Origin of the sequence: Paenibacillus alkalitolerans (assembly GCF_016482785.1) — a bacterium.
Lineage (GTDB): Bacteria > Bacillota > Bacilli > Paenibacillales > YIM-B00363 > Paenibacillus_AE > Paenibacillus_AE alkalitolerans.
The window spans coordinates 1-332,967 of record NZ_JAEMXM010000005.1 but is presented as its reverse complement, the minus strand read 5'-3'; the positions used below and the strand labels follow the sequence as shown (position 1 = coordinate 332,967).

Sequence of the window (332,967 nt, the reverse complement as noted above, 5' to 3'; positions counted from 1 at the left end):
CCTGTCCATTTGTCAAACGGTTCCTCATAGACAAGAAATCCCATTTCATCACATAGATCCAGGAATTCCGATGCAAAGATGTGGTGTGACGTACGAACGGCATTGCATCCAATTTCTTTAAACTTTGCAAGCCGCTCTCTCCAGATTTCCGGCGGTACGGCAATTCCCAGACAGCCTGCGTCCTGGTGGATACATAGCCCCTTTACCTTTGTCATTTTGCCATTGAGAAACATCCCTTTACCGGGAACCATGTTGATTTCTCTGATACCAATTCTGAGTCCAACCGTGTCGACGATTTCATCCCCTTCATAAAGGGACAATTCCAATGAATACAAATGAGGCTGTTCAGGACACCATAACTTTACATTGGGCATTTCGATACAGATCATTCCGTCTTCAGATTCACCCGTATAACGCGCATTTTCATCCAATATACATGCTTTTACCAAGGAGGAGACTCCGGTCATAATGGTAATAACGCCGGTATTNTAACGCGCATTTTCATCCAATATACATGCTTTTACCAAGGAGGAGACTCCGGTCATAATGGTAATAACGCCGGTATTGCCCTGAATGGCGGTTTTCACTTGAATGTCTTCCGGATTGAGGTGACTCTTATATAATTCAAGCAACTTGACGGTTCTGTATATCCCTGCCCCGGAATACCATCTGTCTGCGGGAAAAGAAGTGTTGTCCACCTTGACCAGGATCTGATTGTCTCCTTCATGAATGAAGTTTGTAATATCCAGCGTAAATCTGGAGTAACCGTACTTCTGGCCGCCAACTTCTTCACCATTCACCCATACCGTACTGTTCTCATAAACGCCGTCAAATTGCAGCTGGTAAACATAATCCGCTTTGATCTCTTCAAAACCAAGATTTCGTCTGTACCACCCGATCCCCCAACGGTCTCTAAATCCTTGATCCGCTCCCTGCCTCATGTCTTTATTGATTGGAGCATGAATGGCCCAATCGTGAGGAAGCTTAACTGGCTTGAAGTTTTGATCTTCCGGCTTTTTTAATGTAAACTCCCAGCCATCCATCATTTTTGTCTCAACTCTGTATATCATTTCCATCACTGCCTTTGCCGAATTTTACATTTTCACTCTGGTACTATCCTTTGTATATTGTTATATTTAATTATACAACCACTCAAAAACACTCATCAATCTGACGATCTTAAGCAGAACATTAAAATATTAAGGTGATACAATGAAAAGACTTTTCCCTGTCGTAACAGAATCTGATAAACAACTTCCGTTTTATCTTATCGATGCGGCATGTGATTGGGATCAGGAACATATCGTGCAGCCAAATGGATACTTCTACCAGTGGATTCAATGCGTTAAAGGCGAAGGCGAATTGCTCACGGATGGAAAAACCTTTCGAGTTAAAGAAGGTACGGCTATGCTCCTTTTTAAAGGGATACCCAGTGAGTATTATGCCATCAGTCCAACCTGGATTGTGGATTGGATTGTCTTCGACGGTCATCAAGTAGAACATTTTCTGAAACATGCGGCCGGGATCAAAACAGCCGGAGCTTTGTATTTATCCAGACCCGATATTTTTCTTTCCATATTTCGAAGCTTATTGGACGCCGACGAATTGGACTATACTTTAATTAGCATCAAATACTCCAGCATCATATACTCGCTTCTTACAAACATTGTGCAATACGCTTCGATCAATCCAAATCATAGTGCATCCAACCAATATTTCAGACTCAAACCATTATTCAATTATATTGAACAAAACTTTGATAAACCTCTCACGCTAGAGGATATGGCTGATGTCATTGGCGTCACACCACAGCACTTATGTACGGTTTTTAAAAGAACAACGAATATAAGAATTTTTCAATATATCAATTCCGTTCGTATAAAGAAAAGCAAGGAACTCCTGTTGCAAAATCCTCATATACAAATAAAAGAAATTGCTCTGATGGCCGGTTTTGAAGATGCTAACTATTTCAGCTCCGTCTTTAGAAAGCTTGAACAGATCAGTCCCAACCAATTCAGAAAGCTGCAGCATCTTTAATAACACTTCTTCTACCCTCCGTTATTTAAGGTTCCTTCCTTATAATTTTCTTGGATATACCGGATGATGACAAAAAGACCAAGCCTAATTAAAATTGGCTTGATCTTTTCATGTGGAACTTACTTTTGACTTTTCTTCCTTCAACCAATTCCCTTGTCCGGATTTCAAAGATGATTTGGAATATCGCAATGTTATTTCAGGATTTCTTCGATCTGCAATAAAATATTTTTTTGACATCATGAGTCCCTAACATCAATAACCAGTTGAGCAGGATGCATGCCTTCTGAAACCGCGGATAATACTACATGCCATTTTTCACCTGTAAGCCGAATCAGAGCCCCCTACAGGAGTGTTAACATCGAACCCACCGGTAATCAGCGGTATACAGTTTGGTGACGGTAGGCGTTCGATAGCCGCCGTTCGGGACTTTCACCCGTACACGAAAAAACGGCTGCTCCGTGGCAGCCGTATTTAGTATTGTAGCCGGTAGTTTCATCCATCTAGGTAACTATAAAGACGAAATTGAGGTCCATCTTTCGATCAATTTTTGACAAATCGAGAATATCGTTAACCCTGCTGCGCTTCTCCCTCTCTCCTATGCTTCGACCCTGATCAATTGGCCGATTTCCAATGTTTCACCGGCTAAGTTGCTTGAGTTGTTGCCAATTACTTTAATGTAAACGCGATTTTCGTAGTAACCGGTCGTACGGGCTACCTCCAGCAGTTTTTTCGGCCATTCGCCCGCCCAGCGGTAACCGTCTCTTCTTTCTTGCTCAATTTCGAGAATGTTATGTTTGATCACGCCATCGCGCCCCGAGAATATCGGAAGATTGGTGCCGATTTGGTAAAACCGGTACCATGTCGTGCTTAACGGATCCTCATAGAAGTATTGTCCTTGCGGATCACGGTGTACATATTTTATTCCTTCCAGCTTGACCTGATCAAGCCACTGCAAAGCGCCGTCAATAGCTGCTTGCACCTCCGGAGACGGGTTCGGCAAAGCCATTAAATATTTCACGATACCTACAGACTCGGAGCCCGAAATCGACGGATGTTCGTAAGAACGGGCTCCCATGGGTACATAAGTGACTGGATCATGCTGCGCGCACCAGGCGGTCAGATTGCCGTCAACCTTGATCTGGGATTTCAAAATATAATCCAGACCAGCGCCCAAAGCTTCATTAATCCGCACAATGAGCGCATCCGGCGCCAAATCGGAATTAAACGGATATTGCTTCTTGGATACCATCGTTAACACATTCATAACCCGAATCATTGCGTTGTCGTTAAAAGTGACATAATCGGAATAGTTGCCTCTGGCCGGATAGGCTTGCGGCCACCCTCCGCTCGGATACTGCGCTTCCAGCAAATAGTCAAGTCCCCTGAGTACGGAAGCCCTGTACCGTTCGTCCCCAGTCTCTTTGTACATGACGGCAAGAAAAAGAATTTCATTGGTCGTAGCGTCATTGTCGATGGTGCCGATATAGCCATTCTCACTGGAATACCAGTCGGACTTCGCTTCCTGGCCGTCCCAGGCCCGGCCATACTTTTCCTGCATATTTTTGAACCAGGCGCCGTTGTCCAACTGCCAGCTCAGAAGATAATCGGCTTGCTGAATGTTTTTCGCCGCGTCGCTGGTATAGTATGAGTATGACAAATATGGAATATTATGCGGATCCTCTGCGATCTCCCGCTGGATTGTGGCATCCGGGTTCAATGTTTCTTGTATACGGAAGACGGCAACCGTCTGTCCGCTTTTGTTCACCCGGGTGCTCACCTCGTTGACAGTCAGATTTGGAGTAAGACCGGGACTGAGTGACTCCCAGCTTCCCATCGCCGACAGCAATTGAAAATCGGCTTCGTCAAAGTGATTGAGTTTGCTATTAAAGGTGACTTCAATCGTATGAGCGTCCGTTGCTGCTGCTCCAACCATTTGCACAGGCCCTTCCGGCACGCTGTTGCTTTTCAGAGCGACATAAAACGTAACCGGTTCGGCGGCATTGCCAGCCAAATCCATAGCGGACACCGTGATTGTATTTTTCCCTTGTTGCAAACTGACTTTCGTTGCGAAAGTCAAATCTCCGGATACTTTGATTTCCTCGCCATTGACCCACACCGTACTCGCTTCACTTAATCGGCCTGAAACCGGATAAGGATTGGAAGACGTAGTATAGCTATTATCGACTTTCTCTCCTTCCGGGTTATCCAACATAATGACAGGAGCGGTATTGTCAAAGACGACACGCAATGAAACGGCAACCGTTATGTTGCTTGAGGGATCTGTCGCTTGAACGGCAATGATATTGTCTCCCGGCTCCAGTTCCACCGTTGTGCGGAAGGTAAGATCGGAAGCCAACTCGATATGCTGGCCGTTCATCGTCATGACTGCTTGCTTGTTGACTCGTCCCGATACGGTGAATGTGGGATTGTTCACGAGAGTATCCAAAGGATCGAGTGTTAATACAGGGGCGGATACATCGCTTAACGGAATGATGCCGATCCGCAGCGGGTTCCAGTTATCATTGCCCTTTAACACATTTTGTACCGTGTACTGACTTGCTTCCTCCGGCGTAAGCTGCTTCGACCAGCCGGCCCGCGCTTTGGGATTCGCCCCCGGACCTCGGCTGTTATACTCTGAGTATCTGGCTGTTTTCTCGTTTTCCGGATTATTCCAATTATTCCAGCCGTACGGTGCGATTGACGAATCGATCATCGTATCGATGAATGCCACGGAAGCATACGGACGCCAAGGCCTTCCGAAATAAACGTTCTGGATCCCTGCGTCAGAGGTAATCTCCGAGTTCAGGAACACGTACCCGTACGGTATATCCTCCGGCGTACTTGCGGCCGTCAGCATTCCTCCGTTGCGTTTGCTGTTGATTTGGCAACGGTCGAACACCGCAGTAGATTGACCGAATATAAAATCGACATCCCCTTCAATAAAGCAGTTACTATAATAATGTCTGCCATTATTGGTGAACAACGTATCCTGGTAACCGAGGAAACGGACATGGTCGAAGTAAGCGCGATCGCCTCTGATATAAGCGGCAACGGCTTGACTCGTACCCTGGCCGGAATCATTCTGGATCGTTACATTTTTCGCAATAAAATCGGTAGGATAAATAAAGAGACTCGAGCTTTTGGACGTACCCAGCGGAGTTCCGTCAGGACCGAGCGTGTTGGCGTTGTCGTTATAGACCAATACCGTGCCTTCCCGGCTCTCGCCTATGAAACTCAGATTAGTCTTGCTGCTCGGAACATTCAGCTTCTCGCGGTATACGCCGTTTTTGATATAAATAACATGGCGTTTCTTACTGTAGTTCGGAGCCGCATCCACTGCCGCTTGCACCGTTGTAAAATCACCCGTCCCGTCTTTCGCGACAACCACGACATCCGCCGGCGTAACCGCAATCGGTTCGGATGGATAGCTTTCTCCCTGAGCGTTCACTGCCGAAATCACATAATCATATGTTGTGCCATTATCCAAACCCACATCCTGATAGCTTGTACCATAGATATGGGAGGCGATGGTCTCATATTGACCGCTGTTGAAGGCTCCGCGTTTGATGGTATAATATATTGCTCCGCTCGTCTCTTGCCAAGTCAAGATCACTTGGGCGTCTCCGGCAATCGCTTCTATCCCTTGCGGAATCGAAGGCGCTCCGTTACCGGGTGCAGGGACAATTTGAACGGAGGCAGAATTGGCACTTGCGGTCGCCGGACTTGCGGCAGATACGACATAGTAATACCTAACCCCGTTACTGACCGTAACATCTGTAAATTCGGTTCCCGTTACACCGCCGGCAACCATCTCATAGTTTATGCCATTTTCTGTACTGCGCTTCACATCATAGGATTCGGCTCCGGCGACCGGGTTCCAACGAATCGTCGTCTGGCCGTCACCACTTTCGGAGGTCAAGCCGGTCGGGGCGTTTAACGGCGCCATCGGCATGACACTAACCGTCGCAGATGGCACACTTTCCCCGCCTGCACTGACGGAAGTGACCTTATAATAATAAGTCAGACCGTTATCCAGTCCGAAATCACGGTACTTGGTATCCGCTACCTCGGCAACCATCGTATAAGGACCTTCCGGATTGGTGCTCCGGTAAATTTTATACGAATTGACCTTATTTGCATCCACCGAAGTTTCGGAGCTGCCCTCCAGCCCGATCGCCCATTTGACCGCGGCATCGATAAGCGTCCAGCCCTCTGCCGTCATCACGGCTTCCTGACCGGCGAACAGAAAGGTGGAAACTTGCCGTGCGAGGATCGGCTCTCCGTTAACGTTGCTCGCGCCTTGCTCATAACCGAAAATAACCGCCTGACTCTCATTGCCTGCAGCAGTCGCAATAATAACCGCCGACTCGCCCGGCGTTCCGTAATTGATTTTTCCCGCTTGCGTATAGACGTCAACTACTCCGCTTAATCCGGCAGCAAGCGGATGAGCGCTGTCCTGAATGACAACCGAGGTTTGGCCCGCGATATTGCCAAAGTCTCCTTCATTCGCCTTACTGAGACCTGCGTCGTCCAGCGCATACGGCTCGGAATAGACGACGGGCACCGTCGAATTTTTGAATTTGTCAGCAATATAGGACGAACTGGAGGATTCACTAACAAATACCAGATCGTTGCTCCCTGCATCGGCGGAAGTGACGGTCCGATCCTCCGCGAACGTTACGGTGAATCCCAGGGATGTAAAGTGTTCCATCGCAATACGGTCCGAGTCCGTACCGGTTCCGACGTATAGAATCGCTCTGCCGTTGCCGAATCCGGGCGGTGCCCAGCTTATATCCGCTTGGCTGTTTCTGGGTGTGGCCGCAAGCTCAACCGGTGCGCCGGGCGGACCCGGAACAATCGTGTCCGCCAGTTCCGCAGACACCTTAGTCGCAGTCAAGGAACTTCCCAACTGAATCAATGAGAACAAGAGCAAAAAGACAATTACCGGTATTCCTTTTCTCATAAGCTGCTCCTTCACTTTCTGGATGGATTGTAAGCGCTTTTATTTGTTCACCTTTGCTCTGCACTTCAAGATCCTAAGATCTCAATCACGCTTAAACACACCTATTTTAGCGATGAAACGTCGTTTTCAGCTTTTACAGCCTGCTGGAGAACCCACATGAAGTACAGGGCTTTAGCAGCTTTCTCTCGGGTTACTGCCACTTTCGGTTCAAGCTCTGTGCCGTTAACCATTTGTCCCCTGGCAATTCCTTTCTCGGAACGGATCAGGCCCAATTCATAGGCTTCCTTAACTTTAGAAGCCAAGTGGGGTGCGATTTGCGCGGTATCCATTAACTGCTGCCAGGAAACAAGAGGATAGTACATCGCGCCTCTGGAACCCGGGTCCATATACGGATCATAATCCGGGTCACCGGGTACCACAGCTGTTCCGTTATAATCGGTCATGTACTTCGGTTTACTGGTGAACTTCGCATGATACGCGTCAACCAGAATAGCGCCCATTATTTCCCTAGAAAGCTCCCCATTCGGGTAGTCGGCGAATGTCGATTTTTCCAAATTCATCAGCTTGGAAATACATCGAATGAATTCGCCAACGGTCATCTCCTCATCCGGATTAAAGTTTCCGAGAGGATCCTTGCTCATAACTCCCAGCTGAATCAACTTCTCAATCTGATTGCGGTAATAAGCACCTTCACCGGTCGTTGTATCGCCGGCCATTTCGGGAAAAATCTTCGACCAGTCTCCTGATAAGGCTGCAACCCTAACATCCGCTTTAAGATAAGAAGCGATCGCAGCTGCTGTGGAATCGCCGGCTTTCACTTTTTTCACGAGTTCGGTAACAATGATCCGGGCGAATTGTTTGGCCAACGCTTCTTTATAGTGAGTCCCGTCAATCTTTTTGGACGGATGACCGTTAGCGTAGCTTCCGCTGTTCGTCTTGCCGGGAGTTTCCCCCGCTTCAATGGACATGACGACGGCTGTCGTCGCTTCCACTCCGATCTCGTTATAAAACTTTACGCTCTCCGAATTAAGATCGATAAGTGTCACTCCTGATTCTTCGGCCGACCTTTTCATAATGTCGGGAAACTTTCGGTTTATAAAAGAATTGGTGTAGACATATCCCGGAGCCGCATTGCCTCTGACTCTTGACATCGGAGTTATCAGGACAGGGATCATGCCCCTTTCGCGGATTGCAGGAAGGTAGATTTCTTTAATATAGGTTTCATACATCGATTCTGTCGACCCTCTGCCAAAACGCCTGAACTCATCTGTGCTCTCATCATTATGTCCGAACTGAATGAACACATAATCCCCGATACTGCCGCTCATTAAAATATCATTAAATCGCCCCTCCGTGTAAGCGTTCTTGAACGAACGCCCGCCCATGGAATAGTTAATCACATTCACTTTGTCCGGATTAAACATGGCGTCGATGACTTGGCCCCAGCCACTCATTGGAGTTTCGTCGAAGGTGTAGGATTTGACCGTTGAATCTCCGAGTATGAATATCGTCGGAAGACTTCCATCCTCTCGCTGTTGCGGCGGGATCGGCTGCAGAACAATTTCCTCAACACCGACGGGAGTATTGATTTTGTTCGGCTCAATTTCAATATCCAGATAGTCCCGTCCGTTTACATACGTATAGGTCCACTCCTTGCCGCGCGCGGTTGCGATATACTTTTTGGGCACCAGCTTGGCTGCATCCCATGACCCGCCTCTCAGCAGACGGCTGGTCTCCATTCCCGATACCGAAACGATCGTGTCTGCAGCGTCGGAAGTCGTTTTCACATACACGCTGTAAGCACCGGGAGGGGCTTGAATACGGAAGGCCATGCCGTAATTATTATAATTAACTTTCTCGTAATTCGGTTCTGCATAGAAAACAGGCTCCGTAATGTAAAAGCCCGTTCCATCCGAAGTAATGGTAGCGGTATGAACTTCCCTGGACGGCATAGCGCTGGTCTCATTAACAAAACCATATCCGACAGAAGAGTTATACAGCGGGGCACCACCTTTTAACAAATCATAGGTGACAGACTTATACCCTGGTTTTTCTTGATTAGTAAAGTTGAATTTGTAGGGACTTTCCATCGAAGTAAGAGTGCTTCCTTCTGCATTACCAGTCAAAGATGCGGCCGCTTCTGTTCTGGTTAAACATGGAGTCAAGAGAGCTGCTAGTAGCAGAGACGACAGAGCGATATTCCAGAACTTTCTCACAAACTACACTCCTTTCCCTGATCGAATTGAAGTTTTGTATAACATGTAAACAAACAAAGCGTAAAAGTCGACTCGCCTCCTTCCGACTCCGTAATTCCCGTTTTTGAAAGCGCATACAGAAAAGCTGCTTTTATTCTACCGTCTCTCTTGTCCAAATGACATAACGATTTCATTCCTTTTTTTGACCATTTGTAATAACCAGTGTTACTAGAGAAGACTTCCTTGATATAATAACGGCAAACCATGATAGGGGGTAAGCTGCTTTGGCATACAAAGTCTGTTTCCCGGATTTTACAAGCACATTGCAGGTCATTGGCTTTCATTTCCGAGTAGCGGAACCCGGATGGACATATCCCGACCATTATCACAAAATGTTCGAAATCCTGTATTGCTACGACGGCAGCGCGGTCCAATATATCGAGGATCGCTCCATTGCCTTCGGCCGCGGGGATTGGTTAGTCATTCCGCCCGGCATGCGTCATCATGCTGTCAATTCTGGTCCTAGCAACTATATTTACCTTTCCATTCATTTCGACATCGATGATCTTGACTTTCGCCAATGGCTTCAAACCCAAAACGTGAAAAAATGGAACAACAGCCAACTTCCACGTGTGGGTTTAACCCGTCAAATCGAGGATTTAGATGAATTAATTATGAACAAAATCCTGGCTATGACATCATCCACCGGTTTTCCACGAGAAGTCGAAAGTACCATTCTCGTAAAAGAAAGGTTCCGTTTGCAAGCAATTATTCTAACGGTTCTGAGTGAAATCATCGAAGTTCAACTTCATAATTCGGAGCCGCGCCAAATAACTCGACAAGAAAACTCGTTATACGAGGTGGAAACCGCTCATCGAATCGAACGATATATCTCGGAGAACTTACATATACCCAATATTTCCATTAATATGATCGCTAAGCAGCTTTGCATAAGTCGGGTACAGTGCCATAAGCTGTTTACAAAGGTGTACAAGATTTCCCCTCGGCAGTATATGACGAATAAAAAACTGCAGCATGCAAAATATTTGCTGCTTCATACCGATTTGAAGATCCAGATGATTTCGGAGCTGCTCGGCTTTTCTTCGCAGAGCCATTTCAGCCGACAGTTCAAGCGGTGGACCGGCATCTCTCCGTTGAGATATCGGCCCAAATCTTACTCGGTTAACCACCTCGAACCAAAGAGCTGGGTGGAGACCGCAAAACCGTAGCAAATAACCAAGCCTCCATCGAAGTATGTTCAAGGAAGCCAGACCGAGCCGAGGATATTTTAAGTCAAGATTCTTAACTTCCATACAGTTCGCGGTGGGGCCGGTCTATGGAGATAACCAACTTCCGACTCATCTGGGGATATTAATGGTGGGCGATTTAACAATGGCATCAACTGATTCTCTACCCCAATTAACAACAAAAGGGTCCGGCATTTTCAAGGTGCCTGACCCTATTTGTTTTGTTACAATTCTAATGAAAAGAAGCAATCGTTCGTTCTACTGATGATCCAAACATATTCTTACCATTAATGTACCTGTTTAAAAAAAGTACAATCAACATGATCCCAGATTAATTGTATGGATATGCATTGGGTGCATAAATAGTTCGCGACATATTTTGAAACAAGAATTACAACTTAATGTGAAACATTTACAACTTTTAATGAAAAATCACATTTCTTTAGCGAAACGCCGGAAGAAGACAGCGGCCAACTCATTCGCGAAAGCAGAAATGACGCGCCCGCAGTCGCTTTGGCCGATCTGCTCATGGGAAGGGAACTCCCGCCAATCGTTTCTCAATCATCTCCGGCTGTCACCTGTAATGCCTCATTAACCGCGACAAAACATTTTTGCTCAACATTTCCCCTCATACAATCACACTCTTTCATAATAAACCTAATTACATTTTGTTAGTAGAACTAAAAAAAGTGCCTCCTTAAAAAATTATAATGCATGAAATACAATTTCAACAGGGCTTATCAGATGCTATATTGCTTTACTCACGCCCAAACCAATTCATTTAGGAGGAAGTTTATGTCTGATTTGAATAGGAGCATTTTAGTGATTGGAGCTACTGGTCAGCAAGGTGGTGCAGCTATGAGACAATTACTTGCAGACGGTTGGAAAGTGCGAGCATTAACCCGGGACCCATCAAGCCAAACAGCCCAAACCATAGCTCAGGCTGGAGCACAACTTTTCCAGGGGGACATGGAGAATCGCATTTCATTAGATGCTGCTATGCGAGGAGTGTACGGAGTTTTCAGTGTGCAGCCTCCTGAATGGAATCCGAGCGATGCAGCTACCGAAAAAGAAATACGAATGGGTAAAAACGTTGCCGATGCGGCGAAAGCTGCAGAAGTTCGCCACTTTGTTTATTCATCGGTTAGCGGTGCAGACAAACAGGCTCGCTTTCGTTATCTCGCCAAGTGGGAAATCGAAAAATATATAAAAAAATTGGGTCTTCCTGCAACAATATTGCGACCGTCCGGTTTCATGGAAAATTACGCTAATCCATTGTTTGGGATTCAGAATGGTACGTTAACAGAAGCGACTAAACCAGATATTCCTGTCAAACTTATTGCTGTCGAAGACATTGGCGTTTTCGTAAAAACTTCCTTCAGGCATCCGGATGTATTTTTGGGAAAGACTATCGAAATCGCCGGTGACTCCGCCCAATATCGCCGCAGCAATTGCTAAGTCAACCGGTCGTCCCATTAGCTATGTTCATCTTCCTATTGAGACTCTTCGGAAAAGTAATGAAACATTAGCCGATTTATACGAATGGTTAAATGGTGAAGGATACGAAGTAGATTTTAAACTACTGCGTAATTTGCACCCAGAACTTATGAAATTTGAGGATTGGGTAGAAAGGCAAGGAAAAGCTTTATTCCAGAAGTAGTGATCGCCCCGCTATCCTGCCAGTTAACGGAGAAGGCCACCGATTCATTGTTCTCGGCAGCCTTCTCTTGATATTTATTGAGCTCTTGTACTCCGTTAGCATAGTAACCCTAGAATAGGGATTCGCTGAGTTAGAATCTACGTTTACAACAACGTTTATTTAAACGCCTTCACGGCCATACATCAAAAGATCAGACAACGCCGTTTGCACCGGATGGCATCAACTTCCTGCCCCTAACGTCTTAGTACGCTTAGACTGTATTCCCGCCCGAACTTGGGAGCGAGTACGCTCCAAATCGTCCCGATCGCCGTCTCTGCCTTCGCCATAGCGTCCGGGCCGCCAACGTCTACCGGATCGAGCCCGATATCGGTTGCCAAATTGGCGACAGCTGCCACTGCTGCGGGGTCATCCCCGCTCAAGAAAGCTGTCGCGGTGCCCGCTTCATACCGTGGGTTCGCGAGCACTTCCCAGGGCAGTGTGTGAAAAGCGCGGACGACGCGCGCATTCCGAGCAAGACGCCGCACCTCTACGTCCGCGGACGCACCGTCGTATCGGTTGGTGCAGTTAATGAGTATCTTGCCGTCCAGATCCCCCGCCTCGGCCAGCGCGCTCTCCACATCACCGGGCAGCACGGCCAGCAGGATCGCCTCGCCGAACGCGACCGCTTCCTTGATCGTGCTAGCCTGCGCGTTAGCGCCCGCAACCTGCAGCAAGAGCTTCATCTTCTCGCTATGCGGATCCCGCGAGCCAAACATCACACGATGCCCAAGAGCGGCCCATCTTTTGCCTAATGTCCCGCCCATATTCCCAGAACCAATCGAAGCGATTTTCATTTTATCGCCGCCTCCTTTTCCAATATCCCATTGTAGAAATCCAACTTCTCTCTCGTCTGCCCGATTACGCTCGCCAGCGCTAAATACTGAGCCTCCATTCTGGCCAGATGCTCCGAGAGAATTTTCGATCGGCTCGCGATAACCTCCCTGTCCTCGGCGCTTAGCGGGAAAGCAGGATTCGCGAAGCATTGTCCTTCCTGCAGAAACTCCTTCATTTCTTCTAGCGACAAACCCGTCTTTTTCAGGCAGTGCAAGGAAGAAAGCATCCGCACGTCTTCCTCACTATACGACCTCAGGCCCCCCGGCCCTCTCTCGGGCGGCTTCGTCAAGCCGATCTTCTCGTAATACCTGAGCGTATCGATGCTGAAACCCGTCAACTCGGCCGCTTGCCCGATCGAATACATCTGATCGCCACCTCTCCCTACTCCGGATATTATTATTCTAGAGGCTGGAGCCGCCTCCAGGTCAACACCCGATTTGCGGTCCCATCTCTATTCTTAAAGAATAGATAAGGTTGTGGTACCTTCAGGCCCACAGCTTTGCTTAAACTATGCTCCCGATAATTCAGCAGGCTGCCGTTGCTGGCAGCCTGCTTCATGAAGCTCTTGTAATCCGTTAGTTCAATCGGTAGCAGGCTTAATTTTATAAAGCCTCATTGACGTTAGGGAACCCTCATAGGCGAGATGACCACTTTGAATTAGACATCTTAGTCGCCATTCAATAAAGGTATCAATAATTTTTTGTTTTGAACGTCCCACGACTTCGCCGACCAACCTCATAGCCGGGAAAAATCCATTACTATTACGATACATCTTTTGGTGACTAATTTTTTTCGCAAGGGCTAGAATCAGTTCATCAAAATAATCTTCCGAAACCATCTCAATTTGACGGTTTTTACGAATTCGGAGAATGCCGTCATCCTTGAGGAGTTGCATCCAGTTGTTTACGTATTTCTCTCTAACCCGTGGAGAAAGGGATTTTGCTTCCTCTAACAGCGGCAGCATTTTACCCGGTGTAATTTCCCCAGCGGAGAATGGTTTGAAGCCTCCGTATCTTTTATAGTAAGCCGAAGACGCCATAATGACTGATACTGGAATGGAATCAGGAAGATAAGCTAACAAACACATCATTCCTGTATATTCTGTGACGCTGTCCCCAACCCAAAACAATAGCGAATCCTTATCGGTAATATCCTGTATCCAATGATTAAAATTCTGATATGACTCATGGAGAAAATCCATGTAAATTCGTTTATCTTCCTCGCTAAAAATCCGTTCCCACCATTGCAAACGCTGTTCTTGAACATCCTTCAAAAATATATTGCCAAGTGGACCCAGCATCAAATCATCAGGCAGTAAGACAATTCGTTCGTTGATTTCTTCATCCTTAAACACTTGCTTAAGCGTCATACCTGCCGATGTTTCCAAGATATGTGTTCTCATTTGACTATTTCCTCCAACGAAGATATTTCCTCCCCTTTAAAAGTTTATCTTTTGGCTAGTCGTATTCAAATATTCCGCGAATAAACTCAATATCGAATTATCCTGCCCGTTACTTCAATGAAATAAGGAGCAGCCTCGAAGCAAATTCACATCAATCTGGATATTGGGTCTATGTCCTTCTTACATTACAAAAACAAAATAAGCGATGAGATCTGTCCCATCGCTCACTTTGATAATTTATTTCACTGTGCTACCTATCGAATCAACCGGCTTAATTGATGGGCTGTTTATCGTCTCGGCTTTCTTTGCCTTTACGAGTTTTCGGTACCACTCATATCGTATCAACATCGATGCCTCTCTCCCTCCATCATCTATAAGTTCAAATCGCCTCGGATAATTAAAAAACTATATTTTATGAAGTGATACTCCAAATAAGCATTCATTAAAAAACATTATTTTATATTTAAAAACTTTATTTTACATTAAAAAACTATATTTTATTTGGCCGCTTCGGCTTTGCACAAGTGACCGATCCACCACCCCCGAAGACATCAACAAAACAATGGTGCTTCGGGAAAAGCGGGATGATGTGCTTACATAGGAGAAATTTACCACCAAACCACCTGATCGGGCAGTGCGTTCTTACTTCCGTTTGAATTGCGGTTGTCATACCAATCTTTCCATTTCCGGATCGTTTCAAACTCGATTCGGAAACAGGCAGGACTCATTCTGTCCTCACGCGCACAAGGCGCGAGTGCTACTTATCCCGGTTGGGAGCTCGCTGAAGGGGGGCTACATTGAACCTCAAAACGAGAGAGGGACACCGCATTAGTTTGTATCCGCTTTTACTGAAGTCGTGTTCTAATATCTAGCCTGCCATGCAGTGATTCGGTTCCCATCAGGATCATACAACTCAAAATGGCAGCCGCATTCGCCCTCATCGATAATATCTTCTGTTTGAACTCCCTTTTCTTTTAAATAGTCATGAAAATCGTTGATGTTATCGCAAAAATAAGCGGTTCGCGGAAGCGGCTTTCCACCAAGCATGTTTTGAACAACTGGAGCATCTGTCCGTAATAATTGAAGGTCGGGTTGCAGAATAGCGTGTGAGTCGAAAACTAAATCAGGTTGAAATCCTAAAACCTCCGAGTACCATATCGCAGAACTTCTTACATCCGTTACGGGAATATAAGTAAAGCACAAACGAGCAATTTTTCTAACAACTTGTTCACGGAATTCATCACCTAGTCTGTTCTCCATTAGAACGTCACCAACCATCATTAACAACTCCTTCTTTAGTTTTTCTCTACCCCTTCTTAATCTGCTTTCGATTGTATTTTTGGAGACATCAAGAAACCGAGCAATTTCTTTGGTGTCAAAACCGCTCATATAATACATAAGAATGACGACTTTGTCCTTTTCTTTCAAATCATTAATGATGTCCCAAACGACCTATTCCGCTCATTCCGAATAACAATAGCTTCCGGGGACTCCTCACTGGACATTACCTTTAGTTCATTAAGGGGTGCTAGTTTATATCTATTTCTTTTTGACGTGCAAAAATAATTAGAATCATCCCATTCATCCCAGAAAATTTGCTTTCTGTTAATACTATATATTTCGATCGTATATCACAGGTATGCAAACATCCATCACAAAATCCTCTTCGCTTACTCCCGTAACCCTCTCATGGTACGCTTCAATCGTCTCATAAAATATTTCCAATTGATATGCCAGAGGTTCTTGGTCGTTATCCGCTTTCCGCAATTGCTGGCCGTTCATATACTCCCGAACAATACCATACACATCGCCCACTCCGCCGATTTCCTTTCGTACGACCGCATATTTATTTGCCGGCACTTCAATACAATCGAATTGTTCCGGAACACCGGTGAAATCATCAACTTCAACTGCAATGTAGTATGTATGTGTTTCTTGCTCGTCTTGCGACTTTGAACACGGGGCAACGCCAAAATGAATCTCGGGATGTACGCGGTTCGGTATTTGCTCCAACTGGCCGACCAGTCTCTCAATAGCGTCGGGAATGAGCTGCCCGAAGTTCGTCAGACCGACGCACTTCACCGCCGCCAATTTTAAATCTTTGACAGTTTGCACGGAACCCTGCGCGTTCATAGCGCTCTCCCCTTTTATCGGAAAAAAGCTGCCTTGAATGACCTTCAAAGCCTGCGGCACACTATAAGGCCTGTACCCTTCAACTTCTTTCTCCTTAAACGGCACATACACATGAACAATGCTGTCATCCTCAACTACTTGAAAATGTTCGTCCGATACCTCAACCATGCAGCCTTCACCGTAATCGCCGTTTTCAAGTATCCATAGATGGAGCTTGGAATAAGTATCCCCTATACGATGAATCCCGTCCCGATGCCGGTAATACGCATACTGGGTCTCGGGCAGTTCAATCGCATGCATGCCGTCCGGAATTCGTTCGAGCTTAGACACTTCCGCCGTTACGCGGCATTTTTCCAGCCTGCTGTCGCCCGTTTCCTCGCCGATCCCGTGAATCATCAATCCGTTCCCGGTCCGATGCGGAATTTCTTCCAGTCTTTCGAGAAAAGCGGCGTGCGCTTGCGGTATTTTCACCAGCTTGTCCTCGCATATGAACGCATGCTTCGTGCCGATTGCCAGAAATGATCTCCTGACGACTTGAATTCCTCCGTCGACTTGATCGGAGTCCGCCTCCCTCCGCTCTGTTCCGGACTGTCCCGCAATCACTTTTAAAGCTCTCGGCACATGGTTCGGCTGATAATTTTCATTCGCCTTGATTCGCTGCTCCACTATGTCTTCCCCTCCGATTCTTCTAATAATCGCAATACGCCCGATCCTGGTTGACCCAAATATAATGACCGTCCGGCGTGTAAAACTTCAGATAGCCCCCGCACCCTGTAAACTCCAACTCTTCATGCATCGTACCGCCGTTTTGAATGACCTTTTCGCGCAATATTTCAATGTTTTTGGAGTGCAGCTCCAGCGCATGTTTGGGCCGGCCATCCAGCATCCAATGCATCGATCGGACGGCACCCTCCCGCACTTGTACAAGTTGAATGAGCGGTTGGTTTTCGCTTCCTTCTTTGACACGCACATACGATTGACCGGATGGATCCCGTTGAAAACCGAGCGCATTTTCGAAAAAGTCCGCCGTTCGATTCACATCCGCAACAAACATCTGCATATGCCGAAAACCGGTAATATTGGATTGGAATTTCTCATTGACGGCCGAATCCGCCCGCTCGTAAACGCCAATCATATGGCCTTCCGGATCGAGAAACGACATATATCCGTTCGAAGGCTCGCTCACAATCCGCACACCAGCTTCCCGCAGCCGGCCATTCAGTACCTGCAAACTTTTGGCATATAAAACTAATTCGAACGGACGGAACTCGGACGCAGGTGTTTGTAAAATATGAAGACCCGGGCCGATTCTCGGAACGGTGCTGACAAAAGAATTCACTTCAAGCGGCCTTTCCGGATAATCCAACGCTAATCCCATGACTTCCACATAAAACTTGACCGTCTTCTTCAAATCAATAGCCGGTAATTGGATGAGAGTCATCAAGTCGACATCCGAATCATGACCGGAAGAAGCCGCTGTCGACGCCTGCCGGGGCAAACTAATGCCCTCATCACCTGACGGCTGTCCGGCAATAACTTTGAATGCTTGCGGAACTTGGTTCGGCTTATAATTGTCTGGGTCAAAACGTTTCGCAGACTGCCCCATATTTCACACTCTCCTCATAATCGGTATATATATCTTCACAATGGAGTCGGTTTCGATATCCGTTCCTTCAAACGTATGATATTCCGCGAACCACTGCCTGTCCTCGTCCAACGTGAAGTTTTGGTTGGCGGCGATCCAACGGTGCATCTTATCCAGCACGCCGGTCAACAAACCGTATGTTTTGGTCACGCAGCATGCATATAAACCGGCTCTGAAGCTCTTCTTCCCGACTTCCCCTGAAAGTTCCGCTTCGAGGTCCGACCCTACGATGCCGTTTTCCCACCAATAGTCCTCTTCCGGATCTTGGTTGCCGTATTGAAAGGACATGTAATACCGGCCTCTCCATTCAAGTTCGCGGGCGCGGCGGGCACGTTCGAACCAACCGATTAACCGGCGTTCCGCATCCTGCTGTGCCTTGCTGCCGCAGCCCCGGCAGAAAACCGCGGCTGCCTCCTCCAATTCAACGATTTCAATCTGTTCCGGGTGCACTCTCCGCTCGACGGGAAGGTAAAGGTACATTCTCGATATTTTGCCGTTGTACGCGATAAACTCTTCCACATACTGGTGCTTCGCGCGTTCGAACGTGCTCTTCGGGAGCCATTCCGCCAACAACCGGTCCCATGCTTCAATGACGAGTTCCGGCTGCGATGCCGGCGTTTTTCTAACGGAGTAAAGTCCCCCGGGAAACTCTTCCTCTCGAAAAAAGTCCTCGTCATACGTTGCAGTTTCTCCTTCGCCGGCCATTACCATCATCCGGTAACCGTAACGCGGACTGCCTTTGTCTGCCGGAAGGTCGACGTTATGTCCGAAATAGCGCAGCTTGGAGACGTTCCATTTCAGCCGGGATATTCTTTCATACACTTTCTGAAAAGCTTCCTGCTCTATGCCTTCTTCCCGCTCCGCAACGTGCAGGAGAGTGTGCACTTTTGCCGGCCAAAGCCGGACCACCTTTACATCCGGAAACGCTTCCGATTGCTCGCGCTCTTCCACATAGGCGACCTTCTCGCGCAGACGGATCGGTTCGAAGCTGAAATAGATATCGGCTTCCCGATATGCCGCAGGGGTTAAGCCGACGATCTTTTTGAACATTTTGGCGAACGAATGGTACGATTCGAAGCCGCTGTTCCACGCAATATCCGTAACGGACTGCCTTGAATTGCGCAGATGCTCCGCGGCGACGCTCATTCGCCTTTTGCGGATGTACTCTTTCACGGGGTGGCCGGTCAATGCATAGAAAACTCTGTACAACTGCGCTTGCGACATAAACGCTTCATTTGCAACGCTTAACAGCTCGATCTCTTGGTGCAAATTTTCTTCGATAAAGTCGATCGCGCGCTGCACGGAATCCACGTAGTTCATCGGAGGGCCCTCGTTCATGATTGTGGTTGTTACTCCCAATTATATCGAATCGCCCGTGTTTGGATATGTCCGAATTTATCAGATATGAATAACTGTGGACGCTTACGGTTGGCCTCAGCGTGATACCTTTTGCAACCTCCTTGCGGGCACTATACCCATGGTTCAGAAAAAACTTGATGAGACGATCTTACTTTCTCTATATAATTGCGACTTTATGAGCCAAAGGGAGAGTGCCCGCAAGGGCATGCGAACGGTGATGTTGGGGGAGCAATGTTGGAGAGAGCTAGAGTTGGAGTGAGTTGAAGTTCGAGAGAGTGTACCGGAACGGAGGAACACAAGGTCTGAAGCTAGGGGATAGCGTGCGCAAGTGGAGACAATACGTGACGTCGGGAGGCGAAATAACAGAGGGCTCAGCCGTCTGATACGAAGGGATAGCGTGTGGGACTCAAAACGTGAAGTCGAGGGGGGAGGCTGCCCCCCGAAGACTCACTTCACGCCATTATACACAAAGGCGCGGATGATTTGCCGCTGCGCGAAGAAGAACACGATCAAGATCGGCAGCACCAAGATCAAATTACCCGCCATTAGCACGTTCCATGTAGCAACTCCTTCTACTTCGCGAATCTTCGCAATCCCAAGCGGCAAAGTCCTTGCGGCTTCATCCGTCGTCATCACCAACGGCCAGAAGTAGTCGTTCCAATGCGCGATAAAGCTGAACAACGTAAACGTGACCAAGACCGGCTTCGCCATCGGCACCATAAGCTTCCAAATAATTTTCCACTCGCCCGCGTTATCCAACCTCGCCGCTTCGATCAGTTCTTCCGCGACCTGTTTGAACGATTGCCTCAACAGGAAAATCCCGAACGCGCTCGACGCAAACGGCAAAATAAGCGCAAGATGCGTATTAAGCAGCTTCCAAGCGCTCAACTGCAAATAGACGGGCAGGAAGATCAGTTGTCCGGGAATCATCAACGTAATCATAACCAATCCGAACAATATACCCGATCCCATAAACCGATAGCGCGCAAAAGCATAGGCCGCCGGAATGATCGTCAGCATCTGCAGAACGAGAATGCCGACGGCGATAATGACACTGTTTGTGAAATATTGCAAAAACGGCCCCGAGCCCCAAGCCTCGGCGAAATTTTGCCAGACAAAGTTCTTAGGAATCCATTCGGGCGGAAAAATCATCGTCTCGGGCAGCGTTTTTAAAGAAGTCGAGAGCATCCATGCAAAAGGCAGCGCGAACACCAGCACCAGCAAAAGCAAGCCGGCCAAATTTACCGCCTGCACGGCGTAATGTACCGCTTTCCTAAACCACGCCTCTTTAGACCCGGCTTCGGACCAAACACGGCCGCTCTCTATCGCACGGTCAGCAGCTTTCAAAACTTACACCTCTTCCTAACGGTAATGAACGCGGTTCGCCAAGAGCTTAAAGTAGAGGATCGTTAACAGTCCGACGATGAAGAGCAATATGACCCCGGCCGCCGAGGCGTATCCGATTTTAAAGAACCGGAAACCGTACTGATAAATATAGTAGACCAATGTATTGGTCGAGTTGACCGGTCCCCCCTGCGTCATGATCGCAATCGTCTCAAATACTTGGAACGAACCGATCATATTGATGATGACCAGGAAAAATATCGTCGGCGACAGCATCGGGAACGTCAATTTGGCAAAGGTCCTCCAAGGCTTCGACTTGTCCAAGGCCGCGGCTTCGTATATATCGTTCGGAATGCTTTGCAGTCCCGCGATAAATACCAGAGTGTTGAAACCAATCCCTTTCCAAACGGCGACAATAACCAAAGAGATCAAAGATGTGCTGGGATGGGAAAGCCACGCCAGTTTTCCGAAACCGAACAAGCCGATGACCCAGTTCAACAAACCGTACTCCGGATCCATCAACCAGCTCCAGAGCAAGGAGATGGATACGAGAGAAATAATATGCGGACTGAAGATCGCGCCTTGCACGAATCCGTAGAATATCCCGGTTCTGTTGAGCCACAATGCGAACAGCAAAGAAATCGCGATCGTTAAGGAAACCGTCAACACGGTATAAATCGTAGAGTTTCTCAACACCTGCACAAATTCGCTGTCCTGAAACAAGTCGATAAAGTTTTGCAAACCGACGAACGTCTTGTCCGGACTGATAAAATTCCAATCGAACATGCTTAAATAGATCATGTATAGAATCGGATAAATAAAAAACAGCGAAAAGACAATGATTGCCGGCAAAACCATCCCATAAGGACGCAGCCTATCCAACAGCGCCATATTACACTCCCCCGGCCCCGACGGAAACGAGACTTCTTTCCCGTGCTTGAATGCCGCGCACCCTTTGTCCGTGCCGTTCGAAATAATAAAGATGATCGTAAGGTATTACCGCTTTAATATGGGAGGACGTCTCTAATGGAGAAAGGAACGTTTTCGCGAAAAATATTCCCGCCTTCGACTTAATCTGATATATATTTTCCGCTCCCAAGCTCTCCCGGGTGATTACCTCGCCTTCGATAACAAAGCCTTCGTTGTAGCGAGTCGATCCCAACATGACATGTTCCGGCCGGAAGCCCAAGTAACCGATGTCGGCGGGCGCTTCCAGCTGCAAGCCTTGCAATTCCCGGAAATTCAAGATGTTCATCGCCGGTGTGCCGATAAACTGCGCGGTAAAAAGATTCTCCGGATCGTTATACAGCTTCAACGGGGAATCGGCTTGCTGAATGGCGCCTTTGTTCATGACGACAATCTCGTCTCCCATGGACATCGCTTCCACTTGATCGTGAGTTACATACACGAAAGTGGTTCCCAACCGTTGATGAATTTGAATCAATTCCGTTCTCATCTGATTGCGAAGCTTGGCGTCCAAATTCGAGAGCGGTTCGTCGAGTATAAATACCTTCGGCTTCTTCACCATCGCGCGTGCGAGCGCGACCCGTTGGCGCTGACCTCCGGACAACGTTTGCGGTTTCTTGTCCAAATAAGGCGTTAAACCGACGGTTTCGGAAATATCTTTCACCAAAGCTTCCCGCTCTTTCTTCGGAACTTTTCTGTTCTTTAGCCCGAATTCGATATTTTCACGCACGGTCATGGTCGGATATAAAGCATAGTTTTGGAACACCATGGCGACATCGCGCATTCCGGGCGGAGTATCGTTCACGCACTTGTCTCCGATCCAGATTTCACCGCCTGTCTGCTTTTCAAGTCCCGCAATCATGCGCAAAGTCGTCGATTTGCCGCAGCCGGACGGCCCTACGAGAACCGTAAAAGATCCGTCTTTTATCGTAAGATTCAGATCCTTGATAACGACTTCGTCTTTAAACGTTTTCGATATATTTTTCAATTCGATCTTGGCCATGTTAATCATCTCCTCCCTCTGAATAGAGGAAGGCTAACCTCCGGTGCGGGAAGTTAGCTCTTCCTTCAGCGATTTATTACTTGCTCAACAGTTTGTTTGCTTTGTCCGCAGCCTCATTCATCGTATCCTGCGGTTTCGCGTTCGGATCGAGAATCGCCTTCTCAATCGCTTCTTTAATAATTTTCGCAACTTCCGGATACGCGTTTACCATCGGACGCGCATTGGCATACTCCAACTGATCGACCGCGACTTTAAATTGCGGATACTCCTTGAAATGCGCCTGCAATTCTTCGCTTTCCACCGCGGAGACGCGAGTCGGCAGGTAACCTGTGTATTTATGCTGATAGACGGTGTTTTCCTTCGAAGTCATCCATTTAATGAATTCCCATGCGGCTTCTTTTTCCTCATCGCTCATCTTGGCCGTCATGACCAGATGGCATCCGCCGGTCGGAACACCGTACGATTTATTCGCCGGCATGAACGAGGTCACCAATTCAAAGTTGTTGCCTTTCGCGATTTCCAAGCTTGCCGCAACACCGGCGGTCGAGCCGAACTTGAAGGCGGATAGCTGGTTGGCCCAATCTTTGTCTGCCGTTGCGCCCGCTTCGTTTCCTACCGGAATTTTGATGAGACTTTCGTTGGCAAGACGCTTCCAAAACTCCACAGGGGCAACCCCTTCAGGAGAGTTGAATGCCGCGGACTTCCCGTCTTCGGACAGCATTTGTCCGCCGCTTTGGAAAACATGCGCTTCATAAAACCAGATGTCGACCGGCATAGTGATCGCAGTCTTGCCCTTCTCTTTCAATACGCGGGCGTATTCTTCAAATTGCTCCCAGGTGCTCGGACCCGCCGGATCCAATCCTGCGTCTTTCAGCAACGTAACATTTTTATACAAGATCGGAGTGCTGCGCATGAACGGAAGACCGTAAAGCTTGCCGTCCACATAGGAGTTCCCCATAAGACCCGGAATAAAATCGTCGATGTTTACTTCCGCCGCATCCCGTTCGGCGAAAGGCGTCATATCTTCCAACATGCCCGAGCGGCCGAACACGCCGGTGGATGCGATTTCGAGGTCGGTTACCGCCGGTGCGTTCCCGGCAGCAAACGCAGCCTGTACCTTCGCATGGAGATCGTCGTATGTTCCTTGATGCTCCGCGACCACTTCAATGCGGTCCTGCGATTTGTTGAACTCCTCCACCAGATGCTTTTTCGCTTCTTCAATTTTGCCGCCCCAAGAGAACCAATACTTAATGACGATCTTTTCTTTCGCTTTCCCATCCGGTGCCGCTGCGGACTCGCTGTTCGTGCCGCCCGCCTCCGTATTGCCGCCTGCGCCGCTTGTGCCGTTCGTCTCGCTTGTGTTGTTTGCGCTGCCTGATCCGCATGCCGCCAGAGTAAATGCCATCACGAGCGCGAGTGCGAATAAACCGAATTTTTTCAACATATAAACCCTCCTATTTTTTTGAAAAAAAAGAAACCTGAATCGAACCGCGGGCTAGTTTTGCCGGCAAGCTGATCAGGTTTCTCCCAAACTCTCCAACCTATTGCTATTTACTTTTCTGTGCTAATAGTAAACAGCAAGTATTAATTCAGTGTTAAACCGGTGTTAAGATTATATGAAATCAACTTTCACACCATTTTCAAAGAATCCGATGCTTGAAATGTCTCACGCCACAGCTCATGTTTGGAGCAAGACACTGCGGTTGCGCCATGGCGAAAGCATTCTATTACATGCTTACTTTCCGACAATAACCCTCCGGTAATGATCGGGACCGATGTGAACCTCTTTACCGTCTCGATCATCTCCGGAATGCGCGCCGGCATAACCTCTATAATGTCGGGCTCTACTTGTCCGACGCTTTTCGATATGTTCTCCAGCCCTTCGCTATCAACCAGGAAGAAACGTTGAATGGTGAGCAGTCCCATTTTCTTTACTGCTTTCACAATATTTGTTTTCGTGGTAATAATCCCGGTCGGCTTGATGGCCTTAGCCATATATTCAAGGCCGTAAGAGTCGGTACTCAAGCCGCCGATCTTCTCCAAATGTAAGAAAACCGGGACTTGATGGGCTTTGAATAAATCTACGTATCCTTTGATTACTCCGATGTGTCCGGTCAACAGAAATACTCCGCTTAACCGGTCCTTCAGCGCCACTGCGGTTTCGAGGTGTTTCGGCTCTTTTATGGAAGCGACCAGCCTGTGCGAATGCAATCTTTCGAAAAATAGTTCGCCGTTGCTCTGCTTGTTCATTACCGTTCCGACGCCGCAGTAAGCAATGAGACGATGCACTCGCGTTCCGAATCCGCTCCCCGCGCATCCGGATTATGCTTGAAATGCTTCATATTCCTGTAAAGTACAGTCGCATGATCCGTTACGCCCGCTTCCGTAACATCTAAGGCGGAAATACGAATCTCCTCTTCGCCGATTTCAACCATGCGGAAACCGTGCTGATCCAGACAAGCGGACAATTGAACGAACGTCCAATTTTGCTGCTTTACTATGGAGTCGACATGAGTGTGCCCGTTAAAATAGATGCCCGCCCCATCTTTGCGGCTTAATATTCTCCACATATCTATGCTAGGATGAATCGACCCTTTATCGAGCTCGGATCTTTTCGTCGTGTTATAGACCGGATGATGCGCGAATACTAACAGCGGCTTCGTCCCCGATGCGGCGACCGTATCTTCAAACCACCGCAGCTGCTCGTCGTCGATCCAGCCGCCCCAATCGTCGTAGTCCATCTCTTTGGCCGTGTCCAAGAATACCAACACCGCCCGCCCGGCGTCAATCGCGTGATAACGAGCTTGTCCCGTAATATCGAGTACGTCCTTCCTCGTTTGCGCATACAGGTCATGATTTCCGAGAGCGTGATAGAACGTTCTTTGCTTCATTCTTAATATCTCATAGACTTCCTGAAGCTCCCGTGTTGTTCCGTAGTTGGTCAAATCACCGAGTGAAATGTGGGCGTCGGCATCCAAATCCAAGAACCGTTCCAGCAAAGTCCGGTAAAATCCGTTGCGCGCTTCGAACCAACCCGTGACCGATTCGTCGACATCGTGATAATGCAAATCTCCCATAATAACAAGCTTCATAAGTTTTTTTCCTCCCTACTGCAAAATGGTCTTGTTTCCGACTATAGCTGTTGACTATTAATCGCAGGTAAAGTGAAGATGTAGTATTTGTAAAAATTGTCGAGGTCAAGTTATACCAAAGATATGATATCGTAGTGTAAGATATATCATATAAACAATCACTTGATAAAGGACGTGACCGCCATCATCAATAAGAGCGCAGTACCGGAGCCGAACATCACATTTTCGCCGAAGCATTACTTTTGCAGGAAGGCCGGTCAACCGCATACGCTTGACGGGCGGCTCGACAAACCGTTCTGGGATCAGGCGGAGTGGAGCGGCGATTTCGTAGATATCGAGGGCGACCTCAAGCCCCGCCCCTCCAAGCGGACCCGGTTCAAGATGCTCTGGGACGATGCGAATTTATACTTCGGAGCGGAGCTCGAAGAGGATGAAATTTGGGCGACGGTGACCGATCGGGATGCAGTCATTTTCTACGACAACGACTTTGAGATATTCATCGATCCGGACGGAGACACCCATAATTATTATGAGTTCGAAATGAACGCGCTCAATACTATATGGGATCTGCTCCTTATGAAGCCGTACCGGGACGGCGGGCCGGTCGTCAACGGTTGGGACATACGCGGAATACGGACGGCGGTACATATTGTAGGCGCATTGAACGACCCAAGCGCAAACAACCGTTTCTGGAGTGTAGAAGTCGTCATGCCGTGGGCGGCGCTTAAAGAATGCGCACATGAAGGGCGTCCTCCGCGTGCGGGAGAGTTTTGGCGAATCAATTTTTCGCGAGTTCAGTGGCAAGTTGAAGTGAAGGACGGCGTATATGTAAAGAAACCCAATCCCGCAACCGGAAAACCGTACCCGGAAGACAACTGGGTTTGGTCGCCGATGGGAATTGTGAATATGCATTATCCGGAGTTATGGGGATACGTGCTGTTTACGGGTGACGATGGAGCACCCGCTCATTTTGAAATTCCGGAAGACGAGAAGACGAAATGGAGCTTGCGCAAAGTGTATTACCGTCAACGGAACTTTTACGCGGGGAACGGTTACTTCAGCAGAGATATTGATCATATGACGAGTAGTGATGATGCGGCCGGCATTACAATAGAAACGGACGCCACCGGCAAAACGTTCCTGGCGTCCGCACCCGCTTCCGACGGCCAAAGCCGGATATACATACGGGAAGACGGCAAAGTTTGGAGGGAATGACGATGGCGGTCCAAAAAAGCGGAGTACTTTCATTAGATGAAAAAACAAGAAGAGTGATTGAGGAAAAGTTCGTCTACAAACGGCAGCTGGCCAAAGCGAAGGAGAACCAATTGTTCGGCATCTTCGATCTCGCGTTGACGGCGGACGAGGAATTGGCGTTAAAGTTTTTGTACGCCTGCATGCCGTTGAACGATCTCGCGGATTACGACGGCTCGTTGTTTCTCAGCCACGTCCGGCAGACTCTGCGAATAAGAGACGTCGTTACATGGGGGCATACGGTCCCCGACTCGGTGTTTTTCCATTTCGTGCTGCCTTACCGCGTGAACAACGAAAATATAGAGGACGTTCGCGGCGTTCTGTTTGAAGAGCTGTATCCGAGAGTCAAAGGAATGTCAATGACGGAGGCCGTGCTGGAGACGAATCATTGGTGTCACGAGAAAGCCAACTATATAGGCAACGACATCAGAACGGTGTCTCCGCTTACGCTAATGCGCACGGCTTTGGGGCGGTGCGGCGAACAATCGACGTTAGCCGTCGCCGCTCTCCGAAGCATCGGCATCCCTGCCCGGCAAGTGTACACTCCCCGTTGGGCGCACTGCGATTCGAACCATGCTTGGGTGGAAGCGTGGACGGACGGCGGCTGGCACTTTCTCGGAGCGTGCGAGCCGGAGCCCCGCTTGGATCAAGGCTGGTTTCGCAAGCCGGCGCGCAGAGCGATGCTCGTTCATACGCGGGTACCCGCCAACTACCCGGGACCGGAAGAAGTGACGTTCGAACGTCCGTGGTATTCGGAGCTGAACCTGTCGAGCAACTACGCAGCCGTGAGGACAGTCAAAGTGAACGTGGCCGGCTCGGACGGCAAACCGGCGCAAGCGAAAGTGGACTTCCAGTTATACAATTTCGCGGAGTTTTCGACTGTTGTTCCGATGGTCACTGATGAGTCCGGAGAAGTGTCCGTTACCTTGGGATTAGGGGACGTTCTCATTTACGCATACGGAGATGACGGATGGGGCTTTGCCAAATGCGACGTGCGGCAAACGGATCAAGTGACGATAACTTTATCTAAGACCGCACTCACGGATCATACGATGGAGCTGGACATGGTTCCTCCTCCGGAATTGCCGGACATGGAAGGTGAGTCGATCACCGAAGAGGAGAGACGCTCGAACGACGAGCGGGTCAAACGCGGGGCGCAAATTCGCGCCGATTACGAGGCAACGTTCCTCAACGAGAAAGATGCGGAGTCGCTCGCAGCCTCGTGCTCTCTCCCGCCGGACCGCGTGTGGAGCGTACTCAAGAAAGCGCGCGGAAACAGCAAGGAAATCGCAGCTTTCCTGCGGGAACAATCGCCGGTTTACGGCGAGTGGTGCTTGCGGCTGCTTGAGTCGTTGAACGATAAAGATTTTACCGACACGTTTCGTCCCGCCCTTAAGGATCACTTAGTGCAGTCGATGCCTTTGAAAGACGAATATGACGAGGAGACATTTTGTAAATATATATTGCGTCCGCGCGTCGATTTCGAGATGATCACGCCTTACAGAGTTTACTTCCGCGTGCGGTTTCCCGGACCCGGCGGCATGGATGCTTTCCGTAACAACCCTTTGAAATTGGTGGAACGGATTCGAAACGAGATTGAAGTGATCGAAGACTTGACCCATTACAAAGGATCGGCGACTCCGGTCGGAACTTTCAATCTTAAGAAGGGCGACCGGCTGTCACGCGATATTTTGTTTGTGGCGGTTGCCCGCACCGCCGGCATCCCGGCCCGTCTGGATCCGGTCGACAAAACTCCGCAATATTTGAGCGGCGGGACCTGGGTTAACGTTTCTTTCGGAGATACGGAGGGTACCCGCGGTGCCGATGCGAGCGACAACGGCAGCGGCGGCAGTACGGGATATCTTCACTGGGTGAAGGACGAATCGAGCGGCGAGCAAGCGAAATACTTCCACAACTTTACGTTGGCCCGTTTCGAAAACGGCGCTTACAAAACGCTCTATTACGAATTCGGTAAAACCGACGTGTTCGACGAGCCGTTCGAAGTTGCCGCAGGGCATTACCGGCTGACGACCGGAACCCGGTTAGCGGACGGCACCGCGCTGGTGCGCTTCCATTTCTTTGAAATGACCGCAGGAAATCATTCGTACATTCCGCTCGTATTCCGCCAGCCTAATCTGCATATTCCGGTGATCGGGTCCGCTGAGCTGAATTTCGTATTGGAGCTTGCCGGCGGGCAAAAACGCGCCGTATCCGATCTGAAGAGCAATAACGGTATCGTGCTTGCTTGGTTTGAACCGGATCGGGAGCCTTCGAAGCATTTTATTCGGGAAATGCGGGAGTTGAAGGGCGACTGGGACGCGCTCGGAATACCGATTGTATGTATCGTCGCGGAAAATAAAATGAATGCGTCGTTCTCCCCGGAATCGTACACCGATTTGCCGGAGCTTGCCCGGTTCGGGCAAGAAGCCGCTGCGCCCGCCGGTTTGCGCTCGATTCAAGCGGCCGCCGGTTCAGAGGGCGGTGCGGATTTCCCCGTCATATGCGCGATCGACGGCGAAGACCGGATCCGGTACTATTCCGCCGGTTACAAGCTCGGGATATGCAATGAAGTTGTGAAGATTTTCAAAGCACTTGATAGGTAATTGAAAGAAAAACCATGTAACGGAAAGATTTTTCCGCTACATGGTTTTTCACAGAAAACACTATTTGCAAAGGAAAAATTTTTCCGCTGCGACCGTTCTTTCCCCCCGATTAATGATGCTTTCCAAGCTGCAGCGGAAAATAACTTCCGCTTCCTGAGACAACCCAGCAGATCAATGTTGTAACGGAAAAAGATTACCGCTGTAACCACTGAGCATCACATTTTTGCCTCTGTAGATAATGAAAAGAAACGGAATCGCATTTCCAGCGACGAAATTTTCCGTTGCAATGAGGGGGACGCAACGGTAAAAAGTCACCGTTGCGCATCCATCTCCATGCTTAACGTCACGATCTCGAAGCCTCTCACGGGAAGCCGGACAATGTTTCCACCTCCGGTAACCGCCGGAACCGCGGAATCCGCCGTCCCCTTCCTTCTCTCGAGAACATCGCTCGCGTAAACCGTCTTGCATGGGAATTGCGGCCGTACCTCCAAAACCTCATCTTCCGCCCCCGTATTAAACCACCGTGCAATGAGATCGCCAGTTTGCTCCGAAACCTTGAAGGCGGACCATGCCAACGTTTCCCCGCTCCACTGCAGCCAAGAATGCTCGGCCGGCACGGTTCCCCCATGAACCCCCGACTGCACCGCCGTCCATGGGACTTGGAATTGGTACGCTTGCGCATATACTTGCGACCGTTTCGGGTCGCCGCCGCCATGCGGAATGACCATGTATTCCAGCGTGTGCGGTCCTTGACACTGCGCTTCGGGTGTCGGAAATACGCCCCAATCGCCCAGCTCGCCGACGGCTCTGAGCAGCGTAACGGCAATCGTGTTGCGGCCGTCGCGCACAATCTCGTATTCGTTCAAGCCCTTATTGGCGATCGTTAATCCGGCCCGGCCGTCGTATAGACTCACAAACGCATGTTGATGATGGCAATTGCTCGGATTTTTCCACTCGGGCGCAGGTTCGTTGTCCCGCTCCGCGATTTCAAAGACGGAATCGGCGAAGTGCGTCGAACCGTTCAACCCGGTAGGGAACAGCACCCGCAATCTGTGATCTTTCGCCGTATTCTCGAAAGAAGTAGTAATACGCACACCTTGCGCGTGCCGATCCAGTGTAATTCTCGTCACTACCTTCACCGGGACGATGTTCTTAGATCGGCGCGACTTCCGCTGCGTGAACCAAACAAGCTCGTCTCTCTCCCGCTCAAGCAGCTCATCCGCCTGTTCCGGCACATTCAGGACGTGAACCGTTTCGAACGAGGCGCGGTACGGCGTGTTCTCGATCAGCCGTATGTCCGCGGATTGAAACTGCGTTGTAATCGGTTCGTCGCCGGCCGGCTGCTTGTACATGTATTCGTTGCCGACATCGCCGGTATTTTCATACACTCCAAGCCCCGTGAACGTATATCCGCCGTACTTTTCCGTCACTTCCAGCGTTCCGTTGTCGGCGATGTGTACCCGAATATGTTCGTTCTCCATCGTCCGTTCCGCAGTGAGCAGCCCGCCGATCTCCTCGGCTTCCCCGCTCTCCGCCGCCTCCACCCATGCATAGGCGGTATGCCCGAGTGCCGGAACGTCGACCGCTTCGAATTCAAGCTCGACCGCTCTTGCGAAATACGGCTGGCGAAACTTGTCGTCCGGCAGATCGTAACCGAACCGGATACCGAGATCTTTCACCGTGCAAGGCACGGCGTTTCCGCGGACGTCCACCAACCGGCGCGGGCCGAGGGACAGATGCTTGATGCGCCGCCGCATCTCGTCAAATCCGATTCCATCCCGGAAATAGACCCGCTCCACATCCAACCTAACCCGGACAACGCCGCTTCGCCGCCATCCGGTCGTATTCCAGACGACCAACGGCAAACTGGACTCCCCATACCGCTCAAACACCGAAGTATCGATCAACTTTTCCATATGTTCAACGCTTTGCTCCGCGATCGATTCCGCCACTTGCCGGCTTTTCTCGAAGCGGATCATCATCTCCCGGTGAACTTCATCCACGCTGCAGCCGCAAATGCTGTCGTGCGGATGATTTTTCATCAACGTCTTCCAACCATATTCGAACCAATGGTGCGGGAACTCTTTGCCGGACAAATATGCGAACGCGGCAAGCGGCTCGGCGACTTTCTCCAGCAGCGTCTGCCCCCGCTCGTTCGCCTGCTTCAAGTACACCCGGGAGGATGCCGTATTGACGAGCGTCCCCCATCCGTGCGTACGCTGGCTTCTCAGCTCTCCCTTCACGATCTGCAGCTGCCGGGGCAGATGCTCGTTAACCGAGGCAATGTACTCGTCAAAACTCGAATGCACGAAGCTTACTTCCGGAAACAACCGCGCAGCTTCAGCCAACGCTTGAGGTAAGTCCTTCTGGACGGGCTGATGGTCGCAGCCGTTCATGAACAGCAGGTGCGGCGTCGAGGCGAATTGCTCCGCCGCGGCCAACCGCTCTTGCCAGTACGCTTTCGCCTCCGCTTCTCGAACGGGAACCTCGTTTCCGTTGCTGTACCAATTGGCGAACAGAATGCCCAACACTTGCGAACCGTCGGGCGACTGCCAGAGCATCTCGGAATACGGAGATTCGTAATTTACGCTATGCTCTACCGAGTTGTTGAATCCCGTCGGCGTCACGCCTCTCCCGAACACCGCCGTCCCGATATCGGCCTGCCTTAAAATTTGCGCGGCTTGCCCCATATTTCCGAACGAATCCGGGAAATATCCCAGTTTGGATACTCTTCCGAACGCGGCTGCATCTTTATGCCCGTACAACAAATTTCTGACGTTGGCCTCGCTGCTTGTCAAAAATTCATCCTGCAGCACGTACCATGGGCCGATATGGATGCGTCCGTCCCGAATATGCTTCTCCAGCGTCTCCCGCCGGCCGGGCCGCACTTCCAAGTAATCTTCCAAGATGATCGTCTGCCCGTCGAGGTGGAATGACCGGAAACCGGGATCGTCGTCCAATATATCCAGTAAATCGTCCATTAATTTCACGAGCCGGAAACGGTGCTTCTCGAACGGAAGATACCATTCCCGATCCCAGTGCGTATGAGATATGATATGTGCTGACTTACCGCGCATGGATGCATCCTCCGGCCTGCTCAAGGGCTCTGTTATCAGGTTTAACCTTCCGCCCAACGATCGTAAGCTGCTTGGTAAATGTCAATATATTGTTGAACATTCATACCCTCGATCGTTTTTACATATTGATCCCAGTTTGATAACGGTTCTACTCCCGTAATGAATTTCGCTTCCATCTGTTTTACGTAGGATTGGAGATCGGGCGCAATCGTGTTTACGGTATCCTGTTCTTCGTCAGTCAAGTATACAAGAGGGTAGGGCACTTCCGCGTACGGTTCGATTTTTTCCTTTGTTTCCTTCTCGATGAATTGGTCGAATGCGGAAACTTCCTTTCCTTCCATTCGGGCAGTGACGGTCGGCGCCGCAATACCGTATGCAGGTGTGATCGTTCCGCGGTAGTCTTCGGAACTGTCGTAACCTTCGGGTGTGTCCAAATAGACGCGCTCTCCGTTTGCTCCCTTTTCCCACATGTATCCTTCCGGACCTTCGTTCAAATATTCCCATCCTTCTTGCGAGTAGAAATAATCGACCCACATTATGGATGCTTCGGGATGCTCGTTGTTGCTCGTAATGGAAAATGTCCCCCTCGAAATGCCCGTGCTGCGCGGGAACAACGGCTTATCGTTCACCGGACTTGTCAGCGGATGGAACATCGGATTGATCATCGATTCTTCTTCTTTTTGTCCTGTCGTAAAGAATGAATACCAGTCCGGGAACAGCCCCAATCGATTTTCTTGACCTTTTGCTTTCTTCTGCTCGCCGGATTGCGAGAACGTTTCCCGATCCAACAGTCCTTCTTGGTACAGCTTGTTCATGTACGTCAAGTATTCTTTATAGTTTTCAGTAATCGGTGTGTAGCGAACCTTTCCGTCAAGTTCATCGATTCCCCACTCTTTTAAACCGAATGCGCCAAGCAGCCACGGACGTATACTGTCCAATCCTCCCGAATCGATGAGCGGAATTTCATCCGCTTTGCCGTTTCCGTTCGGATCTTCGGTTTTAAAGCGAACGAGCAGATCATACAATTCATCCGTCGTTTTTGGCAACTGTTCGACCCCCAGCGCTTTCAGCCAACTCCCGTTATACCACATCGGTCCGCGATACCAGGGCGAAGTGGGATGTATATTAATGGAGGGCAAGGAATAAATGTGACCGTCCATCGTCGTTACCGATCGCTTGATCTCGGGCCTTTCCTCGAACCATTTTTTAATATTCGGCGCATACTCATCGATTAAATTTTCCAGCGGGATGAGTACGCCTTGCTCCCCATAATCGACTTCCATGCCCGGCGTCAAATTGGACGTGCCTGCGGCGTAAATGATGTCGGCAATATCTCCGCTGGCAAAAGCCAAGTTCAGCTTCGTCTGGAATTCGCTTAATGGCGGCGTTTCATACTCGAAATTTATATTTGTTTTTTTGGAGTACTCTTGTAATGTGGGCATGTCCCCCCATTCGGCCATGCCTGTTCCGGGCGCAATCATGGTAAGTGTAATCTCCTCATTGACAATCGGAAACCCTTCCTTATTTACTTCGGCGGAAGAAGATGAAGAAGAAGAAGATTGTTCGTTACTCGGTTGGGTGTCGCTGCAAGCCGCTAATAACAACGAAGTAATAAGAACGGTTTTGGTGATGAACAGCTTTCTTTTCATTCTGAATAAACTCCCTTCTATTGAATATTTCTTCAAAATGATAGCTTCTTACCGGGATTAACTGTGATCACCCCCTGTCAGCAATTTCCGTTTTTAACCTTTCAAAGATCCGATCAATACCCCTTTGACGAAAAAGCGCTGCAGAAACGGGTAAACGATAATGACCGGCAAGGATGAGACGATCATCACTCCGTATTTAATAATGGCCGCAAGCTGCTGTTTGGAATGCAGCGCTTCAGCGCTCGTAATATTCGTATTTTGGGATGACATCTCCTGTAATACGAGAATTTCCCTTAATACAAGCTGAAGCGGATAACTCTTGCTTTCGGATAAATAGATCAGGGCGTTAAAATATCCGTTCCAGTGCCCCACTCCGTAAAACAATGCCATGACGGCAACGATGGGCGCCGATAAAGGCAAAATAATCAGAAAAAATAATCTGAAATTGGAAGCGCCGTCGATAATCGCCGCTTCCTCCAATTCCTTCGGTATCGAAGTCTGAAAAAACACCCGTGAAACAATAATGTTCCATACCGCAGCCGCATTCGGAAGCACCATTGCCCAAACCGTATCAATCAATCCCAAGTTTCGCACAACTAAATAAGTGGGGATTAAACCGCCGCTAAAAAACATGGTCAGCACGAACATTCCGGTGAACATATTTCTTCCGTAAAAATCTTTCCTTGCCAGTGCATATGCCGCCGGAATCGTTACGGCTAAGTTAACGAATGTACCTAACACGGTATAGTAGAACGTGTTCGTGTATCCCCGCCAAATGTCGCTGTTGTCCAAAATCAGTCTGTAACCGTCAAAAGTGATATCTTTCGGCAACAGCCACATCTCTCCGGAATTTACCGTCGAAGGGCTGCTAATAGATGCGCTAATAATGTAAATTAGCGGATATAAAACAACGATTAGTGCAACGGCAAGGCAAACATATACAAAAACAATAAACACTCTGTCCGTTGCCGATTCTTTCATTGCCGGATTCATCAAGCCGGTCGCCTCCTTACCACAAGCTGGTTTCGCTCGTTCTCCTTGCAATTTTATTTACACTAACCAGTAAAATCACATTTATAACTGCGTTAAATAACCCGACGGCTGCAGCGAAGCTGTACTGTGCATCCAATAAACCGGCTTCATACACGAACGTTGCGATCACGTTCGAAGATTCGAGGTTTAACGGATTTTGCAGAAGCAATATTTTCTCGAATCCAAGCGCCATAATATTTCCTACATTTAGAATTAATAGAATGACCATTGTCGGCAAAATCGTTGGAAAGTTAATGTACCGGATCCGCTGCAAGCGGGACGCGCCGTCAACGATCGCAGCCTCGTGCTGCTGCGGGTCAACTCCGGATAATGCAGCCAAATAAATGATCGTTCCCCAGCCGGTATTTTGCCATACGCCTGATAGCACATAGACGGTTTTAAACCAGGCCGGTTCGCTCAAAAAAGCGATAGATTCGAAGCCGAAAAATTGAAGCAAATGGTTAATGATGCCGGTTGAAGGGGATAAAAACGCAATGATCATGCCCGCCATCACGACTACGGATATAAAGTGCGGCGCGTATGTCACCGTTTGCACGGTTCGCTTAAACATCCCGTCTTTCGCTTCGTTCAACAGGAGGGCTAAAATGACCGGCAACGGAAACCCCACGATAAGCTCATAAACGCTGATCCCTAACGTATTTCGAATTAAATCCCAAAAATAATAGGAATTAAAAAAGCGAATGAAATGCTCGAACCCGACCCATTCGCTTCTCCAAATACCCAACGTTGGAGCGAAGTCTTTAAACGCTATCTGTATCCCGTACATCGGAATATAGTGAAAAATAAAAAAATATAGGAATGCCGGCGCAACGAATATGTACAGTTGCCAGTTCTGAAGAACCTTCTTCGATTGATTTTTTCTTTTGATTTTTGTTCCGACCGGTTTCGCGTCAATCGCCGTATCCGGACTCGTGCTCATGGTCATCATCCCCTTCTGCAATTGTTCCTGTAACCGTCAACCTATCTAACAATTCAGAAAATTTTGTTCGCACATTGAAAGCATGAGGCACAGCTTCTCGGAAAATTAGATATATCATAACCAGGTAATTTTGTTTCCATTATATTCATGTTGGGCTGAATTGTAAATATAATGTTATGACATCTATCAAGTAAATTGTTTATTTGGTATATCATAATCATATTTTTACCGCAAAAAAACAGCGGAACTAAGATTTCCGCTGTAACGATCCTATCCGCCGGATGAGGCTGAAACGGTAATATTAACTTCCACTGCAGCACCTGCTACCCGCTTTATTGCGGCTGCTGCGCGTCTCCGGCAACCGGTCCGGTCGTCTGCCGCCCGATCCACTCGACGTCGACCTCCACTTTCTCCTGCTGCTGCGGCAGCCCCCGTTCGATCCGGTCGACGATCATCTCCGCCGCTCTCCTGCCGATTTCGTAGAAGTTCTGATTGACCGTCGACACCGGCATTTCCACAGTTGAAGAAATCTCATGATTGTCAAACCCTGTGATCGACAGTTCGTCCGGCACTTTCACATTCCGCTCAAGCGCCGCCCGCAGCAAATCCACCGCCAGATGGTCATGCTCCGCTTGAATGCCCGTTACGCCCCGCTCCTTCAGCTGCCCTATGAGCGTTTGAAAGAACTCATGCTTTCCCGCACTCTCGTACGTTTCCGGAAAATCATGAACGACGATCTCCATGTCGATCGCAATGCCGGCATCCTTGAGCGCTTGGCAATAGCCGTAAAACCGGTCACGAACCGAGCTCCGGTACTGCAGCCCGATGCTTGATACGAAAGCGATGCGCCGATGCCCCAGCTCTATCAATTTGGATACGGCCTCGCGGCCGCCGTTAAAGTTGTTCGAAACGACGCTCCCCACCGGGACGTTGTCATAATATTGATCGATCGTGACGATCGGAAATTGGTTCATATGCAAAGAGTAAACCGCGTCGAGATTTTTCAGTGTGCTCACCGGATAGAGGAGAATTCCCGACACTCCGCGGCGGGGAAGATTGAACAGGAACTCTTTCTCTTTATCCTTGCTCCAGTTGCTGGAGTGGATGGTTAGATAATATCCTCTCGTATCCAAATAGTCTGTCGCTCCCTGAATATATCCAAGCAAGCCGTTGGCGGCGACATAAGGCATAATCATCGAAACGATTCTGCCTCCCGGCACCGCGCGGCTTTCAAGCTTCTTCACAAAGCTGCCGCTGCCTCTCTTGCGATATATCAACCCTTCCCGCTCCAACTCGATTAACGCCCGTTTCGAAGTAATCCGGCTCACCCCGTACATTTCAGCGAGTTCGATTTCCGTGGGAAGCTGCTGCTCTTCCGCATACTCTCCGTTTTCAATCCGCTTCTTCAATTCGTCGTAAATAATACCGTAAAGCGGTCTGCCGGAATCCGTCATTTATCCAATCCTCTTTTCACGCCAAGTTTATCATGAAAAGAGTATATCAAATTGACCGGAATATACAATCCGTTTGGCGGCCGCCCTCCGCATTCACTCTTTTACCGCGCCGATTGTAATACCGCTAATAATAAATCGTTGAAAGAACGGATACGATAAAATAATAGGCATCGTTACGATCATAGTGGTGGCCGCTCTAATCGACAAAGGGGTAAGCTTCCTCATTTCCGCCATCTGCTTTTGCTCGTTCGTTAATTTGCCTACCTGCTCGACGTCCAGAAGAATCTTCCGCAAGTATACCTGCAGCGTATCCCACTTCCCCGACGAGTTGTACAGAATGACGTCAAACCAAGAATTCCAATGACCTACCGCGCTAAATACGGCAACCGCGGCAAAAACCGGAGTGCACAACGGCGCGATGATCTTAATATAAATCATAAGCTCGCCGCACCCGTCCATCCTCGCCGACTCCGCCAACGAATCGGGCAGGTTATACATGTAAGAAGCGATCAGCAGCATGTAGTAAGCGTTAAAAAGTCCCGGAAGCCAATATACCGTGAACGTATCCATCAAGTGCAGCTTGCTCATTAACAAATACGTCGGCACCAAGCCGCCGCTGAAATACAATGTGATTAAAAACAAAATCCTTGTGAATCTTCTTCCGGAAAACCACCTTACAGTCGTGATATATGCAAGCAACCCCGAACAGAATAATGTCGTCGCCGTTCCGACCACTACCCTTAAGACGGATATTACCGCTCCTCTTCCCAATTCGCTGTTATTGAACATGTACTTGTAATTGTCAAACGTAAGCACCCTCGGCCAAAAATATAAACCGCCCTTGGAAGTGTCGATCCCCTCGTTAAACGAGACGATGAGCTGGTTCCAGAAAGGATATAACATAACAAACGCCAATATCAGCATCAATAAAACGTTCAAAAAGTCGAATATACGTCCGCCTACGCTGTTTTTCACATAAGAAGCATGCATGAGCCGTTCCCCTCCTTCTCCGTCAGATGATGGACGTGTCGGTTAACTTCTTCGACAGCTTGTTCGTCAACAAAACAAGAATCAATCCGAGGACGGAGCTCATGAAGCCGACGGCCGTCGCGAACGAATACCTGCCGAGCTGTATCCCGTACCTGTACACATATGTATCGATGACCTCGTGGTACTCTCTCGTCTTCGGCGTACCGAGAAGTAATTGCTGCTCGAAGCCGGCGTTAAGCAGAGAGCCGATTCCGAGAATGAACAGCAGAAGTATAGTGGGCCTGATTCCGGGAAGCGTAATATGCCACACCATTCCGAATCTTCCGAGTCCGTCGACGGCGCCGGCTTGATACAACTGCTGGTCGACGCCGGCGATCGCGGCGATGTATATGATGGACGACCATCCAATACCCTTCCAAATATTAGAAAATGTGAGCAGCCCCCAAAAATAATGACCCTCCCCGAGAATGCGCAGCGGCACATCAATAATTCCGGCTTTCAACAGCGCGTCGTTAACGACCCCCTCGCTCCCGAGCATGGTGAAAATGATGCTTGCAACGACAATCCATGAGACGAAGTGGGGGAGATACGAAATGGTCTGTATCGTCCTCTTGAACAATGAATGGCGGATCTCATTAATTAATAGAGCCAGAATGATCGGTGCGACAAAACCGATCGTCAGCCCCAACGTGCTGATTACCAAGGTGTTTCTGATAATAAGCCAAACGTCCGGGAGAGAAAAAAACTCAATGTAATATTTTAGACCCACAAATTTGGATTCGCTGAGCTTCTTTCCCGGGAAATAATCGTAGAAACTGTAAATAATGCCGTACATAGGCGCATACGCAAAGATGAGGACCCAGACAATGGCGAACGAGTTGATGAACCACAACTCTTTCTCCCGGCGCAAACGTCTTCCGATTTTGATCAATCTGTCCACTGTTTCGCCTCCTTCACCCTGCAAAAAAGATGTGCTTGGGCAGCATCGCCAACATCGTCGACGACAATACCGCCCAAGCTGCAACCATCATTCCATATTGAATTTTTCGAGATTTTCTTTATAAGATTCCGCTACGAACTTTTCAAGATCGTGCAGCCCAAGCTCGTTCAGCTTGTTTTGCGCGGCATTAAAATTTTTCTCAAGCTCGGCTTCCGAGCCGCTTGTAATCATCTTCGCCCATTCCGAAAGCAGTGTGTCTTTAATCGTCTGATTGACGTTCGTAATCGGGTTATCCGCTTTAAACGAAACCGTATAAAGCGTCGAATCCCAGCTTTTCCCCTGCACGTTCGCCCAACTCAGATTCACGCCCTTGTCGAGGAACTTTCCGTCGGAGTCGACCGGCCACATATCCCATACGCTCACTCTTGTAACGCTCGGATCGAGATGCTCGTCTTTCAACCACCCGGCCGGCGCAACCATCCAATACGCTTGAGCGCCGTATTTTTCCCTGACCGCATGGAAGTTCTCGTTCTTCTTGGCGTAATCTTTCGCGCTTTCACTGAAGATCCATTGCCCGTCTTTGATGTCCCATACGTTGTTCGGATCCGGCTTTCCGAAGCCGGTGATCATGGTGCCGATGCCGCTCAATTCCCAGTTGAACCACTTCATGATTTGCTCCGGATTTTTCGCCTTATCGGTTATGATGACCCTGGAATTGCCGATGAAGTTCGAGGACACATCCGTCGCTTGGTCCACATTCGGATCCTTGACCGTTACGTTCATGAAACGTTTCTCAATATTGAAATTGCTTCCTTCCTGCTGCGACCACGCCTCTTGTCCGGCGACCCACACATGCCACCACGTGCCGATGTTTCCGATGATTCTTTCGTTCATCACTTTCGCTTGCCAGTCTTCAAATTTGTTGTTCAGGAAATCGGGGTCGAGCATTCCCTCGCGATAGAACCGGTTGATATACCTCGCAATTTCGAGCCCCTCCGGCGTATTCATCCAATGCGTGAACTCCCCGGTGCTCTCATTGACCTTGTAACCGTTCTTGAATCCGTATGCCGAGAGCATGGCGCCGTACAATCCGGACCCTTGAGTGTTGTCCGACAACGCATAAATCTTCTCGCCGTCGGCGTTGGTCGGATGCTTCTCCATTATCTTCTTGAGCGTCTGATAGTACTCTTCGGGGGTCTGATACACAGGGGATCCGATCTCTTTCCACCAATCGTAACGCACGGCGAAATCCCAGCCGGCCACGTTCGGATTTTCGCCCCACATGACAGGCAGCTTATATATTTTCCCGTCGTCCGTCTTCATCAGATTCAAATACTTGCCGAGTTTATCTTTCACGTTCGGAGCGTATTTATCGATCAGCTCCGTAAGGTCGACAGCCCTTCCTTGCGCGATGAACTTCTCCGCCAGTTCATCGTCCATAAAGGTGATCACTTCCGGATAGTCTCCGCTGGCCAGCATAAGGTTCAGTTTCTCGACCATTTCGACGCTGTAGACGGTTTTCTTAATCTCGACGTTAAACTTTTCTTTGTAAAACTCGGCCATAGGCTTCGCCAGTTCGTCGGCCTCCGCCTGGTCGCCGTAACCGGCATAGAAAGTAATCTTCAGCGTCTCTTTCGGAACGTCCCAGCCGTATTCGTTCACGCCGGTCGTCTCCATCTCGGCCGGCTCTTCCCCGGCGTCCTCTTTCTCCGTTCCGGTCTCTGCGGAATTGCTGCAACTGCTTATAAGCATGACAAGCGCCAGGAGCAAAACAAACCATTTTTTCATAGAAACATGCCTCCCGATTTTTTTTTCGCAGATCCACTTGCCGCCGTATATTTATCTCTTCTTGATGCTGACCGTCACCTCTTGGGCATTCACCGCAATCGGCACAACAACCGGCCGGCTCTCACCTCCCGACAGCGACACTCTCAAACCGTCCGTACATATGTCATACATTCCCTCAAGCAAGCCCGAAACGGTCAAGTGTAAGGTGTGCCCGCATGTTGTGGAGCTTTCAATTTTGAAAGAAAATTCAGATAAATCATCGTTAAAAAATACCGGTGTCGAAGAAGAGATGTGATCTGTATCTATGAACATGCCGAATCGCCGCCCGCCCATCACCGCATAAAGCCTTCTCCGCACCCCGTCCTTCATCGTCACTTCATATCCGCCGGGAACTTTCTCGTATTCTCCCCCGTAGCAGAACAGCCCGAAAACCGGGTCGTCGGCCAGAACGGCGGCGGCTCCGCGCAATGCGCCGCAGTAGCCGAGGTCGATCTCGCAGGAGTAATACCATGAACCTCTGTGATGCTCTTGTTCAAGCCACGTGGTGCCGAACGGCGCCGGTTCGAACCCTCCGCCCGCGCCGCCGTCATTCTCTTTGCCAGGGTACCAGTAACCGTAATCGCTCCCGGGAGTGCCGCTGTTCATAAGCGCCCACGAGCTTAACAGCGACGCATAACCTAACCGGAGATATGTATGGGGATCATTGCTGTGGCGAAGAGCGTAATCCAGGATCGCCCAGCCGCCCATCTGCGACATGTAGCTTAGCGTGTATGCCGCGTTCCCGCTCGCGCGGTAATCGCTGCCGTACAAATAATACGCCGATTCGAGCCAGCCCCGGCATGCGATGTTCGATTGCATTTGCGCTTCCATAAACTTCAACGCATCGCCGTAAGCAACGACCGGGTCGGCATGCCTTTTGGGCGTTTCATCGACGGCGTTCACCGAATGCTCCAGTGCATATTTGGCGATCGCGTGCGTGCTTTCGAAGCCGGTGGAGTCGAACGGATACTCGGAGCCGAACACGTCGGCGTTTTCTTTCACGAATGAAAGCACTTTTTTGTTCCAATGGCTCTCCAGCCTCAACGCTTTCTCCTTCCAGCCGATCGCCTTCATTTCCCGAACGATGTCTTCAATCACCAATTCGTTGTACAGTCCGGTCTTGTAAGCCGACCAATCGGCCGTCTCGACCGGTATCGTAAACATGGCCAGCGCCGTTCTGTAGGCGCGTTCGAGATACGCTTCTTTCGGCAAGTACATGCTCACGTCGGGATGATTTTTGCCGATCCTGTACATGTTCCAATACATAAGAAAAATGTGCGGGTAATCGTAAATTCTCCAAATGTGCAGCTTCCCCCGCCGGCCGTCGTCTTCGCTTTCGCGCAGCGCATTCCAATCCGGTATGCCGTATATGCCGTAGGAGTACTCTTCTTCATCCGTTCTTTGAAGGCCGCCCCAAACGAAACGTTCTATGTAATAGTCGAGTGCTTCGACTTCCTTCTGATCCGGGAATTCCGCGTTCTTGGCCGCCAGGAATGCCGGTTTCGACAGCCCGGGGTCGTCGCACGTCACCGCGTAAATTCTCCAGCCCTTGATCTTGTCGTAGTTGTCGGGTCCGAGCAGCGTCTTTGACTCCATATTCCATTCCGCAAGCAGTCCGTCGTACCACTTGGCCGGGTCCCGGTGCTGTCGTTTGGTTATGAAAGCGGCTCTCTTTTTAATCAGCGTCTCAATCGGTTCGGTACAGAAAAATTCCAGTATCAAATGTTTGCCGCCGCCGTACTTTACGGTTATGGAATTTTCGCCGAGCCGCTCGAATCTCGCTTTGTAGATATGGCGGTTGTCTCCCTTATTCCCTATATAAGAGATTTGCGTTTGTTCGGGAAACTCGGGGATCAATGCTTCTATTGGCTGCTTCGTCCGCAGCGAGAACATGGCGGATTGGTCGTTCGGCACCGTCATGCCGGGGATGACCTGCACGTCGATAAGCCCTTCATCAACTAAGATTTTCCGAACATCGTCGTAATCGGCCGCCCATTGAAATTTGAACGGGTAAGCAACCGTATCCCCTTCTTCTCCAACAGGCGCCAAGGTAATGCTCGTGACGGGCTGCCGCCAATTGCAGCCTTTCCGTTTCGCGGCGTCCGCTTGGGCGGCGGAATGAATATACGCCCGGTATTGCAGACTTCCGGGTTTGCCGTTGTCCGCTTCGTACATGTCGTAATACTCAAGCTTGGAGCGGCCTTGCGGCGTCATCGTCAGATATGGACCCGCGCCGTTGCACCGCATCCAAAACATGAACGAACCGCAGCCCGACACGAAGCTGTGTCTGATCACGCTCTCCGTCGGCTTCGTTCCCCACTCGAACGCGTGGTTCATCGGGAACGGTACGGCCAGATCGCCGATTTCAACCGGTACGCCGCTGCAATTCGAAATACCGATTGTGTAAAGCATGCTTGTATCGTCGGCTTCAAACGTTACGGTGACGGTAAGGTCGGGATGTTCCGCACCTCCCAGCGGATAGCTGGCGGCGTACTTTGAATGGTTCTGCGATGCGCCGTCAACCGTCGCCAGACCTTGTTCGGCTAACGATAACGTATCGGTCCTTTCCCAGTCGCCCTCCGGCTTCCTATAAGTTACATACACGTCCCCAAAACGCTTGTTCGGCCAAATATAGTTCGTATCGTGCGTATCTCTGAAACATTTGAGACCGGTCGCCGCTCCGTCTTTGAACTTCAGATCGAAGCGGCCTTTCGTCATTATTGTTTTCCCGCCTGCGTTCGCGCTCCCACTCATGCTAATCACCCGCCATATTTGATCGCGCATGTTTTGACCGCGCTGTAGAAATCGAGCGCAGCCTGCCCCTGCTCCCGGGTATGCGAGCTCGACTGTTTCATGCCGCCGAACGGAGCTTGGTATTCGACGCCGGCCGTTTCCAAATTGACCCGGACCATTCCGGCCTCCGCCTCGTCGAGAAAACGAAGAGCGGACGATAAATTTTGCGTAAAGACGGATGCGCTAAGGCCATACACCGTCTTGTTGCATAAATCGATTGCGTGCGAGACGTCCTCCGCCTCGAGCACGACGGCGACGGGTCCGAATATTTCTTCTTGCACAAGCGGGTGTCCGTCCCCGACTCCGCTGACGGCCAGCGGCGTCACATAATAGCCGTCGTGTTCGATGGAAGCGCCGCCTCCGCCGCACTCCGCAACCGTCTCCGCGTCCTTGCGCGCCAAATCGACGAACGACATCACGGTTTCGTACTGGCTTGCGGATGCGACCGGTCCCAAGTATGCCGACGGATCGAGCGCATGGGCGATACGGATGCCGCTCATCGCCTTCCGGAGCGCTTCCCGGAAAGCGGGCGCAGCGGAGCGCTCGACGATGATGCGGCTCGTGGCGGTGCATTTTTGCCCGGCTGACCGGAACGCCCCGCTCACAATCGCCGGCACTGCCCGTTCCAGATCGGCGTCGCCGAGCACGACGGCCGCGTTCTTCCCGCCCATCTCCGTCTGGTACTTGATATTGCGTTTCGCGCATATTTCCGCGACGCCCGCCCCCGTCGCCGACGATCCCGTAAAACTGACGGCGTCGATCCGGCATTCGGAGAGCAGCGCTTGCCCGACTTTGCTTCCTTTGCCTATGATCAGGTTGACGACCCCGGGAGGAAGCTCCGTCTTCGCGAAAATTTCGGCGATGCGGGTAGCGGTCAAGCATGCGAACTCCGCCGGTTTCCAGACGACCGTGTTTCCGCAAATAAGTGCCGGAGCTAGTTTCCAAATCGGAATGGCCACAGGGAAATTCCATGGGGTAATGATTCCGACCACACCGAGAGGAACCCGCCTCGTGTATTGCAGCACATGGGATTCGTTGGACGGTATGACGTTCCCGAACGCCCGGACGCCTTCCGCCGCATAATATTTCAGCAGATTAACGCCGCGGGTCACCTCGCCTTTCATCTCCGCGATCGGCTTGCCCATCTCACGGGAAGCGAGCTCGGCGAGCCCGTCCCGTTCCGCTTCCAACGCCGCCGCCATCCGCAGCAGAATCTCCCCTCGCTGCGCGCCCGTCAACCGGGACCAGCCGGGGAACGCGTTTCTCGCCGCTTGCTCCGCTTGGAACACGTCGGACGCGCCGGACAGATGGATCACTCCGACTTGTTCTTTAATATCGGAAGGATTGGAAACCGCGGTTTCACCCTCCTGCGGAGTCGTCCATTCGCCGCCGATCCAGTTTCTCGAATGCATCATCGTTCACTCAACTCCCTTCTCGCGATTTAGGCAATCAAGATTTTACCCGCTGCGGCCGGTTCACCGCATATTCGTATGCGGCCCGCACTTCCTGCTGCTCCTGCTCGTTCAGCGCCAGACGCGGCGGTCTTGTCGGACCGGCGGGAATGCCGGCGAACTCCATCGACAGCTTGATCGCCTGAACCAGCTGAGGGCCGGCGTCATAGTGGAACAGCGGGAGCAAGTACCGGTAAATATCGAGCGCCTCCGCAACTTTGCCCTCTCTCGCCAGTTCAAACACTCGGACACTGTCGCCAGGGAGCACATTGGTCAGGCCGCCGATCCATCCGGTTGCGCCGACAAGCGCGCCTTCCATCGCCAAATCGTCGACTCCCGCCAATACTTCGAGCTCGGTTTCTCTAAGAATGTCATGGATCCGGCGCACGTCTCCGCTAAATTCTTTCACCGCAACGATATTTTCGAATTTCGCCAATTTGTTGAGCAGCGCCGGCTTCAAATCCACCGGGTAATCGTGCGGGTTGTTGTATACGATAACCGGCAGTCCGGCGTTCGATACCGCTTCATAATGAGCGATAACTTCCTCTTCCTTCGGCTTGTAATTGATCGGCGGCAGCGCCATAACGCCGGATGCGCCTTTCTCTTTCGCGAAGCCGATCAACTCGACGACTTGCTTCGTCGACGGAGCGGCCGAGCCGATGACGACGGGCACTCTGCCGGCGGCGGCGTCGATCGCCGTCTCGATCACTTTCGCCCGCTCTTCCCTCGTCAACGCGGCATACTCCCCGACGGAACCCGAAGGTATGATTCCGTGAACTCCTTGATCGATAAGCCAATCCACATGCTCTGCAAGACGTTGGTAATCCACCTCATACTGTTCGGTAAAAGGCGTAACGATCGCAACATATACACCAGGAAACCTTGCCATTGCTCACTTCACTCTCCTGTTTCTCATTAATTGCCATCCGTCAGGACAGCACGAAACCTTCACCGATCTGATCCGTCGGATCCAGAACAAACTGGTGCGTTCCCGTGATGAACGCCCTCCCCGTAAATACAGGGACGATCGCATCGGGCCGGTTACCGCCGCTTTGGCTCGCCTCGTCCGCCAGGGCGGCCAGCCTTCCTCCGGAAATACCTTCGAATATTACCTTCTCTCCGCCAAGCGGCACCCTCTTATGGCGGAGAAGCGCCATGCACGAGCCTAACTCCGCGGTGTCGGGCATCCGGGCGACGTTTCCGCTGCGATCGGCGGCTGTACACCGGACCGCGGAACCGGGCGGAGCGGACAAATCGGCGAATACAACCGATTCGGCGCCGACAAGCTTTGTCAAATGTTCAAGAATGCTGCGCGCCAACCTGTTAAACTCCGGTATGGACGCAATCTCGAGCTTTAACGCAAGCTGTCCGCAGTCCACGACCGCAATCGGCCGTCCGCATGAAGCAACTGCAACTTGCACCGGCCGCTCATGCAACGCAACGTTCATGCGCCGTTCCTCCAGCACGAATGCTGGCTGCTCGGCATATTGAACGGACTGCACTTCCGTTCCGCAGCAGGCTGCCGTGACCGTCACGGTTCCCCAAGGCGTATCGATCGCCGCGGTTGTTTGTTCGCCGCGAATGGGGATAATACCGGTTTCCAGAGCGGCGGCGGCGGCCGACATTGCGCTCAATCCGCGGAAACGGTAACCTCCGTTGTCCATCATTATCATTCCGAAGCCGGATATGCCGTTGTCCGCCGAAGTGATGACGGCCGCCCGCATTCCGCGGTGCCCGCGCGGTTCCTGCAGCAAAATTTTGCGTACGGAATCGAAGTGCCGTTGAAAATATTCGAGTTTCTCTTTCATCGTCGAACCGGATACCGGGGGAATGCCGCCGGTAACGATCCGCAGCGGTTCCCCGCCGATATGCGCGTCGATTGTGGAAAAAAATCGTTGAATATCCATAAAACCACCGCCTAATCTCCTCGGCTTCCAGACTAGCCGGAGAAACTCCGGTTACGGTACCCGAAACAACACTTTTGTAGCCTTGTAGCCGGAGAAACTCCGGTTACAGTGCCCGAAACTACACTTTTGGAGCCTGGTAGCCGGAGAAACTCCGGTTACGGTGCTCGAAATAGCGCTTTTGGAGCCTGGTAGCCGGAGAAACTCCGGTTACAGTGCCCGAAACAGCGCTTTTGGAGCCTGGTAGCCGGAGAAACTCCGGTTAACAAATATTCGCCCAGTCTCACAGGTCTGTTTTGTTCCATCCGGTTCCCGATTCACTTTGTTTGCCTAATGGCCTTCCATCGGAGGGATCAAGAGGAAGCCGCGATTGAGATTGTCATCCTCGTGGGCAAAGAAGGTATGCGTGCCCATCAGCCAAGCGGTTCCGGAAATTTGCGTCACGACCGCGTCCAACGGCCCGACTTGGGTCCGGCTTAAAACACGTCCCCTGAACAAGGATCCGACAATGCTTTCATGCACGAACGGCTCCCCGAGCCCGATCCGCCCTTTGGCAAACATAGCGGCTAGTTTCGCCGACGTACCCGTTCCGCACGGGGAGCGGTCAATGCCTCCCGGCGGAACGACGACGGTGTTTTTCACGTCGGCCTCGGGGTGCGTCGGACTGCTGAAAAATTCCACATGGGTAACGCCGCGAATATACGGCGCTTCCGGATGTACCGCCTCCAGCGTGCGGTTGACGGCTTGCCGCAAGCGAACGGCGCAGTCAATGATGCGGGAAGCTTCGGACGGAACGAGCTCCAGACCGAAAGCCCGGGCATCGGCGATCGCGTAAAAGTTGCCTCCGTAAGCGATATCGCATGCGATGATTTTGCCGTCTATCTCTAACTCGACGCTTGCATACAAAAAAGAAGGAATGTTGCAGAACGACACTTGCACTGCCTTCCCGTTCTCGACCGTGATCTCCGCTTCCACCAGGCCGGCCGGCGTATCCAGCTTCAGGCGCGTCAACGGCTCCTGAACATCGACCATTCCCGTTTCCACGAGCGCCGTGCATAAGCCGATCGTGTCGTGTCCGCACATCGGCAAATAGCCGCCCGTTTCGATATAAATCACCCCAATGTCGGCATCCGGCCGGCAAGGATCGACCAGCAAGGCGCCCGACATGACATCATGCCCCCTCGGTTCGTACATAAGAAGGGTTCGTATCCAGTCGTATTCCGCCTTCATATGCAGCATCTTTTCCGCCATTGTGCTTCCCTGAAGCGGAGGAAGTCCGCGCAGCACCGTTCTTGTAGGATTACCCCCGGTATGCGTGTCCACGGTATAGAACACGCGGTTCGTTTTCAAATTATCTCGCCTCCCGCAGCCATGAACCGGTTCCATCGAAGCGGCTCGACCGGCACCGAAGTCCGTTCCTGTTCCGAAACGAGCTCATGCATGAGCTTCCCTGTGATGGCCGCCAAGTTGATGCCGTCCCCTTCGTGGCCTGCCGCTATATAAAATCCCGGAATCTCCTCCACGCGCGATATGATCGGCAGGTGGTCCTTCGTCCACGGCCGCAATCCCGCATAAGTGCGAATGAGATGGAAATCCCCGATGTCCGGGTAGAAACGGAGCGCCCGTCTCGCCATACACCGGATTACATCCATGCTCACCCGCGTATTGAAGCCTGCAAACTGCCGGCTGCTGCCGATCAGGAAGTTTTGGCTTTCTGTCGGTTCGAATACTAGAGCCACTCCATATTTCTCCGTTTCCGGATCGACCTTCCGCGTTCCTCCGAATTTGGACATAAGGTAGCCGAACTCCATAACCTTCCGCATGCCGACGGGAACTTGGCGGGAAGCGACGATCAGATGTCCCTTCCTCGGCAGCACCGGAATGTCGATCCCGATCATACGTCCGATTGCCGGCGCCCAGACTCCGGCGGCGTTGATCACTTTGTTCGCTTTTATATCGCCTCTATCGGTCGAAATCGTGAACGTTCCGCCGGCCGCCCGCTCATGCGATACCCCTCTCACTTCGGAGTTCAGCCTAAAGGAAGCACCTGCCTTCTTGGCTCCTTCCGCCAAAGCGTATGTGAGCATATACGGGTTGACGGTCGAATCGCTTGCGCATTCCAATCCTCCCGGCAAATTGTCGGCAAAAAATTTCGATTCCTGCCGAATATCGCTTCGGTCCAACATGCGAAACGGCAGCCCGTATTCCCGTTGACGCTCCACCCACAGCTTGGCGGCCTCCATCTCTTCATCCGATTCGCATACCAGTATGCTGCCAGGGGCCCGGTATTCGAACGGATGCTCCAGCTCCTTGCTCAACTCGGCGATGATGCTTTGGCTTTTTAGCGACATTTGGCTGTCAAATCCCGGATCCTTGTCGATCGCCAATATGTTGCCGTCGCACCGGGAGGACGTACCGCCGGCAATTTCTCCTCTTTCAATAACGGTGACCGAGAATCCGCCCCTGGCCAAAAAATAAGCGATGGAGCATCCGACGATCCCTCCGCCGATGACGGCGATTTCCGTGCTTCCGATCCTCTCCATGAAATCCCCCTTTCCTGGCGATCCCCTCGTAACATAACGTTGCAAGAACCGTGCCAAGTCGTTTGCCCGTCATGCGGAACCGATGCGAAATCAATGTGTCTAAAAAATCATACACACTGTATGGACACGGTGTATAATAAAATAGACAAAATTTTCCGTCTTCTGTCGGGAGGGGGCGCACGTATGCGATTGCGGTTGCCGTTGCCGGCCGTTAAAGAGCTTATTCAAAGAGACTATCTCTATTTCAAAGAGGGTGAGCCGGTTCAGCCGATTGGCAAAAATGTCCCCGGGAAACAACAAATGACCTCCCGATCTCCGGTATTCAAGGAATCAGGCGGCCGACTGGTTTTCCTGCCTTTTTCTATCGCGGAGAATATGACGGAGAAGGAACAACTTCCATGGACGCCTTCCGCGGCGATAGATGAGAGCGCCTCTTTATCCGACTTTGTCGCTGCGCTTCGCGAGTTGGACACGGTTTTGGTGACCGGAGGTGCAGGCCCTCTGGGATACTTGTCCTCCTCCTCTCTCTCTTTCGATCTTTTTCAATCGTACCGGTATTTGGAGTCATATTTTGAAACCGTTATAGAAACGCTGGATGCTTCCCTTTCAGCCGTGGACGAATCAGGAAATACCGTCATTTGGTCGTCCGGCGCGGAGCAGCTGTTTTCCATCCGGCAAGAAGATATTCTCGGCAAACCGATGTCGGCGTTTTTTCCTCCGGAGATGATCCAGACGTTAAAAACGTTGAAAACCGGTGAATCGGTCCGCAGACGACAGCATCAACCCGAGCCCGACCGCGTCGTCCTCATCAATGCGATTCCGGTTCGCATTAACGACCGAATTATCGGAGCCGTCGCTTCCGAGGTCGACATTACGAGCCAAGTCCGGTTGAACCGCGAGCTGTTCCAGATGTCTTCCAAGGTACAGCGTCTCGAACAGGATATCGCGCGGTTGACGCCCGGGAAGGATCCGTTCAGCGCGATCAAGGGAAACAGCAAACCGATCAGGAACGTGATGGGGACGATCAGAAAACTGGAGAAAACACAGGCGACCGTCCTCTTGCTCGGCGAATCCGGAGTCGGGAAGGAATTGTTCGCAAGGGCGATTCACGACGTGCGGGAGCAGCCTTCGGCTCCTTTTGTCGCCATTAACTGCGCCGCGATACCCTCCGCCTTGTTTGAGAGCGAGCTGTTCGGGTACGAGAAGGGGGCTTTTTCGGGTGCCGATCAACGAGGGAAGAAGGGGAAAATCGAGGCGGCCCGGGGCGGGACGCTGTTTTTGGACGAAATCGGGGAAATGCCTTTGGAGATGCAAGCGAAGCTGCTGCGCGTGCTGCAGGAACGCAATTATTATCCGGTCGGGGGGTCCCGGCTCATGGAAGCGGATTGCCGCATTATCGCGGCGACAAACCGGAATCCGCTTGCGATGGTGAAGGAAGGGAAGTTTCGCGAAGATTTGTATTACCGCCTGAACGTCATTTCGATCGATATTCCTCCTTTGAGGGAGCGCAAAGACGACTTATTGGAGCTCATACACGGCTTTGTTCAGGAATTTTCGGTCCGGTACAACCGCTTCGTCGAGCACTTCCCGCATGAAGTCATCGAGGCGCTGCTTCAGTACGAATGGCCGGGCAATGTGAGGGAGCTGCGCAACACGATCGAGCGGCTCGTCGTTCTCGCATCCGACGGGACCGTCAAGCGGGACGACTTGCCGCACCAGGTATCCGGAGACGGGCAGCCGGCGGATACCGCAGCGCCCGCGCCGGGTGCACAGCATTCATTGGTTGAAGAGCGCAACGCGACGGAAAGACAAACGATCGAGAAGGCGCTCGAGCTGGAGAAAGGCAACCGGAAAGCCGCCGCGAAGCGGCTCGGCATCTCCCGGGCGACGCTGTACAATAAGATGGAAAAGCTGGGCATGAAGCCTGACGGCTAACGGTTACACCGGCAGCCTTATCAGCTCCTTCGGGTATCGCGTCAGCACTTCCACGCGGCCGTCCTCATGAATGCACACATCGTCCTCTATGCGCACCCCGCCTGTCTGCGGCACATAAATGCCCGGTTCGATCGTGAACAATGCGCCGGGCGCCATAAGCGAATCGGCCTGTCCGTGGACGGAAGGGGGCTCATGGATTTCAATCCCGAAGCCGTGCCCGACCCGGTGATTGAAATACGGGCCGTATCCGCGCGATTCGATATGCGACCGTGCCGCTATATCGACTCGGGAGAACGGTTCTCCGGGTTTCACGGCTTCAATCGCCCTGCGGTTCGCTTCCAGCACGGTTTCGTATATGTCGTGCTGTTGTTTCGTGCCTTCGCCCAACAGGAACGTGCGGGTTATATCGGAACAGTATCCTTGAAGATATACTCCCATATCTATCAATATGTAATCGTTCGGTTGAAAGCGGTATACGGCCGGCTTTCCGTGCGGATTTGCGCTGCGTGCTCCGCCAAGCACGCTGGTGGCAAATGCCGGCCGTTCGCCGCCCAATACGCGAATTTGATACTCGATTTCCGCGACTAGCTCCAACTCCGCCATCCCCGGTTTAATGAGCTTCACGCCGAGCTCCATCGCTTGTTCCGCCACACGGACCGCCTTGCGCACCCGGTCAAGCTCCTCTTCGGTTTTGCGAAACCGGAACGACATGATCGCGTCCTCTATTTCGGATACGGTGTCCGGCGCCAACGCCGCGGCGATCCGCTCATAGGCATGTTGGCTGATGTGTTTCTTTTCGATTCCAAGCGTCTTGATGCTTCTTCCCGTCCGGCTCGCCAACACTTCATAAGGATCCTCCGTATCGCCGACCGGCACGATGCCCGACACTCCGGACGAAGCTCTAGCCGCTTCCGCGTCGAGACCGGGCACGAACAGTATATCCGCGTCCTTTTTTATATCGACCCACAATGCCAGAAATCGTTCCATCGGATCGCAGTAAAATCCGGTGAAATAGTAAACATTCAGCGGCGAAGTCACAAGCGCTCCTTCTATACCCATGTTCGATAAACGCTCTTTTAACCGTCCCAATCGGTTTTGTTGATTCATATTGACCATTCTCCCGTTCGACAGACATTTTTAATAACCGGATTACTACTTGAACTCATGCAAAAATTATGCCACACATTCACGGCCTTATCTATCCCGGGGCAAACTCCCGATTATATTTGGCACGATTCTTGCAGATTATCAAAGTGACGGTGACACATAAAGAGAGAAGGAGAGATAAACCAGCATGAATGAGACCGAAACGATCATTTGCCGCTGCGAGGAAGTTACGCTGAGGCAGCTGATGGAAACGGCCGAGCGGTACCGGTGTTCGCCGCGTGAGCTTAAGCTCCGTACGCGGGCGGGCATGGGGTACTGCGGCGGGCGAACTTGTCGTGAATTTATAGAAACGATTGCGAGGCATGTGAACGGAATTTCGCAGCGGGATGACGTACCGCTTGTTTACCAGCCGCCGGTTCGCCCGGTTTCGTTTCATACGCTTGGCGGTGACGGTAAATGAGCGGAGGAAGAATCGTTCATCATCCCGTTCTAGGACAGCTGCCGCAGCGCAGGGAAATCTCGTTTTTTTATAATGGAACGGCTGTCCGGGGATATGAAGGGGAAACGGTCGCTGCGGCGCTATTGGCGGAAGGTGTCCGAACGCTGCGATTTCATGAAGAAACGGGGACTCCGCGGGGAATATTTTGCAATATCGGCCACTGCATGGAATGCCGGGTTACATTGAACGGAGTTGACGGCGTGCGCGCTTGTCTCACGACGATTGAAGACGGAATGGACGTACGGGAAGGACGAACGCTGCCGGCCCCATTGAAGAAGGGGGGACGTTCGGAATGACCGATGTCGTCATTATCGGCGCCGGACCGGCCGGGCTGGCCGCAGCGATTGTGTGCGCCGATCACGGGTGTAAGGTCAAGGTTATCGATGAGTTTATGAAACCGGGCGGGAGGCTGCTCGGACAGCTCCATCAGGAGAAAGACGGCAAATGGTGGAACGGCATGGCGGAAGGGGACGAATTGACCGGGCGCGCCGTACGGGCCGGGGTGCAAATCGAGCTTGGCGTTTCCGTCTATGATTTGCAGCGTTCGGAACCCGGTTGGATTGTACATACATCGAAGGAAGTGATTGCGGCGCGCAGCGTGGTGCTTGCCACAGGCGCCTCGGAGCTTCCCGTAAGCTTGCCCGGTTGGACGCTACCCGGGGTCATGACGGTTGGTGCGGCGCAAGTGATGGCGAACGTTCATAGGGTTAAGCCCGGCAGCAAAGGGATCATCATCGGTATCAACATTCTTTCGTTCGCGATCGCCCGCGAGCTTCAGCTTTGCGGGATCGAGCTGTCGGCCATGGTACTGGCGCCGAACCGGATTTTGCACCCGGAATCGGCATCCCCCCATCGCGTGATGGATACGCTCGCCGGAGCCGCGCACATGGCGCCGTCCTCATGGATGCGTATAGGCGGCAATTTATTGAAATCATCCTTCTTGAAGAAAACGGCGGTGCGCTTTTATCCGAAGAGAGGCGTTACAGTTTGGGGGATTCCCGTCCAGCTACGCAAAGCCGCCGTGGAAATCGTGGGGGATCGGCAAGTGAGCGGCGTGCGTGTTGCGGATGTGAATCCGGAAGGCGAAGTGCTCCCTGGCAGCGTTCGCGAGCTTGCCGCCGACTTCGTCTGCGTTTCCGGCGGCTTATATCCGTTGGCGGAGCTTGCGTCCGTCGCCGGCTGTCCGTTCCGGCACGTCCCTGAGCTGGGCGGCCGCGTTCCGTTGCATAGCGAGCGAATGCAAACTCCGCTGCAAGGGCTGTACGTTGCAGGCAACATCACAGGAATAGAAAGCGCGAAAGTTGCCATGGCTCAGGGCTATGTCGCCGGCTATTCGATTATGTTCGACCGTACGCCGGAAGATTTGTCCGTTCGGGACCGTTTGGCCGATGCGGTCGCTTCGGTCCGGCGGATCAGGGAGGAAGCGCCGATCCAATTCCATGACCGCATCTCGGAAGGGCGGGCGGCAATGGAACGGTTGTGGGCTGAATTTCAGGCCGAGAATGGAGCTCAGTAGCGAACTCCTCTCTCGGCCTTTTCGGTTGCAGCCGCAAATTTCGCAGGGGGCAGAAATTTCACTTTACCGGGTTTCGCGGCCGACCCTCCGCAAGGCTGCGGCGAGGATCCGCTTTTCCTCGCGGTACTTCGCGACCGTCCTGCGGGAAATGCGGATGCCTTCACCGGCCAACAGCCGTGAAATTTGTTGATCGGACAACGGGAAACGCTTATCTTCGCCATCGATCAATTGTTTGATGCGTTCGCGCACCGACTCCGCCGATACGCATTCCCCCCCGTCCGTCTCAAGCCCGCCGCCGAAAAACCGCTTCAATTCGACCACGCCCCGCGGCGTATGGATCGCTTTGTTCTTCACCGTCCGGCTGACAGTCGATTCGTGCTTGCCGATCCGCTCCGCGACCTGCTTCAAGGTAAGCGGCTCGAGCCGCGTACGCCCTTCCGCAAAGAAGTTTCTCTGCAATTCCACGATGGCGGCGATCACTTCCAAAAGCGTGGAATTGCGCTGTTCCAGGCCGTCGATTAACCGGTTGGCCGATTTCATAAAGCGTTGGAAGTATTCGGCGTATGCAGCCCCATCTTGCCGGAAGTGCAGCACATAGTCGTGCCTGACAGACACCTTCGGCAGCACGCGTTCGTTCAAAGCGACCGCAATTCGGCCGTCATCTTCCAATCGTACATAAGCGTCAACTGTGATATTCTGGAGTCGTCCGGGCGCAATCGAGATGCACGGTCTCGGGTTCAACCGGCGAATGTAAGCGGCGGACTCCTCGATTGCGGACAATTCCGCCCCCAGCGCTCTTGCAATACTTTCGTAGCGGCGTTTCGCCAAATCCGGTAAGTGCCGAACCGCTATCTGGTATGCGAGAGGGGGAGCGGACGGGTCCCACCGAATTTGGAGAGCCAAACATTCCCGCAAATCTCTCGCGCCGATGCCAGGCGGATCGAACGATTGCAACAGCCCCAACGCTTCTGCAACTACCGCCTCCGGCAGCTTCAAGTCCGAGGCCGCTTGCGAAAGCGGCACGTCCAAATAGCCCGAATCGTCCAAATTGCCAGCCAAATACATAACGGCTCTGTACACATCGCGCGAATACGGTATCAATCTAAGCTGCCGGCTCACCCACCGCTCCAAAGTCATATCGACATCGTCGGGCACTGCAAAACAGGGGTCATCGCTGCGGTCACCGAAGGAACTTTTCCGAACGTTTTTCCTGCTTCCGCCGTCGCTTGCAATACTCCACTCGATCTCAATCAACGGATTTTCGTACGATTGCTCCTGAAGAAAGGCCGCCAGCTCCTGGGCGGAAAGCTGAAGAAGCTCGATCGACTGCCGCAGTTCCGGCGTCATGTGCAGCTTCGCGTTCAACTGCTGTCCCAACTGCAATGCTTGATGGAACATACTCACATCCTCCATTCCGCTTACTCAAGACAATTCCTCCCTCCAACCGGCAACCGCCTGGAAGTACCGATCACAGACAAATAAGCGATTTATCCGAACGGGTCAACACTTCGACTCCGGTTTCCGTCAGCAAAATATCGTCTTCGATCCGTACGCCGCCGAAACCGGGAATATATATTCCCGGCTCCACAGTGAGGACCATGCCGGGCAAAAGCTCCGTCTCCCTCTGCTGCGACATAAAAGGATTCTCGTGAATTTCCAAACCGAAGCCGTGACCCAAGCCGTGGCCGAAATAGTCGCCGTAACCGTACTTTCCAATGACATCGCGGCCGAGCGAATCCGCCTCTTTGCTGCTCATCCCGGGCCGGATCCGCTCCAGCACCGTCATATTCGCTTCCAGCACGATATTATATATTTCCTTATGCTTCTCTGACGGCTTGCCGACAAATACGGTTCGCGTCAAATCGCATAAATAGCCTTCATAATTCGCGCCGAAATCCATGGTGACAAACTCGTCGTTCCCGATCCGCTTATCGCTGGCCACCCCGTGCGGCAGCGCCGAACGCTCCCCCGATGCGATTATCATGCTGTAGGCGAAGCCGAAGGCGCCGCCCGTCTGCATATAATATTGAAGCTCCGCGGCGATTTCCCTCTCCCGCACCCCGGGACGGACGCGGGTCAATATATGCTCGAACGCTTTGTCCGCCAAACCGGCGGCTTTCTTTATCAAAGCGATTTCGTCGTCGTCCTTCACGTTTCGAAGCGATTCAACGACATCCTTCACCGGCACCAACCTGATTCCCTTCAGCTCTTCCTCATAAGTCAAAAATGTATCCAGCGTTATTAAATGCTTCTCGATGCCAAGCCGCTCGATCCCCATAGCAACAGCCGTTTCCTTCACGGTTTCCGACAATTTGACCCCTTGCCGGATCGTCCGAAACGCGGCCGCCTGCTCCTCCGCCTGCGCCGTATAGCGGAAATCCGTAATCAATGCCGCATCGTCAAGGGTAATGAGCACGACTCCGGCTGTTCCGGTAAAGCCCGTCATATACCGGCGGTTGTGCGGGCTTGCGATCAACATGCCGTCCACCTGCAGCTCGTCGAACTTGCTCCTTAACTTCTCCAATCGCCGAACGCTCAACTGCCGCTCACCTCCGCATCATTTTTCAATGACAATCCGAGCTTTTCATACTCCTTCTTATTAACCGTCCGCAAGCCGAACACCCTTCTTACCCGGTGGCCCGGATACGCTTTGAACTCGAAGGCAACCGTTCCGTCATCCTTCGCTGCCGTATCCCCCGGGACCGGATAATTCACATTGTAGAACACATCGCTCTCGCGAAATCCGCCCGCAACCTCCTCGACCTTCATTCCGCCGACAATAACATCAAACCCGATATTATTCATCTCTTTAGCCGACGTGTAGGTCGCCACGAGAAGCGTTTCGACGCCGGGTTGAACTTTCATGTCGAAGGAAAACCATCCGTCCATGCCCGCAACCCTGCAAGGACGATTGTACAATTCATCGACCCTTGTCACATCGCCTTGGAAGTTATGATCCCGTTCGGGCTGCATCTCACCCGGCTGCGCGTAATCGATCGTGCAGTTCTCCAAGAGCAGCAGCCTTTCACGCGCTCGCCGGTATTGTATTTCCGCCTGCGCCCACTCTTCCGGCGTAAACAGATCGAAATATACCGAGTAAAGCTTGTCATGCATGCGATAGAACGGGTACAACGTTATATCCCGAGGATGGCCGGCGCCTTTCGTCCGGAACGTTGCCGTCCGCCCCGGAATCGGCTCCAGCCACTCCGAAAGCGGTTTATGCTTTACGATCATGACCGGCGTAAACAGATGGCTCTTTGCATCCGGGTCATCGAGCGGCCCCAATTCTCCCGCCAAAACCAGCGGTCCGTACATCACCGCAATCCGATTAGGGTTGTCCGGCATCGATTCCAGACGCAGCTCCATCGGGATGGCAACGCGCACACGATCTCCGTCCATCCATACCCGGTTGATCTCAATGAAGCTTCCCGGATGAGCGTGCACCTCCACTGCCTCTTCATTCACTTTCACCGATACGCCTTCCACCGGAGCCCAAGACGGATATCGCACACATAATGTAAACGCCGCCGGAGCCCCGCAGTTCACTTGCAGCGAGATCGTGTCCTCCTCCGGATAGTTCGTCTCTTGCGTCACGGTCACTTGCTTGTCGTTCCACCGAAGTACGGACGGAATGAATTGATTGACGAACAACCGGTCTTCTTGATGAAAGTAGATGCCGCTTCCGTAGTTTGCGTGATTTTCCATCCCGGTGCCGACGCAGCAGGTGAAATCTTCGAACTTGTTATTGTAATCTTTGCGCCCGCCCATCGCTAAGGAAACGTAATAACAGACGCCTCCTTCCTTCGGATCCTGCGACGCCAAAATATGATTGAACAACGCCCTCTCGAAGTAATCCGCCTCTAGCGCCGAAGCGTTCCACTCAAATAGATGCCTCGTCAGCTTGAGCATGTTGTATGTGTTGCAAGTTTCCGTCGTATGCGGCCCGATCCGGTCGTTCAGCGTGTCCGGTTCGCCGAAATATTCGCCGAAGCTGTTTCCCCCGATGACATAGGAATGATGGCGCACGACACGCTCCCAGAAAAATTCCGCCGTTTCCTTTCTCCTGGCGTCATTCGTCAATTCATATTGTTTGGCCAGACCGATCAGCTTCGGGATTTGCGTGTTCGCGTGTTTGCCCGGCAAGCAATCCGTCTTGTCCGCAAGCGGGTCCAACACGAGCTTGTGCCAAAACCGTTCGGCCAGCTTCAAGTACGCTTCATTGCCGGTATCGGCGTAAAGATCGGCCAGCACCTCGTTCATTCCGCCGTATTCGCAGAGCATCATTTGTTCCATTTGCTCATCCGTTAACGGCGCGAATATGCGCGCCAGCCAATCCGACAGCTTGACGGCGACGCCCAACGCTTTCGGGTTGCCCGCTAACCTGAATGAATCGCGCAGCCCGGCCAGCAATTTATGTATCGTATATAAAGGAGCCCATGCCCCGTTCAAGTCGAAGCCCTTCGACCGGATATCGCCCGACGACACTTCGAGAAACATTTCTTTTCCGCGCGGAATCGCCGAAACATATCCGTCTCCGTGCGCATTTTGGCATATTTCCAATTCGTCGACGATGTAGTCCGTCCGTTCTTTAAACGAATCGTCCCCGAGCGCGGCGCACATCATTGCGCAAGCCGACATGTAATGCCCGAGCGTATGCCCGGACAAGCTCATGGATTCCCAGCCTTCATACTGCGGCGCTTTCGGCTCGAGACCCGCATATTCGCGGAATCTCGCCAACAGCCGGTCAGGCTCCAGTTGCAGAAGATATGCTTTGTTCAGATCCATAGCATGCTTGAAAGGCCCTCCCGTCACGGTGACGTCTTTTAAATCGAAAGCTCTTGCCTTCTTCGCCGCTTTCAAGTGCACTGCCATTCGAATCGCTCCTCTTTCATAAAATGAATGCCGGAAGCGGACTGGACAAGATGCAAAAAGTAATTCTCTACATTTATGGTAGCAATCGGAGCCGGTTTTGTCGGTAGCTATTATAAAAGAAAAGGTGTACAAAACTGACTTTCATACCGCTTTCAAAGATGGGCAAAAATGCAAACGGGCTATCCCAAAAAAGGTATTTGAGACAGCCCGCAGCGGGAAATAGTTTTATTTTTTGAAATCGAGTTCAAAGCCTGTGACTGTTGCGATACCGCAGCGGGGTCGTTCCGACGACTCTTTTAAACAGCTGTACAAAATATGACGCATTCGGCAGCCCGACCTCATATCCGATCCGTTCCACCGGGAGCGCAGTGGTCTGCAGCAACCTGCATGCCTGTTTAATTCTTCTGGCCGTCAAATAATCCGTGATGCTGCCGCCGGTTTCTTGCCGGAACACGCGGGATACGTGGAATTTGGACAGGTGCAGCGCTTCCGCCATCCGGTCCAAATGAACGTCCTCCATGTAATGCTGCTCAATCCACTGCATAATCATCTCCGAATATCGCAGCGGGCGATGGCCGCCTTTGCCCGCAGCGGGGCCTTCCTCGGCTTGGCCGGCAGCTGAAATTGCGTTTAATAACTGGAGAAAAAGCAGCGCGATTTCCTCATCGTCTTCCCCGTTGCCTGAAGCAGCCGCGTCTTCATACATTGACAATGCCCCTTCGACAAAGCCCGCTTGCCGGTTCATATCCACCGCTTGCAGCGCCTTATGCGACTGCCACAATTCAACGAACAAGCTGTGGCGCTGCGGAAACGCACGAATGCTTTCCGCCAAGACGGCAGGGTTGAAATGAATGACGCTCCGTACGTAAGGACATTGGCCCGTGACGCTGGGAAATACTTTATGCAGCTGGAAAGGTTGGAAGAAGAACAGCATTCCCCGCCGAATCTCGTAAGTATGCCCGTCCAAAATAACGTTTCCCTCTCCTTCGTGGACAAACAGCATCTCGCAGCATTGGTGCCAATGGTAGAAGCCTTTAAAGTGTTTGTCGGCACGGCTTCTGTAACCCCACAGAAGAGGTTTGCCGTCAAAACGCACTGGTTCGAATAAAGGGTTCATCGGTTCAAGCTGCCTCCTCCGGTTCGGGCAATGGTGTAATGGCCGTAATATTAATGGTAATCCCGAAAGCGCAACATTTCAACATTACACCGCATGGAAATGCAACTTTTAACCGGATTGCGGCGATATGATTTAGAAAAACAGCAATGGAGGAACAAAAGGTGGATGCTTCGTACAAAGCGGATATCATGAAACGGCTGGAAACGAAAGTGGATCGCATGATCCGGCAAATCGGCACAAAAACGCCGCATTTCGCGGGCGGGGACGGCAAATTCGACGATATCGGGTCGGATTGGTGGACGACCGGCTTCTGGCCAGGCATTCTTTGGGTAATGTATGACATGACAGGCAAAGATCACTATAAAGAGGCCGCCTGGCGTTGGGACGAAGAATTGGAGCAATGGTTCGTCAAGCCTACCGAGGAGCTTCACCACGACGTGGGCTTCCAGTTCTTGTCCACTGCCGTTATTAAATACAAAATCACCGGCGACCGGGACGGGCTTCGCAGAGGTTTGGAAGCGGCCAACTTCCTTGCTGGCCGGTTCAATCCCGTCGGCAATTTCATCCGCGCATGGAACGCCGACAAAACCGGCTGGGCCATTATCGATTGCATGTTGAATATTTCGCTGCTGTTTTGGGCAAGCGAAGTAACCGGCGATCCGCGTTTCCGGCACATAGCCGTCCGCCACGCCGAAACGACGATGCGTTACGGCGTTCGCGAGGACGGTTCGACCAACCATATCATTTCGTTCGATCCCGAAACCGGCGAATACATCGAGTCGTTCGGCGGTCAAGGGCTGTCGCCCGAATCGTCCTGGAGCCGGGGAACGTCCTGGGCGCTGCACGGCTTCGCAAATACGTACCGTTATACGCGCGATATCCGGTTCCTCGACACGGCTAAACGGATCGCCCACTATTTTATCGCCGCGCTTCCGGAAGACCTCGTACCGTACTGGGACTTCCGCCTGGAATCGTTGGAAGGTCAGCCGCGCGACAGCTCCGCCGCCGCCATCGCCGCATCCGGTCTGCTCGAGATCGCGGACGCCGTGCCTGCCGGCGAGAAGCAGCTGTATGCCGGAGCCGCCGAACGGATTTTGCAATCTTTGACCGAGAATTACGCCACCTGGGAAATGCCGGAACACGAAGCGATCTTGCTCCACGGCACAGGGAGCGGGACATCCTTTATCGACGTATCTCTCATTTACGGAGATTATTACTATGTCGAAGCTATGGCAAAATTGAACGGGTGGAAGCACCGGATTTATTAATAGATGTACCCCTTCGGCTGCCGGCCGGAGGGGTTTGCTTTGTCAACGATATTGACAAACACCGCGGTTTACGCCGTCTCCAGGAAAGCGTACTGCTTTGCAAACTTGCGTATTGCGGCCCGCTGCTCATCGTTCAGCTGTTGAATCGGCTTTCGGGCATTCCCCACATCCAGTCCCTGCAGCTTCAATATTTCCCGCTCGAAGGCGATAAAATCGTACTTCAGCAACTCGGCTATGACCGCATTGACTTCGGATTGAATTTTTCTTGCCGTCTTCAAGTCTCCCTTGACGAACGAATCGTACAGCTGCACAAACTTAGCAGGCATGATGTTATATGTACTTCCGATCGCCCCCGCGCAGCCCATCACCAAGCCTGACAAACACGCTTCATCCGGACCGTTGAACACGAGAAAATGTTCCCCGCACGCATCGATCAGCTGCTGCAACTCAAACGCGTTCTGAGACGTGAATTTAACGCCGGCAATATTCGGTTCCTTGGCCAGCTCCGAATAGAAGGATGCCGGTGCCTGAACCCCTGTCATCGCCGGAAAGTGATATATGATCAGCGGAACGTCCGCCGCATTGGCAATATCCAGATAGTGGTTTCTCACCTGCTCCAACCCGTGCTTGTAATAGAAAGGAGCGACCGCCGACACCGCATCGGCGCCTGCCTTCGCGGCATGCCGCGTCAGCTCCGCGCTTGTCGCCGTATCCATGGTGCCGACATGAGCGATGACCGGAACTTTACCGTTCACCTCGCCGATCACCAGCTCGAGAAACGCCTTCCTCTCGCCAGGGGTTTGCAGAAAGCCTTCCCCCGTGCTTCCGCTCAAATAGAAACCGCTTACTCCTTTCGACAGCAAATGGTTGACCAATTGCCGCGTTACCGTTTCGTTAATCGCGCCGTTATCGGAATAGGGGGTGATCAACGCCGGGATAATGCCTTTCATACGTCTTACATCGGTTTTCATCGTTTTCGTCTCCTCTTCAGGAAAATCTGTCGTATTGATTTCAACAACATTATAAATCTGTCTGATCGATTTCCACAACAAAAAAATTACGCCCTGTTTTTCAGAGCGTATGATCATCGACAGTTTCTCCACAGCTTTCCCGTATCGACATGCCCGGCTGTAAAACAACCGTCGCGGCACTGCCGGCCGCCTCTCCCCGCATCGCGCGAAGCAATATTTCCGCAGCATGCTTCCCCGTCTCGTAAGTTCCGTATTTGACGCTCGTAAGCTTGACCGGAAGCCGGTCGCAAACGCGCGTATCCCCGTACCCGACGACAGCCAAATCTTTCCCAATCTCAAGACCGGCCACCTTGGCGGCCTCGTAAAGTCCTTCCGCCATCTCATCGTTGAAGCATACGACCGCCTCCGGGCGATCCTTGAGCGCAAACAGCATGCTCGAAGCTTCGTAGCCGGCCTTCTTCTGGTTCGATTCGTCCAACATGACGGCCATCTCCGGTCGCGGCACGATCCCCGCCTCATATAGCGCCGCCAGATAGCCTTGATAGCGCTGATCGGCGACCGAATAAAGCGGCGAAGCGATATAAGCGATGCCGCGGTAACCGAGACCGGTCAAATATTTTGAGGCCAAGTATGCGCCGTAAAAGTTATTCGACAATACCCGCGGAGCATCCACCCCATCAACAATCCGGTTGCAAAACACGAATGGGATGCCCCGTGAAGCAAGCAGGTCAAACGAATCGGAGACCGGAGCTCTTGTAATGGCCGGCACAACGATAACACCCTGCACTTTGGCGTTGGCCAGCTTCTCGAAGTAGGCATGCTGCTTGTCCGCATCGTTGTCCGAATTGCACAAAATAATGTGAATGCCGTGAACATTTGCCGTATCTTCAATGCCTCTGACAATTTCCGGATACAAGTCTTCCGTAATGCTCGGCAGGACGACTCCCCAAGTTCGACTTGCCGCCAAACCTGTCCGACCGGATCCTTCGGGCATGCTGTCGGAAACATAGGTTCCGCTGCCGTTCACCGAATACAGATAACCGCTCCCCGTAAGCTCCGAAACGGCTTTCTCAATGGTCGTCCTCGTCACGCCGTACCGCTTCATCATGGCCGTCCTTGAAGGAAGCCGCGTGTGGGGAGCCATGTGCTTAATATCCTCTTTGATTCGTTCCTTGATATCGATATAAAGATGGGTCGGTTTACCGTTGTCCAACGCGGTCATCCCCTTACATCGGTCCGTCCAATTCAGTGTAAGGAACCGCAAAGCATTTGTAAAGAAATCAACGGCGCGGCATTTCGTTCACAACGTTCTCGGGCGTTCCGTTAATAAACGCACGCACATTGTCTACGGCAGTATCCAGCAGACGGCTTCTCGCTTCGCGCGTCGCCCATGCGATATGCGGCGTAACGATACAGTTGGCGGCGCGAAGCAGCGGATGATCCGCCGGCGGCGGTTCAACGGAAAGCACATCCAGCGCCGCACCGGCAATCGTTCCATGATTCAGCGCATCCGCCAGATCCTGTTCGTTAATCAACATTCCTCTGGCGGTGTTAATCAAGAATGCGGATCTCTTCATGCGGCGCAGCGCCGAGCTGTCGATCATATGTTTCGTTTCGGGTGTCAACGGGCAGTGCAGCGACACGACATCCGACACTGCCAGCAGTTCGTCCAGCTCGACGATGCTCATGCCTTCAACCGGCGAACTCTTGCGCGACCGGGTATGTGCGACCACGTTCATTCCGAACGCCGGCGCAATTGTTGCGACCTGTTCGCCGATCCGTCCAAGGCCGACAATCCCGAGCGTCTTGCCGGAGAGCTCGACGAGATCCGATTTCCAGAAGCAGAAATCGGCGCTGCCCGCCCACTCGCCGCCGCGGGAGGCGTCGCTGTGCATCCCGCACCGGTGGCACAGCTCCAGCAGCAATGCGAATACGAACTGGGCGACCGAAGCCGTCCCGTACGCCGGGACATTCGTCACCGGTATTCCGCGAACGGCCGCTTCCGCCACATCAACGACGTCGTAACCGGTGGCCAGCACCCCTATATATTTCAAATTCGGGAGTTGCTTTAAAGTGTCGGCGCGCAGCTGCGTTTTGTTGGTAAGCAGCAGATCCGCCCCCATCGCCCGCTCGACGAGCGATTCGGAGCTTGTCCGATCGTAAACGACAACGTCCCCTAAATCCTCAAGCGGGCTCCAGCTCAAGTCGCCCGGATTCAGGGTGTGTCCGTCCAATATGACGATTTTCAATATCATTTCCCCCGTCCTCTATGCTTTATCATTATTTCTCTATTTAATATTTTCACTCCTGCCCGTTGACCGCATATATTTTCTCCGTTCGACTAAATGCCCGATTCTTGCCATCAGCATGGAGACGGTTACCGTAAAGATAACGATGCCGTAAAATCCCGCTCCGATTCCTATGCCTACTCCCCCCGCGAACAATATCATGGCCGCGGACGTCAACCCTTTCACCTGCAAACCGTCCTTCAAAATGACACCCGCACCCAAGAAACCCAACCCGGCGACAATCTGTGAGGTCAATCGCATCGGATCCATCATCGTTCTGTCGCCGATCGAGCCGAATTTCTGTACGCTGTATATCGAAATTAACGTGATTAACGTGCTCGCCACACAAACATACATGTATGTCTTCAACCCGGCCGGTTTGCTTTTCGCTTCACGGTCCCAGCCGATAAGAAAGCCGAGCAAGGCGCTGATAACGACACGAATAAACATTTCGTAATGAGTCAGCCAATAAAGCTCATACAATGAGTGAAGAACCTCCATTTGCATTCATCTCCATCCCGGTTACTATGACTTCACTCCCGGCGCGTCCCGAAGCTCTGGGGGTATATTCATATCGTTCGTCACGGCAGCATATAAATCCCCCATATAATGCAAAAATGTCCGCAAAGTCAACATACTCAATTTCACCGTGTTATGTTACTATACGTACGCCTCTGCCATTGAAATTCCAGCAATACTTTTTTCCATCCCCGGTGCGGTAATCCGAAAGCGAACTCTCTGTCCGAAACGCCCATCATTATTATATGACCGCCGGGGTTCAAGATGTCGATCGCCTGATTATCGGCGCTTTCCGAGAGCTTGCCTCCCGTGCACTCTACAGCAATGTCGAAGCCGTCTCGTGGATTGAAATCATATTCCTCTTTGTCAGCCATTCCTCTTTGTTAGCCATTCCACTTTGTCAGCCAATCCTCTTTGTCGCCTTTCCTGATTTATTAAGACGAAAAACCTGACTAATTCGAAGCGAAAACGGTATTTTTTATGCTTTAGTCAGGAAAGGCGACTATTAATACGGATCAAGCGGACTAAATAGCCGGGGTTCCTGACTATTAGCGTCCAAACACGCTCACGCAGCTGAATTAGTCAGCCTCCCTCTTACTAATAAGTCAGGAAAGGCGACTATCCGATGACAAAGTGTTGCAAGAGAAATTGGACAATGCTTTAAGACGACGATAACGGCAAATAATGACATTAGTTTATTAAAGACTGCAAGTCTCCGTCTCGACGGAGGTTAATTAATCGGATATCGGGTGAAATATAATGAATGAAGCGGGGAGCGGTGAACAGTCGCGGGGATTAGAAATTGCACATTCAGCAGCAGCGGCGGCAATATCCGCCGCCGCATTCATTTCATCAATCAGCATGCGGCACACTTAGTTGATTTTTTTTTGCAAAAAAAACTACTACTGACCAATTAACTGACATCGACCGTCTTGATCGCAGTTAAGCAATATTCTGTATGGTTTTGGAAAACATTTTCCGTAATTCTATTGAAAAAATGCTGCTTGCAGAGCGTTATGGCAAAACTCTGTTCATAAGTGGTTGTCGCGACATCAGGTTATAAACACAATATTGCCATAACCGACGCGAGGCAACATATTTCATCGAAATTATCGCAATGTTGCAACCACGTATAAACATACCATTGCTATAATGTCACAAAGAGTAAAGTTTCACACCTAAACTTCTTTTGACATTGCAAGAAAAACTTCCGAAAATTAGTTTATTGGTCAGTCGTAGAAAAAAAAAAAAAAAACCGCCCCAGAAGCGGATCACCAGATCCACCTCCGGAACAGTCTCCAATACTATACAACATCCGTCAGCTGCTTGCGGCTGTGGCCGTCGAGAGCGCGCCAGTCCGTTATTTCGCACCTTTTGCCGTTAATGTCCGTCAAGATGATGCGGCTTCCGCCGGGAAACTGCATATGCTCGTGCAGGTTTCGCATCGCCATGCGGGTCGGGCCCAGCGTCGTCTGCAGCTCCCAGAGCCACAAATCGGTTTTGTGCTTCACGCTGTCCACTCGCGTAACCCTCGGAAGGAAGTAACGAAACTGCAGCTCCCTGTCCAATTCTTTGCAGCTTTCCTCGTCGAGCTTTTCGATATCTCGGACGATGCCGAGCTCCTCACCCTTCGCATCCCGAATCGAAATGTATTTCGTCGTATACAAGAAAGGAAACGCCCGGAATACGACAAGCTCTTCATACGGTTTGCCGCCGATCACGCCTTGAAACACGCCGCCCGGGCCGCGGCTGAACATAACGCTTTTCGGTTCAAATATGTGTATTTCGTAAGTGTCGCTCATCCGCCCTCAACCCCCTTGATCTTGGACAGCTCCTTCTGCGCTTCGACGAGCTTAAAGTAAGCCCCTTCTTTGGTGATCAGCTCTTCATGCGTGCCGACTTCGACGATTTTCCCCCGCTCGAGCACGACTATGCGGTCCGCGTTGCGAAGCGTGGACAGCCGGTGCGCTATGGCGAACGTTGTGCGGCCATCGATGAGCCGGGCGATTGCTTGTTGAATTTGCCGCTCCGTCTCCGTATCGACCGAAGCGGTCGCTTCGTCGAGGATCAGAATGCGCGGGTCGTGTATGATCGCGCGGGCAATCGCCACGCGCTGCTTCTCACCGCCGGACAGCCGGTGTCCGCGTTCGCCCACTCTGGTGTCATACCCGTCGGGCAGCCGGATGATAAAATCGTGGGCGTTGGCGATTTTCGCTGCCCGCATAATTTCTTCCGGCGTGGCATCCGGCTTGGAGTAGGCGATATTTTCCGCAATCGTCCCGTCGAACAGAAACGTCTCCTGCAGCACGACGCCGATTTGCTTCCGCAAATCCGACTGGCTGATGCTTCGCAGATCGATCCCGTCGATGCTGATCGAGCCTTCATCCGCATCGTAGAACCGGCAGATCATATTGATGAATGTCGATTTGCCCGCACCCGAATGACCGACCAACCCGATCATCTCTCCGGCCTTCACTTGCAAATCGATCCCCTTCAAGACCGGATGATGCTTTTCGTAACCGTATGAAACGTTGTTGAAATCGACCTCGCCCTTGATCGTTCCGATCGGATAAGGATCGCGAACGTCCGGCACCTCGGAAGGGGTGTCCATGATCTCGAACACGCGGTCGGCCGCGGAAAGCGCATGACTCGCCCAGTTAATCATCTGGCTTACCCATTGCAGCGGGCCGAACAGCATGCCGAGATAAGCGATGAGCGCCATTAACACACCGAGCTGAAGCTCGTCTCTCAGCACGGCTTGACCGCCGTTATACCATATGAGCAGCGTGCCGATTCCCGCGATGAGCGAAAACAGCGGGAACATACCCTGCCACAGTCCCTCGATTCGAATGTTGTGGCGCACGACCTCGCGGTTCGCTTCGTTGTAACGGGACATCTCCGTCGATTCTTGGCCGAACGCCTTGACGACGCGAATCCCTTGGAGGGAGTCGCCGACCAGCACATTCAGACGGAAGATGGACCGCCACTGCTGGTACCAGCGCCGGCCGATCTTGGGCCATATCGTCATCGATACGGCAATCATGACCGGCACCGGCAGCAGGGCGTACAGCGTCAATTTCCAATCGAGGCCCATCATGATGACGAAGATGGCGACGACCCGGAGAGACTCGCCGCAAACCCAGACGACGCCGTCCGTCATGAACTGGCGCATCGCTTCCGAGTCGCTGTTGACGCGCCCGATGAACTGGGAAGTTTGCCGCCTGTCAAAAAAAGCGAGCGACAGCCTCATCAGCGAATTGTAAATATCTTTGCGCAGATCGCCCATCAATTTCGACCCGACCCATACGCCGATCAGTCCTCGAACCGTCTGCATGACCGACATAACCAAGGATGTGGCGCCAAGTCCGAGCACAACCCATAGCAGCGTCGATCCCATATCTTTAGGCTGCAGCACGTCGTCAATCATCACTTTGGTCAAGTATGGCGGGATCATTTCCACGGCGGCCGTCAAAACAAGCAGGAATGCGGCGGCGATCATCTTCAGCTTGTACGGTTTGGCGTACCGCAGCATTCGGACGAGCACCTTGCCGTTATTTCTGCAGATCGGGCATACTTGCGTGCCCTGCGCGAGCGGATTGCCGCAGCGCGCGCAATAACGCGGAAACTCATTCTCCGATTGGACCGGACGCTCCTCGTCCTTGGCAACCGCATTCAGCAATTTCGCGGCGAATCCGAATACGGACGATAAAGCCGCGGTGTATCTTACAATGACAACCGGCCCTTTCATCGTGTCGGCTATCAGCGTTCCGCCGCCGACTCCGTTCACGGCCCGGGCTTCTTTAATTTCCTTCATTTCAAGTTTGAGAGATTGCGTTCCGTCGGCGCGCCAAAGCATAACTTCGCTCTCCGAGAAAGTCAACCACTCTTCGCCGAAATGCCCGTTGGGCTGAAGATCCGTTTTCGCGCTGAATACCGGCTCTCCGGAAAGCTGCTTCCGGAAGCTTTCCGGAAGGGTTTGTAATATCGACATAAGTTCCTCCGTTACATGATCAGCTTATCGCGCGACTTGACGATAATTTTCCGGATGCTTTCCCCCGATAAGTGGTACTTCCGCTCCAGTTCGGCGACGGACCATCCGTTCGAATAATGGCGGTTGATCTCTTCGTTCCGTTCGGCGATCATCTTCCGGGTTCCGCTGAGCTCGCCCCAGCTTGCCCGTTGATCGGCGGGCTTAGGGATGTAAATAAGCTCGCCTTGAATATATTTTTGCAGTTCTCTAAGCAAACTAGGGGGAAGCACATCTCTTCCATTTTTGTAATTCAAGATAAAAATCCTCCTCTAACAAGTACTTCCTTACATGATGAGCAACAGCCTTTACTCTCAACATGTTGCCTGCCTCCCTTCAAAATAGTTAAGTGATTTTTCAGCGTAAAAATAAAAAAACTGTGGATCGTAATTTCTCCACAGGAACGCCCTACATATCGCATAATAACGAAAAACAATACAATTACCGCATTGCGCCAAATCGACGGTGACTTCATTACGGCCAAGTTCCATTGTGTGCTATTCAGTTAAGTATCGATCAACTTGATCGTATTCGGCATGATAGTCACTCCTCAAGTATAATGAAAGCAGTTTCATCTTACAACAAAAATTTTCCCAAAATAATCCACTCGTCTGAAACGCAAACAATAAGAAAAACTTCTTCGAAGTAACTCAAGGAAGCCAGACCGCGCTTAGAGGAAGTTTTTCTTGAAACATAAGAATTTACCTTTTCATACCTGAAAATTTATAAATTCTTATGTTATAGAAATGGAGGAGGCCTTGCGGCCTCCAGCCTCAAATGATTTCCGTCTAAACGGAAATCACCTCAAGGTTCTGAATCAAGTCGATCAGCTCCTTTCCGCGATATTTCGTCGGCCCGACACAACCATTGTATCTCCAAGGCCATAGCGGCGGAAGCGAAAGAACATTTATAACCAAACTTTACCGCTGTTCCGTATATAAACCAGTGCTTTGACGGACGACCAAACTAGGTTGGAGCAGCGTCAGCTTTCTTATCTTTTCCCGATTGATCAGCTGATGAAGAATTTGAACCGCCTGTCTGCCAAGCTCGTGGGATTGCTGCGAAACCGTGGTCAGTTCCGGTATGACTGTCGTCGATAGAGGCGTATCGTCGTATCCTGCAATCGAAATATGCTCCGGAATGCGCATTCCGCGTTCAACCGCGGCTTTGATCGCGCCGACCGCCGTAAAATCGTTCACGCATATAACGGCGCTCGGCCTATGCGCCATATCGATCAGCCGATTCATAAGTTGTTTCCCGGATTTGACCGAATATTCTCCGTAAACAATCCACTCTTTCCTGACGCGCAAATTGTTTTCTTCCATTTTCCTTCTGAACGCTTTCAACTTTTGGACGGTGGGCGCAATGTGCTCCATACCGCCTAGAAAGGCGATTTCCCGGTGACCGAGGTCAATGAGATGTTGAGTCAGCAGCTCCGCTCCGAAAGCTTCATCCGTCACGACCCGGTGAATGTTGCATTTCGGCAAATTGCCGTTTATTAGAACGACAGGAGTTCGTTCGGCCAGCTCGGCCACTTCTTTCACAAGCTCAGGCTTATTGCGCACCAAATTCACTCTGCCCCCGAGAAAAATGATGCCGTCCACCCTTTTTTCATTCAACACCGACAAATATTCCGATTCCCGATAGTACTCGCCGCCGGAATTGCAGAGAAAGAACGTATATCCTTTATCGCGGGCTTCGTGTTCCGCTCCAAGAAACACTTCGGTAAAAAACGGGTTCGTAATATCCGGCAATATGACGCCGATCATGCCCGTCGACTTGCTTATGAGACTTCTGGCAAGCGCGTTCGGCTGAAACTGATATTTATTGATGATCGACATGATCTTTTCTCTTGTGCTTATCTTTACCGGGGCCGTGTCATTCAGCACACGCGAGACTGTAGCGACCGAGACATTAGCTTCCTTGGCGATATCGTAGACCGTAATGTTTCTCATTTCCTTATTCCTTTCGGAAGATAATGCTTCTAGGATAACAAATATCGCAAATGATTGTAATAGTTGACAAAAGGCAAACCCCCGTTCCGCCAGCAAGGCATAGGGAGTTTGCCTTTTATCATAATACGGCAGAGCACCGCTAATGTTTGATGTTTATCCTTCGATCAATTTCTTATACTCATCCATCTGGCGCTGCAGCTCCGCCAACACTTTGTCGTAGCCCGCGGTTTTCAGTTTCGCGCGGAATTCTTCAACCGCTTTCACCGGATCGCCCGCTTTTCCGTAAGAAATCGCCGCGCCCATCTCTCCGGTAACCTGGGAGATCGCCGCGAGCTCCGCCTCAACCGGAGTTTTGTCGAAGACGAACTGGCCGTAAGGAAACGGCTTCTTGTATTTATCGTACTCGGCGTAGATCGTTTCGTCGATTTGATCCCACGTCGTTTCGCTTGGAATTTCAAGCTTATCGACACGTCCGCCCCAGAAGTCGGAGTAGAATCCGTGCTTCGCCTCGTCAAATCCTTCCGGACGAACGCGTTTTCCGTCCTTAATCTCATACTGCACGCCTTCGATTCCGTAGTTGATCAGACGGTACACTTCTTCGTCGTTGCGGATGATGTCGTACGCCATCAGCGCCCGCTCCGGGTTTTTGCTGCGCGCGCCGACCGAAGTGCCGCCATGGGTGATCGACATCTCCAGCAGGTTGCCGCGCGTTCTGGAGAACGGGAAGAACTGCAGCTCGGAGCCCGGCTGATGTTTGTCCATGTCAACGCGCAGCCCGGAGAACGTCATCGTGTGGTGTTGATCCATGCCAGACAAACCCGCCTTCAACGCGACACGGTTATCGTTCTTATTGTTCAGCACGTCTTCGCGCCAGAAGCCCTTGTCTCCCCATTCTTTCATCTTCACGGCGAAATCGACGAACATTTGGTCAAACACCGGACTTACGACCGTATATTTTTCGTCGAACGATTTCGTGAAGAAAACAGGCAAATACCCGGTCGAGATCGGCAATCCAAGGTTGTCGCTATTCGACGTGACCCAGCCGTCCCATACGCCGCCCGCTCCCGTTGCGTCCCACGGAATGACGTCCGGCTTGTTGTCTTTCACATATTGCAAATATTTCCCGATTCCTTCGAAATCCTTGATAGGCTCCGTAATGCCCGCTTCCTTCGCCCAATCTCCGCGATACATGAAACCGTGGTTTACCCATTGCGTAAAGCTGTTTTCCGGGATGAGCACGATTTGGCCCTTGAATTTGCTCTCCGCCCAGTGCTCTTCCGGGACTTCTCCCCAGGTGATCGGCGCATATTTCGGCAGCAAATCGTCAAGCGGCTTGAACGCGCCTCTTTGGGCGTTGCCCCAAGTATCGAGCCAGTCGGTGCCGATCGTGATCAGATCGAGCGGTTCGCCGGAAGCAAGCAGCAGGTTGTATTTCGTCTGCCAATCGGCCCATTCGACCCACTTCCATTCGAGCTCCGCGTTAATTTTCTTTTTCATTATCTCGTTGACTTTTTCCATCACTGCCTCGAATTGTCCGTTTGTCGGCTTGTTTCCGAGAACTACATAACTGATTTTGACAAACTTGGACGTATCGATTTCTCCGGTGTCACCGCTTGCGGTTTCACCCGATGTGCCTTTGTTGTCCGTGCCCTGGCTTTCCCCGCCGGTTGCATTGTTTCCCCCGCCGGTACAGGCGACGATGCTTAGCGTGAGCACAAGCGCCAGGAACACGGCCATAAGCTTCCTTACCTTTAACATGTGTACTTCCTCCCCGTTATTTGAATAGTTGCTCCGATCGCGTAACCGCTTTCGGTTATATGTGAAGAGGTCGCTGAAACCTCCAGCACAACGTTACCCTTTCACCGCACCTACAGTAATCCCTTTGATAAAGAAGCGCTGCACGAACGGATAGAACAATATGACCGGCCCCGTCGCCACAACAGCCGTCGCCATCTTCATCGATTCGAGCGGCATGTCCCGAAGCTCGACATTGGAAGCGGCCGACGAGTTTCGGATGAAATCGGCGGTCGTCACGACGTTGTACAAAAACAATTGCAGAGGACGGTATTGCATATCCGACGACAGGAAGAGCATGGAATGATACCACTCGTTCCAATAGCCAAGCGCGATAAACAAGCCGATCGTCGCAAGCGCGGGTGTCGTCATCGGCAATATAAGCCTCGTAAAGATGGTAAAGTCGCCGGCGCCGTCGATTTTCGCCGATTCGGTGATCGCATGCGGAATCGATTTAACGAAAGCCTTCATCATAATGATCAGGAACGGGCTCAACAGTCCGGGCAGAAGAACGGCAAGGTAGTTGTCCTTCAAGCTCAAGTAATGCGTCATGAGCAGGTAGAAAGGGACGAGTCCGCCGGAAAACAACGTAGTGAAATATATGAAAAACGAAATATAGTTCCTATATTGAAAATCGGGACGCTGCAGCGCGTATCCGGTCATGGCGACGAGAAACAGTCCGACCGCGGTTCCGACCAGCGTGATGCCGATCGTCACAAGGTACGATCCGATGATGATGTCCGGATTTTCAAATACGATCTTATAGGCGAACGTGCTGAATTCCCGAGGCCAGAAATTGAAGCCGAACTTCTTGATTGCCGTTTCCGAGGTGAAGGACGTGCCGAGTACAAGCAGGAACGGAAGCAGGCAGAAAAGCGCGAATAAGGAAATAAAGACGTAACCGAACACCTTGATAATGATTCCACTTAGGTCGGTACGAATGCTTCGGGACGATTGCTCCATAGTGTTATCCATGTTCGGCACCCCCTAAAATAACGAATTTTCCGGTGAATATTTTCTTACCAGCCAGTTAGCAGTAATGACGACGAAAAATCCGAACACCGACTGATATAAGCTGACCGCGCTGCCCATTGAGAAGTTGAAATTGTTAATCAACGAGCGGAAGACGTAAGTTTCAATAATGTCCGTCGTCGCATATAGGCTTGTGTTGTTGGCGCCCACCAAGTTGTAAAACAGACCGAAATTCCCTTTCAAAATGCCGCCCAGCGAGAATAACAGCAAAATGATGAACGTTGGCTTAAGCCATGGAAGAATGATGTAGATAATCCGTTGAAACGCGTTCGCTCCGTCGATTTCCGAAGCCTCGATAATTTCGTTGTCAAGCCCCATGATGGCGGCGAAGTAGACGATCGAACCGTATCCCGTCGACTGCCACAAATACGTAAGAACGATGATAAACGGCCATATGTCCGGGTTCGAATACGTCTTGAGCGGCTCCATGCCGAACGACTTAAGCACTGCGTTTAAATATCCGAATTCGTAGTTAAGAATGTTGTAAGCGATCAAGCCGATCAATACCGCCGAAATAAAGTGCGGCAAAAACATTAGCGTCTGCGATATTTTTTTGAACCATTTTCTGCGGAGCTCGTTGAGCAGTACGGCAACGAAAATTTGCAGCACGTTTCCAAGCACAATGAAGGCCAGGTTGTATGCTACGGTGTTGAACGTAAGTCGAAACAAATCGCCGTTGATGACCAGGAAGCGGAAATTGTTGAATCCGACGAACGGGCTGTTGAAAATACCGTCCGAGTAATTGAATTGAATGAATGCGAGATAGAGACCGGGCATCGGCAAATAGGCAAATACGATGAAGAACGCGATTGCAGGCAAACACATGATGAGAAGCGTCTTATTGTTCCAAAACCGCCTCCATTTCGACGATGCGCTCAGCGTTCTTGCCTTGCTTGGTTGGACGGCCGCTTTAATAGTCGCGCTCATGGCGCCCCTCCTGTTCGGTATGGATTGATAATTCTTGGAAACTCGGTTTTAAACGGGGACAAACGATAACGCTTTTAACTCTGAGATGCGCTCGCCTTCTACCGCTTCCAGCAAAATCGCGAGTTGATTGCTGCTTTCCCGGAACCACGCGCCGGGCACATAGAACGACTCCGGGTGACCTCCTTTGAAGTCGGGGCGCGAGGAGCTTCCGGGCATCCACAATCGGCCAATGAGACGCCCGTTGATGAATACGGTAAGCTTCACGCTTGTTCCCTTCGCATGGACTCTCCATCCTTTGCCTTCATTCGAATCGCCGACCGAGCCGTACAGCCAGCACATTTCTCCCGTATTGAACGAGACCGGCATCCCGGCATGCACCGCATCCCCTTGAACAAGACAAGCATGCGCCAATAATTCATCTTCTTGGCAAGAGGAAACCCGCCATTGTTTGGCCGACGTTCCCTCATACAGCAGTACCCGGCCGACTGGAATACCCGGCATTCTTTCTACAAATACCGCCACCTGCACCCGTTCTCCCGGCTGAACGAACGGTGAGATGTCTACGTAAGGATCGGCCGGATTTACCGTTCCCGCATCTTGTCCGTTGACGAACACGCGGGACAGCGCTTTCATACCTTCGAAATGCAGCGTCCACGAGTCCGACCGGCCTGACGGCGTAAAGCTTTTCCTGAACCATTCGAGAGCCGGTTCGTCCGTCGACATCCATCCGCCAAAGCTTACAACGGGCCACCTGGAGTCATCTGCCGGTGCGGTGTATTCTTTGCGGAGCTCCCGGTCGTCAACGCGCTTCACCCGCCAATTATCGGTCAAATCCGCCACGTTCGATACCGAGACAAGCCCCCGTATTCCCTTCATCGCGTTCAATCGCAGTCCCGGAAGCCTGTTGTCGTCAAAATTGGAGTGTCCCCAAATCTCGACCCGGGCCGTGATGTTATCGCTTTCATTTCCTACATTGCGGATTGGAATGTAACGGCTTCCTCCTGCCGGCACGACGGTGGCCGCGTATTCCGTCCCGATATAAAGAGAGACAACGTCGCTGCCTTGTTGCAGCAGGATGCCCTTGCGGGTTTCTCCCGGTTCCGTGCCTGCCTTCGCTTCGTACCAAGCAAATCCCCTGAATATACCGTATTTCTCCAAATAATCCGGCTGTCCGCTAACCTGTATTTGCCCGACAGCGGCCGACAACGACGCATCCGGCCGAACGGCTCTAACCGACCAAGAGACCGGAAGCTCGACAGCTTCCCTGGGATACTCGATCTTTTGTCCGAACCGGATGCCTCCCTTCTCGTCTATGTCTTCTATTAACAAAGCTTTCGAACGGTCCGTCGTGACAATTTCAAGCATGCTCCCGTCGGGCAGTTCAATACGGCACGAAGCGGTTTGTCCGGCTTGAAACTTAACGGTGATTGCCCCGTCCCGTTCTTCCGCAAACAAATCCGTTGTCTTCACGGACACCGCGGTTGGAACTCGAAGCGAGATTTCCCCTTCATGATCCGTATGGAACACAAGCACCGTCTTGGAGCCGCACTGCTTCGCTTGACACAGCTCGGCAGTTGCGTACAGCAGCGTTCCGTCGATTCCCCATGTCCGAAGAGGCACTCCGAACGGCAATGCCAATGAACGGCCCTCTTCCAGGACAAGCTTCGTTAAGCGAGGAACACTAACGCCGTCCGTATCGATTGACAAACCATCGATGCGTTTGCCCACGTTCGTAACGAACAACAAATGTCCGCCGTGCCGCAAGCTTAATGCCGCATGCACCGCCGTATCTTCACTCGAGGCGGCCGCCGTCTGAAAACCGCCGCCGTCCTTGCTTGCTTCCGCTTCAATCAGTGTCTCACCGTACGCACGTATGATCCGCTCCAGCAATCTCCCCTCGTAGGCCTCATCGCGAATATGACCTTCCGGAGAAATCATCCCTCCGAAATCGTAGTCGGATGTAAGGAAGGCAAGCGGCGATCCCCAATTGTTCGTTGCGTTCGTAAATCCGAAATTCGTTCCGGACACCTGCAAGTACGGGCCGAGTAGCTTCACTCCGCAGGAAAGCAGCCTTCTGAGCAGGTAGTGCGAACGGTTCGTCTCCGTAACGAGCAGCGGCAACTCCATGCCCGCAAGCAGATCCCTGTAATGCGCAACTTTCTCTTCGAAATGCCGGTCCCGGTCGTTCGGATAGAAATTGCACGTCGGCACGACGCCTTCCGAAAGCCCCGACGCTTCCAACAATCCGCCCTGTCCCGCACATGCGATCATCGGCACCGTTATGCCGTGGCCTGCGGCCATGTCCCGCAACGCCGAGATGTAGCCCGGCGGATCGGAGCATCCGTAAAAATCGAGCTCGTTGTCCAGCTGTACGAATATGACGGTTCCGCCGGCTCCGGCTTGAAATCTTTGAAGCATCGGCATAATGCGGTCAAACCACTTCGATACATAGCTCAAAAATATCGGATCGTTATCCCGAAGCTTCATGCCGTCCACCGCATGCAGATAGGCCGGCAGCGCTCCCCCATCCCATTCGGAGCAGATGTACGGCCCCGGTCTCGCCACGACCCATAGTCCCGCCTCCGCGGCGGTCTGCAAGAACGCTTCTGCGTCCCTCTCGCCGCCGAAATCCCAAACGCCTTCTTTCAGTTCATGATAATTCCACGGGAAGTACACATCGATGCAGTTGTAGCCGAACGCTTTAAGCTGATCCATTCTTTCCCGCCATAGATCCTTTGGGATTCGGAAATAAAAGAGCGACGCGCAGAGCACAATTTCCGGCTTGCCGTTGATGCGAACCGCATTGGGCGAAAGCTGGACCGGAGGTAACGTGTTCGTCGTCAATTCCATGGAATATGCCTCCATTCGATCAGTTTGTGCGGCAATTACTGAAACCTATTTCATGAAACCCATTTCATAAAATTCGATTGAATATATCCCCGATGCGTTACAACTGTCTTTAGTTTTATGTCGGAATGTGAAAAGTAAGTTAAGTATATGCTCGGCAAGCTTGCTTCGACGGACAATTTTCATGAAATGGGTTTCATAAATGGGGATCTTGAGGCTTGAAAAAGCAGCATTGAAATCATTTTAGAAAGCGCTTGCATTTATGGTAGCATTGAACCGCCAACCCGTCAATACCACTTTAATGACTATTCTAAAAAATCCGGTATTTCCTTAAAAATGTCGCTTATGATGAAGCGGACGCACGGCAGCTTATCCGATGTTACCGGATCGTCGCCCTCAAACAGGTTGTGGAGCTCGAAGCTTCCGTCACGCAAAACAAATTGTTCCATCGTTCGAGCGTCCGGATCGACAATCCAGTATTCAGCAACCCCGTACTTCGCGTACGTTTTCAATTTGTCGACCTTGTCCCGCTTCCGGGATCCCGGAGATACGATCTCAACCACCAAATCGGGAACGCCTTCCACGCCGCGGGGAGTCAAGATGTGCAGCCGGCTGCGGTGAATCATAATGATATCCGGCTGCCGGACGTCCGTCTCGCTCAAAATTACATCCAACGGAGCATCGTAGATGACATAATCGGATTTGCAGCTTTGCTTCAAGACGTATTCCAATTCCCCGCCAACCGCTTGATGGGATGTAGACGGACCGGGAGACAGCATCTCCAACACTCCGTCGACAATCTCGTAACGCTGCCCGTCTTCGGGCATGGCTGCATAAACCTCGTACGTGACCGGTTGCTCCTTGACCCGTTCGGCCGCATCTTTTCGCTTCTTATCCGTCATCGCACATTCATCCTCCCTTGCTACATATATTCGTTATCGCGCACAACCTACGGTTGCCTCCTTTAACTAAAAACACCCCGCAAGACAACACGTAAGGTGTTTGGCTTCGCGAGGTGCTTCCCCGTTGCTTTTATTCAATTATTATCAATATCCCGAATGGTGTCAATCTTACTTATCCTAGCCGTGCAAATATATCGGATGTTGATTATCCCCTGCGCCCGCATAACCGCAAGGAATGGCGACTCTTACGTCGAATTTCATATCCAGCAGGGGGAGGATCATCATGAATAAAAAGAAGTTCCGCTTCAAACTCCGCAGCGTGAAGCTTTCTTGGCTGTTGTCTTATTTAATCGTTCTGTTGGTCCCCGTTCTGATAAGCGTAGCGGTCAATTACGAATCCGAAAAGATGCTGAGGAGCGAAATTCATCGGGCGAACGGCGCGATACTGGAGGAAGTCAGGCTGAGCATTGACAGTCAAATCGATAACGCCATCAGACTCACTTCGGAATTAACATGGAATCCCCGGGTTCGTGCCTTGTTGTATTCGAATTATTACAGGATGAACGAAGATCGATACGACTTGTACATGACGGCCAAAGAACTCGGGCTTTACTCGAACTTTTATCCGTTTGTGAAAAATTTTTATGTGTATTGGCGGGAAGGACAAATCGTACTGCTCCCCGGCGTTTACCGGGATCTCCAATTGGGGCACAACACGATCCACGAAGGCGAACGTCTTTCATATGAATTATGGATGGAACTGCTCAATACCTACTTCAACGGCCGTTTCTTGAAACTGAAAAGATCGGATTCCCAAGGAAGCGCGCTGGCCTACATCCATTCCTTCAAAGGCGACAAAGGAGATCCGCCGCTCGGGGCGATTGTGGTGCTTTTGGACACGGACAAGCTTTTGAAGGTGATCAGCAGTGTGCAAGCTTTCAGCGGAGGGGAAGTGATGCTTCTGGATGAAACGAATCGTCTCCTTCTCTCCAGTTCCGGCTCGGATACCGACCCGAATCTGTTGTTCGAACAGTTTGCGGGCGAGAAGGGCAGCTTTTTCTATGACTTCCGCGGACAACGCTCCGAAATCTTTTACATGAAATCCGCGAACCAAAAAATTACATACGTCATCGCCGTGCCGAGCAAATTGTACTGGGAGAAAGCGCAAAAGATGAACAATTTGACGGTTGTGGCGCTGATCATCAGCCTTGCGGGCGGCGTTCTCCTGACCATTTATCTGCTTCGCATCAACTATAACCCTATTAATCGAATCCTTCATGCACTGCACGGCCAAAGAGGTCCGGTCGATATGAAAGGCAACGAATTTTCTTATATTCAGGCATCGATTGTGAACGCACTCAGCGAGAAGGAGCAAATTCATTATAAGATGAAGCAGCAGACCAATATGCTGCGTTCCAACATGCTTTCCAAGCTGCTCAAAGGTAAAGCCGTTCAGGACTTGCCGATCGAGGAATCGTTCGCCGCGTTCAACGTCGACTTCAAGTCGGATCGATTTGTCGTTATGCTGATTCATGTACGGGATTATGAATCGTTTTTCGAACGTGTGCCGGGCGAAAGCAGCCTGGGCAAGCTCAAGCTGATGCACTTCATCATGACGAACATTGTGGAAGAGTTGGTTAACCAGAAGCATCAGGGCGTCATGATTGAAGTGGACGATTGTCCGGTTTGTCTGATCAACCCGAACGGAGCGGACGATGAAGCCGACCTTGAAAATTTGCGGATATTGGCGGAAGAGGCTCAACGCTTTCTGCTGAACAATTTTCGAATCGATACGACGATTTCGATCAGCGGCATCAAACGGAACGAAACGGGAATCTCCGAAGCGTACAAGGAAGCTTTGGATGCGATGGAATACAAATTCGTCGTGGGCGGGAGCAAAATTATTACGCATGACGATATCCGGTCGATGGAACAAGATTCCTTGCGGTTTAGCTACTACTACCCTATGCAGGTGGAGCAGCAGCTGATCAATCAGGTCCGAGCGGGCGACTATGCGCTCGCGGAAACAATCATCCGGGACATTATCGAAAAGAACGTGAACCGCGAGAACGTATCGGTAGTACTTGTCAAATGTCTGATGTTCAACATGATCGGCACGCTGCTGAAAACGATAAATGAAATTGCGGACGTACAGGACAGCATTACGGTCGAGACTTGGAACAAAATCGACGACCTCATCACATGCGAATCTGTCAAACAGATGGAGCGGCAGTTCCTCGCGATTCTGAGCCAGGTTTGCGAGTTTACCGCTCATAAGCGCAAGCAGCAGCAGCAATCCGCTAGAAAGATGCTTGTGGAAGAACGATGCGCGGACATCATCTCCTTCATTCAAACGAATTATGCGGACCCGAACTTGAATATCACGATGATCGCCGATCATTTCGGAATGACGCAAACGTATTTGTCCAAATTTTTCAAAGAGCACACCGGCAACGGCATATTGGACACGATCAATGCCGTTAGATTGGCTCATGCCAAAAGACTGCTCGCGGAAAACGGCAACAGCATTAAAACGATTGCAGCCATGGTCGGCTTCCACGAAGTGACCAGCTTTATTCGGACGTTTAAAAAATACGAAGGAGTCACTCCCGGACAGTACCAGAAAAGGGTTTAAACGATAAACGTTCGAGTTTTGCCAACCGCATTTTCGTTTTTGCCAACATGTAAAACCGATATTGCAAATTTCGTCTCGACTTCTGCAAATTCCGTTTCAGACGGGTGTGCGCCATACTAAAGGTAAGGATCCGGCCGGATTCTCCAATTGCCCTACTTTATACATACGGAGGTCATACGAAAAATGAAACGGAAAAGCAGTCTGATAGCGATGTTCCTTGCACTGGTGCTGCTTAGCATCACGGTGCTGGGCTGCTCGTCGAACAACGGAAATGCCGGCGAGCCGTCCGAGCCTTCCGCGAACAACGAGAACGCCCGCGGTTCGTCCGAGCCTTCCGAAAATAGCGGTGCGACAACTTACCCCATTCAAACGGACAAGAAGCTGACCTACTGGGGCGAATATATCACCGTTAAACCAACTGTGGCAGAAGTCCCGTTCTTTCAAGAGTGGCAAAAAAGAACGGGGGTTCCCGTCGAATTTATCAGTCCTCCTGCAGGACAAGAGAAGGAATCGTTGAACGTGCTTCTCGCTTCCGGCGATTTGCCGGATATGATCGAGTACGATTGGTTCAGCTTCCCGGGAGGACCGGAGAAAGCGATCAACGACGGGTACATTCTCAGACTGAATGATGTCATCGATCAATATGCGCCGAATCTGAGAAAATATTTGGACGAGCATCCGGAAATCGACAAAATGATCAAAACCGATAACGGCAGCTATTATACTTTCCCTTTCATTCGCGGCGACGATTTGCTGCAGGTGTACCAAGGGCCGATCGTCCGCAAAGACTGGTTGGATGAACTCGGACTGCAAATACCGGAAACGATCGATGAGTATTATACGGTTTTGAAAGCGTTTAAAGAAAAGAAGGGCGTTGCCGCACCGCTTTCTTTTACAGGCATAGGAGCTTTGGGCAACGGCGCATTCGTAGGCGCGTACGGCGCGAACAGAGGATTTTTCCAAGAAGACGGCAAAGTTGTTTACGGACCGATGCAGCCCGGTTATAAGGAATTTCTCGCAACCATGCGCAAGTGGTATGCCGAAGGCTTGCTCGATAAAAACATCGCAACGGTCGACGGCAAAGCGCTTGACGCCAATATCACATCGGGACAGACCGGGATTACGATCGGCAACGCGGGCGGCGGCATCGGAAAGTGGACGCCGGCTCTGAAAGAAAAGGATCCCAACGGAATTCTCGCTCCTGCTCCATATCCTGTGCTGAACAAAGGCGATAAACCGAAATTCGGGCAAAAAGACCACAAATATACGACCTATGACAACGTGGCCATCTCGGCGACTTCGAAGAACGCGGAGCTGGCGGCGAAGCTGCTGGATTGGGGTTACAGCGAAGAAGGACACATGTACTTCAATTTCGGCCAAGAAGGAGTCAGCTATACGATGGTGGACGGCTATCCGAAATATACCGATCTGCTGATGAACAATCCGGATAAGCTCGCTCCCGCTCAAGCCATGTCCCTGTATATTCGCGGCAATTCCGGCGGACCTTTCGTGCAGGACAAGCGCTATATCGAGCAGTATATGCAGCTTCCCGAGCAAAGAGAAGCGCTTGAAATTTGGTCGAATACGGATGCGGACAAATACAGTCTCGGACTCTCGACGCCTACTTCGGAGGAAGCGTCAGAGCTTGCGAAAATCATGAACGATGTCAACACGCTGATCGATGAGATGTCGCTGAAAATCATTCTGGGCTCCGAGCCCATCGATGCTTACGACGGTTACATGGAAAAGCTGAAAAGCCTGAAGATCGACAGAGCCATCGAAATTAAGCAAGCTGCGTACGATCGTTATCTTAATCGATAAATCGTTGCAAGGCGGGGACGGGAATCCATGATCCATCATTCCCGTCCCCGTCCGCTACATGGAAGGAAGAGCGCTATGGGAAAGACGAAGGCAGCAACCGTTTCGTTTCGCGGCAGATTGGCCAAAGACTTTTTGTTGAACAAACATTTATATATCATGATGGTTCCCGTCATTGTCTTCTATGTCATCTTCCACTATTTCCCGATGTATGGAGCCATCATTGCTTTCAAAGATTTTTCACCCATTAAAGGTGTCATGGGCAGCAGTTGGGTCGGATTTGAGCATTTCGAATCGTTTTTTAGCACCTATTACTTCTGGCGGCTTCTCAAAAATACGCTTCTGCTCAGCCTTTACAGTTTGATCTTTGAATTTCCCGCGCCCATTATACTTGCCATCATGATCAACGAAGTGCGGAATAAACAGTACAAAAAATCGGTACAGCTCATCACCTATATGCCGCATTTTATTTCGATGATCGTCATCGCGGGCATTATTAAAGACTTTACAAGCAGCAACGGCATCATCACCTATCTCTGGACGTTCTTCGGGGGCGACGGCACGGCGATGCTGCAGCATCCCGATTTGTTCCGGCCGATTTACATCATATCCGGAATATGGCAGAGCGTCGGATGGGAATCGATCATTTATTTGGCAGCTTTGATGGGCATCGATCAGGAGCAGTATGAGGCCGCCCGCATGGATGGAGCCGGCCGCTTCAAGCAAATCTGGCATATTACGCTTCCCGGTCTGCTGCCAACAATCATGATTTTACTCATTTTGCGCATAGGCAACATGATGAATGTCGGCTGGGAGAAAATCATATTGCTGTACAATCCGACCATCTACGAAACGGCCGATGTCATTTCTTCGTTCGTATACCGCAAAGGTCTGCTCGAGTTTGGGTGGAGCTACAGCTCCGCTGTCGGATTGTTCAATTCGGTAATTAACTTGATCCTGCTCGTAGCCGCGAACTGGATCAGCCGCAAGGTCAACGAGCACAGCTTATGGTAGCCCGTTCTTATTTTTGCCCTGTTCGCGAATTGGAGGGTTCCGATTTTGAAAACTAATATCACAGAGGCGTTGTTCGACTGGACGATCTACGCCATACTTTTCATCTTGATGATCGTAACCGTGTATCCCATGCTGCACGTCGCACTAGCTTCTATCAGCGACGGGAATGCGCTTGTGGCCCACCGGGGACTGCTGTTAAAACCGCTTGGCTTCAACTTGGACGCTTACACCAAAATATTCGAGAACGGCCAAATGCTGCGCGGATACCGGAATACGCTGTTCATCGTCGTAATGGGCGTCATTCTGAACCTGCTTATGACCGCGTTTGGAGCTTATGTTTTATCCAGAAAAAATGTGATGTGGAATAAGCCGTTCATGATGATTATTATGTTCACGATGTTTTTCGGCGGAGGTCTGATTCCCTTTTATCTGCTTGTGAAAGGAGTGGGACTGTACAATTCGTTATGGTCCACGGTAATTCCGTTCATGATCAACACCTTTAACTTGATCGTGATGCGCACCGCGTTTCAGAGCGTGCCCCACGAATTGGAGGAATCGGCGAAAATGGACGGCGCAAACCATTGGGTCATTTTATTCCGCATCATTATCCCGCTTTCATTGCCTGTCATGGCGGTGATGGGCATGTTCTATGCGGTTGAGAAATGGAACGGGTGGTTTTACGCTTCGGTATTTCTGAAAGACAGGGAATTGTACCCGCTGCAAATACTGCTGCGCGAAATCCTGATCCTGAACTCAACGGATACCATCACCTCGACTTCTGGCGTCGGCGAACAGTATCAAGTCGGCGAGACGGTGAAATATGCCACCATCATGGTTGCGACGTTGCCGGTATTGGCTGTGTATCCGTTCATACAGCGTTATTTTGTGAAAGGCGTCATGATCGGCGCACTGAAAGGTTGACTTCAGCCGGGGACGGCAACAATAGGCAGCGCCTCCATTTGCGATGGGGATAACACAGGCTGCGTCAAAATAAAAGGCTCTATCGCTTAATTGAAGCGTTAGAGCCTTATTCAGTGGCTTACCTTAATGCTTTTACGGATATAATCCGTCCGCATTCGGGTACCGAATTTCCTCGGACTGCACACGGGTATTATCACCCTCGGGATGTTCCGTTACCTGTTCGAACTCCGGTATCTCGGGTTGTTCGACTTCAGGTACGCTTGGCGATTGAATTTCCGGTTGATTGTTGTCAGGCATGTATTTGAAAACCCTCCTTTCACAAAGGTAGGGTTCCCATAAGCTTACTTATTATCCTTCGACCGTCCTCACTCTGAATACAGTTACCGATATGGAGCATAATAGCTTCGTGTTCATCTTACAATAATTAGGAGACGGGTGTATGAGTGTGCGTTCCGGTGAAGATTCATATTATATTCGTTCACGGGATATGAAGCTGTTTTGCCGATTGTGGAAACCGCTTCAACCGCAAGGATTGATACTGTTCCTCCATGGAGCCGGGGAGCATTCCGGACAATACTCCCACCTTGGCATGGAGTGTTTGCAGCGGAGCGTCGCATTCATTGCTCCCGATTTGCGAGGATTCGGCAGGTCGGGCGGAAGACGGGGCTATATTCGGCAGTTCAAGGATTATCTGGATGACTTGGATGAAGTGGTCGGCCAACTGCAAATTCAATTTTCCGAGCTGCCGATTTTTTTGTTCGGGCACAGTTTGGGCGGTCTTGTCGCCGTACGATACGCCCAACAGTTCTGCGACAGAGTAACCGGAGTCATCTTGTCTTCCCCGGCGCTGGGGATTCGCCTTAAATTTCCGAATTTCATGAAAAAATCCGTCAATCTTGTTTCATTGCTCGCACCCGCTTTGCCGGTTGAACTTGTAAAATGGAATGAAGCTTTGCGAAAACGGAAATGTCTTCAATCGCGGCTGCCTGATTGGACCTCCAACTTGTTGATAGACCCATTGACTACAGTTCACTACACTCCCCGCTGGTTCAGCGAACTGATAAATAACGGTACAAAGGCTTTATCTGAAGTGAACCGGTTCCGTTGTCCCATCTTGTGCCTTTATGATCGATATGACCGTATCGTCAATTCCAATGCGATCGAGCAGTTTTTCGCGAGTATCGCGTCCGACGAAAAAAATTGCTTCGTGCTGACTAAGGGGAATCATCAGTTTTTGAATGACGGAGAAGTGCTGCGGTACATATTTCAATGGTTAAACACGCGCTTAGGAGGCCTGAGTGCGGAATTGCGCGACTCGGCGGATCAGGCGTCCCCGGCGGCCGGCACAATTCGTGCGCCGGCATCCCGGTAATCCGGCAGGATAATCAGGCATCCGTGCAGGAAAATGTTCACCACTCACCGAAACCGTTATTGACGCCAGTGAATGACGGGAGGTAACGCGACATGGTTGACTTTAGGGATGTAAGAGTCCGTGAAGTGTTGAAGCGTCCCTGCTTTCGCAACGCGGAAGTGATTGCGAGCGAGAAAGCGCTGGACCGCCTTGTCAAATGGGTGCACATCATGGAAGTGACCAAGGTCGGCCAGCTGCTCAATGGGAATGAACTGATTCTTACCACGGGCATCGGATGGCAGGAGGAGGAAGAGATCGGCGCCGCGTTCCTGCGCCAGTTGATCGAGAGCAACGCAGCCGGTTTGTGCATTGAGCTGGGGACGTATACCAAGAAGCCGCCGGAACGGATGAAACAGCTGGCGATCGGCGCCGACTTTCCGCTCATCCTGTTTCACGAAGAGGTGCGTTACGTCGACATCACCCGGGATTTGCACACCTTCTTCATCAACCGCAATCACAAAATGATCACGGATCTCGATACGCTGACGAATCAATTCAACCGTTTGCTGTTATCCGGCAAAGGACTGCCGCCGCTTCTGCGGCTCCTTCACGAGAAGACGAAACGGAAAGTCGCCCTTTTGCCGATAGACGGCGAACCGCTTATGCTGCCCCCCTCCTCCAAGCCGGACGATCGCCAATCGGCGGAAGACGAAATAATGGTTCGCCGTCCGATCATGATCATGGGCCACAAATTCGCCGAATTGGCCATACAATCGGACGAGGAGCCGGGCGAATTCGTCTTGCTCGCTTTGGACCGGTGCGCCACGGCTGTCGCTCAAGAGATGATGCGGACGATGCACGTCGAGGAAAGAAGAAGATACAAGGAAACGGGCTGGATTCAGGATTGGCTGAACGGCAAACTGAAATACGCCGAAATATCCGGCAGCGTCCGGTCGATAAAGCCCGGCGCGCAAATTAGCGCGGTGACGGCCTGCGTGTTCGAGCTGGACGGAAAGACGCTTCATGCTCCGGATTTCGAGACGGTATTGGTCCAACGGATCATCTGGGCGCGTTCATTCTTCGATCAGAACGGCTTTCTTCTCGTCACGGCGCTCATCGGCCATCAGCTTGTATTCATCCTGCTGCATCTAAGCGAGCGGACCGCCCGGACCCCGCCGCCGATGCAAGCGATCGAGCGGCTGCGCAAGACGGATAAACCGGGCGGACTCGCCCTGTTCAACGGATTAACCGGAATCGGTCCGACCGTCCCGGAACCGGCCGCGCTGCACAAAAGCTTCGAAGCGGCCTGCGAAACGATTCTTATCCAGAAGACGACCGGACCGCTCCAAAGGCCTTTCTACACGGAGCTCCACGTGCACCGGATCATTGCGGGCATGGAAAAAGCCGGTCAACTCTCCGCCTTCATCGACGACTATTTGGGACCGATACTCCGATATGAACGGAACAAGGACGCCCATTTGCTAAAGACGCTGAAAGTGTACCTTCAGTTGTCCGGCGCCAAGCAGGAGACGGCCAACGCGCTTTTCATCGTCCGTCAAACGCTGTACCATCGCCTCAACAAAATATCCGAGCTGCTCGGTTCGGATTTCACGATGCCGGAGAAGCGTCTCATGATCGAGCTCGCTTTGTACGCCTACGAATATGCGCACGGGCCCGTCACATGACGCTGGCCCGCGCATTCCGGAGCTGCCCGATCAAGACAGCTCCCAAATATTTGCGCGCATCCGCGGTCGACAGCAGAAGCTCTTTCGTTTCCGTCTCTTGATCGCCGGAAACGCGGGCGAACTTGACGGCGTCTCCGTCCAATCCCTCCGCAACGTCTGCAATGACGTATCCTTCGCCGATCAATTCGTCGATCTTCGCTTTTTCCTCCATATATTCATTCCACGCGGACATATGAAGCCTCCCCGAACTTGTTTCTCCTCAAATACCGCCCCGCCCCCGCCTTACCGACGAACCGCTTCTCGCGGATGACGAATTGCCCGCGGGACAGAACGGAAACAGGCTCTCCCGTCACCTTCATGCCTTCGAACGCATTGTAATCGACCGCCATATGATGGCCGGCCGCGGCAATCGTCCGCTCGGCGTTCGGATCGAACAAGACGAGGTCGGCGTCGCTTCCGACGGCGATCGTGCCTTTGCGCGGGAACATGCCGAACAGCTTGGCGCTCCGCGTGGCGACGATGTCGACGAATCGGTTCAGACCGATCCGGCCTTTGCAAACTCCTTCGGAGAAAAGAATGGTGAAGCGGTCTTCGATCGTCGGCCCGCCGTTCGGTATTTTGGAGAAATTTCCGCGGCCGAGCTCCTTCTGTCCTTTAAAATCGAAGGAGCACTGGTCCGAGCCGACCGTCTGGAGCTCTCCGCTGTTCAGCGCGTTCCACAGCGCTTCCTGATGCTCTTTGGTCCGCAGCGGCGGGGACCATACATATTTGGCCCCTTCGAAATCCGGCTTCTCCAGGTACGATTCGTCAAGCACCAAATATTGCGGACACGTTTCCCCGAATACGCGAAACCCTTTGCTGCGGGCTTCGGCTATTTGCCGTACCGCCTCCGCGCATGTCACATGCACTACGTACAGCTGCGAATCGGCGAGCGCCGTCATCGCGGCCGCGCGGCCGGTCGCTTCTCCTTCCAGCTCCGGAGGTCTCGTCCTTGCGTGGTAGATCGGATCCGTGTTCCCTTCGGCGAGCGCCTTCGCGATCAAATAATCGATAACGTCACCGTTCTCGGCATGTACCATGACGAGCGCCCCATGTTCCTTCGCCGACAAAAGCGTGCGGAACAATGTCCCGTCGTCCGCTTGAAGAACGTTTTTGTAAGCCATGAACACCTTCAAGGACGTAATGCCTTCGCTTTCAATGATGCGCGGCAATTCCGACAGCACATCATCGTTCATCTCCGCGATCATCAGATGAAAACCGTAGTCGATGACGGCGCGCCCTCTTGCCTTATCATGCCACGTTTGCACGGCCTTCTCGAGCGGAGCGCCTCTGGCGGTGAGGCAAAAATCGATGATCGTCGTCGTGCCGCCGAATGCGGCCGCGACCGTTCCTGTCTCGAAATCGTCCTTCGTCGTCGTACCGCCGAACGGCATGTCCAGATGCGTATGGGGATCGATCCCGCCGGGGAACACATACAGCCCGTCCGCATCGATCAATTCCGCATCGGGATCTTGCAGGTTCGCTCCAATGGCGGAAATCGTTTCTCCTTCGATCAGGATGTCCCCCTTATAGACGTCGGCGGCCGTTACGACCGTACCTCCCTTGACCAGCTTTTTCACGGCTTCGCCACCTCCTTCGCGCTTGATCCTTCAGGCTGTTTCGTTAATATGGCCAACGCTCTTTGCCGTTCGTTCCACGTCATCGGCGGAGCTTCCGAAGGCATCTCGGCCATCGAGATGACGCCGTCGACCGGACAGACGATGGCGCACAGGTTGCAGCCGACGCAATCTTCCTCGCGAACTTTAAGGTAAGGCTTGCCGTTGGCGTCGACGTGCCGCTCGATGCATTGGTGCGACGTGTCCTCGCAGGCGATGTGGCATTTGTTGCAGCTGATGCATGTTTCCGTATCGATTCTGGCGACGATGCGGTAATTTAAATCGAGATCGCCCCAGTTCGCGTATTTGCCGACCGATTGCCCGACAAGCTCGGAGACGCGGGAAATGCCTTTCTCGTCCAAGTAGTTGTTCAAGCCGTCGATCATGTCTTCGACGATCCGGAAACCGTGGTGCATTGCAGCCGTACACACTTGAACCGCCGTCGCCCCCATCAGCATGAATTCGGCCGCATCCCTCCATGCGGCAATGCCGCCGATGCCGGAGATCGGCACATTCACCTCCGGATGGCGGGCGCACTCGGCCACCATGCTCAGCGCGATCGGCTTGACGGCCGGTCCGCAATATCCGCCGTGCGCGCCTTTGCCGGCCACATGGGGAATCGTGTTCCAAGTATCCAGATCGACACCCATCAAGCTGTTGATCGTGTTGATCAGCGATATCGCGTCCGCTCCGCCCTGCACGGCGGCGACCGCTGTTGCGGTAATATCGGTAATGTTGGGCGTCAGCTTGACGATGACCGGCGTCCGCGCCGCCTCTTTCACCCAGCCCGTCTGGACTTCGACCAAGGCGGGAACTTGCCCGGAGGCGGAGCCCATCCCGCGCTCGGCCATCCCGTGCGGACACCCGAAATTGAGCTCCAGCCCGTCCGCTCCGGTCGCTTCGACGCGCTTGACGATTTCATGCCAAGCTTCGCGTTTCGGCTCCACCATAATTGAGACGACGAGCGCATGGTTCGGGAATCTTCTTTTCGTTTCATAGATTTCTTTCAGGTTCACTTCGAGCGGCCGGTCGGAGATGAGCTCGATGTTGTTGAAGCCCGCCACCCGTTGGGTCCCTATATGCAAGCCTGCGAAACGGGAGGCCGTGTTTATGATCGGATTGCCGAGCGTCTTCCACACGGCGCCGCCCCAGCCCGCTTCGAACGCACGTTGGACCTGGTATCCCGTATTCGTCGGCGGCGCGGAGGCGAGCCAGAACGGATTCGGCGACGCAATGCCGGCCAAATTGACGGATAAATCTGCCATGTCCTCACATCCCCTTTCAAGCCGTTTCGGCCGATATTCCGCCGAAATGACGGTGAACGGAGTAAGCCGCCAGCTTCCCTTGCTGGGCGGCGCTCACGACGGTGGCTTCCCCGTTGCCTTGGCCGAAGACGACGTCGCCGGCCGCATACACTTTCGGATGAGACGTCCGGTAAGTGACCGGGTCGATCGTCACGACGCCCCGTTCATGCTCGAGACCGAACGCTTCGATCAGCGGCAGAAGCCGCTTCTGTCCGATCGCTTTAATGACGGCGTCCGCCTCCATGAGAAACTCCGACCCTGCGACAGGCACCGGAATGGGTCGCCCGTCCTTCCCGGTTTCCTCCGAAAGCGTCATCCTGACGCATTCCAGATGGGTCACCTTCCCGGATTCGTTGCCGACGATCCGCTTGGGAGCGGTCAACCAGCGGAATTCGACGCCTTCTTCCTTGGCGAAGCGGTATTCGAAGTCGTAAGCGGTCATTTCGCCGCGCGTCCGGCGGTAGACGATCTTGACGTTGTCCGCGCCCAATCGGACCGAGCAAGTAGCCGCATCGATCGCCGTATTGCCCGCCCCGATCACGATGACCCGGGCGCCTTGCAGACCGCCGCCGAAAGCGTCCGCCTTCGTGCTTTCGATCAGCTCGATCGCGTCGTATACTCCGTCGAGCTGCTCCCCTTCGATGCCAAGCGCCGGCACACGGCCCATTCCGGCGGCCAGCACGACGGCGTCATAATCGGCCAGCAGCTTCTCCGCGTGCACATCGGTGCCCACACGCACCCCGGTCCGGATCGCAACGCCCATCTTGCTCAGCTGATCGGCTTCCCACATCGGAATGTCCTGCGGCAGCCGGAACGACACGATGCCGTATGTGTCCAATCCTCCCGGCTTTTCCTTCGCCTCGTACACCGTTACGGCATAGCCGAAACGGGCCAGCTCGCGGGCGGCGGACAATCCGGCCGGCCCGCTGCCGACAACGGCTGCTTTCCGCCCGTTTCGGGGTCCGGCAGCGAACAGGGTGTCCCCGGTTTTCATCGCGGCATCGGTCGCATAGCGCTGCAGCAATCCGATCCGGATCGGTTGGGACGCGCCGTTAAGCACGCACGCCCCTTCGCACAGCTGCTCCGTGGGGCATACGCGGGAGCAGGTCGCGCCGACGGGATTGGCGTCCATGATGACCCGTGCGGAGCCCTTCAAGTTTCCGGTCGATATTTTTTTAATGAAGGAAGGAATGTCGATTCCGGTCGGGCAAGATTTGATGCAAGGAGCGTCGTAGCAATAGAGGCAGCGGTTGGATTCTTCCATCGCTTCCTTCGGAGTGAGCCCGGGATGCACTTCGGCGAAATTGCGTCGCAGCATGTCATTCATCGTTCCTGGTCCCCCTTCGCTTCGGATTTCGGTTTCAGTTTCACCGTCCGGTTAACCGTCTACAGCCTAGCGAGTTCCTGATACGTTTCGGGACGGCGGTCGCGGTAAAATTGCCAGCTTTCCCGCACTTCACGGATGAGCGATTTGTTCATATCCCCGACGACAACCTCGTCTTCGTCCCGGCTCCCGATGGCGGCGATGCTTCCTCGCGGATCGGCCAAATACGATTGGCCGTAAAATTCCCCCATGTTCCATGGCTGTTCGAAGCCGACCCGGTTGATTGCGCCCACGTAATAGCCGTTGGCGACCGCATGGGCGGGCTGCTCCAGCTTCCACAAGTATTCGGACGTTCCCGATACGGTTGCTGACGGGTTAAAGACGATTTCCGCGCCGTTCAGTCCAAGCAGCCGGGCTCCTTCGGGGAAATGGCGGTCGTAGCAAATATACACCCCGACTTTGGCGAACGCGGTGTCGAACACCGGATAGCCCGTATTTCCGGGCTTGAAATAGTACTTCTCCCAAAACCCGCAGCCTCCGCCTCCCGCCCCCACATGCGGTATATGATGCTTCCGGTACTTTCCGAGATAAGTTCCGTCCGCGTCGATCACCGCCGCCGTGTTGTAATAAGTCGCGATCCCTTCCCGTTCGTATATCGGCAAAACGAGAACGATACCCAGCTCCTTCGCGGCTTCTTGAAACAGCTTCACCGTCGGTCCGTCCGGAATTTCTTCCGCTGCCTCGTACCATCTCGGCGTCTGCTCGGCGCAAAAATACGGACCGTAAAAGATTTCTTGAAAAGAGACGATTTGCGCCCCTTTCGCTTTCGCTTCCTTGAGAAGTTTCATATGCTTTTCGATCGCCGTCGCTTTATGAACCGCGACCGGTTCGCCTCCGTGCACGTCATGCTTCGCTTGGATCAGTCCGATCGTCACTTTGTCCATGCCGCTCGATCTCCTTGTTCCGAATAGCCGGGCCCGATGCCGGAAGCCATCGATAGCGCCGTATGATACAGCAGCTCCGCGCCGAGCCATATATCGCCCATGCTTGCATACTCCTTCGGGTTATGGCTGACGCCGTCTTTGCACCGGACGAATATCATGCCGAAATCGCAAACGTAAGACAGGGCGAGCGAATCGTGAAACGGCCCGCTCATCAGCTCCGGCGGCGTCAACCCCATCTTCGCCGCCCCTTGCCGCATTGCATCCATAATGTACGGCGAGCAATAGCGCGTTTCGCTGTTCGTATCTTCGGTAATCGTGTAAGTAAGGCCGTGCTCCGAAGCCGATCTTTCGATGATGTCCTGAAGCCGGCCCTCGAGTTTGTTGCGGCGCGGCAAATCGATATCCCTCAGATCGACTGTGAACCGGACGCGTTCGGGAATGATGTTGCGCGAATCGGGAAACACGGTCACCTGTCCGACCGTACCTACCGTCGGCGCCCCCGGCTCGCTCGAAGCCAGTTCGTTCAGCGCGACGATCACCTTCGCCGCTCCGACGAGCGCATCCTTCCTTATCGCCATCGGTACGGAACCGGCGTGGCCCGCAAACCCCGCAAACTCGACCGTCAGCCACAGCGGACCGGATATGCCGGTGACGATGCCGACCGGCTGATCGAGCGATTCAAGCACCGGACCTTGCTCGATGTGCATTTCAAGGAACGCCCCGATCTGTCCCTGCCGGTACTTCGAGCTTTCGAACGAGTCCGGGTCACAGCCGAACTCGATCAACGCCTGGCGCCGGGTCATCCCGTCCTTGTCGCTGCGATCCAGCTCATGTTCCTCCAACCGGCCGAGCATGCCGCGGACGCCGAACAGCCCTTTGTTGAACCGGCACCCCTCTTCGTCGCAGAACGCCGCGATCTCGACGGGCATTTCGGGGACGAAGCCTTGTTCCGCGAACGTTTGGACGACTTCAAGCGCGCCAAGCACGCCGACCGTCCCGTCGAACCTGCCGCCATAAGGCTGGCTGTCAATATGCGAACCCATCATCAGAACGGGAACGTCGGGATTGTTCCCTTCCATCCTTCCGATCAGGTTGCCGAACGCGTCGATGCGCGCTTTGAGCCCCGCGTCCTCGAACCAGCTTTTGACCAGCTCGACCGCTTCTTTGTCTTCCTTGGAGAGCGCCAGACGGCACACCCCGGTTTCGCCGATTTTGCCGATGCGGGAAAGTCGTTCAAGCCGCGCTTCCAGCCTATTGGCGTTAATCGTCAACTTCATGAAGAGCACCCCCGTTCAAAAGGAAATCGTGTTCAATGCGAATTCCAGCGTGCTTGCCATCCAATCCACTTCCTCCATCGTCGTGACGAACGGCGGCGATAACGTTAGTACGTTGGCATAGCCGGCAACCGTATCTCCGTTCTTACCTATTAACAGGCCTCTTTGTTTGCAAGATTCTATGACCTTCGCCACGTTCTCCGCGGATGCCGGTCGCTTCGTCTCTTTATCCTCCACCAGCTCGATGCCTGCGGCAAAGCCGAAGGTGCGGATATCTCCCACCGCCCGATGCGCGGACAGCGCGCTCAGCCTCTCGCTTAACCGGCGGCCGAGCTCCGCCGACGCTTGAATCAACCTTTCTTCTTCTAAAATCTCCATTGTTTTCAGCGCCACCGCGCAAGAAACCGGATTTCCTCCGAACGTGTTTACGTGGCGGAAATGTCCGGTGCCGCTCCGTTCATGGAAGCTTTCGTACAATTCGGCGCGGACCGCCGTCGCCGAGAGGGGAGAGTACGCGCTGGTCATTCCTTTCGCCATCGTGACGATATCCGGCTGTACCCCGAAATTTTGGTGGCCGAACTTCTCCCCTGAACGTCCGAAGCCGCAAATCACTTCGTCCACGATGAGCAGCACGCCGTGCTTTTCGCAAATATCCTTGACCTTCTTCAAATAGCCGGGAGGCGGCACGATCATGCCCCCGCCTGTTATGACCGGTTCCAAGATGACTCCGGCCACCGTCTCGGGTGCTTCCCAAACAATGACTTGGTCAAAAATGTCGGCGCATTCCAGCTTGCAGCTTTCTTGCGATTTGCCGAACGGACAGCGGTAACAATACGGCGGGGGAACGTGTTGAAATCCGCTTCCGAGCGGCTCGTACTTGATTTTGCGCTGGGCTTGCCCGGTCGCTCCGAGCGCCCCCATCGAATTGCCGTGATACGCCCGGTGCCGCGAAATGAATTTGAACCGGTTCGGCTGCCCGGTCTGATCGAAATATTGTCTCGCGATTTTGAAAGCGACCTCGTTGGCGTCGGAGCCCGAATTCGAGAAGAAAATCCGGTACTCTCCTCCCAGCCATTCACTGATTTTCGCAGCTAACTCGATGGCCGGAATGTGGCTGTGCGACAGGGGCGAATAGGCCAATTGCTCCATCTGCTTCGACGCGGCTTGCGCCACTTCTGTTCGTCCGTGCCCGATATTTACGCACCATAGACCCGACATCGCGTCGAAGTAACGGTTGCCGTCAATGTCGGTCAGCCAGCACCCTTCCCCGGACACGAAAATCATCGGGTCCTCGTTATGAACGGACATGTGGTGCCACAAGTGTTTCCGGTCCATCTCCAACAGCCTCTGTTTCGCAGCAACCTGCGTCGAGGGCTCGATACCGGCCATAACGCTCCTCCTTTCCATTTCCGGCGGGGAACGAAGCTTCTCGCCCGCCGGACCGTTGCTACTTGTTCGCTATTTCCACGATTTCGTTCGTATAAGCTTCCTCGAGATTCGCCGGGCTCTTAATTACCCCGAATTGATGGGCGATATCCGCCGTTTGCTTAAACATCGCCTCGTCGATGTATCCCAATTTCTCGATGTCAAAGCCTTCCGGGGCGACGAGTTTGGCCACTTCCTCCATCATTTTCAACTGATGTTCGCGGGAAGTGCTGCCTTCCTCGACGGCTTTCATTACGATATCCACCGCCGCCTCGGGATTGTCGATTGCGTCTTTCCACCCTTTCAATGAAGCGCGCACGAATTTTGCCGCCGTCTCCTTGTTCTCGGCCAGCCAATCTTTATTGGCGAACAAGTTGTCTTCCAGCATGGCCACTCCTTCCGCGTTCATGTCTATAACGCTCAGCTCCGATTCCGGAACGCCCTGCTCAAGTACGACTTGATACTCGTTGTAAGTCATGGCGGAGGCGGCATCCAGCTCGCCCGCCAAAAACTGGTCCATCGTGAAGCCTTGTTTGACGAACTGCAAATCGGCGTTCGGGTCCAGATTATACTTGTCGAACAGCGCCAAAATTTCGAACTCGTTGCCGCCCATCCAGTTGCCTACCTTTTTCCCTTTCAAATCGGCGGGAGCTGCGATTTCCGACGTTTTCTTGGAGACGAGCACGAGACCGCTGTTCTGGAATATCTGGGATATTTCGACGAGCGGCAACCCTTGTTCTTGATGAGCGAGAAGGCTGGCCACCCAGTCTACTCCGATATCCGCGGCCCCGCCTGCGACTTGCTGCTCCGGAACGATGTCTGGCCCTCCGGGCAATATTTCGACCTCGAGGCCTTCCTCGGCGTAATACCCTTTATCCAGCGCGACGTAGTAACCTGCAAATTGGGCTTGAGGCACCCATTTCAACTGCAGCTTGACCGAAACGGCCTCCGAAGCCGAAGGCTCGTTCGGACTTGCGGCGGGATCTGCGGAAGCCCCGGATGAACCGGCGGAGGAGGCCGGCTCGTTCGAGCCCGAACCGCCGCAGCCTGCCAAAGCGCAAACCATTAGTAATAATACGGCCAACAACCACACACCATGTCTGCTCTTTCTCTTTTTCATCATCGATTTCTTCTCCCTTCCCGAGTCCAATAGTAGAATGCACACATCGTAGTGAAAGGTGCGGTCTGTCGTATGCAATCGGTTCGGCGGGAAGCCTGTAACGCCGGCGCGCCGCCTTGGCCGGATGTGCGGAAATTTAATTCCTCTGTGACGGATGCCACGTAATGAACGCCTTCTCCAACCGTTCCACGATCAGATAGAACAAAACGCCGGCCAGCGCGGCCATTACGATGCAGGACCAACCCAGGGGCATTTTCGCCACTTTGATGGAATTTGAAAGCAAATAGCCCAGCCCTCGGGACGATACGAAAAACTCGCCGACGATCGCCCCGATCATACCGGCCGTCGTGTTGATTTTCAAAGCGGTAAAAACATAGGGAAGGCTGTTCGTAATTCTTAAGTACCGGAACACTTCGCGTTTGCCCGCGGCATACGAATGCAAGAGATCAAGCGCGAGCGGATCGATCATGGTCATTCCTTTATGGGCGTTGATCGCCATGGCCGCCATCGTCGTAACCGCGACGATCGCGATTCTCGAGCCAATGCCGTCGCCAAACCACAAATTCATGATCGGGGCCAACGCCACGATCGGCACCGCGTTCATGGAGGCGACGATCATCAAGCCGCCCGCACCCCGCTTCGGCCAAGCGGCGGCGATAAGAGCGGCCGAATAGCCTATGGCCGAGCCCAGAAGCATTCCGAGGACGGCCTCGGCCAGGGTATACCACGTATAAGATATTAGAATGTCGAAGTTGTCCGACAGCGCGGCTGCGATGGTCGACGGCAAGGGCAGCTGGTATGTTTTCAAACCGAACATCCGGTGAAACGCCTGCAGCTCCCAAACAGCGAAGAACAGGACGCCTCCAAGGAGAGGCAGCCATATCCTGCCCCCCTCCTTGTTGTTCGCTGTTTTATTCGCTCTCCCGTTACCGGCAATCGTCTCTTGACCGGCTGAAGCTCCGTTCGGCTGTAACGGCGTTGCCAACGGCCTCTCCATCTACGAGCCGCCTCCTTTGGATCGGAACTCCGGCTGCCACGGCACCGACAGCCGTTCCAACAAGCCGATGAGTACAAAACTGATAATTCCAAGTAAAGCGCCTACGATGACCGTCGACCAGAACATGTACACATGGGACGGCCCGTAATACAAATTCCGCAGCATGAGTACGCCTATCCCGTGTCTGGCGCCCATCAGCTCCACTAAGATCGCTCCGGTGACCGCGAGCGGGGCCGCGATTTTCAATCCGCCGAACAGTCCCGGAAGCGAAGCCGGAAACCTCAATTTCCAATAAACGCTCCACGGCTTCGCGGCATAAGAGTGCATCAGCTCCAGTGCGGATGGATGCGCGCTCCGCAGCCCCCGCAGCATGTTCAAGGAAACGGGGAAGAAGGTGATGTACCCGGCGATAATGATCCGGGCCCATTGCTCATCCCGGACGATTCCGTACACGATGGGGGCAAGCCCCAAAATCGGAACCATCTGCGACGCGACGGCGTACGGGAGAGCGAGCCGCTCCACCCGTTTCGATGCGCTCATAAACACGGCGAGCAGCGCTCCCGACGCCGCGCCTAGCAATAATCCGAGCGCCGCGTTCGTCAATGTAATCCACCCCTCCCTCATCAGCGTGCTTCCGTACTGACCGAAGGCGGACAACACTTTGTGAATGTACGGAAGCTTGGACTGCGCCATAGGAACGCGCAGCACCTCCAGCAAAAACCAGGACGCGGCCTCCCAGACGACGATCAGGGCAAACGCCCACGATGCCGCCGGAAGGAGCCGGAGGCGAAGCTGATTGCCGAACCCGCTCATCCGTCACACCCCTTCGAAGCATTCGCGAATTTGGGCGGCAAGCCGAAAAAACGCATCTTGATTTCGCATATCCCGCGTTCTCGGCCGTGGGATCGGAATTTCGGCCACCGCGGACAGCCTGCCCGGATGAGGCGAAAGGACAAACACCCTGTCCGATAAAAAGACGGCCTCGGGAATGCTGTGCGTAACGAAAACGACGGTATTTCGCACCTTGCTCCAAATCGACAGCAGCTCTTCGTTGAGACGTTCCCTCGAGAATTCGTCCAGAGCGGAGAAAGGTTCGTCCATGAGCAATATTTCCGGTTCCATGGCCAGCGCCCGCGCAATGGCCACACGCTGCTGCATGCCCCCGCTCAGCTGCCACGGATACCGATCCGCGAACTTGGTCAGACCGACCAGCTCGAGCAGCTCCTCAGCCTTGCGGTCGCGTTCGGCCTTCTTCACTCCCATGAGCTCGAGCGGCAAGGTTATGTTGTGTTTCACTTTTCTCCAGTCGTAGAGGACGGGGTTCTGGAATACGATGCCGTATTTTTGCGCCAATCTCGCTTCTTTGGCCGACTTGCCGGCCACCTTAATCTCCCCGCTTGTCGGTTGGATCAAATCGGCCATAATCCGAAGAAGCGTCGTTTTCCCGCAGCCGGAAGGACCGAGCAAAGAAACGAATTCCCCTTTGGCGATGTTCAAAGAAACGTCCTGCAGCGCCAGCACGTCGGACGATGCCGACGCATATCGCATGCTGACCCTCTCCAGCACAATTTCCGGAATCTTCGCCGCTGTCGTGTCGATCATACATCTGTTCACCCCTCATTAAGCGCCATGTTTGTGATAGTTTATATTACATAATAGTAGATATTAGTCTAATTTTCAGAATATTATGTCATCTTTAATTACATCATAGTTGTTCGTCTTGATGATGACATTAGACAAAACGTAAAATGACCGCGCCGAAAAATGTTCCGATTCGTCCAACTCCGAGGTGGAATACACTGATCCCCGTACGCGCACTCTCCCCAAGTCTCAGACATGCGATCCTAAGTTTGATGCTTCGGCCGTAACCCTTGTTGGATCAAGATTCGTAAAGGCAATGGAGATTGGCCGGAAGGAAGTCATGTGACGGCAGAGTGCACCATTCTCTGAACCAGAGGGATAGTGCGTGCAAGAGCGTTAGAATTGCGAGGATGCGCGGCGCGGAATTTGACGGGCTGATATGTCAAAAAAAGGGCCGGCCCGCGAGCAGAATGCCTTACTTGCCCGGGGACAGCCCCATGTGTTTATAAAGTGACGCAATGGATCCTCATCAACTCTCCGACCTTGTTAAATAACGAAGCATTGTGCCCGATCGACATCGCGCAGTGATGCGTCGGCGCTTCCGCAAACCATTGGGCCATGTAGTCGTCGGGATGTTTGCGGAACTTGACGGGAGTTTGGGTGTTGCCTATCTTCATGATCGGTCCGTTTGTAGACTCCCCTTCGCTGACGATCAGCTTCAGTTTCCCGTCGCCGGTCTGAGTGACATTGAGCGTCGTTATCGGCCCCGTCTTGACTTTGGCCTCGACGGAAACGCCGGTTCCTTGCTTCCCGTGATACATTCCCATTCCACGGAGTATCGGCTTTCCTTCCGAAATCGCCACATGGAACGGCCCGTCGTGCCCAAGCAAAATCGTCTCGTCCTCGTAATCGACGACCACAATTTCCGAGAAGCTTCCGCCGGTTCCGAGGATGTCGCATATTTTCATAGCGACGGCGGTCTTTAAGTCGCCTTCCCCCGAGCATGGAATGCCGCGGGCCGTCAGGAGCGAATGACCTACAATGAAGCCGGCCTGCAGCTTCTCGTATTCTCCGCCGGGAGCCCCGTGATAGTAATAGCACAACGCGTCCAGATCGTATTCCCGAACGAGCTTCTCCTGCGCCGCCGCCACTTTGCACGACCATTCCATCTGCTCTTCCGTCGGTTTTCTCGCGATCGGATCGCTCGGCGAATCTCCGCTGATCTCGAACATTTGAACGACTTCCTCGCGCTTTGCCTTCACTTCCTGTTCGGTCACTTCTCTCAGCAGCCGGTCCAAGTCGCACATTTCCAACACTTCTACATGAACTCCGGTTTGAGCCTGAATCATCGTAAAATCGCTGTACATATCCAACATGCCGCTGTACGTATTGCCGAGAAATCCGAAACGGCTGATCTGCAGCGTCCTTGGAACAGCCGCCGCCCGAGCCCATTCCTCAATCTCTCGCCAAGCCCGAATCGCTTCTTTCCGCTGCATCGTCGTTTCGTTGGTCAACGATATCGCAGGCGTATAGTCAAGCCCAAGCAATCCGTTCACCACGCGAAACGGGATTCCGGTGCGGTTGAACGCATTCGCGAATTCCGGCACGGGACAGGCGCCGCAATGCGCGAGCCATTCTCCGGTCGTCGACCGGTCGTAATTCAGCCGTTCTGTCGGCTGCAGATTCAGAAATATAACCGGGGCTTTGCAAATCTGATGGACGGGCAGCACCGTCGAACCGGTGGAGTATGTTGCGGAGTGACAAAACACCACATCCACATGATTTCCTTTCAACCACTCGCCCGCATTTCGCCCTTCGTTTTCAGTATCGACCAATCCGTAGTTGTACACTTCCCCCCAAGACGACAAACGCTTCTCAATAAACTTACCGTACTCGGTCAACCGTTCGCGAAGACCCGGGAACTGCTCCCAATATGCGCGAAGCCCTACCGAATACAATCCGATTCTAGGTTTCCGGCACGGTTTGATTGGTGTAAGCAAAGACATCTTCCCCACCTCGGCTCGATATGAAATAATTGAATATATGTTTATTGTAAGCCCTATCATTTGTTAAAACATCAAACAATCTTAATTAAAAATCATAGAATCTTGGGAGGTTGGCTGCAGATGCGGAGTACGTATCGGGAACGGGCGTCGCATGCGTGGACGGACGATTCGGTGCGGTTGGTCATGACCCCGTCGGCGTTTGCGAAATCGGCCTTGTTTTATGTACAGGAGATCGGATACTTCCGGACCTTGCCGACTTACTTTACCGAACGGGAACGGCTGGATTCTTTCCTTATCGTATACACGAAGTCCGGCAGGGGACGGTTAACTTATATGGGTAAAAACTATACGATGCTTCCCCGCCATATATTCTTTATCGACTGCATGGAATATCAATACTATGCGATCGATTCGGCCGAACCGTGGGAGCTGCTGTGGGTTCATATGAACGGTCAATCCGTGCGCGCTTACTTTGAACGGTTTGTTATGAACGGCGGCCCCGTAAGAGCGCTCCCGCCGGAGTCCGACATACCGGCCATTCTGGAAGAACTTATTGAACTCCACCGAATCAAAAGCATTCGAAACGAGCTGCTCGCTTCGAAATCCATTGCCGGATTGTTGACGTCGCTTTTGCTTTCGGGATCGGAACCGGAGTCATTGAATGCCGGCATGCCCGAATATATTGCGGAGACAACGCGCTTGATAGACAAAAGGTACAACGAAAAGCTTACACTGGATCTACTGTCCAAGACGCTTGCGGTGAATAAATATCATTTGGCCAAAGAGTTCAAGAAGCACACCGGCTTCTCGCCGGGCGAGTATATTATCAACACGCGAATCTCCCGGGCAAAAGAACTGCTGCAATACTCTAATCTGTCCGTTGCGGAGATCGCCGAAAAGATCGGCATCGACAATGTCAGCCACTTCATTAATTTGTTCAAGTACCGTACGGAGCAAACTCCGCTCGCCTTCCGGAAGACATGGCAATTGTCGAATTAAGAAAACCGCCTTGCGGCCGTCACCGGTTGAGCACAATCGGAATTTTTCGGTTGCAGGCTTTTTTCTATGCTCTGTTCCGGACTTCCCAAAGGGAAGGGGAAAGAACATACTCATGCCCGTGCGGAAAGGGTAAGGAACGATTACGCCGACTCCCGTGCTTACACTCTCCTCTTGTTTCAGATTTTCTGTCCCTCCGTTTCTGATGCTCCCCCGCCTTCACTTTTCAGTATGCTCCTCTTGCTTTCTCTCCTACTTCAGCTTTTCACTATCTTCTTCTCGCGTACACTCTCCCCAAGCTTCAGATGGTCTGTTCCTCCGTTCTAATGCTCGCCCCGACTTCACCTCTTGTATCTTCTTGCGTACGCACACTCTCCCCACAGCTCATGAATTGTAATTGCGTACACTCTCCCCAAGCTTCCGATAGTCTGTTCCTCCGTTCAAATGCTCCCCCGGCTTCACCTCTTGGATCTTTTTGCGTACGCACACTCTCCCCACAGCTCATGAATTGTAAATTTGTCCCTGAAATGAATTGATGTGCAAACATTTGTTTGGTATAATCTTCATTAGATATGGAAACATACGTTTGGTGGTGACTGATTTATGGTTCTTGCTGAAGCTAACGTAGATATCCCGGTTTTTTCGGAAGAAGATTGTGTCGGTTACTTCTTCTCTTTGAAGTGGCCGGACGGTTTTCGTTGTCCGCAGTGCGGGCATTCCCGTCACTATACGATTCAGACCCGAAGACTTCCGCTTTACCAGTGCTACAATTGCCAGCATCAGACGACAATTACCGCCGGTACGGTCATGGAAAGAAGCCGCACCCCGCTGCATAAATGGCGTATCGCCTTTGAACTTTTTTCGCAGCCGTCCAGCGTCAACGCTGTACAACTATCTAAGATGATCTCCGTCACTTATAAGACTGCGTGGCTGATGCTGCACAAGATCCGCCAAGCCGTCAGCGAGAAGGAAGCAACACAGCCGCTCGAGGGCAAGGTTCGTGCCGGAGTCGGTATCTATGGGAAAAGAACGCTTCAGCCGTATTACCTCCATCCGAAAGAACGTCCGGTGATGGTGAGCGCAACTTTTCAAGATGGGGAACCTGCATATGTCAAACTGAAGTTGATTTCTTATGAGCACATGGAAGGGAAAAGATCGTTGCTTCATTCAGGGGAGGTTGCGTTCATGAAGCAGCACGTGCAGCCCGACACCTTTGACATGCGTTTTCTGAAGCGAAGCTGGTTTCAATCCACGCCGCTGCCTCGTATCTTTGATCAGGCCAAGAAGTGGATCGACCGTACGTTCCACGGAATAGGCATCACTTACTTGCAAGCGTACTGGGACGAGTTTTGCTTTCGCCTCAATCAGTTCTATCTCAACAATTCGGTCATGGAAGCTCTATGCGCAATCTGTATGTCCTCGCAGGCGCAGAGAACCTAGATTCTGGCTTTTTTCGCATTACCTAGGTGTAAAGAGGGGAATGCGCCGTACTGCCGTCGGAATTCATGTGCCCCGCGCTGATAAGTAATTTCGAAGTTCGACCTTGCGCATTTTCTGAACGAGAGGGATAGTGTGCGCAAGGGAGTTCGAAACGGATGTCACGGCGGGATCAACCAGGAGAACCTCAGGATCGTGCCTGGAAGGTAACAAATTGGGGCACCCATTTATTTTCTAGCCATATGCCATTGACCGCGAAACAGTCAGCTCAGGAAGTAAATCCCATCGTCCGCCGACAACGCCCAACTAATGAGCTGCGGGAGAGCGCGGCAATCATTGCCTGTCCCGAGTCCCAAACCTCTTCGCGGCTCGCGCGCGGGCGCGTTCGATCTCGATCTCCCGGCTGCGCGGCTCCGCATTGGTGACGAGAGAATCCAGCAAAGTCCGGGCAACCGCAGCCACCTCCTCGACGGCCTGATTGAATGCGGCCTCGTTCGCCTTAGACGGCGTGTTAAAGCCCGAAAGCTTTCTCACGAATTGAAGAGAGGCCGCCCGAATCTCGTCTTCGGTAGCCGGGGGATCGAAATTGTATAGTGTCTTGATATTTCGGCACATAGACTTTCTCCTTACTATTAACGTCCTGTTACAAGTATATATGATCGGGATGCGGATGGCTAAGAAAATCATGGTGGGAGATGGCCCATCCGTAAGCTCCGGCTAACAGGAACAAGATGACGTCTCCAACCCGGACTCCGGAAACCGGAACGTCCTTCGCAAGCACGTCCTTTGGGGTGCAAAGCTGCCCGACAACTGTGATCTCGGCATCATTCAGCTCTCTGCGCGGAAACGGGTAATCCCAACGCTCCACAGGAACGACGCGGAACGGATGGCTCATCTGCCAGGAGACCGGCAGCCGGAAATGGTGGGTACCGCCGCGGAGAATGACGTAGTTCTTGCCATGGTTCTGTTTGATGTCCAACACTTCCGCCGCGTAATAACCGCACGAGGCAGCAACATATCGGCCGCATTCAAACAACACGGTCACATTGGGCGGACATTTCTCTTTCAACGCCGGCCCCAGCCTTTCAACAAGCAGATCCCAATCGAACTGCGCCTCCGGTTCCGCGTAATTTACGCCTATACCTCCGCCGGCATTCAAATAAGAGATGTCCTCCAGACCGAATTCCTCGATCCATGCCGCCGTTCGTTCGCAATAATATTGCACCAACCGGACATGCTTCTCCGCGTCAAGGTTATTGGAGAGGGAATGGAAATGGAAACCCTCCAGCTTCACCGAATCGAGGCTTTGCGCCAGCCGAATCGCATCCGGAATTTGGCTTTCGTCTATCCCGAATTGGGTCGGGCGGCCCGCCATGGCCAACGTAGCGTCAGGCAGCGGACCTTGCAAATTGACGCGCAGCAAAATAGGCATTACTTTCCCGCGCTGCGCCGCAATCCACGCAATTCTCCGGACCTCATCCGCGCTCTCGGCATGAATGAGGCTGACCCGGTTGTCCATCGCTCCTTCGATTTCTTCATCCGTCTTTCCCGGACCTCCGAAAATAATCGGAATATCGCGGGAAACCGCACGAACCTTCTTCACTTCGCCAAGGGATGCCACCTCGAAACCTTCCACGACCGGCAACAATGCCCTCAGGATCTCCTCCTCCGAGTTCGCCTTGATCGCATAAAACAGCCTGCAGGAGGGCGGCAGCGTTCGAACGCGCCGCGACACATGTTCGCTCAAATGCTCCATGTCATAAATATAAGCGCAGAGAGGCCGCCGGTGGTTTTCTTTCAACAAGGCAATTTGTTCAATGATCCGGTTCATCTTCCGTTTCCTTTCTGTCCGCCGAAACTTTCCAACCGTGACGCAAAGTCATTATGTTTAGAGACCAGCGCCCGAAACGCAATGCCTCTTTCATCGCCGAGAACGAATGCACGCACACCTTTGTCATACCACGTCAAAATATCTTCATCGGCTCTAGGTATTGCGCAATAAGGGACTCCGTACGTAATGGCAGCTTCCTGCAAGGTGTGCAGCGCTTCTCTGACGACCGGCGCCCGAGTTTGCCAAGGTACCCCGTAAGACTGGGAAAGATCGGCCGCCCCTTCCAGCACCATGTCGATGCCGGGGACCGACAATATTTCGCCGATCCTCTCCACGCCTTCCCGGTCTTCAATCATCGCGACGACCAGCACCTGTTCGTTCGCCTCCGCAATGTAAGCCTGAAGGTCCGACTTCCCGAAAGCGGCCGGCCGTCCTCCGTTCAAGCTCCGGCTGCCGAGCGGATAATAACGGCTCGCCGCCACGGCGGCGACCGCCTCCTCTTTCGTCCGCACATGCGGGACGACAACGCCTTGCGCTCCCGCATCAAGCGCCCGCAATATCGGCCCGGAAGAGCCGTCGGGCACGCGAACCAATGCGGTCAATCCGACCGCCTCCGCCGCCCGGATCATATGCTCCAGCGTCTCCGGGTTGATGCACACATGCTCCGTGTCGATGATCACAAAGTCATATCCGGCGCAGCCGATCATCTCGACCGACACGGGAGAGGGAATGGAGGCAAACAGTCCGCATACCGTTTCCCCCGCACACAATTTTTGTTTCGCAGCATTTTTACGCAGCAAATCTATCCCCCCGCCTTCGCTAGACTTTCATTGCAACAAGGTTGAGCGGATTGGCGACCCGATGAATACGCAGCTCCGAGTCCGGATACAGCCGGCGCTTCGTTAACTGCTCGACTTCAATGGTTGGCGCAAACAAATCGAACAGCCGGAACCGTTCCTCCGACTCGGGGAAACGGCGTTGATAGTTTTCTATCACTTCGCGGGCAAGCGACCAGAAGCGATTCTCATCATAACCGAAGTGATCGTCTAAGAATAAGGCCAACTCTCCTAGATTGATAAAGAAGAACGCGTCATGCATGAAATCTCTCACAAGCGCAAGGTCATCCGTTTCGATAAACGAGTTGCGGTTGATTCTGGCATGGTATTCCGGTGTCGCCAGCAGGTCCGGGCATTTGTCCGGCGAGGAGAGATGCGCTTTAGAAAACCGGATCCCGTCGTGGAAATCTTTCAACGCCACACGGCATGGCATACCGTCCCTATGGATGAGCGCCATATTTTGCGCATGCGACTCCAAAGCGATGCCGTGCGCGTAAAGCATATGCACGATCGGGAGAATACTCGCTTTAAACAGCAGCTCCAACCAATTATCGACACCCGCCGCCTCAACCCACGGCTCAATGAACGGACGTCCGTCCAGATCGAGCGAGCAAAGCGAATTGAACGGAACGGCCGCCTCCCCTTCTTCGAGATAGGAATGAACGCTTTCCCGCCAAATACAACCGGCCGTTCCATACACCGATGACTGCAGCAGCACGGACAACGCGGGACGGTCGTAGGAAACCCCCGCGATTTCTCTCAACAGGATCACACGGGTTACTTCTTTCAAGAAAGGGTCATTATCCGCAAGCTCCTTTAACCAATCGGAAACGGCCGGCGCATTTTCCACCGTGTGAGGCGCCAGTACGCGTCCCGTAGATGTGTTGATCATGCTTAACGACAGCTTGAGATACGCTTTATACGGCGACGTCACATTGGCGAGCGTGCGGATCGATTGCTGCGCCCGGTAAGTATCTTTGGCCGTTCCCAGAACAATCAGCCGCCGCTCATGCACATCCTGCTGGCGCGCGGCGGAAATTTGCTTTTGCCACTGCCACGGATGAACCGGCATCATAATATATTCGGCGGGATCGACACCTTGGCGAATGATGCTGTCTTTAAACCGTTTCAACTGCTCTGCGCCCAATTCGCTTTCCAGGAAACGATCATACTCCAATCGCCGAGATACCGCGACACGGGTGAAATCTTTATGCGCCGCAAGCCAAAGCGGATGAATCTCTTGCTTATACTCGGGACCGTATGTAAAGTGATCCGCATAGTCGAACCCGATCCGCGATTTATAGCTGGGATGGTACGGGTGGCCGTCCATTACGATCCCTTCCAGATCATCGTAACCACTCCCCCGCAGCCGTATCTCCCGTTCGAAACGGTGATGCTGCGCCAGTGCGTCTTTGAACAACGTTTGCTCCAGCTCTTGGATAAACGCGACCAAGCGACCTTCATCCGCACCGAGAGAACCGCGAATTTCAAGCAGAAACTGCGCAAGCGAGCCGGCTTCGGAAGAAGCCCCCGCCGAAGTTCGGATCACCGGACGATTGTTCAACCGGATCCGGCCGAACGTGAACCTCTTTTGCCCCTGACAAGTGTAAAGCATCGGACGCCCCGCTTCATCCGAACCGGGAATTTTGAAAACCGTCTCTCCTTCCGAATGCTCCGTTTCCGGAGAAAGCAGCCCTTCATAGATCAACGATTCGATCAATTGACGGAAAATTCGTCTGCGAACCGCAACATACCGGTCCGATCGGATAGCCTCCATTACTTCCATCGCCTGTATATCACTCATATTCTCACCTCGCACAGCGTCAGCGGATTTGGAATGTTAACATAAAGAGGCGTCTCCCCTCTTTTCTGAAAGCAGCTCAGCAAGTTGGCCTTGGCGGGTAAAGCTTTATTCTCAAGCAAATCCGTCAAATACAACATTCTTCCCTCTCCCTCAAACAGCCCGGTTGATTGAAGCACCCTCCTTACTGTATTCCAAAGCGCGAGCTCCTCCGTCTTCCCGTAATAAGCCAACGTATGGATCAAATGCCCCAGATGATTGACAAAGAAGTAATACTTCAACCGATGCCACGCTTCATGATCCGGGTACAGCGCCGGACTGTCGTCTCTCAATCCGAACATAGCGAACTTCCCGGCCCGTTCCCGGCCGATGCTCACCCCTTCAAGATCTCTCACGTAAAAATGCACCGGCCAACCGTCCCGCAGCGCAACCATCGAATTTTGCACGTGCGCTTCCATGCTGATTCCCCGTTCAAGGAACAACCAAAGCAGCGGCACCAGCGATATTTCCAAATACCGGGTTAACCATACGCCCAAGAAGTCTTGATCCGGTGTCGTACCCCGCGCTTGAGACGCTAATCGGACCGCTTCCCAAACGGGAGGAACATCCGCGCAAGGAGGCTGCTCAAGCAATGCGGCCACCACCGTCGGGGCGTGCTGTATGCCGGTTTGACTGTAAAGCGGGTTTTCGCGGAAGATGACCCCGAAGCTTTCGGCCAGCTTTCGACCCGGTAGATTCAGCGTCCGGTAACCGCCCTCCAGCAGCACTTTAAAGTCGGAACAGGGGATGTCGTCCCTCACCCGCGCAAGCGCCCGGCTGGCATCGATCGTCCGCACAAGCTGTTCCGGCGGGTTCACCCTGATGAAGTTCGTAATTCTTACGTTCAGCGGCAGCTTAAATAGAAACGCATGGTTGAAATCCCATACCGTCCTCACGGAAGACGTCGGATACACGGCGGCTCCAAGCTTTCCGAGATCTACTAACTTTCCTGTTGAAAGCAGCTGTTGAACCTCCGGCCATCTTCGCACATGCTCCGCCTGCCACGGGTGGCAAGGAAGAAGGCGGTACTGCCTGTGCGCTTCAGACAACAGACGTCCGGCCGCCTCGACGACCTTCGGAGTAAACAATTGTTCATCCGCAGCAGGCGAACTCTCTAAAAACCGGTCGTCTATTAATTCCGGAGCCGCGGCAAAATAATGAAGCGGAAAAGCCGCCCCCAACTCCGGCGCATATCGGTGCAATTCCTCGGGTTTAAACCCGTCGGAGCTTTTCGGCGTCGGATGGAACGGGTGTCCGAAGATCAGCGATTGTTCGGCCATGAACACCCGTTCTTTCCCGGTGACATGCCATAGGGAGCGCGGGTTGTTAAAGCTGTGCCGCACGTAACGCTCCGTTTTTTCAATGGAGTTTTCAACCTGCTGAAGCATCGTTCGCGCTCTGTCCCATCCGGCGGCTCCATCGGAATAAACGGCAACGAGCTCAATCAATAAAAGCTTAGCCAATTCCATGTGACCGTCCAACTTTATGCAGCCCGCGTTTGAGTTCCGGACCGTCGTTTGCCAAAACGCGGTTCCGTACCGGTAATGGCCGAAAACAGACAAATAAGTTATTGCGCCGACAATTGCAATTCCTGTTTTCTTTAGCTTAATCCTCATCGGAGTTCCTTGGCTGCGGATTTCATTCGCAACCTGTGCAGGAAGCAGCTGCAAAGCAGTATGTCCGGGTTCGATTGCCGGATCCCGTATTTCCATTTCGCGTATAAAAGCGTTCAATAACCTCTCCGTTCCGGCGGCTGCCGCAAGTTCACGGCTATGTTTGATCATCGTTCATTATTCACCTCGCGATATCGTTGAAGCTTAAATATTCCCGGCTGCAAAGCATGGCCCCGGACGATCGAGAAGGCTCCGGTCAAAAACATCAATCCCATGACCGCAATGATCCATTCCCCCGTCAAGAACCCTCCAAGCATTGCGCCCGTTAATGAGCCGGCGATCTGTCCGAATACCAAAACCGAATTTGCAGTGCCGACGTAAACGCCCCTGTGCTCATCCTTTGACTCCTGGGTAACGGCCAACATAATCGATTGCAGTACGGAGCTGTAACAAAATCCCTGAACGATTCTTAACGGGATCAACCAAAGCACATGCTGCGGCATCGCCTGCAATATGATGCTGATGCCGCATACCGCCATCGCCAATATCAAGTTCGTTTCAATACGGCTGCGGTCGTTTCTTTTGCCCCACCAAGCGGCGCCCGCCAACCCCGCTCCCCAGGCGATTGCCTGTAAAATCCCGACCCATGCGGATGCATTGCCGGAAATGCCGCTTAATTGAGCGACGAACGGCGCAAACACGACAACCAAGCCGAACATCCCGATCTGGGAGAAAACTCCCGCAATCATAAAAGGCCTCAACCGCGAATGACTCAGCAAATCTATGTAAACTTGAGTTACAGATGCTTCCGTCTTCTTCCGATCTTCTTTCTTCCCCGTTTCCTTCAACACGGCTGCTGCCAGTAAACCGCTCATTCCCGTCAAAATGCCCATAAATACCAGCAACGAGCTAAATCCGATCCAATTCACCATAACGCCTCCGACCAGCGGCCCGGCAAGCGAACCGGCGGCTATGGCGCTTTGCATAATGCCGAGAGCCTTTCCTCGTTCCGTCTCCGGAGCTTCCGAGCCGGCGTACGCGGAAGCGGCATCGACGACGCCCCCGCAAACCCCTTGAAGGAGACGGCAAAGAAAAAATTGAAAAGGCGTTTGTGCCGCTCCCATAAGAATGAGGCTGGCGGCCAGCCCGAGCAGCGCCCGCACCACCATCCACTTCCGCCCCAAGCGGTCGCCGGCTTTCCCCCATACCGGAGAGACGAAGCACGCGGTTACGGCCGGAGCCGCCAAGGATAACCCCGTCCAGAGACGGTTATCCCCGGGGTCGTTCGCTCCGAGCTCTGTCATGTAAAGGGGCAGCAGCGGCACTAATACCGTCAATCCCGCAATGGCCAGAAACTGCCCGCCCCAAAGCACCGGAATCCCGCTTTCTCGTAAACCAATGATTGCTTTCATGCTTTGACGGCGGCTCTTAAAGGATTGCCCGTTTCACCGGCGCCGGCCGGCATGCTGCCGCCCCCGGTTCCGGTTCGTTTCAACAGCGGAGTAATCAGCATGCGGGTTGGCCATGAAGAACTTTCCAGCAGCCGGTGCGCGATAACTCCCCGGACCGTTTCCGGCAAACCCGGATTGTGCAGGCAAGATTGTATGGAACGTTGAATTTCCCGCCAAAACTCCGACTCGTCGATCGAATAGGTCCGTGACAACACATCGATGATTGCATACAGGTTTACTTGGATCCCGAGAGTTTGAAAATAAGACAGCAGCAATTCCGGCGTTTCGTTGATTAAACTGTTCGGAGTGCCGGGTTTTACAACGTATTGCGGATCGGCAAAGCCTTCCCGCTCAAGCCACGGAAGGTGCAGTCGAATGGTGTCGTGATCCCGGAGAAGCAGACCTGCCGCGTGCCCTTTTTCGATAATAACCAGAACATTCTGTCCATGGACTTCCGGCATGATGCCATATCGGAAGCAGACGAGCATCGTCTCTATAAACAGTTGACAAATGTCCCGAAACAGCGTTAACACTTGTAATTTGCCGTAATGCGCACCGAATCTGGCGGCTGCCAATTCGTCGAATGCGGGCACGCGCCCCGCGGGATCCATAACCGCCAGCGCGGACATGGCGACCAAGCGGACATCCTGCTTTTCCGTCAGACGGCTCGGGTATTCTCTGACCATACAAGCCAGGTGTCCCGGTTTATCTTCGAACGGATCCCCTTCCGGATCGTGATACCCCCACCACCGCTTCTCGTCGCAAAGATGTAACTTGCCCCGCAATAACGGCTCTTTGTCAATAACTTGCCGCAGCAGCTCCTGCCCTTTCTCCGCGTTGTAGAGATACCGGGGCGGAAGTACCCGGAGTGCGGCAAGGGAATAGATGCCGACCGGCAGCTTGATATGATACCGCCCGCCGTGTACCTGAGCCAATGCGCGCACCGACGATGTGGCGGCGAACTTGCCCAAACCTTGCGCAATCGGTATGACGTGTTTCCTTTCGATTTCCTCCGCAAAGACGAACGGCAGCACATATTGCATTTGCCAAGGATGAACCGGTACCGCCAAGTAATCGTTGGAGTCAATGCCTAATGAAGCCATAGCCGTTTGCAGCTGCCGGCACTCCGAATCGTCCAATATCATGCTCGCGGCATCTTCCGCGGAAGGTCCTTTTATCATATACCGGCGCCTTACAGCCACCCAATCCAAACCGAATTCGCAGCCGAATTCCGGACTGTATTTCCTGTAATCGCCGGAGTCCCAACCTCTCTTCGCGCGGGAAGTCGGATGGAACGGGCGGTCGCGAAGCGAGGAGAGGCGTTCCATTCGATGCAGCGGCGATGATCGGCTCGAATGCCCTTCGCCGCAAAGCTCGTGTGCCGCCTCATATGAAAGTGCCGTATGTTCGACCGCGTCTCTCAATTCCTCTAGAAATCCTTCCAAGTTGGGCAGCTTAGCCGATTGTTCTTCCTTTGAAACCGATGCGCCCAGCACCTGCATCAATTCAACCGGGTCAAGCAGCTTTACGGACGGACCTGCCGGACTTTCGGTTACGGATAAAACAGGAACACGGCTTATTTTCAACGATTGGATGAAGCGCTGCCGGCGAACCCGAAATACGACCGCAAGACCGGGATTTAGCCGCAGATGAAAGTAAAGCTCATCTTCCTCCAATGGATACTGCGACAGCGAAGGAATGTCCGGAACGTTTGACGTTACTGCGCCCTTGTCTGCAATACCGAGTACATTTTCATGCAGCAGCGCATTCGCCAAATCCAGTAAAACCGTTTCCGAAGCTTCTTCATGCCATGTTTTCAATCCGGGGTCCTCCCTTACAAGCTTAATCGGGTTCCCGCGCGGGCGGCGACGGCTTGAAGATATATTTCATGCGCGCTTGCTATATCTTCCACCGCCATTCCCATCGGATTCAGAACAATGATCTCTTCGTCCGTTTCCCGCCCCGGCTTTTGCCCTGTTACAATCTCGCCCAACTCGGCATGAAGCTGTTCGCGGGAAAACTTCCCTTCAAGCACAAGCTGATTGATAACCTTCTTCTCGCGGTTCGATTGATCCCAGTCGTCAACGACCACTTTGTCCGCTCTTAAAAACACCTCTTTATGTATGTCCATGATGGAAATGTTGCTTACAAACGCTCCTTTTCGCAGCCATTCGTAAGGAATGTAGGGTTGATCCGTGACCGTGCAGGTGACGACGACCTCCCCTTCTCTTACGGCCGGCTCCGCATCGCCGGCGACCTTCGCATTGATTCGGGGGAACCGCTGCCGCAGCTCATGTCCAAGCCGTTCGGCCGCGTCTTTGTTCAAATCGAAGAGATGAATATCCGTAAGCTTCGGAAACTGCTCGAGCAGCGACTGCAGCTGCATCTTGGCGATAATGCCGCAGCCCGTGCAAGCAACGCTGCGAAACCCTTTGCGCGCCAAGTGCCTGGCTCCTATTACCGTAACGGCGGCGGTGCGCATGCCGCTAATCAAGCTTGCTTCCATCACGGCGATGGGATAGTTCGTATCCGGATCGTTTAATATGATCAGACCGCTCGCCCGTTCCTTGCCGTGCACCCGGGGATTGTCATGCTTGCTTCCGATCCACTTGATTCCCGATACCGGCGTTTCCCCTCCGATATGCGCGGGCATCGCGATGATCCGGTCGGCGATGTGGCCGTTTGCACCGTGCGCCCGCAAGTACGGTTTAAGCGGTTGGACAAAATCGCGTTTCGCATGAAGCTCCAATGCCCTGTTGACCGCTTTCACATATAAATCAGAGGATGCTCCTCCCAGTTCCGTGATATCTTCCTTGCTCAGATATAAAATAGAATGATCTCGGTTCATTATTAAACGCCCCTAACGTATGATCTTGAGAATTTTTCATATAAAGTCTTTCTACCCATTCTTCGTTGTACACCGTGTCCAGATAACGATCCCCCCGGTCAGGCAGCACCGTAACGACTCTGGAGGACTTCGGGATTGCCGGGACGATCTTTCGAATGGCCGCAATGATGGAGCCCGACGATCCTCCGGCGAAAATCCCCTCGTATTCCAGCAGCTCGCGACAACCTTTCACGGATTCCATATCATTGACATGAACGACTTCGTCAATCTCCTGCGGGGTGAACAATTCGGGAACCCTGCTTGCGCCGATGCCCGGGAGCTCCCTTGGACCGGCCGGCGTGCCGAAGATGACGGATCCTACCGCATCGACCGCAATCACTTTGACATTCGGGAACGCTTCGCGCACCTTGCGGGAAAAACCGAGAATGCTTCCTGTGGTGCTCACTGCGCATACGAGGTAATCGATCGGTCCGTCAACCTGTTCAACAATTTCACTCCCGGCGCCGTAGTAATGAGCTTTCCAATTCAATTCGTTCCCGTACTGGTTGATCCAGTGCGCGTTAGGAGTCGTCTTCAGCAGCTCTTGGACCCGGTTGATGCGTGTTTTGAGATAGCCTCCCTGTTCGTCCGGTTCCGTGACCATATCGATATTCGCACCGAACTGCTTGATGATCTCCAAGTTTGTTTTGGTGATTTTCGGATCGACGACACACGTGAATTGCAGGCCGTAAGTTTTGGCCATCATTGCAAGTCCGATGCCCAAATTCCCGGAAGTGCTCTCGATTAGATGCGTATCGGCGTTGATGACGCCGCTTCGCAATCCGTGCTCTATGATGTAACGCGCCGGCCGGTCCTTCATGCTGCCGCCGGGATTCATCATCTCCAGCTTGGCAAGGACGCTTATTCCGCTGTTTGCAAAAAGCCGGTTTAACCGGACAAGCGGCGTTTGCCCAACACAATCAACTATGGAGTCGGCTATTTCTCTGACGGAATCCATTGCCCGGATACTAACCTTTGACAAAATACAGCACCTCTTTCTTGTGATAATGATTCTCAATGTCAACAATTCAGATGATAACCGTTCTCATTTAGACTGTCAAGAAGTGTTAATGAAAACAATTACGCCAAATTTGCATTCCCGAAAAACGGAATCCAACTTGACATTTATCCAGACACTTCATCACACATAATCCAATCTCATTAATTGACATTTAAATTTACCATAAGTACTATATAACTAGTTATTTAATCACTTGATAAGGAAGGAGATGGTCTCATGGAAAGCGATCGTTTGAACACATCTGTTTATCATCGCGGCGAAATCGAGGTCCAACAATTAGCCGGCGCTTCGAACGCAGCAGAGCAGAACGCAAGCTCCGTACGCAACGAAATACCGAAAGCGGCGGCCGACTTTTTGCACCGACAAACCATGATCATTGCCGGGTCAACCGGCGCTGACGGTGATTTGTGGGCTTCCATGTTAACCGGACCGGCAGGATTTATTTCTGTTTCGGATCCTCAAAACATTATCATTAATCCAATGGAAACGAACGATGTGATTTTCGACAATCTCAATCGCAATCCGGACATCGGGCTGCTTGCAATTGAACTTGTCAAGAGACGGCGAATGAGAATGAACGGCCAAGCCGCAATTGATAAAGTCGGCGGCATTCACGTCAGGATGGAGCAAGTGTACGGAAATTGCCCGAAATACATCCAGGCTAGAGAGCAGCCGGCCATTGACGATGGGATTGCTCAAGTAATCCGACACGATTCGTTAAACGATGCGCACAAACAATGGATAACGCAAGCGGACACATTTTTCATCGCAACTTCCGGTATCGAGGGAAAGACGGACGCCTCCCACCGGGGCGGCGCACCAGGATTCATTCGAATCAAAGGGAATGAGCTTTGGATCCCGGACTACTTCGGAAACTCTATGTTCAACACCTTGGGCAATATTCATGTAAATCCGCGAACCGGACTGCTGTTTGTCGACTTCGAAACAGGAAATATGCTGCAAATAACCGGGCTAGCAAGAATTGAATGGGACCCGAGCTTGTTCGGCGGGTTCCCCGGGGCTGAAAGGTTGGTAGTTTTTGAACCTGCGAAGCTTATCGAAACGGTTTCCGCATCGGCAAAGAAGTGGAAATATATTAACTCCTCACCGTTCAATCCGAAATAATATCGTAAACGGCGACAGCCGCCCGGGTTTCGGGCGGCTGTCAATTATTCGGACCGACTTCATCGTCGATTAAAGGATAATCGGGAAATACCCGTCCTTGATATATTGAGCAAATGGAAGATGCCCCCCGGACGCTTCAGATCCGACCAAAGAAACACCAGCTTTCTTTACCTCTTCTTCCACCTCGAAAAATCCGGAGCAAGCCTGGCAGCCGCCTTTTACGATCCCGGACTTCATCGCTTGTTTGAATACCGGGTTAAACGGATGAGCCGGCTTCTCAAGTTCTTTAACCCAAATCGTGCCAGCACCGTCGAAAGACACGTCAACCGAATACCCGGCTTCATGAAGCTCTTGTCCGTAAAGCAATCCGTGTACTGCGCGTCCAACGTCTTGCTGCCCCGCTTGAATAATAATCACATATTTATTCGCCATTTTTTCCGACCTCGAAGGTAATATGTAGTTCAAAAGATTGATCATTAGTGCGCTGCGCATACCTTCTTAGAGAAATCCGCACCACTTGGCACCCATCGCCACACCCCCTTCGGACAACAGCACTATATTACTAGTTGTCTATTCATTTATAATGATATTCATTATGATATTAAATGTCAATTTATCCAACAAAAAAATAGCATTTTATGATTTAAAATTCCGTTTACATAGGTATAATATAAATAACCGACTAGAACTTTAAGAAAAGCTTCAACCGGAACATGTTCAATCAAGCGATCAGAGGGGATGAATTATGAAGCCTGATAAAGAGTTGTTTTTAAAAGCCGACCCTCATCTCACATTTTCGATGAATACACAAATCAAAGAACAACTGAAATGGCTGATCGGCACAGGCAAAATAAAACCGGGCGAAATGCTCCCTCCGGCGCAGCAGCTGGCCGATACCCTTAACGTAAACCGAAATACGGTCAATCTCGTTTATACGCAGCTTCGCGACGAGGGAATTGTGGGCATTCAGAAAGGGCGCGGTACTGATGTTCTCGATAATGCCATAGTGATTGACTTGGTCAACAAGCGTAAGCCCATGTACAAATTATTGGAGAAGATGGTTGCGGAAGCCGAAGAACAGCACTTCGATTTGGAAGAGTTGGCAACGGCCGGTATGGCATTCGTTCAACTGTTCGGAAATAAGGCGATCGGGAAACTCAAAGTGTTGTTTATCGAGTGCAAAGAGCATGACCATATCTTTTACCGCAATGAAATCGAAAAATATACCGGGGCTTCCGTTACGAGTTTGTTCCTCGAGGACATTCATGGATCCGGAGGAACAAAGCTCGATGAGGCGCTTAGCGGAGCGGATGCCGTCGTCACGACTCTTAACCATATCGACGAAGTGAAAGATCTCGTAGGCACAAAGAAGAACATCATTACCATCGGCGCAACGATCGATTTTTCGCTCTTGTTGGATATCGCCAAATTGTCGCCGGGCACAAAAGTAGGTTTTGTCTGCCTGGGGCAAAAAGGCGGCCAATGGATGGCTGAAAGGGCAAAAGACGCCGGGATCAAACACATCGATCCGGTCATCGCCGGCACAAACGACATGGAACAATTGCAAAAAGTTTTGAAAGAATCCGATAAAATATTTGCCTCGACGGCTGTTTTCGAAGATGTAAAAGCGTTGGCGCCCGATAAAGCAGTTCATTACCCCCTGTTGTTGGAGAAGAGCAGTGAGAAACTGTTGGCCGATTTTGCCTTCGAAAATAAATAATGAAGAAAAGTCACCCGGAAGGATGACTTTTCTTGCTTGTTGCCCGATTAATACCAGAAGGTCGGGTATTTGCGGTTCTTATCCAAATTATTGATCAGTAGAGCGAGTGCCGCGATAACGAAGGCGCCCGCCAAGACGGGGAACATGAGGAACGACCATGCGCTGCCTTCCAGCATGACAACGATCGGATCCGCCCCAGCGGGCGGATGTGTCGTCCTCGTAAGAATCATCGCCGCAATCGCCGCTCCGACGGCAAGCGCTACCGCCCAAATGCCGTTCCCGAAGAGGTGGTAAAACAGCAGCCCGACGAAAGTGGATACCACATGGCCGCCGACGATGTTTCTCGGCTGGGATAGCGGCGCATCCCACAGACCGAACGCCAGCACGCAGCTTGCTCCGAAAGGGGCCATCAGCCACAGCGAGCCCGTATTGTGCGTTAACCAAGCCAGGGCTCCGATGGAAATGACGCCACCGATGAATCCATGAAGCGCATTAAGCGGGACCGCTTTTAAGGGACTCCTTCCCCCGCCTCTCATCTTCCCGAAATAACTCGATAAACTCATAATCGGCTCCTCCATCTGAAAAAATACATAGGTAACTATTCATTTGTATATTAACTATTTGGTTACCGTATGTCAATGAAGGATTACTCTTTTAATGCGAAACGTCATGAAATGAATTTATTTTCCGGCGCTTCGGAATTGCTTCGGCGTCATGCCGGTTTTCTTCTTAAACAGCCGATTGAAAAACTTGATGTCTTGGTACCCGGCCTTTCGGGCGATCAACGTAACCTTTTCGTTCGTCGAAACCAGCAAATTGCAGCACAACGCTATCCGCTGCTCTTGCAGGAACTCGATATAGTTCATTCCGGTCCGCGCGGAGAACCTTCGCCGAAACTGCCTTTCGCTTAAACCTGCTCTGGATGCAAGCTCCCGTATGTGCGGCGGCTCGGAGACCCGTTCGCGGATCAAATCGATTACATACTCGAGCGTATTTTCGCTTACACAGTCGACAAAGCCAGATTCAAGCGCTGTAGCCGAAAAATCTTCGCTTACACGGTCACAAAAGGACAATTCATCTAAAACAGCCCGTCATGACCCAGCAATTGCGCGATCCCTTCCGCGAAGTAATAGTCCCCGTAGATAAGCGGGACATCGATATTTCTGCGCTCCGGATAATGGCTCGTTCCATGCAGGATCAGCCCTTCTTCATCCTCCCGGTCCCAAGCTCCGTAATTCGAGTACAAGGAGTGCAGCATTCGCTCGCCCGCTTGACGATACAAAGCCGACTCCGCGTCCGCCACTTGCTTTGACAGCAGCAGCAAGCCGCATGCCGCGCACGCGCCTGCGGAAGAATCGCGGTATTTCTCCACATCCGGCGGAAGGCGGAAATCCCAATGCGGAACGAAGTCCTCCGGAAGATTGGCGATAAAGAAATGGGCGACTTGTTTGGCAGCCTGCAAATACCGTTCTTCACCGGTGTACTTATAGCCTAAAGCCATGCCGTACAATGCCCACGCCGCGCCTCGCGACCATGCCGATTCCGCCGAGTAGCCTTGTCCTCCGTTCACCCCGATCTTCTCTCCAGTCGCCGGATCGAAGACGACGATATGGTTCACCGAACCGTCGGGGCGGATGAAGTGCGTCAGCACCGTATCCGAGTGCTCGACGGCGATATGTTTGAACCGCGGATCCCCCGTAACCGAGGAAGCCCAATAAAGAAGCGGCAAATTCATCATGCAGTCGATAATCGCCCAACCCGAGTTGTCTTCGCCCGGCCTCCAAGGATTCCATGCCCGGATATAGCGGCCCTTAATATTAAACCGGGCGCTTAACAAATTGGCGGCCAGCAATGCGCGTCGTTTGGACTCTTCTTCGCCCAACAGCTTATACCGTGCGACGCTGGTCAACGTCCACATAAAGCCGATATCGTGGTCAAGGCGGTAATAGTCCGCAATCACCTGGTCCAGCTTCGCTTCGCACTCTTCCGCAATCGTTTTTAACGCGGTGTCTTTCGTATCTCTGTAGACCAACCAAAGCAATCCCGGCCAAAAGCCCGCCGTCCACCAATGAGCCGGCTCCAGCACATACTTGCCGTTCACGCTGGCGTGCGGAAAACCAGATCCTATGCGGCGGCTCGTTTTCGACACTTTTTCTGCGGTTTTGTTCCAAGCCTCTTTCACCCAATCCGGTTGTTGCGCCATATATTACACCCTTTCGTATAATGATTCGTCACTATATATGTCGGTCATGCGCCTCGGTTCCGATAATCGTTCGGGGTGACGCCGGTGCAGCCTTTGAACAGTTTAATGAAGTAGCTTTGGTTGTCGTAACCGAGCATCTCGCAAATTTTGGCTACGGGATGCGCGGTTTGATCGAGCAGCTCCTTCGCGCGTTCCATCTTCGTCCGGATGACGTATTCGATGAACGTCTCCCCTCTTTCCTTCTTGAACAGCCTGCTGAAATAGCTTGCATTCAGATGCAGGTATTCGGCGACCTCCTCCAGCCCGATCCGCTGATCGAGGTTCGCGGAAACGTATTGGCACGCGTCGAGCACTTCCTTGCGCTGCGTCCGCACCCGCGTTTCCTCGGCGGAAACGGCGCTTAACAGATGCTCGGTCAGCCAATCCCTCAGCTCGTATAGCGAGCCGATCTCTGACACTTCCTTGTTCAAGCTCTCCGCGGAATACGACGCCCGGAAACTATAGAGAGAGTAATGTTTGAGGCGAATGTCGAGCAGCAGCTTCAGCGACCAATCTTTCACGGTTTCGGAGGCGTAGCCGGACATTCGGAGGAAGCGCGTCCACTCCTCGGCCTTGGCTTTCGCTTGCGACGCATCCCGCTTCATGATGCACTCGCGAAAACACTCGCTCGCTTGGTCGTAGAAGGCAAACAGATCGCCGGAAGCGCCGGCGGCATGGCGAAACGCCGCAATCTCGCCGCGCTCCATATAAAACCGCTGTCCCGTCCCCGCCAACAATCGGACAAGCCCTTGCTTCAATTGCTCCGGAGCTCCGGACATCTCACCGATGACGAACGACATCGACAGCTTAAGCGTCCGGCGCAGCGCCGATTGAATCCGTTCGAGCAGCTGCCGTACGACATCGTATCCGTTCACCGTCAATGTCGGCCGAAACGAATGGAGCACAACCCATTCCTTGCCGCTGTACGGAAACAGCACCGCTTCTGCGGAACTTTCTCGGACGACTTCCTCGATTACGTTCGAAACCGCGAAACGAAGCGTGTCGTCCGAGAGAAACCGCCGCTTCGCGGACCGGTAGTCGTCGATGAAGCCGACAACGGGAAGCACCGTCCGCCCGTCCGTCGGCAAACCGAACGCTTCGAGTTCCTCCTTCCAGCCGCCGGCTTGCAGCAGCGGCATCTGCACCGCGCTCTGAATCCACTTCTCCTTCATCGCTTCACGCGAACGGTCCGCCATCTGCCGCAGCCGGTGCCGCTCAACGTTCAGCCGCCGCTCCTGCTCCAAGCTGTCCGAGAAGCGGATGAGCACCTGCTGCAAATCGTCCGGATCCAACGTATCCTTCACAATATAATCCTGCACCTGCAGCTTCATCGCTTGCTGCGCATACTGAAATTCGCTGTGGCAGGACAAGATGGCGGCGCGCAGGTCCGGCTTGCGCTCCTTCAACCGGCGGACAAGCTCCAGTCCGTCGATCTTCGGCATTCCGATATCCGTAATGACGATGTCCGGCATGGACCGCTCCGCGGCCTCAAGCGCAGCCAGCCCGTTCTCGTACGCACCTTCCAAGCGAAGGCCGAGCGAGTTCCAAGGAATCGCTTCGGACAACAGCTCCAACACCGGATAATCGTCGTCAACCAACATTACTTTGTACATCCGGCTTGAGCACCTCCTTGATCGGTATAAGCATCGTAACGACGGTCCCGTGCCCTTCTTTGCTGTCTATGCTCATCACGAACGCTTCGCCGAACCTCATGCGCATCCGTTCGTACACATTGGCAAGGCCGATGCCCGAGAAGCCGCCCGAACGCGGTTCTTCCTGTTCCCTGCCGCTCTCAGCCGAGCTTATGCGGTTCCTCAGCTGCGACAATGCCCTTTCGTTCATTCCGGTTCCGTCGTCCCGGACGGCAAGCTTCAAAACAGACTGCTCCTCTACCGCCGCCGTCACCCGAACCGTCCCGGACCGCTGATGCAATGCGTGAATCAAAGCGTTCTCGATGACGGGCTGCAGAAAAAATCGGGGAACCCGCGCGAGCATCGCTTCCGACGATATGTCGATCGCCAGCAGCACCTTCTCCTTCTGACGCATGTTCATCAAATTCATATAGTCCATCGCCGTGCTCACTTCCTCATGGAGCGTGATCGTCTCCTCGTCCCGGTCGATGGTCATGCGGAGCAGCCTGGACAACGACGAGATCATCTCGGCGCTTTCCTTGTCTCCCTTGCGAAGCACTTTCATCCGAATCGAATTGAGCACGTTAAACAGGAAATGCGGGTTGATTTGCGCCTGCAGCATCGCCAATTCCGCCTTGCGCTTGCGCGACTGCTCCGCAGTTATTTCCGCGATCATCTGTTTGATGCGGTCCAGCATCTGATCGAACGAGCTTCCGAGCCGGCCGATTTCGTCGCTGCCCCTGATGTGAGAGCGTACCTCCAAATTGCCCCGCTGCACCGTATGCGCCAGCTTTCCTAGTCTTACGAGCGGTTTCGTAAACATCCGGATCAACCAAATCAAGAGGACAAGAAAGACTGCGAATATCGCGATTTGATAGACAAAGACATTTTCGAATATTTGGTTGATCTTCGAGATCGCATCCTTATAGGGAGTTAGAAGAACCAGTTTCCAACCTTGCACTGATGTCGGCTGACTGGTAACCAAGTAGTCCTCGCCGTCGAGCCGGACAATGCCATAGTCTCCGTCAGCACTCGCAAGGTATGGAAGCTCCTCACCTATCCGGCTCGTGTCTACATGGGATTGAATTCGATTATTCCCGTCAACAAGCATAATTTCTTGACCGGACGCCATCCGCTCAAAGATCGAACGAATCTGGTTCTCCGTTACCGTCACTATGACGTAAGCGTATATTTGCTTGTTCGGCCACCGTAGCGTGCGCGCGACCGAAATTTGATGCCTTCCGATCGTCTTTTCGTAGAGATATTGCGACGGATGCGATTCGACCCAGTACGTATCCATCCCCTGCAGTCGGTCCAGCTCCTTAAACCAGCTCTCTTGAAACAACAGGCGCGGATCGTATTCCTCCACCATATAGTTGATAAAGAATCTTCCGTTAGGCAAAAGAATGGTGACGTACGTCTTCTCTCCGACGATCGATATGTTGTCGATCTTGTTCGTAATCGTATAATACTTGTCGGCGAATTCGCGATATTCCGAGTTTTCCCCCGTATACTGCTTCCCCTTGGCCTGCTCTTGCAAGATGACCCTCATTTCGGGCTCCACCAATATATAATTCGATATATAAAGCATGTACTTGAACAAACCGGACACATTGCCGTCCACAAGCTTAAGCTGATCCTGCGCGTTTGCCACGGCCTGCTCCTTCACGGCATCGCGCGTCAGCACATTCGAAACGGACAGCGTAATGAGCGTCGGGATCAACAGACAAGCAATCGACGCAATGATGAGCTTGTGGCGAAACGATCCTTCCAACGCCCATCGCTTCCATCTTTCCCGCATCCGTTCCCCTCCTCCCGCTTACGGAGAAAAAAGAGGCGGAATAACGCGCCGCCTCTTTTCTTTCTATCATATCCGTATCATTTGTTATTGTCGATAATGCTTTGTACGGCTGCTTGCATGTTTTTCAACGTCGTATCCAAATCTTGCGAGCCCAAAATCATAAGCTCGTATTCTTGGTTGAGAGCTTTGTAGATTTCCGCTTGATACGTGACAGGCGGGATGATCTTGCCCGATTTGGAGGTCGACAACACGTTGATAAGCGACGCTTTGTCGACTTTCTCCGGCGACTTCGTGCCGCTTAGGATCGAATCGATGATTTTCTCCAAATCGCCGGCCGATACTTTAGTCCAAGACGGAACGTTACGGCCGTACTTCGCCAAGCCTTCCGTCGTATACCAGCGGATGAATTTGTACGCTTCTTCCTTATGCTCCGATTTTGCGGCGACGGCCATGAAGTCGGTCGTTACCGGCGTATATCCGATCGTGTCGGATTCGCTGTTCTTCGGGTACGGAGCGATCGCGACGTTGAAATTCAGCGGGTGTTGTTCCGTGCCGCCGAGCTCGCTGTTCATCCAGCTGCCGATGAGCACCATGCTCGCCGATTGATTGAAAAATTGCGTCCGGTAATGCAGCTTCTGCGACAGCATATCCGCATACGGCGTCGCGGATTTATCCGTACGCTCCATCTGCAGGCGAAGCTCGAGTGTACGTTTGAACATCGGATCGTCCAAATTCGAAGTGCCGTCGGCTTTCAGGAAATCCGTGTTTTCCGCTTTATTGGCGAGCGCGAGTCTCAGGAATTCCATCCAGCCGCCGTTTTGCGGTCCGTGGAAGTACGTGCCGTAACGCTTCGACGCGCCTTCGCCGGTCGTGAGCTTCTTGGCGTATTCCGCAAACTCATCCCACGTCCAGTCCGTCGGCACCTCAAGCCCCGCCGCGTCCAAGTGATCCTTGTTCAGCATGACGTACCACGGATTGAACTTGCCCGGCAGCGCGTAATATTTGCCGTCCATGAGCGTATCGACCTTATACTCTTCATTGACGGTGTACCCTTCCGCTTCGATGAAGGAATCGATCGGCGCCACCATGCCGAGACCGACGCGCTGCGCGTAGGAAGCCGGGTCGCTGAACATGAGCACGTCCAGCTGTCCGCCGGATCCCGCCGCCAAGTCGAGCTTCTGCGTCGCCTCCTGCGTGTCGCCCTTCTCGCTCAAGGGCACAAGCTCCACCTTGATGTCCGGGTGTGCCTCTTCGAAAGCGGCGATCGTCGCTGCCCAATTGTACTGCAGTTCCGTGCCGTGCGTATGGAACTTGATCGTCACCTGCTCCGCCGCCGGTTCTTCCGCCTTCGGCTGCTCCGATGCCGGCTGTTCGCCCGTTGCAGGAGTATCTTCCGCCGGCGCTCCGGCATCTCCGCCTCCCGCACAACCGGCAAGTATGCCAAGAATGAGGACGATAGAAATGATGCCGCTTGCGATGCTCTTTTTCATTTTGCCCCTCCATGTAAACGGTTTATTTGTGTACGCTTTGATTGTATCAGCGGAAATAACTCTCTCCATGCGCTTAATTTGACTATTGTTACAATTATTTTTACTTCTTTCAACCATTACCCTTTGACGCCGCCTGCCGCGATTCCTTCGGTCACCCTCTTCTGTCCGATTACAAATATGATCAATAGCGGCAAAATGGCGGAAACGGCGGCGGCCATGATAAGCGAATAAAACTCTCCGTTGATCGTCGTAAACTTTTGCACCGCCAATTGTATGGTAAAGAGCGGATCGCTGCGCAAAAAGATAAGCGGATTCAAATAATCGTTCCAAGTCCATATAAACCGCAGAATCGCATATGTAGCCACGGCCGGCTTGACGAGCGGCAGCGCGATCGTCGCGAAGATGCGCAGATGTCCCGCCCCGTCGATCTTCGCGGATTCGATAAATTCGTCGTGGACGCCCATGAAAAACTGGCGCAGCATGAACGTGCCCAGTACGCTGAAGCCGTTCACCAAGATGAGACCGAGATGGGTGTCAAACAGCCCGATCGTCCGATACAAAATAAACTGCGGCACGATGATCGCCTGCTGCGGCACCATGAACGTCGCCAGCACGATGAAGAACAGCCATTTGCTCGCCCGAAAATGAATTTTTGAAAACCCGTACGCTGCGAGCGCGGACACGGCGCAGGAGACCACGGTCGTCAATACGGTGACTTGAATCGTATTCCAATAATACTGCAAAAACGGATGCTTGCCGAACCACACTTCCCCGTAGTTGCTGAAGCCGATCCACTCGCTCGGAATCCACCGGATCGGATAGGAGAACACTTCGCCCTCCAGCTTGAACGACGCGGACACCATCCACGCGAACGGCAGCACGAACAAAATTCCCACCAGCAGCATGATGAACGTGACGGAACATTTGCGCAAACTGATCTTGGTGTTCATCAATAGTTCACCCACTTCTTCTGCCCGATCCACTGCACGAACGTGATGGCCAATACGCATAAGAACAAAATCATCGCCATCGACGACGCATACCCGACCTTCAAGTTAACGAATGCCGTCTCGTACAGGTGCCATACGATGACGCTCGTCGATCCGGCCGGCCCGCCCTGCGTCATCACCGCGATCAATTCGAACGCCTTGAAGGTATAAATAATGCCGGTGATGAGCAAGAAAAAGGTTGTCGGAGACAACATCGGCAGCGTAATGCGGGTAAAGCGGATCCACCCGTTCGCACCGTCGATATCCGCCGCTTCGTACAAATCCTTCGGAATCGACTGCAGCCCCGCCAAATAGACAATCATATTGAAGCCGATCGAAGTCCAGACGGAAATCATCATGAGGGAAACGAGCGCGAATTGCGGGTCCGCGATCCATTTCGGCGGATTGTCCATCCCGACGGCCATCAAGAACTGGTTTACCGGCCCCAGCGACGGATGGAACAGCACCCGCCATACGGTCGCCACCGCGACAATGCTGGAAACGTAAGGAAGGAAATAGATCACTTTAAAGAAATCCTTCGCGTATACGAACTTATTGATAATTACGGCAAGCGCCAGCGAAATCGCCAAGTAAGCGGGCACCGTAAGCAAGAAAATCAAGTTGTTCTTCAGCGATTTGATAAATTTGGCGTCATTGAACAGCTTGTCAAAGTTGTCGAGACCGACCCACTTGATGCCTTCGAAGCCGGTAATCAAGCTCCATTCCGTGAAGCTGAGATATAAGGTCGCCAGGATCGGCAACAGCACCATGACGCCCACACCGATCAGCATCGGGCTTACAAACAGCAGCCCCGCGATCGTTTCTTTCCGCTGCAGCGCGCCCCGTTTAACGGATAACACGAATCTACCACCTCGTCTGTATCTAATTCCGTGACTGTCTGTCATTATAAAGAAAAATACCGCTACGGCCGTAACGGTATTTTGATCAATATAAAATTATTTTGACTTCTGCAATGTTTCAGTAACCTGCAACCTTCCACAGCAAGAGGGCGAATTCCGCCCGTGTCGCGTTTTCCTTGGGCATGAACTTATTGTCAGGACGGCCTTCGAGGATTCCGAGCTTGGACAGCCCTGCTACGGCTGTCCTCATCTTATCGGATATTTGCGTGTCATCTTCGAACGGCGATTTCGTTTCGGCAGGTACGGATTTCGCGGTTTTCTTTTCGTACAGCCATTTGACCGCGAGCGCCAGCTCCTCCCGCGAAACCGGAGCATTTGCATCCGTGCCGTCGAGGCCGATTTCCTCCCATATCGAAACGCTCGAATCCAAAAACCCGGAAGCCGCAGCCTGAACCTCTCCCCGGGACAAGCTTATTTTGGGGGCAAAACGCCCTTCGCCGACACCGCTCATCAAGCCGCCGCCCGTCAGTTCCTTGACGGCTGCATGCGCCCAATGCCGGGAAGTCACGTCGGCGAAGCCTTTGACAACGATGCGGCCTTCGGTTTGTACGTCAACCGTTTTCAGTTTAGAAGCATAGGCCGCCAACAGCTCGAAATCCGTCAGCGCCTCGTTCGGGCCGACAACCGTTTGAGCGTTCTCAAACATGGAATAATTATCGCCGCCCGCATACATGAAGTTGGACAAAGCGAGCTTGTAGACCGCGTCTTTCTTGATCGGCTGCGCATTAATGTTCGCCTCGGCAATACGTTCTCCGGCCGGCTTGTCCGCGTCGTATGTATAGGAAAGTCCCGACACCTGCAAAAAGCCGCCGGCAAGCCTGTCCACACCGGATACACCGTTTTCGAGAGCCTGCAATACCGTCTCCCCGGTCACCTCCGCCACGACGATCTTGTTGCCGAAGGGTAAGATCGCTTTGGCGTCCTTTAAGGTGAAGTTGCCTTTCTTAGCGCTTGCCCGAATGCCTCCACCGTTGGCGAAAGCAATATCGGTCCCGTAGTAATTGCGATAGGCGTCGGCGATCCAATTGCCTATTGCGGTCTCTTTAAAGCGCGACTCATGATTGTCGCCATACGGCAAATCTCCGGTTATGACGGCTACCGTTTTGCCCAATTCTTCATCCAGCTTTTGTTGGTATTGTGCGGCCAGCCGGGCGAGCTCTCCGTCTTCCGCTACGGTTTCATCGACTTTCATAATCTCATGGGATAAATTGACGTTCCCGGCTTGATCCTTCCGGATGTCCAATCGGATGATTGAGCCCATATTGCCCTGCGGCGAGAAAACGAATCTCTTGCCGTCATCGATTTCGTATACGAACGATTGATCTTCCGCCTCTTCCTCGGTAAAGACGACCCTTATTTCAGGAACGGCCGCCAGCAGAGCCTTGTCATCGGATACCGGCTCTTGGGTCAACGCAATGATCAGATCCGTATTTTCCAGCTTCAATTTGTCCACCGCTTTTTTCGCCGACTCGATGACATCTTGCTGCTGTACCGCCTCATCTCTTGTCGTCGTTTCCATGGCGCTGGTCAGGCCGATCATCCCGATGCGGATGCCTTGCTTCTCGATAACGAGATAATCCGGCACATTGGCAAACGGCTTGCCGTCGCTTCCGATCAAATTGGACGAGATCCACTGAAAGCGGGAAGCCTTCACCAACTCCAATGCGTTAGCCGCGCCGGCATCGAAATCGTGTTGGCCGAAATTGGCTATGTCGACAGGAATCCGGTTAAAGGCTTCCACCATCGGAAACCCTTTAAACACGCCGCCGAACAAAGTGCCTCCTCCGAGATCACCGCCGAAAGCGACGATCTTCTCTCCTTTCAAGCTGTCTACCAATGTTTTGATTCTGGCAACTCCGCCCCGGGTTCCAAGCTTATCCGTCACGGGACCGATCTCGTGGCCGTCATTGAAATAAAGAAAAGATACGGCTTGTCCGCTGTCATTGTTTTCCGCATGGACGTTATTGGGATAGCTCGAAAACGAAACCGCAAAGAAGACTGCAAGCAAAGCGATTCCTGCGCCACGTATAGCCTTGATCATTTCTCCCATCTCTCCTTGGCAATCTACTGGATTTCTCGAAGTTATTATAATATAGAATGCCTGTGGGAAATGTTGAGTTTATATAAAGGACTGCGTCGTTCAAGATTTATGGGTGACCCGGCCACTTGTATTCAACCGGTTCCCATGACCAATTCGCTCCGCGCCTTAAGATTCGCCCAAGACTTGGCCACGGAAAATGATAGGCCAGCACCAGCAGTTTTTCTTCGGCTGCGCGGTCGAGCAATGTTCGCCGCGTGCGAACGGTCTGCTCCGGGTCCAGATCGAAGGCGGTAAGCCAATCAGGATGTTCCGGCGTCAGCCTATAATGAGGCCAAGCGTCACCCACTACTAGCATCGCATCGCCTTTAGAGCAGACGAGGAACGCGCTGTGCCCCGGCGTCTCTCCTTTTGCAGGAATCGCGGCAATTCCCGGAAAAATGACTTCTCCGTCCTCGATCAGCCTCAGCTTCGGTTGAAGGCGAGTGAGGCAGTTCTGAGCCAATTGCACCGTTCTTTGCTTGAGAAGCTCCGGAAGAGCTAGAGAGCTTAAATCAGGCTGATCCATCCAGAATGTCCACTCCACTCTCGAAAGAACATATCTGGCGTTAGGAAAAGAAAACCCGTCTTCTTCGTCGAAGATACCGCCATAATGATCGCTATGAGCGTGAGAAAGGATAATGGTGTCGATCGCTTCAGGAGCAATGTCCTTGACGGCAACATAGAGTTGGAGCATCCTATACTTGGACGTCTGGAATTCGAGCATATGACTCTGCAAGTTCCCAGCGATCCGGACATCAGAATGATGATTTACTTGCCGTCACAGGATACTCGGATCAAGCTGGTTCATTATTTGGAACGCAATCCATAAGTGAAAAAACGGCTCTCTCGCAAATTACTGCGAAAGTGGCCGTTTTCCGCGGGAAGGGCTGTCCGGTGAAAATAATGTATTAGACTGAAACGAAAGAACCTCCAAAACCACTACGAGAGCGGATCGGAGGTTCTTTGTTTGATGCTTTCATATTACACGTATCCGTTCGCCAACCAGCCGCCGTCCGCCTTTATTATTGTGCCCGTCACGTAATCGGACATCGATGACGACAGGAACAGCGCGGGTCCGATCATATCTTCGGTCTCGCCCATACGGCCCGCCGGAATGCGCGCTTCCAACACGGCCGGCTTATGAACGCCTTTTTCTATCAAAGCTTGGACAATCTCTGTGCGAATAAAGCCCGGGCTGATCGCGTTCACCTGGATGTTGTGCTTGGCCCATTCCACCGCCAAGTTTTGCGTCAACTGCATGACTCCGCCCTTGCTTGCCGCATATGCGGCGCGCTGCGGAATCGCGGCGTGCGCCACGATCGACGTAATGTTGACGATCTTGCCGCCTTGCCCTTGCGCGATCATTTGTTTGCCGGCGTGCTTGCAGCACAAGAACGTGCCGTCCAAGTTAATGCTCAAGCATTTATGCCAGTTTTCCAGCGTCAGCTCTTCCGAAGGGGACACCATAGTAATTCCCGCACAGTTGGCCAATATGTCGATGCTGCCGAACGCTTCCACCGTCTTTCGCACCAGCTCTTCCACTTGCGCCTCTTCCTTCACGTCGCAAGCGACCGGCAGCACCGAAGCGCCATATTCGGCCCGGATACGCTCCGCCTGTTCCTCGATCTGTTCCATCGTGCGGCTTGCAAGAACGACCGAAGCTCCTTCGCGCGCATAGCCTCTGGCAATAGCGGCTCCGATTCCTCTGCCTGCCCCCGTCACAATCGCCACTTTACCTTGTAACAGCATCACTCTTTTCCCCCTATCTGCAATCGCCTTACACATTCGGATCGGCCCAGCGGTCGTTCGGGATGATCGGATACCAATCGGGCCGCTTCGGATCGCGGTCATACAAGTATCCGCCCAACCGCTTGTACTCTTCCGCATAGAAGATCAGCTTGTCCCGATCCACTTTAACGCCCAACCCCGGCTGCTCCGGAACGGCAATCTCCCCGTTACGGTACTGAAATTTGCCGCCGATAACGATATCGTCGGTCAAATGGTGATAGTGGCCGTCTATGGCGAACGGCATGTTCGGAATGACCGCACCCAGATGCAGCATCGTGGCCAACTGAATGCCCAGTTCGCCGGAGGAATGGACCGCCACGCTGTATTGGAACGTTTCGCACACATGCGCCGCCTTCAGACAAGGCTTAATCCCGCCCCAAAACGTCGTATCGAGCAGGATCACATCGACGGCAGGATCGAGAATGTTTTGCGCCAGCTGCTCGAAATTGACGACCACCGTGTTGGTCGCCAGCGGCAGATGCGTCTTCTCCCGCACGCGGCGCATGCCGTTCAATCCCCACGTCGGGTCCTCTAGGTAGTCGTTGTTCAACCCTTCGATCGCCTTCGCGAATGCGACGCTTTGTTCAACGCTGTACGCCGCATTCGGATCGAACCGCAGGCTGTCCTGCGGGAACGCCGCCGCCAACTCCTTGTAGCATTCCAGCTCATACGCCATATCGAAGACGCCGGCTTTTAGCTTATGCGATGTGAATCCGTATTTCTCTTTCAACTCGCGCGCATGGGCGATCAGTTGCTCTGCGGTGCGGACCTCGCCTTCGCCGGTCGTCTCGTTCGGATAACGGAAAAACAAATAGCTTGCAAATCGAACTCTATCACGCAATTTCCCGCCAAGCAGCTTATATACCGGAACGCCCAGCTTCTTGCCCATAATGTCCAGGCAGGCGAACTCGATCGCGGCCAACAGCTGCGTGCGGTTATTGTATAGACTTGCTGTCGGGTTGCAAATTTTGAATCGGAGCTGCTCAAGCTCGAACGGATCGTGACCGATCAAATACGCTTTCAACCCTTCGAACGCAAGCTGCGCGCTTTCTCCACCGCCGCCCATCTCGCCCCAGCCCGAAATGCCTTCATCGGTCTCCACTTCGACGACCGTCCGGACGAAGCGTCCCCAGTGCGTGCCGTTGCTGTGTCGCAGCGGGGCTTCCAACGGCAAAGTTACGGTAGTCGCCTTGATATCGGTAATCTTCATGACTTACGGTTCACCCACCTTCAATTAACTGTAAATCCTCCGGCTCCGCTCGTCGGGAATGCCGGATTTCCGGTAAAAATACGTATTGATCATATCCCGCCACTCCTTCGCGTGCTCGACCTGCTCTTCCAAGCGGCCTAGCACGTGGGTGAACCGCCCTTCGTCGATGCGGCTCCTCAAGCTCTCCCATGTGCGCTTCAGCTCTTCGACCCGCTCCACGCCTTCGAAGTGGGAGTCATAGATGTGTTGGATGACGGTTTTCCCCGAGTGCAGCCTATGTGTGTAGGGGACATGATGGAAAAACAGCAGCAGCTCGTCCGGACACGTCTCAAGCGACTCGTACCGGGCGGCCGGTATGTCGTGGTACTGGCCGGCGAAACCCGTTCCCGTCGCAACCGTGCGGTCGACGCCGATGCCATGGCAATCGGCGAAGTGATACGTCCCCCACATGGAGTATTCATACCCGTCCACATTCGGTCCGTAATGATGTCCCGGATTGACCATCCAGCCGACGCCGAGCGGAGCCGTATAACTTTCGTATATTTCCCAAGAGGAAAGGAGCATCCTGCCGATCGCCGCCGCAACCTCCGGATCGTTTCCGAAAGCAAGCTTGACCCACTCGTCGGTAATTTGCTTCGTTGCGAGCTCCGGATTCCAAGCGAGGCGCCCGAAGCCGTATAAATTCGCTTGCGCGAGCACATGCCCGCACCAATTCGCGTCGTCGCCGATGTTGGAAACGGCGGCGAAGCCGCCGTACGGACGTCCGAACACGGAGCCGTCGACGATCTTAGAAACCGTTGTGCCTTCGCCCGCGGCATACGTATCTAAATCGACGATTTCCTTCCACTGAGGCACCAAATAGCACAGATGTCTTTGCTGACCGGTATATTCCTGCGTGATTTGCAGCTCAAGCAAGGTGTTTGTCCGACGCAGGCCGCCGAACAGCGGAGACACAGGCTCCCGCACCTGGAAATCCATCGGACCGTTCTTGATTTGCAAAATGACGTTGTCGCGGAAAGTTCCGTCCAACGGGGTGAAATGATCATAAGCGGCTCTCGCTCGGTCCGTCGAGCGGTCGCGCCAGTCCTGCTGGCAGTTATAGACGAAGCAGCGCCATACGACGATGCCACCGAACGGTTCGAGCGCTTCCGCAAGCATGTTTGCGCCGTCTGCGTGATTACGGCCGTACGTGAAAGGACCGGGACGGAATTCAGAATCGGCCTTCACCAAGAAACCTCCGAAATCCGGAATGCGCCGGTAAATGTCCTCCGCTCTTTCCGCCCACCACCTCCGCACGCCCGAATCCAACGGATCGGCGGTCGGAAGTGCTCCGATCTGGATCGGTGACGCGAAGTTGATGCTGAGATACACCTTTATGCCGTACGCCCGAAAGATGTCCGCCACGTTTGCAACCGACGGCAGCAGCTCCGGAGCAATCAACTTCGTCTCGGCGTTGTTTACGTTCACGTTATTGATCGCGATCGCGTTGACCCCGACGGATGCGAGCATCCTGGCATAGTCGCGAAACCTGCTCTTGTCCCGGATGAACTTGCCGTTCCGGTAAAAGATCGACCGGCCCGCATATCCGCGCTCGATCGAGCCGTCCATATTGTCCCATTGATTGATCATGCGGAGCCGGTTGCGAGGTCTTTCCACAACCGACAATGCGTGCAAGTCCTGCCCGGTCCCGATCAGCCGGAGCAAGTGAAAGGCGGCGTAAAGCACCCCTTTGTCCGTCGGCGACGCCAACACGATGCAGCGGCTCTTCGGACCGTTATCCACTGTTCTTATCACAAATCCGTCTTCCGGAAGCGCCTCGGGTATTTCCGTACCTCCGATAAAAGCCGCGACCTGTGCGCACTCGAACGTTCCCGCTAAAATCGTTCCGTTCCTGCCCGGCTTGTCCGACACCCTCGGCTTCCGGCCGAGCATCGAGGACAGTCCCCGAACAAGCTCCTTGCGGACCGATTCCATAACAACGGACCGTTCAGCGATAACGAGCTGCGAGCACCACGAAGCATATCCGTCACGAATTTGTTCCGGCAGAAGGCCGTAACGGAGCCACGCCTCGTACCCGTTGTCTGCCGCTCCCGTCTTGACCCTCGAAGCATTGTTGTGCGGGCTCATGTTGTTTGTTGTATTCACTGTTGTTTCCTCCCCAATTATTTGTTCTCTTCTCCATGTTCCATCAAGTGTGCTACTATTTTGCATAGTAACGTTCGGAGGTCAAAGGATATGGACATTGATAAATACCAGCATCTTGTCCCCGATATAAAACTGTTCGTCGACAGGCGTTGTTTTCCCGATTGGGAAATTATCGAGGGGAAGATCGATTTTCACGATCTTACATTCATTTTGGAAGGTAAATCCAACTATTTTGTCAACGGCGAGAAGTTTACGGTCGAAGCCGGAGACATGATTTACATTCCGGAGGGCAGCGTCCGGCAAGCGCACACATTCAAGGAATGCCCCATGCATTGCTATGCTTTCAACTTCTACTGGACCGCTCCGGACAATTCCACCTGCCTGCCCTTCGAAACCGTAACGAAAAACCATATCACGAATGAATTGATGGGCTACATCAAAGAGTTCAAGCACGTATGGATGAGCAAGCAACCTTGCTATAAGATGCAAGCGAGAGGATTGTTTCAACTCATCATCCACCGTTTGCTGAACATATCTTACCGGCAAGCCTCAAGCACGCTCATGGACGCCAGAATCAACAAGGTCATGAGCTATATAATCGATCACTACTCGGAAGACATCGACATTGCGGATCTGGCTGAGCTGGTCAACTTGCACCCGGTCTATCTCGGCAAATTGTTCAAAGAAATAAACAATTGCACGTACAAAGAATTTCTGAACCTCATTCGCGTGAACAATGCGGAAATGATGCTGTCCGCCGGCGATTTTACGGTCAGCGAGGTCGCCGAGCGCTGCGGCTTTCACGACATCTCCTACTTCAGCAACGTGTTTAAGCGGATGAAAGGATATCCCCCTTCCATGGTGGCGAAAATCTCCCTGCGATAACCGGCGGGGATGGCGGCAGGAAATATTGCTGTCCCCGTCCGCGCTTCCTCCCCTTCATCTCTCGACTTGTAACAATTAAATCTATTTGAATAAATTTGTTATGTAAATTATATGATCTGCGAACTTTCATAGCCATAGAGGAAGTCAATATTATTTGTAATTTTTAAAAGTGCGCTTAGCAAAAAAATCAATGCCCGTTATTCGGCGGCGCCACGGTATGCAGCGATTTATACTAACTTTAATAACGGAAGGAGGATGTCATGATTACTAACGAAATCGAACGACTTGGACGGCGAAAACAAGCATCTATTGTACCGGGAGCCGGGGGTGCCATGAATGATCCGGGTCCGGAGCAATAAGTGGGTTGTGTTGGTCGTCATTACGATGGTTTCGTTCATCACGAATCTCGACGCTACCATTGTTATCATCGGGCTGCCTTCGCTTGCAGAAGATCTCAACGCCTCCATGAATGCCGGTTTATGGACCATAACATCATTCTATATCACCAGTACTGTTTTTTTGCTTCCGTCCGGTCGATGGTCGGATATATTCGGGGCGAAACGAATATTCGTTTGGGGGTTCGGTTTGTTTACCGTTGCGACGGCTTTGTGCGGGACGGCAAACTCCGTAGAGTGGCTAATCGGTTACAGATTCCTTCAAGGCGCCGGCGCAGCAATGGCGATGGCGTCGGCAACCCCGCTTCTTATGCAGGCATTTCCGCCAAATCAGCTTGGAGTCGCTCTAGGAGTGAACAACATTTCATGGGTGACCGGCTCGCTCCTCGGTCCGGTCACAGGCGGTGCTCTTATCGGGGAGTTTGGATGGCGTTCAATGTTTTTCGTGGCGGTGCCTTTCGGTGTGATCGGTCTGCTCGCGGGCATTCTTGTTCTTTCAAATAAAACTTTAAAGGAGGAAGCTAAGACGGACTGGCCCGGCATTCTGACATTCGGGCTAGGTTTAACCGCCATGCTGATCGTCTTATCCGAGGGGCAAGTCTGGGGATGGTCGTCGGGACGGACACTGGGTCTGCTCTCCCTGTCCCTGCTGCTCTGGATTGCATTTGTGATGCTGGAATTAAAAGCGAGACATCCATTGTTTGAATTGAAACTTTTAACATTTCGTAACTACTCGATCGGCCTCGCCTTAACGATGAGCTATTGTATCGGCTACTTCTCCGTGACCATTTTGCTGACATTATATTTACAAGAAGCGCAGGGTCTGACTCCTTTGGAGGCGGGTATGCTGTTTATCCCTTTATCAGCACCCCAACTTCTTACCGCACCCTTGGGAGGCAAGCTGGCGGACCGATTCGGACCTGCACTCTTGATTTTGCTGGGGTCCTTTCTCATCGGACTTTCGCTGCTCTTGCTCGGGCAATTAGACGACCAAATGTCCAACATGGCCGTAATTATTCCTCTGGGCATTATATCCGCCGCTACGGGTTTGTCCTGGCCATCGCTTGCGAAGGTCGTATTGACGGCGGCACCGCGGGAACACGAGGGTGCGGCATCGGGAATGTTCTGGACGTTATACAACTTATGCAGGGCCGTAAGCCAGGCTCTTGCGTTAGTCATTGTACAATTGGCGGCTCATTCTTCTGTTTCCGGAAGCTTTCAAGGTCTAAACATGTCAAAGAATCAATTAATTCATGCCACGAATACGGGATTTATATATTTTTTGTCTAACGACACAAAGTTGACCTGTGCTGCGATACAAAAATGACCTCACCCAGTTGTGCGACACAAAGATGACCTTATTTAACTGATCTATAAGCGTAAAATACTCCCCACCTTTCAAGCGCCCCAAGCTCATGAGAAAATGGAGACATCCTAAACATGACTAAAGAGAACACCGCCAAAAACGAGTGGGCGAAACGAATTGCATCGTATAAGGCCTGCGGACTAAAAATGGCAGCATAGTGCAGCGCCAATCAATTCACCTTGGAACAATTGAAATATTGGACGCGGAAACTCAAAAAATCGCATCGTTAGATACCGTTTCTTCGACACGCTTTATTCCGGTCACAGTAGCGGAGCTCGTCGCTCCCCCTCATTCAAGACGTGTTCCGATCATATGCAGGCTGCTGGTATCATCGCAGCCAAGCTAACTTGATACCTCAATATAACCATGCATAATTTCGGAAGGGTGGTTGGAATAATATCAGTGTTTGCCCAATACTTCACATAAGGAGCGAAGCATTATGAGGAATATTCAACATAATGACCCTATCCTCCTGCGGACACGGGAAAACCGATTCCTAAATACGGACAACGGTATTGGACCAGAAGTAAAGATGACAGTGAATAACAACCGTAACCCAGCGATAAGTGATGAAGTCTGGTTTGTCGAACGATTAGCTGGCGACGGTGTAGTGCAACATAATGACCCTATCCTCCTGCGGACACGGGAAAACCGATTCCTAAATACGGACAACGGTACTGGACCAGAAGTAAAGATGACAGTGAATAACAACCGTAACCCAGCGATAAGTGATGAAATCTGGTTTGTCGAACGATTAGCTGGCAACGGTATAGTGCAACATAATGACCCTATCCTCCTGCGGACACGGGAAAACCGATTCCTAAATACGGACAACGGTACTGGACCAGAAGTAAAGATGACAGTGAATAACAACCGTAACCCAGCGATAAGTGATGAAATCTGGTTTGTCGAACGATTAGCTGGCAACGGTATAGTGCAACATAATGACCCTATCCTCCTGCGGACACGGGAAAACCGATTCCTAAATACGGACAACGGTACTGGACCAGAAGTAAAGATGACAGTGAATAACAACCGTAACCCAGCGATAAGTGATGAAATCTGGTTTGTCGAACGATTAGCTGGCAACGGTATAGTGCAACATAATGACCCTATCCTCCTGCGGACACGGGAAAACCGATTCCTAAATACGGACAACGGTACTGGACCAGAAGTAAAGATGACAGTGAATAACAACCGTAACCCAGCGATAAGTGATGAAATCTGGTTTGTCGAACGATTAGCTGGCAACGGTATAGTGCAACATAATGACCCTATCCTCCTGCGGACACGGGAAAACCGATTCCTAAATACGGACAACGGTACTGGACCAGAAGTAAAGATGACAGTGAATAACAACCGTAACCCAGCGATAAGTGATGAAATCTGGTTTGTCGAACGATTAGCTGGCAACGGTATAGTGCAACATAATGACCCTATCCTCCTGCGGACACGGGAAAACCGATTCCTAAATACGGACAACGGTACTGGACCAGAAGTAAAGATGACAGTGAATAACAACCGTAACCCAGCGATAAGTGATGAAATCTGGTTTGTCGAGCGAGCAGTATTTCGTTTCCCAATCAGTGGCCAACAAGAAGATAAACTTGGAAACAGTAGAAAAATGAGAACACGCATTACAATTTCTGATACAGGGCGTATTGACGCAGTTACCAAAACTCGCACAAAAGAGGCACTACGTGGATTTCATGGTACGGTGGTTGTTCTCTTAACAGATGAAGAAGGAAACATTTTATATGAAAGCAAACCTCATACCTATGGAGTAAATGGTGAAGCTGTACTTGGGTCACCTAGTGAAAGAGAAGAACCTTGGAGTGAAGAGTTTCCAAGAGAGATTTTAGGACAACTTGCAGGGTATAAGATCATACATTTTGTTGATCCAAAACGAACCTTGGAGGATACATTAAGTGAATTCAACAGGATTTTAGATCAATTAGTAAGTGCTAATCGAAAAATCAGAGACATCTCTCGTGAATGGGAGGAACAAGAACAACCTGTACCACAAGCTTGAAAGCAGAAACCGGTGCCAGTTATATCAAGAATGGTTTTAAGCAGACTTGAGTCGCCAAAACACGATACAAGTCTGCTTAATTATTGGTCGAGCGACACAACAGTGCTTGAATAAGCAAAAAAGCCAGTTAATTCTCTAAGCACACAACTCATCATGAACATTTCCTGGATAAACCGCAACCCAACAATACATATCGCTATCTCTTCCATCGATCAACTTTTCATTCATAGAGGAACGGATCAAATTATTGTCGCAGAACCATTAACCGGGTATGTGTTTGTCGAGATTTTTATTACACAAAATTGCCCTGATCGACCAATAAAGCCTTGACCTAATAACCTTTTCTATCCGGTCAACTTTGTATCGTTAGACATTTTTCAATCTTTCTTGGCATTTCCCTCATATTAGGTTTATTTTTGCTTAATCCGCGCAAACGCAACGCTTGTTCGACAATTTTGACGGGCAATGAATAGACTGCTCGGCGTCCTTGGCCGCTTGATCTCGCTTATTGGGGGTACTAAGCGGCCTCTGCAAATTTATTCAAACGATCCCGCCCAATACACGCATACGATACGAATTCATCGTTACTTTCCCGAGATGCTCGAGCAAATTATAGTTCGCATAAGCCCCGACCACCGCACCGATCCCCGGCACCAGCTGAAGCATTTTCACAAAATCGATGTAGTCGCGGTACTGCTGCTGAAACACCTTCCAATCCATATTGACCAGCTCGCTCTTCCGTTCGTCCCAATGCTCGAGAATATAAAGCATTTTAATACGGTGCTCGTCGTTGGAGAAAGCAAGCTGAAACACGTGCAGAATATACAACCTCTCTTCGTACAAGTCTGTATCGAATCCGTATATGGAAGCCGCTTCGAACAGAAACCTCATCTTGATTCCGAGAAGTAGAGGAAAATCCGCCAATCCGAGCAAAATGCCCCCCGCTCCCGTTCCGGCCCCTTCCGCCGCGGCGACTTTTTTATAAACGTTAACGGCATCCAGAACCTGTCGATCGATCTGTTCGAGCGTCCGCCGGTGCTCATACCGCTTCTTCGTCGTATATTCCGCGCCGAACAGCGCCGCTTGGACCACTTTCTTGATACTCTCGGTGATGATCTCGTGCGCCTTCTCGGGAATCAAACTGTTAACTTTGGTTTGAACCGTATTGGCTATGCGCTGGAACGGACCGCTGCGTTTCGTCATCTCTCTTTTCCACACCGCCAACTCCGCTCTTACTTGATCTTCATATGTCATAAAATCGCGACCTCCAACCCGAAGTTCAATTTTTTATGTAATACAACGTAAGAATGCCTTCAAGGTTTCACAGAGATAAAAAAAAGGCCGTAACCTTGTTCGGTTACGATCCTTACTCCTCGTCTTCCGTTGCGCATTCCACAGTTATGAAGCGTAGTGCATTTGCCACAGCATATGACCTATAGCTTAAGGAGAAACCGGGCTCATGCCTATTTTTTCAAAGATTAAAGAACCTCCAATCCCACTCTGAAGTGGTCTTGGAGGTTCTTTGCACCATCACCCTATAACATCGCGAATAAATCGTTCCAGCGAAGCAACGTCCGTAATGTTCTTGTTGCATTCGCGGCTGTCCATGCACATATAGTTGCCGACCGCTTTGTAGTAGTCCGGCAAAGAGCCGGCCGGTCTCGATTTGGATATCGCGGTAAACAAGACGGTTTCTTCATGCCTGTTGCATATAAAGCATATGCCTTTTTTGTTCGTAGGGGTAAACTTCCCTTCGATCCCCACGATTTGCCCGTCCAAAGGATAAACCATGTACAATTTGTTTACGGATATATCGATCCAACCGAGGTAGGTGGCATAACGATAATCGATTGCCAGTTCGGGAATCGCCAGCTTCTTGTTTTTGTGGAACAGCTTCCTGATCTGCTTTTCCGTTACTTGCGGAAATTGCGTCATATACGGTTCCACCGAAGAGAGATACTGCTGAAAGTCTTCCACGGTTTGCAGCGCGGATATATTCCCCAACAATTGCATTTGAACATCCGCGGCATCCGGAAACAGCTCCATGATTTTCGCTTCCGCGCCGTATCTGACGGACTCCACAATCTTCGGATCGGTAACGGTTCCGCAAGCGTGCCGCACATATTCAATTTGCTTCTTAATAAAGTTATATTGGTGGTTTCTAATAAATGGTTCGTTCATGTAACGTCAGCCCCTTATTTTTAGTACAAAATTGAAAATAAGGTGCAAAACCAATTATTAGAAACGATATAATCTCAGATGGGCGATCTTGATAAAACGTCCCGCCCCATGCAAAGGATCGCTCTAATAATTAGGCTTTGCATGAGTCGTTACTAGCTCTGGCAACATCATTTGCCATGCGTTACCACCTCCGTTATGCTTACTAATTATAAGCATAGCTGCAAGATGATTCAACTTCAATCTCTACTGCTTATGCCCGACTAAGATCAACCTGGGGGATACGGATTCATCGTAAGGCTCCCCGTTATAATTTCCGTATACCCGATCGAGACTCAACGACGTTTGTGCGAGCATCGTTTGGAAATGTTCCAGCCGGTATAGTTTGACCTGTTCCATGTAGCGCCGTTCCGGCTTTCCCCTCTCTTTAATCGTTATACTTTTTTTGACATAACCGCCTTCTATGCTGCGCTTTTCTTCAATTATCAGACTATCGGCCAACCGTTCCGAATACGGCACCAAGTGAGATGCGACGTAATCCGGATTTAGAAAATCAATAATAAATTTACCGTTCGGACTTAGCAGCCGATCCAGCTCTTGAAGCACCTTACTATTTTGCCGGTCTTCCTCGAAATATCCGAATGATGTGAACAAATTTACTATGGCGTCGAATTGGAACGAAAGAGGGACGTTTCGCATGTCCCCTTTAATCCACGTTATTCGCGAACGCTCATCCATCCGCTTCGCCTCGTCAAGCAATACTTGAGATAAATCCACTCCCGTAACGCGGAACCCAAGATCCGCCAGCGCTAATGAATGCCTGCCCATGCCGCAGCATAAATCCAAAACTGTTGCGCGTTCAGGCAAAGAAAGCCATTGGACCATTCCGTTCACTTCCTGAAATGCCCCTTGCATATCACGGTGTTTATATACGACGAGATAGTCTTGGCCGAAACTCATTTCATACCAATTGTTTACTGCGGACACGCTCTCACCTCATCCGGCATCCAAAAGTTGTTCCGCAGCTTGGCGTACCTGTTCCTTATCAAAATGTTCACCGATGAAAACAGCCACGTTCTGAACGGATTGCTGCGGGTTTATTTTTACAATTTCCAACTCCCGGTAAGCGTATTGGAACAAGTACAGCCCCTGATCTTTCGCAAATCGAATAATCCCTTTGGCGCGATATACTTCAGGAGGCAGCATGCCGAACAGTTTCTCGAATTTTTTGTGGTCGATGGCCTGATCAAAGTGATGCGTATACGCCATCACATGGCTATGCGTATGATGATGGGTATGTTCGGCATGATTATTCAACGGTTCTTCACTTTTGTTGTGCGGCTGCACACTATGTTCGCATCCTGCCATGTCGTTGAGCAGGCTTAGATCCACGCTGCACCGCACCGTCTCCGCGAGATTGGCCCGGGAGTTCAGTTCCTTCAACCTCTCGTTTGCATCGCGTGTTTCCTCTTGCGCCAGAAGATCCGTTTTATTCAGAAGAAGTAAATCGGCGCAGCGAATTTGTTCTTCCATCAGGCGCATGGTCTTACCCTTTTCCCGTCGGGCAAGTTCAAGAAAGTGCGGCGCGGAGACAACCGTAATTACGAGCTTGAGATCAATTTCGACGATGAGCGATGCGTTCGTAATGCCTTCCAGCAGCTCCATCGGATTCGCAATTCCCGTAGATTCAATAACGATGACGTCCGGTTTGTCTTGTTGGACAATTTGCAATAACGTCAAGCTTAAGTCTTCACGAACGGTGCAGCAAATGCAGCCGCTGAGCATTTCCGCCATCGGCACGTCATCGTCGACAAGCATTCCGTCCAAATTCACATCTCCAATTTCGTTCATAACGACTGCCGGGCGTTTGCCTTGTTTTTTCAGATAATCAAGCATGCATGTCAATAAGGTCGTTTTCCCGCTCCCCAAAAAGCCGGAAAGCACATATACAGGTACCAATTTCATTCGGTTCTCACTCCAAGTAAATTCGATCCGGTCGAATCACAGTATGTAAATCGTAATAATTACGATTAAGAGTATCAGGTAAATAAAATGTTGTCAATATAAATGCTTAGGGCTTACGGCCATAAGAAAAACCTTGATTGAATGACGAGCACTCGATCAAGGTTTTATTTTGAACCTCTCTTATTGGTTAAAGATCTGGAATGTTGTCGAACCGCCAATTGAATTCGTTTTCCCCCTTATTGCATATGGAAAAAGTCTATACTTAATGAGTTTTTATGGACATATATACACATTCTTCTCAGCGTCGTATTTAAACCGCCACTTGGCGATTAATCCTTTAGCAGGAGTGAATGCTCTTCGGCCAATGACCGCGTAAATGCTTTTCTCCTGCATTTTCTTGCATATGTAAGACGTGAAATACCCTGCATCTAACGCAACGGCTTCCAGCGACTTCTCGAATTTGAATTTCTTTACGATGTGATCCAGTCGATCCACATAAGGGACGGAGTCATGAACGTTGCCGGCCGTGATATGTACATCTGTGATGATGTTGTATTTATGGTCAACCGTTCGGTGGTCGAGGTAGAAAAAACCTTCCGGCTTGCCGTCACGCACCATGTAGCCGCTATCTGGATCCGTTGTACTTACCTTTATTTCTTTTTGTTCTTCCACCTCCTTTCGTGGTTTTAGAGCTTTTTTCCATTCGCCTCCCGGTCTACGCTGATCGCCTCATCTAGTTCATCCATGTACGCTTTCGTGCTTTGCGAAACCTGCTCTTTGACGAACTTCCGCTTGTTCGCATTGGCTTTCAAGTGAGTGGAGTCAGTGATGAGAACCCGACCGGCAACCAGGCGATGATTGATCGCCAGCCATATCACTTCGTCAAATATGTTCTGAAACACGTCTCCCTCCCGAAGACGATCACGGAAATAACTGAGTGTACTATGATCCGGCACACGATCTCTCAGGCCAAGGCCAAGGAACCAGCGATAGGCGTTATTGGAGTGGACTTCGATTTCCAGTTGCCGCTCCGATCGTATTCCGAAAAGATAACCAATAAACAGCATTTTAAAGAGCATAACCGGATCAGCTGACGGACGACCGTTATCCTCACAGTAATAGGGGCGGACGAGATCGAGAATAAATGAAAAGTCGATATGTTTTTGTATTTTACGAAGAGGATGATTTGGAAGAACAAGATCTTCAATACAGACGAATTCATACTGGTTTTGCACATTGGAATTGGAACGAAGCACAAGAACCACCGCCTTCATAGTATTAACTAATTATATCATATTAACGCGGTGAATTGTTAAAGTATTTGAAGATTAAAATAGCCTGTTGAGGGTTTCTCAACAGGCTGACGGACATCCGATGGATGTCCGTTTTGTTAATATGGAGCCTAGGGGGATCGAACCACTGACCTCATCGCTGCCAGCGATGAATATCCCCGATCCGGACCTTTACTTGATTTCCTCCACACATCATTTCGTCAATACATATATGACAACCGAACCAAGACCTTCTGCTTCAACCTTCACCCGGATTTGCCCCGGATTGGGCGTCGATTGCACGATCGCCAGCGCCATCCCATTGAACGCCTTGCGAACGTTCGATTTGTAGCTCTCGTGGCTGTCTGGTTTTCCGCTGTCAACGCCGATCAGCGCGCCATCCCCTTCCACATGGAAAGTTAACGCTGTGTCCGATGTCGGGACGACTCTTCCGGCGGCGTCCACCACACGAACGACAAAGTGGGTTACATCGCGACCATCGGCATCGATGACGTCGCGGTCCGGCATCACTTCAATCGCTGCCGGTGCGCCTGTCGTCGACACGCACGTCTTCACCATGACGTCGCCGTCTCTCGAATAGCCGACAAGCTTCAACTCACCTGCCTCATAGGGCACATCCCATGACAAATGAAGATCCGCCGTCGTGACGTGCACAGGGGTCTTCTCGTAATGCGCCCATTCCTTCGACATTCCTTGACGCGGGAATTCATACGCCTTGACGCCGAAGGACTTTCCGTTGACGAACAATTCAGCCTTGTCGCAATTCGTATAGCAGAGAACCGGAATGACCTTGCCTTCCCTCCCCTGCCAATTCCAGTGCGGGAACACATATGCCATTGGCTTTGTTGTCCATTGGCTTTGATAGAAAAAGTAGCCGTCCTTCGGAAACCCGCAGGTGTCGATGACGCCGAAGCTGGCATTCTTATTCGGCCATCTGGTTTCTCCGATGTAGTCGATTCCGGTCCACATGAAATCTCCGGATACAAAATCGTGCATACGGGTAAATTTCCACAGTTGTTCGGCAGCAATCATTCGAGTCGCGTACGTACCATACCATCGCGTTTTCTCAGGCAACTCCAATAAGTAGTCGCCTCTGACTCCGCCGATGCCCGTGTTCTCGCTGCCGATCAACGCGCGGTTCGGGTAGCGGTGGCGGTCGTCGGCGTAGTAGGTTTCCGTACGGGTGCGCCAACGGTTTACATAGTTGTAGCCTACGACATCGAGTACATCCAAGAACTCCTGATATGCCGGGATCGGTTCCGCCTCGATGTTGTCGCAAGCGACGGTGACCGGTCGCGTGGGATCCTCTCTACGGCAGATCTCGATGAGCCTCTTGGCAATCTTCCAGCCATCCGGCACCTTCTGTTCCGGAATCTCGTTGCCGATGCTCCAGATGACGATAGACGGATGATTGCGGTCGCGGCGCAGCATCATCACCAGGTCTCGCTCGGACCACTCATCGAAATATTCGTAGTAGCCGTGCACTTCCGCTTTGCGATTCTTGTGCTTTGTGATCGTCCACTCGTCGAAAGCCTCGTCCATGACCAGGAAGCCCATGCTGTCGCAAAGTTCGAGAAGCTCCGGCGCCGGCGGATTATGGCTCATGCGGATCCCGTTGCAGCCCATCGCCTTCAAGATCTCCAAGCGTCTCTCCCATACCCGCTCCGGCACGGCTGCGCCGACAGCTCCGCCGTCATGGTGCAAGCAGACGCCGTTGATTTTCACTTGCTTGCCGTTCAACAAGAAGCCGCGATCCTTGTCGAACTCGGCCTTGCGTATGCCGAAAGCCGTCTCCGTCTCATCGAGGACAACGCCATTCTGAACCAACGACGTACGTAACGTATATAGCACCGGGGTTTCGACGGACCACAATGCAGGCTTCGTCACCTGCAGGCATTGGGTGATCTCGCTTGTTTCACCGGAAGCCATGTCCAATTGCAATTCATGAACAGCCGCAATCTCGCCGTCGGGTGCGATAATCTCCGAAAAGAGCGTGGCCTTTCCCTCTTGATCGCGTTCGTTTGCGATTTTCGTCTGCACCTCTACCGCAGCGTTAGCGTCGTTGATGACCGGCGTCTTGACGTATACCCCCCATGACGGGATGTGAAGCTTGTCGGTAGCCTTAAGCCACGTATGCCGGTAGATCCCGGAACCGGTAAACCATCGGGAATTGGGCTGATCGCTATTATCCACGCGGACCGCGATCACATTGTTCCCCCCGTAGTTCAAATAGGGTGACAAGTCGTATTCAAATCCTACGTACCCGAACGGATACCGGCCAAGATGACGTCCGTTGATCCAGACATCGCTGTTCATGTATACTCCGTCGAACATGATCGTTACTTTTCGCGAGTGCCACTCCGCCGGTATGGCAAACGATTTCCGGTACCAGCCAATCCCCGCTTGCACATAACCGCCATCCCCGCCTGACGGATGATTCTCATCAAACTCGCCCTCCACGCTCCAATCATGAGGAACGCTTAAATCGCGCCATAGCCCGTCGCTATAATCCGGCTCTTCCGCCCCCTTGGCGTCACCCAGATAAAACTTCCAGTTCCAATCGAAGGTTTCGTGAAATCTTCCGTTCATCCTGTCTCCTCCTCGAAGGTGCCCCATCGGCTCGTTTGAAATCATTCTCAGATCCTGTGTTTTTTTCTGTACTCGCTCGGCGTCATTCCGGACGATAGTTTGAAATGCCGATTGAAATGGATCATGTTCTTGTATCCCGCTCGATCCGCCACTTCATATATTTTCATGGAAGGGTCTCTCAACAAAGCGCAAACTCTTTTCATCCGCCATTCCTGAAGAAAATCGGTGAATCGCATGCCGGCCTCCTCCTTGAACAATTGCCCCAGGTAATTCGGAGTGAAGTTGAAATGGTCCGCCACTTCCTTGAGAGTCAGCATGCAATCGCCTTGTTCCGTCACATGGCGGATCACGTCATCGATCAGCTTCCGTTTCTGGTTCTGATTCTTGCGATATAGAAGCTCGGATAACTCGAAGAACCTCTTCCTCAACCAGGACAATACATCCTCCAACGTCTCGAATTCAAACAACACCCCAGGCTGATGCGATTCCCATCGGACAATTTCATACAAGTTTACGTTCATTGGAAGCAAATCGGCATGAAGTTTCGAGGTCAGCCGGATAATAAGATCGTATACGTCATTTCGATGGGATGAGGAGAAAGCCGGTTGGAAAAGCTGCAGGAGGCAATCGTCTATGGTTACAAGATCGTATGCCAAGATGGCCTGCAACAGTTTCTCCGCCGTGATATTGTATTTCGGCGTATCTGCCTGCTCCGAGCTCGGCGCGGGCGACTCGCGAACGAGGCGGTTCTTGCCCAGCAGCCACTTTGCGCCCAGCGCAGCTTGCGCCTTGCGATAGGAGGCGTGCAGCAGGTCGGGGCTTTTCGCCTCATCCCCCATGCCCACCGTTATCGTTGCCTTGAAGGTTCGATTCACCTGAGCGATGAGTTCCTGCAATAACAGGATGAATCGCTTCTCCGGGACGGATGACAATACAAGGAACCGATCTCCGACGACCCGGGCAACCATACCCAAATGATGGTCCGAAGCAAACTTATCCACAAATTTCGCTATGTTGCAGGCCAGCATTCGGCGTTCTTCTTCCTTCCGGAATTTCCACTCCAGATCGTCGATCTCGATCAGCGACGCGACGCACCCGCTCTTCAGCAGCGGGTCGAGAAAACCCCGCAGATGCCAGTCCACCGGACTCGGAGCGAGTTCGTTCAACCAGCGTAGTAGCAACTCCCGGTTGACAAGCGACAGAGCTTCCGATACCGATCGCTGTCCCTCTTGCTCCCTTTCGATTTGCTCGCATACATTCCTCAACATGTCGCGCAGCTCGCTGTCATCCACCGGCTTGAGCAAATAACCGGAAGCCCCCATGTGGATTGCCTCCCGCGCATTCTCAAAATCTTGGTGCCCGCTAATAAACACGATCTTTACGTTCGGAAGGATCTCCTTCGCTTTCCGCGCGAACTCAATTCCGGAAAGAATCGGCATGCGAATATCGGACAAAACGATGTCGATCCTCTCGCGTTGCAGCACGTCCAAAGCGGCGAAAGGTGAAGTTACGGCTGACGCTGCACGCAAGGGCAGATCAAAGCGCTGTATACGCTCTTTCATCCACTTCAGATCGATGCTCTCATCGTCGACCAGCAGAACGCTGAAGGCCATGCTCTTCTTCCCCTTTCCATGTTTGATGATCAGGTCGCGGATTATCCCTGGTAGAAATCACGGCAGGCAGCAAAATGCGCGCCGTTGTTCCGGCACCATAGATGCTCGCGATGCTGACCCCGTATTCCTTGCCGTATCTCAGCTTAATTCGTTCATCTACGTTTTTTACCCCGCAACCTCCCGCACGTTGTCCGGCTTCATGCACCTGTTGCACACCCCTGTGAATGCCAATCCCGTTATCGATGACTTTCAACTCGATCTGATCCCCGGTCCTTCTTCCCCTGATGACTACGGCGATTGATTCTCCGAACCAAGCGTGCTTGAAAATATTTTCAACAAAGGGTTGCAGGATCAGCTTAATGACGGAACAAGATAGGATGTCCGGTTCGATGTCGTAACAAACGGTGAACGCGTCCTCGTATTTCGTACGCTGAATGTCAATATAAGCTTTGACCTGTTCCAATTCTTTTTCCAATGCGATCTCGACTTCGCCTTCATTTAGGGACAGCCGATAAAATAACGTCAACTTACGGACCATATCCGTCACTTTCGGGATTTCTCCCATATTCGCCAGACTGATGATGGAGGAAAGCGTATTATACAGAAAATGAGGATTGATCTGTGCTTGAAGCGCTTCCAATTCGGCTTGTTTTTTGCGAAGCCCTTCCCTATATACGCTGTCGATCAATTCCTGAATATTCCCGGCCATCGCATTGAATGCTTCGGCGATCTGTCCAAACTCGTCATTCTCAGAGATCCGGATTCTCTTTCCGAAATCCCCTTGTTGAAAGGAATGAATCTGTTTCACGATGTGACGCATATTGCGCCCGGAGAGGCGGGCTACGAACAGCCCGATCGCCGTCATGATCAGGAAACTGACGGTGCATACGGCGGCAATCCTTTTTTGAAGCTCTCGCGAATCTTTATTCAGATATGCTTCGGGGACCGTCACTTTGATGAAAAAGGTCGTTCCGGGAATCATCTCTTTCAAGATAAGCGGCGTGTCGCGGGTATTCCGGATTTCCTCGCCTCTCTGGTAGAGGGTTATCCCGGTCGAATCGTCCACAAGACTTAATGAGATTCCCTGGTCCAAGGGAAAGGCATCGAAATTGCTCAGAAGGTCATCCAGCCGGATCACGATCCGAACATAGCCGATGACCGTCTGATAGTCCTGGTAGGAGATGAGGCGATGAACATAAGATATATTTCCCAGCTTTCTATCCGCTTCGATCTGAACCCAGCGGCCATCCATACCGCCGCTTACGAGAGCCGCATACCAGTCGGTGTTTTTGACCTCATCCGCGGGGACGATGAAATAATCGCTGTTTTTGATCGGCTTTTGCAGTAAATCATTGCCATAGACTTTCATAATGGCAGGATTCAGCGGATAAATGGCCAGTTGGATACGGTTGCCGAACTGCTGGAGCGGCGACTCCAAGGAGGGGATGATCCGATCGAGCATCACAAGAAAAATTTCATGAGAATTCCCTTGCGTCTCCAAGGATTGATTGAAGCTGCGATCCTTGAACAGTGAATTGGAGATGCGCTGGATTTCTCCCATTTGAAATTCAAACTGGCTTCTCGTTTGCTGAAGGCTTGTCCGAAGGTTGGTCTCGGCCATCTCCGTCCTCGATTGAATCAGGCTGGAATAGGAATAAAAACCGATCCAGAGATCGGTCAGCAGGACGAGCAATAAATAAGGCACCATCAACTTATACGAATACGGAATATGCACGTTTACGCTTAGCCTCCGCTTGTCCATAGGTTTCTCCTACTCATGCTCAATGACCTCCTCCCCCAGATCTATCATACCATACAGCCAAACGGCCAAGAGGGGCCTTCCATTAGAAAGGAAGGTCCCTCTTTTTTTATGGTTGCGCGGCTAGAAAATCGTCGATCTGTTTTTGAGCGATCTGTTGAACCTTATCCAGACCTGCCGCTTTGACTTGACTGATCAAATCTTTTCTTCCCTTGTCCAGGTCATCAATTAACCCGTATTCCAAAGGAGCTCCGTAACGGATCATAGCCTGAGCGATATTGGATGCCTCCGTTTTGATCTCACTGATGTCGAACACGAAGGTTTCGAGCGGCCAGTGATACAATTGGTCAGCCCACTTCTTTTCTAAGTCCAGGGCGTCCTGCGGGTGGCCCTCATTCTGGCGATTCAGCGGCGAATTCCAGCCCCAAGAGGAAATACCGTAGTTGGCTTTATCCGGCCCCGGCTTCATCTTATCGTCTCCGACAGGAATATAGTGTTTGTCTGCGATGCCGTACATGGTCAGATCATGAATTTCCCGATCGCTGTGCAAGAGATCGATCACCATCAGGGCGCGCTCCCATTTTTTCGAAGTAGCGTGGATCGCCATGCCGTTTTGCGTCGAGACGGCGACCGCCCGCTTAGCGTCCGGCGTCACATCGGCGAGCGCTACTTCAAATTGAGTGTAATCTTTTCGTATAATTTCCATATTGCTGCCCAACGTGCCGAGATTGTGTGTCAACATGGCATTCGTGCCGGCCTTGAAGTCATTCCAAGCGTCGAACTTGTTGTTCAAGATATCCTTCGACCATACCCCTTGTTCCGCAAGTTCCTTATAATAAATCATAAGTTGTTGGAATTCCGGCGTTTCATAAATGTTAAATAATTGACCTTTGGGATCTTCTATATTGTACGCCAAGGGTAACGTAGGATCGACAAGTCTCCAGTTGTTTTCCCCCAAGAGCAACACTTCATCAAGCGCGTTGAATTGACCTTTGCCCGGAGGCGAGGACTTGAATGCGATCAAATCTTTTTCTTTCTGGGCTACCGTGATCAGATAATCCTTCAACGATGCCGAGTCCGTAACAGGCGAAAGGTTGTACTTTGCCCGCAAGTCATCGCGAATCATGACCAGCTTGCTCAAGTATTCCCGCTGGTTGTTATTCGGGACCATGTACAGCTTGCCTTTGACTTTCGCCTGACCCCAAGCCACTTCCGGCATATCGGCCCACACCTGCGGCGCATACTGCTGGATCATGTCGTCCGTGAGCTCCAGAAACCCTCCCTTTAACGCTTGATCGCTGTAAAAGGCCCAGTTCGCCGTGTACACCAAATCAAAATCGTCGTTGGCGGCAAACATCAGCGGGTACCTTTGCGTCCAGTCGGACCAGTCTAGGAACTGTACATTTACCGTGGCGTTGATCTTTTCCTTGAATTTGTTGTTGACCTCGGCCCAAACCGTGTCGAAATCGGCCGGTTTGCCGCCCAACAGCACCATCTTTAACTCTTGGTACTCCAGCCCGCCGCTTTCTTCGTCTTTCGCTTCTTCCGTTTCCGAAGAGTTTTCAGTACTATTGGTCTCTGAATTGGCTGTTCCGCCGTCTCCGTTTCCGTTCCCCTGGCACGCACTGAGTACCATCGTCAATGCGAGAACAAGGATCAACAGAATCGACAACCTTTTAACTTTCATGCTTTGCTTCCCCCTTAGTCAAGTAATTGAATTCTATCGATAACCGGGATTCCCCCCGAAGCTATCCTTTGACAGCTCCAATCGTCAAACCTTGAATAAAATAACGCTGGATAAACGGATAAGCCAGCATGATCGGACCGGCGGCAATGATCGTCATGCCCATCTTCATGCTTTCCACAGGCACATCGGTGGAGTGGATCACCTGACCCGATCCGACCATTGCATTCTGCAATTCTTGAAAATTGATCAGCGTCTTGTACAGATAATATTGCATTGGAATCAAGTCCTGGTCGCTGATGAACAGAAGCGGAAGGTACCAGTCGTTCCAGTACGATAAAGCGGTAAGCAATCCGATACTCGCCAATGCGGGTTTGGACAGCGGGAGGATCAAGCGGGCATAGATCGTGAAATCGCCCGCACCGTCGATCTTCGCCGATTCCGTAATTTCCATCGGAATGCTGCTGCTGATAAACGCCTTCATGACGATGATATAAAACACATTGATTACCATAGGCAGAATCTGGACGGCAATCGTGTCCTGCAATTGCAGATAGTTGTTGACAAGGATATAAAAAGGAACCAACCCTCCGCTGAACAACGTGGTGAAGAAAAAGTAAAAGGCGAAGTGATTGCGCCACTTGAAATCTTTACGCTGCAAGACATATGCCGTCATCGACATCAAGAACAAGCTGAGGGCCGTCCCGATCACCGTCACAATGATTGTGATCATATAAGCGTTGATGATTTTGCCGGGCATCTGGAACATCAGCCGATACGATTCCAACGACCAAACACTCGGAATCAATCGGTAACCTTCCGTCAAAATCGCTTTCTCCGCCGTGAGAGAAGAAGACAGCACCAGCAAGAAAGGCAGAAAGCAGGCTGCGGCAATGATAGTCAAGAAGGTGTAGCCGATGATGTTCAGAATCATGACGTCTGATCGCCTAACCCTTATCCTGCGACGATTCAGCTCCAATGGATTAATCTCGCGTTGCATCCGTTCTCCTCCCTGTCCCATTTAGAACAACGCATAATCTTTGTTATATTTGCGTACCAAGTAATTGGCCGTGATTACCGTGAAAAATCCGAGAATGGATTGGTAAAATCCCGCCGCCGCGGAGATGCCGATATCATTGGCCACCATGAGCGATCGGAATACATAGGTGTCGATGACGTCGGTGGTCCCGAACAACAACCCGTTGTTGCCGACCACGTTGTAAAACAATCCGAAATCCCCGCGGAAGATATTCCCAAGCGCCAGCAAAATCAAGATGATGATCGTCGGATACAAGCTGGGCACCGTGATTTTCATAATGCGCTGCCATACATTCGCACCGTCGATCTCGGCCGCTTCGTACATCTCCGTATCTATGCCGGTGATGGCCGCCAGGTACAGGATCGACCCATAGCCCACTGTCTTCCAGGCCATGATGAAGACCAAGAGGAACGGCCAATACGCAGGGGTATTATAGACGTCAATCGATTCAATGCCGAATATTCTCAATGTGCTATTCAACAATCCGAACTTGTAACTCAAGAAATTGTAAGCGATCGCGCCGACCACGACCCAAGAAATAAAATACGGCAGAAACAACAGCGTTTGCGCGATCTTCCGAAACCACTTCTTGGACAGTTCAAACATTAGAATCGCCACAGTGATCTGCAGCAAATTATTCACCACGATAAACGCGATGTTGTACAGACCGGTATTCCTTGTCACTCGCCAGGCGTCTCCCGATGTGAAAAAGTAACGAAAATTATCCAAGCCGCTCCATGGGCTTCCGAAGATGCCGCCGCTGTAGTTGTAATTTTTGAAGGCTAGAATAACCCCCGGCATCGGCACGTACGCAAATACAAATGTCAGCAAAACGCCCGGTGTCAGCATCAGCAGCATGGTACGGTATTTCACAACATTTTTCCTAAAACCGGGCCGGTTCATGGATGCTTCTCCCCTTTCGTCTGTCTTACTTAATACTATAAAGGGCAAGCACCCATGAAACTATTTCCTTTGACAACAAAAACATATACTATTTCAACGATTGGTAAGAGAGGGAACTTGGTATTTTCGACCAATAAAAACAACCGACCCTAATTTAGGATCGGTTTACCCCTTTTACCAAAAAAGGGGCATAAAATCCCGCAGCTTTGGCAGCTGGCTGGCATAGTGACTATTGTGCACTTTAGCCCCTGTAGCTTTGCGTCACCGGCTTTCACCGGTTTTGCCTTTTACAACTATCGAGAGATTCATTCAACTCGTTACAGCGTTATACTTTTATCATCGGCAATTTACAATTGTGGTAATATCCTGCAAAAGGACGATTCTTGTTAGCTGCTTTCTAAAGTAATATTTACTAGTCCCGGCGCATTAGAATAGGCCCTTTGGTACTAATCGTGGTCCATCAGATTACTTTTTAAATCTTTCTAGGCATTTTACATTTACAATGCGAGAACTTTGCAATATACTGGAAACAAGAGTTGGTTGTGATTTATTTCACAGCTGAAAGTGGAACCGACTTTATTTTTTTGATGTTTCATGTGCATTTTTTCACAAACAATCTTAAGGGGATGATTTGATGACTACAGCACTGAAGATTGTCATTATTGGAGCCGGTTACGGAGGTCTCGTTACCGCGATCAAGCTTCAGCGGCATCTTAAAAACAACGAAGCGGAGGTGACTTTGGTCAATAAACACGATTACCATTACATCACCACTCATTTGCATATGCCGGCCGCAGGTACGGATCATCACGAAAATGCCCGCGTGAAAATCTCGGAACTGATCAATGAAGAAAAAATAAATTTCATTAAATCAACCGTTGTGCAAATCAAACCCGAACAGAAGGAAGTAGTTTTGGAGGACAGAGTGCTGTCGTATGATTATCTGGTTGCCGGATTAGGCAGCGAGACGGAAACGTTCGGCATTCCCGGGTTGGAAGAGCATGCGATGACGATCAGGAGCATCAACAGCGTCCGCTTGATTCATCAGCATATCAAATACATGTTTGCAAAATACAAGGTTAACCCAAGCCGTACCGATTATTTGACTTTCGTTGTCGGAGGGGCGGGTTTTACAGGCACCGAGTTTGTCGGAGAGCTGGCCGACCGCATCCCTGTTCTGTGCGAGGATTTTGGCGTCGATCCTTCGATCGTGAAAATATATAATGTGGAAGCCGCCCCTCACGCTTTGCCTCCGGGACTGCCTGGCGATCTGGTTGAATACGGTATGGATGTGCTTCGCCGCAAAGGTGTTATTTATAAGCTGTCTTCCCCGATCAAACAGTGTACGGACGAAGGAGTTATGTTGGCGGACGGCGAATTCATCAAAGCAGGAACGGTCATTTGGTCGGGCGGCATCCGCGGCAACCGGCTTCTTGAGCAGTCCGGATTTGAAACGATTCGAGGCCGCGTAAAGGTGGATCCGTATCTCCGTTCCCTGCAATATCGTAATGTGTTTGTAACCGGAGACTGTGCTGTCGTTTTTGACCCGGACGGGAGGCCTTTCCCCGCGAATGCGCAAATTGCGGTACAGCAAGCTTGTAATGTGGCACGCAACTTGGTTTATATAACTCGCAACGAACCTCTTGAACCATTCGTGTATGACTACAAAGGAACGGTAGCTTCTTTAGGTAAAGGCGAAGCGGTGGGTCTATTGAAAACAATCAAGATCAAAGGAAGAATCGCAGCGTTGATGAAAAAAGTGATCGATGCAAGATATTTATTCGTCATCGGCGGATTGCCGCTTGTGATTAGAAAAACTTCAATTAGATGAAAAAGAAAAGCCGGTTGCAAAGCGCAGCCGGCTACTCGATTGCCCGATATTGGAAATAATCAAAATCCGCATGCTTGCGCGTGCCTGATAAATCCTGAACGCACATGCCGACGAACGTGCCGGTAAACCCGAGCTTGCCCTCGTATTCATCCGACAATTGCCCCAAATCCAGCGGCGACCCGACCGCGGTCCATTCTTCCCCGTCTTTCGAACAGTAGAATTGCACCAGATCGAAGTCGATTGCCACTTTCAAATAACTGCGGTCCCAGCCGTTTATATCGATTAACGCTCCTTCCTGTTCGTCATAACGGCCTTGATCGGTAACAATAATCGCTATGTGTTTGCCGTGTTGTTCGTCATGGCTGATCCGCAAATAGAAATGATCCGATTCGTCGTAGTAACAAACAAGCCCTGCCATCTGCATATAATTGTCCGGCTCGAATTCCACGCACGTTTCAACTTCGCACCGGTAATGCTGAAGGCTGCGAGCCACCATGCTTTGCCTATGCCAAGAGCACAGTGATTCTTGGCCGTACAGCCTCAAATAACCCGGCCGTTCCTCCAGACTTAGCCAGCTGTCGTCGGCTGGAATCCGCAGCGTCTGGAACTGTATGCCGAGCGAGCTTCCGCTTCCGTCGAAGTCTTCCCTTTCCGGGAGCTCTTCGAACGGATGCGGCGGCAAATCTGGAGCAAGCACGGTCAGGTGCGGAAGCCTGCCGCCTCCGGCAATACGCAGCCAGCCGTCCTCCGTCCACTCCACCTTAATGAGAGACGTCTCCCTTCCAAGCGGACATAACCGTCGTTCGGGAAGCGGCCGGGCGCATATGTAAGACATGTACCATTCGCCGTTTTGCGTCTCGACGAGCGCGCCGTGGCCCGCTTTCTGCAGCGGATGCTCCGGATGATCGACGGTTGTGATCAACGGATATTCCGGATCGAACTCGTACGGCCCTTCCAGGCTGCGGGAACGCGCGAGCGTAGCGGCATGGTTGAAACCGGTGCCTCCTTCAGCCAGCAGCAAATAGTAATAGCCGTTCCTCTTGAACATGTTCGGTCCTTCGGTGACGCCGATGTCCGTCCCTTTGCAAATATCTTTGACCGGGCCGATAAGCTTTCTTAACTCGGGACAATATTCCTGCATGACGATGCCGGAAAACCGGTTGCGGCCTTTCCGGAAATCCCACCGCATGTTAAGCAGCCATTTCCGCCCGTCGTCATCGTGAAACAGGAACGGATCGAAGCCGCTGCTGTTCAAGTATACCGGTTCGGACCATGGACCGCATATATCCGAAGCGGTGAGCAGATAGTTGTGCAAATCTTTGTAGACGCCTTTACGGTTGGTCACAATCGTAATCATCAAATAAAACGTGCCGTTGTCGTACGACAAAGCCGGCGCCCATATGCCGCCCGAGCTTTGAATTCCCCGAAGATCCAGTTGGGAAACACGGTCGAGCGGGTACGTCAGCAGCCGCCAATGGACTAAATCCCGGGAATGATGAATACGCACTCCGGGGAACCACTCGAACGTGGAAGTCGCAATGTAGTAATCATCCCCCACCCGGATCATCGATGCGTCGGGATTGAAACCTTTTAAAACCGGGTTGTTGATTTTCATAGTTTTTCTCCTTCAAATAAGATTCTATAACGGCCGCTACACTCCGGATTTTCCGATATTCCACGAATCATGCGATCATTGTACACAGAAACGGCGAATGAAAGTGGCAAAAGGTTGAGTAAAAATGTTGATATCTTGTCGCAATGAAGAGGATTTAGAACGCAATTTTCACCGCAAAGAAACGCCGTCCTTCGCATTTTACGTGCGGAGCGGCGGCGTTCCGATTTGTATCTTATTTCGAAGCCTCGTATGCGTTTCTTCATGATCTCCAACAAGTTCGAATCGAGATGCAACCTTGGGAGTTGTTGGCGCTGCGGCAGCTTTGATCATCTGCGACTACGATAGGTTCAAAAAATGACCCTATGTGCTTTCATAAGGTCACTTTTTGAGCCTATAAGCATTCGACGCATGGGTCACCGGCCGGATAGGGTCAAAAATTGACCTTATAACCGCTTCATCACCCTTATTCCTGTTTTTCAGGATCTGATAAGGTCAAAAAGTGATCCTAAGTGCTGCGATAAGGTCACTTTTTGACCCTTCCAATCTGCGTTTGGAGTAAAGAGAACCTCCATTCCCACCATATCAGTGGGTTTTGGAGGTTCGTTCGTTTAAATAGTTCGCCATATCCAAAAAAAAAGGGGGTACAATGACACATATGCGAGGTGACACCAAATGAAGTTGGATATTTTTATAGTAAAATCATCTTGGATTACAAGAATTTAATTCGGACGACGGCGACCGCCGACCTTATATTTTGCGATAAATCTCCTCTATGATTCGCATACCGGCTTGTTCCGACGCCATAATTCCTTCCAACAACTCTACGGTTTGCATCCTCTTATCCACGTCAACGACCTTGCTGCGCGGCTGCATCCACGGGTACAATTCGTTGAGCCGTTTCCATTTGCTTGCCGATGCGTCGTAATAACGGGCAGCTTCCTCCAACGCTTCCGTCCAATCGGGGTCCAGCTTCGACGCGGCCTCCCGCAAAAACGGAGCCGCATAAGACCTGCACTCCCGCCACGTATCGCATAAATAACCGACATAGAAACCGACCGCATTGCCTTCCTTAACGACACGGATCCAATGCTCGTAAGCGTCCGTGCCATACAAGTAACCGGGCAGGGATGTCCCCGGGCTCCCGGAGTTTTGTTCTAATATATACGAAAATGCCTGCCTCACCGTAGATTCCGCATCCGATGCTTGCACCGCCTCAGCCCAATGAACGCTAATAAAGCCTGATTGCACGTCGACATTTTCGCCGAATTGTTCTTTTCTTCTGCCGGAGCATGGAACGCACGGACAATAAGCCATACCCAAAGCTTCCCACGGAATCGGCAATCCCCGTTGGTGCCACCCGTGTGTAAGATATCCTTGCGGTTCATAACCGTGAAGCACTTCCGTTTCGCTCGTTTCGGCCAGCCCTTGTCCGAAGCAAGGCAATCCGGCATCGATCGCCTGGCGGATACCTTGTATTGCTCTTGACCGCCATTGATGATGATCGTGTGAATCCGTATACACGCGAATGCCGTTGATTTTAAGCCCGATATTCGCGGCGAGCCGGTGAAGATGCCCGTACGGCAATCCGAAAGTCGGCCCCCGGTTCGTTATATGTTCATCCAGAGCCATGACAAATGCATATCCGGTCGCGCCATAAAGCCATGCATTGGTGACCGGTTCGGCCGGAAGAACATCCAAGCACGCTCTTAAAGCCCCGGCATGAGACATATGAAGACCTGTGAACCGATAAGAAAGAAGCTCCTTTCTCTGTTTCAATAGATCAACCGCCTTGCATAGCAGTGTTTCCTTTTGCTGCTCTGCCTGACGTATTTCTTTTAATAAAGCTGCAGCCGCATCTTTCTCCCCAACCGCCTGATGCAACCGTTCCAACGCATTGCCCGACGATCGCATGCACTCTGCCGCCTCAAGCAGTAAAGAAGCGGCGCTTCCCGACATTCCGCTCGTCTCATAAAGAAACTCGGATGAATGCAAACGGCACTTTGACCAAAATGCGGCCAAATACGCAAGAGCGCCGACTTCGTAATTGCCGGTTTCCACATTATGTATGCACGCATCAAGCGCGGCAACTCCCGGATCCGGCGGCAACGGACGAACCATCATATCAACCAGCGAACGGAACGCATCCCTTTCCACCCCCGGCGTTAACCGGTAAACGGCCGTCTGATCGCGGTTCCTGAAACCGTCCCAATGGCGCACAGCTTCGAGATCGGCGGAGCGAACGATACATCCCGTTTCGTTATAGCCTGCAATGAGTACGAAATCCGCAACCTCCGCATCAAACATAAGACAGGGGCATCCGTCATCGATCGATTTTCGGATCTCGGCTGTCAGGCTGCCGACCGCTCCCAGCCGTTCCGGAACGATTCCGATCGTTGAAGCATGTTCCTCAAGCAGTTGCTCCCCCCAAATCCGCTCCCCTCCGATCATGAGTGCGCCGGCACCCCCTGCAAGCGCGAAAAAGCGCGGATCGGGAATGTAACGGTTCCAATAATGCAGCACTCCTCTGAGGCAACCGAGTACACCCGGCGCTTGTCCGTCCGGCACTAACCCGTGCAGCATGCGTACGCCTTCGGGCGCTGCTTTTCCGCCTGGCAGTTCAACGACACGAACGCTCTTGACTGTTACCCTTGACCCCCAAGCCGCGCCGATCGCCACCTTTTCACTCATACCCGCAAAATTACCCTTCATCGCAAAACGTTCCACATGATCCACCACTACAGACATCCGTCCTTCGTCTATCAACCATCTTACTTGCACCCACGAATCGATAGGCACGGTTCCGGCGCGCTTTGCCCGATTTTCCTGATTGGTCGCCGGGTTGGACAAAATTAATGTATCCGGCTGAACCTCCCAATTGAATATCAGGTTCCCTTTCGCGCCATATTTCATCCGGATGTTGGTAGAATCCGTTTTTACCGTTGCTTCGATTAATAACGGTGTTCGGTATTCCCTGTCCGACCATGCGAAATATCGGTCATCATCGTTCGTAAGGGACATTCCTCCGTCCGGTTCCATCCGCGCCTTGCATGCGGCATCCGCAATCAAATATCCGGCTTTCCCTTCGCATTGTATCGGCATATGCAGCTGTTGAGCTTCCGCGCTGAGCCCTTTTGCCATATTCATTGATATTCCGCCTTTCTAGTCGCGTTGATTTTCGAGTTGTTGCGACAGCTTTTCAAGCCAATCCAAACCTTTCGCTTCCGCTTCATATGCCTCTTTCAGCAGCCAAACCGCCTGTTTGCGAAGCACCGGATCGTGGGCGGCTCCGCCACCCGGAAACGGAAAGAGCTCTGATATCCTGCGCAAAAAGTCCGCCGCATCCCGATAGTATTCTTCCGCATGCCGCGCGAACCGGGCGTTCATACCCGAGAGCTTCCGCTGAACGATTTGCAGAAATTGTACGGCGTGCTTTCGGGCATCGGCCGCCACAGACGCCGTATAAGCATTGCCCAATTCATCGACCGCACCGTTATCGAACGCCCGAATCCACATTTGGTAAGCGGCAAGTCCGCTTGTGTATCCGATAAAACCAAGCTCGCCAAGCGAATGATGGCGGATATGCCTTAACGCTCGCCGCAAAGCTTCCTCAAACGGCACCGGTTCCACCCGGTCAATCGAGCATACGAACAAACCTCCCGATCCGCCGCGGCCCAATTGCTCGTATGGGATTGTCTTTCGTTTCTTGCCGTTGTCCGCAATGACATTCATCTCGTTATCATCGTAACCGGTAATCAAATCGAACTCCGGCGCGAATACATCCCATGCGATAACCGGCCGTCCCGATGCTGCCGATTTTTGAATATGCGTGAGTGCGAGGGATAGCGCGTATGGCGATGGCGGCAGCCCTCCGTCGCCCGTATGACTGCTTGCAAAACCCAAGCTGTGCAGCCCTGCTTCAAACACCGGCTCCCAAAAGTATGTCGTAGGACCTGAAGCATCGATTCGGCCTGCCTCCACATTCAGCCGAAACGCCTGTCCGGTCAAGCCCATTACTTCCGGTATCGATACATCCATGCCGAATGAATGACGCATAATCCGAAATACGCTGAAAGCAAATGAACTTCCGGAGCAGCGCTCTTTCTCATTGCCCAACGAAAGCAGCACGCTCTCCGGCTGTCCCGCCTCTTTCCGGCCGTGCATGTACTCTTGCAAGCGCATGCGGAATCGGGCATCCTTCAGCTTGGCCCGCGAGCGGGAGATCGTCTTGTACACTTGGTCCGGTGATATACCAAGAAGCTCGGCGATCTCCGAAGGGGACATTTGACGATAAAAGTGCGCTTCCGAGATACGGCGTTCATGCGGCTTTAGAACATCCGCCATTTGCCTGATCGAAGCGATCAACTCCTGTTGCATGATTTCCTCTAACGGTTCGTTCCCCGTCGTTCCAGGATTGTCGATATACTCCGCCAACGGACGCTCTTTGCCGAACGGGCCTCCCCGGCGCAGCATCGTGTTTGCTTGGTTTCGTACGATCCGCTGCAGCCATGGCACAAACCGTTCGGCATCCTCAAGGCTGCTTACATGAAGAAATGCACGCATCAACGCATCTTGTACGATATCCTCGGCCAAGTGCCGATCGCGGGCGTAGCTTCTCGCAACGCCGAACGCTTTGCTGCGGTGGCGGCGCACGAGTTCATTGAACGCTTCATCATCGCCGGCCTTCGCCTTCTCAACCAGTATCGTGTCCTCTAATAACTCGGTTTCCCGCATTTTTGGCTGCTCTTCGCCCCCTTCTATTTCCGCTATACAGTATGGACGCCGGCAACCGCCGATTTCTGACCGCTTTTTCTGTGGCAGCGGAAAATTTTTTTCTCTATCAAAAATTAAGAAAAGCAGTCTATTAAACTAGACTGCCTTTATATTATATATAGCGATGCTCCCGGAATGCGGCGGCTTGTCCCCGAATCGTACCGTGCTCGCATGGCCTAGACACTTCTCAAATAATTATAGCAATATCTTGTATACTTTCATAAAAATAATTTACTTGTACGTACATTACACTTCCGATATACTGACCTTGGTTAATTATGGGACCCAGGAGGCTAACACATGAAGCTGCGAAACGGTTCGCCGGAAGAAGCCGGGATATCGGAACAAAGAATTGCCGCTCTAGACGCTTTTGCAGATCGGATGTTCGCTGAGAACATTACACCTGCGCAAGCCTACGTCGCCGCCAGGAAAGGAGTTATTGTAGCGCACCGGGCAGTGGGAAAATTAACGCCGGAGGCGGATTCGCCGCCGTTGGATGTAAACGCTTTATTCCCGCTATGCTCCATAACAAAGATTTTCACCGCGGCCGCCATTATGATTCTCGTCGAGAATGGCTTGATCGGACTAAACCGTCCGGTCGCCGATTACATACCGGAATTTCAAGGGGAAGGCAAAGACGCCGTTCGTGTCCACCATCTACTTACCCATACTTCCGGCATTCGTCCGGAGGACTTATGGGAGTATAAACGGAAGGTTGCCGCAGAAGCTGTTATACCTCCTTGCGAGGAGAATGAAAATCCCGAGATTCATAGAGAGATTTACTTAGGCTGCGGAGTACCCCTCGCAAGAAAACCGGGGGAGGTTATGGCGTATTTGGGCTTCGGATACGAGCTGTTGGGGGATATCGTTCGCAGGATAAGCGGGTTATCTTATCCCGAATTTATGAAGCGGAATCTGTTCGAACCTCTCGGCATGAAGGATACGTTCTATAACGTGCCGCATTCCGAACGATACCGGATCGTCAGGCGTTCTCCCGAAGACGCTTGTGCGGGGTGGTTGGAGAATGATTCCTGCATCGAATCCGAATCGGCTGGAGGCGGGCTCTATTCGACGGCGATGGATGTCGCGATATTCGCCCAGATGTTCCTGAACCAAGGAGAGTACGATGGCAAGCGGATTTTAAGCCCCGTGTCCGTCCGCGAAATGACCCGCAACCACATACCCGGCGTCGCCTCCGAATACCGGGACGAGTATTTTCCGGAAGCGTATTGGGGATATGGTTGGAGCATCAACGGAACGAAGAAGGATGGTGGGGACTTGTTCTCTCCCGAAGCTTACTCCCACTGGGGGGCCGCCGGGGTTTTCGTAGCCGTGGATCCGGTCTGTGACGTTGTCTCCGTTTATTTCACGGTGGAACGGGATTTGCAGAAACCTTTTAAAAATATGTACACGGACCACTTCAATAACGTTTTGTTGGCTGCGATAGAGAAGCTTTAAGAAAACTTCAACCAAAAAAGTAAACCTCATAAACCACCAAGGCAGTATTTATCCGAATTGAAGCTGTATGAAGCGAAAGTGCTGATCCAACAGCCCGAGCTTCCTCTTGCGGTCATCGCGGAGCGGCTCGGCTACGCACTCCTGTCCCACTTTAGCAGGCAATTCAAGCGTTGGACAGGCATGAGTCCCTTGCAGTACAGGAAGGAACCATTGCGCGTCAACTGAGCTTGCTTGAAAATTATTCGACGAAATCTCAGAAAATATAAAACTATTTCTTCTCCGCTCCCGCCATATTATGTAGAATAGGAGCGGATTTCGATGAAATTTGTATTGATGGATCGCAGGCATATCGACGGAATAGCGTTGAAGCAGCAAGCCGACCGGCTTATGCCGCTGTTCGACAGCTCGAAGATTATAGACGATAGGCGTCCGTAGGGAAGAGTCGCGCCGGGAAATACACGGTGCCGGTCAACGGAGCAGTATATTTTTCAATTGTTCCAGGTTGTTTACAACAAGATCGGGCGTCACGTCCAATTCGTCGAACGGCATATTGCTCCGGTTAACCCAGCATACCGCCAAGCCGAAAGCTTTCGCGCCCGCCGCATCCCACGAGTTGGCCGAAACGAACAGGATTTCCTCTTTTCTGAATCCCAAATTGGCTGGCAACAGTTGGTAGACTCCCATATACGGCTTATATATCTTTATTGCATCCGCGCTCAGTACAGCCGAAAAAAACGGACCTAATCCCGCATCGTTCACGATCGAATTCAGCATTTGGGGGGTCCCGTTGGATAGTATGGCCAGTGTTGTTACGGGCTTTAATTGCTGTAATACAGAAAACACTTCGGGAAACGGCTTCAACACTAAATACTCTTGAAGCAGCACGATTCTGGTTCGATCGTTAGCCTGTAATCTTAATGTTTTCAGGGCATACTTCAAGGCATCGTCCGTGACTCTCCAAAAATCTATATAGCGGCCCATTAACGATCGCAGCCATGTATATTCCAATTGCTTCTGTCTCCATATTTCGCTTATCCTTTTGCCATGACCGGGGAACAGCCGCTCAGTCTTGGCTGTAACGGAATGTACATCAAACAACGTGCCGTACGCATCAAACGCGACCGCTTTGATCGACTGCATATGCTTCCTCCGTTGACGGATGTGAAAAACTTAATAAGTTCAACGATTAATCATATGCAAGAATGTTGATATACAGCACCATTCTGTGTCAATCGGCCTGCTGCAATCGCCTGAAGCCTTCATTAAAATTTTCGTATGCCCATTTAATATGGTTCCGATTTTCATACTGGCGAAAAGCGCATTCAATGACAAGCAGCAGGTCCAGATAAAAGTCATATAGTACCCTTCTTCTTCGTTCCGAATCGGTGACTATACTCCTTCCGTAACCGTCATTGAAAGCCGCTGAATTTGCAAACCGTCCGAAATAATACTCGATTAACGGCTCCCCCCAAAAAGCCCGCTCAAAATCGACGATTCCGGAGACCTCCCCCTCGTGGATAAACACATTTCCGTCCCATAGATCCCAATGAACCAAACAAGCCTCCTTTACTTCATGCATCGAATCGGACAACCGTATAATTTCTTTCTCGATGACGGAATACGGCGCCGGCAAGCTGACACCGGCTTCTTTCCCGTCGGCCAACACATCGTCAATCATTGCCAGGAACACTTCGGCCCATGTTTCCTTGCAGCCATCTTCCTTGTTGAAATAACCGAATGTCGTCCCTTTGAAGCTATTGATTCGTTTGTTATAAATGCCCAGCTGCCGTTCGATTCCATCTTTTTCTTCGGGTGACAGCGACGGCTTGATTTTTCTCAAGGGAGTGCCTTGCATATGCTCCATAAAGAAATATTCCGCCGGTATTAACGTGAAAGAAGGATCGTACGAGTAGATCCGAGGCACCGGCAAAGGTTCCGCCGAATCGGCGGCGATCGTTAATGCCTCAATCTCGGTCCTCATATTGTTCTTCTCGCAGCGCATTCGAAGTCTGTCTTTCGGGGGAGCGACCTTCAGGACAACACTTCTGCCGTCATCCAATAAAATAGAATAGGCCATATTGGCCCATCCGTCGGAAAGCTCCATGGCAGATATATAGGATTGTTTGAAAGTATGGGACACGACTGCCCTCATTTCGTTCTCCTGCAATTTGTATTTACTCAGACTTTCCATTTAACACCTCCGCCTTCCGCTTCAATATCCCCCGGCAAAACCGTTGTTCGTGCCTGGCGATTTCGGAGCGTTAAACCGCTCCATATATTTTTTTCTTCTTTCCATCGTCTCGTCCGCGGCTCTCAACGCTTGTATTACATCGCCGTTATGCAATTCGTCCACAACCCAACGTTGGCCGAATCCGGCATGCACCACTTCGTCCGCCCAATCGAAATCTTGGAACGTCGTCATCAACGGATCCTTCACCGTATCCCGGCAAAACTCCCACTCTTCCTTCTTGCCCGGCGGATACTTCATCGCCGCCTTCTCGATCGCAATCGTCAAATGGGTGTACGCCTCGTCCGGATCGAACATTTGCAGCGTCATATCCAGCCATCCGGTCCAATTCGGTTTTTCGTAGATATCATAGCCTTTGGAACGAAGCGCCGCCTCGCCGAACCATACGTGTCTCACCTCGTCCCAAGTGTGACGGGCGGTGTCCACATAAAATTCCCACGGTTTACCTTCCGATTTAAAATGTATGCACGCAACCGCCTCCGCAGGCGACATCTCGAAAAACCGGGTGTACATCATCATCTTGAATCTTCCGGCATCCGAATCTTCAAATTCGATTTCTTTGAATTTAGGAACCGCCGTTCGGAATCGTTCGTCTCTAGTGCTGGACACGGGCAGATTAAAGGGTTCGGTCAGAACGGACAAAGTCGGATCCGGCTCATGCTTCTCCCGATCCCCCGCAATTCCGCCTGCCGCCGATAACAAATTGTTCAGATAAGCGATCCAACGAGAAGACGAATGTATTTCCTCAGGGGTTGCAGTCTGTCTAAAATGTTCAATTGCCTCCGTCCCCCACGCTATCTGTTCCTCCCGGTCCAGCAGCTGATGCTTTAACATATGGATCGTAGGCTCGTCGACAATAGGTTGGGCGCAATCCAAATATGAGCGAATCGCTTCCATCTGCGCCGGCTTAACGACTTCGAATAACGCCCGTAACAAGTGTAACGTGCTTGGCGAATCCAGCAGCCGGTCCATGAACCGTTCCAAATCCCGATCCGGCGATTTATCGAATAGCGCCGGGCTCATTCTGAGCTGCTTGCAGCGGCTGCGCAGCTGGTCGCAATGGGAAGCGTCCTGCCACATGAAACGGCCCAATGCTCCCTTCACTTCGTACTCCGGCCGCGCAACCATGTGCCCCGCTTCGATCCTCATCAGCTTCCGGTCGATAAAACCAATACGATGCAATCTGCGCGACGACTCCGAAACGGACATTCCGGCTTTGTCGAATTGCTTAATACCCATAAACGGATGCAGCATATGATGTTACCGCCCCTTTCCACGGATCAATTTTCCCAGCCATGCCGACACTATCTTATCTTGATCCGTTTCAAGCGGGCAATTGGTCGATCTTGTATTTTACTAGGCTGTTTGGATCGTTATTGTAATTGCGACCACATTGAGCGGGCCGCATTCATAAAGTAAAGCGATTGGCTCCAGCGGTCGCTTATTTCATGCTTTCGGCCCGAATATTCATCGACGGTAATGGCGTAAGGCGGCGGGCCGAGCTCGCAAACAAACGGCAACACGTCGCCAGATCCGGCGGAGGCCGACCAGTGAACCATCCCGCTCCTCCACCAGCGTTCGAAGTGACGCATCATCGGGTGCTCCCCGTGTTCCCCCACGTCCACTTGCACCTGCTCTCCGTTCGACACCCTTGCATGAAATGCATGCGTATGCCGAAGCAGCCTCTGGATCAGCGCCTCGGCTTCTTCCGACACCGTGTGCATCTCGCCGGCCACGACGTAATGGGATAAATCGATCGTAAGCCTTAGCGCGTCGAAGCGTTCGGCATAAGAGACGGTCCTTATCAAATCCTGCGTGATCGTTCCCCGATGCGTTTCAATATACGCGGGAATCCCCGCTTGCCGGGATAAACGGTCGAGATCGCGAAGCAGCGACACGGCACTTTCATCCACCACGAACGGCGCCATCACCTGGACATTGATATGTTGGACGCGCCCGTATGCCTTCGCCCGTTCTAGAAATTGAGCCATATCCGCAACCGTTCTGGGGTACGCGTTCACGCTCAAGCTTAGTCCGTACCGGTCCAACAGCCGGTTCCAAGTCTTCTCCTCCTCCGGAGACGGGATAAAACCGTTAATGCCGTCAAACCCCGCTTCCGCGATTTTTTCCACCTTTTCCTCCAAACTGCGTTCCTTCTCGTTTCCTTCAAGACCGGTCATGCCCCACCAGGACATGTACACTTCCAGCCTCGGAGCGATTCGGTCAATGGGGATAGAACGATTCGAATTCAACACCGCAAGGTCCTCCGTCAGGGTTGTCGATCAACTTTATTTCGGAACCGTCCGCCCGGTACAGCGGTTGATAATGCTTGCCGATGTGCGTCGCGGATTCGTTGGCATAGTGGCAGATGAACGCTCTTCTGAACCGGTCCTTCGTCTTATTGCGGTAAGAGCCGTGAATTAAATTTCCATTAAAGAACAGTACGTCGCCCGGCTCCATATTGACCGGAACCGCTTTCTGATCCTTAGGCGGCTTGACGTAATGCGTCGTGAACGATTCCTTCGCGTCGGCATATTCCGGACAAACGATCTCATAATCGTTCGTTTTCGGCACCACCAACAATCCGCCGTTTTCTTCGTCGGCCGCATCGATGGCCGTCCATGCGGCAATGCAATTTCCAGGCTCGACCTTCAAGTAAAAATTATCCTGATGCAGCGCCTGTCCTCTGGCACCCGGCGGTTTGTAATAGAACATGCTTTGCGCAGCGAGCGGCTGCTCCCCGTATAAATCTTCCAAGACCGCCAATACGGGGCGGTGCAGCATATATTTTTTCGCTGTGTCGTTAAAGCGGTGCGGATGCATGACGCGGGGATAGCGCTTTAACGGATCAGCCGCTCCTGCGCTCATATCCGGCTCAAAGTACCCCGGTATCGTCTGTTTGCCGATCTCTTCGAATGTTTGGCCGATTTCCTCCAGCTGCACCTTGGAATACAACCCCTTCACGACGAGGTAACCTTCGGTTTCAAACTGTCTTTTTTGCTCCGCGGACAGAGTGAGAAGTGAATGCGACATTTTCTTAGCTCCTTTCGAAATTGTATATTTCAAGTATAGGAGCACGCGAAAAGAAGTGACAGTAACAATCATGCTAATTAATCACACAATTCTGCTATCCTCTGGATATTATTCAACCAAGTGCGTTATTATGAAACTGCTAGAGATGCAGCAAGAGGCAACCGAAGGTTGTCCGCGATAACGGCAGCATGGAGGGTGTTATGGACAGAATCGATCTCCCGTCGCAGTTCGACGGAAAAGCGTATGGAATTGTCATTGCGGGGCATTTTCAAACGGATGATACGTATATTACCAGCCGCCCTCAAGGGATGGACGATTGGTTGATCGCATTCACCTTGTCCGGACAAGGATATTTTGTAACCCCGGGAGGCAAGAAAATATGCTCCGGCGGGGACGTTTCATTATTGAAGCCAGGCACGCCTCATGTGTATGGAACCGAAAAAAATCAATCGTGGAATTTTGTGTGGGCGCACTTCTCGTCCCGTCACATCGAAGAGAAGCTATTGCCCGTCGAGGAGCTTTCGATTCAAACGTTTGAAACCGGCTCGGTGCGAAAGCGGGCTTACAGAGCGTTCCGAAGAATCATTTCCGATTCTAGGGAAAGAGGCGAATATTGGCACGAGCTTTGTCTCGAAGCGCTGCGGGAAATACTTATGCTTCTTGCGCAAAGACGAAACCAAAAACTCGACCCCCGGATCGAAGAGGCTTTGCATTACCTTTCGCAAAATATGCGGCAGTCCGTACGGATCGACGCTTTGGCCAAATCCGTCGGACTGTCTCCTTCCCGGTTGTCCCATATGTTTAAAGAATACACCGGGCTTTCGGTTATCGATTCTTTAAATAAAATGCGCATCCGGCAAGCCGCTTTGCTGTTGGAGCATACCGGCCGAAGCGCCGCCGAAGCCGCTTACGATGTCGGCTTTCAAAACTATAACCACTTCATTAACCAATTTCGGAAGTGGTACGGAGTAAACCCGAGTACCTTTAAAAAGAACGTTCGCCATCGTACCTCCGGTCTCAAAGAATTAGGTTCCATGACGGGACGGAACGTTCGCGATTCTCTTCGAATACAAAATCGAGACGACCAGCATGGACATCATGGCGGCCATGAACAGCACCATCGTCCATAGTGTTATTTCCGATCGATACGAATTCATTACCTCCCCGGTCAACAGAGGAAGCAGCGCTCCTCCGAGGCCTCCGGCCGCGATAAGCAAGCTTGTCGTACGTTCGGCTGTACCCGGCAGCAGATGATTGGTAAAAATCAACCCGATGGCGAATATCCCCGCCATCAACAGACCGAGGCCGAAAATCAACAAATAGCTTACCGCCACTCCGGAGAAGAATGGGATTAACGCCAAAACCAGCAGCGAACCGATACCGTGAATCAGCAAATATCGTCCGTAGCCCATTCTTTCAGCCAGATTCCCGGCGATTAAGCGGCCGGCAACCATCGCACCCCAAAAGAAAGTGACTCCCAACGTCCCAAGCGCACTGCTCATTCCCGAATGTTCAATAAGGATGGAAGGCAAAAAATTAACCAAGCTCATCTCAATACCTACGTAAAGCACGAAGAAAACCACCATCAATAACAATAACGGCAAGCCCCGGCTCCCATAGCGGTACGGAGATATCGCAGCCTGTGTTCCGTGTTCTGTAACGGCCCCCGCTTCCTCATTTTGCTTGGTTAGTACGTTATTCATTGCGCCGAATGAGGTGAACCACCAGAGCAGCAATACGGCAAACGACACTCCCGCCAGGATCGGAAACGATATTTTCCAAATTCCCATCGCGATTAACAGACTGCCTGCGGCGGGCATCACGAACGCCCCGATTCCGAAGAACACTTCCAACCGGCTCATGGCGACCGCTTTGTTCTCATGGAAAAATCCGATTATCAACGATCCTATCGCGGCCTCCACCATCCCAAACCCGAAGCCGGCAACCGGCGCTGCGGCCAGCATCCATTCCCACGCGGGCAGGAAGCTGTATACGATTTCTCCCAAAGTCAACGCACCCAGCGCCAGCAAGATCGTCCCCCTTCGTCCGATGCGCCCCGCCCACCAAGGAGTAGTCAAAACCCCGATCAAGAAGCCGAAAAACTGTGCGAAGATCAGTTGACCGCCGTCGCTATAGTCCCTGCCGAAATGCCGCAGAAGTTCTTCCAATACCGATCCCATCACCACATGGGCCAAACCGATCAACAGGTAAGATAAACATCCGACCCATAACAGTCGTCTCATCCTTGTAATCTCCTTCCGAAAGAGGGCGATATGTATTTATCTCGCTTATGATTGTGCACAAATAATATTTTATGGACGCACATTTGTCAACAGAAATTAATTATTTCACTTAAATCTACCCCATATCGATAAGTATTAAAACTAAACTTATGATACAATGAACTCAGACATTGAATTGCGGGGGCACGGAAAGATGAGTCAAGACGAAAGAATCCAACGAATCTTGGAATATATGAAAATCAATCTGAAGATAACTCTAGAAGATATTTGTTCCTTATATGGGGTATCGTACGATACGGCAAGACGCGATCTGGTCAAGATGGAACAGAACAATCAGATCGTGCGCATCCGAGGCGGCGCCATGCTGCCGACATTCGCGAACAACGTACCCAGTTACCGGGAGCGGCATTCCAACTTGGAATCGAAACGGCTTATCGCAATGAAGGCTGCCTCTTTGATCAACGACGGCGATTATCTTCTGTTTGATACGAGCACCACGGTGCAATATGTCGCCGAATTTCTGAACACAAAAAACAACGTCGCGGTTACCAATTCCATCGATATCGCGTCGACGCTGAGCAATAAAGAAAACATAGCTATTCACTTATTGGGCGGTGAATTTCATACATGGCACCGTTATACATTCGGTCCGCGCACGCTCGAAATGCTGTCCCATCTAAAGGTAAACAAACTATTTCTCGGCGCCTGCGCCTTAAATGCCGAAGGCGTGTTCTCCACTACGGTGGAGGATGCGTATATGAAGATGGAGATGATCCGCCGAGCCAACCAGGTGATCTTATTGGCCGATTCGAGCAAGTTCGGTAAGGACTTGTTTTATCGTGTATGTCCATTTGATAAGATCGACATCATTATTACAGATTCGGTGCCTTCTCCGGACATGAACAAGACGCTGGACGACGCCGGAGTCAATTTGATTATCGCAAAAACATAATGTTTTGCCCCATTGGAAAATTGATTCGAACTTTGATCAGCTGGCTATCACTCCGTACGACATACGACGTTCAAGCATTCTGATCCTCTTTTTTCGATACTGTCCCCGTGCTACACTATTCGTATTCGTTCACATGCCCCTGATTTCAGCCTCTTGCTCCTTACCTCTCTCTCTCCAAGTTTCAGAGCGCCTGATCTCTTATCTCCTCTTGCATACAATGTCCCTAGTTTCAGTACTTTCCCTATTTTAGAAGCATGAAGTCGGAGAGGTATCGGAAAAGAGGAGCAGGCGGTCTATATCCTTGCGCGCACTCTCCCCTTAACTCATCTACTGAAATATAACTATAGTATTTTGATCACAGAACATTTGTGTTGTGCTTTCATCAATTACCGGGCAGCATAGTTCAGCAACCCGTAACATAAATAAGTTTAAAATATGGGATTTTATGGTACAATCTCTTTACACGTTGGAGGTGTGCTGGTAAACAAAACTCCGACGGCTTGATTATCCAATGCGGTTTGGCGATTTGCACTGTCGATTCCTTTTCAAGTCTTCTGTCGAGTCAGTGAAGCCCCGACGAAATCGCCGAGCCTGAATGCATTGACGATTGAGGTTTCTTCCTGGCAGAGATCGAACGGCAACCCGTCCAACCAGGTTCCGGCGAGCGTCAGACCGTCGATTATAGCCGGATCACCCAGCATCCTTTGCCGGAGGGCAAATGGTTTTCCAGCGGTATCCTCCAGGTATCCGACAATATGATCGTCTTTGGAGTTCGTAGAGATCCGTAAGTCGGGGACGTTCCATACGTCATCGGCAACATATGCGAGCACACCGTTCTTAAGTTCCGTAATCTCGTCTTGCAGACGAGGCAACAAATCAACTAAAAGGCCGAACCATTCCGCTCTCGTTGCATTGATTTCCAGGATCAGAGATATCCTCCATTCACTCTTCCAGTGGGTCGGTCTGCAGATGACCTTCATGTCTCCGATTTCCGGCATCAAGAACAGCCTTTCGGAAGGACATTCACCGGTTACTCCGTTGTAGATCAAATGAAGCACTGAACCTTTTTTGTCATTCGGTCGACTCTCAAACCAAAACTTACCGAGTTTGCCGGAGACAGAAGCATCCAGCACCCGCGGAGTTTTCATGCGAACGTACCCGCCTTTGGTCGCCGCTTCGATTCCGGTTACCACTTGCCCTTCTTTCAATAAGTTCGAAGGCCATACGTGAAACAACACCTGTACCCGGTACCGGCTCATCAGGTCGTCGAAAGCCAAAGCCGCCACGTTCGGATCCACCACGCCGTCAAACCAGCCCTTGCGCTGACGAAGACATTCGTAAAATTCCGCGATGGTTGGCGACATACCCGCATATCGGGACAATCGGACAAAAAGGTTGCGCGCCCGCACAATTTCACGTCCAAGTGTCCCTGTCGGTTCAATGATCGCAACGCGCCATCCTTCCGCCGCTATCGTCCGCGCGGCAGCGACTCCTGCCACTCCCCCGCCCGCTACAACCGCATCATAGATACCCAGCATACGCGGCAAAATTCCATCTGCGTTTTTTTCTAATCGTGCCGTCACGTTTGCGTTTCCCCTTTCGTTTCAGACAGGCGTGCAAAAATGGCAGCGGCAGCCCCCCGAACATAACCGCGTTCGTCCCGAAAATAACGTTCAAATATCGGTTGTCCGCCGCCGCCGGCAACTTCCAGCAAATAGGCGGCCGTCAATTCAATGCTCCACTTGATCGATCTCGTTTCCGGCAACGCCGGAATGGTATCTCCCGATCCGTAATGCAAATAATCGTTCCCCAAATCCTGATCTGCCAGCATTGAACCGACGGATGCCGCGGTTTTCCGTTTTTGTTCGGGGGTCATCTTCTCCGCAACCGCGATTAAATAATGAAGCAATAATAAAATGAGCGTACTTTTTCGTTCCCTGCTCAATAAATCAAGGACATCCCGGGCAACGGAAGGGTCCCCCATACGGCGCAGCAGGATAAGCGCGGCGACCCAACGTTCCTCGGTATGAGCTAACGTATTCGGTCTATCGTTATCCCTTCTTCGAAATGTCTCGACCAGATAGGGCACACCAGCCGGATGTTTCAACAAGCCCAGCGCAAACGCCACACCCCGCTGCTGTCTGCCTGCTGTGGTCCGCAAAACTTCCAACAAAAGAGGTACGCACCGATCCCCGAATTGCCACAACCACCATAAGGCCGTATCCTCTTGCGAGCCTCCCAGGTAAGCTATGCATTGTTTTATATCCTCATCTGTAATTCCATCCCGCAGAGGACGTTGCCGATCCTCCTTCGTCTCCCCTTCAAAAAGCAGCCACGGAGAACTTTCTCTGGAGAGATCCGCCTTGCCGATCACGCCTCTTGCGATCAGTCTTTCTTGCAGTCTGCGCACGTCGAGCTGCCTGGGAAGAACGCCTTCTTTTACGCTCAAGGCAGCGGCCGCGCCGGCGACTTCTCCGATCTTCTGCATGTCCCGCTGCATCCGCAGCATCATCCCGCAATCACGATCCGCCGAAAGAGCCCGGCATCCGATCAACAGACCGTCTATCCGTTTGGGAACCAGGCAGCGGTAAGGAACATCGCCGCCGAACATCAATTTCCATTTTCCCAATACTTCGATCCAGATCTGAGACAAATCGCTTTCATTGGCGTAATCGAACGCATGGTTCTCATGGTGCGCATAACAGCGCATGACCACATCGTCAAATCGTTTATCGAGCAGCAAATCGTCCTGATGCAGCACATATTCTCCGATGATTCTTCGTCCTTCCCGCACGCCCAATTGAGGACCGACCACCGTATAATGCGTGTTCTCGGGGGTCTCAGCACCTCGCCAAGCATACTGGCGTCCGATACGGTATGCGCGCGAAACATCAACGACATCGGTGGCATCCATCCAGCCGACATCATAATTTTTGGATCGAAGCTGGTTATGTTCATCCACAAAACGAGGCACAAGCGAATAGGCGTGTTGACACCCGTCCCACTCCCTACCGAGCGTGTATTCGGCTCCGGCCAAATAGGCGGCATCGCCGTCACCCGTACAATCGACCGTCACCCGAGCCTCGATCTTCAGGCTCTCGCTTTCGCTCTCGACGATCGCCCCCCGCACCAGATTCCCTTCCATGGCCATTTCGGCAACGATCGCTTCATAGATGACCCGGATGTCCAGACCGGCGATGCGTTGTTCGATCGCCATCCCTTTCATCTCGGGATGAAATCCGAGGGCCTTGTTCCCCAACCGCTTGCTCAATAAGACCGTCGAACGATCCACCTCCTTCTGCACGCCTCCATGACTGCCATAATAGTAAAAGTGAACCCCCGCCCGGACGCCCACGCCGCCTAAAGCGTTGTCCCTTTCCAGCATCACGACGCCGGCTCCTTCCTCTGCCGCCGCAATGGCAGCCATAACTCCGGCTGTGCCTCCGCCAATCACCAATACATCGGTTTGGATCTGTTTCATTAATGTTTCAAAGCCCCTTCCGTCAATCCGGTGATGATGAAACGCTGAGTCAGCGCATATACGATCAAGATCGGCACCATTGACATAAAGAAACCGGCAAACGCCAAATTATAATTAAAACTGTATTCAGTCTTGAAATTATAAATATATAAAGGAAGCGTCCAAAACTCATTGCTTCGGTTCAGTATGATCAACGAAAAAATAAAGTCGTTCCATACAAACAGACTTTTCAATATGAGAAAGGTAGCCAAAATGGGCGTCATCAGCCGATAAATAATTCTGGTGAATATTTTCCAAACGCCGCACCCGTCGATTTTGGCAGCTTCGTCGAGTTCCAAAGGGATGCTCTTCAGATAACCGACGCATAAAAAGGTTCCTTGCGTCAACGCATACGTAACATGCATAATAATCAACCCGCTTCGGTTCAATAAATCGAGCGCAGCCATTTGTTTGGCCATCGGCAGCATAATCACCTGAAACGGAACGAAAATGCCGGACAAGATGATGAAATAGAGAAAAACATAATATTTACTTTTGGCGTTTCTGGATATGGCATAAGAAACCATCGGAACGACAACCAGCATCAGCGCAACGGAAATCACGGTTATCATGACGGAATTCATTAGATAAGTCCAAAACTTCGTAGAATTTACAATCTCGTAAAAATTCCCAAGATAAAGGCCGGAAGGCGGCGAAAAAAAGCTGATGGCCGACTGGTGCGGGGTTTTCAGCGCTGTCGACAACGTCACATAGACGGGAATCAAGATGACGATCATACCGGCGGCCAGTACCGCATACTTCGCCATTTGACCCATTTGTTTTGCGATCACTGTTGTCCGACCCCCTTCCGGTTCAATATCCGGATTTGAACAATGGATACAACGGCCATGATGAAAAACGTAAAAATGGACTCTGCGGTTCCGTAACCGAATTTCAGGTTTTGAAATCCATGTTTATAGATTAGAATGCCAATCGATTCGGTCGATTGAACCGGACCGCCGTCCGTCATTAGCACAATAAGGTCAAAAACCATCAAGCCGTGTTTCGTCAGGATGACCAGATTGACGATTAACATCGGGATCAGAAAGGGGATCGTAACATAGAAAAAGCGTTGAAAAGGACCGGCCCCATCAATCGTGGCCGCCTCATGCATGTCCTTTGGAACGCCGGACAGTCCTGCCATGAAGATAACCATCGGTACGGCGAATCCTTGCCACAGGTTGGCCGCCACAATCCCATAGATAGCCGTATGCGGATTCGACAGTATATTTTGGGACAACCACCCGATCCCCAAGAACTCACCGATACTGGGCAGAGCGGCATAAAAAAACTGGTTAAAAATGGAACCCACAGTTACCAAGCTCAAGACAGCCGGAAAGAAGTAAACGGAGCGTATGAACGCTTTAAACCTGATATTTCCATTCAAGAGAAGAGCGGCGCCCAAAGATACAACTGCCAGTAGAACCACCGAAAGACCCGTATAATATAAGGTAAAGCCGAGAGCATGAAGAAAACGGTGATCCTGCAAGATATGAATGTAGTTGTCCAACCCAATGAAACGATAGGCGCCGGATATCCCGTCCCAATCCGTAAAACTGTAAAAAAAGCCCGAGACAACCGGGTAAACGAAAAAGATGGCGTAAAGAACCGCCGCCGGGAGCGTCAACAGAACAAACGTCAAACGACCGGAATTCAACCTGTTTTTTAATATGGCCTCCATCTCGTATCCCTCCATAGAAAAAGGCCCTGGCAACAAAGGAACAGGACCTTTTGTTTTGCAATCCGTTATTGATTCGCTTTATTGTAAAACGCCGCGTCAAGCTGCTTTATAAATCCGTCCACATCTTTGGTTACGATCAATTTTTGCGCAGCCTGGGCCAAATCATCCTGCATCGACGCTTTCGGGAATACCGTTTCGACAAACGGGAACGTTTTCCCCGCTTTGACGAGATCCGAAAGCCGGTTAATTTCTGCCGTGTTATTATTCACGCCCTTAACGGCCGACATAAACTGGGTTTCGTCTACGTAAACCTGAACATTTTCGGGCGAGCTCATGAAATCAATAAATTTTTTCGCATCATCCGAATTTATGGCGCTGCTCGAAATCCCGATCGCCGTGTCAACAATAAATGAAACTTTGGTGTCTTCGGCTTTATCGGCGGGAAACGGAAATATATCGAATTTCAAATTCGGGTTGCTCTGTTTGATCGGAACGATGGACCAAATGCCTTGAAAATACATGGCGGACTTGCCGCTGGCAAACTCCCGCACAGCGTCATCCGGTGACAATCCCACCGTATCCTTCTGACCGTACTTCCTGATCTCGACCATTTTCTCGGCCCATCTGCGAATACCCGGATGATCGGTCATATGCGATTTCCCGTTGAGCACATCCGTAAAAACCTGGTTAACGTCAGGCACATCCAGTCCCAATGTGGCCTCAGCCGCTTGTCTTACTTGGCGCACACCCTTGTCCGGAAAGAGGAACGGCGTAATGCCGGCGGCTTTAATCTTTTCGGATACCTGAATCAACTCGTCATACGTGGTGGGAACGCTGAGCCCTAATTGATTGAAAATGTCGACGTTATAATAAACCCCTAAAGTCGCAAGAGCGATTGGCATCAAATAATTTTTTCCGTTCATTTCCACACCTTGCTTCAAAACACTTTCTTCGGCTCTCTGCATAAACGGCTCGTTTGTCAAATCGGCCATGTAACCGTTTGCCGCCGCCTGTCTGAATGCCGGCATATGCGCAAAATGAGTGAAGAGGGGCGGCGCGTCATTGGTAGCGATCCTCATTTGCCATACGGACGGTCCGTCCGGCACATTATTTTGATTGATGTCAATATTGGGATTGGCTTGTTCGAATTTCTGAATGAGGTCGTCTACCATTTTTACAACTTCTGATTTCATCTGAAAGAATTCCAAGGTAACTTTTTGGCCGCTGTCGTTCGGAGCACTGCCCGTGCTGTTCGCGGAATCGCTTACATTATTCTGGTCACTGCTGTTGGAACCGTTTCCACCGCAGGCCGACATTACCAATATAAGCGCGATCAAGACAATTGAAGCCAACACCCTGTTTTTTCTGCTGTTCAACTTTAACACTCCCCTTTAATTTTTTCGATTTTCACCTCTTATCCTAAAATAATTGCCGCTCGGCATATATAAGTTTCATGGGCATCTGGACATGAGAATTTTGGTCATTCACCTGCAAGGCTTCTCTTATGCTTGCCCGGGGTTTCCCCGAAATGCTTCTTGTACATTTGAATAAAATAAGAGTAATCGTTAAAACCGACGGCTCTCGCGACTTCCGAAACGGAAAGGGCACCGCCGAACTCCAGCATCTTCCGGGCATGGTTCAAGCGGACCGAAATCAGATATTGCGAAAAACTGATGCCGTATCTTTTTGTAAACTGCTTGCTTAGATGGGAAGGGTCTGCGTAAAAGAGGTTTTTGGCTATATCCTCCAGTTTGATGTTATGTTGGTAATTCCGTTCCACATATGCTTTAATTTCATGGATCATATCCGCTTTCGGCTTGAAATTCTCGACCATCTTGGCCACATCAACCAAAACGTTGTCAAAATATTCGACTACATGCTCCAAACGATGAAATTGGAATAGGTTGATAGGCTCCAAGTAGGACATAGCCTTGCCGGATTCGCGATCCGTCGACTCGATGACGGTATTCAAGATGGTGACCAACTTATGACAAATGTCGTTCAGTGTGTAAACGGATAGTTTATGCTCGACGACGATTCGGAACAGATGATCGATCATCGCTTTGGATTCCGCGATCTGGTTCCGGATGATTTTGTTATAAAGCGGATGTAGCATATCGTCCGTCATGTTCGGACGGGTATTGAACTTTTTCTTGGTTTCCTCATAATGATAAACATTCTTTCCTTCATCAAGAATTCGATATAATATCGCGTTTTTGGCTTCCCGATATGACTCGGGCAATGCCGGCAATTGCTGATGAATCCCGCTGATCCCGACCGATAATTCATCACCCGTTTTTTTCGAATACTTCTTCGCGGCCTGCCTAAACAGGCTTCCGTTTGACCATAGCTTGTCTGCCACTGAACTGTCCGAGGCGACCAACAGAACGATAGACATGCGAGAGAATCGTTTTTCCTTCAGATGAAAATGAAAGAAACGATGATCGGAGAAAACTTCGGAGACGATTTCGTCAAGGGATGTAAAATGATCTTCCCTTGTTTGCAAGACTGCGGACGCAAACGAATGAACGGGGGGCAATCCGATTGCTTCTGGACTCGCATCCGACTCTTCATGAAACAGCGAACTGATCTTTTCTTTAAGCTGAAGGACCGACCAGGCTTTCGATCGGGTTTTTGCCTGTTCCAATACGGAGACGATTTCGTTTTTTTCAACGGGTTTTAGAAGGTATTGCTTCACGTTGTAGACAATGGCCTCCTGAGCGTATTTGAAATCGTCGTACCCGCTGATAATTACGTTGGTCACCTGGGGATAACGCTCATAGAGAAGGGATGACAATTGAAGGCCGTCGAGCAGCGGCATGCGAATATCGGTAAATACCAGATCGATCTGTCCGCTTTCCAATCTGGCCAGCGCTTCTTCCCCATTCCTGGCTTCAATCACCGTCAGCGAAGAATCCCAATCTTGAATCATTTGGGCGAGCGCTTTTCTTGCATAATATTCATCGTCAGCGATCACGATATTCATGTTCGGTCATCTCCGTTTCGGCCGGAATTTTGATTTCCACGCGAGTTCCTTCTTTCAGCTTACTATGAACTCTTAGCCAGCAGTCATTTCCATAAAAATGCCTGATTCTCGCGCTTACATTGCGAAGTCCGAAATTCGTTTTCGATTCCTCTTCGTTCCCCGATTCCCAGTCCTCGAGCGAAGCGATCAACTCCCTTGCTTTTTGTTCGCTCATCCCCGCCCCGTCGTCTGCGACACGAATGAGGATCGAATGTCCGGCTTTCGCGGCGGATATCGTTATCCTTCCTTTCCCTTCTTTCCTTTCCAGTCCGTGATAAAACGAATTTTCAACAATCGGCTGGATGAGGAATTTTAATATCCGGTACTGCAGGACGTCTTCCTCAATGTCATAAATGACCTCCACCTTGTCGACGAAGCGGATTTTTTGAATGTTGATATAATTTTTGATCTGTTCCAATTCACTGCCGATCGTGACGATATCCTTGCTTTTCAGGTTATAACGGTACAGGCTTGCAAGACTTTTCGCCATGATGGAAATTTCCCCGATTCGGTGAAGCTCGGAAATCGAGTGAATCACGTTTAGGGTGTTATATAAGAAATGCGGATTGATTTGGGATTGAAGCATCGTCAACTCCGCCTTTTTTTGCAGACGAACCGCTTTCATCTCCGTTTCCCTGCTCGTACGCAATCGACGAATCATCGCATTATAACTTTGCACCAATTGCCCGAGTTCATCCTGTCTGTTGTCATCGTCCGCGATAGGCTCCAGCGTGCCCGAATCGACCAACTTCATCGCTTTTCGAACCCGGTGAATCGGCTTGAAAAAGTATCTGGACAACATCACGGCAAGAATAAAAGCAAAGAATAGCGATAGGATACTGGTCAGCGCATAATTCATAATACTTCTTTGAAATGCCGCTTTGATAATATTTTCCGGAATAAAATGCACCATGAGCCAATCGGTCGATTTCATTTTCTTGACGGACAGGAGAAAGTGTTCGTTTTTGATTTTCATGTGAACCGCTTTGTTGCCCCGATCGCCCGCTTCCGCCAGCCGCGGCAAAACGTTCAGTACATCTTGACGTTCCACCGTTTGATTTTCCGAAAGATAAATAACATCCCGATCCGCTACAACAATCGTTCCAATGTCCATATTTGAATCTGAAATGCCGCCCAACATGGTTTCAATCGTTTGAAATTTTACGTCTATCTTTACATATCCTTCCTTGCTTTGCTTGTTTGTATCGAGGTCAAATAAATAGCGGATGATCGATACCTGTTTGTTGTAGTTATTGCTTCCTGTGTACGGGGCGGTCACCAGTGCTTTTCCCTTGTAAAGTTCCGATTTCGATACGGTTTGCAATAAACGGTTCATATACGAGGGATTGGCGCCCGCACTGCTGTAGACCTTTCCGTTAAAGGCCGAGATCGTTACGCCTGTTATGTTGCCGTTCATTAAAACGATTTGATCCATCGCTCTTTGCATCATGATGTTATCTTCGTAAAATTCCATGGCGTTCTGAACGTACGGTTTTTCGATGATTTTCGTCAAGCTGCTGTTTGTGATATAAAAGAATGTATTTCGCGTTACGTTTGAAATAAAATCATCGAGACTAATATTTGCTCTGTCGCTGTATTGGTTCAATATGGTCTCGTAACTGCTTTTGGTCTGGTTATATAAATTCAATCCGAAAATGAGGAACGCCGACAACATTGGAATCAAGATAATCAGCCAATACGAGAAAAGCAGTTTTATTCGGAACGAATTTTTATATAATGTTCCCATTGCGACCCTCAACATAATTTAAGTCCTCCAAATGATCAGCTTCAAGTACATCATCTCTTATGTCGCGGCCTTGTTTCAACTAAAATACTTGACTCTTGCAAAAATCAGTTTGCATAGCGAAAAAAGGCAGACGGGTAGCGTGAAATTTGGTTAATACAGTTAAGCTGTGATCTTTAATCGCTCTAAGATGTCGAAAAGCGGTGTTTTCGCCAGAGCTTGTTCATAAACGTAGACGATCAGTTGTCCGAAATGCTCCTGCCGAATTCGCCTTACTACATCGCCAAGCGTCAGCGGGGCGTCGGTGTTGACCATTCGACCCGCTACAGTTCCAGAAAGTTTTGGGTTAGAAACTGGATGACCCAGAACCGCTCGATGGCATGAAACGACCACAGTTGATAATGGTCAAAGCCCAACAACTCTTTGAAGTACCGGTATCCCGTTTCGATACGCCAGCGCACGCCATAGAAGCGGAGGATGGTCACGTCATCCAAGCTTGTATCCGTGCACCTCTTTTCATTTGGCATACGACAAAATTGCAATAAGTTACATCAATCGCTCGACAGTATTTTTGCAAGAGTCAAGTTAATTACGGGTACGATAGCTTAACGCCGTCAGGCGCCCCGCTCCGTTTAGGGGATGACTGTATGAGCGAGTATATTCGAGAATTACGTTCATTAGTTGGAACAAGATGTTTAATTTTAGTTGGTGCAGTATTATAGGGAAGTATACGAGGAAACTGGGTTAATCATAAACCGTTTAACCATGTTGGAGCTACTTTCTGGTCCAGAACTTTACATAAAACTTATAAATGGAGATGAACTTTATTCAGAAACAGCAATGTATCTTTGCAATGATTACAGTGGAGAATTGGTGAGCGATTCAACCGAGTCACATGAGGTACGTTATTTTGATGTGGGCGATCTTCCAAATTTAAATCCTGCAAATACGATTTACCTTGCAAAATATTTAAAATCTAAATGAGTTATTAAAAGAACAGATCGTACGGATCGACCGTACGATCTGTTCTTTCATGGCGCGCTGCCGGGAAATACCCGGTCTACTGTGCCAATTCCGCCACTTGCGCAGGAGTCAGCGCTCCTTCGTAAACGCGCAGCTCGTCGATTAAACCTTTGAATGGCGTATCCCACCAGTTAACCGCTAAGCTAAAGTTGGAATCAACCGTAGTGAAAACATTCGGGAAATTGGTTCCTGTAAACTTTTGCTCTCCGTTAACATAAACAATGATCGTACCGTTATCGACGGAGAAAGCCAAGTGTGTCCATTCGCCGGTCTTGATGGTCATGCCCGTAACCGCATCGTACCAAGCGCTTCCCGACCAAACCATCGTCTGCCCGCCTACCGGCCCCGACGGCACGAGGCTTACCCAGTTGTTGCTGTCTCTAGCCCCAAAGAAAGTCGTCGTAAACATCGTTAATTGTTCGGGCTTTACCCACAGCGACACGGAATACGAGTTGCTTGTAATAAGACCGTTCGGCAAGCGTACGCCGGATGCTCCGTCGAACGCTGCGGCTTTGCCGCTCTTGCCGTCCGAATACGTAATTGTGCCGCCTTCATTGTTAATTCGATCGCCGGTTACGGTACCTGTACCAAAATTGCCGGCAGTGTCATTTAGGTTATCTTCAAATGCGTAATGAGCCGTCAATCCGGCGTTCTTGTATGGCAGCACGGTAATGGTAAAGCTTTTTGTCGCCGTCGCATCGCCTTTTGTTATTGTCGCGGTAAGAACGGCTGTCACCTTCTCGGAACCGGCCGCCGGCCTGCTGATTACTCCCGTCTCCGTCACAACGTTCGGATCCGAAGTCGTCCATGTAATGACCGCTTGCTGCGCACCTTCGGTCGGGAGCGTCAAATTGGCAATGACGTTGTCCGTGTCGCCGAGATCCAAATCGTTTACAATGTCAGCCACGATTTCCGCATCCGGTTTATCAAGCTGCTTACTTCCCCAAACGGACACTCCGTCCTTCGACACCGCCGTGAAAGTCAACACGTAGCGCTCCGACACCGGATCCCATTGACGCAAAAACACTCCGTTATAAGTAACTCCATCCACCGTGAGTAACGCTTGGTTATGGCCGGCCTTTTCCCATGTGCCGTTCACACCGCCCGAAATGATTCCGTCCTGTTCCAAACGGATGAATACGGATTTATGGATATTTGCCGAAGTATCTTTTCCATGGTTAATAAATTTGTATAAACCGACCAAATCTACTCTATTCACTTTTTCCAGCGTTTCTCCGGCATAACGGTATGGCGCGACGACCGGCCAGCCTTCGCTGTTCATAAACATCTGGTGAACACGAACCTCGTGAAATTCGCCGGTTTGCGGGAAGCGCGTGTGGAACACCAAGAACCGCCGGCCCGTTTCCGGTTCGATAAACGCCGAATTATGTCCGGGAGATAAATAACCGTAGCCGATTCCGGTGCCCGGGTCCCCTACTTTTCTATCAAACAGGAAATTGCCCATCAGTTTGTTGCCGTATGGAGAATGATCGACATTACCGGGCAGGACGGCGTTCTGATCCATTGCGTCCAGATAAGGACCGTCCGGGTTCGTCGAACGGAACACCCTCATATTGTAGCCGCCGTCGGCGCCCAACCACCCGTACGTTACAAATAAGTAATAGTAGCCTGTCGTTTTATCATAGATGACATACGGACCTTCGCCCGATTTGTAGAATCCGCCTGAAATTTTCGTCCCGAAATAGCGGTCGATCAGTCTGCCGTCAGCCGTCGTTCCGTCCATGCCCGGATATATCGGTTTGCCGGTCATTTTATCGATTTCCAGAATGAAAATACCGCCGGACCAAGAACCGTATGTCATCCACAGCTTTCCGTCCTTGTCGTAGAACAGATTGGCATCGATGGCGTTCGGGAACGTCTGGTTGTTGTATGAGCCGTTGCTGTTGAACCAGTTGGAGTTTGGTCCAGTCAACCCGCCGTTATCGATCAGCTTTTGAATATTCGTATTCGTCCATTTCTTATCTATAACGCTATTGTTGTCATAAGCGGTATCTCTGGTGAAGCCGGAATATACGACGGTGTCTGCATACGTATACGGGCCTTCGATGTTTTGCGACACCGCGAAACCGATCGCGGAGCGGATGTACGTGGAAGATGCGCTGTAGTAAATCATATACGCACCCTTGGTGCCATCCTCGTTAATGTAATCTTTATTCCAGAAAACATCGGGAGCCCATACGGCAAATCCGCCCTTGCTGTCGGAATCGTTCTCTCCTGCCCAAGCGAATGAACCGGCCAAATTTTTCGATAAATCTCCGTAGATGACATTGCCGGGCGTCGTGTAGGCGTTGGTGAATTTCGTCCAGCTCATTAAATCCGTCGATTTGGCGGCTTCGATATGCGAACCGAACACGTAATAGGTATCGCCGTCTTTAACGATCGAAGGGTCGTGAACGGAAACATTTTGGAACATTGGCGCTTCTCCTTGGTAGTCAAGGTGCGGCTTGTTGCTGTTTTCGCTTGGCGGGCTCTGCGAGCTCTCCGAATTGCCGCTTACATTAACCGGCATAGTTAACAAAAATATTAACATAATAACAATTAACCTCTGCGATTTACCCATCCTATGTACTCCTCTCATTTTACAAAGTTCAATTGAAAGCGCATCCAAATCAACGAACTATAAAATGACCCGTTCCCTCGCCCCCCCCCCTTTGTATTCATAATTACTTACAACCGATAAACTGATTAATATAATTATTAATTAGTTTATCGATAAATTTATAATATAATAAATTTCAGAAATCCTCAAGAGCTTTGAACGAAAAAACGGAACCTGCACATTCGCATGGCTCCGTTCTCAATAATTCCGTCAACCGCCCGCTTGCGTGTTCAACCCGGCTTGCCGCCGCGTGCGGTATTCCTTCGGCGTCACGCCCGTAACTTGCTTGAACCGCCGAATAAAGCTGGAAACATTGTAATATCCCACTTCCTCCGCAATCTTTTGTAACGTTATATCTTCGGTCAGCAGCAACCGTTTCGCCGTTTCCATCCGAAGGTTCGTGGTATATTCCAGAAGCGTATAACCGGTCCGTTCTTTAAAATAAGAGCTCATATTCGGAAGCGCCATTCCAAACTCTCGGGCCATGTTTTGAAAGGAAAAATCGCAGCTGCGATAGTTCGCCTCAATATGTTGGATTATGTTCTCCAACGAGCGCGGGATTTCCGCGTCCGGGCCTGATGCCGCTTTTAGCGACTCGCATAAGTCGAGGCATATCGTTCTAATCAGCTGCTCGAAGGCGTCCATCGTTTCAAACCGCTCCAAAGAGAATATATCCGGATATCCGGATCCCTCTCCTTCATTCAATCCCAACTCTCCCCTTGCCTCATTGACTGTTCGAATGATCTCGAAGCAAAGCGCCCTCACCACGATCAGAGGAGGCTGTTTCGTCCGGATCGCCGTCACTATAGCGTTAATGCCGGTTTCCACGCTTGAGGCTTTCCCGGATCGAATCGAGTTCCTTAACTGCTCCAACTCCTGGTACGGATACACTTCATGCTCCATCTTATTTTGCGGGATCTCCTCGAAATAAATCGTACGGTCGTTCCCTTGGATGAACCGGTAATCGATCGCCGTAATGGCTTCCAGGTAAGAACGGGGAATGTCGGAGATGCCGGAGCATGATCCGACGCCGATCGTAACCGGTCCGGTAATCGCATCGCGCAATGCTTCCCGGAAACGGTCCATGCCCGCAATGAAATTCCGATCGGAACGATTGTCCAAAATCATAAGTAAAATATACCGGTTGATATCGATATGCTGGATACCGTATCCCAGCATTTCGTCGGGCAGCAGCCGTTCGATCGCCTGCGCCGTCATACGCCACTCACCCTTCTCCCCCGGAAATTCGACGACGGCGACCCGGAACAAGGAACCCTCATCCGGAAAATCGGCTTGTTCCCCGCTGTCCTTCAACTCTTCGGCGGAGGCGAGGTCCCCCTTTAACAGAGAAAGCAGCCACTGCTTCTTCGCGGCATCCGCATGGGCTTTCATTCGCTCATTGAGCTCCCGGTTTTGCCGGGCTAAAGAGTTTAATGCGTAACGGACCGTCTCCAGCTCGTTCATGGACTTCGCTTCGGAAGGCAGAATTCGTTCCGTTTCCAGCTTCAACTGGTGAATCGGCCGGTAGTTCCAACGCATGCTAAAGAAGATGAACAGCCCGCCCGATAATAAGACAAAGGTAATTCCGTACTGAAATATTTGCTGCGCCTGCCGTACTTTGTCCAGCACGAGACGAACGGGAAGCAGCGTAACGAATTTCCAACCGGTCTGTTCCGACTGGACCATAAACAAATAATGCTCTTCTTCCCCGAAGAAGACCTTGCGATAAGTATCGAACCGATGTTCGGCGACAAGGGAAGATATAACCTCCTGTTGGTCGCCGGCGTTTCCTCCTACTCCGGTAACGATGCGGTCATTTTGATCCAGAACCCAAGTCGAACCGCCCGTATGCACATGACTGGACAATACTTTCTGAATGGAGCTTTCCCTTATCAAATACACAAGCGTCGCGTACGGCTTGTCTTTATGCGGAAGAATCGGAATTAATATCGGCACCAGCCGTTTATGGTTCAATACATTTTTGGAAGGGGACCGCACGATCGGCGCCTCCAGCGTATTGAGGTCGTTAACGATCTCATCCTGCGTCCAATTATCGAATTGATAAATCTGTTTCGATAGCATGGAGAGAGAATATACGCTGTTGCTGGTATAAACCGAAGACTCGCCGCGGTAATACAACCATATTTCATCGATGAACGGATTGACCGTGTAGTAACGTTTCAGCTCATTTACGATCCCCCACGCTTTATAACCGGGATCGTCCGAAGCGCGGTACTGGGACAGATGGTTTTCCTTCAACATTATTTGATACGTTGTATCTTCCACCCTCTTGAGCTGATCGTCCATCACATATCTGACTTTATCCAGAATGTTCAAGTTGCCGGCAATGACTTCTTCCTGAAGCTTTCCGACAAAGAAGTGATATACGACAAAAGACATAATCGAGATCGGCAATAGAAGAATGGTTATATAGGATATCAAATATTTGAAGAAAATTCGGCTCCCTTTTGGCCGTGCCATCGGACTCCACCTCCCGGAAAGCATCTGGACTTCTGCGCACATTCCGAAACGGACTTCGGGTCGGACACAACCGTGCCCAACCCGAACGCGTTATTTACGATTTTGGAACCGTTCGTAAGCGGCTTGATAAATTTCAATCGCCTCTTCAATTCTCATCTTCTTCAACGTATCTTTAAAATGTTCATAGTTTTCGATAGGTTCGTTCCCCATGATAAACTTGACCCACATTTCTTTCGAGTACGTTTCAACCTCGCTCATGATGCTTCCCAACGTCTGGCTTTCTTCGCCGGTGAACGTAAGCGCCGGGAGCAGCAGCGAGCGGTCCGCTTCGAACCAGCGTTTGTTCGCCTCCGCCGCTTCCGGATATTTCAACTCGAATGCGGCCCACGCGTCAAAGCTCATCACTTTCACCATGCCCGACGTCGGAAGCGCATATTTCTTCACCGCGTCCGACGGTTTGAAGTCCGGGTGGTTGAACACTTCGTCTGTATATTTCTTCTTGCCGTTCTCCACCACATAGCTCTTGCCTTCTATTCCCCAGTTTTGCAAATCGCTGCCTTCCGGGCCGATCATGAAGTCCAGCAGTTTGATCGCGGCCACCGGGTCCTTCGCTTGCGAACTGATAACGGCACCGTCCAGCGGCACGTTTTGCACCATTTGCGTATGCCCGCTGTACGATTTTCCCGCAGGGCCGACCGGCGGGCTGAGACCGATCAGCTTGAAGTCCGGAATTTGTTCCTGCATTAAATCTTTAAAGTTGTTAATTCCGGAAATCACGGCGGCATAAGCGCCGATCGTATTGTTTGCGAACTTCGCTTCGAATGCCTTCTTGTCGAGTGCGGCGAATTCGCTGTCAATCAATCCTTCTTTATACCAGCGGTTCATCGTCGTGACATAATCTTTGAAGGCAGGCTCGTACGGTCCGTAAGTTACTTTGCCTGTTTCCGGATTAATGTGAAACGTGTTCGCCAATATTCCGTAACTTGGAGCGAAGGAGCTGATCGAGCTCAAGGAATCGCCGCGTTCGCCAAGCGGGATTTCATCGGCGGCACCGTTTCCGTTCAAATCGTTCTCTTTAAACGCTTTCAATACCGAATACCATTCATCTATCGTGCTCGGGGGCTGGAGGTTTAATTTGTTCAACCAGTCCTCCCGAATGATGTGACCTGAGTATGCGATACGATGCATGTCAATGTCGATCTGAGGAAACTTCGCGATCGTTCCGTCGTCCATCATAATTTGCTTCTTTATTTCGGGATGCTCTTCCAATATTTTTTTATAGTTCGGGGCATGCTCTTCGATCAAGTCGTTCAATTTAATCGCGACTCCGTCTTGGACAAGCTTCTCGATGCCGCCGGGATAATTTCTAGGTACAAACATTATGTCAGGATACGTGCCGGACGCCATCATAATGTTGAATTGCGATCCGTCCCCCGGCAGCTGGAAATTAATCTTGGTGTTCGTGCGTTTCTGTATTTCTTTGAATCCTTCGATTTCCTCGAAACCTTTAACGGCCTTGGCTTCCATATTCGTGTTCATGAAGAAAGACAGTTCAACGGGTCCGGAGCTACCGCTTTCGGAAGCTTTCGAATCGGCGGAGCTCGCGGAACCGCTGCCGGACTCGCCGGCGCCGGAGCTGCTGCAGCCAAAAATCGTGCCTAAAGCCAACGGAATAGTCAGAGCGATGCCGACTATTGTTCTATTTTTCATCTGTTGAGAACCTCCCTATTCATTTTATCGCAATCTTTTATCTATGAAACTGATATTTTTTGAGAATCCCCCCTTTCCAAATCTCGTCAAAAGTATGTCTCACCCTTTGAGAGCGCCGATCATGACGCCCTTGGTGAAATGCTTTTGGATGAGCGGATACAGAATAAGAATCGGCACGGTAGCGACTACGATCGTCGCATGCTTCACAACCTCTCCCAAGAAAGGATCGCTGTCCGTCGCCAGGTTCGTAATATCGCTTGTGTTGTTTTGAATTAATATTTCTCTTAGAACCAGCTGCAGAGGGAACAAGTCCTTATCCCTCAAGTAGATTAAGGCGTTGGCCCATGCGTTCCAGTGCTGCACTCCGTAAAAGAGCACCATTACCGCAAGCAGCGGAATCGATAACGGCAATATGATTTTCCAAAATACGACCCAATCGGAGGCGCCGTCGATTTTGGCCGATTCTTCCATTTCGTAGGGAATCGATTGAAACGAGGTTCGCATAATGATCAAGTTCCATGTCGCGATCAATCCCGGAATGATCAGCGACCAACGCGTGTCCAACATCCCTAAGTTTTTGACCAGCATATATTCCGGAATGATGCCGCCGCTGAAGAACATCGTGAACACGATCATCATCATCATATATTTTTTCCAGTACATATCCCGCCTGGACAAAACGTACGCAAACAACGCGGTGAAGAACACGTTCAATATTGTGCCTACAACTACGTAGAACAGTGTGTTTTTGTAGCCGACGCCGATCATCGGATTCTTCAAAACTAATTTATAGCCTTCCAGATAAAAGCCCGCGGGCTTCCATAGAATGCCTGAGTGCTTAATCAATTCGGTTGGCGTGCTGAGCGAAGCGAAGACGACGTACAGGAAAGGATACAGCGTAATCACCAGTAAGAATGTTAGGAATACATAATTGAAAGCATCGAAAATTTTGTCGCCGACGGACGGTTTGATCATGTGGCGTTCCCCCTACCAAAGGCTTGTTTCATTCAGCTTGCGGCTGATGCGGTTCGCGGCGATCAGAAGCGAGAAATTAATGACCGCGTTAAACAGACCGACTGCCGTGCTGTAGCTGTAGTTCGCTTCCAGAATGCCCCGCCGGTAAACGAAGCTGGATATGACGTCCGCTGTTTCGTACGTCTGGGCGTTATAAAGCAGAATGATCTTTTCAAACCCGACATTCATCATCCCGCCGATTTGTAAAATAAGCAAAATGACGATGGTCGGCATCATTCCGGGCAGTGTGACATGCAGCATCTGCTTCCATCGGTTGGCCCCGTCGACGGTCGCCGCATCGTACAACTGCGGATCGATCGCCGTCAAAGCCGCGAGATAAATAATCGATCCCCAGCCGACGCCCTGCCAAATACCGGATCCGATGTAGATTGTCCGGAATAAATCCGGATTTAACAGAAGGTTTTGGCGTTCTCCTCCGAACCAGGAGATGATCGTATTAAGCAAACCCTCTTTAGATGAAAAATCGACGATCATCCCGCAGATCACGACCAGCGATACGAAATGCGGCAAATAAGTCACTGTCTGTACAAGTCTCTTAAACGCGTTGCGGCGTATTTCGTTCAACAGAAGCGCAAGAATAATCGGCGCCGGAAAAGCGAAAATCAATTCGTACACATTGATCATCAGCGTGTTTCGTAATATTCTTACAAAATAATGGCTGTTGAAAAAATCAACGAAATGCTTGAAGCCGACCCATGCACTGCCGAAGATCCCTTTCGTCGGGGAAAAATCCGTAAATGCGATCAATGCACCGTACATGGGGATGTATTTGAAGATCGCATAGTAGGCAATCCCCGACAGCGCAAATAAGTACAAGATTTTATTTTTTCGAAAATCTTTGCGCAGCATAGCCGTATAATTGTGAAGGCGGGATGTCCCGTTGCCGGCTTCTGTTTTCATATAGGCCGTATTTTTGATCATGCTGCCGTGCCGCCCCTCTCTATTGTTGTTCGTATCGAAACTGTATCATCGTGACAGCGCTTTCACAATGCCCACTATTTATGTGCAGTTTTTATCGCGAAACTAATCAAATGATGATTGTTGATTTAATAATGTTTTCCAGAAAAAATTAAAAAACGGAGTCCGCAAACGAGCGTTCTCCGTTTTCTTGTTTGAGAATTGAATTGCTACCTTTTGAAAGATTTCATTTCCTCGATCACCGTGTCTTCGTATGCGTGCCTTTTTCCGAAGATGATATCTTGGACACGAACCGGTTGGCCGATCGTTGCGGACTCCAGAGCGGCAAAAACGACGCCCAGCGCCTCAAGTCCCCGTTCCGCGCTGGAGATCGGCTCCTTCCGCTCCGCGATCGCCGGATTTCGTACCACATCGGGCGCATAACGTTCAATGATTTCGGATATGGGAATGATTTTTCCGTCCTCAAGCGCCGCATACCGGCCCGGACGAAAGCAGCCTTTGCTGCCGTAAATCCATACACCGCCGGTTCCTTCCCCATGCGCGGCAGTACTGCACATCCAATGTCCCAGCCCGCCGTTCGCAAAGCGGAAAACGGTTACCGAAGTATCTTCTCCTGTCGGACGAATCGTCGTTTCTCCGTCGCTCAACTGCTTCTCGAAAATTTCCGTATAAGCGAAAACTTCTTTAATAGGACCGTTGACTTCAGTGAAAAAATGAGTTCGATGGACGCCGTGATCGTTGATCCAACCCGCTCCCGCTCTTCCCTTCATGTGGCGCCAAGCGGTTCCGGCAAAAAATTTGCGGCGGAGCGTTACTGTCGCGTAATCCATAATCATGTATACAGAACCAATGATCCCGTCTCTCACCGCCCTTGCCATCGCTACATTATCCGCCCCCAATACGCTAGGTTCGGATAAGGTCATGACCTTGCCGTACTTTTCCGCATCCGAGAGCATCTTACGTCCAAAAGAAGGCGAAATAGCGAGCGGTTTTTGCATTTGCACGTGAACTCCCGCCGCAAAACAATCCTCCGCGACCATATGATGCAAATCATGATCCAGCAAGACAGAGACCGCATCCAGCCCGCCATGTTCCAACATTCGGCGATAATCCGTGTACACTTCGGGCCGGCTTCCGAGCCGCTTTTCCGCTTCCACTGCGAACGCGTCGGCCCGATCGAGTCTGAGATCGCAAACAGCGGTTAAATCGAACGTTTGCTTTCCATCCTTTTTTAATTGTTCCAATCCTTCCAAATGTGCTGTCGATATTACTCCGCAACCGATAAAACCAAGCTTCATACTGCTACCTCTCCTTTAATCGGACGCAAAGTATATATTTCAAGCGAATGGAGATTAATACTTCCTCCGGCAGCGTAAACTTCTACTCCCTTTGCATCGGGTTCCGGGAATATCAAATCTGTAATAACCGCCTGCCCGTCGCCGGCAAAAACCTCAACGGATGAGCAGTCCACATACGCACGAAGTTGGATTCGGCCGTTTACGGGCTCAAGCTTCACACCATGCCTGCCAGCGAAATCCTCATGAAAATCGGTTTGACCGGACCTTGTCCGGTCAACAAACAGCTCGGAACTCTGCGAAAGGTAACCGATGACGGTTTCCTGATCGGCCGAAGCGCGCACTTTGAAGCCGAAAGCTTCCGCTGTTCCCGTTTCCAACTCGGCGACAATCTCGTAACTATTCAATCGTAATTCGGATAACCGGGCTCGTGCTTCTTCCATTGATATTTCTTTAATGGAGAAGACAGGGACTCTTTGTTTTTCCAACTCCCGTACAGGCCGTTGAATAAGCGTTATTTCCCCGTTCCTCGATTCAAGCGAAAGCTCCCTCGGCAGCGTCATTGCGCTTCGCCAGCCTTCTGTCGGCGTCTGGTTTGCATATTTCCAATTGCTCATCCAACCGATATAAATACGCCGGCCGTCTTCTTCCTGAATATCCGACCAGCTTACGCCCGCATAATTGTCTCTGCCATGATCCAGCCAGCGCACTGTATCGGCCTCTCCATCGTTCACGAACGTTTTGCCGTCGAAATCTCCTAAAAAATATTGCGTTCTCGAACCTTCGGAAAACTCAGGCGAGCTTCCGATGCTGACAAACATGACCCACTTCGTCTTCGACGGATCGCCGTCAACGGACAGAGGGAACAAATCCGGACATTCCCACACTCCGTCGTGAGAGCCGATGCCTTCTCCGAATTCACTGGCAAACGTCCAATCTTTCAAATTGGGAGAATTATAAATGCAAACGGTCTGTCCCGATGCCAAAATCATAACCCACTGTTCCGTCGGCTTATGCCAGAACACTTTGGGATCCCGGAAATCTACAAACCTCTCATTCTCAAGGACAGGATTTCCTTCATATTTGATCCAGCTTCTTCCTGAATCCAAGCTGTAGGCAAGACTCTGTCGCTGGTGCGCGCGGCTGCCGGCGGGATGACAATGATGCGTAAAAATCGCCACAAGTCCGGGTTTGCCGACAAAAAAACCGGAGCTGTCCTTCCAGTCGACAACTGCACTGCCGGAAAAAATCACGCCGTGCTCATCCGGCGCCAATGCAATCGGATAATGCTCCCATTCGACCAGATCGGTGCTGACGGCATGCCCCCAATGCATAGGTCCCCACGTCGTTCCATAAGGATGATATTGATAGAACAAATGGTATTCCCCGTTAAAAAACACCATCCCGTTCGGGTCGTTCATCCAGTTATCTTTTGGCGAGAAATGATAATGAGGACGGTACTTTTCTTTATTAATAATTGTAACCATACGTTTCTCCCGTTTCTCCTGATAATCTATTTTTTTACGTTTCTGTCATAACCGTCTTGTTTAATTTTCAGCCATTCTTGCAAGCCGAGACGGTCCAACTCTTTCAAGAAGCCGGCCCATTCTTCCTCCACTTTTCCGTTTTGAATCCACTCAGACCGTTTTCTCAGAACATAAGGATTAATATCGGCTTCAATTGCTGACAATCTATCAAGTTCTTCTATGGAAAAGAATACTCTAGGATAAATATTTTCCGCCTTGATGTCAGGGACCATCACTTCTTCATGAGATCCAATCTCCACGCGGCATCGTCCGGCTTGGTCGTAACCGTACCGTAATATTCGTCCAAAATCGCCAACGGCCCGCCGACGAACGTTTTTTGTCTCAACTCCCATGGAGGCGTTCCGTCTAACGGCAAATGCTTCAACATGTTGTTCGCTTCATCCAATTCGAAGATGTTTTGTTGTTTTTCATCCCCATACGTACCCCAGTTGTTTTGTACGGATTGAAGGGGCTCATACAGCGAATCTATCCATTTTGCAGTGGTTTCCAGTTTTTCGTTTGCTTCCGTGATAACCATCCTTCCACGATCGAAGCCCATTCCGTTCGTTCTGGCAACGTTCTTATGACCGTCGGGCCCTTCCAGCGCCGGCATCAGATCATACGTATCATTCATGCCTGTGACGTTTGCTTTATCCCACGTAAAGTACAAGCCGTAACGATTTTCTTTGCCTTTGGCAAGGTAGGTGTTCCAATCTTGCTCGAAGGCCTCGATATCAATTAAGCCTTCCTTGAATAGATCATGAAGATATTTTACGCCTTCCTTGTACCCGTTATCTGCCGGTGCGAATACGACTTTCCCCTCGTTGGTGACAATGGTATGATCCCAGTTATCTCCTAAACCGAATGAGCCGAACAAAAATTTAACATCTTCTCCGCCGCTGTTGCTGATGAACGACATCGGAATTTCATCCGCTTTCCCGTTTCCGTTCGGGTCTTGCGTTTTAAATGCAATCAAGACCTGCTTCAATTCTTCAGTCGTCGTCGGCATCTTCAAACCTAATTTGTCCAGCCACTCTACGTTGATCCACGGAAAATCGTCTACGGAATGGATGCTTTCTTTCCCGGAACCTAACTCCTCAATCCAAGGGAAAGAATAGATATGACCGTCCGGAGCGGTAATCATCGCTCTGTATTCCGGCGCTTGTTCCAGCACTTGTTTGAAATTGGGCATATGCTGCTCAATCAAGTCTTCTACAGGAATGATCGTGCCTTCTTTGGCCAATTTCAATAAATCATAATCGCTAAGGGCCGCATCGAAGATCGCATCGGGAAGTTCGCCGCTGGCGATCGCCAAATTTCTTTTTTCCGCAAATTGATCCCACGTATAGTTCTGCCAATCGATGTGAATGCCGGTTTTTTCCTCCAAGCGTTTAAAAATCAGCTTTTCATTCGGATCTGCAGGAGCAAGAGGCGAGCTTTGGGTCATAAAATGCAAAGTGACTTTTCCGTTCGACGATGAACCGTCATTCGAGCCTTCAGCATCGTTTACATTCGAATCATCGCTGCCGCTGCAGCCGGAAATGATGACCATTGCCGCAATTATCGCGATTGATGCCTTTTTAAACCGTTTCATACGATGACCTCCATTTTTTTGTATAATTGCGAATGAATTTATGTGCAGAAGCAGTCCATTATTTTAATGAACCGACCAGGACACCTTTTTCGAAATACTTCTGGAAGAACGGGTACATCAAAATTAATGGAAGACTGGAAATGACAATGGATGCATATTTGATCATTTCGGAAAGCCGCTTCAGTTCGGCCATCGCCAACTGGTCATTGATCATGCCCGGCATCGTCTGATTTTGTATCAGTATGGATCTTAAGACCAATTGCAGCGGATGTAGCTTGGCGTCATCCAAATAAATCATGGCGTCGAAAAAGGAGTTCCATTGACCGACGAAAGCGTACAATGCCAGAACGAATATGATCGGTTTCGAAAGCGGTAACACAATCTTGAAGAAAATAAGCAATTCCGAAGCGCCGTCAACGTTGGCCGCTTCCTTTAGTTCTTTCGGTATTCCTTTAAAAAAGGTTCTCGCCAAAATGATGTTCCATACATTAACGGCAGCAGGCAATAAAATCGCCCAAACGGTGTTTAACATTCCCAAGTCTTTCACGACCAAGTAAGTTGGAATTAATCCTCCGCTAAAAAACATGGTTATGATGAACAGCGACATGAACGTGTTTTTTCCGACGAAATTGTCGACGGATAACGGATAAGCTGCAAAAATGGAAACGGCAACCGTTATAACGGCAAATGCTACAGAGTAGTACACGGCATTGAAAAACCCTCGGGCCATCGACTCATTGGATAATATCAGCTTGTAACCTTCAATCGTCCAATCGGATGCCTGAAAGGAAATCCCTTTGTTTAATAGCGCGGTCGGATCCATAAATGATGCCACTACAACATAAATCAGGGGAATAAGCACAATTAAAACGGTTATAAGCAAAAAGAATTTGTTAAGCGCCAACAAGATCCGATCCGAACGCGAGTTATTGATGTTCATAAGACAACCCTCCCCTTAATACAGGCCTTCCCCTTCGTTTAATTTCTTCACGATGAAATTCACGATGATAAGCAAGATCACGTTGATAACGGAATTGAACAGACCGACAGCCGAGGAATAAGCATAGTCGCCGGCTTGCAAACCTTGCTTATATACATAGGTCGGAATAATTTCGGAAGTCGGCAGGTTCATTGCGGTTTGCATCAAGTATGCTTTCTCGAACCCGACCGCCATTATGCCGCCTGCCGCCAAAATAAACACGATCGCCATTACCGGTTTGATTGCCGGCAATTCGATATGCCTGATTCTCTGCAGAAGATTGGCGCCGTCAATGGTTGCGGCGTTATGCAGCTCGGGGTCGACGCTTGCCAACGCGGCTACGAATATAATCGACGCCCAACCTGCACCTTGCCATATTCCGGATATGATATAGATGGAACGGAAGTAATCCGGATCGGACATAAACATTTCAGGCTTGCCCGTAATGAAGGTGATGATACTGTTGACTGGTCCGGTCGGCGACAAGAAAATGAATATCATGCCTACAACAACCACGACGGATATAAAATTCGGCGCATACAGGATCAGCTGTATATTTTTCTTAATTGCGGCTCTCCGCACTTGATTCAGCATTAACGCCAATATGATGGGCACCGGAAAACCGATCAATAAACCGTACAAACTGAGTTTGAACGTATTCATGAAGATGACTTCAAAGTTGGGCGATGCCAGAAACTTTTCGAAATGTTCGAATCCCACCCAATCACTGCCCAAAATACCCTTCCTCGGGCTGAAGTCTTTAAAAGCAATGACCGCTCCATACATGGGCACATATTTAAACACGATCGTAAGTATTAAGGCCGGCGCTATCAGCAAATAAAGAAAATAGTTTTTCGCGATGTAATGAAAATTCCGCATTAAATTGTTTTGACTTCTCACCTCCGCATTTTTTTCATCGATCCCCAATGATCTTTGCAAGCCATATACCCCCAATCCGATTATGTAAATGCATAAATAAACAAATGGACAATTAGAAAGGGCTTTCATTTTGCTTCCGCCTTTAGAATTTACCAAAAATCATTGCCAACAGTCAATACATTTGTAAATATTATATTACCATTTGTAATTTTTAATTGCGCAGTAGTTCATCATTAATTGTTCATTTGCACAAATATTCGCCATTTTAATTATTATTTTGTGTTAAATTATCGAAATTCCATTAAAAGCAGCTTGTTTCTATCATCACAAAAAAGAAAAATAACTATTAACGTTTGCAAACTTAATTATGTCTGCATTAAAATTCAACAAATACAACTTATCAATTGTACATTTGTAACATTTTTGTTGATATTTCAAGCAAACTATTATACATTTAACTTATCAATCTCTCAGCTAACCTTGTTAAACGGCAAAGGTGGAACCTTGAATGACCAAAGAGAAAATTACGATACAACATATCGCGGATTCATTAGGCATATCCAGAAATACGGCGTCCAAGGCTTTAAACGGCAACCCGAGCATTCCCGTTGAAACGCGAAATAAAGTTATTAAGAAAGCGATCGAGTTAAAATATAAACAGTTTGCTTTTGTGGATACGGAAAGCATAATAAATAAAACGCCAGGCAACATTGCGCTTTTAACCTGCAACCTTCCGAACAGCTCCCATTTCGGTTCTTTATTGCTAAGCGGCCTCGAGGAAAAAATCAGCTCCGAAGGTTACAATTTATCAATTCATATTGTTCGGGAAACCGAAATGAATTCATTGGCGCTTCCGAATAATTTTGAATCTGCGAAAGTCGACGGAATCATTTGCATAGAGATGTTTGACAAGAAGTACAGCGAAATGGTCAGTACCCTGGGGATTCCTGCGATCTTTATTGATTCCGCAGCGGATATTTTTTATTCCGACCTGAAAGCGGATCTGATCTTAATGGAAAATGAACATAGCGTATATTCGATAACCAAGAAGCTGATAGATAACGGGCATACCGAGATCGGCTTTGTCGGGGATTATATCCATTGCAAAAGCTTTAATGAGAGATGGGTCGGCTTCAATAAAGCATTGTTTGATTCCAAGCTCCAGCCTGACTTGTCTTATTGTATTGTGGAAGAAGACCGGCTCTTCTTTTCTGAGGACGGATGGATGGAGAAGCAGTTGGACCGCATGAAGCGTTTGCCCACCGCGTTTATTTGCGCAAATGACTTTATCGCAATAAGTGTTATGAGAGTTCTTAAGAACAAAAACGTTAAAATACCGGACGATATTGTCGTCTGCGGATTCGATGACTCTCCCGAATCAAGCATTGTAGATCCGCAACTGACTACTGCCCGTATATTTAAAAATGAAATGGGAGTAATCGCCGCAGAAATGTTGTTATCAAGATTAAAAAATCCGTTGAAGCCTTATCAAATCACTCATGTGAGGACTGAACCAATCTTTAGGGATTCAACGGGCAAGCTTAAGTGAAACATAATAAGTGAAGGCCGGCTAGTCGATGACTTCGCCGGCCTTCACTCATGCTGTTATATTATGGTCATATCACAATTTGCGCCCAACGGATCAGAATGTCCGCCTGTTCAAGCGTGAAGAACTTTCCGGTTTGATCCTTCACCTGTTTGATGTAGTCGGCCATCATGCTTTTCGCCGCGTCTATTTTGCCGTTGGCGGCTGCTGCTTTCGCCTGGTCGAGCTTTTGATTCAGCGACTTCGCGACGGTATCCCACGCATTGTAATTCGTTTCCTGCAGGAATGCGTTCGTCACCGTCTTCAAGCTGTCAAACGTGACCGATACCGTAAACGTATGGGTAACCGTCGTTTGATGGCCCGCCGCGTCTTCCGCAACAGCCGTAACCGTATGCTCGCCGGACTCCAGCGTATATGCCTTGGTTTGAAGCAGCGGTACTTCGCAAGGCGAGTAAGTTACACCCGACACAGTGTCTGTTGCGCTGCAGGAAATCAAGATGTCTTGATCGATCGTGTAGTATGTGTCCCCAGTGACCGTTACTTGAGGAGCCGTCAGATCGATCTTAATCTCGAGCGAACCCGTCTCACCAGGATCGACGGAACGGCGATATTGAACCTGATGCGTTCCATCTTGAATCAAGATCACAGGCTCATTGTAAACTGCCCAGGTGACTCCGCCGTCCAGACTGTATTCAGCGATTTTCGCAGGAGACAGCGTTACCGTGACCGGAGACGTATACCATCCGTTCTTGCCGTTCGGCGACGCAGGATCGAGCGATGCAGCGATGTCCTTCCACTGCAGCCCTACGAGCGCCTCAAGCAGACTTGCAGCCGCCGCGTCGAGCTGTTCTTGCGTTGCATCTGCCTTGTTAACCACCGATTGAGCGTTCGATACTTCCACCTGAAGCGCTTGTACGGTCTCCTCTTTGTAGAGCTCGGTGTCGATCGCAGCGGCTTCATCCAGCAATACCGTGACCAAGGTCTTGTCGATAGGCTTCTTATAGAACTCGAGCTCTGCGGCGTTGCCGTTACCGCTTGCGGAATACAAGCGAATATAACGGTAAGCCGCCGGGTCTCCGACCGGGAACGAATACCATCCGTTATCGGTAATGCCGCTCACGGTATACAGATCGACGAAGTTCGTTCCGTCATTCGAGCCCTGAATAACCGCTCCGTTCATCCTGGCTTGATAATTCGTTCTCGGATACAGCTTGAAGCTGCCGATCGCTTGTTCGTTGCCCTCTCCCAGATCTATAAGAATCCAACCGGGATTGAATTCGTTATCGGTAAAGGTGCCCGTATTGCCGTCGAACGCAAACCACCCGTTCTGCGCGGCGGTGTATCTTTTATCCCATGACCTGTGGGAGGCGGTAACCATCGACTGCGTTACAGCGATTTTTTCGGCAGGAAGCGTGCTTGTTGACACCAGCGCCGCTTCGGCTTGAGCGAGCTGCGCGACAAGCGCCGTTTTATCGGCATCCGGCAAATCGAGCGCGGCTTGGATCCGCTCGAATTCCTTCTGATACAGGTAGTAGCTGCCCTTGGTATAGCCGTCCGGCTTCAAAATGCCCAGATTGACCCTAAAATCAACCGTTTGGCTGATCTTAAACAAGCCGTTGCTCACGATAAAGGTGACATAGTTGTCGCCGTAATTCGCATGATCCGGAGTCCATGTGAAGACGCCCGTGACCGGATCGAGCGCCGCGCCCGAAGGCAGCTTGGCTGCGCTGTAAGTCAGCGTCGCCCCCGTCGGATCCGTTGCTTTCACCTGATACGTAAACGCTTGTTTTGACGCAAGCTCCACAGTTTCATTCGGTGCGATGACCGGTTGACCTTTGACGGTGAGCTTGACGGTACGGGAAGTGGCCCCTCCGTCCGCTGCAGCGGTTAAGGTGACGGTATAGACGCCTCCCTGCGTTTTGTCCGGCGTCCATACGACGGTCCGCTTATCCGCATCGAAAACCGCTCCTTGCGGCAGCCCGCTGACACTGAATACGGTGCCTTCAACGGAATTCAATTGATGAAGCTTGAAGACGACCTGATTGCCCGCTATTACGGTTTTGTCCATGACAGGAGCGATCGCCGGAACGCCCGGCAGATAGACCAGACCTTCGTATCGCGCCCGCAAGCTGTCGGCCGCGGCGTCTACTTGAGCCTGGCTTGCGCCGGTGTCGGAGGCGACAGCTTCCGCCTCAGGGATAGCCTGCTGCAAGGTTTGCACGCTGTCATCCGTATAGATGCCGTCATTTCCTGCTTCGACAGCTTGATCCAGCAAGAACGTGAGCAAGCTCTTGTCAGATCCATATCCTGTCTGGCTATACACGTCTTGAATCTCGGTATCGCTTAAGGCGCGATTGTAGACGCGGAATTCGTCGATCATGCCTTTAAACAGCGGATCAGGCCACTGGCTTTTGCCGATGTAGTTCACGCCGGGCTGGAAATCACTCGGTTTGACCGTTACACCGCTCGTCGTTGCCCTCAGCGCGCCGTTCACATACAGCTTTGCCGTTTCATTGCCCAGCGTCACCGCCGCATGCACCCATTGATTGGCCGGCAATTGCGCAGTTTCTACAGCTTTTTCGCTGCTTCCGTTCCTGATCACAAAAGACAGCTTATTATTGCCCGATCTCGGCGTAAGGAACATATATTGCTCCCTGTTGTTGCCAAAGTCGAAGATCCGCTGCCACTGGCTGCTTCCATTCCAATACACCCAACTTGTAACGGTGATCTCGTCGTAAGCAGACATAGGATGCGTCGCCGGCAGCATAACGTAGCTGTCCGTGCCGTTTAAGCCGATCGCTTGCCCGACCTTTCCTGCTGCGTAAGCTGTGGTTCCGAACACGGTTCCGTCGTTAGACGAAGAAAACCCGAACGTATTGCTTGCGTTTCCTTCGAATGAATAGAGCGACGTCGTGTACGGTACCAACAAATTACGGGCATCATACATCTCGTTAATCAGCTCTTGCTCGGTATAATCGGTATTGCCGACGGCGTTCTTCACATATTCCAATTCATTCTGGAACAAGTAATAGCTTTGTTTCGTATAATCTTCGGCAGGCAGCTTCTCCGCTTCTGCCAGTGCTTCGGCAATAGTGCCCGGAATTTGGGTTGCCGTCTCATGACGCTCACCGAAGATTCTGAATTCAGACAATTCTATCAGTGGAGAGCCTGGAAACAGTTCGATCGCCGGCTCAATCATTTGAATTTTCAGGAAGCGGAATTGCTCATTTTTGAGAGTGTCTTGCACCTCGAGTCTTTGCATGTCTTCCGTAACCGTTGTCAGGCCGGGTGTCAACCGTGTCCAATTTACTCGATCGTTGGATCCGAAAACGGAAGTACCGCCGATCCGTTCCGGGAAGCTGGCTCTTACCTGAAGCCCAAAGGCATTGGCCGAAACTTTAAAGTCAGGACCAAAATCCATGATATAACTCAAATTTTGAGCCAAATAATATCCTGCAAAGCTGCCTGCATAATTATCAAGAAGGTTGATGTATTGAGTTCCAAAGGTCGAACTGGCAAACATCCCCCGATAATCTATGCTTCCGTCTTTTAACAACGGGGTCAGTTCTTTAAGACTCTTAACCGCACTGTTCAAGTCAACCAACAGCTGATAGAAAACTTCATCGGATGCGCTTGAGATTTGGTTCATTGCATCGTTATACACGATATTATAGTAATCAAGAGTCGACGAAATATAACTTGTATCCGGATTATATGGAGCAATTGTTGCGGCTACCGCGGATTGCCGGTCATTCGTAACTACAACCGTAACTTCCTTCGCTGTAACCGCGGTTCCGTCCGACGCCGAAACTACAAAGGAGTAGGTCCCGGCTTGCGTCGGCTTCCAGGCAAATGCGCCGGTGCTCTCATTGAACACAGCACCCTCGGGTTTATTGTCGATCTGATAGGTAAGGACATCAGTCGCACTCGCGTCTACCGCCGAAAAATCGAAGTTGATCGCTGCCTCAGAGCCCACATAGCCAAACAAATGTAAAGCTGCATTCCCTGCATGAAACACCGGCGGCGTCAGCTGTGTTCCTGCGCTTACATTGATGTGGTCAATGTCGACCGTAGTGCCGGCTCCTTTTACCGTGAAATAAGCGAGATTGCCAAAGCCCTGGATATCACTCATCGTATAGGTCGCATATCGCCACTGCCCCTTCGTATCCGGCAGCGTCAACGTATCGTTAATACTGTAGCTCATTTCCAGTTTGGCTGCGCCGTTGGTCCGAATCTTGAACCCGATCGTTTTCTCGCCGCCGCCCGAAGCAACAAGGGCAACTTTACTTCCCTCCTCCGTTGCCGTCATCCTGACGAATGAAATATCTCCCTCCTGCATTGTCGCAGAATTACCGTCAATCTTGGTGTATCGATCTTCCATTTCTCTCAGACTCGGATCCTTTGCAACTTTCGGAAGATTTTTCGCACCCTCGGCCTCGGCTTCTTTAGGGATATAAAGCCAATACTCCCCTCCTGCATCCGGCGATTCCCACCAAGAGTAGTGTCTCTTGGCAAACATCTCGGTAAAGTACGGAGCCTCCGCCTCCATGTTTACCCCTGCCTCATACTTATAGTAATAGTACAGGTCATACACGTTGCCGCCAATTCTTCCTCTATATTGCTCTGATAGTTCCTTGTAAATGATGGTCGGATTTCCATCTGCGTCCGTATGCGCCGCGACAGGTATCCATGGCGTATCATAGCCGATCATGAAGCGGGCAAAAAAGTCGGCCGCTTTCAAGATACGGTTATCCAGAAAATCATAAGGGCCTACGGCATTCGGCGCGGTGGAAACCGTGCCCTCTACCGGATCTACTTTGGTTCCTTGGGAAAGCAATAACCGCGATAAAATCTCCGCGTTGGTTATGTCACCGGCGCCATGCGCTTGGTCCCGGCCCATTTCGACATGCTGAACTACCGGGGGATCTACCTCCTCCCCTGTCAATATGTTGGTATCCACCAGTCTGAACAGTGCCTTGATAGCGCCATTTTGCCCCTGATCTACAGCCGTCTTGTTAACGGTAAACCACTCGACTCCCTCATTATATCTGTCTCTGTTGCCGGTAAAGATATACCCCGATATCGATCCGATCAACGGATACAGATGCTGGTTCATAAAGCGGCTATTCGTATAATTGAAGGTTTCGGTGACCGGAATGATCAGATTATTCGTGAAAGCGGCCGTATCTTGAGCCGTCCATTCCAGTTCCGGCGTCTGAGTGCTTGTATACCTCAAGATTTCCGCAGCGGTAACCATACGGTAAAGAGGGATTCCCGTGTGAATATGCGCATCGGTAAAATACGCGTACTTCGCGGGGTCCATCTGGGACCAAATGCGGATAATTCGTATGGCATTTGCCCGATACACCTCATCACCGGTAATCACATACATAAGGGCCTGAGTATACGCCTTCAATCCGTCATCTCTAAATCTTGCGTTAAAGCCCTGGCTGTTAAAAGCGTCACTGGCCGGCTTCGTTGGATCGGTGCGGCTCTGGTTGCTGATACTGATGGACTTAGCGGCGGTTGGAGAATACAGCATGTGATTAAAATATGTATTCCAAGGTTCTTTTTGCGCCCGAACCTGTGTCCTTACATTTTCAAGAATATCCTTGGTCAAACCGACGCCGGGATGTTTGAAACCGCTCTCGTCGACAACCTCGCTAATCGTCGGTTGATAATCCGTAAAAATCGATTCTGCCGATGTTTCTGCCGCTAATACTCCCATTGATAGAGGCAGAATTGTTGAAATCATGCTAATGGAAAGAACAATGGCCCAAATGCGTCTGGATGTCCTTCCACTATGCGGCCATTTCGCGAACTTCATTTGTACTCCCCCACTCATAGTAATGATCTTCGATGACATCTGCGATCGGTGTTAAATATTGGAATCCATAAAACGCTTCCAATTTAACGAAGATTTGTTCCGGAATCCCTCCCTAATGATGAAGAACTTCTTTAGCAGGAGCTTACGCACTGTCTGATACTACATAAACATCACCTCCTAAAAACGAATCACAGGTTACATTAGCAAACGATGCGGAATGTTGGAGCAGGGTTATCCGTTCTCCGGCGAATCTTCCCCTGCCCCAATCCACGGTGCTGCTAATTAAACTCAACGCGATGCGCATGTTCGCCGATCATAAAATTACCGGATTCCGGACTCAATATGTGCTTGCCGTTGATCCGCAATTTCCGAAACGTCACGCCGTCCACAACTCGAGACTCGTCAAAGCCCTTGATGACGCACGGATTATCGCACGTTCCGTCGAACGCGATATTTTCAAAGAGGATGTTCTCCACTCGGGACCCGGGGCTCGGATTATACTTCGGATTGTGGAACACGCGGATATCGATCAGACGCCCCAATTCGAATTGCTCCACCCGGATGTTTCCGAACGTGACGTTCCGAACGGTATTCTTGTCCCCTGCGTTAATGGCCATGCAGCCCCAATATCCATCCTGCGGTTCATGATGTTCCAGAATATCGATGTTGTCGAGCACGACGTTCTCGATCGTATCGCCGTCATGCGCATGATCCCCGTGCACGCCGATCATAACGGGATGGGCGACATCAGCCCAAAGCACCGAATTGCGAACCGTCATGTTCCGGCTGTCTCCGAAAAAGTCCCCCCTGCTTCCGTAAACGGCGATGCAGTCGTCGGACGTCCGCAAAAACACATCGTCGATGTCCACATCGGTTCCGGACATCATGTCGATGCCGTCCGACCATCCGCGGGTACTGAACGTCTTGATATTGCGGATGGAAATATTCTCGGATTGCCCGATCAAGATCGTATAATGGGGCGGATCGACCGTAATGATTCCTTCAACCGAAATATTCTTTGAAAATGCGATCTCCACGCCGCGATAGTACGTCGTCTTTTCGAAATCGGACATATAGAGCAGTCCGCGCCCCCGAATCGTCACATCGTGAACGCGGTCGCACACCAGTGCACCGGCAATGACGGCGCCGCCGGCAATATATACCGTCATGCCCGAAGGGATGCGCAATTGCGGATGCTCCAGTACATGCATGCCGGGCTCGAAATAAATGACCGATTTTTTCAGCGAAGTTTGCCGAAGCAGATCTTCCGTGCGGTGAGTCCCCGGACGGACAACGACGACGCCGGGATCGGAAGGATCCGGCACGTTGTCCTCCAACGGGTTTGCAAAAATGTGCAGGTTATGAAACCGGTCGCCGTTCACTTCGACCGATATTTTTCGCGGGCCATCCATCGTGAACGTCAGCCGGTTGCCGCTGAATACACAATCAATGTTCGCGGACAAAGGGCGAATCGCCGCCTCCTTGATCTCCCCATCATTCATGATCACTTCGACTTCAACCGCGCCGGAGCAATCGAAATAGACCATGGAGGCGTTCCGCACATCGTGCATATCCACCCTCACGTTGTAGCTGAACAACTGCTGCCATTCGCCTTGTCCCTGCCGGACCCGAACCGTAAAATCTGAATTTCCTTTCGCTCCTTCGGGAGCAGGGTACGTAATCAAACGATTTTGCATGGACGTCAATGTTTTCCCTTCCCGTTAAATAAAGTGGTCTCGTTAACCTTTCACAGAACCGAGCAGCACGCCTTTAATAAAAAACTTTTGCGCAAACGGGTACATCACAATCATCGGAATCGACGAGATGACCATCGCCGCCAATTGAAGAGTTTTAGCTGTAACGGCTCCCTCACCTTGAGCCCTGGAGAAAAGATCTGCGACAGCGGGATTGGTGGAACCTGCGATGCTAGCCATCTGGTTCACCGCATCCGTCGATTGAATCAGCTTTAAGATCAAATACTGCAGCGTCTGCAATTCAGCGGATTGGGTGAAATACAGCGTCGCTCCGTAATCGTTCCATACGCCGACAGCCATGAAAACCGAAAGAGCGGCCAAAACCGGCTTCGATAACGGGACGACAATGCGGAAGAATATGGTGTACTCATTCGCTCCATCCATCTTCGCCGATTCAAACAGAGCGTCCGGAATCGCCTTGAAATTCGCATTGAAAATAATGACGTTCCAAAATCCGGCGAAAAGTCCCGGGATGATGTAAACCCAGTACGTATCATATAGCCCAAGCCAGTTCATCAACATAAAGGAAGGAATGAGCCCGCCGCTAAAATACATGCTCGCAAAGCCTATTCCCGCATATATCATTTTCCCTTTCAAATAAGAACGGGAAAAGGCGTACGTAAACATGGCAGTATACATAATAGAAACAACCGTTACAATCACAGTCCGCGACGCGCTGATCCATGCCGCCTGAAGCATCCCCGGGTCCGCCATAACCGTCTGCCAGCTCGCCCATGTAAATTCCCTTGGCCATGCAAATATGGGACCGCGCACCAGATCACTGCCTGTATTCAATGAGTTAACGATAGAAAACCAAAACGGATACAATGTCAAGAGCATAACAATGATCATGATGGTGACATTCGATACAGTAAAAATGCGGTCTCCCCAGCTCCTGCCTCCGACCATACCGGACGCCTCCTATATTTTATTCGCTTTGCTAGAACAAACCTGATTTTGTCAGTTTCTTGGATAGATAGTTGGCTCCAAGCAACAGAAACAACGCAAACACCGATTTCATCAAACCGATCGCCGTGGCGGAAGCGAACTGGAACTGTTGAAGCCCCGTTCGATATACGTACGTATCTATAACTTGGCTGGTCGGCAAGTTCAATGGGTTTTGCAGGACGTAAATCTGCGTAAAATTATTGTTCAGCATGCCGCTAACGGCAAAAATGACCAGAATCATCAAGGTAGGTAGAATGCCGGGCAGCGTGACGTGCCACATCCGTTTGAACCGGCCCGCGCCGTCAATGGCGGCAGCCTCATATAAAGACTGGTCGATGCCGGCGATGGCAGCCAAATACAAGATGGCGCCCCAGCCTAATTCTTTCAACAAATTGGTCCCGATGGCGATGCCCCAGAAATATTGGGGTTCCCCCAAAAATAGAATGGGCTCATCGATCAGGCCCAGCTTCAAGAGCAAATAATTCACGACGCCGCCATCCGGATTGAGCAGCGTAATAAACAATCCTCCGAAAATAACCCAAGACAGGAAATGCGGCAAGTAGGTTACGGTCTGAATAAATGATTTAAACCTTCGACTCGTGATCTCGTTTAACAGCAGGGCGAAGATCAGGGTTGCCGGGATCCCGATCAGCGACCCCAATAGATTGATTCCAAGCGTATTTTTCACCATGGGCCAAAACTCAAAGTGCCGGAAAATCGTCATAAAGTTCTCGAAGTTGTTCCATTGGCTCGTAAAAATACCTTTGATTCCAGTGATGGGATCGTAGGCTTTGAATGCCATCAACAGCCCGTACATCGGTACAAAGTCGAATATGGTGACAAGAATAATTGCAGGCCAAAGCATCGTCTTGAGCTCGAATTGGGTTCGGAAATCGTGTCCGAGCTTGTATGATTTTTTGTTCTTTGTTTTTGCCGACGGGATTCCTCCCTCGTATGCGGATTGCGCCATCATTAGTCCCTCCCTTGGAAGACAATGATAATGCCAAAGTGCAGCATGTCCGCACACATGCACTTTGGCACTATTCATCGTTCAAGACTTACAATTATGAATTAACGCCTTTCACCGTTACACCCATTTCTTGCGACTTCTTTTGCAGTTCCGCGTCCTGCGCCGCATCCAGCTCGTCGACCTTCAATTCCTTCATCTTTGCGACAAACTCGTCATACAGCTTATCGAACGTTGCCTCATCCTTCGCCATGACCATCTTCGCAACCTGGGCTTCGTAGAATTGTTGGATTTGATCTCTGATCTGCGCATTTTTGCTTCCTGGCGCATAGAAGTCACCGGGCAAGGTCAGTACGGAAGCATCATATCGGACGACTTCCGGCGATCTGCCGTAAGCGGTCTTCGCCTCCATTTCAATCAAACCGCCGGCTCCTTCCCTCTTTGTAGGAGCAGGCTGTACGTGTTCAAGGAATGCCATATTGGCGAATTGCCAGAAGATATCGACTGCCGTTTTGGTGCTGTCTTTTTGAGCTTGTATTCCGTCTTCCGTTCTTGTAATGAGACCTTTGTCGTCTTTCGTGTAATGAACACCTTCGATGCCGAAGTGATTGAGCGTCATTCCTTCGGGACTTGTCATATAGCTGAGCCATTTCGCCAATTTTTCCGGTTCTTTCGTCGACTTGGAAATCATCGTCTGCATCCAGCCGCGGCCCGGTTCGGACCAGAACAGGAACACAGGCTTCGTGCCTTCGTTCGACAAGATCGCGCCGGGTGAAACCCAGAAATCGAGCTGATCAAATTTGCCTTGGGCCGTATTTCCGATGAACATAAACACTCGCTTGGACAACAGGTTTGCTTCGATCGCCGCGTTATCCGTTGTCATCTGACCGGGATCGAAGTACCCTCCTTGAGCCGCCTTAAACAGGAACTGAATCGCATGCTTGTTTTCCGGAGACATGTAGATGTTTCTAAATTTACCGTCCTTATCAATCGGCATCGCGCCGAAAGATCTTTGCAGGAACTGGAGCGTTTCGCCATGGTAGTTTTTGCCGTGAATCTGCAGCGGAATGACAGGCTGACCGTCAACCTTCATCCCCTTTACTTTCTCGAGTGCCGCGAGTACGCCGTCCTCGGTTTTCAGATCGGAAAGCTCAATGCCTGCCTCTTTCAAAATATTCGCGTTGACCAATACGCCCTTGTTTTCAGCATACTTCGCCACATCTGCAAAATAATCGCTCGACGGAGGATATGTCTTTCTCGCCTCATCGCTGACCATGTGACTTCCGATCGCGTACCAGCCGCCATAATGCTTGTTCATCTGCTGCTTCACATCTTCAGGGAAATCTTTGAGCAAATGGGATTCCGGATCGTATTTCTTAAGGAATTCTTCCAGTTCCCAAACCTTGCCGGCTTCAACCAGCTTCTTTCCCATATCAGGGCCTACAGTAGTAATCACATCCGGGAAAGCGTCCGACGATGAAACCATCATCAGGTTCAATTTCGTATCGCCGTCCTGCGCCGGAATGTTGAAACTGAAGGTGAGCCCTGTCTTTTTCGTCATTTCGCCCATAACGGTTGCAGACTCAGTGGTCCATTGAGGCGGGTTCCAAAATCCTGTTGTAGCAAACCATGTAAGATTTGCCGGCTCTGCAGACGTCTCCGAAGACGTCTCGGTGTTTTCCGGCTGCGCCGGTTCGGTGTTTGTCCCGCTTCCCGCTTGGTTGGCGCTGCAGCCTGACAGCGCGACGGCCCCGGCCAACGCCAGTATTGAAAACACTTTCAACTTCATACCAGTCGTTCCCCCTTGTGTTGATTGACTTCTGTTTCTTATCATACCGGGCTGTCCCGCCGCATCATATGTCTCCATTTTAATCTTTTTGTGCTTTTCGACAGTTTTCGATAAGGCTACAATTTTCGAAATTTGCCCGGCGTTATTCCGAAATACTTTTTGAAAATTTTGTTGAAATGAAAATAATCCCGATACCCCACCCGCTCTACGATCTCTTGAATGGACAACGAAGTATCCTGCAGCAATTCTTTAGCCAGGTTCAGCCTTTTGTTCATCACATACTCCATATACGTTTTTCCCGTTTCCTTCTTCATAAGGGCGCTCACATATCCGACGGTGATATTGAACTTCTTTGCCACATCAACGAGCATAATATCTTCCGTAAAGCTGGAGTCTATATATTCGATGATTTTCTTTGCCATCTCATTGGAAATGTGCAGCTCTTCGCCGGTTTGCTGCCGGAAAATGGCCTTCAGCTTTTCGAATAACTCATCGAACGATCTGTACTGGCGAAAGATTTGATCGTAGTTCAAATATTCGATTTCATAATTTGTGTCGGTGCTGCTGTAATATTTGTAAAAGAGCAACACGATTTGATTGTACAGTGCGCATAATTGGTCGATCTGCATGGACCGCTCCTTGCATTCGGCGCTTAGCTCATCCAGAAGTCTGTTCACTTGCTCCGGCTTTTGCTCCTTCACGGCCACTTCTATTTGCAGGATCGTTCCCATCAAGACAGAAGCATGATCGGCCGCCGGTTTATATTCGATGATCCGGCTTTCCGGGCGGGTGAAGAAGCTGCAAAGGGCAATATCCGATTCCTGATAGAGCTTGGCGACAGGCGCAGAATAGACGCCGATTCCGCTGATCCCGATACACCGAGCGTCGGACAAATGATCTGAAATAAAATCGAGTAAACCGGCCGGATTCTTTAATTCGTCATAATTGATCAGGAAGGAGACTTTATTCTGTCCCGTACGAAACCGCAAATAGCGGATCCCGGAAACCGCCGGCTGCCTCTCGCCCGCAAACGATGAATGCTGATGCAGACAGCTAATGAACCGAAAGTGCGGATAATCGCATTCGATTCCCCGGCTGGTCAAGAAGTTTTGCAGCTTCGTATTCTCATCGGACTCGAATATTTCGAATAGATCATCCAGCAGCAGCTCCAGACCTTTTTGCGCTTTTTGCGCCTTCTGCTTTTCCGCGAGCGTCTCTTTCAACCGTTCCAACGCATCGGTCAGCTTGTCCTTGTCGACCTGCTTCAGCAAGTAATCGAAGGCTCCGAACCTCAGCGCTTTCTGGGCATATTCAAACTCCGAATATCCGCTGATCAGGATCACGTTACTCCGCAGATCGTGGAGCCGGATTTGCTCCAAAAGCTCAATCCCGTTCAAACCGGGCATGCGGATATCCGAAATGACGACATCCGGCTTCTTCTCCAGAATTGTCTCCAGAGCCGACAGTCCGTTGTGCGCCTCTGCGATAACGGTATAGCCGAGCCTTTCCCATTCGATCATTTCTCTAATCCTGTACACAACCCAAGGTTCATCGTCTGCGATCAATACCGTATGCATGTTATACAACCTCCAGTTGTTCCTCATGGTCTTGAAAAGGGAATGTGATTGTAACGGTAGTGCCGGAACCTCGTTTGCTATAGATGGACATGTCGGCCTTGTCTCCGTATAAAAGCTTAATTCTCCGGTAAATATTGGGCAAGCCGATTCCTTTCGCTGCTTCTCTCGCCATCCAGCCCTGGCTTTCAAACTGCCTAAGCCGGGCGACCAGCTCTTTCAGCTGGATTTCTTCCATCCCGTATCCGTTATCCTGTACGATGTATTGAACCTGGTTCTGCGCAGTCTTCTTCACTTCAACTCGAACGACGCCGCTGTCGATCTTCATCTCCAATCCGTGAAATACGGCGTTTTCCACAATCGGCTGAAGCAGCATTTTAATCGTTTTCAGGTTCAACAAGCGTTCATCCGCGTCGACGATGACCTGGATTTTCCCCATGAAGCGGAATCCGATGATTTTCGCGTATTCCTTGATGTGTGATATCTCATCCTGAATCGTGCTGAAATCGCCGCCTTTGACCGAATACCTGAACATATTTGATAAGGAGGCGGAGATATCGGCTATATCCTGAGCCTTGTAGAAGATGGCCATTGCGCTTATACATTCCAGCGTATTGTACAAAAAATGAGGGTTAATCTGATTGCGGAATGCCGAAATTTCCATCTGATTTTTCATAATTTCGATTTCGTACTTTTGCTTTTGCGTCAACTGAATTTCTTTGCTTAAGCTGTCGATTTCGTCCAGCATTTTATTGAGGTTGGCGGCGAGTACGCCGATTTCGTTATGATAGACCACATGAAAGCGGCTTTCTCTCCCCGTCTTCGGGTAGGATTTCATAAAATCCATCAGTGCTTTTACCGGCTTTAAGATACGGGTGAAAAAAATGATCAGAAAAAGAGCGAGTATACAAAACATAACCGCATACGTCGCAATGTTCAGCCTCTGAACGATATCCAATTCTTGCAGCAGCTCGTTCTTTGGTATGACGCTGATCAGCTTCCACCCAGTCCGGGACAGCGTGCTCGTCTGCACGATATACCGGTTGTCGGTTTTCCACTTTTCCAGTTGGGATACATCGAGGCTGGACGAGTTTCCTTCGCTTGCCATAATCTTTTTGTTTTGGTCCAGAAGAAGCAGCCGGGAATTGGGTGTCACTTTTGCATTCCTCAATATATTGCGGAAATTGCCGAGATCCATGAGAAATACGCTTGTTCCCATGTATTCTTTGGCCGGTGTTTTTTCCAAATTATAGACCGGAACGGTGATGGAATAATTCGGGATAGTTTCGCCCGTATTCGGATCCGTCAATAAACCGGAATATTCGATCTTAGGAGGCGGCAATTTAACGGATTCGCCGAACCCGATACCTGAATCGGCTACCATCTTTCCTTCCGGGCTGTAAAGCTGGATGCCCCGGATATTCGCTTTCAATGCAGTGGTATTGGAGAAGACCGATACGATCTCATCGTTCATGAGAATTCTGGACAAGAAGTCCTCCGAGTTCAAGTAGGTTTGCACCGTCGGACTATACAACATAGAATCCGAGATTCTCTCCATGTCCGCATAAAAGCTTTCCATATTGTCTTCAACCTGATTCAATAACTTGGCGGAGGAGTCCGTTACCTTGCTCTCGACTATGCGTTGGGCAATCGTGTTCGAGATGACGAATGAGATCAGAAGGATGACGAGCATCAACAAAATCAAATAAAGGATTTGCCTGGTAAGGCTTAGCGCGCGAAAGTGTCCCATCATGATTAACAATTCCTCTTCGTTTTGATTCTTACTGTTCTACTGTTATATCAAGAAAGCAAGAGGACGTAAACGCTAAAGTGTTGGGTTTTGGGGATATCGCGAAACTATACGGGCGAAAATACTGAGCCCCAGTCGAGCTGAGGGTTTTCGTATATAAGAAAAACTTCTATCGAAGTACCTTCAAAGAAGCCAGACCGCGATTAAAGGAAGTTTTTCTTGAAATGTCAGAAAGGCGATTTATGCTTAAAACTTATACTTTCTGACATTATAAGAAAAAACCGCCCTCGGGCGGTTTCACACCATTTTTATTGTTGGATTTTTCGCGAACCGTTTTCTGATTTTTAACCCTTAACCGAACCGAGCAATACACCCTTAATGAAAAACCGCTGCGCGAAAGGGTACATGACAATCATCGGAATCGAAGCGATGACCATCGAAGCCAGTTCTATCGTCTTCGCCGTTACAAGCCCTTTTCCGCCAGTGCTATTTAGCAACTGCGACACCGCCACATTGACTTCTTGCACCATGCTCATCATATTATCCACCGCGCGATTGGATTGTATTAATCTTAGAATCATGTATTGCAATGTCTGCAAATCAGTGGATTGCGTAAAGTAAAGCGTTGTTGCATAATCGTTCCAAACGCCGACGGCGGTAAATACGGAGAGAGCAGCCAACACCGGTTTCGAGAGAGGAATGACGATCTGCAAGAAAATCCTGAATTCGCTGGCGCCGTCCATCTTGGCCGATTCGAACAAGGCGTCGGGAATACCTTTATAGTTTGCGTTGAATATGATCACATTCCAGAATCCTCCAAAGAGGGCTGGAATAATATACACGAGATAAGTATCGTACAGCCCCAGCCAAGTCATCAGCATGAAAGAAGGAATCAATCCTCCGCTGAAATACATGCTGGTGAAACCGACGATAATGTAAAACTTCTTGGCCCTCAAATAAGGCCGCGAGAACGCATAGGCAAACATCGCCGTATGCAGGATGGAAACAACGGTCACAATGACCGTACGCGAGGCGGTAATCCACAACGCCTTGAGAATGCCGGGATCCGCCAGCACCGTCTGCCAACTCGCCCATGTAAACTCTCTCGGCCAAAGAAACACAGGTCCACGCACCAAATCATCGCCGTTGTTCAGGGAGCTGATCAGTGAAAACCAGAACGGATATATGGTCAGGACCATCAGAACGACCATAATCAGGACATTCGAATATTGAAATGTGCGTTCTCCGAAGCTCTTGCCACCAACCATCGTATCAATCTCCCCTTAAAACAAGCCTGTTTTCGTTAATTTTTTCGAGAGCATATTCGCTCCGGCCAGCAGCAGAAGCGCGAAGACCGCTTTCGTCAAACCGATCGCCGTCGCCTGGGCAAACTGGAATTGCTGCAAGCCGATTTGATATACATACGTATCGATGACTTGACTCGCTTCCAAGTTCAAGCTGTTCTGAAGCACGTATATTTGTGTGAAGTTGTTATTCAGCATGCCGCTTACGGCAAATATGATCAACACCATCAAGGTCGGCAAAATCCCGGGAATCGTAACATGAATCATCCGTTTCAACCGCCCCGCGCCATCGATCGCAGCGGCTTCGTACAAGCTCTGATCGATACCCGCTATGGCCGCCAAGTAAAGAATCGCTCCCCAACCGAGTTCCTTAAGCAGCGAAGTTCCGATCGCCACGCCCCAGAAATATGCCGGATCGCCCAGAAACTGAATGGGTTTGTCGAAAAATTGCAGCTTCATGAGCAACATATTGACGATTCCGTTCGTGTTCAGCAGCGTAATAAACAGACCGCCGAATATTACCCAGGAAAGAAAATGGGGAAGATAAGTAATAGTTTGGACCAACGATTTGAATTTGGGATGGCGGATTTCATTCAACAGCAAGGCAAACGCGAGCGTCACAGGTATTCCCACCAATGCGCCAAGAAGATTGATTCCCAACGTATTTCTCACCATCGGCCAAAATTGGAAATTATTGAATAGACGCGTGAAGTGTTGAAAATTGTTCCACGGGCTCGTAAAGATGCCTTGAATACCCATAATAGGCTCGAAGCTCTTGAAAGCCATCAACAATCCGAACATGGGAGTAAAATCAAACAAAAAGATCAGAAGCACAGCAGGCCACAGCATGATCAGCAATTCCAATTGTGTTTTGGTATCATAGCCAAACTTGTAACGCTTCTGTCTGCGCGATATCATGTCCTCTCCTCCAATCCAAACAGTTGCAGTGCCAAAGCACGAGATTCAAGCCGCGCTTTGGCACCGCACTTCGTTGCGAATGCAATCAGGAGTTGATCCCTTTCACATCGATTCCGTATTCTTTTAGTTTTTGTTGAACGTACTTGTTCTTTTCCGCGTTCAGCTGCTCAATCCCCAACTTCATCAGCTGAGTAATCATCTCTTCATACAGTTTTTCAAACTCGGCATCATTTTTGGCCATGACGATCTTGGTGATCTGTGACTCTCTATACGCTTTAATCTGCAGTTCATCGTTGGCGAATTTACTGTCAGGCGGGAATAAATCCCCTGGAAGCCCAAATGCCGCATTGTTATAAATATGGGTTTCCGGCGCTTTTCCGTATGCAGTTTGAACTCTGTTGGCCGTCACAGCTTGAATATCCGTTTTCTCATTAGGAGGTTGTTGTGTGCTCCAAGAGAACGAAGTGTGGTGGAACGGCCAGAAGGCGCTCAGTCCTGTCTTCATATATTCCTGGGCATCCTTGATCCCTTGCTCCGTCTTGACCACAAGTCCGTCCTGATCGAGAGTGTAATGAACCCCTTCTATGCCGTATATATGCAGCATCATGCCTTCCCTGCTGCTCATAAAACTGAGCCATTTCGCAACTTTCTCCGGATCTTTGACACTCTTGGATATATATGTCTTCATCCAGCCTCCGCCGGCCCGCTTGTTCCTCCCGAGCACAGGCTTCGTGCCGGCATCCGACAAGATCGGACCAGGAGATGTCCAGTAGTCGTTATTTTGGAAGGACGTGTTCGCCGAGTTGCCGATGAAGGTGAACACCCGGCCCGAAGCCATATCCGCCTTGACTGCGGCGTTGTCAACCGTCATTTGGCCCGAATCGAAATAGCCGCCCTTTTGCGCTTTGTAGAGAAACTTCAACGCTAATTTCATTTCAGGAGCAAGCAGTGAGTCTCTAAAGTTACCGTCCTTGTCAACCGGCATGTACCCGAACGAATCCAGCAGGAAACCCACAGTAGGATACATATAACCCTTGCCATCCAAGAGCAACGGAATGACCGGCGCCCCATTGACCTTCAGATCCATATCCTTGATTTTCTGGTACGCGGCAAGGAGTCCGCTTTCGGTTTTAATATCATCCAGCGTGAGACCGGCCTCTTTCAACAAATTTCCATTGACAACGATGGCCCCGTTGGATAAGTATTCGGTCATATCCTTATAGAATTCGCCGGCAGGCGGATATTCCTTTCTTGCATCCTCCGAACCGATATGGCTCGGGAACGCATAGAAGCCGCCGTCCCGCGATACGATCGTTGCTTTCACGTCAGCCGGAAAATCTTTTAACAGATGGGATTCCGGATCGTATTTTTTAATAAACTCGTCCAAGTCCCAAACTTTTCCGGCCTCAATCAATTTCTTGCCCAACACATCGTTCGTTATCGTGATAACGTCAGGGAAATCGTTGCCCGATACGAGCATCAAGTTCAGCTTCGTTTCCCCGTCCTGCGCCGGAATGTTGAATTCGAAGGTCACGCCCGTTTTCTCTGTGATTTTGCCTGGAACGGTGTTCGGATCCGTGCTCCATACGGAAGGCGGATTCCAGAAATCGATCGACGAGAACCAAACCAGCTTCGTCGGCTCGCCCGACGGCTTATCGTTCCCTCCCGAAGTCTCTGTACCGGACTTCTGTTCATTTGAAGTGTTGGCGCTTTCATTTCCACCGCTTGTGCTGCATGCGGAAAGCAATAGGACCAGCGCCAAAACAACTGCCAATACCGACTTTAACTTCATGTTGAAAAACAACCTCCCCTATTTGGCTTTGATTTCTGACACCTTCATATTAGCCTGCCGCCTGTACACGCCATATGTTTGGATTTGATAATTTTGGTGTTCTGTTCACGAAGTTAAATTTTCCGGTACTTGCTGGGCGTAATGCCGAAATGTTTCTTGAACAGCTTATTAAAGTGGAAATAATCTTTGTACCCGACACGGTGAACGATTTCGTGGATCGACAAGAAAGGGTCGGACAGCAGTTCCTTGGCCAAGCTCAATCTTTTATTGAGTATATAATCGGAATACGTCTTCCCGGTTTCCTTCTTAATGAGTTTGCTAATGTATGCGAGGCTGACCTTGTATTTTTTCGCCAGTTGATTCAAGGAAATTTCTTCTGTGAAAGTAGCGTCTATATCCTCTATAATCCTCCTGGCTTGCTCGTTTGAAACCGAAATATCCGCTTGAGCGCTCCCGAACAACGCTTTGACCGAGTCAAACATCTGCTCGATCGAACGGTATTGCCGGACAATTTGATAGTAGTTGGAATACTCGACTTCACTGGCGGCGGTATAGCTGTCACTGTAATACTTGTAAATGAGCGAGACGATCTGATTGTACACATTGGAAACATGATCGATATACAATCGTTGCGATACGCACTCCTCCGACAACTCATCCAATCTTCTAAGAATCAGCTCCTGCTTATGCTCTTTGATCGCAAGTTCAATATTCCAAATCGACTTCGTCAGCTCCGCAGGCATTTCGGATTCCTTATATTTAATGATGCGGCTCTCCGGTTGGCTGAACGCGCTGAAGAGAGCGATATCCGATTCCTGATAAAGCTTGGCGATCGGCGTCGAATATACTCCTATGCCGCTAATTCCGACGTTCAGGCAGTCGTTCGAATGATCCGAAATGAAATCCAGAAAACCGATCGGCTTGTTCAACTCATCATAATTGATCAAGTACGAAAGCTTGTTTTGCCCGGTGCGGAAACGGATTACATTCATTTCATTGCCGTATGGCGCATCATCATGCAATCCCGAAGCGGTTTCAGACGGGTACAAACAACTAATAAACCGGTAATGGGGATACGAGAAGTCGTATCCTTTATTCAGCAAGAAATTATGAATTTTGATTTTGTTGTCGGGCTCGAATAAATCGAACAGATCGTTCAGCAACAAATCAAACTCCTTCGCCTCTTGCTTCTTTTTATCCAGCTTCTCTTTTAACCGATCTATCGTTTTTGCCAGCAGTGTTTTGTCGATTTGCTTCAACAAATAGTCGAATGCGCCGAGTTTGATCGCTTGTTGAGCATAGGCAAATTCGGCGTAGCCGCTGACAAGGATTACCTCTGCTTCTATTTCTTCCTCTTGAAGCCGATCCAACAGCTCAATGCCGTCCAATCCGGGCATCCGGATATCCGAAATGACAACATCCGGTTTTTGTTCTCTGATGGTCTGCAATGCCGATAGTCCGTCAAAGGCTTCCCCAATAATAATAAAGCCCTTGCTCTTCCAATCGATTAGTCTGGCAATGCCGCAGGTTACCAATGGCTCATCGTCCACGATCAATACTCGGTACATGAAGCTTCCCCTCCCGCTTCTTCCATGTGTGGGACAATCATCGGGAATGTGATGCAGACGGTCGTGCCTTCATGCAACCGGCTCCAAATCTTCATATCCGCCCCATCGCCGTAAAACAGCTTCATTCTCCGATAAATGTTCAATAACCCGATTCCTTTACCCGTGTCTTTATCCAAGAGCGCTCCAGAATCGGCATAACGATGAAGCTTGCTCGTCAAGTCGGAATAGCGGACCTCATCCATCCCATGTCCGTCATCTTGAATGGTGATTCCGATTTGGCCTTCGTCCGTTCTGCAAACCCGGATGTGAACTTTTCCTTTTCCAATTCTTCTCTCCAAACCGTGAAACACGGCATTTTCAACGATGGGCTGCAGCAGCATCTTAAGCATACGTTCCGACATCAATCGTTCGTCGGTATCGATTTCGATTTGAAATCTTCCTCTGAACCGGAACTCAATGATTTTCGAATATTCGTTCACATGCTCGATTTCTTCCCTCACGGTTACAAAATTGCTCCCCTTCACCGCATAGCGGAACATGTTCGACATGGAGGCGGATATGTCGGCGATCTCCTCAACATCGTAAATTAAAGCGACGGCACGAATGCTTTCCAAAGTATTATAGAGGAAGTGCGGATTGATCTGGTTGCGGAATGCGGAAATTTCCATCTGTTTTTTCGCGAGCTCCATTTCATACATTCGCGCTTGGGTCGACTGCACTTGTTTGCTTAACATATCGATGTCGTCCAGCATGTTGTTCAAGTTGGAGCCCAACACGCCGATTTCATTATGGTAAACGACATTGAACCGGCTGTCTCCGCCTTTCTTCGAAAAAGACTTCATAAAATCCATCAGCTCTTTGATCGGTTTCAATATTCTGGTGAAGAAAATGAATAAGAAGATGCACAATATGAAAAACATGATAGAATAAGTGACTACATTGAATCGTTTCACCGTATCCATATCTTCCAACAGTTCGTATCTCGGTATCAAGCTGATCAACTTCCATCCCGACCGGGGCAAGGTAATCGTTTGAACGATATAATCCTTCTTATCTTCCCACTGTTCGACTTGAAACGTCGTTTGATCCGGAGGAAGCGGCCCTTCCGCGGCGATGATGTTGTTCATGGCGTCTATCAGCAGCACCTGGGAGTTCGTTGTGATCTTGGCGCTTTTCAGTATCGGGCTGAAATTGGTGGCATCCATAAAAAAACGGCCGATTCCCTTGTATCCCCTTACGAGTCTGTTTTGATCCAATTGATAGATTGGTGTGGAAATGGCATAGAATGACCGTTTGCTGTCCCGATGGTCTGACAGCGGCGTAGTCAGCAATCCGGAGTATTCGATCGACTGAATCGGAGACGGAACGGAACGCACGGATCCGCTCCCGATCGACGCGATGATGTTTCCGTCCTTATCGAACAGCTGGATGCCTCTTATATTTTTTTTCAAAGAGACCGCATTCGCGAACATCGACACAACTTCCCTATTCATCAAGATTCTCTCAAGGTCGTCTTCCGTTCCCAAATAGTTTTGAATGGTCGGACTGTAAAAGAGAAAATCGAAGATTCCTTCGATATCCGAATTGAAGCTCACCATCTTCTCCTCGACCTGCAGGAAAATCTTGCTGACCGACTCCGTTACTTGGCGCTCTACAATTCGCTTGGCGATCATATCGGAAATTACGAACGATGTAAGCAGGATAAGCAGCATCAATATGATTAAAAAAATGATTTGCCGGATCAAACTCAGCTTGCGAAATCGGCTCATCTTGTTCACTCCCGCCATGTTTTCACGATGCAATTTATATCAATTTGACAAAAAAGCCTGTAGTTCCTTTTTGGAAACTACAGGCTTGTCAATTGGAAGATTAAGGGGATAGCGGGCATTGATATTATGGATTATTCAAAACTGACATTATGAACAAACGGAAGCACCCGGATGCTGCCCGCTTCGGCGTCCGTCACCGGCTTTCCGTCGATCGTGACATTCTTGAATACGACATTCCCGACCGTCCTGTCCGCATCGAAACCGGCGATGCGCGAAGGATTTCCGCCATCCCCGTTGCAGATAATATTCTCGAAGCGGATATTCTCGATCCGTTTGCCCGGCACCGGGTTGTACTTCGGGTTGTGGAGCACGCGGATATCGAACAACTGTCCGAGCTCGAACGGTTCTACCCGGATATTCCGGTAGGTCACGTTCCTGACAGTATTGTTATCGCCGCAGTTAATCGACATGCAGCCCTGATAGTCGGGCTGCGGCTCATGATGTTCAAGCACATCGATATTTTCGAAGAGTACGTTCTCAATGACATCCCCTTTATGGTGATTGCCGTGCCCGCCGGTATTCATCGGATGAGCCACGTCCGCCCATAGGACGGAATTGCGGACGGTGATATTCCTCGTGTCTCCCTGATAATCCCAGCGGCTGGCGTAAACCGCGATGCAATCGTCGGAGTTGCGCATAAACACATCCTCGATCTCGATATCCGAGCTGGCCATCATATCGATGCCATCCGACCAGCCTTTCGTGCTGAACGCTTTGAAGTTCGCAATCCGGATCTGCTCGGATTTGCCGATATAGATGCTGTAATGCGGCGGATCGATAAGAGTAATCCCCTCGACGCGAATCCGCTGGGAGAAGATAATGCGCACACCTCGGAAGGCGGAAAAACGTCCGAATTCGGTCAAGTAAAGAACGCCTCTGCCGCGTACCGTGACATCGCTGACGGAGTCGCAAACCATCGAGCCCGCAACCGCCGCTCCGCCGGCAATATAAATCGTCTTCCCCGACGGGATGCGAAAAATCACTTCTTCTAAATGATGCATCCCCGGTCCGAAGTAGAGCGTTGTCATCTCGCGGCCGTCTGTTCCCGCAGCCGTCAGCAGCGCGAGAAGGTCCTCGGTTCGGTGGATGCCCGGCTTGACGTAAACGACGCCCGGCTCGTCCGGGGAAGGCGCGTTCACCTCCGGCGGATTGGCGAACAGATGCAGGTTATGGAACCTTTCGCCGTTCACTTCCACCGACAGCTTTTGCGGGCCGTCAATCGTCAACGTGATCGTATTGCCGTCTAGCACGTAAGGAACGCCGCGCGACAAAGGACGAATGACGCATGCATCGACCGTCCCCTCGTTCTTCGTTACTTCAATCTCAATCGGGCCCGAGCAATCGAACATGGCCATGGAGGCATGCCGCACCTGATGCATGTCGACTTTGACATCATAGACGAAGAGCTGCTCCCATTCGCCGCCATTCGCTCTTACCCTGACCGTGAAATCGTGATTTTCCGCTACCCCCGCGGGTCCCGGATATGTAATCAGCTTTGTTTCCCTTGACATACGGTACCTCCGCTCCACTGCATTCTTTGATTTAGCGCAAGTGGTCCTCGATTTGAGAACACTGGTTGCGCCCACTGTATCAAATTGCTTCAGACAATGCAAGATCACCGCTTGCCGTCCCTCATCCATCGGATCTCGATTTTTCCGCGATCTGTTGCGGTTGTTGCCCGGTAGAGTCTAACGCAGCACAAAGCCGCTCACCTCCGAACGGAAATGAGCGGCATAAACTCAAGCAGTCAGTATACTCAGTTTACGATCTGCCACCTTTGGTTAGCGCTGCTGCTTCCCGCATATTGGCCCAAGTCCGTCCCGTCGGACGTGCGGCCCATCCCGTCCAGATATAACCCCGTTGCGCGGTTTTGGATCCGCAGATTGTTGCCGTCTATCGACACGGACCATTGCTGATTTGTGCTGCTGCTGGAGCTCCATTGTCCGGCAGCGGAACCGTTGGCAGTGCGGCCCATGCCGTCCAGGTATAGTCCGGTTGCGACATTCTTAAATCGCACATAGCTCCCGTCAGTTTCCTCAATCCACCGCTGATTATTGCTGGTGCTGGAGCTCCATTGTCCGGCTGCAGAGCCATCGGAATTGCGGCCCATACCATCGATATACAAGCCGGTGGCGGCGTTACTGAATCTGACCGAAGCAGTCCCCGAAGTTCCTCCTGTAGTTGCAGATACGGCAGAGGATTTCGATCCTCCGGCTACCTGTACCTGATAATAGTAGGTTGTATCAGGGGTCAAGTTTGTATCGCGATATAATGTCGCTGCAGTGGGGGCGCTGCTAACCTTTGTAAAAGTGCCGTTCGGATCTGTGGACCGGTAGATGTTATACCCTAGCGCGCCCGGCACACCAGTCCAGCTTAAGTAGACCGTATTCGCACCCGCCGCCGTTGCCGTCAATCCCGTTATAGACCCTAACGTGATCCGGTTGCTCAAACCGACCGTCTTGGCTGCATCGGGCGTGTACAGCAGCATGAAAAGCGGATAATCCTTAAACGCAACCTCCGGCATTCTCGTTTCGTAGGCATAAGCCAAATATTTGTACTTCTCTTGGGTCATATCTCTATTTTCGATATATTTGTAATAGTTATATAAAACACTAAAGTAGGCATCGATTCTGCCTCTGCCGTCTGCGTTGATCGTATCGTAATAGATAATCGTACTGCTTTGGTTTGCGCGTGCAGGCGTCCATAACACATCGTAACCCAGATGATACTTGAGCAGATAAGTGGTTCCTGCCAGCAGCCGGTCGTCCAGGAAGTTGAACACATTCACCGCATTGGAGGCTGTAGACCTTGCTCCGGTTACCGGGTCAACCTTCGTGCCTTGGGCATAGATGGTCCGCACCAATGTAGACAGTCCGGCGACATTGGCGTAGGAGTGTCCCACATCTCGCCCCATTTCGATGGCCTGCACATGGTAATCCGCCGGATCCAATGCTTCACCTGTCCGCTCATTTTTCGTCATCCACCGCATCTGATGCTTAATGGAACCGTTTCTTCCCCCTTGGTCGCCTGCGGCATTTACGGTCGCAGCTTCTACAGCCTCATCGTAAAGCTTCAGATTATTGGTGAAGATAGCTCTTCCCATCGTTCCCATCACCGTAAACTGATGCTGATTCATAAAAAAGGTATGAGCGTTATAAGTGACGGAAACGATGTCCATGAGATGGGTAAGATTCGCTGTATCCGCATCCGTCCATTTCAGACTCGCCGTAGGCGTATCGGAATAGCGCAGAATTTCCGCCGCTGCCGAGAGAAGATAACTCATCGTAGCGAAACGGAAGTTCGTATGGGTAACGCAATCCTCTGCGGCAGAATAACTCCTGATGATACGCATGGCATTGGCGCGATATGCTTCATCACCGGTTATATACCACATAATCGACTGCATGAATGCGGTTTCGGAATCGGTATTGGCACGCGCTCCTACATATTCGCTGGGATTACTGTAATACTTGCCCGTCTCGGGGTCGGTAAATCCCCAAGGCCCTTGAATATGTTTAAAGATATAAACATCTTCATAATAGATTCTTGGCGTTTTACTGGATTGGGAATCGGCGGCAAAGGCATTGAATGCCGTATTCCAAGGCTCATCCCCCGCTCTTACGTGATCGCGCATGTTGTCCAAATCCGCCTGTCTCATCGCAATGCCGGGATGGTGAATGACGCCCGAGACAGTATTCCCGAAAGAGTCGGTATAGGAAACATTCGCATCAACATTTTGCACCTGCGGCTTATAAGAAGTAATCAGCGGTGAAACCGCCGCTTCCGCTGTCTCGCTGCTTCCGATAGCCATAAAGGTTGTCATCACCATTGTAAAACACAGAATTCCGGTAAGAATCCTCGAGAAACGAATTCTCAGCTTAATAAGATCCACAATATTGTCCTCCTTTACGTCGTTATAATTCCCGGCGTTTAGCTGTTTCCGGATAAGCTTCCATTTCTGCCCGCCGCGCTACAGTGCGTGAAAGTGGTAGCGCTTGCATTTGTCGGGTGGACCGTAAAACCGAATGGGACGGCCGACAGCTTGAGCAGTATTAGAAGCGAAACCAGTGCTGCACATTCAATGAGAATTCTCACCTCCAGCAAAGTTGGTTAAGTTGAGTGTTACCTGATTCGGTTTGATCACCTCCTTTAAATGAAAGAACTGGAAAAGAGGAAGGGCGCACGTTCCTATTCTTCCGGCAGCCTTCCTTCCAGTAATACAGTTAACTTTCTAGATCACATACGGGCCCACCGGATTTCGCCGGCGACAGCGTTACTGTAAGTTCGTTCCATCCGTATTATACCTGTACCTTGTATGCAATAATGGCAAAACAATGTGCAAAAAATGTTCATTCTTTGGCGTTACTTCGTGCAGCAGTTCTTTGCCGTTGGAGTTCAGCCATTGATTCTTACATTGTTCGAACTCATCGAGTATCTGCACGCTCTTTACTTTGTTGGATGAATCCGGTGCGATACTTTAGCGGTGTAGTTCCGACTTCTTGCTTAAATACTTGAACGAAATAGGATGGATTGGGAATGCCCACTGCGGCCCCGATCTGTTCGACCGATTTCGCCGTCGTTTCCAGTAATCTGCAAGCTTGTCTCATACGTTTGGCTATAAGATATTCCTTGAGCGTGGTGCCTGTTTCATCATGGAAAAGTTTCGATAAGTAAAACTTCGACAAATGCATGGCTTCGGCGAGATCGTCCATGTGAAACGCTTCCTGATAATGCTCGTCGATCCACTGCATGGCTTTCTGCGCATACTCTGTCGAATTCTTTTCGACCATTGCGGACGACTGCCGCGTCTCGGCGGGGGAACTGCGGATCATACTGTCCAACAGGCAGAGAATCAACATGGCAATCTCTTCGACATCCTCGCCCTTCCCGTCCATTCTCGCAAGATGATAATATTCGTAATTTCGCTCCACCGCCTCTTCGTACGAGAACAGATCAAACGCCTGCATTTTTTGATGACCGCGCCATAAAGCATTAAATAAGGCGTAACGCTTGACAAAGGGCCGCAAGAGTTCGTCTGCAAGCTCAAGATCGAAGTGAAGTATGGTTCGCGAGTAGGGCTGACCGTAACTCACACTCGCATAGACATGGTGCAGTTGATAAGGCCGAAAGAAAAAAAGCATGCCCCGGCGGATCGGGAACGTTTCGCCGCCCACGACGACACGCCCCGTGCCTTCATGAACGTACAACATTTCACAGCATTGGTGCCAATGATAATAACCTTTGTAATGGCTCGTATTGTTCAGCTTGTAATCCCAAAACAGCTTGTTGCCCCCAAAATTAACAGCCTCGAACACGCGTTTCATTAGCATTCCTCCACACCCGAGAAACGTTCGACAGTGGAAACGGTACGACTCGATCACTTATATTTCAAAGGTTTTATGTATATCGCTGCTCCTCCCGAGCTTTCCAAATTAAACTCAAATATGGATTCCTTTGTTACTTCAGCAGATTTCATTCCAACCTTAGTGCGCGTATCAAGTTCCGGTACATCCTCATAAATCTGTGCAGCATATGTATACTCATCATCAAGAAAATGAAGCGGAATTTCCACGGTACGTGCTTTCTCATTATTTATGCATCCGATAAACCATACGCTTTCCTTGCGTCTTGCAATAGTTGCAAATTCTCCTATCTCGCCTGATATTCCGATTGACTCATCCCAAATCACAGGCAGCTTCTCCCAAAACCGTATTTCCTGTTCACCCTTCCAATCAGATGGCTTATCATACCAGAACATCATCTGCATAGGACTATAAACAATAACGCCCATAGCCAGCATATGTGCATGAGTGACTTTCAATCGTCGATCAAAATAGCAAAGCGTATAATCGCCCGCACCGGCCTGAAACCGTACAAAAGGCAATGTTGTGTTATGCGAGGCTGTGGGAAAATGCTCGTTCCCCCGAATCCCCTCCTGCGTTAGCAAATTGGGATAAGTACGCGAAAGGCCTGTAGGGCGATAAGCATCGTGAATGTTTACCATCAAACCATATTCATGGCACTTTTTTACGGCCTCCACAACCCAACGCGTCCACTCTTGAGGCCCTGCTTTCACAAAACCCAATTTTATGCCTGCGATCCCCCATTCCTTCCATATAGGCAGCGAAACATCCAAATACGGTTCTGCTGCAGTTCTGTCAACATATAGGAATATCCCTATCCCTTTATCTTTACCATATGAAATCACTTTCCTTAGATCCAGGTCTCGGTCGGGGTCCTCCCTTCTAGGATCAATTGCCTTATTTTCCAGCGAATCAAGTGATCCATACCAACCTCCATCAAAAAGAACATATTGAAAATGATGGTCTGTACAAAAATCGATACAGCTCAACGCACTATTTGTAGTCAGCAACATATCCCGCAATGCCTTTCCAGGCTTTACATACGAAAAATCTTCAGCCTTGCATGGCTCGCTTAGATTAAGCACCAAGTTGCTCCGACATAGCAACTCTGCTGCATGATCTGCAAGTATAAAGGTACGCCATGGCGTTGCAAATGGCGTTTCTCCTTCTACATTGGAAACTAAACTATCATGTTCATCCTCATTTAATGTAAACCCGTACCCTACATAATCATCTTGGCTAAAAAGCCCGCACAAATGTCCTGACAAATGGACTTTTAAGGTGTTTTCGGTTTCTTCATCTTTTGTAATCAACATTCTGGCATAATCGATCAGACCGGCTTCATGAATAAGAACATATCCGCCTTCCGGTAATTGCACGGCAAATGGACGCTCACAATATCCGCTTACGTCTGCCACTGGTTTTACTACATATTCTCCTTCAACTCCATGCTCTTCCCATGCAATACTTCCTTGAGGAAAGGTAAACCTAGTATCCTCACAAGTAATGGTGAAATGATTGATATTTTCCTGTTCGGGCAAGAAGTATTGAAAAGCTGTTCCCTCAGAATACGCACGTAAACGGATTCCCATGATCCTGCCTAAGTCATCTTCCACGCAAATGGTTGCCTCTTCGAAGCTGTCGTCAATCACAGCCCGCTCACCGTATAAAGGCTTCCATGCACCATTCACTTTTCTTTTTGTAACGCTTCTGATTTTGAAACCGTCACATAAAGGAGGGGCATCTGCAAGATACAGACCAAGCCTTGAAGACATAACCATAGTCGATCCGTTACGCTTAACGGTATACCATAGTTTCCCATCGCGATCCAAATCCAAGCTAATACAATTCCCCTCAAATGATGCTTCTATCATCATTACCTCTCACCCCCAGATATATATTGATGGCCATATTTACAAAACCGGCACCCATCATAGATAGGTGCCGTCTGCGCAGCTTCTCTGCTGCTTACTTGCCGCCCGCATCAAGATAAGCTTGGACTTGTCTGAGGACTTCCTCGCGTACTTTTTCCAAGCCCAAATCGCGCCATTCTTTATTGGATTTCTCCGCAAATTGTTTCCAATTCGGCTCCAGTCCGGTCATCAGAATGTCATATGCTTGCTGCAGCTTGGGATTGATCTTTGCGATTTCTGTTGCAACCGGTTTTGTGTCAAAGACGAAGCCGGATAGCGGGACTTGATAGTAGCTGCTCGTGTCCTGCGCATACTCAATGTATTTTATGACTTCCGGTTCATAGCTCGTATTAATTCTGGACAGAGTCGGATTCCAGGTCATTTCATAGCCTGGGAATTTATAATTTGGGGAGTTATCAGTCGTTTTGTATCCGTTGTCTCCATCTGCAATCCAATGCTCGCCCTCGATCCCCAGCTCGAACAAGTCATGGTTCTCTTTGCTGCTGAACATCCAATCCAGGAATTTCATGGTGCGCTCCACATTTTTCGAGCTTGCGGGAACAACCGCACTGTTGTTGGCAATGAAGGTCGTTCGGATCGCGCCGGGCTTCATATCCCGAATATCGTCGCTGGTATAGAAGAAGGGCTCATAATCCGCATCGGGTTTCAATTTCTTAAGCTTCAATCGTTCTTGGCTCAGATTGGAGATGGTCGTTTCAATGGCACCCTGCTTGATCGGATCAAGCGCGTCTACTGCTTGTTTCGATAAAGGATCCTTGTTCGTGTACTTTCTGTACTCCGCTCTCATTCCGAAATGGCCGTAAATCGAATCGTGCGCGTTAAACGGCGCCGGGAGATTGGCGAATGCGGAATCAGGATCGCCGATGGTTGCCGCGCCAAGCACTTTCTTCCCGTCCGGCGAGATGGCAACGCTGAACGGTATTCCGCCAGTAAACGATTCCGGTTTAATAGCGGCAAGACGAATATCATTTCGCCCTTTCTCCTCGGGTATGCCAAGACGGAAAATACCACGGCCGCCAATCACCATCGGTACATAGTCGGGAAGCTTCGTCCTGATGGCTTCCAGATAGTTATTGAAATCTTCCATGGTTTTGACCGGCGGCAAGCCCAATTGTTCCCGGACATCTTTCCGAATCCCTATAATGAATGGATCGGCATAAGCCGTTTGGAAAGGAATCGTATAGATGTGGCCGTTGATTTTATTCGATTCCATCATTTCCGCAGGGAACGCCTTCTTCAGCCCCGGGTATTCATCATTGTTGAAATACTTGTCAAGCGGCTGGTAGTAACCTAGACTTAGGTGGTTATAAAGCGTCGCCCAAGGCGCATCGAAGGTCAAGTCGAACGATTCGCCTGTAGACATCTTTAATAGCGCCTTTTGTCTGAATTCGGGACCGGGAACGAAATCAAATTCGATTTTCGTATTCAGTGTGTCTTTCGTTTCTTCCTCGAATTTGGCGAGCACCTTATCCATATCTGTCGGCTTATCGCCGAAGAACATAAACTTCAACGTTACCGGATCTGGCGTTTGTGCAGCCTTTGTGTCTGTTCCCGTTGACTCTTTTTCCTGCGTTGTGCCGCTGTTATTATTGGCAGCGGGCTCGTTGCTTGAGCAAGCTGACAATGCCGTGCTCAACAGAAGAAGTAGTGCAATTACGGGTAAAGCGACCTTCCTGAATTTCCCTTTCACTTTTTGTTTTCCTCCCTTGGCATGGTGTCTTTTATACTAAACCGCGAAGCGGGTTCAGCCATCTGTGGATCAGCCTTTCACAGCGCCGATCAACAAGCCTTTAACGAAATACTTTTGCAGAAACGGATACAAGAAAATAATCGGACCGATCGTGACAATTGTTGCGGCCAGCCTCGTTGTCAACGTAGGCGTCGTGTATTCGAATACATTAATATTTTGTGCGAGTTCCCTGCTAAAATCGGCACTGTCGAGAATCCGTTTAATCAAGTATTGCAGCGGGTACAAATCCTCATTTCGAATATAGAGCATCGCCTCAAACCATTTGTTCCAAAAGGCCAAGGCATAGAACAGACTGATAGCCGCAATTGCGGGTAAAGAAACCGGAATCATGATACGAAACATAATATAGATCTCATTAGCGCCATCTATTTTGGCCGACTCCGCCAACGATTCATCAATCGATTTGAAAAAGTTGCGCATTAAAAACATATTAAACGGGTTGAGCAACGATGGAATAATCAGCACCCATATCGAGTCGGTCATCCCCAAATATTTGGTGATCAGAATGTAGCTGGAAACCAGCCCTCCATGAAACAGCATCGTAAAGAAGACATAAAAGGTAATATAGTTGCGGTACTTCAAGGAACGCAGAGACAACGGATAGGCCATGGCACACGTAACCAGCATGGCGAGAACGGTCCCGACGACAGTGATAAAGATGGTTACACCGTAGGATTTATAGATCGTGTCGTCCTGTAACAACAACTTATATGCCTCTAACGAAAACTGTTTGGGGTACATTTGAAAACCAAATTCCTGTATCGACGTTTCCGTGGTCAGCGATGAGCTGAGTACGGTAACGAACGGAATCAAACAAACGAGAGCAAAAACGGCAATTGCCGCATACATTAGGATAAGCAGCAGACGGTCTCCGGCACCTTCTTTAATCTTCATGTTCATTCACCTCTGTCCTGTCGAATATTAATACAACGCCGATTCAGGTGAATATTTGCGTGTGATTTGGTTGACAGTCAGCACGAGTATAAAACCGACAAAGGATTGGAATAAACCGATCGCCGACGACATGCCGATATTGGATAATTCCGTAAGCGCACGATACACGTAGGTATCGATCACATCAGTGGTTGGATACAGGAGGGCATTCTTGCCGACAATGGCATAGATCATTCCAAAATCACCGTAGAAGATATTCCCCAAGGCCAAAAGCAGCAACAGGATGATCGTCGGCTTCAATAAAGGCAATGTAATATGCCGTATTTTCTCCCACCTGCTTGCGCCATCCATCGATGCCGATTCATAAATTTCGGGATTAATGCCGGAGATGGTCGCCAAATAGACGATCGACCCGAAGCCCGCCGAATGCCAAACCTTGATGAATACCAATAAAACCGGCCAGTATGCGGCTTCATTGTAGAACTCAACCGATTCGATCCCTATCGCGTTCAAGATTTGATTCACCACTCCGCCTTGATACGGTAAGTAAACCGATACAATCATGGCCACAACCGTCCAAGACAAGAAATGGGGCAAGGTTGCAACGGTTTGAGTGAAGACTTTAAACTTTTTGGACCCGATCTCCGAAAACATAATCGCAAGCGAGACGGAAACGACCGTCCCGCCAAGGATAAACAATATGTTTAAAAAAACGGTATTTAATACAACTCGAAAGACCTCGTCAGATTCAATAAAAAACCGGAAATTTTCGAACCCGACAAAAGGGCTCCCAAAAACCCCTTCTACCGGTCTGAAATCTTGGAACGCAATGACGATCCCGAATATCGGCAAGTAAGCAAAAACAAAAATCAACAGGATACCCGGCAAAGTCAGAAGGTAAAGTAAATAATTTTTGCGAATTTCTCTGATAAACGAATTATTGTTCCTTGCGTTTATTTTTTGCGATGTTTGATACGGTATCGTTTGCTCCATCCGAATCCTCCCCATAGTTGTTAACGCTGTTACCAACATGATGCTTGCCCACGCGATATTTTGCATAGCCTAACAAAAGGCACATTGTATGAAAATGTCCAAAACAACGTATTTAAAAAGCGGCACATTGATTAATTTCCGCAGAAAAGGTCTCATAACGATTAAGCATAGTGGATCCTTGTTGTTTTCGAAATCAACCATATTAAAGATGGAGATGCGCGAGCATCTCATCCAATGTACTCGCGAGTGCCTCGGACCGAGCGCGCCATGACGCAGGAGCACGCCTTTATGGTGGCGGAACTGTGCTTGAAAGAACAGGTAAACTTGGCGGCAGAGCGCGTCGCTGGCAGCGACGAGGTCAGGGGTTTGATCCTCTGGAGTCCATACTTGTAACAAGCAAAAACTCCTTGCCCTGCAAGGAGTTTTTACTATTTTGAGCCATGACAGTAATGTGGAAAGCGGGGATGAGTTATTCAGTTGGGGACGAGTTGCCGGCATTTCACGGTTCCGTACGATAGACGTCTGGAGGAATGGATGATACAAGTCGTGCGGGGCATCATTGTGTTCCAGCTTGAGCACAACGTTCCGAAGAAGCAATTTCCTCTGCCATATTAAATGTGGTCAGCCGAGTTTAAACTTTGCTAATGCTTGATCATAAAAAATGGTAGTCCATTATCGATTTTATACGATTTAAGTAGCGACAAGGGGTCGGTATACTCGATTATGTGAGTACATGAGAAACAAGGAGGAGCAATGTGAATGCAGAAAAACAGAAAGATTTTCAGAAAGCTTGCAATCGGTCTCTCAATATTGGCATTATCAACAACTGCGATTATCGGTTGCAGCAGTGAGAAGACGACGCAGGGGGATACGGGATCCAAAGGATCTACAGGATCTACACAGGCATTGACCAGCTTAACGTATTGGGTAGAGATGCATGCGGACGCGGCCGCAATTATGAAAAGCTATGCAGAGATAACCGCTTATAAAGAAATTGTAAAAAATACCGGTGTCACATTAGAATTCCAACATCCCGCCCAAGGTCAAACCAGCGAACAATTCAATTTGATGGTCGCATCGAAATCGCTTCCGGATGTCGTTGAATACCGATGGAACGCCTATCCAGGCGGCGCAAAGAAAGCTATTAAGGATGGGAAAATCATCCCGTTAAATGACTATCTAGACAACGCCCCGAACTTAAAAAGGCTGTTTGACGAAAACCCGGAATGGAGAAAACAAGCTTCAACGGACGATGGGGATTTGATTGGTTTCCCTTTCATTCGTCCTGACAAAAAACTGCAAACCTTTGTGGGGCCAGTGTTGCGCAAAGATTGGTTGGAAAAATTAGGGTTGACTGAGCCCAAAACGATCGATGAATGGTATACGGTTTTGAAAGCGTTTAAAGAACAAGACCCTAACGGCAACGGAGAAGCCGATGAGATCCCAATCATGATTGCGGCAGGGGATATTGCTTTCACAGGAGCATTCGGGGTACCGAACGATTTCTATCTTGAGGGCGGTACGGTTAAATACGGCCCCATTCAACCTGAGTTTAAGCAATATCTTGCTACAATGAACAAATGGTATAAGGAAGGGTTACTCGACAAAGACTTCGCAGCAAATGACTCTAAAATGTACGATGCAAAAATGACCGGCAATTTGGTCGGCGCGGCTGTTATGACGGTTGGTGCAGGTATCGGCAGGTTTATGGATTTGATGGCGTCGAAGGATCCTCAATTCAAGCTGGCTGCCGTATCCTATCCGACAGTAAATCCGGGCGATAAACCGATATTCGGCCAAAAGGACAATCCCGTTACTGGCCAGTTCGCTGCGATAACCGGAAACAATAAGCATATCGCTGAAACGGTGAAATTTCTGGATTATTTGTATAGCGATGAAGGACATATGATCATGAACTTCGGTAAAGAAGGCGAAACGTATACGTTGGTTGATGGATACCCGAAATTCACGGACACTGTAATGAAGAATCCGGACGGAATGCCGCTTGCGCAAGCCCTTAAAAAGCATGTCATGTCTGCCATTCAGGGTCCATTCGTGCAAGATATGCGATATTTGGAACAATATTTAACCAAACCGGAGCAAAAAGAGGCTCTAACGGTCTGGACGGAGCCCACGAATGAGAAGAAGATGCCCCCCATTACGATCGCCAATGAAGACAACAGTCGATATACGTCGATTATGAACGATGTCAACACGTATAAGGACGAGATGATCGTTAAATTTATAATGGGAGCAGAATCGCTGGATAAGTATGATGAATATGTGAATACATTGAAGCAAATGGGCATCGAAGAAGCAATAAAAATCCAGCAATCCGGGTTGGAACGATATAACAAGCGCTAAACGACGACATAACTGCAAAACCGGGACGGCAAGTTAGCGCCTTGCCGTCCCCCGTTATGTAAGGAAGGAGAAAGCCCATGCATAATTTGCGTGAGAATCTTGTGCAACAGGAAACTCGACGTGTGGGAGTCAATAAGTTGGGCATGATCAAAAGGGACCTGATTCGCAACCGCTTTATTTATCTTATGCTTCTGCCCGTTCTTGCTTATTATATTGTCTTTCATTACGGCCCGATGTATGGCGTACAAATCGCTTTTAAAGATTACGGACTTGCAGACGGAATTTGGGGTAGTCCGTGGATTGGTTTCCGCCATTTTGAAACTTTTTTTACAAACTACTACTTTTGGCGGCTGATCCGAAACACACTGTTGATTAATGTCTATGAATTGCTGTTTGCGTTCCCTGCGCCAATCATACTGGCACTGTTGCTCAATGAAATTCGTGTCGGCCTGTTTAAACGTATGGTGCAAACGATAAGCTATCTCCCTCACTTTATTTCCATCGTGGTCGTTGTGGGAATGATGATTGATTTCTTTGCACGCGACGGTCTGGTGAATAGCATCCTCCACATGTTCGGAATGGAGCCGATTGCCTTTATGCAAGAGGCCCAGTGGTTTCGATTCATGTACGTCTCCTCTGGCGTTTGGCAAGGAATCGGATGGGGTTCTATTATCTACCTTGCTGCAATCGCTACAATTGATCCGTCACTGTATGAGGCCTCCCGCATGGACGGTGCAGGAAGATGGAGACAAGTCTGGCACGTTACCGTACCCGGGATTATGCCGACCATTGTGATTCTTCTCATCCTAAACATCGGATCAATGCTTTCCGTCGGAAGCGAGAAAATTATCTTAATGTACAATCCGATGACCTATGAAACGGCGGATGTCATTTCTACTTATGTTTACAGGAAAGGGATTCTCGGTGCAGATTTCGGGTATACCGCCGCCGTGGGACTTTTTAATTCGATCATCAGTTTCGTATTGATCACACTCGCCAACACCATTAGCAAACGAACGAGTGAAAATAAATTGTGGTGAACGGAGGGTCGGAATGCTTTACAAACGTAATTTTGGAGATTTCGTTTTCTCGGGCTTCAATACGTGTTTCATGCTGCTTCTTTGCTTTGTTACGTTGTACCCGTTCCTCTACGTTCTTTTCGCTTCTTTAAGTGATCCAGCAGAAATAACCCGGTTTCGCGGTATGCTTTTATACCCGCTAGGGTTTAACCTAGAGGCGTATAAAGCTGTTATGGATAACCCAATGATTTTAACCGGCTACCGGAACACCATATTCTATGTCACTGTAGGCACGGCAATTAACCTGTTCATGACAACGCTTGGCGCCTATGCGCTTTCCCGCCGCAACGTTTATTTCAACAATGCAATCATGTTCATCATCGTGATCACGATGGTATTCAATGGGGGGCTTATTCCGACGTTTCTGTTAGTTAACAATCTCGGCATGTTGGACACGCCATGGGCACTTCTGTTGCCTGGGGCAATCAATTCGTTTAACTTAATCATCATGCGAACCGCATTTCAAGGTGTACCTGTAAGTTTGGAGGAATCCGCGCGGATCGACGGTGCGAATGATTGGGTAATCATGAGCAGAATCATTGTTCCGCTTTCGATGCCCGTTATCGCTGTGATGATTTTATGGTATGCGGTCGGTCATTGGAATTCGTATTTTAACGCTTTAATATATATACGCGATCGAGATTTATTCCCCCTTCAGCTTGTGCTTCGGGAAATCCTTATCTCGAACAGCACCGACAGCATGACAACCAATGCAGCGGCTGGAGATCGACTGGACATCGGGATCACGATTAAATATGCGAGCATTATCGTCTCCACATTACCGATATTGTGCCTATATCCATTTTTGCAGAAATACTTTGTGCACGGTGTCCTGATTGGTGCGTTAAAAGAATGAGCCGATGATCCAATGAAGGAACCAAGCTTGCTCTTGTCGAATTCTCACAGGGCAGAGCAAGCTTCTCTCTACTGGGAGTGACTGCAATGATGTCAATCATGCGAAGAAAATATGCTGGAAGCAACAGAAGAAGCATATTCATCAGGATGCTTGTTTCCAATTGTCTTCTGCTTCTTCTTCCGGTCATACTCTGGTTTGTTTTCTATACAAACATCGATCATATTATGAAATCAAATGCGGAACGATCCAATCTGGCGATGCTGGAGCAGCTTCGTCTTAGTTTAGATAGCAATTTTAATGAAGTTGAACAGCTATCTCATCAGATTATACTCAATCCTAAACTCGGATATTTGCTGGAAACGAAAAATAATGACTTGTCGCAACGATATCTTTTAGTGGAGTTTACGAGAGATTATTTGAAAGTATACCCTAATATCATTAGCAGTTTTGTTCACGATTTTTATATTTTCTTGGATCGAAGCGATTCCGTGATCAAGCCGAATCTCGTGACGGATTCCAATACCTTTTATGACAAATATTATTCTTTCGAGAATCTAGCCTATGAGGAATGGCGTAAGCTCATGACCAGCTATCATAGTCAATCGTACATGCCGGTCTCTACCTTACAGCGACATGGAAGCCTAAACGAAGCGCCGCTAAAAGTGATTCCATACATGCAATCATTGCCGGTCGAAGACTCGTCGGATATAAAAGGAAACCTTACGATTTTGATTGATGAAACGAAGATTCACGAGATGACACGACAAATCGAGTTGGCGAACGGAAGTTCTGTTTATGTCGTAAACAAACAGCGTGAAATCCTCAGTAATACACCGGGAGCAGTTCCCTTGCCTGCCTCAATAGTGAATGAATTTACGTCTCAATCAGGTATACTCAATTATATGTTGGATGGCCAAAGTATGATGGTATCGTTCACAACCTCTGGAGAACTTGGATGGTACTATATAGCCGTGATGCCTTTGGACTTATACTTTCAAAAAGTAAAGCAGATGGAACAGCTTGCTTTGTGGCTTCTAATCTTGTGCATCTTTATGGGTGGCGTCGGTGCCTATGCAATCACATATCGGAATTATTTCCCTATTAAAAGAATCGTAGAGTCCATATCATCCAGGATGCCTCATCCGCATAAGCCTGCCGTGAATGAATTTGACTACATTATGGAAATGATGAATGTGTCTTGGGATGAAGAAAAACATATTAAACACAAGCTCACTCAACAATTGCCCATTCTGCGTTCTAACTATTTACACCGAGTGCTTCATGGCTATTTTGAATCTCCTGAGCAAATGATCCAGTCGCTAGAATTCATGGGAATTCGATTTCCATTTCCTCATTTTGTCGTTATTCTCGTTCATATAGATAACTTGTCTCGATTCGCACCCGACCAAAGTGAAAAACAATGGGCACTTGCGCGGTTCGTTATCTCTAATTTGGCCGAAGATTCTGTCTACGATTCTCATACAATCCATACGATAGAATTAGAAAAAGATCAATTGGCAATGATCGTTAACCTTATACCGGAACGGTTGGACCACCCTAAATGTCGGATCGGAAATATCGTTTCAGAATTGCAACAAATTTTGGAAGGCCGATTTAAGCTCGATATCAGCTTTGCCGTAAGCGGAGTTCATCAAGGACAATATCAACTTGGAGAAGCCTACTTGGAAGCGACCGCTGCTTTGGAGTACAAGATGGTAAACGGAAATCAGTCGATTTTTTACTTTCATGATATTCGTCAGGAGAAGCTGAAGTATCATTACCCTGTAGAAACCGAACTGCAGTTAATGAACAGTATCCGAAGCGGTGACAAAGAGCAAGTTGTCATGTTGCTTACACGATTGTTTGAGATGAATTTTCGCGATGAATCCATAACTCCCGAGCTCGGAAGATGCTTGTTATTCAGTCTTGCCGGAACTCTGCTGCGCATACTGAATTCGAATACGATTGCCTACCAGAGACTTTCCGAAGCTGGGATCGACCCTGTGCGTGTACTACTATCCTGTAAAACAACGGAGGAGATGTTTGAAAAAGCAAAGAGCTTGTATCTATCGGCGGCCGAGTCGTTTAAGATGGAGCGGAGCGACCACAGCGAACAGCTTCTCCAGCAAATTCAATCTTACATCGAAGCTAATTTTGCCGAGCCAAATATGAGCCTGAATTTGTTATCCGAGCATTTGCAAATCACACCACAATATATATCACATTTTTTCAAAAAAATGAGCGGCCAGAACATAAGCGATTATCTGACGATCGTACGCATGGAACACGCTAAGAAACTCATGGAGGATCCTGAATTTACGATTTCAAAAATTGCCAAAATGGTAGGATATACAAGTGATACCGCGTTCATCCGAGTGTTTAAGAAAGTAGAGGGAATCACCCCCGGTAAATATAAAGAGAGTATTTCGAGTAGAAGGGAATCGGCCGTTACATAAGGGGGACTTTGTGCGGTGAAAGAGTATACCCCCAAGTATTTTAGGTGCTCATCCACTTTCTTCGATATTGATGCGGCGTGATCCCCATGTGCGACTTGAACAATTTACAAAAATAAGAGCTGTTCATTAATCCGATCTCCTTCGCGATGAGCGAGATCGGTTTTTTTGTTGTCGTTAACAGCAGAACGGATTGATGAATCCTTCGGGTTGCAATGTATTCCGAGATGCTGATTCCTGTAGCCTCTTTGAAGAGATGCGACAAATGGTAAGGAGACAGATGCAATGACTTGGCCATATCGTCCAATCGGTAAGGAACGGTGTAGTTGGTTTCGATCCAGCTTAATATATGTTCTACCTGATGATTTTTGCGACGGGTCTTGTAGGTTGGGCCGAGCTCTTTCCTCTTATCCCATATTTGCTTTAATGAGCGAAATAGGGTGACAAGAAACAAGTACGACGGTGACTCGCTATAGTTACTGGCAATGAACGGCAAGCGGTTCGCCCCCTTTATCATCGTTTCCGTGTTCAAACCGAATATACCACAAAAACCGCAATCTAGTGTTATTTTTTCCCCCATGGCGAATTACATTTGCAGTGCCGCTTCGGGTACGATCTTTGTATTGGGAGACTAACGCTTGGGAGGAAACAATGAATGCTTAAAGTCGCGATTATCGGCACGGGAGCGATTTCGCCCGCTCATATCGAAGGGTATTTGCAGTTCAAGGACCGCTGTAAAATCGTTGCCTTATGTGATCTTTACCCCGAGAAGGCGGAGGCGAAGCGGAAGCAGTACGGACTGGACGCGAAAGTCGTAAAAGATTACAAGGAGTTGCTTGAGGACGGGATCGATTTGGTTTCCGTTTGTATGCCTCCTTATGTTCATGCGCCAGTTACTATCGATTTCTTGGATGCAGGTTGCCATGTCATCGTAGAAAAACCTATGGCAGCATCCTTGCAAGAATGCGATGAAATGATCGAAGCTGCGCAGAAGAGCGGCAAGGTATTGTCCGTAATTGCTCAAAATCGATTCAGAAACCCGATTATGAAACTGAAACACGTGTTGGAAAGCGGCTTGGCGGGTAAAATTCTGCATGCCCAAGTGGATTCTTTCTGGTGGCGGGGCCATTGTTATTACGACTTATGGTGGCGCGGCACTTGGGAGAAGGAGGGCGGCGGCCCCACGCTGAATCATGCGGTTCATCACATCGATGCCCTGCTTTGGATGCTGGGCCGTCCGAGCCAAGTCCAAGCCTACATGAGTAACGTCGCGCATGACAATGCGGAGGTGGAGGATTTGTCCATTGCGATGCTTCGGTACCCGAACGGAGCCTTGGGACAAATTACAAGCTCCGTCGTTCATCATGGCGAAGAGCAGCAGCTTATTTTCCAAGGTCAACATGCCCGAATCTCCGCGCCGTGGAGAGTAACGGCTTCCGCTTCCTTGCCGAACGGGTTTCCCGAGCGCGACCGGGAGTTGGAAGAGAAGCTTCAACGATACTACGACGAATTGCCGGATCTCCCTTACGAAGGTCACACCGCTCAGATCGACAATGTGTTGACCGCGATCGAAACCGGAGCGCCGGTATTAATCGACGGAGTGAGCGGCCGGAGCACGTTGGAAATGATTATGAGCATCTACAAATCCGCAAGCACGGGCGAGAATGTCCAACTCCCGTTGCAAGCGGACGATCCTTTCTATACGCAAGAAGGCGTGAAGCGGAATGTACCTTATTTCTACAAGAAGGGCAACAGTATCGAAAATTTTTCGGATCTGAAGATTACGACAGGAAGAAATTACGACGAAAAATAAATATATAACCATGGAGGCATAAAGAAATGCAGAAAAGCGACGGAATGAACTATGCCCCAAAAGGGAAACCCAATCCGGTGGTTAAGCCGGGTGAGTTTATCATTGCCGCGGTTGCCCTCGACCACGGCCACATTTACGGGATGGTAAACGGACTGCTCGAAGCGGGCGCATCGGTAAAGTGGGTGTACGACCGTGACCGTGCCAAGGCAAAGGCTTTCGCCAGGTCTTTCCCCCAAGTAAAAATAGCGTCTTCGGAGGAGGAGGTTCTTTCCGACCCCGAGGTTCGCCAGATCGCCGCTGCAGCAGTCCCTTCCGAACGCTGCGCGCTCGGATTGCGAGCTATGGACGCTGGAAAAGACTACTTTACGGACAAGACGCCCTTCACGACGTTGGAACAGTTGAATGCGGCCCGGACCAAGGTTCGCGAAACCGGTAGGAAATACATGGTGTACTACAGCGAGAGGCTGCACGTGGAATCGGCGGTGTACGCCGGCCAGCTCGTCGAGCAAGGCGCGATCGGGCGGGTGGTGCAAGTGACGGGGTTCGGTCCGCACCGCCTGAATGCACCTTCCCGACCGGAATGGTTCTTCCAAAGGGAACACTACGGAGGGATCCTGTGCGATATCGGCAGCCACCAAGTCGAGCAATTCCTCTATTATGCCGGTTGTAAGAAGGCAGAGGTGCTTCACAGCAAGGTCGCTAACTATCATTGTCCCGAATACCCTGAGCTTGAGGATTTCGGCGACGCTACGCTATTAGGGGATAACGGAGCTACGCAATACTTCCGGGTAGACTGGCTTACCCCGGACGGGTTAGGGACTTGGGGGGACGGGCGCACGCTGATTTTGGGAACCGAAGGGTACATCGAGCTAAGAAAGTATATTGATATCGCTCGCGACCGTTCCAGCAACCATGTATATCTGGTCAATAAAGAAGGCGAATATCATTTTCATGTGGACGGTAAGGTAGGATATCCCTTCTTCGGCGAGTTGATCCTAGACTGTTTGCATCGGACCGAGAAAGCCATGACGCAAGCGCATGCCTTCATGGCGGCAGAACTGTGTCTGAAAGCGCAGGAGAAGGCTATTCGGGTAACGTAAGGATTTGGGAATACAGATTTAATTGGAACACCCTTTCCCGGCGGGTGTTCCAATTAAACGATTTTGTCTGGAAAACATCCCTTCTGTTACTATCCCTTCGTATGACTTCTCACCATTCATAGCCGTTGTCTTTTCGGTCACGTCAATCGACTTTCCCCCGAACCCAGTCCTCTTCACTTTCGGAGCCTAGGGTAGTATTAGACATTCCCTTGTTTTGCAGGGTTATCTAGCTCCGCCAGCCAACATGGTTATATGCCGCCTGTTCCGGGATTTGCCTTCGCACCCTCCGCACATATCCTAACGGACTATGCACTGAGCGTCAGCTATGTACTTCCGCCGCCTCACGGTATATTAGAGACTTTCACTCTTTAGTCGATTGCGCCGCCAAGCGCACAAAACCGCTAGTTCCGTAAAGGAAATTAGCGGTCGCCCGTCAGCCCATCATCATGTTTTCCAATTTATTCTCTCTGCGATAATGATCCGGCGTCATCCCTACATGCTTTTTAAACAAAACATAGAAATAACTCGTATTTTCAAATCCGACCATTTCACCTATTTTTTTAGCAGGATGATCGGTACGGATCAGGAGTTCTTTCGCCTTGAGGAAGCGATGCTCGGCAATATGTTCGGCGACAGACTTGCCTGTCTCCTCTTTGAAAAGCTGTCTTACATATCTGGTCGACAAACCGACCATTTCCGATAACACATCCAAAGTTAAATTGGGCTCCATATAGTGCTCTTTAATATATGCCGCCATTTTTTCGACTGTCTTGCTATTTTTGGACCTTGCTTCTCTGTCTCGGATCGCGATAATTCTCTCGCATAACGAAAGAAACCAGGTCTCGATTTGTTCCAGTGTTTCCAATCGCAATAATTGCTGTTGACACGTATGAATTTCCAAATCGGCGTCTTCACGGTCAAAGCTTGACATTCCTTTTGCCGTTCGAATGGTCATCACCAATAATTGTACAAGCGAAAGGATAATCTCATCGTACCTGAACGGATGGATCTCCGCAAAAAATTCAGCAGACAGCTCCCGAAGATGGTCTAATTCCCCTGCCTTCAGGCTGTTCATCATCTGCTTCTCTAATTCAACGGGATATTGATATTCTTTGGTTTCTTCCGAGATGACGTTCTCATAGGAAATCAGGCTATTCGTCCCGTATATCAATCTGAAATGAACAGCTTCGTAAGCGCCCTGTCTGGACAGCTTCAGGTTCTCAACTTTGTCTGCGATCGGGCCAATAGATGCCGTAACGGTTATTTTCAGAAATTTTTCTACATTCATCTGAATCTCTGCCAATATCGACTTGATTTTCAATTCGTGTGCATCCCCGCCGGAACCAATAGTAAATATCAGATCAAACGAATCGTAGCCGTCTTCGAGAATCTCCATATTATAACAGCCCAAAGCGATTTCCCTGCTTATATTCCCAATGCCATATTTTAACAACGAAATATCAACCATATCATATTTCTCCGACATTTTATGGAAAGAATCCATCTTTAGCACACAAACCACATACCGATCCGTTTCCGAGCCAAGATCAAGCCTCTTCATCTGTTGTTGTACTTCGGCGCTATTTCCTGCCGTCCCATGCAATATGGAACGCAGAAGGCTTTGCTTGCGGGCCGATACCGACTGGTTAATGTCGGATTGCAGAGTATTTACTTTATTCTCCAATAAAGAAAACGATTTATTTAATAAATCGTATTCATTAAGCAGCGGCTTTTCCTTAGACTCTGTCGTCGGTAATGTTCTTTTGATTAGATGATATATTGGCACATATATGATTTTGGTGAAGAATGCCGAGGTAATCGCCATGATTGCTAAACACAGAAGGGTCATATTTAAAATAAAGCTTTTGAGCGCTGTCACTTTGCCCAGCAGCTTATCTTGATTTGCCAAAATAATGAAGTTCCAACCAAGCCGATCCGCTTTTACGTAAGATACCATATAAGTCTTGTCATTAAGTTTGGAAATCAATTTCCCGCGTTTTCCATTATTACCCAGAATGGACTTCATTATTTCTTTAAGCGTTTCGTTATCCTGTAATATCTCATCGTCAGGGCGGGAAATGATAAGTCCTTGATCATTAACGATCATCATTTTATACGTCGCTTCGCCGCTTCCCTTCATGACAAGCTCCTGCAGCACATTTTGATCGAGATTCACAACCATGCTGTCCCGCTTCCCGTCAGGCCGTACATTCGAGTAAACGATCGAAATCAAATCTTGGGTTTCTGTGATACCGGGACTATCGGGGAATGAAATGGCAGCTTTGCGCGGAATAAAAATACTCTGCTCGTACACTTTGTTATGTTCCAGTATATTTGTCATTCCCTTATCGAAGAAATTATCAATTGTACTGAAAGTCATGACGGAGGAAAAGACTAGCCTGTTATTGTAGTTATATACGTATATAGAAGAAACCAATGGGTTATGCTGTATGAAATTATTAAGCTCCGTGTTAATTCTGTATATTTTGCCTGGAGTGAAGTCCTTGCTATATATTGCGCTATTCACCCATTCATTCTTGAGAAACAATTGCGAATAATAATTATAAGTGGAGGATAGAAGGATGTTAGCCGTATTGTAGGACTGTTCTATCATTCTAGAGGAGGTTTCATTGACCTCTTTCGTCAAATCGCTTGAAACCCTATTCAAAATGACGTATGAAAATCCGGCAATAAATAAAATGCCGACTAGTGAATAGGAGAGAATCATTCTGAACAGCATATTCTTCTTCCGTACAAAAGCTAATATCTTTTTCATTATGCTCTACCACCTAAGAGTTATATAGATGCGGATTATAATATTATACCTCCTATCCGACTATGAATCACTGATGCCGTTCCGAAAAAAGCAACACATGCGCTAATCCGGTTGCCGTTCCGATGTTGTACCCGCACCATACAGCTTCCGGTACGTATCCGGCGTCACGCCTTCCTTCTGCCGGAATGTGGCGACAAAATGGCTGGCGTCGCGAAATCCAACGGCCTCCCCGATGCGGCGTATGGTCCAATCCGGACGGGAGGGAAGCCATTCCTTTGCTTTGCGGAGTCTAATCTGAATCAAATAAGCGTACGCCGATTGGCCGAACAGTTCACGAAACTTCTCGTTCAGCTGCCGTTCGCCGATGCCGAGCCGCGCAGACATTTCCGCAAGTCCAATCCCCGGATCGGAGAAGCTGGTTTCAAGCCAATCCAACAATCCCTGAATGCGCGACAGACGCTTCGACATGGATGGCCGGTTGTCCGTACGGGCATCGGTACGAAGCAGCGTCAGAAAACGATACAATTCCGCCGAGCTTTGCCACCCTGACGGATCCCCCCCTGATTCGGCGAGCCCGAGCATACTTTCCAGTTGCCGCGAAATCCGATCATTGCCGGGCTCCCACTGAAACCGTTCCGCCTCTTTCCACCCCATCTTCTGTACGAAATTTGCGGCCATGCTCCCATGAAACGTAATATAACCGCTCCGCCAGTTTCCGCATTTGGGCTCATATCGGTGAGGCGTCCCCGGGGTCAGCAGCACACCCGAGCATGCCGTCATTTTCCATGTGTTACCGTTGGCCGACAACTCTCCCTCTCCTTCCACCGTCTGAAGCCAATGGAAGAACGGATACCCGTTCGGCCTTTCTATTACCTCTTCTTCGGTATGCATTCCGATCGTTTCCAGCTGCAGGGGAAGCAGCTCCGCCGGTGAGACGGGAACTACGCGGCGCTTCATACAAACCCTCCGTATTCTTATATACGATTTCAAGAATTTTATATAGTTTACGGCAATCTCAGTCCATACAATAAGGTTATCTAATGCAGTTTTATCATATAAGATGAGGTGGGACAAGATGATTTCCGCTGCTCCCCGTTTCATCGATTGTAAGTTGATGCTAAAGAGAACTTGACGGAAGGTGATCAAAATGATTTATGTTGGCACAAACTACCATCCCCATGATTGGCCCCGCGAGCGTTGGCCGACCGACATCCGGCTGATGAAGGAAGCCGGGTTTAATCTGGTGCGTCTCGGACACTTATGCTGGGACAGCTTCGAACCGTCGGAAGGGAACTATGACTTCACTTGGTTCGATGAGGTCATGGACTTATTCTCGGATGCGCAGATCGAGGTCGTTCTTGACATCGCCACCCGTCCGGCTCCTACCTGGCTTCATAAGAAATACCCCGTCATCACGCTCGCCGACAGAAACCGGAATCGGTTGTATGCGGTACACCGATATTATGAAGATGTGGGACATCCGGTCTTCCAGGAATATGCGTACAAATTCGCCAAGGTACTAACCGAACGGTATGCCGACCATCCCGCTTTGTATGCGTTCGGGTTGTGCAACGAAGTAGGAAGCGGAATGCCGACATTCTCGGACGAAGCTCGCCAGCGTTACGTGCAGTGGCTGAAAGCCAAATACGGCAGCATTGAACAATTGAATGCGGCATGGGCAGCCCAAAGATGGTCCCGCAAGCTGAACAGCTTCGAGGATATCGAGTTCCCCGTTTCCGGAAATATGAATGGAGCTCCGGAGCGAATGCTGGATATGTGGCGTTTTTTTTCGGACGAGCAGCTTTCCTATCTCGTCGGATTAAGCGAGATTGTTCGGAAATATGCACCGAATGCGCGGGAAACGACCAATCACTGGGGAGAAAATCCTGTGCTCGGTTTTGACTATTTGAAAGGTTATAGAGAAATCTTTGATCTACCGGGAATTGGATTTTACCCTGGAGTGAATCCGGAAGACCGAAACGCGCTGTTTGGCGCATGCTTTACGACGATGCACCGGATCGCGGAAAAGGATGAGCCGATGTGGTGCCTGGAGTTTCAGACCGGCTCTTACGGAGCATACGCGCCTCCGAAAGGGGCGCTGCGAATGTACGCCTACCTGTCCTTGTTATTCCGCTCCGAAGCCATATGCGCTTGGACATGGAGAGCGATGCTGGGCGGCGAAGAGCAGTACATATTCGGACTGCTCGATCACGACGGACTCCCTGGAAGAAAACTGGATGAATTCCGTCAATTCGCATATGAGATGCAGGAGTTAAAGCTTGCAGGTTTACAATTGCCCTATTTGCCCAAACCGGATGTCGCTCTTGCTTACTCCTTCGAATCGTTTAAAGTGTCCGAAAATCAAAGAGGGTACTACAAAACCGCCTACCTGGATCAAATGATGCAGACATTCCTGGCGCTGTGCGAGGAAAATGTTGAATGTAACATAGCGGACCTCCGCAACATCGAGAAGGATTACAAGCTTCTGCTTGTTCCCGGTCATTGCGTCATGGATGAAGCGTCCGCCCAATCGATCAGACATTTCGTGGAGCAAGGCGGAACCGTCATCATGACGGCTTACTCCGCCAAGGTGGACGAGCACAACCGGGTATTCGGCACAACGATGCCCGGAAGGCTCAGCGATGTGTTCGGCATCCGAGCCAACGCGTTCGAACGTCCGGTGTACCATCATACCGATACGAATGAAGGCGGACTTCAGAAGCAAAAATTGGACCTTCGACGTGAAAATCCAAAAATCAGGATGGCGGATTACGTGGTGGATATCCCGATCAATTATTATGAAATTCTGGAGCCTGCCACGGCGGACATTTTGGCCACTTTTACCGGCTTGGAGAGTGAACTGCCGGCAGTAACCGTCAACACATACGGAAAGGGTCAAGCGGTCTATGTAGCGGTTCCTGCGCAGCTGGACCTCATGCAGTTGCTATTGAATCATTTTTACGCGAAGCTTCGAATCCATAAGGGACCGGAAACACCGCAAGGTGTGGCTGCGCGGCAGGTCGGCGACTATGTGATGTATGTGAATACGACATCTTCCATGCAGCACATCACTGTTCCCGCACCGGGGCAAGGCATGTTGACGGGCCGAAGTTACGAGAGAAGTCTGGAGTTAGCGCCGTATGAGGTGGAGGTCTTTAAAAGGAACACAAAATGAGCTTGAAAAAGACGCGAGGTGAAATGGATCAATATTGGCTTGCTTCCCTTACATGCCCAAGCCGGCACTGACTTCCTGCTGTCTGTGCCGGCTCGGAATGAAGCATGTATTCGACAAAGGTGAAGACCGACAACTCGTTAATCTCGTCGGCCTTCACCCTTGCTGTTCATTTTCTGTTAGATCACAATTTGCGCCCACCGGATCAGAATGTCCGCTTGTTCTTGCGTGAAGTACTTTCCGGTTTGATCCTTTACCTGCTCGATATAGTCGGCCATCATACTCTTTGCCGCATCTATTCTTCCTTTGGATGCCGCAGCTTTCGCCTGATCCAGCTTTTGATTATACGACTTTGCAACTGTTTCCCACGCGTTGTAGTTCGTCTCCTGCAGGAACGCATTCGTCACGGTCTTCAAGCTGTCGAACGTTACGGTCACCGTAAACTCATGAGTGACCGTCGTTTGGTGGCCTGCCGCGTCCTCCGCTGTCGCTATTACCGTATGCTGTCCGGACTCCAGTGTGTACGCCTTGGTCTGAAGCAGCGGTACGTCGCAAGGCGAATACGTTACGCCCGACACGGTATCGGCTGCGCTGCAGGTAATCAAGATGTCTTGATCAATCGTGAAGTATGTGCCCCCAGTCACTGTTACATGAGGAGCCGCCAGATCGACCTTGACCTCCAGCGAACTCGCCTCTCCCGTATCGACCGAACGGCGGTACTGAACCTGATGCGTTCCCTCTTGGTCCAGAATCACAGGCTCACCGTAAGCTACCCAGGTGTTTCCGCCGTCCAGACTGTATTCCGCGATTTTCGCCGGAGACAGCGTCACCGTTACCGGAGAGGTAAACCAACCGTTCTTGCCGTTTGGCTCCGCAGGACCCAAAGATGCGGTGATGTCTTTCCACTGCAGTCCTTCAAGCGCCGCAAGCAGGCTTGCGGCTGCCGCGTCGATCTCCGCCTGCGTTGCCTCTGCATTGTTGTACACCGATTGAGCGTTCGATACTTCCGCTTGAAGCGCTTGTATGCTTTTTTCTTTGTAGAGCTCAGTGTCCACGGACGCGGCTTCGTCCAGCAGAACCGGGAGTAACGTGTTGTCAATCCACTGCTCCGTCGTATGATTCATAACTTCCTGAATTTGTTCCGAATCCAAGACGTAGTTATACAAGCGGAACTCGTCGATCATGCCTTTGAACAATGGGTCCGGCCACATACTCTTGCCGATGTAGTTGACGCTCGGATTGAAATCGCTCGGCTTGAGCGTAACATTGGTGTTCTCAGCCTTCAATTCGCCGTTCACATACAGCTTCGCCGTACGGTTCCCAAGCGTCACCGCCACATGAACCCATTCGCCTACCGGCAGCGGAGCGGTCTGCACCATCTGTTCTCCGCCGCCGTTCTTGATCGCGAAGCGCAGCGTGTTGCTGCCTGAATTCGGCGTAAGGAACAAATACTGGCTCGTATTATTACCGAAATCGAATATTCTTTGCCAATTGCCTCCGCCTTTCCAGTTCACCCAAGCGGCGATCGTAATTACATCAGATGAAGATAACGGATGCGAGGAAGGCAAAGCGACGAAGCTGTCCGTGCCGTTCAGATCGATCGCCTGACCGAACTTTCCTTCCGTGTAAGCAGCCTGCCCTTCGACGATTCCGTGAGTCGTCCCGAAAGCATTATTCGCACTTCCTTCGAACGAGTAAAGCGACATGTGAACGAGAAGCTTCTCTGCCTGATCGAGTTGTGCCGCAAGACTAGCCTTATCGGCTTCGGGCTGCTGCATCTCCGCTTCAATCCTATCTACTTCCTTCTTGTACAAATAATAACTGCCTTTCGTGTAGTCCCCGGCAGGAAGCACATGCAGCCTAACATTAAATTCCACCGTCTGTCTCGCTTCGAAGCTGCCGTTGCTTACCGTGAAGGTAACCGGATAGCTTCCGTAATCCGATTGCTTCGGGGTCCAAGTGAGGACGCCCTTCGCGGAATCGAACCACGCGCCCGCCGGCACGTCCGCCGCGCTATACGTGATCGGTGCGCCTGACGGATCGGATGCCTCCACCTGATAAGTGAACAGCTGCTTCGCCGTCGCGTCCACCGTCGTATCGGGACCGATGGCCGGCTGCCCTTTGACAGTGATCTTGATCGTACGGGAAGTAGATAAATCACCGGAAGTCACGGTAAACGTAACATTATATATGCCGCCTTGTTCTTTGGCCGGCGTCCATTCGAACGTTCGGGTTTCCGCGTTGAACGCCGCTCCCTCCGGTAAATCGGTTGCGCTGTACACAATGTTGTCCGCATTCGATGCTTGAACCGTAAATGCTAGCCGCTCGCCGGCTACAACGAATTTGCTGCTAATAGGATCAAGTACCGGCACTCCCGGAACGTATTGCAGTCCGTTCAGCGCTGCCAGCAGATCCGCGGAAGCCGCATCCACGTCCTCCTGCGTCGAATCGACGCCCGACGCAACCGCATTCGCATTCGCAGCCGCCGCTTGCAAAGCTTCATAACTTTCGGCTGTGTAATAATCGGCAACGGCAGAATCGGCTTCATCCAGCAGCAGCGTGAGCAGCGTCTTGTCAACGCCGATTTCAAGGAACTCGATTTCTTCAAAGTTCACGAATCCGTTATGGTCGTCGTAGATACGAATATAACGGTATGGCGTCGGATCCGGATTGATGGCGGAATACCATTGATAACTCGGAGTATTCGGAATCTTGTATAGATCCGTCCAATTCACGCCGTCATTCGAGCCTTTAAAGACGGTCCCGTTGACACGGCTTACATGTGTTCTTCTCGGCAAGTAGCGGAACGTGTCGATCACTTTTTCATTTCCTGCGCCAAAGTCGACATCCACCCAACTCACAGCAGATCTGGTGTGGGCAATGGTGTCGGGATTCTCATCGAACAAAAACCATGCGTTCTGTTCCTCGGAAATGTTATCATTTTGCCAAAATTTTTCCGAAGCCCTTGCCATCGATGGGTCCATCTGAACTTTCGTCAGCAGCGTCCGAACCGAAACGAGCAATTCCTTCGCTTTGTAGATTTCGTTGATCAACGTTTCCTCGTCTACCTCAGGCTTTTCCATTTCCGATTTGATGCGGTCCAGTTCCTTACGGAACAGGTAATAGCTCGCTTTCGTGTAGTCGGAAGCCGGCAAGCTCTCCGCGTACTGCAGCACGACTTCAATCGGATCCGCGGCCACCGATGCGGCATAGAACGGTTGGGGCGATCCGTCTCCGTGAACCGGCAAAATCTTGTAGTATACGCTTCCGTACCGCAGGTTGGACTCCTGGTACGATGTCGCTCTCGTATTCGCGAGAACAAGCGTCCATGGGGAACCGTCCACCGGCTCCCCCGTACCCGGCTTCAACTCCGGATCGGTCTGACCCGCCGCTTCATCGGTTGTGCGGTAAACATTGAACCAAGAAGCTTGTTTCGGCTTATTCCAGTACAGCGTCACTTGATCCTGCGCTTTGTCCACGAACGGAGTCAAGCTGCCTTGCGGCGTTTCCGTTATCGTAACTTCGCTGAACTGCGCCTGATCCGATGCGGCTACTCCCGTATAGTACGCATACGGCAGCAATGTAGACATCTTGGTTACATACATCCAGTTCGTTCCGTCCTTGGAAAGATAAGCGTACACGGTCTGCGAATCATGATCGCGCATCAGCTTGACGTACGGATACTCCGCCGCGGTATAGCCTTCAATCTTCGTTTTTTTCGGACTTACTACCTCACCCGACCACTGTACGATGGAGATCCGCGTACGGTCTTGCAGCACAAGGTTGCCGTTCTCGTCCGCGCCGAAATAGATATAGCGAGATTTGTCGGCCGCGAGACGATCGCGCATCATGATGCCGCTCGCTTCTCCCGACGCGCTGTCGATTTTCGCGCTGATCGAGCTGTTGCCGGCCGCGACCCGGCTTACAAAGTGCAGCGAATCGTTAATATCCCGCTTGTAGATATTGTAATCGTCGCCTTCGCCGAAGCCTGTTCCGCCCGCAGAGCCTATCGCGATGGACGAACCGTCGATTACCGCGCTGCCTGACGTTCCTCCGATGCGGTCATCGCGCCACTCCGTACCGGCAGCGCCGGACACAGGCGCCGTCAAATCGGCCTTCGCTCGGTACGAATCCCACCCCGCGCCGTAATCGTTCACTGCGGCGACTTTGTAATAGTAAACCTTTCCGTTTTGAACCGTTGTATCTTTATAATAATTGCCTGTTACAACTGTTGCGATCGTCTCATACGGGCCGTCTTCCGTTTCCGCGCGTTTTATCGTGTAGGATTGCCCGCCGGAGGTCGTTTTCCAGGAGATGCCGACGTATCCGTTGCCCGCAAGCGCATTGACGAAGTCGACGTGGAACGGCTTCGGTGCGAGCTCGATATCCGACGTTAATTTCAGCACCATCGCGGTTTTTGGCGCAACGGTCACTTTGCCGTTCGCGACCGGAACGTTCGTCCCCGAAACGAGGTCGAGAACCGCGGTTCCGGTAAAGTCGGCCGGCAATTCAACGTCAAACGTCTGTTTATTGCCGTATTCATCGCGAGTCGTGTTGAAGATGATGAAATATTTGCCGTACCGCGATGTCGACAATTCCGGATAACCGGAGTAAGGATTGTCCACTTCAAAGTTATCGCGGTTCACCGTTCCGACACCCGGCTGATACGAAGCCGGCGCGGGTTCCCCTGCCAGCGCCTGCGGCGCTCCGCTCCAATTGCTTGCCCTGTTGGACTGAAAATCCCAGTCGATGTAGGGCGCCCGCAAGTAGTAATCTTCATACTTGAACTTGTTGTTGGTTGCGATCTGAACGATATGGTCGTAGCTGTCTTTCATCACACGAAGCCGTCCGTTGCTTGCCATACCGCGATTTCGGTAAAACAGCGAGCCGAACATTCGGATATCGTCGTCTCTTACCGACACGTACATATTATCGATATCCGCCCATGCAAACTGCTCGTAGTCTTCCGGATTGACGCCGAGCGCGGCAATTTCTTCCGGCTTGTAGTAATCGAAATCCGAATGCGGAAGGACAACCCCAGCCATAACATTGCCGCCAACCCGGCTGTAATTCGCCCGATCGGCAGTCACATATTGATAGGTTTCCGCCAAGAGGAAATCCGGTCCGCTCATCGAACCTCTATTTCCGAAGTCTTTCACATGCAACAGCTGGTGATCCGCAAGCTGCTGCTGCACGAAACCGACCGCTTCTCTCGCGTACTGCCAGTACTCGTCCCATTCAGGGCCGCTGTATTTTTGCTCGTTCTGAGCCATTGCCATTTCCAAAGATGCAAACTGCATCCCCATTCCAAAGCCCACTCTCGCGCCATACATGTGGAGCCCGCTTATCGTCTGGTTTCGCTCGTCCGTCACTTGCTCCGCTCTCATCACTCTTTTTCCGTCATCGTTCAATGACGGATAACGGACAAATCCGCGGGCGTGGATCGATTTCAATGCCGCTTTCATAATTTCGTCATTCATTTCCTCGTCGCCGGTATGGTTCAACGTTTTATAGTAATAAGTCACAAGATAGTTGGCGGCCTCACCGTAGTTGGCGACATAACCGTTTTCCCTTGTTAGTCCCCCATCCGTCAAGCCGGTATAATGCTTGCCGTAAGGCAGCCGTCTGACAATGTTGCCTTCCGCGTCGAGCTTGCTCTTGGCGAGCCCTTTGCCGACAATATGGATGAAATCGTCCGTGAAATGCGCCTGCCCGTCATGATGGAACAGGGAATGATACAGATCCAGTTCTTCGCCGTTCGGACCGACCAGCACTTCTTCACCCAGGAATGGTCTTATCCCCAAAGCTTCAAGCAGGATTTGATGGCTCCGCCCCTTCCCTTCGTAGAAGCTTGATCCGATCATACGCAGGCCTTCATGAGCTTCCCACGCGCCTTCGTACGTATAGTACACCTGGTTATAAATATATGAAAGCCGTGCGCGGGCAAAGTCGAAGTTCGCCTTCAGCACGCGTTCCCACGCTTCGCGGCGTGTCAGCTCGCCCCCGTTCCAGTCGACGCCCGCCAGAGAGAACTCCCCTTCGGTCGTTCCGGTGACGAACGGCTCGTCCAAAAACGCGTTAAACGCCGCTTCTCCATAGATCGTGTCGTCTTTGATCAGGTTCTCGACAATGTACAGCGCTTCGCCGAGCGCCCCGTAATAGCCGCCCCAGTCGCCCTGGTGTCCGCCGCGCAGCACCAGTCGCGTATTGCCATAATAATCTTTGACATGGTTGTCGATCGTTTTGAAAATACGCTGAAGCGCCGCCCTTTTCTCTTCCGGCGTCTTCGCGGGAGACCAGTCGTATTTCAGGACGTTCGCGTAAAACTTCAGTTCGTCCTGGTAGCGGACGATCGACATTTTGCCGCCGGCGCTGGAATCCACTTTGGCCGATAAATTGTTAAAGAAGTCGATGTGCCCTTTCATATAGCCGTCGATCAGAGCCTGCTTCTCCTCATCCGTCAGATCCGGCGTGAGCATCGTATCCGGAGTCTGATCGGACTTGAGTTTATAGCCCTGTTTCTCGCCATCCACGTTAATATAGGCTTGCGTATGCGTGTAGGCGTTATAATAGCCCCTTGAATCGGTCGTCATATTCCCCGAAGGATTAAACGATTTAATCGTGATCTCGACAGTTTCCTTCCCGACCGTCGATTCCAACGGAAGCATAATCGTATAGTAAAAAAAGCGGTTCGGCAGCTTCCAACCCCTATTAATAGCTTCATAGTCCCCGTAACTGATATATCCGATTTGCTCACCGTTAATATTGACCATGCTGATATAGGACGCTTCTTCACCCGAAAATTTCACGGTGAAGTAATTGCGCAGATACGGGTCGACCTTCATCGTGAACGTCAAATCTCCACCCTGTCCTTGGACCGGAACCCGCGGATTCGAAATCCGTGCAGGCTCGCCGAAAAGACCCGTGATGGCGGTCGTAAATTCTCCTGTAAAATTGTGAGCGTTCTCAGACGCAGCGTTGCCGAAAACGATCTTATCCAAATAACCGCTCGCGGATGCATCCTCTGCCGCATGCGCCGCCGTATCCATCACCGGTCCGAATGACTGGAAAAGCAATACGGAAACCAGGACACCGGCCAAGACGGACCTGGCTTGTCTCGACCTTTTCCTCAGCTGACTCATAAAAATGTCCTTGAAACGACTTTGCATGTAACGTTTGCCCTCCCTCGTATTGAACAGAATAAAGAATGTCACGGTCTCTCCTTTTGAACTAAGCTGGATGTCGGCTATCGAAACCGCTTTCATCCCATGCCATTGAACTCACCTCCCCGACAGTCTCTCTTCGCAAGTAAACAAATTACTTGCATCGTTTGTCGTCCCATATTATACCTGTACCTTGTACGCAATAATGGCAAAACAATGTGCAAAAAATGTTTATTTTTTGGTGTCAAATCCGATTCATCGCCTCTCTGTCCGGTTATGATAACGCTTACATTGCTTGAAACGATCATTAATGAACCTCCTTCTACTAAACAATTCCCAAGCCGGCACTGACGTCTTGCTGCCTGTGCCGGCTCGGAATGAATACCTTGTTGCTAATTATTCTTGATTGTTCAACAAATACTCGGCGTCCCGAAGCAAGTATTGTGCGGCTTGCTTGCTGATAAGCTTGCCGCTTTGCGCCTTCACTTCGTACACGAGTGCGGACAGGTCGTTATCATCCAACTTGTCTTGCAAGCTGTCCGCAATGCCTGCGTTACTGATCCATCCGGCTTCCTCGAAACGTGCGACCAACCTCTTCATGGAGTCGATGCTTGTCGTCGTCTCGAATGTCATCGGTTGACTGCTTGTGTTCCCCGCCAAGTCGCTTGCGGTTACGATCAGGGTGTGTGAACCAAGCGGCAGCGTATATAACGGAATGGTTTCTCCTTGCTGTATGACATACGTATCCAACGTGACCGTTGTCTTGCTGCCGTCGACTCCAGACAGAAGATCGTCAAGCGCAACGATCGGCGTGATATCTGTCGAATCGTAGTAAGTACCGTACACCAGCCCCGTTACCGTAATCGTCGGCGCCGTCGTATCCAGTTGGACGTCGACCGTCTGAACATCCCCCGCAATTCCCGCCTCGTTCCGGGATCGGTAGCTGACCGTATGCTTGCCGTCCTGGTTGAACGTCAGCGATTCCGTATAGCCCTGCCACGTATCCCCGCCATCCAGGCTGTATTCCGCGCGGCCGTAAGTCGACAACGTGACGTTAACCGGTCCCGTCGTATACCAGCCGTTCGTACCATTCGGCTCCGCGGGATCAAGGAACGCCGTAATCTTGTAAATTAAGCTGTCCATTGCCAGCTTCAGACTGTTCGCAGCCGAATCGACGTCGCTCTGGCTTGCTTGCGCATTGGAGTCAACCGACTTCGCGTTCGCCACCGCCGTTTGCAACGCCGCGTAGCTGTCTGCCGTATAATGGTCGGCAACGACCTGATCCGCTTCGTTCAGCAAGAGCGTAAGCAACGTGCGATCCACAAAGAGGAATTCCAACTCGCCTACGTTGCCATAGCCTTTCGGCGTGTAATATCGCAGATAACGGTATGCCGTCTGGTTGTCAATCGCTTGCGTATACCATTGCTGACCGGAAACGCCATTGATTGTATGCAAGGTGTTGAAGTTAACCCCGTCATTGGAGCCTTGGATCAGCGCTCCGTTCATTCGGTCCGCAAAACCGGAGCGCGGTATAAACTTGATGCCGGTGACCATTATGGCGTTGCCTTCGCCCAAGTCAACAGTCACCCAACCGGCTGCGGTTTTGGTGTCGGGGGACGTGTTCGGGTCGCCGTCAAAAGCGCGCCATCCGTTCGCCGCGGCGTTGTACTTGTCGTCCCACGACACAGTATTTGCCGTCACCATAGAAGGAGTAATGGCGTTTATCGTCTCCAGTATCGAGCTCGCCTGCAGCAATTCATTCAGAATGGCCATTTTGTCGGCTTCCGGATTCGCCAATTCCGCCTTGATCTCTTTCACTTTTTGTTGATACAGGTAGTAGCTGCCTTTGGTATAGCCGTCCGCCGCCAGCACGATGGAATCAAAGTAAGCTGCATCATAATCCAGATCGCCGTGAAATCTCACTTCCGCCATATTCCCGAACCAGTTGTTCCCGTTGAAAATGCGGATATACCGGTAGGGGGTATTATTGGTAATCGTCAAGATCTGCCATTCCGGCGTAGATACCGCTAACGGGGAGATCGTCGTCCAGTTCGAATTGTCGTTGGAGCCCTGAATGATTGCGCCCTTGATCCTTGTGTAGTATCCGTCTTGCCTTGCCAGCAGCTCCACATACTTCAATTTCGCATAAGCGCCTCGGAAGTCAAATTCGACCCACGCCCCGGCTCCGCTGCCGTTCAGACGATAATCGGTCGACGTACCCGGATGATCATCGAACAGCGCGTTCGCCATTCCGATAGCGTCCGTCGGCGATCTGCCGCTGGAATCGCTCACATCCGTAATTGACGTCACACCGCGGATCAAGTCCGATTCATCGGCCAGGATTAAGGAAGATCCGTCGGTAGTAAATGTTTTTTCCGGCGCGTCCAACCCTTCGGACGTTTTGTAATTGATGCTGAAATTTACCGGTCCCGGAGCTGCATTGGAACCCATCACCGCTTCCGCCGTCCAGTTGATATTGTCTTCCGACTTGACCGTCGCATCTTCGCCCTGAATCTTCACGTTGACCGAATTGATCGGTTCCATCGAAGTGAAGGCCAGATTCACCGTATCGCCGGGTTCAATCCGGTTGCGTACGGCTTGATCCGAGCTGATGGACACCGAGTTGATCTTCGTCAACACCTTGGACGTTCCGTGAAATCTCACCTCGGCCATATTTCCGAACCAGTTGTTCCCATTGATAATGCGGATATACCGGTAGGGGTTCTTATCGGTCATCTGCAAAATCTGCCAGTCTCGCGTAGAGACGGCTCCTGTTGAGATGGTCTTCCATGTTGCATTGTCATTGGAGCCCTGAATGACCGTACCGTTGATTCTCGTATAATATCCGTCTTGCCTTGCCAGCAGCTCCACATACGACAGTTGCGCATAACCGCCTTGCCCGAAGTCGAACTTGACCCACGCTCCGGCGCCGCTGCCGTTCAAGCGGTAATCGGTCGACGTCATCGGATTGTTATCGAACAACGCGTTCGCCGCTGCGATAGCGTCTGCCGGCGATCTGCCGTAGGAATCGCTCACTGCGGCGATTGACGTCACATCGCGGATCACGTCCGATTCATCCACCAGTATCAAGCGAGAGCCGTCGGTTGTGAACAACGTTTCCGGGGCATCAATACCTTCCGCCGTCTGATAATTAAGTATAAATTTCACCGATCCGGGCGCCGCATCCGGTCCCATGACCGCTTCGGCCGTCCAATTCAGGCCATCATCCGAATGGACGGTTGCGGGTACACCCTGAATCGTAACATTCACATTCTGAATGGCTTCCGTAGATTGGAAAGTCAATTTCGCCGTGTCTCCCATGACAATCCGCCCTCCGAAGGCTTGATCCGAGCCGATGGAGACCGATGAGATCTTGTTGATGACCTCATGACGCTTCCCGAAGATCCGGAACTCGGACAATTCAGGCCAAGGAGCGTCGTACGGCTTATTAATCATTTGGATTTTCAGAAAACGGAATTGCTCGTTCTGGAGTTCCGGCGATACCGTCAACGTGTGCATGTCTGCCGACACGGGGGTCACCTCCGGAGTCAACCGGGTCCAGGTTTCTTTGTCATTGGATCCGAACATGGCGATGCCGCCGCCGCGTTCAGGGAAACCTGCCCGTGCCTGAATCTGGAACTTGCTGGCCGAAACCCGGAAATTAGGCCCGAAGTCCACATGAACTCCCAAATTAGTCGATGAATTACCGAACGTACTCGAGACATTGTCCAGAAAAATCCTCGGGTTGAAGTCGGAAGATAAGAACATATTCAGGTAATTGATGCTGCCGTCGGTGTGCAACGGCGTGGTTAACTCAAGTCCTTGCACGGCGTCATTAAGAGCCGCAAGCTTCTGATAGAAGTCACTATCCGTTGCGGTGTTCATGACGCTCATGGTGTCGTCGTATGCTTGTTTATACGTATCGAGCGTTGCCCAGATATAATCCGTATTGGCGTCATAGGGCGCAATAACGGCATCGACCGCCGACTGTCGGTCATTGGCTACGGTCACCGTGACATCTCTGGTAGATACCGTCGTGCCGTCGGAAGCCTCCACGACGAAGGCATACGTTCCGGCCTGCGTCGGTTTCCAGTCAAATGCGCCGGTGCTTGTATCGAACACGGCGCCTTCGGGCGCATTGGCAATCCGATAGGTCACAACATCGGACGTGCCTGCGTCCGTTGCCGAGAAATCATAATGGAGGGTCGCCTCGGACCCTGCATAGGCAAACAGTTTCAAAGCGGTATTTCCTTCTTTAAACACCGGCGGCGTCAGTTCATTTGCCGCGTTGACATTGATATGGTCGATATCGACCGTCGTTCCGTTGCCAATTATTGTGAAATAATTCATGGTCCAGAGCCAGCGGTCTTTCGGGAGATTATAAAATACATATCTCCATTGCCCCTGGGTATCCGGCAACGTGATCGTCTGGCCGAAGGCTTCCAGCTTCGCCGCACCGTTCGTCCGGATCTTGTATCCGATCACTCTCGTACTGCTGTCGGATTGAACCAAGGCGATTTTGCTGCCGGATTCCGTGGCCTTGATGCGGACGAAGGAAACATCGCCCTCTTGCATGGCGGTCGAGTTGCCGTCCAAGTTGGTGAACCGATCCTCGATCTCTTTCCAATTCGGATTCGGGTTAACCTTCGGGAGATATGCCGCTCCCTCGGCCTCGGCTTCCTTGGGGATGTACAGCCAATATTCCCCTCCGGAATCCCGTGATGCCCAGTAGTAATTCGTCCTCTTTTTGAACATCTCGGTGAAGTACGGAGCGGATTGCTCCATGTCCAGGCCTTGCTCATATTTATAGTAATAGTATAGATCATAGACATTGCCGCCGATTCTTCCGTGATATTCGTTACTTATTACCTGGTAAATGACCGGACTGCCATCCTCACGCATACGCGCTTCCGTCGGAATCCAAGGCGTATCATAGCCGTTCATATACCGGGCAAAGTAGTCGGCGCCTGCCAGAATGCGCTTGTCGAGAAAATCGTACGCGGTAACCGCATTCTCCGCAGTGGAAACCGTGCCTTCTACCGGATCCACCTTGGTTCCCTGGGCCTGCAACAGACGTGACAAAATGGAGACATTGATGACGTCGCCGGTGCTATGGGCCTGGTCCCTGCCCATCTCCACAATCTGCACCTGCGGGGTATCCACCTTCTCGCCTGTCGCCGCATTCGTATCGACCAACCGGAACAGTCTCTTGATGGAACCGTTCACGTGCTGATCCACAGCGGTCTTGTTAACCGTGAACCACTCGACTCCCTCTTTATACCGCTCCAGGTTGCCGGTGAAGATATAACCCGATATCGATCCGATCAACGGATAAAGATGCTGGTTCATAAAGCGGTAATTCGTATGATTGAACGTATCGGTGACCGGAATGATCAGATTGTTCGTGAAATCGGCCGTATCTTTGTCCGTCCATTCCAGTTCCGGCGTCTGAGTGCTGGTGTACCTCAAAATCTCCGCGGCGGTAACCATCCGGTACAGAGGAATTCCCGTGTGAATGTGCGCATCGGTAAAATACGCGTAATTCGCAGGGTCCATCTGCTCCCAGTTGCGGATAATATGCATAGCATTGGCCCGATAAACCTCATCGCCCGTTATCACATACATAAGAGCCTGAGTATACGCTGTTAGGCCATCCCATATGAATCTTTCGTTAAAGCCCTGGCTGCAAAAACAGCCGCCGGAATATCTGGACGAGACCGTCCGGGCCGCAACCTGTTGGCCCGAAGGGTTAACCGACGTCACCATCTGGTTGAAATAAGTTATCCAAGGCTCCTTTTGCGCCCGCACCTGCGTTCGCAAATTCTCGAGTGTTTCCTTGGTCAGTCCAACACCCGGATGCTTGAATCCGCTTTCATCGATGACTTCGTAAATCGTCGGCAAATAATCTGTCATGAGCGATTCCGAAGTGGTTTCCGCCGCGACGGTTCCCGCCGATGCGGGCAGGAACGCGGCGATCATGCTGACGATAACGAGTAACGGCAGAAACCTTTGCAGCACTTTGCTGGAACTTCTGTTGCGAACCTTCATGCTTTACTCCTCCATTTCAATCATTGCATCCGACTTGCATTAGGTGAACGACACGTCATATGCATGTTCTCCAATCCGGATATTTCCGGACTCCGGACTGAGAATGTGCCGGTCGTTGATTCGCAAATTCCTGAACTTCACCCCCTTCACGATTCTGGAGTCGTCGAAGCCCGCGATAACCGACGGATTGTCGCAAGTTCCGTTGAACGCGATATTGTCAAAGAAAATATTTTCCACCCGGAAGCCGGGGCATGGATTATATTTCGGATTAAAGAGCACGCGGATGTCGATTAGCTGTCCGAGCTCGAATTGTTCTATCCGGATATTCCGGTAAGTCACATTCCTGACCGTATTGTTGTCGCCGCAATTAATCGACAAACAGCCCCAATAATACGGCTGCGGCTCATGATGCTCGAGCACATCGATATTTTCGAATAGAATGTTTTCGACGATGTCCCCTTTATCGTGATTGCCATGCCCGCCGACATTCATCGGATGAGCCACATCCGCCCATAAGACCGAATTTCGGACGGTGATATCCCGGGTGTCCCCCTGATAATCCCAGCGGCTGCCATAAATCGCGATGCAATCGTCGGACGTTCGCAGAAATACATCGTCAACGTCCACATGGGCGCTGGACATCATATCGATGCCGTCCGACCACCCTCGGGTGCTGAACGATTTGATGTTGCGGATCGTGATATTCTCGGATTTCCCGATCAGAACGGTATAGTGAGGCGGATCCACGACAATGAGTCCCTCAATCGCAACGTTCGTGGAGAACATGATCTCCACGGCACGGTAATACGTCGTCTTCTCGAAGTCGGACATATAGACGATCCCGCGGCCCCGGATGGTCACATCTTGTACGCGATCGCAGACGAACGCCCCGGCAACGACGGCTCCTCCGGCGACATATATCGTTACGCCGGAAGGAATGCGAAGCTGCGGCTGCTTCAGAATATGCATGCCGGGTTCGAAATAGATGACGGAAATCTCAGGCGAAATCAGGCTCTGGAGTTGTTCCATATGGTGATTGCCCGACCGAATGACGAAGACACCCGAATCGGCGGGATTCGGCGCGTCTTCCTCGATCGGATTGGCAAAGATGTGCAAATTATGGAATCGGTCACCGTCCACCTCAAGCGACAGCTTGCGAGGGCCATCGATCGTGAACGTCACCCGGTTTCCGTTGACAACGCCTTGAATCCCTGCAGATGCAGGGCGGATCGCCGCGTCGCCGATCTCCCCGCCATTCTTGGTTACTTCGACTTCAACCGCGCCGGCGCAATCGAAATAGACCATGGAGGCGTTCCGCACATCATGCATGTCAACCTTTACGTTGTAGCAGAACAACTCCCGCCATTCCCCATGTCCCTGTCGGACGCGCACCGTAAAATCCGAATTTCCAACCGCTCCCTCGGGAGCGGCGTAGGTGATCAAACTATTTGGTGTAGAAGTCATTTTTTTCCCTCGCTCGGTCAGTGGTGTGATATCCGTTAACCTTTCACGGAACCAATCAATATGCCCTTGATGAAATAGCGCTGCGCAAACGGATAGATGATAATCATCGGAATCGATGCGATGACCATCGACGCCAGTTGAAGCGTTTGGCCCGAAACCGTTCCTTTTCCTTCTACTTGATCGTAGAGACTTCCGAGATTGACATTATCTGCGCCCACGGAAGACGCCATTTGTTCTACTGCCTGTGTCGACTGGATCAACTTTAGTATCAAATACTGCAATGTCTGCAAATCGGGCGATTGGGTGAAATACAACGTTGCCCCATAGTCGTTCCACACACCGACCGCCGTGAAAACTGACAGCGCGGCTAAAACCGGCTTCGACAATGGGAGAACAATGCGGAGAAATATGGTGTATTCGGTCGCTCCGTCCATTTTGGCCGATTCGAACAAATCGTTCGGTATGGACTTGTAATTCGCATTGATGATAATGACGTTCCAAAATCCTGCAAAAAGGGCAGGGAGGATGTATACCAAATAGTTATTATATAATCCGAGCCAGTTCATCAACATAAACGAAGGGATCAGCCCGCCGCCGAAATACATGCTCGCAAAACCAACGCCTGCATAAAACGCTTTGCCTTTCAGATAAGGACGGGAAAACGCATAAGTAAACATCGCCGTGTGGAAAATAGAAACAACCGTCACAATCACCGTACGCGATCCGCTGATCCATGCGGCATGAAGAATTTTCGGATCCGACAACACGGTCAGCCAGCTCGCGAATGTGAATTCCCTCGGCCACAAAAATATGGGACCTCGTATAAGATCGCTGCCCGAATTCAGCGAGTTGACGACCGAATACCAGAACGGGTAAAACGTCAAAAGCATGATAATCAGCATGATGCCGACATTCGTTACCGAAAAAATACGATCTCCCCAGCTCCTGCCTCCAACCATAGCGGACGCCTCCTAAAACAAACCCGATTTTGTAAGTTTCTTGGACAAGGTATTGGCTCCGAACAGCAGCACAAGCGCAAACACCGATTTCATCATGCCGATTGCCGTCGCCGCTGCAAACTGGAAGTCCTTCAACCCCGTCGTATATACGTAAGTATCGATGACTTGACTGGCCGGCAGGTTCAACGTATTCTGCAGGACGTATATTTGCGTAAAGTTATTGTTCAATATGCCGCTAACCGCGAAAATGACGAGGATCATAAAGGTTGGCAGAATACCGGGAATCGTGACGTGCCAGATTCGTTTGAACCGGCCTGCTCCGTCAATTGCGGCAGCTTCATATAATGATTGGTCGATGCCTGCAATGGCCGCCAGATACAAGATGGCGCCCCAACCGAGCTCCTTCAGCAAATTGGTGACAATCGCCACGCCCCAGAAATATTTGGGATCCCCTAAAAAATGGACGGCTTCATCAACCAACCCAAGATTCACCAATATATAATTGACGAGCCCCCCGTTCGGATTCAACAGCGTGATAAACAATCCGCCAAAGATAACCCAGGATAGAAAATGCGGCATGTACGTGATGGTCTGAATAAAGGACTTGAACTTGGGATGCTGGATTTCATTCAACAACAGCGCGAACGCCAAGGTTGCCGGAATGCCGATCATGGATCCCAGGATATTGATACCGATCGTATTTCTCACCATCGGCCAAAACTGGAAATTTTGAAAGATGCCCGTAAAGTTCTCGAAATTGTTCCACTCACTCGTAAAAATGCCCTTGACTCCGGTAAGAGGATCATAATCCTTGAATGCCATCAGCAGTCCATACATCGGAACAAAATCGAATAGGACAACCAGAAAGATTGCCGGCCACAGCATGGTCTTGAGCTCCAATTGGGTGCGGAAATCATGTCCCAACTTGAAAGATTTGGAGGTTTTCGTTCTTGCCGACGGGAGCTGCTTATCGTAAGCGCGTTGCGCCATCATATCCACCCTCATGCGTAAAGTGATAGTGCCAAAGCGCTTTGTGAAAGCAAATGCGCTTTGGCACTTTAGTCAATAAGAAAAACTTCTATCGAAGTACATTCAAGGATGAGCGACCGCGATTAAGAGGAAGTTTTTCTTGGTAAAGAAAGTTCTCGTTCCTTTATTGCATTAGCGAACTTAAACTTTCTTTATCGTTCAATTAACTCAGGGATTAATTACCTTCACCTTTACACCCAGCTTTTGTTCCTGCTTATGCAATTCTTCGTTCAACGCCGCATCCAATTTATCAACATTCAATTTCTTCAGCTGATCGACATATTCGTCATAATACTTGTCGAAGGACGCCTGATCTTTCGCTAATACCATCTTGGAAATCTGGATTTCCGCAGCTTGATTAATCTGATCCCTGATCTTTACGTTTTCGCTTCCAGGTGCGTAGAATTCGCTCGGCAAGGTCAACGGCGCAACATCAAATCGCTCAATTCCCGGCGTCTTGCCAAATGCTTGGAACGTCGAATCCCGGACCAAGCCTTCTTCAGTGGGCGCAGCCTTCTTCACATGGTTTTCGAAAGAGAGGTTGGAGAATTGCCAGAACACACCGAGTCCGGTCTTAACAATGTTTTTGGCATCTCTATCTTCTTTCGCTTTGTCCGTTTCTGTGATGAGACCTTGATCATCTACCGTGTAATGCACATCTTTGATACCAAAAAATGCATTTATATATCCTTCGGGAGAGGTGATATAGTCGACAAATCTCGCCAATTGCTCCGGATGCTTGGTGGATTTGGAAATGAACGTTTTCATCCAACCCGCTCCCGGCAAAGAATTGTACGTGAAGACCGGTTTGGCGCCGTCATCCGACATGATCGCGCCAGGCGAGACGTATTTTGGATCGTACTTAACGTTGGCCATATTGCCCACGAAAGCGAATACGCGACCCGACGCATACTGAGCTTTCACCGCATTGTTATCCATCGTGAGTTGGCCGGCATCCAGGTAACCGCCGCGGTACGCCTTGTTCAGGAATTGAATGGCATTCTTTGTTCCCGGAGCCAGCAGGATGTTTCGGTAATTCCCGTCCTTGTCAATCTCCGTGGCGCCGAACATCTGCTGCAGCGTCATCAGCGCCCCGCCCCGCTGGTAGTCCTTGCCATCGATCTGAAGCGGAACGACAGGCTGTCCGTCCACTGTCAGTTTCATGTCTTTGACTTTCTGGAGAGCGTTGAGGAAGCCGCTTTCCGTCTTCAAATCGTCGAGCGTGAGACCGGCCTGCTCCAGGAGATCCTTATTGACCATAACGCCTTGGTTTTTGCTGTATTGGGTATTATCCGCAAAATAAGGATCTGATGGAGGATACATCTCTCTCAGATTATCGCTAGCCATATGGCTCGGGAAGTAATACCATCCGCCGAACCGATCGACGATCTGCTCTTTGATGTCCGCCGGAAAATCTTTTAACAGATGGGACTCCGGATAGTATTCTTTCAGGAATTCATCCAGGTCCCAAACCTTGCCGGAACTTGCCAGTTTAGTCGCCATCCCCTGATCCACCGTCGTAATCACGTCCGGGAAATCATTCCCGCTTGACACCAACAACAGATTCAACTTCGTATCTCCGTCTTGCGGGGGCACGTCAAAGGTGAACTTGACTCCCGTTTTCTCCGTGATGTTGCCCATGACCGTTCCAGGTGTGGTATCCCATTGGGGCGCAGGCCAGAATCCAATCGACGTGAACCAGGTTACATCCGCCTGCTCTAGCGGCTTCTCCTCTGTTTCTTGGTTCGCGGTATTCGAAGTATTCGAATTTGCTGCCGATTCTTCTTTCTGTTCGGCGCTGCTTCCGCTCCCCGCGTTGTTGCCGGCGCAACCGGAGAGCACAACGGTCACAGCCAACGTCAAAATTGCAAGCACTTTCAACTTCATTCCGGTCAATCCCCCTTGTATTAATTCGCTACTGCTTCTTTAGCTTAGCTTGCTGTCCCGTAGCATCATATGTTTGTATTTTTGTATTTTGGTGTGGATTTCAGATGATGATGAGTTTACATTTTGCGATATTCACAGAAGAATGACGAGCATCAATGTAATTTCCCGCCAAAAATAATAAAGCAGAGCCCCAAAAACCGAACAGCTCTGCTTGTTTTGTTTTATTTGTTTTTATTCAATTGTATAATCCCGTTCTTTACTTTTGATCGTCAGCAGTAATATCGGTCACGATATTCCTGAGGCGTGCAACCCACGTTCTTCTTAAATTGATAGGTGAAGTAAGCGGGAGTCTGAAAGCCGACGCGATCCGCTACCTCGTAAATCTTGATTGTTGGGTCTTGAAGCAATTTCTTGGCTTTCTTCATTCGCAATTCCTTGACGAAGTCGGATATCGTCTGCCCCGTCTCCTTCTTGAACAATACGCTTAAATGTCCTGCGCTGAGATGAAACTTATCGGCGAGCTGCTTCACCGTCACGCTGTTCGGCAGCTGATCTTCGATATAAGCGGCAATGCGATTGATGAGGTGATGCTGTTGAAGCGTTCGTTCTTTCCGCGCAAGAACGAACGCCGAATCGATATATTCGATTACAATGTCTTTAAGCGAACCCACTGTTTTGCTCTCCAATAGCCGCTGACAACCGCGTTTGCTTAGATAGGTGAGCGCTTCCGTATCGTGCCAAAACTTTCGGGACAACTCGCCAATCAAGCTAATACTGAAAGATTGGATATAAGCGAACGAGTGGGCCTTGGCATCTAATTCCTCAAAGGCTCGTCGGACCGCTTCTGCCAACTGACCCGGTACGTCGCTTTCCACGAGCGTGAGCAAGCCGGGAAGCATGATTTCGCGCAGCCTAAAATCCTCGTACGCCTTCCGTTCCGCACTTCCGACATGCACGAGCAGACCGTTCTCGTTCAGCCGGGAATCGGCCATGGCATGCTTTACCTCCCGGAGGAGTTGACGGCCCTCTTTCCAATCCCTTCCTCCCCGGCTGATGCCGATCGTAACTGACTTCTGGTAGGTATTCTTCATGTAATCCTGGACGAAACTCATTTGTTTGTCGATTCTGCTTTTCATGTCAGCCGACGGATTTACCAGAATGGCAACAACCTCGTCGGGTCTGAGCTTCGAAACCAAGACAAAGCCCATATCTTGCAAGGATACCGAAACCGATTGCTGAAGAGCCGAACTCAACGTAAGCCTGCTTTGGGCGTCGTGGCCGGAAGCGGAATGGTCATCGAGCGACGCTACAAGGAGTTGAATCCCCTCAGTCATGTAGGGGAGATGGAGAAGCTGGCACCAAGAGGCCAGGATGTCCTCCTCAATAGGCTCATCTTCCAGTAAATCAAACATGAAAGAATCCTTGAGCAATTCCCGGTTGCCCGACACCACCGCTTCAAGTCGCTGGGTTTGTTCATTGATTTGTTTGATATTCTCCAAGGTTTGTCGAAACATAGACAGTTTACGTTCAATTTCCCCTAAATTAAGCGGCTTCAGCACATACCCTTTTGCCCCTACGTCAATAGCTTCCTGTGCAAATTCAAATTCATTGTAGCCGCTGATGATCAGAATCTGAATGTCTGGATACATCGATTTCGCTGCAGCCGCAAGCTCTATACCGTTTATGCCCGGCATTGATATATCGGTTATCAGTACATCGATGCTAGTATCTTGAAGGACACGGATTGCCGATTCGCCTGTGTCTGCGCTAAGTGGAATGGCAAAACCGAGACTCGTCCAAGGGATATGACGTATGAGCCCCTGAACATGAGACGGCTCATCATCCACAATAAGTGCTTGCAGCAAGACTATCCCTCCCTTTTTATTTGCGGCTTGTCTGTACAGACGGGCAATTCGATCGTAACTACCGTCCCCGATTCAGGCGTACTTTCGATCCTTAGTTTACCGGCGTCGCCAAAATATAAATGAAGACGTTCGCTGATGTTCGAAAGCCCGAAACCATTCCCTTTCCCCGCTTTTTCCCCATTCCGAATGAGTGCCAGCGTGTTTGGGTCCATGCCAATCCCATTGTCTCTCACTTGAAAGCGGACCACGTTATTGCATCGCTTGATAACGATGGCAATACAGGCTTCGGAACGCGTAAAAATTCGCCCGTGAATATAGGCATTCTCAACAATCGGCTGCAAGATCAGCTTGATCGAATACAAATCCAATACTTCTTCATCCAGTTCCCAGTCAACGCGAACACGTCCCGGATAGCGGAGCTGTTGAATGTCCAGAAAGGCACGCACATGCTCCAACTCGTTCTTGATTACCGTAAAGTTGGATTTGTTATCAAGTGCGAATCGGTAAAAGGTCGTCAACGCTTCGAGTATCTCCACTTGATACCGATCCCCTTGATCAAGAGCCCGCCACTGAAGCAGACTGAGCGAATTATAGATAAAATGCGGATTGATTTGCGCTTGAAGGGCCTGGAACGACGACTCTTTCTCTTTTAATTTGGCACTGCTCAACATCTCAACCAAGTTCCCGAGTCGACCGGCCATCTGATTAAACATGGTTTCCAAGTCCCCGACCTCGTCCCGGCTCCGGCTCCGGACGGTTACGTCGAAATCGCCCTCGGCGATATCGCTCATTCTGTGGTATAAATTGCGAATGCGCAGAACGACGTTCTTCAGTACGATCAGAACGAGAAACGTAGAGAGGAAAAGGAAGAATACCGTAATGGCCACGATGCTGTAAACGGTCATGGCTGACTGTTTCTCCAATTGCCGCATCTGAATAAGCGCGGCGACTTTCCATTTTCCGTTTATGTGCCTAACCGTAAAATACTCGCCACCTTCCGTAATGCTCTCGGCGCGGTCAACGTTCGTCCATACCTTGGACAGCGCGGTAGCCGCAACCGGCTTGCCGATCATGGAACGATCCGAGGCTGCGACAATTCGATCGTCCTCGTCCAAGAGATACAAGCTTCCAGAGCCGCTAAAAGGCCTATCCATCAACTCGCCGAATACGCTTTCATAATTCAAGAGCATATAGATAGCGCCAAAGACATCTCCGTTGGCATACATTATTTTTCGCGAAAGGATCAGTCGGGCGTTGTCCCCCGGTACGACAGACCATTTTAATACGAATGGCGAATTCATGACGCTGCGGTACCAGGACAACTCGTCCACACCTGCCAATGGTCTGCCGGCCGGCTTCCACAGAAGCCCTCCGTCTTGAAGCAAGGTGGGATTGGCATGATAAATTCGAAAGTTGATGATTCCGGGTAAATACCTGCTTATGACTTGGAATGATCGATCGACGTAATTAACGGTTTCAAGCTGGCCCTCCATATTCTCATAGGTTCGGGCCAGTCTGGAGATGAGTTCGCCGTCCGTCCCTGTCCGGGTCGCAAGAAGATCGTAGCTTTCTTTCCTAAACTCTACGCTTTGCGCAGTCTGTCGGACGGCTTCATTGATCGTGAGCATATAATTGGTCCTGACGTTTTGAAGCGCCAAATACCCGGCTCCGACTCCCAAAAATACGGTAGGGATGAATACGACCAGTCCGTAAAACATGACAATTTTGACGCGAAGATTCATGGTACGGGTCAGTCGGATGATAAGTCTCTCAATCCAGCGTCGCACAAGGCATTCTCCATTCTTCTGCCCGGATCGTTACACGGCCTTGGAAACTGCAAAGGGAGCAGCCCCGTTTCGCGGGTTGCTCCTCTGCACGCCTAAAGCTTCGAATATCCTATTATTTGTTCATTTCTTGGTACAATTCGTGCCACTCTTGCTTGAGTTCGCTCCAATGTGCGCGTTTTTCGAGCGCCGAAGTGAACTCGTTCCAAACGTTCTCGAATTGCGCATCGTCCTTGGCCATCATCAGCTTGGCCCTATAATCAGTATACACTTTACCCAGCTCCGGCAAATACTTTTCCCATGCGCCTCCAGCTTTTGCTTTTACCATGTCGTATTTATCGGCAACTCGGGTTGTGCCCATCTGACCGATCTGTTGGGTAAACTCAGCTGTTTTGGCAAATCCCGCATGTTCGCTCTCCCCGTAGGTCCACCAGGCGTACCACTGATTGCTATAGTTCGTAGTCTGCCAAATATCCGGCCCCAATTGCGCTTTCTTGGCCGGATCGCCCGACTCGCGCAGTTCTTTATACTCAGGATCGATGAACTTCCACTTGCCGTAAGGCTGGTCGATCCAATCCCAGTACTTCCCGACCGGTCCCTCGAGAACGACCATGCTCTGTTCCGGTTTCGGCGTTAATGTAAAATCATAAAACTTGAGAATGGCATCCAGGTTCTTCGTGTCTTTGCTGATATACGTATCATATACCGGATACGGGTTTATGATTTGGGTGGTCCCAGGCTGGTTAACGCCTTCGATTTGCGGATAAGGAATCGGTTTATAAAACCAACCCGGACCCGTAGGGCCGTCGAGCGTTTCCCACAAGTACTGATCGAAATTCCAGAAGCTTCCGATGTTCATCGCATAACGTCCGCTCTTATTTTTTTCTTTATATCTTTCTTTTTTATCGGTAAGAGCCTCGGGGTCGATGAGCCCTTTGCGATACATGCTGTTCAACCACTTGTAAGCGGCTTTGAACCCTGGATGGTCAAACTTAAAGATAAAGTTGTCGCCTTCTTTTTGTACCGGAATAACTCCTCCCGCCGAACCGATCGGCACGCCAAACGCAGCCAGAACAGCATTCTCGTCGTTTGCTTCCGTCAGAATACCTAGCGGCAGAAGCTTCTTGCCCGATTCATCCTTCAGCTCGGCCGCCTTCTCCAAATAAGTCTCCACGCCATCCAGCGTAATGAGATCCTTCTCCGTCATTCCGACTTTCTCAAGGATATCCGTCCGGATAAACCACGCCAGCGAAGACCAGCCCGGCCAAGGATCGGACGGGTCGATATCAAACTTGGAGGGGATCGACCAAATATGTCCGTCCGCATCCTTCATCTGATCGAGATATTCCTTCGGAATGGCTGCCAGGCTCGGATATTTGTCGGGCATGTTAAAGTACTGCTCGAGCGGCTGAATAAGGCCGGAACGCTTCATGGCGTCATCGACAACCGTACTCCTCCCGAAGATCGCCGCGTCTTCGAAGCCGCCGGAGTTCATCTTGAGGTTCAGTGAAGTGAGGGCGTCACCCTGTGTAGCTTCAACCTCAACATCGATGCCCGGTTCCTGTGTTCTCCAAATTTCTTGCATCCAGCTGTCGTTGTTAATCGTTGCCGACCAGCCCAGCCAAAGCTTGAAGCGTCCGGGCTCTTCCGTTTTCGTCGCGGAACTGGATTCTTTGTTCCCTGTGGCGGCGCCGTTGTTATCGGAACTTGCCGTTTCATTGCCGTTGTTGTTGCTTGAACAGCCGGCCGCCAGGACCATGGCGGCTGTCAGGATCAGCGCCAATGCGTGTTTGAAACTGCCTGTTTTCTTTTTCATATTTACCTCCCTTTTCATATGACTGTGGATTTGGTATATGGAATTGCCTTATACCCTATGAGTTTTTGGATGACCGCGCAAGCGGTCGAAAAAAACTGGCTTCGAAAGCATACGCTGTGTTATCCCTTGACCGAACCGATCAAAACGCCTTTGACAAAATACTTTTGCAGGAAAGGATAAACCGTAAGGATCGGCAGCGCGCTGATCATCACGGTCGCCATCTTGACAGACATCAGCGTGATATTACTCAAACTGGAGCCTCGCGCCAGCGCTTCCTGATCTTGATTGTTGCTCAGAACGGATGACAGGTCTTGAGCGGACAGCAACTGCTGCAGGAACGTCTGGACCGGGATCAAATTCCGGTCGGTGACAAAGAAGGCTCCGGAGAACCAATCGTTCCAATGGCCCACGGCCGTGAAGAGTCCAAGTGCGGCAAGCATCGGTTTCGAAAGCGGTATGACGATCTGAAGCAAAATCCTGAGCGGCCCTGCACCGTCCAGCTCGGCGGATTCGAACAGCGCTTCGGGAATGCCAAATATGAATTTCTGCATCACGAACATATTCCAAGCCGAGAATAGACCGGGGATGATATACACCCAGAAGGTATTGGTTAATCCCAACTTCACCAACTGAATGTAGAAGGGGACCAATCCGCCATGGAACAGCATGGTGATGAGAATATAGGTCAGAATGCCGTTCCGAAACGGAAGTTGCTTATACGTTAAGCCGTATGCAGCCGCAAGCGTGACGGCAAGCCCGCCAAACGTGCCGACAACCGTTCTAGCGATCGTGACCAGATAGGCATTGCGGATCACCTCGTTGCCAAGCACAATTTCATAATTGACCCAAGTGAACGATCGCGGCCAGAGGTATACGCCGCCTTTTGCGGCATCCGTCCCGGAATTGAGCGAGATCGCCAGCATATAGATAAAGGGATAAAGAATCGAAATACACATCAGTGCCAGCAGGAACATGATCAGACCTTGTCCCGCTCGTTCAAGCGCAGTCGATTTCATCCGTCACCACAGCCCCTCTCCGTTCATTTTTTTGGAGAGCGAGTTCGTCGTCATTACGAGAATGAGCCCGATTACCGAAGATAACAGGCCGACGGCGGTAGCCGGGCCGAAATAACCTTGCTGGAGCCCGTTGCGAAGCACGTAGGTATCGAGAACATCCGCCACCTCCTGATTCGCCGGATTCATCATCGGATAGATCTGATCCATTCCCACGCTGATTAATCCCGGAATGCTTAAAATCAGAACGATCGATATGGTTGGCATGATGCCCGGCAGCGTAATGTGGCGAATCTGCGCGAATTTGCCCGCACCTTCGACTTTCGCAGCTTCATAAAGCTGCGGATCGATCGTGGAGATCGCCGCCAGGTAGAGTATGGAGTTCCAGCCGACCTCTTTCCACAAACCGCTCGAAATAATCATGGGACGGAACCATTCCGTGGAGCCCAGGAAGAAGATCGGCTCTCCCCCCATCCTCACAATCAGGTCGTTTACAAATCCGCCGTCCAGCGTAAGAAAGGATTGCAGGATATAGGCCACCACGATCCAGGAGAAGAAGTGCGGTAAATAGCTGACCGACTGGACAAACCGTTTATAGGCCGGGTGTGTAACCTCGTTGATCATGAGGGCGAGAAGAATCGGCATTGGAAATCCGAAAACAAATTTTAGAACGGATATATACAAGGTGTTTTGAACGACTTTCCAGAATTGCGGGTCATGGACAAAAGTGAAATTTTCCAGGCCAACCCAGTTACTTTCCCAAATCGAAGACCCGATCGCAAAATCCTTGAACGCGATCTGAATGCCCGCCATCGGGATATAGCTGAACAGAAAAAGCAACACAACCGCCGGCAAAATCAAGAGGTACTGCCAGCGGTATTTATACATCTTTGCGACCATACGCCCCCTCCTTGTCTGTAGCCTCATTCTACATAGGGATTGGAGGAAGGGGTACCTAACAACGATTAGATTTATATCGATTTGATAAGATGTTTGGTTGTGTTGCTAATTCTTTTTTTTTAAGCGGACCGAGATCGGGTATCATGAATAGTCCTTCTTCCCCGACTTCCAAAATACGGTATCCTTCCATGCGGCCCATATCCACCTTCGTTCGTAAAGTGATAGTGCCAAAGCGCTTTAGGAAGCAAATACGCTTTGGCACTATTGTCAATCAAATCGTACTTAGGAATTTACACCTTTCACCGTTACGCCCATTTCTTGTTGCTTCTTTTTCAGTTGCTCGTTCAAGGCCGCATCCAATTTATCGATGTCCAACTTCTTCAGTTGAGCGATAAATTCGTCATACAGCTTATCGAATGCCGCCTGATCTTTCGCCAGAACCATCCTGGAAATATGCACTTCCGCAAATTGTTTGATCTGATCCCTGATCTTCACATTCTCGCTTCCGGGTGCGTAGAAATCGCCCGGCAACGTCAATGGGGAAATATCAAATCGCACAACATCCGGCGTCTTACCATAAGCGGCAAACGTCGCCGACCGGTTCAAGGCTTCTTCATCGGTTGGAGCGGGATTCATATGATTATTGAAATCGAGGTTGGAGAATTGCCAGAAATTTTCAAGTCCCGTCTTTTTGTAATTCTCTTTAGTAATTTTTCCTTGTTCCGTTCTTACGGCAAGACCTTGATCGTTTATCGTGTAATCCACATCTTTGAAACCATAGAATGCATTCATCAACCCTTCGCGACTGGTCATATAGCTGACCCATTTCGCCAATTGCTCCGGGTGCTTGGTGGATTTGGAAATGAACGTTTTCATCCAACCTGCCCCCGGCAAGGATGCGTACGTGAAGATCGGTTTGGCGCCGTCATCCGACAAGATCGCGCCGGGCGAGGCGTAATCTGCATTGTACGGAACGTTGGCCATATTCCCCATGAAACTGAATATGCGACCCGACGAATACAGCGATTTCGCCCCATTGTTATCCATCATGAGCTGACCGGGATCCAAGTAACCGCCTCGGTACGCCTCATTCAGGAATTGAATGGCATGCTTCGTTTCCGGAGCCAGCAGGATGTTTCTGTAATTCCCGTCCTTGTCAACTTCAATAGCGCCGAAGTTATGCTGCAGAAACATCAGCGCTCCTCCGGCCTGATAGTCCTTGCCGTCGATCTGAAGCGGAACGACAGGCTGACCGTCCACTGTCAACTTCATGTCTTTGACTTTCTGGAGAGCCTTGAGAAAGCCGCTTTCCGTCTTCAAATCGTCGAGCGTGAGACCTGCCTGCTCCAGGAGTTTCGTCTTGACCATAACGCCTTGGTTCTTACCGTATTTGCCACTGTCCGCAAAATAAGAACTTGACGGGGGATACATCTCCTTCAGGTCGGCGCTTGCCATATGGCTCGGGATGTAGTACCAGCCGCCGAATCGCTGGACGATATGCTCTTTGAGGTCTGCCGGAAAATCCGTCAACAGGCGGGACTGCGGATCGTATTCTTTCAGGAATTCATCCAAGTTCCAAACCTTGCCTGACTGAGCGAGCTTGGTCGCCATATCCTGATCTACCGTTGTAATCACGTCCGGGAACTTATTCCCCGATGACACCATCAACAGATTCAATTTCGTATCGCCGTCTTGCGGGGGCACGTCAAAGCTGAATTTGACTCCCGTTCTCTCCGTAATGTTGCCCATTATCGTTCCTGTCGTGGTATCCCATTCGGGCGGAGGCCAGAATCCAATCGACGTGAACCAGGTTACATCCACTTGCTTTAGCGGCTTGTCCTCTGTTTCTTGGTTCGCGGCATCCGAAGCATTCGAATTTGATGCCGATTCTTCATTCTGTTCGGCGCTGCTTCCGCTCCCCGCGTTGTTGCCGGCGCAACCAGAGAGCACAACGGTCAAGGCTAACGTCAAAATTGCAAGCACTTTCAACTTCATTCCAGTCAATCCCCCTTGTATAGATTGGCTACTGCTTCTTTATCTTAGCTTGCTGTCCCGAAGCATCATATGTTTGTATTTTGTTGTGGATTTCAGATGATGATAGAGTCTACATTTTACGATATTTGCTTGGCGTAACGCCGAAATGCTTTTTGAACAGCTTGTTGAAATGAAAATAATCCTTATAGCCCACACGCTCTACGATCTCATGAATGGATAGCGCTGCGTCCTGCAACAATTCTTTAGCCAGGTTCAACCTCTTGTTTATCACATACTCAGAGTAAGTTGTTCCTGTTTCCTTCTTGATAAGAGAGCTTAAATATCCGAGACTGATATTGAACTTCCTGGACAAAGCCCCCAACATAATATCTTCCGTAAAGCTGGAGTCGATATATCCGATGATCTTCTTTACCGTGTCGTTCGAAATGTGCAGCTCTTCGCCGGATTGCTGGCGGAAGACGGCCTTCAGCCAGTCGAACAATTGCTCGATGGAGCTGTACTGACGAAAGATTTGATAGTAGTTCAAATATTCGATTTCGTAGATGGCATCGCTGTTGCTGTAATATTTATAAAAGAGCGAGACGATTTGGTTATACAGCGACGAGATTTGATCGATCTGCAATTGCCGCGCCTTGCATTCCTCGCACAGCTCGTCCAGCCATCGGTTTAACAGCTCGGCTTTTTGTTCCTTGACGGCCATCTCGATTTGCAGCACCGCCTTCGTCAGCTCCGCTGCATGATCGATCGCTTTATATTCGATGATCCGGTCCTCCGGCCGAGTGAATGAACTGAACAGGGCTACATCAGATTCCTGATAAAGCTTGGCTACGGATGCCGAGTAAACGCCGATTCCGCTAATCCCGATACACCGGGTGTCAGACAGATGATCGGAGATGAAATTCAGCAACACGACCGGTTGCTTCAGCTCGTCGTAATTGATCAGGTAGGAGACTTTGTGTTGCCCCGTTCGAAAACGCAAAAACCGGATACCGGCAACCGCCGCCACCCTCTCATCGGGATCGGAAACCGGTGATCCATCGTAGAGACAACTGATAAACCGGTAATGCGGATAATCAAATTCGATTCCCCTGCTGGTAAGGAAGTTATGAATTTTCATTTTATGATCGGGCTCGAATATATCGAACAGATCATCCAGAAACAAATCCAGACTTCTTTGCGCTTTTTCCTTCTCCTCCAGATCCTTTTTCAGACGCGCCAACGTATCCTCAAGATTGTTTTTGTCGATCTGCTTCAACAAATAATCGAACGCGCCGAGCCGGATCGCCTTCTGTGCATACTCGAATTCCGAATATCCGCTGATCAGAATGACCTTGCACGGCAATTGATGCAGCCGGATCTGTTCCAGAAGCTCAATCCCGTCCAGTCCCGGCATGCGGATATCCGAAAGGATGACGTCCGGCTTCTTCTCCATGATCGTCTCGAGCGCCGTCAATCCGTTATGCGCTTCTCCAATGACGGTGAAGCCGTGACTTTCCCAATCGACCAACGCTTTAATCCCGTACGCAACCCAGGGCTCGTCATCTACAATGAAAACAGTATGCATCGCTATACAACCTCCAATTGTTCTGTGAATTCCTGTAGCGGGAAGGTAATCTTGACGGTTGTACCCAAACCGGGTTTGCTGTCGACGGTCATGTCCGCCTCGTCACCGTATAAAAGCTTGATTCTCCAGTAAATGTTGGATAATCCGATTCCTTGCTTCGCTTCATTCTCCGTCTGTCCTTGATGCTCGAACCGCTTCAACCGTTCGATCAGCTCCCGGAGCTGCTTTTCTTCCATTCCGTTTCCGTTGTCCTGTATGACGTATTGAACTTTGCTTTTCGAAGCTTTATTCACTTGAATCCGGACCGCGCCGTTGTCGATCTTTCTCTCCAATCCATGGAACACGGCATTTTCCACAATTGGCTGTAGAAGCATCTTAATCGTTTTCAGCTTCAGCACATCTTCATCCGCGTCAATGACGACCTGTATCCTTCCCATGAACCTGAACCCGATAATTTTCGCATATTCCTTGACGTGGGATATTTCTTCATGAATCGCGACGAAATCGCTCCCTTTGACCGAGTAACGGAACATACCGGACAAGGAGGACGAAATATCGGCAATATCCTGAGCTTTGTAATAAAAAGCCATGGCGCGTATACATTCCAGTGTGTTGTACAGAAAATGAGGGTTGATCTGATTGCGGTATGCCGATATTTCCATCTGTTTCTTCGCGATTTCGATTTCGTATATCCGCTTTTGCGATAGCTGTATCTCTTTGCTCAGGGAGTCTATTTCGTCCAGCATTCTGTTCAAGCTGACGGCGAGCACGCCGATTTCATTACGGAATGTGACATGGATGCGGCTTTCGTGGCCGATTTTCGGATAGGACTTCATAAAATCGATCAGCGCTTTGATCGGTTGTAAGATACGGGTGAAAAAAATGATCAGAAAGAGACCGAGTATACAAAACATGACCGCATATGTCGCAATGTTCAGTCTTTGAACGATATTCAATTCCTGCAGCAGCTCGTTCCTCGGTATGACGCTGACCAGCTCCCACCCGGTCTCGGACAGCGTGCTCGTCTGCACGATATATCGATTGTCGTTCTTCCACTCCTCTAACCGGGATACATCGAGGCTGGAGGAGTTCCCTTCGCTTGCCATGATTTGTTTGTTTTGGTCCAGAAGAAGCAGCCGGGAATTGGGTGTCATTTTTGCGTTCTTCAATATATTTTTGAAGTTGCCGACATCCATGACAAATACGCTTGTTCCCTTGTGATCCTTCTCAGGTGCGCTTTCCAAATTATAGATCGGGACGGAAATGGAATAGTTCGGGATCGTTTCGCCCGTATCCGGATCCGTCAATAAACCGGAATATTCGATTTTTGGAGGCGGCGGTTTGTCGGTTTCGCCGGCCCCCATTCCCATACTGGTCACCATCGTCCCTGACCGGTCGTAAAGCTGGATTCCCCGGATATTGTCTTTCAATACAATGGTATTGGAGAAGACCGATATGACTTGACTGTCCATGAAAACCCTGGAGTAAGAGTCCTCCAGGTCTACAAAGGCTTGTATTGTCGGACTGTACAGCATCGAAACCGAAATTCTCTCCATGTCCGCATAGAAGCTTTCCATGTTGTCTTCAACCTGAGACAAAATTTTGGCGGCGGAGTCCGTTACCTTGCTCTCGACAATCCGTTTGGCAATCGTGTTCGAAACGACGAATGAGATCAGAAGGATGATTAGCATCAGCAAAATCAAATAAATGATCTGCCTGGTAAGGCTGAGCGTGCGAAAGTGTCCCATCATCAGCAATTCCTCTTCGCTTGTTTTTCTATCTGTTATAACAGAGAAAGGAAGAAGACGTAAACGCTTTATTTGTGGAATCGGCTTGAGGAAACCGCAAAGCTCTCCGCCTGAACAGACGAAGAGCTTTGAATGGCAATGATTATAGAACGACCACTTCTTCGGGATTCGCGTCCTCGGAGATCGCCACTTTTCGGTGAGACGGGGGCGTTGCGGGAGATAAACACTTGATATCGGCCGATTTGCCGCCCGTTACGACAAGCAGCCTGTCTTCGTCCGGCGATCCCGTTCCCGACAAGTTCACGAGCCGAACCGACCGGCTCTGATGAAGGGTGACGATCGGTTCGTCTTGAACGTGCAGTTCAACATCTTCAATGATCACATGTTGTCCGTTCCGGCAGACGATCCCTTCCTTGCAGGAAAAGACAGCGCGCTTGAGTGAGAGACCGGAGACGGGCATTTCCGGCAGTCCGTTGACGAGCAGCGCAGCTTGCGCGCCGTCGCAAACGATATCTTCGATATGAATATTTCGGAATTCCGGGGTTTCCACGGTGACGGGTACGAAAATCTCCTCCCCGTACTTCCCGGAACCTGATTTCCCTTCGTAATATAAGTTAAACGATATCGCATCCCCCGCGATGTCCTTCATCCGGATCCGCTCGATCGCGATCTGCTCCACAACGCCTCCGCGGCCGCGGCAGCTCTTGAACCGGATGCCGATATCCGTACCGATAAACGTACAATCCGAAACGTGAACGTTTTTCACTCCGCCGGACATTTCGCTCCCGACCACGATTCCGCCGTGCCCGTGATATACGGTGCAATGGCGGACCGTGATATGCTCGCTCGGCATCCCCAGCAGACGCCCCGCTTCATCTTTGCCCGATTTCAGACATATCGCGTCGTCCCCGACGTCGAAGTAGCAATGCTCCACCGTAACGAATTTGCATGAATCTATATCCAGCCCGTCCCCGTTTTGCGCGTACCACGGATTGCGGACGGTGACGTTGCGAAACGTAATGTGCTCCGAAGCCCACGGATGAAGGCACCAGGATGCCGAATTTTGAAAGGTCGGTCCGTCCAGCAATATTCGCTTGCACCTTCTCAAGCTTAACAAGCATGGTCTCAGAAATTCTCTGACACTTTCATAATCTTTCGCATCTTTGCTCCCCGTCCGTTCCAGACGCGCGACCGTTTCCGCTCCGTCCTTGGCGGCTTGCGTCGGCCACCATATGCCATGCTCGTCCACTACGCCTCCGGACCGGACCAACTCGTTCCATTGCTTTTCCGTAAGCTTCATTTTCTTCGCAGGTCTCCAGGCTTCTCCGCCTCCGTCAAACACGCCGCCGCCCGTAATCGCAACGTCCTCCAGACCATCGCCGTCCAATGGAGCCTGGCACCGGAACATTTGCCTGCCTTCATAGCACGACATAACCAACGGGTAATCGGTATATCTCTTGCTGAATACGACCAACGCTCCGGCTTCCGCATGCAGCTCAATGCGGCTCTTTAATGTGAGCGGACCGGTCAGCCATATGCCGGGAGGAATGACGACCCTTCCTCCTCCCGCAGAAGCGCTTTCGTCGATCGCCCGTTGGATCGATTCCGTGTTATCATGAATTCCGTTGCCCACCGCCCCGTATTCGGTAACGGCCACAGACCGGTCCGGGATCGCCGGCAGTTCGGCCGGGTTTTCCGCAATCGCTTTGTTACTCAAAATGTCCCCACCTCTATACCTTCGTTTTTTGACCTTTCGTATGATTTCAGTATAGATGAAGAAAACGCTCAATTCTTCTGTCTTTGATGCCCATTTCAACGTAAATTTTGCTTTACATGCACTCTTGATTTATAATCTGCCCTTGATGATCCTATGTAGGCATGGTATATAATTCATAAGCTGTCGTCTCGTTCGGATTACAGAGGGGAGATATATCCATGAATGATCAATTCGGGCCGAAATATTTCATCGGAGAGAATGACTTTTCGATCCAGTACATGTCGCGCACCGGATCCAACAGCATGCCGCGTCCCCATGAACACCCGTTCTTCGAGCTGTACTATTTGCTTAACGGGGAAAGGGTGTATTTCCTCAACGGCAACGTGTATACGGTCAAGAAGGGGGATATGATGATCATCATGCCGCACGATCTTCATTCGACCGCGAGCTCGGACAAGCTGCATTTCGAGAGGATTTTGGTCAACTTTTCCCCGGACTTCGTTGAACGCGGGAATCCGAAAGTTTCCGAATTGTTGAAGGGAGGGTCTTCCCGGTTGATGAAAATCCCGTTGAAGGACCAACCGGAAATCGAGCGGCTGCTGCAACAGATGCTCGCGGAATGCGAAACCCAAGCGGCCTTCTATACTTCTTTGGTCCGATCGCTCATGAACGAGCTGCTGATTCGGCTTCACCGCATCGACGAGTCGCCGCAGGGGCAAGCATCGCACGAATATGAGCACCCTATGCACCAGAAGGTGTCGGAAATCGCGCAATATATCAACTCCAACTTCGAAAAGAAGATCACGTTGGAGCAGGTTGCGAAACAATTTTATATAAGCCCTTCCTATCTCAGCCGCATCTTTACAAGATTGACGGGATTTCACTTCCGGGAGTATGTGCAGGTGGTGAGGATTCGCGAAGCTCAGAAAATGCTGATTAATACGCGGGACTCCGTGCAAATGATATCCGAGCTGGCCGGGTTCGAGCACATCGCTCATTTTAATAAGACGTTCAAGAAGATCGCGGGCACGACGCCGCTTCTTTATCGCAAACGCCATGCGTAGCAACGCGGCGGCGATGCTGGTTGCGTGCCGCTTCTGTATCGTCCGCCGGCCAAGAGCACATGTAAAGATCAATAGGGTCAAATACTGACCTTATTTATGTCCATAAGTTCAATATTTGACCTTATCGCATCCGTCTGCGGGGTGTGTTGAGTTACATAAGGTCAATAATTGCGTCTATTCCGTTGCTCGGCCCTTAAATAAGGTTGTCTGGGGGAGGAATAAGGTTAAAATGTGACCGTATTCCTGCGAATTAGCTCAAAAATTGATCCTATTTCCCGCCCAAGAAAACCCGTATAATCGACCGCTATCATTCCGGCCGCGTAACTCGAAACCAGTCGCAGTCCGCATACCCTCCGCTTTGCCGGTCGCCGTCGTCCGGCCTGGCCGCAAACATACCGACCTTCGCCCCCACCCAATGGCCCTTGGAAGCTGTAAACGCCGGCTCGCCGCACCGCGCAAACCCGCCGCCGTCCTCAGCGCCATATTCGAAGCGGCACGAAGCCCCGGCGCTAACCGTAACACGAAGAACTACGGTCTGCGCAGCCAAATCGGCTTTCCAGATTACGGTTTCTTCGGTCGCGTTGCCTTCCGCGCGCAGCAGTTCGAACCCGGAACCGTCCTCTTTCGTCCGGAGCGCGACATATGCGTAATTGTAACCGAATACGACCAAACCCGCCTTTTCTCCTGGCTGGAGGGAAGAGCAATCCAGATGAGCTTCCGCTTGGAACGATTCCGCGGGAAACTTCTGCATCAGCAGGTGCGGCGCGCCATACAACGTAGCGACATCCGCCGGCAAAGGTTGAGCGAACAACCGGAGGTGGCTTTCTCTATCAAACGAATGCCAATCGGGATTCGGGTTCGCCTGCCACTGCCATTGAAGCCCGAGCTTCGTGCCGTCGAAGTCATCGGAATCGTCCGGGACGGCCACGGGATATTCCTTTCCCACGTTCGGCTTCCGATGGCGAAGCACCGGTTCCCCGATCCCGTCCCCATTGCGGTCGACCCCCATCAACGGCCAATCGTCCACCCAGCGGACCGGCTGCAGATGAACGATTCGCCCGTACGCATCCTTATCCTGAAAATGCATAAACCAGGACTCTCCCGACTCCAGCTCGACCCATCCGCCTTGGTGAGGTCCGTTGACCGGGGTGTCCCCTTGATGCAGCACGATCTTATCTTCGTACGGGCCATAGATGGACGTTGAGCGCAGTATCGTCTGCCAGCCCGTCGCAACCCCTCCCGCAGGCGCGAAAATATAGTAATACCCGTTGCGCTTATACATCTTCGGACCTTCCATGGTCGGATGATGCTCCGTCCCGTCGAAAATAATTTGCCCTTCGTCAAGCAGCCGCTTGCCGTCCGCGGACATTTTGCACAGTCGTAACTTGTGTTTAATGCCGGCCCGGCTCTTCGCGAAGGCGTGCACCAAATACGCTTGTCCGTCGTCATCCCAGAAGGGGCACGTGTCAATCAAGCCTTTGCCTTCTTTGACTAGGTGCAGCGGCTCCCATTCCCCTGCCGGATCGACCGCCGTACTCATAAAGATTCCTACGTCCGGATCGCCGTAATACACCCAAAACTTTCCCGCGTGATAACGAAGCGCCGGCGCCCACACCCCGTTGCCGTGCTGCGGCTTGTCGTATCCGGGCAAATCCATCCGCGGAATGACATGATTAATCAACGTCCAGTTAATCAAGTCCTTCGAATGAAGGATCGGCAAGCCCGGTATATGACTAAAGCTGGAAGCGGTCATATAGAAATCCTCGCCGACCCTGATGACGTCCGGATCCGAGTAATCCGCATGAAGCACGGGATTCACGAAAGTCCCGTCCCCCTGATCGGAAATCCACGCCTTACGCTTCAACGCGTCCAATGCTGCACTCATTAAAGGTTCCTCCTAACCTATTCTTCATGCAATCGCTCCATCTCCAAGCACGCAAGCAGAAACGGTCCGACACCGATGTGCGCGTCCGTTACGACCTTTTCTCTGATGTAATAACCGTAAGTTCCGTCCCGGTCGGCGCTTAAACCGGCACCGTGGCAAATATTGTGCAGGTGAACGCCGGAATCGTTCTCCTCGACAAACCGCTCGATCAATCCTTGGAACGCCTTCTCCGCGACGATTCTCGCAGGTTTCTCCAAAAATTGCAATCGAATCCCTTTGGCGAGGGCATAGATGAACATGCTGGATCCGGACGTTTCCAAATAATTCCCTTCGCGGAACCCTTGGTCCAAAACTTGAAACCACAAGCCGCTCTCCTGCTCTTGAACTTTAGCCAGTGCGCCGCACATCCTTTCGAAAATGCCGACGATCGTGCCCCGCTTCGGATGATCTATCGGCAGGTGCTCGAGGCTGTCAACCAGCGCCATCGCATACCAGCCCATCGCACGGCTCCAAAAATTTTGCGAACATCCCGTCTTCGGATTCGCCCAGTTTTGCTCGATCGCCTCATCCCAACCGTGATAGAGCAGCCCTGTCCTCGGGTCGCGGGTTTTCCGCTCCACCAACAACAGCTGACGGGCAACCTCGTCGAACAATTCCGGCCGCTCGAACGTTTTCGCGTATTGGGCGAGGAAGGGCGAGGACATATACAGTCCGTCCAGCCACATTTGGAAAGGATAAATCTTCTTATGCCAGAAGCCCCCCTCCGACGTTCGAGGCTGACCGATCAATTGGACGGCAAGCGTGTGCGCCGCTTGTTCATAACGGGCTTCTCCCGTTCGTTCGATGAGCGCGAACAAGTTTTTACCTTGATTGATCTGATCGAGATTATACTCTTCGACTCTATAGCCCCGGATGGCGCCGTTGTCTCCCACAAACAAATCCATATGACGTTTCATGAATTCATAGTAAGAGTCTTTTCCGTAGTACTCACCCGTACGGGCGATCGCCATCAGCATCATGCCCGGCACATATGCCCACCGCTTCGCGATTTCCGGATGCAAGCCGTCGCTTCCGGCTTGAGATATAATCGTATCCGCCGTATGTACCGACCACCGCTTATCATGTTTCAAACCTGCTCACCTCTTGTGCAAACTAATGGATACTACTCTATTATAGAAAAACGGCTGCCCGCGATTTTCGGATTTTATGCTCATTCCTGTTCATTCTTTGCTTTTTATGCTCTTTTGTCCGGTTTCGAAAGCACCCGTTTTTCCGCAACCGTCTGTCTTAAGTTCGACGATCTCCCGGGGTTCACGTACCGGATCCTCTTGCGCGCATTCTCCCCTTGCCTCAGACCGAATCATCTTTTGTGCCCTCCCGGAACTAAGGAAACGAATCGACCGCGGACTTTGCACTTTTCTAATCGGCGCGGCAAGAGGATAAGCGTAAAATGAGAAAGGAGGGGGCGGCTGGGAGAATGGTTGTAGTATAATGTGGGTGCCTAGCATAGACGCTCAATATTGAGGTCAGCTCCATATTTTTTTCTGACGTCCCAACACTTGGCGAAGTCGCGCGTTTTCCTATATGTAAATCAACTCATGATCGAATGGAGGAGCTTGCAATGGAAGAGTTAAAAGTGACGGGGACGACCATCGAGAATTTGGGCGTGCTTGATTTGATCGAGATGAAGCCGGAGGACTTGGCAGCCGTGACGCAGATTCAGAACGTCGGTGTTATTATCGCTCCCGAAGCGTTGTCCGGCGCCTTGATGAAGATTCCACAGAGAAACGTCGGAATGACGGTGACGATCCCGCCGTCATCCGGGAAAATCAAACTGTTGACCGGTCAGCTGACGGTGGACGGTGAAGCGTTCGCGAACCGCTCGGGTTCTCCCGAAGACATGCTGGTCATTGCCGGCCAGATCATCATCACATCCGAGATCGAAGCGGTCGGATTCAAAGAAGTGATCGTAGCGGGCCAAATAATCGCCCCCAAGAAAGCGGAAAGAGCATTGGTGGGCGCAGTAACACGACTCACCGGCCAAATCGCGTACTATACAGGGGAATCGCCCAGGCTGTTCGTCGGGAATGATACGTTCTCGAAGGCTTTCTTCGATCTTATTGACGGCAATATGGCGATGGTCCTTATCGGGAATTTCGAATTCGGCTCGGATGTCGATACCGCCGTGCTCAAGCAGAAAGTTGCGGAATTAGTCGTGATCGGCGAACTGAGAGCTCCGATGGAGCTCGTTCCGCTGCTCCAACTCCTGACCGTCGTTAAATTGGGTAACATTGTGGGAAAAGAGAACGCTGCAGCCCAAAGCGAGCAATGAGGAAAGACTTGTTCCACGATTTGTATGTTGCGTACTCCCGGCAGGTCTATTCGTACCTGCTGGGGCGCACGGGGAGCAAAGATGTCGCCGCGGATCTGCTTCATGACGTCTATCTGCGAATCTGGAACCGGATGGAAGCTCTTGAACGAATCCCCGAAGAGCAGCGGATCTACTGGATCTTCTCCATCGCTTCCAACCTGGTGAAAGATTACTACCGGAAGTCTTCGAACCGGAGGCAAGCGGAAGAACAGCTGCGCGACCGGAACAAAGGGGCAGGAGCCCCAGCCGGTGACCTCTCCCAGTTGTTGGCGGGCCGCGAACGTTATCGCGAGCTTGAGTCGGCCATCGGCGCGCTCCCGGAGGAGCTTCGCTGCATCCTTCTGATGAAAGTCGTCGGCGGAATGAACAGCAGCCGGATTGGCGAAGCGCTCGGGATGCCGGCCGGCACGGCACGCTATAAAATATCGCAAGCCCGGGCGCTTCTTGCCGGACGGCTGGGGCTGCCACAGACCGAATTGGCTGCGGCCGAAAGGAGTAAATCTAATGGATGACGAGCCCATGGATATGAGGCTTCCTGCTGATGTGGATGACCAGCTGAATCGGCTCCTGGCGGAGTGGGCGCTGCAGGTCCGATTGTCGCTACAGGAAGAGGAAGAGCTGTACGACCGAATCTTCGTCATTGCCGACGATTTGGGCTATGACTGGTGGCGTCAATTGGCCGGAGGCTTTTCCTTCCAAACGTTGAACGTCTTTCCGTCATTCGTTTTCGGCAACGTTATTAAACTGTAATGAAAGGTCGGTGCTGGTTTAGCAGAGGGGTAAACAGTTGCTCCACTCTAGCACGCTCCGGTCCGGTACCGACATTTTTCGCCTGCCCCTATGTCAACCTTTCACCGCACCGGCCGTAATGCCTTTAATAAACGTACGCGACCCCGCCAAAAAGACGAGCAATACCGGAACGGTGGCGATCGTCAGCGCCGCCATGCGGGCGGCGTAGTCCGTCCGGTGCACGATTCCGAGATTGGATACGAACAACGGCACCGTAAACCACCTGCTGTTATTGATCGTAACGAGCGGGAGCAAGTAATTGTTCCACGACCACAGGAAGACGAGCGTGGCCAGCGTTGCAAGTCCGGGTTTGATCAAAGGCATGACGATACGGATAAATATCATCGCTTCGTGGCAGCCGTCGATTCGCGCGCACTCGATCAATTCGTCGGGCACCGTGTCTTTAATGAACTGAACCATAAAGAACGCGCCGAACGGGAACGCAGCCCAGATCAGAATGATCGGAAACAGCGTGTTCCCGAGGCCGAGATGCTTCATTTCGATAATATAACCGATAATGCCCACCTGGACCGGAACCATCATTGTGATAATAATGAAGTAATGCAGCGCGCGATTAAGCTTGAACCGGTATTTCGCAATCGAATAACCGATCATGGAGCTCGTCAACACGGCAAGAACGACCGCGCACAACGAAACGATCAAGCTGTTTGCGTATACTTGCGAGAAGTTGCCTTGGAAGACCGTCTTTAAATTATTCCAAGCGTAATCTCCGGGAAGTAAAGGCAGCCCCTTGAAAATATCCTCGGTAAAATGCGTCGACATAACGATCATCACATAAAATGGAATCAAGGAAACGAATGTGACCGCCAGCAAAAACAACCAAACGAGGAGCTTCCTCATCCGCGGTCCTCCTTTCCTGCCGTCAGCCGGTAGCTCGCGATAGAAAACACGATTATGATCATGAAAAGCGCGTATGCGATCGCCGAGCCGTATCCGAATCTGGTGTTCGAGATGAAGGAGTCGTCGACGAATTTCCATATGACGGTGAGCGCCGCGTTTTCGGGTCCGCCGACCTGCACGGAACCGGACCAGCCGCCGTATAACAGCTTCGGCTCGTCGAACAGCTGCAGCCCTCCGATCACGGATGTGACTACCAGAAACACGGTAATGTTTCGCAGCAGCGGGAAGGTAATCGTGCGGAACGTGTGGAAGCCGCTCGAGCCGTCAACCTTCGCCGCCTCGTACACGTCCTGCGGAATCGCCGTCATGCCGGCCAAATATATCGCCATGAAATACCCTAGATTTCGCCATATGATCATCAGGGCGATAATCATGCGCGACGTCCACTCGCCTTGCAGCCAGTACACCCCTTCGTCCGCGAGCCCTGTTTTTAGCAGCAGTTGATTCACCGTACCGGTCTGCCAATCGAACAGGAACGAGAAAATAAACCCGATCGCAACCGGTGTCGTAATATAAGGCAGGAAGTTCACCGTTTGGAAAAAACGGCGCCCCTTCACGAGATGAAACGTCAAATACGCCAGCGTCACACCGAGAATAATCGTAACGGGCACGCTCATCAGCATCATAATGACCGTGTTGTACAGCGATTTATAAAACAACGGATCCCGTGTAAACAGATCGGCGTAATTTTTGAAGCCGATATACGTCTTTGCGCCGACTCCGTTCCAATCGTGGAGACTTAAGAAGAAGGAATATCCGACCGGATACATCTGGAACACGGCGTAAGCGAGCACGAACGGAAGCGCGAAGACGTACGGCCATACATTCCATCGCGGCCGCCGGTTACCAAGCGGCGGCATTACGGGTGCCGTCTTCATTTCGTTAGTCATGATTGATTTCCCTCTTTTATCCCGTAATTTGCAGATGAGCAACCGTCCGCGAACGGAACGGCTGCTCATCCCTTCTTTACCGAACGATTATTTCACCGTCGCGCCGGCGGCTTTGTTCTTCACTTCCGCAATAAATTTCTCCAGCGCCTGCTCTGAGCTAATGCCTGTATCTTTCGTCCACAGCGGGTACAGCGACATGAATGCGCCTTCGACGATCGACTCGTACTTCGATTGCGGCTCGCCCGTTACGCCTGTAACGATTTTCTCGATAAAGTACTTTGCCAAATTTTGGCCGCCGAAAAACGCGTCGTACTCGCTGCCTTGCTCAATCAGGTCTTTATTTGTTTCGTAGAACGACTTGATTCCCGGCGTTACTCCGAACTTTTTGTAAGCGAGCTTCGTGCCTTCGTCGGACAAGTACATGAAGTTCACGTACGCCCATGCGGCTTCCTTCACTTTGCTGTCTTTATAAATGCTGATCGAAGTGCCTCCGCGGGTGAAGCTGCCGCCCGGCGCTTTCACGAGTCCCCATCGGCCGCTGCCTTCCGGATCGTTCGCCGAAATATGCCACTTCGGTCCCCACGGCGCCATCGGGTAAAATATATTTTCGCCCGAAGCCATCGAAGCCGACCAGGACGGCGTCCACAATTCGTGCTTGCCGAGAATGCCCGCATCCCTCATCTCGAACAGCTTCGCAAGCGGCTCCTGCATACGGGACGTCAAATCGATTTCCGTGCCGTTGATGTACGGCTTCGCGGTTTGGCCGCGCAATGCGAGGAACGCATCGCCCAAACCAGGCAGCATCGTTACCTTGCCGCCGCTCTTCTCCGCCGCTTCTTTCCCCTTCGCGATAAAAGCGTCCCAATCCGGCAGCAGCTGCTCCAGCTCCTCCGGAACGTCGGTTCCGAGGTACTCCTTCGCCAAATCCCGGCGGTACGCGAAGCCGGCCGGCGTAATTTGCTGATCGATGCCTACGATTTCGCCCCGCGAATTGGACATGAGCGGAATCAAATAATCAAGCAGCTGCGAACGGTCGAAGCTGTATGGCGCCTGCTCGAGATTATCCAGCACGTCCAGATCGAACAGCTTGCCCCGGTAAGCCGTTTCGCCGAGAATGACGTCCGGAACGTCGGAGCCCGACGCGATGCCGCTCTGAAGCTTCTGCAGGTAATCGTTCGGATTGACGACCGTGTACTCTACTTTAATGCCCGGGTACTTCTTGTTGAATTCGGGTATCATCGTCGTTAAAAATGTTTCGTCCCAATCCCACACTTTAATGGTCGCGGTAAGCGCTTCGGGCGACGTCTCCGGCTTTTCCGCCGAGTCCGAATCGCCGGTTTGCCCCTCCGCAGCTGCTCCTTCTTTCGGGCCCGCCGCTCCGCCGCCTCCTGAGCAGCCCGCGACGACAACGATCGCAATCAAGAGCAGAATGCTTAGCCAAGTCTTCTTTGCCTGTACCTTCAACCGAATCCCCTCCAAGAACTATATAGAAAGCGTTTGCACGATTCATTGTAACAGCGCTTTCAACAAAGCTGCACAAGGTAAAACGGCTATTTTGTTTCATATCCGGTCGCGCAGCGGCAAACGAACGGCGGCCTTTGCGCCGCGCTCCTCCCCGTTAACGACCGTGACACCGAAGCTGCCGCCGTATAAATACCGGATCCGCTCCCGCACGTTGGACAATCCGATGCCGCGCATGCGGTCCCTCCGCCGCCCCGAAGCTTCCTGCAGCCCTATGCCGTTATCCTCCACCTCGATCAGCATCCCGTCGTCCACCCGCCGTACGGATATTCGAATCACTCCCGCTTCGTCCATCGGAATAACTCCGTGAAAAAGCGCATTTTCGACCAACGGTTGAATGACCAGGCGCGGCACGTTCGCCGCCAGAAGCGATTCGTCGACGCTCCACTCCACCCGGAAGCGCCCCGGATACCGGTAATGCTGGATGTCTATATATTTGGCAACGACATGAATTTCTTCTTGCAGCGTCGAAAAATATTCCTCGTCCCCCGTCTTTATCGTGTCTTGGAGAATGCCGATCAACGCTTCGGTTATTTTCGCGGCGTCGTTGCTTCTCCCCGCATGCGACAAATAAATGACGGTATTGAGCGTATTGTAGATAAAATGCGGATTGATTTGGGCCATCAGCAAACTGATCTGCATCTTCCGTTTCGTCTCTTCATGCCGGATGGACGCCTGCACGTATTGACTCAGATCGCCCACCATCCGGTTGAAACCCGCGCCCAACAGCTCCATTTCGTCGCCGCTGCGGATCGATACGCTCGTGTTCAGATCCCCGACGGATACGCGTTTCATCGCCTGGGTCAGCTTCGAGATCGGACGCGTCATGTTCACGATGAAGGGTAAAATGATCAGCAGCATCGCAGCCAGACTGGATACCGTAATCAACAAGTAGTAGTCCAAAATCCGGTTGATCGGGGCGAACAGCTTCTTCTTCGAGATGACGGCGGCCTGCTTCCATCCGTCCGGATCTGGCGCGTACGAAATCGCGATATGCTCGCCGGTCTCCGCGATCCCGTCTTGTTGCATCGCCCGTTCGATCATCTGGCCGAACGACTCGTCCGGGGCGGAGCCTCCGAGAAACAGCACGTCTCCCGTTCCGTTAAAGAGCAGCATCTGTTCGAAATCCGCCGCGCTTTGTTCGAACGCATTCGTGATTTCGGATAGCTGGATGTCCAGCACCAAATAGTAGTCGGGAGAATTTGCGGCCTGCAGGTTTTTATACTTCACGACATAGCTGAATACCGGGCGCTTCCCGTTCAAGTAGAAGAAATCGTGCGGAGCGGTGAAGCCGATGCGCCGCCCGGAATCGAGAAACGATTGAAACCACGGCTGCTTCAAATATTCGGCGAAATAATCTGCATATCCGGAGTTGTTGGAGAACGTCGCTCCGTCTTCCCTTACGATCAATGCGTTCAAAATGAACGCGTTCAATGCGGTAAACCGCTTTAACCGGTCCTGCACCTCATGCATCCTGAAGTATTCCTCTTCGAGCGTTGCGGAACGATTCGGCGCGATGCGCACATGAATCTCCTCATCCGAAACGATATATTCGGCGATCTTGACCACCTGCTCCCGCACCCTCGACAGCTGCACGGATATTTGCGCCAGATGCGTCTTGCTGTCGTTCACGGAACGTTCCCTCAAGATGCCGGTGACGTATTCGTATGTGAAAAAACCGCTTGAAAATAACGAAGCGGTAATGACGAACGCGCATATTGCAATAATTTTCGTACGGATTTTCACTCTCATCGGGGGAGCCTCCCCTTGGTTTCGGCGTACTCGTTCGGGCTGACGCCGACGCCTTTGCGGAATACTTGACTGAAATACTGGCTGTTGCCGTATCCGACCATCCCGGCAATTTCATACACCTTGCAGCTTCCTTCCGCCAGCAGCTTTTTCGCTTGCTCCAGCCGGATGCGGGTCAGGTGCTCCAACAGCGTATGTCCCGTTTCTTCCTTGAACAGGTGGCGAAGGCGGTCTCCGCTCATGTGGAGCGCGCTGGCGATCGTTTCGGCCGTAATGTCTTCGGGATAATGCTTTTGCATGTATTCGATCGCCTGCCTCACTTTGCCGGAAAGCTTGGCCGCTTCGTCCGCCTGAAGCGCCGATTCCCTGAACAGCCGCGCAAACCAATCGCGGATGTGCCCGACGGTTTTCCACTCGTTCGGATCAATCGCGCCGTCTTGGTACAGCTCGTCCAATCCGCATAATTGATAACCGGTACGCATCGTATGCAGAAGCTGCATCCAACGGTCGCACAAATCGTGGAGCAATGCGGCGCTGCGCCGCTCGGCGGCGATCCGGAACGTTCGCTCCAACGCTCCCGCCATCTTCTCGATATCCAGCGCTTCCGCCCATTGTGCCGCACGCTCGAGCTCCTTGCGCACTTGCTCTTCATTGCCTGAGTCTGGTGCTGAGCCTGAAGACGGTTCTTCCCCCAATAGGAAAGTGTTTGCGCAGCCATACATGAACGCATTCTTCTGCAAAGCCGCCGCCGCGTGATAAGTTGGCGACGCTTCCGCGTCCGCCTTGATTTCATCGGCGATACAGATGCTTGCCGTCCTGCCGAGCGACGCTTTAATCACACGATGGAGGGACGATGCCGCTTCATGCAGCCGCTCGCGCCGCTGTTTCCTGCTGACGCTGGCGGGAGACTCCGCGACGGCAACCCACAGGTTCGATTCCATCCGGATCGTTTCCTGGAAAGACGGCTGATGCGAAATACAACCGGACAAGTCCGGCGGCTCCGCCGGTGCCGGGTCCCCGGCCGGCAAACCGGGAATATGCATCGGGAATGGGACGTCGAACCGGATCAAGAACAGCGCAAAACGCCGGCCCGGGGCAAAGAAGGAGTCGTCTTCCCGCAGCCGCAGCAGTTCCTGCTCCTGGAGCCGCCCCGTCAATAGGTTACGCAGCGTCTCGCTGCGAAACGCTTTCGTCCGCAGCCGTTCCCGGTCCAGCATCTCCTTGATGCGCTGCAGCTCGGAGCGCAGCGCACCGGCGTTGATTTCGTGTTTCAGCAAATAGTTGTCCACGCCGATCGTCAACGCCGCTTTCGCGTATTCGAATTCTTTGTACGAGGTCAACAGCACGATCTTGGTGCGGGGATGCTTCTCCAATATCCGCTGACTGAGCTCAAGACCGTCCATGCCGGGCATCTTGATATCCGCGATCACGAGATCCGGCTTTGCCTGGTCCAACGACTCCAGCGCTCTTCTCGGGTTCGTATGCTCCCCGACGATCTTGCAGCCGCACGCTTCCCAGTCCAGCATATTCCGGATATGCTGAACGGCGAGTATTTCATCGTCCACCAACATGACTTTCATCACATCACCGCCAACGTTGTCAGGAAGTCTTTCGTCCTATGCATCATATTATGTTTTCGGCAATACAACAAGCGGCATTCTCTGCTTGGAGAATACCGCCGCCGCGTATGGATATATGATTATGTCAAGTCAGAAGGGGTGGTTGCGGGCCGTGTATGCAGCGGTACTTTTTGCCGTTGTAACGGATAAAATAAACATCACGTTGCCGGAGCGGCAACTTTTACCGCTGTATGGCATCCTAATCGCTCTTCGCGTACGAATCGTCGAATGCAGAGGTGATTTCTGCCGCTGCAGTTCAACGAATAGATGAACTCGTCCTGTAGCGGCAACTTTTACCCCTGCAATCATTAATTTCATTTAGCCGCCGAGGCCGTTTCCTCTCTCGTCAGCTCGCCGCCGCGGTATTCCCTGATTCGCACGGTTACGTCCGACCCGTCTCCGGCAAATCGGGAAATATCAATTTGCTGCAGCCGGCCGCCGGACAACCGCACGCGCAGCGTGTTGTCCGATTCCGCCTCCGCCGATACAATCGACGGCGCGCCTTCGTACAGCTCAAGCAAAGTGATGAAACGGGCTTCGCGTCCTTTCGACCGGAAGCTTACGGTTGTGCGCCGCGCCGGATCGTCGCCGACCGGGTAATCCCCGCCGATTACGGCGTGAAACGAAACCGCATCAACACCGGAAAGATCGAATGAAGCGACGGCCGGCTTGTCTCGATCTAGCGGCTCGAGCGGCATCGCTTCTTCATACCGCTTTCCCTCCAAGTGCACGGGACCTCCGTAATAATCCGCTCCTGTCCCGTTACCCGGATCCACGTTATCGTAACGGACCGGCAGCGCATGCAGCGGGATCTTGCTTCCTGACGCAGTCAACACATACGGATCGCCCCAGAATACCGTCTTTTTCTTGGCGGCCTCCACCGCAATGCTCAACGTTATCTCCCTGACGCCCGCCACCGGAACAGTTACCTCGCGCTTGCCCAATATCCAGGCGCCGAACCGGCCCTCCGCCAACGTCTTGCCGTCTCCCGACACCGTATAAGTCAATCGCTTGTTTACCGCATCCGCTTCCGGGTACCGGCCGGTCATGACCTCCTGCCGTGGAGGCCATAAAGCGTGCACATCCGTGTTCATGCGGCCGCTTTCGTTATATTTTATATGGCGGCCGTCGGCATCGTCCCGCTCCGGGTCGTACTCGTGCGAAAATCTCACAACCGTCGGACCGTCGCACGCATACCAGTCGCAATCGGCGACGAACTGCCCCGCGCCATAAGGGTCGCGGTTCATTGTGGCCGTATGCCGGAGCAGCCGCTTCTCCTTCGCTACGATACCTGCATAGCCCTGAAAGTGATAAAGACAATCGAAGGTGTGCTCCTGCTCCGCCCGCAGCATATCCGCAACCGCAACGTAGTCGTCCGTCACGATCGTCAACCGGCGCTGCAGCACCGGTTCCGAATATTCGCCGATGTCCCCTTGGTTTCGCGGCTCGCCCGGCGGCAGCACTTCCCTGCCTTCGATCCACGCGCGATCCTCGGGGAACCGCTGAGGGTAAGGCGTCTGTCCGCCGTAGGGCGGGTCGCTCCAACGCGCGACCGTTTCGACAACGGCCGCCTGCATCATACAACCGCTATGGAATAAGAGCCGCTTCGATTCGGCCGGTTCCTGCATCCGCTGGTCGACAACGACCATATTGTGCGACAAGGAAGCCTGCACCCACATCTTGAACATAAAGGACGCATAGCCGTACCAAGCGGCCAGCGGCCCGTATGCATTCCGTCCGTACCGCGCCACAGAGACAAGTCCGGTACGGTCGAAGTGGCCGTGATACCCGCCGTGAGTGCCGTACTTGATTACGGCTTGAATCCGCTCGGCGGCGGATCGTCCTTCGGCGCGGGAACGCAGCACGCATAAGCCCGCGTTGTCCGCGTAAGCCGACCGCTCATGCAGCGTGGCGTCAGCCTCCGGCAGTTCGCCTACACCGTAGATCAAGTCTCTTCTTTCCGGGCCGCCGTTCTTAATAACGCTCACATACCGCGGATCGCGCCAAACATAGTAAGCGAGATCATACAGACGGACCACATCTTTGTCCGTCGAGTCGTTCGTCCCGAACAAAATGCCGCGGTAATCGACGAAAGCCAGCATGGCGTCGCATACATCCTTCACCGATCTGCAGTTTCTTGCAACCGGTCCGAATTTCTGAAACGACATGCCGAGGAACGGCTTGTCCCGCGGCATCGACCACGGCGACAGCATCGCGTTCTTGAAAAACGAAGGCGGCACGCGCAAATCCTGCAAATGAATTCCCCACGGTATGCAAGCTTGCGCGGCTCGCGTGAACATATCGGCAAACAATACGACATAGTTGGAAGCAACCTCGAAATACCATCCGTCGTCGAGAATTCCTGTCGCAACCATATCCCGGTAACCGCCGGGACCGTCAATAAAACGGCGGATCCAATGCATATCCTGAATGGCCAAGCTGCACATCAAAGCGCCGATCGCCGCCCCGGACGGAATGTTGTTCGTATCCCCGTCGGTGATTGCCCAATCCGCTTTGTTGATGAACAGACGGAAGGCCGCTTCGATCCGGCGATGATCTTCTTCCGTCAATATGCCGGCGTCATGGATCAAGTCGTAACCGGAAGCGATGCTGAGAAAAAACTCTCCCTCATGAATCAATCCGCCGCCGCACACCTTCACATCCGCCGGGACGAAAGAAGGGAACGGTTCATCTGCCGAACGAATGTGAAACACCGGTGCCTTCGTGCCCGGATATCCGGTATGCGGATCGGCCAACCTGCGCAGAAAACCGGCTGCCTTCTCAAGGAATTCGCGCCTGCCTGTAAGCTTCCATGCGACGGCCGCGGCATAAAAATTGAACCGTTCGTGCAATTCGAAGGCGTACGATGCCCCGGCGCCCCGAGTCTCCGGCACCGCCCAATCCTCGGCCTTCCTCACATAACGGGCTAGCTCGCTTCGCGCCCATTCATGCATGTCCGCCTTGCGGCGAACCTCCTCCCAACCCGCTTCCGTGTGAATGAGATACGGACGGGCAAGCTTCCGGACGGTTTGGAACGTAAGCCTCTTCTTGTAATTGGCGTCCCCGTTCGGCACGGCGAATACAGTCAAAGCTTCATAGCCGCCGGGAGCGATGCCGTCATGTACACGAACCTCCAACACCGCCTCCTTCTTCTCGCCCGGTCCCAGCATGATATGCTCCGGCTGGAGCCGCGCTTCCATCGATTCAAAACCGTAGCGTTCCCATCCTAAAAAGACTGCCTGCGTTTCTATCGTTTCATTCTCCACGTAAAGCTTATAGCCGACGGTTTCCCCCGCTTCCGCCGACTGCGAAAGCAGCGGGGCGCTCAGCCCAATGCGCCCTTGCTTCTTCAAGCGGATGCGCCCGACGCGCAGCGCCGCCCGGCAGTCGCCGTCTATATAACGAGCGGTCACACCTACCCGATGGATAAAGCGCCAAAACGCTCGCGTCATCCGCATGGCATCGAACTGATCGAACGAAACCTCCACCGTCCGCCATCCGGCCCCCGCAACGGTAACCTTGGCGGTCGTACATTCTATGTATTCCGGCCTGCCTATCATGAGCGGGTACACGTGAAAGGTCAGCTCAACAGCTCCCGCAGCTTCTTCCGGAATCTCCAGCTCCAATGCGATGCAATCCCAGTCGCGCCAGTCCTCGGCGATCTCATTCGTGTACACCGCTTCTCGCAACGGTTCCAGAGTGCCGTATTCCGCATCCGGCGAGTCCGCCTCCAACCGAATCCACCGATTCATATTCAACATCTTCATAAAGTCCGGTCTCTCTCCTTTCGATGCAGCCGTACGTTCGGACAATAAATAGTATACATTTCGGACAGGCCGGCATGGAGATATATTTTTTAAACATAACCATAAATACTAACGAAACGGCTTGCCGCCCATCACTACAGTTTCGCTGCCAAGCGGAATATTTCGCCGGGTGTCATGGAAGTAGGGGAATGCCTTGAATACTAGTACTAATAGTAATAGTATTCACACAGAGCTTCCTTCGCCTTTCGGCAGGATTTAACATATACGGTAAATATGCATTGGACTAATTCGCGCTAGCGGAGGAGATGGACACATGAGCACTCGATTCATAGGGAAGGATTACGTGCGGATTTGCTTGTGCAATATGCTTCTTTTCTTTTCGTTTCAGATGATGCTGCCGACCATTCCCGTCTATTTAAGAGACAGCGGCGGCGACCAATCTCAGATCGGAGCCGTCATCTCGATCATCACCTTCGCCGCTGTGCTGATCCGGCTGTTTACGGGATATGCGCTGGATCATTGGAACCGAAAAGTTATCGTCGCGGCCGGCTCGATCGTATTCGTATTGGCGGCTGCCGCCTATCCGTTCTATCCGCTCGCGGGGTGGATGATCGGTTGCAGCATTTGGATCGGCATCGGTTGGGGCATATTGACCGTATCTTACGCAACGCTCGTGTCGGATCTGATCCCGCCAGGACGGCAAGGCGCGGGCATCGGCACGTTTATGCTGTTTGCGATGGCAAGCATGGCGGCCGGTCCGTTCGCCGGAGGATGGATATACGGCCGGTTCGGATCCGCAGTGTTGTTCGGTACTGCAAGTCTGATCGCTTTGCTATCGTTGCTGCTGTTTCTAAGCGGCAAGAGCGCGAATGCGAATGCGTCTTCGCCGCAACCAACCGGAAAAAAGCCTGCATTGTTGTCGGGGATTTTGGAACGATCATCGCTTTTCCCGGCGGCGCTGCTCATGCTGTATACGTTTTGCTACGGGGGAATCATTTCCTTCGCGGGCTTGTACGGCCAGGCGCTGGGCGTCGCCAACAGCGGGCTCTTCTTCCTGTTGTCCAGCGCAGCCTCGATGCTTGTTCGTCCGGTCGCCGCCAGCCTGTTCGATACGAAGGGGCACCCGACGGTTCTTGTTCCCGGCATCGTGCTTGGTATTATCGCTTTATTCGCCCTCTCTGCTGCCGCGGGGCCAATGTTATACATCATCGCCTCGGTTCTTTACGGTCTTTCATTCGGCTCCGTTCAGCCGTACCTGTTGGCTTGGACGATGCAGCGAGCGCGGCCGGACCGACGTGGGGCGGCCAGCAGCACGTTCTTGATCGGCATGGACAGCGGCATCGCGCTCGGCTCGATCGCGCTCGGAATTTGGTCGGGAGCCATAGGGTACGCAACCATGTTCCGCGGGTCTGGCGTTATCCTTGTGTGCCTTCTTGCTATCTACAGTATCAGTCTGTTCCATACTGGCCGCTTGCGCCATCAAGCTCATACAGGCCGGGCGGAGTCGGAAACAGGATGAAGCTCCTTACGGGTGTCCCGCCTCATCCAAATATAGTAAAATATCAGCATGGAATCATTTAAAGCGATGGGTCAGGAGGGGACGTTTCATGAGCGACGATCCACGCCGACAGGAGCTCGGCAGGTTTCTGCGGTCCCGCCGGGAGAGACTGACGCCGCAGGATGCGGGCTTAAACCACGCCGGTAACAGCCGGCGAAGAACGAAGGGGCTGAGGCGGGAAGAAATTGCCGCGCTTGCCGGCATTTCGCTGCCCTGGTACACCTCGCTTGAGCAAGGCCGCGATATTAACGTGTCCGATTCGGTGCTCGATAGTCTTGCCCGCGTGCTTCAACTGAATAAGGACGAGCGCAAACATTTATATTTTCTGGCTGCCCCGCGCCGCAAAAGTGCGAAGACTAGCGCAGAGACGCCGACCGTGCCCGTATCGCTGCAGTTTATGATGGATCAGTTGAGTCATTGCCCGGCGTATATTTCCGATGAAAAGATGAATTTGGTGGCATGGAACGCACTCGCTTCCGCGGTATTCGGTCCTTTCGAACGGGCGGAAGGAAAGGAGCGGAACATGCTGTGGCGCATGTTTATGCTGCCTTCCTACAGGTCCATGTTCATTAGTTGGGACACGCTTGCGGGCTCTTTGCTGGGAGAATTCCGGGCTATGTATTCCCGCAACATTTCCGATCAGTGGTATCAGTCGTTTATCGGGGAGTTGAGCGCTTCCAGTCCGGAGTTCGCCTCTTTGTGGGAAAGCTACGAGGTGGTCTGCACGAGCCAGTATCCTCGCGTGATGAAGCATCCCGAGGCAGGCTTGCTCAATCTCTCGACTTGGCTGTTCCCGGTCCAGGAAAGCAACGGCCGGTACTTGACCATCTTTATACCGGATCAATCCGACGGCTCCGTCGAACGCCTCGCCACGCTGGCCGCCGGCGCCACGTGACCGATAGGCCCGTCAACGTCAAGAATAAGCGGCCGCCCCCCTGCAAATGACGGGACCGCCGGCCGCTTTTACGGATTCGATCATGTGCTTTGCGCTTCGAATTACGAATCGTCACTGCCCGCTCCCAAATCATGAGGACACCGACGGCAGCTGCACGTAAAAATGATGAAGACGACTATGTAACGGATTGGAACGCCGAAAATGCCACGATGATCGCATTGAATGGCGCGGACGCAAGCATCGACGGTACAGGGGCCGAAGCGAAGGACGGGTCCGTGACCATAACGGCTCCAGGAACCTATGTTTTGAGCGGGAAACTGAATGACGGTCAAATCGTCGTTGACGTGCAGGATAAGGAGAATGTTCGATTAGTACTGAATGGTATGGAGCTTCAAAGCAGCGACAGCGCTCCGATTTACATCAAAGAAGCGGGCAAGGCGATCATTACGCTGCAAGAAGGAACTGCAAACACCGTCTCGGATGGAAAAACCTATGTATATCCGGATGCTTCCGCCGACGAACCGAATGCGGCGGTGTTCAGCAAAGCGGATCTTACCGTGAACGGCACAGGCGCTCTGATCGTTCACGGCAATTATAACAACGGAATTGCAAGCAAAGACGATCTCAAATAACGGGAGGAACGATCGAGATCCATGCGGTTGACGGAGACGGAGTCGGAAAGCGCAAAAGCGGTGAAGGCGGCATCGGACGTTATTATCAGGCAAGGGACCTTCCGCATTGATTCGGCCGATGATTCGATCCACAGCAACGGCAATATTACCGTAACGGGCGGAGATTTCAATATAACATCAGGTGACGACGGGATCCATGCGGATACTTCGATCACGATCGCGGGTGGAACCGTTGTTCATTCTAGCCCACGATCACGCCTTTCTTCAGAATAATATTGGCGTATGGGGCTGCTTCGCCTGTCGCTACCACAGCATACGCATCTTTGGCCCGTTCATAAAATGCGAACCGCTCCAGTAATTCGAAAGGAGCTTCCAATCCCGTATGATGCCGGATTATATTCCGATATACGTTCCAGATCGGCGTACTGACCGGGTCGCCCGGGACGACCGCCATCAGAACGGCCGGCTTTTCGACATAGGTGTCCAGAGGAAACAACCTCAATATTGCGTCCAACAATTCAGGTATCGGGAGGCCGTCGGCACGAACGACCCGGGAGCCGATACTTTCCGCGGGGAAGTTCGCATCCGCCAGAACGATTTCATCTCCATGTCCCATTTCCATCAATATCTTCAGCAGTTCGGGTGAAATCAGCTTCGATATTCCTTTCAACATTTGCTTCTCCTCCTACAACAGCCCCCTGTCTTCATATTTATTCAGAATGGAATGTTAACAGACCCTAATCTCGATTACTCAACCCTTATAGTCGCTCCCTATTGTAATCGTGTTGTCATGGAAGTTCTCGATTGACGTGTTCTTCTCGTAAAAACGAATGGCGTTCTCCTGCATCCCCTCGCGAGTATAGAACGGATCGTCCGGTCCGATCGGAAAATTTACGTTTTGACCCCGGCTGGCTGATTTATAAATGGCTACAATCAACTCCAACGTACGGCGTCCGCTTTCTCCATCAATCAGAATAGGGGCGCCGGTTTCAATTGCGGTAAGCACGTTATCCACTTGTCCGGTATGGCCTTCGTATGTCACTTCAGGGAGGCTGTCGTACATCGCTTGTAATTCATCAGCAAGCTGCACGTTCGGAACAGGAAACCCGTTCGGCTTTGCATTCGATGCCGAAATGTGCCAAGAAGCGGATACACGGGCGTTCGCCCCTTGAAAAACAAGCTGCTGCTCTTCTCCATGATGAACGACGGAGCTCGTAATTTGCGCCAATGCCCCGCCCGGATAACGCAAGATTGCAACGGATAAATCCTCCACTTCCGCGTTGACGTGCGATACATTGCTCATGAAATCTCCCTCATCGCTGAAGAAATCGGCATTACGAACTGCTCCTATTTTTGCAAGTTTTTCAAAACCCGGATGGGCGTAACGCCGCATCAATACCGGAAAAGACCGCGATGAGAAAAGCTTCTTTTGAAGTGCGTCCTCTAGGGGAAGCGGAACCGTTCAAATATATGAATTTTTAATGTTTCAGGAACATCAAACAGATAACCGGCTTCCGTTGAAGCTATTGCCCAATCGAACAATGCCTGATAATGAACCTCATCCTTTAACCCGCCCAACCATATTTGGCCTTGCGGGGTTAGGATGCAGGCAACGTTTGTCAAATCGCAAGGCCCAAGACAACCGGATATGGTCAGCTGAACGCTTCGCAGCAGACCCGCTTGCTTCCAACTCGTTTTGAGCCACTCTAACGGAATTTCCGGTTTCCCTTTATCGGTTCGCCCGCAACAACAACCCGAGCAAATAAGCACTTGCCCTAAAACCGGGCGCTTAGTTTCTTGAACAGTTGTAATCATGACTGATACTCCAGCCCTTTGCGGTATTCCATGCATTTGGCTAGAAAACGCTTGGCTGCGTTCGGGTTGGATGAGAAATGGATATGTATGTACCCTGCCATAATGTTGGATGAGGAGTATCCGTCCGGCTTCGTTCCGCGCAGACCGGCCGTTTCGTAAATATACGGGAACGATCCGCCATCCAACGGTTCCATGACGGAATAATGAAACTCGTGCCCCCGAACCGTTTCCCCTTCCCGCAGCAGTAGGCAATCCCGCAGCGCCTTCGCCTCGCGGTAGCCGAGAGCGGACAGCTTGTGACGGACCGTTACGTTTGCCGGTATAATGCCTGCCATTTCAAATTGATTCCCCGCACGGTCGGTAATGGCGCGAGCAAGATACATATACCCGCCGCATTCGGCAAAAACCGGCAACCCGGCCAGAGCACGGCGCCTCAAGTCTTCTTTGACCGCTTCATTGGCGGCAAGCTCGGCGGCAAATTCCTCGGGAAATCCGCCCCCGATATATACGCCGTCCGCGTTTGAAGGCACTTTCTCTCCGGCCAGCGGGCTGAAGTATACCAATTCGGCCCCAAATCGTTCAAGCATCTCCAGATTTTCGACATAGTAAAAGTTAAAAGCCGCATCCCTTGCGACAGCAATAACGGGAGAGTCGGCGCATATCGGATTTATTTCTTGAAACAACCGGCGCTGCGGCCATGTCAGCTGAGGAGCTTCGTTCGCAATTCGGAGCAGAGCATCCAGATCCGCTCCATATTCCATCCTGTCCGCCAGACGTTCAAACAGCGGATTCAGTTCCCCCCGCTCCACAGCCGGGACTAATCCGAGATGCCGCTCGGGCATATGCAGTTCATCATCCCGTCCGAGCCAGCCTAGGACCGGGATGCCGCATTGTTGCTCGATCGCGGATTTTACAAGCCGATAGTGCGAACCGCTGCCGCACTTGTTAGGTATCACGCCGGCAATGCGAACACGACGGTTTAACGATTGATAACCTAACACCACCGCCGCGGCGCTTCTGGCCATACTCTGCACATTCACCACTAAAATCACGGGACATTCCAATAGAATCGCAATCTCCGCCGTTGAGCCCGCATCCGATAACGGATCTTTGCCGTCGTATAAGCCCATTACGCCTTCAATAACGCTGACATCCGCCCCATCCGAGCCTCTAAGGAACGTTTCCCGCATCGCATCATGCGAAACCATCCACGTATCGACATTTCTCGAACGTCTGCCCGTAACTGCGGTATGATACGAAGGGTCGATATAATCCGGGCCGCATTTAAAACCTTGCACGGCAAGTCCTCTTCGCTTCAACGCCGCCATGATGCCGACGGTTACCGTAGTCTTCCCGGCTCCACTTGAGGTCCCTGCGATGACGACCCGGTTCCTTCGCTCGCTCATCGGGTCACCTCAGCCGGCCGCTGTCGGGGAACTCTGGCGACAGATACCGTTACATTACCGCTTTTCCTTTTCTCCATCAGCCAATCTTCCGCGCCGGCAGACAGCAAGGCGGCCGGTTCGCTCACTCCGTATGCTCCCGTATATTTATAAACCGTTTCCGACGGATTTCTAAGCGGTATTTGATTTAACTGCTGCGGTGTGTACGTTTCCAATTTCCATTTGTATTTTGCGCATAACTCAAGCAGTCCCGGCTCGTCTTTCTTTAAATCTATGCTTGCGAGATTGCGGATGCTCTTCGGAGATAACTTCAGTTCCCGCATCGTTTCCAATATGACTTGCTCAATTTCGGCAGCGGGCGTCCCGCGGTTGCAGCCTATACCCACAACCAATGTTTTCGGCCTGTACAGCACGCCGTTATTCAACAGCGCCTCTTCTTCTTCCCCGGTCAACAAACGATCCGTTATCACTAAAGCCGCATCAAATTCCGCTTTCATCGCCTCATCGGCCGTACGGTACACGGTAATATGCGGCGGGATCGGCTTATCGTACGTCCACCAATCGGTTTCTCCCGCTTCCTGGACAACGGCTATGCGCTCCTCATTGACAACGGAGGCGCTTACCGGCGTCGCTTTCTCGAAGCTCTCGATCTGCCAGCCGAACTGCCGGCCGAACAAGTCGACGGGAATCGTCTGCTGCACGTCGGAGGCCGTTGTAATGACCGGCTTTGCTTCGATCGCCTCGGCAACCTGCCTCGTCAATTCGTTCGCTCCGCCGAGATGCCCCGAAAGCACGCTGATGACATGCTCGCCGCGGTCGTCGATGACGACAACCGCAGGGTCCTTCTTCTTGTCTTCAAGCACCGGGGCGATCATGCGTACGACCGCGCCAAGAGAAATGAAGAAGATGATTCCGTTGTATTGCTTGAACAAATCCGGGATGATCAATTTCACGGAACCTTCAAACAAGGCGATTCCCCGCTCCGCTTCATCTCCGCGCGCGAATTTGCTCATGTAATACAAGTCTATGCCATCAAACCGTTCTATTAAATTGCGGCTCATCTCGACCCCGTGCTTCGTAATCGCAACGGCCGCGAAAGGCTTTCCTGCATCACTCACTTGCCGACACCCCTTTCCGATAGCCGTGGGTGAACGTTTTGTCGTACAGCTTGGAACGGTGTTCGTCCCGGTCGACCAGCGTCGGATCGAGCGCCCATCCGGCTAAAATCATCGCATGCATACGAATCCCCGCTTCGCGAAGGTCCTTATCCAAATCTTTCAGCGTCGTCCGGACCACCTTTTGATCCGGCCATGTAGCCCGCTGAACGACGGCTACCGGCGTATGCTCCGACCATCCGGCTTCGAGGAATTCTTTCACAACCTTTTTCGCTAGAGTTGCACTTAAAAATAAGGCGACGGTACAGTGGTGGGAGGCGAGGTCGCGAAGCTGTTCCCGCTCCGGCACCGGCGTGCGCCCCTCCGCCCTTGTCAATATGACGGTTTGCGTCAAATCGGGCACGGTAAGCTCGGCTTGCAGCACGGCGGCGGCAGCAAACACGGAGCTTACCCCCGGAATGATTTCAACCGGTATCCGGTGCCGCTTGAGCAGCGCCATCTGTTCCAAGATTGCGCCATACACCGAAGGATCCCCCGTATGCACGCGGGCCACGCTTTTGCCGGCGGCAACCGCTTCCCTCATGATCTCCACCATTTCCTCCAAATCCATTCCGGAGCTGTGATGCACCTCCGCGTGATCCCCGGCGCGCGCGATCAGCTCTTCGTTGACCAAAGAATCCGTATATAAAATAACATCCGCTTGCCCGATCAATCGCAGCCCTTTCACCGTAATCAAATCGGGATCGCCGGGACCGGCGCCGACAATATATACTTTCGGTTCCAATGCCATTATTTCTTCACCGCCATCAGCGTCAAATATTCCAGCTCCTGCCCTCTCAAGCTGCGGACATCTCTCCATATCAACTCATAAGGAGACGTCGCTTTCGTGACCACCGAGGCTTTATCCGTCAAACCGAGCTCTTCCAGCACTTCGATCATCAAATCGATCACTTTCGCCACTTTCAGGAAAAGAACCGTATCGTGCTCTATAATCGCTTTCTTCATAGCCTCCCTGTCGTCGGTTGCGGGGATAATGGCCACTTGCTCGTCGCCGTCGGCAAGCGGCAGCTGCAATTGCGACGCGGCGCCAAGAATGGAAGAAATGCCGGGAACGGTACGGATGGGAACTTCGGCATGCAGCTGCTGCATCAGACGGGCCATATGTATAAAAGTGCTGTACAGATTCGGATCGCCTTCCGTCAGAAACGCAACGTCCTTCCCTTCTCGTAAATAACTCCAGCACGCCTCAACCGTTTTGTTCCACTCTTTTTCCAAAGTCGCTTGTTCCTTCGTCATCGGGAACACGAGCCCGAGCATCTCTTTCTCTTCCGTATTCAAATACAGCTCGGCGATTTCCAGAGCGTACGATTTACCGCCCATGCGTTTCTTGGGATATGCAATGACGGGGCACTCTTGCATCAAGCGGAATGCCTTCACCGTGATCAGCTCCGGATCGCCCGGACCGACGCCTACTCCATACAATGTGCCAAACATGCGTTACTGCTCCTCTCTTCCTGCGCGAAAACCGGTAATGACGTAGACGGGATTCAGCCCTTCAAAGCGGGTCATGTCCAAAATAGGCTTGCTGCGCGCCGTCTGCACAAGGCTGATGCGCACGGAAAAGCCTTCTTCCGCCAGCGCCTGCCGGCTCTGGGCGAGCGTCTCTACCGTTGCCGCATTGATGACGAATCGGCCATTCTCCTTCAAACGCAGCGCGCAAATATGAATCAGCTCCCGCAGCTCCCCGCCGCTTCCGCCGATAAACACCGCGTCCGGATCCGGCAGCGATTCCAGCCCGTCCGGCGCTTTGGCGTGAATGACCGTTATATCGGCGCGAAATTTGACGCGGTTTTGTTCAATGTTTGCAATATCCCCTTCGTTCTTTTCAATGGCAATAACTTTTCCGTACGGGGACAGCCGCGCGCATTCGACCGCAACCGACCCGGATCCGGCGCCAATGTCCCAGACGACGCTATCCGGTCTAAGCTTCAGCTCCGAGATGCTCAATACGCGAACTTCCTTCTTTGTAATTAAACCCTTCTCCGGCTTTCGCTGATGAAACTCCTCATCGTCGAATCCGAAGCCGGCCAACGGCGAATATTCGGCATCGTTCCGGTACCGCAGCAGTACAACGTTTAAATCGGAAAAGGCCGCTCCAGACATGTGTTCCAACGAATAAAACCCGGTCCGCTCGTCCTCCGAGCCGAGATTTTCCGCCACGAAAGCCTCGTATTCCGTCATGCCGAACTCGAGCAAATACCGGGCGATGGAAGCGGGAGTGTTCTCATGATCCGTTAAAAGCGCCACCTTCCTCTTGCCGTCTATGCGCTGCGCCAAACCTTCTATTGAGCGGCCGTGCAAGCTTTCCAGAGCGGCATCTTGCCAGCTGTCGCCCATTCTCGCGAACGCGAGCTGCACCGAGCTTAAATGCGGATAAATATCGACCGCTCCCCTGCCCAGCTTCTTTACGAACAAAGATGCAATGCCGAAAAACAACGGATCTCCCGACGCAAGCACAACGACTCTGTTGTTTTGCCGCAAATCTCCCAATCGCGCCACGGTGTCGGACAGCCCGCTTTGCAGCACGATTCGCCCTCCTCCAAACTCCGGAAAAAACCGAAGATGGCGTTCTCCCCCGGCCATCACATCCGCTTTCCGCACAAGCTGCAAACACGCGCCGGACAACCCGCTCGCCCCGTCGTCTCCGATCCCGATAATTGCAATCCGGTTAACCAACCGCTTCCGCCCTCCCCAATACATCGCCTTTCATGGTAACCAATATCGTTTCCACCGTCATTCCGCCGCCGATATGTCTGACGGCATGCATGGAGGCGTATCGGCACAATAATTCAAAAAATGCGTTCACGCCCGCCTCAAGAGCAAGATCGCCCGCTTGCGACGCCGTGTTGGCATCGGCAATCGCCGCACGCAGCGATTCATCGCCGCCGGCCTCCACGGCAACGTCGGCGAGAAAGTTCAAATCTACCGGCGCGCTCTTGGAATGAACCATCATCACGCCTTGAGCGACTTTCGAAAATTTTCCCATCATTCCGATCAAGCTGACCTTCTCCGCCCCCAATCTCTTGGCGTGCTGGAGCGAAAAACCGACAAAATCCCCCATCTGGACGAAAGCTTCTTCCGGGAGATCGGAGTATATTTGCATGGCGTATTTCTCGCTGCTGCCCCCCGTGGTAAGCGCTACGTGCTTGCATCCGGACGCCTTTGCTACCTGAAGAGCCTGAATGACGCTTGCCTTGTAGGCGGAAGTGGAGAACGGAACGACAGTTCCGCGAGTGCCAAGGATGGAAATGCCTCCGACGATTCCGAGTCTGGCGTTCAACGTTTTCTTCGCCATCTCTTCGCCGTCGGGAACGGATATGACGACCCGAACGCCTTTATGTACGTCATGTTCGTCCAACACTTCCTGCACAGTCTTCGCGATCATGCGCCGGGGGACGGGATTGATCGCAGCCTCTCCTACATGGACCGGCAATCCCGGTTTTGTCACCCTGCCGACTCCGGCGCCGCCGTCCAGCTCGATTCCGGGACCATCCTTCCATGTGACCGTTGCCACGATTTTCGCTTTGTCGGTCGCGTCGGGGTCGTCGCCCGCGTCCTTGATCGTTGCGCATTGCGCCATATCCCGGGTGTATTCGCACTCAATGACGTCGAACGTATGATAAAACCCGGCGGGCAGCCATATTTCCGAACGGTGCTGCGGCTGCTGCGTGATGAGCATGACAGCCGCGGCCTTCGCAACCGCCGTCGCGCACGCGCCGGTCGTAAATCCGTGACGCATCGGTTTGGATTCCTTGTCGACACCTTCATTCATGCGCCGTCAACTCCCGTTCATCATCCCTGATTCGCCGCCATAATCGATATCGCGTTCAGCGCCGCGACAACGATGGTGCTGCCGCCTTTGCGCCCGATGTTTGTAATGAAAGGTATATCCAGCTTGCGCAGCTCGTCTTTGGATTCCGCCGCCGAAACGAATCCTACGGGCATCCCGATCACGAGGCCCGGCTTCGCTTCGCCTACCTTAATGAGTCTGATTAACTCCAGAAGAGCCGTCGGCGCGTTGCCGATCGCGTAGATTCCGCCGTCCGCTTCGCGGATCGCCTTACGCATCGAGATGATCGCCCGAGTCGTATTCAGCCGCTTCGCTTCCTCAATGACGTCGGGGTCGGATATGTACACTTTCACTTCGCCGCCGAATTTCGCGATCCGGTCTTTGCTTACCCCGGCTTGGATCATCTGCACGTCGGCTACCACCGTTTTTCCCGCACGAATGGCGCGAATACCGGCTTGAATCGCGTCCGGGTGGAACACTATGCTGCGTCCGAGCTCGAAATCGGCGGAAGCGTGAATGACCCGCTGCACGACCGGATATTGCTCAGCCGTGAACGGATGCTCCCCCAACTCCTCGGTAATTATTTCAAAGCTCTTTCCTTCGATCTCTTGCGGCTGTACCGTCAACGGTTTAAACTCCGTTTTGAAATCCATTGCATTCACCTCTCATTTACCCGAAGCCGTTCCCGCAATGTTGTCAGAACGCCTTCGTAATCGGAATACACGTCTCCGAATTCCAACTCGGGACGGGAAATCAATATAACGTCAATGCCCAGCTTCAGCGCCGATTCGATCTTCTCGTCCACCGCTCCCGCTTTGCCGCTTTCTTTGGTCACCATGACCGTCGTGCCGAATTGAGCGTACAACGCCTCGTTCAACTCGCGGGTGAACGGGCCCTGCATGGCGATAATATTTTTCTGCTCGATACCGAGCTGCTCGCACAGCTCCATATTGTCTTTCCGGGGGAGCATTCGGGCAACGAGCCGGATATCCGGGTCCCCTGCAAGATGTTTCGCAAAAGTAGCGAGCGTCTTGCTCCCTGTCGTCAGCATAACGGAGCCTTTGCGCTTCTTCGCTTCCAGCGCCGCTTCTTCATATGTGCCGACCACGGTAAGCTGCGGATGATCGTCGTACGCGAGCGATGCGCGCTCGAATCGGATATATGGCAGTTCGGCCTCTTGGGCGGCTTTCATGGCGTTGCGGTGCGCTTCCTCCGCGAACGGATGGCTCGCGTCGACAATCGCATCGCAGTTCAGCTCTTGAACGAGCCCCGCCATCTCGCTTGCGGTCAATCGTCCGGTTCGCACCGGAACGCCGGCTTCCGTCAAACTGTGCGCCGCGCTTTCCGTAACGACGGAAGCAAGCAGCTCGTGTCCCTCATTCCGGATCCTTACGGCTAATTCCCGGGCATCGCTTGTGCCGCATAAGACGAATATCACGTGACCGCCTCCCGCTCTTTCGCAGGATGAGGATGATCATGGCCATGGTCATGATCGTGGTCGTGATGATCATGGTCGTGGTGGTCATGATCGTGATGATGGTGATCGTGGTCGTGATGGTGGTGGTGATCATGGCCGTGAGACGCTTCCTTCCGGTATTTGCACATATCGCAATTCATCGCCGCCCGGCCTTCGACCGCTTCCGTTACGCGATCGAGCAGCAGCTCCACAAGCTGCGGATGAAAGCCGAAATAACGGGCAAGCTCGACCCGCAGCTCCGGGTGCATGCGGGAGAACTCGGCGGTCATTTGCTCTATGCGCTTGATCAAGATGCCCGTGAAGAGAAAATAAGGAAGCACATATATGTTCTTGGCGCCAAGCTGACGGCACCGTTCCAGCCCTTCCGGGAACGACGGCTCGGTCACCCCGATAAAACTGCTCTCCACCCATTTCACAGGAAGCCTCTCCCACAATAGCCGGGTCATTTTGAAAAAATCGCCGTTCGCATCCCCGTCGCTGCTCCCCCTGCCAAGCAGCAGTACGGCCGTGTCCCGATCCCTTTCGGACGGTTCGCCGGAATTACTGTATCCGGCTTCCTCCAAGCGGGCTTGCAATATTTCCAGCACCTTCTCGTGAATGCCGATGGACCGTCCGTAAGCGAAAGCGATATCGGGATGTTTTTGTTTTGCCCGATCGATCTCCATCGGGATATGAATCTTTGCATGGCCCGCCGCAAACAAAATAATGGGGACCAGTACAATCCGTGCCGCCCCCGCTTCCACGCAGCGATCGATCCCTTGTTGAACGGTCGGTTTGGCAAACTCCAGAAAGCAAGTTTCAACATGAACATCCGGAACCCGCCTGCTTACGTTTCGCGCGAACTGCAGCAGTTCCTCGTTTCCTTCCGCGTCCCGGCTCCCGTGGCCTACCAACAAAATCGCTTCCATCGACAACCCCTCCTTTAGTCTCCGCACACCGCATTCACTTCTACCGGCGCCGCGTTATCTTCATGGACAAATCCGGCCACCGTGCCGACGCGCTTGAAAAATTTATGAAACCGTTCGCCGGGGTGCGCCTTTTCCTTAAACTCCTTATAAATTTGCTCCACCTTCTCCACAATTTGATCGGCCGGTATGCCTTCCGCAACGTTTTGCCCCGCGTGCGCGTTTCGTCCGATTTGTTTGCCGCCCAAAAACAGATCATAACCGCCCTTGCGAAACACAAGGCCTATATCCTCCATCACCGCACCGTAACATGCCATGCCGCATCCGTTGACGCCGATCTTCAACTCCTTGGGGGTTGTCAAGCCGCCAAGTTTGCCGGCAAGCCGTTCAGCCACGGGAATCGCATCGTCTTTCTCCAAGTTGCAAAAGTCGCAAGCTTTCACTTGCACCACATCGCCAATGGGGAAGACGAGCAAGCCTTCATCCCTGAGACGCGCCGCGACCGCTCCAGCATCGTCGGTTCTCATGCGCAGAATCACTTGATGATGCGGCGTATATTCCAGCTCGCCTTCGTCTCCCGCCAGCTCGGCAATAAGAGACATTTGTTTTGCCGTCATCTTTTTGTTGGCGATGCCGGGAGATACTCCTATTTCAAGAATGGATACACGGTTTTGAGCAGCCGGGGGGACGGCAGCCGGCACTGCTCCTGCTTTCCTTTGAACCAACTGCAGCGCCTCCGCCGCAAGCGCCAAAGGTTTTGCGCGGGAATCTTCCCTGGTTTCTTCTTTGGCGTTTAACGACCACGGCTCCGCCTCCGTGCGCAGCCGCTCGTGGGGCTTCAACGGCTGATCCAGCGAGTTTAACGTGTATTTTCGCCGGTATCCGCGCGGCGTGATCATCAATCCGTCGTACATAAAGGTGGTCGAGTTGCCGATGATGACCGTCGTCAGCATGCCGATGTCATGCTCCAACATGCCGCCCAACGTCGTTATAACGATTTGTTCGCGGTCGCGATAAGCGCTCTTTACCAGGCCTACCGGTGTATCGGCGGAGCGGTGCTTCAACACAATGCGTTGGGTTTCCACGATTTGCCGCGTACGCCGGCCGCTTCTCGGGTTGTACAAAGCAATGACAAAATCGGCCGAAGCGGCCGCTTCCACCCGTTTCGCAATGACGTCCCAAGGAGTCAGATGATCGCTTAGCGAAATGGTGCATGCGTCATGCATAACGGGCGCTCCCAGCAGCGAAGCGCAGGAGTTGATCGCGGAAATGCCTGGGATCACTTCAACCTCGATGCCGGATTGCTGCGCCCACCCTTTCTCAATCAGCACTTCGTAAACAAGACCGGCCATACCGTACACCCCGGCGTCGCCGCTCGAGATGACCGCCACTTTCTTTCCAAGCTCCGCTTGGCGGACGGCCTCTTGGGCCCGGCTTACCTCCTCGGTCATCCCGGTGCGGATAATTTCCTGATCCGTAAGCAACCCTCTGATTAAATCAACGTACGTGTTGTAGCCGATAATAACGTCGCTTTCGTCAATCGCCTCCCGGGCCCGTTCGGTGATATGCTCGAAAGCCCCCGGACCAAAGCCGATCACCAATAACTTTCCGTTACTGCTCAACCGTCAGCACCTCCATCCAGCCGCTCATCCGGCAATGTTCCCCATACTTCTTTGAAAATCAATTCATCCAGCGAAATCCGTTTGCGCCAACCGGCCTGCTCCAAAATTGGCGCATCCGGAAACTCATCCGTATATCCAAGCGACAGTAAAGCTACAGGATCGATATGCGGGGGGATGTTGAGAATTTGCCGGACATCTTGTTTTTTGTAAAAGCTGACCCAACCGACGGCGACTCCTTCCGCTCTTGCGGCAAGCCACAAGTTTTGAATGGCGCAGGAGACCGAAGCCAAATCCGTTTCGGGTATGGAATTGCGGCCGAGCACATGCGGTCCGCCTCTGGTCGGGTCCAGCGTCACGCAAACGGTAATCGGCGCTTCTTCCAGCCCTTCAATCTTGAGCTTGGAAAACCGCTCCGCCTTCTCGTCCTCGTAATGGATCATTAAGGCGCGCCGTTCTTTATCCGCCGCTTGCTTAAGCTTCCGCTTCGTTTCTTCCGATGTTATGACGATGAAATTCCACGGCTGCATAAACCCGACGGAGGGCGCGCTGTGCGCAGCCCGGAGCAGGCGGTATAATACTTCGTCCGGGACCGGATCTTGACGAAACCGCCGAATATCCCGCCGGGTCTCGATCGCTTTGTAAACCGCCGCTCTTTCGCTCTCCGTAAATCCATGTTTTTGCTCTGTACCTGTCATCATTTTTGGAGCTGTATCCGCAGAGCGGCCGCCGCTCCTCTTGACGGGAGCCAAACTGATTGCTTCTTCCGCCGGCGCGGGGCTGGGCAGCCCCAAATCGCCAAACGTACCCATCTGTTCCGCTAGGCGAATTGCCGACTGCAACAGCGGGAAGACGAGAGCGGCGCCCGTCCCTTCGCCAAGCCGCATCTCCGCATGAAGAAACGGCTGCAAACCGAGCGTATGTAAAATCACTTTATGAGCGGGTTCGGCGGATAAATGGGAAGCAATCATAAAATCGGTGCATCTCGGTTCGATCCGGGCTGCCAGCAGCGCCGCCGCTCCTGTGATGACGCCATCCAACACAACCGGAATACGATGGGATGCCGCGCCGATGATCAAGCCTGTCAATCCCGCGATTTCCAGTCCTCCGATTTTGGCCAGCACGTCGATCGGATCGAGCGGATTCGGGCGGTTGATTTGAATTGCCCGCGAAATGATGTCGGCTTTTGCTGCGAGCGCTTTGTCGTCTATCCCTGTGCCTGCACCTGTCAATTCCTTGGGGGCCTGCCCGGTTAATACTGAAGTTATGGCGACACTCGGCGTTGTATTACCGATTCCCATTTCTCCCAATCCAATAAGCTGATATCCCTTGTTCGCCAACTCGTCGGCTGTCTCAATTCCTGCTTTTATGGCGCTTACCGCTTCTTCTGAGGTCATTGCGGGACCTTTGGCCATATTTGACGTTCCCGCCCTTACCTTCTTATCAACAATCCCTTCCGGAACATTCGGCAACACGCTCCCTGCATCCACTACCAAGACATCCGCTCCTGCTTGCCTTGCCAGCACATTTATAGCTGCCTTCCCGTTTGCAAACTGTTTCAACATAAGTCCCGTCACTTCTTGGGGATACGCGCTTACGCCTTCTTCTGCCACACCGTGATCGCCGCTCATGACAACAATCGCTTTTCGGTCGATCGCAGGCGAGACGCTCCCCGTAATACCTGCAATCCGGATTGCGGCGTCTTCCAACAGCCCCAAACTGCCAACAGGTTTTGTCAGATTATTTAGCCTTTCCCGCATGTTCCGCATGGAGTCGGGATCCGCCCGTTCAATTCGCTGCACCCTTTGATATAGTTCCTTCATCCAAGCCCCTCCGAAAAGTTGACTCACGGTCACGCTCCGCTTAACATCGTGCAGCCGAGTATTATGCTGTATAATCCCGTAGCGCTTCCAAGAAGTATGTAAAAGTTTCGATATGCTCTTGCTCTGGTGTACCCCCAAACGGCCAAAAAAGTAACAAGCAAAGTTGCCGCCAACGTTCCAAATGCGAACAACAGCAATTGGAGAAGGGCAAGCCACTCGCTTCTTAATTGCGCAGTGGAGGATAGGAGCATCACTTGCGTCGGCGTCTCGGCGCCAACTCCGTGGATCACGCCTATACCTAATGAACCGAGCACGCCAAGCTTCATTGCCGAGGATCGCTCGCGGGTTTTTCCGCGCAATTTTTCAAACAATTCGCCAATCAATTGAATCCTGCTTTTAAAACGGTACTCGCTTCTCTGTTTAATTAGCGAAAAAATAATGAACCCGCCCAGCAGCACCAACGTTAACCCGACCGCCATCTCCATCGCGTGCATCATTCCGTCCGACAGCCGTTTCCCTATGCTGATCGCCGCAAAACCGATAACGACAACAATCCCGCCATGGCCGGCCGCATACAACGCGCCGAACAGCAGCTGTTTTTTCCGTTCCGTTTCCGCGCCTACCATATCGGTAATCGCGGCAATGTGATCCATATCCATTCCGTGTCTGAACCCGAGCATCGAGACAATCAAAGTAAAAGAAATCATTTCAACAAACATCTTTCGCACCTCCAAAAAAATAAGCATTCCCAGCCAGAAGGGGCTGGAAATGCTTGTTTAACTTGGTGATAAGTACAGACACCCATACCGGATAAACAATTGGGGCTGTATCAACAGTTAAAAACATTCCGACACCTTCCTATTCCTCGTAGGACGCAGTGTTACTATGAAATAGGCAGGTCTCCTGACTTGAAGCCCCCGTTTTCCGTCTTCCCGGGCGTAACGCCCAGTGACGATTTGCTGTTGAAAACGGGGTTGAAATGCTTCTTACAGTGGCGGGACCGTGTCGGACTTTCACCGACTTCCCTATTAAGTCCGTTCGTTACGATTCGAACGAATCGGACACCTACTTCACTTTTACAATATTCAGTTTAAACATAGAAAAGAATAGCCTATCCTAATACATTTGTACAGACATTTTATGGGAGACCAACACCCGATGCCGTCTCTTTGCGAACGATGCATCCGTCACGGTATTCCGTCAATTGCACGGAAACGTCGCCGCTTTCGATATGACCGACGGTAATGATCTGCGTTCTGCCGTCCTTCAGCTTCACTTCCACCGTATTTTCATCGGCCGCTTTCACGGAATCGATCACGCTTTGAGCTTCGAACGGTTCAATGACCGTAATATATCTTGCGATTTTGCCGTATGTTCTCACCGCATACGTCATGCGCCGCTGCGCCTCTTCGCCAGGGAAAGCGTCCGCGCCGATCAAGCCGACGAAGCGCACGGCATTCAATCCTGCAAGACTAACCGTGATGACGCCTTCTCGATCATGGTCGACCGGGCTCGCCGGCAGGGCGTGCGGATATTCGTTCCCGATAATGGTGACGCGCCCGCCCTCGTAATCTTTGCCGATGCCGTGTCCCTGATCGACATTGTCGTACACCAGGGCAAGCTCGCTAAGATTGATTTTCGCCCCGTCGTCCGTTACGACACATGCCTCCCCCCAGAACAGTCCTTGCTTCGTTTTCCTCGGATATTTTTGTTCGGTATAGATCGGGCCGTTCCTCACCTTCAGCCGGAGCTGCCGGGCACCGCGAATATCGATGTCGCAAGTCCCTTCGGCAAGCAGCCATGAGCCGAACCCGCCGGAAGCCTTTACTTCGCCGTCGGCCTCAACCTTATACTCCAGCGGGATGTAATATCCGTGATCCTCCGCGGCTCTGCCGACGATTTGCACCGATTTCGGAGGCCATGCGGTGTGCACGTCCTTCTTCAACGATCCCGGTGTATTATGGAATGTACGCGTGCCGCGCAGGTCTTCTCCCTCGCCGAAAATTGTTTCGAAGCTTGCCGCACTCGTGCCTTGAACTTGGTACCAGCTGCAGTCCGGAATAAATTGGCCGTCGGAAAGCGGATCCTCGGTGAATTGGCTGGTGTGCCGCATGTACTCCAACTCATCCGCCCGTATGCCTTTAAAGCCTTTGATCTGGAACAAGCTGTCATACTGATGCTCCCGCTCACCCTTCAAATAATCGAACAACACGATATAGTCGTCGGTTACCCCCATGACGCGCTTTTGCACGATCGGCTCCGTGAACTCTGAAAGCTCATTTGTTTCGACCGCCGCCGCCTGCAGCGCCTTGCCGCTGTAGAACAACAATCTCTTCGAATTGCTCGGCACCTGCAGCTTCTCGTCGACGACGACCATGTTTTTCGTCATCGAATTTTGCACATAAAATTTATACATGAAATGCGGATAACCCCACCAAACATGCTCCGGATTATAGAAGCTTCGGCCGTAACGCATGACGGACAACAAATTCGTCCGGTCGAAATGACCGTGCGCGTACCCGTGCGACCCGTAACGGACGACCGCTTGGATTTGATCCTTCTGCTCCCTGTTTTCGGTTTGGCTTCTCAGCATCGCAATGCCGATGTTATCCGCATAAGCGTTCTTCTTCACATACTGGGACTCATATTCCGGCAATTCGCCGTGCCCGAAGATCGGGTCTCGCAGCAACACTTCTGTTGTCCGCAAAATTGGCTTTGACCGATATTTCGGTCTGCTCCGCCCGCGTCCGGATACGAAGCTTCAGTGCATGCCAGTCCATCGCCTCCAAAGCGGAATCGTTACCTCTTTCAAAGCCGATCGGGTACCAGCCGACCGCATTTGCCGGTGCGGGATATTCCAGTTTCACTGAATCTTGCAAGTCATAACCGCGCTCGCTGTGCCGACCCGTGACGTTCCAATCTTTCAAAAGATCAATTCTTGTTAACACTTCCTCACCCCGGGATATGAAAAATGTCAGCGCTGCGATAATGGTACTTTTTCCGGATATCACGGGTCTACATTAATATTTACTCATTACTTCGAATCGTAACTGCCTGCTCCCTAAATCAGCCGATGGAGACTTTGTTCAACATTACACGTTCATATTCTGTTCATATTTTCTTTCTATCCTTGCTACTGCGACCTTCAGTACAATACAAGGAGAGGAAGAATATGAATTTTCTGATGAAAGCAAGTCTGAGAAACGGTACTGCCATCGTCATTTTGTGCATGATGGTACTGGCGGGTGGGCTATGGTCATTTTCCAAACTGAAAGTGACCGAATTCCCGGATATTGAAGTACACGATGTCGTTGTCCATGTCTCCTATCCCGGGGCAAACGCGGATGACGTCATACAGGCTGTCACGGAACCGATCGAGCGCCAATTGCTTCGTTTGCAGGGATACGACAATGTGGAGAGCACGACAACCGATCAGGGAGCAGGATTTATAGTCAGTTATCCGTTTACGAAAGATATGAGGGAAGCCGTCCTGGAAGTCCAGGATGCAATCGACTCTGTTTCGATGCCGGACAAAGTATCGGTCCAGGTCAATCAAGCGTTCTTTGACATGGAGCCGGTTTATGCGGCTGCCGTAACAAGCGAGCGGATGGGGGACGAAATCCGAACCTTGTTCCTGAATGAAATCTTGCCCAGACTTGAAAAAATACCGGGTGCGGGTAAGATCAACGTGATCGGAATCGGGGCGGCACGAGATGAATCAGGCAATCCGGTCAAGCTGTCGGATGTCGCCCGATTCGAACAGGCAATCGTACTCGACGAAAGATCGCGATTCAATAACCGTGAAAGCTACACGCTTGAAATTTTTCAAGCACGGGGTGCCAACACCGTCGAGTTAACCCGGCAGGCTGCCAAAGTACTGCAAGAATATAAGGACGCGGGCGCATTTGACATTCAAGTCTTGTCGGACAAAGGCCAACAAGCCCGGCTTTCGGTCGATACCATGATGAGAGAAGGCGTATACGGAGCTCTATTTACCGTCCTAATCATCTTTTTATTTCTGCGGAACATTCGCGCAACCATCATCGCCATCCTCTCGTTGCCATTATCGCTTATGGCCACCATCATGCTTCTCGATTACACGAATTACACCCTTAATATTATGACTCTGGGGGCGTTAGCGGTTTCCGTCGGCAGGATCGTCGACGACAGCATCGTCGCCATTGAGAATATCTACCGATGGAGAGCCGTAAATGGAGACAGCATGTCTCGCAACGAAACATCGCTTAAAGCCATCCAGGAAGTCATCGGCGCGATCGCATCATCCACTTTTGTTGCCGTCGTCGTTTTCGTGCCGCTCGGGCTGGTTGGCGGCCTCGCCGGCGAGATGTTCCGTCCGTTCGCCGTTACGGCTGCCGCTGCCGTACTCAACTCGTTGCTCGTATCCGTCGCCGTTATTCCGTTATTCGGAAGCCGCTTGCTGAACAAAGTCAAATCCGAGAAACGCAAACAGAAGAGCAGTAACACTTATGAGAAATGGCTTCGCCATTGTTTGAAAAGAAAGGGAGTTGTTCTTAGCGCGGCAATCTTGTTGACGGCGGGAGGGTTCCTGTTCGTGCCGTTGATCGGCGTATCCTTCCTGCCTAATGCAGATACAACCGTGTTTAGAGCAACCGTTACTCTTCCAGCTCAGACCGAATTGGAGCAAACAGAAGAAGTCGCCGGTGAGATCGGCGATCATTTGACCCAATGGCCCGAGGTTGATTTCCATACGGCATATATCGGTTTGGCCACGGATCCCGAAGCGGCTGATTACGGGCTGCCGAAACCGGAAATCGCCCAGATATTGATTCACACGAAGCCTGGAACGGACCCGGAACAGTTTCTGGATCGTCTAGATGTACGATTGACGGCATTCGTGGAACGCTTATATCCGGGTGTACAAGTCGGCATCCGCGAAGACATCGAATTCGGACCGCCGACCGGAGAGAACATTACGGTCACGCTGTTCTCCGAGAATATGCGGGAACTGTCGGAAGCAGCCCGACAAGTCGAACATTACATGATGCAAAACGAATCCTTGAAGAATGTGAGAACATCAGTTGGAACAACCGGAATCGGAGACGTCGTTGAAGCCTCCGTATCGGAAGAACTCGCGACGGTTCACCGGTTGAATGGAAGGACATACGCGGTAGTTTCGGCAGATATGAGGGGAAACAAGGACATCACAGCTGAAGTGGAAGCCGATCTTAGTACGCTGCCTATGCCGAACAGCGTGGAAATCGCCGTCGGCGGAGGAGCCGAAGATGTACAGGACGGATTCACCGATCTGTTCGTGGCGATGGGGGCGTCTGTCGGATTGATCTTCATCATTTTAAGCGTAACGTTCGGGGGCGTACTGACGCCTGTAATCATCCTGAGCTCACTTGTATTCGTCCCGACTGGCGTTCTTGCCGGACTTTATCTGACTGGACAATCGCTGTCGATCAGTTCTCTCGTAGGAATGCTGATGCTGCTCGGTATCGTTGTGACGAATGCGATCGTATTGCTGGACCGTGTGGAGGCGAACCGGAAAGCGGGCGTCGACCTGGAAAACGCCATTATAGAAGGGGCCAAAATCCGGCTGCGTCCGATCCTTATGACCGCTTGCGCCACGATATGCGGGCTGCTTCCCCTCGCCATTTCAGAAACAGGCGGACTCATTTCGCGCGGACTTGCCGTAACGGTGATCGGAGGGATGACGACGTCTACGGTGCTCACACTGATCGTAGTCCCGGTTCTTTATTCGATGTTCGGAAAATATCGCAGATGGTCTGCAACCCTTCGATGATGTTCAGCAGGGCAGCGATACCGTCACCTCCGTACCTTTGCCAGGCTCGCTTCGAACCTGAATCCGTCCGCCGTGAAGCGTTACGATGCTCTGGACGATGGACAGACCGAGCCCGCTGCCCGGGGTATTGCGGTTTCGGGAGCGGTCCGCCTTGTAAAACCGTTCGAAGATACGATCAAGATGCTGTTCGGGGATGCCGATGCCTGTGTCGGTGATACAAACATTGGCATCTCCGCCTCTTCGAGTAAGCGAAATCCGAATCGTTCCTCCCGTAAGGGTGAACTTAATGCTGTTAGAGAGCAAATTCAACCATACCTGATATAACAGATCTGAATCCGCTGTAATCTGAACTTTATCCAACATCACTTCTACGTGCAGCAACTTATCGGACCAGATCGGTTCGACCGCGATTAACACCTGTCGCAGTTGTTCGTCCAGACGGAAAAGGTTCGGCCTGTGCGGGTATTGTTCGGCATCCAGCGACGCCAGTTTCAGCAAATCCTCGCTTAGACGGGATAACCGTTCGCATTCGAGCGTCACAATTTCCGCATAACGTTTGCGATTGTCCGGGGAGAGGCCATCATTGGCAAGTTCGGCGGAAAAACCTTTGATCGAAGTTAACGGCGACTGAAATTCATGCGACACATTGGAAACGAACTGTTGGCGCATGTTCTCGATTCGTTGGAGTTGTCCAGACATTGTCGCGATGCTTCGGGCCTTCTCGTAAAAACGAGTGACGTGCACCTGCATCCCCTCACGCGTATAGAACGGATCATCCGGACCGATCGGAAACTTTACGTTTTGGCCGAGGCTGGCTGATTTATAAATGGCTACAATCAACTCCAACGTACGGCGTCCGCTCTCTCCATCGATCAGAATGGGAGCGCCGGTTTCAATTGCGGTAAGTACGTTATCCACTTGTCCGTGCGCCAAGGAGCTGATACACGGGCGTTCGTCCCCTGAAAAATCAGCTGCTGCTCCTCTCCATGATGGACGACGGAGCTCGTAATTTGCGCCAGTGCCCCGCCCGGATAACGCAGGATCGCAACCGACAAATCCTCCACTTCCGCGTTATCGTGCGATACATTGCTCATTACCGCGAGCAGTTCACTCGGTTGGCCCATCATCCACAGCAAAGCGTCGATGTGATGAACCGCATGATTTAAGGTGCAGCCGCCGCCCTCCTTCTCCCACGTGCCGCGCCACCAGAGGTCGTAATAGGAGTGCCCCCTCCACCATAAGGAGTCTGCCTGTGCATGGACGATCGGACCGGTCAGACCGGTTCCAAAATCGATTTTAGATTCATGATCGGCGTTTTGAAGCGGTTTTGAGCCACGACAGACAGGATCTTCCCGCTCGTCCGCGCCGCTTCGTTCATCAAATCGCACTCTTGTAGCGATGACGCCATCGGCTTCTCGACGATGACATGTTTACCGGCACGGAGAAAATCAACCGTTATCGGCGCATGGGTATAAGGAGGCGTGCACACCGAAACCAAATCGATATCTTTGTCGAGCAGTTCCCTGTAATCCTTCACGGCTGCTGCCCGGAGGCCATACCGGTTGATCTTTTCTTGCGCCTTCTCGACGTATATATCCGAAACCGCAACAACTTCGCACCTCGAACCGAACCGCAAATACCCGTCTATATGTGCCCCTGAGATCGAACCCGCACCGATGACCGCAACTTTTAACATGAATTGAGTCCCCCCGTAATTGTCAGCGATTTCATTGCTATGTTGATATAACTAAACTTATAATGAAGAAACATTTGTTTTCACAGATTGCGATAAATATAACGCTGCGTTGCGGATATCATCCATCGGACGGGATAGGAGTACGGAACATATGGCGGCTAGCGGATACCACAATTTTACCGACGTTCCCCTTTATTTCGCATACAGACGTATCAATGTTGACAATGAGTTTAAGGAAACCTTTCATGCCCACCAAGGGATCGAAATATTGTACATACACGAAGGCAGAGGAACGATGGTAGTCAACAACACCAGATACGAGATCTCTTCCGGCATGCTATGCGTATTTCAGCCCTACCAGCTGCATCATCTTCAACTGGATTACTCGCATGGCCATTCGTTCGAACGCTCTCTCGCCACTTTCGAACCCGCGATGTTTGAAACCTTTTTCGAACAGTGGCCTGCCCTTTATGACTTCTATAAACATATTTATTTAGGTAAGCTTTCAACGCCGTGCATTTATGGGCTGGAAAACCACTCCGAACTGATAAACGTGTTTCAAAGCATGGATCAAAGATCCTCATCGCTATCCAAGAAAGACGAGCTCGAGGAAATTTCGCTTTTTATCGTTGCACTGTTTCGTTGTCTCAAGCGGATTTGGCATATGCAAAAGGATCATCATACCCCGGCCGGTACGCGTAAGACCCATCAAGCGGAACATGTATTGAGATGGATAGAAGCCCATTATGCCGAACCTTTCCGTTTGGAAACGATGGCCAAAGCGCTTCACTTGTCCCCTTATCATCTGTCGCACCTGTTCAAAGAAGCCATCGGCGTAAGCATCACGGAATACATCGCTGCACGAAGGCTTCATCAAGCCGTTATGCTGTTGACCACGACAAATAAGCCGATCTCCCTCATCGCTGAAGAAATCGGCATTACGAATTGCTCCTATTTTTGCAAGTTTTTCAAAGCCCGGATGGGCGTTACGCCGCACCAGTTTCGTAAGAGGCGGTGATCTAATCATAGGGGCGCCTTCCGGGCGCCATACAATTCCTCTTGACGTTTACGTAGCGGTTGCGGAAATTTTGAACCTGTACGGTTGTTTCGTCTTTCGATCCACCAACCCCACCATTGCAGCTTCAGGTTTCACCCGAGCCGTCAAACCCATCGATTCCACCCTTTCCACCATTTCGGATACATAAGCGGCCGTTTTGTTTTTGATCGTGTCCGTACCGGCATCAATATCGACAAAGTATTTGATGTCGGCACCTTGGTCTATATATGGGAGAATGATATCTTCCAACATGTTTCGTCTGCCGTTATCGAACAAAGCCGCAATCTCTTGGCTGAAGCTTGTTTCCAGTGACAGCTTCTCTTTAACGGAATTAATCTCTCTCGGGAGGATGACCCTCCGGTAACAGACCCATGCACACTTTCCGACTCGGTGCGAAACGATGCAGGTGTCAAAAACCGTGTGACCGGTATGACACTGCGCGTCGGTAGCGACTATGATGTTGTAAACCGCTCGCGGATCTTGAGCCATAAACCGGGCAATCCGTATGAATACATCCTCGATGCTGAGATTCCTTTCCGATAGGTTGTGGAACTCCATTTCATGAATCAATGGGAATTGTCGTCTTTGTCTCTTCATGGGATTCACCTGAAACGCAAGGTTGGCTTCTTCCTTTCATCTGTAAGGTTATACGCCTTTAACGGCGACCATCGGATGGCATTTGGCAACAATGGACGCGAGCTCAGCACCTGTGATGGAATCGATGATTTGGTCGATGTCCTTGTACGCTTGCGGGCATTCGTCCAGAATCGTTTGGAGCGAGCGATGGTTGACGAGAATTTCGTCGTCCTCCCCGACCCGCATGGAGCTTGCGAATTCATCGACGGTCACCAGCTGCTTGGTGGCGGAGCGCGATCGCACACGACCGGCGCCGTGACATACGGAGTAGAAGTTCTTCTCCCCTTCCGGACGACCGACCAGCAAGTAGCTTGCCGTACCCATCGACCCCGGTATGATAACCGGATGGCCGCTCTCTTTATAAGGAGCTGGATTCAAGAAGTGTCCCGGCGGCAGCGCTCTGGTCGCGCCTTTGCGGTGAACCATCATCGGGCGGTTCCGGTGAAATTCTTTCAAGGCGTAGTTATGCATCAAGTCATACAGCAGGGGCATCTGAAAATCGGACCCGAAGATGTCCCTGAACGCTTGCAGGACGCCATAAGCGATCATGTGCCGATTCACAACTGCGCAGTTGAGCGCCGAGTACATTTGGGTAATGTACTTCTCTCCGGCCGGTGTGTTGATCGGAGCGTACACCAAGTTCGGATCGGCGCCGCCCACACCCCAAGCTTGCATATAAGCCTTGAATTCCTTCGTATTCTCCTGACCGATCGTTCCTCCCCACGCGCGGGAGCCGGAATGAATCATGACTATAACCTGTCCGTCAAAAAGTCCCCACCGTTCGGCGGTTTTGCGCGATTCATCGGCGATCTCAAGATGTTGAAGCTCGATAAAATGGTTTCCCTTGTTGTTACTATTACGAAGTCTCCAACGTCTAAGAGTTATGCTTCGCTGAGTACGCTTTAAATGATCAGAAGCTTCTTTAATTGTATGAGACAAAATGTACTCATCCTCCTCAGGGGTCCATTTCTTTCGACCTTCGATCTTTTTCATTCAGCGTAGAACAAGCAATCAGTTGATTGAACTCCTGAAGAATCGAACGATCCTTTGAGTGCAACTCAATAGACAACCTGCCTCGATTCCTCGTTTCCTCGGACAGCGAACCATCTGCCTGAATAAAACCGAATAAGTAAGCCAGTGAAGGATTTCTCAAATCCATATTATTACATCTCCTTAACTCATTTCATGGAGATATTACAACCATTTCATTGAGATTATCAAGTACATTTTCGTAATGGGTTAGTCATTTCTGCTAACCTCTAACACTTCCGATTCGTGTTAGTTCGGAGCACACCTTCATCCCCAGCTTCACCTGGTAGGATGCTCAAGTCCCTCTGCTCTCTACGGGGCGTATTACCGCTTCCCACGGAATTAGCATCTCAGCTTTTCCCGTTTTGGACGAGTTTTTCGCTAGTAGATCACGCTACTAGGGTGGCGGAAAGTCTACCACCAAGCGTTCCGATTGTCTTCCAAGCCCGCGACCAGATCCCTTCTTTTAGATGTGGGTTTTCCGGGTGATCTTCGATGTACTCCGGTTTGTCGATCTTGAAACGGTCCGTCTCCAGATTGACCGTCCAGGTCCGTTGGGATGGCGTGTAGTGATCGGGAACGTACTTTGCCGGAAGACCGTGGACACCGTTCAACACGATATCGGACACTTTAATGTCCTTATAGTTCGACGCCGCCCGTTCTCCTACCGGCGAATGCTTTTCGATCGCTTTGATGATCGACCGCTTCAAAGCCTTGTCTGCGAAATCGTCCTTATGGAGCGAAGTCAGATGCACTCGCATTCCGCAGCCGATATCCGAACCCACCGTAGACGGCGAGACGAATCCGTCGGACATATTCCAAACGGCGGTAGTACCGATACATGTCCCTACCCCGACATGAGCATCGGGCGTGTAGCTCATATGTTGGATCCGCGGTACCGCGAGAATGTTGTCTGCCATTTCATAAACTTTGTTTTCGAACGAAGCGAATACTTCGTCATTGGCAAATACATGAAGACGTCCGTTGTTAAGCGCCACCTCTTTGTGGTTTTTACCGTGATCGGTAAACATTTTGTTGATCCTCCTAATCTTGGTGCAATAAATATGAACGTAAAAGCGACGCGGACGGGACTCGAACCCGTACATCCGGACTTGAAAGGCCCGTGTGTTCATCCTTTTCACCACCGCGTCATGTGGTCGGAACGGCAGGACTCGAACCTGCGGCATCTTGCTCCCAAGGCAAGCGCTCTGCCAAACTGAGCTGCGTCCCGTTGGCGGATAGGAGCGGGGGTGACCCGCACATCTTTCGGTCGACGATATACATACAGCAACCTATCTGATCTTTCCCATCCATAATTGGCTGCCCGAGCAGGGATCGAACCTGCGATCGATGAGTCAAAGTCATCTGCCTTACCGCTTGGCTATCGGGCATTGATTGGGGAGATCAGCCGGAATTGAACCGGCGATAACGGGGCCACAACCCGTCGCGTTAACCATTTCGCCATGACCTCCATCTTGCAAAGAACCAGGGTATAAAAAAAGCTGCCTGTCATGCCGAAGCCATTCCCGCTCCTGATTGGAGAGAGAAAGACACCCGACATTCCGGCAGCTTAGATCAATTATGAGTACGCAACAGATCTAATCAGGAGGATCTGTTAACGCCTCCGCATCTAACCTACCGATAGGGAATAGAGAAATTGGCAATAAGAAACCAAAGAGATCATTCGTTGTCTCTCGATGAAAACCCGTCCATTCCTGTTGTTCATATTTCGGATTTATCAACTTTCTCATTTGATTTCACCTTCCCTACGATCTAATCGGATGAGAAAAAAAGACTACTCTCTCCCGATCCCTTTCCATTCCCAATAACAGGCATGAAAAAAGACCGCTGGAGATCAGCAGTCTTTGCAATAACACTTATATATCGATCTGCTAGGACGGATGCTTGCACCTATCCCCCGCTTCGCTCTAAGCGTTGATTGAAAAGACTACATGTATGAGGTTGGCCGGCGAACGGATGATGCTGATTCCAGAGTTGTTCGAAAGAGTAATTCCTTTCATCGATTATGAATAACATTTGCTCTGCGAACTTTTTCATTTTCGTCACCGTCCTCTCGCTTTTGTTTTACTGTTTCATGGATCACATCATAGCATCGTGCATCCGACACTGTCAACCATTAATTTTCATTTTTTCAAATCATTAACTCTTACTACTTATAATAAGAAAAACTTCTATCGAAGTACATTCAGAAAAGCGGGTAGTCTCAATTTCAATGTTATAAATTCTATGGTTATCAAAAAGGGGCCGCTTGCGATCAACTCCTCTCGTCCCGTTCCTGAAAAGGAACGAAACAAAAAGAGCCGCCGTCAGCAGCCCCTTGAACTCTCCGTTACATAACCTCGAGATCGTCGCGGTTAATCATGCGTCGAGAAAGGATGCAGCTGACGTTTCGAATTTTGTTCATAGGAAATCAAGCGGAAGCCATTATCGTGGCTCCACTGTGGTTCAAGTCTCTTATCGAGGCAGAATTGGCCTTTGAACATTCAAACCGTCTCCTTTCCCAAAATTACTGAGCATTGTTCTAAAGCATATAAGGGAATTTGGATCATGTCAACAAAAAAGTTGTAGTCGGAAAGTCCGCTCCCCTCTATATCACCGCAAAAACCGATCACCTTAACTCAGGAGACATGTTCTAGGCCGTCGAAACTTTAATATCCTGAGTTAGGTACATTGTGCTCTCACGTAATGCCACCGCCGCATGGGCGTACACTATTACGGAGCATCGTGCATGAAAAAGCTCCAGATCCTTCTTCGTCTAAACTGCATAAAGGAAAGACCCTCGGGCACTAAGTGGCCGAGGGACTCTCGAATAATAGATCAGAAGTCTTTTTATGACAGGACGTTCCTTTGTACATCGTAACCTGCTCCTGCGAATACACTTTACATACATACTGATTGTATGTTAATATCCGATTATAAACATGAAGAGGAGAATGTGAAAATGAAAGTTTCCAGTTTTTATCCGGTCATTTTAACCGGGCAGGTAGCGGAAAGCGCAGCATTTTATCAAAAATACTTCGGATTTGAGGCGGTATTCGAATCCGACTGGTACGTAAGCCTTCGACTTCTTCGCGGGAACCAACAGGCGTTTGAACTTGCCATTCTGGGATCCGGACACTCTACTATCCCTTCAGCCTACAGGCATTCCGTAGCCGGACTCATTCTCAACTTTGAAACGGATGACGTAGACGCGGAATACGAAAGGCTGATTAATCGGGAGAAGCTTCCCTTGCAGATGGATATCCGGGATGAGGAGTTCGGGCAGCGGCATTTCATAACGAGTGATCCCAACGGCGTATTGATCGATGTGATCAAAATTATTCCTCCTTCCGACACATATAGCGAACAGTACCACGAGAAGCTATGGTAAGGAGGCAGTGTGGGAGCGGCATGAGCACGATCGCTTTAAAAGATTATTTCGGAGTGGAGTTGGCCGAGTGTCTTGCCGGCTTAATAACGCCGCACTTATGCGAGAGATAACGGAAAACGGGAGAACGGTATGAAGAGAAGCAAAGAAGAAGCGTTTGAAACAATTATAAAGCTGACGGAAGTGGCCAGAAACCATTTTACGGAGTATGGCTATGAGAGAACGTCGCTGGAACTGATTTCGGCTGAAGCACAGTTGACTCGGGGCGCGCTCTACCATCATTTTCGCAGCAAAAGAGGTTTGTTCCAAGCGGTACTGGAATCGGTACAGAAGGAAATCGGGGAGCGGGTGGAAGCTGCCGCCGCCCGAACGGGGGATCCGTGGGAGCAGCTGATTTTGGGCTGCCGCGCATTTGTCGCGGCAGCCGTAGAACCGCGGAACAGACGAATTTTGCTCATAGACGGACCTGCTGTGTTGGGTTGGGATGCTTGGCGCAAGATGGATGAGGAAAACTCGATGTGGCATTTGCGCGAGCAGCTGCATCTCATGCAGCGCGAAGGATACCTCAAACCGGCCCCTTTAGAAGCAATGACTCATTTTCTATCAGGCGCCCTTAACGAATCCGTGTTGTGGATCGCGGAAAGCCCTGATGACCGTCAGGCGTTGGAGGAGACGATGACCGTCATTTCAGAATTTCTGAAGGCTTGGCAATTTGAACGCAGGTCATAGGAGTCGGCCGACAAGCGCCTGGACTCTGCTTTTCTTCACATCGCGATTCGTCTTTAGTTGATGATCGGGGTCGATAATATTCTCCGACTGAGAAGACTTAATGCCCAACACGTTGAGCATGACCGGATCCGACCCTTCCTCTGCGTTCAGGTAAACGACTGTGATTCGGTCAAGCTGCCCTTCCCGGTTCAGCCGTCCGACGATCTGCTCGTGTACCTTGGGCGACCAATCCAACTCCCCGAACATTATGGTCGAGCACCGATACTGCAGCCCGTCTAGCCCGGCTCCGCTGCGCAGGGATAAAATGAACACATCCGTATCGCCCCGGACGAAACGCTGCACCGCCTCCGCCTTCTGCTTATCGGATTCGCTCCCTGTATACATGGCCGGCTTATACATATCCAATTCCTTGAGCCATATCTCATACACTTCGCGATGCCAGCCTACCAGCAGTATCGGGACATTCGCATCGAGCAGCTGTTTGGCATATTTGGCCGCGCCGGCGGCTTTGGCGATGCCGGTCGCCTGCCTCATCAGAAGATCAAGCTCGCGGGCGGCGCGCCCGCGTTCCATAAAGCTTCCCCCGGATGTCTGTAACGCCAGCTTTTTCGCCTGCTCTTGTACGGATCTTAGCTTGGAAACATCCGGTTCCACATACTCCACGATCGTGTTGACAGGGGGCAACTGGCTGCCAACCTCGCGCTTCGTGCGGCGAAGCATGACGTTCTGCTCGCGCAGAAAGCTCCCCAATACGGCCGGATCGCGCACCTCCCGCTCGTTCACGCACCATTCGCGCACAAATTCCTCATACGTTCCGAGTATGCCGGGTGTTAGGTGATAAAAATGTTGGAACTATCTTTATTGATTTTATTGAGTTTGCCACAGCACGTGTTAACCATGAAAAAAAGAAAGTGTGGAACCACTAGAAAATACCATGAAAAGAAAGTTGGAAACCTTTATACAAGCCAATTGCGATAAAAAAAAAGAAGAAGAGGCCACCTAATTGGGTAACCTCTAAGTTATGCTTCATAAAAAATGAATCCAGTCTATCTTGGTGGTTTGGCTTGTTATCAGAAAGTTTGAAGGCTGGATAGTGGTGATTTCTGCAGAAGATTTTTAATGGACATCGGATCCATGCCATACTCACGATAAGCGATTACTGAGCCCAGTTTACAAATTGCTCTTGGTTCCAATAGGTTACATCCCTAGATATTGCCACCGCTACTCTCTCAACAGATGTTGATGGCGAGATAATGACCCGAACAAAATCAATGTTTTTCGATAATTGCGGAACCATCCGCGTAATCCACGTCGGATGATCGTTGACTTGCCTCTCCTTATGCAAAGATATTGGATTTTTACCGTCGGTTTTGTAATCTTCAGCTGCTAAGCAAAAATCACCAACAATCCACCATGGATCGGGTCCCCCATCATTCTCTGAGTTATCTGCTGTATAACCGAGAAGTCTACTTAGATCCACATGAGCTCTTTCAAAACGTTTACTATCCGTCTTTCTAATTTCTCGAATTCGCTCCCCTAACACTGGCTACAGTCCCTTCTTAATAAAAAAGTCCCGATGACCTAACAAAGGCATCATCGGGACTGTTCTAGGAGTTCCACAGTTTTTTTACTGGTTCCACAGTTTTTTTATCACCAGACACCGGGATCGATAAACTGTAGGACATTCCAATTCTCAGTGCCGTAGTTGTAGATCGGAGTGGCGGACAAGCCGATACGATATTCAGCCGATTCGGACAAAACCTTGACCGCCTCGCCCTTGCCGCTCGTCATTCCGGTCCGCAGCTCCTGAATTTCATCATAGACCGCACTGTGGAAGAAACCGCCGGCAAACGTGCGGCTCCAACCCGCAAGCTGGGTATATGTGAACCTCCCCCACTTAATTGCTATCGCAAGTTGAAGTCGGGGCTTCTTATCATCAACATCTTCCATGCACCAACGTAGATGCGGGTTTGCC

At 50.9% G+C, this 332,967-nt stretch carries 244 protein-coding genes, 4 tRNA genes, 7 pseudogenes and 2 riboswitches; of the genes and pseudogenes, 52 read left to right on the top strand and 203 right to left on the bottom strand.

Annotation, left to right across the window (positions count from 1 at the left end; all coding sequences use genetic code 11):
- Window positions 1-941 (bottom strand): glycoside hydrolase family 2 protein (locus tag JET16_RS11510; RefSeq protein WP_456093981.1); only part of this gene is annotated, 941 nt, incomplete at its 3' end.
- A gap of 271 nt (window positions 942-1,212) precedes the next feature.
- On the opposite strand from JET16_RS11510, the gene JET16_RS11505 reads away from it, so the two are divergent.
- Entirely contained in the window at window positions 1,213-2,037 is an 825-nt protein-coding gene (locus tag JET16_RS11505; protein WP_199616023.1) for an AraC family transcriptional regulator, read from the top strand.
- A gap of 595 nt (window positions 2,038-2,632) precedes the next feature.
- Here JET16_RS11505 and pelA read toward each other — a convergent pair.
- Window positions 2,633-7,000 carry a pectate lyase gene (gene pelA, locus JET16_RS11500; protein WP_199616021.1) on the bottom strand — a complete coding sequence of 1,456 codons (4,368 nt, stop codon included), beginning with the start codon at window positions 6,998-7,000 and terminating at the stop codon, window positions 2,633-2,635.
- Between the two features lie 101 nt (window positions 7,001-7,101).
- Window positions 7,102-8,952, bottom strand: coding sequence for a GDSL-type esterase/lipase family protein (locus JET16_RS11495; protein WP_233531410.1), 1,851 nt, complete (start codon window positions 8,950-8,952; stop codon window positions 7,102-7,104).
- A 527-nt stretch (window positions 8,953-9,479) separates the two neighbouring features.
- Between JET16_RS11495 and JET16_RS11490 the strand changes: the two genes are divergently transcribed.
- On the top strand, window positions 9,480-10,424 hold the full coding sequence (locus tag JET16_RS11490) for an AraC family transcriptional regulator (RefSeq protein WP_199616017.1): 945 nt from the start codon (window positions 9,480-9,482) through the stop codon (window positions 10,422-10,424).
- A 450-nt stretch (window positions 10,425-10,874) separates the two neighbouring features.
- Here the strand turns inward: JET16_RS11490 and JET16_RS30570 are convergent, their stop codons facing one another.
- The gene (locus JET16_RS30570; RefSeq protein WP_267908681.1) at window positions 10,875-11,003 is read right to left on the bottom strand and encodes a hypothetical protein; all 129 of its coding nucleotides are present in this window, start codon (window positions 11,001-11,003) and stop codon (window positions 10,875-10,877) included.
- Between the two features lie 234 nt (window positions 11,004-11,237).
- On the opposite strand from JET16_RS30570, the gene JET16_RS11485 reads away from it, so the two are divergent.
- Window positions 11,238-11,900, top strand: coding sequence for an NmrA/HSCARG family protein (locus tag JET16_RS11485; protein ID WP_233531409.1), 663 nt, complete (start codon window positions 11,238-11,240; stop codon window positions 11,898-11,900).
- 435 nt (window positions 11,901-12,335) lie between these two features.
- Here JET16_RS11485 and JET16_RS11480 read toward each other — a convergent pair whose 3' ends face one another.
- From JET16_RS11480 to JET16_RS11415, 14 genes are all read right to left on the bottom strand, one after another.
- The gene (locus JET16_RS11480) at window positions 12,336-12,935 is read right to left on the bottom strand and encodes an NADPH-dependent F420 reductase (RefSeq protein ID WP_199616015.1); all 600 of its coding nucleotides are present in this window, start codon (window positions 12,933-12,935) and stop codon (window positions 12,336-12,338) included.
- Complete coding sequence (locus JET16_RS11475) at window positions 12,932-13,339, bottom strand: MerR family transcriptional regulator (RefSeq protein WP_199616013.1); 408 nt, start codon at window positions 13,337-13,339, stop codon at window positions 12,932-12,934. Before JET16_RS11475 ends, JET16_RS11480 begins: the two co-directional genes overlap by 4 nt.
- A gap of 216 nt (window positions 13,340-13,555) precedes the next feature.
- On the bottom strand, window positions 13,556-14,377 hold the full coding sequence (locus JET16_RS11470; protein WP_199616011.1) for a DUF1835 domain-containing protein: 822 nt from the start codon (window positions 14,375-14,377) through the stop codon (window positions 13,556-13,558).
- A gap of 490 nt (window positions 14,378-14,867) precedes the next feature.
- On the bottom strand, window positions 14,868-15,047 hold the full coding sequence (locus JET16_RS11465; protein ID WP_199616009.1) for a DNA adenine methylase: 180 nt from the start codon (window positions 15,045-15,047) through the stop codon (window positions 14,868-14,870).
- A gap of 191 nt (window positions 15,048-15,238) precedes the next feature.
- On the bottom strand, window positions 15,239-15,814 hold the full coding sequence (locus JET16_RS11460; RefSeq protein ID WP_325176675.1) for a sigma factor-like helix-turn-helix DNA-binding protein: 576 nt from the start codon (window positions 15,812-15,814) through the stop codon (window positions 15,239-15,241).
- Window positions 15,815-15,988: 174 nt separating this feature from the next.
- On the bottom strand, window positions 15,989-17,176 hold the full coding sequence (locus JET16_RS11455) for a GyrI-like domain-containing protein (RefSeq protein WP_199616005.1): 1,188 nt from the start codon (window positions 17,174-17,176) through the stop codon (window positions 15,989-15,991).
- A 22-nt stretch (window positions 17,177-17,198) separates the two neighbouring features.
- Window positions 17,199-18,116, bottom strand: a complete 918-nt coding sequence (locus tag JET16_RS11450) for a VOC family protein (protein ID WP_199616003.1) — start codon at window positions 18,114-18,116, stop codon at window positions 17,199-17,201.
- 3 nt (window positions 18,117-18,119) lie between these two features.
- Window positions 18,120-19,475 (bottom strand): helix-turn-helix domain-containing protein, encoded by a 1,356-nt coding sequence (locus tag JET16_RS11445; RefSeq protein WP_199616001.1) that lies wholly within the window; start codon window positions 19,473-19,475, stop codon window positions 18,120-18,122.
- Window positions 19,476-19,961: 486 nt separating this feature from the next.
- On the bottom strand, window positions 19,962-20,768 hold the full coding sequence (locus tag JET16_RS11440) for a carbohydrate ABC transporter permease (protein ID WP_325176674.1): 807 nt from the start codon (window positions 20,766-20,768) through the stop codon (window positions 19,962-19,964).
- 108 nt (window positions 20,769-20,876) lie between these two features.
- A complete protein-coding gene (locus tag JET16_RS11435) occupies window positions 20,877-21,749 on the bottom strand; it encodes a carbohydrate ABC transporter permease (RefSeq protein ID WP_199615999.1) in 873 nt (290 codons plus the stop codon).
- A gap of 1 nt (window position 21,750) precedes the next feature.
- Window positions 21,751-22,827, bottom strand: a complete 1,077-nt coding sequence (locus tag JET16_RS11430; RefSeq protein ID WP_199615997.1) for an ABC transporter ATP-binding protein — start codon at window positions 22,825-22,827, stop codon at window positions 21,751-21,753.
- 76 nt (window positions 22,828-22,903) lie between these two features.
- Window positions 22,904-24,271, bottom strand: a complete 1,368-nt coding sequence (locus JET16_RS11425; protein ID WP_199615995.1) for an ABC transporter substrate-binding protein — start codon at window positions 24,269-24,271, stop codon at window positions 22,904-22,906.
- A gap of 185 nt (window positions 24,272-24,456) precedes the next feature.
- A complete protein-coding gene (locus JET16_RS11420) occupies window positions 24,457-25,077 on the bottom strand; it encodes a glycerol-3-phosphate responsive antiterminator (protein WP_199615993.1) in 621 nt (206 codons plus the stop codon).
- Entirely contained in the window at window positions 25,077-25,919 is an 843-nt protein-coding gene (locus tag JET16_RS11415; RefSeq protein ID WP_199615991.1) for a metallophosphoesterase family protein, read from the bottom strand. The genes JET16_RS11420 and JET16_RS11415 overlap by 1 nt, the downstream gene beginning before the upstream one ends.
- Window positions 25,920-26,105: 186 nt before the next feature.
- Between JET16_RS11415 and JET16_RS11410 the strand changes: the two genes are divergently transcribed.
- Entirely contained in the window at window positions 26,106-27,134 is a 1,029-nt protein-coding gene (locus JET16_RS11410) for a carbohydrate-binding family 9-like protein (protein WP_199616061.1), read from the top strand.
- A 2-nt stretch (window positions 27,135-27,136) separates the two neighbouring features.
- Window positions 27,137-29,773: a transglutaminase domain-containing protein gene (locus JET16_RS11405; protein WP_199615989.1), complete on the top strand. Its 2,637-nt coding sequence runs from the start codon at window positions 27,137-27,139 to the stop codon at window positions 29,771-29,773.
- A gap of 311 nt (window positions 29,774-30,084) precedes the next feature.
- Here JET16_RS11405 and JET16_RS11400 read toward each other — a convergent pair whose 3' ends face one another.
- The 14 genes from JET16_RS11400 to JET16_RS11335 all read right to left on the bottom strand — a co-directional run bounded on the left by JET16_RS11400 (window position 30,085) and on the right by JET16_RS11335 (window position 50,373).
- Window positions 30,085-32,850 carry an alpha-mannosidase gene (locus JET16_RS11400; RefSeq protein WP_199615987.1) on the bottom strand — a complete coding sequence of 922 codons (2,766 nt, stop codon included), beginning with the start codon at window positions 32,848-32,850 and terminating at the stop codon, window positions 30,085-30,087.
- Between the two features lie 41 nt (window positions 32,851-32,891).
- Window positions 32,892-34,499, bottom strand: coding sequence for an extracellular solute-binding protein (locus JET16_RS11395; protein WP_199615985.1), 1,608 nt, complete (start codon window positions 34,497-34,499; stop codon window positions 32,892-32,894).
- Window positions 34,500-34,592: 93 nt separating this feature from the next.
- Complete coding sequence (locus JET16_RS11390; RefSeq protein ID WP_199616060.1) at window positions 34,593-35,492, bottom strand: carbohydrate ABC transporter permease; 900 nt, start codon at window positions 35,490-35,492, stop codon at window positions 34,593-34,595.
- Between the two features lie 16 nt (window positions 35,493-35,508).
- The gene (locus tag JET16_RS11385) at window positions 35,509-36,471 is read right to left on the bottom strand and encodes an ABC transporter permease (RefSeq protein WP_199615983.1); all 963 of its coding nucleotides are present in this window, start codon (window positions 36,469-36,471) and stop codon (window positions 35,509-35,511) included.
- A 332-nt stretch (window positions 36,472-36,803) separates the two neighbouring features.
- Window positions 36,804-37,925 (bottom strand): GntR family transcriptional regulator, encoded by a 1,122-nt coding sequence (locus JET16_RS11380; protein WP_199615981.1) that lies wholly within the window; start codon window positions 37,923-37,925, stop codon window positions 36,804-36,806.
- A gap of 93 nt (window positions 37,926-38,018) precedes the next feature.
- On the bottom strand, window positions 38,019-38,915 hold the full coding sequence (locus tag JET16_RS11375; protein WP_199615979.1) for a carbohydrate ABC transporter permease: 897 nt from the start codon (window positions 38,913-38,915) through the stop codon (window positions 38,019-38,021).
- A gap of 22 nt (window positions 38,916-38,937) precedes the next feature.
- Window positions 38,938-39,855 (bottom strand): ABC transporter permease, encoded by a 918-nt coding sequence (locus JET16_RS11370; protein ID WP_325176671.1) that lies wholly within the window; start codon window positions 39,853-39,855, stop codon window positions 38,938-38,940.
- Between the two features lie 87 nt (window positions 39,856-39,942).
- A complete protein-coding gene (locus tag JET16_RS11365) occupies window positions 39,943-41,643 on the bottom strand; it encodes an extracellular solute-binding protein (RefSeq protein ID WP_199615977.1) in 1,701 nt (566 codons plus the stop codon).
- 51 nt (window positions 41,644-41,694) lie between these two features.
- Window positions 41,695-44,436 (bottom strand): DUF5695 domain-containing protein, encoded by a 2,742-nt coding sequence (locus JET16_RS11360; protein ID WP_199615975.1) that lies wholly within the window; start codon window positions 44,434-44,436, stop codon window positions 41,695-41,697.
- A 5-nt stretch (window positions 44,437-44,441) separates the two neighbouring features.
- The gene (locus JET16_RS11355; protein ID WP_199616057.1) at window positions 44,442-45,887 is read right to left on the bottom strand and encodes an aldehyde dehydrogenase family protein; all 1,446 of its coding nucleotides are present in this window, start codon (window positions 45,885-45,887) and stop codon (window positions 44,442-44,444) included.
- A 37-nt stretch (window positions 45,888-45,924) separates the two neighbouring features.
- The gene (locus JET16_RS11350) at window positions 45,925-46,815 is read right to left on the bottom strand and encodes a dihydrodipicolinate synthase family protein (RefSeq protein WP_199615973.1); all 891 of its coding nucleotides are present in this window, start codon (window positions 46,813-46,815) and stop codon (window positions 45,925-45,927) included.
- 40 nt (window positions 46,816-46,855) lie between these two features.
- Window positions 46,856-47,833 (bottom strand): proline racemase family protein, encoded by a 978-nt coding sequence (locus JET16_RS11345; protein ID WP_199615971.1) that lies wholly within the window; start codon window positions 47,831-47,833, stop codon window positions 46,856-46,858.
- A 327-nt stretch (window positions 47,834-48,160) separates the two neighbouring features.
- Window positions 48,161-49,180 carry a proline racemase family protein gene (locus JET16_RS11340; protein ID WP_199615969.1) on the bottom strand — a complete coding sequence of 340 codons (1,020 nt, stop codon included), beginning with the start codon at window positions 49,178-49,180 and terminating at the stop codon, window positions 48,161-48,163.
- The gene (locus tag JET16_RS11335) at window positions 49,177-50,373 is read right to left on the bottom strand and encodes an NAD(P)/FAD-dependent oxidoreductase (protein WP_199615967.1); all 1,197 of its coding nucleotides are present in this window, start codon (window positions 50,371-50,373) and stop codon (window positions 49,177-49,179) included. Before JET16_RS11335 ends, JET16_RS11340 begins: the two co-directional genes overlap by 4 nt.
- A 183-nt stretch (window positions 50,374-50,556) precedes the next feature.
- On the opposite strand from JET16_RS11335, the gene JET16_RS11330 reads away from it, so the two are divergent.
- Complete coding sequence (locus JET16_RS11330; protein ID WP_233531407.1) at window positions 50,557-52,308, top strand: sigma-54 interaction domain-containing protein; 1,752 nt, start codon at window positions 50,557-50,559, stop codon at window positions 52,306-52,308.
- A gap of 3 nt (window positions 52,309-52,311) precedes the next feature.
- On the opposite strand, the gene JET16_RS11325 is transcribed toward JET16_RS11330, so the two are convergent.
- Window positions 52,312-53,415 carry a M24 family metallopeptidase gene (locus JET16_RS11325; RefSeq protein ID WP_199615965.1) on the bottom strand — a complete coding sequence of 368 codons (1,104 nt, stop codon included), beginning with the start codon at window positions 53,413-53,415 and terminating at the stop codon, window positions 52,312-52,314.
- Between the two features lie 187 nt (window positions 53,416-53,602).
- Between JET16_RS11325 and JET16_RS11320 the strand changes: the two genes are divergently transcribed.
- Genes JET16_RS11320 through JET16_RS11310 form a run of 3 tightly spaced genes read left to right on the top strand, consistent with a single transcriptional unit; the run spans window position 53,603 to window position 55,430 of the window.
- Window positions 53,603-53,875: a (2Fe-2S)-binding protein gene (locus JET16_RS11320; protein WP_199615964.1), complete on the top strand. Its 273-nt coding sequence runs from the start codon at window positions 53,603-53,605 to the stop codon at window positions 53,873-53,875.
- Window positions 53,872-54,210: a (2Fe-2S)-binding protein gene (locus JET16_RS11315; protein ID WP_199615963.1), complete on the top strand. Its 339-nt coding sequence runs from the start codon at window positions 53,872-53,874 to the stop codon at window positions 54,208-54,210. The genes JET16_RS11320 and JET16_RS11315 overlap by 4 nt, the downstream gene beginning before the upstream one ends.
- Window positions 54,207-55,430 carry an NAD(P)/FAD-dependent oxidoreductase gene (locus tag JET16_RS11310; protein WP_199615962.1) on the top strand — a complete coding sequence of 408 codons (1,224 nt, stop codon included), beginning with the start codon at window positions 54,207-54,209 and terminating at the stop codon, window positions 55,428-55,430. The genes JET16_RS11315 and JET16_RS11310 overlap by 4 nt, the downstream gene beginning before the upstream one ends.
- Window positions 55,431-55,493: 63 nt before the next feature.
- Here the strand turns inward: JET16_RS11310 and rpoN are convergent, their stop codons facing one another.
- The 4 genes from rpoN to JET16_RS11290 form a co-directional block, all read right to left on the bottom strand.
- A complete protein-coding gene (gene rpoN, locus JET16_RS11305; protein WP_199615961.1) occupies window positions 55,494-56,828 on the bottom strand; it encodes an RNA polymerase factor sigma-54 in 1,335 nt (444 codons plus the stop codon).
- 70 nt (window positions 56,829-56,898) lie between these two features.
- Window positions 56,899-57,969 (bottom strand): M24 family metallopeptidase, encoded by a 1,071-nt coding sequence (locus JET16_RS11300; protein ID WP_199615960.1) that lies wholly within the window; start codon window positions 57,967-57,969, stop codon window positions 56,899-56,901.
- Window positions 57,966-60,302: a glycoside hydrolase family 127 protein gene (locus JET16_RS11295; protein ID WP_199615959.1), complete on the bottom strand. Its 2,337-nt coding sequence runs from the start codon at window positions 60,300-60,302 to the stop codon at window positions 57,966-57,968. Before JET16_RS11295 ends, JET16_RS11300 begins: the two co-directional genes overlap by 4 nt.
- Before the next feature lie 244 nt (window positions 60,303-60,546).
- Complete coding sequence (locus JET16_RS11290; protein ID WP_199615957.1) at window positions 60,547-61,419, bottom strand: AraC family transcriptional regulator; 873 nt, start codon at window positions 61,417-61,419, stop codon at window positions 60,547-60,549.
- Between the two features lie 146 nt (window positions 61,420-61,565).
- Here JET16_RS11290 and JET16_RS11285 point away from each other — a divergent pair, with 146 nt between their 5' ends.
- Entirely contained in the window at window positions 61,566-62,687 is a 1,122-nt protein-coding gene (locus JET16_RS11285; protein ID WP_199615955.1) for a glycoside hydrolase family 88 protein, read from the top strand.
- Between the two features lie 68 nt (window positions 62,688-62,755).
- Here JET16_RS11285 and JET16_RS11280 read toward each other — a convergent pair whose 3' ends face one another.
- The 14 genes from JET16_RS11280 to JET16_RS11215 all read right to left on the bottom strand — a co-directional run bounded on the left by JET16_RS11280 (window position 62,756) and on the right by JET16_RS11215 (window position 79,949).
- Complete coding sequence (locus JET16_RS11280) at window positions 62,756-63,775, bottom strand: N-acetylneuraminate lyase (protein WP_199615953.1); 1,020 nt, start codon at window positions 63,773-63,775, stop codon at window positions 62,756-62,758.
- Window positions 63,759-64,871, bottom strand: a complete 1,113-nt coding sequence (locus tag JET16_RS11275) for a substrate-binding domain-containing protein (protein ID WP_199615951.1) — start codon at window positions 64,869-64,871, stop codon at window positions 63,759-63,761. Before JET16_RS11275 ends, JET16_RS11280 begins: the two co-directional genes overlap by 17 nt.
- Before the next feature lie 67 nt (window positions 64,872-64,938).
- A complete protein-coding gene (locus tag JET16_RS11270) occupies window positions 64,939-65,907 on the bottom strand; it encodes a D-2-hydroxyacid dehydrogenase (protein WP_199616053.1) in 969 nt (322 codons plus the stop codon).
- A 39-nt stretch (window positions 65,908-65,946) separates the two neighbouring features.
- Window positions 65,947-66,447 (bottom strand): MgtC/SapB family protein, encoded by a 501-nt coding sequence (locus tag JET16_RS11265; protein WP_199615949.1) that lies wholly within the window; start codon window positions 66,445-66,447, stop codon window positions 65,947-65,949.
- A 143-nt stretch (window positions 66,448-66,590) separates the two neighbouring features.
- Window positions 66,591-66,839 carry a hypothetical protein gene (locus tag JET16_RS11260; protein ID WP_199615947.1) on the bottom strand — a complete coding sequence of 83 codons (249 nt, stop codon included), beginning with the start codon at window positions 66,837-66,839 and terminating at the stop codon, window positions 66,591-66,593.
- Window positions 66,840-67,769: 930 nt separating this feature from the next.
- Window positions 67,770-68,267, bottom strand: coding sequence for a DUF1854 domain-containing protein (locus JET16_RS11255; RefSeq protein WP_199615945.1), 498 nt, complete (start codon window positions 68,265-68,267; stop codon window positions 67,770-67,772).
- Window positions 68,264-70,456, bottom strand: a complete 2,193-nt coding sequence (locus JET16_RS11250; RefSeq protein ID WP_199615943.1) for an ABC transporter ATP-binding protein — start codon at window positions 70,454-70,456, stop codon at window positions 68,264-68,266. Before JET16_RS11250 ends, JET16_RS11255 begins: the two co-directional genes overlap by 4 nt.
- 11 nt (window positions 70,457-70,467) lie before the next feature.
- On the bottom strand, window positions 70,468-70,749 hold the full coding sequence (locus JET16_RS11245; protein ID WP_199615941.1) for a CD3324 family protein: 282 nt from the start codon (window positions 70,747-70,749) through the stop codon (window positions 70,468-70,470).
- Window positions 70,750-71,412: 663 nt separating this feature from the next.
- Complete coding sequence (locus JET16_RS11240; protein WP_199615939.1) at window positions 71,413-72,447, bottom strand: LacI family DNA-binding transcriptional regulator; 1,035 nt, start codon at window positions 72,445-72,447, stop codon at window positions 71,413-71,415.
- 153 nt (window positions 72,448-72,600) lie between these two features.
- A complete protein-coding gene (locus tag JET16_RS11235) occupies window positions 72,601-74,205 on the bottom strand; it encodes an ABC transporter substrate-binding protein (RefSeq protein ID WP_199615937.1) in 1,605 nt (534 codons plus the stop codon).
- A 93-nt stretch (window positions 74,206-74,298) separates the two neighbouring features.
- Window positions 74,299-75,216 (bottom strand): carbohydrate ABC transporter permease, encoded by a 918-nt coding sequence (locus tag JET16_RS11230; protein ID WP_233531399.1) that lies wholly within the window; start codon window positions 75,214-75,216, stop codon window positions 74,299-74,301.
- A 12-nt stretch (window positions 75,217-75,228) separates the two neighbouring features.
- On the bottom strand, window positions 75,229-76,098 hold the full coding sequence (locus JET16_RS11225; RefSeq protein WP_233531425.1) for an ABC transporter permease: 870 nt from the start codon (window positions 76,096-76,098) through the stop codon (window positions 75,229-75,231).
- Between the two features lie 150 nt (window positions 76,099-76,248).
- Window positions 76,249-79,050 (bottom strand): beta-galactosidase, encoded by a 2,802-nt coding sequence (locus JET16_RS11220; RefSeq protein WP_199615933.1) that lies wholly within the window; start codon window positions 79,048-79,050, stop codon window positions 76,249-76,251.
- 302 nt (window positions 79,051-79,352) lie between these two features.
- Window positions 79,353-79,949, bottom strand: a complete 597-nt coding sequence (locus JET16_RS11215) for a Uma2 family endonuclease (protein ID WP_199615931.1) — start codon at window positions 79,947-79,949, stop codon at window positions 79,353-79,355.
- Window positions 79,950-80,232: 283 nt separating this feature from the next.
- On the opposite strand from JET16_RS11215, the gene JET16_RS11210 reads away from it, so the two are divergent.
- The 4 genes from JET16_RS11210 (at window position 80,233) to JET16_RS11195 (ending at window position 86,337) form a co-directional block, all read left to right on the top strand.
- Window positions 80,233-82,584 carry an AraC family transcriptional regulator gene (locus tag JET16_RS11210; protein WP_199615929.1) on the top strand — a complete coding sequence of 784 codons (2,352 nt, stop codon included), beginning with the start codon at window positions 80,233-80,235 and terminating at the stop codon, window positions 82,582-82,584.
- Window positions 82,585-82,767: 183 nt separating this feature from the next.
- Window positions 82,768-84,405: an extracellular solute-binding protein gene (locus JET16_RS11205; protein ID WP_199615927.1), complete on the top strand. Its 1,638-nt coding sequence runs from the start codon at window positions 82,768-82,770 to the stop codon at window positions 84,403-84,405.
- 75 nt (window positions 84,406-84,480) lie between these two features.
- The gene (locus tag JET16_RS11200) at window positions 84,481-85,416 is read left to right on the top strand and encodes an ABC transporter permease (protein ID WP_199615926.1); all 936 of its coding nucleotides are present in this window, start codon (window positions 84,481-84,483) and stop codon (window positions 85,414-85,416) included.
- 45 nt (window positions 85,417-85,461) lie between these two features.
- Window positions 85,462-86,337 carry a carbohydrate ABC transporter permease gene (locus JET16_RS11195; protein WP_233531397.1) on the top strand — a complete coding sequence of 292 codons (876 nt, stop codon included), beginning with the start codon at window positions 85,462-85,464 and terminating at the stop codon, window positions 86,335-86,337.
- Between the two features lie 132 nt (window positions 86,338-86,469).
- Here JET16_RS11195 and JET16_RS11190 read toward each other — a convergent pair whose 3' ends face one another.
- Complete coding sequence (locus JET16_RS11190) at window positions 86,470-86,634, bottom strand: hypothetical protein (protein WP_199615925.1); 165 nt, start codon at window positions 86,632-86,634, stop codon at window positions 86,470-86,472.
- Between the two features lie 142 nt (window positions 86,635-86,776).
- Between JET16_RS11190 and JET16_RS11185 the strand changes: the two genes are divergently transcribed.
- Window positions 86,777-87,709, top strand: coding sequence for an alpha/beta fold hydrolase (locus JET16_RS11185; protein WP_199615924.1), 933 nt, complete (start codon window positions 86,777-86,779; stop codon window positions 87,707-87,709).
- Window positions 87,710-87,801: 92 nt separating this feature from the next.
- Window positions 87,802-89,373: a PucR family transcriptional regulator gene (locus tag JET16_RS11180; protein WP_199615923.1), complete on the top strand. Its 1,572-nt coding sequence runs from the start codon at window positions 87,802-87,804 to the stop codon at window positions 89,371-89,373.
- Here JET16_RS11180 and JET16_RS11175 read toward each other — a convergent pair.
- From JET16_RS11175 to JET16_RS30075, 12 genes are all read right to left on the bottom strand, one after another.
- Window positions 89,366-89,605 carry a hypothetical protein gene (locus JET16_RS11175; protein WP_199615922.1) on the bottom strand — a complete coding sequence of 80 codons (240 nt, stop codon included), beginning with the start codon at window positions 89,603-89,605 and terminating at the stop codon, window positions 89,366-89,368. The two genes, JET16_RS11180 and JET16_RS11175, sit on opposite strands and share 8 nt — an antisense overlap.
- Entirely contained in the window at window positions 89,589-90,992 is a 1,404-nt protein-coding gene (gene hydA / locus JET16_RS11170; protein WP_199615921.1) for a dihydropyrimidinase, read from the bottom strand. Before hydA ends, JET16_RS11175 begins: the two co-directional genes overlap by 17 nt.
- A complete protein-coding gene (gene preA / locus JET16_RS11165; protein ID WP_199615920.1) occupies window positions 90,989-92,293 on the bottom strand; it encodes an NAD-dependent dihydropyrimidine dehydrogenase subunit PreA in 1,305 nt (434 codons plus the stop codon). The genes hydA and preA overlap by 4 nt, the downstream gene beginning before the upstream one ends.
- A 16-nt stretch (window positions 92,294-92,309) precedes the next feature.
- Entirely contained in the window at window positions 92,310-93,659 is a 1,350-nt protein-coding gene (locus tag JET16_RS11160) for an NAD(P)-dependent oxidoreductase (protein WP_199615919.1), read from the bottom strand.
- Between the two features lie 59 nt (window positions 93,660-93,718).
- The gene (locus tag JET16_RS11155) at window positions 93,719-94,600 is read right to left on the bottom strand and encodes a nitrilase-related carbon-nitrogen hydrolase (protein ID WP_199615918.1); all 882 of its coding nucleotides are present in this window, start codon (window positions 94,598-94,600) and stop codon (window positions 93,719-93,721) included.
- Window positions 94,588-95,877 (bottom strand): M20 family metallo-hydrolase, encoded by a 1,290-nt coding sequence (locus JET16_RS11150; RefSeq protein ID WP_199615917.1) that lies wholly within the window; start codon window positions 95,875-95,877, stop codon window positions 94,588-94,590. Before JET16_RS11150 ends, JET16_RS11155 begins: the two co-directional genes overlap by 13 nt.
- A 15-nt stretch (window positions 95,878-95,892) precedes the next feature.
- Window positions 95,893-97,263 (bottom strand): aspartate aminotransferase family protein, encoded by a 1,371-nt coding sequence (locus JET16_RS11145; protein ID WP_199615916.1) that lies wholly within the window; start codon window positions 97,261-97,263, stop codon window positions 95,893-95,895.
- Window positions 97,264-97,321: 58 nt separating this feature from the next.
- Complete coding sequence (locus JET16_RS11140) at window positions 97,322-98,422, bottom strand: ABC transporter substrate-binding protein (RefSeq protein WP_199615915.1); 1,101 nt, start codon at window positions 98,420-98,422, stop codon at window positions 97,322-97,324.
- Window positions 98,423-98,555: 133 nt separating this feature from the next.
- Window positions 98,556-99,416 (bottom strand): ABC transporter permease, encoded by an 861-nt coding sequence (locus JET16_RS11135; RefSeq protein ID WP_199615914.1) that lies wholly within the window; start codon window positions 99,414-99,416, stop codon window positions 98,556-98,558.
- Complete coding sequence (locus tag JET16_RS11130) at window positions 99,417-100,229, bottom strand: ABC transporter permease (RefSeq protein WP_199615913.1); 813 nt, start codon at window positions 100,227-100,229, stop codon at window positions 99,417-99,419. It lies immediately after the preceding gene.
- Window positions 100,230-100,232: 3 nt separating this feature from the next.
- Window positions 100,233-101,018 carry an ABC transporter ATP-binding protein gene (locus JET16_RS11125; RefSeq protein WP_199615912.1) on the bottom strand — a complete coding sequence of 262 codons (786 nt, stop codon included), beginning with the start codon at window positions 101,016-101,018 and terminating at the stop codon, window positions 100,233-100,235.
- A gap of 482 nt (window positions 101,019-101,500) precedes the next feature.
- Window positions 101,501-103,003, bottom strand: a complete 1,503-nt coding sequence (locus tag JET16_RS30075; RefSeq protein ID WP_233531396.1) for an L-fucose/L-arabinose isomerase family protein — start codon at window positions 103,001-103,003, stop codon at window positions 101,501-101,503.
- 120 nt (window positions 103,004-103,123) lie between these two features.
- On the opposite strand from JET16_RS30075, the gene JET16_RS11115 reads away from it, so the two are divergent.
- Both JET16_RS11115 and JET16_RS11110 read left to right on the top strand, forming a co-directional pair.
- Entirely contained in the window at window positions 103,124-104,002 is an 879-nt protein-coding gene (locus JET16_RS11115) for a helix-turn-helix transcriptional regulator (RefSeq protein ID WP_199615911.1), read from the top strand.
- A gap of 600 nt (window positions 104,003-104,602) precedes the next feature.
- Window positions 104,603-105,439 (top strand): transposase, encoded by an 837-nt coding sequence (locus tag JET16_RS11110; RefSeq protein ID WP_199615910.1) that lies wholly within the window; start codon window positions 104,603-104,605, stop codon window positions 105,437-105,439.
- A 330-nt stretch (window positions 105,440-105,769) separates the two neighbouring features.
- Here JET16_RS11110 and JET16_RS11105 read toward each other — a convergent pair whose 3' ends face one another.
- The 9 genes from JET16_RS11105 to sbnA are packed head-to-tail and all read right to left on the bottom strand — an operon-like array spanning window position 105,770 to window position 116,852.
- Window positions 105,770-106,051 carry a DUF2277 domain-containing protein gene (locus JET16_RS11105; RefSeq protein WP_199615909.1) on the bottom strand — a complete coding sequence of 94 codons (282 nt, stop codon included), beginning with the start codon at window positions 106,049-106,051 and terminating at the stop codon, window positions 105,770-105,772.
- Between the two features lie 28 nt (window positions 106,052-106,079).
- A complete protein-coding gene (locus JET16_RS11100) occupies window positions 106,080-107,267 on the bottom strand; it encodes a type III PLP-dependent enzyme (RefSeq protein WP_199615908.1) in 1,188 nt (395 codons plus the stop codon).
- Window positions 107,264-108,067, bottom strand: a complete 804-nt coding sequence (locus JET16_RS11095; protein WP_199615907.1) for an HpcH/HpaI aldolase family protein — start codon at window positions 108,065-108,067, stop codon at window positions 107,264-107,266. Before JET16_RS11095 ends, JET16_RS11100 begins: the two co-directional genes overlap by 4 nt.
- A gap of 19 nt (window positions 108,068-108,086) precedes the next feature.
- Window positions 108,087-109,907 carry an IucA/IucC family protein gene (locus JET16_RS11090; RefSeq protein WP_199615906.1) on the bottom strand — a complete coding sequence of 607 codons (1,821 nt, stop codon included), beginning with the start codon at window positions 109,905-109,907 and terminating at the stop codon, window positions 108,087-108,089.
- Window positions 109,904-111,727, bottom strand: coding sequence for an IucA/IucC family protein (locus JET16_RS11085; protein ID WP_199615905.1), 1,824 nt, complete (start codon window positions 111,725-111,727; stop codon window positions 109,904-109,906). Before JET16_RS11085 ends, JET16_RS11090 begins: the two co-directional genes overlap by 4 nt.
- A complete protein-coding gene (locus JET16_RS11080; protein ID WP_199615904.1) occupies window positions 111,724-112,968 on the bottom strand; it encodes an MFS transporter in 1,245 nt (414 codons plus the stop codon). Before JET16_RS11080 ends, JET16_RS11085 begins: the two co-directional genes overlap by 4 nt.
- Window positions 112,965-114,827: an IucA/IucC family protein gene (locus JET16_RS11075; protein WP_199615903.1), complete on the bottom strand. Its 1,863-nt coding sequence runs from the start codon at window positions 114,825-114,827 to the stop codon at window positions 112,965-112,967. Before JET16_RS11075 ends, JET16_RS11080 begins: the two co-directional genes overlap by 4 nt.
- A gap of 14 nt (window positions 114,828-114,841) precedes the next feature.
- Window positions 114,842-115,855: a 2,3-diaminopropionate biosynthesis protein SbnB gene (gene sbnB, locus JET16_RS11070; protein ID WP_199615902.1), complete on the bottom strand. Its 1,014-nt coding sequence runs from the start codon at window positions 115,853-115,855 to the stop codon at window positions 114,842-114,844.
- Window positions 115,785-116,852: a 2,3-diaminopropionate biosynthesis protein SbnA gene (gene sbnA / locus JET16_RS11065; RefSeq protein WP_199616047.1), complete on the bottom strand. Its 1,068-nt coding sequence runs from the start codon at window positions 116,850-116,852 to the stop codon at window positions 115,785-115,787. Before sbnA ends, sbnB begins: the two co-directional genes overlap by 71 nt.
- A gap of 279 nt (window positions 116,853-117,131) precedes the next feature.
- Between sbnA and JET16_RS11060 the strand changes: the two genes are divergently transcribed.
- On the top strand, window positions 117,132-118,040 hold the full coding sequence (locus tag JET16_RS11060; protein WP_199615901.1) for a pyridoxamine 5'-phosphate oxidase family protein: 909 nt from the start codon (window positions 117,132-117,134) through the stop codon (window positions 118,038-118,040).
- A gap of 69 nt (window positions 118,041-118,109) precedes the next feature.
- Here the strand turns inward: JET16_RS11060 and JET16_RS11055 are convergent, their stop codons facing one another.
- Entirely contained in the window at window positions 118,110-118,472 is a 363-nt protein-coding gene (locus JET16_RS11055; RefSeq protein ID WP_199615900.1) for a DsrE family protein, read from the bottom strand.
- Window positions 118,473-118,785: 313 nt separating this feature from the next.
- On the opposite strand from JET16_RS11055, the gene JET16_RS11050 reads away from it, so the two are divergent.
- Complete coding sequence (locus JET16_RS11050; protein WP_199615899.1) at window positions 118,786-119,760, top strand: GntR family transcriptional regulator; 975 nt, start codon at window positions 118,786-118,788, stop codon at window positions 119,758-119,760.
- A gap of 47 nt (window positions 119,761-119,807) precedes the next feature.
- On the opposite strand, the gene JET16_RS11045 is transcribed toward JET16_RS11050, so the two are convergent.
- From JET16_RS11045 to JET16_RS10985, 13 genes are all read right to left on the bottom strand, one after another.
- Complete coding sequence (locus tag JET16_RS11045) at window positions 119,808-120,323, bottom strand: HPP family protein (protein WP_233531389.1); 516 nt, start codon at window positions 120,321-120,323, stop codon at window positions 119,808-119,810.
- 117 nt (window positions 120,324-120,440) lie between these two features.
- Window positions 120,441-120,833 (bottom strand): helix-turn-helix domain-containing protein, encoded by a 393-nt coding sequence (locus JET16_RS11040; RefSeq protein WP_199615897.1) that lies wholly within the window; start codon window positions 120,831-120,833, stop codon window positions 120,441-120,443.
- 5 nt (window positions 120,834-120,838) lie between these two features.
- Complete coding sequence (locus JET16_RS11035) at window positions 120,839-121,963, bottom strand: glycoside hydrolase family 88 protein (RefSeq protein WP_199615896.1); 1,125 nt, start codon at window positions 121,961-121,963, stop codon at window positions 120,839-120,841.
- 44 nt (window positions 121,964-122,007) lie between these two features.
- Window positions 122,008-123,615, bottom strand: coding sequence for a response regulator transcription factor (locus JET16_RS11030; RefSeq protein ID WP_199615895.1), 1,608 nt, complete (start codon window positions 123,613-123,615; stop codon window positions 122,008-122,010).
- Window positions 123,593-125,434 carry a cache domain-containing sensor histidine kinase gene (locus JET16_RS11025; protein ID WP_199615894.1) on the bottom strand — a complete coding sequence of 614 codons (1,842 nt, stop codon included), beginning with the start codon at window positions 125,432-125,434 and terminating at the stop codon, window positions 123,593-123,595. The genes JET16_RS11030 and JET16_RS11025 overlap by 23 nt, the downstream gene beginning before the upstream one ends.
- A 77-nt stretch (window positions 125,435-125,511) precedes the next feature.
- Window positions 125,512-126,924 carry an ABC transporter substrate-binding protein gene (locus tag JET16_RS11020; RefSeq protein ID WP_199615893.1) on the bottom strand — a complete coding sequence of 471 codons (1,413 nt, stop codon included), beginning with the start codon at window positions 126,922-126,924 and terminating at the stop codon, window positions 125,512-125,514.
- Between the two features lie 116 nt (window positions 126,925-127,040).
- The gene (locus JET16_RS11015; protein ID WP_199615892.1) at window positions 127,041-127,874 is read right to left on the bottom strand and encodes a carbohydrate ABC transporter permease; all 834 of its coding nucleotides are present in this window, start codon (window positions 127,872-127,874) and stop codon (window positions 127,041-127,043) included.
- Complete coding sequence (locus JET16_RS11010; protein WP_199615891.1) at window positions 127,874-128,818, bottom strand: carbohydrate ABC transporter permease; 945 nt, start codon at window positions 128,816-128,818, stop codon at window positions 127,874-127,876. Before JET16_RS11010 ends, JET16_RS11015 begins: the two co-directional genes overlap by 1 nt.
- A 73-nt stretch (window positions 128,819-128,891) precedes the next feature.
- Window positions 128,892-130,874 carry a 5'-nucleotidase C-terminal domain-containing protein gene (locus JET16_RS11005; protein WP_199615890.1) on the bottom strand — a complete coding sequence of 661 codons (1,983 nt, stop codon included), beginning with the start codon at window positions 130,872-130,874 and terminating at the stop codon, window positions 128,892-128,894.
- A gap of 106 nt (window positions 130,875-130,980) precedes the next feature.
- Window positions 130,981-131,649, bottom strand: coding sequence for an MBL fold metallo-hydrolase (locus tag JET16_RS11000; protein WP_199615889.1), 669 nt, complete (start codon window positions 131,647-131,649; stop codon window positions 130,981-130,983).
- A 245-nt stretch (window positions 131,650-131,894) separates the two neighbouring features.
- Entirely contained in the window at window positions 131,895-132,662 is a 768-nt protein-coding gene (locus tag JET16_RS10995) for an SDR family NAD(P)-dependent oxidoreductase (RefSeq protein ID WP_199616046.1), read from the bottom strand.
- 28 nt (window positions 132,663-132,690) lie between these two features.
- On the bottom strand, window positions 132,691-133,911 hold the full coding sequence (locus JET16_RS10990) for an enolase C-terminal domain-like protein (RefSeq protein ID WP_199615888.1): 1,221 nt from the start codon (window positions 133,909-133,911) through the stop codon (window positions 132,691-132,693).
- A 24-nt stretch (window positions 133,912-133,935) separates the two neighbouring features.
- Window positions 133,936-136,038: an alpha-glucuronidase family glycosyl hydrolase gene (locus JET16_RS10985; RefSeq protein WP_199616045.1), complete on the bottom strand. Its 2,103-nt coding sequence runs from the start codon at window positions 136,036-136,038 to the stop codon at window positions 133,936-133,938.
- 108 nt (window positions 136,039-136,146) lie between these two features.
- Here JET16_RS10985 and JET16_RS10980 point away from each other — a divergent pair, with 108 nt between their 5' ends.
- The 3 genes from JET16_RS10980 (at window position 136,147) to JET16_RS10970 (ending at window position 140,734) form a co-directional block, all read left to right on the top strand.
- The gene (locus tag JET16_RS10980) at window positions 136,147-136,941 is read left to right on the top strand and encodes an AraC family transcriptional regulator (protein ID WP_199615887.1); all 795 of its coding nucleotides are present in this window, start codon (window positions 136,147-136,149) and stop codon (window positions 136,939-136,941) included.
- Window positions 136,942-137,277: 336 nt separating this feature from the next.
- The gene (locus JET16_RS10975) at window positions 137,278-138,663 is read left to right on the top strand and encodes a DHA2 family efflux MFS transporter permease subunit (protein ID WP_199615886.1); all 1,386 of its coding nucleotides are present in this window, start codon (window positions 137,278-137,280) and stop codon (window positions 138,661-138,663) included.
- 478 nt (window positions 138,664-139,141) lie between these two features.
- Complete coding sequence (locus tag JET16_RS10970) at window positions 139,142-140,734, top strand: fascin domain-containing protein (RefSeq protein ID WP_199615885.1); 1,593 nt, start codon at window positions 139,142-139,144, stop codon at window positions 140,732-140,734.
- A gap of 540 nt (window positions 140,735-141,274) precedes the next feature.
- Here JET16_RS10970 and JET16_RS10965 read toward each other — a convergent pair.
- From JET16_RS10965 to JET16_RS10910, 11 genes and pseudogenes are all read right to left on the bottom strand, one after another.
- Window positions 141,275-141,988: an EcsC family protein gene (locus JET16_RS10965; RefSeq protein ID WP_199615884.1), complete on the bottom strand. Its 714-nt coding sequence runs from the start codon at window positions 141,986-141,988 to the stop codon at window positions 141,275-141,277.
- 276 nt (window positions 141,989-142,264) lie between these two features.
- Complete coding sequence (locus tag JET16_RS10960; protein WP_199615883.1) at window positions 142,265-142,915, bottom strand: FusB/FusC family EF-G-binding protein; 651 nt, start codon at window positions 142,913-142,915, stop codon at window positions 142,265-142,267.
- A 243-nt stretch (window positions 142,916-143,158) separates the two neighbouring features.
- On the bottom strand, window positions 143,159-143,872 hold the full coding sequence (locus tag JET16_RS10955) for a class I SAM-dependent methyltransferase (RefSeq protein ID WP_199616044.1): 714 nt from the start codon (window positions 143,870-143,872) through the stop codon (window positions 143,159-143,161).
- A gap of 36 nt (window positions 143,873-143,908) precedes the next feature.
- Window positions 143,909-144,877, bottom strand: a complete 969-nt coding sequence (locus JET16_RS10950) for a CobW family GTP-binding protein (RefSeq protein ID WP_199615882.1) — start codon at window positions 144,875-144,877, stop codon at window positions 143,909-143,911.
- 276 nt (window positions 144,878-145,153) lie between these two features.
- Window positions 145,154-146,133, bottom strand: a pseudogene (locus JET16_RS30070) (IS1182 family transposase); the annotation flags it as partial.
- Window positions 146,134-146,361: 228 nt separating this feature from the next.
- Window positions 146,362-148,758, bottom strand: a complete 2,397-nt coding sequence (locus tag JET16_RS10935; RefSeq protein WP_199615879.1) for a glycoside hydrolase family 2 TIM barrel-domain containing protein — start codon at window positions 148,756-148,758, stop codon at window positions 146,362-146,364.
- Between the two features lie 47 nt (window positions 148,759-148,805).
- On the bottom strand, window positions 148,806-150,371 hold the full coding sequence (locus tag JET16_RS10930) for a response regulator (RefSeq protein WP_199615878.1): 1,566 nt from the start codon (window positions 150,369-150,371) through the stop codon (window positions 148,806-148,808).
- Window positions 150,340-152,133, bottom strand: a complete 1,794-nt coding sequence (locus tag JET16_RS10925; protein WP_199615877.1) for a sensor histidine kinase — start codon at window positions 152,131-152,133, stop codon at window positions 150,340-150,342. Before JET16_RS10925 ends, JET16_RS10930 begins: the two co-directional genes overlap by 32 nt.
- Before the next feature lie 106 nt (window positions 152,134-152,239).
- Window positions 152,240-153,817 (bottom strand): ABC transporter substrate-binding protein, encoded by a 1,578-nt coding sequence (locus JET16_RS10920; RefSeq protein WP_199615876.1) that lies wholly within the window; start codon window positions 153,815-153,817, stop codon window positions 152,240-152,242.
- Between the two features lie 61 nt (window positions 153,818-153,878).
- The gene (locus JET16_RS10915) at window positions 153,879-154,748 is read right to left on the bottom strand and encodes a carbohydrate ABC transporter permease (RefSeq protein WP_233531422.1); all 870 of its coding nucleotides are present in this window, start codon (window positions 154,746-154,748) and stop codon (window positions 153,879-153,881) included.
- A gap of 87 nt (window positions 154,749-154,835) precedes the next feature.
- Window positions 154,836-155,756 (bottom strand): ABC transporter permease, encoded by a 921-nt coding sequence (locus JET16_RS10910; protein ID WP_199615874.1) that lies wholly within the window; start codon window positions 155,754-155,756, stop codon window positions 154,836-154,838.
- A gap of 205 nt (window positions 155,757-155,961) precedes the next feature.
- Window positions 155,962-156,051, bottom strand: a riboswitch (cyclic di-GMP riboswitch).
- A gap of 339 nt (window positions 156,052-156,390) precedes the next feature.
- Here JET16_RS10910 and JET16_RS10905 point away from each other — a divergent pair.
- Window positions 156,391-157,587, top strand: coding sequence for an NAD(P)/FAD-dependent oxidoreductase (locus JET16_RS10905; protein ID WP_199615873.1), 1,197 nt, complete (start codon window positions 156,391-156,393; stop codon window positions 157,585-157,587).
- A 31-nt stretch (window positions 157,588-157,618) separates the two neighbouring features.
- On the opposite strand, the gene JET16_RS10900 is transcribed toward JET16_RS10905, so the two are convergent.
- The 3 genes from JET16_RS10900 to JET16_RS10890 form a co-directional block, all read right to left on the bottom strand.
- On the bottom strand, window positions 157,619-159,202 hold the full coding sequence (locus JET16_RS10900) for a glycoside hydrolase family 43 protein (RefSeq protein WP_199615872.1): 1,584 nt from the start codon (window positions 159,200-159,202) through the stop codon (window positions 157,619-157,621).
- A 747-nt stretch (window positions 159,203-159,949) separates the two neighbouring features.
- On the bottom strand, window positions 159,950-162,346 hold the full coding sequence (locus JET16_RS10895; protein ID WP_199615871.1) for a hypothetical protein: 2,397 nt from the start codon (window positions 162,344-162,346) through the stop codon (window positions 159,950-159,952).
- 15 nt (window positions 162,347-162,361) lie between these two features.
- Window positions 162,362-163,933 (bottom strand): RNA polymerase sigma factor, encoded by a 1,572-nt coding sequence (locus JET16_RS10890; protein ID WP_199615870.1) that lies wholly within the window; start codon window positions 163,931-163,933, stop codon window positions 162,362-162,364.
- Window positions 163,934-164,272: 339 nt separating this feature from the next.
- Between JET16_RS10890 and JET16_RS10885 the strand changes: the two genes are divergently transcribed.
- Together JET16_RS10885 and JET16_RS10880 are read left to right on the top strand one after the other, a co-directional pair.
- A complete protein-coding gene (locus JET16_RS10885) occupies window positions 164,273-165,430 on the top strand; it encodes a serine hydrolase domain-containing protein (protein ID WP_199615869.1) in 1,158 nt (385 codons plus the stop codon).
- Between the two features lie 36 nt (window positions 165,431-165,466).
- A pseudogene (locus JET16_RS10880) lies at window positions 165,467-165,655 on the top strand (helix-turn-helix transcriptional regulator); the annotation flags it as partial.
- A gap of 243 nt (window positions 165,656-165,898) precedes the next feature.
- Here the strand turns inward: JET16_RS10880 and JET16_RS10875 are convergent.
- The 5 genes from JET16_RS10875 to JET16_RS10855 form a co-directional block, all read right to left on the bottom strand.
- Window positions 165,899-166,570 (bottom strand): haloacid dehalogenase type II, encoded by a 672-nt coding sequence (locus tag JET16_RS10875; RefSeq protein ID WP_199615867.1) that lies wholly within the window; start codon window positions 166,568-166,570, stop codon window positions 165,899-165,901.
- A gap of 88 nt (window positions 166,571-166,658) precedes the next feature.
- Window positions 166,659-167,621, bottom strand: coding sequence for a phosphotransferase family protein (locus JET16_RS10870; protein WP_199615866.1), 963 nt, complete (start codon window positions 167,619-167,621; stop codon window positions 166,659-166,661).
- Between the two features lie 21 nt (window positions 167,622-167,642).
- On the bottom strand, window positions 167,643-168,932 hold the full coding sequence (locus tag JET16_RS10865) for a hypothetical protein (RefSeq protein WP_199615865.1): 1,290 nt from the start codon (window positions 168,930-168,932) through the stop codon (window positions 167,643-167,645).
- Between the two features lie 119 nt (window positions 168,933-169,051).
- The gene (locus tag JET16_RS10860) at window positions 169,052-169,933 is read right to left on the bottom strand and encodes a sugar phosphate isomerase/epimerase family protein (RefSeq protein ID WP_325176669.1); all 882 of its coding nucleotides are present in this window, start codon (window positions 169,931-169,933) and stop codon (window positions 169,052-169,054) included.
- Complete coding sequence (locus tag JET16_RS10855) at window positions 169,902-170,711, bottom strand: phytanoyl-CoA dioxygenase family protein (protein ID WP_199615864.1); 810 nt, start codon at window positions 170,709-170,711, stop codon at window positions 169,902-169,904. The genes JET16_RS10860 and JET16_RS10855 overlap by 32 nt, the downstream gene beginning before the upstream one ends.
- A gap of 200 nt (window positions 170,712-170,911) precedes the next feature.
- Here JET16_RS10855 and JET16_RS10850 point away from each other — a divergent pair, with 200 nt between their 5' ends.
- Complete coding sequence (locus JET16_RS10850) at window positions 170,912-171,841, top strand: helix-turn-helix domain-containing protein (RefSeq protein WP_199615863.1); 930 nt, start codon at window positions 170,912-170,914, stop codon at window positions 171,839-171,841.
- Here JET16_RS10850 and JET16_RS10845 read toward each other — a convergent pair.
- Window positions 171,737-172,954 (bottom strand): MFS transporter, encoded by a 1,218-nt coding sequence (locus tag JET16_RS10845; protein WP_199615862.1) that lies wholly within the window; start codon window positions 172,952-172,954, stop codon window positions 171,737-171,739. The genes JET16_RS10850 and JET16_RS10845 overlap by 105 nt on opposite strands.
- Window positions 172,955-173,147: 193 nt before the next feature.
- On the opposite strand from JET16_RS10845, the gene JET16_RS10840 reads away from it, so the two are divergent.
- Window positions 173,148-173,906 carry a DeoR/GlpR family DNA-binding transcription regulator gene (locus JET16_RS10840; protein ID WP_199615861.1) on the top strand — a complete coding sequence of 253 codons (759 nt, stop codon included), beginning with the start codon at window positions 173,148-173,150 and terminating at the stop codon, window positions 173,904-173,906.
- A 545-nt stretch (window positions 173,907-174,451) separates the two neighbouring features.
- On the opposite strand, the gene JET16_RS10835 is transcribed toward JET16_RS10840, so the two are convergent.
- The 8 genes from JET16_RS10835 to JET16_RS10800 form a co-directional block, all read right to left on the bottom strand.
- The gene (locus JET16_RS10835) at window positions 174,452-175,489 is read right to left on the bottom strand and encodes an FAD-dependent oxidoreductase (protein WP_199615860.1); all 1,038 of its coding nucleotides are present in this window, start codon (window positions 175,487-175,489) and stop codon (window positions 174,452-174,454) included.
- On the bottom strand, window positions 175,486-177,387 hold the full coding sequence (locus JET16_RS10830; protein WP_199615859.1) for an FAD-dependent oxidoreductase: 1,902 nt from the start codon (window positions 177,385-177,387) through the stop codon (window positions 175,486-175,488). The genes JET16_RS10835 and JET16_RS10830 overlap by 4 nt, the downstream gene beginning before the upstream one ends.
- Complete coding sequence (locus tag JET16_RS10825) at window positions 177,387-178,217, bottom strand: carbohydrate ABC transporter permease (RefSeq protein WP_325176668.1); 831 nt, start codon at window positions 178,215-178,217, stop codon at window positions 177,387-177,389. The genes JET16_RS10830 and JET16_RS10825 overlap by 1 nt, the downstream gene beginning before the upstream one ends.
- A complete protein-coding gene (locus JET16_RS10820; protein ID WP_199615858.1) occupies window positions 178,214-179,107 on the bottom strand; it encodes a carbohydrate ABC transporter permease in 894 nt (297 codons plus the stop codon). Before JET16_RS10820 ends, JET16_RS10825 begins: the two co-directional genes overlap by 4 nt.
- 65 nt (window positions 179,108-179,172) lie before the next feature.
- Window positions 179,173-180,483, bottom strand: a complete 1,311-nt coding sequence (locus JET16_RS10815; protein ID WP_199615857.1) for an ABC transporter substrate-binding protein — start codon at window positions 180,481-180,483, stop codon at window positions 179,173-179,175.
- Window positions 180,484-180,587: 104 nt separating this feature from the next.
- Window positions 180,588-182,093, bottom strand: a complete 1,506-nt coding sequence (locus tag JET16_RS10810) for a response regulator (RefSeq protein WP_199615856.1) — start codon at window positions 182,091-182,093, stop codon at window positions 180,588-180,590.
- Window positions 182,074-183,894 carry a sensor histidine kinase gene (locus tag JET16_RS10805; RefSeq protein ID WP_199615855.1) on the bottom strand — a complete coding sequence of 607 codons (1,821 nt, stop codon included), beginning with the start codon at window positions 183,892-183,894 and terminating at the stop codon, window positions 182,074-182,076. Before JET16_RS10805 ends, JET16_RS10810 begins: the two co-directional genes overlap by 20 nt.
- A 305-nt stretch (window positions 183,895-184,199) precedes the next feature.
- Window positions 184,200-184,370: a transposase gene (locus JET16_RS10800; RefSeq protein ID WP_199615854.1), complete on the bottom strand. Its 171-nt coding sequence runs from the start codon at window positions 184,368-184,370 to the stop codon at window positions 184,200-184,202.
- Between the two features lie 214 nt (window positions 184,371-184,584).
- Here JET16_RS10800 and JET16_RS10795 point away from each other — a divergent pair, with 214 nt between their 5' ends.
- Window positions 184,585-184,860, top strand: coding sequence for an NUDIX domain-containing protein (locus JET16_RS10795; RefSeq protein WP_325176673.1), 276 nt, complete (start codon window positions 184,585-184,587; stop codon window positions 184,858-184,860).
- 76 nt (window positions 184,861-184,936) lie between these two features.
- Here the strand turns inward: JET16_RS10795 and JET16_RS10790 are convergent, their stop codons facing one another.
- The 10 genes and pseudogenes from JET16_RS10790 to JET16_RS10745 all read right to left on the bottom strand — a co-directional run bounded on the left by JET16_RS10790 (window position 184,937) and on the right by JET16_RS10745 (window position 199,936).
- Window positions 184,937-187,429 (bottom strand): LamG-like jellyroll fold domain-containing protein, encoded by a 2,493-nt coding sequence (locus JET16_RS10790; protein WP_407673128.1) that lies wholly within the window; start codon window positions 187,427-187,429, stop codon window positions 184,937-184,939.
- A gap of 300 nt (window positions 187,430-187,729) precedes the next feature.
- Window positions 187,730-190,000 carry a helix-turn-helix domain-containing protein gene (locus tag JET16_RS10785; protein ID WP_199615852.1) on the bottom strand — a complete coding sequence of 757 codons (2,271 nt, stop codon included), beginning with the start codon at window positions 189,998-190,000 and terminating at the stop codon, window positions 187,730-187,732.
- Window positions 190,001-190,090: 90 nt separating this feature from the next.
- Window positions 190,091-191,710 carry an extracellular solute-binding protein gene (locus JET16_RS10780; protein ID WP_199615851.1) on the bottom strand — a complete coding sequence of 540 codons (1,620 nt, stop codon included), beginning with the start codon at window positions 191,708-191,710 and terminating at the stop codon, window positions 190,091-190,093.
- 99 nt (window positions 191,711-191,809) lie between these two features.
- Window positions 191,810-192,685, bottom strand: a complete 876-nt coding sequence (locus JET16_RS10775) for a carbohydrate ABC transporter permease (protein WP_199615850.1) — start codon at window positions 192,683-192,685, stop codon at window positions 191,810-191,812.
- Window positions 192,686-192,697: 12 nt separating this feature from the next.
- On the bottom strand, window positions 192,698-193,594 hold the full coding sequence (locus JET16_RS10770) for an ABC transporter permease (protein WP_233531415.1): 897 nt from the start codon (window positions 193,592-193,594) through the stop codon (window positions 192,698-192,700).
- 278 nt (window positions 193,595-193,872) lie between these two features.
- A complete protein-coding gene (locus JET16_RS10765) occupies window positions 193,873-194,961 on the bottom strand; it encodes a Gfo/Idh/MocA family protein (protein WP_199615849.1) in 1,089 nt (362 codons plus the stop codon).
- Window positions 194,958-196,445: a glycoside hydrolase family 32 protein gene (locus tag JET16_RS10760; RefSeq protein ID WP_199615848.1), complete on the bottom strand. Its 1,488-nt coding sequence runs from the start codon at window positions 196,443-196,445 to the stop codon at window positions 194,958-194,960. The genes JET16_RS10765 and JET16_RS10760 overlap by 4 nt, the downstream gene beginning before the upstream one ends.
- A 26-nt stretch (window positions 196,446-196,471) precedes the next feature.
- Window positions 196,472-198,078: pseudogene (locus tag JET16_RS10755) on the bottom strand (ABC transporter substrate-binding protein).
- 58 nt (window positions 198,079-198,136) lie between these two features.
- Window positions 198,137-199,018 carry a carbohydrate ABC transporter permease gene (locus JET16_RS10750; RefSeq protein WP_199615847.1) on the bottom strand — a complete coding sequence of 294 codons (882 nt, stop codon included), beginning with the start codon at window positions 199,016-199,018 and terminating at the stop codon, window positions 198,137-198,139.
- Window positions 199,019-199,033: 15 nt separating this feature from the next.
- Window positions 199,034-199,936, bottom strand: a complete 903-nt coding sequence (locus JET16_RS10745; RefSeq protein WP_199616035.1) for an ABC transporter permease — start codon at window positions 199,934-199,936, stop codon at window positions 199,034-199,036.
- A 508-nt stretch (window positions 199,937-200,444) separates the two neighbouring features.
- On the opposite strand from JET16_RS10745, the gene JET16_RS10740 reads away from it, so the two are divergent.
- Complete coding sequence (locus JET16_RS10740; RefSeq protein ID WP_199615846.1) at window positions 200,445-201,485, top strand: LacI family DNA-binding transcriptional regulator; 1,041 nt, start codon at window positions 200,445-200,447, stop codon at window positions 201,483-201,485.
- Window positions 201,486-201,552: 67 nt separating this feature from the next.
- Here the strand turns inward: JET16_RS10740 and JET16_RS10735 are convergent, their stop codons facing one another.
- The 19 genes from JET16_RS10735 to JET16_RS10645 form a co-directional block, all read right to left on the bottom strand.
- Complete coding sequence (locus JET16_RS10735) at window positions 201,553-207,309, bottom strand: LamG-like jellyroll fold domain-containing protein (protein ID WP_199615845.1); 5,757 nt, start codon at window positions 207,307-207,309, stop codon at window positions 201,553-201,555.
- Between the two features lie 278 nt (window positions 207,310-207,587).
- Complete coding sequence (locus JET16_RS10730; protein ID WP_199616033.1) at window positions 207,588-209,006, bottom strand: glycosyl hydrolase family 28 protein; 1,419 nt, start codon at window positions 209,004-209,006, stop codon at window positions 207,588-207,590.
- 42 nt (window positions 209,007-209,048) lie between these two features.
- Window positions 209,049-209,972, bottom strand: a complete 924-nt coding sequence (locus JET16_RS10725) for a carbohydrate ABC transporter permease (protein ID WP_199615844.1) — start codon at window positions 209,970-209,972, stop codon at window positions 209,049-209,051.
- 31 nt (window positions 209,973-210,003) lie between these two features.
- Entirely contained in the window at window positions 210,004-210,984 is a 981-nt protein-coding gene (locus JET16_RS10720) for an ABC transporter permease (RefSeq protein WP_233531385.1), read from the bottom strand.
- 91 nt (window positions 210,985-211,075) lie between these two features.
- Window positions 211,076-212,767, bottom strand: a complete 1,692-nt coding sequence (locus tag JET16_RS10715) for an extracellular solute-binding protein (protein ID WP_199615843.1) — start codon at window positions 212,765-212,767, stop codon at window positions 211,076-211,078.
- Window positions 212,768-212,883: 116 nt separating this feature from the next.
- Window positions 212,884-214,344, bottom strand: a complete 1,461-nt coding sequence (locus JET16_RS10710) for a response regulator transcription factor (protein ID WP_199615842.1) — start codon at window positions 214,342-214,344, stop codon at window positions 212,884-212,886.
- Between the two features lies 1 nt (window position 214,345).
- Complete coding sequence (locus JET16_RS10705; protein WP_199615841.1) at window positions 214,346-216,094, bottom strand: cache domain-containing sensor histidine kinase; 1,749 nt, start codon at window positions 216,092-216,094, stop codon at window positions 214,346-214,348.
- Window positions 216,095-216,435: 341 nt separating this feature from the next.
- The gene (locus JET16_RS10700; RefSeq protein ID WP_199615840.1) at window positions 216,436-217,359 is read right to left on the bottom strand and encodes a carbohydrate ABC transporter permease; all 924 of its coding nucleotides are present in this window, start codon (window positions 217,357-217,359) and stop codon (window positions 216,436-216,438) included.
- A 15-nt stretch (window positions 217,360-217,374) separates the two neighbouring features.
- Entirely contained in the window at window positions 217,375-218,313 is a 939-nt protein-coding gene (locus JET16_RS10695; protein WP_199615839.1) for an ABC transporter permease, read from the bottom strand.
- Between the two features lie 85 nt (window positions 218,314-218,398).
- A complete protein-coding gene (locus tag JET16_RS10690) occupies window positions 218,399-220,105 on the bottom strand; it encodes a type 2 periplasmic-binding domain-containing protein (protein WP_199615838.1) in 1,707 nt (568 codons plus the stop codon).
- 113 nt (window positions 220,106-220,218) lie between these two features.
- Window positions 220,219-221,673 carry a response regulator transcription factor gene (locus tag JET16_RS10685; RefSeq protein ID WP_199615837.1) on the bottom strand — a complete coding sequence of 485 codons (1,455 nt, stop codon included), beginning with the start codon at window positions 221,671-221,673 and terminating at the stop codon, window positions 220,219-220,221.
- Window positions 221,658-223,442 carry a sensor histidine kinase gene (locus tag JET16_RS10680; RefSeq protein WP_199615836.1) on the bottom strand — a complete coding sequence of 595 codons (1,785 nt, stop codon included), beginning with the start codon at window positions 223,440-223,442 and terminating at the stop codon, window positions 221,658-221,660. Before JET16_RS10680 ends, JET16_RS10685 begins: the two co-directional genes overlap by 16 nt.
- Window positions 223,443-223,573: 131 nt before the next feature.
- Window positions 223,574-225,013: a glycosyl hydrolase family 28 protein gene (locus JET16_RS10675; protein WP_199615835.1), complete on the bottom strand. Its 1,440-nt coding sequence runs from the start codon at window positions 225,011-225,013 to the stop codon at window positions 223,574-223,576.
- 245 nt (window positions 225,014-225,258) lie between these two features.
- On the bottom strand, window positions 225,259-227,394 hold the full coding sequence (locus JET16_RS30810) for an RICIN domain-containing protein (protein ID WP_199615834.1): 2,136 nt from the start codon (window positions 227,392-227,394) through the stop codon (window positions 225,259-225,261).
- A 532-nt stretch (window positions 227,395-227,926) separates the two neighbouring features.
- Window positions 227,927-228,826: an AraC family transcriptional regulator gene (locus JET16_RS10665; protein ID WP_199615833.1), complete on the bottom strand. Its 900-nt coding sequence runs from the start codon at window positions 228,824-228,826 to the stop codon at window positions 227,927-227,929.
- Between the two features lie 53 nt (window positions 228,827-228,879).
- Window positions 228,880-230,742: a glycoside hydrolase family 97 protein gene (locus tag JET16_RS10660; protein WP_199615832.1), complete on the bottom strand. Its 1,863-nt coding sequence runs from the start codon at window positions 230,740-230,742 to the stop codon at window positions 228,880-228,882.
- A 91-nt stretch (window positions 230,743-230,833) separates the two neighbouring features.
- A complete protein-coding gene (locus tag JET16_RS10655) occupies window positions 230,834-232,489 on the bottom strand; it encodes an extracellular solute-binding protein (protein WP_199615831.1) in 1,656 nt (551 codons plus the stop codon).
- A 69-nt stretch (window positions 232,490-232,558) separates the two neighbouring features.
- Window positions 232,559-233,443: a carbohydrate ABC transporter permease gene (locus JET16_RS10650; RefSeq protein ID WP_199615830.1), complete on the bottom strand. Its 885-nt coding sequence runs from the start codon at window positions 233,441-233,443 to the stop codon at window positions 232,559-232,561.
- 27 nt (window positions 233,444-233,470) lie between these two features.
- Window positions 233,471-234,436, bottom strand: coding sequence for an ABC transporter permease (locus JET16_RS10645; RefSeq protein ID WP_199615829.1), 966 nt, complete (start codon window positions 234,434-234,436; stop codon window positions 233,471-233,473).
- Between the two features lie 234 nt (window positions 234,437-234,670).
- Between JET16_RS10645 and JET16_RS10640 the strand changes: the two genes are divergently transcribed.
- From JET16_RS10640 to JET16_RS10615, 6 genes are all read left to right on the top strand, one after another.
- A complete protein-coding gene (locus JET16_RS10640) occupies window positions 234,671-234,829 on the top strand; it encodes a hypothetical protein (RefSeq protein WP_199615828.1) in 159 nt (52 codons plus the stop codon).
- 84 nt (window positions 234,830-234,913) lie between these two features.
- A complete protein-coding gene (locus tag JET16_RS10635; RefSeq protein ID WP_199615827.1) occupies window positions 234,914-235,051 on the top strand; it encodes a hypothetical protein in 138 nt (45 codons plus the stop codon).
- A 144-nt stretch (window positions 235,052-235,195) separates the two neighbouring features.
- Window positions 235,196-236,800, top strand: coding sequence for an extracellular solute-binding protein (locus tag JET16_RS10630; protein ID WP_199615826.1), 1,605 nt, complete (start codon window positions 235,196-235,198; stop codon window positions 236,798-236,800).
- A 143-nt stretch (window positions 236,801-236,943) separates the two neighbouring features.
- Entirely contained in the window at window positions 236,944-237,840 is an 897-nt protein-coding gene (locus tag JET16_RS10625; protein WP_233531412.1) for an ABC transporter permease, read from the top strand.
- 13 nt (window positions 237,841-237,853) lie between these two features.
- The gene (locus JET16_RS10620; protein WP_199615824.1) at window positions 237,854-238,735 is read left to right on the top strand and encodes a carbohydrate ABC transporter permease; all 882 of its coding nucleotides are present in this window, start codon (window positions 237,854-237,856) and stop codon (window positions 238,733-238,735) included.
- 86 nt (window positions 238,736-238,821) lie between these two features.
- Window positions 238,822-241,191, top strand: a complete 2,370-nt coding sequence (locus JET16_RS10615; protein ID WP_199615823.1) for a helix-turn-helix domain-containing protein — start codon at window positions 238,822-238,824, stop codon at window positions 241,189-241,191.
- Between the two features lie 40 nt (window positions 241,192-241,231).
- Here the strand turns inward: JET16_RS10615 and JET16_RS10610 are convergent, their stop codons facing one another.
- On the bottom strand, window positions 241,232-241,684 hold the full coding sequence (locus JET16_RS10610) for a helix-turn-helix transcriptional regulator (RefSeq protein WP_233531383.1): 453 nt from the start codon (window positions 241,682-241,684) through the stop codon (window positions 241,232-241,234).
- A 159-nt stretch (window positions 241,685-241,843) separates the two neighbouring features.
- Here JET16_RS10610 and JET16_RS10605 point away from each other — a divergent pair, with 159 nt between their 5' ends.
- The gene (locus JET16_RS10605; RefSeq protein WP_199615822.1) at window positions 241,844-243,001 is read left to right on the top strand and encodes a Gfo/Idh/MocA family protein; all 1,158 of its coding nucleotides are present in this window, start codon (window positions 241,844-241,846) and stop codon (window positions 242,999-243,001) included.
- A gap of 26 nt (window positions 243,002-243,027) precedes the next feature.
- Window positions 243,028-244,101: a Gfo/Idh/MocA family protein gene (locus JET16_RS10600; protein WP_199615821.1), complete on the top strand. Its 1,074-nt coding sequence runs from the start codon at window positions 243,028-243,030 to the stop codon at window positions 244,099-244,101.
- A 433-nt stretch (window positions 244,102-244,534) separates the two neighbouring features.
- Here the strand turns inward: JET16_RS10600 and JET16_RS10595 are convergent, their stop codons facing one another.
- Together JET16_RS10595 and JET16_RS10590 are read right to left on the bottom strand one after the other, a co-directional pair.
- A complete protein-coding gene (locus JET16_RS10595) occupies window positions 244,535-246,877 on the bottom strand; it encodes an AraC family transcriptional regulator (protein WP_199615820.1) in 2,343 nt (780 codons plus the stop codon).
- A 102-nt stretch (window positions 246,878-246,979) separates the two neighbouring features.
- Window positions 246,980-247,834, bottom strand: a complete 855-nt coding sequence (locus tag JET16_RS10590) for an AraC family transcriptional regulator (RefSeq protein WP_199615819.1) — start codon at window positions 247,832-247,834, stop codon at window positions 246,980-246,982.
- A 190-nt stretch (window positions 247,835-248,024) separates the two neighbouring features.
- Here JET16_RS10590 and JET16_RS10585 point away from each other — a divergent pair, with 190 nt between their 5' ends.
- Entirely contained in the window at window positions 248,025-250,052 is a 2,028-nt protein-coding gene (locus tag JET16_RS10585; protein WP_199615818.1) for a beta-galactosidase, read from the top strand.
- 176 nt (window positions 250,053-250,228) lie between these two features.
- Here JET16_RS10585 and JET16_RS10580 read toward each other — a convergent pair whose 3' ends face one another.
- From JET16_RS10580 to JET16_RS10510, 15 genes are all read right to left on the bottom strand, one after another.
- Window positions 250,229-257,218, bottom strand: a complete 6,990-nt coding sequence (locus JET16_RS10580) for a LamG-like jellyroll fold domain-containing protein (protein ID WP_199615817.1) — start codon at window positions 257,216-257,218, stop codon at window positions 250,229-250,231.
- 390 nt (window positions 257,219-257,608) lie between these two features.
- Complete coding sequence (locus JET16_RS10575) at window positions 257,609-263,260, bottom strand: discoidin domain-containing protein (protein WP_199615816.1); 5,652 nt, start codon at window positions 263,258-263,260, stop codon at window positions 257,609-257,611.
- A gap of 39 nt (window positions 263,261-263,299) precedes the next feature.
- Complete coding sequence (locus tag JET16_RS10570; RefSeq protein ID WP_199615815.1) at window positions 263,300-264,724, bottom strand: glycosyl hydrolase family 28 protein; 1,425 nt, start codon at window positions 264,722-264,724, stop codon at window positions 263,300-263,302.
- Window positions 264,725-264,759: 35 nt separating this feature from the next.
- Window positions 264,760-265,683: a carbohydrate ABC transporter permease gene (locus JET16_RS10565; RefSeq protein WP_199615814.1), complete on the bottom strand. Its 924-nt coding sequence runs from the start codon at window positions 265,681-265,683 to the stop codon at window positions 264,760-264,762.
- Between the two features lie 12 nt (window positions 265,684-265,695).
- A complete protein-coding gene (locus JET16_RS10560) occupies window positions 265,696-266,676 on the bottom strand; it encodes an ABC transporter permease (RefSeq protein WP_233531381.1) in 981 nt (326 codons plus the stop codon).
- Between the two features lie 204 nt (window positions 266,677-266,880).
- On the bottom strand, window positions 266,881-268,599 hold the full coding sequence (locus JET16_RS10555) for an extracellular solute-binding protein (RefSeq protein WP_199615813.1): 1,719 nt from the start codon (window positions 268,597-268,599) through the stop codon (window positions 266,881-266,883).
- Window positions 268,600-268,868: 269 nt separating this feature from the next.
- The gene (locus tag JET16_RS10550; RefSeq protein ID WP_199615812.1) at window positions 268,869-270,464 is read right to left on the bottom strand and encodes a response regulator transcription factor; all 1,596 of its coding nucleotides are present in this window, start codon (window positions 270,462-270,464) and stop codon (window positions 268,869-268,871) included.
- Between the two features lie 2 nt (window positions 270,465-270,466).
- Window positions 270,467-272,251 carry a sensor histidine kinase gene (locus tag JET16_RS10545; RefSeq protein ID WP_325176667.1) on the bottom strand — a complete coding sequence of 595 codons (1,785 nt, stop codon included), beginning with the start codon at window positions 272,249-272,251 and terminating at the stop codon, window positions 270,467-270,469.
- A gap of 112 nt (window positions 272,252-272,363) precedes the next feature.
- A complete protein-coding gene (locus tag JET16_RS10540; protein ID WP_199615811.1) occupies window positions 272,364-274,064 on the bottom strand; it encodes a type 2 periplasmic-binding domain-containing protein in 1,701 nt (566 codons plus the stop codon).
- Between the two features lie 119 nt (window positions 274,065-274,183).
- Window positions 274,184-275,080 (bottom strand): carbohydrate ABC transporter permease, encoded by an 897-nt coding sequence (locus JET16_RS10535; RefSeq protein WP_199615810.1) that lies wholly within the window; start codon window positions 275,078-275,080, stop codon window positions 274,184-274,186.
- Between the two features lie 3 nt (window positions 275,081-275,083).
- Window positions 275,084-275,977: an ABC transporter permease gene (locus tag JET16_RS10530; RefSeq protein ID WP_199615809.1), complete on the bottom strand. Its 894-nt coding sequence runs from the start codon at window positions 275,975-275,977 to the stop codon at window positions 275,084-275,086.
- Between the two features lie 282 nt (window positions 275,978-276,259).
- Window positions 276,260-277,972 carry an extracellular solute-binding protein gene (locus tag JET16_RS10525; RefSeq protein WP_199615808.1) on the bottom strand — a complete coding sequence of 571 codons (1,713 nt, stop codon included), beginning with the start codon at window positions 277,970-277,972 and terminating at the stop codon, window positions 276,260-276,262.
- A 109-nt stretch (window positions 277,973-278,081) separates the two neighbouring features.
- Entirely contained in the window at window positions 278,082-279,536 is a 1,455-nt protein-coding gene (locus JET16_RS10520) for a response regulator transcription factor (RefSeq protein WP_199615807.1), read from the bottom strand.
- Between the two features lie 2 nt (window positions 279,537-279,538).
- Entirely contained in the window at window positions 279,539-281,287 is a 1,749-nt protein-coding gene (locus tag JET16_RS10515; protein WP_199615806.1) for a cache domain-containing sensor histidine kinase, read from the bottom strand.
- 139 nt (window positions 281,288-281,426) lie between these two features.
- Window positions 281,427-283,001, bottom strand: coding sequence for a glycoside hydrolase family 28 protein (locus tag JET16_RS10510; RefSeq protein ID WP_233531379.1), 1,575 nt, complete (start codon window positions 282,999-283,001; stop codon window positions 281,427-281,429).
- Window positions 283,002-283,219: 218 nt separating this feature from the next.
- Between JET16_RS10510 and JET16_RS10505 the strand changes: the two genes are divergently transcribed.
- On the top strand, window positions 283,220-284,065 hold the full coding sequence (locus tag JET16_RS10505; RefSeq protein ID WP_199615805.1) for an AraC family transcriptional regulator: 846 nt from the start codon (window positions 283,220-283,222) through the stop codon (window positions 284,063-284,065).
- A gap of 307 nt (window positions 284,066-284,372) precedes the next feature.
- On the opposite strand, the gene JET16_RS10500 is transcribed toward JET16_RS10505, so the two are convergent.
- From JET16_RS10500 to JET16_RS10490, 3 genes are all read right to left on the bottom strand, one after another.
- Window positions 284,373-285,950: a glycoside hydrolase family 43 protein gene (locus JET16_RS10500; protein WP_199615804.1), complete on the bottom strand. Its 1,578-nt coding sequence runs from the start codon at window positions 285,948-285,950 to the stop codon at window positions 284,373-284,375.
- A 17-nt stretch (window positions 285,951-285,967) separates the two neighbouring features.
- On the bottom strand, window positions 285,968-287,080 hold the full coding sequence (locus tag JET16_RS10495) for a glycoside hydrolase family 88/105 protein (protein WP_199615803.1): 1,113 nt from the start codon (window positions 287,078-287,080) through the stop codon (window positions 285,968-285,970).
- Between the two features lie 90 nt (window positions 287,081-287,170).
- Window positions 287,171-287,314 (bottom strand): hypothetical protein, encoded by a 144-nt coding sequence (locus JET16_RS10490; RefSeq protein ID WP_199615802.1) that lies wholly within the window; start codon window positions 287,312-287,314, stop codon window positions 287,171-287,173.
- Window positions 287,315-287,571: 257 nt separating this feature from the next.
- Between JET16_RS10490 and JET16_RS10485 the strand changes: the two genes are divergently transcribed.
- Genes JET16_RS10485 through JET16_RS10475 form a run of 3 tightly spaced genes read left to right on the top strand, consistent with a single transcriptional unit; the run spans window position 287,572 to window position 289,071 of the window.
- Entirely contained in the window at window positions 287,572-288,282 is a 711-nt protein-coding gene (locus tag JET16_RS10485; RefSeq protein WP_199615801.1) for a hypothetical protein, read from the top strand.
- Window positions 288,283-288,290: 8 nt separating this feature from the next.
- Window positions 288,291-288,833, top strand: coding sequence for an RNA polymerase sigma factor (locus JET16_RS10480; RefSeq protein WP_199615800.1), 543 nt, complete (start codon window positions 288,291-288,293; stop codon window positions 288,831-288,833).
- On the top strand, window positions 288,826-289,071 hold the full coding sequence (locus JET16_RS10475) for a hypothetical protein (protein WP_199615799.1): 246 nt from the start codon (window positions 288,826-288,828) through the stop codon (window positions 289,069-289,071). Before JET16_RS10480 ends, JET16_RS10475 begins: the two co-directional genes overlap by 8 nt.
- Before the next feature lie 93 nt (window positions 289,072-289,164).
- Here the strand turns inward: JET16_RS10475 and JET16_RS10470 are convergent, their stop codons facing one another.
- The 6 genes from JET16_RS10470 to JET16_RS10445 all read right to left on the bottom strand — a co-directional run bounded on the left by JET16_RS10470 (window position 289,165) and on the right by JET16_RS10445 (window position 299,577).
- Window positions 289,165-289,971, bottom strand: coding sequence for a carbohydrate ABC transporter permease (locus JET16_RS10470; RefSeq protein ID WP_199615798.1), 807 nt, complete (start codon window positions 289,969-289,971; stop codon window positions 289,165-289,167).
- Window positions 289,968-290,921, bottom strand: coding sequence for a carbohydrate ABC transporter permease (locus tag JET16_RS10465; protein ID WP_199615797.1), 954 nt, complete (start codon window positions 290,919-290,921; stop codon window positions 289,968-289,970). The genes JET16_RS10470 and JET16_RS10465 overlap by 4 nt, the downstream gene beginning before the upstream one ends.
- Window positions 290,922-291,008: 87 nt before the next feature.
- The gene (locus JET16_RS10460; protein WP_199615796.1) at window positions 291,009-292,385 is read right to left on the bottom strand and encodes an ABC transporter substrate-binding protein; all 1,377 of its coding nucleotides are present in this window, start codon (window positions 292,383-292,385) and stop codon (window positions 291,009-291,011) included.
- Between the two features lie 96 nt (window positions 292,386-292,481).
- A complete protein-coding gene (locus tag JET16_RS10455; RefSeq protein WP_199615795.1) occupies window positions 292,482-294,194 on the bottom strand; it encodes a sensor histidine kinase in 1,713 nt (570 codons plus the stop codon).
- The gene (locus JET16_RS10450) at window positions 294,191-295,771 is read right to left on the bottom strand and encodes a response regulator (protein ID WP_199615794.1); all 1,581 of its coding nucleotides are present in this window, start codon (window positions 295,769-295,771) and stop codon (window positions 294,191-294,193) included. Before JET16_RS10450 ends, JET16_RS10455 begins: the two co-directional genes overlap by 4 nt.
- A 353-nt stretch (window positions 295,772-296,124) precedes the next feature.
- Window positions 296,125-299,577, bottom strand: coding sequence for a COG1470 family protein (locus JET16_RS10445; RefSeq protein ID WP_199615793.1), 3,453 nt, complete (start codon window positions 299,575-299,577; stop codon window positions 296,125-296,127).
- Window positions 299,578-299,890: 313 nt separating this feature from the next.
- Here JET16_RS10445 and JET16_RS10440 point away from each other — a divergent pair, with 313 nt between their 5' ends.
- From JET16_RS10440 to JET16_RS10425, 4 genes are all read left to right on the top strand, one after another.
- Entirely contained in the window at window positions 299,891-301,096 is a 1,206-nt protein-coding gene (locus tag JET16_RS10440) for an MFS transporter (RefSeq protein WP_199615792.1), read from the top strand.
- A gap of 88 nt (window positions 301,097-301,184) precedes the next feature.
- Window positions 301,185-302,030, top strand: a complete 846-nt coding sequence (locus JET16_RS10435; protein WP_199615791.1) for a helix-turn-helix transcriptional regulator — start codon at window positions 301,185-301,187, stop codon at window positions 302,028-302,030.
- A gap of 89 nt (window positions 302,031-302,119) precedes the next feature.
- A complete protein-coding gene (locus JET16_RS10430) occupies window positions 302,120-302,662 on the top strand; it encodes a carbohydrate-binding domain-containing protein (RefSeq protein WP_199615790.1) in 543 nt (180 codons plus the stop codon).
- Window positions 302,663-302,683: 21 nt separating this feature from the next.
- On the top strand, window positions 302,684-302,935 hold the full coding sequence (locus JET16_RS10425; protein WP_199615789.1) for a carbohydrate-binding domain-containing protein: 252 nt from the start codon (window positions 302,684-302,686) through the stop codon (window positions 302,933-302,935).
- Here the strand turns inward: JET16_RS10425 and fucU are convergent.
- Both fucU and JET16_RS10415 read right to left on the bottom strand, forming a co-directional pair.
- Window positions 302,904-303,335 (bottom strand): L-fucose mutarotase, encoded by a 432-nt coding sequence (gene fucU / locus JET16_RS10420; protein WP_199615788.1) that lies wholly within the window; start codon window positions 303,333-303,335, stop codon window positions 302,904-302,906. The genes JET16_RS10425 and fucU overlap by 32 nt on opposite strands.
- A 78-nt stretch (window positions 303,336-303,413) precedes the next feature.
- The gene (locus JET16_RS10415; protein WP_199615787.1) at window positions 303,414-303,965 is read right to left on the bottom strand and encodes a Gfo/Idh/MocA family oxidoreductase; all 552 of its coding nucleotides are present in this window, start codon (window positions 303,963-303,965) and stop codon (window positions 303,414-303,416) included.
- On the opposite strand from JET16_RS10415, the gene JET16_RS30060 reads away from it, so the two are divergent.
- A complete protein-coding gene (locus tag JET16_RS30060) occupies window positions 303,948-304,079 on the top strand; it encodes an AraC family transcriptional regulator (RefSeq protein ID WP_325176666.1) in 132 nt (43 codons plus the stop codon). The two genes, JET16_RS10415 and JET16_RS30060, sit on opposite strands and share 18 nt — an antisense overlap.
- A gap of 26 nt (window positions 304,080-304,105) precedes the next feature.
- Here JET16_RS30060 and JET16_RS10405 read toward each other — a convergent pair whose 3' ends face one another.
- From JET16_RS10405 to JET16_RS10330, 16 genes and pseudogenes are all read right to left on the bottom strand, one after another.
- Window positions 304,106-304,477: a (2Fe-2S) ferredoxin domain-containing protein gene (locus JET16_RS10405; RefSeq protein WP_199615786.1), complete on the bottom strand. Its 372-nt coding sequence runs from the start codon at window positions 304,475-304,477 to the stop codon at window positions 304,106-304,108.
- Complete coding sequence (locus tag JET16_RS10400) at window positions 304,474-305,883, bottom strand: cobyrinate a,c-diamide synthase (RefSeq protein WP_199615785.1); 1,410 nt, start codon at window positions 305,881-305,883, stop codon at window positions 304,474-304,476. Before JET16_RS10400 ends, JET16_RS10405 begins: the two co-directional genes overlap by 4 nt.
- A complete protein-coding gene (locus JET16_RS10395; protein ID WP_199616028.1) occupies window positions 305,880-306,941 on the bottom strand; it encodes a cobalt-precorrin 5A hydrolase in 1,062 nt (353 codons plus the stop codon). The genes JET16_RS10400 and JET16_RS10395 overlap by 4 nt, the downstream gene beginning before the upstream one ends.
- A gap of 49 nt (window positions 306,942-306,990) precedes the next feature.
- Complete coding sequence (cobM, locus tag JET16_RS10390; RefSeq protein WP_199615784.1) at window positions 306,991-307,785, bottom strand: precorrin-4 C(11)-methyltransferase; 795 nt, start codon at window positions 307,783-307,785, stop codon at window positions 306,991-306,993.
- Window positions 307,785-308,489 (bottom strand): precorrin-2 C(20)-methyltransferase, encoded by a 705-nt coding sequence (cobI, locus tag JET16_RS10385; protein WP_199615783.1) that lies wholly within the window; start codon window positions 308,487-308,489, stop codon window positions 307,785-307,787. Before cobI ends, cobM begins: the two co-directional genes overlap by 1 nt.
- 3 nt (window positions 308,490-308,492) lie before the next feature.
- Window positions 308,493-309,731 carry a precorrin-6y C5,15-methyltransferase (decarboxylating) subunit CbiE gene (gene cbiE / locus JET16_RS10380; RefSeq protein WP_199615782.1) on the bottom strand — a complete coding sequence of 413 codons (1,239 nt, stop codon included), beginning with the start codon at window positions 309,729-309,731 and terminating at the stop codon, window positions 308,493-308,495.
- Entirely contained in the window at window positions 309,724-310,827 is a 1,104-nt protein-coding gene (locus JET16_RS10375) for a cobalt-precorrin-5B (C(1))-methyltransferase (RefSeq protein WP_199615781.1), read from the bottom strand. Before JET16_RS10375 ends, cbiE begins: the two co-directional genes overlap by 8 nt.
- Before the next feature lie 20 nt (window positions 310,828-310,847).
- A complete protein-coding gene (locus JET16_RS10370; RefSeq protein ID WP_199615780.1) occupies window positions 310,848-311,498 on the bottom strand; it encodes a precorrin-8X methylmutase in 651 nt (216 codons plus the stop codon).
- Window positions 311,499-311,503: 5 nt separating this feature from the next.
- On the bottom strand, window positions 311,504-312,283 hold the full coding sequence (gene cobK, locus JET16_RS10365) for a precorrin-6A reductase (protein ID WP_199615779.1): 780 nt from the start codon (window positions 312,281-312,283) through the stop codon (window positions 311,504-311,506).
- A complete protein-coding gene (locus tag JET16_RS10360; protein ID WP_199615778.1) occupies window positions 312,280-313,230 on the bottom strand; it encodes a sirohydrochlorin chelatase in 951 nt (316 codons plus the stop codon). Before JET16_RS10360 ends, cobK begins: the two co-directional genes overlap by 4 nt.
- A 14-nt stretch (window positions 313,231-313,244) precedes the next feature.
- Complete coding sequence (cobJ, locus tag JET16_RS10355; RefSeq protein WP_199615777.1) at window positions 313,245-314,849, bottom strand: precorrin-3B C(17)-methyltransferase; 1,605 nt, start codon at window positions 314,847-314,849, stop codon at window positions 313,245-313,247.
- Window positions 314,846-315,544 (bottom strand): 5,6-dimethylbenzimidazole synthase, encoded by a 699-nt coding sequence (bluB, locus tag JET16_RS10350; RefSeq protein WP_199616027.1) that lies wholly within the window; start codon window positions 315,542-315,544, stop codon window positions 314,846-314,848. Before bluB ends, cobJ begins: the two co-directional genes overlap by 4 nt.
- Before the next feature lie 105 nt (window positions 315,545-315,649).
- A pseudogene (gene cobT / locus JET16_RS10345) lies at window positions 315,650-316,669 on the bottom strand (nicotinate-nucleotide--dimethylbenzimidazole phosphoribosyltransferase); the annotation flags it as partial.
- A gap of 29 nt (window positions 316,670-316,698) precedes the next feature.
- Window positions 316,699-317,388, bottom strand: a complete 690-nt coding sequence (locus JET16_RS10340) for a HoxN/HupN/NixA family nickel/cobalt transporter (protein WP_199615776.1) — start codon at window positions 317,386-317,388, stop codon at window positions 316,699-316,701.
- A gap of 157 nt (window positions 317,389-317,545) precedes the next feature.
- A riboswitch (cobalamin riboswitch) is annotated at window positions 317,546-317,753 on the bottom strand.
- Window positions 317,754-317,807: 54 nt separating this feature from the next.
- The gene (locus tag JET16_RS10335) at window positions 317,808-319,361 is read right to left on the bottom strand and encodes a hypothetical protein (protein WP_199615775.1); all 1,554 of its coding nucleotides are present in this window, start codon (window positions 319,359-319,361) and stop codon (window positions 317,808-317,810) included.
- Window positions 319,312-319,617: a hypothetical protein gene (locus tag JET16_RS10330; protein ID WP_199615774.1), complete on the bottom strand. Its 306-nt coding sequence runs from the start codon at window positions 319,615-319,617 to the stop codon at window positions 319,312-319,314. Before JET16_RS10330 ends, JET16_RS10335 begins: the two co-directional genes overlap by 50 nt.
- Window positions 319,618-319,841: 224 nt before the next feature.
- Between JET16_RS10330 and JET16_RS10325 the strand changes: the two genes are divergently transcribed.
- A complete protein-coding gene (locus JET16_RS10325) occupies window positions 319,842-322,457 on the top strand; it encodes an efflux RND transporter permease subunit (protein WP_199615773.1) in 2,616 nt (871 codons plus the stop codon).
- A gap of 3 nt (window positions 322,458-322,460) precedes the next feature.
- Here the strand turns inward: JET16_RS10325 and JET16_RS30055 are convergent, their stop codons facing one another.
- Together JET16_RS30055 and JET16_RS10315 are read right to left on the bottom strand one after the other, a co-directional pair.
- Window positions 322,461-323,126 (bottom strand): sensor histidine kinase, encoded by a 666-nt coding sequence (locus tag JET16_RS30055; protein ID WP_233531411.1) that lies wholly within the window; start codon window positions 323,124-323,126, stop codon window positions 322,461-322,463.
- Between the two features lie 36 nt (window positions 323,127-323,162).
- Window positions 323,163-324,153 (bottom strand): annotated as a pseudogene (locus JET16_RS10315) (Gfo/Idh/MocA family protein); the annotation flags it as partial.
- 151 nt (window positions 324,154-324,304) lie between these two features.
- On the opposite strand from JET16_RS10315, the gene JET16_RS10310 reads away from it, so the two are divergent.
- Window positions 324,305-325,171, top strand: coding sequence for an AraC family transcriptional regulator (locus JET16_RS10310; protein ID WP_199615772.1), 867 nt, complete (start codon window positions 324,305-324,307; stop codon window positions 325,169-325,171).
- Between the two features lie 48 nt (window positions 325,172-325,219).
- Here JET16_RS10310 and JET16_RS10305 read toward each other — a convergent pair whose 3' ends face one another.
- From JET16_RS10305 to JET16_RS30555, 9 genes and pseudogenes are all read right to left on the bottom strand, one after another.
- A complete protein-coding gene (locus JET16_RS10305) occupies window positions 325,220-325,807 on the bottom strand; it encodes a ribonuclease H-like YkuK family protein (protein WP_199615771.1) in 588 nt (195 codons plus the stop codon).
- Window positions 325,808-325,855: 48 nt separating this feature from the next.
- Window positions 325,856-326,689: pseudogene (locus tag JET16_RS10300) on the bottom strand (RtcB family protein); the annotation flags it as partial.
- A gap of 112 nt (window positions 326,690-326,801) precedes the next feature.
- On the bottom strand, window positions 326,802-327,005 hold the full coding sequence (locus JET16_RS10295) for an LAGLIDADG family homing endonuclease (RefSeq protein ID WP_199615769.1): 204 nt from the start codon (window positions 327,003-327,005) through the stop codon (window positions 326,802-326,804).
- Between the two features lie 259 nt (window positions 327,006-327,264).
- Complete coding sequence (locus tag JET16_RS10290) at window positions 327,265-327,906, bottom strand: RtcB family protein (RefSeq protein WP_199615768.1); 642 nt, start codon at window positions 327,904-327,906, stop codon at window positions 327,265-327,267.
- 46 nt (window positions 327,907-327,952) lie between these two features.
- A tRNA-Glu gene (locus JET16_RS10285) sits at window positions 327,953-328,026 on the bottom strand.
- Window positions 328,027-328,029: 3 nt separating this feature from the next.
- Window positions 328,030-328,106, bottom strand: a tRNA-Pro gene (locus tag JET16_RS10280).
- Window positions 328,107-328,192: 86 nt separating this feature from the next.
- Window positions 328,193-328,266 (bottom strand) — tRNA-Gln (locus tag JET16_RS10275).
- A 5-nt stretch (window positions 328,267-328,271) separates the two neighbouring features.
- A tRNA-His gene (locus tag JET16_RS10270) sits at window positions 328,272-328,346 on the bottom strand.
- A gap of 904 nt (window positions 328,347-329,250) precedes the next feature.
- Window positions 329,251-329,379 carry a hypothetical protein gene (locus JET16_RS30555; protein ID WP_267908680.1) on the bottom strand — a complete coding sequence of 43 codons (129 nt, stop codon included), beginning with the start codon at window positions 329,377-329,379 and terminating at the stop codon, window positions 329,251-329,253.
- A gap of 458 nt (window positions 329,380-329,837) precedes the next feature.
- On the opposite strand from JET16_RS30555, the gene JET16_RS10265 reads away from it, so the two are divergent.
- Together JET16_RS10265 and JET16_RS10260 are read left to right on the top strand one after the other, a co-directional pair.
- Entirely contained in the window at window positions 329,838-330,266 is a 429-nt protein-coding gene (locus JET16_RS10265) for a VOC family protein (protein ID WP_199615767.1), read from the top strand.
- A 129-nt stretch (window positions 330,267-330,395) separates the two neighbouring features.
- Window positions 330,396-330,992 (top strand): TetR/AcrR family transcriptional regulator, encoded by a 597-nt coding sequence (locus JET16_RS10260; RefSeq protein ID WP_199615766.1) that lies wholly within the window; start codon window positions 330,396-330,398, stop codon window positions 330,990-330,992.
- Here the strand turns inward: JET16_RS10260 and JET16_RS10255 are convergent.
- The 3 genes and pseudogenes from JET16_RS10255 to JET16_RS10245 form a co-directional block, all read right to left on the bottom strand.
- A complete protein-coding gene (locus JET16_RS10255; protein WP_199615765.1) occupies window positions 330,987-331,790 on the bottom strand; it encodes a helicase-related protein in 804 nt (267 codons plus the stop codon). The genes JET16_RS10260 and JET16_RS10255 overlap by 6 nt on opposite strands.
- Before the next feature lie 358 nt (window positions 331,791-332,148).
- Window positions 332,149-332,535 carry a hypothetical protein gene (locus tag JET16_RS10250; protein WP_199615764.1) on the bottom strand — a complete coding sequence of 129 codons (387 nt, stop codon included), beginning with the start codon at window positions 332,533-332,535 and terminating at the stop codon, window positions 332,149-332,151.
- A 107-nt stretch (window positions 332,536-332,642) separates the two neighbouring features.
- Window positions 332,643-332,967 (bottom strand): annotated as a pseudogene (locus JET16_RS10245) (hypothetical protein); the annotation flags it as partial.

Bases quoted from the DNA above. Each gene is read 5' to 3' on its own strand.
- JET16_RS11505 (WP_199616023.1), top strand. From the start codon at position 1,213: ATGAAAAGACTTTTCCCTGTCGTAACAGAATCTGATAAACAACTTCCG.
- pelA (WP_199616021.1), bottom strand. From the start codon at position 7,000: ATGAGAAAAGGAATACCGGTAATTGTCTTTTTGCTCTTGTTCTCATTG.
- JET16_RS11495 (WP_233531410.1), bottom strand. From the start codon at position 8,952: ATGCCGTCCAGGGAAGTTCATACCGCTACCATTACTTCGGATGGAACG.
- JET16_RS11485 (WP_233531409.1), top strand. From the start codon at position 11,238: ATGTCTGATTTGAATAGGAGCATTTTAGTGATTGGAGCTACTGGTCAG.
- JET16_RS11480 (WP_199616015.1), bottom strand. From the start codon at position 12,935: ATGAAAATCGCTTCGATTGGTTCTGGGAATATGGGCGGGACATTAGGC.
- JET16_RS11475 (WP_199616013.1), bottom strand. From the start codon at position 13,339: ATGTATTCGATCGGGCAAGCGGCCGAGTTGACGGGTTTCAGCATCGAT.
- JET16_RS11470 (WP_199616011.1), bottom strand. From the start codon at position 14,377: ATGAGAACACATATCTTGGAAACATCGGCAGGTATGACGCTTAAGCAA.
- JET16_RS11465 (WP_199616009.1), bottom strand. From the start codon at position 15,047: ATGACAACCGCAATTCAAACGGAAGTAAGAACGCACTGCCCGATCAGG.
- JET16_RS11450 (WP_199616003.1), bottom strand. From the start codon at position 18,116: ATGGGGCAGTCTGCGAAACGTTTTGACCCAGACAATTATAAGCCGAAC.
- JET16_RS11445 (WP_199616001.1), bottom strand. From the start codon at position 19,475: ATGAACTACGTGGATTCCGTGCAGCGCGCGATCGACTTTATCGAAGAA.
- JET16_RS11435 (WP_199615999.1), bottom strand. From the start codon at position 21,749: ATGGCGCTGTTGGATAGGCTGCGTCCTTATGGGATGGTTTTGCCGGCA.
- JET16_RS11430 (WP_199615997.1), bottom strand. From the start codon at position 22,827: ATGGCCAAGATCGAATTGAAAAATATATCGAAAACGTTTAAAGACGAA.
- JET16_RS11425 (WP_199615995.1), bottom strand. From the start codon at position 24,271: ATGTTGAAAAAATTCGGTTTATTCGCACTCGCGCTCGTGATGGCATTT.
- JET16_RS11420 (WP_199615993.1), bottom strand. From the start codon at position 25,077: ATGAACAAGCAGAGCAACGGCGAACTATTTTTCGAAAGATTGCATTCG.
- JET16_RS11415 (WP_199615991.1), bottom strand. From the start codon at position 25,919: ATGAAGCTTGTTATTATGGGAGATTTGCATTATCACGATGTCGACGAA.
- JET16_RS11405 (WP_199615989.1), top strand. From the start codon at position 27,137: ATGGCGGTCCAAAAAAGCGGAGTACTTTCATTAGATGAAAAAACAAGA.
- JET16_RS11400 (WP_199615987.1), bottom strand. From the start codon at position 32,850: ATGCGCGGTAAGTCAGCACATATCATATCTCATACGCACTGGGATCGG.
- JET16_RS11395 (WP_199615985.1), bottom strand. From the start codon at position 34,499: ATGAAAAGAAAGCTGTTCATCACCAAAACCGTTCTTATTACTTCGTTG.
- JET16_RS11390 (WP_199616060.1), bottom strand. From the start codon at position 35,492: ATGAATCCGGCAATGAAAGAATCGGCAACGGACAGAGTGTTTATTGTT.
- JET16_RS11385 (WP_199615983.1), bottom strand. From the start codon at position 36,471: ATGAGCACGAGTCCGGATACGGCGATTGACGCGAAACCGGTCGGAACA.
- JET16_RS11380 (WP_199615981.1), bottom strand. From the start codon at position 37,925: ATGACGGATTCCGGCAGACCGCTTTACGGTATTATTTACGACGAATTG.
- JET16_RS11375 (WP_199615979.1), bottom strand. From the start codon at position 38,915: ATGCATGCTTCTTATGTGAAAAACAGCGTAGGCGGACGTATATTCGAC.
- JET16_RS11365 (WP_199615977.1), bottom strand. From the start codon at position 41,643: ATGAAAAAATGGTTTGTTTTGCTCCTGGCGCTTGTCATGCTTATAAGC.
- JET16_RS11360 (WP_199615975.1), bottom strand. From the start codon at position 44,436: ATGAGTGGGAGCGCGAACGCAGGCGGGAAAACAATAATGACGAAAGGC.
- JET16_RS11355 (WP_199616057.1), bottom strand. From the start codon at position 45,887: ATGCATTCGAGAAACTGGATCGGCGGCGAATGGACGACTCCGCAGGAG.
- JET16_RS11350 (WP_199615973.1), bottom strand. From the start codon at position 46,815: ATGGCAAGGTTTCCTGGTGTATATGTTGCGATCGTTACGCCTTTTACC.
- JET16_RS11345 (WP_199615971.1), bottom strand. From the start codon at position 47,833: ATGGATATTCAACGATTTTTTTCCACAATCGACGCGCATATCGGCGGG.
- JET16_RS11335 (WP_199615967.1), bottom strand. From the start codon at position 50,373: ATGGAGAGGATCGGAAGCACGGAAATCGCCGTCATCGGCGGAGGGATC.
- JET16_RS11330 (WP_233531407.1), top strand. From the start codon at position 50,557: ATGCGATTGCGGTTGCCGTTGCCGGCCGTTAAAGAGCTTATTCAAAGA.
- JET16_RS11325 (WP_199615965.1), bottom strand. From the start codon at position 53,415: ATGAATCAACAAAACCGATTGGGACGGTTAAAAGAGCGTTTATCGAAC.
- JET16_RS11320 (WP_199615964.1), top strand. From the start codon at position 53,603: ATGAATGAGACCGAAACGATCATTTGCCGCTGCGAGGAAGTTACGCTG.
- JET16_RS11315 (WP_199615963.1), top strand. From the start codon at position 53,872: ATGAGCGGAGGAAGAATCGTTCATCATCCCGTTCTAGGACAGCTGCCG.
- JET16_RS11310 (WP_199615962.1), top strand. From the start codon at position 54,207: ATGACCGATGTCGTCATTATCGGCGCCGGACCGGCCGGGCTGGCCGCA.
- rpoN (WP_199615961.1), bottom strand. From the start codon at position 56,828: ATGTTCCATCAAGCATTGCAGTTGGGACAGCAGTTGAACGCGAAGCTG.
- JET16_RS11295 (WP_199615959.1), bottom strand. From the start codon at position 60,302: ATGGCAGTGCACTTGAAAGCGGCGAAGAAGGCAAGAGCTTTCGATTTA.
- JET16_RS11290 (WP_199615957.1), bottom strand. From the start codon at position 61,419: ATGAACCCTTTATTCGAACCAGTGCGTTTTGACGGCAAACCTCTTCTG.
- JET16_RS11285 (WP_199615955.1), top strand. From the start codon at position 61,566: ATGGAGGAACAAAAGGTGGATGCTTCGTACAAAGCGGATATCATGAAA.
- JET16_RS11280 (WP_199615953.1), bottom strand. From the start codon at position 63,775: ATGATCATACGCTCTGAAAAACAGGGCGTAATTTTTTTGTTGTGGAAA.
- JET16_RS11265 (WP_199615949.1), bottom strand. From the start codon at position 66,447: ATGGAGGTTCTTCACTCATTGTATGAGCTTTATTGGCTGACTCATTAC.
- JET16_RS11260 (WP_199615947.1), bottom strand. From the start codon at position 66,839: ATGGCTGACAAAGAGGAATATGATTTCAATCCACGAGACGGCTTCGAC.
- JET16_RS11255 (WP_199615945.1), bottom strand. From the start codon at position 68,267: ATGAGCGACACTTACGAAATACACATATTTGAACCGAAAAGCGTTATG.
- JET16_RS11250 (WP_199615943.1), bottom strand. From the start codon at position 70,456: ATGTCGATATTACAAACCCTTCCGGAAAGCTTCCGGAAGCAGCTTTCC.
- JET16_RS11240 (WP_199615939.1), bottom strand. From the start codon at position 72,447: ATGAGAAACATTACGGTCTACGATATCGCCAAGGAAGCTAATGTCTCG.
- JET16_RS11235 (WP_199615937.1), bottom strand. From the start codon at position 74,205: ATGTTAAAGGTAAGGAAGCTTATGGCCGTGTTCCTGGCGCTTGTGCTC.
- JET16_RS11230 (WP_233531399.1), bottom strand. From the start codon at position 75,216: ATGGATAACACTATGGAGCAATCGTCCCGAAGCATTCGTACCGACCTA.
- JET16_RS11225 (WP_233531425.1), bottom strand. From the start codon at position 76,098: ATGTGTTTGCCTGCAATCGCGTTCTTCATCGTATTTGCCTATTTGCCG.
- JET16_RS11220 (WP_199615933.1), bottom strand. From the start codon at position 79,050: ATGGAATTGACGACGAACACGTTACCTCCGGTCCAGCTTTCGCCCAAT.
- JET16_RS11215 (WP_199615931.1), bottom strand. From the start codon at position 79,949: ATGACGGATAAGAAGCGAAAAGATGCGGCCGAACGGGTCAAGGAGCAA.
- JET16_RS11210 (WP_199615929.1), top strand. From the start codon at position 80,233: ATGAATAAAAAGAAGTTCCGCTTCAAACTCCGCAGCGTGAAGCTTTCT.
- JET16_RS11205 (WP_199615927.1), top strand. From the start codon at position 82,768: ATGAAACGGAAAAGCAGTCTGATAGCGATGTTCCTTGCACTGGTGCTG.
- JET16_RS11200 (WP_199615926.1), top strand. From the start codon at position 84,481: ATGGGAAAGACGAAGGCAGCAACCGTTTCGTTTCGCGGCAGATTGGCC.
- JET16_RS11190 (WP_199615925.1), bottom strand. From the start codon at position 86,634: ATGCCTGACAACAATCAACCGGAAATTCAATCGCCAAGCGTACCTGAA.
- JET16_RS11185 (WP_199615924.1), top strand. From the start codon at position 86,777: ATGAGTGTGCGTTCCGGTGAAGATTCATATTATATTCGTTCACGGGAT.
- JET16_RS11180 (WP_199615923.1), top strand. From the start codon at position 87,802: ATGGTTGACTTTAGGGATGTAAGAGTCCGTGAAGTGTTGAAGCGTCCC.
- JET16_RS11175 (WP_199615922.1), bottom strand. From the start codon at position 89,605: ATGTCCGCGTGGAATGAATATATGGAGGAAAAAGCGAAGATCGACGAA.
- preA (WP_199615920.1), bottom strand. From the start codon at position 92,293: ATGGCAGATTTATCCGTCAATTTGGCCGGCATTGCGTCGCCGAATCCG.
- JET16_RS11160 (WP_199615919.1), bottom strand. From the start codon at position 93,659: ATGAATGACATGCTGCGACGCAATTTCGCCGAAGTGCATCCCGGGCTC.
- JET16_RS11155 (WP_199615918.1), bottom strand. From the start codon at position 94,600: ATGGACAAAGTGACGATCGGACTGATCCAAGCGAAGCATGACGTGCAC.
- JET16_RS11150 (WP_199615917.1), bottom strand. From the start codon at position 95,877: ATGAAGTTGACGATTAACGCCAATAGGCTGGAAGCGCGGCTTGAACGA.
- JET16_RS11145 (WP_199615916.1), bottom strand. From the start codon at position 97,263: ATGGCCGGTATCGAGCCCTCGACGCAGGTTGCTGCGAAACAGAGGCTG.
- JET16_RS11140 (WP_199615915.1), bottom strand. From the start codon at position 98,422: ATGATGAAAAAGAGAAAGAGCAGACATGGTGTGTGGTTGTTGGCCGTA.
- JET16_RS11135 (WP_199615914.1), bottom strand. From the start codon at position 99,416: ATGGAGAGGCCGTTGGCAACGCCGTTACAGCCGAACGGAGCTTCAGCC.
- JET16_RS11130 (WP_199615913.1), bottom strand. From the start codon at position 100,229: ATGAGCGGGTTCGGCAATCAGCTTCGCCTCCGGCTCCTTCCGGCGGCA.
- JET16_RS11125 (WP_199615912.1), bottom strand. From the start codon at position 101,018: ATGATCGACACGACAGCGGCGAAGATTCCGGAAATTGTGCTGGAGAGG.
- JET16_RS30075 (WP_233531396.1), bottom strand. From the start codon at position 103,003: ATGTCTTTGCTTACACCAATCAAACCGTGCCGGAAACCTAGAATCGGA.
- JET16_RS11115 (WP_199615911.1), top strand. From the start codon at position 103,124: ATGCGGAGTACGTATCGGGAACGGGCGTCGCATGCGTGGACGGACGAT.
- JET16_RS11110 (WP_199615910.1), top strand. From the start codon at position 104,603: ATGGTTCTTGCTGAAGCTAACGTAGATATCCCGGTTTTTTCGGAAGAA.
- JET16_RS11105 (WP_199615909.1), bottom strand. From the start codon at position 106,051: ATGTGCCGAAATATCAAGACACTATACAATTTCGATCCCCCGGCTACC.
- JET16_RS11100 (WP_199615908.1), bottom strand. From the start codon at position 107,267: ATGAACCGGATCATTGAACAAATTGCCTTGTTGAAAGAAAACCACCGG.
- JET16_RS11090 (WP_199615906.1), bottom strand. From the start codon at position 109,907: ATGAGTGATATACAGGCGATGGAAGTAATGGAGGCTATCCGATCGGAC.
- JET16_RS11085 (WP_199615905.1), bottom strand. From the start codon at position 111,727: ATGATCAAACATAGCCGTGAACTTGCGGCAGCCGCCGGAACGGAGAGG.
- JET16_RS11080 (WP_199615904.1), bottom strand. From the start codon at position 112,968: ATGAAAGCAATCATTGGTTTACGAGAAAGCGGGATTCCGGTGCTTTGG.
- sbnB (WP_199615902.1), bottom strand. From the start codon at position 115,855: ATGAACCGAGATCATTCTATTTTATATCTGAGCAAGGAAGATATCACG.
- sbnA (WP_199616047.1), bottom strand. From the start codon at position 116,852: ATGGATTCCGTCAGAGAAATAGCCGACTCCATAGTTGATTGTGTTGGG.
- JET16_RS11060 (WP_199615901.1), top strand. From the start codon at position 117,132: ATGGAAAGCGATCGTTTGAACACATCTGTTTATCATCGCGGCGAAATC.
- JET16_RS11055 (WP_199615900.1), bottom strand. From the start codon at position 118,472: ATGGCGAATAAATATGTGATTATTATTCAAGCGGGGCAGCAAGACGTT.
- JET16_RS11050 (WP_199615899.1), top strand. From the start codon at position 118,786: ATGAAGCCTGATAAAGAGTTGTTTTTAAAAGCCGACCCTCATCTCACA.
- JET16_RS11045 (WP_233531389.1), bottom strand. From the start codon at position 120,323: ATGAGTTTATCGAGTTATTTCGGGAAGATGAGAGGCGGGGGAAGGAGT.
- JET16_RS11035 (WP_199615896.1), bottom strand. From the start codon at position 121,963: ATGGCGCAACAACCGGATTGGGTGAAAGAGGCTTGGAACAAAACCGCA.
- JET16_RS11030 (WP_199615895.1), bottom strand. From the start codon at position 123,615: ATGTACAAAGTAATGTTGGTTGACGACGATTATCCGGTGTTGGAGCTG.
- JET16_RS11025 (WP_199615894.1), bottom strand. From the start codon at position 125,434: ATGCGGGAAAGATGGAAGCGATGGGCGTTGGAAGGATCGTTTCGCCAC.
- JET16_RS11020 (WP_199615893.1), bottom strand. From the start codon at position 126,924: ATGAAAAAGAGCATCGCAAGCGGCATCATTTCTATCGTCCTCATTCTT.
- JET16_RS11015 (WP_199615892.1), bottom strand. From the start codon at position 127,874: ATGAACACCAAGATCAGTTTGCGCAAATGTTCCGTCACGTTCATCATG.
- JET16_RS11010 (WP_199615891.1), bottom strand. From the start codon at position 128,818: ATGACAGACAGTCACGGAATTAGATACAGACGAGGTGGTAGATTCGTG.
- JET16_RS11005 (WP_199615890.1), bottom strand. From the start codon at position 130,874: ATGATCAAGGCTATACGTGGCGCAGGAATCGCTTTGCTTGCAGTCTTC.
- JET16_RS10995 (WP_199616046.1), bottom strand. From the start codon at position 132,662: ATGCTGTTACAAGGTAAAGTGGCGATTGTGACGGGGGCAGGCAGAGGA.
- JET16_RS10990 (WP_199615888.1), bottom strand. From the start codon at position 133,911: ATGAAGATTACCGATATCAAGGCGACTACCGTAACTTTGCCGTTGGAA.
- JET16_RS10985 (WP_199616045.1), bottom strand. From the start codon at position 136,038: ATGAGCCCGCACAACAATGCTTCGAGGGTCAAGACGGGAGCGGCAGAC.
- JET16_RS10980 (WP_199615887.1), top strand. From the start codon at position 136,147: ATGGACATTGATAAATACCAGCATCTTGTCCCCGATATAAAACTGTTC.
- JET16_RS10975 (WP_199615886.1), top strand. From the start codon at position 137,278: ATGATCCGGGTCCGGAGCAATAAGTGGGTTGTGTTGGTCGTCATTACG.
- JET16_RS10970 (WP_199615885.1), top strand. From the start codon at position 139,142: ATGAGGAATATTCAACATAATGACCCTATCCTCCTGCGGACACGGGAA.
- JET16_RS10965 (WP_199615884.1), bottom strand. From the start codon at position 141,988: ATGACATATGAAGATCAAGTAAGAGCGGAGTTGGCGGTGTGGAAAAGA.
- JET16_RS10960 (WP_199615883.1), bottom strand. From the start codon at position 142,915: ATGAACGAACCATTTATTAGAAACCACCAATATAACTTTATTAAGAAG.
- JET16_RS10955 (WP_199616044.1), bottom strand. From the start codon at position 143,872: ATGAGTTTCGGCCAAGACTATCTCGTCGTATATAAACACCGTGATATG.
- JET16_RS10950 (WP_199615882.1), bottom strand. From the start codon at position 144,877: ATGAAATTGGTACCTGTATATGTGCTTTCCGGCTTTTTGGGGAGCGGG.
- JET16_RS10935 (WP_199615879.1), bottom strand. From the start codon at position 148,758: ATGAACGGAAGATTTCACGAAACCTTCGATTGGAACTGGAAGTTTTAT.
- JET16_RS10930 (WP_199615878.1), bottom strand. From the start codon at position 150,371: ATGGCCTTCAGCGTTCTGCTGGTCGACGATGAGAGCATCGATCTGAAG.
- JET16_RS10925 (WP_199615877.1), bottom strand. From the start codon at position 152,133: ATGGACAAGCGGAGGCTAAGCGTAAACGTGCATATTCCGTATTCGTAT.
- JET16_RS10920 (WP_199615876.1), bottom strand. From the start codon at position 153,817: ATGAAAGTTAAAAGGTTGTCGATTCTGTTGATCCTTGTTCTCGCATTG.
- JET16_RS10915 (WP_233531422.1), bottom strand. From the start codon at position 154,748: ATGATTCTGAACATCATCGGCTACACCTTCTTGACTATCATTGCCGCA.
- JET16_RS10910 (WP_199615874.1), bottom strand. From the start codon at position 155,756: ATGAACCGGCCCGGTTTTAGGAAAAATGTTGTGAAATACCGTACCATG.
- JET16_RS10905 (WP_199615873.1), top strand. From the start codon at position 156,391: ATGACTACAGCACTGAAGATTGTCATTATTGGAGCCGGTTACGGAGGT.
- JET16_RS10900 (WP_199615872.1), bottom strand. From the start codon at position 159,202: ATGAAAATCAACAACCCGGTTTTAAAAGGTTTCAATCCCGACGCATCG.
- JET16_RS10895 (WP_199615871.1), bottom strand. From the start codon at position 162,346: ATGAATATGGCAAAAGGGCTCAGCGCGGAAGCTCAACAGCTGCATATG.
- JET16_RS10890 (WP_199615870.1), bottom strand. From the start codon at position 163,933: ATGCGGGAAACCGAGTTATTAGAGGACACGATACTGGTTGAGAAGGCG.
- JET16_RS10885 (WP_199615869.1), top strand. From the start codon at position 164,273: ATGAAGCTGCGAAACGGTTCGCCGGAAGAAGCCGGGATATCGGAACAA.
- JET16_RS10875 (WP_199615867.1), bottom strand. From the start codon at position 166,570: ATGCAGTCGATCAAAGCGGTCGCGTTTGATGCGTACGGCACGTTGTTT.
- JET16_RS10870 (WP_199615866.1), bottom strand. From the start codon at position 167,621: ATGGAAAGTCTGAGTAAATACAAATTGCAGGAGAACGAAATGAGGGCA.
- JET16_RS10865 (WP_199615865.1), bottom strand. From the start codon at position 168,932: ATGCTGCATCCGTTTATGGGTATTAAGCAATTCGACAAAGCCGGAATG.
- JET16_RS10855 (WP_199615864.1), bottom strand. From the start codon at position 170,711: ATGTCGCATTCACTTCTCACTCTGTCCGCGGAGCAAAAAAGACAGTTT.
- JET16_RS10850 (WP_199615863.1), top strand. From the start codon at position 170,912: ATGGACAGAATCGATCTCCCGTCGCAGTTCGACGGAAAAGCGTATGGA.
- JET16_RS10845 (WP_199615862.1), bottom strand. From the start codon at position 172,954: ATGAGACGACTGTTATGGGTCGGATGTTTATCTTACCTGTTGATCGGT.
- JET16_RS10840 (WP_199615861.1), top strand. From the start codon at position 173,148: ATGAGTCAAGACGAAAGAATCCAACGAATCTTGGAATATATGAAAATC.
- JET16_RS10830 (WP_199615859.1), bottom strand. From the start codon at position 177,387: ATGAAACAGATCCAAACCGATGTATTGGTGATTGGCGGAGGCACAGCC.
- JET16_RS10820 (WP_199615858.1), bottom strand. From the start codon at position 179,107: ATGGAGGCCATATTAAAAAACAGGTTGAATTCCGGTCGTTTGACGTTT.
- JET16_RS10810 (WP_199615856.1), bottom strand. From the start codon at position 182,093: ATGAATATCGTGATCGCTGACGATGAATATTATGCAAGAAAAGCGCTC.
- JET16_RS10805 (WP_199615855.1), bottom strand. From the start codon at position 183,894: ATGTTGAGGGTCGCAATGGGAACATTATATAAAAATTCGTTCCGAATA.
- JET16_RS10790 (WP_407673128.1), bottom strand. From the start codon at position 187,429: ATGCCGGTTAATGTAAGCGGCAATTCGGAGAGCTCGCAGAGCCCGCCA.
- JET16_RS10785 (WP_199615852.1), bottom strand. From the start codon at position 190,000: ATGGCACGGCCAAAAGGGAGCCGAATTTTCTTCAAATATTTGATATCC.
- JET16_RS10780 (WP_199615851.1), bottom strand. From the start codon at position 191,710: ATGAAAAATAGAACAATAGTCGGCATCGCTCTGACTATTCCGTTGGCT.
- JET16_RS10775 (WP_199615850.1), bottom strand. From the start codon at position 192,685: ATGATCAAACCGTCCGTCGGCGACAAAATTTTCGATGCTTTCAATTAT.
- JET16_RS10770 (WP_233531415.1), bottom strand. From the start codon at position 193,594: ATGCTGCGCAAAGATTTTCGAAAAAATAAAATCTTGTACTTATTTGCG.
- JET16_RS10765 (WP_199615849.1), bottom strand. From the start codon at position 194,961: ATGAAGCTTGGTTTTATCGGTTGCGGAGTAATATCGACAGCACATTTG.
- JET16_RS10760 (WP_199615848.1), bottom strand. From the start codon at position 196,445: ATGGTTACAATTATTAATAAAGAAAAGTACCGTCCTCATTATCATTTC.
- JET16_RS10750 (WP_199615847.1), bottom strand. From the start codon at position 199,018: ATGAACATCAATAACTCGCGTTCGGATCGGATCTTGTTGGCGCTTAAC.
- JET16_RS10745 (WP_199616035.1), bottom strand. From the start codon at position 199,936: ATGCGGAATTTTCATTACATCGCGAAAAACTATTTTCTTTATTTGCTG.
- JET16_RS10740 (WP_199615846.1), top strand. From the start codon at position 200,445: ATGACCAAAGAGAAAATTACGATACAACATATCGCGGATTCATTAGGC.
- JET16_RS10735 (WP_199615845.1), bottom strand. From the start codon at position 207,309: ATGAAGTTCGCGAAATGGCCGCATAGTGGAAGGACATCCAGACGCATT.
- JET16_RS10730 (WP_199616033.1), bottom strand. From the start codon at position 209,006: ATGCAAAATCGTTTGATTACGTACCCTGCTCCCGAAGGAGCGAAAGGA.
- JET16_RS10725 (WP_199615844.1), bottom strand. From the start codon at position 209,972: ATGGTCGGAGGCAGGAGCTGGGGAGACCGCATTTTTACTGTATCGAAT.
- JET16_RS10720 (WP_233531385.1), bottom strand. From the start codon at position 210,984: ATGATGGCGCAATCCGCATACGAGGGAGGAATCCCGTCGGCAAAAACA.
- JET16_RS10715 (WP_199615843.1), bottom strand. From the start codon at position 212,767: ATGAAGTTGAAAGTGTTTTCAATACTGGCGTTGGCCGGGGCCGTCGCG.
- JET16_RS10710 (WP_199615842.1), bottom strand. From the start codon at position 214,344: ATGCATACGGTATTGATCGCAGACGATGAACCTTGGGTTGTGTACAGG.
- JET16_RS10705 (WP_199615841.1), bottom strand. From the start codon at position 216,094: ATGATGGGACACTTTCGCGCGCTAAGCCTTACCAGGCAAATCCTTTAT.
- JET16_RS10700 (WP_199615840.1), bottom strand. From the start codon at position 217,359: ATGGTTGGTGGCAAGAGCTTCGGAGAACGCACATTTCAATATTCGAAT.
- JET16_RS10695 (WP_199615839.1), bottom strand. From the start codon at position 218,313: ATGATATCGCGCAGACAGAAGCGTTACAAGTTTGGCTATGATACCAAA.
- JET16_RS10690 (WP_199615838.1), bottom strand. From the start codon at position 220,105: ATGAAGTTAAAGTCGGTATTGGCAGTTGTTTTGGCGCTGGTCCTATTG.
- JET16_RS10685 (WP_199615837.1), bottom strand. From the start codon at position 221,673: ATGTACCGAGTATTGATCGTGGACGATGAGCCATTGGTAACCTGCGGC.
- JET16_RS10680 (WP_199615836.1), bottom strand. From the start codon at position 223,442: ATGAGCCGATTTCGCAAGCTGAGTTTGATCCGGCAAATCATTTTTTTA.
- JET16_RS10675 (WP_199615835.1), bottom strand. From the start codon at position 225,013: ATGTCAAGGGAAACAAAGCTGATTACATATCCGGGACCCGCGGGGGTA.
- JET16_RS10665 (WP_199615833.1), bottom strand. From the start codon at position 228,826: ATGAAACGCGTGTTCGAGGCTGTTAATTTTGGGGGCAACAAGCTGTTT.
- JET16_RS10660 (WP_199615832.1), bottom strand. From the start codon at position 230,742: ATGATGATAGAAGCATCATTTGAGGGGAATTGTATTAGCTTGGATTTG.
- JET16_RS10650 (WP_199615830.1), bottom strand. From the start codon at position 233,443: ATGAAGATTAAAGAAGGTGCCGGAGACCGTCTGCTGCTTATCCTAATG.
- JET16_RS10645 (WP_199615829.1), bottom strand. From the start codon at position 234,436: ATGGAGCAAACGATACCGTATCAAACATCGCAAAAAATAAACGCAAGG.
- JET16_RS10640 (WP_199615828.1), top strand. From the start codon at position 234,671: ATGTACTCGCGAGTGCCTCGGACCGAGCGCGCCATGACGCAGGAGCAC.
- JET16_RS10630 (WP_199615826.1), top strand. From the start codon at position 235,196: ATGCAGAAAAACAGAAAGATTTTCAGAAAGCTTGCAATCGGTCTCTCA.
- JET16_RS10625 (WP_233531412.1), top strand. From the start codon at position 236,944: ATGATCAAAAGGGACCTGATTCGCAACCGCTTTATTTATCTTATGCTT.
- JET16_RS10620 (WP_199615824.1), top strand. From the start codon at position 237,854: ATGCTTTACAAACGTAATTTTGGAGATTTCGTTTTCTCGGGCTTCAAT.
- JET16_RS10615 (WP_199615823.1), top strand. From the start codon at position 238,822: ATGATGTCAATCATGCGAAGAAAATATGCTGGAAGCAACAGAAGAAGC.
- JET16_RS10605 (WP_199615822.1), top strand. From the start codon at position 241,844: ATGCTTAAAGTCGCGATTATCGGCACGGGAGCGATTTCGCCCGCTCAT.
- JET16_RS10600 (WP_199615821.1), top strand. From the start codon at position 243,028: ATGCAGAAAAGCGACGGAATGAACTATGCCCCAAAAGGGAAACCCAAT.
- JET16_RS10595 (WP_199615820.1), bottom strand. From the start codon at position 246,877: ATGAAAAAGATATTAGCTTTTGTACGGAAGAAGAATATGCTGTTCAGA.
- JET16_RS10590 (WP_199615819.1), bottom strand. From the start codon at position 247,834: ATGAAGCGCCGCGTAGTTCCCGTCTCACCGGCGGAGCTGCTTCCCCTG.
- JET16_RS10585 (WP_199615818.1), top strand. From the start codon at position 248,025: ATGATTTATGTTGGCACAAACTACCATCCCCATGATTGGCCCCGCGAG.
- JET16_RS10580 (WP_199615817.1), bottom strand. From the start codon at position 257,218: ATGCAAAGTCGTTTCAAGGACATTTTTATGAGTCAGCTGAGGAAAAGG.
- JET16_RS10575 (WP_199615816.1), bottom strand. From the start codon at position 263,260: ATGAAGGTTCGCAACAGAAGTTCCAGCAAAGTGCTGCAAAGGTTTCTG.
- JET16_RS10570 (WP_199615815.1), bottom strand. From the start codon at position 264,724: ATGACTTCTACACCAAATAGTTTGATCACCTACGCCGCTCCCGAGGGA.
- JET16_RS10565 (WP_199615814.1), bottom strand. From the start codon at position 265,683: ATGGTTGGAGGCAGGAGCTGGGGAGATCGTATTTTTTCGGTAACGAAT.
- JET16_RS10560 (WP_233531381.1), bottom strand. From the start codon at position 266,676: ATGATGGCGCAACGCGCTTACGATAAGCAGCTCCCGTCGGCAAGAACG.
- JET16_RS10555 (WP_199615813.1), bottom strand. From the start codon at position 268,599: ATGAAGTTGAAAGTGCTTGCAATTTTGACGTTGGCTGTGACCGTTGTG.
- JET16_RS10540 (WP_199615811.1), bottom strand. From the start codon at position 274,064: ATGAAAAAGAAAACAGGCAGTTTCAAACACGCATTGGCGCTGATCCTG.
- JET16_RS10535 (WP_199615810.1), bottom strand. From the start codon at position 275,080: ATGAAATCGACTGCGCTTGAACGAGCGGGACAAGGTCTGATCATGTTC.
- JET16_RS10530 (WP_199615809.1), bottom strand. From the start codon at position 275,977: ATGGTCGCAAAGATGTATAAATACCGCTGGCAGTACCTCTTGATTTTG.
- JET16_RS10525 (WP_199615808.1), bottom strand. From the start codon at position 277,972: ATGAAGTTGAAAGTGCTTGCAATTTTGACGTTAGCCTTGACCGTTGTG.
- JET16_RS10520 (WP_199615807.1), bottom strand. From the start codon at position 279,536: ATGCATACTGTTTTCATTGTAGATGACGAGCCCTGGGTTGCGTACGGG.
- JET16_RS10515 (WP_199615806.1), bottom strand. From the start codon at position 281,287: ATGATGGGACACTTTCGCACGCTCAGCCTTACCAGGCAGATCATTTAT.
- JET16_RS10505 (WP_199615805.1), top strand. From the start codon at position 283,220: ATGAATGATCAATTCGGGCCGAAATATTTCATCGGAGAGAATGACTTT.
- JET16_RS10500 (WP_199615804.1), bottom strand. From the start codon at position 285,950: ATGAGTGCAGCATTGGACGCGTTGAAGCGTAAGGCGTGGATTTCCGAT.
- JET16_RS10490 (WP_199615802.1), bottom strand. From the start codon at position 287,314: ATGATTCGGTCTGAGGCAAGGGGAGAATGCGCGCAAGAGGATCCGGTA.
- JET16_RS10485 (WP_199615801.1), top strand. From the start codon at position 287,572: ATGGAAGAGTTAAAAGTGACGGGGACGACCATCGAGAATTTGGGCGTG.
- JET16_RS10475 (WP_199615799.1), top strand. From the start codon at position 288,826: ATGGATGACGAGCCCATGGATATGAGGCTTCCTGCTGATGTGGATGAC.
- JET16_RS10470 (WP_199615798.1), bottom strand. From the start codon at position 289,971: ATGAGGAAGCTCCTCGTTTGGTTGTTTTTGCTGGCGGTCACATTCGTT.
- JET16_RS10465 (WP_199615797.1), bottom strand. From the start codon at position 290,921: ATGACTAACGAAATGAAGACGGCACCCGTAATGCCGCCGCTTGGTAAC.
- JET16_RS10455 (WP_199615795.1), bottom strand. From the start codon at position 294,194: ATGAGAGTGAAAATCCGTACGAAAATTATTGCAATATGCGCGTTCGTC.
- JET16_RS10450 (WP_199615794.1), bottom strand. From the start codon at position 295,771: ATGAAAGTCATGTTGGTGGACGATGAAATACTCGCCGTTCAGCATATC.
- JET16_RS10445 (WP_199615793.1), bottom strand. From the start codon at position 299,577: ATGAAGATGTTGAATATGAATCGGTGGATTCGGTTGGAGGCGGACTCG.
- JET16_RS10440 (WP_199615792.1), top strand. From the start codon at position 299,891: ATGAGCACTCGATTCATAGGGAAGGATTACGTGCGGATTTGCTTGTGC.
- JET16_RS10435 (WP_199615791.1), top strand. From the start codon at position 301,185: ATGAGCGACGATCCACGCCGACAGGAGCTCGGCAGGTTTCTGCGGTCC.
- JET16_RS10425 (WP_199615789.1), top strand. From the start codon at position 302,684: ATGCGGTTGACGGAGACGGAGTCGGAAAGCGCAAAAGCGGTGAAGGCG.
- fucU (WP_199615788.1), bottom strand. From the start codon at position 303,335: ATGTTGAAAGGAATATCGAAGCTGATTTCACCCGAACTGCTGAAGATA.
- JET16_RS10415 (WP_199615787.1), bottom strand. From the start codon at position 303,965: ATGAGCAATGTATCGCACGTCAACGCGGAAGTGGAGGATTTATCCGTT.
- JET16_RS10405 (WP_199615786.1), bottom strand. From the start codon at position 304,477: ATGATTACAACTGTTCAAGAAACTAAGCGCCCGGTTTTAGGGCAAGTG.
- JET16_RS10400 (WP_199615785.1), bottom strand. From the start codon at position 305,883: ATGAGCGAGCGAAGGAACCGGGTCGTCATCGCAGGGACCTCAAGTGGA.
- JET16_RS10395 (WP_199616028.1), bottom strand. From the start codon at position 306,941: ATGAGCCGCAATTTAATAGAACGGTTTGATGGCATAGACTTGTATTAC.
- cobM (WP_199615784.1), bottom strand. From the start codon at position 307,785: ATGGCATTGGAACCGAAAGTATATATTGTCGGCGCCGGTCCCGGCGAT.
- cobI (WP_199615783.1), bottom strand. From the start codon at position 308,489: ATGTTTGGCACATTGTATGGAGTAGGCGTCGGTCCGGGCGATCCGGAG.
- JET16_RS10375 (WP_199615781.1), bottom strand. From the start codon at position 310,827: ATGAATGAAGGTGTCGACAAGGAATCCAAACCGATGCGTCACGGATTT.
- JET16_RS10370 (WP_199615780.1), bottom strand. From the start codon at position 311,498: ATGGATTTCAAAACGGAGTTTAAACCGTTGACGGTACAGCCGCAAGAG.
- JET16_RS10360 (WP_199615778.1), bottom strand. From the start codon at position 313,230: ATGGAAGCGATTTTGTTGGTAGGCCACGGGAGCCGGGACGCGGAAGGA.
- bluB (WP_199616027.1), bottom strand. From the start codon at position 315,544: ATGACAGGTACAGAGCAAAAACATGGATTTACGGAGAGCGAAAGAGCG.
- JET16_RS10340 (WP_199615776.1), bottom strand. From the start codon at position 317,388: ATGTTTGTTGAAATGATTTCTTTTACTTTGATTGTCTCGATGCTCGGG.
- JET16_RS10325 (WP_199615773.1), top strand. From the start codon at position 319,842: ATGAATTTTCTGATGAAAGCAAGTCTGAGAAACGGTACTGCCATCGTC.
- JET16_RS30055 (WP_233531411.1), bottom strand. From the start codon at position 323,126: ATGCGCCAACAGTTCGTTTCCAATGTGTCGCATGAATTTCAGTCGCCG.
- JET16_RS10310 (WP_199615772.1), top strand. From the start codon at position 324,305: ATGGCGGCTAGCGGATACCACAATTTTACCGACGTTCCCCTTTATTTC.
- JET16_RS10305 (WP_199615771.1), bottom strand. From the start codon at position 325,807: ATGAAGAGACAAAGACGACAATTCCCATTGATTCATGAAATGGAGTTC.
- JET16_RS10295 (WP_199615769.1), bottom strand. From the start codon at position 327,005: ATGGATTTGAGAAATCCTTCACTGGCTTACTTATTCGGTTTTATTCAG.
- JET16_RS10290 (WP_199615768.1), bottom strand. From the start codon at position 327,906: ATGTTTACCGATCACGGTAAAAACCACAAAGAGGTGGCGCTTAACAAC.
- JET16_RS30555 (WP_267908680.1), bottom strand. From the start codon at position 329,379: ATGTTCAAAGGCCAATTCTGCCTCGATAAGAGACTTGAACCACAGTGG.
- JET16_RS10265 (WP_199615767.1), top strand. From the start codon at position 329,838: ATGAAAGTTTCCAGTTTTTATCCGGTCATTTTAACCGGGCAGGTAGCG.
- JET16_RS10260 (WP_199615766.1), top strand. From the start codon at position 330,396: ATGAAGAGAAGCAAAGAAGAAGCGTTTGAAACAATTATAAAGCTGACG.